The 451,859-nt window shown below is 60.4% G+C and carries 417 protein-coding genes, 1 other RNA gene, 4 pseudogenes and 1 riboswitch (2 of these 423 running past the window's edge); of the genes and pseudogenes, 231 read left to right on the top strand and 191 right to left on the bottom strand.

Annotation, left to right across the window (positions count from 1 at the left end; translation table 11 throughout):
- A protein-coding gene (locus J2Y90_RS05575; RefSeq protein WP_253505070.1) for a DUF3299 domain-containing protein crosses the window boundary here: on the top strand, window positions 1–159 show its final stretch. The gene continues 378 nt to the left of window position 1, outside the view; the window shows 159 of its 537 coding nt (coding positions 379–537); its start codon lies beyond the left edge, outside the window; the stop codon is at window positions 157–159.
- Window positions 160–244: 85 nt separating this feature from the next.
- Here J2Y90_RS05575 and J2Y90_RS05570 read toward each other — a convergent pair whose 3' ends face one another.
- Both J2Y90_RS05570 and J2Y90_RS05565 read right to left on the bottom strand, forming a co-directional pair.
- Complete coding sequence (locus tag J2Y90_RS05570) at window positions 245–1,144, bottom strand: D-hexose-6-phosphate mutarotase (RefSeq protein ID WP_253497302.1); 900 nt, start codon at window positions 1,142–1,144, stop codon at window positions 245–247.
- Window positions 1,145–1,201: 57 nt separating this feature from the next.
- Complete coding sequence (locus tag J2Y90_RS05565) at window positions 1,202–1,606, bottom strand: acyl-CoA thioesterase (RefSeq protein WP_003229628.1); 405 nt, start codon at window positions 1,604–1,606, stop codon at window positions 1,202–1,204.
- A gap of 377 nt (window positions 1,607–1,983) precedes the next feature.
- Between J2Y90_RS05565 and J2Y90_RS05560 the strand changes: the two genes are divergently transcribed.
- Entirely contained in the window at window positions 1,984–3,282 is a 1,299-nt protein-coding gene (locus J2Y90_RS05560; RefSeq protein ID WP_253497300.1) for an MFS transporter, read from the top strand.
- 11 nt (window positions 3,283–3,293) lie between these two features.
- On the opposite strand, the gene J2Y90_RS05555 is transcribed toward J2Y90_RS05560, so the two are convergent.
- Both J2Y90_RS05555 and J2Y90_RS05550 read right to left on the bottom strand, forming a co-directional pair.
- The gene (locus tag J2Y90_RS05555; RefSeq protein ID WP_253497298.1) at window positions 3,294–3,791 is read right to left on the bottom strand and encodes a type II toxin-antitoxin system VapC family toxin; all 498 of its coding nucleotides are present in this window, start codon (window positions 3,789–3,791) and stop codon (window positions 3,294–3,296) included.
- On the bottom strand, window positions 3,788–4,846 hold the full coding sequence (locus J2Y90_RS05550; RefSeq protein WP_253497296.1) for a helix-turn-helix domain-containing protein: 1,059 nt from the start codon (window positions 4,844–4,846) through the stop codon (window positions 3,788–3,790). The genes J2Y90_RS05555 and J2Y90_RS05550 overlap by 4 nt, the downstream gene beginning before the upstream one ends.
- Window positions 4,847–5,033: 187 nt before the next feature.
- Here J2Y90_RS05550 and J2Y90_RS05545 point away from each other — a divergent pair, with 187 nt between their 5' ends.
- From J2Y90_RS05545 to J2Y90_RS05515, 7 genes are all read left to right on the top strand, one after another.
- Window positions 5,034–6,032: a phosphate ABC transporter substrate-binding protein PstS gene (locus tag J2Y90_RS05545; protein ID WP_253497294.1), complete on the top strand. Its 999-nt coding sequence runs from the start codon at window positions 5,034–5,036 to the stop codon at window positions 6,030–6,032.
- A 220-nt stretch (window positions 6,033–6,252) separates the two neighbouring features.
- Complete coding sequence (locus J2Y90_RS05540; protein ID WP_253497292.1) at window positions 6,253–8,538, top strand: ABC transporter permease subunit; 2,286 nt, start codon at window positions 6,253–6,255, stop codon at window positions 8,536–8,538.
- Between the two features lie 16 nt (window positions 8,539–8,554).
- Complete coding sequence (gene pstA / locus J2Y90_RS05535) at window positions 8,555–10,225, top strand: phosphate ABC transporter permease PstA (protein ID WP_253497290.1); 1,671 nt, start codon at window positions 8,555–8,557, stop codon at window positions 10,223–10,225.
- A 169-nt stretch (window positions 10,226–10,394) separates the two neighbouring features.
- The gene (gene pstB, locus J2Y90_RS05530; protein WP_252879120.1) at window positions 10,395–11,228 is read left to right on the top strand and encodes a phosphate ABC transporter ATP-binding protein PstB; all 834 of its coding nucleotides are present in this window, start codon (window positions 10,395–10,397) and stop codon (window positions 11,226–11,228) included.
- A gap of 71 nt (window positions 11,229–11,299) precedes the next feature.
- Entirely contained in the window at window positions 11,300–12,061 is a 762-nt protein-coding gene (gene phoU / locus J2Y90_RS05525; protein ID WP_016772483.1) for a phosphate signaling complex protein PhoU, read from the top strand.
- Window positions 12,062–12,248: 187 nt separating this feature from the next.
- A complete protein-coding gene (locus J2Y90_RS05520) occupies window positions 12,249–13,205 on the top strand; it encodes a response regulator (RefSeq protein WP_253497288.1) in 957 nt (318 codons plus the stop codon).
- Window positions 13,206–13,412: 207 nt separating this feature from the next.
- Window positions 13,413–14,309 (top strand): peptidoglycan DD-metalloendopeptidase family protein, encoded by an 897-nt coding sequence (locus J2Y90_RS05515; RefSeq protein WP_253497286.1) that lies wholly within the window; start codon window positions 13,413–13,415, stop codon window positions 14,307–14,309.
- Window positions 14,310–14,423: 114 nt separating this feature from the next.
- On the opposite strand, the gene J2Y90_RS05510 is transcribed toward J2Y90_RS05515, so the two are convergent.
- The 3 genes from J2Y90_RS05510 to phoB all read right to left on the bottom strand — a co-directional run bounded on the left by J2Y90_RS05510 (window position 14,424) and on the right by phoB (window position 17,938).
- Window positions 14,424–15,764: a hemolysin family protein gene (locus J2Y90_RS05510; protein WP_016772486.1), complete on the bottom strand. Its 1,341-nt coding sequence runs from the start codon at window positions 15,762–15,764 to the stop codon at window positions 14,424–14,426.
- Between the two features lie 123 nt (window positions 15,765–15,887).
- Window positions 15,888–17,174, bottom strand: coding sequence for a phosphate regulon sensor histidine kinase PhoR (gene phoR, locus J2Y90_RS05505; RefSeq protein ID WP_253505067.1), 1,287 nt, complete (start codon window positions 17,172–17,174; stop codon window positions 15,888–15,890).
- A gap of 74 nt (window positions 17,175–17,248) precedes the next feature.
- Window positions 17,249–17,938, bottom strand: coding sequence for a phosphate regulon transcriptional regulator PhoB (gene phoB / locus J2Y90_RS05500; protein WP_007896474.1), 690 nt, complete (start codon window positions 17,936–17,938; stop codon window positions 17,249–17,251).
- A 151-nt stretch (window positions 17,939–18,089) separates the two neighbouring features.
- Here phoB and J2Y90_RS05495 point away from each other — a divergent pair, with 151 nt between their 5' ends.
- Window positions 18,090–18,473 carry a COG4315 family predicted lipoprotein gene (locus J2Y90_RS05495; protein WP_253497284.1) on the top strand — a complete coding sequence of 128 codons (384 nt, stop codon included), beginning with the start codon at window positions 18,090–18,092 and terminating at the stop codon, window positions 18,471–18,473.
- A gap of 111 nt (window positions 18,474–18,584) precedes the next feature.
- Here the strand turns inward: J2Y90_RS05495 and ubiA are convergent, their stop codons facing one another.
- Together ubiA and J2Y90_RS05485 are read right to left on the bottom strand one after the other, a co-directional pair.
- Complete coding sequence (ubiA, locus tag J2Y90_RS05490; protein WP_122506247.1) at window positions 18,585–19,475, bottom strand: 4-hydroxybenzoate octaprenyltransferase; 891 nt, start codon at window positions 19,473–19,475, stop codon at window positions 18,585–18,587.
- A complete protein-coding gene (locus J2Y90_RS05485; RefSeq protein ID WP_253497282.1) occupies window positions 19,475–20,035 on the bottom strand; it encodes a chorismate--pyruvate lyase family protein in 561 nt (186 codons plus the stop codon). Before J2Y90_RS05485 ends, ubiA begins: the two co-directional genes overlap by 1 nt.
- A 201-nt stretch (window positions 20,036–20,236) precedes the next feature.
- Between J2Y90_RS05485 and J2Y90_RS05480 the strand changes: the two genes are divergently transcribed.
- The 3 genes from J2Y90_RS05480 to J2Y90_RS05470 all read left to right on the top strand — a co-directional run bounded on the left by J2Y90_RS05480 (window position 20,237) and on the right by J2Y90_RS05470 (window position 22,039).
- The gene (locus J2Y90_RS05480) at window positions 20,237–20,404 is read left to right on the top strand and encodes a rubredoxin (protein ID WP_003177199.1); all 168 of its coding nucleotides are present in this window, start codon (window positions 20,237–20,239) and stop codon (window positions 20,402–20,404) included.
- Between the two features lie 20 nt (window positions 20,405–20,424).
- Window positions 20,425–21,573 (top strand): NAD(P)/FAD-dependent oxidoreductase, encoded by a 1,149-nt coding sequence (locus J2Y90_RS05475; RefSeq protein WP_253497280.1) that lies wholly within the window; start codon window positions 20,425–20,427, stop codon window positions 21,571–21,573.
- 190 nt (window positions 21,574–21,763) lie between these two features.
- A complete protein-coding gene (locus tag J2Y90_RS05470) occupies window positions 21,764–22,039 on the top strand; it encodes an HU family DNA-binding protein (RefSeq protein ID WP_003213368.1) in 276 nt (91 codons plus the stop codon).
- Between the two features lie 113 nt (window positions 22,040–22,152).
- Here the strand turns inward: J2Y90_RS05470 and J2Y90_RS05465 are convergent, their stop codons facing one another.
- The 5 genes from J2Y90_RS05465 to tssI all read right to left on the bottom strand — a co-directional run bounded on the left by J2Y90_RS05465 (window position 22,153) and on the right by tssI (window position 28,589).
- Window positions 22,153–22,521, bottom strand: a complete 369-nt coding sequence (locus J2Y90_RS05465; RefSeq protein WP_253497278.1) for a DUF2388 domain-containing protein — start codon at window positions 22,519–22,521, stop codon at window positions 22,153–22,155.
- A gap of 83 nt (window positions 22,522–22,604) precedes the next feature.
- Window positions 22,605–24,935 (bottom strand): lipase family protein, encoded by a 2,331-nt coding sequence (locus J2Y90_RS05460; protein WP_253497276.1) that lies wholly within the window; start codon window positions 24,933–24,935, stop codon window positions 22,605–22,607.
- Complete coding sequence (locus tag J2Y90_RS05455; RefSeq protein ID WP_253497273.1) at window positions 24,932–25,723, bottom strand: hypothetical protein; 792 nt, start codon at window positions 25,721–25,723, stop codon at window positions 24,932–24,934. The genes J2Y90_RS05460 and J2Y90_RS05455 overlap by 4 nt, the downstream gene beginning before the upstream one ends.
- Window positions 25,720–26,568: a DUF4123 domain-containing protein gene (locus J2Y90_RS05450; protein ID WP_253497270.1), complete on the bottom strand. Its 849-nt coding sequence runs from the start codon at window positions 26,566–26,568 to the stop codon at window positions 25,720–25,722. The genes J2Y90_RS05455 and J2Y90_RS05450 overlap by 4 nt, the downstream gene beginning before the upstream one ends.
- Window positions 26,565–28,589, bottom strand: coding sequence for a type VI secretion system tip protein TssI/VgrG (gene tssI, locus J2Y90_RS05445; RefSeq protein WP_253497267.1), 2,025 nt, complete (start codon window positions 28,587–28,589; stop codon window positions 26,565–26,567). The genes J2Y90_RS05450 and tssI overlap by 4 nt, the downstream gene beginning before the upstream one ends.
- Window positions 28,590–29,289: 700 nt before the next feature.
- On the opposite strand from tssI, the gene tssA reads away from it, so the two are divergent.
- The 28 genes from tssA to J2Y90_RS05305 all read left to right on the top strand — a co-directional run bounded on the left by tssA (window position 29,290) and on the right by J2Y90_RS05305 (window position 62,544).
- Window positions 29,290–30,852 carry a type VI secretion system protein TssA gene (gene tssA, locus J2Y90_RS05440; RefSeq protein WP_253497264.1) on the top strand — a complete coding sequence of 521 codons (1,563 nt, stop codon included), beginning with the start codon at window positions 29,290–29,292 and terminating at the stop codon, window positions 30,850–30,852.
- A 32-nt stretch (window positions 30,853–30,884) separates the two neighbouring features.
- Window positions 30,885–31,388 (top strand): type VI secretion system contractile sheath small subunit, encoded by a 504-nt coding sequence (gene tssB, locus J2Y90_RS05435; protein WP_064365136.1) that lies wholly within the window; start codon window positions 30,885–30,887, stop codon window positions 31,386–31,388.
- Window positions 31,389–31,416: 28 nt separating this feature from the next.
- On the top strand, window positions 31,417–32,892 hold the full coding sequence (tssC, locus tag J2Y90_RS05430; RefSeq protein ID WP_016772499.1) for a type VI secretion system contractile sheath large subunit: 1,476 nt from the start codon (window positions 31,417–31,419) through the stop codon (window positions 32,890–32,892).
- A 9-nt stretch (window positions 32,893–32,901) separates the two neighbouring features.
- Window positions 32,902–33,309, top strand: a complete 408-nt coding sequence (gene tssE, locus J2Y90_RS05425; RefSeq protein WP_123454704.1) for a type VI secretion system baseplate subunit TssE — start codon at window positions 32,902–32,904, stop codon at window positions 33,307–33,309.
- 11 nt (window positions 33,310–33,320) lie between these two features.
- Window positions 33,321–33,845, top strand: coding sequence for a PAAR domain-containing protein (locus tag J2Y90_RS05420; RefSeq protein ID WP_253497261.1), 525 nt, complete (start codon window positions 33,321–33,323; stop codon window positions 33,843–33,845).
- 45 nt (window positions 33,846–33,890) lie between these two features.
- Window positions 33,891–34,829, top strand: coding sequence for a DUF6402 family protein (locus J2Y90_RS05415; RefSeq protein WP_253497258.1), 939 nt, complete (start codon window positions 33,891–33,893; stop codon window positions 34,827–34,829).
- Window positions 34,829–35,242, top strand: coding sequence for a hypothetical protein (locus J2Y90_RS05410; protein WP_253497255.1), 414 nt, complete (start codon window positions 34,829–34,831; stop codon window positions 35,240–35,242). The genes J2Y90_RS05415 and J2Y90_RS05410 overlap by 1 nt, the downstream gene beginning before the upstream one ends.
- Before the next feature lie 94 nt (window positions 35,243–35,336).
- A complete protein-coding gene (gene tssF, locus J2Y90_RS05405) occupies window positions 35,337–37,124 on the top strand; it encodes a type VI secretion system baseplate subunit TssF (protein ID WP_253497252.1) in 1,788 nt (595 codons plus the stop codon).
- Window positions 37,088–38,095 (top strand): type VI secretion system baseplate subunit TssG, encoded by a 1,008-nt coding sequence (tssG, locus tag J2Y90_RS05400; RefSeq protein ID WP_253497250.1) that lies wholly within the window; start codon window positions 37,088–37,090, stop codon window positions 38,093–38,095. The genes tssF and tssG overlap by 37 nt, the downstream gene beginning before the upstream one ends.
- A gap of 11 nt (window positions 38,096–38,106) precedes the next feature.
- Window positions 38,107–40,764 carry a type VI secretion system ATPase TssH gene (gene tssH / locus J2Y90_RS05395; RefSeq protein WP_253497248.1) on the top strand — a complete coding sequence of 886 codons (2,658 nt, stop codon included), beginning with the start codon at window positions 38,107–38,109 and terminating at the stop codon, window positions 40,762–40,764.
- A 10-nt stretch (window positions 40,765–40,774) separates the two neighbouring features.
- On the top strand, window positions 40,775–42,295 hold the full coding sequence (locus tag J2Y90_RS05390) for a sigma-54 interaction domain-containing protein (protein WP_253497246.1): 1,521 nt from the start codon (window positions 40,775–40,777) through the stop codon (window positions 42,293–42,295).
- Window positions 42,296–42,388: 93 nt separating this feature from the next.
- A complete protein-coding gene (locus J2Y90_RS05385; RefSeq protein WP_003229566.1) occupies window positions 42,389–42,529 on the top strand; it encodes a hypothetical protein in 141 nt (46 codons plus the stop codon).
- 18 nt (window positions 42,530–42,547) lie between these two features.
- Complete coding sequence (tagH, locus tag J2Y90_RS05380; protein WP_042608095.1) at window positions 42,548–43,744, top strand: type VI secretion system-associated FHA domain protein TagH; 1,197 nt, start codon at window positions 42,548–42,550, stop codon at window positions 43,742–43,744.
- 5 nt (window positions 43,745–43,749) lie between these two features.
- On the top strand, window positions 43,750–44,250 hold the full coding sequence (gene tssJ / locus J2Y90_RS05375; RefSeq protein WP_253497244.1) for a type VI secretion system lipoprotein TssJ: 501 nt from the start codon (window positions 43,750–43,752) through the stop codon (window positions 44,248–44,250).
- Between the two features lie 2 nt (window positions 44,251–44,252).
- Window positions 44,253–45,584 carry a type VI secretion system baseplate subunit TssK gene (tssK, locus tag J2Y90_RS05370; protein ID WP_016772510.1) on the top strand — a complete coding sequence of 444 codons (1,332 nt, stop codon included), beginning with the start codon at window positions 44,253–44,255 and terminating at the stop codon, window positions 45,582–45,584.
- Window positions 45,585–45,589: 5 nt separating this feature from the next.
- Window positions 45,590–46,465, top strand: a complete 876-nt coding sequence (icmH, locus tag J2Y90_RS05365; protein WP_016772511.1) for a type IVB secretion system protein IcmH/DotU — start codon at window positions 45,590–45,592, stop codon at window positions 46,463–46,465.
- Window positions 46,466–46,479: 14 nt separating this feature from the next.
- Window positions 46,480–50,019, top strand: a complete 3,540-nt coding sequence (tssM, locus tag J2Y90_RS05360) for a type VI secretion system membrane subunit TssM (protein WP_253497242.1) — start codon at window positions 46,480–46,482, stop codon at window positions 50,017–50,019.
- Window positions 50,019–50,747, top strand: a complete 729-nt coding sequence (locus J2Y90_RS05355) for a PP2C family protein-serine/threonine phosphatase (protein ID WP_041476618.1) — start codon at window positions 50,019–50,021, stop codon at window positions 50,745–50,747. The genes tssM and J2Y90_RS05355 overlap by 1 nt, the downstream gene beginning before the upstream one ends.
- Entirely contained in the window at window positions 50,744–51,745 is a 1,002-nt protein-coding gene (locus tag J2Y90_RS05350) for a serine/threonine-protein kinase (protein WP_253497240.1), read from the top strand. Before J2Y90_RS05355 ends, J2Y90_RS05350 begins: the two co-directional genes overlap by 4 nt.
- 28 nt (window positions 51,746–51,773) lie before the next feature.
- Complete coding sequence (locus J2Y90_RS05345; protein ID WP_253497237.1) at window positions 51,774–53,822, top strand: type VI secretion system Vgr family protein; 2,049 nt, start codon at window positions 51,774–51,776, stop codon at window positions 53,820–53,822.
- Between the two features lie 38 nt (window positions 53,823–53,860).
- Window positions 53,861–54,862 carry a sel1 repeat family protein gene (locus J2Y90_RS05340; RefSeq protein WP_253497234.1) on the top strand — a complete coding sequence of 334 codons (1,002 nt, stop codon included), beginning with the start codon at window positions 53,861–53,863 and terminating at the stop codon, window positions 54,860–54,862.
- Complete coding sequence (locus J2Y90_RS05335; RefSeq protein ID WP_253497231.1) at window positions 54,862–57,897, top strand: hypothetical protein; 3,036 nt, start codon at window positions 54,862–54,864, stop codon at window positions 57,895–57,897. The genes J2Y90_RS05340 and J2Y90_RS05335 overlap by 1 nt, the downstream gene beginning before the upstream one ends.
- 2 nt (window positions 57,898–57,899) lie before the next feature.
- Window positions 57,900–58,628 carry a hypothetical protein gene (locus J2Y90_RS05330; protein ID WP_253497229.1) on the top strand — a complete coding sequence of 243 codons (729 nt, stop codon included), beginning with the start codon at window positions 57,900–57,902 and terminating at the stop codon, window positions 58,626–58,628.
- 329 nt (window positions 58,629–58,957) lie between these two features.
- Window positions 58,958–60,322, top strand: a complete 1,365-nt coding sequence (locus J2Y90_RS05325) for a lysozyme inhibitor LprI family protein (RefSeq protein ID WP_253497225.1) — start codon at window positions 58,958–58,960, stop codon at window positions 60,320–60,322.
- A gap of 139 nt (window positions 60,323–60,461) precedes the next feature.
- On the top strand, window positions 60,462–60,917 hold the full coding sequence (locus tag J2Y90_RS05320; RefSeq protein ID WP_253497223.1) for a cell division protein: 456 nt from the start codon (window positions 60,462–60,464) through the stop codon (window positions 60,915–60,917).
- 4 nt (window positions 60,918–60,921) lie between these two features.
- Window positions 60,922–61,509, top strand: a complete 588-nt coding sequence (locus J2Y90_RS05315; protein WP_253497220.1) for a lysozyme inhibitor LprI family protein — start codon at window positions 60,922–60,924, stop codon at window positions 61,507–61,509.
- 119 nt (window positions 61,510–61,628) lie between these two features.
- A complete protein-coding gene (locus tag J2Y90_RS05310; protein WP_253497217.1) occupies window positions 61,629–62,345 on the top strand; it encodes an N-acetyltransferase in 717 nt (238 codons plus the stop codon).
- A 37-nt stretch (window positions 62,346–62,382) separates the two neighbouring features.
- Complete coding sequence (locus tag J2Y90_RS05305) at window positions 62,383–62,544, top strand: hypothetical protein (protein ID WP_163012154.1); 162 nt, start codon at window positions 62,383–62,385, stop codon at window positions 62,542–62,544.
- 115 nt (window positions 62,545–62,659) lie between these two features.
- Here the strand turns inward: J2Y90_RS05305 and J2Y90_RS05300 are convergent, their stop codons facing one another.
- The gene (locus tag J2Y90_RS05300) at window positions 62,660–63,031 is read right to left on the bottom strand and encodes a DUF6124 family protein (RefSeq protein ID WP_253497214.1); all 372 of its coding nucleotides are present in this window, start codon (window positions 63,029–63,031) and stop codon (window positions 62,660–62,662) included.
- 582 nt (window positions 63,032–63,613) lie between these two features.
- Between J2Y90_RS05300 and J2Y90_RS05295 the strand changes: the two genes are divergently transcribed.
- Window positions 63,614–63,997 carry a helicase gene (locus J2Y90_RS05295; RefSeq protein WP_064389575.1) on the top strand — a complete coding sequence of 128 codons (384 nt, stop codon included), beginning with the start codon at window positions 63,614–63,616 and terminating at the stop codon, window positions 63,995–63,997.
- Between the two features lie 123 nt (window positions 63,998–64,120).
- Here the strand turns inward: J2Y90_RS05295 and J2Y90_RS05290 are convergent, their stop codons facing one another.
- The 6 genes from J2Y90_RS05290 to exbB form a co-directional block, all read right to left on the bottom strand.
- Complete coding sequence (locus J2Y90_RS05290) at window positions 64,121–65,521, bottom strand: aminoacyl-tRNA deacylase and HDOD domain-containing protein (protein ID WP_212617435.1); 1,401 nt, start codon at window positions 65,519–65,521, stop codon at window positions 64,121–64,123.
- A gap of 79 nt (window positions 65,522–65,600) precedes the next feature.
- Window positions 65,601–67,676, bottom strand: a complete 2,076-nt coding sequence (recG, locus tag J2Y90_RS05285) for an ATP-dependent DNA helicase RecG (protein ID WP_041476627.1) — start codon at window positions 67,674–67,676, stop codon at window positions 65,601–65,603.
- Between the two features lie 9 nt (window positions 67,677–67,685).
- Entirely contained in the window at window positions 67,686–68,615 is a 930-nt protein-coding gene (locus tag J2Y90_RS05280; RefSeq protein ID WP_024014805.1) for a hydrogen peroxide-inducible genes activator, read from the bottom strand.
- A 275-nt stretch (window positions 68,616–68,890) separates the two neighbouring features.
- The gene (locus J2Y90_RS05275; protein WP_042608108.1) at window positions 68,891–69,637 is read right to left on the bottom strand and encodes a TonB family protein; all 747 of its coding nucleotides are present in this window, start codon (window positions 69,635–69,637) and stop codon (window positions 68,891–68,893) included.
- On the bottom strand, window positions 69,634–70,062 hold the full coding sequence (gene exbD / locus J2Y90_RS05270) for a TonB system transport protein ExbD (protein WP_016772535.1): 429 nt from the start codon (window positions 70,060–70,062) through the stop codon (window positions 69,634–69,636). Before exbD ends, J2Y90_RS05275 begins: the two co-directional genes overlap by 4 nt.
- 6 nt (window positions 70,063–70,068) lie before the next feature.
- The gene (gene exbB, locus J2Y90_RS05265) at window positions 70,069–71,022 is read right to left on the bottom strand and encodes a tonB-system energizer ExbB (RefSeq protein WP_253497211.1); all 954 of its coding nucleotides are present in this window, start codon (window positions 71,020–71,022) and stop codon (window positions 70,069–70,071) included.
- 188 nt (window positions 71,023–71,210) lie between these two features.
- Here exbB and J2Y90_RS05260 point away from each other — a divergent pair, with 188 nt between their 5' ends.
- Window positions 71,211–72,065, top strand: a complete 855-nt coding sequence (locus J2Y90_RS05260) for an SDR family oxidoreductase (protein WP_253497208.1) — start codon at window positions 71,211–71,213, stop codon at window positions 72,063–72,065.
- An 87-nt stretch (window positions 72,066–72,152) separates the two neighbouring features.
- Here the strand turns inward: J2Y90_RS05260 and J2Y90_RS05255 are convergent, their stop codons facing one another.
- The 6 genes from J2Y90_RS05255 to J2Y90_RS05230 all read right to left on the bottom strand — a co-directional run bounded on the left by J2Y90_RS05255 (window position 72,153) and on the right by J2Y90_RS05230 (window position 77,456).
- Window positions 72,153–72,893: a hypothetical protein gene (locus tag J2Y90_RS05255; RefSeq protein WP_253497205.1), complete on the bottom strand. Its 741-nt coding sequence runs from the start codon at window positions 72,891–72,893 to the stop codon at window positions 72,153–72,155.
- A 66-nt stretch (window positions 72,894–72,959) separates the two neighbouring features.
- The gene (locus tag J2Y90_RS05250) at window positions 72,960–73,340 is read right to left on the bottom strand and encodes a RidA family protein (RefSeq protein WP_014340863.1); all 381 of its coding nucleotides are present in this window, start codon (window positions 73,338–73,340) and stop codon (window positions 72,960–72,962) included.
- A gap of 24 nt (window positions 73,341–73,364) precedes the next feature.
- Window positions 73,365–75,470, bottom strand: a complete 2,106-nt coding sequence (gene spoT, locus J2Y90_RS05245; protein WP_007920338.1) for a bifunctional GTP diphosphokinase/guanosine-3',5'-bis pyrophosphate 3'-pyrophosphohydrolase — start codon at window positions 75,468–75,470, stop codon at window positions 73,365–73,367.
- Between the two features lie 57 nt (window positions 75,471–75,527).
- Window positions 75,528–75,791, bottom strand: a complete 264-nt coding sequence (rpoZ, locus tag J2Y90_RS05240) for a DNA-directed RNA polymerase subunit omega (RefSeq protein ID WP_008030604.1) — start codon at window positions 75,789–75,791, stop codon at window positions 75,528–75,530.
- 168 nt (window positions 75,792–75,959) lie between these two features.
- On the bottom strand, window positions 75,960–76,580 hold the full coding sequence (gmk, locus tag J2Y90_RS05235; protein ID WP_039757364.1) for a guanylate kinase: 621 nt from the start codon (window positions 76,578–76,580) through the stop codon (window positions 75,960–75,962).
- 12 nt (window positions 76,581–76,592) lie between these two features.
- Window positions 76,593–77,456, bottom strand: coding sequence for a YicC/YloC family endoribonuclease (locus J2Y90_RS05230; RefSeq protein WP_016770639.1), 864 nt, complete (start codon window positions 77,454–77,456; stop codon window positions 76,593–76,595).
- A 268-nt stretch (window positions 77,457–77,724) separates the two neighbouring features.
- Between J2Y90_RS05230 and rph the strand changes: the two genes are divergently transcribed.
- The 3 genes from rph (at window position 77,725) to gltS (ending at window position 80,420) form a co-directional block, all read left to right on the top strand.
- On the top strand, window positions 77,725–78,447 hold the full coding sequence (rph, locus tag J2Y90_RS05225; RefSeq protein WP_027610407.1) for a ribonuclease PH: 723 nt from the start codon (window positions 77,725–77,727) through the stop codon (window positions 78,445–78,447).
- A gap of 24 nt (window positions 78,448–78,471) precedes the next feature.
- Complete coding sequence (locus J2Y90_RS05220) at window positions 78,472–78,840, top strand: DUF4870 domain-containing protein (RefSeq protein WP_253497202.1); 369 nt, start codon at window positions 78,472–78,474, stop codon at window positions 78,838–78,840.
- Between the two features lie 371 nt (window positions 78,841–79,211).
- Window positions 79,212–80,420 (top strand): sodium/glutamate symporter, encoded by a 1,209-nt coding sequence (gltS, locus tag J2Y90_RS05215; RefSeq protein ID WP_253497199.1) that lies wholly within the window; start codon window positions 79,212–79,214, stop codon window positions 80,418–80,420.
- A 68-nt stretch (window positions 80,421–80,488) separates the two neighbouring features.
- Here the strand turns inward: gltS and J2Y90_RS05210 are convergent, their stop codons facing one another.
- Window positions 80,489–81,268: an exodeoxyribonuclease III gene (locus tag J2Y90_RS05210; RefSeq protein WP_016772543.1), complete on the bottom strand. Its 780-nt coding sequence runs from the start codon at window positions 81,266–81,268 to the stop codon at window positions 80,489–80,491.
- A gap of 82 nt (window positions 81,269–81,350) precedes the next feature.
- Between J2Y90_RS05210 and pyrE the strand changes: the two genes are divergently transcribed.
- Entirely contained in the window at window positions 81,351–81,995 is a 645-nt protein-coding gene (gene pyrE, locus J2Y90_RS05205; protein ID WP_008078597.1) for an orotate phosphoribosyltransferase, read from the top strand.
- Between the two features lie 92 nt (window positions 81,996–82,087).
- Here pyrE and J2Y90_RS05200 read toward each other — a convergent pair whose 3' ends face one another.
- From J2Y90_RS05200 to coaBC, 6 genes and pseudogenes are all read right to left on the bottom strand, one after another.
- Window positions 82,088–82,471 (bottom strand): hypothetical protein, encoded by a 384-nt coding sequence (locus J2Y90_RS05200; RefSeq protein WP_253497196.1) that lies wholly within the window; start codon window positions 82,469–82,471, stop codon window positions 82,088–82,090.
- Window positions 82,458–83,030 (bottom strand): hypothetical protein, encoded by a 573-nt coding sequence (locus J2Y90_RS05195; protein WP_123441840.1) that lies wholly within the window; start codon window positions 83,028–83,030, stop codon window positions 82,458–82,460. The genes J2Y90_RS05200 and J2Y90_RS05195 overlap by 14 nt, the downstream gene beginning before the upstream one ends.
- A gap of 439 nt (window positions 83,031–83,469) precedes the next feature.
- Window positions 83,470–84,375, bottom strand: a complete 906-nt coding sequence (gene argB / locus J2Y90_RS05190; protein ID WP_016772548.1) for an acetylglutamate kinase — start codon at window positions 84,373–84,375, stop codon at window positions 83,470–83,472.
- A 17-nt stretch (window positions 84,376–84,392) separates the two neighbouring features.
- Window positions 84,393–85,769 (bottom strand): annotated as a pseudogene (locus J2Y90_RS05185) (phosphomannomutase/phosphoglucomutase); the annotation flags it as partial.
- A 316-nt stretch (window positions 85,770–86,085) separates the two neighbouring features.
- On the bottom strand, window positions 86,086–86,541 hold the full coding sequence (gene dut / locus J2Y90_RS05180; RefSeq protein ID WP_016772550.1) for a dUTP diphosphatase: 456 nt from the start codon (window positions 86,539–86,541) through the stop codon (window positions 86,086–86,088).
- Window positions 86,542–86,546: 5 nt separating this feature from the next.
- Window positions 86,547–87,755, bottom strand: coding sequence for a bifunctional phosphopantothenoylcysteine decarboxylase/phosphopantothenate--cysteine ligase CoaBC (gene coaBC / locus J2Y90_RS05175; RefSeq protein ID WP_039757372.1), 1,209 nt, complete (start codon window positions 87,753–87,755; stop codon window positions 86,547–86,549).
- A gap of 133 nt (window positions 87,756–87,888) precedes the next feature.
- On the opposite strand from coaBC, the gene radC reads away from it, so the two are divergent.
- Window positions 87,889–88,563 (top strand): RadC family protein, encoded by a 675-nt coding sequence (radC, locus tag J2Y90_RS05170; RefSeq protein ID WP_253497193.1) that lies wholly within the window; start codon window positions 87,889–87,891, stop codon window positions 88,561–88,563.
- Window positions 88,564–88,711: 148 nt separating this feature from the next.
- Here the strand turns inward: radC and J2Y90_RS05165 are convergent, their stop codons facing one another.
- Window positions 88,712–90,298: an ABC transporter substrate-binding protein gene (locus J2Y90_RS05165; protein WP_150742912.1), complete on the bottom strand. Its 1,587-nt coding sequence runs from the start codon at window positions 90,296–90,298 to the stop codon at window positions 88,712–88,714.
- A gap of 446 nt (window positions 90,299–90,744) precedes the next feature.
- Between J2Y90_RS05165 and rpmB the strand changes: the two genes are divergently transcribed.
- Together rpmB and rpmG are read left to right on the top strand one after the other, a co-directional pair.
- On the top strand, window positions 90,745–90,978 hold the full coding sequence (gene rpmB / locus J2Y90_RS05160; RefSeq protein WP_007920377.1) for a 50S ribosomal protein L28: 234 nt from the start codon (window positions 90,745–90,747) through the stop codon (window positions 90,976–90,978).
- 11 nt (window positions 90,979–90,989) lie between these two features.
- Window positions 90,990–91,145 carry a 50S ribosomal protein L33 gene (rpmG, locus tag J2Y90_RS05155; RefSeq protein WP_016772554.1) on the top strand — a complete coding sequence of 52 codons (156 nt, stop codon included), beginning with the start codon at window positions 90,990–90,992 and terminating at the stop codon, window positions 91,143–91,145.
- A 179-nt stretch (window positions 91,146–91,324) separates the two neighbouring features.
- Here rpmG and J2Y90_RS05150 read toward each other — a convergent pair whose 3' ends face one another.
- Window positions 91,325–91,687: a cupin domain-containing protein gene (locus tag J2Y90_RS05150; RefSeq protein WP_253497190.1), complete on the bottom strand. Its 363-nt coding sequence runs from the start codon at window positions 91,685–91,687 to the stop codon at window positions 91,325–91,327.
- A 236-nt stretch (window positions 91,688–91,923) separates the two neighbouring features.
- Between J2Y90_RS05150 and J2Y90_RS05145 the strand changes: the two genes are divergently transcribed.
- A complete protein-coding gene (locus tag J2Y90_RS05145; RefSeq protein ID WP_253497187.1) occupies window positions 91,924–93,417 on the top strand; it encodes an aldehyde dehydrogenase in 1,494 nt (497 codons plus the stop codon).
- A 186-nt stretch (window positions 93,418–93,603) separates the two neighbouring features.
- Window positions 93,604–94,746 (top strand): MFS transporter, encoded by a 1,143-nt coding sequence (locus J2Y90_RS05140; protein ID WP_253497184.1) that lies wholly within the window; start codon window positions 93,604–93,606, stop codon window positions 94,744–94,746.
- 87 nt (window positions 94,747–94,833) lie between these two features.
- Here J2Y90_RS05140 and J2Y90_RS05135 read toward each other — a convergent pair whose 3' ends face one another.
- Together J2Y90_RS05135 and J2Y90_RS05130 are read right to left on the bottom strand one after the other, a co-directional pair.
- Complete coding sequence (locus J2Y90_RS05135) at window positions 94,834–96,402, bottom strand: phospholipase D family protein (RefSeq protein ID WP_253497181.1); 1,569 nt, start codon at window positions 96,400–96,402, stop codon at window positions 94,834–94,836.
- A 61-nt stretch (window positions 96,403–96,463) separates the two neighbouring features.
- Window positions 96,464–97,885: a PLP-dependent aminotransferase family protein gene (locus tag J2Y90_RS05130; protein WP_253497178.1), complete on the bottom strand. Its 1,422-nt coding sequence runs from the start codon at window positions 97,883–97,885 to the stop codon at window positions 96,464–96,466.
- Window positions 97,886–98,061: 176 nt separating this feature from the next.
- On the opposite strand from J2Y90_RS05130, the gene J2Y90_RS05125 reads away from it, so the two are divergent.
- Complete coding sequence (locus tag J2Y90_RS05125) at window positions 98,062–98,304, top strand: DUF1127 domain-containing protein (protein WP_253497175.1); 243 nt, start codon at window positions 98,062–98,064, stop codon at window positions 98,302–98,304.
- A gap of 120 nt (window positions 98,305–98,424) precedes the next feature.
- On the opposite strand, the gene J2Y90_RS05120 is transcribed toward J2Y90_RS05125, so the two are convergent.
- Complete coding sequence (locus J2Y90_RS05120; RefSeq protein ID WP_253497172.1) at window positions 98,425–99,735, bottom strand: NAD(P)/FAD-dependent oxidoreductase; 1,311 nt, start codon at window positions 99,733–99,735, stop codon at window positions 98,425–98,427.
- 146 nt (window positions 99,736–99,881) lie between these two features.
- Here J2Y90_RS05120 and J2Y90_RS05115 point away from each other — a divergent pair, with 146 nt between their 5' ends.
- On the top strand, window positions 99,882–100,235 hold the full coding sequence (locus J2Y90_RS05115; RefSeq protein WP_253497169.1) for a YkgJ family cysteine cluster protein: 354 nt from the start codon (window positions 99,882–99,884) through the stop codon (window positions 100,233–100,235).
- A gap of 84 nt (window positions 100,236–100,319) precedes the next feature.
- Here J2Y90_RS05115 and J2Y90_RS05110 read toward each other — a convergent pair whose 3' ends face one another.
- Window positions 100,320–100,808 carry an Lrp/AsnC ligand binding domain-containing protein gene (locus tag J2Y90_RS05110; RefSeq protein WP_010465173.1) on the bottom strand — a complete coding sequence of 163 codons (489 nt, stop codon included), beginning with the start codon at window positions 100,806–100,808 and terminating at the stop codon, window positions 100,320–100,322.
- A 153-nt stretch (window positions 100,809–100,961) separates the two neighbouring features.
- Here J2Y90_RS05110 and dadA point away from each other — a divergent pair, with 153 nt between their 5' ends.
- The 5 genes from dadA to J2Y90_RS05085 all read left to right on the top strand — a co-directional run bounded on the left by dadA (window position 100,962) and on the right by J2Y90_RS05085 (window position 104,990).
- Complete coding sequence (gene dadA, locus J2Y90_RS05105; RefSeq protein ID WP_253497166.1) at window positions 100,962–102,266, top strand: D-amino acid dehydrogenase; 1,305 nt, start codon at window positions 100,962–100,964, stop codon at window positions 102,264–102,266.
- The gene (locus J2Y90_RS05100; protein ID WP_253497163.1) at window positions 102,238–102,591 is read left to right on the top strand and encodes a RidA family protein; all 354 of its coding nucleotides are present in this window, start codon (window positions 102,238–102,240) and stop codon (window positions 102,589–102,591) included. Before dadA ends, J2Y90_RS05100 begins: the two co-directional genes overlap by 29 nt.
- 93 nt (window positions 102,592–102,684) lie before the next feature.
- Window positions 102,685–103,758, top strand: coding sequence for an alanine racemase (alr, locus tag J2Y90_RS05095; protein WP_253505065.1), 1,074 nt, complete (start codon window positions 102,685–102,687; stop codon window positions 103,756–103,758).
- An 88-nt stretch (window positions 103,759–103,846) separates the two neighbouring features.
- On the top strand, window positions 103,847–104,395 hold the full coding sequence (locus J2Y90_RS05090; protein WP_016772566.1) for a cupin domain-containing protein: 549 nt from the start codon (window positions 103,847–103,849) through the stop codon (window positions 104,393–104,395).
- 181 nt (window positions 104,396–104,576) lie between these two features.
- On the top strand, window positions 104,577–104,990 hold the full coding sequence (locus J2Y90_RS05085; RefSeq protein WP_253505062.1) for a c-type cytochrome: 414 nt from the start codon (window positions 104,577–104,579) through the stop codon (window positions 104,988–104,990).
- A 56-nt stretch (window positions 104,991–105,046) separates the two neighbouring features.
- On the opposite strand, the gene J2Y90_RS05080 is transcribed toward J2Y90_RS05085, so the two are convergent.
- From J2Y90_RS05080 to lanM, 4 genes are read right to left on the bottom strand one after another with little or no spacing between them, the layout of a single operon-like run.
- On the bottom strand, window positions 105,047–105,766 hold the full coding sequence (locus J2Y90_RS05080) for an AAA family ATPase (protein WP_253497160.1): 720 nt from the start codon (window positions 105,764–105,766) through the stop codon (window positions 105,047–105,049).
- The gene (locus tag J2Y90_RS05075) at window positions 105,759–106,640 is read right to left on the bottom strand and encodes a hypothetical protein (RefSeq protein ID WP_253497157.1); all 882 of its coding nucleotides are present in this window, start codon (window positions 106,638–106,640) and stop codon (window positions 105,759–105,761) included. Before J2Y90_RS05075 ends, J2Y90_RS05080 begins: the two co-directional genes overlap by 8 nt.
- A 3-nt stretch (window positions 106,641–106,643) precedes the next feature.
- Window positions 106,644–107,522, bottom strand: a complete 879-nt coding sequence (locus J2Y90_RS05070; protein WP_253497154.1) for an ABC transporter transmembrane domain-containing protein — start codon at window positions 107,520–107,522, stop codon at window positions 106,644–106,646.
- On the bottom strand, window positions 107,519–110,449 hold the full coding sequence (gene lanM / locus J2Y90_RS05065; RefSeq protein WP_253497151.1) for a type 2 lanthipeptide synthetase LanM: 2,931 nt from the start codon (window positions 110,447–110,449) through the stop codon (window positions 107,519–107,521). Before lanM ends, J2Y90_RS05070 begins: the two co-directional genes overlap by 4 nt.
- A 591-nt stretch (window positions 110,450–111,040) precedes the next feature.
- Here lanM and J2Y90_RS05060 point away from each other — a divergent pair.
- Complete coding sequence (locus J2Y90_RS05060) at window positions 111,041–112,963, top strand: acetyl-CoA hydrolase/transferase C-terminal domain-containing protein (protein WP_253497148.1); 1,923 nt, start codon at window positions 111,041–111,043, stop codon at window positions 112,961–112,963.
- Window positions 112,964–113,089: 126 nt separating this feature from the next.
- Here the strand turns inward: J2Y90_RS05060 and J2Y90_RS05055 are convergent, their stop codons facing one another.
- Both J2Y90_RS05055 and rep read right to left on the bottom strand, forming a co-directional pair.
- Window positions 113,090–113,662 carry a xanthine phosphoribosyltransferase gene (locus J2Y90_RS05055; RefSeq protein ID WP_253497145.1) on the bottom strand — a complete coding sequence of 191 codons (573 nt, stop codon included), beginning with the start codon at window positions 113,660–113,662 and terminating at the stop codon, window positions 113,090–113,092.
- Between the two features lie 57 nt (window positions 113,663–113,719).
- A complete protein-coding gene (gene rep, locus J2Y90_RS05050) occupies window positions 113,720–115,729 on the bottom strand; it encodes a DNA helicase Rep (RefSeq protein ID WP_016772574.1) in 2,010 nt (669 codons plus the stop codon).
- Between the two features lie 272 nt (window positions 115,730–116,001).
- Between rep and J2Y90_RS05045 the strand changes: the two genes are divergently transcribed.
- Window positions 116,002–117,675 carry a putative bifunctional diguanylate cyclase/phosphodiesterase gene (locus tag J2Y90_RS05045; RefSeq protein WP_253497142.1) on the top strand — a complete coding sequence of 558 codons (1,674 nt, stop codon included), beginning with the start codon at window positions 116,002–116,004 and terminating at the stop codon, window positions 117,673–117,675.
- 108 nt (window positions 117,676–117,783) lie between these two features.
- Here J2Y90_RS05045 and J2Y90_RS05040 read toward each other — a convergent pair whose 3' ends face one another.
- Window positions 117,784–119,178: a NorM family multidrug efflux MATE transporter gene (locus J2Y90_RS05040; RefSeq protein WP_253497139.1), complete on the bottom strand. Its 1,395-nt coding sequence runs from the start codon at window positions 119,176–119,178 to the stop codon at window positions 117,784–117,786.
- A 160-nt stretch (window positions 119,179–119,338) separates the two neighbouring features.
- Between J2Y90_RS05040 and J2Y90_RS05035 the strand changes: the two genes are divergently transcribed.
- The 3 genes from J2Y90_RS05035 to J2Y90_RS05025 all read left to right on the top strand — a co-directional run bounded on the left by J2Y90_RS05035 (window position 119,339) and on the right by J2Y90_RS05025 (window position 123,832).
- On the top strand, window positions 119,339–120,259 hold the full coding sequence (locus J2Y90_RS05035) for a LysR substrate-binding domain-containing protein (protein ID WP_253497136.1): 921 nt from the start codon (window positions 119,339–119,341) through the stop codon (window positions 120,257–120,259).
- A 186-nt stretch (window positions 120,260–120,445) separates the two neighbouring features.
- Complete coding sequence (locus tag J2Y90_RS05030; RefSeq protein WP_253497133.1) at window positions 120,446–122,422, top strand: methyl-accepting chemotaxis protein; 1,977 nt, start codon at window positions 120,446–120,448, stop codon at window positions 122,420–122,422.
- Between the two features lie 195 nt (window positions 122,423–122,617).
- Complete coding sequence (locus J2Y90_RS05025; protein WP_253497130.1) at window positions 122,618–123,832, top strand: aldose 1-epimerase family protein; 1,215 nt, start codon at window positions 122,618–122,620, stop codon at window positions 123,830–123,832.
- Here the strand turns inward: J2Y90_RS05025 and J2Y90_RS05020 are convergent.
- Both J2Y90_RS05020 and J2Y90_RS05015 read right to left on the bottom strand, forming a co-directional pair.
- Window positions 123,829–125,322 carry a YifB family Mg chelatase-like AAA ATPase gene (locus tag J2Y90_RS05020; protein WP_253497127.1) on the bottom strand — a complete coding sequence of 498 codons (1,494 nt, stop codon included), beginning with the start codon at window positions 125,320–125,322 and terminating at the stop codon, window positions 123,829–123,831. The two genes, J2Y90_RS05025 and J2Y90_RS05020, sit on opposite strands and share 4 nt — an antisense overlap.
- A gap of 146 nt (window positions 125,323–125,468) precedes the next feature.
- Window positions 125,469–125,666, bottom strand: coding sequence for a hypothetical protein (locus J2Y90_RS05015; RefSeq protein ID WP_253497124.1), 198 nt, complete (start codon window positions 125,664–125,666; stop codon window positions 125,469–125,471).
- A gap of 204 nt (window positions 125,667–125,870) precedes the next feature.
- On the opposite strand from J2Y90_RS05015, the gene J2Y90_RS05010 reads away from it, so the two are divergent.
- Window positions 125,871–126,140, top strand: coding sequence for a HigA family addiction module antitoxin (locus J2Y90_RS05010; RefSeq protein ID WP_253497121.1), 270 nt, complete (start codon window positions 125,871–125,873; stop codon window positions 126,138–126,140).
- Between the two features lie 252 nt (window positions 126,141–126,392).
- On the opposite strand, the gene J2Y90_RS05005 is transcribed toward J2Y90_RS05010, so the two are convergent.
- A complete protein-coding gene (locus J2Y90_RS05005) occupies window positions 126,393–126,653 on the bottom strand; it encodes an accessory factor UbiK family protein (RefSeq protein WP_007920416.1) in 261 nt (86 codons plus the stop codon).
- A 394-nt stretch (window positions 126,654–127,047) separates the two neighbouring features.
- Between J2Y90_RS05005 and glnK the strand changes: the two genes are divergently transcribed.
- The 4 genes from glnK to sutA all read left to right on the top strand — a co-directional run bounded on the left by glnK (window position 127,048) and on the right by sutA (window position 129,830).
- Window positions 127,048–127,386, top strand: coding sequence for a P-II family nitrogen regulator (gene glnK, locus J2Y90_RS05000; RefSeq protein WP_002555808.1), 339 nt, complete (start codon window positions 127,048–127,050; stop codon window positions 127,384–127,386).
- Window positions 127,387–127,423: 37 nt separating this feature from the next.
- Window positions 127,424–128,761: an ammonium transporter gene (locus tag J2Y90_RS04995; RefSeq protein WP_024014776.1), complete on the top strand. Its 1,338-nt coding sequence runs from the start codon at window positions 127,424–127,426 to the stop codon at window positions 128,759–128,761.
- A gap of 215 nt (window positions 128,762–128,976) precedes the next feature.
- Window positions 128,977–129,402 (top strand): secondary thiamine-phosphate synthase enzyme YjbQ, encoded by a 426-nt coding sequence (locus J2Y90_RS04990; RefSeq protein WP_024014775.1) that lies wholly within the window; start codon window positions 128,977–128,979, stop codon window positions 129,400–129,402.
- A gap of 101 nt (window positions 129,403–129,503) precedes the next feature.
- The gene (gene sutA, locus J2Y90_RS04985) at window positions 129,504–129,830 is read left to right on the top strand and encodes a transcriptional regulator SutA (protein WP_101161580.1); all 327 of its coding nucleotides are present in this window, start codon (window positions 129,504–129,506) and stop codon (window positions 129,828–129,830) included.
- A gap of 185 nt (window positions 129,831–130,015) precedes the next feature.
- On the opposite strand, the gene J2Y90_RS04980 is transcribed toward sutA, so the two are convergent.
- The 6 genes from J2Y90_RS04980 to lptM are packed head-to-tail and all read right to left on the bottom strand — an operon-like array spanning window position 130,016 to window position 134,622.
- Window positions 130,016–130,723, bottom strand: coding sequence for an HAD family hydrolase (locus J2Y90_RS04980; protein WP_253497118.1), 708 nt, complete (start codon window positions 130,721–130,723; stop codon window positions 130,016–130,018).
- Entirely contained in the window at window positions 130,720–131,619 is a 900-nt protein-coding gene (gene xerC / locus J2Y90_RS04975; protein WP_253497115.1) for a tyrosine recombinase XerC, read from the bottom strand. Before xerC ends, J2Y90_RS04980 begins: the two co-directional genes overlap by 4 nt.
- Window positions 131,620–131,621: 2 nt before the next feature.
- Entirely contained in the window at window positions 131,622–132,347 is a 726-nt protein-coding gene (locus J2Y90_RS04970; protein ID WP_024014772.1) for a DUF484 family protein, read from the bottom strand.
- Between the two features lie 13 nt (window positions 132,348–132,360).
- Window positions 132,361–133,191: a diaminopimelate epimerase gene (dapF, locus tag J2Y90_RS04965; protein ID WP_041476933.1), complete on the bottom strand. Its 831-nt coding sequence runs from the start codon at window positions 133,189–133,191 to the stop codon at window positions 132,361–132,363.
- 3 nt (window positions 133,192–133,194) lie between these two features.
- On the bottom strand, window positions 133,195–134,442 hold the full coding sequence (lysA, locus tag J2Y90_RS04960; RefSeq protein ID WP_253497112.1) for a diaminopimelate decarboxylase: 1,248 nt from the start codon (window positions 134,440–134,442) through the stop codon (window positions 133,195–133,197).
- A gap of 9 nt (window positions 134,443–134,451) precedes the next feature.
- Complete coding sequence (gene lptM, locus J2Y90_RS04955) at window positions 134,452–134,622, bottom strand: LPS translocon maturation chaperone LptM (RefSeq protein WP_016772589.1); 171 nt, start codon at window positions 134,620–134,622, stop codon at window positions 134,452–134,454.
- A gap of 305 nt (window positions 134,623–134,927) precedes the next feature.
- On the opposite strand from lptM, the gene cyaY reads away from it, so the two are divergent.
- The 3 genes from cyaY (at window position 134,928) to rnk (ending at window position 136,035) form a co-directional block, all read left to right on the top strand.
- Window positions 134,928–135,260 (top strand): iron donor protein CyaY, encoded by a 333-nt coding sequence (cyaY, locus tag J2Y90_RS04950; protein WP_253497108.1) that lies wholly within the window; start codon window positions 134,928–134,930, stop codon window positions 135,258–135,260.
- 3 nt (window positions 135,261–135,263) lie between these two features.
- Entirely contained in the window at window positions 135,264–135,488 is a 225-nt protein-coding gene (locus J2Y90_RS04945; RefSeq protein WP_064364658.1) for a DUF1289 domain-containing protein, read from the top strand.
- Window positions 135,489–135,615: 127 nt separating this feature from the next.
- Window positions 135,616–136,035 carry a nucleoside diphosphate kinase regulator gene (gene rnk / locus J2Y90_RS04940; protein ID WP_024014769.1) on the top strand — a complete coding sequence of 140 codons (420 nt, stop codon included), beginning with the start codon at window positions 135,616–135,618 and terminating at the stop codon, window positions 136,033–136,035.
- 9 nt (window positions 136,036–136,044) lie between these two features.
- Here rnk and J2Y90_RS04935 read toward each other — a convergent pair whose 3' ends face one another.
- The 3 genes from J2Y90_RS04935 to J2Y90_RS04925 all read right to left on the bottom strand — a co-directional run bounded on the left by J2Y90_RS04935 (window position 136,045) and on the right by J2Y90_RS04925 (window position 139,797).
- On the bottom strand, window positions 136,045–138,882 hold the full coding sequence (locus tag J2Y90_RS04935) for a class I adenylate cyclase (protein WP_253497105.1): 2,838 nt from the start codon (window positions 138,880–138,882) through the stop codon (window positions 136,045–136,047).
- A 182-nt stretch (window positions 138,883–139,064) separates the two neighbouring features.
- Complete coding sequence (locus J2Y90_RS04930; protein WP_003229392.1) at window positions 139,065–139,310, bottom strand: TIGR02647 family protein; 246 nt, start codon at window positions 139,308–139,310, stop codon at window positions 139,065–139,067.
- Between the two features lie 196 nt (window positions 139,311–139,506).
- On the bottom strand, window positions 139,507–139,797 hold the full coding sequence (locus J2Y90_RS04925; RefSeq protein WP_253497102.1) for a hypothetical protein: 291 nt from the start codon (window positions 139,795–139,797) through the stop codon (window positions 139,507–139,509).
- Between the two features lie 123 nt (window positions 139,798–139,920).
- Here J2Y90_RS04925 and J2Y90_RS04920 point away from each other — a divergent pair, with 123 nt between their 5' ends.
- The gene (locus J2Y90_RS04920; RefSeq protein ID WP_253497099.1) at window positions 139,921–140,580 is read left to right on the top strand and encodes a glutathione S-transferase; all 660 of its coding nucleotides are present in this window, start codon (window positions 139,921–139,923) and stop codon (window positions 140,578–140,580) included.
- 128 nt (window positions 140,581–140,708) lie between these two features.
- Here J2Y90_RS04920 and argH read toward each other — a convergent pair whose 3' ends face one another.
- On the bottom strand, window positions 140,709–142,103 hold the full coding sequence (gene argH, locus J2Y90_RS04915; protein WP_253497096.1) for an argininosuccinate lyase: 1,395 nt from the start codon (window positions 142,101–142,103) through the stop codon (window positions 140,709–140,711).
- 320 nt (window positions 142,104–142,423) lie between these two features.
- Here argH and J2Y90_RS04910 point away from each other — a divergent pair.
- The 8 genes and pseudogenes from J2Y90_RS04910 to J2Y90_RS04875 form a co-directional block, all read left to right on the top strand.
- Window positions 142,424–142,576 (top strand): annotated as a pseudogene (locus J2Y90_RS04910) (sensor histidine kinase); the annotation flags it as partial.
- Entirely contained in the window at window positions 142,573–143,319 is a 747-nt protein-coding gene (locus J2Y90_RS04905; RefSeq protein WP_253497094.1) for a LytR/AlgR family response regulator transcription factor, read from the top strand. The pseudogene J2Y90_RS04910 and the gene J2Y90_RS04905, both read left to right, overlap by 4 nt.
- A 137-nt stretch (window positions 143,320–143,456) precedes the next feature.
- Window positions 143,457–144,398, top strand: coding sequence for a hydroxymethylbilane synthase (gene hemC / locus J2Y90_RS04900; RefSeq protein ID WP_253497091.1), 942 nt, complete (start codon window positions 143,457–143,459; stop codon window positions 144,396–144,398).
- Window positions 144,395–145,141: pseudogene (locus J2Y90_RS04895) on the top strand (uroporphyrinogen-III synthase); the annotation flags it as partial. The gene hemC and the pseudogene J2Y90_RS04895, both read left to right, overlap by 4 nt.
- A 36-nt stretch (window positions 145,142–145,177) precedes the next feature.
- On the top strand, window positions 145,178–146,320 hold the full coding sequence (locus J2Y90_RS04890; RefSeq protein WP_253505059.1) for a uroporphyrinogen-III C-methyltransferase: 1,143 nt from the start codon (window positions 145,178–145,180) through the stop codon (window positions 146,318–146,320).
- Window positions 146,317–147,555 carry a heme biosynthesis protein HemY gene (locus J2Y90_RS04885; protein ID WP_253497088.1) on the top strand — a complete coding sequence of 413 codons (1,239 nt, stop codon included), beginning with the start codon at window positions 146,317–146,319 and terminating at the stop codon, window positions 147,553–147,555. The genes J2Y90_RS04890 and J2Y90_RS04885 overlap by 4 nt, the downstream gene beginning before the upstream one ends.
- Before the next feature lie 217 nt (window positions 147,556–147,772).
- A complete protein-coding gene (locus J2Y90_RS04880) occupies window positions 147,773–148,324 on the top strand; it encodes a disulfide bond formation protein B (protein ID WP_253497085.1) in 552 nt (183 codons plus the stop codon).
- A gap of 181 nt (window positions 148,325–148,505) precedes the next feature.
- Window positions 148,506–148,964, top strand: a complete 459-nt coding sequence (locus J2Y90_RS04875) for an Rsd/AlgQ family anti-sigma factor (RefSeq protein WP_016772602.1) — start codon at window positions 148,506–148,508, stop codon at window positions 148,962–148,964.
- A gap of 57 nt (window positions 148,965–149,021) precedes the next feature.
- Here J2Y90_RS04875 and J2Y90_RS04870 read toward each other — a convergent pair whose 3' ends face one another.
- Complete coding sequence (locus J2Y90_RS04870) at window positions 149,022–149,687, bottom strand: FKBP-type peptidyl-prolyl cis-trans isomerase (protein ID WP_253497081.1); 666 nt, start codon at window positions 149,685–149,687, stop codon at window positions 149,022–149,024.
- A gap of 191 nt (window positions 149,688–149,878) precedes the next feature.
- Between J2Y90_RS04870 and J2Y90_RS04865 the strand changes: the two genes are divergently transcribed.
- Window positions 149,879–151,087, top strand: coding sequence for an AlgP family protein (locus J2Y90_RS04865; RefSeq protein WP_253497078.1), 1,209 nt, complete (start codon window positions 149,879–149,881; stop codon window positions 151,085–151,087).
- Here J2Y90_RS04865 and J2Y90_RS04860 read toward each other — a convergent pair.
- On the bottom strand, window positions 151,084–151,545 hold the full coding sequence (locus J2Y90_RS04860; RefSeq protein WP_253497074.1) for a TIGR02444 family protein: 462 nt from the start codon (window positions 151,543–151,545) through the stop codon (window positions 151,084–151,086). The genes J2Y90_RS04865 and J2Y90_RS04860 overlap by 4 nt on opposite strands.
- A 50-nt stretch (window positions 151,546–151,595) precedes the next feature.
- On the opposite strand from J2Y90_RS04860, the gene J2Y90_RS04855 reads away from it, so the two are divergent.
- From J2Y90_RS04855 to rhtB, 3 genes are all read left to right on the top strand, one after another.
- Entirely contained in the window at window positions 151,596–153,506 is a 1,911-nt protein-coding gene (locus J2Y90_RS04855; RefSeq protein WP_253497071.1) for an ATP-binding cassette domain-containing protein, read from the top strand.
- Window positions 153,506–154,087 (top strand): mechanosensitive ion channel family protein, encoded by a 582-nt coding sequence (locus J2Y90_RS04850; protein ID WP_024014760.1) that lies wholly within the window; start codon window positions 153,506–153,508, stop codon window positions 154,085–154,087. The genes J2Y90_RS04855 and J2Y90_RS04850 overlap by 1 nt, the downstream gene beginning before the upstream one ends.
- A gap of 167 nt (window positions 154,088–154,254) precedes the next feature.
- The gene (rhtB, locus tag J2Y90_RS04845) at window positions 154,255–154,887 is read left to right on the top strand and encodes a homoserine/homoserine lactone efflux protein (protein WP_253497068.1); all 633 of its coding nucleotides are present in this window, start codon (window positions 154,255–154,257) and stop codon (window positions 154,885–154,887) included.
- A gap of 59 nt (window positions 154,888–154,946) precedes the next feature.
- Here the strand turns inward: rhtB and J2Y90_RS04840 are convergent, their stop codons facing one another.
- The 5 genes from J2Y90_RS04840 to J2Y90_RS04820 form a co-directional block, all read right to left on the bottom strand.
- Entirely contained in the window at window positions 154,947–155,690 is a 744-nt protein-coding gene (locus tag J2Y90_RS04840; protein WP_253497065.1) for a penicillin-binding protein activator LpoB, read from the bottom strand.
- 3 nt (window positions 155,691–155,693) lie between these two features.
- The gene (gene lpoB / locus J2Y90_RS04835) at window positions 155,694–156,281 is read right to left on the bottom strand and encodes a penicillin-binding protein activator LpoB (protein WP_039757415.1); all 588 of its coding nucleotides are present in this window, start codon (window positions 156,279–156,281) and stop codon (window positions 155,694–155,696) included.
- 36 nt (window positions 156,282–156,317) lie between these two features.
- Window positions 156,318–156,689 (bottom strand): YcfL family protein, encoded by a 372-nt coding sequence (locus tag J2Y90_RS04830; protein WP_016772611.1) that lies wholly within the window; start codon window positions 156,687–156,689, stop codon window positions 156,318–156,320.
- A 16-nt stretch (window positions 156,690–156,705) separates the two neighbouring features.
- A complete protein-coding gene (locus J2Y90_RS04825) occupies window positions 156,706–158,100 on the bottom strand; it encodes a COG3014 family protein (protein WP_253497062.1) in 1,395 nt (464 codons plus the stop codon).
- Between the two features lie 205 nt (window positions 158,101–158,305).
- Window positions 158,306–159,709, bottom strand: a complete 1,404-nt coding sequence (locus J2Y90_RS04820) for a COG3014 family protein (RefSeq protein ID WP_253497059.1) — start codon at window positions 159,707–159,709, stop codon at window positions 158,306–158,308.
- A 169-nt stretch (window positions 159,710–159,878) separates the two neighbouring features.
- Between J2Y90_RS04820 and J2Y90_RS04815 the strand changes: the two genes are divergently transcribed.
- Together J2Y90_RS04815 and J2Y90_RS04810 are read left to right on the top strand one after the other, a co-directional pair.
- Window positions 159,879–161,777: an FTR1 family protein gene (locus J2Y90_RS04815; RefSeq protein ID WP_253497056.1), complete on the top strand. Its 1,899-nt coding sequence runs from the start codon at window positions 159,879–159,881 to the stop codon at window positions 161,775–161,777.
- Between the two features lie 102 nt (window positions 161,778–161,879).
- Complete coding sequence (locus J2Y90_RS04810) at window positions 161,880–162,335, top strand: YaiI/YqxD family protein (protein WP_064364673.1); 456 nt, start codon at window positions 161,880–161,882, stop codon at window positions 162,333–162,335.
- A 103-nt stretch (window positions 162,336–162,438) separates the two neighbouring features.
- On the opposite strand, the gene elbB is transcribed toward J2Y90_RS04810, so the two are convergent.
- Both elbB and J2Y90_RS04800 read right to left on the bottom strand, forming a co-directional pair.
- Window positions 162,439–163,107: an isoprenoid biosynthesis glyoxalase ElbB gene (gene elbB, locus J2Y90_RS04805; protein ID WP_253497053.1), complete on the bottom strand. Its 669-nt coding sequence runs from the start codon at window positions 163,105–163,107 to the stop codon at window positions 162,439–162,441.
- A gap of 167 nt (window positions 163,108–163,274) precedes the next feature.
- Window positions 163,275–163,934, bottom strand: a complete 660-nt coding sequence (locus J2Y90_RS04800) for a DedA family protein (RefSeq protein ID WP_253497049.1) — start codon at window positions 163,932–163,934, stop codon at window positions 163,275–163,277.
- Between the two features lie 207 nt (window positions 163,935–164,141).
- On the opposite strand from J2Y90_RS04800, the gene hemB reads away from it, so the two are divergent.
- Complete coding sequence (gene hemB, locus J2Y90_RS04795) at window positions 164,142–165,155, top strand: porphobilinogen synthase (RefSeq protein WP_253497046.1); 1,014 nt, start codon at window positions 164,142–164,144, stop codon at window positions 165,153–165,155.
- A gap of 18 nt (window positions 165,156–165,173) precedes the next feature.
- Entirely contained in the window at window positions 165,174–167,399 is a 2,226-nt protein-coding gene (gene ppk1 / locus J2Y90_RS04790; protein ID WP_101161521.1) for a polyphosphate kinase 1, read from the top strand.
- Window positions 167,400–167,753: 354 nt separating this feature from the next.
- Here ppk1 and ppx read toward each other — a convergent pair whose 3' ends face one another.
- From ppx to J2Y90_RS04765, 5 genes and pseudogenes are all read right to left on the bottom strand, one after another.
- Entirely contained in the window at window positions 167,754–169,256 is a 1,503-nt protein-coding gene (ppx, locus tag J2Y90_RS04785) for an exopolyphosphatase (RefSeq protein WP_253497043.1), read from the bottom strand.
- A 207-nt stretch (window positions 169,257–169,463) separates the two neighbouring features.
- Window positions 169,464–170,197, bottom strand: a pseudogene (locus tag J2Y90_RS04780) (amino acid ABC transporter ATP-binding protein).
- Window positions 170,184–170,834 (bottom strand): amino acid ABC transporter permease, encoded by a 651-nt coding sequence (locus tag J2Y90_RS04775; RefSeq protein WP_016772621.1) that lies wholly within the window; start codon window positions 170,832–170,834, stop codon window positions 170,184–170,186. The pseudogene J2Y90_RS04780 and the gene J2Y90_RS04775 overlap by 14 nt, the downstream one beginning before the upstream one ends.
- Window positions 170,831–171,499: an amino acid ABC transporter permease gene (locus J2Y90_RS04770; protein WP_253497040.1), complete on the bottom strand. Its 669-nt coding sequence runs from the start codon at window positions 171,497–171,499 to the stop codon at window positions 170,831–170,833. The genes J2Y90_RS04775 and J2Y90_RS04770 overlap by 4 nt, the downstream gene beginning before the upstream one ends.
- Window positions 171,500–171,520: 21 nt before the next feature.
- The gene (locus J2Y90_RS04765) at window positions 171,521–172,306 is read right to left on the bottom strand and encodes a transporter substrate-binding domain-containing protein (RefSeq protein ID WP_253497037.1); all 786 of its coding nucleotides are present in this window, start codon (window positions 172,304–172,306) and stop codon (window positions 171,521–171,523) included.
- A 256-nt stretch (window positions 172,307–172,562) separates the two neighbouring features.
- On the opposite strand from J2Y90_RS04765, the gene J2Y90_RS04760 reads away from it, so the two are divergent.
- The 7 genes from J2Y90_RS04760 (at window position 172,563) to J2Y90_RS04730 (ending at window position 180,697) form a co-directional block, all read left to right on the top strand.
- Window positions 172,563–173,267, top strand: coding sequence for a FadR/GntR family transcriptional regulator (locus tag J2Y90_RS04760; RefSeq protein ID WP_253497034.1), 705 nt, complete (start codon window positions 172,563–172,565; stop codon window positions 173,265–173,267).
- A 120-nt stretch (window positions 173,268–173,387) separates the two neighbouring features.
- Window positions 173,388–173,717, top strand: coding sequence for a thioredoxin TrxA (gene trxA / locus J2Y90_RS04755; protein WP_253497031.1), 330 nt, complete (start codon window positions 173,388–173,390; stop codon window positions 173,715–173,717).
- Between the two features lie 246 nt (window positions 173,718–173,963).
- The gene (gene rho / locus J2Y90_RS04750; RefSeq protein ID WP_003229334.1) at window positions 173,964–175,223 is read left to right on the top strand and encodes a transcription termination factor Rho; all 1,260 of its coding nucleotides are present in this window, start codon (window positions 173,964–173,966) and stop codon (window positions 175,221–175,223) included.
- 139 nt (window positions 175,224–175,362) lie between these two features.
- A complete protein-coding gene (locus J2Y90_RS04745; RefSeq protein WP_253497028.1) occupies window positions 175,363–177,318 on the top strand; it encodes an acyltransferase family protein in 1,956 nt (651 codons plus the stop codon).
- A gap of 80 nt (window positions 177,319–177,398) precedes the next feature.
- On the top strand, window positions 177,399–178,865 hold the full coding sequence (gene ubiD / locus J2Y90_RS04740; protein ID WP_039757427.1) for a 4-hydroxy-3-polyprenylbenzoate decarboxylase: 1,467 nt from the start codon (window positions 177,399–177,401) through the stop codon (window positions 178,863–178,865).
- The gene (locus tag J2Y90_RS04735; protein WP_253497025.1) at window positions 178,865–179,833 is read left to right on the top strand and encodes a CDP-6-deoxy-delta-3,4-glucoseen reductase; all 969 of its coding nucleotides are present in this window, start codon (window positions 178,865–178,867) and stop codon (window positions 179,831–179,833) included. Before ubiD ends, J2Y90_RS04735 begins: the two co-directional genes overlap by 1 nt.
- Window positions 179,834–180,028: 195 nt before the next feature.
- A complete protein-coding gene (locus tag J2Y90_RS04730; RefSeq protein WP_042607082.1) occupies window positions 180,029–180,697 on the top strand; it encodes a gamma-glutamylcyclotransferase in 669 nt (222 codons plus the stop codon).
- On the opposite strand, the gene glpT is transcribed toward J2Y90_RS04730, so the two are convergent.
- Both glpT and J2Y90_RS04720 read right to left on the bottom strand, forming a co-directional pair.
- Window positions 180,673–182,022: a glycerol-3-phosphate transporter gene (gene glpT, locus J2Y90_RS04725; protein WP_039757430.1), complete on the bottom strand. Its 1,350-nt coding sequence runs from the start codon at window positions 182,020–182,022 to the stop codon at window positions 180,673–180,675. The two genes, J2Y90_RS04730 and glpT, sit on opposite strands and share 25 nt — an antisense overlap.
- Before the next feature lie 257 nt (window positions 182,023–182,279).
- The gene (locus J2Y90_RS04720) at window positions 182,280–183,257 is read right to left on the bottom strand and encodes an NADPH:quinone oxidoreductase family protein (protein ID WP_253497022.1); all 978 of its coding nucleotides are present in this window, start codon (window positions 183,255–183,257) and stop codon (window positions 182,280–182,282) included.
- Window positions 183,258–183,407: 150 nt separating this feature from the next.
- Here J2Y90_RS04720 and J2Y90_RS04715 point away from each other — a divergent pair, with 150 nt between their 5' ends.
- A complete protein-coding gene (locus J2Y90_RS04715) occupies window positions 183,408–183,815 on the top strand; it encodes a flagellar basal body-associated protein FliL (RefSeq protein ID WP_253497019.1) in 408 nt (135 codons plus the stop codon).
- 93 nt (window positions 183,816–183,908) lie between these two features.
- On the opposite strand, the gene J2Y90_RS04710 is transcribed toward J2Y90_RS04715, so the two are convergent.
- Complete coding sequence (locus J2Y90_RS04710; RefSeq protein WP_253497017.1) at window positions 183,909–184,358, bottom strand: EVE domain-containing protein; 450 nt, start codon at window positions 184,356–184,358, stop codon at window positions 183,909–183,911.
- A gap of 197 nt (window positions 184,359–184,555) precedes the next feature.
- On the opposite strand from J2Y90_RS04710, the gene J2Y90_RS04705 reads away from it, so the two are divergent.
- On the top strand, window positions 184,556–184,711 hold the full coding sequence (locus tag J2Y90_RS04705; RefSeq protein ID WP_024014743.1) for a hypothetical protein: 156 nt from the start codon (window positions 184,556–184,558) through the stop codon (window positions 184,709–184,711).
- A gap of 35 nt (window positions 184,712–184,746) precedes the next feature.
- On the opposite strand, the gene J2Y90_RS04700 is transcribed toward J2Y90_RS04705, so the two are convergent.
- The 4 genes from J2Y90_RS04700 to J2Y90_RS04685 all read right to left on the bottom strand — a co-directional run bounded on the left by J2Y90_RS04700 (window position 184,747) and on the right by J2Y90_RS04685 (window position 186,165).
- Window positions 184,747–185,352 carry a 5-formyltetrahydrofolate cyclo-ligase gene (locus J2Y90_RS04700; protein ID WP_253497014.1) on the bottom strand — a complete coding sequence of 202 codons (606 nt, stop codon included), beginning with the start codon at window positions 185,350–185,352 and terminating at the stop codon, window positions 184,747–184,749.
- A gap of 80 nt (window positions 185,353–185,432) precedes the next feature.
- A non-coding RNA gene (ssrS, locus tag J2Y90_RS04695) (6S RNA) lies at window positions 185,433–185,611 on the bottom strand.
- 30 nt (window positions 185,612–185,641) lie between these two features.
- Window positions 185,642–185,959 (bottom strand): cell division protein ZapA, encoded by a 318-nt coding sequence (locus J2Y90_RS04690; RefSeq protein WP_042607079.1) that lies wholly within the window; start codon window positions 185,957–185,959, stop codon window positions 185,642–185,644.
- Window positions 185,956–186,165: a TIGR02449 family protein gene (locus J2Y90_RS04685; RefSeq protein ID WP_007911197.1), complete on the bottom strand. Its 210-nt coding sequence runs from the start codon at window positions 186,163–186,165 to the stop codon at window positions 185,956–185,958. Before J2Y90_RS04685 ends, J2Y90_RS04690 begins: the two co-directional genes overlap by 4 nt.
- A 124-nt stretch (window positions 186,166–186,289) precedes the next feature.
- On the opposite strand from J2Y90_RS04685, the gene J2Y90_RS04680 reads away from it, so the two are divergent.
- From J2Y90_RS04680 to gcvH, 8 genes are all read left to right on the top strand, one after another.
- Window positions 186,290–186,850 (top strand): YecA family protein, encoded by a 561-nt coding sequence (locus tag J2Y90_RS04680; protein ID WP_016772633.1) that lies wholly within the window; start codon window positions 186,290–186,292, stop codon window positions 186,848–186,850.
- 27 nt (window positions 186,851–186,877) lie between these two features.
- Window positions 186,878–188,212, top strand: a complete 1,335-nt coding sequence (gene pepP / locus J2Y90_RS04675) for a Xaa-Pro aminopeptidase (protein WP_253497011.1) — start codon at window positions 186,878–186,880, stop codon at window positions 188,210–188,212.
- A complete protein-coding gene (gene ubiH / locus J2Y90_RS04670) occupies window positions 188,209–189,396 on the top strand; it encodes a 2-octaprenyl-6-methoxyphenyl hydroxylase (RefSeq protein ID WP_253497008.1) in 1,188 nt (395 codons plus the stop codon). The genes pepP and ubiH overlap by 4 nt, the downstream gene beginning before the upstream one ends.
- Before the next feature lie 109 nt (window positions 189,397–189,505).
- The gene (locus J2Y90_RS04665; protein ID WP_253505056.1) at window positions 189,506–190,723 is read left to right on the top strand and encodes a 2-octaprenyl-3-methyl-6-methoxy-1,4-benzoquinol hydroxylase; all 1,218 of its coding nucleotides are present in this window, start codon (window positions 189,506–189,508) and stop codon (window positions 190,721–190,723) included.
- 251 nt (window positions 190,724–190,974) lie between these two features.
- On the top strand, window positions 190,975–191,979 hold the full coding sequence (locus J2Y90_RS04660; RefSeq protein WP_253497005.1) for an extracellular solute-binding protein: 1,005 nt from the start codon (window positions 190,975–190,977) through the stop codon (window positions 191,977–191,979).
- A gap of 244 nt (window positions 191,980–192,223) precedes the next feature.
- Window positions 192,224–193,840 carry an ABC transporter permease gene (locus tag J2Y90_RS04655; protein ID WP_253497002.1) on the top strand — a complete coding sequence of 539 codons (1,617 nt, stop codon included), beginning with the start codon at window positions 192,224–192,226 and terminating at the stop codon, window positions 193,838–193,840.
- Between the two features lie 155 nt (window positions 193,841–193,995).
- On the top strand, window positions 193,996–195,078 hold the full coding sequence (gcvT, locus tag J2Y90_RS04650) for a glycine cleavage system aminomethyltransferase GcvT (protein WP_253496999.1): 1,083 nt from the start codon (window positions 193,996–193,998) through the stop codon (window positions 195,076–195,078).
- A gap of 48 nt (window positions 195,079–195,126) precedes the next feature.
- Entirely contained in the window at window positions 195,127–195,510 is a 384-nt protein-coding gene (gcvH, locus tag J2Y90_RS04645; protein ID WP_253496996.1) for a glycine cleavage system protein GcvH, read from the top strand.
- Between the two features lie 66 nt (window positions 195,511–195,576).
- Here the strand turns inward: gcvH and J2Y90_RS04640 are convergent, their stop codons facing one another.
- From J2Y90_RS04640 to J2Y90_RS04630, 3 genes are all read right to left on the bottom strand, one after another.
- Window positions 195,577–195,897 carry a DUF2388 domain-containing protein gene (locus J2Y90_RS04640; protein ID WP_172667868.1) on the bottom strand — a complete coding sequence of 107 codons (321 nt, stop codon included), beginning with the start codon at window positions 195,895–195,897 and terminating at the stop codon, window positions 195,577–195,579.
- A gap of 66 nt (window positions 195,898–195,963) precedes the next feature.
- Window positions 195,964–197,748 carry a GspE/PulE family protein gene (locus tag J2Y90_RS04635; protein ID WP_253496993.1) on the bottom strand — a complete coding sequence of 595 codons (1,785 nt, stop codon included), beginning with the start codon at window positions 197,746–197,748 and terminating at the stop codon, window positions 195,964–195,966.
- Window positions 197,749–197,840: 92 nt separating this feature from the next.
- Window positions 197,841–198,179, bottom strand: coding sequence for a hypothetical protein (locus J2Y90_RS04630; protein ID WP_253496991.1), 339 nt, complete (start codon window positions 198,177–198,179; stop codon window positions 197,841–197,843).
- A gap of 126 nt (window positions 198,180–198,305) precedes the next feature.
- Between J2Y90_RS04630 and J2Y90_RS04625 the strand changes: the two genes are divergently transcribed.
- Entirely contained in the window at window positions 198,306–198,770 is a 465-nt protein-coding gene (locus J2Y90_RS04625) for an Lrp/AsnC family transcriptional regulator (RefSeq protein ID WP_024014730.1), read from the top strand.
- Between the two features lie 93 nt (window positions 198,771–198,863).
- Here the strand turns inward: J2Y90_RS04625 and J2Y90_RS04620 are convergent, their stop codons facing one another.
- Window positions 198,864–200,234, bottom strand: a complete 1,371-nt coding sequence (locus J2Y90_RS04620) for a CYTH domain-containing protein (protein ID WP_253496988.1) — start codon at window positions 200,232–200,234, stop codon at window positions 198,864–198,866.
- Between the two features lie 156 nt (window positions 200,235–200,390).
- Between J2Y90_RS04620 and argE the strand changes: the two genes are divergently transcribed.
- Both argE and argA read left to right on the top strand, forming a co-directional pair.
- Window positions 200,391–201,548, top strand: coding sequence for an acetylornithine deacetylase (gene argE / locus J2Y90_RS04615; RefSeq protein ID WP_253496985.1), 1,158 nt, complete (start codon window positions 200,391–200,393; stop codon window positions 201,546–201,548).
- Between the two features lie 274 nt (window positions 201,549–201,822).
- Complete coding sequence (gene argA / locus J2Y90_RS04610) at window positions 201,823–203,124, top strand: amino-acid N-acetyltransferase (RefSeq protein ID WP_016772647.1); 1,302 nt, start codon at window positions 201,823–201,825, stop codon at window positions 203,122–203,124.
- Window positions 203,125–203,156: 32 nt separating this feature from the next.
- On the opposite strand, the gene tauA is transcribed toward argA, so the two are convergent.
- Window positions 203,157–204,146, bottom strand: coding sequence for a taurine ABC transporter substrate-binding protein (tauA, locus tag J2Y90_RS04605; protein ID WP_253505053.1), 990 nt, complete (start codon window positions 204,144–204,146; stop codon window positions 203,157–203,159).
- A gap of 364 nt (window positions 204,147–204,510) precedes the next feature.
- Here tauA and J2Y90_RS04600 point away from each other — a divergent pair, with 364 nt between their 5' ends.
- From J2Y90_RS04600 to J2Y90_RS04565, 8 genes are all read left to right on the top strand, one after another.
- Window positions 204,511–205,854 carry an OprD family porin gene (locus J2Y90_RS04600; protein ID WP_253496982.1) on the top strand — a complete coding sequence of 448 codons (1,344 nt, stop codon included), beginning with the start codon at window positions 204,511–204,513 and terminating at the stop codon, window positions 205,852–205,854.
- A 291-nt stretch (window positions 205,855–206,145) separates the two neighbouring features.
- Entirely contained in the window at window positions 206,146–206,784 is a 639-nt protein-coding gene (locus J2Y90_RS04595) for a peroxiredoxin (protein ID WP_253496979.1), read from the top strand.
- Between the two features lie 320 nt (window positions 206,785–207,104).
- A complete protein-coding gene (gene ssuE, locus J2Y90_RS04590) occupies window positions 207,105–207,698 on the top strand; it encodes an NADPH-dependent FMN reductase (RefSeq protein WP_042607062.1) in 594 nt (197 codons plus the stop codon).
- An 89-nt stretch (window positions 207,699–207,787) separates the two neighbouring features.
- Window positions 207,788–208,762, top strand: a complete 975-nt coding sequence (locus J2Y90_RS04585) for a sulfonate ABC transporter substrate-binding protein (protein ID WP_253496976.1) — start codon at window positions 207,788–207,790, stop codon at window positions 208,760–208,762.
- A gap of 25 nt (window positions 208,763–208,787) precedes the next feature.
- Window positions 208,788–209,936, top strand: a complete 1,149-nt coding sequence (gene ssuD, locus J2Y90_RS04580; RefSeq protein WP_016772653.1) for an FMNH2-dependent alkanesulfonate monooxygenase — start codon at window positions 208,788–208,790, stop codon at window positions 209,934–209,936.
- A gap of 9 nt (window positions 209,937–209,945) precedes the next feature.
- Window positions 209,946–210,728 carry an aliphatic sulfonate ABC transporter permease SsuC gene (gene ssuC, locus J2Y90_RS04575; RefSeq protein WP_011336451.1) on the top strand — a complete coding sequence of 261 codons (783 nt, stop codon included), beginning with the start codon at window positions 209,946–209,948 and terminating at the stop codon, window positions 210,726–210,728.
- Window positions 210,725–211,531: an aliphatic sulfonates ABC transporter ATP-binding protein gene (ssuB, locus tag J2Y90_RS04570; protein WP_253496973.1), complete on the top strand. Its 807-nt coding sequence runs from the start codon at window positions 210,725–210,727 to the stop codon at window positions 211,529–211,531. The genes ssuC and ssuB overlap by 4 nt, the downstream gene beginning before the upstream one ends.
- A 32-nt stretch (window positions 211,532–211,563) precedes the next feature.
- A complete protein-coding gene (locus J2Y90_RS04565; protein WP_003229256.1) occupies window positions 211,564–211,779 on the top strand; it encodes a TOBE domain-containing protein in 216 nt (71 codons plus the stop codon).
- A gap of 139 nt (window positions 211,780–211,918) precedes the next feature.
- Here the strand turns inward: J2Y90_RS04565 and J2Y90_RS04560 are convergent, their stop codons facing one another.
- Together J2Y90_RS04560 and J2Y90_RS04555 are read right to left on the bottom strand one after the other, a co-directional pair.
- Window positions 211,919–212,545: a TetR/AcrR family transcriptional regulator gene (locus J2Y90_RS04560; RefSeq protein WP_253496969.1), complete on the bottom strand. Its 627-nt coding sequence runs from the start codon at window positions 212,543–212,545 to the stop codon at window positions 211,919–211,921.
- Window positions 212,546–212,771: 226 nt separating this feature from the next.
- Window positions 212,772–214,148, bottom strand: coding sequence for a glutamine synthetase family protein (locus J2Y90_RS04555; RefSeq protein ID WP_039757469.1), 1,377 nt, complete (start codon window positions 214,146–214,148; stop codon window positions 212,772–212,774).
- Between the two features lie 727 nt (window positions 214,149–214,875).
- Here J2Y90_RS04555 and J2Y90_RS04545 point away from each other — a divergent pair.
- From J2Y90_RS04545 to J2Y90_RS04515, 7 genes are all read left to right on the top strand, one after another.
- The gene (locus tag J2Y90_RS04545; protein ID WP_253496965.1) at window positions 214,876–216,234 is read left to right on the top strand and encodes a glutamine synthetase family protein; all 1,359 of its coding nucleotides are present in this window, start codon (window positions 214,876–214,878) and stop codon (window positions 216,232–216,234) included.
- Window positions 216,235–216,290: 56 nt separating this feature from the next.
- Entirely contained in the window at window positions 216,291–217,655 is a 1,365-nt protein-coding gene (locus J2Y90_RS04540) for an aspartate aminotransferase family protein (RefSeq protein WP_253496962.1), read from the top strand.
- 171 nt (window positions 217,656–217,826) lie between these two features.
- On the top strand, window positions 217,827–218,939 hold the full coding sequence (locus J2Y90_RS04535; RefSeq protein WP_253496958.1) for a polyamine ABC transporter substrate-binding protein: 1,113 nt from the start codon (window positions 217,827–217,829) through the stop codon (window positions 218,937–218,939).
- Window positions 218,940–219,126: 187 nt separating this feature from the next.
- Window positions 219,127–220,224: a polyamine ABC transporter substrate-binding protein gene (locus J2Y90_RS04530; RefSeq protein ID WP_301291603.1), complete on the top strand. Its 1,098-nt coding sequence runs from the start codon at window positions 219,127–219,129 to the stop codon at window positions 220,222–220,224.
- A 63-nt stretch (window positions 220,225–220,287) separates the two neighbouring features.
- The gene (locus tag J2Y90_RS04525; protein ID WP_016772662.1) at window positions 220,288–221,430 is read left to right on the top strand and encodes an ABC transporter ATP-binding protein; all 1,143 of its coding nucleotides are present in this window, start codon (window positions 220,288–220,290) and stop codon (window positions 221,428–221,430) included.
- Window positions 221,431–221,465: 35 nt separating this feature from the next.
- A complete protein-coding gene (locus J2Y90_RS04520; protein WP_173867416.1) occupies window positions 221,466–222,347 on the top strand; it encodes an ABC transporter permease subunit in 882 nt (293 codons plus the stop codon).
- Window positions 222,344–223,234 carry an ABC transporter permease subunit gene (locus J2Y90_RS04515; protein WP_253496956.1) on the top strand — a complete coding sequence of 297 codons (891 nt, stop codon included), beginning with the start codon at window positions 222,344–222,346 and terminating at the stop codon, window positions 223,232–223,234. Before J2Y90_RS04520 ends, J2Y90_RS04515 begins: the two co-directional genes overlap by 4 nt.
- Window positions 223,235–223,376: 142 nt before the next feature.
- Here the strand turns inward: J2Y90_RS04515 and J2Y90_RS04510 are convergent, their stop codons facing one another.
- Window positions 223,377–224,018 (bottom strand): HD domain-containing protein, encoded by a 642-nt coding sequence (locus J2Y90_RS04510; protein WP_253496953.1) that lies wholly within the window; start codon window positions 224,016–224,018, stop codon window positions 223,377–223,379.
- Window positions 224,019–224,329: 311 nt separating this feature from the next.
- Here J2Y90_RS04510 and J2Y90_RS04505 point away from each other — a divergent pair, with 311 nt between their 5' ends.
- Window positions 224,330–225,295: a GlxA family transcriptional regulator gene (locus J2Y90_RS04505; protein ID WP_253496949.1), complete on the top strand. Its 966-nt coding sequence runs from the start codon at window positions 224,330–224,332 to the stop codon at window positions 225,293–225,295.
- Between the two features lie 201 nt (window positions 225,296–225,496).
- On the opposite strand, the gene J2Y90_RS04500 is transcribed toward J2Y90_RS04505, so the two are convergent.
- Together J2Y90_RS04500 and J2Y90_RS04495 are read right to left on the bottom strand one after the other, a co-directional pair.
- On the bottom strand, window positions 225,497–227,905 hold the full coding sequence (locus J2Y90_RS04500; RefSeq protein ID WP_253496946.1) for a penicillin acylase family protein: 2,409 nt from the start codon (window positions 227,903–227,905) through the stop codon (window positions 225,497–225,499).
- A 102-nt stretch (window positions 227,906–228,007) separates the two neighbouring features.
- A complete protein-coding gene (locus J2Y90_RS04495; protein ID WP_253496942.1) occupies window positions 228,008–228,586 on the bottom strand; it encodes a DUF6436 domain-containing protein in 579 nt (192 codons plus the stop codon).
- A 99-nt stretch (window positions 228,587–228,685) separates the two neighbouring features.
- Here J2Y90_RS04495 and J2Y90_RS04490 point away from each other — a divergent pair, with 99 nt between their 5' ends.
- Window positions 228,686–229,633: an alpha/beta hydrolase gene (locus J2Y90_RS04490; protein ID WP_253496939.1), complete on the top strand. Its 948-nt coding sequence runs from the start codon at window positions 228,686–228,688 to the stop codon at window positions 229,631–229,633.
- A 90-nt stretch (window positions 229,634–229,723) separates the two neighbouring features.
- On the opposite strand, the gene J2Y90_RS04485 is transcribed toward J2Y90_RS04490, so the two are convergent.
- Window positions 229,724–230,458 (bottom strand): DUF2059 domain-containing protein, encoded by a 735-nt coding sequence (locus J2Y90_RS04485; protein WP_130900339.1) that lies wholly within the window; start codon window positions 230,456–230,458, stop codon window positions 229,724–229,726.
- 108 nt (window positions 230,459–230,566) lie between these two features.
- Here J2Y90_RS04485 and J2Y90_RS04480 point away from each other — a divergent pair, with 108 nt between their 5' ends.
- Together J2Y90_RS04480 and J2Y90_RS04475 are read left to right on the top strand one after the other, a co-directional pair.
- Window positions 230,567–231,199 (top strand): 2OG-Fe(II) oxygenase, encoded by a 633-nt coding sequence (locus J2Y90_RS04480; protein WP_064364708.1) that lies wholly within the window; start codon window positions 230,567–230,569, stop codon window positions 231,197–231,199.
- 2 nt (window positions 231,200–231,201) lie between these two features.
- Window positions 231,202–231,687, top strand: a complete 486-nt coding sequence (locus J2Y90_RS04475; protein ID WP_253496936.1) for a DUF523 domain-containing protein — start codon at window positions 231,202–231,204, stop codon at window positions 231,685–231,687.
- A 117-nt stretch (window positions 231,688–231,804) separates the two neighbouring features.
- Here J2Y90_RS04475 and J2Y90_RS04470 read toward each other — a convergent pair whose 3' ends face one another.
- Window positions 231,805–232,374, bottom strand: a complete 570-nt coding sequence (locus tag J2Y90_RS04470; protein WP_253496933.1) for a transporter substrate-binding domain-containing protein — start codon at window positions 232,372–232,374, stop codon at window positions 231,805–231,807.
- A gap of 135 nt (window positions 232,375–232,509) precedes the next feature.
- Between J2Y90_RS04470 and J2Y90_RS04465 the strand changes: the two genes are divergently transcribed.
- Window positions 232,510–232,935: a DUF4399 domain-containing protein gene (locus J2Y90_RS04465; protein WP_039757489.1), complete on the top strand. Its 426-nt coding sequence runs from the start codon at window positions 232,510–232,512 to the stop codon at window positions 232,933–232,935.
- A gap of 50 nt (window positions 232,936–232,985) precedes the next feature.
- Here J2Y90_RS04465 and serA read toward each other — a convergent pair whose 3' ends face one another.
- The gene (gene serA, locus J2Y90_RS04460; RefSeq protein ID WP_024014707.1) at window positions 232,986–234,215 is read right to left on the bottom strand and encodes a phosphoglycerate dehydrogenase; all 1,230 of its coding nucleotides are present in this window, start codon (window positions 234,213–234,215) and stop codon (window positions 232,986–232,988) included.
- Window positions 234,216–234,420: 205 nt separating this feature from the next.
- Here serA and J2Y90_RS04455 point away from each other — a divergent pair, with 205 nt between their 5' ends.
- The 4 genes from J2Y90_RS04455 (at window position 234,421) to J2Y90_RS04440 (ending at window position 238,823) form a co-directional block, all read left to right on the top strand.
- The gene (locus J2Y90_RS04455) at window positions 234,421–235,815 is read left to right on the top strand and encodes an FAD-binding oxidoreductase (RefSeq protein ID WP_253496930.1); all 1,395 of its coding nucleotides are present in this window, start codon (window positions 234,421–234,423) and stop codon (window positions 235,813–235,815) included.
- Window positions 235,816–235,856: 41 nt separating this feature from the next.
- Entirely contained in the window at window positions 235,857–236,522 is a 666-nt protein-coding gene (locus J2Y90_RS04450; RefSeq protein ID WP_253496927.1) for a fumarylacetoacetate hydrolase family protein, read from the top strand.
- A gap of 264 nt (window positions 236,523–236,786) precedes the next feature.
- Window positions 236,787–237,710 (top strand): SdiA-regulated domain-containing protein, encoded by a 924-nt coding sequence (locus J2Y90_RS04445; RefSeq protein WP_253496924.1) that lies wholly within the window; start codon window positions 236,787–236,789, stop codon window positions 237,708–237,710.
- Between the two features lie 195 nt (window positions 237,711–237,905).
- Window positions 237,906–238,823, top strand: a complete 918-nt coding sequence (locus J2Y90_RS04440; RefSeq protein WP_253496921.1) for an SdiA-regulated domain-containing protein — start codon at window positions 237,906–237,908, stop codon at window positions 238,821–238,823.
- A 133-nt stretch (window positions 238,824–238,956) separates the two neighbouring features.
- On the opposite strand, the gene rpiA is transcribed toward J2Y90_RS04440, so the two are convergent.
- Window positions 238,957–239,631 carry a ribose-5-phosphate isomerase RpiA gene (rpiA, locus tag J2Y90_RS04435; protein ID WP_007913886.1) on the bottom strand — a complete coding sequence of 225 codons (675 nt, stop codon included), beginning with the start codon at window positions 239,629–239,631 and terminating at the stop codon, window positions 238,957–238,959.
- Window positions 239,632–239,777: 146 nt separating this feature from the next.
- Between rpiA and ilvA the strand changes: the two genes are divergently transcribed.
- Entirely contained in the window at window positions 239,778–241,292 is a 1,515-nt protein-coding gene (gene ilvA / locus J2Y90_RS04430; protein WP_024014702.1) for a threonine ammonia-lyase, biosynthetic, read from the top strand.
- 41 nt (window positions 241,293–241,333) lie between these two features.
- A complete protein-coding gene (locus J2Y90_RS04425) occupies window positions 241,334–241,747 on the top strand; it encodes a DUF2269 family protein (RefSeq protein WP_253496918.1) in 414 nt (137 codons plus the stop codon).
- 105 nt (window positions 241,748–241,852) lie between these two features.
- On the opposite strand, the gene J2Y90_RS04420 is transcribed toward J2Y90_RS04425, so the two are convergent.
- Window positions 241,853–242,509, bottom strand: a complete 657-nt coding sequence (locus tag J2Y90_RS04420) for an HAD family hydrolase (RefSeq protein ID WP_253496915.1) — start codon at window positions 242,507–242,509, stop codon at window positions 241,853–241,855.
- Between the two features lie 143 nt (window positions 242,510–242,652).
- Between J2Y90_RS04420 and J2Y90_RS04415 the strand changes: the two genes are divergently transcribed.
- Together J2Y90_RS04415 and ptsP are read left to right on the top strand one after the other, a co-directional pair.
- Window positions 242,653–243,132, top strand: a complete 480-nt coding sequence (locus J2Y90_RS04415; protein WP_003229203.1) for an RNA pyrophosphohydrolase — start codon at window positions 242,653–242,655, stop codon at window positions 243,130–243,132.
- A 22-nt stretch (window positions 243,133–243,154) separates the two neighbouring features.
- The gene (ptsP, locus tag J2Y90_RS04410; protein WP_024014698.1) at window positions 243,155–245,434 is read left to right on the top strand and encodes a phosphoenolpyruvate--protein phosphotransferase; all 2,280 of its coding nucleotides are present in this window, start codon (window positions 243,155–243,157) and stop codon (window positions 245,432–245,434) included.
- 122 nt (window positions 245,435–245,556) lie between these two features.
- Here the strand turns inward: ptsP and J2Y90_RS04405 are convergent, their stop codons facing one another.
- Window positions 245,557–246,303: an NRDE family protein gene (locus tag J2Y90_RS04405; RefSeq protein WP_253496912.1), complete on the bottom strand. Its 747-nt coding sequence runs from the start codon at window positions 246,301–246,303 to the stop codon at window positions 245,557–245,559.
- Window positions 246,304–246,433: 130 nt separating this feature from the next.
- Here J2Y90_RS04405 and J2Y90_RS04400 point away from each other — a divergent pair, with 130 nt between their 5' ends.
- The 4 genes from J2Y90_RS04400 (at window position 246,434) to J2Y90_RS04385 (ending at window position 250,120) form a co-directional block, all read left to right on the top strand.
- Window positions 246,434–247,216: a sulfite exporter TauE/SafE family protein gene (locus J2Y90_RS04400; protein ID WP_253496909.1), complete on the top strand. Its 783-nt coding sequence runs from the start codon at window positions 246,434–246,436 to the stop codon at window positions 247,214–247,216.
- A gap of 79 nt (window positions 247,217–247,295) precedes the next feature.
- Window positions 247,296–248,111 carry a prolipoprotein diacylglyceryl transferase gene (gene lgt, locus J2Y90_RS04395; RefSeq protein WP_016772683.1) on the top strand — a complete coding sequence of 272 codons (816 nt, stop codon included), beginning with the start codon at window positions 247,296–247,298 and terminating at the stop codon, window positions 248,109–248,111.
- A gap of 50 nt (window positions 248,112–248,161) precedes the next feature.
- Window positions 248,162–249,133, top strand: coding sequence for a thymidylate synthase (locus J2Y90_RS04390; RefSeq protein WP_253496906.1), 972 nt, complete (start codon window positions 248,162–248,164; stop codon window positions 249,131–249,133).
- A gap of 153 nt (window positions 249,134–249,286) precedes the next feature.
- Entirely contained in the window at window positions 249,287–250,120 is an 834-nt protein-coding gene (locus tag J2Y90_RS04385; RefSeq protein WP_253496903.1) for a hypothetical protein, read from the top strand.
- A gap of 20 nt (window positions 250,121–250,140) precedes the next feature.
- On the opposite strand, the gene cadR is transcribed toward J2Y90_RS04385, so the two are convergent.
- The gene (cadR, locus tag J2Y90_RS04380) at window positions 250,141–250,590 is read right to left on the bottom strand and encodes a Cd(II)/Pb(II)-responsive transcriptional regulator (RefSeq protein WP_253496900.1); all 450 of its coding nucleotides are present in this window, start codon (window positions 250,588–250,590) and stop codon (window positions 250,141–250,143) included.
- 84 nt (window positions 250,591–250,674) lie between these two features.
- On the opposite strand from cadR, the gene J2Y90_RS04375 reads away from it, so the two are divergent.
- The 7 genes from J2Y90_RS04375 to J2Y90_RS04345 all read left to right on the top strand — a co-directional run bounded on the left by J2Y90_RS04375 (window position 250,675) and on the right by J2Y90_RS04345 (window position 259,688).
- Complete coding sequence (locus J2Y90_RS04375) at window positions 250,675–252,930, top strand: heavy metal translocating P-type ATPase (RefSeq protein WP_253496897.1); 2,256 nt, start codon at window positions 250,675–250,677, stop codon at window positions 252,928–252,930.
- A 15-nt stretch (window positions 252,931–252,945) separates the two neighbouring features.
- Complete coding sequence (locus J2Y90_RS04370) at window positions 252,946–253,809, top strand: LysR family transcriptional regulator (RefSeq protein WP_253505050.1); 864 nt, start codon at window positions 252,946–252,948, stop codon at window positions 253,807–253,809.
- A 221-nt stretch (window positions 253,810–254,030) separates the two neighbouring features.
- The gene (locus J2Y90_RS04365) at window positions 254,031–255,107 is read left to right on the top strand and encodes a putative 2-aminoethylphosphonate ABC transporter ATP-binding protein (protein WP_253496893.1); all 1,077 of its coding nucleotides are present in this window, start codon (window positions 254,031–254,033) and stop codon (window positions 255,105–255,107) included.
- The gene (locus J2Y90_RS04360; protein ID WP_253496891.1) at window positions 255,107–256,831 is read left to right on the top strand and encodes a putative 2-aminoethylphosphonate ABC transporter permease subunit; all 1,725 of its coding nucleotides are present in this window, start codon (window positions 255,107–255,109) and stop codon (window positions 256,829–256,831) included. Before J2Y90_RS04365 ends, J2Y90_RS04360 begins: the two co-directional genes overlap by 1 nt.
- Before the next feature lie 26 nt (window positions 256,832–256,857).
- Window positions 256,858–257,883, top strand: coding sequence for a putative 2-aminoethylphosphonate ABC transporter substrate-binding protein (locus tag J2Y90_RS04355; RefSeq protein WP_253496888.1), 1,026 nt, complete (start codon window positions 256,858–256,860; stop codon window positions 257,881–257,883).
- A 117-nt stretch (window positions 257,884–258,000) separates the two neighbouring features.
- Window positions 258,001–259,134, top strand: a complete 1,134-nt coding sequence (locus J2Y90_RS04350) for a TIGR03364 family FAD-dependent oxidoreductase (protein ID WP_253496884.1) — start codon at window positions 258,001–258,003, stop codon at window positions 259,132–259,134.
- The gene (locus J2Y90_RS04345; protein WP_253496881.1) at window positions 259,131–259,688 is read left to right on the top strand and encodes a phosphonate degradation HD-domain oxygenase; all 558 of its coding nucleotides are present in this window, start codon (window positions 259,131–259,133) and stop codon (window positions 259,686–259,688) included. Before J2Y90_RS04350 ends, J2Y90_RS04345 begins: the two co-directional genes overlap by 4 nt.
- 161 nt (window positions 259,689–259,849) lie before the next feature.
- Here the strand turns inward: J2Y90_RS04345 and J2Y90_RS04340 are convergent, their stop codons facing one another.
- Together J2Y90_RS04340 and J2Y90_RS04335 are read right to left on the bottom strand one after the other, a co-directional pair.
- Window positions 259,850–261,235, bottom strand: a complete 1,386-nt coding sequence (locus J2Y90_RS04340) for a GTPase/DUF3482 domain-containing protein (RefSeq protein ID WP_253496878.1) — start codon at window positions 261,233–261,235, stop codon at window positions 259,850–259,852.
- On the bottom strand, window positions 261,228–262,601 hold the full coding sequence (locus J2Y90_RS04335; protein ID WP_253496875.1) for a DUF2868 domain-containing protein: 1,374 nt from the start codon (window positions 262,599–262,601) through the stop codon (window positions 261,228–261,230). Before J2Y90_RS04335 ends, J2Y90_RS04340 begins: the two co-directional genes overlap by 8 nt.
- An 85-nt stretch (window positions 262,602–262,686) precedes the next feature.
- Between J2Y90_RS04335 and J2Y90_RS04330 the strand changes: the two genes are divergently transcribed.
- Window positions 262,687–263,199, top strand: coding sequence for a dihydrofolate reductase (locus J2Y90_RS04330; RefSeq protein WP_253496872.1), 513 nt, complete (start codon window positions 262,687–262,689; stop codon window positions 263,197–263,199).
- A 90-nt stretch (window positions 263,200–263,289) separates the two neighbouring features.
- Here the strand turns inward: J2Y90_RS04330 and J2Y90_RS04325 are convergent, their stop codons facing one another.
- Window positions 263,290–264,681, bottom strand: a complete 1,392-nt coding sequence (locus J2Y90_RS04325; protein ID WP_253496869.1) for an L-cystine transporter — start codon at window positions 264,679–264,681, stop codon at window positions 263,290–263,292.
- Between the two features lie 239 nt (window positions 264,682–264,920).
- Between J2Y90_RS04325 and J2Y90_RS04320 the strand changes: the two genes are divergently transcribed.
- Complete coding sequence (locus J2Y90_RS04320) at window positions 264,921–265,976, top strand: haloacid dehalogenase-like hydrolase (protein ID WP_253496865.1); 1,056 nt, start codon at window positions 264,921–264,923, stop codon at window positions 265,974–265,976.
- 201 nt (window positions 265,977–266,177) lie between these two features.
- Here J2Y90_RS04320 and ilvD read toward each other — a convergent pair whose 3' ends face one another.
- The 6 genes from ilvD to J2Y90_RS04290 form a co-directional block, all read right to left on the bottom strand.
- On the bottom strand, window positions 266,178–268,019 hold the full coding sequence (gene ilvD, locus J2Y90_RS04315; RefSeq protein WP_253496862.1) for a dihydroxy-acid dehydratase: 1,842 nt from the start codon (window positions 268,017–268,019) through the stop codon (window positions 266,178–266,180).
- A 256-nt stretch (window positions 268,020–268,275) separates the two neighbouring features.
- Window positions 268,276–269,508 (bottom strand): multidrug effflux MFS transporter, encoded by a 1,233-nt coding sequence (locus J2Y90_RS04310; protein ID WP_253496859.1) that lies wholly within the window; start codon window positions 269,506–269,508, stop codon window positions 268,276–268,278.
- Window positions 269,501–270,478: a diiron oxygenase gene (locus tag J2Y90_RS04305; RefSeq protein ID WP_253496856.1), complete on the bottom strand. Its 978-nt coding sequence runs from the start codon at window positions 270,476–270,478 to the stop codon at window positions 269,501–269,503. The genes J2Y90_RS04310 and J2Y90_RS04305 overlap by 8 nt, the downstream gene beginning before the upstream one ends.
- On the bottom strand, window positions 270,475–271,548 hold the full coding sequence (locus J2Y90_RS04300; protein WP_253496853.1) for a SagB family peptide dehydrogenase: 1,074 nt from the start codon (window positions 271,546–271,548) through the stop codon (window positions 270,475–270,477). The genes J2Y90_RS04305 and J2Y90_RS04300 overlap by 4 nt, the downstream gene beginning before the upstream one ends.
- 451 nt (window positions 271,549–271,999) lie before the next feature.
- A complete protein-coding gene (locus J2Y90_RS04295; protein ID WP_016772700.1) occupies window positions 272,000–273,196 on the bottom strand; it encodes a class I SAM-dependent rRNA methyltransferase in 1,197 nt (398 codons plus the stop codon).
- Between the two features lie 163 nt (window positions 273,197–273,359).
- Window positions 273,360–273,899, bottom strand: coding sequence for a type 1 glutamine amidotransferase domain-containing protein (locus J2Y90_RS04290; RefSeq protein WP_253496850.1), 540 nt, complete (start codon window positions 273,897–273,899; stop codon window positions 273,360–273,362).
- A gap of 228 nt (window positions 273,900–274,127) precedes the next feature.
- On the opposite strand from J2Y90_RS04290, the gene J2Y90_RS04285 reads away from it, so the two are divergent.
- Genes J2Y90_RS04285 through J2Y90_RS04275 form a run of 3 tightly spaced genes read left to right on the top strand, consistent with a single transcriptional unit; the run spans window position 274,128 to window position 276,145 of the window.
- Window positions 274,128–274,940: an HDOD domain-containing protein gene (locus tag J2Y90_RS04285; protein WP_253505047.1), complete on the top strand. Its 813-nt coding sequence runs from the start codon at window positions 274,128–274,130 to the stop codon at window positions 274,938–274,940.
- Between the two features lie 12 nt (window positions 274,941–274,952).
- Complete coding sequence (gene mutM / locus J2Y90_RS04280) at window positions 274,953–275,765, top strand: bifunctional DNA-formamidopyrimidine glycosylase/DNA-(apurinic or apyrimidinic site) lyase (protein ID WP_253496847.1); 813 nt, start codon at window positions 274,953–274,955, stop codon at window positions 275,763–275,765.
- Window positions 275,766–275,821: 56 nt separating this feature from the next.
- A complete protein-coding gene (locus J2Y90_RS04275; RefSeq protein WP_253496844.1) occupies window positions 275,822–276,145 on the top strand; it encodes a multidrug transporter in 324 nt (107 codons plus the stop codon).
- Between the two features lie 93 nt (window positions 276,146–276,238).
- Here J2Y90_RS04275 and J2Y90_RS04270 read toward each other — a convergent pair whose 3' ends face one another.
- From J2Y90_RS04270 to J2Y90_RS04250, 5 genes are all read right to left on the bottom strand, one after another.
- Complete coding sequence (locus J2Y90_RS04270; protein WP_003195146.1) at window positions 276,239–276,490, bottom strand: YfhL family 4Fe-4S dicluster ferredoxin; 252 nt, start codon at window positions 276,488–276,490, stop codon at window positions 276,239–276,241.
- Between the two features lie 147 nt (window positions 276,491–276,637).
- The gene (gene coaD, locus J2Y90_RS04265; protein WP_042606545.1) at window positions 276,638–277,117 is read right to left on the bottom strand and encodes a pantetheine-phosphate adenylyltransferase; all 480 of its coding nucleotides are present in this window, start codon (window positions 277,115–277,117) and stop codon (window positions 276,638–276,640) included.
- Window positions 277,118–277,232: 115 nt separating this feature from the next.
- Complete coding sequence (locus J2Y90_RS04260) at window positions 277,233–278,828, bottom strand: GMC family oxidoreductase (RefSeq protein WP_253496840.1); 1,596 nt, start codon at window positions 278,826–278,828, stop codon at window positions 277,233–277,235.
- A 131-nt stretch (window positions 278,829–278,959) separates the two neighbouring features.
- Complete coding sequence (locus J2Y90_RS04255; RefSeq protein WP_253496837.1) at window positions 278,960–279,505, bottom strand: twin-arginine translocation pathway signal protein; 546 nt, start codon at window positions 279,503–279,505, stop codon at window positions 278,960–278,962.
- Window positions 279,506–279,532: 27 nt separating this feature from the next.
- A complete protein-coding gene (locus J2Y90_RS04250; protein WP_253496834.1) occupies window positions 279,533–280,963 on the bottom strand; it encodes a coniferyl aldehyde dehydrogenase in 1,431 nt (476 codons plus the stop codon).
- Window positions 280,964–281,110: 147 nt separating this feature from the next.
- Between J2Y90_RS04250 and J2Y90_RS04245 the strand changes: the two genes are divergently transcribed.
- Both J2Y90_RS04245 and J2Y90_RS04240 read left to right on the top strand, forming a co-directional pair.
- On the top strand, window positions 281,111–281,782 hold the full coding sequence (locus J2Y90_RS04245; RefSeq protein WP_016772708.1) for a TetR/AcrR family transcriptional regulator: 672 nt from the start codon (window positions 281,111–281,113) through the stop codon (window positions 281,780–281,782).
- A gap of 31 nt (window positions 281,783–281,813) precedes the next feature.
- Entirely contained in the window at window positions 281,814–282,668 is an 855-nt protein-coding gene (locus J2Y90_RS04240) for a sulfurtransferase (RefSeq protein WP_253496831.1), read from the top strand.
- Window positions 282,669–282,921: 253 nt separating this feature from the next.
- Here the strand turns inward: J2Y90_RS04240 and J2Y90_RS04235 are convergent, their stop codons facing one another.
- The 5 genes from J2Y90_RS04235 to J2Y90_RS04215 form a co-directional block, all read right to left on the bottom strand.
- Window positions 282,922–283,917, bottom strand: coding sequence for a hydrolase (locus J2Y90_RS04235; protein ID WP_253496828.1), 996 nt, complete (start codon window positions 283,915–283,917; stop codon window positions 282,922–282,924).
- 62 nt (window positions 283,918–283,979) lie between these two features.
- Window positions 283,980–284,594, bottom strand: coding sequence for a 16S rRNA (guanine(966)-N(2))-methyltransferase RsmD (gene rsmD / locus J2Y90_RS04230; protein WP_253496825.1), 615 nt, complete (start codon window positions 284,592–284,594; stop codon window positions 283,980–283,982).
- Window positions 284,594–286,084 carry a M16 family metallopeptidase gene (locus J2Y90_RS04225; RefSeq protein WP_253496822.1) on the bottom strand — a complete coding sequence of 497 codons (1,491 nt, stop codon included), beginning with the start codon at window positions 286,082–286,084 and terminating at the stop codon, window positions 284,594–284,596. The genes rsmD and J2Y90_RS04225 overlap by 1 nt, the downstream gene beginning before the upstream one ends.
- Window positions 286,077–287,432 (bottom strand): M16 family metallopeptidase, encoded by a 1,356-nt coding sequence (locus J2Y90_RS04220; protein ID WP_253496820.1) that lies wholly within the window; start codon window positions 287,430–287,432, stop codon window positions 286,077–286,079. Before J2Y90_RS04220 ends, J2Y90_RS04225 begins: the two co-directional genes overlap by 8 nt.
- Before the next feature lie 127 nt (window positions 287,433–287,559).
- Window positions 287,560–287,778: a hypothetical protein gene (locus J2Y90_RS04215; protein ID WP_253496817.1), complete on the bottom strand. Its 219-nt coding sequence runs from the start codon at window positions 287,776–287,778 to the stop codon at window positions 287,560–287,562.
- On the opposite strand from J2Y90_RS04215, the gene ftsY reads away from it, so the two are divergent.
- The 4 genes from ftsY to rpoH all read left to right on the top strand — a co-directional run bounded on the left by ftsY (window position 287,777) and on the right by rpoH (window position 291,927).
- Entirely contained in the window at window positions 287,777–289,267 is a 1,491-nt protein-coding gene (gene ftsY, locus J2Y90_RS04210) for a signal recognition particle-docking protein FtsY (protein WP_253496814.1), read from the top strand. The two genes, J2Y90_RS04215 and ftsY, sit on opposite strands and share 2 nt — an antisense overlap.
- Complete coding sequence (gene ftsE, locus J2Y90_RS04205) at window positions 289,264–289,935, top strand: cell division ATP-binding protein FtsE (RefSeq protein ID WP_090287173.1); 672 nt, start codon at window positions 289,264–289,266, stop codon at window positions 289,933–289,935. Before ftsY ends, ftsE begins: the two co-directional genes overlap by 4 nt.
- Window positions 289,932–290,957: a permease-like cell division protein FtsX gene (ftsX, locus tag J2Y90_RS04200; RefSeq protein WP_073471030.1), complete on the top strand. Its 1,026-nt coding sequence runs from the start codon at window positions 289,932–289,934 to the stop codon at window positions 290,955–290,957. The genes ftsE and ftsX overlap by 4 nt, the downstream gene beginning before the upstream one ends.
- 115 nt (window positions 290,958–291,072) lie before the next feature.
- Entirely contained in the window at window positions 291,073–291,927 is an 855-nt protein-coding gene (gene rpoH, locus J2Y90_RS04195) for an RNA polymerase sigma factor RpoH (RefSeq protein WP_016772717.1), read from the top strand.
- A 150-nt stretch (window positions 291,928–292,077) separates the two neighbouring features.
- Here the strand turns inward: rpoH and mtgA are convergent, their stop codons facing one another.
- On the bottom strand, window positions 292,078–292,800 hold the full coding sequence (gene mtgA, locus J2Y90_RS04190) for a monofunctional biosynthetic peptidoglycan transglycosylase (RefSeq protein ID WP_095181330.1): 723 nt from the start codon (window positions 292,798–292,800) through the stop codon (window positions 292,078–292,080).
- Window positions 292,801–292,874: 74 nt separating this feature from the next.
- Between mtgA and J2Y90_RS04185 the strand changes: the two genes are divergently transcribed.
- The 4 genes from J2Y90_RS04185 to trmB all read left to right on the top strand — a co-directional run bounded on the left by J2Y90_RS04185 (window position 292,875) and on the right by trmB (window position 295,217).
- Window positions 292,875–293,246 (top strand): DUF423 domain-containing protein, encoded by a 372-nt coding sequence (locus J2Y90_RS04185; protein ID WP_253496811.1) that lies wholly within the window; start codon window positions 292,875–292,877, stop codon window positions 293,244–293,246.
- A 179-nt stretch (window positions 293,247–293,425) separates the two neighbouring features.
- Complete coding sequence (gene thiS / locus J2Y90_RS04180) at window positions 293,426–293,626, top strand: sulfur carrier protein ThiS (protein WP_253496807.1); 201 nt, start codon at window positions 293,426–293,428, stop codon at window positions 293,624–293,626.
- A 61-nt stretch (window positions 293,627–293,687) separates the two neighbouring features.
- Window positions 293,688–294,482, top strand: a complete 795-nt coding sequence (locus J2Y90_RS04175) for a thiazole synthase (protein ID WP_110644432.1) — start codon at window positions 293,688–293,690, stop codon at window positions 294,480–294,482.
- A 9-nt stretch (window positions 294,483–294,491) separates the two neighbouring features.
- On the top strand, window positions 294,492–295,217 hold the full coding sequence (gene trmB / locus J2Y90_RS04170; protein WP_253496804.1) for a tRNA (guanosine(46)-N7)-methyltransferase TrmB: 726 nt from the start codon (window positions 294,492–294,494) through the stop codon (window positions 295,215–295,217).
- A gap of 131 nt (window positions 295,218–295,348) precedes the next feature.
- Here trmB and J2Y90_RS04165 read toward each other — a convergent pair whose 3' ends face one another.
- The 9 genes from J2Y90_RS04165 to J2Y90_RS04125 form a co-directional block, all read right to left on the bottom strand.
- Window positions 295,349–295,672, bottom strand: a complete 324-nt coding sequence (locus J2Y90_RS04165; RefSeq protein ID WP_008083808.1) for a DUF3392 domain-containing protein — start codon at window positions 295,670–295,672, stop codon at window positions 295,349–295,351.
- 22 nt (window positions 295,673–295,694) lie between these two features.
- Window positions 295,695–296,900 (bottom strand): radical SAM family heme chaperone HemW, encoded by a 1,206-nt coding sequence (hemW, locus tag J2Y90_RS04160; protein WP_253496801.1) that lies wholly within the window; start codon window positions 296,898–296,900, stop codon window positions 295,695–295,697.
- Window positions 296,897–297,493, bottom strand: a complete 597-nt coding sequence (rdgB, locus tag J2Y90_RS04155) for an RdgB/HAM1 family non-canonical purine NTP pyrophosphatase (RefSeq protein WP_253496798.1) — start codon at window positions 297,491–297,493, stop codon at window positions 296,897–296,899. Before rdgB ends, hemW begins: the two co-directional genes overlap by 4 nt.
- Window positions 297,490–297,924, bottom strand: a complete 435-nt coding sequence (locus tag J2Y90_RS04150) for a DUF4426 domain-containing protein (protein ID WP_253496794.1) — start codon at window positions 297,922–297,924, stop codon at window positions 297,490–297,492. The genes rdgB and J2Y90_RS04150 overlap by 4 nt, the downstream gene beginning before the upstream one ends.
- 26 nt (window positions 297,925–297,950) lie before the next feature.
- Complete coding sequence (gene metW / locus J2Y90_RS04145; RefSeq protein WP_024014659.1) at window positions 297,951–298,571, bottom strand: methionine biosynthesis protein MetW; 621 nt, start codon at window positions 298,569–298,571, stop codon at window positions 297,951–297,953.
- 7 nt (window positions 298,572–298,578) lie between these two features.
- Window positions 298,579–299,718, bottom strand: coding sequence for a homoserine O-succinyltransferase MetX (metX, locus tag J2Y90_RS04140; RefSeq protein ID WP_253496792.1), 1,140 nt, complete (start codon window positions 299,716–299,718; stop codon window positions 298,579–298,581).
- Window positions 299,719–299,923: 205 nt separating this feature from the next.
- Entirely contained in the window at window positions 299,924–300,514 is a 591-nt protein-coding gene (locus J2Y90_RS04135; RefSeq protein WP_039757546.1) for a YggT family protein, read from the bottom strand.
- Window positions 300,515–300,524: 10 nt separating this feature from the next.
- The gene (proC, locus tag J2Y90_RS04130; RefSeq protein WP_253496789.1) at window positions 300,525–301,343 is read right to left on the bottom strand and encodes a pyrroline-5-carboxylate reductase; all 819 of its coding nucleotides are present in this window, start codon (window positions 301,341–301,343) and stop codon (window positions 300,525–300,527) included.
- 23 nt (window positions 301,344–301,366) lie between these two features.
- Window positions 301,367–302,053, bottom strand: coding sequence for a YggS family pyridoxal phosphate-dependent enzyme (locus J2Y90_RS04125; protein WP_253496786.1), 687 nt, complete (start codon window positions 302,051–302,053; stop codon window positions 301,367–301,369).
- 56 nt (window positions 302,054–302,109) lie between these two features.
- Here J2Y90_RS04125 and J2Y90_RS04120 point away from each other — a divergent pair, with 56 nt between their 5' ends.
- Window positions 302,110–303,144, top strand: coding sequence for a type IV pilus twitching motility protein PilT (locus J2Y90_RS04120; RefSeq protein WP_253496783.1), 1,035 nt, complete (start codon window positions 302,110–302,112; stop codon window positions 303,142–303,144).
- Between the two features lie 94 nt (window positions 303,145–303,238).
- Here J2Y90_RS04120 and J2Y90_RS04115 read toward each other — a convergent pair whose 3' ends face one another.
- Entirely contained in the window at window positions 303,239–303,856 is a 618-nt protein-coding gene (locus J2Y90_RS04115) for a C40 family peptidase (RefSeq protein WP_042606566.1), read from the bottom strand.
- A 248-nt stretch (window positions 303,857–304,104) separates the two neighbouring features.
- On the opposite strand from J2Y90_RS04115, the gene J2Y90_RS04110 reads away from it, so the two are divergent.
- Entirely contained in the window at window positions 304,105–304,539 is a 435-nt protein-coding gene (locus J2Y90_RS04110) for an NINE protein (protein ID WP_039757549.1), read from the top strand.
- Window positions 304,540–304,622: 83 nt separating this feature from the next.
- Here J2Y90_RS04110 and J2Y90_RS04105 read toward each other — a convergent pair whose 3' ends face one another.
- From J2Y90_RS04105 to gshB, 7 genes are all read right to left on the bottom strand, one after another.
- On the bottom strand, window positions 304,623–305,894 hold the full coding sequence (locus J2Y90_RS04105; protein WP_253496780.1) for a dihydroorotase: 1,272 nt from the start codon (window positions 305,892–305,894) through the stop codon (window positions 304,623–304,625).
- Complete coding sequence (locus tag J2Y90_RS04100) at window positions 305,891–306,895, bottom strand: aspartate carbamoyltransferase catalytic subunit (protein ID WP_016772736.1); 1,005 nt, start codon at window positions 306,893–306,895, stop codon at window positions 305,891–305,893. The genes J2Y90_RS04105 and J2Y90_RS04100 overlap by 4 nt, the downstream gene beginning before the upstream one ends.
- Before the next feature lie 27 nt (window positions 306,896–306,922).
- A complete protein-coding gene (gene pyrR, locus J2Y90_RS04095) occupies window positions 306,923–307,429 on the bottom strand; it encodes a bifunctional pyr operon transcriptional regulator/uracil phosphoribosyltransferase PyrR (RefSeq protein WP_253496777.1) in 507 nt (168 codons plus the stop codon).
- A gap of 81 nt (window positions 307,430–307,510) precedes the next feature.
- A complete protein-coding gene (gene ruvX, locus J2Y90_RS04090; RefSeq protein WP_016772738.1) occupies window positions 307,511–307,948 on the bottom strand; it encodes a Holliday junction resolvase RuvX in 438 nt (145 codons plus the stop codon).
- Window positions 307,948–308,520 (bottom strand): YqgE/AlgH family protein, encoded by a 573-nt coding sequence (locus J2Y90_RS04085; protein WP_253496774.1) that lies wholly within the window; start codon window positions 308,518–308,520, stop codon window positions 307,948–307,950. Before J2Y90_RS04085 ends, ruvX begins: the two co-directional genes overlap by 1 nt.
- A gap of 171 nt (window positions 308,521–308,691) precedes the next feature.
- Window positions 308,692–309,591, bottom strand: coding sequence for an energy transducer TonB (locus J2Y90_RS04080; protein ID WP_253496772.1), 900 nt, complete (start codon window positions 309,589–309,591; stop codon window positions 308,692–308,694).
- Between the two features lie 107 nt (window positions 309,592–309,698).
- Window positions 309,699–310,670: a glutathione synthase gene (gene gshB / locus J2Y90_RS04075; RefSeq protein ID WP_253496770.1), complete on the bottom strand. Its 972-nt coding sequence runs from the start codon at window positions 310,668–310,670 to the stop codon at window positions 309,699–309,701.
- Between the two features lie 225 nt (window positions 310,671–310,895).
- On the opposite strand from gshB, the gene pilG reads away from it, so the two are divergent.
- The 16 genes from pilG (at window position 310,896) to madM (ending at window position 329,124) form a co-directional block, all read left to right on the top strand.
- Window positions 310,896–311,300, top strand: a complete 405-nt coding sequence (gene pilG, locus J2Y90_RS04070; protein ID WP_016772743.1) for a twitching motility response regulator PilG — start codon at window positions 310,896–310,898, stop codon at window positions 311,298–311,300.
- Window positions 311,301–311,360: 60 nt separating this feature from the next.
- Window positions 311,361–311,726: a twitching motility response regulator PilH gene (gene pilH, locus J2Y90_RS04065; protein ID WP_039757553.1), complete on the top strand. Its 366-nt coding sequence runs from the start codon at window positions 311,361–311,363 to the stop codon at window positions 311,724–311,726.
- A 10-nt stretch (window positions 311,727–311,736) separates the two neighbouring features.
- Window positions 311,737–312,276, top strand: coding sequence for a chemotaxis protein CheW (locus J2Y90_RS04060; protein ID WP_253496768.1), 540 nt, complete (start codon window positions 311,737–311,739; stop codon window positions 312,274–312,276).
- 139 nt (window positions 312,277–312,415) lie between these two features.
- Window positions 312,416–314,464: a methyl-accepting chemotaxis protein gene (locus tag J2Y90_RS04055; RefSeq protein ID WP_253496766.1), complete on the top strand. Its 2,049-nt coding sequence runs from the start codon at window positions 312,416–312,418 to the stop codon at window positions 314,462–314,464.
- 11 nt (window positions 314,465–314,475) lie between these two features.
- Window positions 314,476–320,385, top strand: coding sequence for an Hpt domain-containing protein (locus J2Y90_RS04050; protein WP_253496763.1), 5,910 nt, complete (start codon window positions 314,476–314,478; stop codon window positions 320,383–320,385).
- Window positions 320,378–320,848 carry a chemotaxis protein CheW gene (locus tag J2Y90_RS04045; protein ID WP_253496759.1) on the top strand — a complete coding sequence of 157 codons (471 nt, stop codon included), beginning with the start codon at window positions 320,378–320,380 and terminating at the stop codon, window positions 320,846–320,848. Before J2Y90_RS04050 ends, J2Y90_RS04045 begins: the two co-directional genes overlap by 8 nt.
- 479 nt (window positions 320,849–321,327) lie before the next feature.
- A complete protein-coding gene (locus J2Y90_RS04040; RefSeq protein ID WP_253496756.1) occupies window positions 321,328–321,693 on the top strand; it encodes a DUF6124 family protein in 366 nt (121 codons plus the stop codon).
- Window positions 321,694–321,892: 199 nt separating this feature from the next.
- The gene (gene mdcA, locus J2Y90_RS04035) at window positions 321,893–323,563 is read left to right on the top strand and encodes a malonate decarboxylase subunit alpha (protein WP_042606577.1); all 1,671 of its coding nucleotides are present in this window, start codon (window positions 321,893–321,895) and stop codon (window positions 323,561–323,563) included.
- Complete coding sequence (locus tag J2Y90_RS04030; protein ID WP_253496753.1) at window positions 323,563–324,420, top strand: triphosphoribosyl-dephospho-CoA synthase; 858 nt, start codon at window positions 323,563–323,565, stop codon at window positions 324,418–324,420. Before mdcA ends, J2Y90_RS04030 begins: the two co-directional genes overlap by 1 nt.
- Complete coding sequence (locus J2Y90_RS04025) at window positions 324,420–324,719, top strand: malonate decarboxylase subunit delta (RefSeq protein WP_056786420.1); 300 nt, start codon at window positions 324,420–324,422, stop codon at window positions 324,717–324,719. The genes J2Y90_RS04030 and J2Y90_RS04025 overlap by 1 nt, the downstream gene beginning before the upstream one ends.
- Window positions 324,712–325,563, top strand: a complete 852-nt coding sequence (locus J2Y90_RS04020; RefSeq protein ID WP_253496750.1) for a biotin-independent malonate decarboxylase subunit beta — start codon at window positions 324,712–324,714, stop codon at window positions 325,561–325,563. Before J2Y90_RS04025 ends, J2Y90_RS04020 begins: the two co-directional genes overlap by 8 nt.
- Window positions 325,560–326,345 (top strand): biotin-independent malonate decarboxylase subunit gamma, encoded by a 786-nt coding sequence (gene mdcE, locus J2Y90_RS04015; RefSeq protein ID WP_253496747.1) that lies wholly within the window; start codon window positions 325,560–325,562, stop codon window positions 326,343–326,345. The genes J2Y90_RS04020 and mdcE overlap by 4 nt, the downstream gene beginning before the upstream one ends.
- On the top strand, window positions 326,339–326,959 hold the full coding sequence (locus J2Y90_RS04010; protein WP_253496744.1) for a malonate decarboxylase holo-ACP synthase: 621 nt from the start codon (window positions 326,339–326,341) through the stop codon (window positions 326,957–326,959). The genes mdcE and J2Y90_RS04010 overlap by 7 nt, the downstream gene beginning before the upstream one ends.
- Window positions 326,956–327,876 (top strand): malonate decarboxylase subunit epsilon, encoded by a 921-nt coding sequence (mdcH, locus tag J2Y90_RS04005; RefSeq protein WP_253496741.1) that lies wholly within the window; start codon window positions 326,956–326,958, stop codon window positions 327,874–327,876. Before J2Y90_RS04010 ends, mdcH begins: the two co-directional genes overlap by 4 nt.
- Before the next feature lie 65 nt (window positions 327,877–327,941).
- Window positions 327,942–328,358, top strand: a complete 417-nt coding sequence (gene madL / locus J2Y90_RS04000) for a malonate transporter subunit MadL (protein WP_042606584.1) — start codon at window positions 327,942–327,944, stop codon at window positions 328,356–328,358.
- A gap of 1 nt (window position 328,359) precedes the next feature.
- The gene (gene madM, locus J2Y90_RS03995; protein ID WP_042606585.1) at window positions 328,360–329,124 is read left to right on the top strand and encodes a malonate transporter subunit MadM; all 765 of its coding nucleotides are present in this window, start codon (window positions 328,360–328,362) and stop codon (window positions 329,122–329,124) included.
- Between the two features lie 114 nt (window positions 329,125–329,238).
- On the opposite strand, the gene J2Y90_RS03990 is transcribed toward madM, so the two are convergent.
- Entirely contained in the window at window positions 329,239–330,159 is a 921-nt protein-coding gene (locus J2Y90_RS03990; protein WP_008083125.1) for a LysR family transcriptional regulator, read from the bottom strand.
- 166 nt (window positions 330,160–330,325) lie between these two features.
- On the opposite strand from J2Y90_RS03990, the gene trhA reads away from it, so the two are divergent.
- Window positions 330,326–330,943 carry a PAQR family membrane homeostasis protein TrhA gene (gene trhA, locus J2Y90_RS03985; protein ID WP_039757573.1) on the top strand — a complete coding sequence of 206 codons (618 nt, stop codon included), beginning with the start codon at window positions 330,326–330,328 and terminating at the stop codon, window positions 330,941–330,943.
- A gap of 125 nt (window positions 330,944–331,068) precedes the next feature.
- Here the strand turns inward: trhA and J2Y90_RS03980 are convergent, their stop codons facing one another.
- Window positions 331,069–331,788, bottom strand: a complete 720-nt coding sequence (locus tag J2Y90_RS03980; RefSeq protein ID WP_065616484.1) for a 16S rRNA (uracil(1498)-N(3))-methyltransferase — start codon at window positions 331,786–331,788, stop codon at window positions 331,069–331,071.
- A 133-nt stretch (window positions 331,789–331,921) separates the two neighbouring features.
- Complete coding sequence (locus J2Y90_RS03975; RefSeq protein WP_253496738.1) at window positions 331,922–333,328, bottom strand: adenosylmethionine--8-amino-7-oxononanoate transaminase; 1,407 nt, start codon at window positions 333,326–333,328, stop codon at window positions 331,922–331,924.
- Window positions 333,329–333,550: 222 nt separating this feature from the next.
- Here J2Y90_RS03975 and J2Y90_RS03970 point away from each other — a divergent pair, with 222 nt between their 5' ends.
- Both J2Y90_RS03970 and J2Y90_RS03965 read left to right on the top strand, forming a co-directional pair.
- Window positions 333,551–335,308 carry a flavin monoamine oxidase family protein gene (locus J2Y90_RS03970; protein ID WP_253496735.1) on the top strand — a complete coding sequence of 586 codons (1,758 nt, stop codon included), beginning with the start codon at window positions 333,551–333,553 and terminating at the stop codon, window positions 335,306–335,308.
- Between the two features lie 182 nt (window positions 335,309–335,490).
- Window positions 335,491–335,649 (top strand): hypothetical protein, encoded by a 159-nt coding sequence (locus J2Y90_RS03965; RefSeq protein ID WP_253496731.1) that lies wholly within the window; start codon window positions 335,491–335,493, stop codon window positions 335,647–335,649.
- A gap of 22 nt (window positions 335,650–335,671) precedes the next feature.
- On the opposite strand, the gene J2Y90_RS03960 is transcribed toward J2Y90_RS03965, so the two are convergent.
- Window positions 335,672–336,169: a hypothetical protein gene (locus tag J2Y90_RS03960; RefSeq protein ID WP_123417826.1), complete on the bottom strand. Its 498-nt coding sequence runs from the start codon at window positions 336,167–336,169 to the stop codon at window positions 335,672–335,674.
- 300 nt (window positions 336,170–336,469) lie between these two features.
- On the opposite strand from J2Y90_RS03960, the gene J2Y90_RS03955 reads away from it, so the two are divergent.
- Window positions 336,470–337,021, top strand: coding sequence for a cytochrome b (locus J2Y90_RS03955; RefSeq protein ID WP_110644415.1), 552 nt, complete (start codon window positions 336,470–336,472; stop codon window positions 337,019–337,021).
- 31 nt (window positions 337,022–337,052) lie between these two features.
- The gene (locus J2Y90_RS03950; RefSeq protein WP_039757580.1) at window positions 337,053–337,631 is read left to right on the top strand and encodes a YceI family protein; all 579 of its coding nucleotides are present in this window, start codon (window positions 337,053–337,055) and stop codon (window positions 337,629–337,631) included.
- A gap of 231 nt (window positions 337,632–337,862) precedes the next feature.
- Here J2Y90_RS03950 and J2Y90_RS03945 read toward each other — a convergent pair whose 3' ends face one another.
- The 4 genes from J2Y90_RS03945 to ahcY all read right to left on the bottom strand — a co-directional run bounded on the left by J2Y90_RS03945 (window position 337,863) and on the right by ahcY (window position 343,338).
- Window positions 337,863–339,731 (bottom strand): DEAD/DEAH box helicase, encoded by a 1,869-nt coding sequence (locus J2Y90_RS03945; RefSeq protein WP_253496728.1) that lies wholly within the window; start codon window positions 339,729–339,731, stop codon window positions 337,863–337,865.
- 221 nt (window positions 339,732–339,952) lie between these two features.
- Window positions 339,953–340,765 (bottom strand): substrate-binding periplasmic protein, encoded by an 813-nt coding sequence (locus J2Y90_RS03940; RefSeq protein WP_253496725.1) that lies wholly within the window; start codon window positions 340,763–340,765, stop codon window positions 339,953–339,955.
- A gap of 158 nt (window positions 340,766–340,923) precedes the next feature.
- Window positions 340,924–341,769 (bottom strand): methylenetetrahydrofolate reductase [NAD(P)H], encoded by an 846-nt coding sequence (metF, locus tag J2Y90_RS03935; RefSeq protein WP_253496722.1) that lies wholly within the window; start codon window positions 341,767–341,769, stop codon window positions 340,924–340,926.
- A gap of 159 nt (window positions 341,770–341,928) precedes the next feature.
- Window positions 341,929–343,338 carry an adenosylhomocysteinase gene (gene ahcY, locus J2Y90_RS03930; protein ID WP_253496719.1) on the bottom strand — a complete coding sequence of 470 codons (1,410 nt, stop codon included), beginning with the start codon at window positions 343,336–343,338 and terminating at the stop codon, window positions 341,929–341,931.
- Between the two features lie 23 nt (window positions 343,339–343,361).
- A riboswitch (S-adenosyl-L-homocysteine riboswitch) is annotated at window positions 343,362–343,460 on the bottom strand.
- Between the two features lie 198 nt (window positions 343,461–343,658).
- On the opposite strand from ahcY, the gene J2Y90_RS03925 reads away from it, so the two are divergent.
- Window positions 343,659–344,063, top strand: coding sequence for an acyl-CoA thioesterase (locus J2Y90_RS03925; protein WP_016772772.1), 405 nt, complete (start codon window positions 343,659–343,661; stop codon window positions 344,061–344,063).
- A gap of 173 nt (window positions 344,064–344,236) precedes the next feature.
- Window positions 344,237–345,124: a formate/nitrite transporter family protein gene (locus tag J2Y90_RS03920; protein WP_253496716.1), complete on the top strand. Its 888-nt coding sequence runs from the start codon at window positions 344,237–344,239 to the stop codon at window positions 345,122–345,124.
- On the opposite strand, the gene J2Y90_RS03915 is transcribed toward J2Y90_RS03920, so the two are convergent.
- Both J2Y90_RS03915 and J2Y90_RS03910 read right to left on the bottom strand, forming a co-directional pair.
- On the bottom strand, window positions 345,125–346,390 hold the full coding sequence (locus J2Y90_RS03915) for a cation:proton antiporter (protein ID WP_253496713.1): 1,266 nt from the start codon (window positions 346,388–346,390) through the stop codon (window positions 345,125–345,127).
- 308 nt (window positions 346,391–346,698) lie between these two features.
- Complete coding sequence (locus tag J2Y90_RS03910) at window positions 346,699–347,868, bottom strand: MFS transporter (protein ID WP_253496710.1); 1,170 nt, start codon at window positions 347,866–347,868, stop codon at window positions 346,699–346,701.
- A 333-nt stretch (window positions 347,869–348,201) separates the two neighbouring features.
- Here J2Y90_RS03910 and J2Y90_RS03905 point away from each other — a divergent pair, with 333 nt between their 5' ends.
- Complete coding sequence (locus tag J2Y90_RS03905) at window positions 348,202–348,585, top strand: MAPEG family protein (RefSeq protein WP_253496707.1); 384 nt, start codon at window positions 348,202–348,204, stop codon at window positions 348,583–348,585.
- A 92-nt stretch (window positions 348,586–348,677) separates the two neighbouring features.
- Here J2Y90_RS03905 and mltA read toward each other — a convergent pair whose 3' ends face one another.
- Window positions 348,678–349,850, bottom strand: a complete 1,173-nt coding sequence (mltA, locus tag J2Y90_RS03900; protein ID WP_253496704.1) for a murein transglycosylase A — start codon at window positions 349,848–349,850, stop codon at window positions 348,678–348,680.
- Window positions 349,851–349,978: 128 nt separating this feature from the next.
- Here mltA and J2Y90_RS03895 point away from each other — a divergent pair, with 128 nt between their 5' ends.
- The gene (locus J2Y90_RS03895; protein ID WP_253496701.1) at window positions 349,979–350,428 is read left to right on the top strand and encodes a c-type cytochrome; all 450 of its coding nucleotides are present in this window, start codon (window positions 349,979–349,981) and stop codon (window positions 350,426–350,428) included.
- Window positions 350,429–350,570: 142 nt separating this feature from the next.
- On the opposite strand, the gene J2Y90_RS03890 is transcribed toward J2Y90_RS03895, so the two are convergent.
- The 4 genes from J2Y90_RS03890 to J2Y90_RS03875 all read right to left on the bottom strand — a co-directional run bounded on the left by J2Y90_RS03890 (window position 350,571) and on the right by J2Y90_RS03875 (window position 355,183).
- Window positions 350,571–350,966 carry a DUF1090 domain-containing protein gene (locus J2Y90_RS03890; protein WP_253496698.1) on the bottom strand — a complete coding sequence of 132 codons (396 nt, stop codon included), beginning with the start codon at window positions 350,964–350,966 and terminating at the stop codon, window positions 350,571–350,573.
- Between the two features lie 98 nt (window positions 350,967–351,064).
- Complete coding sequence (ligB, locus tag J2Y90_RS03885) at window positions 351,065–352,729, bottom strand: NAD-dependent DNA ligase LigB (RefSeq protein WP_253496695.1); 1,665 nt, start codon at window positions 352,727–352,729, stop codon at window positions 351,065–351,067.
- Window positions 352,730–352,978: 249 nt separating this feature from the next.
- Complete coding sequence (gene metK, locus J2Y90_RS03880; RefSeq protein WP_024014624.1) at window positions 352,979–354,169, bottom strand: methionine adenosyltransferase; 1,191 nt, start codon at window positions 354,167–354,169, stop codon at window positions 352,979–352,981.
- 18 nt (window positions 354,170–354,187) lie between these two features.
- Window positions 354,188–355,183, bottom strand: coding sequence for an ArsR/SmtB family transcription factor (locus tag J2Y90_RS03875; RefSeq protein ID WP_253496692.1), 996 nt, complete (start codon window positions 355,181–355,183; stop codon window positions 354,188–354,190).
- Between the two features lie 259 nt (window positions 355,184–355,442).
- Between J2Y90_RS03875 and tkt the strand changes: the two genes are divergently transcribed.
- The 6 genes from tkt to fba all read left to right on the top strand — a co-directional run bounded on the left by tkt (window position 355,443) and on the right by fba (window position 361,791).
- A complete protein-coding gene (gene tkt / locus J2Y90_RS03870) occupies window positions 355,443–357,440 on the top strand; it encodes a transketolase (protein WP_253496689.1) in 1,998 nt (665 codons plus the stop codon).
- 159 nt (window positions 357,441–357,599) lie between these two features.
- Complete coding sequence (gene epd, locus J2Y90_RS03865; RefSeq protein ID WP_253496686.1) at window positions 357,600–358,652, top strand: erythrose-4-phosphate dehydrogenase; 1,053 nt, start codon at window positions 357,600–357,602, stop codon at window positions 358,650–358,652.
- Between the two features lie 12 nt (window positions 358,653–358,664).
- Window positions 358,665–359,828: a phosphoglycerate kinase gene (locus J2Y90_RS03860; protein WP_083353739.1), complete on the top strand. Its 1,164-nt coding sequence runs from the start codon at window positions 358,665–358,667 to the stop codon at window positions 359,826–359,828.
- A gap of 34 nt (window positions 359,829–359,862) precedes the next feature.
- Complete coding sequence (locus J2Y90_RS03855; protein ID WP_253496682.1) at window positions 359,863–360,084, top strand: hypothetical protein; 222 nt, start codon at window positions 359,863–359,865, stop codon at window positions 360,082–360,084.
- Window positions 360,085–360,141: 57 nt separating this feature from the next.
- Entirely contained in the window at window positions 360,142–360,474 is a 333-nt protein-coding gene (locus J2Y90_RS03850) for an MliC family protein (RefSeq protein ID WP_093097536.1), read from the top strand.
- 252 nt (window positions 360,475–360,726) lie between these two features.
- Window positions 360,727–361,791, top strand: a complete 1,065-nt coding sequence (fba, locus tag J2Y90_RS03845; protein ID WP_008081027.1) for a class II fructose-bisphosphate aldolase — start codon at window positions 360,727–360,729, stop codon at window positions 361,789–361,791.
- A 68-nt stretch (window positions 361,792–361,859) separates the two neighbouring features.
- On the opposite strand, the gene J2Y90_RS03840 is transcribed toward fba, so the two are convergent.
- Window positions 361,860–362,222 (bottom strand): hypothetical protein, encoded by a 363-nt coding sequence (locus tag J2Y90_RS03840; RefSeq protein ID WP_253496679.1) that lies wholly within the window; start codon window positions 362,220–362,222, stop codon window positions 361,860–361,862.
- 448 nt (window positions 362,223–362,670) lie between these two features.
- Between J2Y90_RS03840 and J2Y90_RS03835 the strand changes: the two genes are divergently transcribed.
- A complete protein-coding gene (locus tag J2Y90_RS03835) occupies window positions 362,671–363,066 on the top strand; it encodes a hypothetical protein (protein WP_064365342.1) in 396 nt (131 codons plus the stop codon).
- Between the two features lie 96 nt (window positions 363,067–363,162).
- Here the strand turns inward: J2Y90_RS03835 and J2Y90_RS03830 are convergent, their stop codons facing one another.
- Window positions 363,163–363,831 carry a polysaccharide lyase family 7 protein gene (locus J2Y90_RS03830; RefSeq protein ID WP_253496677.1) on the bottom strand — a complete coding sequence of 223 codons (669 nt, stop codon included), beginning with the start codon at window positions 363,829–363,831 and terminating at the stop codon, window positions 363,163–363,165.
- A 313-nt stretch (window positions 363,832–364,144) separates the two neighbouring features.
- On the opposite strand from J2Y90_RS03830, the gene J2Y90_RS03825 reads away from it, so the two are divergent.
- The 3 genes from J2Y90_RS03825 (at window position 364,145) to J2Y90_RS03815 (ending at window position 367,215) form a co-directional block, all read left to right on the top strand.
- On the top strand, window positions 364,145–366,268 hold the full coding sequence (locus tag J2Y90_RS03825; protein WP_253496674.1) for a putative bifunctional diguanylate cyclase/phosphodiesterase: 2,124 nt from the start codon (window positions 364,145–364,147) through the stop codon (window positions 366,266–366,268).
- A 44-nt stretch (window positions 366,269–366,312) separates the two neighbouring features.
- The gene (locus J2Y90_RS03820) at window positions 366,313–366,804 is read left to right on the top strand and encodes a M48 metallopeptidase family protein (protein ID WP_042606612.1); all 492 of its coding nucleotides are present in this window, start codon (window positions 366,313–366,315) and stop codon (window positions 366,802–366,804) included.
- 114 nt (window positions 366,805–366,918) lie between these two features.
- Window positions 366,919–367,215 (top strand): winged helix-turn-helix domain-containing protein, encoded by a 297-nt coding sequence (locus tag J2Y90_RS03815; protein WP_253496671.1) that lies wholly within the window; start codon window positions 366,919–366,921, stop codon window positions 367,213–367,215.
- 97 nt (window positions 367,216–367,312) lie between these two features.
- On the opposite strand, the gene J2Y90_RS03810 is transcribed toward J2Y90_RS03815, so the two are convergent.
- Window positions 367,313–367,765: a GNAT family N-acetyltransferase gene (locus J2Y90_RS03810; RefSeq protein ID WP_253496668.1), complete on the bottom strand. Its 453-nt coding sequence runs from the start codon at window positions 367,763–367,765 to the stop codon at window positions 367,313–367,315.
- Window positions 367,766–368,020: 255 nt separating this feature from the next.
- Between J2Y90_RS03810 and J2Y90_RS03805 the strand changes: the two genes are divergently transcribed.
- Window positions 368,021–368,758, top strand: a complete 738-nt coding sequence (locus tag J2Y90_RS03805) for a substrate-binding periplasmic protein (RefSeq protein WP_253496665.1) — start codon at window positions 368,021–368,023, stop codon at window positions 368,756–368,758.
- A gap of 110 nt (window positions 368,759–368,868) precedes the next feature.
- Here J2Y90_RS03805 and yccS read toward each other — a convergent pair whose 3' ends face one another.
- The 9 genes from yccS to betI all read right to left on the bottom strand — a co-directional run bounded on the left by yccS (window position 368,869) and on the right by betI (window position 382,704).
- Window positions 368,869–371,061 carry a YccS family putative transporter gene (gene yccS, locus J2Y90_RS03800; protein ID WP_253496662.1) on the bottom strand — a complete coding sequence of 731 codons (2,193 nt, stop codon included), beginning with the start codon at window positions 371,059–371,061 and terminating at the stop codon, window positions 368,869–368,871.
- 226 nt (window positions 371,062–371,287) lie between these two features.
- On the bottom strand, window positions 371,288–372,466 hold the full coding sequence (locus tag J2Y90_RS03795) for an NAD(P)/FAD-dependent oxidoreductase (protein WP_253496659.1): 1,179 nt from the start codon (window positions 372,464–372,466) through the stop codon (window positions 371,288–371,290).
- A 131-nt stretch (window positions 372,467–372,597) separates the two neighbouring features.
- Window positions 372,598–373,983: an ATP-dependent RNA helicase DbpA gene (gene dbpA / locus J2Y90_RS03790; RefSeq protein WP_024014613.1), complete on the bottom strand. Its 1,386-nt coding sequence runs from the start codon at window positions 373,981–373,983 to the stop codon at window positions 372,598–372,600.
- Between the two features lie 80 nt (window positions 373,984–374,063).
- Window positions 374,064–375,572, bottom strand: coding sequence for a multidrug transporter subunit MdtD (mdtD, locus tag J2Y90_RS03785; protein ID WP_429460796.1), 1,509 nt, complete (start codon window positions 375,570–375,572; stop codon window positions 374,064–374,066).
- A 63-nt stretch (window positions 375,573–375,635) separates the two neighbouring features.
- On the bottom strand, window positions 375,636–376,973 hold the full coding sequence (locus tag J2Y90_RS03780; RefSeq protein WP_253496654.1) for a TldD/PmbA family protein: 1,338 nt from the start codon (window positions 376,971–376,973) through the stop codon (window positions 375,636–375,638).
- The gene (locus J2Y90_RS03775) at window positions 376,973–378,415 is read right to left on the bottom strand and encodes a TldD/PmbA family protein (protein ID WP_253496651.1); all 1,443 of its coding nucleotides are present in this window, start codon (window positions 378,413–378,415) and stop codon (window positions 376,973–376,975) included. Before J2Y90_RS03775 ends, J2Y90_RS03780 begins: the two co-directional genes overlap by 1 nt.
- A 252-nt stretch (window positions 378,416–378,667) precedes the next feature.
- The gene (betA, locus tag J2Y90_RS03770) at window positions 378,668–380,371 is read right to left on the bottom strand and encodes a choline dehydrogenase (RefSeq protein ID WP_253496649.1); all 1,704 of its coding nucleotides are present in this window, start codon (window positions 380,369–380,371) and stop codon (window positions 378,668–378,670) included.
- Between the two features lie 178 nt (window positions 380,372–380,549).
- The gene (gene betB, locus J2Y90_RS03765; protein ID WP_253496646.1) at window positions 380,550–382,022 is read right to left on the bottom strand and encodes a betaine-aldehyde dehydrogenase; all 1,473 of its coding nucleotides are present in this window, start codon (window positions 382,020–382,022) and stop codon (window positions 380,550–380,552) included.
- 88 nt (window positions 382,023–382,110) lie between these two features.
- Window positions 382,111–382,704: a transcriptional regulator BetI gene (gene betI, locus J2Y90_RS03760; protein WP_042561476.1), complete on the bottom strand. Its 594-nt coding sequence runs from the start codon at window positions 382,702–382,704 to the stop codon at window positions 382,111–382,113.
- Window positions 382,705–383,190: 486 nt separating this feature from the next.
- Between betI and J2Y90_RS03755 the strand changes: the two genes are divergently transcribed.
- Window positions 383,191–385,131 (top strand): BCCT family transporter, encoded by a 1,941-nt coding sequence (locus J2Y90_RS03755; RefSeq protein WP_223630511.1) that lies wholly within the window; start codon window positions 383,191–383,193, stop codon window positions 385,129–385,131.
- A 178-nt stretch (window positions 385,132–385,309) separates the two neighbouring features.
- Here J2Y90_RS03755 and choV read toward each other — a convergent pair whose 3' ends face one another.
- The 3 genes from choV to J2Y90_RS03740 all read right to left on the bottom strand — a co-directional run bounded on the left by choV (window position 385,310) and on the right by J2Y90_RS03740 (window position 388,355).
- Window positions 385,310–386,488 carry a choline ABC transporter ATP-binding protein gene (gene choV / locus J2Y90_RS03750; RefSeq protein WP_016772804.1) on the bottom strand — a complete coding sequence of 393 codons (1,179 nt, stop codon included), beginning with the start codon at window positions 386,486–386,488 and terminating at the stop codon, window positions 385,310–385,312.
- Window positions 386,485–387,330 (bottom strand): choline ABC transporter permease subunit, encoded by an 846-nt coding sequence (choW, locus tag J2Y90_RS03745; protein WP_016772805.1) that lies wholly within the window; start codon window positions 387,328–387,330, stop codon window positions 386,485–386,487. The genes choV and choW overlap by 4 nt, the downstream gene beginning before the upstream one ends.
- A 77-nt stretch (window positions 387,331–387,407) precedes the next feature.
- The gene (locus J2Y90_RS03740; RefSeq protein WP_253496643.1) at window positions 387,408–388,355 is read right to left on the bottom strand and encodes a choline ABC transporter substrate-binding protein; all 948 of its coding nucleotides are present in this window, start codon (window positions 388,353–388,355) and stop codon (window positions 387,408–387,410) included.
- Between the two features lie 435 nt (window positions 388,356–388,790).
- Between J2Y90_RS03740 and J2Y90_RS03735 the strand changes: the two genes are divergently transcribed.
- The gene (locus J2Y90_RS03735; RefSeq protein ID WP_253496640.1) at window positions 388,791–390,167 is read left to right on the top strand and encodes an L-serine ammonia-lyase; all 1,377 of its coding nucleotides are present in this window, start codon (window positions 388,791–388,793) and stop codon (window positions 390,165–390,167) included.
- Window positions 390,168–390,715: 548 nt separating this feature from the next.
- On the top strand, window positions 390,716–391,819 hold the full coding sequence (locus J2Y90_RS03730) for a GlxA family transcriptional regulator (RefSeq protein WP_007949927.1): 1,104 nt from the start codon (window positions 390,716–390,718) through the stop codon (window positions 391,817–391,819).
- 162 nt (window positions 391,820–391,981) lie between these two features.
- On the opposite strand, the gene J2Y90_RS03725 is transcribed toward J2Y90_RS03730, so the two are convergent.
- From J2Y90_RS03725 to J2Y90_RS03700, 6 genes are all read right to left on the bottom strand, one after another.
- On the bottom strand, window positions 391,982–392,245 hold the full coding sequence (locus J2Y90_RS03725; RefSeq protein WP_016772808.1) for a hypothetical protein: 264 nt from the start codon (window positions 392,243–392,245) through the stop codon (window positions 391,982–391,984).
- 372 nt (window positions 392,246–392,617) lie between these two features.
- Window positions 392,618–393,781, bottom strand: a complete 1,164-nt coding sequence (locus J2Y90_RS03720) for a gamma-butyrobetaine dioxygenase (RefSeq protein WP_253496637.1) — start codon at window positions 393,779–393,781, stop codon at window positions 392,618–392,620.
- Window positions 393,782–393,806: 25 nt separating this feature from the next.
- Entirely contained in the window at window positions 393,807–394,283 is a 477-nt protein-coding gene (locus J2Y90_RS03715; RefSeq protein WP_253496634.1) for a thioesterase family protein, read from the bottom strand.
- A 135-nt stretch (window positions 394,284–394,418) separates the two neighbouring features.
- The gene (locus J2Y90_RS03710; RefSeq protein ID WP_253496631.1) at window positions 394,419–395,384 is read right to left on the bottom strand and encodes an L-carnitine dehydrogenase; all 966 of its coding nucleotides are present in this window, start codon (window positions 395,382–395,384) and stop codon (window positions 394,419–394,421) included.
- A 141-nt stretch (window positions 395,385–395,525) separates the two neighbouring features.
- Complete coding sequence (locus J2Y90_RS03705; RefSeq protein WP_253496628.1) at window positions 395,526–396,413, bottom strand: 3-keto-5-aminohexanoate cleavage protein; 888 nt, start codon at window positions 396,411–396,413, stop codon at window positions 395,526–395,528.
- 118 nt (window positions 396,414–396,531) lie between these two features.
- Window positions 396,532–397,476 (bottom strand): choline ABC transporter substrate-binding protein, encoded by a 945-nt coding sequence (locus tag J2Y90_RS03700; RefSeq protein WP_253496625.1) that lies wholly within the window; start codon window positions 397,474–397,476, stop codon window positions 396,532–396,534.
- A 190-nt stretch (window positions 397,477–397,666) separates the two neighbouring features.
- On the opposite strand from J2Y90_RS03700, the gene J2Y90_RS03695 reads away from it, so the two are divergent.
- The gene (locus J2Y90_RS03695; RefSeq protein WP_042606628.1) at window positions 397,667–398,611 is read left to right on the top strand and encodes a GlxA family transcriptional regulator; all 945 of its coding nucleotides are present in this window, start codon (window positions 397,667–397,669) and stop codon (window positions 398,609–398,611) included.
- A 94-nt stretch (window positions 398,612–398,705) separates the two neighbouring features.
- Here J2Y90_RS03695 and J2Y90_RS03690 read toward each other — a convergent pair whose 3' ends face one another.
- The 4 genes from J2Y90_RS03690 to J2Y90_RS03675 all read right to left on the bottom strand — a co-directional run bounded on the left by J2Y90_RS03690 (window position 398,706) and on the right by J2Y90_RS03675 (window position 400,306).
- A complete protein-coding gene (locus tag J2Y90_RS03690) occupies window positions 398,706–399,122 on the bottom strand; it encodes a DUF3010 family protein (protein ID WP_253496622.1) in 417 nt (138 codons plus the stop codon).
- Between the two features lie 29 nt (window positions 399,123–399,151).
- Window positions 399,152–399,475, bottom strand: a complete 324-nt coding sequence (locus J2Y90_RS03685) for a helix-turn-helix domain-containing protein (RefSeq protein WP_253496620.1) — start codon at window positions 399,473–399,475, stop codon at window positions 399,152–399,154.
- Complete coding sequence (locus J2Y90_RS03680) at window positions 399,459–399,713, bottom strand: type II toxin-antitoxin system RelE family toxin (protein ID WP_122699694.1); 255 nt, start codon at window positions 399,711–399,713, stop codon at window positions 399,459–399,461. The genes J2Y90_RS03685 and J2Y90_RS03680 overlap by 17 nt, the downstream gene beginning before the upstream one ends.
- Window positions 399,714–399,904: 191 nt before the next feature.
- Window positions 399,905–400,306 carry a lysozyme inhibitor LprI family protein gene (locus tag J2Y90_RS03675; protein WP_253496617.1) on the bottom strand — a complete coding sequence of 134 codons (402 nt, stop codon included), beginning with the start codon at window positions 400,304–400,306 and terminating at the stop codon, window positions 399,905–399,907.
- A 231-nt stretch (window positions 400,307–400,537) separates the two neighbouring features.
- Here J2Y90_RS03675 and J2Y90_RS03670 point away from each other — a divergent pair, with 231 nt between their 5' ends.
- The 10 genes from J2Y90_RS03670 to J2Y90_RS03625 all read left to right on the top strand — a co-directional run bounded on the left by J2Y90_RS03670 (window position 400,538) and on the right by J2Y90_RS03625 (window position 416,716).
- Window positions 400,538–401,515 carry a dipeptidase gene (locus tag J2Y90_RS03670; RefSeq protein ID WP_253496615.1) on the top strand — a complete coding sequence of 326 codons (978 nt, stop codon included), beginning with the start codon at window positions 400,538–400,540 and terminating at the stop codon, window positions 401,513–401,515.
- A 103-nt stretch (window positions 401,516–401,618) separates the two neighbouring features.
- Window positions 401,619–402,149 (top strand): 4-vinyl reductase, encoded by a 531-nt coding sequence (locus J2Y90_RS03665; RefSeq protein WP_039757633.1) that lies wholly within the window; start codon window positions 401,619–401,621, stop codon window positions 402,147–402,149.
- 15 nt (window positions 402,150–402,164) lie between these two features.
- On the top strand, window positions 402,165–404,225 hold the full coding sequence (gene dgcA, locus J2Y90_RS03660; protein WP_253496612.1) for a dimethylglycine demethylation protein DgcA: 2,061 nt from the start codon (window positions 402,165–402,167) through the stop codon (window positions 404,223–404,225).
- Window positions 404,226–404,389: 164 nt separating this feature from the next.
- The gene (gene dgcB, locus J2Y90_RS03655; RefSeq protein WP_253496609.1) at window positions 404,390–406,339 is read left to right on the top strand and encodes a dimethylglycine demethylation protein DgcB; all 1,950 of its coding nucleotides are present in this window, start codon (window positions 404,390–404,392) and stop codon (window positions 406,337–406,339) included.
- Window positions 406,339–407,559, top strand: a complete 1,221-nt coding sequence (gene etfA / locus J2Y90_RS03650; protein WP_253496605.1) for an electron transfer flavoprotein subunit alpha — start codon at window positions 406,339–406,341, stop codon at window positions 407,557–407,559. The genes dgcB and etfA overlap by 1 nt, the downstream gene beginning before the upstream one ends.
- 9 nt (window positions 407,560–407,568) lie before the next feature.
- On the top strand, window positions 407,569–408,339 hold the full coding sequence (gene etfB, locus J2Y90_RS03645) for an electron transfer flavoprotein subunit beta (RefSeq protein ID WP_253496601.1): 771 nt from the start codon (window positions 407,569–407,571) through the stop codon (window positions 408,337–408,339).
- Between the two features lie 131 nt (window positions 408,340–408,470).
- Window positions 408,471–409,037 (top strand): GNAT family N-acetyltransferase, encoded by a 567-nt coding sequence (locus tag J2Y90_RS03640; RefSeq protein WP_253496598.1) that lies wholly within the window; start codon window positions 408,471–408,473, stop codon window positions 409,035–409,037.
- A gap of 950 nt (window positions 409,038–409,987) precedes the next feature.
- Window positions 409,988–413,440, top strand: coding sequence for a GMC oxidoreductase (locus tag J2Y90_RS03635; protein WP_253496595.1), 3,453 nt, complete (start codon window positions 409,988–409,990; stop codon window positions 413,438–413,440).
- 137 nt (window positions 413,441–413,577) lie between these two features.
- The gene (locus tag J2Y90_RS03630; protein ID WP_253505044.1) at window positions 413,578–415,446 is read left to right on the top strand and encodes a hypothetical protein; all 1,869 of its coding nucleotides are present in this window, start codon (window positions 413,578–413,580) and stop codon (window positions 415,444–415,446) included.
- Between the two features lie 25 nt (window positions 415,447–415,471).
- Window positions 415,472–416,716 (top strand): metallophosphoesterase family protein, encoded by a 1,245-nt coding sequence (locus J2Y90_RS03625; protein ID WP_253496592.1) that lies wholly within the window; start codon window positions 415,472–415,474, stop codon window positions 416,714–416,716.
- Window positions 416,717–416,813: 97 nt separating this feature from the next.
- Here J2Y90_RS03625 and gbcA read toward each other — a convergent pair whose 3' ends face one another.
- Entirely contained in the window at window positions 416,814–418,109 is a 1,296-nt protein-coding gene (gbcA, locus tag J2Y90_RS03620; RefSeq protein ID WP_039757637.1) for a glycine-betaine demethylase subunit GbcA, read from the bottom strand.
- A 296-nt stretch (window positions 418,110–418,405) separates the two neighbouring features.
- Between gbcA and gbcB the strand changes: the two genes are divergently transcribed.
- Both gbcB and J2Y90_RS03610 read left to right on the top strand, forming a co-directional pair.
- Window positions 418,406–419,506, top strand: coding sequence for a glycine-betaine demethylase subunit GbcB (gene gbcB / locus J2Y90_RS03615; RefSeq protein WP_253496589.1), 1,101 nt, complete (start codon window positions 418,406–418,408; stop codon window positions 419,504–419,506).
- A 160-nt stretch (window positions 419,507–419,666) separates the two neighbouring features.
- Window positions 419,667–419,834: a hypothetical protein gene (locus J2Y90_RS03610; protein ID WP_253496586.1), complete on the top strand. Its 168-nt coding sequence runs from the start codon at window positions 419,667–419,669 to the stop codon at window positions 419,832–419,834.
- Between the two features lie 305 nt (window positions 419,835–420,139).
- Here J2Y90_RS03610 and J2Y90_RS03605 read toward each other — a convergent pair whose 3' ends face one another.
- The 3 genes from J2Y90_RS03605 to J2Y90_RS03595 form a co-directional block, all read right to left on the bottom strand.
- Complete coding sequence (locus J2Y90_RS03605; protein ID WP_253496584.1) at window positions 420,140–421,603, bottom strand: hypothetical protein; 1,464 nt, start codon at window positions 421,601–421,603, stop codon at window positions 420,140–420,142.
- On the bottom strand, window positions 421,600–422,085 hold the full coding sequence (locus J2Y90_RS03600; RefSeq protein WP_253496581.1) for an Hcp family type VI secretion system effector: 486 nt from the start codon (window positions 422,083–422,085) through the stop codon (window positions 421,600–421,602). Before J2Y90_RS03600 ends, J2Y90_RS03605 begins: the two co-directional genes overlap by 4 nt.
- Before the next feature lie 160 nt (window positions 422,086–422,245).
- Window positions 422,246–423,286 carry a threonine aldolase family protein gene (locus tag J2Y90_RS03595; protein ID WP_253496578.1) on the bottom strand — a complete coding sequence of 347 codons (1,041 nt, stop codon included), beginning with the start codon at window positions 423,284–423,286 and terminating at the stop codon, window positions 422,246–422,248.
- Window positions 423,287–423,412: 126 nt separating this feature from the next.
- On the opposite strand from J2Y90_RS03595, the gene J2Y90_RS03590 reads away from it, so the two are divergent.
- The 8 genes from J2Y90_RS03590 to fdhA all read left to right on the top strand — a co-directional run bounded on the left by J2Y90_RS03590 (window position 423,413) and on the right by fdhA (window position 433,455).
- Window positions 423,413–424,123: a TraX family protein gene (locus J2Y90_RS03590; protein ID WP_253496576.1), complete on the top strand. Its 711-nt coding sequence runs from the start codon at window positions 423,413–423,415 to the stop codon at window positions 424,121–424,123.
- 257 nt (window positions 424,124–424,380) lie between these two features.
- The gene (glyA, locus tag J2Y90_RS03585; protein WP_024014589.1) at window positions 424,381–425,634 is read left to right on the top strand and encodes a serine hydroxymethyltransferase; all 1,254 of its coding nucleotides are present in this window, start codon (window positions 424,381–424,383) and stop codon (window positions 425,632–425,634) included.
- Window positions 425,635–425,655: 21 nt separating this feature from the next.
- On the top strand, window positions 425,656–426,906 hold the full coding sequence (locus tag J2Y90_RS03580; protein WP_016772829.1) for a sarcosine oxidase subunit beta: 1,251 nt from the start codon (window positions 425,656–425,658) through the stop codon (window positions 426,904–426,906).
- A 14-nt stretch (window positions 426,907–426,920) separates the two neighbouring features.
- Window positions 426,921–427,250, top strand: a complete 330-nt coding sequence (locus J2Y90_RS03575) for a sarcosine oxidase subunit delta (protein WP_253496574.1) — start codon at window positions 426,921–426,923, stop codon at window positions 427,248–427,250.
- Window positions 427,247–430,264: a sarcosine oxidase subunit alpha gene (locus J2Y90_RS03570; RefSeq protein WP_253496571.1), complete on the top strand. Its 3,018-nt coding sequence runs from the start codon at window positions 427,247–427,249 to the stop codon at window positions 430,262–430,264. Before J2Y90_RS03575 ends, J2Y90_RS03570 begins: the two co-directional genes overlap by 4 nt.
- A 129-nt stretch (window positions 430,265–430,393) precedes the next feature.
- Window positions 430,394–431,026 (top strand): sarcosine oxidase subunit gamma, encoded by a 633-nt coding sequence (locus J2Y90_RS03565; RefSeq protein WP_016772832.1) that lies wholly within the window; start codon window positions 430,394–430,396, stop codon window positions 431,024–431,026.
- Window positions 431,027–431,243: 217 nt separating this feature from the next.
- Window positions 431,244–432,101: a formyltetrahydrofolate deformylase gene (gene purU, locus J2Y90_RS03560; protein ID WP_016772833.1), complete on the top strand. Its 858-nt coding sequence runs from the start codon at window positions 431,244–431,246 to the stop codon at window positions 432,099–432,101.
- Between the two features lie 154 nt (window positions 432,102–432,255).
- Window positions 432,256–433,455 (top strand): formaldehyde dehydrogenase, glutathione-independent, encoded by a 1,200-nt coding sequence (fdhA, locus tag J2Y90_RS03555; RefSeq protein ID WP_016772834.1) that lies wholly within the window; start codon window positions 432,256–432,258, stop codon window positions 433,453–433,455.
- 52 nt (window positions 433,456–433,507) lie between these two features.
- On the opposite strand, the gene J2Y90_RS03550 is transcribed toward fdhA, so the two are convergent.
- Both J2Y90_RS03550 and J2Y90_RS03545 read right to left on the bottom strand, forming a co-directional pair.
- Window positions 433,508–433,720: a cold-shock protein gene (locus tag J2Y90_RS03550; protein ID WP_253496569.1), complete on the bottom strand. Its 213-nt coding sequence runs from the start codon at window positions 433,718–433,720 to the stop codon at window positions 433,508–433,510.
- 36 nt (window positions 433,721–433,756) lie between these two features.
- On the bottom strand, window positions 433,757–433,999 hold the full coding sequence (locus tag J2Y90_RS03545; RefSeq protein WP_253496566.1) for a hypothetical protein: 243 nt from the start codon (window positions 433,997–433,999) through the stop codon (window positions 433,757–433,759).
- 234 nt (window positions 434,000–434,233) lie between these two features.
- Here J2Y90_RS03545 and J2Y90_RS03540 point away from each other — a divergent pair, with 234 nt between their 5' ends.
- The gene (locus tag J2Y90_RS03540; RefSeq protein ID WP_150729881.1) at window positions 434,234–434,791 is read left to right on the top strand and encodes a DUF2780 domain-containing protein; all 558 of its coding nucleotides are present in this window, start codon (window positions 434,234–434,236) and stop codon (window positions 434,789–434,791) included.
- A gap of 1 nt (window position 434,792) precedes the next feature.
- Here J2Y90_RS03540 and J2Y90_RS03535 read toward each other — a convergent pair whose 3' ends face one another.
- Window positions 434,793–435,680: an acyltransferase gene (locus J2Y90_RS03535; RefSeq protein WP_253496563.1), complete on the bottom strand. Its 888-nt coding sequence runs from the start codon at window positions 435,678–435,680 to the stop codon at window positions 434,793–434,795.
- Window positions 435,681–435,938: 258 nt separating this feature from the next.
- On the opposite strand from J2Y90_RS03535, the gene J2Y90_RS03530 reads away from it, so the two are divergent.
- From J2Y90_RS03530 to creD, 4 genes are all read left to right on the top strand, one after another.
- Window positions 435,939–436,445 carry an ATP-dependent zinc protease family protein gene (locus tag J2Y90_RS03530; protein WP_016772839.1) on the top strand — a complete coding sequence of 169 codons (507 nt, stop codon included), beginning with the start codon at window positions 435,939–435,941 and terminating at the stop codon, window positions 436,443–436,445.
- Between the two features lie 69 nt (window positions 436,446–436,514).
- The gene (gene creB / locus J2Y90_RS03525; RefSeq protein ID WP_253496560.1) at window positions 436,515–437,195 is read left to right on the top strand and encodes a two-component system response regulator CreB; all 681 of its coding nucleotides are present in this window, start codon (window positions 436,515–436,517) and stop codon (window positions 437,193–437,195) included.
- Window positions 437,195–438,613, top strand: a complete 1,419-nt coding sequence (gene creC / locus J2Y90_RS03520; RefSeq protein ID WP_253496557.1) for a two-component system sensor histidine kinase CreC — start codon at window positions 437,195–437,197, stop codon at window positions 438,611–438,613. Before creB ends, creC begins: the two co-directional genes overlap by 1 nt.
- Before the next feature lie 171 nt (window positions 438,614–438,784).
- On the top strand, window positions 438,785–440,152 hold the full coding sequence (creD, locus tag J2Y90_RS03515; protein WP_253496553.1) for a cell envelope integrity protein CreD: 1,368 nt from the start codon (window positions 438,785–438,787) through the stop codon (window positions 440,150–440,152).
- Between the two features lie 181 nt (window positions 440,153–440,333).
- Here creD and J2Y90_RS03510 read toward each other — a convergent pair whose 3' ends face one another.
- From J2Y90_RS03510 to J2Y90_RS03475, 8 genes are all read right to left on the bottom strand, one after another.
- A complete protein-coding gene (locus tag J2Y90_RS03510) occupies window positions 440,334–440,963 on the bottom strand; it encodes a glutathione S-transferase (protein WP_253496550.1) in 630 nt (209 codons plus the stop codon).
- 180 nt (window positions 440,964–441,143) lie between these two features.
- Window positions 441,144–441,323 (bottom strand): DUF4175 domain-containing protein, encoded by a 180-nt coding sequence (locus J2Y90_RS03505; protein WP_253496547.1) that lies wholly within the window; start codon window positions 441,321–441,323, stop codon window positions 441,144–441,146.
- Window positions 441,320–442,450 carry a PepSY-associated TM helix domain-containing protein gene (locus tag J2Y90_RS03500; protein WP_253496544.1) on the bottom strand — a complete coding sequence of 377 codons (1,131 nt, stop codon included), beginning with the start codon at window positions 442,448–442,450 and terminating at the stop codon, window positions 441,320–441,322. The genes J2Y90_RS03505 and J2Y90_RS03500 overlap by 4 nt, the downstream gene beginning before the upstream one ends.
- 74 nt (window positions 442,451–442,524) lie before the next feature.
- Window positions 442,525–444,963: a TonB-dependent siderophore receptor gene (locus J2Y90_RS03495; RefSeq protein ID WP_253496541.1), complete on the bottom strand. Its 2,439-nt coding sequence runs from the start codon at window positions 444,961–444,963 to the stop codon at window positions 442,525–442,527.
- Between the two features lie 259 nt (window positions 444,964–445,222).
- On the bottom strand, window positions 445,223–446,197 hold the full coding sequence (locus tag J2Y90_RS03490) for a FecR domain-containing protein (RefSeq protein WP_253496538.1): 975 nt from the start codon (window positions 446,195–446,197) through the stop codon (window positions 445,223–445,225).
- The gene (locus J2Y90_RS03485; RefSeq protein ID WP_253505040.1) at window positions 446,194–446,670 is read right to left on the bottom strand and encodes an RNA polymerase sigma factor; all 477 of its coding nucleotides are present in this window, start codon (window positions 446,668–446,670) and stop codon (window positions 446,194–446,196) included. Before J2Y90_RS03485 ends, J2Y90_RS03490 begins: the two co-directional genes overlap by 4 nt.
- 242 nt (window positions 446,671–446,912) lie before the next feature.
- Window positions 446,913–447,620: a 3'-5' exonuclease gene (locus tag J2Y90_RS03480; protein ID WP_253496535.1), complete on the bottom strand. Its 708-nt coding sequence runs from the start codon at window positions 447,618–447,620 to the stop codon at window positions 446,913–446,915.
- Complete coding sequence (locus J2Y90_RS03475; protein ID WP_367399434.1) at window positions 447,617–449,551, bottom strand: putative nucleotidyltransferase substrate binding domain-containing protein; 1,935 nt, start codon at window positions 449,549–449,551, stop codon at window positions 447,617–447,619. The genes J2Y90_RS03480 and J2Y90_RS03475 overlap by 4 nt, the downstream gene beginning before the upstream one ends.
- Before the next feature lie 255 nt (window positions 449,552–449,806).
- Here J2Y90_RS03475 and J2Y90_RS03470 point away from each other — a divergent pair, with 255 nt between their 5' ends.
- On the top strand, window positions 449,807–450,253 hold the full coding sequence (locus J2Y90_RS03470; protein WP_253496529.1) for a response regulator: 447 nt from the start codon (window positions 449,807–449,809) through the stop codon (window positions 450,251–450,253).
- 265 nt (window positions 450,254–450,518) lie between these two features.
- Here J2Y90_RS03470 and J2Y90_RS03465 read toward each other — a convergent pair whose 3' ends face one another.
- Window positions 450,519–451,859, bottom strand: partial view of a malate synthase G gene (locus J2Y90_RS03465; RefSeq protein ID WP_253496526.1) — the 3' portion only. It continues 837 nt past the right edge of the window; the window shows 1,341 of its 2,178 coding nt (coding positions 838–2,178); its start codon lies off the right edge, out of view — the gene reads right to left on this strand; its stop codon occupies window positions 450,519–450,521.

The following is a 451,859-nucleotide window of genomic DNA, read 5'->3' as shown; positions in this document are numbered from 1 at the left end:
CTGGTGCGGTATCCGAAAGGTTTGAAGCTCGACGACATCTATACACCGCTCTGGGTGACCGGCACGCTGAAAATCGAAAAGGTCAGTAATGACCTGGCGGATGCGGCCTATGCGCTGGAAGCGGAGAAGGTGCGGGTAGTGGAGGAGGCTGACCTTTAAAGCAAAAGATCGCAGCCTTCGGCAGCTCCTACATGGAAAATGCATTCCAAATGTAGGAGCTGCCGAAGGCTGCGATCTTTTGATCTTAAAGCGGTTTGCTGGCGACGCTAACACCCATCGTATGGCGCGCACCCGGCGCCAGGGTCACCAGATCATCCATCACATTCGCCGTCTCGATGCACAGCATGCGCTGCCAGCCATCGTTGTCCATGTCGGGCAGCGCGGCGGCGCGGTCGATCCACGGGTTCCAGATCACGGCAGTGCGCGAGCCGGTAGAGGTCAGCACGATGCGTCGTTCCCAGGCCGGATCAACGATGCTCAGCTGCGGCGGAGCGTCGAGATAGATGCGATCGGTCTCGCCGCTGAAATGCAGATCGCCGCTCTGGCTGGCGGTGTTCCAGTCGTCCAGGGTCTCGATGTAATTCAAACCGGCCACGCCGTCGACATGCACATTGCGCACGTCACTCACGGCGAAATAGGTGTGCAGCGCCTGACTCAGTGTGACGGTGTCAGTACCACGGTTATGGCTGGTCAGGCTGTAATGCAGTTGATCCGCCAGATGCAGGGTCAAGGTCAGATCAACTTCGTGCGGCCAGCCCGGCAGGCCACCTTCCGGGTAGGGCAACTTGAACTCGACCTTGATGCCGTCAGCCTCTGATTCGATGTTGCCCAATTCCCAGTCCATCGCCCGCACCAGACCGTGGGCGGGGGCAGGTTGCTCGCCGGTGTACATGGCCTGCACGCTGCTCGGGTTGCGTTCGAATTTGCCGAACCACGGCCAGCACACCGGCACACCGGCGCGGATGCTTTTGCCGGTCTTGAATTCGGCCTTGTCGTTGAGCCAGATGATCGGCGGCTGGCCGTCGATCTGATAACTGAGGATGTGCGCGCCTTGCTGGGCCACCAGCACTTCGGCCTTGCCGTGGCGGATGCGCCAGCAGTTCAGTTCATCCTGTTTCACGGCTTCAACGTTGGGCGTGTTCATGGGCAACTCTCGATCAGACACTGGGGACGACTATCGACCGCAAAACGGCCGCGAGGTTTAACGCGCGCGTGGCGGCACCGAGCGGGTGCGACCGCTGCCGTCGATGGCGACGAAGACGAAAACCGCTTCGGTGACCTTGCGCCATTCGCTGGACAGTGGGTCATCGCTCCACACTTCGACCATCATCTGGATCGAGCTGCGGCCGATTTCCAGGGTCTGGGTATAAAAGGACAACTGCGCGCCGACGGCGACCGGCACCAGAAACGCCATGCGGTCGATGGCAACAGTGGCGACGCGGCCACCGGCAACACGGCTGGCCATGGCGGTGCCGGCCAGATCCATCTGCGCGACCAGCCAGCCGCCGAAAATATCGCCAAAGCCGTTGGTTTCGCGCGGAAGTGCGGTGATTTGCAGGGCCAGGTCGCCCTGTGGGATCGGATCTTCTTGTTCGAGCTCTATCATGCCGAGGGGCCTCTGACCCGTGACTCTTCGTGGGTATTGCGGGTGGTAGCCGTCTTCAAGAAAAACGATTCAACACCGAACACACTGCGTTCGTCACGTTTTCCATCAGGCGCCTAAAGGGAAACTCTGCGAAAAAGGCTAAATCCCGAGCAAAGGACGGGCCAACAACGTTTTCGCACAGTAACCTCTTACAAATCCTGCGCAGTTGGCGAGTATATCGGTCGATAGACCCCGCGACGACCACCCGGTTCTGATTTCGACCGTCAATTACGCACCTCTATGTGCTTTTTCGAACAATTTGCTATGGTGCCGAACCTGTCCAAGCCACCGCCAGCGTTGTTGTGGCGACAGATTCGACTATAAGAGAAGCCCTTGCCATGACCACAGCGCCTTCGAGCCTCGCGCAGCCCGAGCAACCCGCACGACCGTTGACCCGCAACGACTACAAGACTCTGTCGCTGTCCGCCCTTGGCGGGGCGCTGGAGTTTTACGATTTCATCATCTTCGTTTTCTTCGCCACCGTGGTCGGCAAGCTGTTCTTCCCGGCCGACATGCCCGAGTGGCTGCGCTTGATGCAGACCTTTGGCATTTTCGCTGCCGGCTATCTGGCGCGGCCGCTGGGCGGCATCGTCATGGCGCACTTCGGCGACCTGTTGGGGCGCAAGAAGATGTTCACCCTGAGCATTTTCATGATGGCCGTGCCGACCCTGATCATGGGCCTGCTGCCGACCTACGCGCAGATCGGCATCTGGGCGCCGATCCTGTTGCTGCTGATGCGGGTGATCCAGGGCGCGGCGATTGGCGGTGAAGTGCCGGGGGCGTGGGTCTTCGTTTCCGAACACGTACCGCAAAAGCACATCGGTTATGCCTGCGGCACGCTCACCAGCGGCCTGACGGCCGGCATCCTCCTCGGCTCGCTGGTCGCCACGGCGATCAACAGCATTTATACGCCAGCCGAAGTGTCGGATTACGCCTGGCGGATCCCGTTCCTGCTTGGCGGCGTGTTCGGCCTGTTCTCGGTGTATCTGCGCCGCTGGCTGCACGAAACCCCGGTATTCGCCGAACTGCAACTGCGCAAGGCACTGGCCGAAGAAGTGCCGCTGCGCGCGGTACTGCGTGACCACCGCGGCGCCATCGCCATCTCGATGCTGCTGACCTGGTTGCTCTCGGCCGGCGTCGTCGTAGTGATTCTGATGACTCCGACCGTGCTGCAAACGGTCTACCACTTCTCGCCAACCACGGCGCTGCAAGCCAACAGCCTGGCGATCGTCTTTCTCAGCCTCGGCTGCATTGGCGCCGGCGCACTGGCCGACCGCTTCGGCGCCGGTCGCGTATTCGTGTTCGGTTGCCTGGGCCTGCTGATCAGCTCCTGGACTTTCTACCACAGCCTCGCCGACCACCCGAACTGGCTGTTCCCGTTTTACGCACTGACCGGTTTGCTGGTCGGCACCATCGGCGCGGTGCCGTACGTAATGGTCAAGGCGTTCCCGCCGGTGGTGCGATTCAGCGGGTTGTCGTTTTCCTACAACGTCGCGTACGCAATCTTCGGTGGCTTGACGCCGATGGTGGTGAGTCTGCTGCTGAAGGAAAGCGCGATGGGGCCGGCTTACTATGTGGCGGTGTTGTGCGCGATGGGGATGGTGGTAGGGGCGTGGCTCTGGAAAAGAGGCCGCTGACTGGCACTTCACTACGGCTGTGGCTCTCGCCAGCGCGAGAGCCTTGCTTCACACTCACCAACCGGTAGCCGAGCGCCATGCTCAAGCATGTGAGCCAAGGAGTTCGCAGCATGGAGATGGTCGATCACTTGATGTTCAACCATCAAATCCAGTAACCACAGCGCACCGTGTACCTGTAATCCATCTCGTTGTGCCTGACGCCGCAACTTGCCGTCTCCGGTCAAGAGCGGTCGGCCTGTTTCCTGAGCGAGCAAGTAGCAAGACACGTCAGCCAGTGAGCTGTTGTTGTGCTCGATTTTCAGTCCGAAAAGTTTGAGCACCCCCGATTCGTCGAACGACTCAACGTTCAATCCTCGCTCAAGCAGTTCTTCATGAGGGAAGTCTGCGAGCTCCTGCATTACAAAGTCAGCGCAACAAAGGGTGAACGGCAGTTGAAACATCTGCTCCAGCAATCTGGCATTTCTGAAGTCAATCCATATATTCGTATCGCTGATGTAGATCAGACTCATGCATTCTCCAGTGAACCCAGGAAATTAGGGTCCAGTGCGCTCACTGGTTTGCGCAGAAGTTCAGCGGCTCTGGATTTACTGATCAACCCTTCGGCCAGAGCCCAGAATGCCAGCGATTCGAATCTTTGTGGTGGTTTGCATGGCAACGGCTCAGGTTCCGATTTGCGCCAGCCATTGGCACTGAATTGGATAGTCAGCGATTTGTAGCCGTTCTCGCTTAGAAGCCTCAGATCTTTGAGTCGTCTCAGCGCCGCGTGCATGGAGATGCCGTATTGGCGCTTGGCAATCAGTAACTCACGGGGGTGAACTCTGGATCGAGGATGGCTACCGAAATCACTGGTGACGCCTTTTGCCGGGTAAAGGAAGGCGCCCGCGAATCGATGGCAGCAATTTTCCTTGTCCTTCTCGGGCATATTTTCCGGTAATGCCATTACCCAGTGACCGAGCTCGTGAGCGGCAGTAAACCTGATTCTTTCGCCAGGGCGGTCCGCATTCAAAGCAATCAGCACGTGCTCGCCGTTGCCAGTGGCAGCACAGGCGCCGTCGAAATCGTCCGGGCCATGGAGCATCGCAACCTTGATACTGTGCTCTTCCAGTTGCTCGGTCAGGTTGGCGATCGGGTCGCTACCGATGCCCCAGAACTGGCGAAGCTCTTCAGCTGCCTGCTCGGCTTCATCGAGGCAGGAAACCTGAATCATTTGTGAGGGGGTCGCCGGGGTATAGATATCAGCGGGATTGAAACATTCCTCTAGTGCTATGTAGCGCTCGAGGTGTTCACGAATTTTCTCTTCCACCTGTGCCTGACGATATCTAGGCATCCTTGCCAGTTTGCGAAACTCCAGCGGCGCGAGCGCAATCGCATCGGCACGGAAGAAATACTCCGGGCTGACATGAAGAGCTTTGGCCAGTTGCAGCAGGCGAGTCGAGTTCGGAGTGCTCAACCCTTTTTCATATTTGCTCAGGGCTTGTTTGGTTATGTCGCCGAGCTGATCGGCCAAAGCCTCAAGAGTGAGGCCTTTTTGCAGGCGCGCGCGGCGAATACGGTCGTTTATCATGGGTTCCTCTCGTGGTTGACAAGACTATATTTTGTTAGTGATTTGTCAACTTCGAAAAGGTTTCTTCTTTTCTGCTGCGAGTGATGCTGGCCTTTCATCCAATTGTCATATTTCAGCCATAAAGTGTTCATATGGCCTGCCGATACTGGGCCCCGACTTAACACCCCCTATCTGCTAGGAGTAAGGCATGAAACTGAAGCGTTTGATGGCGGCAATGACTTTTGTCGCTGCTGGCGTTGCGACTGCCAACGCGTTCGCCGCTGTTGACCCTGCTATCCCGAGCTACACCAAGACCACTGGTGTGTCGGGCAACCTGTCCAGCGTCGGTTCCGATACCCTGGCCAACCTCATGACCTTGTGGGCCGAGAACTACAAAAAAGAATACCCGAACGTAAACATCCAGATTCAGGCTGCCGGTTCCTCCACCGCGCCACCTGCACTCACCGAAGGCACCGCCAACCTGGGCCCGATGAGCCGCAAGATGAAGGACAACGAGCTGCAGGCATTCGAGCAGAAGTACGGCTATAAGCCGACTGCGATCCCGGTTGCAGTGGATGCCCTGGCCGTGTTCGTGCACAAGGACAACCCGATCCAGCACCTGACCATGGAACAGGTTGACGCGATTTTCTCGTCGACCCGCCTGTGCGGCGCCAAGGCCGATGTGAAAACCTGGGGCGATCTGGGCGTGACCGGCGACCTGGCCAACAAGCCAGTGCAACTGTTCGGCCGTAACTCGGTTTCCGGCACCTACGGCTACTTCAAGGAAGAAGCTCTGTGCAAAGGCGACTACAAGCCAAACGTTAACGAACAACCAGGTTCGGCGTCGGTGGTGCAGTCGATCAGCAGCTCGCTTAATGGCGTCGGCTACTCGGGCATCGGCTACAAGACCGCTAGCGTGAAGACCGTCGCTCTGGCCAAGAAGGGCAGCACGGACTTCATCGAAGACACCGAAGAAAACGCTCTGAACGGCAAGTACCCGCTGTCGCGCTTCCTCTACGTTTACGTCAACAAGGCGCCGAACAAGCCTCTGGCACCGCTGGAAGCCGAGTTCGTCAAATTGATCCTGTCGAAACAGGGTCAGGAAGTCGTGGTCAAGGACGGCTACATCCCGCTGCCAGCCAAGGTTGCTGCAAAAGCACTGGCTGACCTCGGTCTGAAGGAAGGCGCTGAAGTCGCCAAGAAGTAACACCCTGGGGCCGGCCTGAAGCCGGACTCCCGTGGGAGCGAGCCTGCTCGCGAAAGCGGTGGATCAGTCAGCAGCGATGTTGCACATGACACCCCTTCACGAGCAGGCTCGCTCCCACAAACACGAATTTTCGACTCCGCTGCCGGGCCCTCCGAGTGGCGGATTTGCTGCGTCACTGCACTGTCATCTTTCTGTCATACAGGATCGCTAGGGTGTGCGCATGAATGATCTGGCCAATTCCCCAATGACTACGTCTTCCCCTCCCAAGCGCATTGATTTCAATACGCCTGAGCTGCAACGCAAGCGTCGCATTCGCGCGCTCAAGGATCGCTTCACCCGTTGGTATGTCCTCGTTGGCGGCCTGGCGGTGCTGGCAGCCATCACCCTGATTTTCTTCTTCCTCGCTTACGTCGTTGCGCCATTGTTTCAAGGTGCCGACCTGACCGCGAAAGATTCCATCACCCCGGCCTGGATGCAGGACGCCGGCAAGCCGCTGATGATCTCGCTCGAGGAGCAGAATCAGGTGGCCATGCGCGTCTCCGACAAGGGCCAGGCGCTGTTCTTCGACCTCGACAGTGGCGCTGAATTGAGACGCGTCGATCTGCCGCTGCCAGCGGGCGCAACCGTAACCTCGATTGGTGAAGATCAGCCGGGTCAGCCGCTGGTGGCCGTGGGCCTGTCCAACGGTAAGGCGCTGGTGTTCCGCCACACCTATAAGGTCAGCTACCCCGACGGCAAGAAAACCATCAGCCCGGCCATCGAATATCCGTATGGTGAGGCGCCGATCGCGCTGAATGAAAGCGGCGGTGCGTTGGAACATGTCAGCCTCAACGCCACCGATTCGACCCTGATACTGGTCGGCTCCACCGGTTCGCAACTCAACGTGCTATCGCTGACCAGCGAAGAAAACATGATGACCGGCGAAGTCACCAGCGAGCAGAAGCGTATCGATCTGCCGCAGATGACCGAACCGGTAAAAAACATCTTCGTCGACCCGCGCCAGCAATGGCTGTATGTGGTCAACGGGCGTGCCCAGGCCGACGTGTTCAGCCTGCGCGACAAGAGCCTCAACGGTCGCTACAAACTGCTGGAAAACGCTGATGCCGAAGTGACCGCGACCACGCAACTGGTGGGCGGCATCTCGCTGATCATCGGCGATTCCAAGGGCGGTCTGGCCCAGTGGTTCATGGCCCGCGACACCGATGGCGAGCAGCGTCTGAAGCAGATCCGCACCTTCCAGATGGGTACCACGGCAATCGTTGAAATCGCCGCCGAAGAACGCCGCAAAGGCTTTCTCGCCCTCGATGCCAGCGGCAAACTTGGCGTGTTCCACAGCACCGCACACCGTACTTTGCTGGTCGATCAGGTAGTTGAAGGTCAGGGCCTGTTCGGCCTGTCGCCGCGCGCCAACCGGGTGATCGTCGAAGCCGGCGCCAAGCTGCAACCGCTGCTGCTCGACAACCCCCATCCGGAAGTGTCATGGAGCGCGCTGTGGAGCAAGGTCTGGTACGAGAATTACGACGAGCCTAAATACGTCTGGCAATCCACGGCAGCCAACACCGATTTCGAACCGAAACTGAGCCTGTCGCCGCTGACTTTCGGTACTTTGAAAGCCGCGTTCTACGCGATGCTGCTGGCGGCGCCACTGGCCGTCGCTGCGGCAATTTACACCGCGTACTTCATGGCCCCGGGCATGCGTCGCAAGGTCAAACCGGTGATCGAGCTGATGGAAGCAATGCCGACAGTGATCCTCGGTTTCTTCGCCGGCCTGTTCCTCGCGCCATACGTAGAGGGCCATTTGCCGGGCATCTTCAGCCTGCTGATGCTGCTGCCGATCGGCATTCTGGTCGCCGGTTTCACCTTCAGCCGCCTGCCCGAGTCGATCCGCCTGAAAGTCCCGGACGGCTGGGAAAGCGCGCTGCTGATTCCGGTGATTCTGTTTGTGGGCTGGCTGTCGCTGTACATGAGCCCGTTCATGGAGAACTGGTTCTTCGGCGGCGACATGCGCATGTGGATATCCCATGACCTGGGCATCACCTACGACCAGCGCAACGCCCTGGTGGTCGGTCTGGCCATGGGCTTTGCGGTGATCCCGAACATCTACTCGATCGCCGAAGACGCCGTGTTCAGCGTGCCGCGCGGTCTCACTTTGGGTTCTCTCGCCCTTGGTGCGACGCCATGGCAGACCATGACTCGCGTGGTGATCCTCACCGCCAGCCCGGGCATCTTTTCGGCGCTGATGATCGGCATGGGCCGTGCGGTCGGCGAAACCATGATCGTGCTGATGGCCACCGGCAATACCCCGGTCATGGAGATGAACCTGTTCGAAGGCCTGCGCACGCTGGCCGCCAACGTCGCGGTGGAAATGCCCGAGTCGGAAGTCGGCGGCAGCCACTACCGCGTGCTGTTCCTCTCGGCGCTGGTGCTGCTGCTGTTCACCTTCGTCATGAACACCCTGGCAGAACTGATTCGTCAGCGTCTGCGCAAGAAATACTCGTCGCTTTAAGCAAAGGTAGAAGTCTGTGAAACAGAACTCCCTGAAAGGATGGTTCAAGAGCGGCGCCCCGGGCGTCTGGATCAGCGGTGGCGCAGTGTCCATCGCGGTCATCATGACCATTGGCCTGTTGGCGGTAATTGCCGTGCGCGGTCTCGGTCATTTCTGGCCGGCGGATCTGATTCACGCCCATTACGACGTGCCCGGCCAGGCCAACCACCTGATCGTCGGCGAAGTGGTGCAGAAAGAAGAAGTGCCGCGCGCACGTCTGAAGAGCGCCGGCCTGCCGGTGCCTGACGAAGGTCCGGAATTCATGACCCGCGAGCTGATCAAGGTCGGCAACCGTGACCTGAACGGCAACGACTTCACCTGGATCGTCGGCGAGTGGCTGACCAAGCAGACCACGCCGCCCGAGCTAATGGCGATCGAGCGTCGCGAGTGGGGCAATTTCTACGGCTACCTGGTCAACGTCAAACAGGACGGCAAGGTCATCGCCGAGGGCGAGGCCGCATGGCCCGAGCTGCAAGCGCGCATCGATCGTGTGAACGAGCTGGCTGCTCAGCTGAAGACGCTGGAAAAGTCTGATATCGGTGCGATCAACGCCGGCCTCGAACGCATCCGTCTGCACGGTCGCAAACTGGAGCTGGAAGGCAAGCTTGACGCCACCGCACAAGCGGACATGGCGTCCGAGCGCGCCGAGCTGGATGCTCGCTACAAAGACATCGAAGCACGCTTGGCTGACCTGCATGCGCAATTCAACCGCGACGCGTTGACCGCTCGCGATGCCAACGGCAAAGAGATTGAAATCGGTCTGGGCAAAGTGGTTCACGCCTACCAGCCGAACGCGATGAGCACCTTCACCAAGGTCGGTTTCTACTTCAGCAAGATCTGGGAATTCCTCTCCGATGACCCGCGTGAAGCCAACACCGAAGGTGGGATCTTCCCGGCGATCTTCGGCACCGTGATGATGACCCTGATCATGGCGATGATCGTCACCCCGTTCGGCGTGCTGGCGGCGGTGTACCTGCGCGAATACGCCAAGCAGAACACTCTGACGCGGATTATCCGTATCGCGGTCAACAACCTTGCCGGTGTTCCGGCCATCGTTTACGGCGTGTTCGGTCTGGGCTTCTTCGTCTACGTGCTGGGTGGTTCGGTCGACCGTTTGTTCTTCCCGGAAGCGCTGCCGGCGCCGACCTTCGGTACGCCGGGCCTGCTCTGGGCTTCGCTGACCCTGGCGCTGCTGGCGGTGCCGGTGGTGATTGTGGCGACCGAGGAAGGTCTGGCGCGTATCCCGCGCACCGTGCGTGAAGGCTCGTTGGCCCTCGGTGCGACCAAGGCTGAAACCCTTTGGAAGATTGTGATCCCGATGGCCAGCCCGGCCATGATGACCGGCATGATCCTCGCCGTGGCCCGCGCCGCCGGTGAGGTGGCGCCGCTGATGCTCGTGGGTGTGGTGAAACTGGCGCCGTCGCTGCCGGTGGACGGCAACTACCCGTACCTGCACCTGGATCAGAAGATCATGCACCTGGGCTTCCACATCTATGACGTCGGCTTCCAGAGCCCGAACGTCGAAGCCGCCCGCCCGCTGGTGTACGCCACCGCGCTGCTGCTGGTGCTGGTGATCGCAACGCTGAACCTGTCGGCGGTGTATATCCGCAACCACCTGCGCGAAAAATACAAAGCACTGGACAGCTAAGGACGACGCGAACCCTGTGGGAGCGAGCTTGCTCGCGAAGCTTTTTGACGGCTGCACTGGCCCCTTCGCGAGCAAGCTCGCTCCCACATTGAACTGCGTCCGTCGCGACATTGATGGAAACTGCAAAAGCAGTGTTCCGAACCGAATTTGTTAGCACAGGGAGCCTCCCATGCAGCACGAAACACACAGCCACGGCATCAACATGTCTGCCCTGGGCCGCGACAAGCAGAGCCTGAATCTGGCGCAGGAAACCGTTGCCATCGAAGTCCCGGGCCTGAGCCTGTACTACGGCGAGAAACAGGCGCTGTTCGACGTCAGCATGAATATCCCGAAGCAGCGTGTGACCGCGTTCATCGGTCCGTCCGGCTGCGGTAAGTCGACCTTGCTGCGCACCTTCAACCGGATGAACGATCTGGTCGACGGCTGCCGCGTCGAGGGCGCGATCAACCTGTACGGCAATAACATCTATCGCAAGGGCGAAGACGTTGCCGAGTTGCGTCGTCGCGTCGGCATGGTGTTCCAGAAGCCCAATCCGTTCCCGAAGACCATCTACGAAAACGTGGTCTACGGTCTGCGCATCCAGGGCATCAACAAGAAGCGCATTCTCGACGAAGCGGTCGAGTGGGCGTTGAAGGGCGCGGCTCTGTGGGACGAGGTCAAAGATCGCCTGCACGACTCGGCCCTTGGCCTTTCCGGTGGTCAGCAACAGCGTCTGGTGATCGCCCGCACCATCGCGGTCGAGCCGGAAGTGCTGCTGCTCGACGAGCCGTGCTCCGCTCTCGACCCGATCTCGACGCTGAAAGTCGAAGAGCTGATCTACGAGCTGAAGTCCAAGTTCACCATCGTCATCGTGACCCACAACATGCAACAGGCCGCGCGGGTTTCGGACTACACGGCGTTCATGTACATGGGCAAACTGGTGGAATTCGGCGACACCGATACCCTGTTCACCAATCCGGCGAAGAAGCAGACCGAAGACTACATCACCGGTCGTTATGGCTGACAGTTGCGGGTTATTCACAGAATTGACGCTGCGGCCCACCGCACCTTACCGGACGCTCCAAGGACGCCAACATGATTAGTAAAGAAGGCCTTACCCACCACATCTCCGCGCAGTTCAACGCTGAGCTCGAGGAAGTGCGCAGCCACCTCCTTGCCATGGGCGGGCTGGTCGAGAAGCAGGTCAACGACGCGGTGACGGCGCTGATCGAGGCCGACTCGGGTCTGGCTCAGCAGGTCCGTGAGATCGACGACCAGATCAATCAGATGGAACGCAACATCGACGAAGAATGCCTGCGCATTCTTGCCCGTCGTCAGCCGGCGGCGTCCGATCTGCGTTTGATCATCAGCATTTCCAAGTCGGTAATCGATCTTGAGCGTATCGGCGACGAAGCGACCAAGATCGCCCGCCGTGCCATCCAGTTGTGCGAAGAAGGCGAAGCGCCGCGTGGTTACGTCGAGGTTCGCCACATTGGCGATCAGGTGCGCAACATGGTTCGCGATGCGCTGGACGCTTTCGCGCGTTTCGACGCTGATCTGGCCTTGTCGGTGGCGCAGTACGACAAGATCATCGACCGCGAATACAAGACCGCTCTGCGCGAGTTGGCCACGTACATGATGGAAGATCCGCGCTCTATCTCGCGGGTGCTGAGCATCATCTGGGTCCTGCGTTCGCTGGAGCGCATCGGCGATCACGCACGCAACATCTCCGAGCTGGTGATCTACCTGGTGCGCGGCACCGATGTGCGGCACATGGGCCTCAAGCGCATGAAGGAAGAAGTTGAAGGCACAAGTGCCGAAACCGCTAATGTTCCGGGCGAAGCTGACGATAAGTAAGATTGCCTGAGAAAAGCGCCCGGCCCTCTGGCCGGGCGTTTTTGTTTCTGCTTTTCAAAGGCGGACGCGAATTAAAGCGAATCAAAAAGCAGCACCCGCGAACGAAAAGTCCCGGCGTGACTGAAGAGTTTTGGCAATGTGCCATCAGCCAGCGTTATGCTTGCCGGGATTTTAATAGGGGTGTTGGATGAGCAAGATCAGTGTGTTGGTCGTGGACGACGCTTCGTTCATTCGTGACCTGGTGAAAAAGTGCCTGCGTAATTACTTCCCGGGGATCCGCACCGAGGACGCCATCAACGGCAAAAAAGCCCAGGCCATGCTGGCCAGAGAGGCGTTTGACCTGGTGCTCTGCGACTGGGAAATGCCGGAAATGTCCGGTCTTGAACTGCTGACCTGGTGCCGCGAGCAGGACAACCTCAAGACCATGCCCTTCATCATGGTGACCAGCCGTGGCGACAAGGAAAACGTCGTACAGGCGATTCAGGCCGGCGTTTCCGGCTACGTCAGCAAGCCGTTCACCAACGAGCAGTTGCTGACCAAGGTCAAGCAGGCGCTGAACAAGGTCGGCAAGCTCGACACCCTGATGAACAGCGCGCCGACCAAGATGAACTCGGCGTTCGGCAACGATTCCCTGAGCGCACTGACCGGTGGCAAGCCTGCCGTGGTTGGCGGTGCTCCGGCTGCCGCTGCGGCCAACCCGTTTGCCAAGCCTGCCGCTGCAGCTCCGGCAGCCGCCGCTGCGCCATCGCGCGGTTTGCTCAACAGCCCGCCAGTGCAGGCGCCCGGTGCATCCAAGGCGCCGGTGGGCGGTCGCGGTCAGGGCCAGTTGCGGTTGCCGAGCGGTACCCAGCAATGCGTGATCAAAGCGTTGAGCATCAAGGAAGCGTTGCTGGTGGTGAAGCGCACCGAGACCCTGCCGCAGATCCTCGACAGCGCCGTGCTCGATCTTGAGCAGGGTGACAACGCCGAGATCGCCCGCCTCAATGGTTACCTGCACGCCATCGTCGCCCACGAGCAAAAGGCCGACAGCGACTGGCTGCAACTGACCTTCCGCTTCGTCGACCAGGACGCGCAGAAGCTAGACTACATCTCGCGCCTGATCGCCCGTGGGACGGCGCAGAAGCATTTCGTGCCTGGCGCCTGATCTTCTTCGCCTGAGACACCGCCTTCGCGAGCAAGCTCGCTCCCACAGAGATCACACCGAACCTGTGGGAGCGAGCCTGCTCGCGAAGGGGCCATCAAAAGCACTACCCATCTCCCGCTCCTGCCAATTTGAAACATCTGTCGACTAGCCTGGTCTGTCTCAGCTGCTAGGCTGATTCCCAGGCCTCCCTTCGACAGACTTTTGCCCATGCTCGCGCGCCTGCTGTTTTTCTGCGGTCTCTGCCTGGCCTCCCAGTTGGCGATGGCCATGACCATTTACAAATCCACCGACGCCAACGGCGTGGTCTCGTACAGTGACCGCCCGAGCAAAGGCGCGAAAGTGTTCGTGTTTCAGGATCGCATGGTCGAGCGTCTCGACCGTCAGGTGTACCTGGACATCAAGAAGCAGAAGGGCGTCGATGTGGTGTTTGCGCGCAACGATCTGTACGCGCCGGTCGAGGTTGCCCTGGCATTCATCGGCACGAGCAATGTGCGCGGGGCCCCAGCGCAGGCGATCCGTCGCGTGCTGCCACCGCGCAGCAACACGCGGCTGGCGCTGCTGACGGCGATCAGCCGCGACCAGCCGCTGGTGTATTCGCCGCAGTTCCAGTATTCGCTGGGCGACCCCTCAGGCACGGCGCAGAGCTATCGCTATCCGCTGCCCTGGCGTGGCGGGCCGTTTCGCCTGAGCCAGGGCGCCAACGGCCAGTACAGCCACTACGGGCCGAAGAATCGCTACGCCATGGACATCGCCATGCCGGTGGGCACGCCGATCATCGCGGCGCGAGCGGGGGTGGTGGTGAAGACCGAGAATTCCCAGAGCGGGCGCGGCACCGATGCGTCCGGCAATTTCGTCCGGGTGCTGCACGATGACGGCACCATGGGCGTGTACCTGCATCTGAAACAGGGCTCGGTGAGTGTGCGCGAAGGGCAGCGGGTCAAGGTCGGCAGCCCGCTGGCGCTGTCGGGCAATACCGGCAACAGCAGCGGCCCGCACTTGCACTTCGTGGTGCAGCGCAATACCGGCGAAGGGCTGGTGTCGATTCCGTATCAGTTTGTGCAGCCGCTGGGGGCGTTGCCCAACTTTGCGTTGGGCAAACAGTGATGAGGTGACCGTGCTGGCCCCTTCGCGAGCAAGCTCGCTCCCACAGATGAAACGTATTCCAATGTGGGAGCGAGCTTGCTCGCGAAAGGCGCGGCGCGGTGCAGGATCAGCGTATCAATCGAGCATCAACACCTTGGCCAGGACAATCTTCGGCCCTTTCATCTTCTTGATGATGATCCGCAGGCCTTCGACTTCCAGCACTTCTTCCTCTTCCGGCACCCGTTTCAGGGTTTCGTAGACCAGCCCGGCGAGGGTTTCCGCTTCGATGTGATCCAGATCGATGCCAAGCAGGCGCTCGACCTTGAACAACGGCGTATCGCCACGCACCAACAGCTTGCCCGGCTGATAGGCGAGAATGCCGCGCTCAGCCTTGCGGTGTTCGTCCTGGATATCGCCGACCAGCACTTCCAGCACGTCTTCCATGGTCAGGTAGCCGATGATGTTGCCATCAGCCTCCTCGACCACGGCGAAGTGCGATCCGCCCTTGCGGAACTGTTCCAGCAGCTGCGACAGCGGCATGTGCCGCGATACGCGCTCCAGCGGGCGGGTCAGCTCGGCCAGGTTGAACGACTCGGGAATGTGGTCCAGCGCCGCCAGCTCCAGCAGCAGATCCTTGATGTGCAGCAGGCCGACGAACTCCTGGCGCTCGCTGTCGTACACCGGGTAACGGCTGAACTTGTGGCGACGGAACATCGCCAGGATTTCCTTCAGCGGCGCATTGAATTCCAGGGTGATCAGGTCTTCCCGGGAGTTGGCCCAGTCGACCACTTCCAGCTCGCCCATTTCCACCGCCGATGCCAGTACGCGCATGCCCTGATCGCTCGGATCCTGGCCGCGGCTGGAGTGCAGGATCAGTTTCAGTTCTTCGCGGCTGTAATGGTGTTCATGGTGCGGGCCGGGTTCACCTTGCCCTGCAATGCGCAGAATCGCGTTGGCGCTGGCGTTGAGCAGGTAGATCGCCGGGTACATGGCCCAGTAGAACAGGTACAGCGGCACCGCCGTCCACAGCGACAGCAGCTCGGGTTTGCGGATCGCCCACGACTTGGGCGCGAGCTCACCGACGACGATGTGCAGGTACGAAATGATGAAGAACGCGGTGAAGAACGACACGCCTTTGATGATCTCGGGCGAATCGACGCCGACTGCGCTCAGCAGCGGTTCGAGAATATGCGCGAACGCCGGCTCGCCGACCCAGCCCAGGCCGAGGGAGGCGAGGGTGATGCCGAGCTGGCACGCCGACAGGTAGGCATCGAGCTGACTGTGCACGGTGCGCAGGATATGCCCGCGCCAGCCGTGCTGTTCAGCGATGGCCTCGACCCGGGTCGAGCGCAGTTTGACCATGGCGAATTCCGCCGCAACGAAAAAACCGTTGAGCAAAACCAGGATCAGAGCAAAAAGGATCATGCCGAAGTCGGCAAAAATGGTTGCGAGGGACAAGCCAGGGGAAGGGTCCATGATGGAGTTTTGCGGGTTCCGTGTGATTCGAAAGTAGGGAAAAACAGCGCCTGAAAGGCAGGCACAAGTCAGCCAATGTAGCGGCTGACCGGACGATTGCCTAGTGGCGTGTGCCGGGCGGCATCACTCGGCGGCGCTGATCACCCGTGCGCTGGCCACCTGGGCCGGGGCGAAATGGCAGGTGAACGTGCTGCCGTGGCCGGGCACGCTGCTGATCTCCATGCGCGCGCGGTGGCGCAACAACACGTGCTTGACGATGGCCAGGCCGAGGCCGGTGCCGCCGGTGTTGGAGTTGCGACTGGAGTCCACACGGTAGAAGCGTTCGGTCAGGCGCGGCAGGTGTTTGCTGTCGATGCCGATCCCCGAATCCTGCACGCTCAGGTGCGCGCCCTGATCGTCGCCCCACCAGCGAATGCGGATGTTGCCCTCGGCCGGGGTGTACTTGACCGCGTTGAACACCAGATTGGAAAACGCACTGCGCAGTTCGGCCTCGCTGCCCTTGAGCACCAGGCGGGCGTCGGCTTCCAGCGTGATGTGCTGGTTTTTCGCGCCGGACAACTGCTGCGCATCGCTGGTGATCGATTGCAGCAAAGTGTCGATCTGCACCGGCTGGTTGTCGGACGGGTAATCGGTGGCTTCCAGCTTGGCCAGCAGCAACAAATCGTTGAGCAACGTCTGCATGCGCCCGCCCTGTTGCTGCATCTGCTGCAGGGCACGGCTCCAGCGCGGGTTCACCTCTTCGACATTGTCGAGCAGGGTTTCCAGGTAACCGCAGATCACTGTCAGCGGCGTACGCAATTCGTGGGAGACGTTGGCGATGAAATCCTTGCGCATCTGTTCCAGCTGATGGATGCGCGTGACATCGCGGACCAGCATCAAATGTTCGTTGTTGCCGTAGCGGGTCAGGTACAGCTGAATGCGCACCCGATCATTGGTCGGCGAGGGAATTTCCAGCGGCTCGGCGAAGCTGTCCTGCTCGAAGTATTCCTTGAAGCGTGGATGGCGCACCAGGTTGGTCACCGGTTGGCCGCTGTCCTGTGGGGTCTTGAGGCCGAGCAGGGTTTCGGCGGCGCGGTTCCACCATTCCAGATTGCCGTCGCTGTCGAGCATGATCACTGCATCTTTCAGCGCGGCGGTGGATTCCTGTACCCGGTCGATGACCGCTTGCAGACGCCCGCGCACCCGTTGGTCGCGGCGTTGCAGATGGTAGATGCTGTCGAAGACCTCGCCCCACAGGCCATAGCCATCGGGCGGCGCTTCATCGGGTTGGTGCTGGCGCAGCCATTCGTGCAGACGCAGCAATTGCTTGAGCGTCCAGGCCAGATAAAGGCCCAGACCGGCCGCAAGGCTCCAGCCGTAATAGCCGGTGATCAGGCCGATCACCAGGCAGGCGGTGACCAGCAACAGCATGTGGCGAATCAGGGTGCCATGCCAGTTTTGATTCACAGTCGATACGGTCCTTGTCAGCGAGTCTGGCGGGCGGATCAGGCTTTGGTCGAGAACCGGTAGCCGGTGCCGCGCACGGTTTGTACCAGATTTTCGTAAGCGTCGCCGAGGGCCTTGCGCAGGCGGCGAATGTGCACGTCGACGGTGCGCTCTTCGACATAGACGTTGCCGCCCCAGACCTGGTCGAGCAACTGGCCACGGGTGTAGGCGCGTTCCTGATGGGTCATGAAGAATTGCAGCAGGCGGTATTCGGTCGGGCCCATCTCGGCGGGTTTGCCGTCGATGGTCACGCGGTGGCTGATCGGGTCGAGCAGCAGGCCACCGACTTCGATCGGCGCTTCGCCATCGGTGGGGCCGGCGCGGCGCAGCACGGCTTTGAGGCGGGCGACCAGTTCACGGGGGGAAAACGGTTTGGTGATGTAGTCGTCGGCACCGACTTCCAGGCCCTGGATCTTGTTGTCCTCTTCGCCCTTGGCGGTGAGCATGATGATCGGGATGTCCCCGGTCAGCTCGTCACGCTTGAGGCGCCGGGCCAGTTCGATGCCGGAAGTGCCGGGCAGCATCCAGTCGAGCAGGATCAGATCCGGCTTGCGGTCGACGATGATGGCGTGGGCCTGCTGTGAGTTCTCTGCCTCGAGGCAGTCATAGCCGGCCATTTCCAACGCCACGGCGATCATTTCGCGAATGGGCGCTTCGTCGTCGACGATCAGAATGCTCCTGCCAACCATGCCTTAATCCTCTTGTCATTTAACTGTCTTGCGCCGCATTAGATAACGGAATTATTGCAGTCGTGTGACAGTATTTCAGAGTGGCGGCGTTTGTGCTGATCCTGAACTAAGCTCCAAGTCCGAATCCTGACAACCACAAAAGAAGGTTTCCATGACTCAGATGACTGCTTCTTTCAAATCCCTGCTGATGGCCGCCGCCCTGACACTGCCGGGCCTGGCCATGGCGGCCGATCCGGCGATGGAGAAGGACGGCATGTACACCGATCACAAGGGCATGACCCTGTACACTTTCGCCAAGGACTCCGCTGGCAAGTCTGCCTGCAACGACAAATGCGCAACGAACTGGCCACCGCTGAAGGCTGAGGCCGGCGACAAATCCATGGGCGACTGGACGGTGATCAAGCGTGACGACGGTACGATGCAGTGGGCCTACCAAGGCATGCCGCTGTACACCTTCGTAATGGACAAAAAGGCCGGCGACATGACCGGCGACGGCAAAATGGACGGCGCCTGGAAAGTCGCCAAGGCCAAGTAACCACGGTCCCCTTGTAGGAGTGAGCCTGCTCGCGATAGCGGTGTGTCAGTCGATACTTTCGTTAACGGACACACCGCTATCGCGAGCAGGCTCACTCCTACATGTTTGCGTTTAGCGCAATGCGTAATCCAGCACGATCCCGACAAATATCGCCAACCCTGCCCAATGGTTGTGCAAGAAGGCCTGGAAGCAACGCATGCGGTCCTTGCTGCGCGTGTACCAGAACTCCCACGCATAACACCCGGCCGCCACCAGCAAGCCGAGGTGGAACCAGATCCCCAGCTCGAACTTCGACCCGGCAAGGATCAGGCAACCCAATGACAACGCCTGCAAGCTGAGGATGATCACCCGATCCGCTTCGCCAAATAGAATTGCCGTGGATTTCACGCCGATCTTCAGGTCGTCATCGCGATCGGTCATCGCGTAATAAGTGTCGTAGCCCACCGTCCACAGCAGATTGGCGATCCACAGCAGCCACGCCGCCGCTGGCAACTCGCCGGTTTCGGCGGTGAAGGCCATCGGCATGCCCCAGGAAAACGCCGCACCCAGCACCACTTGCGGGTAGTAGGTGTAGCGCTTCATGAACGGATACGTGAATGCCAGCGCCAGACCGCCGAGCGACAGCCAGATCGTCGGCGCGTTGGTGCACAGCACCAGCAGAAAACTGATGCCCATCAGCACGGCAAAGAACACCAGCGCTTCCTTCGAGCTGATCCGTCCAGCAGCAAGCGGCCGTTGCGCGGTGCGTTTGACGTGGCCGTCGACCTTGCGGTCGGCCCAGTCATTGATCACGCAGCCGCCAGCGCGGGTCAGCACCACGCCGAGGACGAAGATGACGACGTTGGCCAGCGACGGTGAACCCTTGCCAGCGATCCACAGTGCCCACAGCGTCGGCCACAGCAGCAGGTAAATGCCGATCGGCTTGTCCATGCGCGTCAACTGCACGAAGTCCCAGGCGCGCGGGTTCAGACGGTTGAGGGACTTGAGCAGGCTCTGATACATCAGCAGTTCTCCGGGTGGGCGCGGGCGGCGTCCCACAGGCTCGGCAGGAAAATTTCCGCGACCAGCACGCTCAGCGCGCCACGGTCGAAGCGCGAACGCCGGCCCCACAGCTCAGGGGCTTGCACCGCTGGCGGCAACCATTGTTCAGGGTAGTGGCAGACTTCAATGGCGCGGCGCTGAAATGCCCGATCGCAAAACAGCAATTCGCCCAGCGAGCGGCTGCCCAGTTCATCCATGTGCAAACCATCACCTTGCAGGGCCGCCCGCGAGGCAACGCTGCGGGCAAACACCCAGCCCTCGCCGTGGCCGCGCAAATACACTTCGCGCACCCAGCCTTCGCTGCCCTCGGCCAGATCCAGCGCCGCGCATTCATCAGCGCGCAGGGTGTCCCAGCCTTCGAACAGCGGCGACACGCTGAAGCCATCCTCGGACAAACGGGTCAAACGGCGGGTCAGAGAACCTTCGTCGAACAACCAGTCCAGCGTCAACGGATCGGGGCGGGGCGTCATGCGGTCTTGGGTCAGCCAGAGCGGGGCGGGGCAGGCATTTGAATGTTGCACAATGAGTCATTATTGGCCGCAAATGAGGCGGCGAGCTTACCATGGCGGGCGATAAGATCGAGCGGCGCCGGCTGCCGTTGCGCCGAACAGGCTTGCATCTGCCCGGCACCCTCAGTACAAAACGCCCTGAGCCGGATGGCAACGCAGCACCCATCGACCGTCCGCGCCGGCACTACGCCTGAACCCTGAGGAAGTACCTGAATGAAGAAGTGGCAATGTATCGTCTGTGGCCTGATCTATAACGAAGCCGATGGCTGGCCGGATGACGGCATCGCGCCGGGCACCCGCTGGGAAGACGTACCGGCAGACTGGCTGTGCCCCGACTGCGGCGTCGGCAAGATGGACTTCGAAATGATCGAAATCAACTAAGCAAATCAGAGGAGTAAGGCATGAGCGCACCAGTCGTCATCATCGGCACCGGGCTTGCGGGCTACAACCTGGCCCGCGAGTTTCGCAAGCTCGACAGCGAAACCCCGTTGCTGCTGATCACCGCCGATGACGGCCGCTCTTACTCCAAGCCGATGCTCTCCACCGGTTTCGGCAAGAACAAGGACGCCGACGGCCTGAGCATAGCCGAGCCCGGCGCCATGGCCGAGCAGTTGAAGGCCGAAGTGCGCACCCACACGCGCATCAGCGGCATCGACGCCGGCCACAAACGCTTGTGGATCGGTGAAGAAGCCGTGCCCTATCGCGACCTGATCCTGGCCTGGGGCGCGGAAACCGTGCGCGTGCCGATCGAAGGCGACGGCGCAGATCTGGTATTCCCGATCAACGATCTCGAAGACTACGCGCGCTTCCGTGCCGCAGCGGCGGGCAAGCGTCGGGTGTTGTTGCTCGGCGCCGGGCTGATCGGCTGCGAATTCGCCAATGACCTGATCCTCGGCGGCTACGAAGTGCAACTGGTCGCACCGTGCGAACAGGTCATGCCAATGCTGTTGCATCCAGCCGCTGCGGCGGCCGTGCAGGCCGGGCTGGAAAGTATCGGGGCGAAGTTTCACCTCGGCCCGGTGCTGACCCGGCTGGAGAAAGTGGCTGACGGACTGCAAGCGCACCTGTCCGACGGCCACGTTATCCCGTGCGATGTCGTGGTCTCGGCGATCGGCCTTCGCCCGCGCATCGATCTGGCGGCGGCTGCCGGCGTGCAGGTCAATCGCGGCGTGATGGTCGACCGTTACCTGAAAACCTCCCACGCCAACATCTACGCCCTGGGCGACTGCGCCGAAGTCGACGGGCTCAATCTGCTCTACGTGATGCCGCTGATGAGTTGCGCTCGAGCGCTGGCGCAAACCCTCGCCGGAAACCCGACCGCGGTCAGTTACGGGCCGATGCCGATCACCGTGAAAACCCCAGTATGCCCGCTGGTGGTTTCCCCGCCGCCACGGGGCAGCGAAGGCGTGTGGAGCGTCGAAGGGCAGGGCGGCGACATCAAAGCGCTGTGCCACAGCGCCGACGGTCGGTTGCTCGGTTACGCCCTGACCGGCGGGGCCGTCCTGGAAAAACTGGTCCTGAACAAACAGCTGCCGCCACTGCTGGCGTAAATGCCGGTCGTTCTGTCGTAATCACCGCTCTTTTGCCCCGACAAAGGTCTTGGGGAGACTGGCGCCGCCGTTGGCGGCGTGCCATTCTCACTCCCGTCTGCCGCAGAGTAGAGCCTGCGGCGCCTTGGGCGCTGTTCCAACGAGAACAGCACGGACATAACAACAAAAAACCGTCAAAGGGGCTTCACTAATGCGTAAACCAGAACTCGCCGCTGCAATCGCCGAAAAGGCAGACCTGACCAAAGAACAGGCCAACCGCGTCCTCAACGCCGTCCTCGAAGAAATCACCGGCGCCCTGCACCGCAAGGACAGCGTGACGCTGGTCGGCTTCGGCACCTTCCTGCAACGCCACCGCGGCGCCCGCACCGGCAAAAACCCGCAGACCGGCGAACCGGTCAAGATCAAGGCCAGCAATACCGTTGCGTTCAAGCCAGGCAAGTCGTTGAAAGACAGCGTCAATCCTTGATGGCGGCGTGCTCCCCTGCATGACGGGGAGAACCGCAAATGAGAAATGGGCACACCGATTGCGGTCGGGTGCCCATTTTTTGTACGTCTGCTATCCGTCCGGATATTTAATGGCTATCCGTAGGTAGCCAAAACCATATGGGCAAAGTCTCTCTTGCTTAATTTCTGCTCGGTATTCTGAAGGTGATATGCACGCCATGCCGATTCAAGCATGGCCCCGTCGAATTCTCCGTCCGTAGCGATATAGGTAGTGGCGTCGTCCCTTACAGCTTGCACGTAGTGCTTCGAAAGGCTTTTGATTTCTTCCGACGTCGTATAAAACGGCACGGTTGTTGTGAAGAGCAACATAGCCCCCGTTGATGATAATGGGCCTTTAAACATGCAAATTTTTGCAATGCACATTTCAGCCGGAACAGAGGTGCTGATAAAAAGCAAAATTAAGGCTGGAACCGTGATCCGTTTTTTTAAAAAGCTAGTGCCCATGTCTAATTGAACTCCTTGTCCTAAATTACGCCGCCAGGCGCACTGCGTGTCTTTTTGAGTCGAGAAAGGATTACGTCAGAGCGCTAAACAATCGAATCAATATCCAGCTGAAACGGCGCGCCAACTGCATGCCCACCGGTCATCGCGGCGATAGCGGCGTCGTGGTCTTCAACGGCTGGCGGAATCATCGCCAGTTGCTCCTGAACCAGGTTTTCAGGGTGGGCGTTCCAGCGCAGCAGACTTTCCTCAACCCATTCGGGCTGGTCGGCATAGCTGCCGTAAACGTCGGTCTCAGTGACCCGTTGACTGCGCAGCGCTGTCAGGCGGGCCTTGGTCATGCTGATCTTGTCTATTTCCTGATTGAGCATCAGCGTCTTGTGCGCGCGCTCCTGCTCTCGCACGTAAGAACGGTGGTTGTTTTGCAGATCGCGCTTAACGGCCCGCAGCTGTTGCTGAATATTCTCCAGCGCGCTGCTGATCCACTCGAATTCGCGATTGGTCACCAGCGAACGCTTGAGCTGCAGTGCTTCCTGCCAACGGCGCAAGCTGGCCCAGCAGCCGGGGATGTAGCTGCCGACCATTGAGTGGTGACCCCGGTCGAACAACTGCCGCAGAAACGATCCGCGTTCGGGCAAGCCGTTGGTAGCGCGCAGGGCCTTGGCGCAGCCGTGATCGACGATCGTGCTGCAACCCGGCTCCCAGAGAAGGGAGGATCGGTGGTCCTTGTCGAACTCAACGGGCATGAAATGGCGCAAAGCACCGTGATGCCCATAGTCGTCGCCAAAGAAATTGATGATTCCCCAGATCAGCAGGCCGAGGCCGGCGACCGGGTTGAAGCCCAGCACCACGGCGTTGGTTGCGTACATCGGCCCAGGCTTGGCAAAGGTGTTCATCCAGGTCGCCGGCACGCTCGGTACCGGATCGTTCTGATTGACGATGCGGTGATGCACCAGCGATCTGGCGCTTTCGATGAAGGTGGTGTCGCCGGCGCGGGGGGCGCCGTAGGTGTAGAGCACGATTTGCGGGGAAAACTCCAGGTTGCGTCTCAGCATCTCGGACAGGATCAGTGCAACTGCACCGCCCAGACTGTGACCTGCGATCAGCAGCTTTTGCCCGCTGTAGAATTTTTCCAGATAAGTCACGATGAATGGATAAACCGCCAAAGCGCCACCGTAGAAACCGCGGTGCACTTTGCCTTCGCCTTCGGCAAAGGGAACCTGATAGGCATCGCCGTCACGCAAGCCGTCGGGCCAGAATTCACTGGTACCCCGCACGCTGATCAGGATCAGTTCGTCGTGGTGGCAGATGAAGGCCTGAGTGTCCGTGCTTTCGACCTGTTTGCGATCATCGAAAAAATGCAGTCTGGCGGGGTGTTCTTGTTGGTTCCCTAACTCGGGGTCATTCACTTCGCGGTAAAGGTTCGGGTCAAACGGCACCACTTCCAGGCGTTTCGAGTACGGTACGTCTTCATACAGTGGGTAGTATTTCTGCGTTTGCGAGTCATCGACCTTCCACAACTCATCGAACTGCGGTAGCGCGTGGCCGAACCAGTTGCCGCTGCTGGGCTGTACCGGAAAGCTTACCGTGTCGGTCTGCACCGGTTGAGTGTTGGGTTGCTGTCCGAAATCGGTGTAGCTCAGCGTGGCCATTACCGATAGCTGATAAAGGTTGAGCGCGCAGAACGCCTCGCCTGTCGACAGCATTGGCCGTAGCGCTCTCATCGGACGTACTTCCAGCACATGGTGCATGTTCGGCAGCAGTGCGACGCCCTTGGGCGGCGGCGGGGAAAACCCCAGTTCGACGGTGGCCATTTCAGCCGGACTCAAGATTGCTTGAAGTCCGCCATCCGCAGCGGTTTTATCGACCACCGTGAAGTCTCTGGATTTCGCAGCGGGTCGCATGAGCTTGTGCGCCGCCCTCTTCGGAGGGTCGGGACGAGCAGCCAGCGGTGGCAGATGGGCGATGTGTTTTACCAGTTCACTGACTTCGACCTGACAGTACGCATCGGTTTCGGGCAGGTCCTTGGCGGGGTTGGCCTGGGTGCGAGTGCCTGTTTTGTGGAAGAAGCGGGTTTTTTCGGCGCGGACTTGGAGTTCGGTGATGGGGAGGGGGTAGTGCGGTCGTTCCTTCAGTCGCGCATATATTTCCTCTTTCCCCTGATAAAACTGACTGAGCTTCAAGGTCACGGGACCGCAGTAATGATCAAGAACTTTTCCAAAGCCCGAGGAATCCAGTTTGCCGGTATAAACAGTATCCTCGTAATCGACGGCTTCGTAGGTCAGACCGGCGTACGGTTTGCCATCACCGAACTCGTCCACCAATTGAAAGCTCGTGGCGTGTCCGCGTTTTGGGCAGGCGTGGATGTTGCCTTGCATAAAGGCCGCAAAGCTGTGATCTGTCGGCTCAATGCTCATGGGGTCTGGTCCTTGTTTTCAGTGCAATCGGGGTAAATAGTGCAGATGCGCTCGTCTACCATCCTGAATGTGCTGAAGTCTTTGTAATTGCCGAAACAGAACGCATCCTGATCCTCAAAGGCTTTCCCCATGCAGCGCTTCCATCCGCCGGGCACTTTTACCCAGGTGTCACCAAAAGCGGGCTTTTCTCGCTCAGATAATTGGATTTTCAGAGTTACCGTTTTTCCAGAAAGCTGAGTCAGCGTGTACGCCGTAGAAGGACGGCTTCGCCCGACATTGCCCTGTGCATCCTTTTTTTTGCAGGTCAGCAGTTTGATCAGATAACGCTTCGGACCCACCGTGCGAAAAGACCACATGCACTCACCAAAGAACTCAGCTGTCTTTTCATCTCTGAAACTACCCATCTGTCGTTCCAACAGCTCCGGACGTACAGCAATCGAGGCGTAGTCATAGCTGAAGTTGCTTCGCCCTGGACCATAAATACCGATGACCTTGATCTCGATGTAATTCAGTGCGAGAGGACATTCGCTTACGGTTCTGTACAGCGGGATCTCGGAAGTCCCTTGGTACTTCATATTGGTTTTGTTGAATCCCAGCTGAGTGTTTCTCCCGCCAGGCACGGTGCATGTTTGGCCCTTGGCTGGAACATATGTGGCTGTAATGTCGTACTTGAATCCAGGCGGAAAATCCGGAACAAACATAAAGGTGTTGGGGGTCTTCACCGTCGTACAACCCACCAGCAATCCCAGGCAACCACTCAGCATCAACCCTCGTTTCAAGTTCCTCATCGACCTACCTCTCCCTGCCAATACAACGCTTCCTGATATACCCGCTCAAAATGCATCGCCGGATCTTCACCGGGTTTGGGCAGCCATGATTTGCCTGGGCGATATCCCGGTAATTGCAAACTGTGGGTCAGCAAGAAATGCACTTGCTCCGGTTGTTGCCAGCCCCACAAGTGCGTCAGTTGAATCAGGCCCCACAACCACTCATCGACGTCGAGCTGTTCGGCCAGCGTGGCCATGGCTTCGGTGTGTTCGCCGACCAGGTAACGGCGGGTGTTGTCGAACAGCACGTTGGCGTAGATCAGTTCCGGGGTCGGCGTGTGCAGCCACGGCGGATCCATCGGCAGCGGATGGTGGCCGGGGTCCGGGTTGTCGATGGCGTTCCATCGCTCTGCGTGCCAATAGCAGACGCTGTTGAATGGCCCGAGAAACGCGGCGCGGTGCTCGGGTTGCAGGTGCGCCAGCGCACGTCCCAGAACCCGGTTGTCATGCACGCGGTACACCGCCTGATTCGGACGTTCACCGGTTATCAGGCGATCACGCCAATGCGCCGCCAGCGCGTCAAGTTCGACGTTATGGGCACTGGCCAGCCAGCCCCAATTGCGCTCGGGCGTGGCAAGCAAGGTCTGGATGGCGGGATGCTGCGCCGTATCGATGTGCAACAGCAGCGGGCCGGTCGGCACCAGCGACTCGGCCGGCGTGCCGGTGTAGAGCGGGCGAAACTGGTCGGTACCGAGGTCGCGGGTCAACGCAGCGTGCTCTGAGCTTTGCCTGTCGCTGTCGAGCATCAGATACAGATCGCAGCCAGCGCGGGACTGAGCGTGCAACCATTGTTCGACCGGGCTCATGCGACTTCTCCCAGCTCGCACTGACCCGCTGCGCAGGCTTCGCACAGCGGGCAAAAATCCGCTGCCTGCTGGCGCGCACTGCTGATGATCGACAGCGGTGTGGCACTGATTGGAGCAGCCAGACCAGCCTCAACCTGCAGCGGCTGTAGCGGTGCGAGACCCGCCAGTGGCGCGCCGCCCTGGACGATGGGCACGCTGCTGAAAATCCCGCCGGCATTGATCACGATGTGATGACCGCCCGCTGACAGCGTCAGGCTCATGCCGGCATCGATCACCACGTTGCTTGCCGTGACATGCGCCTGCCGACCGGCTTGGATCACCAGAGCGCCCAAGGTCTGGCTGCTGGTGCCGCTGACCTGCAACAAGTCGTCGGCGTTGATTACTGTGCTGCGCAGTCCTTGATGAGTGCGCGAATCCTTGCCCTCGATGAGACTGGTGCTGTCATTGCCGACATGCTCATGGCGGTCGCGAGTGATCAGGCTGCGGCTGTCGTTGAGGATCAACTGCTCCAGATCACGCTGCGCGCGCAGGTAGATCTTCTCCTGCCCGGCGCGATCCTCGATCGACAGTTCGTTGTAGCCGCCATTGCGCGGCGAGCTCTGGCTGCGTAATACCGTGCGGGTTTTGCTCGCTGGCAAGGGATGAGCGACGCCATTGACCTTGTTGGCAACGCAGCCGGTAATCAGCGGTTGGTCCGGGTCGCCTTCCTGGAAGGTCACGACCACTTCCATGTCGATCCGGGGAATGGTCACCGCGCCGAATCCGTCACCTGCCCAACTGGAGGCTACGCGTAACCAGCAGCTGCTTTTTTCGCTGTTGCGTTCAGCGCGATCCCAATGAAACTCGACACGAACCCTGCCGTATTCATCACAGAAGATCTCTTCTCCGGGAGGCCCGGTAACGCGAGCGGTCTGGCAGACCAGCAAGGGTCTTGGCGCGGGCAAAGGCGGACGGTAAACCAGCTCTGCGGGAATGGCCCTGAAGGTATTGCGATAGCCTTGGGAAAAACCATCGGCAGGTTTCGCCTCGCTGCTGAAAGCCTCTTCGAGCACCGCCGGTTGCTTGCCTTCGTGACCAAGACTGACCAACAACCACAACTCGTTGCAGTCGGCCCTGGGATGTTCGCTCAGCTCGAACAGGTGACCGCTGCGCAAAATCGGCTGATTGCTTTTGCCTTCAATCCATTGATAGTCGCTGCGGTGGCGCTCCAAGGCCTGACGCGCCAGCTGTTTGCCGTGCTTCTCGGACTTCATCAACAGTGGATAGCGATAGTCCTCGAGAGCCGGCGTGAATTCTGCGGTGAAGCGGTTTTCCAGCAGCAGGGTGGGGCGCTTGAGGTCATAGTCGCGGCGGGTGACGGTGCTGGTACGCGTGTTGAAGCCCATGGTCAGGTGGTTGACCACCGGGTATTCGGCGACCATGCCGCTATCCGCCCGAAAGGCTGTCGTACCTAATTTGCGCACGAACACCGGGCTGTCGCCGAACACCAGTAAGTGCCTGTCGATCGAATGCTGGTGATGCCAGGCAATACCCTCTTCGGCGCACAGGCGCTGAATGAACAGGAAGTCGCTTTCGCCATACTGCGTGCAGTATTCACGTGGCTCGCCGACGGTGACATTGAATGTGAAGTCATCGGGCTGGATGCCATGCCCTTTGAGCACTTGCGCAATGATCTGCGGCACTGTCAGCTGCTGGAAAATCCGCTGGTCGTGGCTCAGTTGCAGATAATGCAGCGCCGGTACCAGTGTCAGCTCATAACGGGTCAGGCGCTTGCCTGATTCGCCGAGCATGACGTTGTCGATTCGCCCGTGGATGCCTTCGCCGGCAAACCCGAACTGCAGGAATGCGGGCCGGCTGAGCAGGCTTTCCAGATCGATATCTGCGTGCTCGCTCACCAGCTCGATGCGAAGCGCGTAGAGCTGACTGATCGCTTCTGTGCCAGTGAATGCAAGCACCTTGAAGTCGTGGCGAATGGTCGGGATGTGCAGTGAGAATGGCGCGCAGTGGCCTTTGCCGAACATGGCTTGTCCTTAAGCAAAGTGAGTCAAAGCGCGATGCCGTTCCTCCCTGATCGCCGCGCATGAAAAGTTGCCAGGGCAAGCTAGCGGCGCAGAAAATTAATTGATGTAAGAAGTATCCCTGACATTTGTCAGAGTATTCCGGTGTGAAAGTGTGGGTCGGAATGAGGGAAGTGTCTGTAGGGAGCGGCTTCGATAACTATCGAGTTGGCAGTGTTTGCTGGCGCAGGGAAAGTTTCAGAATAATGAAGTGCTATCATTATAGTGGCACTTTTCGCGTTGCTCGTTGTCGCGGAAAACTTGTTGGCGCAAACCAGTCATTTTCGGAAGTGTCCTACTTCTATTTTTTTTTGAATTTGGCATGCTGCACGCCGCTCGAGGACACGGGCGTCCGGTAAACTCGCCCGGCTGCGGCGGGAGGCTCTGGGTCAATAGTTTGGCGGGAGCGGGAAAAATGCGCTGATTAATAAGCGGCCTCAGGGAAACCCCTGTGACATATAGGGCGATCTCCTACAGAGCCCACTGAACAGTTCGTCTTGTTGTTTAATCAGATGCTTGCTAGTGGCCATCATTGTGATTACGATGCGCCCACTTGTAAGAGCACATCTCAATTGGATGAGTCGCTGAACCGCTCTTCGATACTGTCCCGCGTTGCTGAAACTCCATTCGCGCGCCTGACTGTAATCCTTAATAAAGGCCATGGATGTCCTACTCAAGCAAACTTTCCGCCCATTACCTCGAACTCGCAAAAGTCTCTGTTTCCAAAGAGAATTTCGCGGGCGAAGACGTTCGTTTCTCGAGCGAATTCGAGGCGCTGGAAAGTGAGCTGGCCAAGGCTTCGTCGATGCACGAGAGCGGGCAGATCGACTGGCTGAAAATCCGCGAAAACAGCGAAAATCTGCTGCGTACCCAATCCAAGGATCTGCGTGTCGGCGCTTGGCTGACCTGGTCGCTGTACCAGCGCGAATCCTTCCCCGGGCTGCTCGCCGGCCTCGGTCTGCTGCACCATCTGTCGGAAAACCACTGGGCCGACGTCCACCCGCTCAAACCCCGCACCCGCGCCGCTGCGATCGGCTGGCTGGTGCCGCGTCTCGAGCAGGTCATCACCGAAAACATTGCGATCAAAGAGCAGTTGCCGATGTTCCGGCAGCTCTCCGAGCACCTGGCCGGTCTCGAGGCTGCGTGCACCGAACACCTGGGCGATGACGCGCCGCTGCTGCTGCCGATCTCCCGCCGCCTGAAAACCATGATTCAGCGCGCCGCCGACAACCAGCCGGCACCCGGCGTGGTGGGCGCGGCGGTGGCGCAGGTCAAGCAGGCCGCGAGTCAGTTGCTCACGCCCGGCGCGCCGATCGACAACGAACGCGATGCGCACAAGGCCCTGCGCGCCCAGCAGGAAAGCGCCCGGCCGTTGTGCGCCTGGTGGCTGAAGCAGAAGGCCACCGACCTGCGCGCCCTGCGCCTGAACCGTACGCTGCTGTGGATGACCATCGACGCGGTGCCCGAGCGCAACGCCGAGCAGATCACCGTGCTGCGCGGCCTGCCGCTGGAAAAACTCAAGCTCTATCAGGACCGTTTCGATCAGGGCAAATACGCCGACCTGCTGGTGGAACTGGAGGCGAGCCTGGCGAAGGCGCCATTCTGGTTCGATGGCCAGAGGATGGTCTGGGAATGTCTCCAGAACCTCAACGCCGAGCTGGCCATGCGCGAAGTGGAAATCCACTTCGCGCTTTTGATTCAGCGCCTGCCGGGCATCATCGAGTTGCGCTTCCATGACGGCGCGCCGTTCGCCGATCCGTCCACCCGGGCGTGGATCGCCGCCAACGTCATGCCGCACCTGCAAAGCGCCAGCGCGCCGCGCAAGGTCGAAAGCGAAAACGTCGAAACCCAGCCGGCCTGGGAAAAAGCCCTCGAGGACGTCCAGCCGATCCTGCGCAAGGAAGGTTTGAAACCCGCCGTGCAGATTCTCAAGCAGGGTTTGCAATCAGCCTTCGGCGGGCGCGAACGCTTTTTCTGGCAGTTCGCCCTCGCGCGGCTGTGCTTCCTGGCCAAGAAATACGAACTGGCCAAGAACCAGCTCGAAACCCTCGATCAGACATTACTGGACTCAGGCCTGCACGCCTGGGAGCCGGAGCTTGCATTGCAAGTGCTGCACCTGCTGCACAGTTGCTGCGAGTTGTTGCCGCAGAACCATGCCGTACGTGAACGCAAGGAAGAGATTTATCGCAGGCTGTGCCACCTCGACCTCGAAGTGGTACTCGAATAGGCCCCAGGGCCACAACCGCAAGGAGAAAAGCCATGGCCAAAGAAGGCTCGGTAGCCCCCAAGGAACGCATCAACGTCACCTTCAAACCCGCCACCGGCGGTGCTCAGGAAGAGATTGAACTGCCGCTGAAACTGCTGGCAATCGGTGACTACACCCACCGCAAGGACGAGCGCAAGATCGAAGATCGCAAGCCGATCAGCATCGACAAGATGACCTTCGACGAAGTGCTGGCCAAGCAAGAGCTCAGCCTGACGATGAACGTGCCGAACCGTCTGCAGGAAGAGGGCAGCACTGAAGAGCTGGGCGTGCAACTGCGCGTCAATTCGATGAAGGACTTCAACCCGGCCAGCCTGGTCGAGCAAGTGCCTGAGCTGAAAAAACTGATGGAACTGCGCGATGCGCTGGTGGCCCTCAAAGGCCCGCTGGGTAACGCACCTGCGTTCCGTAAAGCGATCGAAGGCGTGCTCGCCGACGACGAATCCCGCGGTCGCGTACTCGGTGAGCTGGGCCTGAACGCCGCAGCCCCGGACGCCTGAGACTCCAGTAGCCAAGGAAGCCAACACAATGAGCACTAGCGCAGCACAAGAGAAGAGCGCCGCCAGCGGCGAATACAGCATTCTCGACAGCATCATCGCCGAAACCCGTCTGACTCCGGACGACGAAGCCTACGACATCGCCAAGCGTGGCGTGTCGGCGTTCATCGAAGAGCTGCTCAAGCCGCAGAACAACGGTGAGCCGGTCAAGAAAGCCATGGTTGACCGCATGATCGCCGAGATCGATGCCAAGCTCAGCCGTCAGATGGACGAGATCCTGCACCACCCGGATTTCCAGGCGCTGGAATCGTCGTGGCGTGGTCTGCAGTTGCTGGTCGACCGCACCAACTTCCGCGAAAACATCAAGATCGAAATCCTCAACGTCTCCAAAGAAGACCTGCTCGACGATTTCGAAGATTCGCCGGAAGTCATGCAGTCGGGCCTGTACAAGCACATCTACACCGCTGAATACGGCCAGTTCGGTGGTCAGCCGGTTGGCGCGATCATCGCCAACTACTACATGTCGCCAAGCTCGCCAGACGTCAAGCTGATGCAGTACGTGGCCAGCGTTTCGTGCATGTCCCACGCGCCGTTCATCGCTGCCGCCGGGCCGAAATTCTTCGGTCTGGAAAGCTTCACCGGCCTGCCGGATCTGAAGGATCTGAAAGACCACTTCGAAGGTCCGCAATTCGCCAAATGGCAGAGCTTCCGTACTTCGGAAGACTCCCGTTACGTTGGCCTGACCGTGCCACGTTTCCTGCTGCGCAACCCGTACGATCCGGAAGAAAACCCGGTCAAGTCGTTCGTGTACAAGGAAACCGTTGCCAACAGCCACGAGCACTACCTGTGGGGCAACACGGCCTACGCGTTCGGCACCAAGCTGACTGACAGCTTCGCGAAATTCCGCTGGTGCCCGAACATCATCGGCCCACAGAGTGGTGGCGCGGTTGAAGACCTGCCTCTGCACCATTTCGAAAGCATGGGCGAAATCGAAACCAAGATTCCTACCGAAGTATTGGTTTCTGACCGTCGTGAATACGAACTGGCCGAGGAAGGCTTCATCTCCCTGACCATGCGTAAAGGCTCCGACAACGCGGCGTTCTTCTCCGCAAGCTCGGTGCAGAAGCCGAAGTTCTTCGGCATCAGCGCAGAAGGCAAGGCCGCAGAGCTGAACTACAAGCTCGGCACCCAACTGCCGTACATGATGATCGTCAACCGCCTGGCTCACTACTTGAAAGTGCTGCAGCGCGAGCAACTCGGTTCGTGGAAAGAACGTACCGACCTCGAGCTGGAACTCAACAAGTGGATCCGCCAGTACGTCGCCGACCAGGAAAACCCGAGCGCCGAAGTGCGTGGCCGTCGTCCGCTGCGCGCTGCGCAAGTGATCGTCAGCGACGTTGAAGGCGAGCCGGGCTGGTACCGCGTGAGCTTGAACGTGCGTCCGCACTTCAAGTACATGGGTGCCGATTTCACCCTGTCGCTGGTTGGCAAGCTGGACAAAGAGTAAGAGCGACTCATGGACGGATACGGCAGCCTGTTCGAACGCCTCAACGGCGACGCACAACTACGCAAGGGCAACAGCCTTGAGGCTTGTGCCATGGCGTCAGTGGCTGCCCATCTGGCCAAAATGCTCAGCACCCGGGCCGGCAGCGTGCAAACGCTGTCCGACTACGGGTTGCCCGATCTCAATGACATGCGCCTGAGCCTGCACGACTCCCTGAGTCAGGCCCGTCTGGCCATCGAAAACTTCATCGAAGCCTACGAGCCGCGCCTGAGCAACGTGCGTGTCATCTCCCTGCCGCGTGACCACGATCAACTTCGCCTGGCCTTCAGTATCGAAGGCCTGCTGGAAGTCGAGGGTTTCAAGCGTCAGGTCAGTTTCTCCGCGCGCCTGGATGGCAGCGGTCAAGTCAAGGTCACCTAAGGAGATCCCCGATGTCTGGCAAACCCGCAGCACGCGTATCCGACCCTACCGCTTGCCCGCTCCCCGGCCACGGCACCAACCCGATCGCCGCCGGTTCCGGCGACGTATTCTTCGACGGCCTCGCGGCCGCCCGCCAAGGCGATGCCTCGGCATGTGGTGGTGCGATGTCGGGCGGTTTGGCGACCACGGTGTTGATCAACGGCAAACCTGCCGCGACGGTTGATTCGGTGGGGGACCATGGCAACAAGGTTACGGCTGGATCCGGCACGGTGATTATTGGCAATTCGCATACGCCGGCGCCGTTTGTGCCGCCGTTGCCGGTGGAGATTCAGTGGCCGTTTGACGAGCACTTTGTGATCAATTGCCAGGACACTGGCAAGCCGATGGCTGGGGTGGCATACACACTGAAAACCGCCTCGGGAAAGATCATCAGCGGGATTACCGGCGCTGATGGAAAGACCCAGAAAATCCATTCCGCTCAGGCTGAGTCTGTGGAATTGCTCGTTGAGCAACAAACCGAAGTGTTGATCGGCTGAACATCGTTTTCTGATGCAGTACACGTTTAAGGATAGGACGTCGACATGGCAGACACCGTAGTAGCTTCCAGCCTGACTCCCGCGAGCAATAAAACGGGGCAGTCTACTGCTGTGCGGCTTTTCAAAGTCAGCGATATTCCCGGCGCGATGGACAAGATGAAATGGCCTGTTGCCGCGGCGTTGATGCGTCACTGGTTCAACGGTGCTCCTTGGGGCAATGCCAGCGGTGGAATGGAAACAGAAGAGAAAGAGCGCACACGACCAGTGCCCGACCAGTACATCGAAGAAAGTATCGTCAAGATGAACTGGGTTCTGACATTCAAAAAACCTGAAGAGACGCGACAAGAGCTCAAGGCTGCCTGGAATAACGCAAAGGCCATGCCCGAAATCCAAACGAAAATAATGCGTGCGTTTGGTAATTCCGCGCCTGGTTGTTATCCATTGACGTTCAACGGTAAAGGCCGAGCTGCGGAGAAGTTCGGTTACTTCAATTCGCGTTCAGTCAACTTCAGTCAATTAGGCGGTGGCGAACTGGACGAGCTGCGAGGGGCGTTGGCCAACTTCAACATGCGCGTGATTGCCGAGGGGGTGGTGAACGTCTTTGACAAGAAGATCGTATTCGTCGCCGATCGCCTGGGTTACTACGTCGAAGATAACTACGACTTCAGCGACGGCGATGACTTTGTCAGCCAACCGCTCGGCTACTGGAATTTTGACGGTGTCGCCGGAGTACTTGAGGCCAGTGCGCAGAATATGGGAATTGATCAGGAAATGGCTGCCATCGGGCGATCATCTGTCTTCGGCATGAGTGAAGTAGCGCAGAAGCAGTTCTTCGAGGCGGCGAACAGACGATATTTCCTGATTCAGAACAAACATTTCGTGGCCTATAGAGAACAGTTTTCCAAGGGCGGGGATTTCAAGCTCTTCTCCGATATTTTCTACGAAACGATCCCGCCGGTTTCCATTGAGCTGGTGAAGAACTGATGAAAGTCAAAAAAACGGTTTTTTTCGCTGGTTTGCTGGTATTGGCAATCACTTTTTTTGGTGTCGCTCTGAACAATCTTCTCAAACGTCCGGCGAGCAGCTCGGTTGTCAGCGAGTCAGGCAATTATCTGATCGAAAACGTACCTGTCGGAGGGTGGCTGGTGCCGTTTGATGACTTGGCGTACTTGCGTATTACCGACAAGCAAGATTCCAACGCTGTTTTTCGATCACCTTTGTACCCGCGAAGCGCGGTGGACATGGGCACCCATGAGGACGACGTCATTGTCGGCATCGTCTGGATCGATTTTTACAAACGCGATCAGCACTTCGGCATGAGAGTTCCAGAATGGAAGCCGCATTGGCTTAACAGCTTTATCAGTAATACCCCATACGACATTGTCGGGGACGATTGAGACACGGCGGAGAATCGGCCATGAGATGGCTGAACAGTCCCTCCCATCGACAGGATTTTGTTTTAGATGAGTTCCACTACCAGGCAGGTACCCCGTGTCCTTTAACCACTACTACCAAAGCGAACTCACCGCACTGCGCCAGCTCGGTCGCCGTTTCGCCGAGCGTAGTCCGGCGCTGGCGCCGTATCTGGGGCAGGCCGGGCGGGATCCGGATGTGGAGCGGTTGCTCGAAGGCTTTGCGTTTCTCACCGGGCGCCTGCGGCAGAAGCTCGATGACGAGCTGCCGGAGCTCAGCCATTCGCTGATGCAACTGCTGTGGCCGAACTACATGCGCCCGCTGCCGGCGTTCAGCATTCTGCAGTTCGATCCGCTCAAGCGTTCCGGCCCGGCGCTGCTGGTTGAGCGCGATACGCCGATCGAGAGCAAGCCGATCGATGACGTGCGTTGCCGCTTCCGCACCTGCTACCCGACCGAAGTGCTGCCGCTGGACTTGGCTGCGCTGAATTACTCGGTGAAGGGCGACGGCTCGCTGCTCAGCCTGCGTCTGGAAATGAGCGCCGACGGCCATCTCGGTGAACTGGAGCTGAGCAAACTGCGCCTGCACTTTGCCGGCGAGCGCTACATCAGCCAGATGCTCTATCTGAGCCTGCTGCGCAACCTCGACGGCATCGAGCTGATCCCGCTCGACGGCGCCGGCAAGGCGATCGATGGCGTCAGCGGCAAGCCGATGGCGTTCAAGATTCCCGGTGACCGGGTGAAACCGGTGGGTTTTGCCGAAGAAGAAGCCTTGATCCCGTATCCGCTGAACACCTTCCGCGGCTATCGCTACCTGCAGGAATACTTCGCCTTCCAGGACAAGTTCCTCTTCGTCGACGTCAACGGCCTGGACATTCTCAAGGCCTTGCCGGAAGACACCCTCAAGCAGATGCGTGGTCTCGAACTGCGCTTCGACATCCGCAAGAGCGGCATCATGCGCATGCGCCCGACGCTCGATAACGTGAAGCTGTTCTGCACGCCGATCGTCAATCTGTTCGAGCACGACGCACTGCCGATCCGTCTCGATGGCAAGCAGGACGAGTATCTGTTGCTGCCGGCGGAATACGACCTGGAAAACTGCGGTGTGTTTTCGGTGGAAACCGTGACCGGATGGAAGCCCGGCGGTCTCGGTTATCAGGAATACGTGCCGTTCGAATCCTTCGAGCACGATCCGAGTTTCGACGTGCCCAACAGCCGTCCGCATTACAGCATTCGCCAGCGCTCGTCCTTGCTGCATGACGGCCTCGACACTTACCTGAGCTTCGGCATCCGCCACACCGAAGCGCACGAAACCCTGTCGATAGAGCTGATGTGCACCAACCAGAACCTGCCGAAAAAGCTCAAGCTCGGCGACATCTGCATGGCCAGCGAGCAGACCCCGGAATTCCTCAGTTTCCGCAACATTACCCCGGCCACCCCGAGCTTCGCGCCGCCGCTGAACCGTGACTTCCTGTGGAAGCTGATCAGCAACATGTCGCTTAACTATCTGTCGCTGGCGGACGTCAATGCGTTGAAGGTGATTCTGGAAACCTACGACCTGCCGCGCTACTACGACCAGCACGCGGAGAAGGTCAGCAAGCGCCTGCTCGGCGGCCTCAAGCACATCAAGCATCACCACGTCGACCGGTTGCATCGTGGTCTGCCGGTGCGCGGTCTGCGCACCGAACTGACCATCGACCCGGAAGGCTATATCGGCGAAGGCGACCTGTTCGTCTTCGCTTCGGTTCTCAACGAGTTTTTCGCGCTTTACGCCAGTCTCAATTCATTCCATGAGCTGCGGGTAAAAAGCACACAGGGAGAGGTGTACCAATGGACACCACGTATGGGCCTGCAGCCTCTGCTTTAAGCGGGCTGACCAAGGTAATACGCGAGTACTCGCTGTTTCAGGCCGTGCTGCTGGTGATCGACCGGCTGCGCGAGGCACACCCGCATCTGAGCGAAGACGATCTGTACGACCAGGTCGAGTTCCAGGCCAACCCGAGCCTGGGCTTTCCGCGCAGCGACGTCGATCGCGTCGAGTTTTTCGAAGAGCACGGCAAGATGCGCGCGCGCATGCGCTTCAACCTGATCGGCCTGGTCGGCTCCGGTTCGCCGCTGCCGGCGTTCTACGGCGAACAGGCCTTGGGCGACAGCGAGGACGGCAACCCGACGCGCAATTTCCTCGACCTGTTCCACCATCGCCTGCAACGACTGATGCTGCCGATCTGGCGCAAGTACCGCTACCGCGCGAGCTTCCAGAGCGGCGCGATCGACCCGTTCTCGGCGCAGCTGTTTGCCCTGATCGGCCTGGGCGGCGACGAGATCCGCAAGGCCAAGGAACTCAACTGGAAACGCCTGCTACCGTACCTCGGCCTGCTCAGTCTGCGGGCGCACTCGGCGGCGCTGATCGAAGCCGTGCTGCGTTACTACTTCAAGCACGAAGACCTGGTCATCGAGCAGTGCATCGAGCGCCGCGTGGAAATTCTCGACGAGCAGCGCAATCGTTTGGGCCGCGCCAACAGCATGCTCGGCGAAGACCTGGTGCTGGGCGAGCACGTGCGCGATCGCAGCGGCAAATTCCGCATTCACATCACCGAACTCGACTGGCAGCGATTCCATGAATTCCTACCGATCGGTTTCGGCTACCAGCCGCTCTGCGCGCTGGTGCGGTTCACCCTGCGTGACCCGCTCGATTACGACATCCGCCTGGTCCTGCGCCAGGAAGAAATCCGCGAACTGCGCATCGGTGAGCAGAACGCCTGTCGCCTCGGTTGGACCAGTTGGCTGGGCCGCGAAAAAGCGGACGGCGTGGTGACCCTGGGCAGCAAAATTCATTAAGGACGTGAGCCATGATCAACGTAGACCTGCAACAACTCATCCAGGCGCTGGACGCCGAAACCCGTCGTGATCTGGAGCGTTCGGCTGAGCGTTGTGTGGCCCGGGGCGGCAGCAAGATTCTTGTCGAAGACTTGCTGCTGGGCTTGCTCGAGCGTCCGAACGGCTTGCTGTCGCGCGCGTTGCAAGATGCTGACGTCGACGCCGGTGAACTGACCGCTGCATTGCAATCGCGGGTCGAACACAGCGCTTCGCGCAACCCGGTGTTCGCCCCGGAACTGGTGCAATGGCTGCAAGACGCACTGCTGGTGGCCAACCTCGAACTGGGCCAGACCCAAGTCGAAGACGCCGCGCTGATCCTGGCGTTGCTGCGCAACCCGATGCGTTACGCCGGCAGCCGCTATCAACCGCTGCTCGCCAAGCTGAACATCGATCGCCTGAAAGAATTTGCCCTGTCGCAACAGGAGCAACCGGCGGCCAATGGCAAACCGGCGGCGCAGGGCGAATCGCTGTTGCAGCGCTTCACCCACAACCTGACCCAGCAGGCCCGCGACGGCAAACTCGACCCGGTGCTGTGCCGTGACGGCGCGATCCGGCAGATGGTCGACATCCTCGCCCGTCGCCGCAAGAACAACCCGATCGTCGTCGGTGAGGCCGGTGTCGGTAAAACCGCCATCGTCGAAGGCCTCGCTTCGCGCATCGCCGCCGGTGAAGTGCCGCAGGTACTCAAAGGCGTTGAGTTGCTGTCGCTGGACATGGGCCTGTTGCAGGCCGGCGCCAGCGTCAAAGGTGAATTCGAGCGCCGTCTGAAAGGCGTGATCGATGAAGTCAAAGCCTCGCCAAAACCGATCATTCTGTTCATCGACGAAGCCCACACTTTGATCGGCGCGGGCGGCAATGCCGGCGGCTCAGACGCGGCCAACCTGCTGAAACCGGCGCTGGCCCGTGGCGAACTGCGCACCATCGCCGCGACCACCTGGGCCGAGTACAAGAAATACTTCGAGAAAGATCCGGCGCTGGCCCGTCGCTTCCAACCGGTGCAACTGCACGAACCGACCGTCAGCGAAGCGGTGACCATTCTGCGTGGTCTGGCTCAGGTCTACGAGAAGAGCCACGGCATCTACCTGCGCGATGACGCGGTGGTGTCCGCCGCTGAATTGTCCGCGCGTTACCTGGCCGGTCGGCAACTGCCGGACAAAGCCGTCGATGTCCTCGACACCGCCTGCGCCCGCGTGCGCATCAGCCTCGCCGCCGCCCCGGAAAGTCTCGAGCGCCTGCGTGGCGAACTGGCTGAAGGTGGCCGTCAGCGTCAGGCCCTGCGCCGCGATGCCGAGGCCGGTCTGCTGATCGATCACGAAGCGCTGGAGGCACTGGAAGCGCGGCTGGATGAAGCCGAAAGCGAAATGGTTGCACTGGAAACGCTCTGGACTGAACAGAAAGAACTGGCCGAGCGTCTGCTGGAACTGCGTCAGCAACTGGCCAAGGCCCGCGAAGCCGCAGCGGTCGAGCCGACCGTCAGCGTTGAAGAAGACGCCGAAGGCACCGTGATTGAAACCGTGGTCGCCGAAGTCGAAGAAGGCCAGAGCGTCGAAGCGCTGGAAGCTCAGTTGCATGAAACCCACGCCGCGTTGACTGCCGCGCAAGTCAAAGAACGTCTGGTCAGCTTCGAAGTGTGTCCGCGTCTGGTCGCCGAAGTGATCAGCGCCTGGACCGGTGTGCCACTGGCGCAACTGGCCCGCGAGCACAACGCCAAGGTCGCCAGTTTCGCCACCGATCTGCGCACACGCATCCGTGGCCAGGAACAAGCCGTGCACGCACTGGACCGCTCGATGCGCGCCACCGCTGCCGGCCTGAACAAACCTGACGCGCCAGTGGGCGTGTTCCTGCTGGTCGGCCCGAGCGGTGTCGGCAAAACCGAAACCGCGCTGGCCCTGGCTGACCTGTTGTACGGCGGCGATCGTTTCATCACCACCATCAACATGTCCGAGTTCCAGGAGAAGCACACTGTTTCGCGCCTGATCGGTGCACCGCCAGGCTACGTCGGTTACGGCGAGGGCGGCATGCTCACCGAAGCCGTGCGCCAGAAGCCGTATTCGGTGGTGTTGCTCGATGAAGTCGAGAAGGCTGATCCGGACGTGCTCAACCTGTTCTACCAGATCTTCGACAAAGGCGTGGCCAACGACGGCGAAGGTCGCGAAATCGACTTCCGCAACACGCTGATCCTGATGACCTCGAACCTCGGCAGCGACAAGATCAGCGACCTCTGCGAAAACGGCGCACGGCCGACCGCCGAAGTCCTCGAAGAAACCATTCGCCCGGTGCTCAGCAAGCACTTCAAACCGGCGCTGCTGGCGCGGATGAAAGTGGTGCCGTACTACCCGGTGGGCGGCCCGGTGCTGCGCGAGCTGATCGAGATCAAACTCGGTCGTCTCGGCGAACGCCTGAACCGTCGTCAGCTGGAATTCAGCTGGTGCCAGAGCCTCGTCGATCACCTGTCCGAGCGTTGCACGCAAAGCGAAAGCGGCGCGCGCCTGATCGACCATCTGCTTGACCAGCACGTACTGCCGCTGGTGGCCGATCGTCTGCTCGACGCGATGGCGACCGGTGAAAGCCTCAAGCGTGTGCATGCCACGCTCGACGGCAACTCCAGCGTGACCTGCGAGTTCGTCTGAGGTGGGCGTGATGTTCACTCAGGTGCCGCAGCCACTGGTCTACGCCGAAGCGTTGCTGGCGCAGTTCGCCAGTCTGTCGCGGGCGGCGGACAGTGCTGCGCTGCTGGGTGAATTCGTCCGTGGTCTGGCCGAGCTGAGCGGTTGTGAACTGACTCAGCTGTATCTGCTCGACGCCACCCACACTTGCCTGGGGATGAACGCCGAGTGCCTCGACGGCGCGCTGCAACCGCGTCAGGCGGCGAGCCTGCCGGCGGATTACAACGGCGAACAACTGCTGCAATTCGCCCTGTGCCAGAACCGTGTGGTGTGCCTTGACGACCTGACCGGCAGCCTGCACGAAACCAGTTTTCTGCCGGCGGCGAGCACGCCGTGGCAGTCGCTGTTGTGCGTGCCGCTGGTCAATCAGCACAAGTCGGTGGAGGGCTTGCTGCTCTGCGCCAGCCGTCGGCGCACCGATCTGCAAGGTTTTGCCGACTCCCTCGGCCAGCTCGGCTCGTTCGTGCTCGGCCAACTGCATCTGCTGCAACGCCTGCGTCAGCCAGCCGCCGAATCGGCCACCGCCACACGCAGTGTGCCGAGCATCAGCGGCTACGGCCTGATCGGCAAAAGCGCGGCGATGCGCCAGACCTATTCGCTGATCAGCAAGATTCTTCACAGCCCGTACACCGTGCTGTTGCGTGGCGAGACCGGCACCGGCAAGGAAGTGGTGGCACGGGCGATTCACGATTGCGGCCCGCGTCGCTCCCAGGCGTTCATCGTGCAGAACTGCGCGGCGTTTCCAGAAAACCTGCTCGAAAGCGAACTGTTCGGCTACCGCAAAGGCGCCTTCACCGGTGCCGATCGCGATCGCGCCGGGTTGTTCGACGCGGCCAATGGCGGCACGCTGCTGCTCGATGAAATCGGTGACATGCCGTTGTCGCTGCAAGCGAAGATACTGCGCGTGTTGCAGGAAGGTGAAATTCGTCCGCTGGGTTCCAACGACACGCACAAGATCGACGTGCGCATCATCGCCGCGACGCACCGTGATCTGGCGGTGCTGGTCAGCGAAGGCAAGTTCCGCGAGGACTTGTACTACCGCCTCGCGCAATTCCCGATCGAGCTGCCGGCACTGCGTCAGCGCGAAGGCGACATCCTCGATCTGGCCCGGCACTTTGCCGAGAAGACCTGCACGTTTTTGCAGCGCGATCCTGTGCGCTGGTCGGACTCGGCGCTGGAGCATCTGTGCGGTTACACCTTTCCCGGCAACGTTCGCGAACTCAAGGCACTGGTCGAGCGCGCGGTGCTGCTGTGCGAGGGTGGCGAGTTGCTCGCCGAACATTTTTCCCTGCGCCTCGAACCGATGCCCGAGGACAACAGCGGCCTGAATCTGCGCGAACGGCTGGAACAGGTCGAGCGCACATTGCTCCTCGATTGCCTGCGCAAGAACGACGGCAACCAGACCCTCGCCGCCCGCGAACTGGGCCTGCCGCGGCGCACGCTGTTGTATCGACTGGGGCGCTTGAACATCAATCTGGGAGATTTCGATGGCTAGGCAAAAGGTCAGCGATTTTTCCGCAAAAACCCATTTCAGCGCCGCCCGCAAGGGTCGGCGCTTTGTGCTTTGTCTACACCTGGAGACCCTCTGATGTCTGTTCGTCACTGGCACGCTGTCCTGCTGACCCTCGTCGTTCTATGCGGCCTTGGCGGCTGTAGCGGCAATTACAAATTCAACGACAACGACTATCGCCCGTTGGGTGATCCGCAAGCGGTCAATCGCGGCAAGTGACCGCAAGGAGCATCAAACATGGAATTGGTTTTCGAAATGCTGAACACCAAGCAGTTCGTGCCCACCGAGTTGTGCCAGCGGACCTTCAAACAGGCCGGTGGCGTGATCGGGCGCGGCGAGGACTGCGACTGGATCATCCCTGACCGCAAGCGTCACCTGTCCAATCACCACGCGATTGTCAGTTACCGCGAGGGCTCGTTTTTCCTCACCGACACCAGCAGCAACGGTGTTCAGGACGGCAGCAGCGGCGCACGCCTGCACAAGGGCGAGCCGGTGCGCATCGAGCACGGCAGCACCTACATTCTCGGCGACTTCGAGATCCGTGCGCGGCTGGTCCGCGACCCGGCCACGTTCGACGGCGAAGTCGGCCGCCCGCGTGCCGCTGGCAGCATCATTCCGGACGACGCGTTCCTCGATCTCGACCCGCTCAATGCCCTCGAACAGCAAGAGCGCGTCTACTCGGAAATCGACGAGCTGCTGTCGCCCACCGCCAAGCCGGAAGATTCCCGTCAGCGTGCCGACTACGCGCGCATCGACATGGAAAGCCTGATGGTCCCGGAGCTGATTGCCGCCCCGGTCGAGCCTGAGCCGGCGCCTGCGCCGAAAGCCGTCGAGCGTCAGAGCGAAGGTTTCTGGGAGCACTTCGGCGCGGCGCTGGGCGTCGACGTCAAAGCCCTCAGCCACGACGAACGTGAAGCGCTGGCGCTGAACGCAGCGCGCCTGCTGCGCCAGAGCATCGGCGGTTTGCAGCAGAGCCTGCGTACCCGCTCGGAGCTGAAAAACGAGCTGCGTCTGGCCCAGACCACCGTGCAAGGCACCAACAAGAACCCGCTGAAATTCGCCGTCGATCCGAGCGAAGCGCTGCAGATTCTGTTGCAGCCAAGCAAGCCCGGACATCTGCCGGCCGAGCAAGCGATCTCCCGCGCGTTCCGCGATTTGCAGGCGCATCAAGTGGCTCTGCTGACGGCCAGTCGCGCCGCCGTGCGTGGCACGCTGGAGCACTTCTCGCCAGAGCAACTGACCCTGCGTTTCGAGCGCGACAACAAGCCGTTGATCGCGACATCGGGCGGGCGCTGGAGAGCGTTCGGCCGCTATCACCAGGCACTGCGTCAGGACGATGACTGGAGCGAGCGTCTGCTGGCCCGCGACTTCGCCCAGGCCTACGAAGAACAGATCCGCCTGATCTCCACCCTCCACACCGACCACCAAGGATGATGCGCATGTCTCGCCGCTCGACCGCTTTTTTCAAGACGCTGACTGCGCTCACCGTGCTGGTGCTGCTCGCCGGTTGCTCGTCGCTGTCGCCGTACTCGAAAGTGACCAAGATCAACCTCAAGCTGACCGGCAGCGATCAGCTCAACCCGGACCTCAACGGGCGGCCGTCGCCGATCGTCGTGCGCCTGTTCGAACTCAAGCACCCGGTGACCTTCGAGAACGCTGATTTCTTCAGTCTCTACGAACGCGCCAAGGAATCCCTCAACCCGGATCTGGTGGCCAGCGAAGAACTCGAACTGCGCCCGGGTGAAACCGTGGAACTGAAACTCAGCGTGGAGGAGGGCAGCCGTTACGTGGGCATCCTCGCGGCCTATCGCGACCTCGCGGATACGCAATGGCGGCACACCGTGCAGATCACTCCGCTGGAACTCACCGAGGCTGATCTGACCCTCGATCAGGCCGGTATCCGCAACACCCAACAAGTGCTCGCCAAGGCGGATGACTGATCATGAACACCCATAAAGTCATTTGGCAGGAAGGCATGCTGCTGCGCCCGCAGCACTTCCAGCACAACGATCGTTATTACGATCACCAGATGAAAACCCGCACGCAATTGCTTGGTGGCTACACCTGGGGTTTTCTCAATCTGGAAATCGACTTGCAGTTCCTCAACATGGGCAAACTGGTGATCAGTGAAGCCTCGGGGATTCTGCCGGACGGCAGCCTGTTCGAACTCGGCGGCAACACTGAACCGCTGGCACTGGACGTGCCGCCAAACACCGGCAACACGCCGATCTATCTGGCGCTGCCACTGGTCACCGGCAACCACATCGAGGCCCGCCGCCCGGAGCAATCCGACGTGCTCGCGCGCTACACCGCGTATGACGCCGAAGTCGCCGACTCCAACGCTGGTGATGATTCCGCCAGTCAGGTCAGCTGCGGGCGTCCGGACTTCAAACTGCTGCTCGGCGAGCAGCAGAGCGATCAGGCCTACGTGAAGCTGAAAATCTGCGACGTGCTCGACACCACGCCCGACGGCGTGATCAGCCTCGATCCGGATTTCGTCCCGACCTACATTCAGGCCCACGCCTCGAGCTATCTGCTGTCGTGCCTGAAAGAAGTCATCAGCATGCTCAGCCACCGCGGCGACACCATTGCCGAGCGGATTCGCTCCAACGGCAAGGTCGGCGGCGCTGAAGTCGGCGACTTCATGATGCTGCAACTGATCAACCGTACCGAACTGCTGCTGCGCCATTACCTCGGCCTGGAGCAGGTGCATCCGGAAGAGCTGTACCGCACGCTGCTGACCATGCTCGGCGATCTGGCGACCTTCTCCGGCGAGAGCAAACGCCCGCGTCTGGACAGCCGCTATTCCCACGCCGATCAGGGCGCAAGCTTCCGCAAACTGATGGAAGCGATCCGCCAGGTACTGTCGATGGTGCTCGAACAGCACGCCATCGAACTGATCCTGCAGGCGCGTCAGTACGGCATCATCGTCTCGCCGTTGCACGACCACAAACTGCTCGGCTCGGCCTCGTTCGTGCTGGCGGCCAGTGCCAACTGCGACTCCGAAGAATTGCGCCAGCGCTTGCCGCAGCACCTCAAGGTCGGCCCGGTGGAGCGCATCCGCCAACTGGTCAACCTGCACTTGCCGGGGATCAAGGTCAAACCGTTGCCGGTGGCCCCACGGCAGATCGCGTTCCACTCGAACAAAACCTATTTCATCCTCGAACTCAGTTCCGAAGACCTGGCACAACTCGAGCGCTCCGGCGGTTTCGCGTTCCACGTGTCCGGCGAATTCGCCGAGCTTGAACTGAAATTCTGGGCCATCAGGAACTGACCGACATGATCAAGGAAACGGATTACAACCAGGACGACAAAACCGTCCTGCTCGACCGTCAGGGCCACGGACCGGCATCGAGTCCGCTGACCGATTTCGCCGCACCGCCGCGTTTCGAGCAACTGGAAGAACGCATGATCTACGCCGCGCGCCTGCGTCCGGCGGAGGCGTTCAACATCAGCCTCAACTCGCTGGTGGCAGCCTCGTCCGACCTGCTCTCGGAAGTGGTGCGTCTCAAGCACAGCGAGACCCGCGAAGATCTGTACGCGCTGAATGAGCGGCTGACCGCCGGGCTCAAGTTGTTCGAAGTGCGCGCCCTGCACAATGGTGCGGAAAGCAGCCAGGTAATGGCCGCGCGTTACGTGCTCTGCACCGTGGTCGACGAAGCCGTCGTGACCACGCCGTGGGGCAACGAAAGCGAGTGGTCGCAGATGAGCCTGCTGAGCAGCTTCCACAACGAAACCTTCGGCGGCGAGAAGTTTTTCCAGCTGCTCGATCGGCTGTCGAAAAACCCGGTCAAGCACCTGCCGATGCTCGAACTGATGTACCTGTGCCTGTCGCTCGGTTTCGAGGGCAAGTACCGCGTGCAGGCACGCGGCATGCTCGAACTCGAAGGCATCCGCGACGCCTTGTACCGGCAGATCCGTCAGTTGCGCGGCGACGTGCCGCGCGAGTTGTCGCCGCACTGGGAAGGTCTCAACGATCAGCGCCGCAACCTGGTGCGCATCGTGCCGGCGTGGATGGTGGTGCTCTTTACTCTGGTCTGTCTGGTGGTGATGTATTCGGGCTTCGCCTGGGTCCTGAGCGAACAACGCGACACCGTTCTGCATCCTTATCAGCCGCTTGATCCAGCCGCGGTGCAACCGCAGGCGCAGCCGTAAAACAGGGACGTGTGATGAAAAAGTTTTTCAAGAAAGTCGGCGCCTTCCTGCGCCAGACCTGGGTCTGGACCTTGCTGCTGGTGCTGTTCGTGGCACTGCTGGTGTGGTTTGTCGGCCCACTGTTGGCGGTTGATGATTACAAGTTCTGGGAAAGCGCGACCTCGCGCCTGCTGACCATCAGCGTGCTGTTCCTGATCTGGGGCCTGACCATGGTCTTCGTCAGCTGGCGCGCCGGTATCCGCAAGAAAGCCGAGGAAGAAAGCGAGGACGGCCAGGACCGCATTCGCCGCGAAGAGCTGATCGACGAAGAACAGAAAGAGTTGAAGGCGCGTTTCAAGGACGCACTGAAAACCCTGAAGACGTCGAGCCTGTATCGCGGTCGCAGCGAGCGCTGGCGCAGTGACTTGCCGTGGTACCTGCTGATCGGTCCGCAGGCTTCCGGCAAGACCAGCCTGCTGGACTTTTCCGGGCTGGAATTCCCGATCAACAAGATCGACCGCAAGCTCACTCGCGACACCCTCGGCACCCGTCATTGCGACTGGTATTTTGCCGACCACGGTGTGCTGATCGATACCGCCGGGCGCTACACGACTCAGCCGGACGCCGAAGTCGACGGCAACGCCTGGACCACCCTGCTGGAGCTGCTGCGCAAGCGTCGTCGTGGCCGTCCGCTTAACGGCGTGCTGGTGACCATTCCGGTGGAAACCCTGACCGGCGGCAGCGAGCAGGACATCGATACGCTGGCGCGCCAGGTGCGCAGCCGTCTGCAGGACGTGCATCAGAAACTGCACGTCGACGTGCCGGTGTATCTGGTGCTGAGCAAGGCTGACAAGCTGCTCGGCTTCGACGAGTTCTTCGATCAACTGACCCGCGAGGAAAGTGATCAAGTGCTCGGCACGAGTTTCCGCAAGGATCAGGTCGGCACCGACGTCGCGGTGCTGCGCAACGAGTTCGAAGAGCTGCTGCGCCGCCTGAACAGCCAAGTGATCATGCGCATGCACTCCGAGCGCGATACTCAGCGCCGTGGACGCATCCTCGATTTCCCGCATCAGTTGGGGCAGATCGGCGAGCGCCTGTGCCTGTTCGTCGACATGGCGTTCACCGGCAACCGTTATCAGCGTGCCACGCAACTGCGCGGTTTCTACCTGACCAGCGCGCCGCACCTGACCCAGGAAATGGATTCGACCACCGCCGGCATCGGCGCCAGCCTCGGCATGAACGCCGGCGTGCTGCCGACCCTGCGCAGTGGCCGTTCGCGGTTCATCCATCACTTGCTCAGCCAGGTGATTTTCCCCGAGGCCGATCTGGCCGGTCTGGACAAGCGCGAGCGCAGCCGCATTCATTGGGGCCAGCGCGCGCTGTACGTCGGTGCACTGGCGGCACTGGCGCTGTTCGGCATGCTTTGGGCCGGCGGTTTCTCGGCCAACTACGAGCGTCTGGAAAACCTGCGCACGCTGGCGCAGAACTGGACCCAGCAACGCTCGGCCGTCACGCCGCGCGATGACGCCATGGGTGTGCTGAAAGTGCTCGACACCAGCTACGCTGCGACCCAGGTGTTCCCGAACAAGGGCGACGTCTCGTACCACGAGCGTGGCGGCCTGTATCAGGGCGAAGAGATCAACCCGGTGGTGAAAACCGCCTACGAGCGTGAACTTGAAGCGCAGTTGCTGCCGCGGGTGGCGACCATGCTGGAAGGGCAGATCCGCGCCAACATGAAGGACCGCGATCGACTGCTCAACAGCCTGCGCGCGTACCTGATGTTGAACATGAAGGATCGTCGCGACGCGGCGTGGCTCAAGGACTGGGTCGCCACTGACTGGTCGCAGCGCTACACCGGCAACACCGCTGTGCAGAACGGTCTGAATACTCACCTTGAGCGCTTGCTCAAGCAGCCGTTCATCTACCCGCTGAACGACCAACTGGTGACGCAGGCGCGTCAGGTCCTGCGCAGCGAATCGCTAGCCAACGTGGTTTACCGCATGCTCCGCGAGCAGGCGCGCAACCTGCCGGACTATCGTTTCAGCCAACACCTCGGCCCGCAAGGCTCGCTGTTCATCGGCACCGAATACGTGATCCCGGGTTTCTACACTCAACAGGGTTATCAGCAGTATTTCTCGGTGCAGGGCGCCGCGCTGGTCACCGATATCCTGCGCGACAACTGGGTGCTGGGCGAAGGTGCGGGCATCAGCGACATGGACTTGCGTCGCCTGATGGTCGAGCTGGAGCAACTGTACTTCCGCGACTACGCCAACTATTGGAGCGAAGCCGTTGGCCAGGTCGCGCTGCCACCGATCAGCGACGCCGGCGAAGGCGCCGAGCAACTGGCGGGCCTGACTTCGGCCAACTCGCCGGTCCTCGCATTGCTCACCGAAGTGCGTGAAAACACCCGCTTCGAAGCTGCGGTTGATCCGGTCGACGAAGCCGGCGAAGCCGCCGATGCGCTGGCCGGGCAGAAAGGCAAACTGGGCAAGGTCGGCAAACTCGCCGCCGCCGCCGCCGACAAGGCTTCGGCGCTGAACGTGGCGAAGAATCTGCCGGACACCGCGAAGAAATCCCTGCAACGCCGCTTCGAACCGCTGCATCGTCTGCTCGATGACAACAACGGCCCGGGCGCTGATCTGACGCCAGCGTTCAGCGCGCTCAACGACCTGCAACTGCAACTGGCCGGTCTGGCCCGTTCCAGCACGCCGGAACAAGCCGCGTTCGAAATGGCCAAGACGCGCATGAGCGGCCAGCGTGATGCGCTGACCAACCTGCGCAATGCCTCCGGTCGTCTGCCGCGTCCGCTCAGCGTGTGGTTCAACGTACTGGCCGAAGACTCGTGGCGTCTGGTGCTTAACGATGCTTACCAATACCTGAACGGCCGTTATCAGAACGAGCTGTACAGCGTGTATGGCAAAACCATCAGCAAGCGTTATCCGTTCAGCGCCAGCAGCACCAGCGACGTGGCGATCAGCGATTTCCGTGAGTTCTTCCGCGCTCAAGGTACCGTCGACCGTTTCTTCGACAGCTACATGCGTCCGTTCGTCAGTGGCGATCCCGGCAACTACCGCATGCGCAGCGTCGATGGTCACAGCCTGCCGGTATCCAAGGTCTACCTCGACCAGATGGCGGCGGCGCAGACCATTCGCCAGAGCTTCTTCTCGATCAACCCGGCCGAGCCGACCGTACAGTTCAAACTTGAGCCATACACCCTCGATCCGGCGGTCAGTCGCTCAGAATTCAAGTTCGGCGACAAGACCATGGAATACCGTCACGGCCCGATCCTGCCAATGACCTTCAAGTGGCCGACCGATGCTGAAGACGGTCGCACCAGTCTGGTCATGGACAAGATGGCCGGGCGTCCGATCGGTATCGAGAAGAACTCCGGCCCATGGTCGCTGTTCCGTCTGTTCGACCTGATGCAGACCGAGTACCTGAACGGTCGTGACGTGCTGGTACTGAAAGCCGACGTGGGCGGCCTGCGCGCCAACTACCTGCTGACCAGCCAGCGCACGCCGAACCCGTTCGACATGGGCGTGCTGCGCACCTTCCGTATGCCGGTGCAGCTCTGATGCTGGTGGCCAGTCCCTGGCGCAGCGCGGCGCGTACCGACCCGGGCAAGGTGCGGGCGCGCAACGAAGATGCCTTCCTCGATTCCCCGCAGCATGGGCTGTGGGTGGTCGCGGACGGCATGGGCGGTCATCAGGGTGGCGACATCGCCAGCCAGTTGATCGTCGCCAGCCTGGCTGAGTTGCCGCAACACGAGGACTTCGACGAACGCCTCAAAGCCATCCGCCAGTGCCTGCACTGGCTGAACCGGCGACTGGGGCAAGAGTTGACCGTCACTGCCGGGCGCCACGACAGCATCATGGGCAGCACCGTCGTCGCGCTGCTGGTGGAAGGCAATCGCGCGGCCTGCATCTGGGCCGGTGACAGCCGTTGCTACATGTGGCGCGGGCAGCGTTTGTATCAGCTGTCCAAGGACCATTCGCTGCAACAGCAGTTGATCGACGAGCAGCAAATGAGCGTCGAGCAGGCGGCAGCACACCCGGCGGCTCAGGCCTTGACCCGAGCCGTCGGCGCCGCCGACACACTGACCCTGGATGTGCTCGAGCTCGAGGTCTATCCGGGCGATGTGTTTTTGCTCTGCAGCGATGGTTTGTATCAGGGCCTGAGCAGCGACGCCCTCGGCAACGCCCTCAGCCTCAGCGCGCCGCACGTGGCGCTGGAACGTTTGTTCGACGGCGCTCTGCGTGGCGCTGCGCGGGACAACCTGACTGCCGTGGTGATCCGCCAATGAGTGAACTCGAATCGCCCATCGATGACTTGCTGATCAGCGAGGAGCAGGCCAACAACCTGACCTACTTCGCCTTCGCCAAGGGCAACAAGGCTGAACCGTTGCTGGCGCCGACCAAGGCCAGCATCGGTGCGCTGCCGGATGTACTCGTCGGTCGCTACCACCTCGAGCGCTTGCTCGGGGCCGGTGGCATGGGCGCCGTTTACCGGGCGCGGGATCTGCTGCACGAACAGTTCGGCGATCCCAACCCTTACATTGCGCTGAAAATCCTCAGCGAAGAATTTGCCGAATCGCCGGATGCCAGTGCCTTGCTCTACAGCGAGTTCGCCCTGACCCGACGCCTGCGCCACGACAACGTCGTGCGTGCGCACACCTTTGAAGTCGACACCGACTGCCAGCGGGCCTTCATCACCATGGAATACATGCGTGGCCTGACCCTGGACAAATTGCTCTGCGAGCGGCCCCTCGGCCTGCCGTGGCAAGAACTGCGCGACATCGTCCTGCCGCTGCTCGACACGTTGGCCTACGCCCACCGTCGCGGCGTGCTGCACGGTGACCTGAAACCGAGCAACGTCATGCTCAGCGAAGACGGCCTGCGCCTGTTCGACTTCGGTCTGGGACAGGCAGAAGAGGGCACCTTGCCCGGCCTGCCGCACCTGAGCCGCGAGCGTTTCAACGCCTGGACCCCGGGCTACGCCGCCCCCGAACTGCTTGAGGGTCAACCGTTGTCGGCCAGCGCGGACGTGTACGGCGTGGCCTGCGTGATCTATGAACTGGCGAGCGGCAAACATCCGTTCCGCCGCTTGCCCTCGACCCAGGCCCGCGACGAGCACCTGGAGCGCGAGCTGCGCGCCCCAGCGAATCTACCCCAGCACGGCTGGCAAGCGCTGCGAACCGCGCTGAGCTTCAACCCGGCAGAGCGCACCATCACTGCCCAACAACTGCGTGACGCCTTGGGCGCCACTTCGTCCTGGCTGCAACGTCTGCGACTTCGGGCGTAACGGATGACATTCGAACAGGGAGCACACGATGTTCAACTCAGCTAACGAAACCCACTTCAGCCTCAAGGTCGAAGACTACGTCGGCGACCTGCAAGTGCTGTCGTTCACCGGCACCGAAGGCATCAGCCAGGCGTTTCGCTTCGACCTCGAACTGGTCAGCGAAAACCCGGATCTGGACCTCGAACAACTGCTGCACAAGCAGGCGTTTCTGGCATTCGATCCACAGGGCTCGGGGATTCACGGGCAGATCTACCGCGTCGCCCAGGGCGATGCCGGCAAGCGCCTGACCCGCTACAAAGTGTCGATCGTGCCGCAACTGCAATACCTGCATCACCGCACCAACCAGCGCATCTACCAGCAGATGTCGGCACCGAAAATCATCGCGCTGATCCTCGAAGAACACGGCATCAAGAGCAACGCCTACAGCTTCCAGCTCAGCGAGCCGTGCCCGGATCGCGACTACTGCGTGCAGTACGACGAAACCGACCTGCACTTTGTCCAGCGCCTGTGCGAAGAAGAGGGCATTCACTACCACTTCCAGCACAGCGAAAAAGCTCACCTGCTGGTATTCGGTGATGACCAGACCGTATTCCAGAACCTTGGGCAGCCAACTGCTTATGTGCAGGGCAGCGGCATGGTCGCGGACGAGCCGGTAATCAAAGCCTTCAAACTGCGCCTTGAAACCCGCACCACCCGCACCACTCGCCGTGACTACGACTTCGAAAAACCGCGCCTGCAAATGGAAGCCGCGTTTAAACCAGAGAGCAGACCAGACAGCGACAGCACCGAGCCGGATCTGGAAGATTACGACTACCCCGGCCGCTTCATCGACCGCGCGCGCGGCAAGTTCCTCAGCCAGCGCGCCCTCGAACGCCACCGCGCCGACTACCGCCAGGCCGAAGGTCGCGGCGACCAGACCAGACTGGTCAGCGGCCACTTCATGGAAATGTCCGATCACCCGCGCAGCGAGTGGAACGACCTGTGGCTGCTCACCGAAATCTTCCACGAAGGCAAACAGCCGCAAGTCCTCGAAGAAGGCGTGACCAGCGACACCACCGACGACAAGGACGATTTCCACCAGGGCTACCGCAACACCTTCCTCGCCACCCCGTGGGACGTGTTCTACCGTCCAGCCCTCGAACACCCGAAACCACGCGTGCTCGGCAGCCAGACCGCCATGGTCACCGGCCCCAAAGGCGAAGAAATCCACTGCGACCAATACGGCCGCATCAAAGTGCAATTCCACTGGGACCGCGAAGGCCTCGCCGACGACAAAACCAGCTGCTGGCTACGGGTCTCCAGCTCCTGGGCCGGCGACCGCTACGGCGCCATCAGCATCCCGCGCATCGGCATGGAAGTCCTCGTCACCTTCCTCGAAGGCGACCCCGATCAACCGCTGGTGACCGGCTGTCTGTACCACAAGGAAAACCCGGTGCCGTACGCCCTGCCGGCAAACAAAACCCGCAGCGTGTTCAAGACACTCAGCTCACCGGGGGGCGGTGGTTACAACGAACTGCGCATTGAAGACAAGAAAGGTGCAGAGCAGATCTACATTCATGCCCAGCGCGATTGGGATGAGAACGTTGAGCACGATCAGAAGATTCGGGTCGGCAATGAACGTCATGACACGGTGGTTAAGAACACCTACACCGAGCTCAAGGCCGAAGAACACCGCACCACGATTTCCGACCGTAAGGTTGAAGCGAAGCTGGATGATCACCTCACGGTTGGGCAGAACCAGCATGTGAAACTGGGGACTGCGCAGCTCACCAGTGTGGGGAAAGAGATTCACCTTAAGGCTGGGGACAAGATTGTTATTGAGGCGGGGACGGAGCTGACCATTCTTGGGGGTGGGAGCTTTATCAAGCTCGATGGCGGTGGGGTTACGGTGGTTGGGCCGGTGATCAAGATCAATGCGGGTGGTTCTGCGGGGGCGGGGACTGGCATTGGTATCAAGCCGCCAGTGCTGCCGGGGGCGGCGGATAAGGATAAGGCGGGGAGTTTGATGGATCAGGCGTTGGGGAATGCGGTGCCTGAGAAGGTTAAGCCGAAGGCTTTTTTTGTGTTTTCTGAGTGATGAATGTCGTGATGACAACAAACAGGTACGTAAGGCAGATGAAGTGGTTTTCGATTGTTTTGTTGTGCTGGGGGATGACTTCGGGAGCCTTTGCCTCTTCGTCCAGCACCGCCCAATGCCCAAGCGGCAATTTTGCTGAGTTCGTAAAAATTTTTGTATCTGAGCCAGAGATACAGAAAGCGTTTATTGCGACTCCTGCGAAGCATGTTCACGTCATTGCGGACGGGAAAATACCGAAGGTCATCGAACGGAGCTTGGGCTCGATTTCCGTCGATGAGTTGAAGGTGCTGCTTCCGGAAAATGCTGCCAAATTGGGTCTCACTATCGAACCCAAGGTGCCTGACAGAGTGGTCGTCCGTGATGAGGCGGGCCATTTTTTGAAGATTTTCGTCTTCAAACACAGTGATTGCTGGGCTCTGAGTCGAGTGGAGGACTGGGCAATCGATGCGGTGATGGAAGAGATCACTCAGTCTGAGAGACTAACGCCCGGTGAGCTGGAACTAAAAAAAGGCGTCATATTCGACAGGTTGGTCAACAAGGCGTCTCCCGAATCAGGGATCTATTTGTACGCCGCGGCATTGGATAGCTATTTAGATGGCGCCCGGAAGGGTTCGGCGCAAGCAGCATTCGCTGCCGCGGGAATCAGTCTTTCTGGACAAGCGCCACGCTTGGAGAATTCCAGAATCCTGGCGTTGTTGATTCAAGCTTCAGAACAAGTGCCGGATGCCGGCTTGACTCTCGCAGATTTTTATTGCGATGAAGGTGAATACGACGAAAATCACGGTTGTATTAACCCCAAAGAATCAATAGCGACATTGGAGCGTGCCGCCCGTCTCGGTTCGACTAACGCGCTGATTCGATTAGGTGAAGTGTACGAAGCGGGAGACCTCGTAGCGGCTGATTTGCCTCGCGCGATGGCGTGTTACCGGAATATTCAGAAAACCGATCCTAAGACGGCTAACGCTTTGGTTGAGCGCTCGGCAGCCCGAGGCGTCGTCAGCGATAACTCTATTCAATGTTTTGAAGCAGGAAGCTTTTGATGAGCACAGGACTACTTGAACAAAGGCAGCAATATCGCACTGGTTACGAGTACGGCCCTTTCAAGGGCGAGACTGACCATGATGAAGATGGTAAAAAGGAAATCGACTGCTCCGGGCTTCTGTATCGAATGCTTAAGGATGCGGGATATACGATTCCTTACCTCACAACATCGGGGTTAAATGCCGACACTACTTTTTTTGATGTAATCCCGCTTGCGGAAGTACAGCCTGGCGATATTGCGCTGTGGATAAACTTTCATGGGCACACTGGGGTCATCGAAGACATCTCCGGATCGCCTGTTCGAGATCGGGGGAATTTCTTCGGTTCACAGTCTTCAAACGGACCGAAATCTGCCAAATATGGGGTGGGCAGTGGTTACTGGCCAATGCCTGAAAAGTTTTTACGCCCGAGGCCCCAATTCAGAGGCGCACAACCAGCACCCGCACCTAATCCTGCGCCGGCCCCTGCACCGGCAGGCCCAGCTCCGCTGATGAGCTTCCAATATCCATTCAGAAAAGCTGACGGTAAACAGTTTTCTGATGCGGATGAGATTTACAAGGCTCTCGAAAACGAGAGTGCCGGGCATTATTTGCTGGGCAGCAACAAGTTCTGGCACGGTGGCATTCACATCAGCAATGCCAGCGCTCCTCAATGCATTTTGAGTGAACCGATTCGCTGCATGGCCGACGGCGAGGTCGTGGCATATCGTCTCAATGATGATTATTTGGAGTCGACCTTTGGTGAAAATGAAAAAAAACTGAAGTATTCCAATTCTTTTTGTCTTGTACGCCATGAGTATAAATCCGAGCCTAATCCTGAAGATGGGCCCAACAAGGGCAAGCAAAATAAGCTGACCTTTTTCAGCCTTTATATGCATTTGCTACCTTATAAGCGTTATCCGCTATCAGAGGAGGAAACTCCTAAGCCTAAGGTGACAATGCAGGTTGACGACTTTAAGGCCTACGATAGTTTTCCCGAAGCATCCGGCTGGCCCTCTCCAGGAAAGTTGGCCAGCGGGACCAAGCTTGAAGTGATGGAGGAAAAAGCCGCTGGGGATATTACCTATGCGAAGGGCAAGATTCTTTCGGGAAGCGTCAAGAACAACGCACAAAAAGTACGCTTGTCAGGCAGTGTGGTCTGGTTTGCGTATCTGAAAAATAGTGAGCCATTTAAGAATTCGCAGCAAAAGCGTATATGGCGTGCCGACCCGATTCCCGAGCGGAATAAACCAAAATATTGGCAAGGAAAAGTCAAAGGTACTGCTATCAAAAAGCTGGATCTGTATCAGGAACCGGCTTCGCCGCAGAATGGACAGCCCGCAGGTCCCCGAAAAGGAACAATGCAGCTTAATCCGGGAAGCGTTGTTGAGTTTGAAAGTAAAGATGTATTGAACTTGACGGTGTCGGGAGTCACCCGACGAATGGCGAAATGCACAAAAATCAGTGGCGACCTTGCGGGCGCGGGTGAGGTGACAACAAGTTTTTGGGCATTCGTGGAGAATGAATTTGTTGCTTGGGATGTCATTCCAACAAGTTTTGATTCCGTCGAGCTCACGGGTACAGGGATCAAGGCTGGCGATCCGATTGGCTATCTTGGGCTAACGGAAAATTTGTCTGGAGAGGACGGTAGTGTTTCAAGCAAGCATCAGGTTCATGTCGAGATTTTTACAGCAGAAACCCATGTAACGGACTTTTTAAAGAATAGCGCGGGGTTGAAAGTCGGGAAACAATATCTTCACTTGTTAGCAGGAACAAATCTGAAAAGAAATGCACCAGCGACAGATTTGACTCCGCTCAAGAAAGCGCATGCCGTTGATCTGAACAAAACCCGCGCCATCAAAGAAGGCGCCGAGGACTATTATCAGGTATCCCTCATCGAGGACGGCTCGCCCTTAGCCGGGCTTGTAAATAAAAAAGAAACAGAAATCATTTCGCAGCACGACTGGGGGAAACTTGGCTTCATTATTGTTGAGGAAGCAAACGCAGCGGCAGATGGATTTCTTGATCCGGATAGCATGCCGCAGTTCTTCAAAGAGCTATTCCTGAAGATGGATACCAACGACGATAAGGAAGTTGATCCTGCAGAGCTTGCCGTTGCATTGAAAACTGCAGAGACAAGAGCGAGCTGGGCCAAGCTGATCGCGCGTCATCCTACGGAATGGAAAGAGGAAGCAGATGCTGCCAAATGGGATCGACTTGGTCTAATTTTAGAAGACAATCCGAAAACCTTGAAACACGAAAAAGAACGAATCACTAAGTATGTGTTTTGGGAGGATCTGAAAGACAAGGCCGCCATGAGTACGAACTTGGTTTGGCATTTTCATCCTATTGAAATGCTTAGTAACTTCATGAGTCGTTCCGAGTTTATAGATGTCGAGCGGTTTGTAGCCATGTATGCTGAGCAACATGCTTCGTTTCAGGTTGATGCGCCTCCGTTTTCTGCTGCGTCCAAGTCCAATTTGCGTAAGATCGCAGAAAATATTAATAAATATCTAGACAGAACCAAAGAGGTTTATACAGTCTATGAATTGTCATATATGTTCGCGACGGCGCGTCACGAGGCTTACCAATTTATGATTGCTGAGTATTTTAGCGCTGCCCCGGAGTATGGGCCGGTTTCCTATTTTGACAAATATGACCCTGTGCTTGCAGATACCGCAACACGCAGACAAACTGCGATCGGCAACGGTAATACGGTACAAGGGGACGGTTTTAAATATCGGGGTCGTGGTCTCGTTCATTTGACATGGAAGAAGAACTATCAAAAGGCGAAAGATTATTTCGGAATCGACTTTATCGCCCATCCCGATGAGGCCGCTGGGTTTGAAAATTCTGTGCCGATTATGATATGGGGCATGAAAGAAGGTATATTTACAGGGAAAAAACTTGGCGATTATGTAAATAATAGTGCCAAGGACTATGAAGGGGCGCGAAAGGTAATCAACGGTTCCGACCAAAAAGCGTTGATCGCTAGTTATGCTGTGAAATTCGAAGCGATACTAAAGGCCACGTCAATTGCACCGGAGACCAAATAAGTATGAATATTAAGTTGGCTGTAGGTTTAGCTGTCGTAACTTTCGTGCTAGCATGTTTCGCAGTCGCCGAGCCGCATGACGTGTATTCAGCTGATGTTGATGCCCAGTCTCTGACCGTTACTTGGTCAGGTGGTAGCAAAACAATAGAAGGCGTAGTAGGGAGTCAAGGCGAAACAACTAGGGATTTGGTTGAATTTAATGGAGGTAAGGCCCTCCATTACGAAAATCTGGCGTCGCGTGCTCCTTTTGAAGCCTATTTTACGTTAACTAGGCATGGCGCGGATGTTCTCATAGATTGCGTGTATACAAATATTCGGAACGAGCAGAATGGAGTTCTAATAAACAAAGCCGTTTGTGGCTTGGATCGCCCATTAGCTGAAGAATATGAGGAAGCAGTTTCTGAATTTTCGGATCAGTGGAAAAACTTGACTAGCAAGGTTGTTATAGCGCCTTTGTTGGCAACGCCCCCAGTATTGGTAGAGGTTGAAGACTCGGCTTTTGGTGGGGTGAAGTTATCCCGAACCTATCATTCTCCCAATGACCTAAAGTTTTCGCGTCCCGAAAACGTTATAAAGAAAGACAAAGTCAGCCATTCCTTCGGTGATAACTACGTATTTTCCGTTTACTCGCCTAGCGATTTAGTTAGTCCGCTCTATCTCGATGTGTCTTCTGGAAAGCTTGACAGTGCATTCGTAAGGTATGATCGGGATGCTTTAAATAAGCTGTTCTGATCAACTCTTCTGGCCTCAAAGAAAATACAGATCTGTTTGGTGTGCAATGCGATTTCTGTCTAGATTGCGAAGGCAAACAGATCTGTTCCGTTTACTCACTGGCTTAAATCATTGCAGTAGCACTTACAAACTAAGACCGGTTTTTCGTTACCAAGCCAAAGTCGACATGTTTGAGACTTACAGCCGGACTGCGGCGACGACTTCGTTAACCTGCGCGTCGACAAAAAACGCAAAGCGCTGCTCAGCACTTACTCGGAAATGAACATCCCCAAGCAATGCATCACCCGATTCACCAAACGCAAAGCCTGAATGACTTAAGGATGAACACCGTGAACCGTTTTGTTTTAACCCTGCTCGCCGTACTGCTACCGGCTTCAGCTGCCTGTGCGCAGGACGACTGCAGCCAGGTCACCTCAAGTCTGGAGATGGTGCCCTGCTCGGAGGCGGCGAAGAAGGCTGCCGATACGCAGTTGAATGTCAGCTACAAGCAGCTGATGACGCGACTTGAGTCTGACTATCGAGCAGATCCGGCATTGGGCGCGGAGTACGCCGCGAAGGTCAAAGAGTCGCAACGTGCTTGGTTGAAGTTGCGCGATGCGAACTGCCCTTTGGAGGCATTCGAAATCGAGACGGGGATGCCGGCTCATGTGTTCGCGGTTAACTCGTGCATCGCCAGAATGAGTCGTGAGCGCTCGGCGTATCTGGACAAGATTGTCCCTGCTCTTGCATCCGACAAGAACTCGTCGACGGCTCCCACCAGCGACGCTTGCCCCTCGGAGGAATTCGCGCCTTTCATTGCGGCGTTTTCCGCCAACAGCGAATCACAACGCCGTCTGACTGCAATGACGGTCAAGTCGCTGGTGTTGAAACCGGTAGCTGGGAAGGATCGGCGTACCTTTGAGCCTTCGACCTCGGGTGTCAGTGGAACAACCTTCACCTATCCGCTGATGGTTGCAATCACGCCCGGCAAGACACCTGGGGTCGAGATTGAAGAGGTTGATGACAGTCACGTCAACGTGGTGGATAAACGGGCCGGCAACAGCAATATCAAGATCTTCAACTTCTCTCGTCAGGCGTGCTGGGTGCTTGAGGGGATTGAGGATTGGTCGGTCAGCGAGAAGGATCTTGTCGCAACGGATAACCCGGGAATGAGCCGCGCTGAAAACTTTTGTTATCAGCGTGCGGAAGCGTTGGGTGGGCTGGGGTCTCTTGAGCAATACCGGCTGACTGCGGAGTTGATTGAAGCGTCGCTGGAAAATTTTGTGTGTGCTGCAGAGTCGGGTGATGCACAGGCGAGCCTGTCGGCGGCGAGCCTGAGTCTTTCGCAAATGGCATCTCAGTTGGAAACCCCTAAGGTTGAGGCTTTGTTCAAAGCGGCTTCGAAAATACCAAAGGGTGCGATGGGTTATGCGACGTTTCTTTGTTCAGGAAACTCCACTGACTATAACGGCCCTTGCCTTCATCCCAAGCAGGCAGAAGAGCAGGTTATCCGGGCGATTACCATGGGCTCCACGGACGCGATGAATTACCTGGCCTCTACCTTTGAGGGTGGGGAGTTAGGAACGAAGGATATATCGCGGGCGTTAGCCTGTTATCAAATGGCGGCTGACAAAGGTGACCAGTTGGGCGTCTTCAACGTGGGGCGATTGGGATCGTCAGCCACGGCGCCGATCAAAGTCAGCCACTGCATTTGAATTTCGAGGGGCTGTTTGAGGCGGTTTTGCACAAGTTTTGTCTGAATCCCCTACGCTAAAACGTTTAACGCTTGAGCATCTGACGACCCCGATTTTCCTTTAAACTCCCCACCCCCAAGGAACGCGCTTAGGACACGGAATGCCAGCCCCTTCTTCCTCGCTTCGCCCAGCGTTGGTGCTTTGGCTATATGCCGCTGCGATCACGCATATCCTCGCCGGTCTCACCCTGACCTGGGCCGGTGACTCCGGCTTGCTCGATGGCTACCTGCAAGTCCTCGAACTGTCGTTTTGGGGTGCCGATGCGGTTCCCACCGCCGGCCACGAACAACAAGTCTGGTGGCTCGCGCTGTTCGGCGCGACGTTGCAAAGTTATTCGTTGTACATGCTCGCGCTGGTGCACTTGGGCAATCGCTTGAAAGCTCCGGCCATCTGGGGCTGGTTGATCGCCGGCATCCTGTTATGGGCGCCGCAGGACATGTGGCTCTCGGCGCAACAGCAGGTCTGGTCGCACGTGTGGCTTGATGGTTTTGCGTTGTTGGTGTTGTTGCCGCCGCTGTTTTGGCTGTACAGACATGACCGTCAAGGGAAGGAGTAACAGCGTGAAAGTATTTTCGATTCTTCTCGGTTGCTTGCTCTCTGCTGCTTCATCCGCATTGTTTGCTGGAGAAGCGTGCAACCCAGACAGTTTGTCCAACCCGGACTTGATCACCTGCGGCCAGCAAACCTTCAAGAAAGTCGATGGTGTCTTGAACGAGCAATACAAAAAAGCGCTGTCGACTCTGGCTCCTGCGGAGCAAAGCCACCTGAGAGATGTGCAAAAGAACTGGGTGCGCTTCAAAGAGTCGTTTTGCGAAGAGCTTTATCAAGCTGCGTTGCCGGGCGCTGAGGCGCCAATCGAGAGGCTTGGGTGTCTGGTGCAGACGACCAATGCTCGGCTGGGAGAGTTGATCGCTCTACAGACGGGTTTACCGCTGGATGGTTTTTACAAAGCGGCATCCGCGATTGCGGGGAAGGATCGTGAGAGAGATGTAACGAACTCAATTGAGCTGCTGGGAGGGGAAGAGCTCGATGATTCGCTTTGGAGGCAATACGCGGAGGGGCACTGCAAAATGAGCGAGCGTTTGTTTCGTGAGGATTTAGCGAATTGCAGGGTGCGGATGCGCTTTCAGTTGCCTATGAATCGTTGAATGAATTTCCGATTTGAAGTTTTCGCGTGCGTTTATCTCTGCTCTGCTGCTAGTACCACTGACTGCCCATAGTGAAGTTTCTACACAGCTAAGGTGGATGCCACTTTCGGTACTTCAACGTGGTCAAGCGTTCCTTCACTAGCCTCTTACGTCCTGCCGATGAGCGACTGCGTCGCCGGTTGAGGCTCGAAAGCTGCGGAATGCTCGAACAAGGTAATCAGTGTCAGGTTATTTCTGTTTATGTTCAGAAGCTTGGAAACGTCGCTACCCTCATAGCCTTTGAAGATTGCCAGTGGTTGTCCATGTCCAGGATTCGAGGTAACGGGTATCGCTATCAGATCTGGCGATCTGAGGCGCGCAAGGCTGCGGAAGATATGGCGCGTGAAAGCCAAAACCTCAAGATCCGAGGTATCGAAACCACTCAAATCCGTTACGAGCCTATTACTCCCGTTGCCATCGAAGCTGCGGATCTTTGGGGTGACGAGGCGACGCTCTACCCGTGGCACGATGTGCATCAATGGAAACAGGCTGACACCCGTGGTTTTGATGTCTCGCTTTGGTTCAACCAAGAATTGTGTGGGTTGTGTTATGCGTCACCGCGCAAGAGCAAGCTATGTATCAAGATCGTGATTCTGGAGGGCAAGCCGGAAAGATCCCATCCGTTGCGGGGCACAGTGGCTGCTTTGGCATTAACCGCGATTGAAAACTACGCTCTCTTGATTGGCTGTACAGAAATTGAAGTTCAAGAGCCGGCAGTCGGCGCTATACCCATATACGAGAGTTTAGGGTTTGGCTTTGATCCGACGGGCCGGCTTGTTATTGCGGTTGAGCGGTAATACTATCCAGTCAAATTTCGAGACCCGAGAGGTTTCCATGAAAAAGTCCAAACATGAACCAAAGCCTATGATGGCTGCCCGGTTCCAGGCTGAAGCTCGTGAAGTTTTGGCTAAACGTTCCGGTAAGCGCAGCCGTTTTCTGGATGTTGCGTTGGCCAAAGGTTCTGATTTCGAGCCAGTCGGTCGACTGGCTGGCTGAAGGTTTTCGGATTCTCAAAAAAGCTGCCGTGATTGGCAGTTTTTTTGTGCCTGGATGTTTACAGACGGTGCAGAAAGGGGACTTAACGTCCCCTTTTTTTCATCCGCAAATCCCGCTACGGCTTCGCCGCCGCGCTCTTCACCTCAATATGATCAAGCGTCCCTTCCACCATCAATCGCACCCCGTCCGCCATTCTGCTCAGGGCCAGTGCCACCGAGCGGCGGGAGCCGTGGAGGTCGTCAGCCAGGTCGCAGGCGATGACGCTGATTGACAGGAGGTCTTCGGAGGCGTTGGCCATGAGGGCTTCGGGGTCGGTGCCGGAGGAGAGTTTGAAGAGGCCGGTTTCGCGTCTGGCGTGGGGTTCGGTGGGTGGTTTGAAGTGATGGTCGAGGGCGCGTTCGGCGGCTTCGTGGAATTTCTTCGATTCCAGAGATTCGTAGGGCGATATGTCCGGGGTTTCCGGGGGGTTGGGTGTTGGTTTCTTCATTGAAATATACCGATTAAGGAGCTAACACCCCTTCGCTCGCACTTCGAATAAGGTGGCAGCTGTGTATGGGTGTGCAAGACCGGCAATCGGCAAACCGGCAGATCCGAAGATCTCCCACACACAGCTGCCATAACGATTCGCGAGCATAAGAAAACGCTCGATGAATAGCTATAACCGATAGTGTGCCGATGCGGACTTGCACGTCCGTATCGCCGATTTTGCGGCGACACACAAAGCCTATCCCTCACGACCAATCCCGCCTAGTTCACGCACAGCCCCGCACTTTGCAGGAAATTTCCCATAAATTCGCGGGCCGGAAGATCAAAAGATCGCAGGCTCCGGCGGCTCCTACAGGGATGTGTTTCAACAGGTGTAGGAAAGGTGAGTAGGGAGGCGGGAGCGTCTCGGGATGCATTCCCACGCGGAGCGGGGGAACGATCAGGGGGGAACGTTGCATCGTGACTTGGCAGTCATCATGCGGGAAATGGTCTGCATCCTCTTCCAACAGCGTCAGATACTGGCGTTATCGTTCGAATCCCTTACACTGCCCCGGCCGTTCATTTTCCTTTTGAGGCTGTGCGCATGAAATTTCGTTTTCTTCTGTGGATGATGGGTTTGTTGATGGGTAAGGCCAGCCGGACAAATCCTGCGTTCCAGCAGCAGTTGGGTGACAAGGACCTGGTGTTTCAGCTGCAGACCCTGGATGGGAAAGTGGCGCGGCATTTTGTGGTGAAGAATCAGCGCATCACCAGCAAGTCTGGGGTGGTGGCGGAGCCGGCGTTTGCGATTGCGTTTAAAGATGCCGGTTATGGCTTTGCGACGATGCAGGCGAAGAACAAGCAGTTGGCGTTTATGCAGGGCATTCAGGACAAGTCGATCCAGCTCAAGGGTAATCCGGCGCTGGTGATGTGGTTTCAGGGGTTGATGAAGTATTTGGTGCCGCGGAAGGCTAAGCCTAAGGCTTGAGCCTTTGGTGACGCGGAGCGTGGGAACAATCAGGGCGGTCTGGTAGACCGAGTTGGATTCTTCGCGAGCAGGCTCGCTCCCACAGGGATTTGTGTAAATCCTGGGGAGCGGGCCTGTTTCGTTTTAGGCCTGGCTGAACTGCGAAGCCAGTTCGCGCAGCAGCACTTCGGCTTCGAGGACTTTGCTGACGACGTCATTAGCCTTGTCGCGAGTCAGGCCAACGCGTTCGAGCAGGGCATCCGGAATGTCTTCATCCGGCCCAGAGCCAATCCCGCGACTGCGCAGCAGGCGCACGGCCAGGCAGACGAGGTTCGGGTATTCGGCGTAGGCGCCGTCGTAGCTTGGGTCGTGTTGGAAGCGCAGGGCGGTGGCCAGTTCGTCCGGCATGTCCCAGTAGCGCATCAGCCACGAGCCGATCTGTTCGCGGCTGATACCGAGCAGGTGTTGCTCAATGTAGCTGTGGCACAGGTGCGGGTTGACCTCCAGGTGGCGGCAGATCAGCGAGAAGTGCGGTGGGAACACGTGGGCCAGCAGCAGGTAACCGAAGTTGTGCAGCAGACCGGCGAGGTAAGTCAGGCCGGCTTCCGGGCGCTGGGCGCGCGGCATGGCGCGGGTCAGGCCTTCGATGACGGCGGCGGTGTAGATCGATTGCTGCCAGTACGGCGTGGTGTGTTGCGGGTGGTCTTTGGGCAGGCTGAGGGTCTTGCCGAGGGCCAGGCCCAGCGCCAGGTTGATCACCAGATCGAAGCCCAGCACGCGGACGATCGCGTCTTCCACCGAACGAATCTTGCCCGGCGAGGCGTAATACGGCGACGCTGCCCAGCTCACCACTTGCGCGGCCAGCGCCGGGTCGGTTTCAACGACGCCGGTGATGTCGTCGATGGTGGCGTTGGGGTCAACGCGCAGCTTGATGATTTTTTGCGCGGTTTCGGCCAGCGGCGGAATCTCGATGGTCGCTTCCAGACGCTGCTGAATGCGCCGCGCGGTAAACGCCTGCACGGCCTGGGTGATTTCCTCGCGGTCATCGTCCGGGCGGTCGAGGTTCGGGCGAATGCTGCTCAGGGCTTCGCCGAAGTTAGCGGCGCTGGCCTTGGTCAGCATCGATTTGAAGTCTTCGCTGCTGATTTCCAGCAGCAGGCCCGGCTCGCCGGAGTTGATCAGCAGCTTCGGCTCGCGCAGCAGGCTTTCTTCGTAGAGGCACGGCGAACTGGTCAGCGCCGGCAGGCCCGGCAGCAGGCTCAGATTGTGTTTGCCGAGCATCTTTTCCAGGCGCTCGGTGGACACGGCTGTGAGGCGGCGACCAGTGAGTTCGGCGAGGCGGTTGAGATCCAGCAACTGGCTCTGTGGAAACAGCACCATCAACGCGCCCACGGCGTCGTCCAGCAGCACGGCCTGCACTTTGCGCGAGGCATTGAGGCCGTGGTGGTCGAGCACCTCTTCGTAGGCAACGCCCAGCTTGTTGAGCAGCAGCCGAATAACAGACGGAGCTTGCGGAGATTCGGGGACGAGAGCAGCTTCGGTCATGGTCTGTATCCGTTTTTGAAACAATGGCAGGAGTATAACCAGCTCTGTAGGAACGATCCTGCACAAACTGCGACGGTGCTCACACTTGGCCGTATTGCTGCCCATGCCGCAGCCAGCGGTCGAGCAATGGGCTGACGTGAGTCGGCCAGCGCTCCAGCAAAGCCTGGGCCGCATCGCGCACGGCGGGCAGCAGGTCGGCGTCGCGCATCAGGTCGGCGACCTTGAACTGCAGCAGGCCGGTCTGGCGGGTGCCGAGCATTTCCCCGGGGCCACGCAGTTCGAGGTCTTTTTCGGCGATGACGAAACCGTCGTTGGTCTCGCGCATGATGCCCAGGCGCTGGCGGCCGATCTGCGACAGCGGCGGATGGTAGAGCAGCACGCAGTGGCTGGCGGCGCTGCCCCGGCCGACGCGACCGCGCAACTGGTGCAACTGCGCAAGACCGAGGCGCTCGGGGTTTTCGATGATCATCAGGCTGGCGTTGGGCACGTCGACGCCGACTTCGATCACCGTGGTGGCGACCAGCAGTTGCAGGTTGCCAGCCTTGAACTCAGCCATCACCGCAGCCTTTTCGACCGGCTTCATGCGCCCGTGGATCAGCCCGACCTTCAATTCGCCGAGGGCCGCGGTGAGGTCTTCGAACGTGGTTTCGGCGGCCTGGCAGGTCAGCTCTTCGGATTCTTCAATCAGCGTGCACACCCAATAGGCCTGACGCCCCTCGGCACAGGCGCTGCGCACTCGTTCGATGACTTCGACGCGGCGGGTGTCAGTGACCAGCACGGTGTTGACCGGGGTTCGGCCGGGCGGCAATTCGTCGAGGATCGAGGTGTCGAGGTCGGCGTAGGCGCTCATCGCCAGCGTCCGTGGAATCGGCGTGGCGGTCATGATCAGTTGGTGCGGGCACATGCGCCCGCCGACGCCTTTCTGCCGCAACGCCAGACGCTGCTGCACGCCGAAGCGGTGCTGTTCGTCGATGATCACCAGCGCGAGGTTCTTGAACTGCACTTCGTCCTGAAACAGCGCGTGGGTGCCGACCACCATCGGTGTACCACTGGCGATCTGCTCCAGCGCAGCGACGCGGTTCTTGCCCTTGAGCTTGCCGGCCAGCCACGCGACTTCAATGCCCAGCGGTTCGAGCCAGCGCTTGAAGGTGATGAAGTGCTGTTCGGCGAGAATCTCGGTCGGCGCCATCAGTGCGACCTGATAACCGGCCTCCAGCGCTTGCAGTGCGGCGAGGGCGGCGACCACGGTTTTCCCCGCGCCAACGTCACCCTGAATCAGGCGCAGCATCGGTTCGTGCTGGCTGAGGTCGTAGGCGATTTCGTTGCCGACGCGCTGTTGCGCGCCGGTCGGGTTGAAACCGAGGTTTTTCAGGTATTTCGGTGGCAGTTTCGTGGCTTTCGGCATTGCCGGCGCGCGCAGTGAACGCATGCTTTCGCGCAGACGCTGCTGCGACAGTTGATGCGTCAGTAATTCTTCAAAGGCCAGGCGATGCTGGGCCCAGTGATGACCGAGGGCGAGTTCATCGACGTCGGCATCGGCGGGCGGGTTGTGCAGGTAGCGGATCGCATCGGCCAGCGGCGCCAGTTGATAGTCGCGGGCGAGCTCGGTCGGCAGCCAGTCGGGCAGGGTGCTTGGCTTGAGCAGCGTCAGGGTCTGCATGCACAGCTGGCGCAGGCGCTGCTGGGTCAGGCCTTCGGTAAGCGGGTAGACCGGGGTCAGGGTTTCATCCACTGGCGGCGGTTCGTCGCCGGTGATGGCGCGGTATTCCGGGTGGTAGATTTCCAGGCCTGAGGCGCCGGGCCGGGCTTCACCGTAGCAGCGAACCCGCGTGCCACGCTTGAGGCCTTCTTTCTGCGCATTGCTGAAATGGTAGAAGCGCAGGCTCAAGCCGCCGGTACCGTCCTGCAAGCGCACGACCAGACTGCGGCGGCGGCCCATGACCACATCGGCGCCGCTGACGGTGCCTTCAACCACGGCGTCCTGTCCCGGCCGCAAAGCGCCGATCGGCACCACGCGGGTGCGATCCTGATAACGCAGCGGCAGGTGGAACAGCACGTCCTGCAGATTCTCCAGGCCGACCTTGGCCAATTTCTCGGCCATGGCCTCGCCGACACCCTTGAGTGCCGTCACCGACACTTGCGACAGCTCCGTCATGACGCTCGCTTAACCGGCCGTAACCGGCGCGGCAGGCTTGGCCACCGAGCACAGGCGAATGGAGTCGGCGAGGATCTCGATGGCTTTCGGCCGTGGGAAGCTCGCGCGCCAGGCAATCGCCACGGTGCGGAACGGCACCGGCGCGGTCAGCGGACGCACTTCGATCACGCCGGGGGCGTAGTGATGGCTGTCCACCGCCGACAGCGGCAGGATCGAGATACCCAGGCCGGATGCGACCATATGGCGAATGGTTTCCAGCGAGCTGGATTCGACCGTGGTGTGCTTGGCGCCGTCATTGCCCTTGGTCAGGGTCGGGCAGGCTTCGAGTACCTGATCACGGAAGCAGTGACCTTCGCCGAGCAGCAACAGGCTCTTGTCGTTGAGCAGGCCGGCGTCGATGGACTCTTTCTTGGTCCACGGGTGCTGGGCCGGCATCAGGACGTAGAACGGCTCGTCGTACAGCGGCAGGGTCAGCACGTCGGCTTCGTTGAACGGCAGGGCAATGATGATCGCGTCGAGTTCGCCGTTGCGCAGTTTGTCGCGCAGCACGTGCGTGAAGTTTTCTTCGATGTACAACGGCATCTGCGGAGCAACCCGGTGCAGTTGTGGAATCAGATGCGGGAACAGGTACGGGCCGACGGTGTAGATCGCGCCGACTTTCAGCGGCGCGGTCAGCTGATTCTTGCCGGCCTGGGCCAGTTCGCGAATGCCTTGAGCCTGTTCCAGCACCTTCTGCGCCTGGGCGACGATGCCTTCGCCGACCGGGGTCAGGCGCACGGCGCTTTTGCTGCGCTCGAAAATCAGCACACCGAGTTCGTCTTCAAGTTTCTTCACGCCCACCGACAGCGTCGGCTGACTGACGTGGCAACGCTCGGCGGCATGGCCGAAGTGCTGCTCTTGGGCGAGGGTAACGATGTAGCGTAATTCTGTGAGGGTCATAGCAAGCGTCCATGAAGATGCGCGCCAAGCATACCGGCTGCAATCGATAGACGCACGTTATCAGACTGCGGGCTGGGTGCGACACTGGTCGAAGTCGGTTTGCCGCTGGCAGATATGCAAAAGGCACCTTTCGGTGCCTTTATCTCGATCTAACCGTCACCACATAACCCTGTGGGAGCGAGCCTGCTCGCGAAAGCGGTGGGTCAGACAAACATGAGCTGACTGACACGACCTCTTCGCGAGCAGGCTCGCTCCCACAGTTATGGCGGTGTTGCTTAGCGACGACGTTCCAGCGAATAAACAAACGGCGCAACAATTTCGATCGAGCCGTTGTTCAGCATGTCGGCCGGTGGTTTGGGCAGCGGTTGCGCGCGGCGGATCATGTCCAGGGTGGCCCGGTCCAGATCAGCGTTGCCGGAGCGGCCCACCAGTTCGAACGACAACACATTACCTTCGCCATCAACCACGAAGCGCAGACGATTCAAACCTTCCTTGCCACGCGACTGTGCACTCTGCGGGTACTTCTTGTACTTCTGCAAATGCGCGAGCAGGGTGCCTTGCCAACTGGCCTTCGCCGCGAGTTGAGCCGGCGACGGACCCGGTGCAGGCTGGGCGGATTTCTCCGTCGGTGCCTGGGTCGGCTGAGTGTCGGCCGGTTTTTCCTCGGAAGGTTTTTCCTTCGGTGGCTCGGGCAGCTTCTTCTCTACCGGCTTCGGCGGTTTCGGCTTGGGCTTCGGCTTGGGTTTCGGTACGGCGATTTCCGCTTTCGGTGCTTCAGCCAGTTTCGGAATCGGTAATTCTTCAACCGGAGCTGGTGGCTGCGGCGGTGTGACGACTTTTGGCGGAGCCGGCGGTGGCGGGGCGGGCAACGGAGCCAGCTCGACCATCATTGCCTGCGGCGGCAGTTCGATGGGCGGGCGGGCGGTCCAGTTCAGCGCCAGCGCGATGGCCAGCGCGTGCACGCCCAGCACCACGGCCAGGCTACCGCTGTAACGCGTCAGCTTATGGCGCGTCGTGATCATTTCTTGGCTGCCGTCTCGAGACCGACCAGACCGACCTTCAGGTAACCGGCGGCGCGCAGGCTGTCCATCACGCTCATCAGGTCACCGTAATCCACGCCTTTATCGGCCTGGAAGAAGATGGTGGTGTCTTTCTTGCCCTGGGTCTTGGCGTCGAGGGTGGCGCCGAGGGTTTCGGCTTTCACTTCGTCGTCGCCGAGGAACAGGCGCTGGTCCGCTTTCACACTGAGGAACACCGGTTTCTCTGGCCGCGGCGCCGGTTTGGCGGTCGAGGCCGGCAGGTCGACTTTGATGTCCACAGTGGCCAACGGCGCGGCCACCATGAAGATGATCAACAGCACCAGCATCACGTCGATGAACGGCGTGACGTTGATTTCGTGGTTCTCGGCCAGATCGTCGTCTGCGCCTTCTTTCAAATGCAGGCCCATGGCCGATTACCCCACTTTAACCATGTGCGGCTGCGAGCTGCGCTCAGGCTGGTGGTCGAGATCGCGGCTGACCAGCAGCAGGACTTCTGCCGAGGCATCGGAGACCTGCGCCTTGTAGCCGGCGATGGAACGGGCGAAGACGTTGTAGATCACTACCGCCGGAATCGCCGCAACCAGACCCAGTGCAGTGGCCAGCAGCGCTTCAGCGATACCTGGGGCCACGACGGCGAGGTTGGTGGTCTGGGTTTTGGCGATGCCGATGAACGAGTTCATGATGCCCCACACGGTACCGAACAGACCGACGAACGGCGCGGTTGAGCCGATTGTGGCGAGGACGCCGGTGCCGCTGCTCATGTTGCGACCACAGGCAGCAACGAGGCGCTCGAGGCGGAAGCTCACACGCTCCTTGATGCCTTCCTTCTCGCGGCTGTTGACCGACAGGCGCATCTCCTCAAGAGCGTCGTGAACCAGCAGGTTGGCGAGGGTGCCTTCCTTGCCGGCCGTGGCGCTGGCTTCTTTAAGAGTGGTGGCTTTTTTCAGCGCGGCGATTTCGCCACGCAGACGACGCTTGGCGCCCATCAGCTCGAAGCCTTTGGCGATCCAGATGGTCCAGGTGATGATCGAAGCGATAGCCAGACCGATCATCACGATTTTCACGATGATGTCGGCGTTCTGGTACATGCCCCACGGCGACAGGTCGTGGGCCATGCCCAAGGTGTTGTCGGCTTCGAGGACTTCAGGTGTGTCGGCCGCGTTGACAGCCTGCACCGGATCGGTGGCGGCCGGTGCAGCGGGAGCGGCAGCGGGCGCGCTCTGCTCGGTGGCGGCTGGGGTGGCTGGCGCTTGAGCGTCGGCGAAGGCGGCGGTCGGTGCCAGCATCAGGCTGAGCAACAGAGCCGCGACAGCGCTCCAGGCGCGAGGTCGAGTGGTTGGCGAAGCGGGAGTTTGATTACGTGTCATGCTGGCCGGACCTGAGGTAGAAAAACGTTATTGCTCTTCCAGGCCTCGTGAGGCCGAGAACAAAAGTGGCGTGCATTATTGCAAGTAATTCTTGTTAACAAAAGTAATAGAGTAACTTTTTTTCCTTCATTGCTAGCCGTTCGTCCTGTGCCAGAGCTAGTCTGTGCCTTTCCGATGGGAGTTTTCTGATGTCCGCGCCTTCTGTTTTGATTGCCGGTTGTGGTGATGTCGGCAGTCGTCTCGCCACGCAATTGCTGGCGGCTGGCTGGCAGGTTCATGGCTTGCGCCGGGATGTTTCCAGGCTGCCGGAGGGCGTCATCGGCGTCGCTGGTGACCTGTTCAGCGAAGAGTGCCCGGCGACTTGGCCGGTGGGCGCTGTGGATTATCTGGTGTATTGCGCTGCGGCCACCGACCATGACGAAGAAGGCTATCGCAAGGCCTACGTGCAAGGTTTGCAGAATGTGCTGAGCTGGCTAGGCGACTACGGGCAAGCGCCCGAGCGACTGATCTTCGTGTCCAGCAGCAGCGTGTATGGCCAGCAGGACGGAGCCTGGGTGGATGAGACCTCCGAGACTGTCGCTGCCGGTTATTCAGGGCGTTTGATGCTCGAAGCCGAGCAAATTGCGCTCAATAGCGGCATCCCGGCGAGCGTGCTGCGCCTGACCGGCATTTACGGCCCGGGTCGCGAATGGCTGCTGACCCAGGTGCGTCGCGGTTATCGCGTGGCGGTCGAGCCGCCGCTGTATGGCAATCGGATTCATGCCGATGATGCAGCGGGGCTGCTGGCGTTCTTGCTGGAAAAAGACCGCGAGGGCGTCAAGCTGGACGAGCTCTATATCGGTGTGGATGACGCGCCAGCGCCATTGGCCGAGGTGGTGGGCTGGTTGCGCGAATATCTGGGTGTAACGGAATGGGCGGAAGACGCCAGCGTGCGCCGCACCGGCAGCAAGCGTTGCAACAATGCGCGGGCGAAAGCGTTGGGCTGGGCGCCGAAGTACCCAAGCTACCGCGAAGGCTATGCAGCGATCCTGGAAGGTCGCTAAAAGCAAAAGATCGCAGCCTTCGGCAGCTCCTACAGGAAAATGCATTCCAAAGTAGGAGCTGCCGAAGGCTGCGATCTTTTCAGCGGGTTACTGCTTCTCCAGCAACCACTTGCGCTCACCTGCGGCAAACTGCGGTTGCTCATCCGCCAGCGCAGCATTCACTGCCTGCAGAATCTCCAGTTCTTTGCCCTTGCGCACAAAGATCCAGTTGTTGCCCTGGCCATTGAGTTGCAGCCACATGCTGTCGTTGCCATTGCTCATGGACGCGCAATCGCCGGCCAGGCACAAGGCATAACGATCAACGCCCGGAAGGCCGGTCACCTGACCGTCAGCCTGGAACTGCACGGTGCCGCCCTCACCCTGACCGCTGGCGATGGTCCAGTTGCCGCCAAGGTACGCCGAATACAGCGCGCGTTCGAAGCTCGCACCGATTGGCGCGCCTTCGGGCACCGGGATCTGTGCGCGATCAAAGAGTTGTTCGGGTTCGTTGTCGCTGGCGGCTTGCTGCAGGCGTCCGCCGTCGCGTTTCAGTTCGCTGGCGGAACTGCCGTAGAAATCGACTTTCCAGGCGCCGGACTCTTGGCCCAGCAACCGTCCTTCGACATTCTCAAAACCGTTGGTGTAGCGAGCCTGACCGGCCTTGGTGTTGACGTCCCATTCCAGATTCGGGCCGTAGGCCTGCAGGGCTTCGCGCAGAGGGCCGCCCTTGGCGGCGGCATCGATCGCCACCTGGTTGATCCAGGTGCCGCTGATGTCACGGTCGGCAGGGTCGCTGGCGCAGCCGCCCAGGAACAGGGCGAGCAGCGAGAGAGCTAGCGCTTTGCGCATGGTGGAATCCTTTCAAAACCTTTTCTTGCAGCAGTCGGCGCGGCGTTGAAGGCCGCGCCGTGCGCATCACTCGATGACCAGAATGGCATCCATTTCAACCTGCGCACCCTTCGGCAGGGCGGCCACGCCGATGGCGGCGCGGGCAGGGTAGGGCTGGTCGAAGTACTTGCCCATGATCTCGTTGACCTTGGCGAAGTGGCTCAAGTCAGTGAGGAAAATGTTCAGTTTGACGATGTCCTTGAACGAACCGCCAGCGGCTTCGGCCACGGCCTTGAGGTTCTCGAAGACCTGGACGGTCTGGGCCTCGAAGCCTTCAACCAGTTCCATGGTTTTCGGGTCCAGAGGGATCTGGCCCGACATGTAAACGGTATTGCCTGCCTTGATCGCCTGGGAGTAAGTGCCGATGGCGGCCGGGGCCTTGTCGCTGGTGATGACGGTTTTGGTCATGTAGGACTCCTTGTAATTGGCAGGTTATGCACGCATGCGGGTGATGCGGATCACCCCGGTCAAGGCGCGCAGTTTCTTGATCACGCGGGCCAGGTGCACACGATCGTGGACGCTGACCACCAACTGCACGACGCTGATGCGACCATCGCGTTCGTCCATGCTGATTTTCTCGATATTGCCGTCGGCCGCGTTGACGCTGCTGGCCAGCAGGGCGATCAGGCCGCGCTGGTGTTCCAGTTCGACGCGCAGCTCGACGTTGAATTCGCCGGTGACATCCTTGGCCCACGAGAGCTGGATGCATTTTTCCGGGTTGTGCCTGATTTCGCTGATGTTGCGGCAGTTGTCCAGGTGCACGACCATGCCTTTGCCTGCCGACAGGTGCCCGACGATCGGGTCGCCCGGGATCGGCGTGCAGCACTTGGCGTAGCTGAGCACCAGGCCTTCGGTACCGCGAATTGCCAGCGGACCTTCCGGGCTTGGCAACTGTTCGCCTTCGCCGAGCAGGCGGCGGGCGACCACGTAGGCCATGCGGTTGCCCAGGCCGATGTCTTCGAGCAGGTCTTCGATCAGTTCGAGGCGGTACTCGGTGAGCATCGCTTTGACGCGCTCGGCCGGGATCTTTTCCAGCGAGCTGTCGAAACCGTTGAGCACCTTGTTCAGCAGGCGTTCGCCGAGGCTGATGGACTCGGAACGGCGTTGCAGTTTCAGCGCATGGCGGATGTGCGTACGCGCCTTGCCGGTGACCACGAAGTTGAGCCACGCCGGGTTCGGCCGGGCGCCGGGAGCGCTGACGATCTCCACCGTGGAGCCGCTTTGCAGCGGTTCGGACAGCGGCGCGAGTCGGCGATTGATCCGGCAGGCGATGCAGCTGTTGCCGACGTCGGTGTGCACCGCGTAGGCGAAGTCGACCGCTGTGGAGCCTTTTGGCAGCTCCATGATCCGGCCTTTGGGCGTGAACACGTAGACCTCGTCCGGGAACAGGTCGATCTTCACGCTCTCGATGAATTCCAGCGAGTTGCCGGCGCGTTGCTGCATCTCCAGCACGCCTTTGACCCACTGGCGAGCACGTGCGTGCGTGCCTTTCGGTTGCTCGTCGCCGCTGGACTTGTACAGCCAATGGGCGGCGATGCCGTTGTTGGCCATTTCTTCCATTTCGCGGGTGCGGATCTGGATCTCGATCGGCACGCCATGCATGCCGAACAGCGTGGTGTGCAGCGACTGATAGCCGTTGGCCTTGGGGATCGCGATGTAATCCTTGAAGCGCCCTGGCAACGGTTTGTACAAATTATGCACGGCGCCCAATACGCGGTAGCAGGTATCGACCTTGTCGACGATGATCCGGAACGCGTAGACGTCCATGATCTCGTTGAAGGCCCGACGTTTGCCGCGCATTTTCTTGTAGATGCCGTAAAGGTGTTTCTGGCGTCCGCTGACTTCGCCCTGGATGCCGTCGATGGCGAGGCAATGGCCGAGGGACTCTTCGATCTTGTTGACGATTTCCTTGCGGTTGCCCCGGGCGCGTTTGACCGCCTGGTAGATCCGCGCGGAACGCATCGGGTGCATGGCCTTGAAGCCGAGGTCTTCGAACTCGATGCGGATCGCATGCATGCCCAGCCGGTTGGCGATGGGCGCGTAGATTTCGAGAGTTTCCTTGGCGATCCGCCGGCGTTTTTCGCCGGACAGCACTTCCAGCGTGCGCATGTTGTGCAGGCGGTCGGCGAGCTTGACCAGGATCACGCGAATGTCGCGGGCCATGGCCATGGCCATTTTCTGGAAGTTTTCCGCCTGGGCTTCGGCTTTGGTCTCGAAGTTCATCTGGGTCAGCTTACTGACCCCGTCGACCAGCTCGGCCACGGTTTCACCGAACTGCGCTTGCAGCGCCTCTTTGGCGATACCAGTGTCTTCGATCACGTCATGCAGCATCGCGGCCATCAGGCTCTGATGGTCCATGTGCATGTCGGCAAGAATATTCGCCACCGCAAGAGGATGCGTGACATACGCCTCGCCACTGCGACGGCGTTGACCGTCATGGGCTTGTTCGGCGTAGAAATACGCTCGGCGGACCAGGTTGACCTGGTCGTTGCCGAGGTAGGTCGATAAGCGATCGGCGAGGGCGTCTATGCTCGGCATGATGATTCCTGCCGAAAGCTGTGACCCCGCGCCGTGCTACGTCGACCAGGCATAGGCTTAGACGGCCTCGTTCGACTCGTCCTCGAACGCTGCGAACAGCGGTTCATCCTGGACGATTTCCTGTTCGGCGATGAACTCGTAGCTCATCAGGCCTTCAGCAATTTCACGCAGCGCGACTACGGTCGGCTTGTCGTTTTCCCACTGCACCAATGGCTCTTTGCCGCCGGTGGCCAGTTGACGGGCACGCTTGGTAGAGAGCATGACCAGCTCAAAGCGGTTTTCCACGTGTTCTAGGCAGTCTTCAACGGTTACGCGGGCCATGGTATTCCTCGGAGCGAATGCAATATGCGCGCTGCCCGGTTGGGCGAGCGGACTGAGCAGTTTAAAAAATCACCAGCGATTAGGGAAGCGCTGATTTTTTGACCAGACCCTTCAACGCGCTGCAAGCACCAATGTAAAGCGCTTGCAGGCATTTTGGGAAGTGCTGTTTTAGCCGAGCAATTCCGCCAGCAATTTGCCGAAACGCACTTGCTGGCGCTTCTGTTGCAGCTGATTGGCGCGGAAAATCGCTTTCAGATCGTCCAGCGCGTGGGCGAAATCGTCGTTGATGATCAGGTAATCGTAATCGACGTAGTGGCTCATCTCGCTGACCGCTTCGCGCATGCGGCCGTCGATGATCTCGTCGCTGTCCTGGCCACGGTTGGTCAGGCGCTGGTGCAGGGCTTGCAGCGATGGCGGCAGGATGAAGATCGAGCGCGCCTGCGGCATCAGCTTGCGCACTTGCTCGGCGCCTTGCCAATCGATTTCCAGAATCAGGTCATGACCTTCGTCCAGCGTCTGTTGCAGGCGGCTTTGCGAAGTGCCGTAGAAGTTGCCGAAGACTTCGGCGCGTTCAAGGAAGTCACCGTGCTCGCCCATTTTCACGAACTCTTCGCGGGTCACGAAGTGGTAGTTCACGCCGTCCACTTCACCCGGACGCATGGCGCGAGTGGTGTGCGAGACCGAAACGCGGATCTCCGGATCGGCGTCGGTCAACGCCTTGACCAGACTGCTCTTGCCCGCGCCCGATGGCGCGGAAATGATGTACAGGGTGCCGGTGTGTTGGGTCATGTCGGGGTAGCCTTACTCAATGTTCTGCACTTGTTCGCGCATCTGCTCGATCAACACCTTGAGGTTGACGGCGGCCTGGGTGCTGCGCGGGTCGAAGGCCTTGGAGCCCAGTGTGTTGGCCTCGCGGTTGAGCTCCTGCATCAGGAAGTCCAGACGCCGCCCGGCGGCACCACCGGACTTGAGCACCCGGCGAACTTCGATGATGTGGGTGCTCAGGCGATCCAGTTCTTCGGCCACGTCGCTTTTTTGCGCGAGGATGACCATTTCCTGTTCCAGACGCTGCGGGTCGAGTTCGGCCTTCATGTCGGCAAAGCGGTCGAGGACTTTCTGGCGCTGGGTGGCGAGCATCTGCGGCACCAGTTCACGCAGGGTCACCACGTCCTCTTCGATGGAGGTCAGGCGATCATTGATCAAGCGAGCCAGCTCCGCGCCTTCGCGCTCGCGGCCAGCCTTCAGATCCTTCAAACCCTGATTGAACAGCGCCAGCGCTTCGGCGTTCAATGCTTGCGGGTCGGTCGCATCGGCCACCAGAACGCCGGGCCAGGCCAGCACTTCCAGGGGATTCAGTGCGGCGGGATTCTTGATCAGCCCGGCAACGGTTTCCGCAGCGGCAACCAGTTGCGCAGCGCGCTCGCGGTCGACTTGCAGCGGCTTGCCGGTGCTCTCCTCGGTGAAGCGCAGCGTGCACTCCAGTTTGCCCCGCGACAGGCCCTGACGCAGCGCTTCACGCACGGCGCCCTCGAGGTCGCGAAACGATTCGGGCAAACGCAGGTGCGGTTCCAGATAGCGGCTGTTGACCGAACGCAATTCCCAGCTCAGGGTGCCCTGAACACCGGCTTTCTCGACGCGGGCGAAGGCGGTCATGCTGTGCACCATGGCGGTGACCTCGCAATGCAGATCGGCGCGAAACGCTGTTTCGCAGGCGCGATTTCAATGAATTTAAGCCGACTGGCAGCAAAGGCGCAGGATTGTAGCGCAGTGCGGCGAATGCGCCCAAACACACGGTGTGACAAAGCGCTGCAGCCCGTCGGTTATGCACGCTTGAGGGGCTTCGGTCGTCGGCCGGCAGTTTTAACCAGTGCCCACTCGCGGTGCAGCGCTCTATAATGCTCGGCAGTTTTCCGTCCTCAGTACAGGTATCCCTATGAAACGTCCAAGTGGTCGCGCTGCCGATCAGCTCCGCTCGATCCGCATCACCCGCAACTACACCAAACACGCCGAGGGATCCGTACTGGTCGAATTCGGTGATACCAAAGTCATCTGCACCGTCAGCGTCGAGAACGGCGTGCCGCGCTTTCTCAAAGGCCAGGGCCAGGGCTGGTTGACCGCCGAGTACGGCATGCTGCCGCGCGCCACCGGCGAGCGTAACCAGCGTGAAGCCAGCCGTGGCAAGCAGGGCGGGCGTACTCTGGAAATCCAGCGTCTGATCGGCCGTTCCCTGCGCGCGGCGCTGGACATGTCCAAGCTCGGCGACGTGACCCTGTACGTTGATTGCGACGTGATCCAGGCCGATGGCGGTACTCGCACCGCGTCCATCACCGGCGCCATGGTTGCGCTGGTCGATGCCTTGAAAGTGATCAAGAAGCGCGGCGGCCTGAAAGGCGGCGACCCGCTCAAGCAGATGATCGGTGCAGTCTCGGTGGGCATGTACCAGGGCGAGCCGGTGCTGGATCTGGACTATCTTGAAGATTCCGCTGCTGAAACCGACCTGAACGTCGTGATGACCAGCACCGGTGGTTTCATCGAAGTGCAGGGCACCGCCGAAGGCGCGCCGTTCCAGCCTGAAGACCTGAACGCCATGCTGGAACTGGCGAAGAAAGGCATGAACGAAATCTTCGAATTGCAGAAGGCTGCACTGGCCGACTGAGTTCTTGACCACAAGGAGGACGTGATGAGTGACGACCAAGAGTTGCTGCCCAAACCGAGCCAGCAGGTTCGCCAATGGGCGATGTTCTGTCACTTGTCCGCCTTGCTGGGGATCTGGATTCCATTCGGCAATCTGATCGGGCCGCTGATTCTTTGGCAGATGAAACGCGAGAAGGACCCTTTCATCGATGCGCAGGGCAAAGAAGCGCTGAATTTTCAGATCACTGTCGCCATTGCCTCAATGATCTGCTTCTTGCTCATGCTGTTGATTATTGGTTTCTTCCTGTTTGGCTTGCTGGCAATCGCGGCATTGGTCCTGACGATTATTGCTGGCGTCAAAGCCAATGAAGGTTTTCCATACAGATACCCGTTCACTTGGCGACTGATCAAGTAACAGTTCACTGACTCGCAATATTAAAAACGCCCTGACTTATCAGGGCGTTTTTATTTGTGCAACTAAATAATAGGCTTTTATTGTAGGACTAGTCTGTTCTCGATGTGCGGTTTGGAATTTATTTATTGATATATCTCCATTACACCTTTGGTCACAACTGATCAGGGATGTGCGGGTTACTGTCCTTGTTATTGACGCGAGCTGATTGCTAAAGTTGCCCGACGCAATGTTTCGCTCGAAACATTTCGATATGTTCAAGCCATCGATGGCACTTGAATTTCCCAGTAATCAGTGTTGAGAAAATCAGCCGGTTCACCGGTCGGGCCCAGGTAACAGCTCGCCTCGTGAATACTTAGCCAAGAATAATCCACATGATTCAGCTCGATTTTTACGGCACGCTCGTGGCCGCTTCCTTAGTATTACTGCTCGGACGCGGACTTGTTGCGCGTGTTGGCTTTCTGCGAAGTTACAATATTCCCGAGCCGGTAGCGGGCGGCCTGCTGGTCGCGCTGCTGTTATTGATATTGCGAACTATGGATATCGAAGTTCGCTTCGATACATCATTGCAGACACCGTTGATGTTGGCTTTCTTTGCCACGATTGGCTTGAGCGCAGACCTTGCCAGTCTGAAGAAGGGCGGTCGCATTGTCGGCATCTTCCTGCTGGCGGTCATCGGTTTGCTGGTGGTGCAGAACGCCATGGGCATCGGGCTGGCAACCCTGCTCGGACTCGATCCTTTGATGGGCTTGCTGACGGGCTCGATCACGCTGGCCGGCGGCCACGGCACTGGCGCTGCATGGGGCGCGGTGTTCAGTGAGAAATATGGTCTGGCCTCGGCTTCGGAACTGGCGCTGGCCTCAGCCACGTTCGGTCTGGTCCTGGGTGGCCTGATCGGTGGGCCGGTTGCGCGGTTGCTGATCAAGCGAGTGCAAGTGCCGGGGTGCAATCAGCAGCAAGCGCCGCGACTGCCAAGAGGGTTTGAGCAGCCGAACAAAGAACGTTCGATCACGCCTTTTTCGTTCGTAGAGACGCTAGCCCTGATTGCCGTCAGCTTGCTCGCGGGCAATCTTTTGAATGGCTTGCTGCATGGCACTGCTTTCGAACTGCCGACGTTTGTTTGCGTGCTGTTTGTGGGTGTGGTTTTGCGAAACAGTCTGTCAGCGCTTGGCTTGTATCAGGTATTCGAGCGAGAAGTTTCCGTGCTCGGCAATGTCAGCCTCTCGCTGTTTCTGGCGATCGCGCTGATGTCGCTGAAGTTGTGGGATCTGGCAGCGCTGGCATTGCCGATCTTCATCATTCTGGCCGTGCAGGCGCTGGTCATGGCGCTGTTCGCGATTTTCGTGACGTTCCGCGTGATGGGCAGCAACTATGATGCCGCCGTGCTCGCTGCGGGGCATTGCGGTTTTGGTCTTGGTGCTACGCCGACGGCCATTGCCAACATGCAAGCAGTGACGCAGCGGTATGGGCCTTCGCAGATCGCGTTTCTGGTGGTGCCGATGGTCGGGGCGTTCTTCATCGATATCGTCAACGTCATCGTGATCAAGCTGTACCTGACCTTGCCATTCTTCGCTGCCGTCTAGAAAGCACGGCGCATAAAAAATGCCCGCATCGGACGATGCGGGCATTTTCTTTGGCTGCGATAAAACGCTTAGATGGTCAGCGTCCAGTCGTAGTCGACGATCAACGGTGCGTGCTGCGAGAACCGTGGCTGACGCGGCAGGCGTGCGCTGCGCACCGAGCGACGCAGGCCCGGGGTCAGGATCTGGTAATCGAAACGCCAGCCCAGATTGAGCATCTCGGCCTGTTCGTTATCCGGCCACCAGCTGTACTGGTCGCCTTCACGGCTGACTTCACGCAGTGCATCGACATAGCCCATGTTGCCGACAATCTCGTCCATCCAGGCGCGTTCCGGCGCCAGGAAGCCTGGAGACTGCTGGCTGTCGCGCCAGTTCTTGATGTCGAGTTTCTGCTGCGCAACGTACAGCGAGCCACAGTAAATGTACTCGCGACGTTTGCGTCGCTGTTTGTCCAGGTACTTGCCGAAATCGTCCATGAGCTTGAACTTCTGGTTCAAGTCCTCATCGCCGTTCATCCCCGAAGGAAACAGCAAGGTGGCAATACTGACTTTGTCGAAATCTGCTTGCAGGTAGCGCCCGTAGCGGTCGGCCGTCTCGAAACCGAGACCGCTGATGACAGCCTTCGGTTGCAACCGCGAATACAAAGCCACACCACCTTGGGCAGGGACTTCGGCATCGCAGGCATAAAGGAAGTAGCCATCCAGTTGGAAGGCTGGGTCATCCAGTTCAAAGGCGGAGGCACGGGTGTCCTGCAGGCAGATGACGTCGGCATTCTGGGCTTGCAGCCAACTGAGCAAACCGCGCTCGACTGCCGCCTGAATACCATTGACGTTCACACTGATGATCCGCATAAATGGCCCCAAAAATCGCGTGCGTGTATGATACACGGCGTCAAGCTAATTAGCTAAATCCGTGGTATTTGGGGTTTTTTTCATGCAAGCGTATCAGCGCGATTTCATTCGTTTTGCCATCGATCGCGGCGTTTTGCGCTTCGGTGAGTTCACCCTGAAGTCCGGGCGCACCAGTCCCTACTTCTTCAACGCCGGCCTGTTCAACTCGGGTTCGGCCCTGGCGCAACTGGGGCGTTTTTACGCTGCGGCCATCGCCGAAAGTGGCATCCCCTTCGACGTTCTGTTTGGCCCGGCCTACAAAGGCATTCCGCTGGCGGCAACCACTGCCGTTGCGCTGGCCGAGCATCACGACCGTGACCTGCCATGGTGCTTCAACCGCAAGGAAGCCAAGGCCCACGGCGAAGGCGGCAGCCTGGTTGGCGCGCCGCTGACCGGAGATGTGCTGATCATCGACGATGTAATCACCGCCGGCACCGCCATTCGCGAAGTGATGCAGATCATCGCTTCCCAGGACGGCGCCAAGGCTGCCGGTGTGCTGATCGCGCTGAACCGTCAGGAGCGTGGCAACGGCGAGTTGTCGGCGATCCAGGAAGTCGAGCGCGACTTCGGTATTCCGGTAATCAGCATCGTGTCGCTGAATCAAGTGCTGGAATTCCTCGCCGACGATCCGCAGCTCAAGCAACACTTGCCAGCCGTGGAAGCCTATCGCGCCCAATTTGGCGTGTGATACGCACCTGTAGGAGCTGCCGAAGGCTGCGATCTTTTGATCTGGAAAAACAACATCAAAAGATCGCAGCCTTCGGCAGCTCCTACACGGGTCTAGCGCAGTTTTTGCCATTTGATCAGCAGTCTCAGCGCCAGTCCGACATTGACCAGCGCAAACACCAGCAGCGCTACAACCACCATTACATACAACGTGCGATCCACATCGAAATCCCACAGATCCAGCGTGCTGCTGCCGATGATGCCAACCGCTGCCGGCAAGTTAACGTAAAACAGCGCCACAAAAGCACACGTCAATGGCAATGCTCGCCAGTAGAAAGCAGCCATCACGTTTTCTCGACTGCGCTTTCGGCCCTGCGAACCCTTTTGAAACTCATCCTCAGCCAGCGCTGCATTGAGCGCCGGCCACGCCAGATTGAACATGAACGTAGTCAGGGTCAGCAGCAAGCCACTGACCGCGACGATGTCACTGAACGGCATTCAGGCCCAGCGTGGCGCAGAGCAATGCGTGGGAATCTTCGCTGATCTCGAACTGTCCGGCGCTGCCCTTGCGTTTGGTGATGGGCTTGAAGGTCGGCTCGTTTTGGGTGATGAGCATGTTTAACTCATCACGAATCACGTCCGAACTGATCACCACCAGAAAGACGTTTTGCGCATGTTCGGCGGACTCGATCACCGCGCGCATGCTGTGCTGCAGGATGTCATCAAGCTGGTTGCGAAAGCGCGAAACGGTGTTCTTCAGCAGGGTTTTGCTTTGGCTCTGGGTCAGTTGAAAGATCGTCGATATCTGCGATTCGGTCGGCAGGGTCTGCCCGAAGTAACTTTGAATCAGGTAGAGCAGGCGATCCTGTTTGGCTTCGTCAGCGCGGCTCGGCATACCGCCTTCGACCAGCATTTTCAGGTATTCGGTCAGGCTGGCCTTGGCGATGCGCTCCAGCGCGTGGGCGATTTCGGCGTCGCCGATGCGCAAGGTCTTCTTCACCGGTTCCTTTTGTTCCTGCTCGAAAGCGTCGGCGTCGATCGTGAACGAGATCTGCATGGATCAGGCGCTCCGGATTATTTGTCGCTGGCGGCTGGGTAGGGATCCTGAGGCGCATCTCCCTGGCCACGCAGCACTTTCCAGCCTTTGAGAGGATGGGAGGCTTCTGTGAAATCAGGGCAGGGTGGCATCGATTTTCGTGACGGGGCTGAATACTCTCGGCCACAGTCCACGCAGGCATAAGTACCTGCTGAAATGTCACTGCCGTAAGGAACGCTGTCTTTTTGCATGGGAAGATCTCCGCTGGATGAGAGGAAGATCCTAGGGAGATTTATTCTGAAGAGATGTCGGACGTTTCGCAGTGTTAAGTCAGGCGTTTCCTGCGCGCACAAAAAAGATCGCAGCCTGCGGCAGCTCCTACAAAAGCGGATTTCCGTAAGTGCGAAATCCCTGTAGGAGCTGCCGAAGGCTGCGATCTTTTGCTTTCAGCGATCAGCCATCAAGGCCGCTTGCGATTGCTGATCAGCGTACCCACGCCGGTGTCAGTGAAGATTTCCAGCAGGATCGCATTCGGCACACGACCGTCGATGATCAACGAACTGCCAACCCCACCCTGAACCGCTTCCAGTGCACAACGGATCTTCGGCAGCATGCCGCCGTAGATCGTGCCGTCAGCGATCAAGTCGTCGACCTGCTGCGTGCTCAGGCCGGTGAGCACGGTGCCCGATTTGTCCATGAGGCCGGCAATATTGGTCAGCAGCATCAGCTTTTCAGCTTTCAGCGCTTCGGCAACCTTGCCCGCCACCAGGTCGGCGTTGATGTTGTAGGACTCGCCGTTTTCACCCACGCCGATCGGCGCGATGACCGGGATGAAGTTGCCTTTGACCAGCAGGTTCAGCAGCTCGGTATTGATGCCGACGACTTCGCCGACGTGGCCGATGTCGATGATTTCCGGCTGGGTCATCTCCGGGGTCTGGCGGGAGACGGTGAGCTTCTTCGCCCGGATCAGCCCGGCATCTTTACCGGTCAGGCCGATGGCGCTGCCGCCATGGCGGTTGATCAGGTTGACGATGCTTTTGTTGACCTGACCGCCGAGGACCATTTCCACCACGTCCATGGTCGCCGCGTCGGTGACACGCATGCCGTCGACGAAATGGCTTTCGATCGACAGGCGCTTGAGCAGGTCACCGATCTGCGGGCCGCCACCGTGCACGACCACCGGGTTGATGCCCACGGCTTTCATCAGCACGATGTCGCGGGCGAAGCCGGTTTTCAGCTCCTCGCTTTCCATCGCGTTGCCGCCGTATTTGATCACCAGGGTCTTGCCGACATAGCGTCGGATGTAAGGCAGCGCTTCGGACAGGACCTTGGCAGTGTTGGCGGCGGCTTCGCGTTCGAGGGTCATTCAGGGCTCCGGGTGGATCAGAACGGTAGTTGGAGATCAGGTGCAACGCGTTTCAGTTGGGCGTGGAACACATCCTTGATGCGCTGCAATTCAGCCTCGTCATCGGCCTCGAAGCGCAGCACCAGCACCGGTGTGGTGTTGGATGCGCGCACCAGGCCCCAGCCTTTGGCGTAATCGACCCGCACGCCGTCAATGGTGGTCAGGTCGGCGCCTTCGCCCCACTGAGCATCGTGCAGTGCATCAATGATGCTGAATTTGCTCTCTTCGGTCACATGGATATTGATTTCCGGCGTGGAAATATCGTTCGGGAAGGTCGCAAACAGCTCTTCCGCGGTGGATTTTTCCTTGCTGAGGATCTCCAGCAGACGCGCGGCGCTGTAGATGCCGTCGTCGAAACCGAACCAGCGTTCCTTGAAGAAGATGTGCCCGCTCATTTCGCCGGCCAACAGCGCGCCGGATTGTTTCATTTTCTTCTTGATCAACGAGTGACCGGTCTTCCACATTAGCGGCCGGCCGCCGTATTCCTTGATCAGCGGCACCAGACGACGGGTGCATTTAACGTCGAAGATGATTTCCGCGTCCGGGTTGCGCGCCACCACATCGCGGGCGAACAGCATCAGCAGACGATCCGGGTAGACGATGCTGCCGGTGTTGGTTACCACACCGACGCGGTCACCGTCGCCGTCGAAGGCCAGGCCGATATCGGCGTTGGTCTCTTTGACCTTGGCAATCAGGTCGACGAGGTTTTCCGGTTTGCCCGGATCCGGATGATGGTTCGGGAAGTTGCCGTCGACTTCGCAGAACAGCGGGATGACTTCGCAGTTCAGCGCTTCGATCAGTTGCGGGGCGATCACGCCGGCCGCGCCGTTGCCGCAGTCGACCACGACTTTCAGGCGGCGGGCCAGTTTGATGTCCTGGACGATTTCGGTGTTGTAGCGGTCGAGGATTTCGACCTGAGTGACGCTGCCCTGGCCGCTGCTCAGGTCATTGTTCTTGATGCGCTCGTGCAGCACTTGAATCTGTTCGTTGGCGAGGGTGTCGCCGGCGATCACGATCTTGAAGCCGTTGTAATTGGACGGGTTATGGCTGCCGGTGAGCATCACCCCGGACTTGCCGGCCAGTACGTTGGCGGCGTAGTACAGCGCCGGCGTCGGCACCAGGCCGACATCGCTGACGTGGCAACCGCTCTCGGCGATGCCGCGAATGAGTTCCGCGACCAGCTCCGGGCCGGACAGGCGACCGTCGCGACCGACCGACACGTTCGGTTCGCCCTGGGCCAGGCTCTGCGAGCCGATGGCGCGACCGATCCAATAGGCGGTTTCACCGTTGAGGAATTCTGGCACGGTGCCACGAATGTCGTAGGCGCGGAAAATGCTGTCAGGCAGCTTCGGGGCGATCTTGGCGGGGGTGTTCATCTGCGGAAATGCTCCATCTCGAAAAGGGCGGGACAGACCGGCGAAATCTTCGACGGCAGGCTCAAACTGAAGGGTATGACGGCGTTTTCCGCAGAGAGTTCGTGCTATGAAAGGGCCATGATGCCTCGGCGGACCGGGCTCGCGACCGGCAAAACCTTGATTTTCCGCGCTTAACCGTTCAGGCGAATCTGCACAAATTTCCGTGTAGGAGCTGCCGCAGGCTGCGATCTTTTGACTTTGTTTTTCAAGATCAAAAGATCGCGGCCTGCGGCAGCTCCTACAGGGGCGTATCCGATTACTTGGTGCCGGTATGCCCGAAGCCGCCGGTGCCACGTTCGGTTTCGACGAATTCCTCGACCATTTCGAAATGCGCCTGCACCACCGGTACCAGCACCAGTTGCGCCAGACGTTCGCCGACGGTCATGGTGAAGTCGCTCTGGCCGCGGTTCCAGCAGGAGACCATCAGCGGCCCCTGGTAATCGGAGTCGATCAGGCCGACCAGGTTGCCCAGGACGATGCCGTGTTTGTGGCCCATGCCCGAGCGCGGCAGGATCAGTGCAGCGAGGTTCGGGTCACCGATGTACACCGACAGGCCGGTGGGGATCAGCACGGTTTCACCCGGTTTGATCACGATGTCCTGTTCCAGCATGGCGCGCAGGTCGAGGCCGGCGGAGCCCGGCGTGGCGTATTGCGGCAGCGGGAATTCGGTACCGATGCGTGGATCGAGGATCTTGGCTTGCAAAGCGTGCATGTAAATTAAACCTGGTTCAGACGTTCGGCGATAAAAGTGACCAGTTGGCGAGCGATCTTGCTCTTGCTGGTCTGGGCGAAAACCGTGGCGTGCAGCTCACGGTCGATGACGCTGCAGGCGTTTTCTTCGCTGTTGAAACCGATGCTCGGGTTGGCGACGTCGTTGGCGACGATCAGATCGAGATTCTTGTCCTTCAGCTTGCGTGCAGCGTAGTCGAGCAGGTGTTCGGTTTCGGCAGCGAAGCCAACACTGAACGGACGGTCGGGACGGGTCGCGATGGTGGCAAGGATGTCCGGGTTGCGCACCATTTGCAGGACGAAGCCGTCACCGCTCGTAGGATCTTTCTTGAGCTTATGCGGCGCGACGACTTCAGGGCGGTAGTCCGCCACCGCTGCCGACGAGATGAACACATCGCAAGGCATGGCCGATTCGCAGGCGGCGAGCATGTCGCGGGCGCTGACCACATCGATACGGGTGACCCGATCCGGCGTCGGCAGGTGCACCGGGCCGCTGATCAGGGTGACACGGGCGCCGGCTTCCACGGCTGCTTCGGCGAGGGCAAAGCCCATTTTGCCGGAGCTGTGGTTGGTGATGTAGCGCACCGGGTCGATGTTTTCCTGGGTCGGGCCGGCGGTGATCACCACATGCTTGCCGGTCAGGGCCAGGCGCTGGAAGCAATCGGCGGCGAGCAGCGCCAGATCGGTGGCTTCCATCATGCGGCCCATGCCGACGTCGCCGCAGGCCTGGCTGCCCGAGGCCGGGCCGAAAGTCTTCAGGCCACGGCTTTCCAGCAGTTGCAGGTTGGCCTGGGTCGCCGGATCGCGCCACATCGCCTGGTTCATCGCTGGCGCGACAGCAACCACGGCGTCGGTGGCCAGCACCAGTGTGGTCAGCAGATCGTTGGCAATGCCCTGGGCCAGGCGGGCGATCAGGTCGGCGGTGGCCGGAGCGATCAGCACCAGATCGGCCCATTTCGCCAGCTCGATATGGCCCATGGCGGCTTCGGCGGCGGGGTCGAGCAAGTCGAGGTGAACCGGGTGGCCCGACAGGGCCTGCATGGTCAGCGGGGTGATGAACTCGGCGCCGCCATGGGTCATGACCACGCGCACTTCGGCACCCTGGTCGATCAGGCGGCGAACCAGATCGGCGCTCTTGTAGGCCGCAATGCCGCCGCCGACGCCCAGAACGATGCGTTTCCGATACAGCCGCTGCATAGGTCTGCCTTTCATTTCGTTGATGACTGCGGTGCGATGCCCCTCCCCAGGGTTGAATCGACCGCCAAAAAGATGGGCTACGATATCACAGCGACCGCTACGGAACAGCGGCGCCCACAGACAAGGAGGTGCTATGAGTATTCGCGATTGGCCGGCGGCGGAACGGCCACGGGAACGGTTGTTGGAACATGGAGCGGGGAGTCTTTCGGACGCCGAGTTACTGGCAATTTTTCTGCGCACCGGATTGCCCGGAAAAAGCGCCGTGGACCTCGCCAGACATCTGCTGATGCAATTCGGCGGCCTGCGTTTGTTGCTCGAGGCCGATCAGGACGCATTCAGCAAACAAATGGGCCTCGGCCCGGCCAAGTTCGCTCAGTTGCAAGCCGCTCAGGAGATGAGCAAGCGCCATCTGGCCGAGCGCTCACGGCAGAAACCGGCACTGGAAAATCCTCAGGTCGTACGCGATTACCTGAAGGCGATGCTGCGGCATGAACCGCACGAGGTGTTCGGCTGCCTGTTTCTTGATTCAAAACATCAGGTGCTGAACTTCGAGGCACTGTTTCGCGGCTCGATCGACAACACCAGCGTGCATCCCCGGGAAGTAGTGAAGCGCGCGCTGGCCAATAACGCCGCGGCGGTGATCCTGTGTCACAACCATCCGTCGGGCAATACCGATCCGAGCCAGGCGGATCGGCTGCTCACCAAGCGTCTGCAGAAAACCCTGGAGCTGATAGACGTGCGGGTGCTCGATCACTTCATCGTTGGTGACGGCGAACCGCTGTCGATGGCCGAGTGTGGCTGGATGTAACTCTCGAAAACGGTGCAAATCCACTGTGGGAGCGAGCTTGCTCGCGAAGGCGTCGTGTCAGTCAGCATAATATTTACTGACAGACCGCTTTCGCGAGCAAGCTCGCTCCCACAGGCTGATTGCATCCTCAGGTCTTGCGTTGGTCAGGTTATTTGAGGCTGACCTTGGAGTAGTCCTGCCGGCCGAACGGGCTCACCGAGTAACCCTGAACATCCTTGCGCGTCAGTGCGTAGGCCGTCGGGTGCGCCAGTGGCAGCCACAATGCCTGCTGCTGGATCTGCGCCTGGGCCTGTTCATACAGCTTGGTGCGTACGCCTTGTTCGCTGGTGGTTTTGCCGGCGCTGATCAGCTTGTCCAGATCGGCGTTGCAGTACCGCGCAAAGTTGGTGCCGGACTTCACTGCGGCGCAGGAAAACTGCGGGGTGAGGAAGTTGTCCGGGTCGCCGTTATCGCCGGCCCAGCCCATGAACAGCAGGTCATGTTCGCCGGCCTTGGCGCGGCGAATCAGCTCGCCCCATTCGATCACCCGGATCTCCGCCTGAATGCCGATCTCGGCGAGGTCCGATTGCAGCATCTGCGCGCCGAGGCTCGGGTTCGGGTTCAGCAGACTGCCCGATGGGCGCGTCCAGATCGTGGTCTGGAATCCATCTTTCAATCCGGCCTTGGCCAGCAGCGCCTTGGCTTTGGCTACGTCGTGCGGATAGCCGGGCAGGTTCTTCGCGTAGCTCCAGGTGTTTGGCGGGTAAGGACCATTGGCCGCTTCGGCAGTGTCTTCGAACACGGCCTTGATGTAGTTGGCCTTGTCGAAAGCGAGGTTGATCGCCTGGCGTACTTCCGGCTTGTCCAGCGGCGGATGCTGGCTGTTGATGCCCACGAAAGCGGTCATGAACGCGTCAGTCTTTTCGACTTTCAGTGTTGGTTCTTTCAGCGCGGCCTGTACGTCCAACGGCTTTGGCGACAGGGCGATCTGGCATTCATTGCGCCGCAGCTTTTGCAGGCGCACGTTGGCGTCCGGCGTGATGGCGAAGATCAGCGGGTCGACGGCAGGCTTGCCATGGAAGTAATCCGGGTTGGCCTTGTAACGGATCGCCGCGTCTTTCTGGAAGCGATTGAACACGAACGGGCCAGTGCCGATCGGCTGGCTGTTGAGTTTGTCGGTGGCACCAGCCTTCATCAGCTTGTCGGCGTATTCAGCAGAGTAGATCGAGGCGAAACCCATGCTCAGGGTCGCGAGAAAGGTCGAATCCGGGTGATCAAGAGTGAAGCGCACGGTAAGCGGATCGAGGGCATCGATTTTCTTGATCAGGGTCGGCAGTTGCATCGACTGCGCATGCGGGAAACCACTCTGGGCGACTTTGTGCCACGGGTTGGCCGGGTCGAGCATGCGGTCGAAGCTGAATTTGACGTCTTCGGCACTCAGCTCGCGGCTCGGCTTGAAGTAATCGGTTGTATGAAATTTCACCTGCGGGTGCAGCTTGAATACATACGTCAGGCCATCAGTGCTGACCTCCCAGCTGTCGGCCAGGCTCGGGATGACCTTGCCACTGGCGGTGTCGAAATCCACCAGACGGTTCATCAGTACGTCAGCTGAAGCGTTGGTGGTGGTCAACGAGTTGTACTGCACCACGTCGAACCCTTCAGGGCTGGCCTCGGTACACACGCTCAAAGCGGCGGCCTGGGCGAGGGGGCTCAGCAGGAGCGGGGCGAGCAACAGGGGTAGGGCAGCGAGGCGCATGGTCGGTTTCCTTTACAGATCGAAGGCCCATCTGCAAGTGCAGTCTGGAAAAGTCCTACCCTAGAGCTCTGAATTGCAAATGACTATCCCCTTTTTGCATTTTCAGGCGCAGTCTTGCGCGGTTTCGAGCGCTGACAGCCAGATGGAAAGTCTGAATCGTCTGTAGGGCGGGAATTCTGCGACGAGTGGTCAAAACTCGTCGCGGCCTTTATTCAAGGCACCTGAGGCGGAAAAAATCGCCCCTTTTCCGATTGATTGCACACCGATTGTTGTTGCACCCCGGTCTTTCTGGTATAAAGCAGCGCTCTTTTCTAGGGGCCCGGTTCCTTCACTGTAGGTGTAGCCGGTAAGACCTCTAAAGAAACGCGGCGCCTGGCGCCAAATGACTGAGAGATTAAGCGGCCAACCCATGCCGGGTTGGGCATGTGGTTTTAGAGGGCTGAGGCATGTCGAGAGTATGTCAAGTTACCGGTAAGGGTCCGGTGACTGGGAATAACATTTCCCACGCAAACAACAAAACCCGTCGTCGTTTCCTGCCGAACCTGCAGCATCACCGCTTCTGGGTTGAAGAAGAGAAACGTTTTGTGCGTCTGCGCGTATCTGCCAAAGGCATGCGTATCATCGACAAGCGTGGCATCACTGTCGTGCTCGCCGAACTTCGCCGCGATGGCAAGATTTAAGGGAGCTAATCATGCGTGAATTGATTCGTTTGATCTCGAGCGCCGGTACTGGTCACTTCTACACTACCGACAAGAACAAGCGTACTACCCCGGACAAAATCGAGATCAAGAAATATGATCCGGTTGTTCGCAAGCACGTGATGTACAAGGAAGGCAAAATCAAGTAATTGATTTTCCTGACTTACAAAAAAGGCCCGTATCTCACGATACGGGCCTTTTTTGTTGCCTCGATTTTTGTGTCGCCTGTCCTGACGCCTTCGCGAGCAAGCTCGCTCCCACAATGGAATGCGGTAGGAATGTGGGAGCGAGCTTGCTCGCGAAAAGGCCGGTAAAATCAGCGAAAAACTCAAGCCTTCTGTTCGAAGATCACATAAACCTTGCGGCAAGCCTCAAGCACTTCCCAGGTACCACGAAACCCCGCCGGAATTACAAACCGGTCGCCAACCCGCAAGGTCTTGGCATTGCCATCGCTGTCACGCAATACCGATACGCCCTGAAGGATTTCGCAGTATTCATGCTCGGTGTAATTCACCGTCCACTGACCCACCGCGCCTTCCCACACTCCCACGCCCATTTGCCCACAAGGGCTGTCGTATTGATGGAACACCGCCTGCTCAGGGTCGCCCTTGAGTACTTTCGCCGGATCCGGGCGATAGCGCTCGGCTTCGCTGCTGGCGAGGCTGATGTCGACGACGTTGTGGATGTTCATTGTTGTTTTCTCCGCTAATGACGACGCGTGGGCTGGAATGAGCCGAAGTCTATGTTTATTAAAATGAACACCGCAAGGCCGTATGGCCAGCTTATGTCAAATATATTGAAACAAACCCGGCCGCTGGTTTAGGGTGGCGGGTGCCTCGGGCCGAAAGTGCAGGCTGGCCGGGCAGAATTCTTGAACAGCACCGCAGCGCTTGTGGTGCTCGTATTCAATAAGAGGAGGACACCCGAATGACCACCCTGACTCGTGCCGACTGGGAACAACGCGCCCGCGATCTGCAAATCGAAGGCCGCGCCTTTCTGAATGGCGAATACACCGACGCCATCTCCGGCGAAACCTTCGAATGCATCAGCCCGGTCGATGGCCGCCTGCTCGGCAAGATCGCCAGCTGCGACGCCGCCGACGCCGACCGCGCCGTGGAAAACGCTCGCGCTACTTTCAATTCCGGCGTCTGGTCGCGCTTGGCGCCGACCAAACGCAAAGCCACCATGATCCGCTTCGCCAGCCTGCTGAAACAGCACGCCGAAGAACTGGCGCTGCTGGAGACCCTCGACATGGGCAAGCCGATCAGCGATTCGCTGTACATCGACGTGCCGGGCGCGGCGCAGGCGCTGAGCTGGAGCGGTGAAGCGATCGACAAGATCTACGATGAAGTCGCCGCGACCCCACATGATCAATTGGGTCTGGTGACCCGTGAGCCGGTGGGCGTGGTCGGCGCTATCGTGCCGTGGAACTTCCCGCTGATGATGGCCTGCTGGAAACTCGGCCCAGCGTTGTCGACCGGTAACTCGGTAATCCTCAAGCCATCGGAAAAATCGCCGCTGACCGCCATCCGTATCGCTGCGCTGGCTGTTGAGGCGGGTATTCCGAAAGGCGTGCTCAACGTGCTGCCGGGCTATGGCCACACGGTCGGCAAGGCGTTGGGTCTGCACAATGACGTCGACACGCTGGTGTTCACCGGTTCGACCAAGATCGCCAAGCAACTGATGGTCTACGCCGGCGAATCGAACATGAAACGCGTCTGGCTGGAAGCGGGCGGCAAGAGCCCGAACATCGTCTTCGCCGATGCGCCGGACCTGCAGGCCGCCGCCGAATCCGCCGCCAGCGCCATCGCCTTCAACCAGGGCGAAGTCTGCACCGCCGGTTCGCGGCTGCTGGTCGAGCGCTCGATCAAGGACAAATTCCTGCCGATGGTGATCGAGGCGCTGAAAACCTGGAAACCCGGCAATCCGCTGGATCCGGCGACCAACGTCGGTGCGCTGGTCGATACCCAGCAGATGAACACCGTGCTGTCGTACATCGAATCCGGTCACACCGATGGTGCCAAACTCGTCGCCGGCGGCAAGCGCATCCTCCAGGAAACCGGCGGCACTTACGTTGAGCCAACCATTTTCGATGGTGTGAGCAATGCGATGAAGATTGCCCAGGAAGAGATTTTCGGCCCGGTGTTGTCGGTGATCGCTTTCGATAGCGCCGAAGAAGCCATCCAGATCGCCAACGACACGCCATACGGGCTGGCCGCAGCGGTGTGGACCCAGGACATCTCCAAAGCGCACTTGACCGCCAAGGCCTTGCGCGCCGGCAGCGTGTGGGTCAACCAGTACGACGGCGGCGACATGACCGCGCCGTTCGGTGGCTTCAAACAGTCGGGCAACGGTCGCGACAAATCGCTGCACGCCTTCGACAAGTACACCGAACTGAAGGCGACGTGGATCAAGCTGTAAGGCGCTGATGGGAGCCCGGTCACTCCGGGCTTCCTGAGCAAACAGAGATCCTCTGTGGGAGCGAGCCTGCTCGCGAAGCCGGTGTATCAGTCAGCTCATATGCTGAATGTGAAACCGCTTTCGCGAGCAGGCTCGCTCCCACATTGGTTTTGTGGTGCACATAAAAAATCCACAGGAGCGTGGAACATGCGGTGGGCGACGTATTTCGCCGTGTTGGCGTCTGTCTTGAGTGTCGGCCTGGCCCTGGGGGTCAGCATGCCGCTGGTGTCGTTGCGCCTGGAGGGCTGGGGCTACGGCTCGTTCGCCATCGGTGTGATGGCGGCAATGCCGGCGATCGGCGTACTGCTGGGGGCGAAGATTTCCAGCCATCTCGCTGCGTATTTCGGCACGGCGAATCTGATGCGTCTGTGTCTGTGGGCCGGGGCATTGTCGATCGGCCTGCTGGCGCTGCTGCCGAGTTATCCGATCTGGTTGCTGCTACGGTTGCTGATCGGTGTGATCCTGACCATCGTGTTCATCCTCGGCGAGAGCTGGATCAATCAGCTGGTGGTCGAGCAGTGGCGCGGGCGTCTGGTGGCGCTGTATGGCAGCAGCTATGCGCTGAGCCAGCTGTCCGGTCCGTTGCTGCTGGGTGCGCTGGGTACCGAGCATGATTACGGTTTCTGGGTCGGGGTCGGTCTGCTGACGCTCTCGCCTTTCCTGCTGCTGGGGCGCAGCGGCGCGCCGAGCAGTGAGGCCAACAGCGTGACGTTTGGCGATCTGTGGGGCTTTGCCCGGGAGTTGCCGGCGATTGCCTGGGCGGTGTCGTTGTTCGCTGCGTTCGAGGCGATGATCCTGACGCTGCTGCCGGTGTACTGCCTGCAACAGGGGTTCACCGCCGAAATCGCCTTGGCCATGGTCAGCACCGTAGTAGTGGGCGATGCGCTGTTGCAATTGCCGATTGGCGCATTGGCCGATTACCTGTCGCGGCGCACGCTGTTTGCCGGGTGCGCGGTGGTGTTGATGCTGTCGAGTCTGGCCATTCCAGTGTTGCTCGACACACTGCTGATCTGGCCGCTGTGGGTGCTGTTCGGCGCCAGTGCCGGCGGCTTGTTCACCCTGTCGCTGATCCTGATCGGCGAGCGCTACCGTGACGATGCGCTGGTGCGCGCCAATGCGCATATCGCGCAGTTGTGGGGTGTCGGTTGTCTGGTCGGGCCGTTGGCGGCGGGGGCAGGCAGTCAGTGGATCAATGGGCATGCACTGCCGCTGTTGATGGCAGCGGGGGCTTTCGGGTTGGTGATTTTGTTGTTGCGCCAAGGGGCATTCGGCACAACGCAGACTGCTTGAGAGCAAAAGATCGCAGCCTTCGGCAGCTCCTACAGGGGATACGCATTCCAACTGTAGGAGCTGCCGAGGCTGCGATCTTTTTGCTTTTTACAGCATCCGCTCCAGGCCGACGCTGGTGCTGAACCATGAGTTGAAGCGCCGCCACCAGCTCCCCGGTTCCTTGGTCAGGGTATGCATCTGGCCGTTGTCCTCGGTGACCCAGACGACCTTGCCGTCCTCAAGTTTTGCCTGATAGCTCAGGGTCGGCGCCATGCCTTGCAGCGCCAGTGCGCGCACGTGCTCGGCCAGTTCCGGACTGTCGACCAGGACGCCGACTTCGGTGTTCCACAACACCGAGCGCGGGTCGAAATTGAACGAGCCGATAAACGATTTGCGCCGATCGAAAATCATCGCCTTGCTGTGCAGGCTGGAATCCGAGCCGCGATACGAGCGGCTGTAGAACACCCGCGGACCGCTGCCATAGTTATCCCCAGGCTGACGGCGCAGTTCATAGAGTTTCACCCCGTGTTCAAGCAACGCCTTGCGATAAGGCGCGTAACCGCCATGCACCGCCGGCACGTCGGTGGCCTCCAGCGAATTGGTCAGCAGCCTCACGGAGACCCCGGCATCGGCGCGCCCGGTCAGGTAGACCAGCCCCGGCTGACCCGGCACGAAGTACGCGGAGATCATGATCAGCTCTTTGCTCACGCCGGTCAGTTCCGGCGCCAGTTGCGTGGTCAGCAGCAGGTGCGGATCGGGTTCGCCCTTGGACAACACCTTGCTCGGCGCATCCCACAGGGCCTGGTTCCACGCCCAGATCAGCTCTTTACGCCAGATGTCCATGCGCGGGTCGGTGGTGAACTTCATCAACTGCTGATACAGCGCGTGGTTCTGCTTGCGGGTTTCTTCCAGCGACTCTTCCAGGCGCGTGCGCGTGTTTTGCAGATCGGCGGCGGTCGGCTGGCTGGAGAGGAATTCGTCGATCGGCTTGCTCAGCGCACTGTTCCAGTACTGATCGAAACTGTGCCCGAGCTGCTCGGCCACCGGGCCGATGCTGAGCATGTCGATGTCGGTGAAATTCAGGTTGGGTTCGGCGTCGAAATACTCATCGCCCAGATTGCGCCCGCCGACGATGGCCGCGCTGTTGTCCGCCAGCCACAACTTGTTGTGCATGCGCCGATGCTGCACGGACAGATTGAACAGTCGCCCGGCCGCACGCGTGACGCCGGTGCTGCGCCCCAGGTGCAACGGATTGAACAAGCGAATCTGGATCTGCGGATGCGCCGCCAGGGTGGCGATGATCTGGTCGAGGCCGTCGCTGGTGGTGTCGTCGAGCAGGATGCGCACGCGCACCCCACGGTCGGCAGCCTTAAGCACTTCCTCCACCAGCATCCGCGTGCTGATGCCGTCGTGGACGATGTAGTACTGCAAATCGAGGCTGACCTGGGCGTGACGAATCAGCTCGGCCCTGGCAGTAAACGCCTCGCCGCTATCGGAGAGCAGGCGAAACCCGGACTGCCCCTTGTAGGGCGCGGCCTGCGCCTGGATCGAACGGCCGAAGCTGGATTGCGAAGCAGGCAAAGCCTGGCTCGGTTCGCGCGGTACATCAAGGCAGGCGCAGCCGCTGAGGATCGAGGCGAGTATCAGTAAAGCGAGTAGGGGCTGTCTGAAGCTCACGTAGGATCGTTCCGGTTGGCGGTTGAGGTCGGCATTTTGGACGCCGGGCTGACAAAAAAGGTCAGTCGGTCTCAGCGAGTAATCTGATTGCCGCGGCACCGACCTTGCGCACCGCTTCTTCGATCTGCGCTGTTGGTTTGGCAGCGTAGTTCATCCGCAGACAATTGCGGTATTTGCCCGAGGCGGAAAAGATGCTGCCGACGGCAATCTGTACGCCTTGATCGTGCAGCGCGCGATTCAGTTTCAGCGTGTCGAAACCTTCCGGCAGCTCCACCCAGAGCATGAAGCTGCCCTGCGGGCGACTGGCGCGGGTGCCGGCGGGAAAGTAGCGGGTCACCCAGTCGATCATCGCATCGCGATTGCGCTGGTACTGCATGCGCATGCGCCGCAGGTGCGGCTCGAAATGGCCGGCCTTGATGAATTCGGCAATGGCGATCTGCGGTTGTGGCGCGGTGGATCCGGTGCTGATGTATTTCATGTGCAGCACGCGCTCGAGATATCGGCCGGGAGCCACCCAACCTATGCGCAGCCCCGGCGCCAGGGTCTTGGAGAACGAGCTGCAGAGCAACACGCGGCCGTCTTCGTCGAAGGATTTGATCGTGCGCGGGCGCGGGTAGGTATAGGCCAGTTCGCCATACACATCGTCCTCGATGATCGCCACGTCGAAACGCTGGGCCAGGGTCAACAACGCGCGTTTGCGCGACTCGGGCATGACGTAACCGAGCGGGTTGTTGCAGTTGGGGGTGAGCTGAATGGCCTTGATCGGCCATTGTTCCAGAGCCAGTTCAAGTGCGTCGAGGCTGATGCCGGTGAGCGGGTCGGTAGGGATTTCCAGGGCTTTCATGCCGAGGCCTTTGAGGGTCTGCATGGCGCCGTGGAAGCTCGGCGAGTCCACCGCGACGATGTCACCCGGCTCGCAGACCGCGTGGATGCTGGTGGACAGCGCCTCGTGGCAGCCAGTGGTGATCACCAGATCGCTGGCGCTCAACTGACAGCCGGAATCGAGCATCAGGCGCGCGATCTGTTCGCGCAGTTCGAGGTTGCCGTGGATGTTGTCGTAATACAGACCGGGCATATCCTGCCGCCGACTGATCCGTGCCAGTCCACGCAGCAATGGTTTCATGGTCGGCGAGCCGACGTCGGGCATGCCGCGGCCCAACTGCACAACGTCTTTGCGCGGTACGGCGCGGATCAATTCCAGCACCTGATCCCACTGCGAAATCTCCACCGGTCGTTGCGCCGGGCGGCCGATCGCCGGCAATTCCGGCAGTTCGCGGCCAACGGGCACGAAATAGCCGGACTTGGGTTTTGGCGTGGCCAGACCGCTGTCTTCAAGCACGCGATAGGCCTGCTGCACCGTGCTCAGGCTGACTCCGTGTTCAACGCTCAGTGCACGCACTGACGGCAAGCGATCGCCGGGGCGATAGAAGCCTTGTTCGATGCGGGTGCCGAGCAATTCGGCGAGGTTTACATACAGAGTCATGGTGGGTCTCGGTGTACGTTGGTGGAAACCAGTACAGATGCGGCAAAAAACAATCATTCAGTCGGCGAATCGACGAATCTGTATGGAATTAATACAGGTTCGTTGAATCTGTAATGGTTTTGTTCGCCCGCGCATCATGGAATCTCTGGCTACCCAAGTAAACAGGAGCAACGAAAATGAACGGCTTGAGCGATGTGCGGCTGACGTTACACAGTCAGGAACTGGCGGCAGGGCAGAAGGACAGCGCGCGCAATCTGCTGCGTAACGCACCGTCCGGCCTCAGTCGCTGGGGCCTGTTCTGGCATCGTCTGCACACGCGCAAGGCGTTGCTGGAATTGACGCCGGAACAGCTCAAGGATGTCGGGCTGACACTGGAGCAGGCGCGGGAGGAGGGGTTGAAGCCGTTCTGGCGGATCTGAATAACACAGATCGTTCCCACGCTCTGAGTGGGAACGCCGCCCCGGACGCTCCGCGTCCGCTGTGACGCAGAGCGTCACTGGATGCATTCCCACGCAGAGCGTGGGAACGATCCTGATCCGTCAGACCAACTCTTTAAGCCGATGCCACAACATTCCCAACGCCAACAACGGCGAGCGCAAATGCTTGCCGCCGGGGAAGGTGATGTGCGGCACCTTGGCGAACAGATCAAAGCCGCCGCCATGCTGCCCGCTGATCGCCTCAGCCAACAGCTTGCCGGCCAGGTGCGTGGCATTCACCCCATGCCCGGAATAGGCCTGGGCGTAATACACGTTCGGCTGGTCGGCGAGCCGGCCAATCTGCGGCAAACGGTTGGCGCCGATGCCGATCATCCCGCCCCACTGATAATCGATTTTCACCCCGGCCAATTGCGGGAACACTTCAAGCATCTTCGGCTGCATATAAGCGCCGATGTCTTTCGGATCGCGCCCTGAATAATGGCAGGCGCCGCCAAACAGCAAACGACGATCAGCCGAGAGCCGGTAGTAATCCAGCGCCACCCGCTGGTCGCAGACCGCCATGTTCTGCGGCAGCAGGTCATGCGCCTGCTCTTCGCTCAGCGGCTCTGTGGCGATGATGTAGCTGCCGGCGGGCAGAACCTTTCCGCTCAGTTGCGGATTCAAGTCGTTGAGATAAGCATTGCAGCCCAGCACCAGAGTCTTCGCCCGCACCGAGCCCTGCGCCGTGTGCACCTTCACTTCCGGGCCGTAATCGATGCGCGTCACCGCCGAACGTTCGAACAACTGCACGCCCAGTTGCTGCGCCGCGGCCGCTTCGCCCAGCGCCAGATTCAGCGGGTGCAGATGCCCGGAGCCCATGTCGATCAGGCCGCCAACGTAGCGTTTCGAACCGACCACGGTGTGCATTTCGTTGGCCTGTAGCAGACGGGTTTCGTAGCGGTAACCGAGGCCGCGCAGTTCTTCGGCGTCTTCGGCAAAACCCTCAAGATCAGAAGCTTTGTTGGCGAGGTCGCAGTAGCCCCAGGTCAGGTCGCAGGCAATGCCGAAACGCTCGACACGTTGGCGAACAATCTCCACGGCTTCAAGGCCCATAAGTTTCATCTCGCGCACGCCATCGGCCCCGATGACATTGGCGAACTGATCGAGGCCGTGACCGACGCCGCGAATCAACTGCCCGCCGTTGCGACCGCTGGCGCCCCAGCCAATCCTGTGCGCTTCCAGCAACACTACGCTGAAGCCGCGTTCGGCCAGCTCCAATGCCGTGTTCAACCCGGAAAAGCCGCCGCCGACGACGCAGACATCAGCCGCCACCTCGCCTTGCAACACAGGATGGTCGGGCTGCGGCAAGCTGCTGGCGGCGTAATAAGAGGCAACGTGGGGCTGGCTCGCGGTGGTCTGGGCGCGGGCGGTCATGGGCATCATCCAACGGCTGAGTGTCGATAAAATTTGACGGAGCATAAGCTGCGCGGCTGAAGGCGGGCAACATCGGTCGGTCTGCGGTGTCTGGACCCGCGCTTTTGCGGCACAATCGTTGTCCCGCCACTTTGGTCACCGTTTCGATGAGCTGCAACAGCCAGAAAATCCGCACCCTGCGTCAGCAGATCCCGACGTTCGACTGCGTGCCGGGCTGCCACGACTGCTGCGGGCCGGTGACCACCTCGCCCGAAGAGATGGCGCGACTGCCGCGCAAGACCCGCGCCGAGCAGGATGCGGCGCTGGAAGAACTCAACTGTGTGCACCTGGGGCCGAATGGCTGCACGGTGTATGAAGAGCGACCGCTGATTTGTCGATTGTTTGGCACCACCAAGACCCTGCCATGCCCGAACGAGCGGCGACCGGTGGAGTTGATTCATCCGCGGGTGGAAAAGCAGATATTCGAATACATGGCGGCGAATCGGCAGGTATTAGTTTGAAAGATCGCAGCCTTCGGCAGCTCCTACAGGACCGCATTCCAATGTAGGAGCTGCCGAAGGCTGCGATCTCTTGATCTTCAAATGTCAGTCCGGAATCGGCAGGCAGAGGCTCTCTTTCACCTCTTCCATGACGATATAGCTCTTCGACTCACGCACATGCGGCAGCTTCAACAGAATGTCGCCGAGCAATTTGCGGTACGAGGCCATCTCGGAAATCCGCGCCTTCACCAGATAGTCGAAATCCCCTGAGACCAAATGGCACTCCAGCACATGCGGCAGCTTCAGCACCGCGCGGCGGAATTCCTCGAATGTGTCTCCGGATTTGTAATCGAGACTGATCTCGACAAACACCAGCAAGCTACCTTTCAAATGCTGCGGATTGAGCCGGGCGTTATAGCCCATGATGATTCCTTCGCGCTCCAGACGCCGCACGCGCTCGGTGCATGGCGTGGTCGAGAGGCCGACCTTTTCCCCAAGTTCGGTAAAGGAAATCCGCCCGTCCGCCTGCAGGATGCGCAGGATGTTGCGGTCGATCTTGTCCAGCTCACGTTTGGTCTGAGTGTTGGTACGCATAGGGGATGCGCCTCCGTGAAAAGGGTTTTTGCCGAGAATTGTCGCCAAATATAGGCGCTTATATAGTGAAAAGCACTGGCATTTCTTTTTTACACTGCGCCCATCATTGCTCTAATAAACAGTTCGGCGAAAAGCCGAGATGAGGGATTGAAAATGCGCGTCATGGTCTTGGGTAGCGGCGTCATCGGTACCGCCAGTGCTTACTATCTGGCGCGTGCCGGGTTTGAAGTGGTGGTGGTCGACCGGCAGCCTGCTGCGGCCATGGAAACCAGTTTCGCCAACGCCGGCCAGGTCTCGCCGGGTTACGCCTCGCCGTGGGCCGCCCCGGGCGTGCCGCTCAAGGCGATCAAGTGGCTGCTTCAGCGCCACGCGCCATTGGCGATCAAGGCCACCGCCGACATCGATCAGTACCTGTGGATGGCGCAAATGGTGCGCAACTGCACCGCCAGCCGTTACGCGGTGAACAAGGAGCGCATGGTGCGTCTGTCCGAGTACAGCCGTGACTGCCTCGATGAGTTGCGCGCCGAAACCGGCATTGCGTACGAAGGTCGCAGCCTCGGTACTACGCAGTTGTTCCGGACTCAGGCGCAGTTGGATAACGCCGCCAAGGACATCGCCGTGCTGAAAGAATCCGGCGTGCCGTTTGAAGTTCTCGACCGCGCCGGCATCGCCCGCGTCGAACCGGCTTTGGCAGGCGTCACCGACATTCTTGCCGGCGCACTGCGTCTACCCAATGACCAGACCGGCGACTGCCAGATGTTCACTACTCGCCTCGCCGAAATGGCGCGCAAGCTCGGCGTGGAATTCCGTTTCGGCCAGGACATCCAGAAACTCGATTACGCCGGGGATCGCATCAACGGTGTGTGGATTGACGGCAAACTGGAAACCGCTGACCGCTACGTGCTGGCGCTCGGCAGCTACTCGCCGCAACTGCTCAAGCCGCTCGGCATCAAGGCTCCGGTGTATCCGCTCAAGGGCTACTCGCTGACCGTGCCGATCACCGATCCGGCTATGGCGCCGACTTCAACCATTCTCGACGAGACCTACAAGGTCGCGATCACCCGTTTCGACAACCGCATTCGCGTTGGCGGCATGGCCGAGATTGCCGGTTTTGACCTGTCGCTCAACCCGCGTCGACGCGAAACCCTGGAGATGATCGTCAACGACCTTTATCCTCAGGGCGGCAATCTGGCCGAGGCGAGTTTCTGGACCGGCCTGCGCCCGACCACGCCGGACGGCACGCCGATCGTTGGTGCCACGCCATTCAAGAATCTGTTCCTCAACACCGGTCACGGTACGCTCGGCTGGACCATGGCCTGCGGTTCCGGCCGTTTGCTCGCCGACCTGATGGCGAAGAAAAAGCCGCAGATCAGCGCCGAAGGCCTCGATATTTCCCGTTACGGCAACAAGACCCAGGAGTCCGCAAAACATGTCAATCCAGCGCCAGCTCACCAATGAGCGCATGAGTCAGATCGTCAGCCACAACGGCATCGTGTATCTGGCCGGGCAGGTCGGGGACGACTTCGACGCCGGAATTGAACAGCAGACCCGCGACGTGCTCGCCAATATCGAGCGCCTGCTCGATCTGGCCGGGACGGACAAGCAGCATCTGTTGTCGGCGACGATCTACCTGAACGACATCGACGCTCACTTCGCCGGGATGAACTCAGTGTGGGATCAATGGCTGCCGAAAGGCGCCGCGCCGGCCCGCGCCACCGTCGAAGCGAAGATGGCCAAGCCGAGCATTCTGGTGGAGATCTCCATCGTCGCCGCGCTGCCATAATGTTTTAGATATCCCTCTCCCGGTGCTGTTGGCGGCTCACGCCGTCAGTCAGCGCCGGTTTTTCTTCCCATGACCGCCCAGAAGTCTGCCGCCATGCGTCCTGCCCGTGCCCTGATCGATCTTCAAGCCCTGCGTCACAACTACCGAATTGCCCGTGAAGTCACCGGTGCCAAAGCGCTTGCGGTGATCAAGGCGGACGCCTACGGCCATGGCGCGGTGCGTTGCGCCCAGGCACTGGAAGCCGAGGCGGACGGTTTTGCCGTGGCGTGCATCGAAGAAGCACTGGAGCTGCGCGCTGCCGGGATTCGTGCGCCGCTACTGCTGCTGGAAGGTTTCTTCGAAGCTGACGAGCTGGCGTTGATCGTCGAGCATGATTTCTGGTGCGTGGTGCATTCGCTGTGGCAGCTCGAAGCGATCGAGCAGGCGGCGCTGAGCAAACCGATTACGGTGTGGCTCAAGCTCGATTCCGGCATGCACCGTGTCGGCCTGCATCCGAAAGATTATCCATCGGCCTATCAGCGTCTGCTGGCCAGCGGCAAAGTGGCCAAGATCGTTTTAATGAGCCACTTCGCCCGCGCCGATGAACTGCATGCGCAAAGCAGTGCCGACCAGGTGGCAGTGTTCGAAGCGGCGCGTAAGGGCCTGGCGGCGGAAGTCAGCCTGCGCAACTCGCCAGCCGTGCTCGGCTGGCCAGAAATCAAAAGCGATTGGGTACGCCCGGGCATCATGCTTTACGGCGCGACCCCGTTCGAAGAAGCCAACGCAGTGGCCGAACGCCTGCAACCGGTGATGACCCTCGAATCGAAAGTCATCAGCGTGCGTGAATTGCCGGCCGGCGAACCGATCGGCTATGGCGCCAGATTCATCACCGACAAACCCATGCGCATCGGCGTGGTCGCCATGGGTTACGCCGACGGCTACCCGCGTCAGGCGCCGACCGGCACGCCGGTGCTGGTGGCCGGCAAGCGCAGCCGCCTGCTAGGCCGCGTGTCGATGGACATGCTCTGCATCGACCTGACCGATGTACCGGAAGCCGGCCTCGGTTCTGACGTCGAGTTATGGGGCAAGAACATCCTCGCCAGCGATGTGGCGAAGTGGGCCGATACCATCCCTTACCAGATCTTCTGTAACCTGCGTCGGGTGCCGAGGCTCTATTCCGAGGGTTGACACCGCTACGGGGACCAAGTGTTGTAAATACTGAACGCTGTCGCCATGATAACGCTCAATATTCTTACAACATCAGGAGGCTCCCGCCTTGGACGTCGGTGAACGACTGCAATCGATCCGCAAGCTCAAAGGGCTTTCCCAGCGTGAACTCGCCAAACGCGCGGGCGTCACCAACAGCACCATTTCGATGATCGAAAAGAACAGCGTCAGCCCTTCGATCAGTTCGCTAAGAAAGGTGCTCGGCGGCATCCCCATGTCCATGGTCGAGTTCTTTTCCGAAGAGATCCTGCAGGACCAACCGACCCAGATCGTCTACAAGGCCAACGAGCTGATCGACATCTCCGACGGCGCCGTGACCATGAAACTGGTCGGCCGCGCGCACCCGAGCCGCGCTATCGCCTTCCTCAACGAAATCTACCCGCCGGGCGCCGACACTGGCGAAGAAATGCTCACCCACGAAGGTGAAGAAACCGGGATTCTGGTGGAAGGTCGCCTCGAGCTGGTGGTGGGTCTGGAAACTTTTATCCTCGAAGCTGGCGACAGCTACTATTTTGAAAGTACCAAGCCGCATCGTTTCCGTAATCCGTTCGACGTTCCGGCGCGACTAATCAGCGCAGCCACGCCGGCGAATTTCTGAGCAAGAGGCGCCAGACCATTACGGCGAAGGCACCCGGACCGTTTTACCGATGCGCAACAAGACCCCTCTAACCATGGGGTTGTTTCAGTACAGCGGCCTACCCGCTATACTTGCGCCCGCCTGTGAACCGTGGCCGCAGGCGTGAATAGCCACCATTGAGGGTGAACGCGTGAACCTAATTATGAAAATGCTGGCTGCACCAGCAACCGTACTGGCCCTCTGGGCTGTCAGCGCTCAAGCTGCGACGAATGACGAAATCGCCAAACGCCTCGAGCCCGTCGGCCAGGTATGTGTTCAAGGGCAGGAATGCAAAGGTATGGAGGTGGCTGCGACCGCAGGCGGCGGTGGCGGGGCGAAGGCACCTAAAGACGTGATCGCCAAGCACTGCAACGCTTGCCACGGCACGGGCCTGCTCGGCGCGCCGAAAATCGGCGACAAGGCCGCCTGGAAAGAGCGCGCCGATCACCAGGGTGGTCTGGACGGCATCCTTGCCAAGGCCATCACCGGCATCAATGCCATGCCGCCAAAGGGCACCTGCGCCGATTGCTCCGATGAAGAGCTCAAGGGTGCGATCAAAGAGATGTCCGGGCTGTAATCAGCGGCGCCTTTGAAAAAAAACCGTCTTCGGACGGTTTTTTTGTGCCTGCAATCTCACAGCATGTTTTTCGTGATGTAAGCGCCGGCAGAATTGAGCACGGCTTTGTAGACGGCATAAGCGTCAGTATCTTCGGCGGCTATTTGCTCGCAGCGCCCTCCGGATATCTGCCTCAGATCACAGCCCGGGATCGACATGATGAGGGGAGAGTGAGTAGCGATGATGAATTGCGCGCCGCCGCGCGACAGCTCCATTATCCGGTTGATAAACACCAATTGCCTCACCGGGGATAACGATGCTTCCGGCTCGTCGAGCAGGTACAGTCCCTGGGCTTTGAATCGGTGGTGGAAGAGCGCTTCCATTGCTTCACCGTGCGACATGCAATGCAAATCCACGCCACCGTAATAGGTCTTGATTTCAGGATCAAAGCTAGGCTCTGCATCGAGCTTGCGGATCGTAGTGCTCAAGTTGTAGAAGGTTTCCGCTCTGTAGAAAAAAACGTCCTTCTCCCTTCGGTAGCCTTTTGAGAGCGTCAGGGTTTCATGCAGTTTCGAATGGGTGTTCTCGGTCGAGAAATTGAAATTCTTCCCACCGCCTTCTGGATTGCAACCCAACTTGATGGCAACAGCTTCAAGTAAAGTGGATTTTCCAGAGCCATTTTCTCCGATAAAAACAGTTATTAAGCTGCTGAATTCAAGCGGAAAGAGGTCATGTAGAAAGTCAGCCGCCGTCATGTCTGGCTTCAGGCGTATTTGTTGGATAAACAGATCATTCATATCGATACCCTCTGAAGATTCTGTCGATTGAAACCTTCACGCCGATCATCGCTATCCCGAGTCTTATCGAGCTCGTGCTGGCCATGGTAAAGATTCCGATATAACCGAGACAGGCAATAAGACGCTCGCCAAATAATTCCGGGGTGGCAGCGGCGCTGAATAAAATGACAGATACCGTCCCGGCCGAGATGGCCATTTCCGGCCAGAAGGATTGGATGGCGCTTGCTTTCTGATATTTGTAGCGTGCTCGTACTGTGCCCCTCAAATATCCAAAGCTTCTGATGAGTTGCATTTTACTTTGTTCGCCGTCGCTGGAAACTTTGAACGTGTTAATAAGCGAATCTTTGTACAAATCCTCTTTCGACATTTCTGCTGCATATAGCCGCTGGATTATAGGCTTGGCAAATCTCAATTGCACACAAGTCAATACAATGGTTGAGGCGATTGGCAGGAAGAAGTAGATGTTTTCCCTAAGCAGAATAAAGGCAGCGGACAATGTCAAAATGCAGGAGCCGATGAGATGAATTGCGTCATGAATGACGGAAGCAATTTTCTCAGCATCTTCTTTAATCATTGTCACCCGAGAACATAATGGAGAGGGCCGCTCATCATGCACAATGAAACTGATAAGCACAAAACGAGACTTCGCTTCCATGAGCGTCGCATAGGAGTTACCCAGAGTTTGCGTTGAAAGCTTGGTTAAAAAAACAGCGATAAGGACGAAGTAAACCTCATTGCTAATCGCACCAGTGGTGAGAGCCGTCAGGCTTTTGGCGACGACTGATGGTATCAACAATTGACATGCGGCTGCTAATGTAAGGCAAATCACGGACAGAAAAAAAACGGTCAGATTTTTTTGCAGGCAAATAAACATGGTTCAATGCCCCTCGTGCTGTAGTCCATAGCCGCGAATCCGACTACGTCTGTAAGATGCCTCTCTGCTTGAGTAGTAGATGGATATCAGCGATGTCGCAGGGCTCAGCACGCGCTCAAGATAGATGGCTGAGGCAAAAATGGCACCTATATTAGAATTTCCGGCGCTTAGCAGATGGGCCGACACTAATAATAGAACCACTATCGCCACTGGATAACATGAGCTTGATATTGATTCGAAAGTCGATGCTTTCAGGCTTGAGCGAAAAGCGAGGCGTTCGATATTTTTTATATCTAGCTTGGCCCTGTTTGTATATGGTTTTGCATTATATAAATGCTCACAGATAGCACCGATGGTTACGGTGTTATGCTGTACGTACTCATCATATAGCGATCTACTGGCTCTTCGAGTAGCAAGATGTGCAACTAAAGCATAGAGGAGGCCGCTAAGTGGCGCGAGCGCCAAAAGCGGGTAGTAGAAGGCGGTTATGAAAAGCGCAACGATAATGATGCTGCAGTTCAGCGAAATATCAAAATATAGCGAGTGATACAAATACATCGAGCCATCAACGTCGCCATCAATCAGTTCGATCCACTCGCCTGGTTTTTGAGTATGCCCGAAGCTTCCGCCAAGTAGATGATTCAGAATTGCCTTCTTCAGAATAAATCTGGTTTTGGAGGCGGTTTTTTGTAGATGGATGTTGGCTGCCAGCTTGAATGGGGGAGTGGCGATAAGAAAGAACGCAGCACCTGCGAGCGTGTATAAATACAAGCTGTCGCCTCCCAAATAAAGATTGATGGAGTTGCCAATCAAATAGGGTGATGCGCTTGTTAGAGCCGCAATGCCTACACCAAAGCAGCATAATATTAGATTATTTTTCATGAATTTAAGAATTCCATCTGGTGGGGGAGGAATGGAAATTCATACTCATGCTCGATTAGCCCAATTGCTCCGATTAACGATCCCACTCGTCCGATCCACAAACCTAAAGGATCAGCAGTCTTTGTTCTAAGTTCACGACTGCTCTGTTCGCTGAGATTGATGATGTTGGACCATAGAAATATTTTTGGGTCATTGAGCGATTCTGGTGAAAGCTTTTTAATGATATTTAGAATTCCAAAAGCGCCGTGACATAAAGAATCGTTAATAGGTCGCTTTCTTTTTTCTAGATCACAGTAAGAAAATACAGTTTTGGATGGATGTTTCTCCAAGAACTCCGTTGCCAGCGGCACCCCATTTTTGGCGAAATAATCTATTGCCAAGTAGTTTCCTGGTAAGCCATGACTCCATGAAAACTCGCCCGCACTTGATGCTGAACGTTTTCTATAGTCATGCCAATTTTCGATAGTTTCATCGTATTGTTCGAGCTCCCAAGATAGAAATCCTAGGAATATCTTATTGACTGAATCTTTTTTTGCAATCAGATCGTTAAAATAAAATAGTGAATATGCGCACCCCATAATTCCATGAGACAAGCCGCTTAATAAAGCATCGCTTCTCGTAGTAACTGCATTATCGAATGTTGCTAGCGTACGTCCGTCTATAAGCGTGAGTTCTGGCTCTAATTTGCCATATAAGGATTTCGCTAAATCAGAAAATTGTTCGTCTTCCGTTAGGGTGAATATATGTGTCAGTACGTTTAGAGTTCCGAACATGCCTGATAGAAAGTCTGACCCCCAAAAGTATTTTTGCCACCATGGCTCACTGAGTACCTCTTCAACATATCTCTTGTAGAGTTGTAGTAGTTCACTTCCTCTTTTGTCATCAAAATAGTCTAAGCTTATCAGTAGCGGTACAATTGCAGATGATAAGCCAAAGTGAAATCCACCTAGATGCGTGCCTTTATTCGAAAGTTTTTGGGCTATTCTGCTGTAGCAAGCATTTAGCAGCTCGCCTACCAAGGCTTTATCTACAGCGCTGCTGCGGCTGGCAGCGACTACGCAGCCGTAGAGAATACCAGACAATCCGTAGTAGAAATCGTCCCCCAACTCGGAGAATTCCATGTAACCGCCAGGTGAGGAATGAAATCCTAGCCAAAGCCCATTACTGGAAATTTCGGTGGCTAACATCTCATTGATCAACTTCGCATTGATCTCTGATGATAACCTGAGTTTGTCAATGATCTCGTCTATATTTGAATACCGAGGGTCGTTCAGGTCGTCGTTTTGTTTGAATTTGTATTCCGTCAGCTTATTACCATGCTCATACATATTTCTCATTGCTAATAGAGTATTCGCAGTCAAGTTTTCTTCAAATGCGATTCTATTTCTGTTTAGTGTTTTGACATATTGGACGCTGTTATCTATTCCATTTATATAATCATTGCTATCTAGGTGCCCAGAGCCGTCGTATCTTGATTCATAGAATTCAAGGCCCCCAGTTAGTCCCTGAGCAAAAGGTACGTCTAAATCCAGGCATGCGGCGATCTCGGCGTTGAGAAAACCTATGGCAGGGGCGGTGTCATTATTAAGAATGTTCTCCAAAAAGGCCGTACGTTTTTTAGTGCACCGCATCAAGGTCGCATGCAAGGAGCATTGGATAGCGTAATGATATGTGGCAGTCGGCCTCGGGATATACCTATTTCTTCTTCCTCTGAGAGAGTCAATAATTTCGATGATTGAAGCCTGATTACTATTCACAAGGGAAAATAATTTGTTCAAGCCTTCAATGATTTCTTTTTCGTAGTCCCACGGCTGTGCCGCTTTTCCATTGATATGCAAAACGTTTTGGTTCGGAAATATTTTCACTCCGTCCATGCCAAACTGGCTCTGTCCACTCTCGTCTTCCAAATGTTGATACAGATTTAAGCTGACATATTGCTCCGATAGTCCACCTAATGCGCTCAGGTCTACACCTATACCGTCTGTGCCTTTCCAAGTCCAATTTGGAAGTATGCTTGTTTGGGTGACATTCCAGCGTACTTCTTTTGGAAAGGTTTCAATATTAAGAGTGCTGTAGAAAATAGTTTCGAGATCGATTGGAATAGGGCTTGGGCCGTGTGCAATCAAATTGTCAGAGGTAATATCGGCGGCCATAAAGGTGGTGCAGTAACCTAAAAGAAATCCAGCTCTTTTAAAATAAGAAGAAACTTCGGCTTCGCTTTCTGCCTGCGTTTGAGGTGTATGCTCTGACCAACCGTGTTCTTTTTTTACAAGATACCTTGGCAATTTCCAGTTTTCGTAACCATCTCCAGCAGCATGGCTCAAATGCAGCAGTAAATCAGATGCTTCAGCTTCAAGTTCCAAATTTCTCGGTTTATAAACTATCTTGATAGAATCAAAAGAAAGTATGCAAACGGTTCTAGATCCATTGTGAGTTTCGCTGGAAGAAACCTCAACGGAGGAAAGTTTGGAACCGGTCGGTATATTAAATTTTTCGTTGATATCTTGTCTGTCTTCGATAAGTGCGAGGATTAACTGTGCCGTGAATTCAATAAAATTTTTTGACAGTTTGGTCAGGACTCGATCCAGTTCGGGGTAGGCGCTAATGATGTCGAGGAGGTAGTTTTTGTTTTCACTTATCAATTTGAAATATGCGGAAGTCTCCATTTTGCTGCAGGTGGTCTTTTCAAATATTATTTTTTCCGTTACTAAGACATTGTTGGCGGCGTTAGTAAGTCTGGCTGCAAGGTTGGTTACAAAGCCATTGATAACAGTTGATTTCAATGCTTCGTCGTTATCACACGATTTTGGAAATTGTTCTTCGATATGGAAGATGTAATAAGACAGGTAGGGCCAGACCGGGCAGTCAGTAGTGTAGCCGCGTTTAAATGGCGTTGTTCCACTTAAAAAATCTTTAGGATTTTTCAATGTTTTATCCTTAACAAGTCAGGGCGCCACTCGGTTCGAGTGCCGCCCAAATTTTATTTACATGTAGGTCGCGTAGCAGCATCCTTGCCAACACTGTGAACAGCAGCTGGTACACGGTCGCGAACCGCTGCTTGCAGCGCTCAAGTTACTGAACGCTTGAATTGCCAGAGTTGAGATGGGTGCCGTTGAGTTTAAAACGCGTGCTCGGGCACGACGGAGTGCTAAGAAGTCGATTTCCATAGTTGAGCCTTGACGTAAATTAGTGTTTGCCTTGATGGCATAAGTTTTTGACGTGTTACGTTATGAATCCTAACGAGGACGGAAATAACTTCAATTCAGACGCGTCCTGTAGTAGTGCGTGATTAAATTCGGGTCGATGTAGGAAAAATACCGAGAAGTTTGTGAGGCGATTCATAGAGCGCGGACAATTCATTGTTATTGCTAAATATTTTTTGTAGGTATTCGCAACCTGGCCTCAGCTTCGGCCTATCGAGAAATTAGCGGTTTTTTCTTTTTAATCGCCTTCCCTCGGAAGTAATTCCCCGGCAATCTCGGTCTACCCCTATCAACGGAACGGGCGGGAGGCTTCAGATGGTGCAGTTGTGTTCGATCGAACAGGCGGTGGACGACGTACTGGTGCGCTTGCCGGCGCACATCCACATGGGCCTGCCGCTGGGGCTGGGCAAGCCGAATCACTTCGTCAACGCGCTGTACCGGCGCATCAAGGACCTGCCCGAGCGGCAGCTGACGATCTACACCGCGCTGTGCCTCGGTCGGCCGAATCTGGGCGATGGCTTGCAGAAGCGCTTTATCGAGCCCTTCGTCGAGCGGGTGTTCGGTGATTATCCGGAGTTCGATTTCCTCGCCGATCTGCAGCGCGACAGCCTGCCCGCCAATATCCGTATCCAACAGTTCTTCATGCAACCCGGCAGTCTGCTCAACAGCGCGCCTGCGCAGCAGGATTACGTCAGCAGCAATTACAGCCATGCCGCCCGCGACATCAACGCAGCGGGCCTGAATCTGGTGGCGCAGTTGCTGGCCAGCAACAGCGATCATCCCGATCGGCTGAGCCTGAGTTGCAACCCGGACATCACCCTCGACCTGTTGCCGATGATCGCCAAGCGCCGCGAGGCGGGGGAGACCATCGTGCTGGTCGGCCAGGTGCATACGGATTTGCCGTACATGCCCGGCGATGCGGAAGTCGACATCGACACCTTCGATCTGCTGATCGACGAGAAGGACAGCAGCACGCTGTTTTCCACGCCGAATATGCCGGTGGGCTTCCAGGATCATTTCATTGGCTTGCACGCCAGTACGCTGGTGCGCGATGGCGGCACGCTGCAAATTGGTATTGGTTCGATGGGTGATGCGTTGACTGCTGCGCTCCTTGCCCGTCAAGCCGATAACGCCGGGTATCAGGCGTTGCTCGATGACATCAACCTCAGCCAATGGGCGCAATTGATCCAGCGCGAGGGCGGCACCGCGCCATTTGCCAAAGGCCTCTACGGTTGCAGCGAGATGTTCGTCAACGGGCTGCTGGTTTTGGCGGATGCCGGGATCATCCGGCGCAAGGTCTATCCGGATGTGCCGACCCAGGAGCAGGCCAATGCCGGCACCCTCGATGAAGCTGCACAGCCTGACGGTATCTGCGTGCACGGCGGTTTCTTTCTTGGTCCGCGAAGTTTTTATGAACGGCTGCGCGAGTTGCCGCAAAGCAGGTTGCTTGAATTCAACATGACCCGCATCAGCTACATCAACGAGCTGTATGGGCAGGAAGAACTCAAACGTCTGCAGCGCCTTGATGCACGCTTCATCAACACTGTGTTCAACATGACGTTGCTGGGTGCGGGTGTCGCGGATCAATTGGAAGACGGGCGGGTGCTCAGCGGGGTCGGCGGGCAGTACAACTTCGTGGCGCAGGGACACGCGTTGCACAATGCGCGGTCGATTCTGATTCTGCGCAGCTGGCGCGAGTCCGCCGGCGAGGTCAGTTCCAACATCGTCTGGGAATACGGCCACTGCACGATTCCGCGGCATCTGCGCGACATCGTCGTCACCGAATACGGCATAGCCGACCTGCGGGGTAAATCCGACGCAGCGGTAATCGAAGCGCTGCTCAACATCAGCGACTCACGTTTTCAGCCAGGGCTCATCGAACAGGCGCAGAACGTCGGCAAGCTGCCGAAGGATTTCCGCATCGATCCACGGTTTGCCGACAACACACCGCAACGCTTGCAGGCGATTGCCGCGCGGCACCCGAACCTGTTTCCGGAGTATCCGTTGGGTTGTGATTTCACCGCGATCGAACGGGATCTGCTGCGCGCGCTGAACTGGCTGAAGAGCAAGTTCAAGCTGAGCGAGATTCTGGAATTGGGCAAGGCAGCGCTGGATGCGCCGGAGGCGTCGCAATTTCCGGAACACCTGGAGCGCATGCAGCTCACCAATCCGGAAGGCCTCAAAGAAGACCTTTTCCAACGCCTGCTGCTCACCGGCCTGAAAGCCACCACGCAATAACTGCCCACCGCAAAACCTGTAGGAGCTGCGGCACGCTGCGATCTTTTGATCTGTCTCAAGATCAAGATCAAAAGATCGCAGCCTCGTTTCACTCGACAGCTCCTACAGAGGAGCGGTGGTGTGGCCTTAATCGATGAAGGTTACGACGCCATCCTTCAGCGATTTCACCCGGGCCAGCGACTCGACGCGGTAGCCCTGCGAGTCCAGTTCGGCGCGACCGCCCTGGAACGACTTCTCGATGACGATGCCCAGACCGGCAACGGTGGCGCCGGCCTGTTTGATGATCGAGATCAGCGCTTGCGAGGCCTTACCGTTGGCGAGGAAGTCGTCGATGATCAGCACGCGGTCGCTGCTGGTCAGGTGGCGCGGGGAGATGGCCACGGTGCTTTCGGTCTTTTTGGTGAACGAGTACACGGTCGCCGAGAGCAGGTTTTCAGTCAGGGTCAGCGACTGTTGTTTGCGGGCGAAGATCACCGGCACGCCGAGGTTCAGACCGGTCATGATCGCTGGGGCGATGCCCGAAGCTTCGATGGTAACGATCTTGGTGATCCCCGAGTCCTTGAACAGCGCGGCGAATTCGTCACCGATCAGCTTCATCAGGGCGGGGTCGATCTGGTGGTTCAGAAAGGCGTCGACTTTCAGGACCTGATCGGAAAGCACGATGCCTTCTTCGCGGATTTTTTTGTGCAGTGCTTCCACAACAGCTTCCTCTGTTGGCGCGATGGGCGCCGAAGGTAGATTAAAAAGTAGTCGATTCTAGCGCTTTAACATCGCGCGTATATCGGCCAATGCGCTATTTCCGCGCACGGCTTTGACTTCAGTCGGGGTGTCGTCGTTGCCTTCCCAGGCCAGATCGTCCGGCGGCAGTTCATCGAGGAAGCGGCTCGGCGCGCAGTCGATGATTTCGCCGTACTGCTTGCGCTTGGCGGCAAAGGTGAACGCCAGGGTCTGGCGGGCACGGGTGATGCCTACATAGGCCAGGCGACGTTCTTCTTCGATGGTGTCGGCTTCGATACTGGAGCGGTGCGGGAGGATTTCCTCTTCCATGCCCATGATGAACACGTAGGGAAATTCCAGCCCTTTGGATGCGTGCAGCGTCATCATCTGCACACCTTCGGCACCGTCCTCTTCTTCCTGCTGGCGCTCGAGCATGTCGCGCAGCACCAGTTTGCCGATGGCGTCCTCGACGGTCATTTCGCCGTCTTCGTCCTTCTCCAGAGTGTTTTTCAACGCCTCGATCAGGAACCAGACGTTGCCCATGCGGTAGTCCGCAGCCTTGTCGCTGGAGCTGTTGGTGCGCAGCCAGTTCTCGTAATCGATATCCATGACCATGCTGCGCAATGCCGAAATCGGATCTTCGCCGGCGCACTGCTCACGGACCTTGTCCATGAAGCGCTTGAAGCGCGCCAGGCGATCGGTGAAGCGGCTGTCCAGATGTTCGCCCAGACCGATTTCGTCGGTGGCGGCGTACATCGAGATCTTGCGCTCGGTGGCGTAGTTGCCGAGTTTTTCCAGGGTGGTCGAGCCGATCTCGCGACGCGGAACGTTGATCACGCGCAGGAAGGCGTTGTCGTCATCCGGATTTACGATCAGGCGGAAGTAGGCCATCAGGTCCTTCACTTCCTGACGGCCGAAGAAGCTGTTGCCGCCGCTCAGGCGATACGGCACCTGATGGTGCTGCAGCTTCAATTCAATCAATTTGGCCTGATAGTTACCGCGATAGAGAATCGCGAAATCGCTGTACGGGCGATCGGTTCGCAAGTGCAGGCTGAGGATTTCCATGGCCACGCGCTCGGCTTCGGCGTCCTCGTTGCGGCAACGGATCACGCGGATCTCGTCGCCGTGGCCCATCTCGCTCCACAGCTGTTTTTCGAATTCGTGCGGGTTGTTCGAGATCAGCACGTTGGCGCAGCGCAGGATGCGGCTGGTGGAGCGGTAGTTCTGCTCGAGCATGACCACTTTCAGGGACGGGTAGTCGTCCTTGAGCAGCATCAGGTTTTCCGGGCGCGCGCCACGCCAGGCATAGATCGACTGGTCATCGTCGCCGACCACGGTGAACTGGTTGCGCTTGCCGATGAGCATTTTCACCAGCAGGTACTGGCTGGCGTTGGTGTCCTGGTATTCGTCGACGAGCAGGTAGCGCACCTTGTTCTGCCACTTTTCGAGAATGTCGGCGTGCTCTTCGAAGAGTTTCACCGGCAGCAGGATCAGATCGTCGAAGTCCACCGCGTTGAACGCCTTGAGCGTGCGCTGATAGTGGGTGTAGACAATGGCGGCGGTCTGTTCCTTGGGATTGCGCGCGTTTTCCAGGGCCTGGGCAGGCAGGATCAGGTCGTTTTTCCAGGCGCCGATCATGTTCTTGATCTCGTCGACGCCGTCGTCGCCTGCGTATTCCTTCTGCATGATGTCGGTCATCAGGGCTTTGACGTCGGTCTCGTCGAAGATCGAGAAACCGGGTTTGTAGCCCAGCCGCGCATGCTCCTTGCGGATGATGTTCAGGCCCAGGTTGTGGAAGGTGCAGACGGTCAGGCCGCGACCTTCGCCGGCACGCAACAGGGTGCCGACCCGCTCTTTCATCTCGCGCGCGGCCTTGTTGGTAAAGGTCATGGCGACGATGTACTGGGCGCGGATGCCGCAGTTCTGGATCAGGTGCGCGATCTTGCGGGTGATCACGCTGGTCTTGCCGGAGCCAGCACCGGCGAGCACCAATAGAGGGCCGCCGACATAGTTCACGGCTTCTTGCTGCCGGGGATTGAGTCGGGACATACGAAAATTCGGGAGTCGTTGACGAAATGGGCCGGCATTTTAACAGGCTCAGCGATTTGTGCTGCTCTGTCCGACTTGTGACGCAACACGCGATTCAAATTTGCCGCTTTTGTTACTTTCACGCAGGATACGCGGGGATTTTGCGGCTAATGTTCTCATTCGTGACACAAAATAACCTTCCACTACCGTTGTCATCGGCCAACGCATTGGTCATTGTTCAGCACAACGGCATAATGCCCCGCCTACATCATTGCAGAGTCTAGGGAGTCAGCTTGTCTACGCCTGTCGAACCCTTGCGTTTGCTGCTACTGGCCGAAGAGCCAGCGTGGACAGCGTTGTTGCGTGAGTGTCTGGCTCCGATGGGGAGCGCGGCGGTGCTGATCAGCGCGCCGAACTGGGATTCGGTCAGCCGCCTGTTCGAGGACAACCGCCACGCGGTGCTGCTGACCTTGCCAGCGTTGCAACCGGCGCCGGGGCGTTGCAGCCTGCCGACCGTTCTGCTGCTGGAGCATGAACCGGCCACTGCGCCGGTCGGTGTCAGCGACTGGCTGGTATTCGACGCCCTCGACGCTGGCATGCTTCAGCGTTGCCTGCGCCATGTCCGCGAGCGCGGCGTGCTGGAAAACACTCTGCAGCGCCTCGCCGAACAGGATCCGCTGACCGGCATCGCCAATCGCCAGGGTTTCCAGACCCTGCTCACCGCACGTCTTGCCGAAGGCGACGGTCGCGGCCTCGCCCTTGGCCATCTCGACCTCGACAATTTTCGCCATGCCAACGATGCCCTCGGCCATCAGGCCGGCGACCGCCTGATCCTGCAGGTCGTCGCGCGGCTGAAAAGTCAGCTGGAGGCGGGCGACCAACTGGCGCGGCTGGGCAGTGATGAATTCGCTCTGCTGATCGACACCCGCCGCGCGCCGCAACGCGCCGAGTGGATGGCCGAACGCATCACCGAAGCTTTGGCCGAGCCTTATTGGGTCGACGGCGAAAGCCTGCTGATCGGCTCCAGCCTCGGCATCGCTCACGCCCGCGCCAACGGCGGTGCGGATCCCTTGATGTGGCATGCGCACATCGCCATGCAGCAGGCCAAGAGTACGCAGGGCTGCACCTTCCATATCTTCAACGAACGCATCAACCGCAACGCGCGGAGCATGGCCGACCTTGAAAGCGAGCTGCGCCGGGCCTTGCGCCGCGATGAGCTGGAACTGCATTACCAGCCACGCCTGAACCTCGAAGACGGCCAGATTGTCGGCCTCGAAGCCCTGGTGCGCTGGCGTCATGGTGAGCGGGGTCTATTGCCGCCGAGTGAGTTCGTGCCGCTGGCCGAACAAAGCGGTCTGATCGTGCCATTGGGTTACTGGGTGATTTCCCGCGCCTTGCGCGACATGCAGGCTTTGCGCGAGCAAGGTCTGCCGGCGCTGCACATGGCGATCAACCTGTCGTTCCGGCAGTTTCAGGACAGTCAGTTGCTGCCGACGCTCAGTCGTCTGATTGCCGAGCGTGGCGTCGAGGCGCAGTGGCTGGAATTCGAACTGACCGAAACCGCGGTGATGCGGCGCAGCGATCTGGTCAAGCAGACCATGGACGCCCTCGGCCGCCTTGGCGTGCGCTTCTCGCTGGACGATTTCGGCACCGGTTTCTCCTCGTTCGTGCACCTCAACAGCCTGCCGATCACCTTGTTGAAGATTGACAAGAGTTTTGTCGGCGGCATGGAACAGCGTGAAGAGAACCGCAAACTGGTGCACGCGATGATCAACCTCGCGCACAACCTGCACCTGGAAGTGGTTGCCGAAGGGGTCGAGACGCCGGAGCAGCTGGATTTGTTGCGCGGGTTTGGTTGCGATCAGGTGCAGGGCTATCTGATCAGCCGGCCGTTGCCGTTGGAGGAGCTGGTGGAGTATCTGACGTCGGGATCGAGCCAGCAGCCGGCGCTGGAAATCGTCGGTTGATCACCATCCCCTGTAGGAGTGAGCCTGCTCGCGATAGCTTTTCAACAGTCAACATTTGCATTGACTGATATACCGCTATCGCGAGCAGGCTCACTCCTACAGAGGACCTCATTCGGCCTGGGGGATGTTGAAACCTTCAGCTTGCGGCTCGCGCCGAATCATCCGCTGCATCTTCCATTCGAATGCCAGTGTCAGGCTCACCGCCGCGCACGCCAACCCCAGCGCCAGACCCCACCAGACGCCGGTCGGCCCCCAATTGAGGTGGAACGCCATCCACCACGCCGCCGGTGCGCCAATCAGCCAATAGCAAGCGAGCCCCACGAGAAATGTGGTCTTGGCATCCTTGAGCCCACGAATGCAGCCCATGGCAATTGTCTGGGTTCCGTCGAACAGCTCGAACCACGCCGCGACCGCCAATAGGCTCACCGCCAGACGGATCACCTCGGCAAATGCCGGGTCGTTATGGTCGAGGAACAGGCCGACCAATTGGTTCGGCCACAGCCAGAACACCAGGGCAAAGCCGAGCATCACCACCGCGCCGAAAGCGATGCCGACCCGCCCGGACATCCGTGCATCGACCAGTTGCCCGGCGCCGTAGTGTTGGCCGACGCGCATGGTGATGGCGTAGGACATCCCGGCCGGGACCATGAACGCCACCGAAACGATCTGCAGGGCGATCTGATGCGCGCCCATTTGCGTACTGCCCATGGTGCCCATGCACAGCGCAGCGAAAGCGAACAGGCCGACTTCCACCGCATAGGTGCCGCCAATCGGCAGGCCCAGGCGCCAGAGTTCCTTCAGGTATTGCCGATTCGGCCGCGACAGGCCAGTGCGCAGCGGATAAGCGTCATACGCCGGATGCCGGCGAATGTGCCAGGCCAACGCCAGTGCCATGCAATTGGCGACGATCGCCGTGACCAGACCGATGCCGGTCAGCCCCAGGTGCGGCAGACCGAACATGCCGGTGATCAGCGCGTAGTTGAGGAGGAAGTTGGCCACGGTGCCGGCGAGGCTGATCACCATCACTGGCGTCGCCCGGCCAATGGCACTGGTGAAGCCGCGCAGGGCCATGAAGCTCAGATAACCGGGCAGAGCGAAGGGCAGGGCGATGAGGAATTGCCCGGCGGCGTTGACGTTGGTTTCGGTCTGGCCGAACAGCAGCAACACGGGTTTGAGATTCCACAACAGCAGCCCGGCGCCGAGCGCCATCAACCAGGCCAGCCACAGCCCGGCCTGAGTCAGGCGCGCGGCACCAAGGATGTCGCCGGCGCCCTGACGGATCGCCACCAGTGTGCCGACCGCGGCGATTACGCCGATGCAGAAAATCGACACGAACGAGTAACTCGCCGCACCGAGGCCACCACCGGCCAGCGCTTCGGGACTCAAGCGCGCCATCATCAGGGTGTCGGTCAGCACCATCAGCATGTGCGCCAACTGCGAAGCAATCAGCGGCCCCGCCAGCCGCAGAATGGCCCAGAGTTCGGTACGCACAGGATGCCGCATGGTCATCACCACCCAAATATCAGAGGGAACAGAAGAGCGTCGATTCTCGGCGCTTGGCAGGCGTTGCACAAAGGGATAAAAAGGATGGGTGGCATGATTAATACTCATGCTGAAACGTGCCCGCCGATTTGGCCCTACCCCCGCTACTGGAGCTTTTTGTATGTCCCGACGCCTGCCGCCGTTGTATGCCCTGCGCGCATTCGAAGCGGCAGCGCGACACAGCTCGTTCACTCGCGCGGCGGAAGAACTGTCGATTACCCAGAGCGCGGTCAGTCGGCACATGCGCACCCTTGAAGAACATTTCGCCTGCCGACTGTTTCACCGCAGCGGCCGCAATCTGCAACTGACCGAATCGGCACGGCTGCTGTTGCCCGGTATCCGCGAAGGCTTCGCCGCCCTTGAGCGAGCCTGCAACACCTTGCGCGCCGAGGACGACATCCTGCGCATGAAGGCGCCATCGACCCTGACAATGCGTTGGCTGCTGGCGCGCTTGAGCCGCTTCCGCCATTTGCAACCGGGCAATGAGGTGCAACTGACCAGTGCGTGGATGGACATCGATTCGGTGGACTTCAACAACGAACCATTCGATTGCGCGGTGTTGCTCAGCGACGGGCATTTCCCACCGGACTGGGAAGCGAGCCTGCTGTTTCCCGAGGAATTGATTCCGGTCGGCGCGCCGAACCTTCTTAATGATCAACCCTGGACCGTGGCGCGTCTCGCCGCCGCTGAACTGCTGCACCCGACTCCGGATCGCCGCGACTGGCGCAGTTGGCTGGAGCGCATGGGTTTGTCCGATCAGATCTCGCTCAAGGGCGGGCAGGTGTTCGACACCCTGGAACTGGGCATGATCGCGGCGGCGCGCGGCTACGGTGTGTCAATGGGCGATTTGTTGATGGTTGCCGAAGATGTCGCGCAAGGACGCTTGAGTCTGCCGTGGCCGACGGCGGTCGCCAGTGGCCTGAATTATTACCTGGTGTGGCCAAAAACCCGTCCGGGAGGTGAACGTTTGCGCCGTTTGAGCGACTTTCTGCAAAGCGAAGTCCGCGCCATGCAACTCCCGGCGGTTGCGCGCTTGAGCTGAAACGTTCGAGCCGGCACAATGCCACTACTGCGCCATACCCACGCAACGCGCTCAAGTATTCGGTTTTACCGCCGACTAGGAGCATGTGGAACCGTCGTGCCGGTTTCGCGCTACCCCATTATTAGAATATTTTCCGGGCAATTACCGCGATCAAGGAGGATTCGGTGGCTCGGCCAGGAGCTGTTCATGTCTCAACCTCGTGCTCGGATCGCCTCGCAGTTGGGCCTCGCCCTCGCTGTAATACTGGCGATAGTTATCAGCGGCAGTACGGTGTTCGCCTTGCGTTCGCTGGATTCCGCCAACCTCGCCACCCGTGAAGAGCATCTGGCCAGTGAGGCCCGGCTGCTGGCCGATCAACTGAGTACCTTCCACGGTACGCTGCGCGAAAGCACCCTGCGCCTGAGCGGGCTGTTTGAAAAACGCTTCGGGGGCGGCTTGAGTGTGCACCCGGATCAGCCAGTGGCCGTGGCCGGCGTGCAGACCCCGGGCCTGCATCTGGGCAACGAGGTGCTGAACAACAACTTCAAGGAAGTTGACGAGTTCAAGCAGATGACCGCCGGCGTGGCCACGGTATTCGTGCGCAGCGGCGAAGACTTCATTCGCGTCAGCACCAACGTCAGCAAGCAGGACGGCACCCGTGCCATCGGCACCGTGCTCGATCATGCCAACCCGGCCTACGCGAAGTTGATGGCGGGGCAGAGTTATGTCGGCCGCTCGCTGCTGTTCGAGCGCTACTACATGTCGCAATACACCCCGGTACGCGACGCGGGCGGCAAGATCATCGCCGTGCTGTACGTCGGCTTCGACTACACCGACGCGCAAAACGCGCAGTTCGCCAATCTCAAGCGCTTCCGCATCGGCAAGACCGGCTCGCTGGCCCTGCTCGACGAGCAGAACAAATGGCTGGTGCCGATTGCCGGCGTGGAAAACCTGGATCAAGCCGCCCCGACCATCAACAACCTGGTGAAAACCCCGGGCAAGGGCGAGTTCTGGAGCGACAAGGGCGAAGACTTCTACAGCATCGCCGTACCGTTCGAAGGTGGCCCGTGGTCGGTGGTAGCGAGCATGCCGAAAGCCGAGATCCGCGCGGTGACCTGGAGCGTCGGTACGCAACTGGCGATCGGCAGCCTGCTGGCGATGTTGCTCGCGGTCGGTTCCGTGGTCTGGCTGCTGCGCAGCAAGCTTGCGCCACTGGGCGATCTGGTGCGCCAGGCCGAGGCCTTGGGTGCCGGTGATCTGAGCGTGCGTCTGAACGTATCGAGCCACGACGAAATCGGTCAGCTTTCCCGCGCCTTCAACCAGATGAGCCAGGCCCTGTCGACCATGGTCGAGCATATCCGTCGTGCCTCGGAAGAGGTCAACAGTCGCGCGCAGGCGCTGTCCGGTTTGTCCGGTGGTGCTTACGAAGGCATGGAGCAGCAGTCGGGCGAAATCACCAGCATGGCCGGCGCCGTGGAAGAGTTCAGCGCGACGTCGCTGAACATTGCCGACAACATGGGCGCGACGCAGCGTCTGGCGCAGGAAAACGCCCAGCAAACGCAGATCGGCCGCAGCTCGATGGAAGAAGCGTCGTCGTCGCTGGAGCAGATCGCTGGCGCGCTGAACAGCACCGCCACGGTGATCAACACCCTCGGCCAGCGCTCCCAAGAAATCGGCGGCATTGTTGGCGTGATCACTTCGATCGCCGAGCAGACCAACCTGTTGGCGCTCAACGCTGCGATCGAAGCCGCCCGTGCCGGTGAGCAGGGCCGCGGTTTTGCCGTGGTGGCGGACGAAGTGCGCAGCCTCGCCTCGCGTACCCGTCAGGCCACTGACGAAATCTCCAGCATGATCCACAGCATCCAGCAGGAAACCGGCAATGCGATCAGCACCATGGAGCAGGGTAACGTGCTGATGCAAGAAGGTCTGTCGCGTAATGCCAACGTCGCCTCGGCACTGGCGCGGATCGACGAACAGAGCCGCTCGGCAGGCCAGCAGTTTGCCGCGATCACCACAGCAACTCAGGAGCAGAGCAGTACCGCGACGTTGCTCAGCAGTAACCTGCAGAGCATTGCCCTGGCCAACAGCGAGCAGCGTGAAGTGGTTTCTAACCTGGCTGTTACCGCGAAAGAGCTGGAGAAGCTGGCGGCGGATCTGCGTTCCGAGGTTGATCGCTTCCGTTGATGCACCTTTGAAACAGCTATCGCGAGCAGGCTCGCTCCCACAGTAGTCGGCGTAATTCACAAATATTGTGAAGGCCCGATGTCCCTGTGGGAGCGAGCCTGCTCGCGAATGCTTTTTCCCCACCGCTTCTTTGGACTTGCTGAAACGTTTCCGCAGCGCTATAAAAATGGCACAACTCCAATAAAGGCTGCTGCCATGACCCCGCTCAAACTCCTCGTCGCCCTCGGCGCATTCTCTGCCGCTTCCCACGCCATGGCTTGGGACTATGTCCTGCTTGACGCCAACACTCCGGCAAAAAACTGGACGATCACCAGTGAGCAACTCGGTGTAAAAACCGCCAAAGCGTTTTCCGTGACCCTGCGTACTCTGCATGGCGGTCGTCAGGAGGGCGTCAGCATTGTCGATATCGATAACGGCACGATGAAGCTGTCGGTGGTGCCGACCCGTGGCATGAACGTGTTGCAGGCTTCGGTGGGCGACGTGCGCATGGGCTGGGATTCGCCGGTCAAGGACGTGGTCAACCCGGCGTTCATTGAACTCAACGGTCGCGGTGGCCTGGGCTGGCTGGAAGGTTTCAATGAGCTGGTCACCCGTTGCGGTTACGAGTGGGTTGGCCATCCCGGCATGGACAACGGCGAATTGCTGACCTTGCACGGTCGCGCCGCAAACATCCCGGCCAGCACCGTCACTCTGCACATCGACGAGAAGCCGCCGTATGCCATCACGCTGCGTGGCGAGCTGAAAGAGCAGGCATTCAAGAAGGTCGATTTCTCGGTAGCGACCGAACTGGTCACCGAACCGGGCAGCGCGAGCTTCGCCCTCAACGACACCCTGACCAACAACGGCGATTATCCCAAGGAATACCAGGCGCTGTATCACAGCAACTTCAGCACGCCTTTTCTTGAGCAGGGCGCAAAGTTCGCTGCGCCGGTGAAGCAGGTATCGCCGTTCAACGACAAGGCCAAGGGCGATCTGCCCGACTGGCAGACCTACCGCGCACCGACCAGGGACTACGACGAAACGGTCTACAACGTTGTGCCATATGCGGACGCGAAGGGCGATACCCTGACCGTGCTGCACAACAAGGCCGGTAGCCTCGGCGTTGCGGTTGGCTTCAATACCCAGCAGTTGCCAGTGTTCTCGCTGTGGAAAAACACCGACACCCAGGGGCAGGGCTACGTCACCGGACTGGAGCCGGGCACCAGTTTTTCCTATAACCGTCGCTATCAGCGGCCGTTGAATCTGGTGCCGACCATTGCGCCGAAAGAACACAAACAGTTCCAGATCAGCTACAGCCTCCTGGCAGATAAAGCTGCGGTGGATAACGCCCTGAAGCGTGTGACCGATATTCAGGCCGGGCGCGACACCGAAGTGCGCCAGGCGCCGCTGGTTGATCTGACTGAGCATTAAGGTGTTGCCGGCCGGTACTGCAGTGCTTCGGCCAAGTGTTCGCGGGTAATCGCATCGGCCTGCTCAAGATCCGCCAGCGTTCGCGCGACCTTGAGCAGGCGATGCGCCGAGCGCAGTGACAGGATCAGTCGCTCACAAGCCGCCTCCAGCCATTTCTCGTCGGCTGTGGATAACTTGCAGTGACGCTTCAGCCCCGGCAGATCGAGAAACGCATTGGCACAGCCTTGGCGTTTCTGCTGGCGCTCCCGGGATTCGGCCACCAACGCCGCAGCGCTGGCGCTGTCTTCGCCGGGCTTGGCTGCCGGACTCAACGCGGTCGCCTCCCGTGCCACGGTCAGATGCAGATCAATCCGGTCCAGCAGTGGCCCCGACAACTTGTTGCGATAGCGCTGGACCATGTCCGGCGTGCACGAGCACTTGCCGCTCGGTTCGCCAAGATATCCACAGGGGCACGGATTCATCGCCGCCACCAGTTGAAACCGCGCGGGGAATCGCACGCGATCCTTGGCCCGGGCGATCACAATATGCCCGGACTCCAAAGGCTCGCGCAGCACTTCGAGGACTTTGCGATCAAACTCCGGCAATTCATCAAGAAACAGCACACCGTGATGGGCGAGGGTGATTTCGCCGGGTTGCGGTTTCGAACTGCCCCCGACCAGCGCCGGCCCGGACGCGGAATGGTGCGGCTGGCGGAAGGGGCGTTGCGGCCAGTGAGTCAACGGCACGCCGCTGGCGACCGATTGAATCGCGGCCACTTCCAGCGCTTCGCACTCTGAAAGCGGCGGCAGCAATCCCGGCAAACGACTGGCCAGCAAGGTCTTGCCGGTGCCGGGAGGTCCGCTGAACAACAAGTTGTGCGCCCCCGCAGCGGCAATCAGCAGTGCGCGTTTGGCGGCTGTTTGGCCCTGCACCTCGTTGAGGTCGGGATAGGGCTTGGCGGCATGCATCAAGCCGTCTGATATGTAAGGCTCGACCGGCGTATGCCCGTTGAAATGCGCCACCGCTTCCAGCAAATGATCCACCGCAAACACCTTCAACCCGGACGCCAGACAGGCCTCCTCGGCATTCGCTCGCGGCACCACCAGCGCCCGCCCGGCCTTGCGCGCCGCCAGTGCTGCCGGCAGCACGCCACGCACCGGCCGCACGGCACCCGACAGCGCCAACTCACCCAGACATTCCACCTCATCCAGCGTCAGACATGGCACCTGCACACTGGCCGACAGAATCCCCAAGGCAATCGCCAGATCGAAGCGCCCGCCATCCTTGGGCAAATCCGCCGGCGCCAGATTCAAAGTGATCCGCCGCGCCGGAAACTGCAGCCCGGAGTTGATGATCGCGCTGCGTACCCGATCCTTGCTCTCCTTCACCGCCGCCTCGGGCAGTCCGACCATGGTCAGGGAGGGCAGACCGTTTGCCAGATGAACCTCGACAGTGACGGCGGGAGCATCCACGCCAATCTGGGCGCGACTGTGGACGATGGAGAGGGACATGGTCGTTCCTTGAGCTGAATCGGGGTCCGCTTCCTGCGGGTTTTTTAAGGATAGTTGGGAGAACGAATGCAGGTGGCACCGACGCGGGGGTAAACCTTCACTGGATGTTGCCAAGGTGCCCTTCCACCTTCAGTAGAGTGGCCACATTAGTTTTCTTCTTCGGGATTTCTTACTTGGCTTCCTCCCCCGGCTAGCCAACCATCCGGTTCGAGTTCTTTACCGTACCTGGCCGCTACCTCAATAAAACGACGCTGATTGGCTGACATACCTCCGGCTAACCGAAGTGCTTCAGAGTGATATCTAACAATCTCTTCTAGCTTTGCCCTTCTCTTTTTGTCTTTCATTGAGGCCTCGTTTTTTGGGTGACAGATGCTTTGTTGGTTACCGTATTAAAAGGAGGAAAGGTCGCGTAATCAGGCGCAGACGCTGATTTTTGTAGGGCCGCGCCCTATTAGTTGTAGGACCCCGGCGAAAGGGTTTCGACGGTCTTGTATCGAAGAGTCGGATGCTCCAGTTTGGCCGTTCAATGCAGCCTTTGGAGTCGGAAAATGAATCGCAATGGTATGCGCCCGATTCATCCGGGCGAGGTCCTGAGTAAGGAATTCATGGAGCCGTTGGGCATGACTGTCATGGATCTGGCCATGCCCACGAACTGGCCCGAAAGTGAGATCGATAAGCTTGTGAAATGCCAGCTCAGGATCTGCGCCGATCTGGCAATCAGCCTTGCCAATCATCTCAACACTACGCCTGAGTTCTGGATGAATCTCCAATCGACTTACGATTTGCGCAGGGCCCAGCTCAGGCATGCGGGCTTATAGCGATTGCAGCATCCGCGAAGCCCTTTTCCACCATGGCCCCGCCATTGGGCGCTTGGTCTGTTCCCGTTTCACCATCATCTGCGGCGAATCGTGTGACCGTATCCACGGCTGGGGGTTTTCGATCTAGTTGAAACCTGGGCTTTTCGGCGCAATCGGACGGCGGTGGTGCAGGTTGTAGGACGTTGCCGGGATGGTTGAAGGGCTGGAGATCAAAAGATCGCAGCCTTCGGCAGCTCCTACAGGGGGCGCGGATTATTCCGCGGGCGGTGTCAGCTTCGCTTCCATCTCGGCAACCTTGGCTTCGAGGCTTTCGAGGCGAGCGCGAGTGCGGGCCAGTACGACCATCTGACTATCAAACTCTTCCCGGCTGACCAGATCGAGTTTGCTGAAGGCGCTTTGCAGCAGCATTTTGAACTGGCTTTCGATTTCGGCTTTCGGCAGTGGCGTGTCGCCGCTGAACAGGCGGGAAGCGGTGCCGCTCAGGGCGTCGAGGAAGTCTTTGGGCGCGAGCATGGGAAATGTCCTGGAAACAATGGCCGGCAGTGTATCACGCAGTGTCTATAGTCAATCCCGTTGCACGGATGCACGCTTTTCGCGCAGGGGGACGGACGGCGGCGCACCGTTGTTGTGCGTATCGGTAAAGGCTTTTCTACACGAGTGCCCGTACCCGTCGCCAAACGGTTGAAATTCAGGGTTTTTGCCGAGCTGGCAAGGTTTCTGCTTAGTCACCCTCGACCCATGCACTGATGCAGTCGCTGTGACGAATGCAGTGCGGCAGACGAAGCGGGGAGTTTCGTCTGATGCGGTTAGCTGGCGTCAACGATGCGTTACAAAGCCAGGCACTGCGCTTAGACTTGAGACGGGTTTGTTTTCCTGGGGCAAGTCCACCAATTCGGGAGAGAGTTTCATGAAGCTAGTCACTGCCATCATCAAGCCGTTCAAGTTGGACGACGTGCGCGAGTCGCTGTCCGAAATCGGCGTGCAGGGCATTACCGTCACTGAAGTCAAAGGCTTCGGCCGGCAGAAGGGTCACACCGAGCTGTATCGCGGCGCGGAATATGTGGTCGATTTTCTGCCCAAGGTGAAAATCGACGTGGCCATCGACGACAAGGATCTGGATCGGGTGATCGAGGCGATCACCAAGGCGGCCAACACCGGCAAGATCGGTGACGGCAAGATCTTCGTGGTGAATCTGGAACAGGCGATCCGCATCCGTACCGGCGAAACCGATACCGACGCGATCTAAGCGCCGCCACAAACCCAACGCCCCAGGAGAAAACAATATGACTCTGCGTAAATTCGCAGGGCTAGGCGCCCTGTTGTCCATCGTAATGCCCGGCATCGCCATGGCGGCAGACGAAGTGGCAGCGCCAGTCCTCAATTCCGGCGACACCGCCTGGATGCTCACCTCGACAGCCTTGGTGCTGTTCATGACCATCCCCGGTCTGGCGCTGTTCTACGGCGGCATGGTTCGCTCGAAAAACATTCTTTCCGTGCTGATGCAATGCTTCGCCATTACCGGTCTGATCAGCATCCTGTGGGTCATTTATGGCTACAGCATTGCCTTCGACACCACCGGCATGGAGCAGGGCGTCGTCAACTTCAATTCGTTCTTCGGCGGCATGGGCAAGGCGTTCCTCGCCGGTGTCACGCCTTCGAGCATCACCGGCCCGGCGGCGCTGTTCCCTGAGGCGGTGTTCATCACCTTCCAGATGACCTTCGCGATCATCACTCCGGCGCTGATCGTCGGTGCGTTCGCCGAGCGCATGAAGTTCTCCGCGATGCTGATCTTCATGGGCGTCTGGTTCACCCTGGTTTATGCACCGATCGCGCACATGGTCTGGTCCGGTAACGGCGGCCTGATGTGGGACTGGGGCGTGCTCGACTTCGCCGGCGGCACCGTGGTGCACATCAACGCCGGTATCGCCGGTCTGGTCGCGTGCCTGGTACTGGGCAAGCGCAAAGGTTTCCCGACCACGCCGATGGCTCCGCACAACCTCGGTTACACGCTGATGGGCGCGGCGATGCTGTGGGTCGGCTGGTTCGGCTTCAACGCCGGTTCCGCTGCAGCTGCCAACGGCACCGCCGGCATGGCGATGCTGGTCACCCAGATTGCCACCGCTGCTGCGGCACTGGGCTGGATGTTTGCCGAGTGGGTCACGCACGGCAAGCCAAGCGCACTGGGCATCGCCTCGGGTGTGGTCGCCGGTCTGGTCGCGATCACTCCGGCCGCTGGCACCGTGGGCCCGATGGGTGCACTGGTGATCGGTCTTGCCGCAGGCGTGGTGTGCTTCTTCTGCGCCACTACCCTGAAACGCAAACTCGGCTATGACGATTCCCTGGATGCCTTCGGCGTACACGGTATCGGCGGTATCCTCGGCGCGATCCTCACCGGCGTTTTCGCAGCACCGGCACTGGGCGGCTTCGGCACCGTGACTGACATCGGCGCGCAGGTCTGGATTCAGATCAAAGGCGTCGGCTTCACGGTGATCTACACCGCCATCGTCACCTTCATCATCCTCAAGGTGCTGGACGCCGTCATGGGTCTGCGTGTCACCGAGGAAGAAGAGTCGGTCGGTCTCGATCTGGCACAGCACAACGAACGCGGCTACAACCTGTAAGTACGCGCACTGAAAAAATTGCCCGGTTCGCCGGGCATTTTTTTGTCCGGGATTTGTCATTCAAGGAGCGGCTGAAAGGATTTTTCTTACGGCTTTGGTCGTCTTTACGACGAGGCTTTTTCTGCGGGCAATCGCTTACATCGCTGCAGGAATATTAGGGCCTTTGTTTTTTTTCAGAGCACGCTAGAATGCGCCCCGAACGAGCGGAGAACTGTATGTGGCAACAGACTCTGATAACCCTGCGGGCACGGCCCCGGGGCTTTCATCTTGTAACCGACGAGTTGCTCGCAGGCTTGCCTGAACTCAAGACCTGTCGGGTCGGTCTGTTGCATTTGTGGCTGCAGCACACGTCGGCATCGTTGACCATCAACGAGAACGCCGATCCGGCAGTCCGCCGCGACTTCGAACGATTTTTCAATCGCCTGATCCCACAAGGAACAGACGGTTACGAGCACAACGACGAAGGCCCGGATGATCTCCCGGCGCACTTCAAGGCCAGCGTGCTCGGTTGCCAGATCAGTCTGCCGGTTGCGGCAGGGCGACTGGCTCTGGGTACCTGGCAAGGGATTTATCTGGGCGAGCACCGTGATCACGGCGGTGCCCGTAAAGTCCTCGCCACCTTGCACGGTGAACAGGCATGAGCCGCTGCCCGGCAGCGGTAGAAGATTTTTCAACGGCGGCTTCGACAGCCGCCAAAGCTGGTCTATAACTAATCTGCTTTTGGCAAGTCATGAGGTAGAACATGAGCGACGATGATCTGGAAAACGACGACCTCGAAGTAGGCGACGAAGACGAGGCCGAGGAAGGCCTGGAAGCGGCAGCGGAAGACGTTGCCGAAGACGATGGCGGTGACGACACGCCGGCCCCGGCTGCCAAAGGCAAAGCCAAGGCGGCGGTATCGGTCGACGAATTGCCGAGCATCGAAGCCAAGAACAAGGAGCGTGACGCCCTGGCCAGGGCCATGGAAGAATTCCTTGCGCGCGGCGGCAAGGTGCAGGAAGTGGAGGCCAACGTGGTCGCCGATCCGCCCAAGAAGCCGGACAACAAGTACGGCAGCCGCCCTATCTGAGGCGCGTCGCTCGCTTGCTGAAAAAGCCCGCCGTCGCTGCGGGCTTTTTCATGTCTGACATGAATGGAGCAGCCACCAGAATCCCCTGTAGGAGTGAGCCTGCTCGCGATAGCGGTGTATCAGATACATCTAATTGAATGACACTCCGCTATCGCGAGCAGGCTCACTCCTACAGGGGATCTGTGTCATTTCGAGGGAGCATTCCAGCGGGCGATTACCGCTGGCAATTCCGTGAGGCTGCGAATCTCTGCATCCGGCAAGCGCTCCGCTTCCCAGACCTTGCCCGTCGGGTTGAACCACACCGCGCGCAAGCCCGCCTGCTGCGCCCCGGCAATGTCATCGCCGGGATGATCGCCGACATGCACTGCCGCTTCGGCACTTACGCCGCCGCGCTGCAAGGCTTCGTGGAACAGCCGTGCGTCCGGTTTGGCGATGCCGATATCCTCGGCACACAAGGCAAACTTGAAGTAATCCGCCAGCCCCAGCCGGCGTACGTCTGCATTGCCGTTGGTGACCACGCCGAGGGCATAGTGATTGACGAGCAACTCCAGCAGCGGTTCGACTTCGGGGAACACTTCGATCTGATGCCGAGCGTGCAGGAACACTTCAAAAGCCTTGTCGGCCAGATCCGACGCCTCGCCGTGGGCATATCCGGCTTCTTCCAGCGCATGGAACAGCACACGTCGGCGTAGCGCGCTGATGCGGTGCTTGAGGCCTGGTTCGTCCGCCAGCACCCGCTCGCGAATCGACCACAAATGCTCCACCGGCACTGCCCCCAGATTCGACGCATGTTCGCTCAGCCATTCGCGCAACACGGTTTCGGCGCTGGCGATCACCGGAGCGGTGTCCCACAGGGTGTCGTCGAGATCGAAGGTGATCAACTGAATGCTCATGAATCATCGCCTTTCATGCGTTTGGCCCGGGGATGGGCGCTGTCGTAGACCGCCGCCAGGTGCTGGAAGTCCAAATGGGTGTAGATCTGGGTGGTCTTGATATCGGAGTGACCGAGCAATTCCTGCACCGCGCGCAGGTCCTGGGAAGACTCCAGCAAATGGCTGGCGAACGAGTGCCTGAGCATGTGCGGATGCAGGTTCTGCCCCAGCTCTCGCTCGCCAGCGAGTTTGACCCGCACCTGAATTGCACGCGGGCCAAGGCGTCGGCCTTGCTGGCTGACAAAAACCGCATCGTCGGCAGGATTGGTCATGGCGCGTAGCGGCAGCCATTGTTCGAGGGCTTCACGGGCCTTTTTCCCCACAGGCAGCAGACGGGTCTTGCTGCCCTTGCCCAGCACCTGAACCATTCCGTCGGCGAGGTCGAGCTGATCGAGATTGAGCCCGGTCAGCTCGGACAGGCGCAGGCCTGATGAATAGAGCAGTTCCAGAATTGCCTGATCGCGCCGGGCGAGAAAATCGTCCTCGACCGCACCTTCCAGCAGTTGCAGGGCGCGGTCAGTGTCGAGGGTTTTCGGCAGGCGCCGTTCGCCTTTCGGCGGTGCCAGACCGGTGGCCGGGTCGTGGTCGCACAAGCCTTCGCGATTCAGATAGTGATAGAGCCCACGCACTGCCGAGAGCAGGCGGGCGAGGCTGCGCGAGGACTGGCCTTGCGCATGCAACCGGGCGATCAGGCTGCGCAGGCGCTGGATGTCCAGCGCAGCCCAGCTGCCGATGTTCTGCTTGATGCACCAGCCGAGGACTTTATCGAGGTCGCGGCGATAAGCCGACAGGGTGTGCGGCGACACCTGTCGCTCACTGCGCAGGTGTTCGCAGTAAGCGTCCAGTTGTCGTTCCACGGTCAGCGTACCGAGCGCAGCGAGCTGTTGACCCGTGGCAGCACGCGGCCCATGACCTCGGCGATGTAGCTCAGGAACAGGGTGCCGACCGAGCTCTTGTAGTGCTGCGGATCGCGGCTGGCGATGGCCAGAATGCCGTGGATGCCTTGATGGCTGACGGCAACCACGGCGGTCGAGCCGATCTGCTGGCGCTGTTCTTCGCCGAAGAGGAAATCCAGCTCATGTTCACGCAGGCTGCCGCTGACGCTTTTGCCTTCGGTGAGCAGGCCGCCGATCGCGGTTTGCGCGTCGGCGTGGGTTACCCAGCGGCCGACCGGTGCCGGGTTGTCACCGAGCAGGATCAGGCTGACAAAAGGCACCTGGAAATCCTGACGCAGGCTGTCTTCAACACTGATCACCACGTCTTCCAGGGTCGAGGCATCCATCAGCGCGAGGATCAGGCGCCGGGTTTTTTCGAACAGCCGATCGTTGTCGCGGGCCACGTCCATCAGATGCGAAAGTCGATGGCGCATCTCGATGTTGCGATCGCGCAGGATGGTCATCTGGCGCTCGACCAGCGACACGGTGTCGCCGCGTCGGTGCGGGATGCGCAACGACGGCAGCAGCTCTTCGTGCTCGACGAAGAAGTCCGGATGAGCCTCCAGGTAGGCGGCAACCGCGGCTGCCTCGAGGCTCTCGGACGCTGATTCGTCGACTGGTCGGGCGGGTACCTGGGGCTTGTCGGTCATGATTTCTGCTCGCTCAAAGACGCACTTGTCCTTCGTATACACGCACTGCCGGACCGGTCATCAATACCGGTTCGCCCGGGCCGGCCCACTCGATGGACAGACGCCCGCCGGGCAGGTCGATCAACAGCGGCGAATCCATCCACCCCTGACTGATGGCCGCCACCGCCGCCGCACAGGCGCCGGTGCCGCAGGCCTGGGTTTCCCCGGCGCCGCGTTCCCACACGCGCAGTTGCGCGCGGTGGCGGTCGATGACCTGAAGGAAACCGACATTGACCCGCGCCGGGAAGCGCGGATGGTGTTCGATCTTCGGCCCCAATTCATGCACCGGCGCGCTGTTGATGTCATCCACGCGAATGACCGCATGGGGATTGCCCATCGACACGGCAGCCAGCTCGACCGTAGTGCCGTCGACTTCCAGCTGATAGCTGCTGGCCTGGGCCGGCGCCTGGAACGGAATGTCCGCCGGTACCAGGCGCGGCGCACCCATGTTCACGCCGATCTGGCCGTCGTTACGCACGTCCAGTTCGATGATGCCGCCCTTGGTCTCGACACGGATCTGCCGCTTGGCGGTCAGGCGCTTGTCGAGCACGAAGCGGGCGAAGCAGCGCGCACCGTTGCCGCATTGTTCCACTTCCGAACCGTCGGAGTTGAAGATCCGGTAGCGGAAATCCACGTCCGGGTTGCTCGGCGCTTCGACGATCAGCAACTGGTCGAAACCGATACCGGTGTGGCGGTCGCCCCATTGCTTGGCGTGTTTGGGCTGAATGTGCGCGTGCTGGCTGACCAGGTCGAGGACCATGAAGTCGTTGCCCAGGCCGTGCATTTTGGTAAAACGCAGCAGCATGGGTTACTCCGGCAGCAGGCTTTCGCCGGCAAATAGCTCGGCCACGGTTTCGCGGCGACGCACTTCAAAAACCTGATCACCATCCACCAGCACCTCGGCGGCACGGCCGCGAGTGTTGTAGTTGGAGCTCATGACGAAACCGTAGGCTCCGGCCGAATGCACCGCCAGCAAGTCGCCTTCTTCCAGCGCCAGTTCACGGTCCTTGGCGAGGAAGTCACCGGTTTCGCAGATCGGCCCGACGATGTCGTACTTGCGTGCAGCGCTGTCGCGCGGTTTCACCGCCGTGACGTCCATCCACGCCTGATACAGCGCCGGGCGGATGAGGTCGTTCATTGCCGCATCGACGATGGCGAAATCCTTGTGCTCGGTGTGCTTGAGGTACTCGACCTGCGTCAGCAGCACGCCGCCATTGGCGACGATGAAGCGGCCCGGCTCGAACACCAGCGCCAGATCACGCCCGTCGAGACGTTCGCGCACGGCTTTGATGTAGTCGGCAGCCAGCGGCGGCTCTTCATCGCGATAACGCACGCCCAGGCCGCCACCGAGATCGATGTGGCGCAGGTGAATGCCGCAATCGCCCAAGCGATCGACCAGATCCAGCAAGCGATCCAGTGCATCGATGAACGGCGGCAGCGTGGTCAGTTGCGAACCGATGTGGCAGTCGACGCCGACCACTTCCAGGTTCGGCAGATGCGCGGCACGCACGTACACGTCTTCGGCGTCGGCAATGGCGATGCCGAACTTGTTTTCTTTGAGACCGGTGGAAATGTACGGGTGGGTGCCGGCATCGACGTCCGGGTTCACGCGCAGCGAAACCGGGGCGCGAACGCCCAGCTCGGCGGCGACCAGTTGCAGGCGCTCGAGCTCGTCGGTGGATTCGACGTTGAAGCAGTGCACGCCGACTTCGAGGGCGCGACGCATGTCGTCACGGGTCTTGCCGACGCCGGAGAAGACGATCTTGTCGGCGCTGCCGCCAGCGGCCAGTACGCGTTCCAGCTCACCACGGGAAACGATGTCGAAACCGGCGCCGAGACGGGCCAGGACATTGAGTACGCCGAGGTTGGAATTGGCTTTGACCGCGAAGCACACCAGATGCGGCATGCCGGCCAAGGCATCGGCGTAGGCCAGATATTGCGCTTCGATGTGCGCGCGCGAATAGACATAAGTGGGCGTGCCGAAGCGGTCGGCGATGGCGGACAGCGCCACACCTTCCGCGAACAGCTCCCCGCCACGGTAGTTAAAAGCGTCCATGGCGATCCCTTAGTAAACGTCGTGCTTGTGAGCCTTGGATGGCTGCTTTTGCGAAGACTGGGCTTGTTCGGCCGGGTCCTGATCGTCATCCGGCAGGTACAGCGGGCCTTTTTGACCACAGGCCGAAACGAGGCAGGCAACCGCGACGAGCGCAGCAAGGGAAGAGATCAGGCGCTTCATGGCGAAATCCTTGAAAATGCGTTAATTGCGCCGGAGTATACCGGCCACCCGGCAGCTTGCCTATGCGAGGGGGTTCCCGTCCGGCGGGGCTTGCGCAAACCCCTGTAGGAGTGAGCCTGCTCGCGATAGCGGTGTGTCAGGCAGCAGTTATGTTGAATGTGCCGGCCATTCGCGAGCAGGCTCACTCCTACAGGGGGTAGTGTTTGGAGTGCGACAGGTGCTTGGTCGTTAATCTTTGCAATCGGCCGGCAGCGTCCGTATCTTTCGGCGCTTGAGCCTGATCAGACATTTTTGAGGTTGCCGCAATGAGTTTGTCCGAAGCCCGTTTCCACGATCTGGTCGATGAAACCCAGGAAAAACTGGAAGACATATTTGACGAAAGCGATCTGGACATCGATCTGGAAAGCTCTGCCGGCGTGCTGACGGTCAAATTCGAAAACGGCAGCCAGTTGATCTTCAGCCGCCAGGAACCCTTGCGGCAGCTGTGGCTGGCGGCGGTGTCCGGTGGCTTCCATTTCGACTACGACGAAGAAAGCGGGCGCTGGATGTGCGACAAGAGCGAAGAGCAGTTGGGCGAAATGCTCGAACGCATCGTCAAGCAGCAGGCTGACGCCGAATTCGATTTCGAAGGTCTGTGATTCGTGACGGATGCAGCGCCTGTTCGCCCGCCGAAACCGCTTTACAGCAACGTCAGCCCGGCGGTGCCTTCGCCGTGCACGGGCGTCTGTCGACTGGACGAACAGAAAGTCTGTCTCGGCTGTGCACGTCACGTCGAAGACATTCGCGAATGGCGCTCGGCGGATGATCAGCGGCGTCGGGTCATCGTCGCCCAGGCGTCACAGCGCAAGCAGTCCAGTGGGGCGTGACTTGTATATTTTTTGAGCTGTGATAGTGTCCGCGAACGCCTCAAACCACCGAGGCACGGTGAAAACCCCGTCTTTTTTTGGCGGGGTTTTGCTTTTTTTGTGCAGAAGAAAGGAGTCTGCCTGGATCATGACCGCACCTTCCATCACCCTTACCCGTCTGGACGTGCAACGTCTGGAGCGCCTGATCGACAGCCTGAGCGACAAAGATCAGGCTGCGCCGGGCGTGATTGCGCTGCAAACCGAGCTGGACCGCGCCGATACCGTGGTCGGCCACGATGAAGTGCCCGCCGATGTCGTGACCATGAATTCCCGTGTGCATTGCCGCGAAGAAGGCAGTGGCAAGGATTACCACCTGACGCTGGTCTACCCCAAGGACGCCAACGCCGACGAAGGCAAGATTTCCATTCTGGCCCCGGTCGGCAGTGCACTGCTGGGCCTGAAAGTCGGTCAGCACATCGACTGGCCGGCGCCGGGCGGCAAGTCGCTGAAACTGACCTTGCTGGAAGTGGAATCGCAACCGGTCAACGGCGGCGCCTTTCCCGAATAAATCCCTGCCTCAAACCTGTTCGAGCGCGTCGTTCAAAGAGCGCTCCAGGTCCGCCTTGTAGCGCAGATACAGATTGCTTGAACTGTGCCCGTCACCGAGCAGACCCGACAGGTCGAGGTCGGTGATGTAGCAGCGATAGCGCTCGGTCTCGCGGCGCTGCTCGACGATCTCCCGGGCGACCACGCTGAACAGCTGGTCGCCATGTTCCAGTTCGCTGAATTCCCGCTGATTGCAATACAGGGTCACCTGCACTTCGCCGGGCGCGGCTTTGCCGATGATCGCCTGCACGTCGTAGAACGGTTTGTTCACTGGCGTCTGCGGTGCCGGGCGGGTTTCGACCCTGCGTGAGCGTCCCGGGCCTGACAGCTGGTAATACAAAGTCTCGGGACTGCTCGCCGGACCACCGTCCATCGGCAATTGGGCTTCACGGCGGTACTGGATCGATTGCAGAAAACGCTGCAACGGCACCAGCAGGCTCTGTTCGTCGTGGTACGGCAACTGCTGGTGCCACAAGGCATTGAATTCATCCAACACGTACAGCTCGGCCTGCTGTTCGCTGATGCGATAGAACACCTGAATGCATTCGGGCTGACCCATCGGCAGAATCAGCGCCAGGTCGTGATCCTCGAGTGCCATCGGGTCCAGGTGCAGTGGGCTGTAGCGCGGTTGTTCTTCGCCCAGATAATCGAGCAGTGCCGGCAGGGTGGCAAGGGCGACATGGTTGACCTGGCCCGGCACCAGCTCCAGCACGTGATAGTGCTGCTGCACCTGGATCAGGTAGCGGTGATTCAAGGCGCTGAGCAACAGGGTCTGCGCGGTATCGACGATTTCTTCGACGCGGCGGGCAATGAATTGCGCGCGGTTGTGGCAGAAGCAGCGCACCTTCAGCGATGGCTGCACCGGGCCGCGCGGCAGATTGTTGAGGTAATCGCGCAAGCAATCGAGCAGTGCGTGCGGGCCGTCGAAACGATTGACCAGCACTTCGTTCCAGCTGTTGAGCGTGACCTGATCGAGGGTCAGTACGAGGTTTTCGCGCACGCCGGCATAGCTCAACGAGTCGGTGCGCTCGGTGGTCATCAGGATGTTCAGATCGCGATGATGCTTGAGCGGGTCGACGCCGACGTTGATCAACATCAGCACTTCGCTGGGCACAGCGGCACGCAGCAAGGGCTCTTCGGCCAGCGTGGGCAACGGCAGGGCGATGCACTGCTGCAGGCTGCCGAGCAGGTTGAACAGCTCGAACTCGCTCAGGTCGCTGGTACCGGGGTGGAGGGCCAGACGGGTGCTGCTGTCGATCACGCCGTTGCGGTGGCACCAGGTCAGCAGTTCAAGCAGTTCGCGACTGCGTTTGATCGGCGCAAAGTTTTCCCACTCCAGCGCCGTCAGGCTACCGTTGTACAGGCCCCACTGGGTCTGCCCCGGCTCTTTTTTGTTGGGCGACTGCACCAGGGTCAGGGTGTCTTCGGCCAGATCCGGGGCGATGCCGGGGTTGATGAACTCGACCTTGTCGGCCTTGCGCTCGAACGCCGCATAAAGGCGCCGGCCGAGGACATTGAGGTCGCGCTTGTTGATCAGGCTGACGGTCTGTTCGCTGCGGGCGAACTGGGTCAGGAAGCGATAGCTGTAATTGAGTTCGTTGACCAGCGCGCGGCGCTCGGCGCTGACCTGGCGGACTTTCCACTGACTGCGACTGTCGAGCAGCGCCAGTTGCCGCTGATCCCAGTGCCACTCGCTGGCCAGGCGTTCGAGCAGTGCGCGTTGCCAGCCCTGGCTGCGGCTGTTGCCGGTGAGTTTGCGGTTGACCTTCAGATACAACGCGCGACGCACCAGCTCCAGGCGTTCCGGCTCGTTGCGGGCGATGAGGTATTCCTCGATACGCCGATACACGACCATGTACGGGTCCAGCTCATCGAGATCGAGCTGGTTGGCGAACACGGCGTTCTTGAAGCGCAGACTCAGGCACTGCACCTGCGGGTGTTCGCTGGCGTACACCTCGGTCAGCAGCAGCTTGAGCACCGACTTGTAGGGTGACTCGATGCCTTTGAACAACTGCCACAACCCGGCACCGATGAATTCTCCGGGCGGAATTGTCGCCAGCGGGCCGAGATCCAGGGTTTCGTCTGCACGAATAAAGCGTTTGGACAGCAGGGTATGGGTGTAATCGTCGTAGGCCGTTTCTTCGTAAACCGGCACCAGCCACCAGATCGGCGTGCGCCCGGCCAGCCAGATCGCCGTACGATAAAACTCGTCGAGCAGCAGATAGTGCTGGGTGCTGCCGCAGTTTTCCGAACTGAGCTGGGAGTCTCGTTCCCCCTTGATGAATCGAGCTGGGTCGATCAGGAAGAAATGCGCCTCGGCGCCCTGGCTCGCGGCCCAGGTTTCCAGCAACTGGCATTTCCTGGTCAGCTCTGCGAGTTCGCTTTCGCTCAGATCGGGCGCATGGCAGACCCACACGTCCATGTCGCTCTGATCGGCCTGGGCCAGCGTGCCGAGGCTGCCCATCAGGAACAGGCCGTGAATCGGCCGCGGCGGGTTACTGCCATGTCGCGGTTTGTAGGAGAACGAGCGGGTCAGGCGCTGCGCCTCGGTCAGCGCATTGGTGTCCGGCTCATAGTTGGACAAGCCGGCCGGCGTACTGCCCGAGACATAGCCCGGCAGCAGCGGATGATTGACGTGGAAGAACAGCGGCAACAGCGTCAGCACGCTTTGCTGGCGCGTCGACAAGCCTTCAAGGGCGCGGCCGAGGCGGCCTTCATTGAGTTTGAGAAAACGTGCGCGCAGTTGGCTGAGTACCTTGCGGTCGATGCCTTCGTCCAGGTCGGGGCGGATTTCGTGGGTGCGCGTCATGTCAGCTCAAACCGGCTTGCAGGCTCGGACGAAGAGGGTCTTGGAATGGCCGCAGTTTAGCCTCTGCGCGGCAGGACGTTTAAGCTGAATTTGTTTTTTGACGGCAGATTTTTATCGACAGCGTTCGGGCGGGCCCGCGGAAATCCCGTGGCAGGAGTTCCCGTGGGCAAAGTCAGAACAAATCAGGCGGTTTCCTGCTCTCTCAGAATCGTCAGTACGGTCTGCACATTTTGCGCGGCATCGCGGCCAAGGCTGGTCAGATACCCGCCATCAGGCTGGTCGGTGAGTTCTTTTTCGAAGAGGCGTTTGGCGGCGGCTATGTGTTTCGGGGCAGCGGTCTGATGAATTTTCAGACCTTCCTGGGAACTGTCCAGGTTGAAGAGTGCAAGGACTTCCAGTTCGGCAACCAACTCAGGGGTAAGCGACATAAGGACTCCAGACTTTCTAGGAATTGGACGACAGCGCCCCTAAGGTGAACCCGCTGATGCGGCATGTCCAGTGTTCGGATCAGGGATTTTGTCTTGAGGCGAATTCCAGTGTAGTCCGCATAAAAAAGATCGCAGCCTTCGGCAGCTCCTACATGGGATCCGTGTAGGAGCTGCCGAAGGCTGCGATCTTTTGATCTTAATGTTTTTCCGGTGGCAGCTCTGGCAAAGCGCGCAATGCCGTTTCGTACCACTCAGTGTCGAACGGGCGATCTTCATCGAGCATCGCGTCAATCTCGTGGGCAAGTACGTGAGCCATGAGGTTGAGGATTTCTTCGCGCTCGATGCCGACCAGAGTCAGCTTGTTCAACGTCGCCTTCGCCGCCGGCGGGTTATCACTTTCGATCTGGTTCTCGATGGCTTCGATCAGCGTCGCTTCGGTGAATGCTTCTTCGTCGTCATCGTTGACGATATCTGTCGGCTCGCTCATGGCAGGCTCCTCAGGGAAAGGCGCCAGTTTACCCGCATTCAGCGGCGTGATGCTGCTGGCGGGAAACGCCCCGGCGATCTATAAACAGGCACTGCCCACCCCGCACGGCCTGGAGGCTCTGTGATGTTCAAGCTCTACGGATTCGCTGTCAGCAACTACTACAACATGGTCAAACTGGCGCTGCTGGAAAAAGGCCTGCCCTTCGAAGAGGTGACCTTCTATCCGACGCAAACCCCGGAGTCACTGGCCATCAGCCCGCGCGGCAAGGTCCCGCTGCTGGGCGTCGACGCCGGTTACATCAACGAAACCGCGATCATCCTCGAATACCTCGAACAATCACAGCAGGGCACGCCGCTCCTGCCGAGCGATCCCTTCGAACGCGCGCAGGTGTTGGCGATTGCCAAGGAGATCGAGTTGTACATCGAGTTGCCGGGGCGTGCCTGTTATGGCGAGGCGTTTTTCGGTGTGACGTTGCCGGAGGCGATCAAGGAAAAGACCCGGTCCGAGTTGCTGTTGGGCTTTGCTGCGTTGGGCCGTCACGGCAAGTTCGCCCCGTATGTGGCGGGTGACAGCCTGAGCATTGCCGATCTGTATTTCCTCTACAGCGTGCCGCTGGCCTGTGCGGTCGGGCAGAAGCTGTTCGGGATCGATTTGCTCGCTGAGATGCCACAGGCGAAAGCCTTGCTGGAACGGCTTGAGCAGAATCCGCATGTGCAGAAGATTGCGCAGGACAAGGACGCGGCGATGCCGGCGTTTTTGGCGATGATTGCTGCCAAGAAGTGAATTATATAGCGCTCTGAAGAAGGCCTTCGCGAGCAGGCTCGCTCCCACATTGAGTCGGTGGTGAACACAAATTTTGTGAACATCCAGAATCCCTGTGGGAGCGAGCCTGCTCGCGAAGCTTTTAGCTTTTAGCGGCTGGCCAGCAGGGCCTGACCGCGGGCCACTGCGGCTTTGACCTGCGCCGGCGCAGTTCCGCCGATATGGTCGCGGGCATTCACCGAGCCTTCGAGCGTCAGCACGGCAAACACGTCCTGCTCGATCTGATCGCTGAACTGACGCAGTTCTTCCAGGCTCATCTCGGCCAGATCCTTGCCCGTGTCCACGCCGTATTTCACCGCGTGGCCAACGATTTCGTGGCAATCACGGAACGGCAGGCCACGGCGTACCAGGTAGTCCGCCAGATCGGTCGCGGTGGAGAAACCACGCAGCGCCGCTTCGCGCATGATGGCGTGTTTCGGCTTGATCGCCGGGATCATGTCAGCAAAAGCGCGCAGCGAATCGCGCAGGGTGTCGGCGGCGTCGAACAGCGGTTCCTTGTCTTCCTGGTTGTCCTTGTTGTAGGCCAGCGGCTGGCCTTTCATCAGGGTCAGCAGGCCCATCAGCGCGCCGAAGACGCGGCCGGTCTTGCCGCGTACCAGTTCGGGCACGTCAGGGTTTTTCTTCTGCGGCATGATCGAGCTGCCAGTGCAGAAACGATCCGGCAGATCGATGAACTGGAACTGCGCGCTGGTCCACAGCACCAGCTCTTCGGAGAAGCGCGACAGGTGCATCATCGCGATGCTCGCGGCCGAGCAGAATTCGATGGCGAAGTCGCGATCGGAAACGTTGTCCAGCGAGTTGCCGCCGACGGCGTCGAAGCCGAGCAGTTGCGCGGTGTATTCGCGGTCGATCGGGTAAGTGGTGCCGGCCAGCGCGGCGCTGCCCAGCGGCATGCGGTTGGTGCGCTTGCGGCAGTCGACCAGACGCTCGTAGTCGCGGCTGAGCATTTCGAACCAGGCCAGCATGTGGTGCCCGAAGGTCACTGGCTGCGCAGTCTGCAGGTGGGTGAAGCCGGGCATGATGCTCGCCGCTTCACGTTCGGCCTGCTCCAGCAGGCCTTTTTGCAGGCGGGTGATCTCGGCGAGGATCAGGTCGATCTCGTCACGCAGCCACAGGCGGATGTCGGTGGCGACCTGGTCGTTGCGGCTGCGCCCGGTGTGGAGCTTTTTACCGGTGACGCCGATGCGGTCGGTCAGGCGTGCTTCGATGTTCATGTGCACGTCTTCGAGGTCGACGCGCCAGTCGAACTGGCCGGCCTCGATTTCGCCCTGAATGGTGTTCAGGCCATTGATGATGCTGTCGCGCTCGGCATCGGTCAGCACGCCGACCCTGGCCAGCATGGTGGCGTGGGCGATCGAGCCCATGATGTCGTGGCGATACAGGCGCTGGTCGAAAGTGACGGAGGCGGTGAAGCGGGCGACGAAGGCGTCGACGGGTTCACTGAAGCGGCCGCCCCAGGACTGATTGGTCTTGTCAGTGCTCATGAATTCGCTCGTATCGGCTTGAAGAAATGGCGTGAAACGCTGGCGCGGATAATAACAGGGTTGCCAATCCTGTCGCTGACACCGGTCGATAGGTTTTTTCGCGGATGTGTCAGGCATGTCCGGCGCGGTCTGCAAGGAATTTACAAAAGGATATTTTTTGATTGAGCAATATCGTTCCGACGAACGTCTACAGTGGACATAAGGGTCGGTGCGAATGCGGATCATGCAAAGGTCCGGCCACCGACTATAAGAAGAGGGGGCGGGTGAGTTGTACAACGGTCACCCACCGTGAGAAACGCAGGAAACAGTGGGCTCTGAGCGGTACGACCCGGACGCTGGCAAATATTGCTGGCCGACGTACGGCACTTTTTGGCGCTCGGGCTAGTCTTAGCGTGGATCGCGGTGACGGACGTCACTACACCTGTCTACGCTATCCTTGTGCGAGACTCACGCAGGAATCCAGCGCAATATGAATGTCCTGATCGTTGATGACGAACCCCTGGCTCGCGAGCGCCTAAGCCGTATGGTGAGCGAGCTCGAGGGTTACACAGTCCTGGAGCCCAGTGCCACGAATGGCGAGGAGGCGTTAGCGCTGATCGACAGCCACAAGCCGGATATCGTGCTGCTCGATATCCGCATGCCGGGCCTCGATGGCCTGCAGGTGGCTGCCCGACTGTGCGAACGAGAGACGCCGCCGGCCGTGGTGTTTTGCACCAGTCCCGATGAATTTGCCGTGGAAGCCCTGCAGGCCAGCGCCGTGGGCTATGTGGTGAAACCTGTGCGAACCGAACACTTGCATGACGCCCTGAAGCGGGCCGACCGTCCCAACCGGGCGCAACTCTCGGCCCTGACCCGTCCCGCTGCCGAGAGTGGCAACGGCCCACGCAGCCACATCAGCGCGCGCACCCGCAAAGGCATCGAGCTGATTCCGCTGGATCAGGTGGTCTACTTTATCGCCGACCACAAATACGTGACCCTGCGTCACGAAGCCGGCGAGGTGCTGCTCGACGAACCCCTCAAAGCCCTCGAAGACGAATTCGGCGAACGCTTCGTGCGTATCCACCGCAATGCGCTGGTCGCCCGCGACCGCATCGAGCGATTGCAGCGCACACCACTGGGACATTTCCAGTTGTTCCTCAAAGGCCTCAATGGCGATGCGCTGATTGTCAGCCGTCGGCATGTCGCTGGCGTGCGCAAGATGATGCAGGGGCTTTGACCCGGTCGTCACCGGGCTTTTCACTTCTTTTACCCGGCATGGCAGGCCAGGGAGGCCACGCCGTTTTCTGATTCAGGTCAAAGTGGAATTGACTGAGCTGTTATTATCCGCCGTATCTATTCAGTACGGATTGCTCCATGTCCCCTCGCGAAATCCGCATCGCCACCCGTAAAAGTGCGCTGGCCCTCTGGCAGGCCGAATACGTCAAAGCCCGTCTGGAAGCGGCCCATCCGGGCTTGCTGGTGACGCTGGTGCCCATGGTCAGTCGCGGCGACAAGCTGCTCGACTCGCCACTGTCGAAGATCGGCGGCAAGGGCCTGTTCGTCAAGGAACTGGAAACCGCGCTGCTGGAAAACCAGGCCGACATCGCCGTGCATTCGATGAAAGACGTGCCGATGGACTTCCCGCAGGGCCTGGGTCTGTTCTGCATCTGCGAACGTGAAGACCCGCGCGATGCATTCGTCTCCAACACCTATGCAAGTCTTGAAGCGCTGCCGACCGGTGCCGTTGTCGGCACATCGAGCCTGCGTCGGCAGACCCAATTGCTGGCGCGTCGCCCGGATCTGCAGATCCGTTTTCTGCGCGGCAACGTCAACACCCGTCTGGCCAAGCTCGACGCCGGCGAGTACGACGCGATCATCCTCGCAGCGGCCGGTCTGATCCGCCTCGGTTTCGAGGATCGCATCACCTCGGCGATCAGTGTCGATGACAGTCTCCCGGCCGGTGGCCAGGGCGCGGTCGGCATCGAATGCCGCAGCGCCGATAACGAAATCCACGCCTTGCTCGCGCCTTTGCATCACGCCGATACCGCTTCGCGCGTCAACGCCGAACGTGCTCTCAACAAACATCTCAACGGTGGCTGCCAGGTGCCGATCGCCTGTTATGCGGTGCTCGAAGGCGAGCAGTTGTGGTTGCGCGGTCTGGTCGGTGAGCCAAGCGGCGGCAAGCTGCTCAGCGCCGAAGCGCGCGCGCCGCGCGCTGATGCTGAAGCCTTGGGCGTGCAGGTCGCCGAAGACCTGCTCAAGCAGGGCGCCGATGACATTCTCAAAGCGGTATACGGCGAGGCGGGTCACGAGTGACCGGCTGGCGCCTGCTGCTGACGCGCCCTGCGGATGACTGTGCGGCGCTGGCCGAACAGCTGGCCGGGCAGGGGATTTTCAGCAGTTGCCTGCCGCTTTTGGACATTGTTCCGCTGCCGCTCTCTGACAGTATTCGTCAGTCGATCAGGCGATTGTCTGCCTGCAGCGCGGTGATCGTGGTCAGCAAACCGGCGGCGCGGATCGCGGTAGATCTGCTCAAGTGCGAAGGCTCGGCACCGTTGACCATGCCGTGGTTCAGCGTCGGCGCGGCGACCGCAGAGATTCTGCGCGAGCACGGTCTCGATGTGAACTTCCCGGCTGATGGCGATGACAGTGAAGCCTTGCTGCAATTGCCGCGTCTGCGCGAGGCGGTCAGCCAACCCGGTGCGCAGGTGATGATTCTGCGTGGCGAGGGTGGTCGGGAGCTGCTTGCCGAGCGCCTGCGCGCGCTTGGTGCTAGTGTCGAGTATCTGGAGTTGTATCGCCGCGACCTTCCAGCCTACCCGCCAAACGAGCTGCTACGGCGTATCGAAGCGGAACGCTTGAACGGGCTGGTGGTCAGCAGTGGACAGGGTTTCGAGCACCTGCGGCAGATGGCCGGCGATGCCTGGCCGCAGATCGCGCCGTTGCCGTTGTTTGTTCCAAGCCCGAGGGTCGCCGAGCTGGCACGTGCCGCCGGCGCTCAAACAGTTGTGGATTGCCGCGGCGCGAATGCCGCGGCTTTGCTGACGGCGTTACGGGAATTTCCGGTGCCGTTTTCTAATGCAAAGGATGGATACGTGAGCGAAACAGCCTTGCCAAAAGATGACGTCCAGCCTGCGCTCGATGCCCAGGTTGAAACTCCACCACCGGCCAAAGAGCCGCGCCGAGGCAATGGACTGGCGATTGTTGCCCTGCTCCTCGGCGCTGCCGGTGTCGCCATTGGTGGCTGGGGTGTCTGGCAGGTGCGCCACCTGCAGAGCAACACGCAACAGCAGTCGAGTCAGGTACAGGCGTTGAACGATCAGGCGCAGAGTCTGAAGCTCAACGAGCAACGTTTGACCGAGCGCCTGGCGCAGTTGCCCGGTGCTGACGAACTCGCCGAGCGTCAGCGTCTGGTGACGCAATTGCAGGGCGATCAACAGCGCCTCAATCAGCGACTGGAAACCGTCCTCGGCGCCAGTCGCAAGGACTGGCGCCTGGCTGAGGCCGAGCACTTGCTGCGCCTGGCCAGCCTGCGCCTCTCGGCATTGCAGGACATCAGTAGCGCGCAGGCGCTGGTGCAGGGCGCTGACGAAATCCTTCGGGAACAGAATGATCCGGGTTCCTTCGCCGCACGCGAGCAAGTGGCGAAAACCCTGGTCGCCTTGCGCAGCACCGAACAGCCGGATCGCACCGGGCTGTTCCTGCGCCTGGGCGCGCTGCGCGATCAGGTCATCGATCTCACCGAGCTGGCGCCGGAGTACAAGGATCGCGGCGAGTCGCTGCTGGGCCTGACCGCCGACGGCGATGGCGCCAGTCGCTGGGCACAATGGTGGGACAAGGTTTCGCGCTATATCCGCATCGATTTCAACGCTGACAAGAACGTCAAACCGCTGTTGGCCGGGCAGAGCCTGAGCCAGGTGCGCCTGGCCCTGAGTCTGGCGCTGGAACAGGCGCAGTGGGCGGCGCTCAACGGTCAGGCGCCGGTCTACACCCAGGCGCTGGCCGAGGCGCGCGATGTACTCAAGGGCAATTTCAACCCGGACAACCCGCAAAGCAAAGTCATGCTGGAACAGGTCGGCGAGCTGAGCAAGGAACCGGTCACCGTCAAGACTCCGGATCTGACCGGCACCTTGAGCGCGGTGCAGGGGTATCTGGAGCGGCGGAACGTCAATGCCGAAGAATCGGTGAAACCGTTCGCCAAGCCTGCCGCCAACCCGGCGCAGGAGGCGACTCCATGAAGCGCCTCTATGTAATCGTGTTTCTGGTCATCGCCGCGACGGCAGCGCTGGGCCTGGCGATCGCCGAGCATTCCGGTTACGTGCTGGTGGCGTACAAGAGCTTCCGCTACGAGTCGAGCCTGTGGGCAACGCTGGCAGTGATCGCGGTGCTGTGGCTGCTGTTCTGGGGCATCAAGGTGCTGGTCGAGCTGGTGATGACCTCCACCGGGGTGGTCAATCCGTGGTCGCGGCGTAATCGCAGCCGCCGCGTGCAAGTAGCGATCGAACACGGCCAACTGGATCTGGCCGAAGGACGCTGGGCCAGTGCGCAGCGGCATTTGACCCGTGCGGCGGAAGCCGAGCGCCAGCCACTGCTTTACTACCTCGGCGCCGCACGCGCGGCGAACGAGCAAGGCCAGTACGAAGAAAGCGATCGTTTGCTCGAGCGTGCACTGGAGCGTCAGCCGCAAGCCGAGTTGGCGATCGCCCTGAGTCATGCACAACTGCAGACCGATCGTGGCGACACCGATGGCGCACTGGTGACGTTGCAGGCAATGCACGAACGGCATCCACGCAGTGCACAAACACTGCGTCAATTGCAGCGTCTGTATCAGCAGCGTGGCGAGTGGTCGGCGGTGATTCGTCTGCTGCCAGAGTTGCGCAAGGACAAAGTGCTGCCGCCGGCAGAACTGGCTGAACTCGAGCGGCGTGCCTGGGGTGAAAACCTGTCGCTGGCCGCGCATCGCGAAGAAGACGGCACGGTCGGGCTGCAATCGCTCAAGCGTGCGTGGGAGCAGCTGACTTCGGCGCAACGTCAGGAACCGCCCCTGGTGGTCGCCTATGCCGAGCAACTGCGCCAGCTTGGCGCTCAGGTCGAGGCCGAAGAAGTATTGCGTTCGGCACTCAAGCGCAAGTACGACAGTCACCTGGCTCGTCTGTATGGCCTGGTTCGTGGCAGTGATCCTGCGCGTCAGTTGCAGACTGCCGAAGGCTGGCTGAAGGAGCATCCGGCCGATCCAAGCCTGCTGTTGACCCTCGGGCGTCTGTGTCTGCAAACCAGTCTGTGGGGCAAGGCCCGCGATTATCTGGAAAGCAGTCTGCGTGTACAGCGCAATCCAGAAACCTGTGCGGAGTTGGCGCGTCTGCTTGCACAGCTCGGCGATACCGAGCGCAGCAATCAGTTGTTCCAGGAAGGTCTGGGGCTGCTGGACGAACGCCTGCTGGCCGCGCCTTTGCCTGTAGCGGCGAAGGTCTGAAGGGCGGGGGAGGTCACTCCCTCGCGAACTTTCAACCAGTGAAAATTCCTCTTCGTTGCTTCCTTGAGGCAAAGTCCTACAGCGTGCTTCATCGTTTCCTCTCGAACGTGTCGGGTTTTCCCTACACCTGTGGTGAACTGTCGGCAGGCCCTCGCCTTGAAAGGCTGACACGCTTTCCTCTACCGTAACCGTCTGTCTCTACTGTTACGGAAAAGCCATGTCGTTGGCCTGCTCACGCTCCTTGTTCTTCATGGCTTTCATTGCGGGGGCCTTTGCTCTGGGAGCTTCCTATTATCTCGAATACGCGATCGGTCTTACGCCATGCAGCCTGTGCCTGGTGCAGCGATTGTTCCTCACGTTGCTGTGCATCATCTGTGGCGTAGCAGCGGTGCACGGCCCCAGGCGCGTTGGCTTGTGGTGTTACTGGCTGCTTGCGCTGGGCGCCAGTCTGGGCGGCACCATGGCTGCGTGGCGCCAGGTATTGATCCAGAGTGATTCCATGCTGCAGCTGGTCAAATGCACGCCGGCGGTGGAGACCTTCTTCAGCGGGTTGCCGTGGATATGCGCCTTGCAACGGATGTTCAACGGTGGCGCCGATTGCGCGGAAATTTCCTGGACGCTGTTCGATTTGAGCATCCCGGAATGGAGTCTGCTGTTTTTTGTCGGCGTATCGATTCTTGCGGTCTATCAGTTGCTGCGTCTGATCTGGAGCGCTCTGCAACGACCGGTCAGCGACGAAGCGTCGCATCACTCGCTGGTCAGGGATTAAACACTTGTATGAACTTTATCTCCTGCGTACCTTGAAGCCATAGGCGTGCGGGCATAATCTGGCCGGCACGTGTCATTGGATTTATGTTGCTCGATGACGCTCTGCCCGATCGTCCACTAGTCAAATCAGAACAGCGGCGCGGGTGTAGAGCAGCATGACCCACAAGGGAAGAGAGATCGCCATGCTCGAAAGTTGTCAGAATGCTCAGGAACGTTGGGGTGGGGTTCATCTGCTGATCGACCGCTGGTTGCAGGAGCGTGAAGAGCTGATCGGCGCCTACGACAAACTCGGTGCGCAGCCTGAGTCGCTGTCCGAGAGTCGCAAGCCTTTGCAGGAGTTCTGTGGGGTGCTGGTCGATTACGTATCGGCGGGGCACTTCGAAATCTATGAACAGCTGACTGGCGAAGCCAAGGCGTTCAACGACAAGCGCGGTCTGGAACTCGCCGAAACGATCTACCCGCGCATCGACGTCATTACCGAGAAGCTGCTCGCGTTCAACGACCTGTGCGATGAAGGCAAATGCGTTGCAGAGAAATTCAAGGAGCTCGGGGGGTTGCTGCACGAACGCTTCGAACTTGAAGACTGCCTGATCGAAGTGCTGCACACGGCACACAAGGCAGAAGATCCGGTTCAGGCCTGATCCACGACCTTCATGAAAAACGGTGCGCCCGAAAGCGCACCGTTTTTTTATGCCCGATCAGCTCGTCGCACCACGCAGTTCCACCTCAAATACCAGCGGCGTGAAGGGCGCGATCAGGTCGCCGGCACCGTCGGCGCCATAGGCCTGATCCGATGGAATCACCAGTCGCCATTTCGCCCCTACCGGCATGTTCTGCAACGCGGTGCGCCAACCGGCGATCACGCTGTCGAGGTTGAACCACTGCGGCTGGCTGTTCTGATCGAACACGGTGCCATCCGGCAGCTTGCCGACATACAGCACCTGCACTTTTCCGTCGGGGCCGGCCTTGGCGCCATTGCCCGCAACGAGCTCGGTCAGGAGGATGCCATCGGCCAGTTCCTTCACCCCCGGCTTGGCTTTTTCTGCGCTGAGAAAGCGTTGCTCGTTTTCCATCGCGGCGTCGCTCGATTGGCGTGAGGCCTGCTCGGCATTGCGCGATTCGTGGTCGGCGAGAATCTGTTCGATACGCGCTTCACTCAACGCCAGTGGCTTACCCTGATACGCCTGTTGCAGACCTTCGATCAGCGCCTGGATCTGCAATTGCGGCACCTCCTGACGCAGCCGCTCACCCAGGCTGGCACCGAGGCTATAAGCCAGGTCATGAGCATCGTTCGCCGTGGTTTTTTCATCGGCGTGAGCCAGCGAAAAAAACATGTATAGGGACAAAATAAAGTAGCGCGACATGGGCACTCTCCGACCTGAGATGCGGGGATTATGCCAGCGCGAACGTCTGCATCGGTGAACTGCTTTTTCCTCGGCGCAGAACATTTCGGCTACGGTGCAACGCAACGGCGCAGATACTGTCAACATGCCCTAGCGGCGGTATCAGCAGAGGTCTAGTATGAGCCGCACTCACGTCAGCCAGGAGGTAAACCATGTCGGCCACCAAGAAGCCTGTAAATACTCCGTTGCACTTACTCCAACAACTGTCGGGCAGCTTGCTCGAGCATTTGGAAAACGCTTGCTCGCAAGCCTTGGCTGATGCTGAAAAACTGCTCGCCAAGCTGGAAAAACAGCGTGGCAAAGCGCAGGAAAAACTGCACAAGTCGCGCACCAAACTGCAAGACGCCGCCACCGCTGGCAAAGCCAAGGCGCAGAACAAAGCCAAGGCTTCGGTGAAAGAACTCGAAGACCTGCTCGATGCATTGAAAGATCGTCAGTCCGAAACCCGCAGCTACATTCTGCAACTCAAGCGTGATGCTCAGGAAAGCCTGAAACTGGCCCAGGGAGTTGGCCGCGTTCAGGAAGCAGTGGGCAAAGTATTGTCGTCGCGCTCGGCCAAACCGGCAGCGGCGCCAGCGAAGAAAGTCGCTGCCAAACCTGCTGCAAGCAAAGCTCCGGCGAAGACTGCTGCGGCCAAACCTGCTGCTGCGAGAGCCGCCGCCAAACCAGCGGCCAAGGCGCCGGTAAAAGCAGCTGCCAAGCCATTGGCGAAAACTGCAGCGAAGAAACCTGCTGCAGCGAGCGCGGCAAAACCGGCGGCTAAAACCACGGCGGCCAAATCTGCTGCAACCAAGCCAGCAGCGAAAACCACCGCTGCCAGATCAGCTGCAAAACCGGCCGCTACCAAAGCCGCGCCAGCGAAAACCGCAGCCGCCAAACCTGCTGCCAAAGCAGCGGCAAAACCAGCGGTAAAACCAGCAGCAAAACCTGCAGCCAAAACCGCCGCTGCGAAGCCTGCCGCCAAAACTGCTGTTAAACCGGCCGCCGCCAAACCTGCTGCGAAAGTGGCGGTAAAACCGGCTGCCAAACCAGCCGCAACATCGTCGGCAAAGCCTGCGGCAAAAACCGCCGCGAAACCGGCCACCAAGCCTGCTGCGAAACCCGCTGCTGCCAAGCCTGCGACCGCTGCGGCAAAACCTGCTGCCAAGCCAGCCGCAAAACCAGCGGTGAAAAAGCCTGCAGCGGCCAAACCAGTCGCGACCAAACCGGCCACCGCTCCAGCGGCCAAGCCTGCCACTGCCGCTACCCCGGCTGCTCCAGCTGCGTCGGCACCGTCCTCCGCTACTCACTCGACCCCTTCGACTGCGCCAGCGCCAGCCGCTTCGTCGAGCGTCAGCAACACCCCGACCAGCGCTTCCTAAGTGCCGGTTGCCGCGACGCGCAGCACTTGCAGCGCGTCGCGGTTCAGGCTGGCCGCATTGCCGGCCAAGCCTTCAAGCCAGGTCACCGCACCTGCATCGTTACGCGTCCACTCCTGCGCCACACCTTCGAGCCGTGACAGCAAGGTACGCTCAGCTTCAAGCTCAAGTGATTTGATCTGCTCGCGCATACCCGCCACCACCGCATCATCGGCAGCCCGCGCTTTCCATTGCATGCGCAGGGTTCGCAGCGGTTGTACCACTTCGATATCCCAAGGCGCAGTCAGGGCCTTGAGCAGGCGCACGCGCGGTTCATCGCAGGCTACTGCGCGCTGCTCCAGCCACAAACCGCAGAGCAACAGGCAGACATTGGCGCCCGCCGTTTGCAATTGCAGGCAGGCATCTTCCACGCCCGGCCGGGCGTAGACATCAAGGGCAAAGCTCCACAGGTCAGAGGACATCGTGCTACTCGCGCCAGTTGTGAGCGAAGCTGGTAGACTCCGCCGCCATTATGATCCGACTTCAGAACCTGACTTTACAGCGTGGCCCGCAACGTCTGCTAGAAGACGCCGAGCTGACCCTGCACGCCGGCCACAAAGCCGGCCTCATCGGCGCCAACGGTGCCGGCAAATCCAGCCTGTTCGCCTTGCTGCGCGGCGAGTTGCACCCGGATTCGGGCGACTGCCTGCTGCCCGCCGACTGGCGCATCGCGCACATGCGTCAGGAGGTCGATACTCTCGAGCGCCTGGCGGTCGATTATGTGCTCGATGGCGACCTGCGTCTGCGCGAGGTGCAGCGCGAGCTTGCCGCCGCCGAGGAGGCCCACGACGGCACCGCGCTGGCGCGCCTGCACGCCGAACTCGATAGCGCCGACGGTTACACCGCCGATGCGCGGGCGCGCAAGCTGCTCGCCGGACTCGGTTTCACCAATGAGCAGATGGATCGTCAGGTAGGAGATTTCTCCGGTGGCTGGCGGATGCGTCTGAATCTGGCGCAGGCCTTGATGTGCCCGTCGGATCTGCTGCTGCTCGACGAACCGACCAACCACTTGGACCTCGATGCGATCATCTGGCTCGAAGAGTGGCTGAAGAGTTATCCGGGTACCTTGCTGCTGATTTCCCACGACCGCGACTTCCTCGACGAAGTGGTCGATCACGTTGCGCATGTCGATCAGCGCAAACTGACGCTCTACCGTGGCGGCTACACTGCGTTCGAACGCGCCCGTGCCGAGCGTCTGGCCCAGCAGCAACAGGCCTATGAGAAGCAGCAGGCGCAACGTGCGCACATGGAAAGCTACATCGCCCGCTTCAAGGCCCAGGCGACCAAGGCTCGTCAGGCGCAGAGCCGGATCAAGGCGCTGGAGCGCATGGAAGAGTTGTCGGCGGCCCACGTCGATTCGCCGTTCGACTTCGTCTTCCGCGAGTCGACGAAGATTTCCAGCCCATTGATCGACCTGTCCGATGCGCGCCTGGGTTATGGCGACAAGACCATCCTCGAGAAGGTCAAGTTGCAGCTGACCCCGGGTGCGCGGATCGGTCTGCTCGGGCCGAACGGCGCGGGTAAATCGACGCTGATCAAGAACCTCGCCGGCGAGCTCGAACCGTTGGCCGGGCGCCTGACCCGTGGTGAAAACACCGTGGTCGGCTACTTCGCCCAGCATCAGCTCGACTCGCTGGATTCCAAGGCCAGCCCGTTGCTGCACTTGCAGCGCCTGGCGCCGGGCGAACGCGAGCAGACCCTGCGTGACTTCCTCGGCGGTTTCGACTTCCGTGGCGCGCGCATCGATGAGCCGGTGCTGAATTTCTCCGGTGGCGAGAAGGCCCGTCTGGCTCTCGCGTTGATCGCCTGGGAGCGGCCGAACCTGTTGCTGCTCGACGAACCGACCAACCACCTCGACCTGGAAATGCGCCTGGCGCTGACCATGGCCCTGCAGGAATTCAGCGGTGCGGTGCTGGTGGTGTCTCACGATCGGCACTTGCTCAAGAGCACCACCGACAACTTCTATCTGGTCGCCGACGGCAAGGTCGAAGAGTTCGATGGCGACCTCGAAGACTACGCGCGCTGGCTGGTGGAATACCGTCAGCGCAATGCGCCGGTCAGCAACACCCCGGTCAATCCGGACAAGACCGACAAGAAGGCTCAGCGCCAGGCGGCGGCAGCTTTGCGTCAGCAACTGGCGCCGCACAAGCGCGAGGCCGACAAGCTTGAAGCTGAACTGGGCAAGCTCCACGAGAAACTCGCCAAGGTCGATGCCAGCCTGGGTGACAGCGATATTTACGAGCCGGCGCGCAAGAATGAATTGCGTGATCTGCTCGCCGAACAGGCCAAATTGAAGGTTCGTGAAGCCGAGCTGGAAGAAGCCTGGATGGAAGCGCTGGAAATCCTGGAGAGCATGCAGGCGGAGCTGGAGGCGTTGTCCTGATGGAAGCCTTCAAGCTGCCCTTCGCGGCCGTTTGGGTCGAACCGCTATGGTTCACCGCGCAGATTCTGCTGATCCTGCTGGCGGGTTACCTGACCCAGCGTTTCGTCGCCAAAGGACTGACTCGCCTGGGTGAGCGCTATCCGTTCCCGCCGCAGTTGCTGATGCCGCTGCGCGGCGTGTTGCGCTGGCTGATCATGGGCAGCGCGCTGCTCTTCGTGCTCGAGCGCCTCGGCGTTTCGGCGACGGTGCTGTGGACGGCGCTGTCGGGTTTCGTTGCGGTGGCGGCGGTGGCGTTTTTCGCCATGTGGAGCGTGCTGTCCAACCTGCTCTGCGCGATTCTGATCTTCACCGTCGGACCGTTCCGCCTCGGCGATGTGGTCGAGCTGGTGGACACCACCGACAAGCCTGGCGTCAAAGGCCGGGTAATCGCAATCAATCTGCTCTACACCACGTTGGTCGAGGCTGAAGAACTCGGCACTGGCAGCGCCATGGTGCAGGTGCCGAACAGCCTGTTCTTCCAGCGCTCGGTGCGGCGTTGGCGCGGGACGGATGTGTTTCCGTCGAGCGGGTTCGAGAAGTAGATTTCCAAGCCAGATCAAAAGATCGTCCGATCGCGGCCCGAGCCTTCGGCAGCTCCTACATCTGGAATGCGATCCCTGTAGGAGCTGCCGAAGGCTGCGATCTTTTGCTTTTAGCCCCAAACAGCATTAGCTTTGACGGATTGTTACAGTATCAGTCGAGGTATGCGATGGAGCTTCAAACATGGCTGGCATTTTTTGCCGCCTGCTGGGTGATCAGCCTGTCCCCGGGCGCGGGCGCCATCGCGTCGATGTCCAGCGGTCTGCAATACGGTTTCTGGCGCGGCTACTGGAATGCACTGGGCCTGCAGATCGGTCTGGCGGTGCAGATTGCAATTGTCGGCGCGGGCGTTGGCGCTGTGCTCACCGCTTCGGCCACAGCATTCCATGCGATCAAATGGTTCGGTGTCGCCTATCTGGTTTACCTGGCGATCAAGCAATGGCGGGCGCTGCCCATGGACATGAGCGATGACGCCGCGGTACGGCCGATCGGCAAGCCGCTGGCGCTGGTTTTTCGCGGCTTTCTGGTGAACATCAGCAACCCCAAGGCGCTGGTGTTCATGCTCGCGGTGCTGCCGCAGTTCATCAATCCCCATGCGCCGCTGCTGATGCAGTATGTGGTGATTGGCATGACCATGGTGGTCGTCGATCTGATCGTCATGGCCGGCTATACCGGGCTGGCGTCGAAGGTGCTGCGCCTGTTGCGCACGCCCAAGCAACAGAAGCGCATGAACCGCACCTTTGCCGGGCTGTTCATTGGCGCGGCGGCATTCATGGCGACGTTGCGCAAAGCGCCGGTGTAAACCGTTCAGGCAGAAAAAAGGCGACCTCGCAGGTCGCCTTTTTTGTTTATCCCGGTCAGTCAGCGCAGGATCACCGGCGCCGTATCGCGCGGCAGATTATTGCGCTGCGGCGCCTCACGCGGTTGCTCGTAGCCGTCACCACCGAGCTGCATGCTCAGTTGCCCGGCCACGTCTTCACCCAACGCTTTGGACACCTCGCGCACGACCCGAGGGCGGTTGAGCGAGATCTTGATGTCGCGATGGTTCACCAGTTTGGTGTCCTGCGCTTCGCCCATCGCCGTGAAGGCCGAGGTGATCTCGTAGGTCCTGGTGTTGATCAGGCTGAAATCCGCCACCAGTGTCAGTCCCAGCACCGCCGAATAGCTGTCGGTATTCGCCAGCTCGTTGATGTCCTGGGTGAAGTCGATGTCGGACACCGTGCCGAACAGCACGTAGTCGGCGCCTTTGAAATTGCCGGCCTTGATGCGTTTGATCACGTCATACACATCGCCTTTGGACGAGGCTGTGTACGGTGTGCCCTGCACCAGCTGGAACATGCCGGTACGCAGAATTTCACCCTTGATGTCGCCGGTGAATTTACGCAATTCGCCCTGTTCGATGTAGCTGGTGGTCGCTTCGATCTCGTTGTAACTCGAAGAACCGCTGGCGCTGTAGTAGCTCTCGCGGTGATTGCTCTGCGCTGAAACGATGTGGATGTATTGCTCCACGCGCTCCTGATACGCCAGATCCGTCACCGCCACTTTCGGGGCCGCCTGCGCGCTGAACGCGCAAGCCAGGGCCATCATGCCGATCCATGTGCGCATCGATTAACGCTCCGTGGTTTTGCGAATCTCTTTTTCGTCCATCCACTCGGCCAGCCCGCTTTCGACATCGATCAGTTGCAGGCTGAATTTGTAGAAGACGTCCTTGTAATCGCTGCTGCGCTTGACGATCGAGCTGATCGAGCCTTCGATGCGGTACTTGGCAGCGATCATGTTGCCGGTCTTGGCCACGGTGCTTTTCTTGTACAGACCGCTCTGATTTTGCAGCTTGAGCTGGTCGACCTGGCTCTGCATCGCATTGTTGTCGCTGGCGAAGCGCGCGACACCGGTCTTCATCAGTTGGGTCTTGATGCTGGTGGTGATTTCGCGGGTGTCGATGTACTCGCTGGTCTTGTTCTTCACATCGTAGACCTGAACCACCGGACGGCCCTGCAGGATGCCGGACTGGGCCAGCGAGCGGGTCATCGACTCGGCGATCATTTGCAGGTCGGTCGAACCGAATTCGTTGGTCACGGTTTCAACCGCTTTGGTGTCGCCGTAGCTGATGTTCTTGCTGCCCAGGGTCGGCGAAGTGTTGGCGCAACCGGAGGCGAGCAGGGCGATGACGGCGATGCAGGAAAAGCGTGCAAACATGAGAAAGCTCTCTCAATCAGAAATAGGGTGGCGGGCTTAAGGCGTCTTGATTTCCAGACGGAAATCCACGGCTTTCGGGGTTGGGGCGATGGCCTGAATGAAGCTGGTCTGGGCGCCGTACATCATCTGGCTTTTCCAGACTTCTTCTTCGGCAACCGGAAAACCTTCTGCGCCAAGCCAGGCAAAGCGGTAGTAGAAGATCTTGTTGCTGTTGAGGGTGTTGCTCAGCTGCACATTGACGGTCATGAAGCCGTTTTCGCGAGCCACGCGCATGGCGCCGACAACGATGTGTTTCTGCGGGCCCATGGCCACGACCTTGCTCGCGGCGCTGCCCGGCTCAGGCGGTGGCGGGGTGGCGCAGCCTGCCAGCAAGGCTAGGGCGGCGACGGCGATGATCTTCAAGCGCATTGCAAAGACTCCGTTCTTAAGGTTGTTTGAGGCTGGCGACGTTGGTCGCGGCAGCGCTCGGCATTACGTGAGCGGCGATGCCACCGGCGAATACCTGGTTGCCCACGGCACGCAGGCTGACCACTTGATAACGCTGATCGACGGTGACCTTGACCACCGAGCCGCCCACGGCGCTCGGGAGGGTAACCTGATGCTCACCTTTTTTCAGGCGCAGACGCACCACTTGGGTGTTGTCCGGCAAGGTGCGCCATGTACGGGTATCGGCGCCTTCGAGCACCGCTGAAGAAATGCCTACGGCAAGACCGGCCAGCGGGTTGGTTTCGTTGATCTGCTTCTGCGCCACGCCTTTGGTGATTGCGCGTACGGTGGTGCGCACGATGATCCCGGGCATGTCATCGCGCAGGGCGCGGCGGGACATGGCGGTGGTGCTGTTGAGTGCGGTCAGGTCGACCTGCTTGCCGTCGACGCCGATCTGCGCAAACGGCGCGGTGGAGGTGTCCGGTTTGATGATCGGGAACGACAGCGGAGTGATCACCACGTTGTTGGAAATCGGCAGCGGCAGCGGTACGCGAATCGAGTCGCGCGCTGGCGCCAGACCGCTTTGCACGACGATGAGAATGTCGCTGTCGTCGGACTTCGAAGGCTTGTCGAGATTGACCAGCGCCTGTTCGAGCAGCGGCGTGTTCGGGCGCAATTCGGCAGCCTTGCGATAACCCGGCGCGGCCAGATCTTTCTCGCCCAGAGCTTCGTAAACGAAACCGGCCAGGTAATGGCTGAACGCACTCTGGTAGCTGTTTTTCAGGCCGACCACTTCCGGCGCGTCGAGGCTGGCCACCGGATAACCCTGCAGATCCTTGTACTGGGTCTTGATGCCTTCTTTCTCGGCCTGTTCTTCGCTCTTGAGGTATTCCTTGTCGCGCAGGTCGGCAATCACCGCTTCACGTTCGTGGGTCTTTTTGATCGCCGTGCGGGCGCCATCGAAATCGTTGACCGCCAACAGGTTCAGGGCCATCTGCGTGGTCAGCATGACTTTCTCGTAGTCATAGCCTTCGTAGCGACGCACCTTGTCGTTGACGATGAAGCTGCCGAACTGCGCCAGGTACTTGGCCGAGTCGAGCTTGACCGCGTCTTCCCAACGACCGACCACCTGATCGGCGCTGCCCCAGGCGTTCTGGCTGCCCGACAGATCGCCCTTGGCGCGCAGCAGTTCGCCTTTCTCGAAGTAATAGAGCAGGTCTTTGTCGGTGCCGGTGTTGTTCTTTTCCAGCAGGGTCAGCGCAGCGTCGACGTTGCCGGAAGCCAATTGCTGGTTGGTCTGGGCCAGTTCGGAATCGTAGTTGCGAAACGCTGCGCAGCCGGACAACAGCGTGACGGCGCTGAGCGCGAGCAGCATGGGAGCGCGGAATGCCATGGGTACTTCTTCCCTGAGTAACAAAACTTGCAGCCGCGTGTGCTGGTCGGGCTGGTGTGACCTATCGACGGCGGCGCTGGCCTCCTGCCAATTCCTCATGCGTGAGGAGCTTTCATGCCGGCTCGCTGGGCGAGGGCGCGGCATTATAAGCGCGGGGTGATGGCTATGTAATGTCTTTTTAGTGGCTTAATAAATGTCAGTGCTATCACTTCGTCATGTTGTTCACTACGGGTTTGGCAACTGTCTCGGCATGCCGAAAAGCGCTGCCATTGGCGAAAACCCGATCGCCGAGGGCGCGCAGGATGATGACCTGGCGGTTCTGATCAATCCGGATCTTCAGCGGTGCGGCGTTGGTGAGGTGGGGCAGGGTGATCGCGTGTTCGCCTTTGTTCAGGCGCAGGCGCAGCACCTGAGTCAGGTTGGGCAGTGTCCGCCAGCTACGCGTATCGGCCTGCTCGAACCCATCCCAATGGGTCACGTACGATGCTTTGCTCGGGTCGCGTCGGTTGTCGGTGGCCTGCACATCCGCTGCCAGAAAGGCTCGGTAAGTCGTGCGCTGGATAATGCCGGGCATGTCATCGCGCAGCGTACGCAAGGACATGTCGGTGATGCTGTTGACCGCGATAAGTCTGTTCTGCCGGCCATCGATGCCAATCTGATTGAACGACGGTGTCGAAGTGTCGGGCACCATCACCGGAAACGAAATGTTGGCGACAATGACCTGACCGTCAGCCAGCTTCACCGGGTACGGCACACGCAGCGAACTGCGCGCGGGTGCAAGGCCGCTTTGCACGATGATCAGCACATCGCTGTCGTCACCCTTGAGGCCGGGACTGTCGAGGTCGCGCAAGGCTTGCTGGAAGAACGGCAGGTCCGGACGCAGCTCGATGGCCTGACGATAGCCGGGCGCGGCGAGGTTCTTTTCTCCGAGTGCTTCATAGGTGAACCCGGCGAGATAGTGACTGAACGCGCTCTGGTAACCGTTCTTCAAGGCAATCACCGCCGGCGCGTCCAGCATCACCACCGGATAGCCCTGCAGATCCTTGTAGTGCACGCGCACGCCCTGCTTTTTCGCGGCCTCTTCGACGCGCTCATATTCAAGCTCGCGCTGTCGGGCGATCAGGGCTTCGCGCTCATGGGTTTTCCTGATGTCGGCGCGGGCACCGTCGAAATCATTCACCGCCAGTTGGTTGAGGGCCATCTGCGTGGTCAGCATGACCTTTTCATAGTCATAGCCGTCGTAGCGGCGCAGCTTGTCATTGATGATGCTGCCCCAGTGATTACCCATGGCGGCCAACAGCTTGTCGCCGGTGGTTTCAATGGTGTCCTGGCGCTCGATCACCATTTGTTCGGCACTGCGCCATGCCGCCTGGCTTTGTGGCAGTTCACCGCCTGCACTCAACACCGCGCCTTTCTCGAAGAAATAGAGCAGATCCTTCTGCTCGTCCGGGTTATGCGCCTCGATCAGCCCCAGGGAGCCGGCAACGTTGCCGCGCTTCAATTGCTCGGTGGTCTGTTCCAGTTCCAGATCGTAATTGCGATAAGCCGCGCAACCGGCCAGTTGCGTAAGGGCGGTCAGCAGCAGAGGAAGCAGCAGGGAATGGCGCATTGGGAACAGATCTTCCTTGAGTAAGGCGGGAGCTTTTTCGTTATCGGCGCCGATGGTGGCACAGTGCTTCGACGTTATAAATCATTACCCTCCGGTGGCGACAAAGCTTGAGAGAAACGTCTGCGAAGTGAACAATATGTAACTTCGCATTTCCATTTGAGATTCGTTCATGACTGCCTCGTCCCGATTGCTGGCCTGGCTGCTGTTCCCGTTGTTGTCGCTGAGCAGCCTGCCGCTGCTGGCCGATACCGTGGAAGGCGCGCCGCAAGCGTTGCACCTGCTCGATTACATCAGTGCCGATTACCCGCCGACGGTCGCGGCAGGCAAAGTCATTGACGACGGCGAATACCGCGAACAGCTGGAATTCACCCAGGTTCTGCAAGGCTTGATCACTGCATTGCCAGCCAAAGCGGAAAAAGCCGCACTGGAGCAGGGCGTCGAGTCTTTGCGCGCCGCGATCAGTGCGAAGCAGGACGGCGCGGATGTCGCGCGTCAGGCCCGGCAGCTGGGAGCGAAGCTGGCTGTGGCGTATGAAGTCAGCCAGGCGCCGATCATCACCCCGGACCCGACACGCGGTGCGCCGTTGTATGCGCAGAACTGCTCGGTATGCCACGGCGACACAGGTGCCGGCGATGGCCCGGCCGGCGTAGGCCTGAACCCCGCGCCAGCCAACCTGCGCGACGCAGCGCGCATGGATCACCTGAGCCTGTACGCGATCTACAGCACCCTCGGCCAAGGCGTCGAAGGCACCGACATGCCGGCGTTTGCCGATCAGCTCGATGATCGTCAGCGCTGGGATCTGGCCACCTACATCGCCGGCTTCAGTGCCGATGCGGCAGCGGCCAAGTCCGACAAGGTCTACAACATCGCCGACCTGGCCCGCCAGACCCCGGCCGAAGTGCAGGCGGCTGAGGGCGCAGAGGTTGCCGCGACTTTCCGTGCCCAACGCGCGCAACCGCCGCAGGTCAAGCGCGGCCCGGCGCAGTTGCTCGATTACACCGCCGCCACCCTGGACAAGAGCCTCGCGGCCTATCGCGCCGGTGAGCACGATCAGGCCTATGACCTGTCAGTAGCGGCGTACCTGGAGGGCTTCGAACTGGTGGAAAGCTCGCTGGACAACGTCGATGCCAACGTGCGCAAGGACACCGAAAAATCGCTGATGGCGTACCGGCAGTCGCTGCAGGACGGTCTGCCGGTCGAACAGGCCGAGCAGCGTCTGGACGCAGCCAAGGCCAAACTCAAGGAATCCGCCGGCCTGTTGGGCAGCGATGGCTTGAGCTGGTCGCTGAGTTATATCTCCGGCCTGCTGATTCTGCTGCGCGAAGGCCTGGAAGCGATCCTGGTGCTGGCGGCGATCCTCGCCTTCCTGCGCAACACCGGCCAGCAATCGGCGGTGCGCAGCGTCAACGTGGGTTGGGGGCTGGCGTTGCTGGCGGGCTTGGGCACCTGGGCGCTGGCGGCGTATGTCATCGATGTCAGCGGTTCGCAGCGTGAGTTGCTGGAAGGCGCCACGGCGCTGTTTGCCAGTGTCATGGTGCTGTGGCTCGGCGTGTGGATGCATGACCGCCGTCACGCGGCGGCCTGGCAGGATTACATCAAGAGCAGCCTGGTCGGCGGCGGTGGACGTTTCGGCTTCGCGATCCTCGCGTTTTTCTCGGTGTATCGCGAATTGTTCGAGGTGATCCTGTTCTACGAAACCCTGTGGCTGCAGGCCGGGCCTGCCGGACACAACGCCGTGCTGGCCGGGGGCGCGACCGCTTTGGTTTTGCTGGTCGGCCTGGCGTGGGTGATTCTGCGCGGTTCGGCGAAACTGCCGCTGACCTTGTTCTTCAGCATCAACGCCGCGCTGCTGTGCGCGTTGTCGGTGGTCTTCGCCGGGCACGGCGTGAAGGCCTTGCAGGAAGCCGGGATTTTCGGCACACGGCCGGTGGCGTTTTTTGAATTCGACTGGTTGGGGATTCATGCCGATGCTTATTCGCTGATTGCGCAGGCGGTGGCGATCGTGGCGATTGTGGTGTTGTATGGGCGGAGTTGGGTAGCGGAGAGGCGCCGGGTTTCGGCTGCATAAGGGCATTCGCTGCGCTCATATTCGCGAGCAGGCTCGCTCCCACAGGGTCGGTGTTTATCCTGCGGGAGCGAGCCTGCTCGCGAATTTTTTGGAGGCAAGAACATGCGTGTATGGATCGATGCCGACGCCTGTCCACGGGCGGCGAAGGATCTGGTGGTGAAGTTCGCCCTCAAGCGCCAGTTCGAAGTGGTGCTGGTGGCCGGGCAGCCGCAGATCAAGCCGGGGCTGGCCATCGTCAAACTGATCGTGGTGCCGAGCGGGCCGGATGCGGCGGATGATTATCTGGTCGAGCACGCCGTGCCGGGCGAGCTGGTGATCTGCAGCGATATTCCATTGGCCGATCGGCTGGTGAAGAAGGGCGTGGCAGCGCTGGATCCGCGCGGCAAGGAGTTCGATGCGCAGAACATGGGCGAGCGTCTGGCGGTGCGGAATCTGTTTACCGATCTCAGGGAGCAGGGCCAGATGAGCGGCGGACCGGCACCGTTTGGCGAGCGTGAGAAGCAGGCGTTTGCCAATGCTTTGGACCGGATTCTGACTCGGCTCATCCGCAAGCCCTGAAAAGATCGCAGCCTGCGGCAGCTCCTACAGGGACGGTGTATGCCGCAATATCACGGCGCGACACGAAACCTGTAGGAGCTGCCGAAGGCTGCGATCTTTTGATTCAAGCGTCGTTTTCGTGGGTCAGCTCGAGCACGCGGTCGACCAGTTTGTTGATCCCCGAAGCCGCTTCACTGATGGTCTGCGCCAGCATGTACGCCGGGGTGGTCACCAGTTTGCGGGCCTTGTCTTCGACGATTTCGGTGACGGCGCACTCTTCGTGGGTGGCGCCCATCTTGTTCATGGCCGCAGCGGTGTCGGCGTCATTACCGATGGTGCAGGTCACCCCAGGGCCGTAGATTTTTGCCGCCAGCGCCGGGGAGATGCAGATCAGCCCGACCGGTTTGCCCGCTTCGGCAAATGCTTCGGCCAGGGCCAGCACTTCAGGTTGCACGGTGCAGCCGGCGCCTTCGATGGCGAAGTTCGACAGGTTCTTCGCCGCGCCGAAACCGCCCGGCACGATCAGCGCGTCGAAGTCTTCGACGTCGGCGTCGCGCAAATCCTTGACGTTGCCCCGGGCAATCCGCGCTGATTCCACCAGCACATTGCGCGATTCGGGCATTTCTTCGCCCGTCAGGTGGTTGATCACATGCAATTGCGCAATGTTCGGCGCAAAGCACTGTACCTGAGCGCCGCGCTGGTCGAGGCGCAACAGGGTGATGACACTTTCCTGGATTTCGGCGCCGTCGTACACGCCACTGCCGGACAGGATCACTGCAACTTTTTTGCTCATGGGCTTCTCTCCAGATTCATGGCGCTCAATGTCCCTTAAATTGTCGCGCGTTGCCATAGGGGCATGGGCGACGCACGCGGGGGCAGAGCGCTCTCTCAATGGATCGCAACGGCGGCGGGGTGTTCATTATTTGCCTGGACTGCGCTTGGCAGCCGCCAGCGAATGGCTTATTCGGCTGGCGTTTTCGGCCCGGCAGGCGGGGTCGCTTCGGCCTGGCGCAGTTGCTCGGCCTCGGCAGCTTTGGCGATCTGCTCGTCCTGATAGATCTTCTTTGCCAGCTGCGCATTCTTGAAGCGGCGCCGCAGCCACAGGCCCAAGCCGAGGATCAGCAACGCACCGAGCACCCACAGCTCATATTTCTTGATGCTGCCAAGCATGCCTTCCAGCACTGCGCCGAAGTGGTAAGCCGCTGCAGCCAGCGCGCTGGCCCAGATCGCCGCACCGATGCCGTTGAGCAGCAAGTAGCGTCCCGGCGGATAGCCGGACAGACCGATCGCCACCGGCATCACCGTGCGCAGACCATAGACGAAACGGAAGCTCAGAACCCAGATGTCCGGATGCCTGCGGATGTGCTCAAGGGCACGGTCGCCCATCATCTGCCAGCGCGGTTTGCGTGCGAGCAATTTGCGCCCGTGCTTGCGTCCCAGGAAGTACCACAGCTGATCGCCGGCATAACTGCCGAAGAACGCCACGACCACCACCAGGTTGATGTCCATGTATCCACGGAACGCGAGGAAGCCTGCGAGCACCAGAATGGTTTCGCCTTCGAAGAACGTGCCGAGAAACAAGGCAAAGTAGCCAAAGTCGTGCAGAAATTGTTGGAGCATTGTCTGGGTGCTGGCGAAATGAACGCGCAGCCTAACCCTTCGGACACATTCATGAAAGTGTCCAAATGTGTCTCGACGTGAACAATTCCTACACCGAGAATGGAAAGCGGCTACCTGTCACAGGTCTCACACAACTGTCATCTGTTGGTCATAATGGCCGTCTATAACTGTCACGCTCGCCCGTTTGCCCGGGCTCAGGAGTCTGCCGTGAGCTTTACCCCCGCCAATCGTCTGTTTCCCGCCACCCGCCTGCGTCGCAATCGTCGTGATGATTTTTCCCGGCGGCTGGTGCGTGAAAACGTGCTGACGGTCGATGACCTGATCCTGCCGGTATTTGTGCTCGACGGTGAGAATCGCCGTGAAGCCGTAGCCTCGATGCCGGGCGTCGAGCGACTGACGATCGATCTGCTGCTGGAAGAAGCGGCGAAGTGGGTCGAGCTGGGGATTCCAGCGCTGGCGCTGTTCCCGGTTACCCCGCCCGAACTGAAATCCCTGGATGCCGCCGAAGCGTGGAATCCCGAAGGTATCGCCCAGCGCGCCACTCGCGCCCTGCGTGAGCGTTTCCCTGAACTGGGGGTGATCACCGACGTGGCGCTGGACCCGTTCACCACCCACGGTCAGGACGGCATTCTCGACGAACACGGCTACGTGCAGAACGACATCACCGTCGATGCACTGGTACGTCAGGCGCTGTCCCACGCCGAGGCCGGCGCGCAGGTGGTGGCGCCATCGGACATGATGGACGGGCGCATCCAGGCCATTCGTGAAGCGCTGGAAATTGCCGGTCACGTCAACGTGCGCATCATGGCCTACTCGGCCAAATACGCCAGCGCCTATTACGGCCCGTTCCGCGATGCGGTCGGCTCGGCGTCGAACCTCGGCAAAGCGAACAAGGCTTCTTATCAGATGGACCCGGCCAACAGCGACGAAGCGCTGCATGAGGTCGGTGCCGACTTGTCTGAAGGCGCGGACATGGTCATGGTCAAGCCGGGCATGCCCTACCTGGACATTCTTTTTCGGGTCAAAGATGCCTTCAAGGTGCCGACCTTCGTCTATCAGGTCAGTGGCGAATACGCCATGCACATGGCCGCTATCCAGAATGGCTGGTTGAGCGAAGCGGTGATCCTCGAGTCACTGACCGCCTTTAAACGTGCCGGTGCAGATGGCATCCTGACTTACTTTGCCGTTCGTGCCGCTCAATTGTTACGAGAGCAGAAATAGCCCTCCCAGGAACATTCCATGAATACCGAAGGACTCACTGAAGTTGCCGTAAAAGAAGCTCAGCCGGTGGTCGAGCAAATCACCGAAACCCCGCCGGAACTGGAGCCTGCGCCACCCGCGCCGGTTGCCGAAACCGCTGCGGCGGTGCCGGCGATCGCCATTCCCGGCCTGGATGACAGCAGCCTGTATATCCATCGCGAGCTTTCGCAATTGCAGTTCAACATCCGCGTGCTGGAACAGGCGCTGGACGAGTCCTATCCGTTGCTGGAGCGGCTGAAGTTCCTGCTGATCTTTTCCAGCAACCTCGACGAATTCTTCGAGATCCGCGTCGCCGGGCTGAAGAAGCAGATCACCTTCGCCCGCGAACAGGCCGGCGCTGACGGCTTGCAGCCGCATCAGGCGCTGGCGCGGATCAGCGAGCTGGTCCACGGCCACGTTGATCGCCAGTACGCGATCCTTAACGACATCCTGTTGCCCGAGCTGGAAAAGCATCAGGTGCGCTTCATCCGTCGGCGCAACTGGACGACCAAGCTCAAGACCTGGGTGCGCCGCTATTTCCGCGACGAGATTGCGCCGATCATCACCCCGATCGGCCTCGACCCGACGCACCCGTTCCCGTTGCTGGTGAACAAGAGCCTGAACTTCATCGTCGAGCTCGAAGGTATCGACGCTTTCGGTCGCGACTCCGGTCTGGCGATCATTCCGGCCCCGCGTCTGCTGCCACGGATCATCAAGGTGCCGGAAGAGGTCGGCGGCGCCGGGGACAACTATGTGTTCCTGTCGTCGATGATCCACGCCCACGCCGATGACCTGTTCCAGGGCATGAAGGTCAAGGGCTGCTACCAGTTCCGTCTGACCCGAAACGCCGACCTGGCCCTCGATTCCGAAGACGTCGAAGACCTGGCCCGCGCCCTGCGTGGCGAGTTGTTCTCGCGGCGCTACGGTGACGCGGTGCGTCTGGAAGTCGCCGACACTTGCCCGAAACACCTCTCGGACTACCTGCTCAAGCAGTTCAACCTGAGCGAGACCGAGTTGTATCAGGTCAATGGCCCGGTCAACCTGACGCGCCTGTTCAGCATCACCGGTCTGGACAGCCATCCGGAGCTTCAGTACACGCCGTTCACCCCGCAGATCCCGAAACTGCTGCAGAACAGCGAAAACATCTTCAGCGTGGTCAGCAAGCAGGACATCCTCTTGCTGCACCCGTTCGAGTCGTTCACGCCGGTGGTCGACCTGCTGCGTCAGGCGGCGAAAGACCCGCACGTTCTCGCCGTACGGCAAACGCTGTATCGCTCCGGCGCCAATTCCGAGATCGTCGATGCGCTGGTCGACGCTGCGCGTAACGGCAAGGAGGTCACCGCGGTCATCGAGCTGCGTGCGCGCTTCGATGAAGAGTCCAACCTGCAACTGGCCAGCCGTCTACAAGCGGCCGGTGCGGTGGTGATCTACGGTGTGGTCGGCTTCAAGACCCACGCCAAGATGATGCTGATCCTGCGCCGCGAGGCTGGCGAGATCGTCCGCTACGCGCACCTCGGCACCGGCAACTATCACGCCGGTAACGCCAAGCTTTACACCGACTACAGCCTGCTGACCTCCGACGACGCCTTGTGCGAAGACGTCGGCAAACTGTTCAGCCAGTTGATCGGCATGGGCAAGACGCTGCGCATGAAAAAGCTGCTGCACGCGCCGTTTACCCTGAAGAAGGGCATGCTCGACATGATTGCCCGCGAAACCCAGTTCGCCCTCGAAGGCAAACCGGCGCACATCATCGCCAAGTTCAACTCGCTGACCGATCCGAAGATCATCCGCGCGCTGTACAAGGCCAGCCAGTCCGGCGTGCGCATCGATCTGGTGGTGCGCGGCATGTGCTGCCTGCGTCCGGGCATCGCCGGCGTCTCGCACAACATTCACGTGCGCTCGATCATTGGCCGCTTCCTCGAGCACACGCGGGTGTTCTACTTCCTCAACGGCGGCGACGAGCAGATGTTCCTCTCCAGCGCCGACTGGATGGAGCGCAACCTCGACAAGCGCGTCGAGACCTGCTTCCCGGTGGAAGGCAAAAAGCTGCTGACCCGAGTCAAGAAAGAGCTGGAGCTGTACCTGACCGACAACACCCACAGCTGGAGCCTGCAGTCGGACGGCCGCTACATTCGCAATACGCCCACCGGCAACCAGAACCCGCGCAGTGCGCAGGCGACGTTGCTGGAGCGGTTGGGTAGCCCGATCTTGCCTGTTAGCAGCTAAAGCAAAGCCAAGAGCAAAGCCCCTCACCCTAGCCCTCTCCCGGAGGGAGAGGGGACTGACCGAGGTGTCTTACGCTATACGCCGACCTGAGAAATCGAGTCGAACTCAGGCCTTGAAGCCAATAGAGATCGGCTCCCTCTCCCTCCGGGAGAGGGCTGGGGTGAGGGGAGAGCTTCACCTCCGCTCTCAAGCCGAACCCAATAAAAAAGGCGATCCCAACGGATCGCCTTTTTTCTGCCTGACACATCAACCTGTAGGAGCTGTCGAGTGCAACGAGGCTGCGATCTGTTGATCTTGATCTTGATCTTGAAAAAATCAAAAGATCGCAGCCTTCGGCGGCTCCTACAGGGCAGATCAGTGCACCGTGAGAACAATCCCCACCCGCGTCAACCAATCCGCCTCAAGCCCGAAATCCGCCTGGGTCAGCTGATTTTCATCCAGCCAGTTCTCCGGGAATTGCACATCGAGATGGTCACCCTCGGCGTGCAGCACCACCTGCGGCATCGCCTGGGTTCCGCGGATGTGATGGAACAGAATCGCAAAACGCAGCAGCACGCACAGGCGAATCAGCTTGATGCCGTCATCGCCGAACTCGGCGAACTTGTCCTTGGGAATGTTGCGCCGGTGGCCGCGCACGAGTAGCGCGAGCATCTGCTGATCCTCGCGGGAGAAGCCGGCAAGGTCCGAGTGCTCGATCAGGTAGGCACCGTGCTTGTGGTAGTGATAGTGAGCGATGTCGAGGCCGACTTCGTGCACTTTCGCCGCCCAGCCCAGCAGTTCGCGCCAGATACCATCGTCCAGCTCCCAGTCCACCGCGACCTGATCGAACGCGTGCAGCGCTTTGCGCTCGACTCGCGCCGCCTGTTCCAGGTCGACGTGATAGCGCTCCATCAGCGAGGTCAGGGTGCGTTCGCGCACGTCTTCGTGATGATGGCGGCCGAGCAGGTCATACAGCACGCCTTCACGTAGCGCGCCTTCGCAATGATCCATGCGTTGCAGTTCGAGGGCGTCGAAGATCGCTTCGAGAATGGCCAGGCCCGCCGGGAAGATTGCCCGGCGGTCAGGCTTGATGCCTTCGAAATCGATCTTGTCGGCGTCGCCAAGCTTGAACAGTTTGCGCTTGAGCCATGCCAGGCCTTCGGCGTTGACCTCGCCGCTGCCATGGCCGCCGGCCTTCAGCGCCAGACCTATGGCGCGAATCGTACCGGAGGAGCCGATGGCTTCATCCCAGGTCAGGCGATGCAGGGCGTGCTCGATGCTCATGATTTCCAGCCGCGCCGCCGTATACGCCTGGGCGTAGCGGGCCGGGGTGATCTTGCCGTCCTTGAAGTAGCGCTGGGTGAAACTCACGCAGCCCATTTGCAGGCTTTCGCGCAGTAACGGCTCGAAGCGCTGGCCGATGATGAATTCGGTACTGCCGCCGCCGATGTCGGCGACCAAACGTTTGCCCGGGGTATCAGCGAGCGTGTGCGACACGCCGAGATAGATCAGGCGCGCTTCTTCACGGCCGGAGATGACTTCTACTGTGTGGCCGAGGATTTCCTCGGCGCGGCGGATGAATTCGCCACGGTTGCGTGCTTCACGCAGGGCGTTGGTGCCGACGATGCGCACGGCGCCGAGCGGCATACCGTTGATCAGTTGGGCAAAGCGCTTGAGGCAATCGAGGCCGCGCTGCATCGATTCTTCGTTGAGCTGGCGTGCGTCGTCGATGCCGGCAGCCAGTTGCACCTTCTCGCCGAGGCGCTCGAGGATGCGGATTTCGCCGTTCCGGGCCTTGGCCACGACCATGTGAAAGCTGTTGGAGCCCAGGTCGATCGCGGCGATCAGGGACAGATTCTTGGCTTGGGATTGCGGCATGGGCAGAGGGTCTCGGTCGATAACCCCGACATCGTGCCACGATCAAACGCTGACGCCAACGCGCATGGCTCAAACCGTTGATTCAGCGCAGGAGTCTGGAGATCGCGGCGCGGCCATTCGCGAGCAAGCTCGCTCCCACAGGTGAACGCATTCCAATGTGGGAGCGAGCTTGCTCGCGAAGAGGACATCACTGCTTCTGAGGATCTTTCAGGCTGTCGCTTCCACCGTACCGATGAAATTCGCCAGCTCGGCCGTCTGCGGATTGGCAAACAGCACCTTCGGATCGCCCACCTCATGCACCTTGCCATGATGCATGAAGACCAATTTATCCCCGACTTCCCGGGCAAAGCGCATCTCGTGGGTGACCATGATCAGCGTCATGCCTTCCTTCGCCAATTGCCGCACCACGCTGAGCACTTCGTTGACCAGCTCCGGGTCGAGTGCCGAAGTGATCTCATCGCACAGCAACACCTTCGGCGACATCGCCAATGCCCGGGCAATCGCTACCCGCTGCTGCTGCCCGCCGGACAAGCGATCCGGAAAGGCATCGAATTTCTCCCCGAGCCCGACTCGCTCGAGCATTTCCCGCGCCAGCTCGGCAGCCTTGGCCTTGGGCACTTTCTGCACCACTTGCGGCGCGAGCATGACGTTTTCGCCGACGGTCAGGTGCGGGAACAGGTTGAATTGCTGAAAGACCATGCCGACCTTCTGTCGCAGGCTGCGCAGATCGGCGCGGGCTGCGTCGAGGTACTCGCCGTCGACTTCACGCCATCGTTGATCGACTCCAGGCCATTGAGGGTGCGCAACAGGGTCGATTTGCCCGAGCCGCTGCGGCCGATGATCGCCACCACCTGGCCTTCCTCGACGCTGAGGTCGATGCCTTTGAGCACGTGGTGATCGCCGTAGTATTTATGCAGGGCGGAAATTCTAAGCAGAGGCATGCAGTCTCCTTTCCAGGTAGCGCGCACTGAGGGACAAGGGGTAGCAGAGCAGGAAGTAGCCGAGCGCGACGAGGCCATAGACCATGAACGGTTCAAACGTGGCATTGGCGAGCATGCCGCCGGTCTTGGTCAGCTCGGTGAAGCCGATGATCGAGGTCACCGCTGTGCCCTTGACCACTTGCACCGAGAACCCCACGGTCGGCGCCACGGCGATGCGTAGCGCTTGCGGCAGGATCACGTAGCGCAGTTGCTCCAGCGGATTGAGCGCCAGGCTCGATGAGGCTTCCCACTGGCCGTGGGGAATCGCCTCGACGCAACCGCGCCAGATCTCCGCCAGATAGGCGCTGGTGAACAAGGTCAAAGCGATCGCCGCGGCCATCCACGGCGAAATTTCGATCCCGGCCAGCGCCACGCCAAAGAACACCAGAAACAATTGCATCAACAGCGGCGTGCCCTGGAACAGCTCGATCCAGGTGCGGGCGATGCTGCTTGGCAGGGTGTTTTTCGAGATGCGCATGACAAGAATCAGCAGGCCGACCAGGCCGCCGCCAATGAACGCCACCAACGACAGCGCCAGCGTCCACTGCAGGCCGGTGAGCAGATTGCGCAGAATGTCCCAGAAAGTGAAATCGCTCATTGGCTGCTCCTCGCAATGAATCTGCGGCCGAACCAGTTGAGCAACTGGCGGATCAGCAGCGCCATGCACAAGTAGATCAACGTGGTCAGCGCATAGGTTTCAAAGGCGCGGAAGTTGCGCGACTGAATGAAGTTGGCAGCGAAGCTCAATTCTTCCGTGGCGATCTGCGAGCACACCGCCGAACCGAGCATGACGATGATGATCTGGCTGCTCAGCGCCGGCCAGACCTTGCCCAGTGCCGGCAGCAGGACGACGTGACGGAACGCTTCGAAGCGCGTCATCGCCAATGCCGCAGCCGCTTCCAGTTGCCCCCGCGGGATCGCCTGGATGCCGGCGCGGATGATCTCGGTCGAGTAGGCGCCAAGGTTGATCACCATCGCCAGCACCGCCGCTTGCCACTCGGAGATCTGCATGCCGAGCGATGGCAGGCCGAAGAAGATGAAGAACAGCTGCACCAGAAACGGTGTGTTGCGGATCAACTCGACGTAGACGCCGAAGATCGCCGAGAACGGGCGGATGTGCCACGCCCGCACCAGCGCGCCGACAATGCCCACGCCTACCCCGAGCAGTGCGCCGATAGCGGTCAGTTCAAGGGTGAACAGCGCGCCGCGCACTAGCAGGTCGGTGTTTTCCACCACCGGCAAAAAATCGAACTGATAAGCCATGAAGGTCTCCCGCGCAGTCGATCAGAGATCGGCCGGCAGCGGCTCTTTCAGCCAGGTCTGCGAGTTCTTTTCCAGCGCGCCGTCAGCCTTGGCGGTATTGAGGATGTCGTTGACCCTGGCCAGCAACGCCGCTTCGTTCTTGTTCACACCGACGTAGACTGGTGAATCCTTGAGCTTCACTTTCAGCGCCGGTACGCGCTTGGGGTTCTTCTCGCTGATGGCCACCATCACCACGTTGCCGCTGGCGATCAGATCGACCTGACCGGCCAGATAAGCAGCGATGGTCGAGTTGTTGTCTTCGAAACGCTTGATGGTCACGCCTTCGGGGGCGACTTTGCTCAGCTCGATGTCTTCGATGGCGCCACGGGTGACGCTGATGGTCTTGCCCTTGAGGTCGTCGAGGCTGGTGATCGCGGCGTCTGGTGGGCCGAACACCGCGAGGTAGAACGGCGCATAGGCGCGGGAGAAGTCGATGACCTTCTCGCGCTCGGGGTTTTTGCCGAGGCTGGAAATCACCAGATCGACCTTGCCGGTGGTCAGGAACGGAATGCGGTTGGTGCTGTTGACCGGGGTCAGTTCAAGTTTGACCTTGAGCTGGTCGGCGAGCAGTTTCGCCGTGTCGATATCCAGGCCACGCGGCTTCATGTCCGGGCCGACCGAGCCAAAAGGCGGGAAGTCCTGGGGCACGGCGACTTTCAGCGTGCCGCGTTTGACCACGTCGTCCAGACCGTCGGCGTGAGCGGGGGCCTGGCACAGCAGCAGGCCGGCAAACAGGGAAGCGAGGAGGGCGCTGTAACGCTGGGTCATGGACTATCTCCGGATCGGCGGGAAGTGATTTCTGCGATCGGACAGAGCATGGGCCGTGCCAAGAGGCGGATTTCGCCCCGGCAGGCCGCGGCATCAGCGGCTTGGTTCGGTCTTACTGGTCTGAACAGTCAACCCGGTTTTCGCACTGCGATGGCGCATCGGCTGCACGCGCCGAACCCCGCTGGGGCACGACTTGCCGGACTCGGCGAATAGCTTTACAACTAGCCGCACCTTGGCCCTGACGCGTCCGCACATCATGAATTCGATCTCCCGCGCCGTACCCGAAGTGGCGCTGCAAGCGATCCGCAAACTGATCACCGAACAGAGCTTCGGCGCCGGCGATGCCTTGCCTTCGCAACGGGATCTGGCGCTGCAACTGGGCGTCAGCCGGGCATCGTTGCGTGAAGCGCTGTCGTCGCTCAGTGCACTGGGCGTGGTCAGCATTCAGCCGGGCAAGGGCGTGTTCGTGCAGTCGCCGATCGAATTGTCGCGCGGCGAAGCGCCGGGCTGGCCATTCGCGGCGCAGGCCTCGCCGCTGGACATCTTCCAGTTGCGCTACGCGCTGGAGGGCTTTGCCGCCGGGCTCGCCGCGACAACCTTGAGCACGTTTGATCTGGATGCGCTGGAAGACAATGTCGCGGCGATGCGCGAGCAATTGCGCGGCGGCGACTTCGAAGCGGCGGCGAAACTTGACTTCGATTTTCACCGGCGCATCCTGCTGGCCAGCGGCAATCAGGCGATGCTGAGCATCCTCACCGCCAGCGCCGAGATCTTCCTCGAGAGCCAGAAACTGCCGTTCATCCGCGCCGAGCGCGCCATGGAAACCTGGCAGGAACACCGCAAGATCCTCCGCGCCCTGGCCCGCCGCGCATCGGGGGCTGCACAGAAAGCCATGCAGGAACACGTGCGCAACGCCGCCCTGCGCACCGGAATCGCCTTCATCGCTCCCGCCACGGCGTGACTTGAGCTATACCCAAACTCATCAGGGGCCATAGCAACACTCAATCATCTGCGGCTTCCTGAACAAGGGAAGGGCGGCTATGATGGGCCACGTTTTTTTGCTTACAACCTGGAGAATTCCATGAGCAGCGATCTGATCAAACACGTTAGCGACGCTAGCTTCGAAGCCGACGTACTCAAGGCCGAAGGCGCTGTCCTGGTCGACTACTGGGCTGAATGGTGCGGCCCTTGCAAAATGATCGCACCGGTTCTGGACGAGATTGCCGAGACTTACAAAGGCAAGCTGACCGTCGCCAAACTGAACATCGACGAAAACCAGCAAACCCCGGCCAAGCATGGCGTGCGTGGTATCCCGACGCTGATGCTGTTCAAGAACGGCAACGTTGAAGCGACCAAGGTCGGCGCACTGTCGAAGTCGCAACTGGCGGCTTTCCTCGACGCCAACATCTGAGCGTCACAGTAAAACGCTAAAAAAAGCCCCGCAAATTGCGGGGCTTTTTGCGTATTCAGGGCTAGACGCTCCGAAACTCAGGTGGTACATTCGGCCCCGCACTGGTTTCTCCAATGCCCCCTGCTAGCCGTCGCCGACGCACTCCTTTTCGAATTAGTTCGCGATCCTGTCGCCTTCTCCGCGGCGCGGCCTCATTAAGCCAAAAGCTTAATTTCCCCCCTCCATAAATGATTACGTCATTCCTATATGAATCTGACTGAACTCAAGCAAAAGCCGATTACCGAACTGCTCGAATTGGCCGAACAGATGGGCATAGAAAATATGGCCCGTTCGCGCAAGCAGGACGTGATTTTCTCCCTGCTGAAAAAGCACGCGAAAAGCGGCGAGGAAATCTCCGGTGATGGCGTGCTGGAGATTCTCCAGGACGGCTTCGGCTTCCTGCGCTCCGCAGACGCTTCCTACCTCGCCGGCCCTGACGACATCTACGTCTCGCCGAGCCAGATCCGCCGCTTCAACTTGCGCACCGGTGACACCATCGTTGGCAAGATCCGCCCTCCGAAGGAAGGCGAGCGGTATTTCGCCCTGCTCAAGGTCGACACGATCAACTTCGATCGTCCGGAGAACGCGAAAAACAAGATTCTCTTCGAGAACCTGACTCCGCTGTTTCCGACCGTGCGCATGAAGATGGAAGCCGGTAACGGTTCCACCGAAGACCTCACCGGTCGCGTGATCGACCTGTGTGCACCGATCGGCAAAGGCCAGCGTGGTCTGATCGTCGCACCGCCGAAAGCCGGTAAAACGATCATGCTGCAGAACATCGCAGCGAACATCGCCCGTAACAATCCTGAAGTTCACCTGATCGTGCTGTTGATCGACGAGCGTCCGGAAGAAGTGACCGAAATGCAGCGCACCGTGCGCGGCGAAGTGGTTGCCTCGACCTTCGACGAGCCGCCGACCCGTCACGTGCAGGTCGCTGAAATGGTGATCGAGAAGGCCAAACGCCTGGTCGAGCACAAGAAAGACGTGGTGATCCTGCTCGACTCCATCACCCGCCTGGCCCGTGCCTACAATACTGTGATCCCGAGCTCCGGCAAGGTGCTGACCGGTGGTGTCGATGCCCACGCCCTGGAGAAGCCGAAGCGTTTCTTCGGTGCCGCGCGTAACATCGAAGAAGGCGGCTCGCTGACCATTATCGCCACCGCGCTGGTTGAAACCGGCTCGAAGATGGACGAAGTGATCTACGAAGAGTTCAAGGGTACCGGCAACATGGAATTGCCTCTGGATCGCAAGATCGCCGAGAAGCGTGTGTTCCCGGCCATCAACATCAACCGTTCCGGCACCCGCCGCGAAGAGTTGCTGACCGCCGACGACGAACTGCAGCGCATGTGGATCCTGCGCAAGCTGCTGCACCCGATGGACGAAGTCGCCGCCATCGAGTTCCTGGTCGACAAGCTGAAAACGACCAAGACCAACGACGAGTTCTTCTTGTCGATGAAGCGCAAGTAATATTCTGCGCTGTTAAAAAAGGCGTCCCGCGAGGGGCGCTTTTTTTTGCCCGCGATTTCTTTGTATCTGGATTGAAGTTTGCGCGGCTGCTAACGTCGCGCCTTCAAGGATTCTGTATCCAGAACAGGTAAGGTTTTTCATGCACACGTTTGGCAATCGCCGTGATATCGACGGTTTACGCGCGCTCGCGGTTCTTCCCGTCGTACTGTTTCATTTCGGGTTCAATACATTCAGCGGCGGCTTTGTCGGCGTGGATGTTTTCTTCGTCATCTCCGGGTTTCTGATCACCTCGATCCTGTTTCGCGAAATCAGCGCCCAGCGCTTCAGTTTTGTCGATTTCTGGGCGCGCCGTGCCCGCCGCATTATTCCCGCCTTGACGGTGGTCATGCTGGTGACGCTGGCGCTGGGCTGGCTGCTGCTGACGGCGAAGGATTTTTCCGAGCTGGGCAGAACGGTGCGTTATCAGTCGCTGTTCATCTCCAATATTCTGTTCATGCGCGAGGACGGCTATTTTCAGCCAGCCTCCGACCTGAAACCGTTGTTGCACACCTGGTCGCTGGCGGTTGAAGAGCAGTACTACATCTTTTTCCCGTTACTGATGGCGGTGCTGGTTCGCTATTTCAGACACTGGCGCTGGATCCTGCTGGCAATGCTGCTGGTTTCCTTCGGCCTGAACATCGCCTGGATTGAGCACAAGCCGGAATTCACCTTTTTCTCTCTGCCGACGCGTGCCTGGGAATTATTGTGCGGGGCAATGCTTGCGGTAATGCCTGCGCCCAAACAGGCCGTGCGGCCGTGGCTGTATCAGATGGTCGGCGTTGCGGGTCTGGCGGCAGTGCTGGTCGCCGTATTCACGTTTGATCGCTCGACGGTGTTTCCTGGGTGGGCGGCGTTGCTCCCGGTTCTGGGCACCACCGCGTTGATCTGGTCGGGTGCCCAGGGACCGAGCTGGGCCGCGCGACTGTTGAGTCTGCGGCCGCTGGTCTGGATCGGCCTGCTGTCCTATTCGTTGTATCTGTGGCACTGGCCGATTTACGTGTACGCCAACGCCATTTCCATCGACGGTGTCCAGCCTCTGGAGGCGCTCGCCTGGATTGCGCTGGCAGTGGGTCTGGCGTGGCTGAGCCTGCGCTACATCGAGTTGCCATTTCGGGAAAAACGTTTGCTGTGCGAACGTAGATCCATACTCGCGGGTGCAGTGGTGACCATTGCTGTACTGGTAGCGGTCGGATCGGCGATTCGCTCGGCCGACGGTATCCCCGGGCGCCTCAGCGGCAAGGCTCTGGAATATGCCCAGGCCCGCGAGTGGCGCGCCGGACAAATGAAATGCATGGTAGTGACGCAAGACAAATCGATCGACAAGGCCTGCCTGGTCGGCGGTGAACAGGGCACGCCACCGACTCAGGCTTTCTGGGGTGACAGCCATGCTGCCGCGCTGATGCCAGCCATCGAGAGCAATGCCCGCCGCGACGGCCGTTCGGTGTGGCTGTTCAGTATGAGCGCCTGTCCGCCGATTCTCAGCGACGAGCCGCGCCAGCGCTGCAAGGACTTCAATCAGCAGACCATGGACAAAGTGCTCAGCCTTGGCATCAAGGACGTGGTATTGGCGTCCAACTGGAGCCTGTATGTCTACGGCAGGGAGGACGGCGACAAGAAGGTCTTGCTCAACTCCCATGACGATACCGCCCAGGCTGAGCAGCGCATGGCCGCTGCGTTGCGTGCGCGCGTGGCCGCCTTGCGCGCAGCCGGTGTGCAGGTCTGGCTGTTCAAGGAGGTACCGCTGCAACGCAAGGGCACCATTAACCGCCTGACCAGTCTGGCGAGGATCGGCCGCTCCGCCGACGGTCTGGGGCGTCCGCTTGAGGAGCATCTGGCGCGCCAGCATTTTCTCGGCAACCTGTTCACGTCCATGAGCGAAGCCGATCCGGGTGTTCATGTCATCGATCCGACGCCGATGATGTGCGCCGACGGGGTCTGCAGCATCGAGGTCAACGGGCACTCGCAGTACAAGGATGAAGACCATCTTTCCGACGTTGGCAGCGCCAGACTGAGCCCGCTGTTTGCACCGGTATTGCTGGGCACAGGCGCGCAATGAGTACTGCCGGGTACTGACGGGCTGCTGTTTGCCCGTCAGAGCAGGTAGGATGTACGCCTATTTTGAGGGTGCCATCGTCAATGAAATTCAAGGATCTTCGGGATTTCGTGCAGCAGCTTGAGCAGCGCGGAGAGTTGAAACGCATCCAGATTCCCGTCTCGCCGGTGCTGGAGATGACTGAGGTGTGCGACCGCACGTTGCGGGCCAAAGGCCCGGCGCTGCTGTTCGAAAAACCCACCGGTTACGACATCCCGGTGCTCGGCAACCTGTTCGGCACCCCCGAGCGCGTGGCCATGGGCATGGGCGCCGAGTCGGTCAGCGAATTGCGCGAAATCGGCAAGCTGCTGGCCTTCCTTAAGGAGCCGGAGCCGCCGAAGGGCTTGAAGGACGCATGGTCGAAACTGCCGATCTTCCGCAAGATCATTTCCATGGCGCCGAAAGTCGTCAAAGACGCGGTGTGCCAGGAAGTGGTCATCGAAGGCGACGACGTCGATCTGGCGATGTTGCCGGTGCAGACCTGCTGGCCCGGCGACGTGGGCCCGCTGATCACCTGGGGCCTGACGGTCACCAAAGGCCCGAACAAGGAACGTCAGAACCTCGGCATCTACCGCCAGCAAGTGATCGGCCGCAACAAGGTGATCATGCGCTGGCTCAGCCACCGTGGCGGCGCGCTCGACTTCCGTGAGTGGTGCGAGAAGCATCCGGGCCAGCCGTTCCCGGTGTCCGTGGCCCTTGGTGCCGATCCGGCGACGATTCTCGGTGCGGTGACGCCGGTGCCGGACAGCCTCTCCGAATACGCTTTCGCCGGCCTGTTGCGCGGTAATCGCACCGAACTGGTCAAGTGCCGTGGCAACGATCTGCAAGTGCCGGCCACCGCCGAAATCATCCTTGAAGGCGTGATTCATCCGGGCGAAATGGCCGACGAAGGCCCGTATGGCGACCACACCGGTTACTACAACGAAGTCGACAGCTTCCCGGTGTTCACCGTCGAGCGCATCACCCACCGGATCAAACCGATCTATCACAGCACTTACACCGGCCGTCCGCCGGATGAGCCGGCGATTCTCGGCGTGGCGCTGAACGAAGTGTTCGTGCCGATCCTGCAGAAGCAGTTCCCGGAGATCACCGACTTCTACCTGCCGCCGGAAGGCTGCTCGTACCGCATGGCCGTGGTGACGATGAAGAAGTCGTATCCGGGGCATGCCAAGCGCGTGATGCTCGGTGTCTGGTCGTTTTTGCGACAGTTCATGTACACCAAGTTCGTTATCGTCACTGACGACGATATCAACGCCCGCGACTGGAACGATGTGATCTGGGCCATCACCACACGCATGGACCCCAAGCGCGACACGGTGATGATCGACAACACGCCGATCGACTACCTCGACTTCGCTTCGCCGATTTCCGGCCTGGGCTCGAAAATGGGCCTGGATGCCACCCACAAGTGGCCGGGCGAAACCACCCGCGAGTGGGGCCGCGTGATCGTCAAGGACGACGCCGTCACCCAACGGATCGATGCCATCTGGAATCAGTTAGGAATAGATTGATGCGTGTAACCCTGCAGCCTTCCGGAGCCGTGCTCGAGATCCAACCCGGTGAGCGGATTCTCGACGGCGCGCGGCGCCTGGGCTATGACTGCCCGCAAAGCTGCCGCAACGGCAATTGCCACGTGTGTGCCGCGCTGCTGGTCGAAGGCCGCGTCGAGCAGGCCGGCAAGGTCCACGACCACGGCGAGTTCTACACCTGCATCGCCGAACCGCTGGAAGACTGCGTGCTGCTGTGGGATGGCGTGCTCGCATTGGGTGAGCTGCCGGTGCGCAGCCTGTCGTGTCAGGTCATCGAGTGCCGCGAGGTGGGCGGCGATACCTGGCGCGTGCGTCTGCGTGCACCGGCGGGCAAGCCACCGCGTTATCACGCCGGGCAGTATTTGATGATCGAGCGTGAGAGCGGCGAGAAATCCGCATTCTCCATGGCTTCGGCACCCCACGGCGGGCGTGATCTGGAAATCCACGTGCTGGCGCGCGAAGCCAGTGCGCTGAGCCTGATCGAACAGCTGCAACGCAACCCCATGGTGCGTGTCGAGCTTCCATTCGGCGATACACATCTTGCCGAGTTGCCAGACGGCCCACTGGTGTTGATTGCCGCCGGCACCGGCATGGGCCAGATTCACAGCCTGATCGAACATTGCCGCGCCGAAGGTTTCAAGCATCCGGTGCATCTGTACTGGGGCGTGCGCCGCCCGGAAGATTTCTACCAGATCGAGCACTGGGACGAATGGCTGAAGCTGCCCAATCTGTTCCTGCACAAAGTGGTCAGCGACCAGTGCGGCTGGGAAGGGCGCTGCGGGATGTTGCACGAGGCGGTTTGCGAGGATTTCCCCGATCTGAAGCCGCTGCACGTCTATGCCAGCGGTTCGCCGGCGATGGTCTACGGCACTCTGGACGCGCTGGTCGAGGCGGGAATGGATGCGCATCAAATGCGCGCCGACGTGTTCGCCTACGCCCCGCGCGGCTGATACTTATAACTTGGTATATAGCCGATCGGTATTTATGTAATTGCACAAATACCGCTAGGTTATATATCAATCAGGTAATTAATCACTGCCAGTATCATGGCACTTAATTTGCCTCGAAACATATGTGCCTTATTGTTACAGCGGTGCGTTCTATTAAGTAATTCTTTACCCGCGGGGAGCTGAACGCTATTCGCCATGAGCGCCATTGAAAACGCAATTCTGAACCTGGCTTACCCTCCGCGGCTCGATCTTGGGCCGCAGCTGACGCACGAACAACTTCTCGCTTCCATGCAATCGACCATGGCGCGCCACAAGGGCGGGCCGGTGTGGCTGTTCGCCTATGGCTCGCTGATCTGGCGGCCGGAATGCACGGCGGTTGAGCGCATGCGCGGTCGCGTGCATGGCTATCATCGCGGCTTGTACCTGTGGTCGCACGAGCACCGTGGTACGCCGGAAATGCCCGGTCTGGTGTTCGGTCTGGATCGTGGCGGTTCATGCAGCGGTTTTGCCTACCGCTTGCCGGAAGACAATCTCGATACCGCGCTGTACGCGCTGTGGAAACGCGAGATGCCGTTTCCCTCGTATCGCCCGCACTGGCTCAATTGCCGCCTCGAAGATGGCACTCAGGTGCAGGCTTTGGGATTCGTTCTGGAGCGCCACCTGCCGAGCTACGCCGGCAACTTGCCGGATCATGTGCTCAGCCAGGTGTTCGCCAGCGCCAGCGGGCGGTACGGCACCACTCGCGATTATGTCGAGCAGACCGTACACGCCCTGCGTAGCCACGCCATGCCGGATCGAAATCTGGAGGCGCGGCTCAAACGCTGTAAATCACACAGCGATCAGGCGACCGCTTCACGGCTCTGACTGGCGACTTGCTTGTGCCACAGCGTTGGCGCAAGGAAGGCCATCGCCAGCAGGCAAGCGCCGACCAGCAGCACGAAACCGCCATCCCAGCCGAAGTGGTCAACGGTGTAGCCCATCGCCGCGCTGGCCGCGACCGAACCCCCCAGATAACCGAAGAGACCGGTGAAGCCCGCTGCAGTACCGGCGGCTTTCTTCGGCGCCAGTTCCAGCGCTTGCAGGCCGATCAGCATCACCGGGCCGTAGATCAGGAAACCGATCGACAGCAGGGCGATCATGTCGACCATCGGATTGCCGGCCGGATTCAGCCAGTAAACCAGGGTCGCGACAGTCACCAGGGCCATGAACACCATGCCGGTCAGACCACGGTTGCCACGGAAGATCTTGTCCGACATCCAGCCGCACAGCAGCGTGCCCGGAATCCCCGCCCACTCATAGAAGAAATAGGCCCACGAGGTTTTATCCACGGTGAAACCCTTGGCTTCCTTCAGGTAGGTCGGCGCCCAGTCCAGCACGCCGTAGCGCAGCAGGTAGACGAAGACGTTGGCCATGGCGATGTACCAGAGCATTTTGTTGCGCAGCACGTATTTGACGAAGATTTCCTTGGCGCTGAATTCGTCTTCGTGGCTGGCGTCGTAGCCTTCCGGGTAATCGTTCTTGTACTGCTCGATCGGCGGCAGACCGACCGATTGCGGGGTGTCGCGCATAGTGATGAACGCAAACACCGCAACGCCCAGCGCGACCGCTGCCGGAACGTAGAACGCCGCGTGCCAGTCGTTGAACAGGCCCATGCCGATCAGGAACAGCGGGCCGATCAGACCACCGCCGACGTTATGCGCCACGTTCCACACCGACACCACGCCGCCGCGTTCCTTCTGCGACCACCAGTGCACCATGGTTCGCCCGCTCGGCGGCCAGCCCATGCCCTGCGCCCAGCCGTTGATGAACAGGAGGATGAACATCATCGTCACGCTGGATGTTGCCCACGGCGCGAAACCGAAAATGAACATCACCCCGGCCGAAACCAGCAGGCCGAACGGCAGGAAGAAACGCGGGTTGGAACGGTCGGACACCAGGCCCATGAGGAACTTCGACAAACCGTAGGCAATGGCGATCGCCGACATCGCCAGACCAAGGTCGCCACGGCTGTAGCCTTCATCGATCAGGTACGGCATGGCCAGGGAGAAGTTCTTGCGCAGCAGGTAGTAACCGGCGTAGCCGATAAAGATACCGGCGAAGATCTGCCAGCGCAGTCGGCGGTAGGTGCTGTCTATTTTTTCTTCAGGCAATGGAGCCTGATGTGCGGCAGGACGAAAGAAAGCAAACATTCAAGAGCTCCAGTTTTCTTGTTTTGACTGCGGATGCGAATGTTACAGTTTCGTTACCGAAAATAGCATTGCTTCACGTCGGCAAAACAGCGGAAATTTGGACAGTTGAGCGTTCCTTTATGAACATGTCGTTCTGAGATAAATACGGGGCGCTGAGGGAATGGTGACTCGGGTGGGTTTCTGCGGTTTACCGTGTGGCAGAGGCGGATCTCAACGCTAAAGCGATCCGGATGGCTGCTCCGGATCGCTCCCTGTTGTCAACGGACCTGAACGACAACCTTGCCCACAGCCTTGCGCTGGCCAAGATCATCGATCGCCTGCGCGGCATTGCTCAGCGGATACACCTGCGACACCAGTGGTTTGAGCTTGCCCTCGGCAAACCAGCCGAACAGTTGCGCAAAGTTGACTGCGTTGTCCTGGGGCTGGCGCTGGGCGAACGAGCCCCAGAACACGCCGAGCACCGCCGCGCCTTTGAGCAGGGCGAGGTTGACCGGCAGTTCCGGGATGCGTCCGCTGGCGAAGCCGACGACCAGCAGGCGGCCGTTCCAGGCGATGGCGCGGATGGCCTGGTCGAACAGGTCGCCGCCGACCGGGTCGTAAATCACGTCGGCGCCCTGGCCGTCGGTGAGGCGTTTGATTTCGTCCTTCAGATTGCTTTCGCTGTAGTTGATCAACTCGTCAGCCCCGGCGGCCTTGGCCACCGCGAGTTTCTCGGCGCTGCTGGCGGCGGCGATCACGCGGGCGCCCATGGCTTTGCCGATCTCCACCGCGGCGAGGCCCACACCACCGGATGCACCGAGAACCAGCAGGGTTTCGCCCGGTTGCAGGTTGGCGCGCTGCTTGAGCGCGTGCATCGAGGTGCCGTAAGTCATACTGAAGGCAGCGGCGATGTTGAAATCCATTGAAGGCGGAATTGGCAGGACGTTGTAGCCTGGCACCGCAACCTGCTCGGCAAAACTGCCCCAACCGGTCAACGCCATGACCCGGTCGCCGACTTTCAGGTGACTGACCTTTTCCCCGACTTCGCGCACCACCCCGGCCGCTTCACCGCCCGGCGAGAACGGGAAGGGCGGTTTGAACTGGTATTTGCCCTCGATGATCAGCGTGTCCGGGAAGTTGACCCCGGCGGCGTGCACGTCCAGCAGGATTTCATTCTTCTTGGCGACAGGACTGGCGACGTCTTCCAGCACCAGCGATTCGGCAGGGCCGAAGGCTTTGCACAGCACGGCTTTCATCAGGGCTATTCCTTTGGGAGTGATGGCCGATAAGTGTAGGTGTGTGAATCAACGGGTCAACGAGCATGCCCGACCCTGATAGTCAGCCATAAGCTTGTGCTTGCGCGGCGGGTCGTTATGCTAGGCCGCAAACCGGATAAGGAGCGAATTGTGAAAGCGTGGATCATGTTGTTGCTGGCCCTGTCTCTGCCTGTGGCAGCACTGGCCGAAGAAGCCAAAGAAGGCGAGGCGCCGAAGGTCAATTACATCACCCTCAGCCCGCCGTTCGTCGGCAATTACGGCCTCGACGGCACCGCCAAGCTCAAGGTCTACAAAGCCGACGTGGCCCTGCGCGTGACCGGCGAAGAGGCGAGCAAACTGGTCAAGGCCAACGAGCCGCTGATCCGCAATCAACTGGTGGCGCTGTTCACTCAGCAGACCACCGAGGCGATGGGCAGCATCGAGGGCAAGGAAAAATTGCGTCAGGAAGCGTTGAAGCAGACCCAGCAGGTCATGAATGACGAGACCGGCAAGCCAGTGGTTGAGGATCTGTTGTTCAACAACCTGATCATTCAGTAAGCCATAAAATCAAAAGATCGCAGCCTTCGGCAGCTCCTACCTTGGAATGCGTTTCCCTGTAGGAGCTGCCGAAGGCTGCGATCTTTTTGCGCGTCAACGCAACGCAAGCACCGCCGCCCACTGCTCCGCCGTCACCGGCATCACCGACAGCCGCGAGCCCTTCTGCACCAATGGCATCTCGGCCAACGCGGTCTGCTGCTTCAGGTAATCGAGCTTCAACACCCGCGCAAACGTCTCGACGTGTTCGACATCGATCGCGCTCCAGGCATTTTTCTCCGGCGTAGCCTTGGCATCGAAGTAATGACTCTCGGGCTCCAGCGCCGTCGGATCGGGATACGCTGCTTCGATAATTTGGCCAATCCCGGCAATCCCCGGCTCGGGGCAGCTGGAATGGTAGAAAAAGAACTCGTCACCGACCGCCATCGCCCGCAGGAAATTGCGCGCCTGATAGTTGCGAACCCCGTCCCAGCGTGCCTTGCCGAGCTTTTCCAGACCCTTGATCGAGAGTTCGTCGGGCTCTGATTTCATCAGCCAGTAGGCCATGTCATTTGCTCCTGAAGCGGTCATTGGGCAGGTTGTCGGGCAATTTTATGACAAACCGACAGTCGGTTGACGTCAGCGTTTGCGCACGGGTTCACGTTGCCGCAAAATGCCGGCCTTTAAAGCTTGACGCTGCTGCACGGCCTACGAACGGAAACCGCTGCTGTCATCGTGATGATGTGCCTTGAGGGGGGCAATCGATGAAACGCAAACCGGATTTGCTATGGACTTTGGTAATTTTGTTTGGCCTGGGCGTGGTAACCACCGGTTACGCGCAGAGCCTGTGGGCGAACAAGACCGACGCGCCGATTGAAGTGGCGCAACAGGTGCAACAGTCGACCGCTTTCAAACGCTGAACCTGTCTCTTCGACGCCGCCGATCCGTGCGGCGTCTACTCTGCGAAATACCACGCCTTGTCAGTGACCGTGCCTTGTAACGGGACATCCCAGCTCGCCTGCGCCAGACGCTCGACCTTCTGACATTCATGGGCCAAGCCCAGCAGCGTCGGCTTGCGCCAGTTCTTGCGGCGGGCCAGATAGGCGAGGCTGCGATCATAAAATCCGCCGCCCATGCCCAGTCGCCCGCCGACATCGTCAAACCCGACCAGCGGCAACAGCACCAGATCCAGCGCCCAGACCTTGCGTTGGCGAGCCAGACTGGCCCGAGGCTCAAGGATGCGGAAACGATTGGGGCTGAGCTTTTCGCCGGGACGAATGCGCTGGAAGACCATTTTCGTTCGCGGCCAGGCGCTGAGTACCGGCAGATAAGTTGCCTTGCCGCGACGCTGGGCTTCGCGCAGCAGCAAGCGCGGATCGATTTCACCGTCGGTGGGCAAGTACAGAGAGATATGTTTCGCCCGGCGAAAAAGCGGGTCTTGGGCCAATTGCCGGAACAGGCCTTTGGCAGCCTGGCGTTGTTCGCCCGGCGTCAGTGCGCGGCGCGCCTTGCGCAGCAGGCGACGGAGTTGCGGGCGGGGCAGCAGCGCGGGTTCGGTCATGGTTCGGCTTCGGCAGGTGGATGCAAAAACGTACGCATAAAAAATCCGATGTCGGCATACACCGACATCGGATTCGAATCAGGCTCCCCGGATGAACCGCTGTCAACTCAGCCCTTGAACCCGAAAGTTCAAGGTGGAAGAAGCAGTAGACTTTAAGGCTTTCCGTCTAGCGGACATGCACACCAGCCCAACGTGCAACTTCCAGGGTAGTGCGAATCGGCTCCGGGACATCGTCAACTGGCAAGCACCCCAGGGAGTGGGGCGAGTATACCTCAAGCTGCCAGTCGAATCAGCCCTTGGCGGTACTCTGATCGTCGGCGAGGACCAGATCGACACGATCGAGCAAGTCGCGCACCTGTTCGCGGGTCGAACCGCTGGCCTGGATGTCCGGGCGCTCTTCTTTGTGCAACAGGTCGTGGGTGATGTTCAGCGCGGCCATCACGGCAATGCGGTCGGCACCGATGACTTTGCCGCTGCTGCGGATCTCGCGCATCTTGCCGTCCAGGTAGCGGGCGGCACTGACCAGATTGCTGCGTTCTTCCGGCGGGCAGATGATCGAATACTCTTTGTCGAGGATCTGCACGGTAACGCTATTGCTTGAACTCATGAGTCTTGCTCCAGGGCCTTGAGGCGCGAAATCATCGATTCGACCTTACGCCGGGCGATTTCGTTTTTTTCAATGAGGTGAGCGCGTTCCTCGCGCCAGGTTTTTTCCTGAGCTAGTAAGAGTGCGTTTTGACTCTTAAGTTGCTCGACTCGGCCAATCAGCAGTTCGAGTCTGGCCATCAGCGCTTGCAGGTCGGTGTCTTCCATTGGGTCCACGTGTTCGTCTGATGGGGGTGACTGGCGGACAGCCTTTAATGGTCTTGGCGGGGCTGTCGATGTAGGATACAAGGCCTTCATTCTAGACATAGCGCCGTCTGGCGCCTAGCTGCCCATGACCATTGCGAATTCCCCGTATCAAGCCTTTGCCACCCTGCTGACTGCCAGCGGCCACAACGTCTCGCCTGCCGAACTGCACGGCGTGCTGCTCGGGCGCAGCTGCGCCGGGGCCGGCTTCGATCACGAAGGCTGGCTGATCGACGCCGCCGAACTGCTCGAAGGCGACATCCAGGACAACGTCCGCAACGCCCTGATCGGCCTGCAGGAGATGGTCAAGGGCGAGCTGACCGGTGACGACGTCACTGTCGTTCTGCTGCTGCCGACCGACGATGCACCGCTGGCCGACCGCGCCGCTGCTCTGGGCGAATGGTGCCAGGGCTTCCTCAGCGGTTTCGGCCTGAACTGCCGCGACAGCAGCATGCTCAGCACCGAAGCCACCGAAGTGCTGCAGGATCTGGCGGCGATTTCCCAAGTCCAGGATGCGCTGGAAGAATCCGAAGACGGCGAGTCCGACTACATGGAAGTCATGGAATACCTGCGCGTTGCGCCGTTGCTGCTGTTCTCGGAAACAAAAAAAGCCGATGTACCGCCAGCCGCCAAGCCGTCGCTGCATTAATCGCGTGCCAGGGAAAGCCATCTGCCCATGACCCATATCCCCAAAGCGGAATACAGCCGTCGCCGCAAGGCCCTGATGGCGCAGATGGAACCCAACAGCATCGCGATCCTGCCCGCCGCCGCGGTGGCTATCCGCAACCGCGACGTCGAGCACGTCTACCGGCAGGACAGCGACTTCCAGTACCTCAGCGGTTTTCCCGAGCCGCAAGCGGTCATCGTCCTGATGCCCGGGCGCGAGCACGGCGAGTACATCCTGTTCTGCCGTGAACGCAACGCCGAGCGCGAATTGTGGGATGGTTTGCGCGCCGGGCAGGAAGGCGCGATCAGCGAATACGGTGCCGATGATGCGTTTCCGATTACCGACATCGACGACATCCTCCCGGGCCTGATCGAAGGCCGCGACCGGGTCTATTCGGCGATGGGCAGCAACCCGGAATTCGATCGGCACCTGATGGAGTGGATCAACGTGATCCGCTCCAAGGCGCACCTTGGTGCGCAGCCGCCGAATGAATTCGTTGCCCTGGATCACCTGCTGCACGACATGCGCCTGTATAAATCGGCGGCAGAAGTGAAGGTGATGCGCGAAGCCGCGCGGATTTCGGCCCAGGCACATATCCGCGCGATGCAGGCCAGTCGGCCCGGGCTCTATGAGTACAGCCTCGAAGCCGAACTGGATTACGAATTCCGCAAGGGCGGGGCGAAGATGCCGGCCTACGGCTCGATCGTCGCCGCCGGGCGCAACAGCTGCATCCTGCATTACCAGCAGAATGACGCGCTGCTCAAGGACGGTGATCTGGTGTTGATCGACGCCGGCTGCGAGATCGACTGCTACGCCAGCGATATCACCCGCACCTGGCCGGTCAACGGCAAGTTTTCGCCCGAGCAGAAAGCGATCTACGAATTGGTACTGGCCTCGCAAGAAGCCGCGTTCGCCGAAATCGCCCCGAACAAGCACTGGAACCAGGCGCATGAAGCCACAGTGCGAGTGATTACCACAGGGCTGGTGAGACTCGGCTTGTTGCAAGGCGAGGTCGATGAATTGATCGCCAGCGAAGCCTACAAAGCGTTTTACATGCACCGCGCCGGCCACTGGCTTGGCATGGATGTACATGATGTCGGCGAGTACAAGGTCGGCGGCGAATGGCGCGTGCTGGAGGTCGGCATGGCGCTGACCGTGGAGCCGGGCATCTACATCGCCCCGGACAACCAGAACGTGGCGAAGAAATGGCGCGGCATTGGCGTGCGCATCGAGGACGATGTGGTCGTGACCCGATCCGGTTGTGAAATTCTCACCGGCGGTGTGCCGAAAACCGTCGCCGAGATCGAAGCGCTGATGGCACAGGCAAGGACACACGCAGCATGAGTCGAGTCAATCTGGCAATCATCGGTGGCGGTCTGGTCGGCGCCAGTCTGGCGTTGGCCTTGCAGGCCGGAGCCAAGGCGCAAGGCTGGAAAATCGTCCTGATCGAACCGTTCGCCCCCGGCGACAGCTGGCAGCCGAGCTACGACGCACGTTCCTCGGCGCTGTCGTTTGGCTCGCGGCAGATTTACCAGCGCCTGGGCGTGTGGCAGGAAATTTCCCGCCGCGCCGAGCCGATCAAACAGATTCACGTCTCCGACCGTGGCCGTTTCTCCACCGCACGTTTGTCGGCGATGGAAGAGGGCGTGCCCGCGCTCGGTTATGTGGTGGAAAACGCCTGGCTTGGCCAGTGTCTGTGGCAACACCTCGACAAAGACGTGATCACTTGGCGCTGCCCGGCGGAAGTCACGCGCATGGAGCCGTTGGCCGATGGCTATCGCCTGACCCTCAACGATGAAACCACCCTTGAATGCGACCTCGCGGTGCTCGCCGATGGCGGCCGTTCCGGGCTGCGCGAGCAACTGGGTATCAACGTGCGCAAGCGCCCGTACAACCAGAGCGCGCTGATCGCCAACATCACCCCGAGCGAAGCGCACAACGGCATGGCCTTCGAGCGCTTTACCGACGACGGGCCAATGGCCCTGCTGCCGCTGCCGGATAATCGCTGCGCGCTGGTCTGGACCCGTCTGGGCATGGACGCGCAGCGTCTTACCGAGTTGAACGAGCGCGATTTCCTCAGCGAGCTGCAAGGGGTGTTCGGTTACCGCCTCGGCACCTTGAAGCAGGTCGGCGCGCGGCATCTGTATCCGCTGTCGCTGATCGAGGCTGAAGAACAGGTGCGTTCGCATCTGGCCGTGCTCGGTAACGCCGCGCACAGCCTGCATCCGATTGCCGGGCAGGGCTTCAACCTGTCGCTGCGTGACGCCGACGCCCTGGCGGCTGCGCTGCTGGCCAGTGATAAGGCGCTGGGCGACTTCGCCACGTTGCAGGCCTATCGCGAGCGGCAGCGCCTCGATCAGGACCTGACCGTGGGCTTCTCCGATCAGGTTACGCGCCTGTTCGGCAGCACCCAGCCGCTGGTGTCGCTGGGGCGCAACCTCGGCCTGCTCGGTCTCGACCTGCTGCCTCCGGCGAAACGCTGGTTCGCCCGTCAGGCGATGGGCCTGGGAACGCGTCCGGATGCTTGAGTGGCTGAGCGGCACTTTCATTTTCAGGATCGCGCCGCTAACTGGCGCGCTCGGTAAAACCCTTTACGTGCGGCGCAAGCCGCCAGCGAGACAGGCCTAAAGCATGGAAATGCGTGCAGATCTGCTGATAGTCGGAGCCGGAATGGTCGGCAGCGCCCTGGCGCTGGCGCTACAGGACAGCGGCCTGGAAGTGCTGCTGCTCGACGGCAGCCCGATGAGCGTGAAACCGTTCGACGCCGACGCTGCATTCGAACCGCGGGTCAGTGCGTTGTCGGCGGCAAGTCAGCGCATCCTCGAACGCCTCGGCGTCTGGGACGGCATCGCCCAACGGCGCAGCAGCCCGTACACTGACATGCATGTCTGGGACGGCAGCGGCACCGGGCAGATTCATTTCTCGGCGAGCAGCGTGCATGCCGATGTGCTCGGCCATATCGTCGAAAACCGCGTGGTCCAGGATGCGCTGCTCGAGCGCTTGCATGACTGCGATCTGGGCATGCTCGCCAATGCGCGGCTGGAGCAGATGCGTCGCTCCGGCGATGACTGGCTGCTGACCCTGGCCGATGGCCGTACCTTGCGCGCGCCGCTGGTGATCGCGGCCGATGGCGCTAATTCTGCTGTGCGCCGTCTCACCGGCGTGGCGACTCGCGAGTGGGATTATCTGCATCACGCCATCGTCACCAGCGTGCGCTGCAGCCAGCCGCACCGCAAAACCGCGTGGCAGCGCTTTACCGATCACGGGCCGTTGGCGTTTCTGCCACTGGAACGCGATGGCCAGCAGGACTGGTGCTCGATCGTCTGGTCGACCACGCCGAGTGAAGCCGAGCGCTTGATGGCGCTGAACGACGTCGCGTTTTGCGCCGAACTGGAGCGGGCCTTTGAGGGACGCCTCGGTGAAGTGATCAGTGCCGATCCGCGTCTGTGCGTGCCGCTGCGTCAGCGCCATGCCAAGCGCTACGTCGCGGAAGGCCTGGCCCTGATCGGCGATGCGGCGCACACCATTCACCCATTGGCGGGGCAGGGCGTAAATCTCGGTTTCCTCGACGCCGCGGTACTGGCGGAAGTATTGCTGCAAGCGCATGAGCGCGGCGAGCGATTGGCGAACGTGAAAGTGCTGAGCCGCTACGAGCGTCGGCGCATGCCGCATAACCTGGCACTGATGGCGGCGATGGAGGGCTTTGAGCGGTTGTTCCAGGCCGATCCGCTGCCGCTACGCTGGTTGCGCAATGCCGGGCTGAAACTGGTTGAGCAGATGCCCGAGGCGAAGGCCTTGTTTGTGCGCGAGGCGCTGGGGTTGACCGGGGATCTTCCGGCTCTGGCAAAGCCCTGACCTCTTCATTGAGGCTGATGGCCCCTTCGCGAGCAGGCTCGCTCCTACAGGGGAGCGCATTCCCCTGTAGGAGCTGCCGAAGGCTGCGATCTTTTGATCTTGATCTTGAAAAATCAAAAGATCGCAGCCTTCGGCAGCTCCTACAACGATTTGTGCAACATCTGGTAACGCCTTCCCCCAGTGTTCGATTGTGGTGGTAAATGTGAGTCCTTATCATTTGGCCCACATTTCCCGACCGAGAGACCACTCCCATGTTGGCACCCAAGCGTCTTCTGACCGCACTGGCCTTGACCCTGATCGGCAGCACCACTGCCCAGGCTGCCGATGAGGTGGTGGTTTACTCGTCGCGGATCGATGAGCTGATCAAACCGGTATTCGATGCCTACACCGCCAAGACCGGGGTGAAGATCAAGTTCATCACTGACAAGGAAGCGCCGCTGATGCAGCGCATCAAGGCCGAAGGTGAAAACGCCACCGCCGACCTGCTGCTTACCGTCGATGCCGGCAACCTGTGGCAGGCCGAGCAGATGGGCATCCTCCAGCCATTCACCTCGAAAACCATCGACGCAAATGTTCCCCTGCAATATCGCTCGTCCACTCATGCCTGGACCGGCCTGAGCCTGCGCGCACGGACCATCGCCTATTCCACCGAGCGAGTGAAACCGGGCGAACTGACCACCTACGAGGCGCTGGCCGACAAGAACTGGGAAGGTCGCCTGTGCCTGCGCACGGCGAAGAAGGTCTACAACCAGTCGCTGACCGCGACCATGATCGAAGTTCACGGCGCCGAGAAAACCGAGAAGATCCTCAAGGGCTGGGTCAACAACCTGTCCACTGACGTGTTCTCCGATGACGTTGCAGTGCTGGAAGCGATCAATGCCGGGCAGTGCGACGTCGGCATCGTCAACACCTACTACTACGGTCGCCTGCACAAACAGAAGCCTGAATTGCCAGTGAAGCTGTTCTGGCCGAATCAGGCTGATCGCGGCGTGCATGTGAACCTGTCCGGCATCGGCCTGACCAAACATGCACCACACCCGGAAGCGGCCAAGGCTCTGGTCGAGTGGATGACCACGCCTGAGGCGCAGAAGATTTTCGCTGATGTGAACCAGGAATTCCCGGCCAACCCGGCGGTGGCGCCATCGGAAGAAGTGGCGGCGTGGGGTAAGTTCGTGGCCGATACCCTGCCGGTGGAAGTGGCGGGCAAGCGTCAGGCTGAGGCGATCCGGATGATGGATCGGGCGGGTTGGAACTGAATCGTTTCGAAAGATTCGTTTGATTCAAAATCCAGCCCCTCACCCCAGCCCTCTCCCGGAGGGAGAGGGAGCCGATTTGTGTTGGATTCGAACCTGAGTTCGGCTCGGTACCTCAGATCGGCATAATACGTAAAAGCGACGCGGTCAGTTCCCTCTCCCTCCGGGAGAGGGCTAGGGTGAGGGCAGCAATCCCAACCTGAAATACGCAATCCAAGAACACGCCAATCCCTCCAGAGACCCAAAAGTGGCCCACCCCGCCCAACGCCGCTGGTACCCCATCGTCTTCACCATCGCCGCGCTGGTGCTGTTGCCGCTGAGCGTGCTGCTGCTGTCGTGGCAGACCATCGATCAGCAGATCTGGTCGCACCTGTGGCAAACCCAGATGCCGCGTCTGCTCGGCAATACCCTGACGCTGATCCTCGGCGTCGGTATCGGCGTGACCCTGCTGGGCGTCAGCCTGGCCTGGCTCACCAGCCTCTGCGAGTTCCCCGGCCGGCGCTGGCTCGACTGGGCACTGATGCTGCCCTTCGCCATTCCCGCCTATGTACTGGCCTTTGTTTTCGTTGGCCTGCTCGACTTCGCCGGCCCCGTGCAGACCTTGCTGCGCGAATGGTTCGGCACCGGCCTGCGCCTGCCGCGGGTGCGATCCACCGGCGGGGTGATCGTGGTGCTGGTGCTGGTCTTTTATCCTTACGTTTATCTGCTGGCGCGCACCGCGTTCCTGGCCCAGGGCAAAGGCCTGATGGAAGCGGCGCGGGTGCTCGGGCAATCGCCGTGGCAGGCGTTCTGGCGGGTCGCGTTGCCGATGGCGCGTCCGGCGATTGGCGCGGGCGTGGCGCTGGCGCTGATGGAAACCCTCGCCGATTTCGGCGCGGTGTCGGTGTTCAACTTCGACACCTTCACCACGGCAATCTACAAGACCTGGTACGGCTTCTTCAGCCTGTCCAGCGCCGCGCAACTGGCCAGTCTGTTGCTGCTGGTGGTGATGCTGGTGCTGTACGGCGAACGCCGGGCACGCGGGGCGAATCGGGCCAGCAATGAGCGGCCACGGGTAAAAGCGCTGTATCACCTGCGCGGGTTCAAGGCCTTCGCGGCGACGGGCTGGTGTGCCCTGGTGTTCGCCTGCGCTTTCGTCATCCCGGTGCTGCAACTGATCGTCTGGTTCTGGCAGCGCGGACGCTTCGATCTGGACGAGCGCTACGCCGGGCTGATCCTGCACACGCTTTACCTGGGCGCGATGGCGGCGCTGATTACCGTCAGCGTTGCGCTGTTGCTGGCGTTCGCCCGGCGTCTGGCACCGACCCAGACGATCAACTCCGGCGTCGGTCTGGCCAATCTCGGCTACGCGTTGCCCGGTTCGGTGCTGGCGGTGTCGATCATGCTCGCTTTCAGTTATCTGGATCGTGAGCTGGTGATTCCGCTCTCCGCGTGGCTCGGCGGTGCCGGCAAACCACTGTTGCTCGGCAGTCTCGCCGCTCTGCTCATGGCTTATCTGGTGCGCTTTATCGCCGTCGCTTACGGGCCGCTGGAAAGCAGTCTGGCGCGTATACGGCCATCTTTGCCCGAAGCGGCACGTAGCCTGGGTGTCAGTGGGCCGCGACTGTTTTTCAAAGTGTATCTGCCGCTGTTGCTGCCCGGCACCTTGAGCGCCGCGTTGCTGGTGTTCGTCGATGTGCTCAAGGAAATGCCCGCGACCCTGCTGATGCGCCCGTTTGGCTGGGACACGCTGGCGGTGCGCATCTTTGAAATGACCAGCGAAGGTGAGTGGGCGAGGGCGTCATTGCCTGCGCTGACCCTGGTGCTGGTTGGTCTATTGCCAGTGATCGGATTGATTCGACGCTCAGCGCACCGAAACACTTAGTAGTGAGTCCTACATCATGCGGCTACAATGCGCGGCATTCGGTGCGGTTCGTCTGACAGACCCGTGCGCTGGAATCGGCTGAAAGCCTTATCCATCAAGGCCTTCAGCCGTATAGCGGCGGTCCGCACCCTCGCCACGCCCGGAAGGAGAAACCCATGGGACAGCGTACGCCTCTGTATGACCTGCACCTCGCGCTCGGCGCGAAGATGGTCGATTTTGGCGGTTGGGACATGCCACTGCATTACGGCTCGCAGGTCGAGGAGCACCACGAAGTGCGCCGCGATTGCGGGGTGTTCGATGTTTCCCACATGACCGTGATCGATGTCACCGGCGCCCAGGCCAAGGCCTGGCTCCAGCATCTGCTGGCCAACGACGTCGAACGTCTGCACAGCCCCGGCCGGGCGTTGTACAGCACCATGCTCAACGAGCGTGGCGGCATCGTCGACGACATGATCGTCTATCGCCTCGACGGCGCGTACCGGCTGGTGTTCAACGCCTCCACCCGCGATCAGGATCTGGCGTGGATGAACGCGCAACTCGGTACTTGCGACGTGCAGTTGCACGAGCGCTCCGAGTTGGCAATGCTCGCCATCCAGGGCCCGCAGGCCCGGCACAAGATTGCCGAACTGGTCACCCAGTCGCGCGCCACGCTGATCCAGCAACTCAAACCTTTCGAAGGCGCCATTGACGGCGACTGGTTCATCGCGCGCACCGGGTACACCGGTGAGGATGGCCTGGAAATCTGCCTGCCGGCCCATCAGGCGCCGGGCTTTTTCAACGACCTGGTCGGCGCCGGTATTTCCCCGATCGGCCTTGGTGCTCGCGATACGTTGCGTGTCGAGGCCGGGATGAACCTCTACGGCCAGGACATCCACCAGGACGTTTCGCCGCTGGCGTCGAACATGGCCTGGAGCATCGCCTGGGAACCGGCCTCGCGTCAGTTCATCGGCCGCGCGGCGCTGGAGGCGGAAAAAGCCGCCGGCGTGGCGCACAAACTGGTCGGTCTGGTGCTGGAAGAACGCGGGGTTTTACGCGCTCACCAAGTGGTTCGCATCGCCGATGTTGGCGAAGGGGAGATCACCAGTGGTAGTTTCTCTCCTACGCTGAGCAAATCGATTGCCCTGGCGCGTGTACCGATGGCAACTGCCGACCGCGCCGAAGTGGAAATTCGTGGCAAGTGGTACCCGGTGCGAGTGGTCAAACCGACCTTCGTACGCCATGGCAAGACTTTGATCTAACCTTTTCTGGCGGGCACAACCGCTGACCAATTCCTGAGGAAACCGAAGATGAGCGATATCCCTGCCGAACTGCGTTTTGCCGAAAGTCATGAATGGGCACGTCTGGAAGCCGACGGCAGCGTCACCGTGGGCATCAGCGATCACGCGCAGGAAGCGCTGGGCGACGTGGTATTCGTCGAACTGACCGAAGTCGGCAAGGTGTTCGCCGCCGGTGATCAATCCGGCGTGGTCGAGTCGGTGAAAGCCGCCTCCGACATCTACGCCCCGGTCAGCGGCGAAGTCATCGCGATCAACGAAGAGCTGGGCGGCTCGCCCGAGTTGCTGAACTCCGACCCGTACGGCGCGTGGATCTTCAAGCTCAAGCCAAGCGACAAGGCCGAGCTGGACAAGCTGCTGGATGCTGGTGCGTACAAGGCTGCCATCGGCGAGTAATTCGCTGTCTGAAATCCGGACAAAAAAATGCCGCTCAATCGAGCGGCATTTTTCATGGGGCAAGGCTTATTCGGAAGCCACGGCGTTCTTCGCCAGAATCGCGTTCGCCAGTTCCATGTCCGAGGCCTGCAGGCCCGGGTTGTCGGCGCGCACTTTCTGCATCGCCGCTTCCAGATACGGACCACGGATGCCGCCGTCACTGGCGACGAAGCTGCCGGCGTCGTCCTGAGCGGCAACGATCAGCTTGTGATCCTTGAAGGTCAGGTAAGTCGAACCGGTGGTGGCGCCGGAGGAAATGACGTTACGCCAAAAGCTGTCCGCCATGGCCGAACCAACGGGAAGCGACAGCAGGGCCAGGGTGGCGACAGCAAGTTTGAGACGCATGATGGGGTGACTCCTGGGGATTGACTAGGGCGTTGGATTGCCGATCCTCCCGTCCAGTTCCGTGGCGACTTATTTCGACTCACTTTGCGGCGTTACCCGCAGCACTTCCTCCACTGTGGTCAGCCCTGCGGCAACTTTTTGCGCGCCTGACAGGCGCAGGCTGCGCATGCCTTCCTTGAATGCCTGGCGGCGGATGGCCGTCAGGTCGGTGTCCGGGTTGATCAGCGCCTTGAGGCCGTCGCTCAGTTGCATGATTTCGTACACCCCGGCGCGGCCTCGATAGCCTGTGTCGCGGCATTCCAGGCAGCCAATCGCCCGTTGCGCATTGCTTGGCAGCGGCGCCTGCCATGGCCGGGTCAGGGTTTGCCAGTCTTCATCCTCCAGCGTCAGCGGCGCCTTGCAGTGCGGGCACAACGTGCGCACCAGCCGTTGGGCCATGACCCCCAGCACGGTCGCCTTGATCAGGTAATGCGGCACGCCGAGTTCGAGCAAACGGCTGATGGCGCTTGGCGCGTCGTTGGTGTGCAGGGTCGACAGGACCAAGTGCCCGGTGAGCGCGGCCTGAATCGCCATTTCGGCGGTTTCCAGATCGCGTATCTCGCCGATCATGATGATGTCCGGGTCCTGTCGCATCAGCGCACGCACGCCGGCGGCGAAGGTCAGCTCGATGTTGTGCTGCACCTGCATCTGGTTGAAGGCCGGCTCGACCATTTCGATCGGGTCCTCGATGGTGCACAGGTTGACCTCCGGCGTCGCCAGTTTTTTCAGCGTGGTGTACAGGGTGGTGGTCTTGCCAGAACCGGTCGGCCCGGTGACCAGAATGATGCCGTTGGGCTGGCGGGTCATGTCCTGCCAGCGGCGCAGGTCGTCGGCGCTGAAACCCAACTGGTCGAAATTCTTCAACAGCACTTCGGGGTCGAAAATCCGCATGACCATTTTTTCGCCGAACGCCGTCGGCAAGGTCGACAGACGCAACTCCACTTCGCCGCCGTCCGGGGTTTTGGTCTTGACCCGGCCGTCCTGGGGCTTGCGCTTTTCCGCGACGTTCATGCGGCCGAGGCTTTTCAGGCGACTGACTATTGCCATGGTCACCTGCGGCGGGAATTGATAGACGTTGTGCAACACGCCGTCGATGCGAAAGCGCACGGTGCCGTGTTCGCGCCGCGGTTCGATGTGGATATCGCTGGCGCGCTGCTGGAAGGCGTACTGGAACAGCCAGTCGACGATGTTGACGATGTGCGCGTCGTTGGCGTCCGGCTCCTGATCGCTGGCGCCGAGATTGAGCAGTTGTTCGAAGTTGCCCAGGTTGCCGCCCTGCGCGTCGGCATTGCTGGCGCCGCTGACCGATTTGGCCAGACGAAAGAACTCGACGCTGAAGCGCTGGATATCCACCGGGTTGGCCACGACCCGTTTGATCGGCAGCTTCAATACGTGGGTCAGATCGGCTTCCCAGCCGCTGACGTAGGGCTGGGCGCTGGCCACGGTCACCGCATCGCGATCCACGGCGACGGCAAGAATTTTGTGCCGTTGGGCGAAGGCATACGACATCAGTGGCGTGATCGCTGCGACGTTGATTTTCAGCGGATCAATGCGCATATACGGCTGGCCGGCCTGTTGCGCCAGCCACAGGGTCAGGCTTTCCAGGTCCAGATGTTTGCCCGGACGGCTGAGGTCGTCGAGTTGCTGGCTGGCGATGAACTCCAGCGGATGCATCTGCCCGTGAGCAGCATGGCGTCGGCGGGCATTGAGCGCCTGTTCCGCGGCGTCCTGGCAGATGAAGCCTTGGGCGACCAGTTCACGCAGTACATCGTTGAGGTCCAGCCAGCGGTCCTGAGTGACAAATTGAACGGACATGTGGCTTTCCTTTTTAAGCGGCATGCGCAAAAGGATAGTCGTGGCGCTGCTGACCGTTGGGCCACTACCCGACGAAGCCGTTGCCGGATCTGTCAGCCGGCGGCCTGCACGGGCGCCTGCCATGCCGCATCGGCATTGTGCAAATCCACCGAGCAGACGCTGATCAGGTTACGCAGTTTTTCCGCGATCACTTGCGCGCGATGCCAGCTCAGGCCGCTCATGAGCAGATCGATCGACAGCAGATCGTCCTGGCGCTGGACGTTGACCTGCTCCGGCGTCAGGCACTGCAAGGCGAACAGATTCAGCACCCGCACCAGCAGATCCGGCTCGGCCTCGGCGAGGATTTGGTACTGCGCCAGGCAGTGCGCGTTATTGACGTTCCAGACATCAGCGCGGGTGGCGGGGCTGTTCACGGCTTCAAGGTGTGGCATGGCGAGTCTCCAAAGGTGCTGGAGAAATTTTTACATTCGGTGCGGGGTATTTCTTGGCTATGATCGGCAGCTAACGGGATTTATCGAAAGATATGATTTGTGAAAACTGATCTTTGAGGATTTTTTATGCACAGCGAGCTGGATGCCTACGATCGCAAGATCCTCGCCTTGCTGCAGGAAGACGCCTCGCTGTCGAGCGCGCAGATCGCCGAGCAGGTCGGCCTGTCGCAATCGCCGTGCTGGCGGCGGATTCAGCGGATGAAGGAGGAGGGCATCATTCGCGGTCAGGTGACGTTGCTTGATCGCAAGAAGATCGGCCTGAACACGCAGATCTTCGCCGAGATCAAACTCAACGCCCACGGCCGTTCGAACTTCACCGAATTCACCGAGGCAATTCGCGGTTTTCCGGAAGTGCTGGAGTGTTATGTGCTGATGGGCGCAGTGGACTTCATGTTGCGCATAGTCGCGGCGGACATCGAGGCGTACGAGCGGTTCTTCTTCGAGAAGCTGTCGCTGGTGCCGGGGATACAGGAAGTGAATTCGATCGTGGCGCTGTCGGAGATCAAATCCACCACCAGCCTCCCGGTCTAGCAAAAAAGCAAAAGATCGCAGCCTTCGGCAGCTCCTACAGGGGAATGCATTCCAAAGGTAGGAGCTGCCGAAGGCTGCGATCTTTTAGCGGTGTTACACGCGCAGGAGGGTTTTCCAGGCGCGGTTCTGGTACACCGCAATCGCCTGATGCTTGCGCGCATCGAGCAGTTCGTCGGTGATGGTCGGCTCGTTGGCCAGTTGCGCCAGTTTGTTCAGCTCGCCGTAGAGGCGATCCATTTCCGGAATGTCCAGCACGTTGCGCGCGTGGTGCAGCCAGACCTGAATGCGCTCGATGCGCGGCAGTTGCTCGGCGAGATCTTCCGGCTGTTGCTGGTAGCGCTGCAGCTGCAGAGCGGTGGCTTCTTCACCCAACAGACGCGGCAGCCAGCTGTGCAGTTGCGCGTCACCCTGACGATTGCCGCGAGTATTGCGGTCAGCGGTCCAGGTACGGGCCAGCAGCCAGCGCGAGGCGTTCAGCGAGAACTGGCCCCAGCGCGGGTCTTCCAGTTCTTCGAGAAACTGCTCAGGCGCAGCCTTGCGCACGTCTTCGTCTTCGATGCCGACCTGCACCAGCGGGCGCCAGTCTTCCAGCAAGGCATCCAGGGCCACACGCAGGTCGTGGGTCGACTGACGCGGCGCAGCCTGGCCGAGGCTGCTGAGCAGGGCGCGCATTTCCGCGAGGTTCTCGACCCAGTCCTGCAGGAGGCGCCAGTGGCCGTTGAAGCGATATTGCTCGGCCAGACGCTGGCTGCTGCCGAGCAAATGCCAGCTCAGCGCGGCGAAGGCGTCGTCGAGGCGGGTTTCGGTGGTCAACTGCGGCGCCGGCAGGCTCAGCGAGTAGCTGTTGGCGTCGTGAAGACGATAGCCGCGCTCGGCCTTGCTGATATCGCACGGCATCAACGCCAGGGTTTCCGCCAGTTCAGCGGCCAGTTCCAGCAGCGCGGCCGGCTCGCCTTCGCGCAGCTCCAGTTCCAGTTCGCAGATTTCTTCTTTCTGCTTGCCGACCACCACATGGCCGAGATCCAGCGCCGCTTCGATGACGACTTTGGTCTTGCCACGACCCCAGGCGATTTCGGCGCGCTCGCGGACGAAATCAGTGGTGAAGATCGGCTTGAGGGTTTTCTTGTCCAGCTCGGCCAGCGCCTCTGGCCAGCATTCGCCGTCGAGTTTCTTCACGTCGAGTTTGGCTTTCGGCAGTTTCCAGTCGTACTCGTTACGCTCGGACAGACCGGCGACGCTCTGGCCACGGGTCTTGAGGGTCTGGATCACTTCGTCACCGTCCTTGCGCAGGCGCAGGGCAACTTTGGCCTGGGCGAGGTCGCGCTCGGGGGTGTCGAAATACTGGTTCATCAACTCACGGCGTTCCCAGCCACTTTTGTTGCGTTTCTTCAGCAGCGGGTGCTCGCGCAGGGCAGCGAGGGTTTCGCGGCTGACGCGGAGTTTGATTTCGGTTTCTTTTTGCATGGCCGGAACATCCAGAATCGGGAGCGCAGCCGGGGGAATGTGTGGCTGCCAAGGCCGTGCAGTGTACAGGAGTCAAACTTCCTACGCCCTGCGGCGGTTTATTCCGCGCGCCGGATGGTTCTATAGTGGGCCTCAATCCGGGACCTGGAGTCAGTGATGCCATTGCCGTCCATGCAAGACCAGTTCGCCGCGCTGATTGCCGCGCCATCGGTCAGCTGTACCCAACCGAGCCTCGATCAATCCAACCGCGCCGTCATCGATCTGCTGGCGGGTTGGCTGGGTGACCTGGGTTTCAGCTGCGATATCCAGCAGGTCAGCCCCGGCAAATTCAATCTGCTCGCCAGTTTTGGCAGTGGCCCCGGCGGCCTGGTGCTGGCCGGGCACAGCGACACGGTGCCCTACGACGACGCGTTGTGGCAGACCGACCCGCTGAAGCTCACCGAAGTCGACGGTCGCTGGGTCGGGCTGGGCAGTTGTGACATGAAGGGCTTCTTTGCACTGATCATCGAAGCCGTGCAGCCGCTGCTCGATCAGCCGTTCAAACAGCCATTGCTGATCCTCGCCACCTGCGACGAAGAAAGCTCGATGTCCGGCGCCCGCGCGCTGGCCGAGGCCGGGCAACCGCTGGGCCGCGCGGCGGTGATCGGCGAGCCGACCGGGCTCAAACCGATCCGCATGCACAAAGGCATCATGATGGAGCGCATCGACATCCTCGGGCAGAGCGGCCACTCGTCCGATCCGCGCCTGGGCCACAGCGCCCTCGAAGCCATGCACGATGCCATCGGCGAACTGCGCGGCCTGCGCCTCTTGTGGCAGCGCGAATTCAGCAATCCGCAGTTCAGCGTGCCGCAACCGACGATGAACTTTGGCTGCATTCATGGCGGCGACAACCCCAATCGCATCTGCGGCCAGTGTTCGCTGGAATTCGACCTGCGGCCGCTGCCGGGCATGGACCCCAACGTGCTGCGCGCGGAAATCCTGCGCAAGCTCAACCCGGTGGCCGAGCGGCACAAAGTGAAAATCGATTACAAACCGCTGTTCCCGGAAGTGCCGCCGTTCGAGCAGGCCGAGGATGCCGAACTGGTGCGCATCGCCGAAAAGCTCACCGGCCATCGTGCCGAAGCAGTAGCGTTCGGCACCGAAGCGCCTTATCTTCAGCGCCTCGGCTGCGAAACCATTGTGCTTGGCCCCGGCGACATCGCCTGCGCGCATCAACCGGGCGAGTACCTTGAAATGTCACGTTTGCAGCCTACCGTGCATCTGATTCGGCAGTTGATTGAACATTACTGCCTGAGCCCGGACAAACTTGTGTGAATGAATGCTGTACCTGTAGGAGTGAGCCTGCTCGCGATCGCGGTGAGTCAGTCACCGAAGATATTGACTGAAATTCCGCTATCGCGAGCAGGCTCACTCCTACAGGGGAGTTGTGTTTTGTCTGGCCGAACCCGGTAAATTGCCTGCACCCCAACCCGTATTCATGAGGAGAGCGCGCGTGTCGCCAAGCCTGTTCCGACGATAACCATCAGCCCGCTGTGCGTTTTTCGTTTCGCCCCTTTTTTCGGCTGCTCTTTATTACAGGCCCAGGTTCATGCCCGAATACGTCAATTGGCTCCGCCACGCGTCTCCCTACATCAATGCCCACCGCGATTGCACCTTCGTCGTCATGCTTCCCGGCGACGGCGTCGAGCATCCGAATTTCGGCAATATCGTCCACGACCTGGTCTTGCTGCACAGCCTCGGCGTGCGTCTGGTGCTGGTGCACGGTTCGCGCCCGCAGATCGAAACCCGCCTCGCCGCCCGTGGCCTGACCCCGCATTACCATCACGGCATGCGCATCACCGATGCCGCGACCCTGGAATGTGTGATCGATGCGGTCGGCCAGTTGCGCATCGCCATCGAAGCGCGCCTGTCGATGGACATGGCCTCGTCGCCGATGCAGGGCTCACGCTTGCGCGTGGCCAGCGGCAACCTCGTCACCGCGCGGCCGATCGGCGTACTCGAAGGCGTCGACTATCACCACACCGGCGAAGTGCGTCGGGTCGACCGCAAGGGCATCAACCGCCTGCTCGACGAGCGTTCGATCGTGCTGCTGTCGCCGTTGGGCTACTCGCCGACCGGCGAAATCTTCAACCTCGCCTGCGAAGACGTCGCCACCCGCGCCGCGATTGATCTGGGCGCGGACAAGCTGCTGTTGTTCGGCGCCGAGCTCGGCCTGATCGACGAGAACGGCAAACTGGTGCGCGAACTGCGCCCGCAACAAGTGCCGGCCCATTTGCAGCGCCTGGGCATGAGCAATTATCAAGCGGAGCTGCTCGATGCCGCCGCTGAAGCCTGTCGTGGCGGCGTGGCGCGCAGCCATATCGTCAGTTACGCCGAGGACGGCGCGCTGCTGACCGAACTGTTCACCCGTGACGGTGGCGGTACGCTGGTCGCGCAAGAGCAATTCGAGCTGGTGCGCGAGGCGGCGATTGAAGACGTCGGTGGCCTGCTCGATCTGATCAGTCCGCTGGAAGAGCAGGGCATTCTGGTGCGTCGCTCCCGCGAAGTGCTGGAGCGCGAGATCGAGCAGTTCAGCGTGGTCGAGCGTGAAGGGATGATCATTGCTTGTGCGGCGCTGTATCAGATCGCTGACTCCGATGCCGGCGAACTGGCGTGCCTGGCGGTGAATCCGGAATACCGCCATGGCGGGCGCGGCGACGAGTTGCTCGAACGCATCGAAACCCGGGCGCGGGCGCAGGGTTTGAAAACCCTGTTCGTGCTCACCACCCGCACAGCGCACTGGTTCCGCGAGCGCGGGTTCGAACCGAGCAGCGTCGAACGCCTGCCAGCGGCGCGGGCGTCGCTGTACAACTATCAGCGCAATTCGAAGATTTTCGAAAAGACTCTGTAAAACTGTGTCGCTCCATTCGCTCGCGAAGCTTTTTACTGGGTGATGAATTTCGCGCTGACGTACGGCGAGTAATCCGGCAGCACCGTCTCGACCTTGCCCTGTTCTTTCAGGAATTTCGCCGTTTCAGCAATTGCCTTCGCGGTGCCGCCGTCCAGCAGCGCCGTGGTTTGCTGCGCCTTCGCGTCAGGGAATGCCGAACCGGCGAGCAGTTCTGGAACATCCGCTGCGTTGGCACCGGTCAGTTTGGCGATTTTCTGCACAGGCACCGAGTCGGCTGTCCAGCTGTCCTTGTGCGCGGCGTAATCAGCGAACGAGTCCAGAGTGACCTTGGCAAACTTGGCCACGACATCGGGATGCTTCTCGGCAAAGTCCTTGCGCGCCACCCACACCTCGAAGGTCGGCGCACCCCACTGGCCGACTTGTGCTGCGTCGGTCAGGGTCTTGCCGGTCTTGCGAATCTCACCGAGGGCCGGTGACCAGACAAACGCACCATCAATGTCGCCACGCTTCCACGCAGCGGCGATTTCCGCTGGTTGCAGGTTGACCACTTTGACTTGCGAAGGATTCAGGCCCCAGTGCTTCAGCGCCCCAAGCAGACTGTAGTGCGAGGTCGATACGAACGGCGTGGCGATGGTCTTGCCGATCAGGTCCTGCGGTTTGTCGATGCCGCTGCCGTTACGCACCACCAAAGCTTCAGCGGCATTGATCTGCGCCGAAACAATAAACGCCACGATCGGCAGATTACGTGACGCCGCCGCAGCCAAAGGGCTGGAACCAAGGTTGCCGATCTGCACGTCGCCAGAAGCAATGGCTGTCACTACTTCCGGGCCGCTGTTGAAGCGGCGCCAGTCGATCTTCTCGCCAATGGTTTTCTCATAGACGCCGTCGGCCTGCGGCACCTTGCTCGGGTCGATGCCGGTTTGGTAGCCGACAGTCAGACCGGCGGCCTGTGCGGAAAAACAAAACAGTGCCGACACACAAACTGTAACAAATTGACTTGATAGTGCGCGTTTCGCCATGATGCGTCGCCTTTTCGATGGGATTTGCCGTGTTGGGAGTACGGCAAAGCTAATCGATCTAAAAAAAGGTCAACAAATACCATTTAGGAATGAGCTTAGGCGCCGATACGCTGTTTCCCGGCGCGGATGGCCATTAATGGGCCATATACCCGAATGGTATGAAAAAGAATGAATAAATTCTTTTTGGGATTATCAGGAAGTCTTTACGCTGCAGGGACCAAATCACCAGCGATTAGACGATGGTCGTAGACACACAAGGTTACGATTGACTTGGCAGTCACGGTCTGGCGCTAATCGCGAATCTTAGGATTCAGGGCAAATCGACCCCGAACCAGGAACACAAGAATTAGAACGAGAGGAGCGATACATGAACAAGTCCACCTTGGCCCTGGCTGTGGCCGTTGGGGTTATGGCGCAGCAGGCAGGCGCCGCCGGTTTCATCGAAGACAGCAAGGCTACTCTGGGTCTGCGCAACTTCTACATCAACACTGATAACCGTGACGGCGCTGGCGCCAACAAGAACGAAGAATGGGGCCAAGGCTTCGATCTGCGTTTCATCTCCGGTTACACCCAAGGTACCGTCGGTTTCGGTCTCGACGCCATCGGCCTGCTGGGCATCCGTCTTGATTCGGGCGGCGGCACCAACGGCAACAGTGGCACCGCTTACGGCGGCACCGTGTTCCCGAGCGAGTCCAACGGTAAAGCCGTGGACAACTTCTCCAGCCTGGGTCTGACTGCCAAAGCCAAGATCTCCCAGACTGAACTGAAGCTGGGTACCTTGCAGCCGAAGAACCCGGTCATCGTTACTAACGACGGTCGTCTGCTGCCGCAAACCTGGCAGGGTGGCCAGATCACATCCGGCGAGATCAAGGACCTGACTCTGGTCGGTGGTCAGATCGAAGCGGTAAAAGGTCGTAACTCCAGCAACAACGAAAACCTTTCGATCGGCGGCGCCAACACCCGCGGCACGGCTTTCCGTGACAGCAACAAGTTCATCTACGCCGGTGGTGACTACAAGATCACCAAAGACCTGACTGCCCAGTACTACTACGGCAACCTGGAAGATTTCTACAAGCAGCACTTCCTCGGTCTGGTGCACAACTGGTCGATCGGCCCGGGCGTGTTGAAGTCTGACCTGCGTTACTTCAACAGCTCAGACGACGGCAAGAACGGCACTGACTCGGCTTACTACAGCTCGGGTAACTACACCGGTTTCCGTAACGGCCGTGGTGAAGTCGACAACAACCTGTACAGCGGTCTGTTCCTGTACACCGTTGCCGGTCACACCTTTGGTGGTGGTTATCAGGTTTCCAACGGCAGCAGCGACTTCCCTTGGCTGAACCAGGGTGACGGTTCGTCGAACTACACCATTACCGACATGCAGATCCAGAAGTTCGGCCGCGCCGGTGAGAAAACCTGGCAGGCTCGCTACTCCTACGACTTCGCCAAGGTCGGCGTACCTGGCCTGACCGCCGGTGTGGTTTACCTCAAAGGTGACAGCATCGACACCGTAGGCACCAACGGTCGCGAGAGCGCGTCGAACCGCTCCGAGTGGGAACGCGACTTCACCATCGGTTACGTAGTACCGGAAGGCCCGTTCAAGAACGTCGGCCTGATGTGGAAAAACGCTGTATGGCGCACCGACCTGCCGAACACCCGTTCGCAGGACGAAAACCGCCTGATCGTCAGCTACTCGATCCCGCTGCTGTAATCACGCGGCTCGATTCGCAGACAAAAAAAGCCCCGTCCGGCATCGCGCCGGACGGGGCTTTTGCGTTTCGAGTCAGGCTCACCCCCGTAAGCCCTTCCCGATTCCCTCTTTGCTGCAACTCAAGGCCTTCTCGAACCTTGCGTTGGATGTTCGTCGCGATGCGAGCCAGTGTCCAATGAACAGATGTTTAATATTCATTAATGATCTAAATATCTATTTATTTATTCTTTTTCACGCTGATCGATCCCGGGCTACAGTTGTTGTCTCCCATCCCTTATCAGGAGCAGCACCATGAGCCTCAGACTCGGCGACATCGCCCCCGATTTCGAACAGGACTCCAGCGCCGGCAAGATTCGTTTCCACGAATGGCTGGGCGATAGCTGGGGCGTGCTGTTTTCCCATCCTGCGGATTTCACTCCGGTGTGCACCACCGAGCTGGGCTTCACCGCCAAGCTCAAGGATGAATTCAGCCAGCGCGGCGTAAAAGCCATCGCGCTGTCGGTCGACCCGGTGGACTCGCACCACAAGTGGATCGAAGACATCAACGAAACCCAGAACACCATCGTCAACTTCCCGATTCTGGCCGATGCCGATCGCAAGGTCTCCGATCTCTACGACCTGATCCATCCGAACGCCAATGACACGCTGACCGTGCGTTCGCTGTTCGTGATCGACCCGAACAAGAAGATCCGCCTGACCATCACCTATCCGGCGAGCACCGGGCGTAACTTCCACGAGATCCTGCGGGTGATCGATTCGCTGCAGCTCACCGACAACTACAAGGTGGCCACCCCGGCCAACTGGCAGGACGGTGAAGAAGTGGTGATTGTGCCGTCGCTCAAGGACGAGGAGGAGATCAAGCAGCGCTTCCCCAAAGGTTATCGTGCGGTGAAGCCGTACCTGCGCCTGACGCCGCAACCGAACAAATGAGTCAGTGAGATTTTGATCGTCCCACGCTCTGCGTGGGAATGCCGCCCGTGACGCTCCGCGTCACAGTGGACGCGGAGCGTCCATGGATTCATTCCCACGCAGAGCGTGGGAACGATCTTCGTGTGGTTACAACGCAGGGGATTTCCGGCCGTTTCGACGGCCTTTTTTTTCGCCTGAAATCTGCTGAAAGGCATATCTCTTAAACGCATAACCAAATGAATAAATATGATTTATAGATATATAAATCAGCTGGTAAGGTCACTGCCATTGAAGCGAGATCGCAGCCTGCGAATCGCCTGTACCGCTTGAAGGAATCTGCAATGCTGGTCGTCTCACTCGGTGGCAGCCCCAGCCTGCGCTCCCGTTCCGGAGTGCTGCTGGAGCGTTCGCAACGCTGGTTGCAACAGCAAGGGGTGGAAGTGGTGAGTTATCAGGTACGGGACTTCCCGGCCGAGGATCTGCTCCACGCCCGCTTCGACAGCCCGAAGGTCCTCGACCTGCTGCAACAGATCGAAAATGCCGACGGTTTGCTTATCGCCACGCCGGTGTACAAGGCCTCGTTTTCCGGCGCGCTGAAGACCCTGCTGGATCTGCTCCCCGAGCGTGCCTTGAACCACAAGATTGTCTTGCCGATGGCCACCGGCGGCAGCATCGCCCACATGCTGGTGGTCGATTACGCCCTCAAGCCTGTGCTGTCGGCACTCAAGGCTCAGGAAATGCTTCAGGGCATTTTCGCCGAGGACAGCCAGATCGCTTACGGCGAAGGCAGTGCCGCCGCGCAACTGGCGCCGGCCCTGGAGCAACGCTTGCACGAGGCGCTGGACCAGTTCATCGGCGCCATGGCGCGTCGGCCGAAACCGCTGGAGCCGGGCCTGTTGAACGAACGTTTGTTGAGTGCTCGCTGGAGCATTTAAGCCTCATCGAAATTTGAAGTACTGGCCTTACTCGCCCGCCAACGGGCAAGCAGGTGCAGCCAAAACCCAACAGCAAAAAGGAGAGCGCTATGCGCACTGTATTTTTGCGTCGTGGTCTGGTCGCTCTGTTTGCTGCGGCTGTGTCCTTCGGCGCCATCACTCAAGCTCAAGCCGAGACATTGCGGATCGGTTATCAGAAGTACGGCACGCTGGTGCTGCTCAAAGCCAAAGGCACCCTGGAAAAACGTCTGGCGGCGCAAGGCGTCGATGTGCAATGGACCGAGTTCCCTGGCGGCCCGCAACTGCTGGAAGGCCTCAACGTCGGCTCGATCGACTTTGGCGTGACCGGCGAAACCCCACCGGTTTTCGCCCAGGCCGCTGGCGCTGATCTGCTCTACGTCGCCTACGAACCGCCAGCGCCGAACAGCGAAGCGATCCTCGTGCCGAAGGACTCGCCGATCAAATCGGTGGCTGATCTCAAGGGCAAGAAAGTCGCCCTGAACAAAGGCTCCAACGTGCACTACCTGTTGGTGCGTGCACTGGAAGACGCCGGTCTCAAGTACAGCGACATCCAGACTGTGTTCCTGCCGCCGGCCGATGCCCGTGCCGCGTTCGAACGTGGCAGTGTCGACGCCTGGGTCATCTGGGACCCGTACCAGGCCGCTGCCGAGAAACAACTGCAAGCGCACACCCTGCGCGATGGCAAAGGCATCGTCGACAACCACCAGTTCTATCTCGCGACCAAACCTTACGCGCAGAAGAATCCCGAGGTGATCAAGACCCTCGTCGAAGAAGTGCGCGCGGTTGGTGAATGGTCCAAAGCCAATCCGCAAGACGTGACGCAACAGGTGGCGCCATTGCTTGGCTTGCCGGCGGACATCACCCTGACCTCGGTGAAACGCCAGGGCTACGGCGCGCTGTTCCTGACCCCGGAAGTGGTCGCCGCGCAACAGAAAATCGCCGACACGTTCTACCAGCTCAAGCTGATTCCCAAGCCGTTGAGCATCAAGGATGTGATCTGGACCCCGCCGGCCGCTGTGGCCCAAAGCTCTCAAGCCCAGTAATTCGAATCCACAAGGAGACCACTCCATGAGCCTCAATATCTTCTGGTTCCTGCCTACCCACGGCGACGGCCATTACCTTGGCACCGCCGAAGGCGCCCGCGCGGTTGATCACGGTTATCTGCAACAGGTCGCGCAAGCGGCGGATCGTCTGGGGTTTGGCGGTGTGCTGATTCCCACCGGGCGTTCCTGCGAAGACTCGTGGCTGGTCGCGGCCTCGCTGATTCCGGTGACCCAGCGTCTGAAATTCCTCGTCGCCCTGCGCCCCGGGATCATTTCCCCGACGGTCGCGGCGCGCCAGGCTGCGACGCTGGATCGTCTGTCCGGCGGGCGTGCGCTGTTCAATCTGGTCACTGGTGGCGATCCGGAAGAACTGGCCGGTGACGGGCTGTTCCTCAACCATGAAGAACGCTATCAGGCCTCGGTGGAGTTCACCCGCATCTGGCGCCGCGTGCTGGAAGGCGAAACCGTCGATTACGACGGCGAGCACATCAGCGTCAAAGGCGCCAAGCTGCTCTATCCACCGATCCAGCAACCGCGTCCGCCGCTGTATTTTGGTGGCTCCTCCGAAGCGGCGCAGGATCTGGCCGCCGAGCAAGTGGAAATGGTCCTGACCTGGGGCGAGCCGCCGGCCGCAGTGGCCGAGAAGATCGCACAAGTGCGCGCCAAAGCCGCCAAGCTCGGCCGCACTGTGCGCTTCGGCATTCGTCTGCATGTGATCGTCCGTGAAACCAACGCCGAAGCCTGGCAAGCGGCGGATCGCCTGATCTCGCATCTGGACGACGACACCATCCAGCGTGCCCAGGCCTCGCTGGCGCGTTTCGATTCGGTCGGCCAGCAACGCATGGCCGCGCTGCACGGTGGCAGCCGCGACAACCTCGAAGTCAGCCCGAATCTCTGGGCTGGCGTCGGTCTGGTGCGCGGCGGTGCCGGTACTGCGCTGGTCGGTGACGGGCCGACCGTGGCGGCGCGGGTCAAGGAATACGCGGATCTGGGCATCGACACCTTCATCTTCTCCGGTTATCCACACCTCGAAGAATCGTATCGGGTGGCCGAACTGCTGTTCCCGCACCTTGACGTCGAGCGCCCGGAACTGCCGAAAAGCGCCGGTTATGTCAGCCCGTTCGGCGAGATGGTTGCCAACGACATCCTGCCCAAAGCCGCGTCGCAGAGCTGAGGCGCGGCCATGAAGAAATTTATCCACAGCCTCGCGCCTTGGGCGTTGCCGGTGTTGCTCCTGGCGGTGTGGCAGTTGTCGGTGTCGGCGGGCTGGTTGTCGACGCGCATTCTGCCGGCACCGGTGGCGGTGATCGAGGCCGGCGTCAGCCTGGTGCGCAGCGGCGAGATCTGGACGCACCTGGCGATCAGCGGCTGGCGCGCGGCACTCGGTTTCACCATTGGCGGCAGCATCGGCCTGGTGCTGGGTTTCATCACCGGTCTGTCGAAGTGGGGCGAACGCCTGCTCGACTCCTCGGTGCAGATGATCCGCAACGTGCCGCATCTGGCGCTGATTCCGCTGGTGATTCTGTGGTTCGGCATCGACGAGTCGGCGAAGATTTTTCTGGTGGCGCTGGGTACGTTGTTCCCGATCTACCTCAACACTTACCACGGTATCCGCAATGTCGACCCGGCGCTGGTGGAGATGGCGCGCAGTTATGGCCTGAGCGGTTTCAGCCTGTTCTGGCAGGTGATTCTGCCGGGCGCGCTGCCGTCGATTCTGGTCGGCGTGCGCTTCGCCCTGGGCTTCATGTGGCTGACGCTGATCGTCGCCGAAACCATCTCGGCCAGCTCCGGCATTGGCTACCTGGCGATGAATGCCCGTGAGTTTTTGCAGACCGACGTGGTGGTGCTGGCGATCCTGCTTTACGCGGTGCTGGGCAAACTTGCCGACCTTGCCGCCCGTGGACTTGAACGCGTGTGGCTGCGCTGGCACCCGGCCTATCAGGTTGCCAAGGGAGGTGCGGCATGACTGCTCAACAACCTCCACGCCTGTTGCGCGGGATTCCACTGGCGGTGCGCAACCTGCAGAAAACCTTCGGCGCGCGCCAGGTGCTGCGCGACATCGATCTGCACATTCCGGCGGGGCAATTCGTCGCCGTGGTCGGGCGCAGCGGCTGTGGCAAGAGCACGTTCTTGCGCTTGCTCGCCGGCCTCGACCAGCCGACTGGCGGCGAGCTGCTCGCCGGCTCCGCGCCGCTCAGCCAGGCGCGCGACGACACGCGATTGATGTTCCAGGAAGCGCGGCTGCTGCCGTGGAAAAGGATCATCGACAACGTCGGCCTCGGCCTCAAGAGCAACTGGCGCCAGCAAGCGCTGGATGCACTGGAAGCAGTCGGCCTGGCGGATCGCGCCAATGAATGGCCGGCGGCGTTGTCCGGTGGCCAGAAGCAGCGTGTCGCGCTGGCCCGGGCGCTGATTCACCAGCCGCGTCTGCTGTTGCTCGATGAGCCGCTCGGCGCGCTGGATGCGCTGACCCGAATCGAGATGCAGCAACTGATCGAACGGCTCTGGCAGCAACACGGTTTTACCGTGCTGCTGGTGACCCACGACGTCAGCGAAGCGGTGGCGATTGCCGATCGGGTGATCCTGATCGAGGACGGCGAAGTCGGCCTCGACCTGCACGTTGAACTGCCGCGCCCGCGGGTCCGTGGCTCGCATCGCCTCGCCGCACTGGAAACCGAAGTGCTCAACCGTGTTCTGTCCCTGCCCGGTGAACCGCCGGCGCCGGAACCCGTTTCACCCCTGCCTACGCAATTGCGTTGGGCGCAATAACACCTTTTTTATCAACGACAGGAATCAATGCCATGACTATCAAAGCCATCAACGTGCGCAACCAGTTCAAAGGCTCGATCAAGGAAATCGTCCTCGGCGACGTGCTGTCGGAAATCGACGTGCAGACCGCTTCGGGCATCGTCACTTCGGTGATCACCACCCGTTCGGTCAAGGAGCTGGAACTGGTGGTTGGCAGCGAGGTGATCGCCTTTGTGAAATCCACCGAGGTGTCGATCGCCAAGTTGTAAGCCAGTGAGTAAAAAACAACCCCGGAGGGTGGTGAGCCCTTCGGGGTTTCTTTTTTGAAGATCAAAAGATCGCAGCCTTCGGCAGCTCCTACATTTGGAATGCATTCCCCCTGTAGGAGCTGCCGAAGGCTGCGATCTTTTAGCGTTTAGGTAGATAGGGCGGTAGATACAGGCCAATGTAGGCATCAAAGACCCGCATCCCTTCCTCGGCCATGCGCGGGGTGATCTGCCCGTGCTGCTGCACCGAGCGGGCATACACCCGGTCGCCCAGTTCCATGGCCAGGGCAAACACATCGACATCGTCCGGCAGCCTCGGCAGCTCGAAATGCTGATCGAACAACTTGTGCATCAGGTCGCCCAGTTCCAGATCGTGCTGGCGGTCAGCCTGGGTCACTTCGGTCAGGCCATGTTGCGCCAGAATCAGTTGCCGTGCGGCGGCATCCTGATCGTAGATCTCGAGCATGCGCTGTTCGACCAGTCGTGACAGATCACGCCAGTCGCGCAAAGCATCATGATCGATCGGCGCTTGCAGGCAGGCGCGGAAGGCCGCGTGGACATCGGCGGTCAGCGCTTCGAGCAGCGCCGGGACGCTGGCGAAGAAGTGATACACGGAAGAGGTCGGAATCTGCGCGCGCTCGGCGACGCTGTAGATCGACAGGCTGGCCACGCCCTCGGCGGCCAGCAGCGTGCGTGCGGCGTCGAGTATCGAATCGATCCGCGCCTGACTGCGGGCACGGGGTTTGCGAACGGTGGCGGGACGCGTCATGGAAGTCTCCTGCGGGGCAGCGGGCATTGTACGAGGCGGTTCCGGTGTTGTCTTGTCGGCTGCTTTCGCGAGCAGGCTCGCTCCCACATGGATCTCCAGCGAATCCAGATCTTCACCCCGCACGACATCCCTGTGGGAGCGAGCCTGCTCGCGAACCGCCGCAGGCGGCCATAAAAAAACGCCGTGGGCGCGAAGCCAACGGCGTTCCTTTGGACGCTATAACCGCTTATACGGTATGCAGATACCAGTTGTACTCAAGGTCGGAGATGGAGTGTTCAAACTCCTCCAGCTCGCTTTCCTTGCAGGCGACGAAGATATCGATGTATTTCGGATCGATGTACTTGGCCATCACCTCGCTGTCGTCCAGCTCGCGCAGGGCATCGCGCAAGTTGTTCGGCAGGCTCTGTTCGTTCTGCTCGTAGCTGTTGCCTTCGACAGGCGCGCCCGGCTCGATCTGGTTGACCAGACCGTGGTGTACGCCGGCCAGTACCGAAGCCATCAGCAGGTACGGGTTGGCGTCGGCGCCGGCCACGCGGTGTTCGATACGCACGGCATCGGCCGAGCCGGTCGGTACGCGAATCGCCACGGTGCGGTTGTCCAGCCCCCAGCACGGCGAGTTCGGTACATAGAACTGCGCGCCGAAGCGACGGTACGAGTTGACGTTCGGGCAGAGGAAAGCCATCTGCGCGGGCAGGGTCTCGAGCACACCGCCGATCGCGTGACGCAGCGCGGCGTTCTGCTCGGGATCCTCGCTGGCAAAAATGTTTTTGCCGGCTTTGTCCAGAATCGAAATGTGTACGTGCAGACCGTTGCCCGCCTGGCCCGGATACGGCTTGGCCATGAAGGTGGTGTCCATTTCATGGTCGTAGGCGATGTTCTTGATCAGACGCTTGAGCAGGACCGCGTAGTCGCAGGCCTTGATCGGGTCGGCGACGTGGTGCAGGTTCACTTCGAACTGCGCCGGGGCACTTTCCTTGACGATCGCGTCGGCCGGGATGCCTTGCTCTTTGGCGCCTTCCAGAATGTCCTGGAGGCAGTCGACGTATTCGTCGAGGTCGTCGATCAGGTAGACCTGAGTCGAATGCGGGCGTTTGCCGGAGATCGGCGAGCGTGGCGGCTGTGGACGGCCGTTCACGTTTTCCTGGTCGATCAGGTAGAACTCGAGTTCGAAGGCGGCGCAGATGGTCAGGCCGAGCTCGTCGAACTTGGTCACCACCTGACGCAGCACTTCACGGGGATCGGCGAAGAACGGGTCGCCTTCGAGTTCGTGCATGGTCATCAACAGTTGCGCGGTCGGGCGCTTCTGCCATGGCTCGTTGCACAGGGTATCGGGGATCGGATAGCAGATGCGATCGGCGTCGCCGATGTCCAGGCCCAGGCCGGTGCTTTCCACCGTGGAGCCGTTGATATCCAGAGCAAATAGAGAGGCCGGCAGGTTGATGCCTTTCTCGTAAACCTTGTGGAGGCTGGTGCGTTCGATGCGCTTGCCGCGCACCACACCATTCATATCCGCAATCAGAAGGTCAACGTACAGAACCTCAGGATGTTCCTTAAGGAACGCGTTCGCTTCGTTAAGCTGAACGGCACGCGGGGGTACCGACATGATGCAACACCTTTGTTGTTAAAAATATCAATCATTGATCTTTTCTGGTTTCAGTCAACCCGAACGGCCTGCCGAAGTCAAGCGAGGCCTTTTTTGCCCCGAAAAAGCGCTTGAAGGGCATTTATGGGGCACTTTGGGGCATTTTTTCAAACCTTGAACGTTGCTCAGCTGCGGGCTTGAGCAGGCCGTGTTGTATTTTTTACGGGGGTGTTGTGTAAAAAAATGAACAAGGCTAAGCTCCGGTCAAACCCATAACAGCAATAATACCGGGGTGCTTCATGTCTCGCCTGCCGTTAATCGGCATCACCGCCTGCTCGCAACAGTCCGGTCTGCATGCTCATCACATCAGTGGCGATCAATCCGTCCGTAGCGCAGCCAGCAAGGCGCGCAGCCTGTCGACGAGACTCTCGTCAACCACCGGCAAAACGGCAGCGTCCGATATTCTGGACGTCGGACACAGCACCCGCTTTATGGCGTCCCCTCCCACTATAGAACTCTTTCCCTCTCAAAGCCCATGCCGCGCTCAGCGTCGTGCTGGTGATTCTGCACGTTTGCAAAGTGCACGGGAAATGCAACGCCAGCGTCAAGGGCAGGTAAGCTCCTCCTTCATTGTCTATGCGCGGTGCCAGGCGTAAGCCGGCACTGCGCGAGCAAGCCCCCCTTTAACGCGACGCCCCAAGCGTCAAAATTGCCTGACATCGTCAGGAGACTCAGCCCAGAGGCATTTATGAGTAACAACCTCGACCAGCTCACCGATTGGTTGAAAGACCGCAAGATCACAGAAGTCGAATGCATGATTGGCGACCTGACCGGGATCACCCGGGGCAAGATTTCGCCGACCAACAAGTTCATCGCCGAGAAAGGCATGCGTCTGCCGGAAAGCGTGCTGTTGCAGACGGTGACCGGCGACTACGTCGAAGACGACATCTATTACGAACTGCTCGACCCGGCCGACATCGACATGATCTGCCGCCCTGATCAGAACGCCGTGTACCTGGTGCCGTGGGCCATCGAGCCGACCGCGCAGGTGATCCACGACACCTACGACAAGCAAGGCAACCCGATCGAGCTGTCGCCGCGCAACGTCCTCAAGAAGGTCTTGAAGCTGTATGCCGACAAAGGCTGGCAGCCGATCGTGGCGCCGGAAATGGAGTTCTACCTGACCAAGCGCAGCGACGACCCCGACTATCCGTTGCAGCCGCCGATCGGCCGCTCGGGTCGTCCGGAAATCGGGCGGCAGTCGTTCTCCATTGAGGCGGCCAACGAATTCGACCCGCTGTTCGAAGATGTTTACGACTGGTGCGAACTGCAGGAGCTGGACCTCGATACGCTGATCCACGAAGACGGCACGGCGCAGATGGAAATCAACTTCCGTCACGGCGATGCCCTGTCGTTGGCCGATCAGATTCTGGTGTTCAAGCGCACCATGCGTGAGGCCGCGCTCAAGCACGACGTGGCGGCGACATTCATGGCCAAGCCAATGACCGGCGAGCCGGGCAGCGCCATGCACCTGCACCAGAGCATCATCGACATTCAGACCGGCAAGAACGTCTTCTCCAACGAAGACGGGACCATGAGCCAACTGTTCCTGCATCACATTGGTGGCCTGCAGAAACTGATCCCCGAGCTGTTGCCGCTGTTCGCGCCGAACGTCAACTCGTTCCGCCGCTTCCTCCCGGACACCTCGGCACCGGTGAACGTCGAGTGGGGCGAAGAGAACCGCACCGTCGGCCTGCGCGTACCGGATGCCGGGCCGCAGAACCGTCGCGTGGAAAACCGCCTGCCGGGCGCCGACGCCAATCCGTATCTGGCGATCGCCGCGAGCCTGCTCTGCGGCTACATCGGCATGGTCGAGGGCCTCAACCCGAGCGCGCCGGTGGTCGGTCGTGGTTACGAGCGCCGCAACCTGCGCCTGCCGCTGACCATCGAAGATGCGCTGGAGCGCATGGAGAACAGCAAGACCGTCGAGAAATACCTCGGCAAGACCTTCATCACCGGCTACGTCGCGGTCAAGCGGGCCGAGCATGAAAACTTCAAGCGCGTGATCAGTTCCTGGGAGCGTGAGTACCTGCTCTTCGCCGTCTGATACGCCGGGCGCGGCGGCGAGCCGTCGCGCCTTCACCGATAACAAGGAGAATTGGCATGACCAGCAACAACCCGCAAACCCGTGAGTGGCAAGCGCTGAGCAGCGAACACCACCTGGCCCCGTTCAGCGACTTCAAGCAATTGAAAGAGAAGGGCCCGCGGATCATCACCAACGCCAAGGGCGTTTACCTGTGGGACAGCGAAGGCAACAAGATCCTCGACGGCATGGCCGGCCTGTGGTGCGTGGCGATCGGTTACGGCCGCGATGAACTGGCCGATGCCGCCGCCAAGCAGATGCGCGAGCTGCCGTACTACAACCTGTTCTTCCAGACCGCTCACCCGCCGGCGCTGGAACTGGCCAAATCGATCGCCGACGTGGCGCCTGAAGGCATGAACCACGTGTTCTTCACCGGTTCCGGCTCCGAAGGCAACGACACCATGCTGCGTATGGTCCGCCACTACTGGGCGATCAAGGGCCAGCCGAACAAGAAAGTCATCATCAGCCGCAAGAACGGTTATCACGGTTCCACCGTGGCCGGCGCGAGCCTCGGCGGCATGACCTACATGCACGAGCAGGGCGACCTGCCGATTCCCGGCATCGTCCACATCGCGCAGCCGTACTGGTTCGCTGAAGGCGGCGACATGTCGCCGGAAGAGTTCGGCATCTGGGCGGCCAATCAGCTCGAAGAGAAGATCCTCGAAGTCGGCGTCGACAACGTCGGTGCCTTTATTGCCGAGCCGATCCAAGGTGCCGGTGGCGTGATCATTCCGCCCGATACCTACTGGCCGCGCATCAAGGAAATCCTCGCCAAGTACGACATCCTTTTCGTTGCCGACGAAGTGATCTGCGGTTTCGGCCGTACCGGTGAGTGGTTCGGTAGCGATTTCTACGACCTTGCGCCTGACATGATGACCATCGCCAAGGGCCTGACTTCCGGCTACATCCCGATGGGTGGGCTGATCGTGCGTGATTCGGTGGTGGCCGTGCTCAATGAAGGCGGCGATTTCAACCACGGTTTCACTTACTCCGGGCACCCGGTGGCAGCAGCGGTGGGCCTGGAAAACATCCGCATCCTGCGCGAAGAAAAAATTATCGAGAACGCCCACAACGAAACGGCACCGTATTTGCAGAAACGTCTGCGCGAGCTGAACGATCACCCATTGGTGGGTGAAGTTCGCGGCGTCGGTCTGCTGGGGGCGATCGAGCTGGTGCAGGACAAGGCCACACGCAAGCGTTATGAAGGCAAGGGCGTCGGCATGATCTGCCGGCAGTTCTGCTTCGACAACGGCCTGATCATGCGCGCGGTCGGCGACACCATGATCATCGCGCCGCCGCTGGTGATCAGCAAAGCGGAGATCGATGAGCTGGTTACAAAAGCACGCAAGTGTCTGGACCTGACCCTCAATGCGCTGCAGGCCTAGGTGCTAGGCTTTGAGCGGGGGAGCTGCGGCGCACTCGCTCAAAGCTGTCAGAAAGGCTGGTCTTTTGTTGAAAGACCGCCTCGGATCTTGCCAGACTAGCCGCGGTTCCAGTTGTCCGGGTTCGGCCGCTGAACAAAGTGGTTCAAAAAAGAAAAATTTGGAGCATGACGCATGAAGGCATTAGGTAAAAAGCTAGCTGGCAAGACTCTGCTCGCGCTGTCCATGGCGGGCATGATGGCGGCTGCGGTGCACGCGGACGACAAGGTACTGCACGTCTACAACTGGTCCGACTACATTGCGCCGGACACCGTGGCCAACTTCGAGAAAGCCACCGGGATCAAAGTCGTCTACGACGTCTTCGACAGTAACGAAACCCTGGAAGCCAAGCTGCTGGCCGGCAAATCCGGTTACGACATCGTGGTGCCTTCCAACAACTTCCTCGCCAAGCAGATCAAAGCCGGGGTTTACCAGGAACTAGACAAGTCCAGACTGCCGAACTGGAAAAACCTCGACGAAGACCTGCTCAAGGCCGTTGGCGATGCCAGCGACCAGGGCAACAAGCACGCTTTCCCGTACATGTGGGGCTCGATCGGCATCGGCTACAACCCGGCCAAGGTCAAGGCTGCGCTGGGCATCGACAAGATCGATTCGTGGGACGTGGTGTTCAAGCCGGAAAACATCGAGAAGCTCAAAAGCTGCGGCGTGAGCTTCCTCGATGCCCCGACCGAAATGATTCCGGCGGCATTGCACTATCTGGGCAAGCCGACCAACAGCAAGGACAAGGCTGACCTCAAAGCCGCCGAAGACCTGTTCCTGAAGATTCGTCCTTCGGTTGCCTACTTCCACTCGTCCAAGTACATCTCGGACCTGGCCAACGGCAACATCTGCGTCGCCGTCGGCTACTCGGGTGACCTGGAACAATCCAAGACCCGCGCTCAGGAAGCCGGTGACAAGGTCAAACTGGCCTACACCATTCCAAAAGAAGGCGCCGGTACTTTCTACGACATGGTCGCCATTCCCAAGGATGCCGAAAACGTCGAAGCCGCCTACAAGTTCATGAACTACCTGCTGGAGCCGCAAGTGATGGCCGGCATCACCAACGCCGTGCGTTTCCCGAACGGCAACAAGGCCGCGACGCCTCTGGTGGACAAGGACATCACCAGCGATGCGAGCATCTACCCGTCGGCTGAAGTGAAGAAGCAGCTCTATGCGATCAGCGATCTGGACGCCGCCACACTGCGTCTGATCACCCGCAGCTGGACCAAGATCAAATCGGGCAAATAAGCCGGTTTGTCGCCACAACCACTGGCCGTCGTCGCCGAGACGGCGGTCAGCGGATAATTAAATGACAGAAAGTTTTGCTGGATCGGTTTTTCGAAGGTAAGTTGCGCGCCGGTTTTGTTGTCGGGCAGCCACGGCTGTCATGCAGCGCGGGGCAACTTGGGCCCAATCAATCTAGAGGACCTCCCCCTTGCCTGTATTTTCTTCTTTACGCAAAACCCTGCTGGCCGCTGCCGGCCTGACAATCGCTGTCGGAGCCCAGGCCGCCGGTACGGTGCATATTTATAACTGGTCCGATTACATCGGCGAATCGACCCTGGCCGACTTCGAGAAAGAGACCGGGATCAAACCGGTCTACGACGTCTTCGATTCCAACGAAACCCTGGAAGGCAAGCTGCTCGCCGGGCGCACCGGTTACGACGTGGTCGTGCCGTCGAACCACTTCCTTGGCAAGCAGATCAAGGCGGGCGCGTTCCAGAAGCTCGACAAGGCACAACTGCCGAATTATTCCAACCTCGACCCGGTGCTGCTCAAGCGCCTGGAGCAGAACGACCCCGGCAATCTCTACGCCGTACCGTATCTGTGGGGCACCAACGGCATTGGCTACAACGTCGACAAGGTCAAAGCCGTGCTCGGCATCGACAAAATCGACTCCTGGGCCGTGCTGTTCGAACCGGAAAACATCAAGAAGCTGCACAGCTGCGGCGTCGCGTTCCTCGATTCGGCAGATGAAATGATGCCGACCATGCTCAATTACCTGGGCCTGAACGCCAACAGCACCAATACCAAGGACTACGAAAAGGCCACCGCCAAGTTGCTCGCGGTGCGCCCGTACGTGACCTATTTCCACTCGTCGAAGTACATCGGCGATCTGGCCAACGGCGACATCTGCGTGGCCATCGGTTTCTCCGGCGACATCTTCCAGGCGAAGAACCGTGCCGAGGAAGCGAAGAAGGGCGTCAACATCGCTTACTCGATTCCGAAAGAGGGCGGCGCGCTGTGGTTCGACATGCTGGCGATCCCCAAGGATTCGTCAAACGTCAAGGAAGCCCACGCCTTCATCAATTATTTGCTGAAACCTGAGGTGATTGCCCAGGTCAGTGATTACGTCGGTTACGCCAACCCCAATCCGGGTTCGGACAAGCTGATGGAACAATCCATTCGCACCGATGAAGCGGTTTACCCACCGCAAGCAGTCCTCGACAAGACCTACGTGTCGACCGAGTTGCCAGCCAATATTCAGCGTTTGATGACCCGCAGCTGGACCAAGGTCAAGTCGGGCAAATAACGCACAAACTATCCAGGGTTCGTCTTGCGTGGCGAACTGCTGCTTCTGTTGGGAGTTTCGTAAATGGCAGTTGCCTCCGGCGCCTACAAGAAAGCCCTCGAGGGCGACCAGACACCGAAACAGGTGCTGGTCAAAATCGACCGGGTCACGAAGAAGTTCGACGAGACGATTGCCGTGGACGATGTGTCCCTGGAAATCAAGAAGGGCGAGATCTTCGCCCTGCTCGGCGGTTCGGGATCGGGCAAATCCACCTTGCTGAGGATGCTGGCAGGCTTCGAACGGCCCACGGAAGGGCGGATTTTCCTCGACGGCGTCGACATCACCGACATGCCGCCGTACGACCGTCCGATCAACATGATGTTTCAGTCCTACGCCCTGTTCCCGCACATGACCGTGGCGCAGAACATCGCCTTCGGCCTGCAGCAGGACAAGATCCCCAAGGCCGAGATCGACGCCCGCGTGGCCGAGATGCTCAAGCTGGTGCAGATGAGCCAGTACGCCAAGCGCAAGCCGCATCAACTGTCCGGCGGTCAGCGTCAGCGCGTGGCCCTGGCCCGTTCGCTGGCCAAGCGGCCGAAGCTGCTGCTGCTCGACGAACCGATGGGCGCACTGGACAAGAAACTGCGCTCGCAGATGCAGCTGGAACTGGTGGAAATCATCGAGCGCGTCGGCGTGACCTGCGTGATGGTGACCCACGACCAGGAAGAGGCCATGACCATGGCCGAGCGCATCGCGATCATGCACCTGGGCTGGATCGCGCAGATCGGCAGCCCGATCGACATCTACGAAACCCCGACCAGCCGTCTGGTCTGTGAATTCATCGGCAACGTCAACATCTTCGAAGGCGAAGTGATCGATGACGCCGAAGGCCACGCGACCATCACCTGCAAGGACCTCGACCGGCAGATCTACGTCGGCCACGGCATCAGCACCTCGGTGCAGGACAAGTCGGTCACCTACGCGATTCGTCCGGAGAAACTGCTGGTCACCGCCGACATGCCGACCTGCGAATACAACTGGTCGAGCGGCAAGGTCCACGACATCGCCTATCTGGGCGGCCACTCGGTGTTCTACGTCGAATTGCCGAGCGGCAAACTGGTGCAGTCGTTCGTTGCCAACGCCGAACGTCGCGGCGCGCGTCCGACCTGGGGCGATCAGGTCTACGTGTGGTGGGAAGACGACAGCGGCGTGGTGCTTCGCTCATGAACATGCGCAAATTCAAACGCCGCATCAACCGAATCATCCCCAATGGCCGGCAGCTGGTCATCGGGGTGCCATTCATCTGGCTGTTCCTGTTCTTCATGCTGCCGTTCTTCATCGTTCTGAAGATCAGCTTCGCCGAAGCCGACGTGGCGATCCCGCCGTACACCGAGATCTACACCTACGCCGAGCAGAAGCTGCAACTGCTGCTGAACCTGGGCAACTACGCGATGCTCGGCGACGACGAGCTGTACATCGCCGCCTATCTCGGCTCGCTGAAAATGGCCTTTATCAGCACCGTGCTCTGCCTGCTGATCGGTTATCCGATGGCCTACGCCATCGCCAGCGCGCGCAAAGAGCTGCAAACGGTGCTGGTGCTGCTGATCATGATGCCGACCTGGACCGCGATCCTGATCCGCGTCTACGCGTGGATGGGCATCCTAAGCAACAACGGCCTGCTCAACGGATTCCTGATGAGCATGGGCCTGATCGACGAGCCGCTGCAGATCCTCAACACCAACCTTGCCGTGTATATCGGCGTGGTCTATTCCTATCTGCCGTTCATGATCCTGCCGCTGTACGCCAATCTGGTCAAACATGATCAGAGCCTGCTGGAAGCTGCGTCGGACCTGGGTTCGAGCACCTTCAACAGCTTCTGGAAAATCACCATTCCGCTGTCCAAGAACGGCATCATCGCCGGCTGCATGCTGGTGTTCATTCCGGTGGTCGGCGAGTTCGTCATTCCGGAACTGCTCGGCGGCCCGGAAACCCTGATGATCGGCAAGGTGCTCTGGCAGGAGTTCTTCAACAACCGCGACTGGCCGGTGGCGTCCGCGCTGGCGGTGGTGATGCTGGCGATCCTGATTGTGCCGATCATCCTGTTCAACCGCAGTCAGGCCAAGGAAATGGAGGGTAAAGAATGAAGCGCTTGCGTTTCTCCAGTCTGATGCTGGTACTGGGCCTGATCTTCATCTATCTGCCGATGCTGATCCTGGTGATCTACTCGTTCAACGCCTCGAAACTGGTAACGGTGTGGGGTGGCTGGTCGATCAAGTGGTACGTCGGCCTGCTCGACAACTCGCAGCTGATGGGCTCGGTGCTGCGCTCGCTGGAAATCGCCTGCTACACGGCGGTTGCTGCGGTGGCGCTGGGTACATTGGCGGCGTTCGTGCTGACGCGCATCACTCACTTCAAGGGCCGCACGCTGTTCGGCGGCCTGGTGACTGCGCCACTGGTCATGCCGGAAGTGATCACCGGTCTGTCGCTGTTGCTGCTGTTCGTAGCCATGGCGCAGATGATCGGCTGGCCGCAGGAGCGCGGGATCGTCACCATCTGGATTGCGCACACCACGTTCTGTGCGGCGTACGTGGCGGTGGTGGTGTCGGCGCGTTTGCGTGAGCTGGACCTGTCGATCGAAGAAGCGGCGATGGACTTGGGCGCGCGGCCGTGGAAGGTGTTCTTCCTGATCACCATCCCGATGATCGCGCCATCGTTGGCAGCGGGCGGGATGATGTCGTTCGCGCTGTCGCTGGATGACCTGGTGCTGGCGAGCTTCGTTTCCGGTCCGGGTTCGACGACCCTGCCGATGGAAGTGTTCTCGGCGGTGCGCCTGGGCGTGAAACCGGAGATCAACGCCGTGGCCAGCCTGATTCTGCTGGCAGTGTCGCTGGTGACCTTCCTCGTCTGGTTCTTCAGCCGCCGCGCCGAAGAAGCACGCAAGAAGGCCATCCAGCAAGCCATCGAAGAAAGCGCCGCCGATTCGTGGAAGCAACCGGACGCGCGTCGCGCGCCTGCGCCACAATCGGCTTGAGCAATATCAGGTTGGCCTCAACCTCGAGGCCAACCCGGTTGTAAATGTGGGAGCGAGCCTGCTCGCGAAGACGGAGTGTCTGTCGACTCAGATGTCGGCTGACACAGCGCTTTCGCGAGCAGGCTCGCTCCCACATTCGATCTCAGTTGACCCAAGGAGAGCGGCGGATGACCTCGACGAAATTCATCGGCTTGAAACCCGGTTCCTGATCCTTCAGCACATCGGTCTTCACATTGCCGAACGTAGTCTGCGGACGATGACGCAAGCCATCGGCAAACGCGCAGATGATGCACTCCTTGAAGCCCTCGCCGCGTGGATGCGCATGCACCACGGCTTCGCGCTGCACGCTGCTGAACGCCGCGTAATCCATGCCCAGCACGTCCATTTCCACCCCGGCGGTCACCAGCGCGACGGTCGGGCGCAGATGCTTGGGCACGCCCGGTGTGGTGTGCAGGGCAATCGACAGCCAGACCTGCTCGATGTCGTCATCGCTCAGCCCGTACGGCTTGAGAAAGGCTGCCGCGGCATTCGCGCCGTCCACTTCGAAACGCTCGTCATCGCTGCGATGACCTTCCACCAGGCCAAGGTCATGGAACATCGCGCCGACGTACAGCAGCTCCGGGTTATAGGCCAGTTGCTGGCGCTCACCGCTCAAGGCACCGAACAAAAACACCCGGCGCGAGTGGTGATAGAGCAGGTCGGATTCGATGTCGCGGATGTATTCGGTGGTGGCCCGGGCGAGGGCGCTGTCAGGGATCTTGATGCCGGCGATGGTGCTGGTCATAACGGTTTCCTCGTCGAAAACGCCGTCGTGGCGCTGCTGGAGAAAGTCTGTTCCCGGCGCGCCAGGCGAGCAATCGAGTCATGGCTGCGATCCTTGCCATTGCACCTGCAAATCGTGCCAAGCTCGCTTGTCGGGTGTGGATTGGCCAGGTTGGCTCGATCAACAAGCCAGGCACGGCCCATGTGGGAGCGAGCCTGCTCGCGAAGGCGGTGTGTCATTCGGCCGCTATGTTGCGTGTGATGACCTCTTCGCGAGCAGGCTCGTTCCCACAGGTTGGTGTGTTTGTCACAGGTATTGAGGACGTTTGAGCCATGAACAAATCCGTCGCCATCGTGGTATTCCCCGGCGTGCAGTCACTGGACGTCAGCGGCCCCATGGACGTGTTCGCCGAAGCCAACCGCTTCCTCGCCCCGCAGGATCACTATCGCTTGCAAGTGATCGGTCTCGAGCACGGGCCGATGGCCTGTTCCAACGGCATGAGCCTGAACGCCCACTGCCACTTCAGCGAAGCAACGGATATTCATGACCTGTTGCTGGTTGCCGGTGGCCCGCAATTGCCGTTCATGGATTTCGGCCCGACGTTCGACGCCTGGCTGCATGACGCCTGTGGTCGCGCCCGGCGTTTCGGCTCGATCTGCAACGGCGCGTTCATGCTCGCCCGCGCCGGTTTGCTGGACGGGCGCACCGTCACCACCCATTGGAACGACGCCGAGGCGCTTGTGCAGTTGTGCCCCACCACGCGGGTCGAGGCGGATCGCCTGTATGTGGAGGACGGCACGCTCTATACGTCGGCCGGGGTCACGGCAGGCATCGATCTGTCGCTGTACCTGTTGGCGCGCGATCACGGTGCCGAGGTGGCGCTGAGTGTGGCGAAACGGCTGGTGGTGTTCACCCAGCGCTCGGGCGGGCAATCGCAGTTCAGCCCGTTCCTCACGCCGCATGCCGAACCGACGTCAGCGGTGGCGCTGGTGCAGCTGTATGTGTTGGCCAATCTCACTGGCGACCTGACGATTGCCGATCTGGCCAATGCAGCGAACATGAGTGCGCGCAATTTCTCGCGGGTGTTCGCCCGGGAAGCCAAAGTGACCCCGGCGGAGTTCGTCGAACGAGCGCGGGTGGATGCAGCGCGGGTGATGTTGGAAAGCACCACGGCGCCGTTGAAGACCGTGGCCTATCAGTGCGGGTTTCGGGATGCGCAGCATATGCGCAGTGTGTTCAACCGGCGCTTGGGAGTGACGCCGCAGCAGTTTCGGCTGAATTTTGCGCTGGATGTCTGATCCGGGCTTGAGCTCGAAAGCCCTCACCCCAGCCCTCTCCCAGAGGGAGAGGGGGCCGACCGCGGTGTCTGGCGTGTTACATCGACCTGAAAGACCTTATCGATTATGGATTCGGTGCCAATCTTGCACGTCGGCGCTTCTCCCCAATATCCCCCAATCGGTCCCCTCTCCCTCTGGGAGAGGGCTAGGGTGAGGGGCTCTTCAGGGCTTGCGCGCAGGCAACAGCTTCAAGGTACTGCGCGTATTCGCCAGCACCTCTTCCTCGCTGAAATGCGCCTGCACATAAATCCCCTCCACATATGCTTCAGCCTGATCGTCATAGTGACGATCAAACGGCACACCACTCTGGCCCACCGGATTGATCGTCAGGCCATGTACCGGATCGGCGAAATCCACCAGACGCCGCGTCGACGGTCCATAGGTCACCGGCCATGGCGCCGGGCCGATTTTCGCCGAGAGGTTGTTCGGCACTTCGTGGCTGCCTGGCGCAGCGAACGGGCCGACGTTGAACAGGCGATCCAGCGGCTTCTGCTGGCCCAGCGGATGGCCATGGGTCAGGATGTGCGCCGCGCCCCACTGCCAACCCGCAACATCGTCGCCGAGGGTCAATTGCAGATGCTGCATGCTCGCCGCCCATGCCGTGCGCACGATGTCGCCCCGGGTTTCTCTCACCGGCGTGCTGCGATTGTCCCACCAGGGTGAATCAGCTCTCGCCGCCAGTCGCGGCAAGGCGGAATCGATCACCCGCGTCGACAGCAGTGTCTCGAAGAAATCATTGCCCAACTCGTCGCGCATCGCCGCGTCGGCAAGCTCGTAGAGGAACTGGTTGAACAACGTCGCGCTGACCGAATCCAGCGGATAGTCGCCGGGCCATTGCGCCAATTGCTCGACCAATTTGCGTTGCGCCGGATCGCTGATTACCTCACGCAACACCGGCAACAGCGGCGCCAACAGACGCGGGCCGTAGCCGGTCGTCGTGCCCAGCTGCAGTTTCTGGTTGGCCTCGTTGCTCCACTTGACCCGGTTGTCGCTGAGCTGACGGTCAAGCTGCTGGCCGCGATCGGCGAGGTTGTAGTAACCGGGAATCTCCATGCCGGTCGGCGATACCGGCTGGAAGTTGGCCGAGACGATATAGCCGCGCGCCGGGTTCTCTTCCTGTGGGTTGGCACTGAATGGGTAGTAACCGTCCTTGTCCGCATCAGGCGTGCTGCCGTCGAGAATGAAGCCCGGTTTCACCCCGGCCGGACGTTTCGGCAGCAAGGCCGAGGCCCACCAGGCGATATCGCCCTTGGCATTGGCGTAAACCAGATTCAGGCCCGGCGCCTGGACTTTCGCCGCCGCGACGCGGGCCTTGGCCAGGGTATCGGCGCGGTTGAGCTGGTAGAAACCGTCGAGGATCGGGTTGGGTGTTTCGAGGAATGCCCACCACATCGCAATCGGGGTTTTTCCGGCAGCGCTGCCGAGGGCATCGTTGACGATCGGCCCATGCGGCGATTGGCGCAAGGTGATCGTCACCGGCGCCTGACCTTTCACATTGATCTGCTGCTCGCTGACGAGCAGGTCGGTCCACTGGCCGCGGTACCAGACCTGATTGGGGTTGTCCGGATTGACCTTCTCGGCGATCAGATCGAGATCGTCGTTCTGGAACATGGTCAGGCTCCAGCCGAAGTCGAGGTTGTGGCCCAGAAACGCGAACGGCACCAGCGCCTGATGGTGGCCGTACAACTCGAAACCCGGCGCCGACAGCTGCGCCTCGTACCACACCGACGGCACCGAGAAGCGGATGTGCGGATCGCCGGCCAGCAACGGCTTGCCACTCTGGCTGCGGCTGCCGGCAATCACCCAGGCGTTGCTGCCTTCGAACTGCGGCAGACCGTTGTCGATCAGTGCCTGTTCGCTGAGGCGGGCGAGGGCGGTGAGGTCCTGCCAGTCGCCGGCGGCGAGGGTCGGCGCATGCCTGGCGTGATCGGTGGCGAGTACGCCTTTGGCCTGCCAGTCGAGATCGAACACATTGAGGTAATCGGCGCCGAGCTGATCGCGCACGTAGGTCAGCAGCGGCTCGGTGCGAAACGCGGCGGCAAAGCTGTAGGCCATGTAACCGGCGACGCTGATGCTGTCTTCGGCGGTGAACGGCCGCTTGGGGATGCCCAGCACGTCGAACTCGATCGGCGCGGCGTGGCTGTCCTGATACTGGTTGATGCCGTCCAGATAAGCTTGCAGGCCCTTCCACGCCGGCGATTGCTTGTCGAGGCTGGCGACATAACTGGCGGCGCGCTCGCGGATGCGCAGGCTGCGAAACAGCTTGTCGGTGTCGAGCAGTTTCGGCCCGAGCACTTCGGCCAGCTCACCCCGGGCGAGGCGACGCATGGCTTCCATCTGGAACAGCCGATCCTGCGCGTGCACATAACCGAGGGCGCGATAGAGGTCGGTTTCGTTCTCGGCACGGATATGCGGCACACCGCGCTCGTCATAGCGCACGGTCACCGAGCCTTGCAGGTTATGCAGCTGCACCTGGCCCTGGCGCGTCGGCTGCTTGCTGTAGACATACCCGCCAGCGGCGCAGAGCAGGACAACGACCAGCAGGGCAACGACGATCAACGCACGCTTCATGGTGACTCCTTGTGCAGGCGGGAGGGCCGCCCGTCGGGCTGCAAACATTTAGCACAGAGCATCTGTGCGGTGCAGCGCTGTCCTTGAAAAGTCCGGAATGCCTTACCGCGCATCCGCCGGCCACGGGCAATAACAACCCACCGCCAAGGTGTGAGTAGCGTTCACCGGGCGATCTTCCGTCAGGGCATGCAGGATCGGTTCGATGAAGCTGTTGCTGGAGTTGCAGCTCAGGCCTTCGCTGTACGGGCCGAAGTAGGCCAGTTTACCGCTGCGATCCCAGATCGCCACGGCGGGGCTGGCGGGTATCTGTTCGGAGCCGGGCAGGACGATGATGGTTTTCAGGCTGGCGAGGGTGGCGGGCAACTGGCCGTGGCTGCCGGGTTTTTGCACGGCGAAGAACTCCACGCCGCGCGCGCCGAACTGTTCGACCATCTCGCTCAGGTGCTGTTGATTGCCGACGTTGCACGGACAGGCCGGGTCCCAGAAATGCACGAGACGGATATTGCCCGGTCCGGCGAGGTTGTCCGGCAGGCGCAGCGGATCGCCGGAAAACATCGCCGTGTGTTCGCTGAACGCACGCAGGTAGCGGCCCTGAAACCAGTCATACGCCGCCCACAGCACCCCGGCGCAGATCAGCGCGAGCAGGCTGGCGAACAGTGCGGTGCGGTAGGGCGAACGCATGGTTTCGGAATCTGAAAAGGTCGGCTAGCTTGCCATGTCTGGCACGACAGATGAATATCGCAGGCCGATAAAGTCCGTTAACCGCTTTGGAATGTCCGCATGCCTGATACTTTCGACCCTGATCATTTACGCGCGAGCCTCAAGCCGTTGGCCGAGTGGCAGCCGTTATCGGATGAGGCGAAGGCTTATCAGCGCTTCTACAAGACCGACTTCGCCGAGCGCGATGTGTGGCGCGGCATGGGTCGTTTCGAAGTCGATGGCTACGAGTTGGTCAGCCATTGCTGGTGGCCGGAGAAGGTCAAGGCGACGCTGTTTCTGCTGCACGGTTACTACGATCACATCGGCCTGTACCGGCATGTGATCGAGTGGGCGCTGGATCAGGATTTCGCCGTGATTGCCTGCGACTTGCCGGGGCATGGGCTGTCGAGCGGGCCACGGGCGAGCATCCGCGATTTCGCTGAATATCAGCACATGCTGCAAGCGCTGTTTGCCGAAGCCCATTCGATCGCGCTGCCGCAGCCGTGGCATTTGTGCGGGCAGAGCACCGGTGGTGCGATTGTCGTCGATCACCTGCTCAACCATGGCGAGAACAGCCCGGCGCAGGGGCAGGTGATTCTGCTGGCACCGCTGGTGCGACCACGGGCCTGGGGCTGGTCGCAGTTGAGTTATTACCTGCTGCGGCCATTTGTTCGCGGCGTCGCGCGGCGCTTCAGCGTAAATTCCAACGATCCGGACTTTCTGCCGTTTCTGCAGGCTGATCCGTTACAGCCTCGGCGTCTGCCGACGAAGTGGGTGGGCGCGTTGTCGCGCTGGATCATCCGCGTCGAGCACGCGAAAAAAAGCCCGCGACGACCGCTGATCATTCAGGGGCAGGCGGACATGACCGTCGACTGGCAGCACAATCTGCAGGTGTTGAAATGGAAGTTCGACCGCCCGCAGATTCTGCTGCTGGCCGAGGCGCGGCATCATCTGGCCAATGAAACGGCGGAGATGCGTGAGGAGTATTTCGAGTTTTTGAGCAAGCGGATCAGGGGCCGGAATCTCTGAACCGTTAAGGCAAGATCAAAAGATCGCAGCCTTCGGCAGCTCCTACAGGGGGACGCGTTTCAATGTAGGAGCTGCCGAAGGCTGCGATCTTTAAGGTTGGCCGACCGCCAACCCCGCCCGAATCGCCGCCAGCGCCGCCTGATAGTAAGCCTTGCCCTCGGTCGACTCGGCAAACGTCGCAAATTCTTCCAGCTCTTCATCCGACAAATCGCGATAGACGTAGAGCAGCGTGTTATTCAGATCGGCGCCGATCTGATCCATCAGGCGCTGGCGCTGGCCGTTCAACATGCCCTGCGCCTGACCGCCACCGAGCAATCCCGGAATCATCGAACTCAAACTGTCCGCCGCCACGCCGGCAATCGCCAGACTGACCTCGGCGCCAGCCTCACGGGCCGGCAGGGCTTGCGCCAAGTGGCCGATGATCAGCAAACGACTGTCGCTCGCCTGCATTTTTGGCAGGCCCTGGGCATTTTTCGCCAGTTGATCGCGGCGGGTCGCCAGCAGTTCGGCGGCGACGATTTTCTTGCCCAGTGGTGACTGGAAAAAGGTCAGCGCCGGTTTCGGATCGGCGAGTTTCTGCCGCAGTTGCGCTTCGGCGCGTTGATCCATGGCCTGCGCGGCGAACCGCTGGTTGCTGTTGTTGACCAGTGCTTGAAACACCGCAGGCGGCAGGCTGTTCTGATAGCGCTGCTGGGCGGCGCTCAGGGCATCGTTGAAATGCGCGCGTTGTTCTGGCCAGCCGGCGACCTTGTACAACTGATCAAAGCCGTCCGCCCAGGCGGGCAATACGCAGAACATCAACAGTGAAAAAAGCAAACGGCGCATAGGGACTCCTGTCAGCAGCGGACTATTCTCCGTGCGGTGCCGGTACTTGTCGAGAATTCGTAGCAAGCCGCTGCGTGGCTCTGTCGGATTTATTGCCGTCGGCATACTATGCGCGCCATGCCGATATCCTCTGAACACCCGCTGCTGTTACGCATTGTCGACGACCTGGCCGAACACGGCTGGTCGCAGCAGAACATCTTCCTGCCCGCCGATCTGACCCGGGCGCTGGCGGCCGAGTGCCGTAAACGTGAAGCCGAGGGCGAACTTGCGCCAGCGGCGGTCGGGCGCGGGCCGTTTTCGGAGATTCGTGAAGGTATTCGTGGCGATCACATTCAGTGGATCGACCCCGGCCAGGCCGACGCCACTGACCGCTACCTGAGCCTGATGGACAGTCTGCGCGAGGCGCTCAATCGTGGGCTGTTTCTGGGCCTGGAAGATTTCGAATGTCATTTCGCCCTGTACCCGCCCGGCGCGTTCTATCGCAAGCACGTCGACCGCTTTCGCGATGACGACCGGCGCATGGTGTCGGCAGTGATCTACCTCAACGACGCCTGGCTGCCGGAGGACGGCGGCCAGTTGCGCATGTACTTGAACGATGAGCGTGTGCACGATGTGCAACCTACCGGCGGCTGCCTGGTGGTGTTTCTCTCCGGCGAAGTACCCCACGAAGTACTGCCGGCCCATCGCGAACGGCTGTCGCTGACCGGATGGTTTCGTCGCCGTGGCAACGAGCCGTTCTGAGCATGGAAAAGATTCTCGTCAGCCGCTGCCTGTTGGGCCATCGCGTGCGTTATGACGGTGGCGCGAGTGGCCCGTTTGATCTGCTTGAGCAGTGGATCGAAGAAGGCCGGGTAGTGCCGTTGTGTCCGGAAGTGGCCGGTGGTTTGCCGACGCCGAGGGCGGCGGCGGAGATTCCCGGCGGGCAGGGCGGAGAGGTGCTCGATGGCAAAGCTGCTGTCATCACTACCGAAGGCGAGGATGTCAGTGCGCAGTTTCTCGAAGGTGCGCGCCAAGCGCTGGAGCTGGTGCAAAAGCACGGCATTCGGGTGGCGGTGCTCAAGGCCAACAGCCCTTCTTGCGGGAATCTGCTGACCTATGACGGGACGTTCAGTGGGGTCAAGGTCAGTGGCGAAGGGGTGACGGCGGCGTTGCTCAAGCGTCATGGGGTTCGGGTGTTCAGTGAGCTTGAGCTGCCGCAAGCCGCGCAGGCCCTGGCAGCACTTATCTAACAGACCGCCGCGATCTTATGTAGGAGTGAGCCTGCTCGCGATAGCGGTGGGTCAGTTAATGATTACTCGACTGACGAACCGCTATCGCGAGCAGGCTCACTCCTACAGGTTTTATGTTCACTTGGTTTCGGTGAACCACTTCTTCGACAGCGCCGCTAGCCGTCCGTCGTCTTTGATCCGCTGCATCGCGCTCTTGAGACTGGCCTGAAACGCCGGATTACCTTTCTGAAACGGAATCGCCAGTTCCACCGGCGCCGCCGCTTTCGGCTTCTCTTCGGTCAATGCCTGCACCAGCACCATCGGCCGCGGCGCATCGTCCTTCTTCGCCAGAAGTTGCCCGTCGACCTCGCCGTACGGCTCGCTGAAGTCGAAACGATCCTTGAGTTCGGGTGTCAGTGCTATGTGGTTGAGCGCGACGTCGTACTTGCCGCTTTCAACGCCCTGGAGCAGATCGCCCTCGTCGGTGACGATGAAGTCGGCGCGTACATCCAGCTCCTTGGCCAGAAGTTGCCCAAGCTCGACCTCGAACCCTGTGAGTGTGTCGCCTTCCTTGTAATTGAAGGGCGGTGTATTAGCCTCAAGGGCTATGCGCAGCTCGCCACGGTCGTTGACGTCATCAATCAGTTCGGCGTGAGCCAGCGGGCTCAGAAGGGGTAGCAGGCAGATCAGGCCAGGCAGCAAGCGCATGGTCACTCCTTTGAAATCATTATCGCGACGCTCTGATTCAGGCTCGCTTTGCTATGGTTGTCGAGTGCCTTCGACAACGAATGGTCATGAAGTTGTCATGACCGTGCGGATTTTACGGAAAAACTGGAGAAGAAAATGAAAAGCTTTATGTCACGTGCAGCGTTGGCCGGTGTGCTGATGGGTGTTTCGGTGCTGGCCAGTGCGGCGACGCCGGCTCCCAAGGATGCTGAAGTGTTCATCGTTTCTCCCGAGGACGGCGCCACCGTCTCGCAGGAATTCAAAGTCAAGTTCGGCGTCAAGAACATCGCGCTGGCCCCGGCGGGTGACACCACCAAGAACACCGGCCACCATCATCTGCTGATCGACGTCGACGACCTGCCGGCCGAAGGCGCGCCGATCCCGACTGACGCGCACCACATGCATTTCGGCAAGGCCCAGACCGAGGCCACGATCAAACTGGCCCCTGGCAAGCACACCTTGCAACTGATTCTTGGCGACAGCGGCCACATGCCGTTCGACCCATCGATCGTTTCGGAAAAAATCACGGTTAACGTGAAATAAAAAAGGGAGCCCTTTGGGGCTCCCTTTTTCTTGCGCTAAGAACGCTGTGCTTAGAACAGCACTCGACTACGGATAGTACCGTTGACGTGTTGCAGTTTCTCTTGCGCCAATTCCGAGTATTCGGCGTCGACGTCGATCACCACGTAGCCGACCTTCTCGTTGGTCTGCAGGAACTGACCGGAGATGTTGATGCCGTTTTCGGCGAAGACCTTGTTGATCTCGCTCATCACACCCGGGATGTTCTCGTGGATGTGCAGCAGGCGGTGCTTGCCAGGGTGAGCCGGCAGGGCCACTTCCGGGAAGTTGACCGACGACACCGAAGTACCGTTGTCGCTGTACTTGACCAGTTTTTCCGCCACTTCCAGACCGATGTTGGCTTGCGCCTCGGCAGTCGAGCCACCGATGTGCGGAGTCAGGATCACGTTGTCGAGGCCACGCAGCGGGCTTTCGAACTCTTCGTCGTTGGAGCGTGGCTCCACCGGGAATACGTCGATGGCCGCGCCGATCAGGTGCTTGTCCTTGATCGCGTCCGCCAGGGCGTCCAGCTCGACCACGGTGCCGCGTGCAGCGTTGATCAGGATGCCGCCCTTCTTGATGGCGCGGATTTCCTTCTCGCCGATCATCCACTGGGTCGCCGCGGTTTCCGGCACGTGCAGGGTGACGATGTCGGACATGCCCAGCAGCTCATGCAGGTTGTTGACCTGGGTAGCGTTGCCCAGCGGCAGCTTGGTCACGGTGTCATAGAAGAACACCTGCATGCCCAGACCTTCGGCCAGAACCGACAGCTGCGTGCCGATCGAGCCGTAGCCGACGATGCCCAGCTTCTTGCCACGGATCTCGAACGAGTTGGCGGCGGACTTGATCCAGCCGCCACGGTGGCAGGAGGCATTTTTCTCAGGGATGCCGCGCAGCAGCAGGATCGCTTCGGCCAGTACCAGTTCCGCTACGGAACGGGTGTTGGAGTACGGCGCGTTGAACACGGCGATACCGCGCTCGCGGGCCGCACTGAGGTCAACCTGGTTGGTGCCGATGCAGAAACAGCCGACCGCGACCAGTTTCTTCGCGTGATCGAAGATCTCTTCGGTCAGTTGTGTGCGCGAGCGAATGCCGATGAAGTGAGCGTCAGCGATCTTTTCCTTGAGCTGGGCTTCCGGCAAGGAACCAGTCAGGTATTCGATGCTGGTGTAGCCCGCCGCCTTGAGGACGTCGACAGCCGATTGGTGGACGCCTTCGAGAAGAAGGAACTTGATCTTGCTCTTATCGAGAGAAGTCTTGCTCATCTGCGTAAACCTGTATCCCGGAGAAAAATGGCAGGGAGGGAGCAGCCTGGAGCTGACCCGCACGGCAACAAAGCCGTCACCGCGGATCTGGCCTTGGGCACTGTCCTGCGGGGTCGGTATGCTAGCATAGCCACCCCGCTAAACACTCATTCCTGCGACGTGAAGCGTTCTCAGGATGACCATGAATTGTTCGAGAGTTCTGTCGATGACCAATCCTGCGCTGATTGATGAACTGAAGACCCTGGTTGAGCCTGGCAAAGTCCTCACCGACGCCGACTCCCTGAATGCTTACGGCAAGGATTGGACCAAGCACTTTGCGCCGGCGCCGAGCGCCATCGTGTTTCCCAAGACCATCGAACAAGTGCAGGCCGTGGTCCGTTGGGCCAACACCCACAAGGTCGCACTGGTGCCATCCGGCGGGCGTACCGGGCTGTCCGCCGCTGCGGTGGCGGCCAATGGCGAAGTGGTGGTGTCGTTCGATTACATGAACCAGATTCTCGACGTGAACCTCACCGACCGCACCGCCGTGTGCCAGCCGGGTGTGGTCACCGAACATTTGCAGAACGTCGCCGAAGAAAACGGCCTGTACTACCCGGTCGACTTTGCGTCGGCGGGTTCCAGCCAGATTGGCGGCAACATCGGCACCAATGCCGGCGGGATCAAAGTGATTCGCTACGGCATGACCCGCAACTGGGTGGCCGGCATGAAGGTCGTCACCGGCAAGGGCGATGTGCTCGAACTGAACAAGGACCTGATCAAGAACGCCACCGGTTACGACCTGCGTCAGCTGTTTATCGGCGCAGAAGGTACTCTCGGTTTCGTCGTCGAAGCGACCATGCGCCTTGATCGCGCGCCGAAGAATCTCACCGCGATGGTCCTCGGAACCGCCGATTTCGACTCGATCATGCCGGTGCTGCACGCCTTCCAGGGCAAGCTCGACCTGACCGCATTCGAATTCTTCTCCGACAAGGCTCTCGCCAAGGTCATGGGCCGTGGCGATGTGCCGGCGCCGTTCGAAACCGACTGCCCGTTCTACGCCCTGCTGGAATTCGAAGCGACCACCGAAGAAGTGGCCAACAGCGCGCTGGAAACCTTCGAGCACTGCGTTGAGCAGGGCTGGGTACTCGACGGTGTGATGAGCCAGAGCGAAACCCAATTGCAGAACCTGTGGAAGCTGCGCGAGTACATTTCTGAAACCATCTCGCACTGGACGCCGTACAAGAACGACATCTCGGTTACGGTTTCCAAGGTGCCGGCGTTCCTGCGCGAGATCGATGCGATCGTTGGCGAGCACTACCCGGATTTCGAAATCGTCTGGTTCGGCCACATCGGCGACGGCAACCTGCACTTGAACATTCTCAAGCCGGAGAACCTGAGCAAGGACGAGTTCTTTGCCAAGTGCGCCACCGTCAACAAGTGGGTGTTCGAAACCGTCGAGAAGTACAACGGCTCGATCTCGGCCGAACACGGCGTAGGCATGACCAAGCGTGATTACCTGACCTACAGCCGCTCGCCGGCGGAGATCGAGTATATGAAAGCGGTCAAGGCAGTGTTCGACCCGAACGGCATCATGAACCCGGGGAAGATTTTCCCGGTTTGATCGGTAATCTCTGTTGAATCAATGAAGGCAGGAGTCGGTAAATGAGCTATCAGCACCAGTACGTCGACGGCACGCGCATTCACTTCCCGATCGGGAAAGTCGTGTGCATTGGCCGCAATTACGCCGAACACGCCAAGGAACTGGACAACCCGGTGCCGACCGAGCCGCTGCTGTTCATCAAGCCGGGCAGTTGCGTGGTGCCGCTGGAAGGCGGTTTCAGCATTCCGACTGAGCGTGGTTCGGTGCACTACGAAGCGGAAATCGCTGTGTTGATCGGCAAACCGCTGTCGACCAAACCAAGCCGCGAAGAAGTCCTCGATGCGATCTCCGGTTTCGCCCCGGCGCTGGACCTGACCCTGCGCGACAAGCAGGCCGAGCTCAAGTCCAAAGGCCTGCCGTGGGAAATCGCCAAGTCGTTCGACGGCGCGGCAGTGATCGCCCCGTTCGTGGTTGGCAGCACCTTCGCTGACCTGACCGACATCGGCATTCGCCTGACCATCAACGGCGAAGTGCGCCAGGACGGCAACAGCAGCGCGATGCTCAATCCGATCGTGCCGATGATCCAGCACATGGCCGGCTGCTTCTCGCTGCAGGCCGGCGACGTCATCCTCACCGGCACGCCGGTGGGCGTCGGCCCGTTGAACGTTGGCGATGAGATCGTTCTTGAACTGCCGGGGGCGAGCCGCTTCAGCAGCAGCGTGCGCTAACCGCAACACCGAAAATCCCCTTGTAGGAGTGAGCCTGCTCGCGATAGCGGTCTACCAGTCAATGCATATTTCGACTGATAAACCGCTATCGCGAGCAGGCTTACTCCTACATTCGTTTTGCGTTGCTGCTGATATACGCACACGCCAATCCCGCCATTTCCCGTTTTTTTCACATCCTCTCTGGATAATTTCCGCGATTGCGGCGTCTCAGCCGGCCTCTTTGTGCTATTACCTTTGGCCTGAATTTTCGGAACGCGTCCTTTGATGTCATCTCAAACTCAGCAAAAAACTACCCATCGTTCCCGCTTCGCTCTGCGCTGGTATGTCTGGCTGTTGCTGGCCATCGCAGCAGCCTATGGGCTGGCGTTCGCCATGCACTGGGATGATCGTGGTGTGCTGTGGGTGCTGGAGCGCTTCGAGAGCAAGGCCGAGCAGAAAGAGAGCGTGTGGCTGCCGGACTATCAGGTGGTGATCGATGCCAAACCGTTGCCGGGCATGGAGAAGGACGAAGCTTCCGACCTGGCTTACAACCCGCAGACCAAAACCCTGTTTTCGGTGATGGGCAAAAATCCGTTCCTCGCTGAGCTGACACTGCAGGGCGAGGTGCTGCGCAAGATGCCGCTGGTGGGCTGGAGCAATCCCGAAGGCCTGACAGTCATGGAAAACGGCCTGATGGCGATTGTCGATGAGCGCCAGCACACGCTGTCGATCGTCAAGGTCGACGCCGGTACCCGCGAGCTGAACATTGCCGACTTTCCGAAATACGACCTCGGACCGTCAAAAGACCAGAACAAGGCTTTTGAAGCCATCACCTGGGATCCGCGCAATCAGCAGCTGATTTTGGGCGAAGAACGCCCGCCAGCCTTGTTCACCTGGAAAAGCGATGGCAGTCAGACACTGACTGGCGACAAGCAGAAACTGGCCAGTGACGAGCTCGACATTCGCAACCTCTCGGCGCTGGCGGTCGACCCACGCACTGGCCATCTGTTGGTGCTTTCTGCCGATTCGCACCTTTTGCTGGAACTGGACGAGAAGGGCGAGCAAGTCAGCTTCATGACTCTGCTTGGCAATTTCAACGGTCTGAAAGACACCATTCCCCGCGCCGAAGGCCTGACCATGGACGAAGACGGCACGCTGTACATGGTCAGCGAACCGAACCTGTTCTATCGCTTCGAAAAGCACCGGTGATGCCTTCCCTGTAGGAGCTGTAGCAGGCTGCGATCTTTTGATCTTGCTTGTGAAAGTCAAAATCAAAGTCAAAAGATCGCAGCCTGCGGCAGCTCCTACGGGGGTTGGCTTGTGGTCTGAGGCAAGTGGCCATTAAGCTTCAATTCAGACGGGCGTGATATTTCATCGGCCTGTCTTGAATCCGAGCCTGCCTGAATGCGTCAACTTGCCCGTCCCAAACCGTTGATTCTTGTCCTGTTGTTGATTGCTCTGATCGCGTTGCTCGCGCTCGGCCAGTACCTGCGCCTGTTCGAGCGCGCCTGGTTCAACCTGCACACCCTGTGGCAGCCGTTGAGCAGCGAGGCGATCGGTCTGGATCAATATCGGGTGATGATCGAGGCGCGGCCGATCGAGGGGCTCGACGATGACGTCTCGGCGCTGACCTACGATCCGGTGCGCAAAAGCCTGTTCACCGTGACCAACAAGAATTCCGAACTGATCGAACTGTCGCTGGAAGGCAAGATCCTGCGGCGCATTGCTTTGGTCGGGTTCGGCGATCCTGAAGCGGTCGAGTACATCAGCGCCGACACTTACGTGATCACCGACGAGCGCCAGCAACGTCTGATCAAGATCCACCTCGACGCCGACACCACGTTCCTCGATGCCGAAGATGCCGAGCAGATGACCCTCGGTGTGCACATGGCCAGCAACAAGGGTTTCGAGGGGCTGGCTTACGATTCGGTGGGCAAACGCCTGTTCGTGGCGAAAGAGCGCGACCCGATGCTGATCTATGAGGTCCACGGTTTTCCGCATTTCAAACCGGACAAGACCTACGCGGTGCACGTGATCAACAACCCCAAGCGCGATGCCGGCATGTTCGTGCGTGACCTGTCGAGTCTGCAGTACGACGAACGCAGCGGGCACTTGCTGGCACTGTCGGACGAGTCGCGCTTGATTATCGAACTGGATGTCGACGGCCGCCCGTTGAGCACCATGTCGATCAGCGGCGGACGCCAGGGTTTGCAGAAAACCGTACCGCAGGCGGAGGGGATTGCGATGGATGATGACGGCACGTTGTATCTGGTGAGTGAGCCGAATCTGTTTTACGTCTTCAAGAAGCCAACTTCAGACTAACCATCACCACAAAACCCTGTAGGAGTGAGCCTGCTCGCGATAGCGGTCTGTCAGTCAACATTAATATCAACTGACAGACCGCTATCGCGAGCAGGCTCACTCCTACAGGGGGATTTCAGCGCCTGAAGAATATTTACTCAGCCTTCAGGGTCTTCACACCTTCACTCGTGCCCAGCAGCAACAGATCCGCCGGGCGCGCAGCGAACAGGCCGTTGGTGACCACGCCGACGATGGCGTTGATCTGCGCTTCCAGCTCCACCGGGTTGGTGATCTGCAGGTTGAACACGTCGAGGATGATGTTGCCGTTGTCGGTCAGCACGCCTTCGCGATACACCGGGTCGCCACCGAGTTTGACCAGTTGGCGGGCAACGTGGCTGCGGGCCATCGGGATCACTTCCACCGGCAGCGGGAACTCACCGAGCACCGGCACCAGTTTGCTGGCGTCGGCGATGCAGATGAAGGTCTTGGCCACGGCGGCGACGATCTTCTCGCGGGTCAGGGCCGCGCCGCCGCCCTTGATCAGGTTCAGGTGCGCATCGCTTTCATCGGCGCCGTCGACGTAGAACTCCAGATCGCTGACAGTGTTCAGCTCGTACACCGGAATCCCGTGGCCTTTCAGACGCGCGGCGGTGGCTTCGGAGCTGGCGACCGCGCCGTCGAACGCGCCCTTGTGCTGGGCCAGGGCATCGATGAAGCAGTTGGCAGTGGAGCCGGTGCCGACGCCGACGATGCTCTTGTCGTCGAGTTTCGGCAGGATGAAGTCGACGGCGGCCTGGGCCACGGCCTGTTTGAGTTGATCCTGGGTCATGCGGGCTCCGAAGCGGGCAAGGGGTGGGCAGAAAGGCCGGCATTATAGCCCCAAGCGTGGCTAAAACCTCTGGATTCGTGTGGTCGCATCGGCAAAAGGCGGGTTAGACTCCCCGGTCCCGCCCAACCGCTCAGTGATGCTTTCCGATGCTCGAACAGTACGTCAAAAAGATCCTCACCTCGCGCGTTTATGACGTTGCCGTTGAAACCCCGCTGCAGAACGCCCGCCAGCTCTCCGAGCGGCTGGGCAATGACATCTGGCTCAAGCGCGAAGACTTGCAGCCGGTGTTTTCGTTCAAGATTCGCGGCGCCTACAACAAGCTGACCCAACTGAGCGACGAAGAGCGCGCCCGTGGCGTGGTCACCGCGTCGGCGGGCAATCATGCGCAGGGTCTGGCTCTGGCGGCGAAAGTGCTGGGCGTCAAAGCCACCATCGTCATGCCGAAGACCACCCCGGAAATCAAAGTCGAAGGCGTGCGTTCGCGCGGCGGCAAAGTGGTGCTGCACGGCGATTCGTTCCCGGAAGCGCTGGCCTATTCGCTGAAACTGGTGGATGAAAAAGGCTACGTCTACATCCATCCGTACGACGATCCGCACACCATTGCCGGGCAGGGCACCGTGGCCATGGAAATCCTGCGTCAGCACCCGCAGCCGCTGGACGCGATTTTCGTCCCGGTCGGCGGCGGCGGGCTGATCGCCGGTATTGCGGCGTACGTGAAATACCTGCGGCCCGACATCAAGGTGATTGGCGTCGAGCCGGACGATTCCAACTGCCTGCAGGCAGCGATGGCGGCGGGCGAGCGCGTGGTCCTGCCGACGGTGGGGATCTTCGCCGACGGCGTGGCGGTGGCGCAGATCGGCCAGTACACCTTCGAGATCTGCAAGGATTACGTCGATGAAGTGATCACTGTCAGCACCGACGAGATTTGTGCGGCAATCAAGGATATCTACGACGATACCCGCTCGATCACTGAACCTGCCGGGGCGTTGGGCGTGGCAGGGATCAAGAAATACGTCGAGCAGCGCGGCGTCAGCGGCCAGACATTCGTCGCCATCGACTCTGGTGCCAACGTCAATTTCGACCGCTTGCGCCATGTTGCCGAGCGCGCCGAGCTGGGCGAAGGTCGCGAGGCGATCATCGCCGTGACCATTCCCGAGCAGGCCGGCAGCTTCAAGGCATTCTGCGAAGCCATCGGCAAGCGCCAGATCACCGAATTCAACTACCGCTACAACACCGGCAGCGAAGCGCACATCTTTGTTGGCGTGCAGACCCACCCGGACAACGACCCGCGCAGCGCCCTGCTGGCGAGCCTGACCGAGCAGGGTTTCCCGGTCATCGACCTGACCGACAATGAACTGGCCAAGCTGCACATCCGCCACATGGTCGGTGGCCGCGCCGCGCAGGTGGTTGATGAAGTGGTGCTGCGTTTCGAATTCCCTGAGCGCCCGGGCGCGCTGTTCAACTTCCTCAACAAGCTCGGCGGGCGCTGGAACATCTCGATGTTCCACTATCGCAACCACGGCGCGGCGGACGGCCGCGTGGTCGCCGGCCTGCAAGTGCCCCATGACGAGCGTCATCTGGTGCCGGCGGCGCTGGCGGAAATCGGCTACCCATACTGGGACGAAAGCGACAATCCGGCCTATCAGCTGTTTCTCGGCTGAGCGGCTACGCTGATGGGCTTGGACCTACGGAAGAGAACGACATGGAAACCCTGACCACCCTGAAAGTCCTTCACGTCGCGGCGACCGTGGTCATTCTCGCGAGCGGGCTGGGGCTCGCCGCGCTGACCTGGCGTAATCGCAGCGAAGGCCCGGCCAGTACGATGCGCCGTCCGTGGCTGTTTATCTGGTGCCTGATGCTGATCGGCATGCTCAGCATGCCGTTCACCGGTTGGTGGCTGGTGCACCTGGTTGGCTGGCCGTTGGGGCAATTGTGGATTCTGGGGTCCAGCGTGATCTATGCCGTGGCCATGTTCAGTGCGGTCTGGCTGCTGGTTCGGCTTGATCGGCTTTGGACAACAGGTGTGGGTAACCGCAATTTCACTCTGGCGCTGGCGATTGTCAGCGGCGTCGGGTTTGTCGCCATAGCGGGGTTGATGGGGGCGAAGCCGGTTTAAGGCCTGGTACCGAGTCGATCCCATTCGCGAGCAAGCTCGCTCCCACATTGGATATGTGTCGTTCACAAATTCCCTGTGGGAGCGAGCTTGCTCGCGAAGGCGTAGTCAGCCGCGCAGACTGATCACCGGCCAGCCACGCTTCTCGGCCTCGGCACGCAAATTCGGATCCGGATCCACCGCCACCGGATTCGCGACCTGCTCCAGCAATGGCAGGTCATTCATCGAGTCGCTATAGAAATAGCTGCCCTCCAGCGAATAACCAGTCTCCTCCAGCCACCGATTCAGGCGCGTCACCTTGCCCTCGCGAAAGCACGGAATGTCGGTGCTACGCCCGCTGTAGCGGCCATCGATCATTTCACATTCGGTAGCGATCAGGGTTTCCACGCCCAGGCGCACGGCGATCGGCGCCGTGACGAAACGGTTGGTCGCGGTGATGATCACCAGTTTGTCGCCGGCATCGCGGTGTTTTTTCAACAGTTCCATTGCCTTGGGCAGGATGATCGGCTCGATGCAGTCGCGCATGTAATCGCTGTGCCATTGTTCAAGCACGGCCAATTCCGTGCGGCCAAGAATTTCCAGGCAGAAGTTCAGGTAGGCGGCGTTGTCCAGCTTGCCGGCCAGGTAATCCTGATAGAACTCGTCGTTGCGTGCCTTGTAGGCGATCGGGTCGAGGAAGCCGCGCTCGCACAGATAATCGCCCCAAGCGTGATCGCTGTCGCCGCCCAGAAGGGTGTTGTCCAAATCGAATAGAGCCAGGCGCATTGCAGTTACCCGCTGAAAAGTCAGTAAAAAGGCGACAAGAATACGGTCTTTTCACAAGAGTGCACATAAGGTAGGAACCTTCGTTGCCGCCTGATCAAGCTTTGTGGAACAATGCGGCGACATGCGTTTGCGAGGTTGTTGCCGTGATCGACCCCGATGGTTTCCGCCCCAATGTCGGGATCATTCTGACGAATGACGCCGGCCAGGTGCTATGGGCTCGCCGTATCAATCAGGACGCCTGGCAGTTTCCGCAAGGGGGGATCAACCCCGAGGAGACGCCGGAAGACGCCTTGTACCGCGAGCTGAACGAAGAAGTTGGCCTGGAACGTGAAGATGTTGAAATACTGGCCTGTACCCGAGGCTGGTTGCGCTATCGTTTGCCGCAACGCCTGGTGCGTACCCACAGCCAACCGCTGTGCATCGGCCAGAAACAGAAATGGTTCCTCCTGCGCCTGATCTCCAACGAGCAGCGGGTGCGGATGGATCTGACCGGTAAACCGGAGTTCGATGGCTGGCGCTGGGTCAGCTATTGGTATCCGTTGGGCCAGGTGGTGACATTCAAGCGCGAGGTGTATCGACGCGCTCTCAAAGAGCTTGCCCCGCGCCTTTTAGCGCGCGACTGACGACGGAGTTCGACCCCGAGCCATGCTCAATACGCTGCGCAAGATCGTCCAGGAAGTTAACTCCGCCAAGGATCTCAAGGCGGCGTTGGGGATTATTGTGTTGCGCGTCAAAGAGGCCATGGGCAGCCAGGTCTGCTCGGTCTACCTGCTTGACCCGGAAACCAATCGCTTCGTCCTGATGGCCACCGAGGGCTTGAACAAGCGCTCGATCGGCAAGGTCAGCATGGCCCCCAACGAGGGTCTGGTCGGTCTGGTCGGCACGCGTGAAGAACCCCTGAACCTCGAAAACGCATCGGTTCACCCGCGCTACCGCTACTTCGCCGAGACCGGTGAAGAGCGTTACGCCTCGTTCCTCGGTGCACCGATCATTCACCACCGCCGCGTCGTCGGCGTGTTGGTCATCCAGCAGAAAGAGCGCCGCCAGTTCGACGAAGGTGAAGAAGCCTTCCTCGTGACCATGAGCGCGCAGCTCGCCGGCGTTATCGCCCACGCCGAGGCCACCGGTTCGATCCGCGGTCTGGGCCGGCAGGGCAAGGGCATTCAGGAAGCCAAGTTCGTCGGCGTGCCGGGCTCGCCGGGTGCTGCTGTCGGTACCGCCGTGGTCATGCTGCCGCCGGCGGACCTGGACGTGGTGCCGGACAAGACTATCACCGACATCAACGCTGAGCTGGCGCTGTTCAAGACCGCCATCGAAGGCGTGCGCGCCGACATGCGCGCCTTGTCCGCTAAACTCGCCACCCAACTGCGCCCGGAAGAGCGCGCGCTGTTCGACGTCTACCTGATGATGCTCGACGATGCCTCGCTGGGCAGCGAAATCACCACCGTGATCAAGACCGGCCAATGGGCCCAGGGCGCGCTGCGTCAGGTGGTCACGGAACACGTCAACCGCTTCGAATTGATGGACGACGCTTACCTGCGTGAGCGTGCGTCGGACGTCAAAGACCTCGGTCGCCGTCTCCTCGCCTATCTGCAGGAAGAGCGCCAGCAGAACCTGGTCTACCCGGAAAAAACCATCCTGGTCAGCGAAGAACTGACGCCGGCGATGCTCGGCGAGGTGCCGGAAGGCACGCTGGTCGGCCTCGTGTCGGTACTCGGTTCGGGTAACTCTCACGTCGCGATTCTGGCCCGGGCCATGGGCATTCCGACCGTCATGGGTCTGGTCGACCTGCCGTACGCCAAGGTCGACGGCATCGAAATGATCGTCGATGGCACCCGGGGCGAGGTCTACACCAACCCGAGCGAAGTGCTGCGCAAACAGTTCGCTGAAGTCGTCGAAGAAGAGAAGCAACTGGCGCTGGGCCTCGACACCCTGCGTGATCTGCCGTGCGTGACCCTCGATGGCCACCGCATGCCGCTGTGGGTCAACACCGGCCTGCTCGCCGATGTGGCGCGGGCGCAGAAGCGCGGCGCCGAAGGCGTCGGTCTGTACCGCACCGAAGTGCCGTTCATGATCAACCAGCGCTTCCCGAGCGAGAAGGAACAGCTGGCGATCTACCGCGAACAGCTCGCCGCGTTCCACCCGCAACCGGTGACCATGCGCAGCCTCGACATCGGCGGTGACAAATCGCTGTCGTACTTCCCGATCAAGGAAGACAACCCGTTCCTCGGCTGGCGCGGTATCCGCGTCACCCTCGACCACCCGGAAATCTTCCTGGTGCAGACCCGCGCGATGCTCAAGGCCAGCGAAGGCCTGAACAACCTGCGGATTCTGCTGCCGATGATCTCCGGCACTCACGAACTCGAAGAAGCCCTGCACCTGATCCACCGCGCCTGGGGCGAAGTGCGCGACGAAGGCACCGACGTGCCGATGCCGCCGATCGGCGTGATGATCGAAATCCCGGCAGCGGTGTACCAGACCAAGGAACTGGCGCGGATGGTCGACTTCCTCTCGGTCGGCTCCAACGATTTGACCCAGTATCTTCTGGCGGTCGATCGCAACAACCCGCGCGTGGCCGACCTTTACGACTACCTGCATCCGGCGGTGCTGCAAGCCCTGCAAACCGTGGTCACCGACGCCCATGCCGAAGGCAAACCGGTGAGCATCTGCGGCGAGATGGCCGGTGACCCGGCGGCGGCGGTGCTGTTGATGGCGATGGGCTTCGATAGCCTGTCGATGAACGCCACCAACCTGCCGAAGGTGAAGTGGATGTTGCGCCAGGTGAACCTGAGCAAGGCGCAGGAGATGCTGGCGGAACTGATGAAGATCGATAACCCGCAGGTTATCCACAGCTCGCTGCAGTTGGCGCTGAAGAATCTCGGGTTGGCGAAGATGAATTCGCCGGTGGTGACCAAGGCTCTCTAAAAGGCTGATGCCCTCTTCGTCGGAACGCCGCCCGGAGCAGGCTCGCTCCCACAGGGATTCGTATCGATCACGAGACCCATGTGGGAGCGAGCCTGCTCGCGAGGGCGCCAGTTGAGGCACCGCTAAACCACAATCTCCACCTCGCCCAAATGCCCGCCATACGGCCCAAAACTGCGCTCCACCATCCGCCGCGTTCCGTCCGCCTGCAAAACCAACGCTGTACTCGCCCGCGTTCCGTAACTCTGGCTGGCAATAAACACGCTCGACAGCAACGACTCCGTCGCCATGCCCACCCCGGTATCCGGCAATTCGGCCTCGGGTGCGGTCTGTGCATCGCTGAGCAAGGTCAACAAACGCTCAGGCTGCGGATCATCCAGTACCGCGCTCAACGCCGCCCTGGCCTTGAGCAGTTTCGGCCAGGGCGTATCCAGCCCCGCGTTGGATAAACCATAAACCCCCGGCTGCAACATCACCGGCTCCGACGACCGCGCATTGAAATGCCACAGCTCATGGGCATTGCCCAACAGCAGATTGAACCCGGCATATTCGCCCGCACGACCCACCACATCGCTCAAATAATCATCAATCGACAGATCACCCATGAGAAAGCGCGCCACCAGTTCGCCTCGTGATTTGGTGGCCGGCGGCTGCTGCGGGTCGCGAATATTGGTTAACGCAGCAAAGCGCCCGTTGGCGCCGATCCCCAGCCAGGTGCCGCCGGCCTCAAGATCGCGCCCGGCATGCACCTGCGGCGCTTCTGGCCACGGCGCCAATGGCAGGCTGGGGCGGGCATAGAATTCGTCGCGGTTGGCCGCGACGATCAGCGGCTGGGCATGGCCCGGGCGCCAAGCGAAAACAATCAGGCACATAAGGTGGTCCTTGTGTGTTTTTTGCCCACTCTACGCATCCGGCGTCCGTGCATCCATCGCCAGTGGAGCAGAAGGCTGCGCATCCGTTACCATGCCGGTCCTGTTTTGCCGACGCGTGCCGGAGACGGTCATGGAATTTCTGCTCTACCTGGCGCTCGGCGCCTGCGCGGGCGTGCTCGCCGGGCTGTTTGGCGTCGGCGGCGGGATCATCATCGTCCCGGTGCTGGTGTTCAGCTTTACCCTGCAGGGTTTCGATCAGTCGATTCTTACGCACCTGGCGGTAGGGACGTCGCTGGCGACGATCATTTTCACCTCGGTCAACGCCGTGCGTGAACATCACCGCCGTGGCGCGGTGCGCTGGGCGATTTTTCGCTGGATGACCGTGGGCATTCTGCTCGGTGCTGGTTTCGGTGCGCTGACCGCGGAAGCGATCTCCGGGCCGAACCTGCAAAAGATCATCGGCGTGTTTGCTCTGGTGATCGCCGTGCAATTGGCGCTGGACGTCAAACCCAAGGCCAGCCGAACGGTGCCGGGCAAGCTCGGTCTGACTGCGGCCGGTACGGTGATTGGCTGGGCGTCAGCGATTTTCGGCATTGGTGGCGGCTCGCTGACCGTGCCGTTTCTGACCTGGCGCAGCGTGCCGATGCAGCAGGCCGTGGCGACCTCGTCGGCCTGTGGCCTGCCGATCGCTCTGGCCAGTGCGTTAAGTTTCATGATTCTGGGGTGGCACGAACCGTTGCTGCCGGCCCATAGTCTCGGTTTTGTGTATTTGCCGGCGTTGTTGGGCATTGCCCTGACCAGCATGGTATTCGCCCGGCTCGGCGCGCGTCTGGCACACAGGTTGTCGCCGCGCTTGCTGAAAAGGCTGTTCGCCGCTTTGCTGTTCTGCGTGGGCTTGAGCTTTCTGCTCTGACCGCGTGGCAATCCTGGCTTAATCCTGAGGTGGCAGCGTCACCCGGGAATTTCGCTTTCAACTCTAACAAGGAGTCGCAATGCTGCCTTACCCGCAGATCGACCCGGTGGCCCTGGCCATCGGTCCGCTGAAAATCCACTGGTACGGTCTGATGTACCTGATCGGCATCGGCGGCGCGTGGCTGTTGGCGTCGCGCCGGCTCAACCGCTTCGACCCGACCTGGACCAAGGAGAAGCTCTCCGATCTGGTGTTCTGGCTATCGATGGGCGTGATCGTCGGCGGCCGTCTGGGTTACGTGCTGTTCTATGACCTGAGCGCGTACCTGGCCAACCCGACGCTGATTTTCGAAGTGTGGAAGGGCGGCATGTCGTTCCACGGCGGATTCATCGGCGTGATGCTCGCGGCCCTGTGGTTCGGCAAGCGCAATGGCAAGTCGTTCTTCCAGCTGATGGACTTCGTCGCGCCGATGGTGCCGATCGGTCTGGGCGCCGGGCGCATCGGCAACTTCATCAACGCCGAGCTGTGGGGCAAGGCCACCGACGTGCCATGGGCCATGGTGTTCCCGCCGTTCAGCGATCCGGCGCAGTTGCCGCGCCACCCGTCGCAGCTGTATCAGTTCGCCCTCGAAGGTGTGGCGCTGTTCCTGATCCTGTGGATCTTCTCGCGCAAACCGCGCCCGACCATGGCCGTCTCCGGCATGTTCGCGCTGTTCTACGGCATCTTCCGTTTCATCGTCGAGTTCGTCCGCGTGCCGGATGCGCAGCTGGGCTATCTGGCCTGGAACTGGCTGACCATGGGTCAGGTGCTCTGCGTGCCGATGATCGTCGGCGGGCTGTTGCTGATCTGGCTGGCCTATCGTCGCGCCCCGGCAGCGCCACTCGCGCCGACGGCTTAAACTACGAACCCCGGCGCGCGACGCCGGGGCTCAAAGGACACAGGTAACTCATGAAGCAATATCTCGAACTGGTCTCGCACGTCATTCAGAACGGCAGCAAACAGGCCAACCGCACCGGCATCAACACCATCAGTTTCCCGGGGGCGATGCTGCGTTTCGATCTGCAGGAAGGCTTCCCGGCGATCACCACGCGCAAGATGGCCTTCAAGTCGGCCATCGGCGAGATGTGCGGGTTTCTGCGTGGCGTGAACAACGCCGCCGAATTCCGCGCGCTGGGCTGCAAGGTCTGGGACCAGAACGCCAACGAAAACGCGCAGTGGCTGGCCAACCCGTTCCGTCAGGGCGACGACGACCTCGGTGAAATCTACGGCGTGCAATGGCGCAAGTGGCCGGCGTACAAGCAGATCCCGCTGAGCAACACCGCCGCCATCGAACAAACCCTGAGCAACGGCTACAAGCAGATCGCCCAGGGCGAAGAAGACGGTCAGGCCTACGTCGTGTTGTACAAGGCGATCGATCAGGTGCGCCAGTGCGTCGACACGATCATCAAGGATCCGGGCAGCCGGCGCATCCTGTTCCACGGCTGGAACGTCGCGCAGCTCGATGAAATGGCCCTGCCGCCGTGCCATCTGCTGTACCAGTTCCACCCGAACGCCGAGACCAAAGAGATCTCGCTGACCCTGTACATCCGCTCCAACGATCTGGGTCTGGGCACGCCGTTCAACCTCACCGAAGGCGCCGCCCTGCTGAGCCTGATCGGTCGCCTGACCGGTTACACGCCGCGCTGGTTCACCTACTTCATCGGCGATGCGCACGTCTACGAGAACCACTTGGACATGCTCAATGAACAGCTCAAGCGCGAGCCGTTCGCCATGCCGAAGCTGAAGATCTCCGACCGTGTGCCGGAGTTTGCCAAGACCGGTGTTTATCAGCCGGAATGGCTGGAGCTGGTCGAGCCGAGCGACTTCTCGCTGGAAGGCTATGAGCATCACGCGCCAATGACCGCGCCGATGGCGGTCTGAAAGACTGGCTCGAAAGCTTTTATATTCGGTATAGGTCTACCGGACTGTCATGTCTGACAGTAGGCAAATGAAAGAGAGGGTGTTTGACTGACCACGGGCCTAATGGACGTAGGTCAGTCAAACATCCTCTTTTTTCATTTAAGGAGCTTCATCATGACAAGTACAGCATCTGGCGCGACGGCTGGGTTCTCGGAGGTCTCTTTCGGTTTCGCACCAACCGGATCGAAGCAATTGAACAGTTGGCCGTTTATCGGCTGTGAAAGTCGTTCGGGACTCTTTCATTCCATTCCGAGTATTGATCCATGGGGGTGCGTGGTGCCCATGGAAATATTCAATGGCGCGCCGATCTTCATCGACTCGCTGCGTGTCGGTGTGTCGGTCAATGAGCAGGATTTCAGGATTGGCGATCCGGTTCGGGTGCAATGGAACGCACTCGGCGGCTCCGGGGGCAGCTATAGATCGGAACCCCAGACAGTGGTGAGTTACACCCCTTTGCATTTTGCGGTTACCGACGAAATCGCAAGAACGTTCACAGGCGATCGGGTCGAAGTCTTTTTTGTCATTGAAAGAGAAGCAGGTTCCTTGCCCTCTTCTTCGTTGTATATGACGTTTGCGCCGGAACTGGCACAGACAGGTCCGGTTTTTATTGAGGCCGTCTCGCAAGGCGTCCTTGAAATTGATCGGCATCCCGAGGGTGTTTGCCTGACTATTCCACGGATTGAAAACCTGAGACCCAACAACGCCATTGAAATGTTCTGGAAAAGCAGCACCAGCGGCGGACAGACCGGCGCCTGGCGGGATTACCAACGCAAACTGACGGTCAGCCCCGACTCATCACTCAACTTTCGGATTGAGCCGACGGTCTACCAGGCGCATCGCGGTGAGACTGTTCATTTGTTCTGCAGTGTTTTCCTCGGGTCCGGTATGGTCCCCGGTCTGGCCTATGGCATGGGTTCCCGGGGTGAATTGGAGTTCAAACTGGTGTAAGCGCTGTCGGCGACGAAGGACTAATGCCCATGACTTCTGCCGACATGGGAGTGCTCGACCTCCGTCGCCACCACCCCGCCACTCACTTCCAGGCGCTGCAAAATCCCGCATTGATCGGCCATCGGCCCTTCGCCACAGCGTTGGCGCAGGTCGAGCAATTGTGTTTGCAACGCCAACAACCCATCAATCCGCGCCTTCACATGCTGGATGTGCTCGTCGATCAGCGCATTGACGCTCTCGCACTGATCCTGCGGGCTGTCGCGCAGGGCGAGCAGGCTGCGGATTTCTTCGAGGGTCATGTCGAGGGTGCGGCAGTTGCGGATGAAGGTCAGGCGTTCGGCGTGGGACTGGGTGTAGACGCGGTAGTTGCCGTCGCTGCGCGCCGGTTCCGGCAGGAGGTTTTCGCGCTCGTAGTAGCGGATGGTTTCCACGGCGCAATCGGTGAGTTTCGCCAGTTCGCCGATCTTCATGACGGCCATCTCCAAATGGGTGCTTGACCCTATAGTGGCTACAGGGTCTTTACTTGGCAACAGGCACCTTCATGGACGCGACCAATGAGCGATTCCCTGCACACCCATAAGCCTGGCGACGGGCACGATCACAGTCATAAATTGCAGCCAGTGCATAAACATGACCACGGCGGCGACTCCTGCTGTTCGTCGAAAGCCGCAGCGCCTGCGCGGGTGCAACTAAGCGATAAAACCAGCGCCGATGCGCGCCTGAGCAGTTTTCGCATCGAGGCGATGGATTGCCCGACCGAGCAGACGCTGATCCAGAACAAGCTGGGCAAACTGGCTGGGGTGCAGCAGCTGGAATTCAACCTGATCAACCGCGTACTTGGCGTGACCCACAATCTGCCGGGCACCGAGCCCATCACCGAAGCGATCAAATCCCTCGGCATGCACGCCGAGCCGCTGGAGGCGGGCGTCGACACGCCGGCCCCGGCACCCGTGAAAAAACACTGGTGGCCACTGGCGCTGTCCGGCCTGACCGCGCTAGGTGCCGAAGTCATTCATTTCACCAGCGCTGCGCCCGACTGGGTGGTGGCAATTGTTGCGCTGGTGTCGATTCTCAGTGGCGGCCTCGGCACCTACAAAAAGGGCTGGATCGCCCTGAAGAACCTTAACCTCAACATCAATGCGCTGATGAGCATCGCCGTAACCGGTGCCATCCTCATCGGCCAGTGGCCGGAAGCGGCGATGGTGATGTTCCTCTTTACCGTCGCAGAGCTGATTGAAGCACGCTCGCTGGACCGCGCGCGCAACGCGATCAGTGGTTTGATGCAGATGACCCCTGAGCAGGCTACGGTGCTGCAACCCGATGGCAACTGGCGCGAACAAGGGGTGAAAAGCGTCGAACTCGGCGCCCGCGTACGGGTGAAACCCGGCGAGCGCATTGCGCTGGACGGCGCGGTGGTCAGCGGCAGCTCGACCATCGACCAGGCACCGATCACCGGGGAAAGCCTGCCAGTGGAGAAAACTGTCGGTGACAAAGTCTTCGCTGGCACCATCAATCAGGCCGGTTCGCTGGAATATACGGTGACCGCTGCGGCGAACAACTCGACACTCGCGCGGATCATCCACGCCGTCGAACAGGCCCAAGGCGCGCGGGCGCCGACCCAGCGTTTCGTTGACCAATTCTCGAAAATCTACACCCCGGCGGTGTTCGTCTTCGCATTGGCCGTGGCGATCATCCCGCCGCTGTTCATGGGCGCGGCGTGGTTCGACTGGATCTACCGCGCGCTGGTGTTGCTGGTGGTGGCCTGCCCGTGCGCGCTGGTGATTTCCACCCCGGTGACCATCGTCAGTGGACTCGCGGCAGCGGCGCGCAAGGGCATTCTGGTCAAGGGCGGCGTGTATCTGGAGGGCGGCTTCAAGCTTGATTATCTGGCGCTGGACAAAACCGGCACGATCACCCACGGCAAACCGGTGCAGACCGATTACCTGTCACTCGACCCGACGGCCGACGCTACTGCGCCGGCAATTGCTGCCGCGCTGGCCGGGCGCTCCGATCACCCGGTATCGCTGGCCATTGCCAACGCTGCTGTGGATAAAGATTCCGCGGCGCCCACTGTGGATAACTTCGAAGCGCTGGGTGGGCGTGGCGTCAAAGGCGATATCAACGGCCAGACCTATCACCTGGGCAACCATCGTCTGGTCGAGGAACTGGGTCTGTGCTCGCCGCAATTGGAGGAAAAGCTGTTCGCGCTGGAAAAACAGGGCAAGTCCGTAGTGCTGCTGCTCGACAGCTCTGGCCCGCTGGCGTTGTTTGCCGTCGCCGACACGGTCAAGGAAACCAGCCGCGAAGCGATTCGTCAGTTGCATGAACTCGGGGTGAAAACCCTGATGCTCACTGGCGACAACGTCCACACCGCGCAGGCGATTGCCGCTCAGGTCGGTATCGACGAGGCGCGCGGTGACTTGTTGCCAACCGACAAGCTGCAAGCCATCGAAAATCTCTATAAGCAGGGCCACCGGGTCGGCATGGTCGGCGACGGCATCAATGATGCCCCGGCACTGGCCCGCGCCGAGATCGGTTTCGCCATGGCCGCGGCCGGCACCGACACGGCGATCGAAACTGCCGATGTCGCCCTGATGGACGACGATCTGCGCAAGATCCCCGCGTTCATCAACCTGTCTCGCAACACCGCGAGCATCCTGAAACAAAACATCGCCCTGGCGCTGGTGATCAAGGCGATCTTTCTTGCGATAACCTTCGCCGGGCTCGCCACCATGTGGATGGCGGTGTTCGCTGACATGGGCGTGAGCCTGCTGGTGGTGTTCAACGGTTTGCGGCTGCTGCGCAAATAAACGTGAGGGATGGTTGTGCTGAGTGCCGAGCTGAAAGCGTTCTACATGGTCGCCCGCCTAGGTAGCATCACGCTGGCGGCGAAAAAACTCGGCCTCAGCCAACCGACCGTGACCACGCAGATCCGTAATCTGGAAAGTCAGTATTCGGTAGAGCTGTTCTACCGTGGCGGGCGCCGTTTGAGTGTCAGCGAAGAAGGCGCGCGCTTGCTGCCGATGGTCAAGACGCTGTTGCAGCAAGAGGCCGACATCGAGTTCTTTTTGCGTAACAGTGGCCAGGTGCAGGGCACGCTGCGCATTGCCGCTACCGCGCCGTATTACATTCTCGATCTGGTAAAGACCTTTCGCGAGCGTTTGCCACAGGTGGAAGTGTCGGTGGAGATCGGCAACTCGCAGCAAGTGCTGGAAGCGCTGGAGGATTACCGCGTGGATGTCGCCGCGTCGTCACAGTTGCTCGACGATTCGCGATTGATTCGCCGTGTGCTCGGCACCGATCCGCTGGTGCTGGCGGTACATCGCAACCATCCGTTGGCCGCACAGGAACATGTGACGCTGAATGCGCTGGCCGGGCATACGTTGTTGATGCGTGAGTCCGGCTCGACCACCCGGCGCCTGACCGAAGAGTTGCTCGCGAGTGCCGGGGTGAGTTTCGGGCCGTTGCTGGAGATTGGCAGCCGTGAGTCGATTCGCGAGGCGGTGCTGCGCAATATCGGCATCAGCATCATTGCCCGTCAGGAAGTGCCGCATGACCCGCAGTTGCGCGTGCTGACCATCGAGAATGCACCGCAGATTCCGGAGTATCTGTATTGCCTCAAGGAAAGAAAGGGTGCGCGGTTGCCGGCGGCCTTTTTGGGGCTCGCACAGGAAATGTCCCCCGCTTAATGATCGTACCCACGCTCCGCGTGGGAATGCCTCAACGGACGCTCCGCGTTCGGCTTTTGGGACGCGGAGCGTCCCGGGCTGCATTCCCACGCGGAGCGTGGGAACGATCTGCAGTGAACCAAAATCCCCGAATACCACTATCGGCCGTTTTTGCCTCACTGCCACATGACGGACGCATTACAACCCTAGGATTGGCCTCATCTGCTTGATGAGGTCTGTCCATGAATCCTGCCATCGCAACTGCCCTGACCCACCCCGGTGCGCCGATGAAAGTGCGCGGCGTGCACAAGCGTTTCGGCGCGTTCACTGCGCTGGATAACGTTTCCCTCGATGTCGCCGCCGGTGAACTGGTGTGTCTGCTCGGCCCGTCGGGCTGTGGCAAGACCACGTTGCTGCGCTGCATCGCCGGGCTGGAGAAGCAGGACAGCGGCGAGCTGTATCTGGGTGAGCGCGATGTCTCGCACCTCGCCCCGCAAGCGCGGGACTACGGGATCCTGTTCCAGTCCTACGCGCTGTTCCCCAATCTGACCGTCGAGGCGAACATTGCCTACGGCCTCGCCGGCAGCGGTCGTGATGAAGTGCGCCGCCGCGTCGGTCAGATGCTGGAACTGGTCGGCCTCAGCGGCAGTGAGAAAAAGTACCCCGGCCAATTGTCCGGCGGCCAACAACAACGCGTGGCGCTCGCCCGTGCCCTGGCGCCGGCCCCGTCGCTATTATTGCTCGATGAACCGATGTCGGCGCTCGACGCTCGGGTGCGCGAGCATCTGTGCACCGAGCTGCGCCAGCTGCAACGCAACCTCGGCATCACCACGCTGATGGTCACGCACAATCAGGACGAGGCGATGTTGATGGCCGACCGCATCGCGGTGATGAACAACGGTCGCGTCGAGCAGTACGCGACCCCGCAGGAAATCTACGACCGCCCGGCCACGCCGTTCGTGGCCGAGTTTGTCGGCCAGGGCAACTGGTTGCCGTTCCAGCGCAGCAGCGACAGCCACGCCAAGGTCGGCGGGATGAATCTGCGCCTGGCCGATGGCAGCGTGCACAGTGCCTCGGGTCGACTGTTCTGCCGCCCTGAGGCGATCAACGTCAATCCGCTGGTGCACGAAGAAAATCTGTTTCCGGCCAAGGTGCGCGAGATCACTTTCCTCGGCAATCGCTGCCGGATGAGCTTCGAACTCGATCAATTGCCGGGCCACGCACTGCTCGCCGAAGTTGCCCCGGAAGCGATGCCGCGTCTCGGCGCGCAGCAGATCACGGTCGCCTTGCCGCCGCGCAGTTTGCAGGTGTTCGCCTGATGAACAGCAACCTCGCGCTGCCGCTTCCGCACAAGCAGGTGCGACAGTCCTCGAAAGCCGAGATCGGCGATCGCATTTTTGTCGTCGGCGGCAAAGTCCTTCTGCTGCTGTTGCTCGGCGTCGCGGTGCTGCTGCCCTTGCTGGCGATCTTCTGGCGCGGCTTCAGCGACGACGCCGGGCAGGGGGGTGGCTGGCTCGCGGCGAAAGAATTGGTGACCAGCGCCAATTTCCATTGGCTGCTCGGCAACAGCCTGAAAGTTTCCCTCAGCGTCGCCGCCATCGTCGTACCGCTGGCCTACCTGTTTGCCTACGCGCTGCAACGCACGCTGATTCCGGGCAAAGGCATCTGGCGCGGGATTTCCCTGCTGCCGCTGATGGCGCCGTCGATGCTGCCGGGGATTGCGCTGGTCTATCTGTTCGGCAACCAAGGCATGCTGCGTGGGCTGCTCTCGGACAACATCTACGGCTTCTGGGGCATTGTGCTCGGCGAGGTGATTTACACCTTCCCCCATGCGCTGATGATTCTGCTCTCGGCATTGTCGCTGGCCGATGCGCGTCTGTTCGATGCGGCGTCGAGCATGGGCGCCAGTCCGGCCAAGGCGTTTCGTAGCATCACCTGGCCGGCAACGCGGCAGGCGGTGTTTGCGGCGTTCTGTCTGGTGTTCACCTTGACCATCACCGATTTCGGTGTGCCGGTGGTGGTCGGTGGCGACTATCAAGTGCTGGCGCTGGAAGCCTACAAAGCGGTGGTCGGCCAGCAGCAATTCGGTCGCGGCGCGTTGATCGGCATGGTGCTGTTGCTGCCGGCGCTATTCAGTTTCGGCGTCGATGCGTGGCTCCGTCGGCGTCACGGCGACTCGATGAGCGGCCGTGCGCAGGTGTTCAAACCGCTGGCATCGAAATGGCGCGACGGCTGCTATCTGGCGATTGTTTTGCTGATCTGCGCCGCGCTGCTGCTGGTGTTCGGCATGGCGGTTTTTTCGTCGCTGGTGAAGTTCTGGCCATACAACCTGTCGCTGTCGCTCAACCACTATCAGTTCAACGAGACCGCCGGCGGTGGCTGGCTCGCATATAGCAACAGTCTGAAGATGGCATTGGGCACGGCGCTGATTGGCAGCGTGCTGATTTTCACCGGCGCCTATCTGATGGAGAAAACCCGCACCCAGCGCGGCTTGAACCTGACTTTGCGCATGCTCAGCTTCGTGCCGATGGCGGTGCCTGGGCTGGTGCTCGGCCTGGGTTACGTTTTCTTCTTCAACCTCAGCGGCAATCCGCTGCACGTGCTCTACGGGACGATGACGCTGCTGATCGTCTGCACCATTGCGCACTATCTGACCACCGCACAAATGACCGCGACCACCGCGCTGCGCCAGCTCGACGCCGAGTTCGAAGCGGCGGCGCTGTCGCTCAAGGCGCCGCTGTACCGCCATTACCTGCGCGTGACCGTGCCGATCTGCCTGCCGGCGCTGCTGGACATCGTGCGCTACCTGTTCGTCTCGGCGATGACCACGGTTTCCGCTGCGATCTTCCTCTACAGCCCCGACACCATCCTCGCGGCAGTCGCTGTGCTGAATATGGATGATGCTGGCAACGTCGGCGGCGCGGCGGCGATGTCGACCCTGATTCTGTTCACCTCGGCGGGCGTGTCCTTGCTGCTGGCGTGGTCTTCGCGCGGCCTGTTGCGCCGTTCCCAGGCCTGGCGGCAAACCGCCCCCGGCCACTGATTCAACTCACCTACAGGAAAACGCTCATGTTCAAGCCTATGGCCCTGGCCGCTGCGGTGCTCGCGACTTTCAGCCTGAATGCCTTCGCGGCGAAAACCGAGTTGACGGTGTACACCGCCCTCGAAGCCGAACAGTTGAAGTCCTATAAGGAAGCCTTCGAAAAGGCCAACCCGGACGTCGAGATCAAATGGGTGCGCGATTCCACCGGGATCATCACCGCCAAACTGCTCGCCGAAAAAGCCCGGCCGCAGGCGGATGCGGTGTGGGGCCTGGCGGCGTCGAGCCTGGCGATCCTCGATCAGCAAGGCATGCTGCAAAGCTATGCGCCGAAGGATCTCGGCAAGATCGGCGCGAACTACCGCGACGCCGCCAACCCGCCGGCCTGGGTCGGCATGGACGTGTGGGCGGCGACCATTTGCTTCAACACCGTCGAAGCCGAAAAGCAGGGGCTGAGCAAACCGGTGAGTTGGCAGGACCTGACCAAGCCTGAATACAAGGGCAAGATCGTCATGCCCAATCCGGCGTCGTCCGGCACCGGTTTCCTCGACGTCAGCGCCTGGCTGCAAACCTTCGGCGAAAAGCAGGGCTGGGTCTACATGGATGGCTTGCACCAGAACATCGGCCAGTACGTCCACTCCGGTTCCAAGCCTTGCAAACTGGCAGCTGCGGGGGAGTTTCCGATCGGGATTTCCTTCGAATACCCTGCCGTGCAGCTGAAACGCCAGGGCGCGCCGCTGGACATCATCCTGCCGAAGGAGGGTCTGGGCTGGGAGATCGAGGCGACGGCGGTGATCAAAGGCACCCCGCATGAAGAAGCGGCGAAGAAACTCGCCGACTTCTCCGCCAGCGCCGAGGCGATGGATCTGTACAAAGAGAACTTCGCTGTCCTCGCGCAACCGGGCATCGCCAAGCCGCAGACCGAATTGCCAGCCGATTATGAGCAGCGTTTGATCAAGAACGACTTTGCCTGGGCCTCGAAGAACCGCGACGAGATCCTGGCTGAATGGCGCAAGCGCTATGACGGCAAGTCCGAGAAAGTGGCTGCCAAATAAATCTTCGCAAGCTGCCAAGGCCTCATCGCGAGCAGGCTCACTCCTACAATTGGAATGCGTTCCCCTGTAGGAGTGAGCCTGCTCGCGATAGCGGTTCTGAATTCAGGATAAATCCAAATGACACAACCCAAAGACCTGCTCATCGTCGGCGCCGGCATCCTCGGCCTGTCCCACGCCTACGCGGCTGCCAGACGCGGTCTCAAAGTCGCGGTATTCGAACGCACCGCCACGCCCCTTGGCGCTTCGGTGCGCAACTTCGGCCAAGCGCTGGTCACCGGCCAGCCACCCGGCACCATGCTCGCACTGGCCAAGGCCAGTCGCGAGATCTGGGGCGACTGGGCGCAACTCGCCGGTCTGCAGATCAAGCGCAACGGCTCCTATTTGTTCGCCCGCAATGAAGCGGAAGAACACCTGCTCGAAGCCTTCTGCGCCGGGCGAGCGATCGAGCATGGCTACAACGTCGAACTGCTGCGCGGCGCGGCGTTGCATGATCTGTATGGCGGCCAGTTCAGCCATCATCGCGCCGCGTTGCACGGCATCGACGATCAACAGCTGTACTCGCGCGAAGCCATCCCGGCGCTGATCGACTACCTGCGTCGCGACCTCGGCGTCGAGTTTCACTTTTCCACGCTTGTGCGCGACGTCGAGCCGGGACATCTGCACAGCACCGCCGGCAGTTTTGCCGCGAAGCAGATCATCGTCTGCTCCGGCCATGATTATCAGACCCTGCTCGCCGAGCCGATTGCCGCGCTCGCGCCACAAGTCTGCCGCTTGCAAATGCTCCGGGCCAGACCGCTGATCAATCTCGATCTGCAACACGCCGTGCTCACCGGTCTGAGCTGCGTGCACTACGGCGCCTTCGCCGATTTGCCGGAAGCCGCGGCGGTGCAGGCACAGATCCTCTGTGAACAACCGCACCTGCACGCCAACGGCATTCACCTGCTGATCAGCCCGACGCCGTATGGCGAGCTGATCATCGGCGACTCACATCACTACGGCAGCGATGCTTCACCGTTCAACGCCGAGCAGGTCGACAACTGGATGCTTGAACTCGCCGAGCAGACCTTGGGCTGCCAAGTGCAAGTAGTCGAGCGCTGGCAGGGCGTCTATGGCGCTCGCGGCCCCGGCCCGTTCTCGTTCCTGCGCCCGGCGCCGGGTTTGAGCGTGGCGCTGATGCACACCGGCGTCGGCATGAGCGTCGGCCCGGCGCTGGCCGAGCGCAACATCGCGCAGTTGCTGGAGGAGGCATGAATCACCAGCAGGTGGTGGCGCGGGTGTTCGGCCTGTATGAGCGCTTCGGTGCCAGCGATTACATCGGCGAGCCGGTGTCGCAGATCGAACACATGTCCCAGACGGCCGAGCTGGCGATGGCCGAGGGCTGTGATGATGAGGTGGTGCTGGCGGCGTTTTTCCATGACATCGGCCATCTATGTGCCGAAGGCGCGGACAACATGGGCGGTTATGGCGTGGTCAGCCATGAACGGCTCGGTGCGGATTATCTGCGTGAGGCGGGTTTAAGCGAGCGGCTGGCGCGGCTGGTGGAGTATCACGTGCAGGCCAAGCGTTATCTGACGTTGCGTGAGCCGGGGTATCACGCGCAGTTGAGTGAGGCGAGTCGGCGCACGCTGCAATATCAGGGCGGGGTGATGAGCGAGGCTGAGGCGGACGCGTTCGAGGCGGATCCCTTGTGTGTGCTGAGTCTGCACATGCGGCGCTGGGATGAGTTGGCGAAGAAGAGGGCGGTGCCGGTGATGGATTTGGCGGTGCTGAAGCGCAAGGCTGAGGTTTTGTTGTCAGCTGAGTGATTGCAGCCCTCACCCCAGCCCTCTCCCGGAGGGAGAGGGAGCTGATCTCCATGCTTTTCCAACCTGAGTTCGACTGGATATCTCAGGTCGGTGTATGACCCAAGAGCAACACGGTCGGCCCCCTCTCCCTCCGGGAGAGGGCTGGGGTGAGGGGGAGCGATCTAAAGCTCAAGCACCCGATCAACCAGCGCCTCAACCTGCTCCTGCCTTTCCCCCTGATTCAACTTCGCATGCGGATTCAACGACGACCATTGCGGATGCGCCCGGGCCTTGTTCAAGGCTTCGGGCAGCTTGCCCTCGCGCCAGGTTTTATCCACAGGCGTGGCCACCTGAATGCTATCCATTGCCGCATGCCCGCGCTGATCCAGAGCCAACACCAACTGGCGCTGACGCAGCGCCAACAGGCGCAGCACGGCGTCATCTACCGTCAATTCCCGCTGGCCTTTGATTTTGCTGAGCAGGCGACTGCCATAACTGCGCGCGGTTTGCAGCGCACCGCCGGCAATCGCGCCGGCCAGTGCCGCTGCGCCGAGGGTAATCCCGCCGACCAGCAAATCCACGCCAGCCCCTGCCGCCGCACCGGCAGCAATGCCGCCGCCGACGCGCACGCCGAGCTGCTTCAAGGTTTCCGGGTTGAACAGATCATCGCCCCAGCGCCCGTCGAGCAACGGCAAATCACTGGCCGCCGCATCCTGCGGGCGAAACGCGTAGAGCTTGAGCAGCGCCTCGACACACTTTTGTTCGCGCTGACGCACGGCTTTGCGCAGTTCGCTGATCGCCTGCTGTTCCTGCTCAGCCTCGCTGACCACACTGCGCCGGCACGCGGCGCAGTCGATCAGCAACTCAGCAATCAAGCGCGCGGCACTGTGTTGACGGACTCGGCGCTGGGCCTGTTGATCGGCGATCAACCGCTCCAATTGTGGCCGCGCATTCTCCAGCAGCAGGGCGAGGCTTTCGTACAGTCGGCGTTCACCATCCTCGGGCGGCGCAACGCTGTCGAAACGTACCAGCGCGTGCAGTCCCAGCCGCGCCAGTGCCTCGCGCCAATCAGGCTCGCGATGGTTGGCGCTGCTGACGAAATTCAGCACCGGCAGCAGCGGTTTGCCGCAACTGGCGAGCACTTCCAGCTCGTCGCGATATTTCGCCAGCACCGGTTCGCGAGCGTCGATCACATACAGACCGGCGTCCGAGGCGAGCAATTGCCGCAGTACCTTGGCTTCCTGTTCGAAACGCTGGCGCGCCTCGCTGCCGTCGAGAAACCGCGCTAGCCGCGCCGGACCGTCGAGGCGTTCGCCCGGGCGTTCCAGACGTTCGAGAAAATCCAGCAGGGCGATCGCATCTTCCAGCCCCGGCGTGTCGTACAGATCGAGCAACGGTTCGCCGTCCACCGACAACCGCGCGCCTTCGACATGCCGTGTGGTACTCGGGCGATGAGAGACTTCGCCGAAACCGACGTCGCGGGTCAGCGTGCGCAGCAGTGAGGTCTTGCCGACGTTGGTATGGCCAACCACCGCGAGTTTCAATGGGGCTTTGCGTGCATCAGTCATGTCCGCTCTCCAGCCAGTTCATCGGCGCGCAATCGGCGAACGGCAATTCCAGCTGTTGCAGCGCAGCATGCCAGTCACCCAGACGTTGACCATCCAGCGCTTCGCCGGGTGGCGCTTGCAGCAGCCAGACGCGGGTAGCGCCGGCATTGCGTGCCAGTTCGGCGATCAGCGCGAGGCTGCCACGATCCGGCGAACGTCGCGGATCGCAGGCGATGGCCAGCCGCGCCGGCGGGAAGCGACTGAGTTGTTCGAGCAGTTTGTGCCGCGATTCGCGACTGTCGAGGACGCCGGCATTGCTGACGTTTTTTGGCAGCGCCGGTGGCCACGAGCGTTGTTCGTCGAGCTCGATCGCTACCAGCAGCGCGCCTTCACTGACGAGCTCGCCGACGTTGCTTTCGACGCGATGCAGTTGCGCCGGCTCCGGGTCGTTGACGCCGAGGCGCTCGCTGGTCGGCATCAGCCGTTCGCGTAATTGCGCGTAGCCGGGCAGGTTCAGATCCAGGCGCAGCGCGGCTTTGCCGCTGTTCCAGCGCCAGAAACAAAACAGGGCGAGCAGCAGGCGCGGCAGCACGCCGTAGACCACCAGCACGCCGACCAGCCAGGTCGCCCAGGCCTGTCGTGCGCTTTCGATGTCGAGGGCGCCGGCGCCGCTGGCGCGGATCATTTCTTCGGTCGGCACGTTGAAGCCGAGCATTGACGGCAGATAGCCGAGAGCCTGGGTAACGTGAATAAAGGTGTCGGCGCCGAGGATCGTGGTTTCCCAGACAAAGCCGTAGCGCCGGGTGGCCATCAGCGTCAGCAGCAGAATCAGCGCGCTGAGCATCGCCAGCAGCCACAGGCCATTGACCAAAGCGCCCAGCGCCCAGCGATTGAGTTTTTTGCGTTGCAGCAGCAACAGCAAGGCCGGCGCCAGTTGCGCGGCTTTGGCATCGCGGGCGAATTTTTCGCTGAGCCACAGCCACAAGCGCCCAAGGGTAGCGCCGTGTTCGCCAGCGAAGATCAAGCCCAGCGCCCAACTCAGCAGCAATATCAGATTGATCCCGAGCAGACTGCCCAGCGCCCAGAACACATTCACCGGCGTCTGTCCAAGTGCGGCGAATGCCAGCCCGGCGCCGCTGAGCACGGCGAAAATCATCAACAGCACAAGCGCCAGGCGCGCGCCTTGCAGCCAATGCTTGAGGGCGGCGGTGAGCCCGTCGCGCTCGGCCAGCCATAACGCCCGGCGCTGAATGCGGCTCGGCAGATCGCCGCCAGCGGCGCGGGCGAGACGATTGGCTTCCAGATCATCCAGCGGCCCCGCGTGTTCTTCGCGCAGGCGGATGGTTTCGGTGAGCCAGAGGTTTTGCAGTGGAGTCAGTTCAGTCACGCGGCGTCCCGTCGCTAAATCGAGCGCTGAGCATAACCGCTGTGGCGCTTATCGGGGTAAGCGCGGCTCTGGTATCCTCGCCGCCATGACTAAATCACTCCCCCTCAGCCTGATCGCAGCCCTCGGTGAAAACCGCGTGATCGGCGTCGACAACAGCATGCCCTGGCACCTGCCGGGGGACTTCAAATACTTCAAGGCGACCACGCTCGGCAAGCCGATCATCATGGGCCGCAAGACCTGGGATTCGCTGGGTCGGCCGTTGCCCGGTCGCTTGAATATTGTGGTCAGCCGTCAGGCCGATCTAGTGCTCGAAGGTGCCGAGGTTTATCCGTCGCTGGAAGCTGCCGTGGTTCGCGCCGAAGAGTGGGCGAAAGCGCAGGGCGTTGATGAGCTGATGCTGATTGGCGGCGCGCAGTTGTACGCGCAAGGGCTGGCGCAGGCCGATCGTCTCTATCTGACCCGCGTGGCGCTGAGCCCGGAAGGGGACGCGTGGTTTCCGGAGTTTGATCTGAGCGAGTGGAAACTGGTTTCCAACGTTGAAAACCCGGCGGTTGAAGATAAGCCGGCGTACAACTTCGAAGTCTGGGAAAAAGCCTAAAAAGCATCGCGAGCAGGCTCACTCCTACAGGGGAACGCATTCCAATTGTAGGAGTGAGCCTGCTCGCGATAGCGGTCTGTCAGGCGCTAATCAAGCCTGAGCAAGCTCCGCATGCTCATCCGCATCCAGCAGCGCTTTATCCGTCTGTTGCATCACCTGACTGGTAATCGCACCGGCGGTAATCGAGCCACTCACGTTCAACGCCGTGCGGCCCATGTCGATCAACGGCTCGACCGAAATCAGCAATGCCACCAGCGACACCGGCAGGCCCATCGCCGGCAGCACGATCAGGGCGGCGAACGTCGCACCGCCACCAACCCCGGCCACGCCGGCCGAACTCAACGTGACAATCGCCACCAGCGTCGCGATCCACAGCGGATCCAGCGGGTTGATGCCAACCGTTGGCGCGACCATCACCGCCAGCATCGCCGGATAGAGGCCGGCGCAACCGTTCTGGCCGATGGTTGCGCCGAACGATGCGGCGAAACTGGCGACCGACGACGGAATGCCCAGACGACGGGTCTGCGCTTCGATGCTCAGCGGAATGGTCGCGGCGCTGGAGCGGCTGGTGAAAGCGAACGTCAGCACCGGCCAGATCTTGCGGAAGAAGCGCAGCGGGTTGATCCCGGCGGCCGAAACCAGCACGCCGTGCACCACGAACATCAGGCCCAGGCCGATATACGAGACCACGACGAAACTGCCGAGTTTGATGATGTCCTGCAGGTTGGAACCGGCGACCACTTTGGTCATCAGCGCTAGCACACCGTACGGGGTCAGCTTCATCACCAGACGCACCAGACGCATCACCCAGGCCTGCAGGGTGTCGATGGCGTTGATCACTTTCTGACCTTTCTCGACGTCGTCCTTGAGCAGTTGCAGCGCGGCAACCCCAAGGAACGCGGCGAAAATCACCACGCTGATGATCGAGGTCGGCTTGGCTCGGGCCAGATCGGCGAACGGGTTCTGCGGGATGAACGACAGCAGCAGTTGCGGCACATTCAGGTCGGCAACCTTGCCAGCGTAGTCGTTCTGAATGGTTTGCAGGCGTGCCATTTCCTGAGTGCCGGCGACCAGACCTTCAGCGGTGAGGCCGAACAGGTTGGTCAGGCCGATGCCGATCAGCGCCGCGATGGCGGTGGTGAACAGCAGCGTGCCGATGGTCAGGAAACTGATCTTGCCCAGCGACGAGGCGTTGTGCAGACGAGCGACGGCGCTGAGGATCGAAGCGAACACCAGCGGGATCACGATCATCTGCAGCAACTGCACGTAGCCGTTGCCGACCAGATCGAACCAGCCGATCGAGGCTTTCAGCACCGGATTGCCGGCACCGTAGATCGTGTGCAGGGCGACGCCGAACGCCACGCCGAGGGCCAGTGCGAGCAGGACTTTTTTCGCCAGGCTCCAGGTGGTGTGGCGGGTTTGCGCCAGACCGAAGAGCAGGGCGAGGAACACCAGCAGGTTGAGAATCAGCGGTAGATTCATGAGGACTCCAGAAAAGACTGTGCCAACAGCCATCCGGGGCTGCTGCGAACCGGCAAGCCTAACAGCTTGATTTGCAATGATTTAATACCGAAATGGCAGGGTGTCCGTCGTTTTTGGAATAAGCGCGGGTCGCTGTCGGCAATGCAGCTGGCGCGCAGGGGACGTGCGCGGTCGCTGACAGGCGAGGGTTGTCACACTTATTTGTTAGCGTCGAACTCTTTGCATCGGGGAGTAGCGCTATGACAATTGCACGCACGTTGTTGGCTGTGGCACTGGCGGCTGGCCTGACTGGTCAGGCCTTCGCCACCGAGCTCAAGCATTGGCCGGCAGATCAGGCCAAGGCGCTGGACGCGATGATCGCGGCCAACGCCAACAAGGGTAACTACGCGGTGTTCGACATGGACAACACCAGTTACCGCTACGACCTCGAAGAGTCTCTGTTGCCGTTCATGGAAAACAAGGGACTGATCACCCGTGACAAGCTCGATCCCTCGTTGAAACTGATGCCCTTCAAGGACACCGCCGAGCACAAGGAGAGTCTGTTCAGCTATTACTACCGGCTCTGCGAAGTCGACGACATGGTCTGCTACCCGTGGGTGGCGCAGGTGTTTTCCGGTTTCACCCTCAAGGAGCTCAAGGGCTACGTCGATGAGCTGATGGCTTCCGGCAAACCGGTGCCGGCGACGTATTACGAAGGCGATGTGGTGAAGAAGCTCGACGTCAATCCGCCGAAGATCTTCACTGGCCAGCAGGAGCTGTACAACAAGCTGATGGAAAACGGCATCGAGGTCTACGTAATGACCGCCGCCTCCGAGGAACTGGTGCGCATGGTCGCGGCGGACCCCAAGTACGGCTACAACGTCAAACCGCAGAACGTCATCGGCGTTTCACTGCTGCTCAAGGATCAGAAGACTGGCGAGCTGACCACCGCGCGCAAGCAGATCACCGCCGGCAAATATGACGAGAAGGCCAACCTCGGCCTCGAGCTGACGCCTTACCTGTGGACCCCGGCAACGTGGATGGCCGGCAAGCACGCGGCGATCCTCACCTACATCGATGAGTGGAAAAAACCGGTACTGGTCGGTGGCGATACCCCGACGAGCGATGGTTACATGCTGTTCCACGATGTCGACGTAGCCAAGGGCGGCATCCACTTGTGGATCAACCGCAAGGACAAGTACATGGCGCAGATCAACGGCATGATGGCCAAGCACGCGGCGGCGCAGGCCAAGGAAGGATTGCCGGTGACGGCGGACAAGAACTGGGTGATCGTCAAACCGGAAGACATCCAGTAAGCCACGATCACATGTAGGAGCTGCCGAAGGCTGCGATCTTTTGATCTTGTTTTTGATCGTTCCCACGCTCTGCGTGGGAATGCAGCCCGTGACGCTCCGCGTCACTGGGCGCGGAGCGTCCCTTGAGACATTCCCACGCAGAGCGTGGGAACGATCAGCCCCGCACGATGGCGGGGCATTGTTGTTTCGGCGATTTGACGCTTACAGCCCGTCGAGCATCGCTTTGTTACGCACAGCACCCTTGTCGGCACTGGTCGCCAGGAGGGCGTAGGCCTTCAGGGCGGTGGTCACTTTGCGTGGGCGCACCTCTACCGGTTTCCAGCCTTTCTTGTCCTGGTCGGCGCGGCGTGCCGCCAGTTCTTCGTCGCTGACCAACAGGTTGATCGAGCGGTTCGGAATGTCGATCAGCACCTTGTCGCCATCCTGCACCAGACCGATCGCGCCGCCGGCCGCAGCCTCTGGCGAAGCGTGGCCGATCGACAGGCCGGAAGTACCGCCGGAGAAACGGCCGTCGGTGAGCAGCGCACAGGCTTTGCCCAGGCCTTTGGATTTCAGGTAGGAAGTCGGGTAAAGCATTTCCTGCATGCCCGGGCCGCCTTTCGGGCCTTCGTAGCGAATGATGACGATGTCGCCTTCCTTCACTTCGTCGGCAAGAATGCCGCGCACGGCGCTGTCCTGGCTTTCGAAGATTTTCGCGTTGCCTTCAAAAACGTGGATCGACTCGTCGACCCCGGCGGTTTTCACCACGCAACCGTCCTGCGCGATGTTGCCGTACAGCACGGCGAGGCCGCCTTCTTTCGAATAGGCGTGCTCGAAGCTGCGGATGCAACCGTTTTCACGGTCGTCGTCGAGGGTTTCCCAACGGGTCGACTGGCTGAACGCGGTCTGGGTCGGAATGCCCGCAGGGCCTGCCTTGAAGAAGTGGTGCACGGCTTCGTCGCTGGTCTGGGTGATGTCCCACTTGGCGATGGCTTCTTCCATGCTGCGGCTGTGCACGGTCGGCAGGTCGGTGTGCAGCAGACCGCCACGGGCCAGCGAGCCGAGGATGCTGAAAATGCCGCCGGCGCGGTGCACGTCTTCCATGTGGTATTTCTGGATGTTCGGTGCGACTTTGCACAGCTGCGGCACGCTGCGCGAGAGACGGTCGATGTCGCGCAGATCGAAATCGATCTCGGCTTCCTGGGCGGCTGCGAGCAAGTGCAGGATGGTGTTGGTCGAACCGCCCATGGCGATGTCGAGCATCATCGCGTTCTCGAACGCCTTGAAGTTGGCGATGTTGCGCGGCAGTACGGACTCGTCATTCTCGCCGTAGTAGCGCTTGCACAGCTCGACGATGGTGCGCCCGGCCTGGAGGAACAGCTGTTCGCGGTCGCTGTGGGTGGCCAGGGTCGAGCCGTTGCCCGGCAAGGCCAGGCCCAGGGCTTCGGTCAGGCAATTCATCGAGTTGGCGGTGAACATGCCGGAGCACGAACCGCAGGTCGGACAGGCGCTGCGCTCGTACTCGGCGACTTTCTCGTCAGAAGCGCTGGAGTCGGCGGCGATGACCATGGCGTCGACGAGGTCGAGACCGTGGGAGGCGAGTTTGGTCTTGCCGGCTTCCATCGGGCCGCCGGAAACGAAGATCACCGGGATGTTCAGGCGCAGTGCAGCCATCAGCATGCCCGGGGTGATCTTGTCGCAGTTGGAAATGCACACGATGGCGTCGGCGCAGTGGGCGTTGACCATGTACTCGACGGAGTCGGCGATGATCTCGCGGCTCGGCAGCGAATACAGCATGCCGTCGTGGCCCATGGCGATGCCGTCATCGACGGCGATGGTGTTGAATTCCTTGGCCACACCACCGGCGCGTTCGATTTCGCGGGCGACCAGTTGACCCAGGTCCTTCAGGTGCACATGCCCCGGGACGAACTGGGTGAACGAGTTGGCGATGGCGATGATCGGCTTCTTGAAGTCGTCATCCTTCATCCCGGTGGCGCGCCACAGTGCGCGGGCGCCGGCCATGTTGCGGCCGTGGGTGGATGTTTTCGAGCGGTAATCTGGCATGGAGCACTCCGGGCGGCTAATCACGTACTAAAGGGGAGTGAGCTTCTGTTGACCTCTGAAACACCCGAAAAATGGCCGTGTGTCCGGAAGTTGCCAATGACGTTGCGGGATCGCCGCTGGTCTCAGCCTGAGCTCATAAACCCGCCGGGGATGAATGGCGATGAATGAGGCGATTCTACACCGCTGGCGTCGTGAGGGAATGGCGCAAAGCATTGTTCCCGTGCCGAAGGGGCTTGCGCAATGACGACTGGCAGGGTCAATGGTCGCCTCCCGGCATCAACCTGTTGCTGCGCAGCTTGTTGGGGCGATGGCCAATCACGCTGTTCAGCATCAGGGATACGCCGCTCAGTACCACGAAACCGTAGCCCAGCGTTGCTTGCAGATTGGCCGGACCGAGGCTGATCAAAGCGCTGACCAGCCCACCACAGATGAAGATGATGGTGCTGCCAGCAGACGCCGATGCGCCGGCATTTTCGGCAAACAGGCTCATGGCACGGGAGGTCGCCGGTGGCCGCGAAATGGTGGTGCCCACTGTGCAGATCAGCATCGGAACAAGCACCGTCGCGGCTGACAACTCATGGTTGGCGGCGAGGTAAAGCATCACTAGCCCCGAGACCAGGATCAGACTCAGCCCGGTGATAATTTGCTGTTGCGCATTGATATGCCGGTTCAGCACGCTGGCGAGCAGGCCGCCGAAGACATAGGCGGCACCGTAGACCAGCAGGATCAAGGCGAAATCGTAGGGGGCCATTTGCAGCTGCTCCATGAAGATCAGCGGCGAAGTGACGATGAAGGAAAAGTGGCAAGCGAAAGCGAATGCGGAGATCAGCCAATAGCCGACGAACGGGAAATTGCTCAGCACCATTCGGTAGGACTGAATGAAGCCCAGGTGTGGACCGTTCTGAACGGGCCGGCTGTTGTCGAGCAGTCGCCATGTTTTGATCAGAACCACAGCGGCCAGGGCGATGAATACCCAGAAGCTGCCGCGCCAGCCAAGCGCCGCCTGAAGGAACGTACCCGCCAGTGGTGAAACCGAAATGAAAATGCCCGTCGCGGTGACCATCAGGATCCGCAGGCGATCACGTTCATGGCCTTCGAACAGATCCTGTACCAGTGCCTGGGACAGCACGAAGCAACCGCATCCCAGCGCCTGTATCACCCGGAAAATCAGGAACATCGTGTAGTCGTTGCTCAGCACGCAGCCAAGCGCGCCGAGCAGCGACACGCTCATGCCTGCGAGCAGCAGGCCCTTGCGGCCGATCACATCGGACAGCGGCCCGATCAACAACTGGGCGAACGCAATACCCACGGCGAACAGACTGATCGAGAGCGCAATATCGCCTGGTGATCGATCAAAGTGTGCCGCCAGCGCCGGGAAAGAGGGTAGCAGCACATCCAGCGGAAATACGCCGAGCAGGATCATCGCCAGCAACAGGCCGACGGCACCGCGCTGTTGGCGGCGGGTGATTACGCGGCTGTGTTTATCCATCGATCAATCCTGCTTTGGCGAAGAGTTTCTGGTTATGGGGCAGCGCAAAAAAACCAGCCTTGTGCAGGGCTTCCAGGGTCGCTTTGGAACCGGCGCGGGCACGGGTGCGGCTGGCCTGCACGGTCGCCATACCGCTGACAATCTCCGCCACGTCACTGTCTGCAAGACCGGCTGATCGCAGGCTTTGTTGCAGCCAGTTTTCGTCGGCCTCGAAGAAAATCGAAATGATCTCCACCAGCGTCTTGCTTACGAAAAGCCGCTGACGACTGTTCATAGAGATCCAGAAATAATGGAAAGCTTCAGCGAAATAACGACTGTGCCGGGCCTCGTCGGCAAGGTGATCGCGCAGCATGTCGTTTACGCTGGAAACCAGCGTGTCGCGGCACACCTCCAGCAACTCACGGGCAATGATGGTTTCCGAAACAAATCCAAGCAGAAACCAGGCCAGTGCGCGGTTTTTCTCCGATGCGCGCGCAATCAGGGCGTTCATGCGGGCGATGCGCTTCGGGACGACGGGGCGCCGGGTAATGTTGTAGAGCGCGGCAATCTGCTCGGCAATCTGGTTGGAGAACAACGCGTGGTAGCCCTCGTCTGTGTACAGCTGCAGCGCGGCATGCTTCATCGGTAGCGGTATGTAGATGGGCAGTTCCCGATGCACGATGACTTCCACTGCGCGGTTAACGATGCGATGTTCAAGCAAAGTGGTGTAATCGAGGAAATACACCAGGTGATTGGCTGTGAGACGGTGCAGTGTTTCGCGCCCCTTGGCCTGGATCGCGGGATGCTCGAGATAGGGCAGAAAGGCTGGGGGAAACCAGTAGCGGGTTTGCAGTTGTTGCTCGACATCGCCCGGCAACCGATAGTCGTGGGTACTGGTGCGTACCGATGCGCGGCTTTCCCACTCGGGAAGGGTAAATTTGAGCGACCATGACACCGGGGCCTCGCTCTCATCGATCATTGGAGAAATCATGACGACACCCCGCACAGCAGATCACGCATTTCCTGGCACATCGCCTGGCCATCGCTTTGGCCGCAACCGATAAAGAACAATGGCTGCTCGGCGCTGCCTTCAAGACCGAGCAGGTTTTCCACCTGTCCGTCGGCGAACGCGCCGGTCAGCCAGGTGTTGAGTCCCAGCGTCGTCGCGACCAACTGAAAGGTTTGCGAAAGATGCCCCGCCTCGATGAACGCCATACGGTAGGCGCGCGAGTGTTCGTACTTCCACCAGAGTCGATCGAACCGGGCGGTGATGAATACGCCCAGCGGCAGGTTATTGATGAAGTGTTGGCCGCCGAGTAATTGACCCAGGGCAGGCTCAGGTAAGGAATTGACCTGACTCAAGGCGTGCTCGGCAGGGTGATAGGCGTAGATGCCGGGTTCGAGTCCGACGACGTTCTGCGCCAGAAGAAAGCCCTCACAGGCGTTCAGACCGCCGCCTGAGGGACTGCTTCGACGGGCCTCAAGGCCTGGCGCGACAGGATCGTCGTGTGCATTTTTGCGCGCGGGTAAATAGCCGAGGGTGAAGTACAGCAGCGTGCCAACCTCGTCCAGTGTCACCGCCGCACCGGTGTAGGAACGACAGGTTTTGCGCCTCAGCAATGCCTGGGTCAGGCTGTCATCGTTCATTGCGCCGGGTGCAGGCAAGGTGATGAGCGCCTCAACTGACTGCGGCTTCCTGTCTGTTGAAGGTTCTGGCTTCGCCAATACTTCGCTGCAATGCGCGAGATATTGTCTCGACCACTCGTGAATGTTCTGTGGCGTAGATTCGCAGGGAATATTTTGCGTGCCGATGTGATAAATCTTCGACAGTTCGTCCCAACCCCAATTCGGGCTGTCTATTTTTGAAACTGTTAGAATGCCAGCGTCCAGAAGTTGTGTGTCTATTATGTTGTTCGGGTCAAACAAGTCTGGGTTGTGTATAAGTCTGGCGAGGCGATGGGAGTAGTCAAGATCAAGCTCGTGTTGAGTATGGTTCTTGTAATTCCAGACAACTTGTCCGGGCGGGCGCGGCAATATAAACAGGAAAGGATTGATATACATTGATTCAGATCACTCAGGGAAAGTCTTGAGGACGCCGAAGTGCCGGCACTCTCCGGCGTCCAGACTTACTTAGCGGGCGTTGGCTGCAACCAGAAAGGCGAGGTTGGCGATTTTATTTGTTTCCAGATAAATGGTTTTCATGATGTGAACTCCTTGTTCATAGAAAGTTGAAGTCGCTTCGTGGCGACAACTTCATAATAGTTTGTAATCGAATATTGGCAAGCGGATATTAAGTAGGAATATTCCAGTAATTTTGTCGGAGTGATCTTTTGCCGGGGGCTAACTGTGTAGGTTTAATTTCCTTAATTAACAGGTATGGCGAAACTTCCTTCAAAGCGGAGAGGATGTAATTGTAGGAAGCAGGCGGAACACTCATGTCGAGTGTGAAGAAGCGGGGGAGGGTGGCGCAAAAAAAACGGGGAGCTCAGCGGCTCCCCGTGTTCAACCGCAATCAGCTGTTGGGCAGCAGACGGCAGGTGATGCTCTTGATGTAGCGGGTTTCGGCGATGGCTGGATGCACCGGATGATCCGGGCCCTGGCCGCCGCGCTCGAGCATCTGGATATTGCGATCCAGATGACGGGCGCTGGTCAGCAGAATGTTCTGCAGATCATCTTCCGGCAAGTGCATGGAGCACGAAGCACTGACCAGAATGCCGTCCTTGGTCAGCAGGCGCATGGCTTGCTCGTTCAGACGACGGTAGGCGCCTTCGCCGTTTTTCATGTCTTTCTTGCGTTTGATGAAGGCCGGCGGATCGGCAACGATCACGTCGAAGCGCTCTTCACTGGCTTTGAGTTCCTTCAGCGCTTCAAAGACATCGCCTTCGATGCAGGTCATCTTGTCAGCGAAGCCGTTCAGCGCAGCGTTGCGCTCGACACCGTCGAGGGCGAATGCGGAGGCGTCGACGCAGAACACTTCGCTGGCGCCGAAAGCAGCGGCCTGCACACCCCAGCCACCGATGTAGCTGTACAGGTCGAGCACGCGTTTGCCTTTGGCATACGGTGCCAGACGCGCGCGGTTCATGCGGTGGTCGTAGAACCAGCCGGTTTTCTGACCCTGAATGACCGGCGCTTCGAACTTGACGCCGTTCTCTTCCAGCGCAACCCACTCCGGTACCAGACCGAACACGGTTTCAACGTAACGGTTGAGGCCTTCGGCGTCGCGGGCGGCGGAGTCGTTCTTGAACAGAATGCCGCTTGGCTTCAGTACCTGGGTCAACGCGGCGATCACGTCATCTTTATGCGCTTCCATGGTCGCCGAAGCGATCTGCACCACGAGGATGTCGCCGAAACGATCGACCACCAGACCCGGCAGCAGGTCGGAGTCGCCGTAGACCAGACGGTAGAACGGCTTGTCGAACAGCCGCTCGCGCAACGACAGCGCGACGTTCAGGCGATGCACCAGCAGCGACTTGTCCAGGGCCAGTTTGATGTCGCGCGACAGCAGGCGGGCGCAGATCAGGTTGTTCGGGCTCATCGCTACGATGCCGAGCGGCTTGCCGCCGGCGGCTTCGAGCACCGCCTGATCGCCGGCCTTGAAGCCGTGCAGAGGCGTGGCAGCCACGTCGATTTCATTGCTGTAGACCCACAAGTGGCCGTTGCGCAGGCGACGGTCGGCGTTGGCTTTGAGGCGCAGGCTGGGCAGGGACATGACGTCGCTCCGAAAAAAAGAGCGGGAGTATAGCGTGTTGCGGTTTGCGCCGGGCTGAGGATGCGATGAAACGCTGATGATGCCTTCGCGAGCAGGCTCGCTCCCACAGGGGAATGCATTTCAAGTGTGGGAGCGAGCCTGCTCGCGAACGGGACCGCGAAGATTACGCAGCCAGTGCGTCAATCAGGGCCTGGCTGAACGCCGGCACATCATCCGGCTGGCGGCTGCTGATCAGGTTGCCGTCCTTGACCACTTCCTGATCGACCCAGTTGACGCCGGCATTGACCAGATCGTCCTTGACCGTTTTGTAGCTGGTCATGGTCTTGCCATTGACCAGTCCCGCCGAGATCAGCAGCCAGCTGCCATGGCAGATCACGGCAATCGGCTTGCCGGCCGATGCGGCGGTCTTGACCAGGTGCTGAGCGTCCTGATCGATGCGGATGGTGTCCGAGTTCTGCACGCCGCCCGGTAGCAGCACGGCATCGTATTGATCGATGCTCACAGCCTGGAAGGTGTTGGCGACCGGAAAGTCGTCCGCCGGTTTGTCGTGGTTCCAGCCTTTGACCGTACCGGTTTCTGCCGAAAGGATATCGACCTGCACGCCGGCCTGCTCCAGGGCATCCTTGGGACCGGTCATTTCGACCTGTTCGAAACCATCGGTTACCAAAATAGCCACGCGTTTGCCATTGAGGGAAGTTGCCATCGGTAAGCTCCTGAGTCTGTGGAGATTTTGCCTTCGCAGCGAACCATTGAGGTTCGATGCGCCCTACAGAGTCCGAAGCCTGTGCGCGGATGAAAGTTCCGGCGATGTGCCCATCGGTGTGTCGCCCTGCCGTTTCAGCGGTTAGAATCGCCGCCTGCCCCGGAGTGTGTACTTATGTCCCAAGAGCTGACCACCGAACAGATTCAACAATCGCTGCAAGGCATCAGTGTGCCGGCGCAACCGCAGATCATGGTGGATCTGCAAATGGAGCAGTACATGCCCGACCCGGACCTGGAGGTGATCGCCAAACTGATCTCCCAGGATCCAGGCCTGTCCGGCGCGCTGCTGAAAATCGTCAACTCGCCGTATTACGGCCTGAGCAACAAGATCACCTCGATCCAGCGGGCAGTGAATCTTTTGGGCAGCCGTTCGATCATCAACCTGATCAACGCGCAGTCAATCAAGGGCGAGATGAACGACGACACCATCGTCACCCTCAACCGTTTCTGGGACACCGCGCAGGATGTGGCGATGACCTGCCTGACCCTGGCCAAGCGCATCGGCACTCAGGCCGGTGACGAAGCCTATGCCTTGGGCCTGTTTCACGATTGCGGCGTACCATTGATGCTGCAACGGTTTCCCAACTACATGACCGTTCTGGAAGAGGCCTACGCCAGCGCCAGCCCGGAATGCCGTGTGGTGGATACCGAAAACCGTGTGTTCAACACCAACCACGCGGTGGTCGGTTATTACACCGCCAAGTCCTGGCGCCTTCCGGAGCATGTCAGCGCCGCTATCGCCAACCACCACAATGCGCTGGCGATTTTCAGCGACGAATCGTCGAAGAACAGCCAACTGAAAAATCTGCTGGCGATCCTGAAAATGGCCGAGCACATTTGCGCCTCGTACCGGGTGCTGGGCAACCAGACCGAAGATTTCGAGTGGATCGCGGTCGGGCCGATGGTGCTGGATTACGTTGGCCTGTCGGATTACGACTTCGAAACGCTCAAACAAACGATTCGCGACCTCGGCGCGCATTGATCCGAGGACACCATGCCTGAATTGCCGGAAGTCGAAACCACCCGTCGCGGAATTGCCCCGCACCTGGAAGGCCAGCGCGTCAGCCGGGTCATCGTCCGCGACCGGCGTCTGCGCTGGCCGATCCCGGACGATCTCGATGTGCGCCTGTCCGGGCAACGCATCGTGCTGGTCGAGCGGCGGGCCAAGTACCTGTTGATCAACGCCGAGGTCGGCACGTTGATCAGTCACTTGGGCATGTCGGGCAATCTGCGTCTGGTCGAAGCCGGATTGCCAGCTTTGAAGCACGAACACGTCGACATCGAACTGGAATCGGGACTGGCCCTGCGCTACACCGATCCGCGACGGTTCGGCGCGATGTTGTGGAGCAACGACCCGCTCAATCACGAGCTGCTGATTCGCCTCGGGCCGGAGCCGCTGACCGATCTGTTCGATGGCGAGCGCTTGTTCCAGCTTTCAAGGGGACGTTCGATGGCGGTCAAGCCGTTCATCATGGACAACGCGGTGGTGGTCGGGGTCGGCAATATCTATGCGACCGAAGCCCTGTTCGCCGCTGGCATCGATCCGCGCCGCGAAGCCGGGGGCATCTCCCGCGGGCGTTATCTGAAACTGGCGATCGAGATCAAACGCATCCTCGCCGCTGCCATCGAACGTGGCGGTACGACATTGCGCGATTTCATTGGCGGTGACGGTCAGCCGGGATACTTCCAGCAGGAACTGTTTGTCTACGGCCGCGGCGGTCAGCACTGCAAAATCTGCGGTACCGGCCTGCGCGAAGTGAAGCTCGGCCAGCGCGCCAGCGTGTTTTGCCCGCGCTGCCAGACCTGAAAAAATCCTTGGGTCTATAGTGAGAAGTCTCACTACTCAGCCCGAAGGATCGTGCCATGAAAGTCCTGCAAGTCGTCTTCGTCGCTCTGCTGCTGTGTTCCAGCCTCGCTGCTCAGGCCTCGGAAAACGGCAGCGGTGACCCGCGTTACACCATCCAGAATCCCCCGGCGTACGCCATGCTCGGCGACCTGCTGATCGCCCGACCCTTGCTGGTGGTGGCGACGGTGATCGGTGCGGGAGCGTTTGTGGTGTCGTTGCCGTTTACCGCGCTGGGGGGCGGCGTGGGCGATGCGGGACAGGCGCTGGTGGTTGATCCGGCGAAAGCGGCGTTTGTGCGGTGTCTGGGGTGTATAGGGGAAGGGTTTGAGCAGCGGGAGTGAAGGGCAAGATCACAAGATCGCAGCCTTCGGCAGCTCCTACAGAGAAATGCGATCCATGTAGGAGCTGCCGAAGGCTGCGATCTTTTTAGCAAATCAGGCCTTGCCGGTGATCTTGCGGTATTTCTCCATCAACTGCTCTTCAGTCTCCGGATGGGCTTCGTCCAGTGGAATGCAATCCACCGGGCAGACCTGCTGGCACTGCGGTTCGTCATAATGGCCGACGCACTGGGTGCACAGGTTCGGGTCGATCACGTAGATCTCTTCGCCTTGGGAAATGGCGGCATTCGGGCACTCGGGTTCGCAGACGTCGCAGTTGATGCAATCGTCGGTGATGATCAGGGACATGCTAACTCCAGCCGGGGCGGCAGGCCCGGGCGCTATAAATCAATGCGCGCAATTGTGCCGCATTGGCGAGCGCAGTGCACGCGGGGGCGATCAAGGGCACTGTTGGCTGCGATCCAAAAACGAAAAGATCGCAGCCTTCGGCAGCTCCTACTTTTTGAAGCGCAGGGTCAGCGCGTCGGCCACCGCCGGGTGAACGAACTTGCTGATATCGCCGCCCAGCGCGGCAATCTCCCGCACCAGGGTCGAGGAAATGAACGAATAGCGCTCCGACGGCGTGAGAAACAGGCTTTCCACATCCGGGGCCAGTTGGCGGTTCATGTTGGCCAGCTGGAATTCGTATTCGAAATCCGACACCGCGCGCAGACCACGCAGGAACACGTTGGCGTTCTGCTCTTTGGCGAAATGCGCGAGCAGCGTCGAGAAACCGACCACTTCCACATTCGGCAGGTGCCTGGTGACCTCGCGAGCCAGTTCGACCCGTTGTTCCAGCGGGAACAGCGGGTTCTTTTTCGGGCTGGCGGCGACCGCAATGATCACGTGATCGAACAGGCGCGAGGCGCGTTCGACCAGATCGCCATGGCCCTTGGTAATAGGGTCGAAGGTACCTGGGTACAACACTCGGTTCATCGCGTCGTCCTGGCGGGAGTCCGTTGGGGAGTCGGATGGTATCGCAGCCTTCCCGGTCGGCCAAGTCGCCTGTTGGGTAAGAAAGCACTATAGACGATAGGAATATGCTGCTTTTTTACGGATTTTTCAGTCGATCCGCCAGGGCCGTTGCCAGTTGCGCGGTCAGGCCATACACCGACAGCTGAGGGTTGGCGCCGATGCTGGTGGGGAACAGCGAGCCGTCGTGAATCGACAGATTGCTCAGTTGATGATGGCGACCAAGGCTGTCGGCGACCGCGCTTTTCGGATCTTCACCCATTGCGCAGCCGCCCATGAGATGGGCGCTGCCCAGCCGCGTGCGGTACAGCTCAAGACTCAAACCATTGATCAGCGTGCGGGCTTCGGCCACGGTCTTCACGTAATGGGCGTCGGCGTGCAACGGCATCACTGCTTTTGCGCCGCCAGCGAACTGAATCTCGGCCATGACGTGAAACGCCCGGCGCAAGCCGTCCCAGGCATAGGGTGAAACCTGATAGTCGAGGACCGGCGAACCATCGCCACGCAGCTCGACTGAACCGCCCGGGCTGTCCGGGTGAAAACCGTCACGCAGCAAGGCCAGCATGGCGTGGGTGTGCGGCAGGTCAGCCATGTGCTGCGCACTTTCCTGACCGAAGCCGCCGAGCAACATGGCTGCCAGTGCCGGATGCAATGGCGGCACTTCGAGTTTGAAGGCCATCGGTCCGTTGATGCCGTCCTTCCACTGGAAATGGTCGGAATAGATCGATTGCGGCGCTCCGTAAAACGGGTTGATGACTTCGTCGAAGCGCGCGGCGGACATGTTCACCGGGTGCAGGAAAGTGCGTTTGCCCAAGTTGTCATGCGGGTTCGGCGCGTCCGAACGCAGCAACAGCGCCGGGCTGTTGATGCCACCGCCAGCCAATACGTAATGCCGTGCCTTGACGTTGATTGTACGTCCGGTCGGTTCGACACAGCGCTCATCCATCGCCATGCATTGCAGGCCAGTGACCTTGTCGCCGCTGATCAGCAGCTTCTGCGCACGAGCCAGATAAAGCAGCTCGCCGCCCTTTTCCAGCATTGCCGGAATGGTCGTGACCATCATCGATTGCTTGGCGTTGGTCGGGCAGCCCATGCCGCAATAGCCGAGGTTCCAGCAACCGCGGACGTTGCGCGGGATCACGTGCCAGCTGTAGCCGAGTTGCTCGCAGCCTTTGCGGATCACGTCGTTGTTGGCGTTGGGCGGCACCATCCACGGCGCGACGCCGAGGCGCTGTTCCATTTTCTCGAACCACGGCGCCATCTCGGCGGGGCTGTGGCCTGTGACATTGTGTTCCCTGGCCCAGTGTTCGAGGGTTGGCTGCGGGGTGCGAAAACACGATGTCCAGTTGATCAGCGTTGTGCCGCCGACTGCGCGCCCCTGCAGGATGGTGATTGCGCCGTCCTTGCTCATGCGGCCGATGCCTTCCTGATAGAGGCTGCTGTAGGCCTTGTCTTCGAGCATTTTGAAATCGGAACTGGTTTTCAGCGGGCCTTCTTCGATCAGCAGGACTTTGTAACCGGCCGTGCTGAGGATTTCCGCTGTGGTACCGCCGCCGGCGCCGCTGCCAATGATGGCGACATCGGCTTCCAGGGTGAGATCGTCGCTCAGTTGCGCGCCGTTGTAGGTTTTCCAGCCTCGGGCGAGGCCTTCGCGGAAGAGATCAGGTACGGGCATCGGTCAGGTTCTCTTTATTATTCTGGATGCTGTGGTGATGCAGCAGGCCCTTTCGCGAGCAGGCTCGCTCCCACAGGGGAATGCATTTCAAATGTGGGAGCGAGCCTGCTCGCGAAGGCCGCGCCCCGGTTTCAGACCTTCGGCGGCCCGGGATAACCGCAATGTGCCCAGGATTCGGCGCGGGTGTACCAGCCCATCATCACCATCTGCCGCAGAGAGCTATGCCCCATGCGCAGCAGGCTCAGCGAGCTGTTCTCCCAGCGATCAAGGAAATGCCGCATCGCCTCGGAACTGGCATTTTCCCAACTGCCCCAGATGCCGGTCAGCGGCCCACGAGTCACGGCCATGCCAAGCACGTCGAACAGTTGTCGGGTGAGCTTGAGCATTTCCGGCGACAGGTGGTTGATGCTGTAGTCCAGCGACTTCAGTGTGCCGTCGACCGCTGCGGGCATTTTCTCCGCCGCCACGGCGCCATTGAGCATCACCGGAATCAGTGCGCGCAGAAACAGCAGATCACCGTCGCGCAAACTGACGAAGCCGTTGGCGCTGACGCTCGACGAGCAGCCGGTGAGGCTGGCGCCGAGGCCAGCGGTGGCGAGAAACGCGGTGGCGCCGAGGCTGAATTTCAGCAGGCCACGGCGCGACAAGGCAGGTGTTTCGGTCAGGCTTGGGTGCATTGTTGTTATTACCCGGGTCGACAGTGTTTAGCGGATGAACAGTTTCTGAATCAGTTTCTGAATCGACGTGCCGTAGGGCGGGTAAATCAACCGGGCCGCGTTGAAGCGTTGTTTGATCAGTACGCTTTTAGCCTTGCTGAAGGTCAGGAACCCTTCGTGGCCGTGGTAATGGCCCATGCCAGACGGACCGATGCCACCAAACGGCATATCGTCCTGGGCGACGTGCAGCAAGGTGTCGTTCAGGCACACACCGCCGGAGTGGGTTTCGTGCAGCACTCGGTTCTGTTCGCGATTGTCGTAGCCAAAGTAGTAAAGAGCGAGAGGACGTGGTCGCTGATTGATGTAGGAAAATGCCTGTTCCAGATCGCGGTACGGCACGATCGGAAGCAGCGGGCCAAAGATTTCGTCCTGCATCACCGTCATCTCATCGGTGACATTCAGCAGCACGCTGTGCGGCATACGTCGGCCCTGACCTTGCTCGAACAACGGGATCAGCAACGCGCCCTTGCTGGTGGCGTCACTGACGTAACCGTTGAGCCGCGCCAACTGGCGCTCGTTGATGATTGCCGTGTAGTCGGCATTGTCGGCAAGGGTCGGGTAAAAGCCTTGGACGGCCTGACGATAGGCCTCGACGAAAGCGCCGACGCGGTCTTCCGGCACCAGGACATAGTCGGGGGCGACACAGGTCTGCCCGGCGTTAAGGGTTTTGCCGAAGGCGATGCGTTCGGCGGCGTCCTTGAGCGGCACGTCCCTGGAGACGATGGCCGGCGACTTGCCGCCCAGCTCCAGAGTGACCGGCGTCAGGTTCTGCGCTGCAGCGCGCATGACGTGTTTGCCGACGCTGGTGGAACCGGTGAACAGCAGATGATCGAACGGTAGTTGCGAGAAGGCCACGCCAACATCTGCCTCGCCAAGCACCACGCAGACCAGGTCTTCGGGGAAGATCCGCGCCAGCAATTGCTTGAGCAACAGCCCGGTGGCCGGGGTCGATTCGCTGAGCTTGAGCATCACCCGATTGCCCGCCGCCAGGGCGCCAACCATCGGGCCCACGGCCAGATACAGCGGATAATTCCACGGCACGATTACACCGACCACGCCCAACGGCTGATAGATCACCTTCGCCGAGGCCGGCTGGAACGCCATGCCGACCTTGCGCCGCGAGGGCTTCATCCATTTTTTCAGGTGACGGCGGGCGTAGTGAATGCCGTGCAGGCTCGGCATCAGTTCGGCGAGCAGGGTCTCGTCGGCGCTGCGATGACTGAAATCGGCGCTGATCGCCTCTATCAATGCCTGACGCTCCGCGCTGAGCAAATCGCGCAAAGCACCGAGCCACTGCTGGCGTTGCGCAGCAGGCGGCATCGGGTTCGCGGCATACGCCGCCCGTTGCGCCTGGAACTGCCGATCGAGGGTTTCAAAAGGCTGTTGCAGCGTTTGCAGGTAGGCAATGTCGGCAGTCATCGCAGGCTCCGGATTTTATTGTAGTGGGCACTTTCTAGAGTCTAAGCTCTAGAAAGTCAAACGACTTCCGTGCACGGCAGTGTTTTATCCATTTCCGGTTAGGTCGTAAGATGCGCCGTCAACGCACTCTGAATTAAAGCTCAAGCCATGGCCCCACGAATAAAAACCAGCGAGCGCATCGTTCAGAACAGCCTGGAGCTGTTCAATCAGCAGGGCGAGCGCAGCGTCAGTACCAACCACATCGCCGCGCACATGGAGATATCTCCGGGCAACCTGTACTACCACTTCCCCAACAAGCAGGCGATCATCGCCGTGTTGTTCAGTGAGTACGAAGCTTTGGTGGACAGCTTTTTGCGTCCGCCCCAAGGCCGTCCGGCGACCGTCGAGGACAAGCGTTTCTATTTGAAGGAACTGCTTTCTGCCATGTGGCGCTACCGTTTTCTGCACCGCGACCTCGAGCATCTGCTCGACAGCGATGCGGAACTGGCCGCGCGTTATCGGCGCTTTTCCCAGCGCTGCGTGATCCAGGGGGCGGCAATCTACGAAGGCTTCGTCGCCGCCGGCATCCTGAAAATGGATCGCGTGCAGATCGAATCGCTGACTCTCAACGCCTGGATCATCCTGACCTCGTGGGTACGCTTTCTGTGCACCACGCGGGAAAACTCCAACCACCTCAGCGAACAGGCCGTGAAGCGTGGCGTGTATCAGGTGCTGGTGCTGGAAGCGGGGTTTGTCACTGATCAGGCGCGGGATGAAGTCAATGCGCTGTTCGACGAGTTCTATGTGCCGCTGGCCCAAGCCCTTGAAGACGTGAAATAAACAGTTCAGCCGAATTCCACAGGAGCCTGATATGTCGATTGCGCAGTTGATCAGCCCACAAGCACTGGACGCTCGCAAAGAGCAGCCGGGTCTGGTGATTCTCGATTGTCGTTTCGCCCTCGAAGATCCGGATTACGGCCAGCGCAGCTACGCCGAAGGACACATTGCCGGGGCAAGTTTCGCCGATCTGGAGCGTGATCTGAGCGGTAAGGTCGAGAAGGGCGTGACCGGACGTCATCCGCTGCCCGAGCCGGCGGCGCTGATCGAACGCCTGCAAGCCTGGGGCATCAACAACGACAGTGATGTGGTTTTGTACGACGACGGCCCGGGTGCATACGCGGCGCGGGCGTGGTGGTTGCTCGCATGGCTGGGCAAGCGCGACGGCGTGTTCATTCTCGATGGCGGGCTCAAGGCCTGGCACGCGGCCGGCCTGCCGCTGAGCCTGGATCCGCCGAGCGTGACGCCGGGCCACTTCAGCGGTCAGCCGGACATGAGCCTTCTGCTCAGCGCCGAGCAATTGCAGCAACGCCTCGGTCAGCCAACGCTGACCCTGCTCGACGCCCGCGCCTTGCCGCGCTTCAAGGGCGAAGTGGAACCGATCGATCCGGTCGCCGGACACATTCCCGGCGCGCAGTGTGCGGCGTTCACCGATAACCTCGGTAGTGATGGACGGTTTTTGCCGGCGGAGCAGCTCAAGCAGCGCTTTGCCGCGAAACTGGGCGAGCGTTCGCCGTCGGAACTGGTCGCGTACTGCGGATCCGGGGTGACGGCGTGTCATAACCTGTTTGCACTGTGCCTGGCGGGCTATCCGCTGGGTGCGCTGTATGCCGGATCGTGGAGCGAGTGGATCAATCAGCCTTCGCGCGGCATAGCCACCGGCGAATAATCACCGAGTCCCCCTGTAGGAGTGAGCCTGCTCGCGATGGCGGTATGTCGGTGAATTAAATGGCAACTGACCCACCGCCTTCGCGAGCGAGCTCGCTCCCACAAAGTCTTTTATTACATCGCAAAATTTGATCAAAGCGCAGACCCCTGTGGGAGCGAGCTTGCTCGCGAAGGCGCCCTGTCAGGCAGTGAATTTCCAGACTGACACACCGCCATCGCGAGCAGGCTCACTCCTACAGGGGGATATGCGGCGCTCAATGACCGAGTGCGGCGAGCCATTGCGGTATGCGCCGCTCCAGGTAATACCCGGGCCGGCGAACCGAGCCGTCAACGAAGCCTACATGACCGCCACGCGCCTGTAGTTCGAACTCGGTGCAGGCCGATAGCTCATCGGCCTGCGGCAGGCTGTGCGGGAACACGAAGGGGTCATCCGCCGCTTGAATGATCAGCGTCGGTGTGCGGATCTCGCCGAGGTAGTAGCGGCTCGAGGCGCGGCGGTAGTAATCCTCGGCATCATTGAAACCATGCAGTGGCGCGGTCACCCGGCCGTCGAAATCCCAGAACGTGCGCATGTTCTCCAGCGAACCGAGCGCCGCCAGTTTGGCCAACCCGTCTTCGCGCCCGTCATGCTGGAACTGGCGCTGCTTGTTCTTGATGTAGGCGACCATTTCGCGCATGAAATGCGCCTGGTAAACCCGCGAAAATCCTTGCCCGATGCGATCGGCGCACTGGTCGAGCCTGAACGGCACCGACACTGCCACCGCACCGAGCACGCCGCTATTGCTGCCGGTTTCACCCAGATGTTTGAGCAGCACATTGCCGCCCAACGAATAGCCGACCGCATACAACGGTGCCAACGGACGTTTCGCGCGCAAGTGCTGGATGGCTTCGGCAAGGTCTTCGCTGGCGCCGGAATGGTAGCTGCGCGGCAACAGATTCGGCTCGCCGGAGCAACCGCGCCAGTTCAGCGCGACGCTGGCCCAGCCCTGATCGGCCAACGCTTTTTGAATGCCAGCCACGTAGGGCGAATTGGAAGAACCGGTCAGCCCGTGCAGCACCAGCACCAGCGGCGCCTCGGCACTGTGCGGGCCGTGCCAGTCGAGGTCGAGGAAGTCGCCGTCCTCGAGCCACAGGCGTTCCCGCTCGCGCTCGATGTGCACGGTCTTGCGCCACAGCGGGCCCCACAAGGTCTGCAGGTGCGGATTGCCGAGGCCGAAGGCTGGGGTGAAGTGTTCTGGCGAAGGGGGCACGAGGGTTCTCGATGTGCGTATGGCGAGGGAGAGCGCTCCCTCGCCGCAGGTTTTGCCTTTCGTTAACCGGTAATGTCTGCCGTGCGTTGCCACAACGCGTAATACACACGACCGGATTTCTGCTCGCGGTGCAGACGCCAGTTGCCCGGCAGGCCCAGCGTCGACGGCGCGGTTTCGCTTTCAGTGTAGATCCACGAATCGGCCGCCAGCCATTGGCGTTCTTCCAGCAGAGTGCAGACTGCTGGCAGCAGGTTCTGATTGAACGGCGGATCGAGGAACACCAGATCGAACGGCGTCGCGGTCTGGGTTTCCAGGTAGCGCAGCGCGTCGGCAGTCTGCACCTGCCCGTTGCTGCAGCGCAGGGTGCCGAGGTGTTCTTTCAGGCTCGATACCGCAACGTTGCTGGCGTCCAGTGCCTGAGCGGTGGCCGCGCCACGGGACAGCGCTTCGAGAAACAGCGCGCCGCTGCCGGCGAAAGGGTCCAGCACTTTGGCCCCTTCGACATACGGTGCGAGCCAGTTGAACAGGGTTTCGCGCACCCGATCCGGCGTCGGGCGCAGGCCCGGCGCGTCAGGGAAGCTCAGTTTGCGGCTGCGCCACTGGCCGCCAATGATGCGCAGCTGATTGACGCCGTTGTGCACGTTCTGCACAGGTTTTTTCGGTGCTCGAGTCGCCATTAATGCTCCGGAACCCCGAGCGGTTGCTCGGCAGGTTTATCAGATGGGGCCGGTAACGGCTTTTGCGGCACGGTCGGGCCAGCGGTGACGATGACCATTTTCTCCGTGCTCAGGTGTTTGTTCAGCGCATCGCGAACCTGTTCGACGGTCAAGCTCTGCGACTGACGCATGAAGTCGTCCAGATAGCTCAGCGGCAGATTATAGAAGCCCATGGCGCCGAGTTGGCCAACGATGTCGGCGTTGCTCGCGGTGGACAGCGGGAAACTGCCGGCCAGCTCGCGCTTGGCATCGTCGAGTTCTTTCTGAGTCGGCCCGGTTTTCAGGTAGTCGGCGAGCACGTCCTGCACCAGTTTCAGGGTGCCTTCGCTCATCTCGGCGCGGGTCTGCAGGTTGATCATGAACGGGCCACGGGCCTGCATCGGGCTGAACGCCGAATACACGCCGTACGTGAGGCCACGCTTCTCGCGCACTTCGCTCATCAGGCGCGTACCGAAACCACCGCCACCGAGGATCTGGTTGCCCATCGACAGCGCGGCGTAATCCGGATCGTCGCGATCGATGCCCAGTTGCGCGAGCATCAGGTTGGTCTGTTTCGACGGAAACTCGATGTGATTGACGCTGGCCTTCGGTTCCTGCGGCGCAGCGATCTTCGCCAGTGCCGGGCCTTTCGGCAGGGCAGCGGAAATCTGATTGGCAATCGCCTCGGCTTCGGCGCGCGACAAATCACCGACCAGCGCAATCACCGCATTGCCGGCGGCATAGGCCTTGGCATGGAATTCACGCAATTGCGCGACGGTGATCTTCGGCACGCTTTGCGGATTGCCGTCGCTGGAATGCGCGTACGGGTGATCGCCATACAGACGCTTCATCAGCTCGAGGCTGGCGAGTTTGCCGGGATTCTGTTTCTGGTATTCGAAACCGGCGAGCAACTGGTTCTTGATCCGCGCGAATGAATCAGCGGGGAAGGTCGGTTTGCCGACCACTTCGGCGAACAGTTTCAGCGCCGGTTCACGCTGCTCGGCAGCACTCAGACTGCGCAGCGAAGCCAGCGCCATGTCCTTGAACGCACCGTTGCCGAAGTCGGCACCAAGGCCTTCAAAACCCTGGGCGATGGCGCCAACGTCTTTGCCGGCGATGCCTTCGTTGAGCATGGCGTTGGTCAGCACCGCGAGGCCCGGCACGTTGCCGTCCTGGCTGCTGCCGGCGGCGAAGATCAGGCGCATGTCGAACATCGGCAGCTCATGCGCTTCGACAAACAGCACTTTGGCGCCTTCAGCGGTGTTCCAGGTCTGCACGTCGAGCTTGCGGCTGGCCGGGGCCTTGCCGTCGAGTTCGGCCAGCGATTGCAACTTTTGGCTGGTTTTGGCGTTATCCAGTGCTTCGCTGGCCTTGCTGTCAGCGCTTGGCGACAGATAAACCGCTGCCGAGCCGATCACCGCGACAGCAATCAGACCGAGCAGCATCAGGCGTGGGGTTTTGCGCTCACTCATGAGTCGTCTCCAAAGGCAGGACGTGGGCGACGCTGAGACGTTCGCGGGTGAAATACTTTTTCGCGGCGTTCTGGATGTCTTGCGGGGTCACGCTTTCCAGATCGGCCAGTTCGGTGTCCATCAGCTTCCACGACAGACCGACTGTTTCCAGTTGACCGATCGCGGTGGCCTGGCTGGTGATCGAGTCGCGCTCGTAGACGAGACCGGCGATGACCTGTGCTCGCACGCGTTCCAGCTCTTCGGCCGACGGTGCAGTGGTTTTCAGCTGCTCGAGCAGTTTCCACAAGCCGGCTTCAGCCTGAGCGATGGTCTTTTTCTTCTGCGTGTTCGGCGTCGCCGACAGGGTGAACAGGCTGTCGCCACGGGTGTAGGCGTCATAGTCCGACGAACCGCCAGAAACCAGTTCTTCGCCGCGTTCCAGTTGCGTCGGAATGCGTCCGCTGTAGCCGCCGTCGAGCAGCGCCGAGATCAGGCGCAGGGCGTTGACCGAGCGTTTGTCCTCGGCCGTGGCAATGCTTGGCACGTTGAAGCCGAGCATCAGGCTGGGCAACTGGGTCTGCACGCGCAGGGTGATCTGGCGTTCGCCGGGCTCGGCCAGTTCCAGCGGTTTTTTCGCCGGTGGTACCTCGCGTTTGGCGACGGGGCCGAAGTAGCGCTGGGCGAGGGTTTTCACCTCGTCCGGAGTGACGTCACCGACCACTACCAGCGTGGCGTTGTTCGGCGCATACCAGGATTGGTACCAGTGGCGCAGTTCTTCGACTTTCATGCGTTCCAGATCCGCCATCCAGCCGATGGTCGGCGTGTGGTAACCGCTGGCCGGGTAGGCCATTGCCTTGTAGCGCTCGTAGGCTTTGGACATCGGCTTGTCATCGGTGCGCAAACGGCGCTCTTCCTTGATGACTTCGATTTCCTTGGCGAACTCGTCGGCCGGCAGGCGCAGGTTGGCCATGCGGTCGGCTTCCAGCTCGAAGGCCACACCGAGGCGATCGCGGGCCAGCACTTGGTAGTAAGCAGTAAAGTCGTCGCTGGTGAAGGCATTCTCTTCGGCGCCGAGGTCGCGCAGGATCAGCGAGGCTTCGCCGGGGCCGACTTTTTCGCTGCCCTTGAACATCATGTGTTCGAGCGCGTGGGACAAACCGGTCTGGCCCGGGGTTTCGTAGCTGGAGCCGACCTTGTACCAGATCTGCGAAACAACGACTGGCGCACGATGGTCTTCGCGCACGACGACCTTCAGACCGTTGTCGAGGGTGAATTCATGGGTCGGTTGCGGGTCGGCCGCCAGGGCCGAAAGGGGCAGGCAGACTGCGCTGAGCAGCAGGCCAGCAGCGCGGCGGGCTAGAGCATTCATTCGTTTTTCAACCTGTTGGGCTGCCCGCTTGGTCTTAGCGTCGGCGGGCGAGAGGGTGCTAGGATACTGATCCGTTTTACCGGCGACCACGTCTATCAGGCCAGAGGGTGTGATAAAGCTGATTAGGTTAGCGGCGCAAAGCTGTGTTTTTCCCACTAAACTCCGCGTTTTCGCCGATCTTTGCCGGTTTAGACCATCGTAAAAACGATCCTTGAGGTGCCTGCGGTGCCTCGACAAAATGTTGCGCGTGAACAAGCTGGATGAAACACAGTCTGTTCTGCATCGAATATTTATTTGCCGGGGCGCCCTTATGGCGCGTCGCTACCGTGAGATAGCCGTCCTCCATGTTTGGTTCCAACGACGACAAGAAGAGCCCAGCTGCGGCTGGCGAGAAGAAAAGCCTGTTCGGATGGCTGCGGAAGAAACCGCAGGAACCCGTCGTCGAACAGCCGCCCGCGATTCCTGAGCCGGCCCCCGCTCCAGCACCTGCAATAGAAGAAGAACCGGCGCCGATTGTCCTGCCGATCGCCGAACCGGTGCTGCAACCTGAGGCTGAAGCCGAGCCCGAAACGCCGGCCGCTCCCGAACTGCCGCTGACGCCCGCCGCCGAGCCGTGGCTGACCTTGCCGGTGGCAGAAGAACCGGTCGCGCTGGTTGAAGAAGCGGCGCCACATGTGACGCCAGTGATTCCTGCGCCGGTTGCCGAGGTGGCTGCGCAGCCTGTGCCTGAACCGGTTGCCGAGCCCGCGCCGGTCATTTCCGAACCCGTCGCCCCGGTTGTCCCGCCGTCCGAGCCTGCGCCTGCGCCTGCACCGCTTGCCGCGGCACCAGTTGTCGCTCCGATCGTGCCAGTCGAAGCGCCTGTAGAAGCGCCCGTCGAAACCCCGCGCACCGAAGAAACCAAAGCCGGTTTCTTCGCCCGCCTCAAGCAAGGCCTGTCGAAGACCAGCGCCAGCATCGGCGAGGGCATGGCCAGCCTGTTCCTCGGGCGCAAGACCATCGACGATGACCTGCTCGACGACCTCGAAACTCGCCTGCTCACTGCCGACGTCGGCGTCGAGGCCACCACGCAGATCATCCAGCGCCTGACCCAGAAGGTTGCGCGCAAGGAACTGGCCGACGCCGACGCCCTGTACAAATCCTTGCAGGCCGAATTGGCGGCGATGCTCAAGCCGGTTGAACAGCCACTGAAAATCGCCTCGCAGAACAAGCCTTTCGTGATTCTGGTGGTCGGCGTCAACGGCGCCGGCAAGACCACCACCATCGGCAAACTGGCGAAGAAGCTGCAACTGGAAGGCAAGAAAGTCATGCTGGCGGCCGGCGATACTTTCCGTGCCGCAGCTGTTGAGCAATTGCAGGTCTGGGGCGAGCGCAACAAGATCCCGGTCATCGCCCAGCACACCGGCGCCGATTCGGCTTCGGTGATCTTCGATGCCGTGCAAGCGGCCAAGGCCCGTGGCATCGATGTGCTGATCGCCGACACCGCCGGTCGTCTGCACACCAAAGACAACCTGATGGAAGAACTGAAAAAGGTTCGCCGGGTGATCGGCAAGCTCGACGCTGACGCACCGCACGAAGTGCTGCTGGTGCTCGACGCCGGCACCGGCCAGAACGCCATCAACCAGGCCAAGCAGTTCAACCAGACCGTCGAACTGACCGGCCTGGCGCTGACCAAGCTGGACGGCACCGCCAAGGGCGGGGTGATTTTCGCCCTGGCCAAGCAGTTCGGCCTGCCGATCCGCTATATCGGCGTCGGTGAAGGCATCGACGATTTGCGCACCTTTGAAGCCGAACCCTTTGTCCAGGCACTGTTTGCCGAGCGGGAGCGTTCATGATTCGTTTCGAACAGGTCGGTAAACGCTACCCGAACGGTCACGTCGGCTTGCATGAGCTGAGCTTTCGAGTCCGTCGTGGCGAGTTCTTGTTTGTCACCGGTCACTCCGGTGCCGGTAAATCCACGCTGTTGCGCCTGTTGCTGGCAATGGAACGGCCGACCAGCGGCAAGCTGCTGCTCGCCGGGCAAGACCTGAGCACCATCAGCAACGCGCAGATTCCATTCCTGCGCCGACAGATTGGCGTGGTGTTCCAGAATCACCAGTTGCTGTTCGATCGCACAGTGTTCAACAACGTCGCCTTGCCGCTGCAGATTCTCGGCCTGTCCAAGGTCGAGATCGCCAAGCGCGTCGATTCGGCGCTGGAACGCGTGGCGCTGTCGGATAAAACCGATCTGTACCCGGGCGACCTGTCCACCGGTCAGCAACAGCGCGTCGGCATCGCCCGCGCCATCGTCCATCGCCCGGCCTTGCTGCTGGCGGACGAACCGACCGGTAACCTCGACCCGCGACTGGCGGCGGAAATCATGGGCGTGTTCGAAGACATCAATCGTTTGGGCACCAGCGTGTTGATCGCCAGTCACGACCTGGCGCTGATCGCGCGCATGCGTCACCGCATGCTGACCCTGCAACGCGGCCGCTTGATCGGCGACGGGGAGGCCGGGGTATGAGTGCGACACGCAGTCCGAAGGTTTCCGAGCGCGTGGCCCCGAAAGCCGCCGACCCGCAACCGCAGAAGAAGAAAAAACACGACGATGACGACGGCCCGGATTTCGCCACGCTGTTTCGCGCCTGGATCGAAAGCCATCGCGCCAGCCTGCTCGACAGTCTGCGCCGTCTCGGCAAACAGCCGATCGGCAGCTTCTTCACCTGCATGGTGATGGCCGTGGCGTTGAGTCTGCCGATGGGGCTGTCGCTGTTGCTCAACAACGTCGAGCGTCTCGGCGGTTCCTGGCAGCGCGCGGCGCAGATTTCCCTGTACCTGCAACTCGACGCCAGCCCGGAGCAAGGCGAAGCGCTGCGTGAGCAGATCAAAGGCATGCCCGGCGTCGCTGATGCCGAGTATGTCGGCCGCGATCAGGCGCTGGAAGAGTTCCAGCAGCAGTCCGGTCTGGGTGAAGCCCTGCGTGAGCTGCCAGAGAACCCGTTGCCGGGGGTGGTGCTGGTAACGCCGAACGAAGTCGACAAGCCGACACTCGAAGCATTAAGACAAAAACTTTCCGAGCTGCCCAAGGTACAACAGGCGCAACTTGATCTAGTCTGGGTCGAGCGTCTGGCCGCCATCCTCAAGCTTGGCGACCGCTTTGTCTTCGGTCTGACGGTGTTGTTGGTGTCTGCATTACTTTTGGTGATAGGCAATACCATTCGTCTTCATATTGAAAACCGCCGCACCGAGATAGAAGTGATTAAACTCGTCGGCGGCACTGACAGTTATGTGCGCCGCCCTTTCCTTTATATGGGCGCGTTGTATGGCTTCGGTGCGGGGCTGTTGTCCTGGGGTGTATTGGCGTTCGGCCTGAACTGGCTGAACGATGCAGTGGTTGGACTGGCCGGCTTGTACGGCAGTGATTTCGCCCTGGCCGGTGTGCCAGTGGCGGACGGTCTGTCGCTCTTGCTTGGCGCGGTGCTGTTGGGTTATATCGGTGCATGGATTGCAGTCGCACGTCATCTCAGGGAGCTGGCGCCGAAGTAGAATCTTTTTTGCGCGTGATTGACCTTGCGGTTTTTATGGGAACTTGTACCTGAGTTCCCGGTCAATTTTTCGCAGTGCCGAGAGGCACGAGTATGTGAGTGGGAGGTTTTTTCGTATGACCAATTCTTTGCAACCTGCGTATGCGCTGGTTCCGGGTGCGAACCTGGAAGCCTACGTGCACACCGTCAACAGCATTCCATTGCTGACGCCGGAGCAGGAGCGTGAACTGGCCGAGAGTCTCTACTATGAGCAGGATTTGGGGGCGGCTCGGCAGATGGTGCTCGCCCACCTGCGTTTTGTCGTACACATTGCCCGTAGCTACTCCGGCTACGGTCTGGCTCAGGCTGACCTGATCCAGGAAGGTAACGTCGGCCTGATGAAGGCCGTCAAGCGCTTCAACCCGGAAATGGGTGTGCGTCTGGTGTCGTTCGCCGTGCACTGGATCAAGGCGGAAATTCACGAGTTCATCCTGCGCAACTGGCGCATTGTGAAAGTCGCGACCACCAAGGCCCAGCGCAAGCTGTTCTTCAACCTGCGCAGCCAGAAGAAACGTCTGGCGTGGCTGAACAACGAGGAAGTCCACCGTGTGGCGGAAAGCCTCGGCGTCGAGCCGCGGGAAGTGCGCGAGATGGAAAGCCGTCTGACCGGCCACGACATGGCCTTCGACCCGGCTGCCGAAGCCGACGACGACAGTGCCTTCCAGTCGCCGGCCAACTATCTGGAAGACCACCGGTACGACCCGGCGCGTCAACTGGAAGATGCCGACTGGAGCGACAACTCCAACACCAACCTGCACGAAGCACTGGAGGTGCTGGACGAGCGCAGCCGTGACATCCTCTACCAGCGCTGGCTGGCGGAAGAGAAAGCCACGCTGCACGACCTGGCGCAGAAGTACAACGTGTCGGCCGAGCGAATCCGTCAGCTCGAGAAGAGCGCGATGAACAAGCTCAAGTTGTCGATCGCCGCGTAACCAGCGCATCAGCAACAAAAAACGCCCCGATCAGCGATGATCGGGGCGTTTTCATTTGGAAGATCAAAAGATCGCAGCCTTCGGCAGCTCCTACAGGTGAAACGCAATCCCATGTCGGAGCCGCCGAAGGCTGCGATCTTTGCTTTTGATTTATTCAGCCCAAGGCGCCCGCCGCGAATCGTTCAGCCCCAGCAAATAACTGTCCCCACCCAACTGACTCATCTGCTGGCGAATCCACCCAGCCCGACGCGACACATACCCGGTCGGATGACTGGCGCTCCACACCCGCGGATTGGGCAGTACCGCCGCCAGATAACTCGCCTGCTGCCGCGACAACGATTTCGCGCTCACGCCAAAATGATGCCTTGCCGCCGCTTCGGCACCAAACACGCCGTCATCCCACTCGACGCTGTTCAGATACACCTCAAGAATCCGCTGCTTGGGCCAGAACACTTCGATCAACGCGGTAAACCACGCTTCCAGGCCTTTGCGCAGATAGCTGCGGCCCGACCACAGAAAGAGATTTTTCGACACTTGCTGGCTCAAGGTGCTGGCGCCACGAATCGAACCGCCCAGTTCGTTGTGGGCCAGAGCGGCCTGAATCGCGCGCAGATCGAAGCCCCAGTGCTCGGGGAATTTCTGATCCTCGCCGGCAATCACCGCTACCTTCAAGTCATCGGAGATCTCATTCCACGGTTTCCAGGTGCGCTGCAGGTCGATCGGCTCACCGTCGACCCAGGATTCGACCTTGCGCTCGACCATCAACGCCGTGCCCGGCGGTGGCACGAAGCGAAACACCAGCACCAGCAAGACACTGCCGCCGGCAAACCAGAGCAGGGCCTTCGTGAGACGACGGAAAATTGAACGCAGCATAGAGATGGCTTGGCCGAACCCGTGGAGCGGGCCATTATACAGACCCTGCCGATCGCGTCTGACTGGAGTTCCCCATGCTGCGTGGCTTTTTGATGCTGGCCGCTTTTTTCGGATTTACCGGTGTTGCGCTGGGCGCTTTCGCCGCCCATGGCCTGAAAAATCGCCTGACCCCGGAATACCTGACGATTTTCCATACCGGCGTCACCTATCAATTGGTGCACACTCTTGCGCTGTTCGGGGTGGCGCTGCTGGCCACGCAAATTCAAGGGCGCCTGATCAGTTGGGCCGGCGTGTCCTTCACCGTCGGCATCCTGCTGTTCTCCGGCAGCCTGTATCTGCTGACCACCACTGGCATCAGCAAGCTCGGCATCATTACTCCATTCGGTGGCCTCGCGTTTCTGGTCGGTTGGATCTGCCTCGGCTTCGCCGCCTGGCGCCTATCCTGAATCTGACGCTCTCCGCGTAGGAGCTGCCGAAGGCTGCGATCTTTTGATTTTGTTTTCAAGATCAAAAGATCGCAGCCTTCGGCAGCTCCTACACGGACCGGTTTCAAGACGAATGGCTTGGGTCAGCCTGACTGATCGGGCTAGAATGCCAGCCCCTAAAAATGATGGCGGCGTTGTGCATGCGCATTCAGTTGAACGGTGAGTCCTTTGAATTGCCCGACGGTGAAACCGTTGCGGGCCTGATCACTCGTCTGGATCTGACCGGACGCCGTGTGGCCGTAGAGCTCAATCTGGACATCGTCCCGCGCAGCCAGCATGCCGATACCATGCTAAACGACGGCGACAACGTCGAAGTGGTCCACGCCATCGGCGGCGGCTGATTGTCCCGGCCTGCAAGGGCACAGAATTCTGCAAGACCCTCACCCTTAAAGAGGATTCCCCATGAGCATCGTTCGTAGCGACAAGCCTTTTGTGCTGGCCGGTCGTACTTACCAGTCGCGTTTGCTGGTCGGTACCGGCAAGTACCGTGACATGGAAGAAACCCGCCAGGCCATCGAAGCCTCGGGTGCCGAGATCGTCACCTTCGCCGTGCGCCGCACAAATCTGGGCCAGATCGAAGGCGAGCCGAACCTGCTCGAAGTGCTGTCGCCGGAGCGCTACACCTTTCTGCCGAACACCGCCGGTTGCTACGACGCCATCGAAGCCGTGCGCACCTGCCGCCTGGCGCGTGAACTGCTCGACGGCCACAACCTGGTGAAGCTGGAAGTGCTGGCCGACCAGAAAACCCTGTTCCCCAACGTGATCGAAACCCTCAAGGCCGCGGAAACGCTGGTCAAGGAAGGCTTCGACGTGATGGTCTACACCAGCGATGACCCGATCATCGCCCGGCAACTGGCGGAAATCGGCTGCATCGCGGTGATGCCGCTGGCCGGTCTGATCGGCTCCGGTCTGGGTATCTGCAATCCGTACAACCTGCAGATCATCCTCGAAGAAGCCAAGATCCCGGTGCTGGTGGATGCTGGCGTCGGTACCGCTTCCGACGCGACCATCGCCATGGAGCTGGGTTGCGACGCCGTACTGATGAACTCGGCCATCGCCCACGCCCAGCAACCGGTCATGATGGCGCAAGCCATGCAGCACGCCATCGTCGCTGGGCGCCTGGCGTACCTCGCCGGCCGCATGCCGAAAAAACTCTATGCCAGCGCCTCTTCGCCGCTGGATGGTCTGATCAAGTAAGAGCCATTGATGACTGAATCGAACGACACGCCTGTCCAGCCGGACGAAGGCGACGAGCGCCAACACCGCCGCATCAAGAGTTTCGTGATGCGCGCCGGGCGCATGACCGAAGGCCAGCAACGCGGCCTGGATCAGGGCGCGCCGCTGTACGTGCTGCCGCTGGCCGATGCGCCGGTCGATTACGATCAGGTGTTCGGCCGCTCGGCACCGCGCTCGCTGGAAATCGGTTTCGGCATGGGCCATTCGCTGCTGGAAATGGCCGCGGCGGCGCCGGAGCAGGATTTCATCGGCGTTGAAGTGCACCGTCCGGGTGTTGGCGCGCTGCTCAATGGTGTGCTGACCCAGGGGCTGACCAATCTGCGCGTCTACGATTGCGACGCGATCGAAGTGCTCAACCGCTGCATCGCCGACAACAGCCTCGATCGCCTGATGCTGTTCTTCCCGGATCCGTGGCACAAGAGCCGTCACCACAAACGTCGTATCGTTCAGGCGTCGTTTGCTGAACTGGTGCGCAGCAAGTTGAAGGTCGGCGGCATTCTGCACATGGCCACCGACTGGGAACCGTATGCCGAGTACATGCTGGAAGTGATGAACGTCGCCCCGGGCTACCGCAATCTCGCCGAAGACGGCAAATGCGTCCCGCGCCCGGCCGAACGTCCGATCACCAAGTTCGAACGCCGCGGCGAACGTCTTGGCCATGGCGTGTGGGATCTGAAGTTCGAAAAACTCGCTTAAGCATCACGCAATAAAACTGTGGGAGCGAGCCTGCTCGCGAAAGCGGTTGTTCATTCAACTCTGATGTTGACTGACACACCGTATTCGCGAGCAGGCTCGCTCCCACATTTCGTTTCGGGGTGTTTGCGGAATCAGCGGCGGTCGGCGACCACACCGATCAACACCAGCACTACCAGCAGCACCGGTGCCAGGCTGTAGTTATTGAACTGGCTCAGGCCTTTGATCACCCACGGCGTGGCGTAGATCAGCGCGGCGCCGCTGCCGATCAGGCAGAGCAGGGCCATCAGGGGCACGCGCAGGGCGCCGGCAATGCTGCCCAGGCGTTGCTCGACCCAGCCTTTGAAGTCAGCCCCGAACAGCACCAGCAGGCAACCGACCAGCGCCAAAGCGATTTCCGAGAGATTGCTGCGGCTCCAGCGGGAGACGGTGGCCAGCAGGTCGAGTATCAAATCCATGCGTTTTCCCTTTGAGCTGAAGTCAGTTCAGAAATTGTTGCAGCAAATCGTTGAGGAACAGCTGGCCGCGTTCGGTCGCCGCCAGGCGTGACGGTTCGACCTGCAACAGGCCGCTTTGTTCGGCCGCTGCCCGGCCTTCGGCGAGGCTGTCCAGCGACAGCCCGGTGCGTTCCGGATACAGCCGTGATTCGACGCCAGCGGTCAGGCGCAAGGCATTCATCAGAAACTCGAACGGCATCTCATCATTGGTAAGCGCTTTCTCGCCGGCCTGAAAGCTTTTCGCCGGGTTGAGGTAGTCCTTCGGCAAGCGGGTCTTCCAGGTACGGACGATGCGTCCGTCCGGGTGGCTCAACTTGCCATGGGCGCCGGCGCCGATGCCGATGAAGTCGCCGAACCTCCAGTAATTGAGGTTATGCCGCGCCGGTCGCCCGGCCTGGGCATATGCCGACACTTCGTATTGCGCGTAACCGTACTCGGCCAGCAGCGCCTGGCCGGCTTCCTGAATGTCCCACAGGGTGTCGTCTTCCGGCAGCACCGGCGGCTGATTCCAGAACACCGTGTTGGGTTCAAGCGTCAGCTGATACCAGGAGATGTGCGTCGGCTGCAGCGCGATGGCCTGGCGCAGATCGCTCAAGGCATCGTCCAGCGACTGATCGGGCAAACCGTGCATCAAGTCCAGGTTGAAGTTATCGAACCCGGCCTGCCGCGCCATGCCTGCCGCACGCACGGCTTCGTCACCGTTGTGGATGCGGCCAAGGGCCTCAAGCTTCTCCTGCTGAAAGCTCTGGATACCGATCGATAGCCGGTTGATCCCCAGCTTGCGATAAGCGACAAACTTCTCTTGCTCGAAGGTGCCCGGGTTGGCTTCCAGGGTGATTTCGATGTCGGCGGCGAACGGGATGCGTTGTTCGACGCCCTTCAACAAGCGCCCGAGGGCTTCGGCGCTGAACAGGCTCGGCGTCCCGCCACCGAAGAAAATCGAAGTCAGCTCACGGCCATACACCGCATGCAGATCCTGATCGAGATCGGCCAGCAGCGCGTCGACGTATTCCTGCTCCGGCAGCACCGGGCTGGCGGTGTGCGAGTTGAAATCGCAATACGGGCATTTGCGCACACACCACGGGATGTGGATGTACAGCGCCAGGGGCGGCAGGGTTGGCAGCGGCGCCCGAGGCGAGGAGGCGGCGCCGCCGATGATCAGCGACGACGCGGAAGAATCAGTGGTCATTTCAAGCCCAGACGCTGGCGCAGCAGATCCATTGCACGGGCGCGGTGGCTGATCTGGTTCTTGTCGGCCGGGCTCAGCTCGGCACTGGAGCAGTCGCGCTCCGGCACCCAGAACAGCGGGTCATAACCGAAACCGTGCTCACCGCTGGTAGCGGTGAGGATGCGCCCGTGCCACAGGCCTTCGCAGAGAATCGGCAGCGGATCATCGGCGTGGCGCACCAGTGCTAAGACGCAGACGAACTGTGCGCCGCGCTCGGCTTGCGGCACGTCCTTCAGCGCATCGAGCAGTTTGGCGTTGTTCGCCGCGTCGCCCTGGCCGTCGGCGTAACGCGCCGAGTAGATGCCCGGCGCACCGCCAAGAAAATCCACCGCCAGCCCGGAGTCGTCGGCCAGTGCCGGCAGCCCGGAAATGCGCGCGGCGTTGCGGGCCTTGAGGATCGCGTTCTCGACGAACGACAGGCCGGTTTCCTCCGGCTCGACCTTGCTCCACTCGCCAATCGAGCGCAGTTGCACCGAGTCGCCGAGCATGGCCTGGAGTTCTTTGAGTTTGCCGGCGTTATGGCTGGCCAGTACGAGCTGCTTGATGTTCATCATTCGCCGGGGAAAAGTTCTTGGTTGAAATTGATGGTGTTGATCTTGTCGCCGTTCTGCACCTTGATTTCAAAGGTGCGGGTTTCCTGCTGCGGTACCGGGTACTGAGCGATGTAGTAGATCGCGCCCTGTTCGGTGACCTGGCGGAATTTCAGCGGCACGCTGTTGCTGGTCAGGTCCTTGATCGTGCCGGTGACGCTGGCGATCAGCGGTTTGCCGTCCTTGACCACCGAGACGTTGATCACGCCCTGGTTCTTGCTGCGAATCAGCTCCGCAGCCTTGGCAATGTCCGGTTGCAGAAACGTCGAGTTGAAGGTGTTGTAGTGCACCGTGATGTCACCGAAGGTTTCCTTGCGTTCACCTTTGATGACGTCCGCCGCCAGGGCGCCGGCGCTCAGGCAGGCAGTGAGTAACAACAACGCTAGACGACTCATGTTCGTGCTCCTCGAAATGGCCTGGTTCAGACCGCGACTCGGTGGTCCGCCAGTTGCGGGCTGCTGACGCGGTAGATACCGATTTCACCTAACAGATTAGGCCATAGCTTACTGGCCCACCCGTGGCGGTGCTGTTGATCCACGGCAAGCCGATCAATGACCTTGGCATCACGTTCGCGGCACAGTTCTTCGAAATCCTCGAAGGTGCAGAAGTGAATGTTCGGCGTGTTGTACCAGGTGTACGGCAGGAATTCCGAGACCGGCATGCGGCCCTTGCTCGCCAGGTACCAGCGGCAGCGCCAGTGCCCGAAATTCGGGAAGGTGATGATGCACTGGCGGCCGACGCGGAGCATTTCGTCGAGGATCTTGTCCGGGTAATGCACCGCTTGCAGGGCCTGGGTCATGACGACGATGTCGAAACTGTTGCTGGCGAAGTTGCCCAGGCCCTTGTCCAGATCCTGCTCAATGACGTTGATGCCCTTGGCCACGCACTCGGCGATGTTGTCGGCGTCGTTTTCAAGGCCATAGCCGGTGACGTTCTTGTTGTCGCGCAGCCAGGTCAGCAGTTCGCCGTCACCGCAACCGAGGTCGAGGACGCGGCTGCCGGCGGGGATCCATTCCTGGATGATTTCCAGATCAGCTCTCATGGCTTTCTCACAACGAAATGCGGTTCATGTAATTGCCGAACGCCTGCAAGTAACGCGGGATCGGAATCAGGAAAGCGTCGTGGCCCTGCGGCGCGTCGATTTCCAGGTAGCTGACGTCCTTGCGCGCGGCCATCAGCGCATCCACCAGTTCCCGCGAACGCGCCGGGGAGAAGCGCCAGTCGGTGGTGAACGACATCACGCAGAATTTGGCTGTGGCTTTTTCGAAGGTTTTCGCCAGATCATCGTCGAAGTTCGCCGCCGGATCGAAGTAATCCAGCGCTTTGGTCATCAACAGATAGGTGTTGGCATCGAAGCGCCCGGAGAACTCTTCGCCCTGATAGCGCAGATAGCTTTCGACCTGGAACTCGACACTGTGGAAGTCGTAGTTGAGCTTTTCGCTCTTCAGGCCACGGCCGAATTTCTCGCCCATGGAATCGTCGGACAGATAGGTGATGTGCCCGACCATGCGCGCCAGCATCAACCCGCGCTTGGGGATCACGCCAGCTTCCTGGAACGAACCACCGTGGAATTCCGGATCGGTAAGAATCGCTTGCCGCGCGACTTCGTTGAACGCGATGTTTTGCGCCGACAGCTTCGGTGCCGAGGCGATCGCCAGGCAGTGCCGCACGCGATCCGGGTAGGTGATGGTCCATTGCAGGGCCTGCATGCCGCCGAGGCTGCCGCCGATCACCGCTGCCCACTGGCCGATGCCGAGCAGGTCAGCCAGACGCGCCTGGCTGTGCACCCAGTCTTCCACGGTGAGCACCGGGAAGTCGGCGCCGAACGGCTTCCCGGTCTCCGGGTTGACGCTGCTCGGGCCGGTGGAGCCGTTGCAGCCGCCGAGATTGTTCAGGCTGACCACGAAGAACTTGTTGGTGTCGATCGGCTTGCCGGGGCCGATGCAGCTGTCCCACCAGCCGGGCTTGCGGTCGTCGACGCTGTGATAACCGGCAGCGTGGTGGTGGCCGGACAAGGCGTGGCAGATCAGCACGGCGTTGCTCGCCTGGGCGTTCAGCGTGCCGTAGGTTTCGTAGATCAGATCATAGGCGGCCAGCGAACGGCCACAGGCCAGCGCCAGCGGTTCGCTGAAGTGCGCGGTTTGTGGTGTCACCAGACCAACAGAATCGGCGGGAAAGGCAGTTGGCATCGACCCTGCTCTCGTTGAAATGAGGCGTAAGTCTAAAGACCGGGGGGGTTAGCGGCAAGCAACGATCAGGTCCGGCGTTTTCGCTTCGGACCGAGGTGCAGCCATTCGCGAGCAGGCTCGCTCCCACAGTTGAAATGCATTCCAATGTGGGAGCGAGCCTGCTCGCGAAAAAGGCGACTCGGTCAGTCAGACCGAGCGCACTGGCTCACATCAGCAAACGCAGAATCTCCGGCATCATCGTCATCGCCGCCAGATTGTTGATCACCAGCATGTCGATCAATTTCAGCGCCAGGAAGGCAAAGATCGGCGACAGATCCAGGCCGCCGAGGTTCGGCAGGAAGCGGCGGAACGGTGCCAGCGCCGGTTCACAGATCTGGTTGACCAGTTCGGCGCCCGGATTGTGGCTGCCCGGTGCGACCCACGACAGGATCACGCTGATGATCAGGGCGAAGAAGAAAATCTTCAGGAACAGCGCGGTGACGCCGATCAGCGACCAGATCAACAGTTGCAGCGGGTTGCCGGTGGTGCCATAGGTCAGCAGCAGGGTCAGCGCCATCAGCAGCAACTGCACGAGGATCGCCAGTACCAGCGACGACATGTCGAGGCCGAACAGGCTCGGGATGATCCGGCGCAAAGGCTTGAGCAGCGGCTGGGTGGCCTTGACCACGAACTGGCACAGCGGGTTGTAGAAGTTCGCCCGCACCAGTTGCAGGACGAAGCGCAGCAGCACGATCAGCAGGTACAGGCTGCCGAGGGTTTGCAGCACGTAAACCGCTGCGGTGTTCAATCCGATCATGTAAGGCTCCTTATTTGCCCAGTTGTTCGGCCATTTCGGCCGAGCGGTGCGCGGCGGCGCCGAGTGCGGTTTCAACCAGCGCTTCGAAGCCGCCAGCCTGGAATGATTTGATTGCAGCTTCCGTGGTGCCGTTTGGCGAAGTCACGCGGCGACGCAATTCGGCTGCGTCGACATCGCTGGACGCCGCCATGTGCGCGGCGCCCAGCGCGGTCTGCACGGTCAGTTGCTCAGCGATTGCTTTTGGCAGGCCAAGTTTGACGCCGGCGGCGGTCATGGCTTCGATCAGCAGGAAGAAGTACGCCGGGCCGGAGCCGGACACTGCGGTGACTGCGTCCAGTTGCTGTTCTTCGTCCAGCCACAGCGCGATGCCGACCGCGGACAACAGCTCTTCGGCTTGCTGACGCTGTTCGGCGGTAACTTCGCTGGTCGCGTACAGACCGCTGACACCCTGACGCAGCAGCGCCGGGGTGTTCGGCATGCAGCGCACGATCGGCTGTTCGCCGAGCCACGCGGTCATGCTCGCGCAGGTGATCCCGGCGGCGATCGACACCACCAGTTGATTCTGCTTCAGGTTCGGGCGAATCGCCTCGCACACGGCTTTCATCGCCTGTGGCTTGACCGCCAGCACGATGACATCGACGCCATCGATGGCCTGGGCATTGTCGGCGAAGGTTTCGATGCCGTGTTCGGCGCTGACCCTGGCGCGGGTGTCGTCGCCCGGATCGCTGGCGCGGATCTGCGCCGCTTCCAGACCCTTGGCGCGCAGGCCGCCAATCAGACTGGCCGCCATGTTGCCCGCACCGATAAACGCAATACGTGTGTTGCTCATGTGTGGTCCTTATCTGGAAACGTTCAAGACTGGGAATAATCTCTGGCGCCAAACAGCGCGGTACCGATCCGCACCCAGGTGGCGCCTTGGGCGATGGCCGACTCGAGGTCGTGGCTCATGCCCATGGACAAGGTGTCGAGCGGCAGATCGAGGCTCGCCTGCAAGGTCTGCACGGCGGCGAACGCAGCGTCTTGCTCGGCGCGTACTTCGGTCGGCTCGGGAATCGCCATCAGCCCGCGCAGTTTCAGCCGGGGCAGGGCGCTGATGGCCGCGGCCAGCGCTGGCAGATCGGCCGGGGTGCAACCGGATTTGCTCGCCTCGCCGCTGACATTGACCTGAATGCAGATATTCAGTGGAGGCAGCTCGGCGGGGCGTTGTTCGGACAGGCGTTGGGCAATTTTCAGACGATCCACGGAGTGCACCCAATCGAAATGCTCGGCAATCGCGCGAGTCTTGTTCGATTGAATGGGGCCGATGAAGTGCCAGATCAAGGGCAGGTCGGCCAGCTCCAGCTGTTTGCCCAAGGCTTCCTGCAAGTAGTTCTCGCCGAAGTCGCGCAGCCCGGCGGCATAAGCTTCACGCAGGGCCTGGGCGGGTTTGGTCTTGCTCACGGCGAGCAAATAAATGCTGTTTTCGTCGCGGTGCGCAGCTTTCGCCGCTGCCTGGATGCGCGAACTAACCTGAAGGATGTTGTCTGCTATCGTGGACATCAAGAGGCGCCGGCGGTCTGTAGGTTCGCGGCATTCTACTGGAATTGAGGGACGCTATGGATATCACTGAATTGCTGGCCTTCAGCGCCAAACAGGGCGCTTCCGACCTGCACCTGTCGGCCGGCCTGCCGCCGATGATCCGCGTCGATGGCGATGTGCGACGGATCAATCTGCCGGGGCTGGATCACAAGCAAGTGCACGATCTGATCTACGACATCATGAACGACACGCAGCGCATCGAATTCGAGAAAAATCTGGAAACCGATTTTTCCTTCGATGTGCCCGGCGTGGCGCGGTTTCGGGTCAACGCATTCAACCAGAACCGTGGCGCCGGCGCGGTGTTCCGCACCATTCCCTCGAAAGTGCTGAACATGGAAGACCTCGCCATGGGCGATGTTTTCCGCAAGATCACCGATGCGCCGCGAGGGCTGGTGCTGGTGACCGGGCCGACCGGTTCCGGCAAATCGACCACGCTGGCGGCAATGATCGATTACCTCAACACCCATCGCCATCACCACATCCTCACCATTGAAGACCCCATCGAGTTTGTCCACGAATCGCGCAAATGCCTGATCAATCAGCGCGAAGTCCATCGCGATACCCGCAGCTTCGCCACCGCGCTGCGCTCGGCGTTGCGTGAGGATCCGGACGTGATTCTGGTCGGCGAGATGCGCGATCTGGAAACCATTCGCCTGGCGCTGACCGCCGCCGAGACCGGGCATCTGGTGTTCGGCACGCTGCACACGACCTCGGCGGCGAAGACCATCGACCGTGTCGTCGACGTGTTCCCCGGCGACGAGAAGTCGATGGTGCGTTCGATGCTCTCGGAGTCGTTGCTGGCGGTGGTGTCGCAGACGTTGATCAAGAAGATCGGCGGCGGGCGGGTGGCGGCGCATGAAATCATGCTGGGGACATCGGCGATCCGTAACCTGATCCGCGAGGACAAGGTGGCGCAGATGTATTCAGCGATTCAGACCGGTGGGTCGTTGGGGATGCAGACACTCGATATGTGCCTGAAGGATCTGGTGACAAAGGGTTTGATCAGCCGCGAGCATGCCCGCGAGAAAGCGCGTACCCCGGATAATTTCTAGCAGCCAAAAGCAAAAGATCGCAGCCTTCGGCAGCTCCTACAGGGAAACGCTGATCCCAATGTAGGTGCTGCCGAAGGCTGCGATCTTTCGATCTTTAACGCTGGACTACACGCAGCTGCTGTTGCTCTTTCGGCAACACGCGCTTGGCCACGACGTAATGCTTTTCCCAGTAGGGCTTGTTCAGCGTGTCGATGCTCACCGCTTTGCCACGGCGCGGGGCGTGGATGAAGCGGTCGTTGCCCAGGTAGATGGCAACGTGATTGACCCGACGGCTCTTGATATTAAAGAAAATCAGGTCGCCCGGCTTCAGATCCTTGCGCTCGACTTTCTCGCCGTGACCGCTGGCCATGGCGTTGGAGGTGCGTGGCAGGTCGAACGTAGCGTCGTTGAACGCGTATTTCACCAAGCCGCTGCAATCGAAGCCTTTACTTGGGCTGCTGCCGCCCCAACGATAAGGTGTACCGAGGACGTTCACCGCACGGCTCAGCACATTGCTGCTTTCCTTGCTCGCCATCGGTGGCACCAGTTTGCTGCGGCTCTTGCTGCTCAGCGTGGTGGTCTTGCTCTTGCTGCTTTTGCTCGCTGGAGCCGAAGCATGGGATTTCGGGGTAAAGCCGTTAACGTTAGGAAGACGTTGCTCACGATTGGTGGCGTGGGCGGCCAGTGGCATTAATAGGCAAATAGTCAGCCATGTCTTGAAAAATGGTCGCATTAGGCGTGGCTCGTAAGTGATAGCGCGCAACTTTATAACAGCTTTTTTTGCCGTTCCGAGGCCGTTCATCGATTCATTCGGCCGGCTACGGAACCAAAAACGCTCAAAAAGTACGCAATTGTCCGACAGAAGTCAGGTTCTACAAGGGTTTCGCGCTAGCAACGGTAACATTTGCCATACGTCGGCCACCTGTAAAAAAGTCACAAAGAAATGAAGAATATTTATCTATCGAGTGCAATGAGGTCTTAATGAACAGCTATCAGCTACCCCGCGTGAAAGAAAAAGACACTCACAGCAAAGTCATCGGCTACCTGCTGTGGATTTTCGGATTCACGGGTGCGCACCGCTTTTATTACGGCAAGCCGGTGACCGGGACGATCTGGTTTTTCACCTTTGGTTTGCTGGGGATTGGCTGGCTCATCGACGTGTTTCTGATCCCGGCGATGGATCGCGAGGCCGACCTGCGTTTTGCCGCCGGGCCGATCGAGTACAACGTCGCGTGGATCCTGCTGACCTTCCTCGGTGTGTTCGGCGTACACCGCATGTATCAGGGCAAATGGATCAGCGGCTTGCTGTATCTGCTGACCGGCGGGTTGTTCTTTATTGGTGTGCTGTATGACTTCTGGACGCTGAACGATCAGGTGTCGGTGCGTAACGCGCAGAATCGCGGCGCCTTCCAGTAAGCTTTCGCGAGCAGGCTCGCTCCCACAGGAATCACGGCAAAACCTGTGGGAGCGAGCCTGCTCGCGAGGGGGTCAGCTGGCTATCAAGCCTGGTGCGTAATCCGCCCATCCACCAGCGTATAGCGAACGACACCCGGCAAACTGTGCCCGATGAACGGGCAGTTCTCGCCCTTCGACAGCCAGTGCTCGCCGGCCACCGTCGATGCTTTCGGATCGAAGATCACGATATCCGCCGCACCACCCACCGTCAGTTTGCCCGCCGGCAGACGCAGCGCTTCGGCCGGGCCTGCGCTCAAACGAGCCAGCAGCGTCGGCAAGTCGAGCAAATCATCCTCGACCAAGGTCATCGCCAGTGGCAGCAGCAACTCAACACTGCTGATGCCCGGCTCGGTGGCGCCGAACGGCGCCAGTTTGGCGTCGCGTTCGTGGGGCTGGTGATGGCTGGAAATGGCCGAAACCACACCGGACTTCACCGCTTCACGCAAACCATCGCGGTCGGCGCGGGTGCGCAGCGGCGGTTGCACGTGATAGAGGCTGTTGAAGTCGATCAGCGCTTCGTCAGTCAGAATCAACTGATACAGCGCGACATCCGCCGTTACTTTCAGGCCACGGGCCTGCGCCTGGGCGATCAGGGCGACGCCGCGAGCGCTGGTCAATTGGCTGAAGTGCGCTCGCACGCCTGTCTGCTCGACCAGCAGCAGGTCCCGGGCCAGCGCGACGGTTTCGGCGGTTTCCGGAATGCCCGGCAGGCCGAGGAAACTGGCGACCGCGCCTTCGTGGGCCAGACCGCCCTCGGCCAGGTCGTGATCCTGCGAATTGAAGATCACCGTCAGGTCGAACGTCGCCGCATATTCCAGCGCCCGGCACAGGGTGCGGCTGTTGCGGAAACTCTCCAGACCGTTGCCGAACGCCACACAACCGGCGTCACGCAGGGCCACCAGTTCGGCCAGTTGCTCACCGTCCAGACCTTTACTCAGTGCGCCGATCGGGAACACCTTGGTGTTGCCGGCTTCGCGGGCGCGGTCGAGGATCAGTTCGGCCACGGCCGAGGTGTCGAGCACCGGTTTGGTTTTCGGCGGGCAGCACAGGCTGGTCACGCCGCCGGCAGCGGCAGCGCGGGTTTCGCTGACGATCGAGCCTTTGCGGCTGTAACCCGGCTCGCGCAGGGCAACGTTGAGATCGACCAGGCCGGGAGCTGCGACCAGGCCTTGGGCATCGATGGTTTCTACTGCGCTGAAACCGGCCGGCGCGGCGCCGAGGGCGACGATCTTGCAGGCTTCAACGTGGATGTCGGTGAGTTGATCCAGGCCGCTGCTTGGATCGATGACGCGTGCGCCGAGAATGCTGAGCTTCACTGGGCGTTCTCCTGCTCGAATTGACGTTGCGCAGTCTGCCCGCTCATGGCCATGGACAGCACGGCCATACGAATCGCGATGCCGTAGGTCACTTGATTGAGGATCACCGAGTGCGGGCCGTCGGCCACCGCTGACTCGATCTCCACACCACGGTTGATCGGCCCCGGGTGCATGACGATGCAATCCGGTTTGGCCCCGGCCAGACGCGCGGTGGTCAGACCGAACAGGCGGTAGAACTCGCCCTCGCTGGGCAGCAGGCCGCCGGTCATGCGCTCACGTTGCAGGCGCAGCATGATCACCACGTCGACGTCTTTCAGGCCTTCGGCCATGTCGGTGTAGACCTTGACGCCGTATTGCTCGATGCCGATCGGCAGCAGGGTTTTCGGCGCGATCACGCGGATGTCCGGGCAGCCGAGGGTTTTCAGCGCGAGCATGTTCGAGCGCGCCACCCGCGAATGCAGGATGTCGCCGACGATCGCCACCGAGAGGTTTTCGAAACCGCCCTTGTGCCGACGGATGGTGAGCATGTCGAGCATGCCTTGGGTCGGATGCGCATGCCGGCCGTCGCCGCCGTTGATGATCGCCACTTGCGGGCAGACATGCTCGGCGATGAAGTGCGCCGCACCGGAGTCGCCGTGGCGCACGACGAACATGTCGGCGGCCATGGCCTCAAGGTTGCGCAGGGTATCGAGCAACGTTTCGCCCTTGCTTGCCGACGATGTCGACACGTTCAGGGTGATCACGTCCGCCGACAGCCGCTGGGCCGCCAGTTCAAACGTGGTGCGGGTGCGCGTCGAGTTTTCGAAGAACACGTTGCACACGGTCTTGCCGCGCAGCAACGGGACTTTCTTCACCGCCCGGGCACCGACTTCGAGGAACGAGTCGGCAGTGTCGAGGATTTCCGTCAGCAGCTCGCGGCGCAAGCCGTCGAGCGAGAGGAAGTGGCGCAGCTGGCCCTGATCATTGAGCTGCAGCGGGCGCTTGGTATCTAGAGGCGTCATCGCGAGGGGGACTCTCAATAGGGCGGATTAAAGGGTGACGTCTTGCAGTTCGAGGCTCAGTGGCTCGGGGCCGGACAGCTTGACCCGCTGGTTGCCGGCCAGGGTCAGGGTGGCGCCGACCACGTTCGGGCGGATCGGCAGCTCACCGGCGTCCAGGTCCAGCAGGCAGACCAGGGTGACGCTGGCCGGGCGGCCGTAATCGAACAATTCGTTCATCGCCGCGCGGATGGTGCGACCGCTCATCAGCACGTCGTCGATCAGCACCAGATGCTGGCCTTCGATCTCGAAGGGCAGGGCGGACGGGCGCACTTGCGGGTGCAGGCCGTTCCGGCTGAAATCGTCGCGGTAGAAGGACACATCCAGGGTGCCCAGCGGCGCATCGCTGTTCAGTTCCTTGAGCAGCGCCTGCGCGACCCAGATGCCGCCGGTGCGAATGCCGATGTAACGCGGTTCGCTGATGTCACGCTGGGCAAGGTGCGCCTTGAGGCGGGTCGCCATCTGGCTGATCAGATCGGCGGGATTGGGCAGGCTCATGGTTGCTCCTTCGTGAATCCGGGCCGCGTCCTGCCGGACAAGGCTCGGTTTATAACCAAAAGAAAAGCGCCGAAGCGCTTGTCAGGATTCAAACAATGCAGTGTTTTCATCGAGCCAGCCCTGCAGCAGCAGGGCGGCGGCGATGGCGTCCACCGGGTTGTCGCGGTAACTGCCTTTCTGCCCGCCACGCACCAGTCGCTCGCCTTTGGCTTCGAAGGTGGTCAGGCGTTCGTCGTGGGTATAGAAGGGCAGGTTGTAGCGGCCGTTGAGGCGGCGGGCGAATTTCTCGGCGCGCACGCACATCTCGCTGGGCGTGCCGTCCATGTTCAATGGCAGGCCGACCACCACGGCGTCGGGTTTCCATTCTTTTATCAGCGCTTCGACCTGATCCCAGTTCGGCACGCCGTTCTGCGCTTTCAAAGTGCACAGCTCGCGGGCCTGGCCGGTGATGACCTGGCCGACCGCGACGCCGATCTGTTTGGTGCCGTAGTCGAAGCCGAGAATCAGGCGCAGGGCCATCAGGCGTGACCTGCCTGGCTGGTGAGCAGATTGAGGTCGATGCCCAGGTGCCGCGCCGCGGCTTCGAGGCGCAATTCGCTGCTGGTGTTGAAGAGAATGTCGGCGTCGTACGGGCAGGTCAGCCAGGCGTTGTCGGCGAGTTCCGCTTCCAGCTGCCCGGCTTCCCAGCCGGCGTAACCGAGGGCAATCAGGCTTTTCGCCGGACCGACGCCGTCAGCGATGGCGAACAGCACGTCCTGCGAAGTCGAAAGAGCCAGATTGCCGTCCAGTTGCGCAGTGGCCTGGAAGGTTTTGCCCGCCGGGTGCAGGACAAAACCGCGATCGGTCTGCACCGGGCCGCCGATGAAGATGGGTACGTGCTGGCACAGTGCTGGCGGGTCGATGTCCGGGCGCAATTGCTCGAGGATGTCGGCCAGATTCAGCTCTTGCGGCCTGTTGACCACAATCCCCATAGCGCCATTGGCCGTGTGCTCGACGATGTAAGTCAAGGTGTGGGCAAAGTTCGGGTCGGCCATGTGTGGCATGGCGATCAGGAAGTGATGCTTGAGGTAGCTGGGGCTGACGTTTTTCATGAGCGCTAGTGTGGCGTTCGGGGGGCGAACTGACAAGCCGGAGATGTAAGCAACACACCGATCAACTGTAGGAGTGAGCCTGCTCGCGATAGCGGTGTGTCAGTCAAATGTTCAGGTTCTGACATACCGCTATCGCGAGCAGGCTCACTCCTACAAGGGATTTGCGGTGTGTCAGTTACTGGAGAGCTTGTCGCCCCGGGCAAATTTCCAGGTGCGGATGATTTCCAGGCGGTCGATATCCGACAGATCGCCGGTAAACGGGGCGAACGGCGCAGCGAGGCGGACGATACGCTGCGCCGCCTGATCCAGCAGCGGCTGGCCGGACGACTCCAGCACCAGCACTTCATACAGCGAGCCGTCGCGGTTGATCGAGACCATCAGGCGCAGATTGCCGTAGATCTGCTTGCGCCGTGCTTCTTCGGGGTAGTTGAGGTTGCCGATGCGCTCGACCTTCTTGCGCCAGTCGTCCTTGTACCAGGCGCCCTTGTCGCGCATGGTCGACGCCGCGCTCAAGCGGTGGATGCGCGGGCGCTTGGCGTACAGCTGTTGTTCCTTGGCCAGTTCCGCCTCGAGGCTGGCGATGTCGCTGGACAGCTGCGAGCTGTCGAACGCCGGCGCATCGACGGTCGGTTTGACCTCGGTTTTGCTTTCTTCTTTTTTGGTCGGCGCTTTCTTCGGTTTCGGCGCGACGGTGGTCACCGCTGCTTTCGGTGCGGCTTCCTGCACTTCTGGCTTGGCCGCGGGTGGCGGGCTGACCTTTTTGACCTGATTGTCCTGGAACGGCGCGACTTCAGTGGTCTTGGGCAGGGCTTTCTTGTCCAGCGTGCCGCTGCCTTCCTGATTTTCCTGGGCGAGAAAATCTGCCTTTTCCGGCTTCTTCTCGGCCTTGAAGGTGGCCAGGGTGATTTCCAGGGTTTTGCTGATCTGCTGCGGCTCGACCATGGTGAAGCCGACGCCCAGCAGCAGCGCCAAATGAATCAGCGCCGCGAGAAACAGGGTAAAACCGAGGCGATCGGCCGGGCGCACGCCACGATGGGCGAGTTCAGCGGGCAGATCGGACGGGAGGGTCATGACAAGAAAACCAACATCGCGTTTTTCAGAGGCTGCGCATGATAACGCAATGTTGGTTTCGCGCCTTGGGCTTCACGCTTCAAGCGACAGACTGCATGTGACGTGCATCAGGCTTTTGGCTTTTTGCCGGCGGCGTGCAGCTTTTTATCGATTGCATCCATCAGCATGCCGCCGATGTCAGTGCCAAACGCATTGTCGATTTCGCGGATGCAGGTCGGGCTGGTGACGTTGATTTCGGTCAGGTGCTCGCCGATCACGTCGAGGCCGACGAACAGCAGGCCTTTCTCGCGCAGGGTCGGGCCGACCTGGGCGGCGATCCAGCGATCCTTCTCGGTCAGCGGACGCGCTTCGCCCCGGCCACCGGCGGCGAGGTTGCCACGGGTTTCGCCCAGAGCCGGAATCCGCGCCAGGCAGTAATCCACCGGCTCGCCATCGATCATCAGGATGCGCTTGTCGCCATCGACGATCGCCGGCAGGTAACCCTGAATCATGATCTGCTGCTTGCCGTGCAGGGTCAGGGTTTCGAGGATCACCGAGAGGTTCGGGTGGCCGGCGGTGTGGCGGAAGATCGACGAACCGCCCATGCCGTCCAGCGGCTTGAGGATCACGTCGCCGTGATGATCGGCGAACTGGCGCAGTACATCCGGGCGACGGCTGACGATGGTTGGCGGCGTGCACTGCGGGAACAGCGTGGCGAACAGCTTTTCATTGCAGTCGCGCAGGCTCTGCGGCTTGTTCACCACCAGCACGCCGGCGGCTTCGGCCTGTTCCAGCAGGTAGGTGGAGTAAACGAATTCCATGTCGAACGGCGGATCCTTGCGCATCAGGATCACGTCCAGCTCGCTCAGCAGCTTGTCCTGCTCGGCGTCCAGTTCGAACCACTTGTCCGGGTTGGCGAAGACTTTCAGCGGGCTCATCCGCGCCCGCGCCTGGCCCTCGGCCTGATACAGGTCTTTCTGTTCCATGTAGAACAGTTCCCAGCCGCGCTTCTGCGCGGCCAGCAGCATGGCCAGCGAGCTATCCTTTTTATAGGAAATGCTGGCGATAGGGTCCATGACAATCCCGACGCGAACGCTCATTGGGTTTTCCTCGAAATTTGGCTACCGGATCGGTATTGAAAAAGTGCCGCCAGAGTGGCGCCGGGCGGGTTTCGGGTCAAGGAAAAACCCGTCGATAGATTGCATCTGGAGACTGTGCTAAAAAGGCTGGCAGATCGCGCCGGCCCTTGGCTATCAAGGGTTTCAGGCCATTATTCACAGTAAATCGGACAATTTGATTCGCAAAGGCGACGGTAGAACCCTCTTATGGAACAGCAGTCCAGCGCCTTGAAGGTCATGGTGATCGACGACTCGAAAACGATTCGCCGCACCGCCGAAACATTGTTGAAGAACGTCGGTTGCGAAGTGATCACCGCCATCGACGGTTTCGATGCGCTGGCGAAGATTGCCGACCACCATCCCGGGATCATCTTCGTCGACATCATGATGCCGCGTCTGGATGGTTATCAGACCTGCGCCCTGATCAAGAACAACAGCGCTTTCAAGGCGACGCCGGTGATCATGCTGTCATCCAGGGACGGTCTGTTCGACAAGGCCAAGGGGCGGATTGTCGGCTCTGATCAATTTCTGACCAAGCCGTTCAGCAAAGAAGAACTGCTCAACGCGATCCAGGCCCATGTTCCGGGCTTCGCCGCCGTTTTGCCGCAGTAAGACACGCACAGTGACGCTCGGCCAGCGGGCCGGCAGTCGACCAGAAAAATGGGGAAGACCATGGCACGTATCCTGATCGTCGATGATTCGCCGACTGAAATGTACAAACTCACCGGCATGCTCGAGAAGCACGGCCATGAAGTGCTCAAGGCCGAGAACGGCGCCGACGGCGTGGCCCTGGCCCGTCAGGAAAAACCCGACGCGGTGCTGATGGACATCGTCATGCCTGGCCTCAACGGTTTTCAGGCGACCCGGCAGCTGACCAAGGATGCCGACACCGCGCACATCCCGGTGATCATCATCACCACCAAGGATCAGGAAACCGACAAGGTCTGGGGCACCCGCCAGGGCGCCAAGGATTACCTGACCAAACCGGTCGACGAAGACACCCTGATCAAGACCCTGAACAACGTGCTCAAGGGCTGATCGCGCAATCATGAGCGAATCGCTGACCGCGTTCGAACTGCTCTGGCAGATCGACCAGCGCTGCCGCCTGCTGGCGGCGGACCTGCCCTCGCAAGCGGCGCGCCCGGATCGCTGGAGCGGCATCGGCTTTCGCCTCGGCGAGCATTGGTATGTGGCGCCGATGGGCGAAGTCAGCGAAGTCCTGCACGAGCCGCGCTTCACCCAGGTGCCCGGGGTCAAGCCGTGGGTCAAGGGCGTGGCCAACCTGCGCGGGCGGCTGCTGCCGATCATGGACCTGTGCGGGTTCTTCGGCCACGAGCTGTCGCCGCTGCGCAAACAGCGCCGGGTATTGGTGGTGGAACACGAAGACGTGTTCGCCGGGGTGATGGTTGACGAGGTCATCGGTTTGCAGCATTTCGAGCAGGGCAGTTTCGAGCCGCTGTCGATCAGCAAGCGCCAGGGCTCCAAGGCCGAGTTCGTCAAAGGCTACTTCCGCCGCGAACAGAACTGGCGGGTGTTCAGCCTGTTTGCACTGGCCAGATCCCCGGTGTTCATGGGTGTCGCAATCTGATTGGTTGAATACCATCCCTGTGGGAGCGAGCCTGCTCGCGAATGCGGTCTGCCCTGCACATTGATGCTGGCTGACCCACCGCCTTCGCGAGCAGGCTCGCTCCCACAAGGGCCATGGCAGGTTTCATAGGCGAGGACCGATGACAAAAGCAAAAACAGGCAAGTCGGCAGAAGCATCGCGCAGTCGCGCGCAGATCATCGTGCTGTTTATCGCGCTGATCGTGTTCATCATGCTGCTGTTCGCCAACTTCGCTTACCTCAACACCCAGGCGAACTACGACAAGCAGTACATCGGCCACGCCGGTGAGCTGCGCGTGCTCTCGCAACGTATCGCCAAGAACGCCACCGAAGCGGCGGCGGGCAAGGCGGCCGCATTCAAACTGCTCAGCGATGCGCGCAACGACTTCGCCCAGCGCTGGAGTTACCTGAAGAAAGGTGACCCGAACACCGGCCTGCCCCCCGCACCCGTCGCCGTGCGCCCGGAAATGCGCGCGGTGCAGATGGACTGGGAACGCCTGCTGAAAAACACCGATGCGATCCTCAGCAGCGAACAGACTGTGCTGTCGCTGCATCAGGTCGCCGCAACGCTGGCCGAAACCGTGCCGCAGTTGCAGATCGAATACGAAAAAGTCGTGGAAATCCTCTTGCAGCGCGGCGCTCCGGCGGCGCAGGTGGCGATGGCGCAACGGCAATCGCTGCTGGCTGAACGCATCCTCGGTGCGGTTAACACCGTGCTCGCCGGCGATGAAAACTCGCAGCAGGCCGCCGATGCCTTTGGCCGCGATGCCGCGCGGTTCGGTCTGGTGCTCAACGGCATGTTGCAAGGCAACCCGGCGCTGAAAATCAGCCAGGTCCAAGACCGCGACGCCCGCGCCCGTTTGAGCGAAATTTCCGAGCTGTTCCAGTTCGTTTCCGGCTCCGTGGATGAAATCCTCGAAACCTCGCCGGAGCTGTTCAAGGTCCGCGAATCGGCGAGCAACATCTTCACCCTGTCGCAAACCCTGCTCGACGAAGCCTCGCACCTGGCCACCGGTTTCGAACATCTGGCCGGCGGGCGCAACACCGACACCATTGGCGGCTATGTGCTGGGCTTGCTGGCGCTGGCCTCGATCATCCTCATCGGCTTGGTGATGGTGCGCGAAACCAATCGCCAGTTGCGCGAGACCGCCGAGAAGAACGAGCGCAACCAGAACGCGATCATGCGCCTGCTCGACGAGATCGAAGACCTCGCCGATGGCGACCTCACCGTGACCGCTTCGGTGACCGAAGACTTCACCGGCACCATCGCCGACTCGATCAACTATTCCGTCGACCAGTTGCGCGATCTGGTGGCGACCATCAACCTTACCGCCGGCCAGGTTGCCGCCGCCGTGCAGGAAACCCAGGCCACCGCCATGCATCTGGCCCAAGCGTCTGAGCAACAGGCCCAGCAGATTTCCGAAGCTTCGACGGCGATCAGCGACATGGCCGAGTCCATCGATCAGGTCTCGGCCAACGCTGCCGAATCGTCGGCGGTGGCCGAGCGCTCCGTGGAAATCGCCAACAAGGGCAACGAGGTGGTGCACAACACCATCCACGGCATGGACAACATCCGCGAGCAGATTCAGGACACTGCCAAGCGCATCAAGCGCCTCGGCGAGTCGTCCCAGGAAATCGGCGACATCGTCAGCCTGATCGATGACATCGCCGACCAGACCAACATCCTTGCTCTCAATGCGGCGATCCAGGCATCGATGGCCGGTGATGCCGGGCGCGGTTTTGCTGTGGTCGCCGACGAAGTGCAGCGTCTGGCCGAACGTTCGTCCGCCGCGACCCGGCAGATCGAAACACTGGTGCGGGCGATTCAGGCCGACACCAACGAAGCGGTGATTTCCATGGAACAGACCACCACCGAAGTGGTGCGCGGCGCGCGACTGGCGCAGGATGCCGGTGTGGCCCTGGAAGAAATCGAAGGCGTCTCCAAGACCCTCGCGGCGCTGATCCAGAGCATTTCCAACGCGGCGCAGCAGCAGACGTCCTCGGCGGGGCAGATCTCGCTGACGATGAACGTGATCCAGCAGATCACTTCGCAGACTTCGTCGGGGTCAACGGCCACCGCCGAGAGCATCGGCAACCTGGCGAAAATGGCCAGTCAGTTGCGCCGTTCGGTGTCCGGTTTCACCTTGCCGGCGGCGACAGATAAAGCGTGAGTGGAGTGGTTATGGGTGATCGGCACGACTATGTGGCCCTGGAGTGGGTCAAGGGCGAAATTGCCGAAACGCTGAAGCTTGCGCATCAGGCGATCGAAGCCGTGCTCGACGATCCGCAGGCCTTCCCCGGGCTGGACGAATGCCTGGCGTACATTCATCAGGTCCACGGCAGTCTGCAAATGGTCGAGTTCTACGGCGCGGCATTGCTCGCCGAGGAAATGGAGCAGTTGGTCGAAGCTCTGCAACATGATCGCGTGCCGCACCGCGACGAAGCCTTGCACCTGATGCTGCAAGCGCTGGGGCAATTGCCGGCGTACCTCGACCGCGTGCAAAGCGCCCGCCGTGACCTGCCGCTGGTGGTGTTGCCGCTGATCAACGACCTGCGCAGCGCCCGTGGTGAAAGCCTGCTGGCGGAGACCAGCCTGTTCAGCCCGCCATTGCCCGAGCTGGCGCCGCTCGGCGACGAAGCACTCGCTGCACTGGAACCGCCCGATCTGCCGAACGTGCTGCGCAAACTGCGGCAGATGCTGCAAATGGCCCTGGTCGGTCTGCTGCGCGAACAGGATGACCAGACGCACCTCGGTTATCTGGCCAAGGTCTTTACTCGCCTGGAAGCGTTGAGCGGCGACGCGCCGTTAAGCCCGTTGTGGCAGGTCGCCTCGGCGCTGGTCGAGGGCATGCGCGAGGGCGTCATCGCCAACAGTCCGGCGCTGCGCAGCCTGTTCAAGGACGCCGACAAAGAGCTCAAGCGCCTGCTCGAGCAGGGCATCGTCGGGCTCAATCAACCGGCGCCGGCCGAGCTGCTGAAAAGCCTGTTGTTCTATATTGCCAAAGCCGAACATCCCACCGGGCAGATGCTGACCATGAAAGATCGCTACTCCCTGGACGACGCGTTGCCCGACAGCGCGATGGTCGATGAAGAACGCGCGCGCCTCGCCGGCCCCGACCGCGATGCCATGCGCTCGGTGCTGGCGGCGCTGTGCGAAGAGCTGGTGCGGGTCAAGGAGCGCCTCGATCTGTTCGTGCGCAGCGACCGCCAGCACGCCTCGGATCTGGACAGCCTGCTCGCACCGCTGCGGCAAATCGCCGACACCCTCGCGGTGCTGGGTTTCGGCCAGCCGCGCAAAGTCATCATCGATCAACTGGCGGTGGTCCTCAGCCTCGCCCAGGGCCAGCGCGAACCGAACGACGCGATCCTCATGGACGTCGCCGGAGCCTTGCTCTACGTCGAAGCGACGCTGGCCGGCATGGTCGGTACGGTGGAGACGCAAAGCGCCGACGATGCGCGCCTGCCGACCACCGACCTGACGCAGATCCACCAGATCGTGATCAAGGAAGCGCGCATCTGCCTGCAACAGGCCAAGGACATGATCGTCGACTACATCGACGCCGATTGGGACCGCCAGCACCTGCAAGCGCTGCCCGACCTGCTGACCCAGGTACGCGGCGCGCTGGCGATGATTCCACTGCCACGGGCGGCGAGTCTGGTCGAGGCCTGCAACGGCTTCATTCGCGAGCATCTGATGCTCGAGGCTCACGAACCGGGCTGGGAACAACTCGATCATCTGGCCGATGCGATCAGCAGCCTCGAGTATTACCTCGAACGCCTGAGCGACGATCCGCAAGTACCCGCCGAACATCTGCTCGATGTCGCGCAGGACAGCCTCGCCAGCCTCGGTTTCTTCCCCAACGAGCAGCCCGGCGAAGCGCAGGTGCCAGTGCTTGATGAAGTGCTCAGCCCTGACGAAGCGCAGGTCATGCAAGGCCTGCAAACCCTCGACGACCCTGAAGTCGTGCAGTCACTGGCCGAGGTGCTGGCCAGCCCGGTGTCGACGCTCAACCCGCCGGCACGCAATACCCCCGACAGCCTGATGCCGCCGCCGGCCGATGAAGAACCGGTGGACGATGAGCTGCGCGAAGTGTTCCTGGAGGAGACCGACGAAGTCCTCGCAGTCCTCCACGAATACCTGCCGCGCTGGACCGCCAATCCCCAGGACCGCGCCGCGCTGACCGAACTGCGCCGGGCCTTCCACACCTTGAAGGGCAGCGGGCGCATGGTTCGCGCGCTGGTCCTCGGCGAACTGGCCTGGGCGGTGGAAAACCTGCTCAACCGCGTGCTCGAGCAAAGCGTCGAACCCGGCGCAGTGCTGCGCCAATTGCTCGGCGACACGCTGTTACTGCTGCCCGAATTGATCAACGAATTCGCCACCCAGCGCCAACGCCAGCGCAGCGATGTCGACCAGCTCGCCGCCCGCGCCCACGCGCTGGCCAAGGGCGATGAACCGCTGGCCGCCGAAGACACCGACGACGTCGCCGCGCTGGATCCGCTGCTGCTGGAGATCTTCCGCAAAGAAGCCGAAACCCACCTCGCCAGCCTCAACCGCTTCCTCGATCAAGCCGCCGAGCACGTGCCGTTGCCGGCCAGCGACGAGCTGCAACGCGCACTGCACACGCTCAAGGGCAGTGCCTCGATGGCCGGTGTCTTGCCGATGGCCGAACTTGCCGCGTCACTCGATCAACTGGCCCGCGAGTTCAAGGCGCATCAGTTGCCGCTGGACTTGGATGAAGTGGAATTGCTGCTCGAAGCCGAAGGCCTGTTCCGTGTCGGCCTGCGTCAGCTCAAGCACGATCCGCTGGCGCCGATTGTCGGTGCGCAGTCGCTGATCAAACGCACCGACGCGCTGCTCGCCGAACGCCTGCAAGCCAGCTCCGATGGCGCTGACAGCGGGCTGCGCCTCAAGCGCGATCCGCAACTGATCAACAACTTCCTCGCCCAGGGCATGGACATCCTCCTCGACGCCGAAAGCCTTTTGCAGCGCTGGCAGCAACACCCCGGCGAGCGCCAGGAACTCAGTGCCTTGCTCGATGAACTGACCACCCTCGGCGAAGGCGCGCACCTTGCCGATCTGCTGCCGGTCGACGGTTTATGCGAAGCCTTGCTCGACCTGTATGGCGCGGTGGAAGAAAGCAGCCTGGCGGTCAGCGAGCGGTTTTTCCACGAAGCGCAACTGGCCCACGAAGCGCTGATCAACATGCTCGACGAACTCGCCGCCGGCCAGGAAATCACCCCGCAACCGGAGCGGATCCGCGCCTTGCAGGAACTGCTCGACGAAGGCCTCGACCCGGCGGCGATGGGCCTGATCCGCAGCGATGGCAGCCGCACCCTGGACATTCGCGAACTGGGCAGCGCCACCGCCCAATTGCAGCAATCGGCTACCGCGCTCGAGCCGGACGACGAGATCGTCGAAATCTTCCTCGAAGAGGCGGTGGACATCCTCGACAGCGCCGGACAAGCCTTGCAGCGCTGGCTCAAGGATCCGGACAATGCCGCGCCGCTGTCGTCGTTACAGCGCGACTTGCACACGCTGAAGGGCGGTGCGCGCATGGCCGAAGTCGAGGCCGTCGGCGACCTCGCCCAGGAACTGGAAAACCTTTACGAAGGCCTGGTCGATCGACGCTACAACCACAGCGCCGCGCTCGAAGGATTGCTGCAGCAGAGTCATGCACGCTTGGCAGGGATGCTCGAGCAACTGCAAGCACATCAAGCACTGACCCCGGCGCAGGATCTGATCGACGCGATCCGTCAGCTGCGGCAGGGCCAGGTTGCCAACGAAACGCTGCCCGCAACGGTCGAGCACGACAACGCCGGGCATGATCCGGAACTGCTGGAGATCTTCCTCGAAGAAGGTTTCGACATCATCGAAAGCTCGGGCGCCGCGCTGTTGCGCTGGCAGGCCGAGCCGGGCAACCGTCAGGAAATCGAAACCCTGCTGCGCGATCTGCACACCCTCAAGGGTGGCGCGCGAATGGTCGAAATCGGCCCGATCGGTGACCTCGCCCATGAGCTGGAATTTCTCTACGAAAGCCTCTCTAGCGGTGCGCTGCAACCCTCTGCCGAACTGTTCGCGCTGGTGCAGCGCGGCCATGACCGACTGGCGCAAATGCTCGATGGCGTGCGCGCCGGGCAGCCGTGCCCGCCGGCCGATCGGCTGATCAGCGCGATCCAGAATTTCAGCCATCCGGCGCAGGTTGAGACGCCGCCAGCGCCAGCTCCGGTCATCAAGCCTGAGGCTGCGCCACCGACCGCCGACGCCGGCGCGGACATGGTCAAGGTGTCCTCCGAATTGCTCGATGAGCTGGTCAATCTGGCCGGTGAGACCTCGATCTTTCGCGGGCGGATCGAGCAGCAGGTCAACGATGCGCAGATCGCCCTGAACGAGATGGAAACCACCATCGAACGTATGCGCGATCAGTTGCGCCGCCTCGACACGGAAACCCAGGGGCGCATTCTCAGTCGCCAGCAAGTCGATGGTGAGCGCCTCGGTTACGAAGACTTCGACCCGCTGGAAATGGATCGCCATTCGCAGCTCCAGCAACTGTCGCGGGCGCTGTTCGAATCCGCCTCGGACCTGCTCGACCTCAAGGAAACCCTCGACCGCCGCAACCACGACGCGGAGAACCTGCTGCAGCAACAGGGACGAATCAACACCGAGCTGCAGGAAGGCCTGATGCGCACGCGCATGGTGCCGTTCGAACGCATGGTGCCGCGTCTGAAACGCATCGTTCGTCAGGTCGCCGAAGAGCTGGGCAAGGATGTCGCGTTCGTTGTCGGCAATGCCGATGGCGAGATGGATCGCAATGTCCTTGAGCGCATGGCCGCGCCGCTGGAACACATGCTGCGCAACGCCGTCGACCACGGCCTGGAATCTGCCGAGGTGCGGCTGGCGGCGGGCAAACCGGCGCAGGGGCAGATCAGCCTCGATCTGTCTCGCGAAGGCGGCGACATGGTTTTCGACATCCGCGACGACGGCGCCGGGGTGCCGCTGGAAGCCGTGCGGCGCAAGGCGATCAAGCGCGGTCTGCTGGCGCCCGATGCCGAGATCAGCGACCGCGATGTGTTGCAGTTCATCCTCCAGCCGGGTTTCTCCACGGCGGAAAAGATCACCCAGATTTCCGGGCGTGGCGTCGGCATGGACGTGGTCCACGAAGAAGTGCGCCAGCTCGGCGGCAGCATGAGCATCGATTCGGTGCCGGGGCAGGGCGTGCATTTCCGCATTCGCCTGCCGTTCACCGTGTCGGTCAACCGCGCGCTGATGGTGCAGTGTGGCGAGGATCAATACGCGATCCCCCTGAACACCATCGAAGGCATCGTGCGCGTGTTGCCGAATGATCTGGAAGGGCACTTCCGTCACGATCCGCCGCGATATGAATATGGCGGTCAGCGTTATGAGCTGTGCTATCTGGGCGAGCTGTTGAAGACTGCGCCACGGCCGAAGCTGCTCGGGCAGAACCTGCCGTTGCCGGTGCTGCTGGTGCATTACAACGACCGCCACATTGCCGTGCTGGTCGACTCCATGGCTGGCACCCGCGAGATCGTGGTCAAGAGCCTCGGCCCGCAGTTCGCGGCGGTGCAGGGCGTGTCGGGGGCGACGATTCTCGGCGATGGCCGGGTGGTGTTGATTCTGGATCTGCTCGCACCGATCCGGGCGATGCAGGCGCGTCTTTCGCAAGAGCCGGCGCGCACGGAGATCGACAGCGAACCGCACAAGCCGCTGCTGATCATGGTCGTCGATGACTCGGTGACGGTGCGCAAGGTCACCAGCCGTTTGCTTGAGCGCCACGGCATGAACGTGCTGACCGCCAAGGACGGTGTCGATGCGATGCTGCTGCTTGAAGAGCACATGCCCGATCTGATGCTGCTCGACATTGAAATGCCGCGCATGGACGGCTTCGAAGTTGCCACTCAGGTGCGCGCCGATGAACGCCTGCAACATCTGCCGATCATCATGATCACCTCGCGCACCGGGCAGAAACACCGCGACCGCGCCATGGCCATCGGCGTCAACGATTACCTCGGCAAGCCGTATCAGGAATCGGTGTTGCTGGAGAGCATCGCCCAGTGGAGCAAGAAACATGCATGAACACCGGCACAACCCGCGCACCGGCCAGTTGACCGGGCTGCTGCTGCCGCTGGCCGATCGCAATCTGATCCTGCCGAACGTCGCCATCGCCGAGCTCATCGACTACCAGGCCAGCGCCTTCGACCTCGACACCCCGCCGTGGTATCTGGGCCGGGTGACGTGGCGCGAGCGGCAGATTCCGCTGATCAGTTTCGAATCGGCCTGCGGGCAGAAAATCGTCATCGGCGAACGGGCGCGAATTGTGATTTTGAATGCGCTGGGTGGATTGCCGGAGTTGAAGTTCATTGCCTTGCTGGTGCAGGGGATTCCTCGGTCTTACAAACTGGACAGTCAGTTGAGTTACGTGGATGTGCCGTTGTGTGCGCTGGAGCAGGCGGCGGTGCAGGTTGGCGAGCAGGTGGCGAAGGTGCCTGATCTGTTGGGGCTGGAGCGGTTGTTGGTGGAGGCTGGCCTGGCCCGCTGACCCAAGGCTTTCGCTTGATCGTTCCCACGCTCCGCGTGGGAATGCAGCCCGGGACGCTCCGCGTCCCTTTCAGAAGCCGAACGCGGAGCGTCCGTGGAGGCATTCCCACGCAGAGCGTGGGAACGATCAACATCAAGCCGCGCCTGTGTTTAAAGACACCCGGTGTTACGCCCCGCCAGCCTACAAATCCTTGCGCCGCTGCCTACGCCTGCGCCAGAATCCGCCGGCTTGTGCGCCCAGGGCATGCTGCGTAACTTGGATCGGGTCACTGATTCGCAGTGATCGGGTTTAGCAGCCCGTGGTTAATCTAAGGTTGCACGAGCACCGTCAGTCAGGCTTCACGCCTGCACTCGATGGCGGCTGTGCGCAGGGCGCTTCGGCGCGCCGGCTTCCTTAGGTTCCCCGGTCTGCTAACCTGCGTTCAGCTGCCACCCTTCTTTTAGCAGAGAAGCGGTTGCGGCTTTATCCGGAACCTGAAAATGAAAAAACCATCGCCAAACCCGCCGACCAAAGACCCGGCATCCCCCTACGAATCCCCCGACTCAAAGAAATTCCACGAAGCCGCCGAGCGCGCCCTCGACCATTACCTCGGCCCGCCCAGCCCCGACTTCATGGCCCCGCCGTACACCCCCAACACGCTGTACATGGCCAATCCCGAGGCCGACACCGAGTCCTTGCTGGCCGACGCCTGCGAAACCCTGGGTTCGGCGACAGTCATGTTGCACAACCACGCCGCCTCGGTGGACGGCTCACAGCGCAAGACCCTGCAGGGCATCGCGCAGATTGTCATGGTGGCGGAGATGGCGGTGAACCGGGTGCTGGACAAAATGGTGCCAACCGACTGAGATGTGGTGAGCCCACCGAGGCCATCGCGAGCAGGCTCACTCCTACAGGGGAACGCATTCCAAAATGTAGGAGTGAGCCTGCTCGCGATAGCTATTTAAAACGTTACGCTCAGCGTAATGATTCACCACCCAGCTTGATTGATGCCCTGACCGCACACGCCTAACTTGGCTCCACGACAGCGAACCCCGTGGAGTGAGCATGACAACAACAATTTCCCCCGACTCGCGCTGGACGCGGCGGCGTGACGAGAAGCAGCGCCGGCTCGACAAGGTGCGCGGGCTGGCCGATGGCGCGGTGTTGCCCAGTGACAAAATCGTCGCCGCGCTCGAAGCGTTGATCCATCCCGGCGATCGCGTGGTGCTCGAGGGCAACAACCAGAAGCAGGCGGATTTCCTTTCGCGCTCGCTGGCCAAGGCCGATCCGGCCACACTCCACGATCTGCATATGATCATGCCCAGCGTTGGCCGCTCCGAGCACCTTGACCTGTTCGAACGCGGCATCGCCCGCAAGCTCGATTTCTCCTTCGCCGGCACCCAGAGCCTGCGCATCAGCCAGTTGCTCGAAGATGGCTTGCTCGAAGTCGGCGCGATCCACACGTACATCGAACTCTACGCCCGCCTCGTCGTGGACCTGATCCCCAACGTCGTGCTCTCGGCCGGGTTCATGGCTGATCGTGCCGGCAACATCTATACCGGCCCCAGCACCGAAGACACCCCGGCGTTGATTGAGCCGGCAGCGTTCAGCGACGGCATCGTCATCGTTCAGGTCAACCAACTGGTCGACGACGTCAGCGAACTCCCTCGCGTGGACATTCCGGCGTCGTGGGTCGACTTCGTGGTGGTGGCCGACAAGCCGTTCTACATCGAACCGCTGTTCACCCGCGACCCGCGCCACATCAAGCCTGTGCATGTGCTGATGGCGATGATGGCGATCCGTGGCATTTACGAAAAACACAACGTGCAGTCGCTCAACCACGGCATCGGTTTCAACACGGCGGCCATCGAATTGATCCTGCCGACCTACGGCGAATCCCTCGGGTTAAAGGGCAAGATCTGCCGCAACTGGACGCTCAACCCGCACCCGACGCTGATCCCGGCGATCGAGAGCGGCTGGGTCGAAAGCGTGCATTGCTTCGGCACCGAACTGGGCATGGAAAATTACATTGCCGCGCGGCCAGATGTGTTCTTCACCGGCCGCGACGGTTCGCTGCGGTCCAACCGCATGGTCTGCCAACTCGCCGGGCAATACGCGGTGGATCTGTTTATCGGCGCGACATTGCAGGTCGATGGCGACGGCCATTCCTCGACCGTGACCCGTGGCCGTCTCGCCGGTTTCGGTGGCGCGCCGAACATGGGCCACGACCCGCGCGGTCGGCGTCACGGTACTCCGGCGTGGCTGGACATGCGCCACGCCGATGCGCCGCAACCGATGCTCGAACGCGGCAGGAAACTCGTGGTGCAAATGGTCGAGACGTTCCAGGAGGGCGGCAAACCGACCTTCGTCGAAACCCTCGACGCGGTCGAAGTGGCGAAGAAAAGCGGCATGCCGCTGGCACCGATCATGATCTACGGCGACGACGTCACCCACCTGCTCACCGAAGAAGGCATTGCCTATCTGTACAAGGCGCGCTCGCTGGAAGAGCGCCAGGCGATGATCGCAGCGGTGGCCGGCGTTACCGCCATCGGCCTGCGGCACAACCCGAAAGACACCGAACGCATGCGCCGCGAAGGCCTGATCGCCTTGCCCGAAGACCTTGGCATCCGCCGCACCGACGCCACCCGCGAATTGCTCGCAGCGAAAAGCGTGGCCGATCTGGTCGAGTGGTCCGGCGGTCTCTATAACCCGCCCGCCAAATTCAGGAGCTGGTAATGCACGCATTCAACCTGCAAGCGCAACCGCTGTCACTGGCTGATCGATTGGCCGATCTGGCAGTGGACGCGCTGATCGACGAAGCGGATCTGTCGCCGAAACCGGCGCTGGTTGATCGTCGCGGCAATGGCGCACACACCGATCTGCACCTGGGCCTGATGCACGCGTCCGCGTTGGCCTTGTGGCCAGCGTTCAAGGAAATGGCCGAGGCAGCGCTGGACATTGGCGAAGTCGGTTTGCCGTTGCGCGAAGCGATTGGTCGCATCGGCCGTGAAGGCGAGCAAGCCATGCTTGTGACCACCAACGGCGTCAACACCCATCGCGGCGCGATCTGGGCGTTGGGACTGTTGGTGACGGCCGCCGCGCTGCAACCGAAATCCATCGCCCTGTGTGCCGCACGCCTGGCACTGCTCGACGACCGCTACGCACCGAAACCGCTCAGCCACGGCGCACAAGTTGCCCAGCGCTACGGCGCACACGGTGCCCGCGAAGAAGCGCAACTGGGCTTTCCGTCCGTGCTGCAACGCGGCCTGCCGCAACTGCACAAAAGTCGCGCCAACGGCCACGGCGAACAGAACGCCCGACTCGACGCCTTGCTGGCGATCATGACCGAGCTGGCCGACACCTGCGTGCTCTACCGCGCTGGCGAACCCGGCCTGCACGCCATGCAGTCGGGGGCGCAAGCGGTGCTCGACGCCGGCGGCAGCGCCAGCCTCAGCGGTCGCCGGCGCCTGCACGAACTGGATCAACAACTCATCGCATTGAATGCCTCGCCCGGTGGCGCCGCCGACTTGCTCGCAGCCACGCTGCTGCTCGATCGCATCGAGCGCGACGGCATTGTTCAGGGAGCATTTTGATGGAAAGCCTATCGTTTGAATTCCCCGCCGGGCAGCCGCCACGCGGTCGTGCGCTGGTCGGTTGTGTCGGTTCGGGTGATCTGGAAGTGCTGATCGAACCGGGCCTCGCCGGCAAGCTGACGATCAATGTGCAGACCTCGGTCAACGGCGCGCAGCAGCGCTGGCAACACCTGTTTGCGCGGATGTTCGACGGCACCACGCCGCCGGCGATGGCCATCGACATCCACGATTTCGGCGCGACGCCGGGTGTGGTGCGCTTGCGGCTGGAGCAGGGTTTCGAGGAGATCGGCCATGACTGACAGCGCAGCGTTGCTCAACAAACACAGCTTCGTCGAGCTCGGTGCGCGACAGCGGGCGAAAGCCTTGCTCGACGCCGAGACCTTTCGCGAACTGCTCGATCCGTTTCAACGGGTGATGTCGCCATGGCTCGAACGCCAGGGTGTGGTGCCCCAGGCCGACGACGGCGTGATCATCGCCAAGGGCAGTCTTGACGGTCTGCCGGTAGTGATCGCGGCGATTGAAGGCGCATTCCAGGGCGGCAGCCTTGGCGAAGTCGGCGGGGCGAAGATTGCCGGCGCGCTGGAACTGGCCGCCGAAGACAACCGCAACGGCATCGTCACCCGTGCGGTGTTGCTGCTGGAAACCGGCGGCGTGCGCTTGCAGGAAGCCAATCTCGGCCTCGCGGCGATTGCCGATATTCACGCGGCGATTGTCGATTTGCAGCAATACCAACCGGTGGTCGGCGTGGTCGCCGGCAGTGTCGGTTGCTTCGGCGGCATGTCGATTGCCGCAGCGCTGTGCAGCTATCTGCTGGTGACCCAGGAAGCACGTCTCGGCCTGAACGGCCCGCAGGTGATCGAGCAGGAAGCCGGGATCGAGGAATACGACTCCCGCGACCGGCCATTCATCTGGAGCCTGACCGGCGGCGAACAGCGTTTCAACAGTGGTCTGGTGGATCGTTATGTCGGCGATGACGTGGCGCAGATTCGTCAGCAGGTCGGAGAATTGCTCCAGCTAGGCTTGCCGGTACAGCCGCGCAGCCAGCGCGCCGAGTGGTTTCTGCAACGCATCGGCAAGCTGAACACTGACCAGCAAATCGAACCGTCGGTGGTTCGCGATCTGTATCAAGGAGAGCGCTCATGAGTGGCTATTCACTGCGCGGTTTGCACTGGTTCAACGCCTTGAGCGCTGGCGCTGAAAGCGTTGAAGGTCTACCGCCGTCGTTGCGGGTGGCTGACGCTGAGCTGGGGCGTTTTATCGCCGTGGTCGCCGATCCGGACAATCGTTTCCCTCGCGCCCGAAACGGCGAAGTCGGCTTGCTCGAAGGCTGGGGTCTGGCCAAGGCTGTGGATGACGCGATCAGCGCCGATCGCGACAACGCGCGGAAGCGCCCGATCATCGCCATCGTCGATGTGCCGAGTCAGGCGTATGGCCGGCGTGAAGAAGCCCTCGGCATTCATCAGGCCCTGGCTGGCGCGGCGGACAGTTATGCCCGGGCGCGTCTGGCCGGGCATCCGGTGATTGCGCTGCTGGTGGGTAAAGCGATGTCGGGCGCATTTCTCGCGCATGGTTATCAGGCCAATCGGCTGATTGCTTTGCGTGATCCCGGTGTGATGGTGCACGCGATGGGCAAGGCCTCGGCGGCGCGGGTGACATTGCGCAGTGTTGAAGAGCTGGAAGCGCTGGCCGCCAGCGTGCCGCCCATGGCCTACGACATCGACAGCTACGCCAGCCTCGGTCTGCTTTGGGAAACTCTCTCGGTGCAGCAGATTGAACAGCCGACGGCGGAAGATCTGGCGCGGGTGCGCGAGTGCCTGGAGCAGGCGATCGATGATGTGAGCAGCAGTGATTTGAAAGGGCGCCTCGGTGCGAGCAATCGTGCTGCTTCCAGCCGCGTCCGCGAACTGCTGAGGGCGCAGTGGTGAACCTGCCCCTGGCCCACGATCTGCTCTGGGGTATGACACCGGCGCAGTTGCCGGCAGATGCGCCGGCGTGGGCGGTCGAGGTGCTGGCGGCTGGGCAACCGGTGGTGGTGCGGCGGGCTTTGAGTGCTGCCGGTTTTGTCGCGGTGGGTGTGCGTGGTGTTTTGCGCGAGCAGCGCCTGGCGGCGTTCATGCCGGTTGATTCGATTGCCCTGCAGGTCAGTCCTGAAGCGCTGTGTCATGTCGACAGCCCGCGTGATTTGCCGGTGATGCAGGCGCTGCAACAGCTGCGACCGCTGCTCGACGATTGCGGCTGGGTCTGGGGTGTCAGCGGCAGTGTCGGATTTGAATTGGCCAGTGGCTTTGCCGCGATGCACGCTGCCAGCGATCTCGATTTGATCCTGCGTACGCCGCAGATGATCCGCCGTGATCAGGCACGCGAACTGGTCGCGCTTTTTGATCAAACCGTGTGCCGGGTCGACGCGCAATTGCAGACGCCATTCGGTGCGGTGGCCTTGCGCGAATGGGCCCGTGGTTCGTCCCGAGTGCTGCTGAAAAATGCCCATCAGGCGTGTCTGGTGACGGACCCGTGGAACCCGCAGGAGCAAGCAGCGTGAGCAGTTTGCTGGTGTTTCCCGGCCAGGGCGCGCAGCAATCCGGCATGCTCCAGCGCTTGCCAAGGGAAACGCTGGTCGAGGCCAGTGATGTGCTCGGCGAGGATGTCTTGCTGCTGGATTGTGCCGAGGCATTGCGCACGACCAGAGCGGTTCAGCTGTGCCTGCTGATCGCCGGTGTCGCTGGCTCACGGCAGTTATTGCAGGATGAACTGGCTGCGGATTACGTCGCCGGCCTGTCCATCGGCGCTTATCCGGCGGCGGTGGTGGCGGGGGCGTTGAGTTTCAGCGATGCGCTGCATCTGGTCAGCCTGCGCGGTGAGCTGATGCAGCAGGCTTATCCACAGGGCTACGGCATGACCGCGATCATCGGTCTGCAATTATCCACAGTGGAAACGCTACTGGCCCAGGTGCACAGTGAAGAAACGCCGGTGTATCTGGCCAACATCAACGCCGATAACCAAGTGGTGATTGCCGGCAGCGACAAGGCCATGCAAGCGGTGGCCGAACTGGCGCGCGGTCGCGGCGCCGGAGTGGCGAAACGGCTGGCGGTGAGCGTGCCGTCGCATTGCCCATTGCTGGAAAAACCGGCGCAGGCGCTTGCCGACGCCTTCGCCAAGGTTGAACTGAAGAACCCGAAAATCGCTTATCTGAGCGGCAGTCGCGCGCGGCCTGTGACCAAAGTCGAAGCGCTGCGCGATGACCTCGCTTTCAACATGTGCCGGGTGGTGGATTGGCGCGGCACCGTGCAAAGCGCCTACGAGCGCGGCGTGCGTCTACAGATCGAACTGCCGCCCGGTGCGGTGCTGACCGGGCTGGCGCGCCGGGTGTTCGAGCAGGGCACCGTCACTGCCTTCGACAGTGCCCGCCTAGACACCCTGCAAGCGCTGTTGCGCGAGGAGGGTGGCCGCCAACTCTAAAACCGCCGACTCAAGCTTCGAACAACAAAAACAACATTCGACGATGCACTTTGAGGACTACAACAATGATTATTTACGGTGTGGCGCTGCTGGCGATCTGTACGCTGGCAGGGGTGATCATGGGTGACATGCTTGGCGTGTTGCTGGGCGTCAAATCCAACGTCGGCGGGGTCGGCATTGCGATGATCCTGCTGATCTGCGCGCGCTTGTGGATGCAAAAGCGCGGCGGCATGACCAAGGATTGCGAGATGGGCGTCGGCTTCTGGGGCGCGATGTACATTCCGGTGGTGGTGGCAATGGCCGCGCAGCAGAACGTCGTCACCGCCCTGCACGGCGGCCCGGTGGCGGTGCTGGCGGCAATCGGCTCCGTGGCGGTTTGTGGTTGCACGATTGCCCTGATCAGCCGCACTCACAAGGGCGAACCGTTGCCCGACGAACCGGCGGAAATTTCCCCGGTCGGCACCCCGGTAGGAGGTCGCTGACATGTGGGATCTCATCGAAAAAGGTCTGGAGCACAATGGGCTGATCACCGCATTCGCCTTCGTCGGCGTGATCATGTGGGTGTCGGTGATTCTCTCCAGGCGTCTGACCTTCGGACGCATCCACGGCTCGGCGATTGCCATCGTCATCGGCCTGGTGCTGGCCTGGGTCGGCGGCACCATGACCGGCGGACAGAAAGGCCTGGCCGATCTGACGCTGTTCTCCGGCATCGGCCTGATGGGCGGGGCAATGTTGCGTGACTTCGCCATCGTCGCCACCGCATTCGAAGTGCAGGCCACCGAAGCGAAGAAGGCCGGCATGATCGGCGTGATCGCCTTGCTGCTGGGCACGATCCTGCCGTTCATTGTCGGCGCGTGCATGGCCTGGACCTTCGGTTATCGCGACGCGGTGAGCATGACCACCATCGGCGCGGGTGCGGTGACTTACATCGTCGGGCCGGTGACCGGTGCGGCGATCGGCGCGACCTCGGATGTGATGGCGTTGTCGATTGCCACCGGGTTGATCAAGGCGATTCTGGTGATGGTCGGCACCCCGGTTGCGGCGCGCTGGATGGGTCTGGACAATCCGCGTTCGGCGATGGTCTTTGGCGGGCTGGCCGGGACGGTGAGTGGCGTGACCGCGGGGCTGGCGGCGACGGATCGGCGCTTGGTGCCGTACGGGGCGTTGACGGCTACCTTTCATACCGGTCTTGGGTGTTTGCTGGGGCCGTCGCTGTTGTTCTTCATTGTTCGCGCGATTGTCGGTTGAGCCTCTAACTGATCGTTCCCACGCTCTGCGTGGGAATGCAGCCCGGGACGCTCTGCGTCCCAAAGCGGACGCGGAGCGTCCATTGAGGCATTCCCACGCGGAGCATGGGAACGATCATGGGGTGATCTGGCGATTGGCATACATCCGACACTCCGCCAGCAACGCCAGCAGATTCGGATCACGCTCCTTGGCCTTGAGAAACACCACGCCAATGTGCTGCTGCAAGCGGTACTTCTCCTGCAACGGGATGAGCTTCACCCGGTTCTCGTACACCGCCGCAATCCGCCCCGGCAACAAGGCGTAGCCCACCCCTGAGCTGACCATGCTCAGCAAAGTGAAAATGTCATTGACCTGCATCGCCACCTTCGGCTCGAACCCTGCCTGCTTGAACACCCGCACACCGTCCTGATGCGTGGCGAAGCCCTGGGTCAGGGTGATGAAAGTTTCATCGCGCACTTCCGCCAGATCCACTTCACTGCGCTGAGCGAATTTTGAATCGGCCGGAGTGGCGAGGAAAATGTCGTCGGAAAACAGCGCAATCTGTTCGCAATCGGGATCGTTGATGCTGTCGTCCAGCGACACCAGAATCGCGTCGACTTCCATGTTTTTCAGCTTGTAGAGCAGGTCGATGTTTGAGCCGAGGATCAGGTCGATGTTGAGTTCGCTGCGGCGGATTTTCAGGCCCATGATCAGCTGCGGCACGGTCTTCACCGTCAGCGAATACAGCGAGCCGAGCTTGAAACGCTCGGCGGAGAATCCGGCAGCTTCGCGGGTCAGGCGCACGCTTTCGACCACGTCGTTGATCAGCTTCTGCGCACGCTCTTCCAGCACGTAAGCGCTTTCCAGCGGCGTCAGGTTGCGCCCCTCGTGTTTGAACAGCGGGCAACGCAAGGCGCTTTCCAGAGAGTGGATGGCGCGGTGCACGCTGACGTTGCTGGTCTGCAATTCGGCGGCGGCGCGGGCGAGGTTGCCGGTGCGCATGAAGGCGAGGAACACCTCGAGTTTTTTCAGGGTCAATTCTTCGTCGATCAGCATGGCGCGGACTCTTTTTGGTATCGGCCGATTGTGCACGGTATGCGTGGCGCTTTGTAGGAGCTGCCGCAGGCTGCGATCTTTTGATCTTTTAAACGGAAACATTGCGCTTTTACGCTCAAGGCCCGAGCCTTGCGCGCTGCGGTAACGAATGTGAGGTGAGCAATACATGTATCACGGGGAAAAACTCAACGCGTGGACCCATCTGGTTGGAGCCATCGCCGCGTTTATCGGCGGCGTGTGGATGCTGGTAATCGCCAGCCTCGACGGCAGTCCATGGAAGATTGTCAGCGTGGCGATTTATGCGTTCACCTTGCTGGTGCTGTACAGCGCTTCGACCGTGTACCACAGCGTGCGCGGGCGCAAGAAAGCGATCATGAAGAAGGTCGATCATTTTTCGATCTACCTGCTGATCGCCGGCAGCTACACGCCGTTCTGCCTGGTGACGTTACGCGGGCCGTGGGGCTGGACGCTGTTCGGGATTGTCTGGGGGCTGGCGTTGATCGGCATTCTGCAAGAGATCAAACCGCGCTCCGAGGCGCGGATTCTTTCGATCGTGATTTACGCGGTGATGGGCTGGATCGTGCTGGTCGCGGTCAAACCGCTGATTGCAGCACTCGGGACGGCGGGGTTTGCCTGGCTGGCCTCGGGCGGCGTGCTGTATACGGTAGGGATTATCTTTTTCGCCCTGGATCACCGCTTGCGGCATGCCCATGGCATCTGGCATCTGTTCGTGATCGCCGGGAGTCTGCTGCACTTTGTCGCGATTCTGTTCTACGTCCTCTAAACACCGCCATTCCCTTGTAGGAGTGAGCCTGCTCGCGATTGCGTCAGTTCAGTCAATGAGTGGTGGCTGATACACCGCTATCGCGAGCAGGCTCACTCCTACAGGGACGTATTCCAATCGAGACTCTAAAAGTCACCCCAAAGCTGTTGTGCAACAGCCAATGCCACCACCGGCGCGGTCTCGGTGCGCAGCACCCGTGGGCCGAGGCGGGCGGCGTGGAAGCCGTTGGCCTTGGCCTGCTCGACTTCGCCATCTGACAAGCCACCTTCCGGCCCGATCAGGAACGCCAGCGTCGCCGGTCTGGCATGGCTGACCAGCGGCTCTGCCACCGGATGCAACACCAGCTTCAACTCCGCTTCAGTCTGCTTGATCCAGTCCGCCAACAACACTGGCGGATGAATTACCGGCACCCGCGAGCGCCCACATTGCTCGCACGCGCTGATCGCTACCTGGCGCCAGTGCAGCAGGCGTTTGTCGGCGCGTTCGTCCTTGAGGCGGACTTCACAGCGGTCACTGAAGATCGGCGTGATTTCATTCACGCCCAGCTCGGTGGCTTTCTGAATCGCCCAGTCCATGCGCTCGCCACGGGACAGGCCCTGGCCCAGGTGGATCTGCAGCGGCGATTCGACCTGTCCGGCGAATTGCTCGTCGATCTGCACGACGACGCGCTTCTTGCCGACTTCGACGAGCGAACCGCGAAACTCATGGCCGGAACCGTCGAACAACTGCACCGCATCGCCCTCGGCCATGCGCAGCACGCGGCTGATGTAATGCGCCTGGGCTTCCGGCAGTTCGTGTTCGCCGGTGCTCAGCGGGGCGTCGATAAAGAAGCGGGACAGTCTCATTTCGGGTCTCTCAGATTAGATCGTTCCCACGCTCCGCGTGGGAATGCCTCACCGGACGCTCTGCGTCCGCTTTTGGGACGCGGAGCGTCCCGGGCTGCGTTCCCACGCGGAGCGTGGGAACGAGAAATTACGGTTAGCCAGGATCACGGAAACCGGGATGGAAATCTTTCGGTACCGCGACACTGACGCTGTCACGCGTCGCAATGTCGATGCCTTCACTGGCCACTTCGGCCAGAAAGTCGATCTGCTCCGGGGTGATCACATACGGCGGCAGGAAGTACACCACGCTGCCCAGCGGCCGCAACAACGCGCCACGCTCCAGCGCATGCTGGAACACCTTCAAACCGCGTCGTTCCTGCCAAGGGTAGGCTTCTTTCGTGGCTTTATCCTTGACCATCTCGATGGCCAAGACCATGCCGGTCTGGCGCACTTCGGACACGTTGGGGTGATCGACCAGATGCGCGGTCGCCGAGGCCATTCGCTGAGCCAGGGCTTTGTTGTTCTCGATGACGTTGTCCTGCTCGAAGATATCCAGCGTCGCCAATGCCGCCGCGCAGGCCAGCGGGTTGCCGGTGTAGCTGTGCGAGTGCAGGAAAGCGCGAAGGGTCGGGTAGTCGTCGTAGAACGCGTTGTAGACCTCGTCGGTGGTCAGGCACGCGGCTAGCGGCAGGTAGCCGCCGGTGAGGGCTTTGGACAGACAGAGGAAGTCCGGGCGGATGCCGGCCTGCTCGCAGGCGAACATCGTGCCGGTGCGGCCGAAGCCGACGGCGATTTCGTCGTGAATCAGGTGCACGCCGTAACGATCGCAGGCCTCGCGCAGCAGCTTGAGGTAGACCGGGTGATACATGCGCATGCCGCCGGCGCCCTGAATCAGCGGCTCGACGATCACTGCCGCGACGCTGTCATGATTCTCCGCCAGCGTCTGTTCCATGGCGGCGAACATGTTGCGCGAATGTTCCTCCCAGCTCATGCCGTCGGGGCGCCCGTAACAGTCCGGGCTCGGCACTTTGATGGTGTCCATCAGCAGGGCTTTGTAGGTCTCGGTGAACAGCGGCACGTCGCCGACCGCCATCGCCGCCATGGTTTCACCGTGGTAGCTGTTGGTCAGGGTGACGAAGCGCTTCTTGTTTGGCTGGCCGCGATTGAGCCAGTAGTGAAAGCTCATCTTCAGTGCGACTTCGATGCACGACGAGCCATTATCGGCGTAAAACACCCGATTCAGGCCTTCGGGGGTCATTTTCACCAGGCGCTCGGACAGCTCGATCACCGGCTGATGACTGAAACCGGCGAGAATCACGTGTTCAAGTTGATCGACCTGATCCTTGATGCGCTGGTTGATGCGCGGGTTGGCGTGGCCGAACACATTGACCCACCAGGAGCTGACCGCGTCGAGGTAGCGCTTGCCTTCGAAATCTTCGAGCCAGACGCCTTCGCCGCGCTTGATCGGGATCAGCGGCAGCTGTTCGTGGTCTTTCATCTGGGTGCAGGGATGCCACAACACCGCGAGATCGCGTTGCATCCACTGGTTATTCAGGCCCATTTACAGTCTCCTCGAGGCGGCTCGCGTCAGGCGCGGGCGAACAATCGCGCAAGCCTATGCAATGCATCGCGCGGGAACAACCCATTGTGTCGATTGAGCTACTTTGTCTGAGTCGATAGACGTCGCTGGCGGCGTTTTGATGGCTAACGTATTCTTCGCGGTTCTTTGAGTCGTCTGACTCGCAAAACTGCTTTTTCCCACATGTTTTCCGGAGTTCGCTGAATGTCTGTCGGTTGGCTGCGCGCCTGTGCGCTGGTGATGTTGGGGCTGTTCAGCGTTACGGCGCTGGCCAAGGATAAAACCGCAATCGTGATCGGCGGTGGCCTGTCGGGTCTGACTGCCGCTTACGAGCTGCAGAACAAAGGCTGGCAGGTCACCCTGCTGGAAGCCAAACCGAGCCTGGGCGGTCGCTCGGGCATGGCCACCAGCGAGTGGATCGGCAACGACAAGACCCAGCCGGTGCTGAACAAGTACGTGTCGACATTCAAGCTCGGCACCACGCCGGCGCCGGAATTCGTCCGTACCCCGAGCTATCTGATCGACGGCGATTATTTCTCCGCTGCTGATCTGGCCACCAAGCAGCCCGCCACCGCCGATGCGCTCAAGCGCTACCAGAACACCCTCGACGATCTGGCGCGCTCGATCGACGATCCGCAGAACCCGGCGGCGACTGCCACCCTGCATGCGCTGGATCAGATCACCGTATCGAGCTGGCTCGACAAGCAGAACCTGCCGGCCACCGCGCGTCAGCTGATCAACCAGGACATTCGCACTCACTACGACGAACCTTCGCGTCTGTCGCTGCTGTATTTCGCTCAGCAGAACCGCGTTTATCGCGGCGTCTCTGACCGTGACCTGCGCGCCTCGCGTCTGGTCGGCGGCAGCCAGGTGCTGGCCCAGGCCTTCGTCAAACAGATCAAGACCATCAAGACCAGCTCGCCGGTCTCGGCCATCACCCAGGACAAGGACGGCGTGACCGTCAAAGTCGGCAGCGTCGGTTATCAGGCGGATTACGTGGTGCTGGCGGTGCCGCTGCGCGCACTGAACAAGATCTCGCTGACCCCGGCACTGGATGCTCAGCATCTGGCAGCGATCAAGGGCACCAACTACGGCTGGCGCGACCAGATCATGCTGAAATTCAAGACGCCGGTGTGGGAAAGCAAGTCGCGCATGTCTGGCGAAATCTACAGCAATACTGGCCTGGGCATGCTCTGGATCGAGCCGGCGCTCAAGGGCGGCGCCAACGTGGTGATCAACCTGTCCGGCGACAACGCTCGTGTGATGCAGGCGTTCGGCGACAAACAGATGGTCGACCAAGTGCTGATCCGTCTGCACGCGTTTTATCCACAGGCCCGTGGTTCGTTCACCGGTTATGAAATCCGTCGCTACAGCACCGACCCGTCGATGGGCGGCGCCTACCTGGCTTACGGCCCGGGGCAGATCAGCAAGTTCTGGCGCCTGTGGGAACGTCCGCTGCAACGCGTAGCGTTCGCCGGCGAACACACCGACACCTTGTACCCGGGCACCCTCGAAGGCGCACTGCGCACCGGCCAGCGCGCGGCCAGCCAGGTGGAAGATCTGGCGGCAGGCAAATCGTTCGAACCGGTCAAAGTGGTGCCGGCTGCAGCTGCGGCAGGCGCGGCGGGTGCGGCGGCGGCGAAGAAGGGCAACTTCTTCACTAACCTGTTCGGCGGCTCGGATGACGAGAAGAAGCCTGAGCCAGTGAAAGCGCCAGAGCCAGCACCTGCTCCGGTCGCTCCAGCGCCTGCACCGACCCCGGCACCTGCGCCAGCTCCGGTGGAAGCACCGAAACCAGCGGCCCCAGTGAAAGCTGAACCGGCGAAGAGAGCAGCGGCCAAGCCAGCGGCGAAGAAACCGGCGGCAAAAACCGACACGAAAAAGCCGGCGGCGAAGAAGGCTGAACCGGCGAAGAAGCCAGCGGCCAAGCCTGCTGCAACGACCGAGACCAAGGCGCAGTAAGGCTTTGTTCCCATGAAAAACGCGGCCCTCGGGTCGCGTTTTTTTTGCCCTGCGTTTCTGTCCTTCGTCATCCGGTTACGGGACTTACCTGCGTACCGGAGGCTTCCCACAAGACACTCGGAACCAGGTGATAGCGGCTGCCAGCGCACCAATTTTATGCTGGAAAAAATTGGAGGCATGCTATGCAAACGTTTATCGCGATACTGGTTTTGATTGCACTTTCCGGATGTAGCAAAGGGCAATTTTTCCCCGGCGGCTATGGTTCTGAACTGGCGCACAAGTGCCAGATAGACCCCTACAGTGCCGAATGCCTGCAACCGCCGGCGGTACTTCATAACTGACCGGCCATGAATGGCTGGTCAGTTAAAACTCCCACTTGAAGAACTCTGTTCCGTTCGGCAGTTTCCTCAGCCACTTTTGCTTGGGTTTGCGCAGGCGCCCGGGAATGAAACCGAAACGCGCCCAGCGCAGACTGCCCGTGCGCTGGTCGTAAATCACCAGGTTTCCATCGTCCTGCACAGTCATGTATGTGTTGTACCAAAGCGACTTGTCGGCGCTGTGCGTGCTTTCCGCGATCCATAATCGTCGCCTGGAGGGGTCATAAAGAAAGCCGCTGTTGCTGATCACAAACTGCAGCGGCTCGCGCATCTTCTTCGGGTGCAAAGTTGCGCTGTAAGGTTGATTGGCGTCGGCGATCCAGATGATCGCCTCACCGTCCTTGAGCACGAGGTTCCCGTCGCTTTGCAGCATCAGACGAAATCGACCGTTCTCGGATTGCAGGAATTGGCCCGCAGACATCGTTTGATTGGGCGGCAGTACAGAAGAACCACTTGCTTGAAAGGGCGTATATCGCAGAGCCATGTTTTCGTGCCTGTTTGAATAATGAAAAGAAGCATCATTCGAGCAGGTTTGAACTGCGCATCAGCGGTACATAGTTATCAGGGGCGAGTTTCGCCGTCTGCGTGTGCAGAGATGACGATGGTCAATGCAGCCCCCGTCATTTGTACAAGCGCTCCACGCAGGAATCGCCTTTAATCCTTCCTTAACACCCCGCTCGCAGACTCTTGATCGTATTTCTCGATATTTCAAAGCAAAATTTTCCGCTTTAATTCGATAGATAACTCGCTAGTCTTGGTTCGCAGTTCTCACAGGATTTGGGCAATGCAGCTACGTAACTCTTCTTCGCGCTATGGTTGGGTCAGCATCTTCATGCACTGGGGCGTGGCGCTGGCGGTCTTCGGGCTGTTTGCGCTGGGTCTGTGGATGGTCGGGCTGGATTACTACAGCACCTGGCGCAAAGACGCGCCGGACCTGCACAAGAGCATCGGCCTGGTGCTGCTCGCTGTGATGGTGTTGCGGGTGTTGTGGCGTTTCATCAGCCCGCCGCCGCCAACGCTGCAAAGCTACAGCCGCATGACCCGTATCGGGGCCAAATTCGGTCACGGGTTTCTGTATCTGGCGCTGTTCGCTGTGATGATTGCCGGTTACCTGATTTCCACCGCAGACGGTGTCGGGATCCCGGTGTTTGGCCTGTTTGAAGTTCCTGCTCTGCTCTCCGGACTACCGGATCAGGCAGATACCGCTGGGGTGATTCATCTCTGGCTGGCGTGGGCACTGGTAATTTTTTCCGGTCTCCATGCGTTGGCAGCATTGAAGCACCACTTTATCGATCGTGATGCGACCCTGACCCGAATGCTCGGTCGCAAAGCCTGAAATTCAACCTCGACTCAAAGGAAAAGAAAGCATGTTGAAAAAGACTCTGGCCGCTCTGGCAATCGGTTCTGCCGTGCTGTCCGCCAACGTAATGGCTGCTGACTATGTAGTAGACAAAGAAGGCCAGCACGCCTTCGTCGACTTCAAGATCAGCCACCTGGGCTACAGCTACATCACCGGTACCTTCAAGGACATCGACGGCAAGTTCAGCTTCGACGCTGCCAAGCCTGAAGACAGCAAGATCGAGTTCAACGTCAACACTGCCAGCGTGTTCACCAACCACGCCGAGCGCGACAAGCACATCGCCAGCGCTGACTTCCTCAACGCCAGCAAATTCGGCAAGGCCACTTTCGTATCCACCAGCGTCAAATCCACTGGTGCCAACACGGCCGACGTGACCGGCGATCTGACCCTGCTGGGCGTGACCAAGCCAGTTGTCGTCAAGGCGACCTTCCTGGGCGAAGGCAAGGATCCATGGGGCGGCTATCGTGCCGGCTTCGAAGGCACCACCACCATCAAGCGATCCGATTTCGGCAAGCAAAAAGACCTCGGCCCGAAGTCCGATGCGGTCGAGCTGTATGTTTCGTTTGAAGGTGTGAAAGCGAAATAAATTTCGCCGCCACCTGAAAAACGCCCCCGGTCGCAAGGCCGGGGGCGTTTTTTTTGCCAGAACACAGATCCCCTGTAGGAGCTGCCGCAGGCTGCGATCTTTTGATCTTGATTTTTGAAGATCAAGATCAAAAGATCGCAGCCTTCTGCAGCTCCTACATGAAACCATTGCAGTGCTCAAAAAAATGCCCCGGCTCTTTCGAACCGGGGCATTTTTCATTGCGGCTTGAACTCAGCGATTGCGGGTCAGCAGTGCTGGTTTTTCGCCACGCGGGCGGGTCGGCAGTTGGTCGAGCTGCTCAGGCGTCGGGAAGCGGTCGGCTTTCGATTCCTTGTGCATGATCTTCGGCCCGTTGCTGCGCGGGTTCTGCACCGCCGGTTCGCTACGTGGCTGATCGTCACGGGCCGGGCGGCGGTTGCGTGGGGCGGATTCGTCACGACGACCCTGACCGTCACGCGGCGCGCCATTGCGCGGGCCGCTGCGTTTGGCCGGTGGGGTGCCGGTGCTCGAACCGTTGCTGTTGCGCGGACCGTTCTGCCGACCCTGTGGCTGACCGCCCCGTGGTGCGCCAGTGCCTGCGCCTTGCGCCGGGGCGCCCGGACGACGGCCACGGCCGCCAGCTGGAGCCGCCTTCGGCACGTAGTCGACGCGGTTACCGAAGTTATCGATATCGTCGTCGAGGAACTCGTCCGGGGCACGGTCAGCCGCTGCACGCGGTGGCTGGCTCGGACGCTGTTCGCGACTCGGCGTGCCTTCGCGGGGTTTTTGCTGACGGGCAGGGCGCTCGCCACGATCACCGGCCGGTTTTTCCTTGCCCTTGTCTTTGCCTTTGTCCTTGCGACCACCGCCACCACCGCCGCCATTCGGGCCGTCGCCGCGCGGGCCACGGGAATTGCGCGGGTTGCGGATGTCCGGACGCTCGCGGGCTTCCGGCTTCTCGGCTTCGATGGTGCTGGAGTCGAAGCCCATCAGATCGCCGTCGGCAATCTTCTGCTTGGTCATGCGTTCGATGCTTTTCAGCAGCTTTTCTTCGTCCGGGGCGACCAGCGAGATCGCCTCGCCCGAACGACCGGCGCGGCCGGTGCGGCCGATACGGTGCACGTAGTCTTCATCGACGTTCGGCAGCTCGAAGTTGACCACATGCGGCAACTGATCGATGTCCAGACCACGGGCGGCGATGTCGGTGGCAACCAGGATGCGCACTTCGCCGGCCTTGAAGTCGGCCAGAGCTTTGGTGCGCGCGTTCTGGCTCTTGTTACCGTGGATCGCCACCGCCGGCAGGCCGTGTTTGTCCAGGTATTCAGCGAGACGGTTGGCGCCGTGCTTGGTGCGGGTGAAGACCAGTACCTGTTCCCACGCGCCGGCGGTGATCAGGTGCGCCAGTAGCGCACGCTTGTGGCTGGCCGGCAGGCGGAACACGCGTTGTTCGATGCGCTCGACCGTGGTGTTCGGCGGCGTCACTTCGATGCGTTCCGGGTTGTGCAGCAGTTTGCCGGCAAGATCGGTGATGTCTTTCGAGAACGTTGCCGAGAACAGCAGGTTCTGACGCTTGGCCGGCAGGCGCGCGAGGACTTTCTTCACGTCGTGCACGAAACCCATGTCGAGCATGCGGTCGGCTTCGTCGAGAACGAGGATTTCGACGTGGGAGAGATCGACGCTGCCCTGGCCGGCGAGGTCGAGCAAACGACCCGGGCAGGCGACGAGGACGTCGACGCCACGGGACATGGCCTGGACCTGTGGGTTCATGCCGACGCCGCCGAAGATGCAGGCGCTGACGAATTTCAGGTCACGGGCGTAGATCTTGAAGCTCTCGTGGACCTGGGCCGCGAGTTCGCGGGTCGGGGTCAGGACCAGTACGCGCGGTTGGCGCGGGCCATGACGCTGGGATTTGTCCGGGTGACCGTTGGGGAACAACCGCTCCAGAATCGGGAGGGCGAAGCCGCCGGTTTTACCGGTACCTGTCTGAGCCGCAACCATCAGGTCGCGACCTTGCAACACGGCGGGAATGGCCCGCTGTTGCACCGGAGTAGGCTCGGTATAGCCCGCATCTTCGATGGCACGGACTAAAGCCTCGGAGAGACCGAGGGAAGCAAAGGACATGAGTAATCCTGTTTTAGTTAGGGCTTGGCCCAATGGGAGTCTTGCCTGGCGCGAATCACGTTTAAGAGGACGCAATCCCGTCCGGTCCAGCGGCGGTTCCGAAGGCTCGTCAGGAGCGCTCGCGCGGGCTGAAAGCTGCGCTGTAGCGGGTCGTGAGGCCTGTTACGGTTCCGGGCGTCCGGGCGTGAGCCTGGCGGGAACGCCGGAGTATAACAGAGCAATCACTGCGCGCTGCTTTCCTGCTGCTCAACGGTTTTGCCGCTGGCCGTGGCCGAGCGTAAAGAAGCGCTGTCGACGGGGGCAGCACCATAGCGCGCACTGAGCTCGGCGTAGGCCGGTTCGCGCTTGAAGCGCTTGAGCTCGGCACCGAAACGCTGCACCAGCAGATCCATCCCGGCATTGCGCCGAACCGCCAGAAACTGGCTCTGACGGCTGATAACGGTCGGATTTTCCGTGATCAGATCGCGGATATTCAACTCATCGAGCAAATGCTGGCCGACGCGGCGATCGGTAATCACCAGGTCGATACGCCCGCGTACCAGTTTGCCGAAATTGGCTTCATGGGTGGGTGCCGGCTCACGGCTGAACAGGGTCGACTGGCTGAAATCCGGGCTGTACAGATATCCGGGCGAGGTGCCGATGGTCAGGCCCTTGAGTTGATCGAGGGTGCTGAACGGGTGCGGCCGATCGTTGGCGTAGAACATCACGAATTCGACGTCGGACAACGGTTCGCTGGGGTAGAGCAGGGTGGCGTCGCGCTCGGCGCTGTGAAAAATGTCCAGCGCACCGTCGGCCTGACCGGTTTCGAGCATCGACAGGCAGCGCTTCCACGGCAGGAACTGCCACTCGACTTCAATGCCCAGCCGCTTGAACACGATGGCGGTGGTTTCGTAGTCCAGCCCGAGATTCTGCCCGCCCTGTTCGTACACGTACGGCGCCCATGGCTCGGTGACAATACGCAACTTCTCGCCCCGAGCGGCGAAGCTCAGGCAAGCAAAAACCAGTACGGCGAATAATTGCGTGATCAAAGACATGGCTGGAGATTACGACGAGAAACCCGAAAGAGCCAGAAAGTGCCTGCACAAGCTCTGTTTCGCGGGCTTGAAAGCAAAAGATCGCAGCCTTCGGCAGCTCCTGCGGGGGATGTGCAGGAGCTGCCGAAGGCTGCGATCTTTTGACCTTGATTTGACGCTTAACGCGGCAACTTCAGGTTATTCCAGATCGCCAGGCTAGGCTCGGCCTGGTTCATGGAATAGAAATGCAGCCCCGGTGCGCCGCCCTGCAGCAGGCGTTCGCACATCTCGCTGACGACTTGTTCGCCAAAGCGCTGAATGCTTTGCGTGTCATCGCCGTAGGCTTCCAGTTGCTTGCGGATCCAGCGCGGAATTTCCGCACCGCAGGCATCGGAAAAACGCGCGAGCTTGCTGTAGTTGGTGATCGGCATGATCCCCGGCACGATCGGCAGATCCACGCCCAGCGCCTGCAAACGGTCGACGAAGTAGAAGTAGCTGTCGGCGTTGAAGAAATACTGGGTGATCGCGCTGTCGGCACCGGCGCGGGCCTTGCGCACGAAGTTGGCGAGATCGTCTTCGTAGTTGCGTGCTTGCGGATGCATCTCCGGGTAAGCCGCGACTTCGATGTGGAAATGATCGCCGGTTTCTTCACGAATGAATTCCACCAGTTCATTGGCGTGACGCAGCTCACCGCTGGTCATGCCCATGCCGGACGGCAGGTCACCACGCAGGGCGACGATGCGCTTGATGCCGGCAGCCTTGTATTCGTTGAGCAGGCCGCGCAGGTCGTCCTTGCTGTCGCCGACGCACGACAGGTGCGGTGCGGCCGGTATTTTGACTTCGCTTTCCAGCTGCAACACGGTGTTGAGCGTGCGATCACGGGTCGAACCGCCAGCGCCGTAGGTGCAGGAAAAGAAATCAGGATTGTAAGTGGCCAACTGACGGGCAGTGGCGAGCAGCTTTTCTTGCCCGGCGTCGGTCTTGGTCGGGAAAAACTCGAAGCTGTAGCGACGGTCTTGGGACATGGTCATACCCTTGGAAACAAGAACCTTCGAGGCGCTGCAATCCCGTGTGGTAGCGAGCCTGCTCGCGAAAGCGGCGGGTCAGACAACATTGATGCTGAATGATAAACCGCTTTCGCGAGCAAGCTCGCTCCCACAGGGAGAGCGAGCATTCAGCGCCTGTTAGTAGCGGTAGGCGTGCGGCTTGAACGGGCCTTCGACGGTGACGCCGATGTAGTCAGCCTGTTGCTTGGTCAGTTGGGTGACCACGCCGCCGAAGCCGCGAACCATTTCCAGGGCCACTTCTTCGTCGAGTTTCTTCGGCAGGACTTCAACGGTCAGACGCTCGGCTTTCTGCGCTGGCGACAGGTCGGCGTACTTCTGGCCGAACAGGAAGATCTGCGCCAGGACCTGGTTGGCGAACGAACCGTCCATGATGCGGCTCGGGTGACCGGTGGCGTTGCCCAGGTTCACCAGACGGCCTTCGGCCAGCAGGATCAGGTAGTCGTCGTTCTGTGCATCGAAGCTGCCGGCACCGGTGCGGTGAACCTTGTGCACCTGTGGCTTCACTTCTTCCCATGCCCAGTTCTTGCGCATGAAAGCGGTGTCGATTTCGTTGTCGAAGTGACCAATGTTGCAGACCACGGCGCGCTTTTTCAGGGCTTTGAGCATGTTCGCGTCGCAAACATTGACGTTACCGGTGGTGGTCACGATCAGATCGATCTTGCCCAGCAGCGCTTTGTCGATGCTCGCTTCGGAACCGTCGTTGATACCGTCGATGAACGGCGACACCAGTTCGAAACCGTCCATGCAGGCTTGCATGGCGCAGATCGGGTCGACTTCCGACACCTTGACGATCATGCCTTCCTGACGCAGGGACTGAGCCGAGCCCTTGCCCACGTCACCGTAACCGATGACCAGCGCTTGCTTGCCGGACAGCAGGTGGTCGGTGCCGCGCTTGATCGCATCGTTCAGGCTGTGACGGCAGCCGTACTTGTTGTCGTTCTTGGACTTGGTCACCGAGTCGTTGACGTTGATCGCCGGGATCTTCAGCTCGCCCTTGGCCAGCATGTCCAGCAGACGGTGCACGCCAGTGGTGGTTTCTTCGGTGACGCCGTGAACGCGATCGAGCACTTGCGGGTATTTCTTGTGCAGCAGCTCGGTCAGGTCGCCGCCGTCGTCGAGGATCATGTTGGCGTCCCATGGCTGGCCATCCTTGAGGATGGTCTGCTCCAGGCACCACTCGTACTCTTCTTCAGTCTCGCCTTTCCAGGCGAACACCGGGATACCGGCGGCAGCGATAGCGGCAGCGGCCTGGTCCTGAGTGGAGAAAATGTTGCAGGACGACCAGCGTACTTCGGCACCCAGGGCAACCAGGGTTTCGATCAGCACGGCAGTCTGAATGGTCATGTGGATGCAGCCGAGGATTTTCGCGCCCTTGAGCGGCTGCTCGGAAGCGTACTTGCGGCGCAGACCCATCAGGGCAGGCATTTCCGATTCGGCGATGATGGTTTCGCGACGGCCCCAGGCAGCCAGGGACATGTCGGCAACTTTGTAATCGGTAAAATCGGCAGGCGTGTTGACAGCGCTCATGAAGAGCCTCCATTCGTAATGTATGCGAATGGGCGCCGTTGTGCGTTTAGTGTCCGGGATGAGCCGGTCAACGCCCCATCCGAGCCTGACAGGTCGAACCTGCTGCAGCGCCCCTCGGACAGGTGGCGGGAAAACGGTAGCCAGTGAACGTTACCGTTTTTTGAAACGGGGGCGATTATAGCCGTCCGTGCTGATCTTCCAAAGGGTTTCTGTCGGCCAGATGAAGATCGCCAATGGCGACCATAGTCGCAGCTGCCTGGAGCCTGACTGATCAGTCTGCCAAGATGGGCGCATCTTTCGGCACGCGCTCAGGAGTGAACATGAATTTCCACACCCGCAAATGGGTTAAACCCGAAGACCTCAACCCCAACGGCACCCTGTTCGGCGGCAGCCTGCTGCGCTGGATCGATGAAGAAGCGGCGATCTACGCCATCGTGCAATTGGGCAATCAGCGTGTAGTGACCAAGTACATCTCGGAAATCAACTTCGTCAGCGCCTCGCGCCAGGGCGACATCATCGAACTGGGCATCACCGCCACCGAATTCGGCCGCACCTCGATCACCCTGACCTGCGAAGTGCGCAACAAGATTACCCGCAAGAGCATTCTGACCGTCGAGAAGATGGTCTTCGTCAACCTCGGCGAAGACGGCCTGCCGGCGCCGCACGGGCGCACCGAGATCAAATATGTGAAAGACCAGTTCAAGGATGACGAAGCCGTTCAATAAGATCGGCGGCGCATTCTTCGCGAGCAGGCTCGCTCCCACAGGTACGGGCGATCCCTGTGGGAGCGAGCCTGCTCGCGAAATCGCTTGCCCGGTCAGCGAAGATTCGCCTGGCCACTGAACAGCCATGAAGCGCAACGGTCGTAGCTACATCGCCCCCCACCGGTTGCCACGCCATGACCACCCCCACCAGCGACAAGACCCCCGACCTCTCGGCCAAGGAGCAGCACGAAGTCGAGAAGAGCCAGCCGCCGCGCGCGGCCGTTCTGCATGAAATCATCCGCACCCAGGGCGACCAGGAACTGGAGCGCAGCATTGCCGCGCTGTGGTGGTCGGCGCTGGCGGCTGGCCTGACCATGGGCCTGTCCCTGATGGGCATGGGCTTGCTCAATTCGCGTCTGCCCGAGGGCGACGAATTCAAGGTGATCGCCAGCTTCGGCTACTGCGCCGGTTTCCTCGCAGTCATCCTTGCGCGCCAACAGCTGTTCACCGAAAACACCCTGACCGCCGTGCTGCCGGTGATGACCAAGCCGACGCTGCTGAATTTCGCCCGGCTGATCCGCCTGTGGAGCGTGGTGTTGGTCGGCAACCTCTGCGGGACGATTCTGGTTGCGTACGTGATGCTGGAACTGCCGATCTTCGACAGCAAGACCGACGTCGCCTTCCTCGAGATCGGCCGCAAGGTCATGGAGCACAGCGCCAGTCAGATGTTCGCCAAGGGTATTGTTTCCGGCTGGATGATCGCCACCATGGTCTGGATGATTCCGTCCATGGAGAGCGCGAAGATGTGGATCATCATCCTCATCACCTATTTCATGGCGCTGGGCGACTTCACCCACATCGTGGTCGGATCCGCTGAAGTGTCGTATCTGGTGTTTGCCGGCGAATTGCCGTGGAGTGATTTCTGGGCGGTGTTCGCCGCGCCGACGCTGGCGGGAAATATCATTGGCGGCAGTTTCATCTTCGCGCTGATCAGCCATGCGCAGATTCGCAGTGAAAGCGGTGCGCCAAAGGAGCCTGCGGACCAGACGGTTGAGCCCGATCCGCAGTCGATCAAGAAATGATCAGTGGTGGGATGGCTCAGGCACGCTGGCCGGCTCGTTGCGCGTCGCGTGCTTGACCAGTTTGCCGATGGTCAGGCCCTGCAGCAGGATCGACGACAGCACGACGATGTAGGTGATGCTCAGCAGCAGATCGCGCTCCGGGCCCAGCGGCAGGGCCAGCGCCAGTGCCACCGAAACACCGCCGCGCAAACCGCCCCAGGTCAGGATGCGGATGGTGCCGGCCGGCACTGAGCGCCAGCGGCGCAACAGTAGAATCGCCGGGGCCACGGTAAGCAGGCGCGACAGCAGAATCGCCACCGCCAGCAGGCCTGCGGCGGCCATGTGCAGCCAGTTGAACGGCAGCAGCAACAACTCCATGCCGATCAGTGCAAACAGCAGGGCGTTGAGCATGTCATCGAGCAACTCCCAGAAACCGTCCAGATAGCGCCGGGTCATGTCGTTCATCGCCAGATTGCGCCCCAGGTTGCCGATGATCAGCCCGGCAACCACCATCGCGATCGGCGCCGAGACGTGCAGTTCGGTGGACATCGCCGAACCGCCGATCACCAGGGCCAGAGTCAGCATCACCGTGATCTGATGCTGCTCGACGCTTTTGATCATCCGATAGACCAGATAACCGATCAGCCCGCCGAACAACACACCGCCGATCGCCTCATGGACGAAGAGCATGGCCGTGGCGCTGACGGTCGGGGTTTCGCCCAGTTGCGCGATGCCCAGCAGCACGGTGAAGACCACCACCGCCGTGCCGTCGTTGAACAGTGATTCGCCGACGATGGTGGTTTTCAGCGGTTTCGAAGCATTGGCGGTACGCAATACGCCGAGCACCGCAATCGGGTCGGTCGGTGAGATCAGCGCGCCGAACAACAGGCAGTAGAGGAAACTCACGTGCCAGCCGAACAGGGCAAAGATGTAGAAGGCCAGACTGCCGATCACCACAGTGGCAATCAGCACACCGAAGGTGGCCAGCAGGCCGATCGGCCAGCGGTAGCTGCGCAAATCATTCAGGTTGACGTGCAGGGCGCCGGCGAACAGCAGGAACGACAGCATCCAGTTCATCAGCAGATCGCCGAAGTCGATCTGGCCGATCAGTTGCTGCACACGGTCTTCGAGCCCCGGAAAACCGAGCACGCTGAGGCCTTGCAGGATCAGCGAGAACAGCAGGGCGGTAACCATCACACCGATGGTCGGCGGCAGGCCGATGAAGCGGAAATTGACGAAGGTCAGGAGGGTGGTCAAACAGATAAAAGCGGCGACAAGTTCAAGCATCCGGGGTCCTTTGGATGGAGGGTGAATGGAACGCGACCGGAGTTTGGACGCAGGGGTTTGATGGGACGGGTGTGGCTGAGGGCACATCCGAATCCGGAGTCAAATTCAACAGCCCTCACCCCAGCCCTCTCCCAGAGGGAGAGGGGGCCGGCCGAGGTGTCTGGCGAGATGCATCGACCTGAACAACCGGGGCGATTATGGATTCAGCAAAGCACGTTCAAGTCGGCGTGGGTATCGAGCATCCCCCGATCAGTCCCCTCTCCCACTGGGAGAGGGCTAGGGTGAGGGCTGCATCTGGCACCCCACAATCAGCCAGACACATTGACCGCACTGGCCCGCCGACGTTGCAGGTAAATGAACAGCAGCGCCGTCAGAACCGTCAGCACGCCGACCAGCGCCCCGGTCCAAGGCAAGTCCGCCAGATCCGCGCCGCTGGCCACTACCAGCCCGCCGATCCAGGCACCTGCCGCATTGCCGAGGTTGAACGCGCTCTGGTTCAGCGTCGAACCGAGATTCGGCGCTTCATGCGCCTGATCGATGATCAATAGCTGCAGAATCGGGCACAGCGCAAACGCGAAAATTCCCCACAGCACCAGCGTGATCGCTGCCGGAATGACTGCACGGCTGGTCTGGCTGAACGCCGCCAGAATCACCACGACCGCCAGTGCCACACCGACCAGCGACGGCAGCAAACGGCTGTCGGCCAGACGCCCGCCGAGCATGCTGCCTGCCGTCAGGCCGACGCCGAACAACAGCAGCATCACCGTCACGCCGTGGGGGCTGACGCCAGTGATGTCTTGCAGAATCGGTGCGATATACGTGAACACGCTGAACAGGCTGGTCGAGGCCAGCACGCTCATGCCCAGCGCCAGCAGCACGTTGGCCTTGCCCAAAACCTTGAATTCGCTGGCGAGGTTGGCCTTGTCCATCGCGATGTGTCTGGGCAACCACAACCATTGCGCCAGCGCGGCGACAATGCCGATCACCGACACCGCCCAGAAGGTCGAACGCCAGCCAGCGTATTGGCCCAGCGCTGTGCCCAAGGGCACGCCGAGGACGTTGGCCAGGGTCAGGCCGGTGAACATCATCGCGATGGCCTGTGCACGTTTGTTCGGTGCCACCAATCCGGCGGCAACCACCGAACCAATGCCGAAGAACGCCCCATGGCACAGCGCCGTGACGACCCGCGCCGCCATCAGCGTCGCGTAGTTGGGTGCCAGTGCGCAGAGCACGTTGCCGAGAATGAACATCAGCGTCATGCCCAGCAGCGTCGCTTTGCGCGGCATGTTGGCGGTGCCGATCGCCAGAATCGGCGCGCCGAACACCACGCCCAGGGCGTAACCGGTAATCAGTAGGCCTGCGTGTGGAATGCTCACGGCAAGGTCGCGGGCGACATCGGGCAGCAGGCCCATGATGACGAATTCGGTGGTGCCGATGCCGAATGCGGCAACGGCGAGTGCAAGCAAGGCGAGGGGCATGCGCAAGGTCTCTGTCAGTAGTCTTGACGCTTTGATCAGGCATACGCGTGCCAGCGACCGTTTTCGAAGAAAGCGGAGCAGGCAGCTTTTATTGGAATTTTTGGGTGTGCAGCTGAGTACGGCGTGGTGAGGTGCAGTATAAACAGCTGCTGACACATGGCGAATCAATAATCTGACTAATCGACGGCTCACTGGAAGTGCCGTGATATGCCCACCTGAAAGAACCTTTCGGCCGGCCACGGCTCTTAGCCTGTGGGCAGGTGTTGATCGGCATGCTGGGTGATGAAGTTCTGACCGCTCGCCAATTACTCGAATCGAAAAAAGGACGACGTTATGACGGTGGCTCTTTGGTGTGTGTTGATCGCGATTTTTCTGCCGTACGTGTGCACGATCGTGGCGAAGGCAAGCGGCGGTTTTCGCCTGAAGGACAATTACGATCCACGGGATTTTCTCGACAGCGTCGATGGCGTCGCCCGTCGCGCCCATGCCGCGCAACTGAACAGCTTTGAAGTGACGCCGGCGTTTGCGGCGGCGGTGATCGTCGCGCATCTGGTCGGCACGGCGGAGCTGGTGACGGTCAATGTGCTGGCCGTGCTGTTTATCACCAGTCGCCTGCTGTACATCATTTGCTACCTGGCCGACTGGGCTGCACTGCGCTCGGTGGTGTGGTTTATCGGGATGGCGCTGATTGCTTCGTTTTTCTTTGTGTCCATGTAAAGCAAGATCAAAAGATCGCAGCCTTCGGCAGCTCCTACACAGGGTTCGTGTTCAACCCTGTAGGAGCTGCCGCAGGCTGCGATCTTTTGCTTTCAAGGTTTGTCAGCCACCTGCGGCACTTGCGGCAACGCCGCCCCTTTAGGCCAGAGCATCCAGATCTGCCCCTGCTGCTTCATGTCCCCGGCCAGTTGCCCGGCTGCATCACCGGTGCCCCAGAACAGATCCGCACGCACCTCGCCAGCGATCGCACCGCCGGTATCCTGCGCCGCGACCGGGCGCACCAGCGGTGTGCCATCGGGTTTGGTGGTCGACAGCCATAACAGACTGCCCAACGGGATCACCTTGCGGTCCACCGCCGCGCTGTAGCCTGCGGTCAACGGCACGTTCAGCGAGCCGCGCGGGCCTTCGTTGCTGTCCGGGTTGCGGGTGAAAAACACGTAGCTCGGGTTGCTGGCGAGCAGTTGCGGAATGCGCGTCGGGTTGGCCTTGGCCCAATTGCTGATCGCGCTCATGGTCACCTCTTCTTTCTTCAGCTCGCCTTGCTCTACCAGCCAGCGACCGATCGGCCGGTACGGGTGGCCGTTCTGATCGGCGTAGGCGATGCGCAATTGTTTGCCGTCCTCGGTCTGAATCCGGCCCGACCCTTGAATTTGCAGAAATTGCAGGTTCATCGGGTCAGTCAGATAGGCGACCACCGGCGCTTTCACGCCTTTTGACTCAATGGTCGCCGCGTCGTCGTAAGGCTTGAGCACGCGACCTTCGAGGCGCCCGCGCAGGCGCTTGCCTTTCAATTCGGGGTAGATGCTGTCGAGCGAGACAATGATCATGTCTTCGGGGACGCCATACACCGGCACGTTTGCCGTTTCGGTTGGAGTCAGGCTGCCGGGGTAGACCGGTTCGTAGTAGCCGGTGATCAGACCGTTGGGGTTGTCGTTTTCGGCGCGCAGGCCGTAGACATCGAGGTTCTGCTTGAGGAACGTGCGAATCTCGGCGGCGCTCTGCGGCACATTGGCCGCCGCAACGCAGGTCGGGCCCCAGATTGTGTCGGCTTTGAGTCGGGTGCAGGCGCTGCGCCACGAGCCGAAACCGGCGACCAGATCGCTGTCGGAAACTGCCGGCAAGGCTTCCCAGGTCGCGCTGGAATAGGTGGCCAGCGCATGGGTCTTCGGTTCAGCGTTGTCGCCGCCGGTGCAGCCAGCGAGGACGGCCAGGATTGGCAGGGTGACGAGAAGCGGGTGACGCCAGGCCGTGAAGCGGCTGTTCATGGAGTGATTCCTGTGCCGGTTGGACGAGTGCTCCATGCGCTCGACCAACCCGTATTTTTAATAGGGCTATTGGTGTTTTCCGGTGAGCCGGGGATACTGGCCGCCGATTTCCGTGACCTGAAGCCACCATGACTCTGAAACGATTTGCTGTTGTATTGCTGGCCTGCCTGACCTTGTCCGCCTGTGGCGGCGTTGACCCGAATTCGCCGCTGGGTCAGCGCAAGGCCATTTTCAAGCAGATGCTCAAGACCAGCGAAGACCTCGGCGGCATGTTGCGCGGGCGCATTGCCTTCGACGGACCGAAATTTGCCGAGGGCGCGGTCAGGCTTGATGCGTTGTCCCATGAACCGTGGAAGCATTTCCCGCAGGTGCGCGAAGAAGATCACACCAGCGCCAGGGACGATGTCTGGCAAAAACAGGCGCGTTTTCAGGAACTGGCCCGCGCCCTTGAAGCGGCCACCGGTGAACTGGTGGTCGCCAGTCAGGCTCAGCCGTACAAGGCCAGCAATCTCGGACCGGCAGTGCAGAAAGTCGAGGATGCCTGCAGTGCTTGCCATAAAGAGTTTCGAGATCATTGATTTCTATTGCTTGAGCTGACGCCTTCGCGAGCAAGCTCGCTCCCACAATGGTCTTCAGTGAGCATGAATGTTGTGTACCCCGGAAAAGCTTGTTGGAGCGAGCTTGCTCGCGAAAAGGCCATCAAACTCACTGCATCACTGCTTACTTATCGATCTCGTCCAGCGCTTCCTGCAGTTCCTTGCGCGACTCGGCCAGCTTCTCCTTGCGCTTGTTGATCTTCTCCGGATCGCCTTTCTTCATGGCCTTGTCGAGATCCGCCTGACGCTGGCTGACCTCATGCTTGGCCTCAAGCACCTTGTTCTCACGTTCTTTCTTCAAGCCGGCGTCGGTGCAGTGTTCGGTCACTTCGCGCAGTGCGGTTTCCAGGCCTGCCTGCTGCTCCATGTTGCCGCGGGATTTGGCCTGTTCGATCTGATTGATGATGCCCTGCTTCTTGGCAGCGCAACCGGTCAGACCCGGGCCGTCTTCTTCGGCCATGACCGGGGCGGCCATGACGCCGCAAAGAGTAAGCAGGGCGAGCGGTGCGAAAAATTTCATAAAAGCTCCATGTGCAAAGGCAATCGGGGTGGGGAGGGCACTGCGCTGTTGGAGCGTCTGGCCGGCCATTGGGTTCCCGTCGGGCGGGGATTGCAGGTTCAGAAGCCGTCGATTCCGGCGGCTCTCAAGGTTTCTCTCAAAGCCAGTACCTGCGGGTCGCGAAAGAATGCGCTCAGTTGCGCTGCACGTCCCGGGCCGATGCCGGCTTCTGCCTGCCATTGTTCAGTGTCGCGTTGTGCCAGGGTCTGCCACGAATCGGCCAGTTGTGCCTGTCCGGCCGGCGGCATGCCCAGTGCTTTCAACCATTGAGCGAACGGCTTTTGCCGCGCGCCGTGAAAACTGTGGATCAGACGTGCGCTGCTGCGCTCGCCGAGGCCGGCAATGTTAGCAAGCTCTGACGCATCGAGGGTCAGCCAATCCAGCAGGTGTTTCAGACGGCCTGTTTCCAAAAGTTTCTCCCAGGTCCCGCGCCCGACATGTTGCATGGCCAGACCTTGCTTGCCACTCAGCCAGGTCAGACGCGCGAGAAACTGGCTTTCACAGCCGGACGTCGGTTGCCAGCAACTGAGGGCGTGGTGGTCGTCAGTATTGGGAATGCTGATGTCTGGCCGTTCGCTGGTACGCAACACGACACTGTCCAGGCGTGGAATGGTCAGCCCGGCCAGACTGATTGCCACCTGATCGCCGGGACGGATGTCGAGGGTTTGCCAGCGCTTGAGCGAGCTGACGCTGACCCGCTTTATCTCGCGGTCATCGAGCCTGACCGGCAGCAGTTCCAGCACCGGCGTGATGCGCCCGGTGCGGCCGATCTTGAAGTTGACCTTGCGCACTTCGGCCAATGCCTGAGCGAAGGGATATTTCCAGGCAACCGCCCAATAAGGTGCCTTGGCCTGCCAACGTTCGGCGGTTGGCCGTTGGCTCTGGCGCAGCACCACGCCGTCGGTGGCAAAAGGCAGGGGCGAGCGATACCAGTGCTCGCGCCATTTTTGCGCGTCTTCGAATTGGCTAATGGGCTGTGTATAAGGCTCGGTGGCAGCGAACCCCAATGCCTGAAGTTCGGACAATCTCTCCGGCAGCCGCACCGGGCCTTGCGGCCAGTCCCAGACAAACAGGCCGATCCCGGCAGCCTGTTCTGCATCGAGGGATTTGCGTGCCATCAGCCCGGCCACGGTAGCGCGGGCATTGACGCTGCCGGCCTGTGATTGAACGTGCGCGTTCAGGTGCCAATAGAGTTCGCCCTGTACCAGCAGATCGCGTGGCAGCGTCAGGCGTTGCGGAATGGCAGCGATCTTTCGCGCGGAGGCTGTCCAGTCCTGGCCGCTGACGCCGTCACCTCGGCTAATGGCTAGCTGCAATATTCCCTGGCGGTAGATCAGCGTGACGGCCACGCCGTCGACTTTGGGTTGCACCCAGACGTTCTGGCGATCACGCAGCCAGTTGGCAACGTCTTCGGCTTTGTGCAGCTTGTCCAGACCGGTGTGGGCGATGGGGTGCGTGACCGCGCCGGACGCGGTGCGCAAGGGCTGCGATGATGAGGGCTGGTTGAAACAGGCTTGCCACTCATTCAGCCGTAGCAGGGACTGATCATAGAGTTCGTCGCTGATCAATGAACGGCCTTCGCGGTGATAGGCGTCGTCCCATTGGTCGATCCGGTTTTGCAGGGTGGTGATTTCCTTCTGTGCTTTGGAAGCAGTCCAGTCGGGGCAGTTGGCGAGAGTCGGATGGGCAATAACAATCAGCAGTAAGGCAAGCAGCGAGCGCATGGTGAGCATCCTTGCTCGGGGATAGTTCTTGAAGGCTAGTCAGAATTTCGAGCAAGGTCGGGCGGGAGTTTTGCGGGGTATGTCGTTACATCAAAGTCAAAAGATCGTCCGAACGCGGCCCGAGCCTTCGGCAGCTCCTACAGGAAACGCATTCCAAAGTAGGAGCTGCCGAAGGCTGCGATCTTTTGCTCTTTCAAGAAAAAGCCCCGCACGGCGAGAACCGTGCGGGGCTTTCATGCAGCCAGGGTATTACAGGCCAGCGGCGGAACGCAGGGCGTCGGCGCGGTCGGTTTTTTCCCAGGTGAACGTGGTGAAGCTGTCTTCGCCAACGGTCTTGGTTTGCGGAGCACGACCGAAGTGGCCGTAGGCTGCGGTTTCCTGGTACATCGGGTGCAGCAGGTCGAGCATGGTGGTGATCGCGTATGGACGCAGGTCGAACACTTCACGCACCAGTTTGATGATCTTGTCATCGCTGATCTTGCCGGTGCCGAAGGTGTTCAGCGAGATCGAGGTAGGCTGAGCCACACCGATCGCGTAGGAAACCTGGATCTCGCAACGCTCGGCCAGGCCGGCCGCAACGATGTTCTTGGCCACGTAACGGCCAGCGTAGGCCGCCGAACGGTCAACCTTCGATGGATCCTTGCCGGAGAACGCGCCGCCGCCGTGACGAGCCATGCCGCCGTAGCTGTCGACGATGATCTTGCGGCCGGTCAGACCGCAGTCACCTACCGGGCCGCCAATGATGAACTGGCCGGTCGGGTTGATGTGGAACTGGGTGTCCTTGCTCAGCAGTTCGGCAGGCAGTACGTGCTTGACGATCAGCTCCATCACGCCTTCGCGCAGGTCCTTGTACGACACTTCCGGGTTGTGCTGGGTCGACAGAACAACCGCGTCGATACCGACAACCTTGCCGCCTTCATAACGGCAGGTCACTTGCGACTTGGCATCCGGACGCAGCCACGGCAGCAGGCCCGACTTGCGTGCTTCAGCCTGACGCTGCACCAGCTGGTGCGAGAAGGTGATCGGTGCTGGCATCAAAACGTCGGTTTCGTTGCTGGCGTAACCGAACATCAGGCCCTGGTCGCCGGCGCCCTGATCTTCAGGCTTGGCCCGGTCAACGCCCTGGTTGATGTCGGGGGACTGCTTGCCGATGATATTCATCACGCCGCAGGTGGCGCCGTCGAAGCCGACTTCGGAGCTGGTGTAGCCGATGTCGCAAATCACGTCACGAACGATCTGCTCCAGGTCGACCCAGGCGCTGGTGGTCACTTCACCGGCAACGATGGCCACGCCGGTCTTGACCAGGGTTTCCACGGCCACGCGAGCGTGTTTGTCCTGGGCAATAATGGCGTCCAGCACCGCATCGGAAATCTGGTCGGCGATTTTGTCCGGATGTCCTTCAGACACGGACTCGGAGGTGAAGAGGGAGTATTCGCTCATCTCGATGTTTTCCTGAATTTACCGATGGTGAGTGTCGCCAGCCGGTCGCTGAAAGTGGCGAACCTGGATCTGGAAACCATTACGTAAGCCTACATAGAGGCTTTCCCCGGGAACGAGTCCCGCAGCGGTGGCCCAACGGGCCAGATCGTCCTGTTCAAACCCCAACCAGAGATCACCGCAGGCCTCCCTGGCCCAACTCTGGTTGTGGCTACATAACTCTGTCACGAGCAGGCTACCGCCCGGTTGCAGCAGGTCGGCCATGTGCCTGAGCGCATCGGCCGGGGCGGCGAAATGGTGCAGGACCATGTTCAACACCACGCAATCGGCCCGAAGGCTTGTGCCGTTCAATGCATCGGCCAATTGCAGGCTGACGTTAGCCAGCTGTTCACGTTCGCACACCTGACGCGCCAGTTCGAGCATCGCCGGGCTGTTGTCCAGCGCGGTTACGGTGCCGAAGCGACGGGCCAGTTCCGGCAGAAAAGCACCATCGCCGGGGCCGACTTCAATGGCCGTGGCTGCACCATCGAAGTTCAGTTTGTCGAGCAGGGCCAGCACGCTGTCACGGTACTGCGGCAGGCCTGCGATCAAATCTTGCTGGGCGCGGAATTTCTCCGCGACCCGGGCGAAAAAGTCCTGGCTCGCCGCGGCACGTTGGCCGTGAACCTGTTCGATGCGCGCTTGCACCTCGTCAGGCAGATCCAGGTTGTCGACTTCTTCCAGCAATGCGGCGTGCAGCTTGCCGCCGAGCAAATCACTGTGAGGCAGGGCGCGACGATAGAAAATCGCATTGCCCTCACGGCGTGTCGCCACCAGATCGGCTTGTGCCAGCACCTTGAGGTGATGGCTCATGCCCGACTGGCCGATGCCGAAAATCTGCGCCAGCTCCAGCACGCCGAACGAATCGTTGGCCAGCGCGCGCAATACATTCAGCCGCAGCGGATCGCCGCCGGCCTTGCACAGGGCCGCCAGCTCGTCGCAATCGTCATGGCGAATGGAAGGCACGCGTAAGTTCATAGGGCTGGCAGTCTAGAGACGGGGGCAAGGCACCGCAAGGTCAATATCAAAAAGTTTTGATATTGCTCGATAAATGGCACTTCTCGGCGCACGGCAGTCTCTACAAACCAATAGCGGAAAGGTTTCACCAAGCGAAACCTGTGCTATCGATTGGAAAAACGCCTGCCGATGACTATCTGTCATTGCCCCGAGGCGCATGGGTGAGGGAAAATGCCCTCCTTTTTTCCGTTCCAGTCTATTCACACCCAGGAGATCAGCGATGCCTAGCCGTCGTGAGCGTGCCAACGCCATTCGTGCCCTCAGCATGGATGCCGTGCAAAAAGCCAACAGCGGCCATCCCGGTGCCCCTATGGGTATGGCAGATATTGCCGAAGTGCTGTGGCGCGACTACCTTAAGCACAACCCGAGCAACCCGTCTTTCGCCGACCGTGACCGCTTCGTGCTGTCCAACGGCCACGGCTCGATGTTGATCTACTCGCTGCTGCACCTGACCGGTTACGACCTGTCGATCGACGACCTCAAGCAATTCCGTCAACTGCACAGCCGCACTCCAGGCCACCCGGAATTCGGTTACACCCCGGGCGTCGAAACTACCACCGGCCCGCTGGGTCAGGGTCTGGCCAACGCTGTGGGCTTCGCCCTGGCGGAAAAAGTGCTGGGCGCGCAGTTCAACCGTCCCGGCCACGACATCGTCGATCACCACACCTACGTGTTCCTCGGTGATGGCTGCATGATGGAAGGCATTTCCCACGAAGTCGCCTCCCTGGCCGGCACGCTGGGCCTGGGCAAGCTGATTGCCTTCTACGATGACAACGGCATTTCCATCGACGGTGAAGTCGAAGGCTGGTTCACCGATGACACGCCGAAGCGTTTCGAAGCCTACAACTGGCAGGTGATCCGCAACGTCGACGGCCATGATCCGGAAGAGATCAAGACCGCCATCGAAACCGCGCGCAAGAGCGCCCAGCCGACACTGATCTGCTGCAAGACCACCATCGGTTTCGGTTCGCCGAACAAGCAGGGCAAGGAAGATTGCCACGGCGCCCCGTTGGGTGACGCGGAAATCGCCCTGACCCGTCAGGCGCTGAACTGGAACTACGGCCCGTTCGAAATTCCGGCCGAGATCTATGCCGAGTGGGACGCCAAAGAAGCTGGCCGCGCGGTCGAAGCCGAGTGGGATCAGCGTTTCGCCGCCTACTCCGCTGCGTTCCCGACCGAAGCCAACGAGCTGATCCGTCGTCTGAGCGGCGAACTGCCGGCCGACTTCTCGGAAAAAGCCTCGGCCTATATCGCCGAAGTCGCGGCCAAGGGCGAGACCATTGCCAGCCGCAAAGCCAGCCAGAACACCCTCAACGCCTTTGGTCCGCTGCTGCCGGAACTGCTGGGCGGCTCGGCTGACCTCGCCGGTTCCAACCTGACCCTGTGGAAAGGCTGCAAGGGCGTCAACGCAGAAGACGCCAGCGGCAACTACATGTACTACGGCGTGCGCGAATTCGGCATGACCGCGATCATGAACGGCGTCACCCTGCACGGCGGTCTGGTGCCTTACGGCGCGACCTTCCTGATGTTCATGGAATACGCGCGCAACGCCGTACGTATGTCGGCGCTGATGAAGAAACGCGTGATTCACGTCTACACCCATGACTCCATCGGTCTGGGCGAAGACGGCCCGACGCACCAGCCAATCGAGCAACTGACCAGCCTGCGCAGCACGCCGAACCTCGACACCTGGCGTCCAGCCGATGCCGTGGAATCGGCGGTGGCCTGGAAAAACGCTCTGGAGCGCAAGGACGGCCCGTCGGCGCTGATCTTCTCGCGGCAGAACCTGCAGCATCAGGAACGCGATGCTGGCCAGATCGCCAACATCAGCCGTGGTGGTTATGTGCTCAAGGACTGCGCAGGCGAGCCTGAGCTGATCCTGATCGCCACCGGTTCGGAAGTGGGTCTGGCCGTGCAGGCCTTCGACAAACTGACCGGGCAGGGCCGCAAGGTTCGCGTGGTATCGATGCCGTGCACCAGCGCGTTCGACGCTCAGGATGCGGAGTACAAGCAGTCGGTGCTGCCGTTGCAGGTCAGCGCGCGTATTGCCATCGAGGCGGCCCACGCCGACTTCTGGTTCAAGTACGTGGGTCTGGAAGGTCGCGTGATCGGCATGACCACCTACGGTGAGTCGGCGCCGGCTTCGGCACTGTTCGAAGAGTTCGGCTTTACCCTGGAAAACATCTTGGGTCAGGCTGAAGAGCTGCTGGAAGACTAAGCAGTACGAATGCGGTGGCCCTGGCCGCCGCGTTCCCCTGTAGGAGCTGCCGAAGGCTGCGATCTTTTGATCTTGATCTTAAAAAACAGGATCAAAAGATCGCAGCCTTCGGCAGCTCCTACATGGGGTTGTGTTGTTAGCGAATCTATCGAGAACCCCATGCCTCAACCGCATCCCTACAAAGTTGCACTCAACGGCTACGGCCGCATTGGTCGTTGCGTCTTGCGGGCGTTGTTCGAGCGCGGCGCTAAGGCCGGGTTTGAAATTGTCGCGATCAACGATCTTGCCGACATGGCCAGCATCGAATACCTGACACGCTTCGACTCCACCCACGGCCGTTTTCCGGGCGAAGTGCGGGTTGAGGGCGATTGTCTGCATATCAATGGCGACTGCGTGAAGGTCCTGCGCAGTGCCACCCCCGAAGGCATCGATTGGGCGTCGCTGGGCGTCGATCTGGTGCTCGAGTGCTCCGGCGCTTACCACACCCGTGCCGATGGCCAGCGGTTTCTCGATGCCGGCGCGCCGCGTGTGCTGTTCTCGCAGCCGATGGCCAGTGAAGCGGATGTCGACGCCACCATCGTCTACGGCGTCAATCAGGACTGCCTGACGGGCGACGAGCTGCTGGTGTCCAACGCCTCGTGCACCACCAACTGCGGCGTGCCGCTGCTGCGCCTGCTCGATCAGGCGATCGGTCTGGATTACGTGTCGATCACCACGATTCACTCGGCGATGAACGATCAGCCGGTGATCGACGCCTATCACCATGAAGACCTGCGCCGCACCCGTTCGGCGTTCCAGTCGGTGATCCCGGTGTCCACTGGTCTGGCACGCGGTATCGAGCGCCTGCTGCCGGAACTTGCCGGACGAATTCAGGCCAAAGCCGTGCGCGTGCCGACAGTCAACGTGTCCTGCCTCGACATCACGATGCAGACCGCCACGGCGACTGACGCCAACGAGGTCAACCGGATCCTGCGCGAAGCCGCCACCAGCGGCCCGCTCAAAGGCCTTCTGGCCTACACCGAGTTGCCGCACGCCAGCTGTGATTTCAACCATGACCCACATTCGGCCATCGTCGATGCCAGTCAGACCCGTGTTTCCGGTCCCAAACTGGTGAACATCCTGGCCTGGTTCGACAACGAGTGGGGTTTTGCCAACCGAATGCTGGACGTTGCAGATCACTATCTGCAAACAGCAACTTCAAAAAAACCGTAGGAAGTGCGACCCATGACCGTGTTGAAGATGTCCGACCTCGATCTGCAAGGTAAGCGCGTATTGATCCGCGAAGACCTCAACGTCCCCGTCAAGGACGGTGTTGTCACCAGCGACGCGCGCATCCTGGCTTCGCTGCCGACCATCAAGCTGGCCCTGGAAAAAGGCGCGGCAGTGATGGTCTGCTCGCACCTGGGCCGTCCTACCGAAGGCGAGTTCTCTGCCGAGAACAGCCTGAAACCTGTCGCCGACTACCTGAGCAAAGCGCTGGGCCGTGAAGTGCCGCTGGTGGCTGACTACCTCGGTGGCGTGGAGGTCAAGGCTGGCGATATCGTGCTGTTCGAAAACGTGCGCTTCAACAAGGGCGAGAAAAAGAACGCCGACGACCTGGCTCAGCAATACGCGGCCCTGTGCGACGTGTTCGTGATGGACGCTTTCGGTACTGCTCACCGCGCCGAAGGTTCGACGCATGGTGTAGCCAAGTTCGCCAAAGTCGCTGCCGCCGGCCCGCTGCTGGCCGCTGAACTGGACGCACTGGGCAAAGCCCTCGGCGCGCCGGCCAAACCGATGGCTGCCATCGTGGCCGGCTCCAAGGTGTCGACCAAACTCGACGTGCTGAACAGCCTGAGCCAGATCTGCGATCAACTGATCGTCGGCGGCGGCATCGCCAACACCTTCCTCGCCGCGGCTGGCCATCCGGTCGGCAAGTCGCTGTACGAACCGGACCTGCTCGACACCGCCCGTGAAATCGCGGCGAAAGTCAGCGTGCCGTTGCCGGTTGACGTCGTGGTCGCCAAGGAATTTGCCGAAAGCGCCGAAGCTACCGTCAAGCTGATCGCTGACGTTGCGGCTGACGACATGATTCTCGACATCGGCCCGCAAACCGCAGCCAACTTCGCCGAGTTGCTGAAGTCGTCGAAAACCATTCTGTGGAACGGCCCGGTCGGCGTGTTCGAGTTCGATCAGTTCGGCAACGGCACCAAAGTGCTCGCCCAGGCCATCGCTGAAAGCTCGGCATTCTCGATTGCTGGCGGCGGCGACACCCTGGCGGCGATCGATAAATATGGCGTGGCTGAGCAAATCTCCTACATTTCCACCGGTGGTGGCGCGTTCCTCGAATTCGTCGAGGGCAAGGTGCTGCCAGCCGTTGAAGTCCTGGAAACCCGGGCCAAGGCCTGAGGCCGCCCGTTTGGCCAGGCAAAGGAGTGTTTTCATGGTCAAGTCGTTAGCGCTGTTGTTGCTGAGCGGTACGCTGGCGGCCTGCGGGGGTAACCCGAAGGCCGAAGCGACGCCTGCACCGAGCGAGCCGCAGAAGGGCTGTTATCAGGCCGACTGGCAGGCCGAAACCAACCCGGTGCTAAATAAGCGCTCGGGCCCGGACGGTCTGGACAAATACGAGACGCAAACCCCGGCCAAGGAACATGGTTGTCCTTGACGGGTCTGACTCTTTAACTCAGGGCTGGCGGCGTGTGTCGTCAGTCGAGGAACACGGATGAAAGGCTTGATCGCCATTGCGGCGCTGGCATTGTTGGGCGGTTGCGCGCAGTTGAACCTGTTTCAGTCGTCGGCCCCGGCGGACAACTGGACAACCTGGACCTGCGACAGCCAGGCCAAGGTGTTGTGGCGTTACGCCGATGCCGGCCAAAAGGAAGTCGACGTTCGTCTCGGCGGCGGTGATCAGGTCTATCGCCTGAAAGAAGAGCCGGGCGCCTCGGGCACGCTGTACAGCGATGGCATGCTGGCGTTTCACGTCAAGGGTGACGAAGGCCTGGTGTACTGGGTCGCCACCAATGACCTGATAGGCCGTGGATGCAAAGCCGAGTAATTGCAACACCGCAGGCCCATTGTAGGAGTGAGCCTGCTCGCGATAGCGGTATGACAGTCGCTGCAATCTTGACTGCAAGATAGCTATCGCGAGCAGGCTCACTCCTACAGGGGATCTGTGTAGTTCTCAGGATTATGCTTTATCGAATCACCAGACCGGGCCTCAATCCCCGATCTGCATTAACTTGAATAGCCGCCGCCGCTCCGGCAGGCTGGCACGATCAACGACCCTCAACCGGGAGAGACACACACAATGGCACTTATCAGCATGCGCCAGATGCTGGACCACGCAGCCGAGTTCGGCTACGGCGTTCCAGCTTTCAACGTCAACAACCTTGAGCAGATGCGCGCGATCATGGAAGCCGCTGACAAGACTGACTCCCCGGTGATCGTCCAGGCTTCGGCCGGCGCTCGCAAATACGCCGGCGCGCCATTCCTGCGTCACCTGATCCTCGCCGCGATCGAAGAATTCCCGCACATCCCGGTGTGCATGCACCAGGACCACGGCACCAGCCCTGACGTTTGCCAGCGCTCGATTCAACTGGGCTTCAGCTCGGTGATGATGGATGGCTCGCTGGGCGAAGACGGCAAGACCCCGACCGACTACGACTACAACGTCCGCGTTACCCAACAAACTGTGGCCATGGCTCATGCCTGCGGCGTTTCGGTAGAAGGCGAGCTGGGCTGCCTGGGTTCGCTGGAAACCGGCATGGCCGGTGAAGAAGACGGCATCGGCGCTGAAGGCGTTCTGGATCACAGCCAGATGCTGACCGACCCGGAAGAAGCCGCTGACTTCGTCAAGCGCACCCAGGTCGACGCCCTGGCGATCGCCATCGGCACCAGCCACGGCGCCTACAAATTCACCAAGCCACCGACCGGTGACGTGCTGGCGATCGACCGCATCAAGGAAATCCACAAGCGCATCCCGAACACTCACCTGGTGATGCACGGTTCGTCCTCCGTGCCACAAGAGTGGCTGGCGATCATCAACCAGTACGGCGGCGACATCAAAGAAACCTACGGCGTCCCGGTTGAAGAAATCGTCGAAGGCATCAAGCACGGCGTGCGCAAGGTCAACATCGACACCGACCTGCGCCTGGCATCCACCGGTGCCATGCGCCGCCTGATGGCCACCAACCCGAGCGAATTCGACCCACGTAAATTCTTCGGTGCCACCGTGACTGCGATGCGTGACGTGTGTATCGCTCGTTATGAAGCGTTCGGTACTGCCGGTAATGCTTCGAAGATCAAACCGATTTCGCTGGAAGCGATGTACCAGCGTTATCTGAAGGGTGAGCTGAACGCGAAGGTCAACTGATTCATTACAGTTCTAAGTGGTAATAAAAAACCCGTCGTGAGACGGGTTTTTTACGCTTTAGGACGAGATCATTTTTTTGTAAATTCGATGTTGTAGGTTTTACCCACATTCGGCCCCCCGCGGTCTACATGAACTGTGCCCTCCAAGCGGGAATAGTTTCTATCAGGCGATCGCAAGCTGATGGTGTGTACGTTGTGTTCCCCGCTGTTTACTTCCGCTCGAAGATTAAAGGATACAGGGGATTCATCTGTCAGGTTCGCATAAGCGAAAAAGCCAGTTACTGTCCAGTTCATACCGTAATACTGCATGCTGGCTTGACTAATGTTGCCCTTCTCCGGATCCGATGCTGTGATTGTGAGGGATGCTTCATTGCTCGCGCCGCTATCGAATACGCGACCATTGTAAATTCCGTTCGGGTTAACTTGGCCCATGAAGTTTCTCCTTCATTGTGGTGATGAGTGGTGAAAAGACGAGTTTCCCCTTCCCTTTTTATATTGCCGAAGTGAGGTTATGGAGTTGCACACATTTCGTCACCTGTCAGAGTTGACAGGTATTTAGGCCTTTTTGCGATGAGTTTTATACTTAAAGGAAATATGGAAGTGTAGTGGTCAACAGATTTCGGATACCTCGAGAAGTAATTCGACGCCATCGCCCGCTGGTAACCTCTGAGGGAAACCCGGTCATCAGATGGGGTTTCAGATTTTTCTGCACTTGAATGAGCGCAGTAAATTGGCGGGGAATAGCAGATCAGCGGAGAGTTTGGCTATTAAAGGTGTTAAGTATATGTCTTCTTGATATAAAAACCTGTCAGATATGACAGGTGTGCCGGTCCAGTCGAAACACTAATCTTTGAATTCATTTATTTTGTAGGACGAAGAAATGAAAATCGAACTGGAAGTTGATAAACGAGTTGCGGGTGACCTTAATATCACTTACAAACATCCAGAGTATGGTTCTCACCCGCTTAATCTTAAAAATGAAGGTTTGTACTCTGACAAAGAGTTTTTCTATCTTAATCCCAAGTATAGGACTTTCGGAGGTCACGAATATTATATGGGAGTTAAGTTTAAAAAAGATCTCGTCGCTGGTGAGGAATACAAACTAGAGGGGAATGATCATGGTCCAATTTGGGCTCATTTAGAATTTGATTGGGTAAGCGGTGATAAAAATGCGAGTGGTACTTTTCGTTTGACCAAAGGCGGAGACCGTCCAAAAGGGGTCTTTAATCTATCTGAGGAAGGAGTCTTTTCCGTAAAAGGCGATTTTGAGTTCTAGGAAACCGCGGCTGACATCGGTCTGATGCAGCACGGCAGACTCATATAGTCTGCCGTTTTATCGGTTTTTATGATCTGTTAGTGCGTGCCAGGAGATTTATTTGTCGTGATCGATGTCGAGTTTGGAGAAGGTCACCTGCCCACCCTCACTGGTGTACCCGGTGTTGTCCTGCACATACACCCCGGCCTTGAAGTACAACGGCTTGTCCCGCCACGTCGCGCTGATCTGTGAATCCCACTGATAACCCGCTGCACTCACACCCAACGCGCCGCCGGGGCTGAGGTGGATCAGGTAGTTGAATTCGCGATCGAGCTTGATACCTGTGGCGAGGGTAATGACACGGCTTTCTTCGTCATCGGGGCGCATGCGCACCTTGATCACCAGATTGCCCGCCTGGGTTTTCTCTTTGTACTGATATTCGAGCTTGACCATCGGCCGCTGGCTTTCATAGGCGTGAATCTGGCCGATGACGATCTTGCCGGAGCTGGGCACCTTGTTCACCGTGAGGGTGGCGCGCAGCAGGTTGTCGGCGTCCGGGTAGTACCAGTTGCGCAGGGTGCCATTGCTGTAGGTCTCGCGCAGTTCGGTACGCGGGTAGATGGCGTTTTCGGTTTTTGACCCGGTTACCGGGGACCAGAAGAACAAGGTCCCGGTATCGGAATGGAAGTATTGATCCTTGAAGCCATTCACCAGTTTTTCGGTTTCGACAGTGTAGGGCGGGCTGCCAACGGGAACGCTGAGGTTCCAGGTTGCGAGATCGATCATGTCGGTTCTTCCACTCGGTTCATCCTGAACGCGGGTGCCAGAAGCTCTAGCCCGCGCCTTTTCGGGGCGCCTTTATAAGCGTAGCGGCAATTTTTGTTAATGCCCGTCTGGCGGATGATTGACGTCAACATCCTGTCGAAGTGCCATCCTGCCCGGTTTTCGGGGGCTGTAGAGTCGACCGTTAGTCGGCTCGGCGGAACATTGGCCAACTGATGGCGCGACGACAGCTTCTGCTTTGCGGCATCCGCGACTAGAGTGAAGGCTCAGTACGTCTACAGTTTTGCCGGCCACCGGTCCCGATAAGAGAAGCAGCATGGAATGCGCGCAACCCCAGCCAGGTGAAGGCAGCTCGGTCCTTTTGATCGTCGATGATTACCCCGAAAACCTGATCAGCATGCGCGCATTGTTGCAGCGTCAGGATTGGCAGGTGATGACGGCCGCCTCCGGTTTCGAGGCGCTCAACCTTTTACTCAAGCACGATATCGATCTGGTCCTGCTCGATGTGCAGATGCCCGGCATGGACGGTTTCGAGGTCGCGCGGCTGATGCGCGGCAGTCAGCGCACACGGCTGACGCCGATCATCTTCCTCACCGCCAACGAGCAGTCCCAGGATGCCGTGATCAAGGGCTATGCCAGCGGTGCGGTGGATTACCTGTTCAAACCGTTCGACCCACAAATTCTCAAGCCCAAGGTCCAGGCGTTGCTCGAACACCAGCGCAATCGCCGGGCGCTGCAGCGCTTGAGTCATGACCTGGAAGTGGCGCGCGCCTTCAATGCTTCCGTGCTGGACAACGCTGCCGAGGGCATTCTGGTGCTGAGCGAGGACGGTGTGATCCGCTTTGCCAACCCGGCGATTTCGCGGCTGCTCAATGCGCCGGTCAAAGAGCTGGAAGGCAAGGAATTTCTCGATTTCCTGCAGAAGCCGCACATTCCGTTGTGGGCCGATTCCGAGTTTTATGCCGGTTATCAACGTGGCGAGACCCTGCGTCTGCATGATGCGTTATTGCGCACGGCGCCCGGGCAGCAAGTGCCGGTGGCGTTGTCCTGTGCGCCGCTGTCCTCAGAGCAGCACGCGATGGTAGTGACTGTGCTGGACATGTCAGTGGTGCGTCACTTGCACCAGCAACTGGAGTTTCAGGCGGTGACCGATCCGCTGACCGGACTGCTCAACCGGCGGGGTTTCTACCAGACCGTGGAAAACCTGCTGTTGCGCGGCGAACGCAGCGACAGTAGCTGGGTGCTGCTTTATCTCGATCTCGACGGTTTCAAGCGGGTCAACGATTCCCTCGGCCATGACGCCGGCGATCGCGTGTTGCGCTGGGTTTCCGAGCAGTTGAAGGCGTGTCTGCGGCCGTTCGATATCCTGGCGCGCATGGGCGGCGATGAATTCACTGCGCTGCTGGATCTGGAATTTCCCGAGCAAGCGGCGAAGATTGCCGAGAAGCTCATCGAGCGGGTATCGGTCTGTCAGCAGATCGAAGGTCTCGATATTGTCCTTGGCGCCAGTATCGGTATCGCCACCTATCCCGACTGTGGGCGCAATCTCGACGGTTTGCTGCGCGCCTCGGACATTGCCATGTACGAAGCCAAGCGCGCCGGGCGTCAGCAATATCGCTTCTACGACCCTGAAATGAATGGCCGCGCCCGCTCACGCCTGATGCTGGAAGACAGCGTGCGCGAGGCCATCGAAAATCGCGATTTCAATCTGGTCTATCAGCCGCAGGTAGCGATCGGTAGCGGGCAGACTCGGGGGTTCGAAGCGTTGCTGCGCTGGCAGCATCCGAGTGTCGGCGATGTGCCGCCGGGGCTGTTTCTGCCGTTGCTGGAAGAGGCGCGCTTGATCAGTCGCCTTGGCAGCTGGATCTATCACCATGGCGCCGGCCAGCGCAAAGCCTGGGAATCGCTATTCGGTGACGATCTGGTGCTCGGGGTGAGCCTGAGCAACACCCAGTTCGGCCTGCCGAACCTGGTCACTGAGCTGCGCCAGGTCATAGAGCGACATGCCTTGGAGCCCCGGCAACTGGAAGTTGAAATCACCGAAGACGCGCTGATGCAGAACCCGGACGAAACCCGCAAACAACTGCGCCTGCTGCGCCATCTCGGGGTGCGCGTGGCGCTGGATGATTTCGGTTCAGGGCCGTGTTCGCTGGCGCATCTGCGCGATCTGGAGCTGGACACACTGAAACTCGACCGCCAGCTGATTGCGCGTCTGCCGGGCTCGCCCCGCGACGCGTCGCTGGTGCGGATGGTGATCGATCTGTGCAAGCAATACGGTCTCTTGGTGATCGCCGAAGGGGTGGAAACCCTTGAGCAATATCAGTGGCTGCAAGCCCATGGCTGCGAGTATGTACAGGGCTTCCTCGTCGCACGGCCGCTGACGGCCGAGGATGCGATCCGCTTCGCCGAGCCGTTCGACTGGAGCGCGCTGCCTGGCTGAATTCGCTACACTGGCGCACCATTTTCCGAGCCGTGTCGCCGTCCATGACTGTGTTGAAGTACCTCCAGGCCTACCCCGAGCGTTTGCAGGATCAGGTGCGCCAACTGATCGCCGAAGGGCGCCTCGGTGATTACCTGGATCAACGTTATTCGGGCCGGCATGACGTGCAAAGCGACAAAGCGTTGTATAGCTACGCACTGGATCTGAAACAGCAGTACATGCGCAACGCTCCGGCCATCGACAAGGTGCTGTTCGACAACCGCCTCGACCTCACTCACCGTGCCCTCGGTCTGCACACCACGGTCTCGCGGGTGCAGGGCGGCAAGCTCAAGGCCAACAAGGAAATTCGCATCGCTTCGCTGTTCAAGGACGCCGCGCCGGACTTTCTGAAGATGATCGTGGTGCACGAGCTGGCGCACTTCAAGGAATCGGATCACAACAAGGCGTTCTACAAATTGTGCGAGCACATGCTGCCGGGGTATCACCAGATCGAGTTCGATCTGCGCGTGTACCTGACGTGGCGGGATATGCAGTAAGAATCAAAAGATCGCAGCCTTCGGCAGCTCCTACAGTTGGAATGCGATCTTCTGTAGGAGCTGCCGAAGGTTCGGGCCGCGTTCGGACGATCTTTTAACGTTGGGAGTGTTTAGATGGACGTAAGCAAGACCAAAAGCAGTTTCTACCGCCGATTGTATGTGGCCCATCTGATCGACAGTGGCCTGGCGCCCAGCGTGCCGGCGCTGACCGAAGTCACCGGCATGCCCCGGCGCACGGCGCAGGACACCATCGCCGCGCTGGCCGATCTGGATATCGTTTGTGAATTCGAGCAGGAAGAGGGCGCGCGCAATCATGCGGGGCGCTACCGGATTCGTGATTGGGGGGCGATTGATCGGGGGTGGATCGAGCGGAATTTGCGGCAGATAAAAGCGGTGCTGGAATACCCCTGATTCCTGCGGCGACGTTCCTGACGCCTTCGCGAGCAAGCTCGCTCCCACATTTGGAATACATTCTCCTGTGGGAGCGAGCTTGCTCGCGAAGGGGTCTTCAGGCGCGACGCATCCCGATGTGCGGAATGCCATCCTCGAGATATTCCTCACCCGCCACTGCAAATCCGTATCTGCCGTAATACCCCTGCAAATGCGCCTGCGCCGACAGATAGATCGGCACCTGCGGCCAGTGCTTCCCGGCCTGTTTCAATGCCTGTTCCATCATCGCGTGCCCCAGCCCCTTGCCACGCCCGACAGGGGCGGTGATCACGCGGCCGATCACCACGTCGCCGCCCTGGGATTCGGGATCGAGCAGGCGCAGGTAAGCCATCAACTGATCGTTTTCCCAGCCCATCAGATGGTAGGTATCGCCTTCCAGATCCTGACCGTCGAGGTCCGGATAGGCGCATTTCTGTTCGACCACGAACACGTCAGAGCGCAATTTCAACAGTGCATACAATTGCTCTTTGCCCAGATCGCTGTGATGTTTGCAGATCCACTCGATTGTCATTTTTCGATTCCTTGAACACGTCGCCCGATACTAAGCGCACCCGCTGCGGATGTCTGTATGGCGTATCAGTCTGTGACAAAGGTCAAAATGCCATCATTCCTTTCTCGCGGCGCCCAAGACTTTGTGTAATCTGCTGAAGGGCACTGCGTACTGGCTCCCATGAGCTAATGTTCAATGCTTGGGTTTTGCCGGTAAGGGGCCTTGGATTTTGACGTGAAACCACGTCGGGCGGTTGCCCGCTGAGGATGTTCAAGCATGCTGCGATTGCTTCAAGCCGTTGCTTTGATCGGACTGCTGGTGCTGGGCCAGGATGCTGCAGCGCAGAAGCTGCGGCTGGCGTTCGATAACTGGCCGCCGTTTACCGACGATGCGCTGGTCAACGGAGGACTGGCCACCGACATTGTCAGCACCGCACTGGCGCGCGCCGGTTACGCCAGCGGTTACGAGCAAGTGCCATGGGCGCGGGCGTTGCTGGGGGTCGGCGAGGGACGTTACGACGTGCTGGTCAACGCCTGGTACAACGACGAACGCACGCAGATCGGCCAGTTTTCCGCCGAGTACCTGATCAACCGCATCCGGTTCCTCAAGCGCAAAGACGCACCCATCGACTACAGCAACCTTGAACAACTGCACACCTTCCCGATTGCGGTGGTGCGCGGGTATGCCTATTCCGCACCGTTCGATGCCGACACAGCGATGCAGAAAGTCCCTGTGCACAACTTCGCCATGGGCGTGCGCATGCTCGCGGCGGACCGGGTCAAGCTGACGCTGGAAGACGAATACGTGGCGAAATATTACCTGGCGCGGGAATCGGCCAAGGTGCGCAATTCGGTCGAGTTTCTACCCAAGCCGTTGAGTGAGAACAGCCTGCACATATTGGTCAGCCTGAAGAATCCGCAGCATGAGCAAATTGTGGCCGGGTTTGATCGGGCGATTGCAGCGATGAAGGCTGACGGGACCTACGAGAAGTTATTGCGGCGGCATGGAATGTGAGGGCTGAGCTGGAATTATTGTGGGGCTGATGGCCCTATCGCGAGCAGGCTCACTCCTACAGTTGGAATGCGTTCCCTTGTAGGAGTGAGCCTGCTCGCGATGACGCCCTGTCAGCCAGCGCTGATTTCACTGGTGTCCTTGATCAGATGCGCCGCCAACGTGCGCAACGGCCCCAACTGCCGGCAAATCAGCGCCAACTGCGTCTGCACCAGCCGCTGCCCCTCATCAATCTCGTCCGGCATCTGCTCCAGCTCGTTGGCCAGCGCTTCTTCTTCATCACTCTGAATCGCAATCGGCTGCTTGCTCGCCAGGCCTTGGGCGATTTCGTCGATGCTGCTCGCCAGTTTCACCCCGGCGCCTTCGATCAGATGCTCCCGCACCTCCGCTGGCAACTGTGTTTCACGGTGCGCGCCGAGCCCTGACAAATAGCTGAGCAACGTGTGCGACAGCACCAGGAAACGGAAGCCAACGTCCGCTTCCTTTCGGAAATGCCCCGGCTCCATGAGCATGTTCGCCAGTGTCGTCGACAGCGCCGCGTCAGCGTTATGGGCGTTGCGTCGGGCGAGGCGATAGGCGAGGTCGTCGCTCTTGCCGGCGGCGTATTGCTGCATGATCTGGCGCAGGTAGATGCTGTTGCAGGTCAGGGTGTTGGCCAGCACTTTGTTCAGGCGTCGGCCCTGCCAGTCCGGCAGAAACAGGAACACCGCAAGTCCGGCGATCAGACTGCCCAGCAGGGTATCGAACAGCCGTGGCAGAAACAGCCCGTAGCCATCGCCGACCTGATTGAAGCAGAACAGCACCATGATGGTGATCGCCGCCGTCGCCAGGGTGTAGCGTGTGGTGCGGTTGGTGAAGAACACCACCCCGGCGGCGATGGCGAAGCACGACTGCACCACCGGGTTGGGGAACAGATCGAACAGCGCCCACGCCACCGTGAGGCCGATGGCCGTGCCGATGATCCGCTGACCGAGTTTGCGCCGTGTGGCGCCGTAGTTCGGCTGGCAGACGAACAGCGTGGTTAGGATGATCCAGTAGCCTTGCGACGGGTGAATCAGGTGCACCATGCCGTAGCCGATGCTCAGGGCCAGCGGCAAGCGCAGGGCATGGCGGAACAGCAGCGAGGTGGGCGTCAGTTGCGTGCGCAGGCGAATCCACACGTCCTTGAGATTGCGCGGTGAACGGTCGAGCAGGCTGCTGTCGGTGGCATCGGCCAAGGCGTCGGGATTACTTGCGTCGCTAAGCAGGCGGTCGAGGGTGCCGAGGTTGGCTGCCAGTGCGCGCAGCGAACGCAGCAGGCCGCGCCATGCCGGGTTGCTCTGGATGCGCAAGTGTTCGAGGGAGGCGTGGAGGTCGTTCAGGGCTTCGGCGAAACTGGCGTCGTAAATGAACGGCTGGCGCATCTGGATCGATTCGGCCAACGCCCGGCAGGCCTTGCCTTGCTGACGCAGCAGGCGCTGGCAGCGGAACAGCACGTCGCTGTGGAAAAACGCTTCGGCCAGTGCGTTATAAGGGTAGTGCGAAGAGCTGGCGCGTTCGTGGATGTCCTGCGCGAGGAAGTACAGCTTGAGATAACGGCTGACTTTCGAGCCCGGCCGACCGTTGCCGACCCGGTGCAGGATGATTTCCTTGGCGGTGTTGAGTGCGGCGACCACCCGGCCGTTCTGCTGCGCCAGTTCGAGGCGGCGGGCCTCGACGTCCATCTGCCGGATCGGCTCGAACAACGAGGATTTCAGCTTCAGATACAGGCCCAGTTCACGGAACAATCGTGCCAGGCTTTGCTGCACCGGTTGATTGGAAAACAGCGCCTGCCATAGCACCGACAGCAGACCGTACCACGCCGCGCCGGCGACCAGCAGCATCGGTTCGTGCCAGAAATCGGTAACCGCGCCGCCGCGCTGATCGACGCCGATCATCGTGTACACGGAGAGAATCAGCGTCGCCGAGGCGATCGCGCCGTAACGCTCGCCCAGCGCGCCGAGCATGGTCAGGCTGAAACTGGCCAGCGCCAGGGCCACGGCAAAAATGATCGGGTAGGGAAAGAGCAATTCCACCGACAGCGCGGCGATGCTGAAACACACCAGCGTCACCGCGAGGGCGTTGAGGCGGCCCTGCCAACTGTCGTCGGTTTCGGCCAGGGCGCTGGCGATGATGCCGAGGAACAACGGGATCAGCAGGCCCATTTCATCCTGATGCCAACACAGCGCCATACTGCCGGTCAGGGCGATGAATACCCGCACGCTGTAACTGAATTTATCCAGCGCCCACAGGCGCCGCAAAGACTGACGAAACGAGGTCGAGGACATGAAGTGCGATGGCCTTCCGAGGCGATGCCGCTAAATTGAGCCAGTAATGACGCCGACGCAATGGCGCCGAGCACATCTGACAGCAAAAAGTGTTCCTTTTACTTACACCACAAACCACTGTGGGAGCGAGCCTGCTCGCGAAAGCGGAGTGTCATTCAACAGATATGTCGACTGATATACCGCATTCGCGAGCAGGCTCGCTCCCACAGTTGTGATTTGTGTTGGATCAGACGTACTGCGCAGCGGCGTAACCGGAGGCCCAGGCCCATTGGAAGTTGAATCCGCCCAGATGCCCGGTGACGTCAAGCACTTCACCAATGAAATACAGGCCCGGGCTTTTCAGCGATTCCATGGTCTTGGACGACACTTCGCGGGTATCGACGCCACCGAGTGTAACCTCGGCGGTGCGATAGCCTTCAGTCCCCGCCGGCACTACCTTCCAGCTGCCGAGCTTTTCGGCAATATCCGCCAGTTCAGCGTGGGTGTACTGCTTCATCGGTTTGGAGACAAACCAGTTGTCCGCCAGCAGATTGGCCATCTTCTTGGTGAAGATTTCGCCAAGCAAAGTTTTCAGTTCGCTGTTCGGGCGTTCGGCGACCTGCTGTTGCAGCCAGATCGCCGCGTCGTGGTCCGGCAGCAGGTTGATCTCTACCGTGTCACCGGGTTCCCAGAACGAGGAAATCTGCAGGATCGCCGGGCCGCTGAGGCCACGGTGAGTGAACAGGATGTTCTCGCGAAAGCTCTGCTCGTTGCAGCTGACCAGACAATCCACCGAGGTGCCGGATAGCTCCGTGCACAAATCCTTGAGCTGATCGGTGATGGTGAATGGCACCAGCCCGGCGCGAGTCGGCAGCAGTTCATGGCCGAACTGCTTGGCGACCTGATAACCGAAACCGGTAGCACCCAGAGTCGGGATGGACAGGCCGCCGGTGGCGATCACCAACGATTGGCATTGGACCTGGCCGAGGGTGGTGTCGAGCAGGTAGCCGCTGTCGACTTTCTCGATGGTCTGGATCGAGGTGTCCAGATGCAGATCGACGCCGGCCTGATCGCATTCATCAAGGAGCAGGCCGAGGATGTCGCTGGATTTGTTATCGCAGAACAGTTGGCCGAGTTTCTTCTCGTGGTAGGGCACGGCGTGTTTGCCGACCAGACCGATGAAATCCCACTGGGTGTAACGCGCCAGCGCGGATTTGCAGAAATGCGGATTCTGCGAAAGGAAATTGCCCGGTTCGGTGTACATGTTGGTGAAATTGCAGCGACCACCGCCGGACATGAGGATTTTCTTGCCGGCCTTGTTCGCGTGGTCGAGCAGCAATACCTGACGCCCGCGCCCGGCGGCAGTCAGGGCACACATCAAGCCGGCCGCGCCAGCGCCAATGATCACGACTTCGGTAGAGCGCAAAACGGTGTCCTCACACAATGATCGTTCCCACGCTCTGCGTGGGAATGCCGCCATGGACGCTCTGCGTCCGTTGTTATGTGACGCGGAGCGTCACGGGATGCATTCCCACGCAGAGCGTGGGAACGATCAGGTCAGAGAATGCGTACGCGCAACGAGCGGCCCTTGATCTTGCCGTCATTCAAGCGCTGCAAGGCCTGCATGGCCACGGTGCGCTCGACAGCGACATAGGCCTGGAAATCGAAGATCGCAATCTTGCCAACCTGCGCGCCGGGAATGCCCGCTTCGCCAGTCAATGCGCCAAGAATGTCGCCCGGACGCACCTTGTCTTTACGGCCAGCGCCGATGCACAGGGTGGTCATCGGCGGTTGCAGCGGCGCCAGGCCCTGAGACTTGAGGTTGTCGATCTGATCCCAGTTCAGCGGCGCCTTCTGCAGTTGTTCGATGGCTTGCGCGCGGTGTGCTTCGGACGGCGCGACCAGACTGATGGCAATGCCTTTCTCGCCCGCGCGACCGGTACGGCCGACGCGGTGGATGTGGATTTCCGAATCCCGCGCCAGCTCGACGTTGATTACCATGTCCAGTGCATCGATATCCAGACCACGGGCCGCGACGTCGGTGGCGACCAGTACGGAGGTGCTGCGGTTGGCGAACATCGCCAGCACCTGATCGCGGTCACGCTGTTCCAGATCGCCGTGCAGGCCGACGGCGGAAATGCCTTTGGCGGTCAGGTGATCGACGGTTTCCTGCACTTGCTGCTTGGTGAAGCAGAACGCCACGCAGGACGCCGGACGGAAGTGGTGCAGGACTTTGGTCACCGCGCTCATGCGCTCTTCCGGGGAGATCTCGTAGAAGCGCTGCTCGATCTGCGTGTCGTCGTGGAAGGCTTCGGCCTTGACGGTCTGCGGATCGCGCATGAATTTCGATGCCAGTTGCTTGATGCCCACCGGGTAGGTCGCGGAGAACAGCAGAGTCTGGCGGCGCTCGGGGGTCTTGATGATGATGTCTTCGATGGCGTCGTAGAAACCCATGTCGAGCATGCGGTCCGCTTCGTCGAGGATCAGCGTGTTCAGGCCGTCGAGCACCAGCGAACCCTTGCGCAAATGCTGCTGAATGCGTCCCGGGGTGCCGACGATGATGTGCGCGCCGTGCTCGAGCGAAGCGATCTGCGGGCCGAACGACACGCCACCGCAGAGGGTCAGGACCTTGATGTTGTCTTCGGCACGGGCCAGACGACGGACTTCCTTGGCCACCTGGTCGGCCAGCTCGCGGGTCGGGCAGATCACCAGCGCCTGGCAACCGAAGTAGCGCGGATTGATCGGGTTGAGCAGGCCGATGCCGAACGCGGCGGTCTTGCCGCTGCCGGTCTTGGCCTGGGCGATCAGGTCCATCCCCTTGAGGATCACCGGCAAGCTCTGCGCCTGGATCGGCGTCATCTGGGCATAACCGAGTGATTCGAGGTTAGCCAGCATGGCGGCGGACAGCGGCAGAGTATTAAAAGCGGTGGCGATGGTGGTCACGGGACTGGCCTGCAAAACAAAATGTCGCGCAGTGTAGCAGCCCCGTGCCGGTTTCCTCGACAGTTCTGGACGAACAGCGATTAATGTTCGATGTGCTCCTGCGGCCGTTTCGCCCGGCGTCCGTCTTCTTTCGACAGCTGCGAAAAAATCGTCGCGGCCAGCATCGCCATCACCCCGACCGTGACGAAGGTCAGCTGGAAGGCGCCGAGCACGGTTTCCACACCATCGTTGCCGACCTTCGCAGTGAAGCCGCCAAGCAGCGCGCCGGCGCAGGCCACCCCGAGGCTCAGCGACAACTGCGCCACCACCGACAGCAGACTGTTGCCGCTGCTGGCGCTGGCATCGTCGAGGTCGATCAGGGTTACGGTGTTCATCGCGGTGAATTGCAGCGAGTTGATCGCCCCCAGCACCGCCAGCAGGCACAACAGCAGCCAGTACGGCGTCTGCTCACTGACCAGGCCCATGCTCGCCAGCATGATCCCCAGCGCCAGGGTGTTGCCGGTGAGGACGATGCGATAGCCGAGCCGTTCGATCAGCGGCCGCGCGACCCACTTGGCGACCATCGCCGCAGCGGCCAGCGGCAACATGCTCATCCCGGCTTGCGAAGGCGAATAGCCCAACGCGACTTGCAGCAACAACGGCACCAGAAACGGCAGGGCGCCGCTGCCCAGGCGCGCAAACAGGTTGCCGAGAATGCCGACGGCGAAGGTGCGGGTCTTGAACAGCGACGGCGCGAACAACGGGTTTTCGATGTGCCCGGCGCGCAGCCAGTACGCCGCCAGACAGGCCATGCCGGCGAACAGCAGCAACATCACCCGCAGATGCGGCAGATGCAATTCGCCAAGGCCTTCCATGGCAATGGTGATGAGGATCATCGCCGCGCCGAACAGCAGAAAGCCGAGGCTATCGAAGCGCGTGCGCTCGGTGCCGCGCAGGTCGGGAATGAATTTCCACACTGCATAACAACCGATCACCCCGACCGGCAGATTGATCAGAAAGATCCAGTGCCACGTCAGGTATTCCACCATCCAGCCGCCCATGGTCGGTCCGATCAGCGGACCGAGCAGGCCGGGAATGGTGATGAAACCCATGATCCGCACCAGTTCCGAGCGCGGGTAGGCACGCAGCACCACCAGCCGCCCGACCGGCAGCATCAGCGCACCACCGAGGCCCTGTATCACCCGTGCACCGATGAGCATGCTCAGGCTGCTGGACAAGGCGCAGAGCAATGAGCCGAAGCTGAACAGCAGGATCGCGCCGAAGAAGATTTTCTTGGTGCCGAAGCGGTCGGCGATCCAGCCTGACGCCGGGATCAGCAGGGCCACCGTGAGCATGTAGGCAATGATCACGCCCTGCATGCGCAACGGGTCTTCGGCCAGATCGCTGGCCATGGCCGGCAGCGCGGTATTGAGGATGGTCCCGTCGAGGGACTGCATGAAGAACGCAATGGCGACGACCCACGGCAACCAGCGGGCGGTGATGGCGTCGAGAGGCGGGCGGTTGGGCATGGAACCTCGTGTGGTTAGTGCATTTCGGAGTCGAGCGCAGTCAGTGTGGGAGCGAGCCTGCTCGCGAAGAGGCCATTTCATTCGACATTGATGTCGATTGATCTACCGCTTTCGCGAGCAGGCTCGCTCCCACAGGTTTTGCATTTACAGCGTTAGCGTCAACCGGCTGATCAGCGCCCCCGGCAGCAATGCCGACGAAGTATTGCGCTGGCTGTACGTACTGGCCGACAGCAGCAGTTCGCGTTCCGTGGTCAGAGCTTCCAGCTGCGAACCGAGCAGGTTGTAAGCGCTGTCGTCGAAACGCATGGTGCTGACCGGCGCCTGGATCTCGCCGTTCTCGACCCAGAAGGTCGCGAAACGGGTCATGCCGGTCATGCGCGCCGCCGGTTGATCCGAGTAGTTCAGGTACCACAGGTTGCTGATGTACAGCCCGGTGCCCAATTGCTTGAGGATCTCTTCCTGCGACAGATCACCTGCAGCCATGCTCAACGCGCTGGGCATCTCGCCGCCACCCGCGCCGTTCGCCGCCAGACCATATTCGGCAGCGCTGCGCGAGCCGACCAGTTGATCGCCGGCCTTGCCCTCGACGATCAGACGCAGATCGCTGCGCGGATAACCCTCGGCGGAAAACGCCGGGCTCAGCGATTCGCTGACCTTTTCGTCCAGCGACAGCAGCGGGCTGAAGGCCTGATCGCCGACGTAGAGCTTCTGCAACGGACTGCTCTTGCTGGCAATCGACTGCGCCGAGAACCCGCCCCAGCTGAGCATGCCCATAATCTCTTCCAGTGCCGCCGGCGCCAGATAGGCGCGGTACTGACCGGGCGCCAAAGTGCGTAACGGTCGGCCGAGAAACTCAAGCTGTTCGCGGGCCTGGGCGAAACGCCGGGCGAACCCCTCATCGCTCCAGTCGTGCCCGGCGTAGCTGGCCTTCACCGCTTCGCCATTTTCATGGAACAGGCTGAAATCGAAATTGAAGCTGTTGGCCTCATGCCAGCCGAACGCACCGGCGGAACTGGCGAAACCGCGGCTGATCGGACCAGCGGCATAAAAACCGACCAGATCGAGACCTTCAGCGGCGGCGCAGATTTGCCCGACGACATCTTCGGTGTCCGGCAGCGGATGCGCTTGTATGTGCGTGCTCTGCCAGCTGTTGTGATTGAGCAGCAGGTACGGATCCTGCGGCAGCAGCGGCAAGGTTTCGCGCAATTGCTGCAGGCCTTCGGCGAGCCGTTGCAGATCGGCTTCCTGATCCCCGGACAAGGTGATCTGCAGGTCGGCGTGGCGACCGTCATTGATCAGTTTCAGACCGACGTTGGCCTGCTGCACTTGCCCGGCCTGGCGCACCTTGGCGTGATTGAAACGCACGAACGCCGAGGCTTCGGCGGCGTAGCTGAGCGTGAACTGTTCCGGCTCGCGCACGCTGTCGCGCAACCAGTTGACCATGACCTTGAAGGCGTCGGACTGACGCTTCGAAATGCTCATCAGGCGTCTCCCCCAAACACATCAATATTGCTGAATACGCAGGCCGGCGAAGCGTGCCCGACGCGAATCACCTGGTTCGGTTCGCCCTTGCCGCAGTTCGGCGTGCCCAGCACCTTGACGGTGTTGGCATCGCCGACGGCGCGCAGGCTCTTCCAGAAGTGCGCGGAAATCGCCCGGTAGTTGGGATTTTTCACCACGCCTTTAAGCTCACCCTTCTCGATCAGCTGGCCCCATTCACAGCCGAACTGGAATTTGTTGCGGGCATCGTCGATCGACCACGAGCGGTTGGTGCTCATCAAGATGCCGTGCTCGATACCGCTGATCATCTGCTCCAGCGTCTGATCGCCGGGCTCGATATTGAGGTTGGCCATGCGGTCGATCGGCGGGCGGTTCCAGCCGCAGGCGCGGCTGTTGGCAACGCCATCGAGCCCGGCACGATATTGCGACAGCGCTCCGCCCAGTGGCCGCAGCAGCAGTCCGTCGCGAATCAGGAATTGTTTGCTTGCCGCAGTGCCGTCGTCGTCATGGCCATAGCTGGCGAGTTCTTCGGGAATATCCGGATCGAAAGTCACGTTGAGCAAATTCGAGCCGTATTGCAGGCTGCCGAAATCGCTGGTTTTGACGAAACTGGTGCCGGCGTAATTGCGCTCATCACCGAGGATGCGGTCGAGCTCCAGCGGGTGGCCGATGGATTCGTGGATCTGCAGCATCATCTGATCGGGCATCAGCAGCAGGTCGCGCGGGCCTTGTGGGGTGTTCGGCGCGAGCAGCAATTGCAGGGCCTGATCGGCGACTTGCGGGCCGGCGCCGACCAGACCGCAGCGGCTGATGACATCGGCGCCACCCTGTTGGCCGAAATTCTCCCGGCCAAGGCTGCGGGTCTGGCTGTCGTTGCCATCGTAGGCAGTGACGTCCAGGCCCGGATAGACGAAGCGCTGGGCCTGACGCAATTCGGCGCCGGCGCTGCTCAGATAGATCTGCTCGACGTGGGTGATGCCGATACTCACCTGCCAATTGACCAGGCGCTCATCCTTGGGCACCGCAGCGGATTCCGCGCCGAGCAGTTCGAAACATTCGTTCAGGGAAGGAAAGGGCTGTTCGAGATTGGGTGAAAAATAATCAGCGCGGTCGCTGGAAACCGGCTGCTCGCGCAGATCGAGCAAGGCGTGCGGCTTGAGTCGGCGAGCCTGTTGCTCGGCGCGTTCCAAGGCCGCTTGCAGGCCTTGTTGCGAAAGGTCATTGGTCGCCGCGTAGGCTTCGACGCCATTGACGCGCACGGTGAGCATCGCCCCTTCGTCGCGGCTCAGGCTCGGCGGTTCGGCGACGTTCTTGCGCACCGACAGGTACTGCCCGGACTCGCGCACATACCGCAGGGAAAAAAATTCAGCGCCCGTGCGCAAGGCAGCGAAGCGCTGCTTGAGCTGGGGGTGGAAATCGAACATTCGGGAACCTCCTTGTAATGGAGTAGCGGCATGGCGACAGCGGGGAGGGGTGAAACGGTTGCGCGAGGTCTAGAGTAGGCCTGCGTGGGGGTAGGATCAAGTGAAGAGGGGGTGTAGGAGGTTTTACTGTGCAGCGGGGGAATTTGTGCTGAATCTGAGGGCCCCTTCGCGAGCAGGCTCGCTCCCACAGTTGAAATGCATTCCAATGTGGGAGCGAGCCTGCTCGCGAAGGCCGCGCCTCGGTACTACGACTTACTGAACAACCGGGGTGATATCCCGCATCGGCTTGCCCTTGACCGGCGCGCCGTTCGCGACGTAGTACGCCGCATTACTGCGCGGCAGTGGCTTGCGGCCACGAATTTTGTCGGCGATTTTTTCGGCCATCATGATCGTCGGGGCGTTGAGGTTGCCGGTGGTGATGATCGGCATGATCGAGGCATCGACCACACGCAGGCTCTGCATACCATGCACACGACCTTCGCCATCGACCACCGCCATTTCGTCGGTGCCCATCTTGCACGAGCAGGACGGGTGGAACGCGGTTTCGGCGTGCTCGCGGATGAACTTGTCGAGCTGCTCATCGGTTTGCACGTCGATGCCCGGGCTGATTTCGCGACCACGGAACGCATCCAGTGCCGGCTGCTGCATGATTTCGCGGGTCAGGCGGATGCCGTCGCGGAATTCCTGCCAGTCCTGCTCGGTGGCCATGTAGTTGAAAAGGATGCTCGGGTGCTGGCGCGGATCCTTGGATTTGACCTGGATGCGGCCACGGCTCGGCGAACGCATGGAACCCATGTGCGCCTGGAAACCGTGCTCTTTCACACCGTTGCTGCCGTTGTAGTTGATCGCCACCGGCAGGAAGTGGTACTGGATGTTCGGCCATTCGAATTCAGGACGCGAACGGATGAAGCCGCCGGCCTCGAACTGGTTGCTGGCGCCGATGCCGGTGCCGTTGAACAGCCACTCGGCGCCGATCGCCGGCTGGTTGTACCAGAGCAGCGACGGGTACAGCGAGACCGGTTGGGTGCAGGCGTATTGCAGGTACAGCTCAAGGTGATCCTGCAGGTTTTCACCAACGCCCGGTAGATCGTGAACCACCGGGATGTCGAGGCTTTCCAGCAGTTTCGCCGGGCCGACGCCGGAGCGCTGCAGAATCTGCGGCGATGCGATGGCGCCGGAGCACAGCAGGACTTCCTTGCGCGCCTTGGCTTCAACGCGTTCCTCAGCGTCGCCGATCAGGTAACGCACGCCGACCGCACGCTTGCCTTCAAAGAGAATCTTGTCGGTCAGGGCGTGGGTGACGATGGTCAGGGTCGAGCGCTTTTTAGCGATGTCGAGGTAACCACGGGCGGTGGAAGCACGGCGGCCGTTCGGCGTCACGGTGCGGTCCATCGGGCCGAAGCCTTCCTGCTGGTAGCCGTTGAGGTCTTCGGTGCGCGGATAACCGGCCTGCACGCCGGCTTCAACCATGGCGTGGAACAGCGGGTTGTTGCCGGCCTTTGGCGTGGTCACGCTGACCGGGCCGTCGCCACCGTGGTAATCGTTCGGGCCGATGTCACGGGTTTCGGCTTTGCGGAAATACGGCAGGCAATCGAGGTACGACCAGTCTTCCAGGCCCGGCAGTTTCGCCCAGCCGTCATAGTCCATCGCGTTGCCGCGGATGTAGCACATGCCGTTGATCAGCGAAGAGCCGCCAAGGCCCTTGCCGCGACCGCATTCCATGCGGCGGCCGTCCATGTGCGGCTCTGGATCGGTTTCATAGGCCCAGTTGTAGCGACGACCCTGCAGCGGGAACGCCAGCGCGGCGGGCATCTGGGTACGGAAGTCGAGGCGGTAGTCCGGGCCCCCGGCTTCGAGCAGCAGAACGGTGACGCCTTCGTCTTCAGTCAGACGGGTCGCCAGGGTGTTACCGGCCGAGCCGGCACCGATGATGATGTAATCGAATTCTTGGGACATTGAATGCACCCTCTTTGATAGTGGTCAGGTCAGGCCTGGTGAGTGCTTTGCACTCAATCGCCAGCAGGCTGGCTCCCACAGGGGATTGGGGATGCCACAGATTTGGTGCATGACACCAAACCTGTGGGAGCGAGCCTGCTCGCGAAGACGGCCTCGCGAGCAATGCAAATCTCGGGTCTTAGAACACCGAGACGTAATCGCCCAGCTCGACCTGTACCGATTTGATGCGGGTGAAATTGTTCAGCGAGCTGATGCCGTTCTCACGGCCCACGCCCGACTGCTTGTAGCCGCCAACCGGCATTTTCGCGTCGGACTCGCCCCAGGCGTTGATCCAGCAGATACCGGCTTCCAGTTGATGAATCACGCGGTGCGCGCGGTTCAGGTCTTTGGTGACGATACCGGCAGCCAGACCGAAGTCGGTATCGTTGGCGCGGCGGATCACTTCTTCTTCGGTTTCGTAGGAGAGGATCGCCATGACCGGGCCGAAGATTTCTTCGCGCACGATGGTCATGTCGTCGCTGCAATCGGTGAACACGGTTGGCGCCACGAACGCGCCTTTGGCGAATTCGCCGTCGGTCAGACGACCGCCGCCGCACAGTACGCGGGCACCTTGTTCCTTACCTTTTTCGATGTAGGCCAGCACGCTTTCCATGTGGGCGAAGCTGACCAGCGGGCCGAAGTTGGTGTTTTCGTCTTCCGGGTTGCCGACGCGGATGCGTGCAACGCGCTCAACGATCTTGGCTTCAAAAGCGGCTTTCAGGTGCGCCGGTACGAACACGCGAGTGCCGTTGGTGCAGACCTGACCGGAGCTATAGAAGTTGGCCATCATCGCCGTGTCGGCAGCGCGATCAAGATCGGCGTCGTCGCAGATGATCAGCGGCGACTTGCCGCCCAGTTCCATGGTCACGTCCTTGAGCGACGAAGCCGAAGCGCTGGCCATGACTTTCTTGCCGGTGTCGGTGCCGCCGGTGAAGGAGATTTTCTCGATGCGCGGGTGCTCGGTCAGCCAAGTGCCGACTTCGCGGCCGCTGCCGGTCAGGACGTTGAACACGCCGTTCGGCACGCCGGCTTCGGTGTAGATCTCAGCCAGTTTCAGGGTGGTCAGCGAGGTGACTTCGCTTGGCTTGAAGATCATCGCGTTACCGGCCGCCAGGGCTGGAGCGGATTTCCACAGGGCGATCTGGATCGGGTAGTTCCACGCGCCGATACCGGCGACCACGCCCAGCGGCTCGCGACGGGTGTAAACGAACGAGGTGTCACGCAGCGGGATCTGCTCGCCTTCGATGGCGGGCACCAGGCCTGCGTAGTATTCCAGCACGTCAGCGCCGGTGACGATGTCGACGTACTTGGTTTCGGAGAAGGATTTGCCGGTGTCCAGGGTTTCCAGCGCGGCCAGCTCATCGTTGCGCTCGCGCAAGATGTCGACGGCGCGACGCAGGATGCGCGAACGCTCCATGGCGGTCATTGCGGCCCAGATTTTCTGGCCCTTTTCAGCGCTGACCACGGCGCGCTCGACGTCGTCCTTGGTCGCACGTTGCACCAGTGCGAGGACTTCACCGTTCGCCGGGTTGATGGCTTCGAAGGTGGCATCGCTGCCGGCATCGGTATACGCGCCATCGATGTAGAGTTTTTGCAGTTCGAAACGGGCCATAGTGTCCTCGCAAGTGCATAAGTGGTTGGCGTTGACCACCGCGATCACGCTGCGGTGGAGTTCAGGGGTCGAGCGGTTTCTGTGTGCTCTAACTCACCTGCTTGGCCAATTGGAAATCCATGTATTCGTAAGCGATCTGTTGCGCCTGCGCCGTGTCGAAAGCGTCTCCCGACAGCGCGCCGCGCAACCACAAGCCGTCAATCAACGCTGCCAGACCCCGGGCGGCGCTGCGCGCATCTTCGAGCGGCAGCACACGGCGGAACTGGCAGCACAGGTTGGAATACAGACGGTGATCGTTGATCCGCTGCAACCTGTGCAAAGACGGCTGGTGCATGCTGGTGGCCCAGAAGGCCAGCCAGGTTTTCATTGCCGGGCCATTGACCTGGCTGGCGTCGAAGTTGCCTTCGATGATCACCTGCAGATGCGCCCGTGGGCTGTCATCTGCCAGCGCCTGACGGCGCGCGGTGACGCTCTCGCTGAGGGCGGTCATCAGGTACCGCATCGTGGCGGCGATCAGGCCGTTCTTGTCCTGAAAATAATGACTGATGATGCCATTCGAGACACCGGCCAAACGGGCGATCAGCGCAATGCTGGCGTCCCCCATTCCGACCTGATCGACGGCCTGCAAAGTGGCTTCGATCAGTTGTTGGCGGCGGATGGGTTGCATACCGACCTTGGGCATCTTGCACATCTCCTTAGGCCTTCCGAGGGGCGAATGACGCCGATCGGATTGAGGGCCAGTCTATTTTGTTTTGATTGAACGTTCAATCAACAAAGAATAAGATCTGCGACAATTCGTCGCTGCCTACAGAAAATTCCTACGCGTGATGACGATAAAAACCGACACCTGAAACGGCTCGAAACCTGCGTGGGGCATGGCGCGGTTCGCGATTCGATGGACGTGTTGAAAGGGCAAGACGCTCGGGGCCAGGTTTCGGATGAACGTCCGGCACCTCTGGCCACGAAAGCGAATACGCAACGCCATTTCGGCAGGTTCGGGCTTTTTTCGGAGTGTCTTTATATCACCCGCCGGTCGGCTGCCAACTAACCGATTGGTCGGGTTCCGTGATGCCTTGTGTTCTTCTCTCGCACTGCCTGGAGCATTTGTGCCATGAGTTCTGCCTCGCTAATAAAGACCCCGCCCGAGAAGGTGACGGTCAACGGTTGGGTGTTCTACACCTCGACCGCGCTGATTCTGTTGTTGACCGCCATTCTGATCATCGCCCCGCAAGAGGCCGGCAGAATGTTGGGGATGGCCCAGGCCTGGTTGTCGCGCAGCTTCGGCTGGTACTACATGGTGGTGATCGCTGCCTACCTGGTGTTCGTGGTCGGTCTGGCGTTTTCCTCGTACGGCAAACTCAAACTGGGCAGCAAGGACGACACCCCGGATTTCAGTTACGGCGCCTGGGCGGGGATGCTGTTCTCGTCGGGCATCGGCATTTCGCTGTTGTACTTCGGCGCGTCCGAGCCGCTGGATCACTATTTCAATCCGCCGGAAGGCACCTCGGCCACGAATATGGCCGCGCGGCAGGCGGTGCAACTGACCTTCCTGCACTGGGGCCTGCACGGCTGGGCGATCTACGCGCTGGTCGGTCTGGCCGTGGCGTATTTTGCCTATCGGCATAACCAACCGCTGGCGCTGCGTTCGGCGCTGTATCCGCTGGTCGGCGAGCGTTGGGTCAAGGGCGCGGCCGGGCACGCGGTGGATGGCTTCGGCATGTTCGTCACCCTGCTGGGTCTGGTGACCAACCTGGGGATTGGCTCGCTGCAAGTGTCGTCCGGGCTGGAAAACCTGTTCGGCATGGAGCACAGCAACACCAACCTGCTGATCGTCATCATCGTCATGAGCACCGTGGCGACCATCGCCGCCGTGTCGGGTGTGGAAAACGGCATCCGTCGTCTGTCCAACCTGAACATCGTGCTGTTCAGCGGCCTGCTGATTTTCGTTCTGCTGTTCGGCCCGACTTTGCACCTGCTCAACGGCTTCGTGCAGAACATCGGTGACTACCTCAACGGCGTGGTGCTGAAGACCTTCGACCTGTACGTCTATGAAGGCGACAGCGCCAAGTCCGATCGCTGGCTGGGCCTGTGGACGCTGTTCTACTGGGCCTGGTGGATTTCCTGGGCGCCATTCGTGGGCATGTTCATCGCACGGATTTCCCGTGGCCGCAGCGTGCGTGAGCTGGTTGCTGGCGTGCTGCTGATTCCGCTGGGCTTCACCTTGGCGTGGCTGTCGATCTTCGGCAACTCGGCGCTGGATCTGGTGATGAATCAGGGCGCGGTGGAGCTGGGCAAGACGGCGCTGGAACAGCCGTCGATGGCGATCTATCAGTTGCTTGAGCATTACCCGGCGTCGAAAGTCGTCATCGGGGTGTCGATCTTTGTCGGCTTCGTGCTGTTCCTGACCCCGGCCGACTCCGGCGCGGTGATGATGGCGAATCTTTCCTGCAAGGGCGGCAACGTCGATGAAGACGCGCCGCACTGGCTGCGGATCTTCTGGTCGGTGGTGATCACCCTGGTGACCATCGGCCTGCTGTTCGCCGGCAACTTCGAAGCCATGCAGACCATGGTGGTGCTGGCCGGCCTGCCGTTCTCGGTGGTGCTGATCTGCTTCATGTTCGGCCTGCACAAGGCGATGCGCCAGGACGTGCAGATCGAACAGGAGCAAGCGCAACTGGCCGAGCGCGGGCGCCGTGGTTTCAGCGAGCGCCTGACGCAACTGGATCTGCAGCCGAGCCAATCGGTGGTGCAGCGCTTCATGGACAAGCACGTCACTCCGGCGCTGGAAGATGCAGCGGCGCAATTGCGCAATCAGGGCATTGAAGTGCAGACGCTGCTGGGCAAGGCCAAGCGTTGCATGGGCGTGCGGGTCGAGATGGAGGAGGGCAACCCTTTCGTTTACGAAGTGAGCCTGGATGGTTATCTGGCGACTCCGACCGAATCGGCACAGTCCGATGAAGCGCGCCAGCGTTATTACCGTGCTGAGGTGTATCTGCACAATGGCAGTCAGGACTACGACTTGATGGGCTTCACTCCTGAGCAGATTACGCGGGATGTGCTGGATCAGTTTGAAAGCCATCGGCAGCTCCTTGGCCGGGTGTATAGCTAAACCGTAAGAGCGCGGTGTTTCTGTCTGAAGCACCGCGTTGTTCCTTTAAAAGATCGCAGCCTTCGGCAGCTCCTACATGGATCGCATTCCCCCTGTAGGAGCTGCCGAAGGCTGCGATCTTTTGATCTTCAAACAAAAACGCCGCGATAGTCTCGCGGCGTTTTCGTGTCTGCGGGGTTTACCCCAGATTCTTGCCCAGCAACGCGTGATACAGCTCGCTGTCCCCCAGAATCCCCACCACATGATTGTTATCGTGCAGGACCAGCTTGTTGCCGGTCTGATAACGGATCTGCAGCGCGTCACGCATGCCGATGTTCGAGTCCACCAGCGTCGGTTTGCGCTCCAGGCCTTCCACCGCTTGCCCCGGTGCCCAGTTCTGCAGGTTCAGCACCGAGCCGTTCTGGCGTGCGCCTTTGATGGTGTTGCCTTCAGCCAGGTCCAGCCACGAGTCGCCGCCAGGATCCAGGCACACCGAGCCGTTGATGCGTTTGCACTTGTCCAGCGTGCGCATCAGGCTGCGGCCGCAGAGCACGTTGAGCGGGTTGGTGTGGGCGACAAAGGTGCGCACATAGTCGTCCGCCGGGTTGAGGACGATTTCTTCCGGCACGCTGTACTGGATGATCCGACCGTCCTTCATGATCGCGATGCGGCTGCCGAGTTTGAGTGCTTCATCAAGGTCGTGGCTGACAAACACGATGGTCTTGCTCAGCTTGCGTTGCAGCTCCAGCAGTTCATCCTGCAGACCCTGGCGGATCAGCGGGTCGAGAGCCGAGAACGGTTCGTCCATCAGCAGAATGTCGGCGTCCATGGCCAGCGCGCGGGCGAGGCCGACGCGCTGCTGCATGCCGCCGGAGAGTTCGTCCGGCTTCTTGTTGCGCCACTGGGTCAGGCCGACCAGTTCGAGTTTCTCATCGACAAGTTTTTTGCGTTCCTTCTCCGGTCGACCCTGCATTTCCAGACCGAAACTGATGTTCTCGCGCACCGTCAGCCAAGGCATCAGGGCGAACTTCTGGAATACCATGGCAATGCGCTTGGTGCGCATCATCTTCAGCTCGGCGGGCGTGCAGGAAGCGATGTCGATCTGGCGGTTTTCATGCTCGACGAACAACTTGCCGCGGCTCACGGTGTTGAGGCCGTTGATGCAGCGCAGCAGGCTGGATTTGCCCGAACCGGACAGGCCCATCAGCACGCAGATCTCGCCCTTGTTGATGTCCAGCGTGGCTTTTTCCACGCCGACGATCTGCCCGGTCTTCTTCAGGATCTCGTTGCGGGTCATGCCCTGATCGAGCAGCTTGAGCGCCTCGCGCGGGTCTTTGGAGAAGATTACGTCGACGTCTTCGAAGCGAATTATGCTCATGCGTCACCCCCTACTTTGGCGTCGGGTTGTTTGCAGATACGGTCGAGCATGATCGCCAGCAGTACGATTGCCAGGCCTGCTTCGAAGCCCAGCGCAATATCAGCAGTGTTCAGTGCGTTGACCACCGGTTTGCCGAGTCCGTCGGCGCCGACCAGTGCCGCGATCACCACCATCGACAGCGACAGCATGATGCACTGGGTGATGCCGGCCGCGATGCTTGGCATGGCGTGCGGCAGTTCGATCCTTGAGAGCAGTTGGCGACGCGAGCAGCCGAAGGCCTTGCCGGCGTCCATCAGTTCTTGCGGGACATCGCGGATGCCCAGGTAGGTCAGGCGGATCGGCGCTGCGATGGCGAAGACCACCGTGGAGATCAGGCCCGGTACCACACCCAGCCCGAAGAGGGTCAGGGTAGGAATGAGGTAAACGAAGGTCGGTACGGTCTGCATCAGATCGAGCACCGGCCGCATCATGGTGTAGAACATCGGTTTGTGCGCGGCGACGATGCCCAGCGGCACGCCGATCAACACGCAGACCAGGGTGGCGAACAGCACCTGGGCGAGGGTTTCCATGGTTTCCTGCCAGTACCCCAGATTGAGGATGAGCAGGAACGAGGCGACCACGAACGCGGTCAGGCCCCACTTGCGTTGAATCAGGTGGGCGATGATGGCGATCAGGCCAATCAGCACCAGTGGGTTGAACCAGGTCAGCGCAAACGTCACGCCGTGGATCATCGTTTCCAGTGTCACGGCGATTGCGTCGAAGGTGTTGGCGCCGTGTTGCGTCAACCATTCGACGAAGCCCGCGATGTACTGGCCTAGAGGTATTTTCTGATCAATCAGCATGGTAGTGAACGTCCGCATGCAAGGAAATTAACAGCCCGGGCAGGCACGCCTGCCCGGCATAAGCGATGCCCCTCGAATCAAGGCGCGAGCTTGGCTTTCACGGCCTCCAGGCCTGGTTTACCGCCAATGGTGGTCACGCCAGCGAGCCAGGTTTCGAGCACCTGAGGATTCTTTTTCAGCCAGGCCTTGGCGGCCGCGTCAGGCTTCATCTTGTCGTCGAGGATGTTGCCCATCAGTTCACTTTCCATGTCGACGGTGAACTCCAGGTTTTTCAACAGCTGACCGACGTTGCTGCATTCTTCGGCGTAACCCTTGCGGGTGTTGGTGGCCACGGTGGCTGCGCCGAAATCGGGGCCGAAGAAGTCATCGCCACCGGTCAGGTACTGAATCTTGAAACGCTTGTTCATCGGGTGCGGCGCCCAGCCGAGGAAGACCACGGCGGTGTCGCGCTTCTGCGCCCGGTCGACTTGCGAGAGCATGCCGGCCTCGGAGGATTCGACAACTTTGAAACCGGCGGTTTTCAGGCCGAAGGCGTCCTTGTCGATCATGCTCTGGATCAGCCGGTTGCCGTCGTTGCCTGGCTCGATGCCGTAGATCTTGCCGTCGAGCTCTTTCTTGAATTTGGCGATATCGGCGAAATCATGCAGGCCTTTGTCGTACAGGGCTTGCGGCACGGCGAGGGTGTATTTGGCACCCTTGAGATTGGTGCGCACGGTGTCGACAGTGCCGGCATCGCGGTACGGCTTGATGTCGTTCTCCATGGTCGGCATCCAGTTACCGAGAAACACGTCCATGTTCTTGCCGTCGGCCAGCGACTTGTAGGTCACGGGCACGGAGATCATGGTGGTCTTGGTCTTGTAGCCGAGGGCGTTGAGAACAACGGAAGTGGTGGCGGTGGTCGCGGTGATGTCGGTCCAGCCGACATCGGAGAAGTTAACGAGGCTGCACTGTGCCGGTTCTGCGGCTTGCGCCAGTAACGGCAGACTCAGCAGGGCGGCCAACAACAACGACGGGGAACCTTTCATGGATGGACTCCTTGGTGTTTTTTTTGGCAGTGTTCCGACTGTGGACCACCGCACTTATGGGTTGCGGTTGGTGGCGTTCGTAAGACAGCTCTACCGCAGCGCCTGGCAATCGAGTCATCCCGATCATGTACCAGTGAAAATCTGACGCCTACAGGGAGGGTCGTATCCAGTACAGGGATGGTCGCTTCCAGTGTCGGTGACGTCGCTTACAGCTTTTTTCCGCCCCCGAGGACCTGCGCAACTGCATAAAAACGGCGTATTTGCGGGGCGAAAACGTAACGACGCTGCTGGACATGAGTGCGTCGGTGTCAGACGCCGTGCGCGCCGACAAAAGCCCGATGATGCCGGCATTCGGCGGATCGCAGCTTGAGCGTAGCAGCTCCGCCAGCGGGCGCTTTTGCCGCCCGGACCGGTATTCTCAGGAGCTCTGCAGCAATGGCTATCAGCGTTTTCGACCTGTTCAAAATCGGCATCGGCCCTTCCAGTTCCCACACCGTCGGGCCGATGCGCGCCGCCGCGCTGTTCGTCGAGTCGCTGCGCGACAAGCATCAGCTGGAACAGGTGCGGCGCATCGAGGTGCAGTTGTTCGGTTCGCTGTCGGCCACCGGTGTCGGCCACGGCAGTGACAACGCGGTGATCATGGGCCTGATGGGCGAGTGGCCGGACGCAATCGACCCGTCGCAGATCGGCCCGCGCATTCAGGCGCTGCGCGAGACGCATACGCTGTTATTGGATGGTCGTCTGTCGGTGCCGTTTGTCTGGGCGCGGGACATGCGCCTGATCGACGAAAACCTGCCATTCCATCCCAACGCCATGACCCTGGTTGCCGAAGGCGAGTTCGGTGAACTGCACCGTGACACCTACTATTCAATCGGCGGCGGCTTTGTCGTTGACGAGGCGCAAGCGGCCAGCGGTGTGGTCGATCTGGATCGCACCGAATTGCCCTACGACTTCTCCAGTGCGGTCGAGCTGCTGGAGTTGTGCAAAAAACACAACCTGCGCGTTGCCGAACTGATGATGGCCAACGAAAAGGTCTGGCGCAGCGAAGAAGAAATCCGCGCCGGCCTGATGAAGCTGTGGCGGGCGATGCAGGATTGCGTCGAGCAGGGCCTCAAGCACGAAGGCATCCTTCCCGGTGGCCTGAACGTGCGGCGGCGTGCGGCAAAGTTGCACCGCAGTTTGCAGGAACTGAACAAACCCAATGTCATCGGCTCGACCCTGAGCGCGATGGAGTGGGTCAACCTGTTCGCCCTGGCCGTCAATGAAGAGAATGCTGCCGGCGGGCGTATGGTCACCGCACCGACCAACGGTGCGGCGGGGATCATCCCGGCGGTGCTGCACTATTTCATGAAGTTCAGCGAGGCGGTCACCGACGCCAACGTCGTCGACTATTTCCTCAGCGCAGCGGCGGTCGGCATTCTGTGCAAGAAGAACGCTTCGATCTCAGGCGCCGAAGTCGGTTGCCAGGGCGAGGTCGGTTCGGCCTGCGCCATGGCAGCGGCGGGGCTGGCGGAGATTCTCGGCGCCACGCCTGAACAATTGTGCAACGCGGCGGAAATCGGCCTGGAGCACAACCTGGGTCTGACCTGCGACCCGGTCGGTGGGCTGGTGCAAGTGCCATGCATCGAGCGCAATGCGATTGCGGCGGTGAAGGCGATCAACGCGGCGCAAATGGCCCTGCGTGGCGACGGTCAGCACTTCATCTCGCTGGACCGGGTGATACGCACCATGCGCGATACCGGCGCCGATATGCATGACAAATATAAAGAAACGTCGCGCGGTGGGTTGGCGGTCAGCGCGGTTGAATGCTGAACCCGCCACACCGAGGTGAATTCTTCGCGAGCAAGCTCGCTCCCACATTGGAACCTTGGGTTCACACATATTGTGTTCACTGGAGATCTACTGTGGGAGCGAGCTTGCTCGCGAAAGCGCCAGACCAGTCAAAATTGCTCAACAAAAGAACACCTCGATCCAGCCACGCCACCTTTTGGCGCGTCGCAATCAGACAAGAGCCATTGTCAGTCGTGACTTGTCAGTCGTTACCTGACCGTCCGTCGCCCGTGCTTGCGGTGACACTCTTTGCAAAACCTCTGCAGGCCAGTTCCCACAAGTGCTACCGATCTGCTCACAGGCTGCGCGGCAGGGCGGTTAAGGCGCTTGATGGCACTTCGAAATGCCGTGATCCGAGGTCTCGTATAGACGCGTCGCGAGGTCGTTTTCAGGAGTTATTGAATGGCCATCCAATTTTAGGCATGGCAATTGCTCTGTCATAACAAAGCCTGCTTCCCTCGTGAGAACGCCGGCAATAACAAGAGCCTCCGCCTGAGGCCACCACCCGCTTTGTGTGAGGAGATACCGCGATGACGTCGTTCAACTCCGGGGCCCAACCCCAGAACCGTGCGCCTCAATCCATCGGCTTTCTGCTGCTGGACAATTTCACGCTGATTTCCCTGGCGTCCGCCGTTGAGCCACTGCGCATGGCCAACCAATTGTCCGGTCGCGAGCTGTATCGCTGGAGCACCCTCACTGTCGACGGCGGCCAGGTCTGGGCCAGTGACGGTCTGCAAATCACCCCTGACGCCTCGATGCACAAAGCCCCGCCACTGGACACTGTGATTGTCTGCGGCGGCATCGGTATTCAACGCACCGTGACCCGTGAGCACGTTTCCTGGCTGCAAAGCCAGGCGCGCCAGTCCAAGCGGCTTGGCGCGGTGTGCACCGGCAGTTGGGCACTGGCCTGTGCCGGTCTGCTCGACGGCTTCGATTGCAGCGTGCACTGGGAATGTCTGGCGGCGATGCAGGAAGCTTTCCCGCGCGTGGCCATGAGCACACGCCTGTTCACCCTCGACCGCAACCGCTTCACCAGCTCCGGCGGCACCGCGCCGCTGGACATGATGCTGCACCTGATCAGCCGCGATCACGGTCGCGAATTGTCCGCAGCGATCTCGGAAATGTTCGTCTACGAACGCATCCGCAACGAGCAGGATCACCAGCGCGTGCCGCTCAAGCACATGCTTGGCACCAACCAGCCGAAGCTGCAGGAAATCGTCGCACTGATGGAAGCCAATCTGGAAGAGCCGATCGACCTCGATGAACTGGCGGTGTATGTCGCGGTGTCGCGTCGACAGCTGGAGCGGTTGTTCCAGAAATACCTGCACTGCTCGCCGTCGCGCTACTACCTCAAACTGCGGCTGATTCGCGCCCGGCAACTGCTCAAGCAGACGCCGATGTCGATCATCGAAGTGGCGTCGGTGTGTGGTTTCGTCTCCACGCCGCACTTCTCCAAGTGCTACCGCGAATACTTCGGCATCCCGCCGCGTGACGAACGCGTCGGCTCCAACACCACCCAGCAAGTGGCCATGCTGCCGCTGCCGCAGGCGATCGTGATGTCGCCGCTGTCGGGGCCGATGTCGGCGCTGAGTCAGGCGCGCAATGAGTCGACGTTTGCCAGTGTAAGGCTGTAAAGCAAAAGATGTGATCGTTCCCACGCTCTGCGTGGGAACGCCTCAACGGACGCTCTGCGTTCGGCCTTGTGGGACGCAGAGCGTCCCGGGCTGCATTCCCACGCAGAGCGTGGGAACGATCAATGTAGGAGCTGCCGAAGGCCGCGATCTTTTGATCTTTTCTCAGGCGCTGTGGGACTGCTGGTAATCCGAAAGAGCCGGCAACAACTGCTTGTCGATCGCCTGACGCACCGCCGGCTGGATGCTGGCGCCGCTGGTGTACATGTCCTTGACCATCTTGCGCAGTTCAAACGCGCGGACGTTATCCAATCCTCGCACCGCACACTCACAGGCCTGCTCGGCGGTGGTACCGCTCGGCACCTGGATACCCAAGGCCTTGAGCTGGCCCAACAGATCTTCCTGGTCAATCAAATCGGCGTACATCATTACGCAAATCCTTCTGTGGCAACGGAGGTCTTGGCTCGATTCTGGTGGCCCCGACCGGACGCGGCAAGGGCGTTTTGTCGCGGTGGCCGGGACGACTATGAACAGGTCGTTTTCGGCTAACCGACTGAATGGGCGAGTAGGCAAACTGGCCCCAGCTCGCTTCACGAAGGTTTGGTCACCCTCGCCTGGCAGCTCCTCAACAGTACCCTCCTCAGCTCCGATCCTGTCACGGCTTGATCGGAGTTTTTTTTGCCTGTGATTCAGTTAGTAGCGCGTTGTTTGGACTGACGCTTTCGCGAGCAAGCTCGCTCCCACAGTTGAAATGCATTCCAATGTGGGAGCGAGCTTGCTCGCGAAGGTCGATGACGCGGTCTATCTTTGTAACACCAGAATCCGCGACAACAGCTCATCCCGGTCGACATAGCAGCCCTGAAAATGCCGCGCCCCGGTCGCCGGGTCAAAGGCATTGCGCGCATGCAGCGTGCGACGGTTGTCAAAGCACCACAACTCTCCCGGATTGAGCCGCTGTATCAGCCGAAATCTCGGCTCGCGGGTCATCGCGATAAAGCGTCGATAGGCTCGATAGAGCAACGGCATCTGCGCCACCGACGTCTCGAACGCCCCGCGCAGAAAGTTCGCCATGCGAATCTCCGCCACCCGCCCCAACGCATCCACAGCGATGATCGGCGCCAGGCAGCGATAGTCGCTGTAGCGGTCCTTGTTGCGAAATTCCACAGGGATTTCACACAGCGCCTGAAACAGCTGCGGTTCCTCCAGGCGCAAGGCGTCGGCAATCGCAAAACCATCGACGAAAATGCTCTCGCCACCCTCGGCATCGTTCACCAGGCAATGTAGAAATTGCAGCCCCGGTTGCAACTCGCGAGTCGGCAAATCCGTGTGCAATGGCAGGTTGAAGGCGGTGTAGGCGTTGCTGTCGGCGTCGGCTTTGGACTGCACATTGAACAGCACGCCGAAATTGCTTTCGCGGATAAAGGAAATCCGTTGCGCGATGAGCTTCAGCGAGCCCGGCTCGGTGGGCACGCCCCGCACTTGAGTCAGGCCGACGTCACGCACGGCGAGCAACCATTGCAGCAGCGCAGCGTTGTCGTTCATCAGAGCGGCGTATTCGAACACCGGCAGCTGCAGATCGCTATGCCACAAACGGCTCTGCGGTTTGCCGGCCAGGCGTTCGGCGCGGGACTCGTCGTCATAGGCGTGAGCGCGCAACCAGCCCGGATCGAAGCGGCTGAGGTGACCATCCTGCCAGTCGATGCGCAGGCAGCCGTCGGTGTCGATGCGCGTGGCCAGCGGTTGCAGATCCTCGGCGGCATCGACGCTCTCGAAGACCTGCTCGCGGGTGACGCTGTAGACGCAGCGATCACACGGGCAGTTGTCTCGCAACCAGACATGGTGAAACGGGCTGACACGACTGTCAGCCCATTCGATGACAACGCGATCCGCCAGACCCTGCACGCCACGCAGCGCGCTGATCAACGGATAAGTACGAAAATCGGCAACAGCGACGGCGGTGTTCATGGCGGCTCCTTGGCAGTGGGCGGATTTACCGGGCGGGTGGCAGCGCGATCACGCGGCCGATGTAAGCGGGAGCGGGCAGGTCGGTTTGCTCAGCGACGATGGCCTGCAGGCGATGCAGCGTATCGGGGCTGAACGGCGCCGAGCGCGGGCCGGCGAGGTCGACGTGCAGGAGCATCTGTTCGTTGCCGGCCAGCGCTTGCTCATCGCCGACCTTGTGCAGGCTGTGGTAGAGGTGCAGGCGCTTGCTGTCGTGGCCGATGATTTGCGTGCGCACTTCGACCTCGGTGTCGAGCTTCACTTCGTGCAGGTAATTGAGGTGCAGTTCGAGGGTGAACAGCGAATGGCCGCTGGCTTCGCGGTTGCTGCTGTCCATGCCGAGACGGTCCATCAGCGCGTCGGTGGCGTAGCTGAAGATCAGCAGATAGAAAGCATCGCGCAGGTGGCCGTTGTAGTCGACCCAGTCGGGGATGATGGTGGTTTGGTAGGTGGTGAGGTGGGGCATGGTTTCTCCTGGCGGCGATCGTTCCCACGCTCTGCGTGGTAACGCCTCTTGTGACGCTCTGCGTCACGCTTCTGGGACGCGGAGCGTTCCCGGGCTGCATTCCCACGCAGAGCGTGGGAACGATCAGGTAGCGGATTACTCGCTGAAACTCATCCCGTGCTTCTCTTTGGTGGTCTTCACCGCCTCAAGCACCGCCAGCAAACAATCATCACGATAGCGCTCCAGCGCCGAAATGCTGTGCCGACCGAGCTGATCAGTGGTGCCATCGACCACATCGTCGATCAACTTGTCGGTCAGCTCCGGCGCTGGCAGGTACGTCCACGGCAACTGCAACGCCGGGCCGAATTGCGACATGAAGTGGCGCATGCCGGCATCGCCGCCGGCCAGGGTATAGGTCAGGAAAGTGCCCATGAACGACCAGCGCAGGCCGGCGCCAAAACGAATCGCATCGTCGATCTCCCCAGTGGTCGCGACACCGTCATTGACCAGGTGCAGCGCCTCGCGCCACAGCGCTTCAAGCAAGCGATCGGCGATGAACCCCGGCACTTCCTTGCGCACATGCAACGGACGCATGCCGAGGGATTCGTAGACTTGCATCGCCGCTTGCACCGCTTCCGGCGCGGTGTTTTTGCCACCGACCACTTCCACCAGCGGCAACAGATAGACCGGGTTGAACGGATGCCCGACCACGCAGCGTTCAGGATGCGTCGAGCTCTCGTAGAACTCGCTGGGCAATAGGCCCGAAGTGCTCGAGCCAATCAAGGCGTCGGGCTTGGCGGCGGCGCTGATTTTGCTGTGCAGATCGAGTTTCAGTTCCAGCCGCTCAGGGGCGCTCTCCTGAATGAAATCGGCGTCGCGCACGCATTCCTCGATGGTGGCGACAAAGCGCAGACGATCCTGCGAAGCGCCCGGCGCCAGGCCGTTCTTCTCCAGCGCGCCCCAGGCATTGGCCACGCGCTGGCGCAACGCCGCTTCGGCGCCGGGCGCCGGGTCCCAGGCCACTACATCGAGACCGTGGGCGAGCGCGCGGGCGACCCAGCCACTGCCGATGACACCGCTGCCGAGAGCGGCGAAGGTATTGATTTCGGTGATAAAGCTCATGGCGACATTCCTGAATAGTTCGGCGATCACTGTGGGAGCGAGCTTGCTCGCGAAGGGGGCGTTACATCCGCAGCATCTTCATCAGCAGAGCCATCGCATTCGCGAGCAAGCTCGCTCCCACAGGGTTTTGAGGTGGGGCAATTAACCGCGCTGGGTCAGGCCCATTTTCTTCCGGCCTTCCGCCGGTGTGAGCACGCGGGCGCCGAGGCGGCTGAGGATCTCCGTGGCGCGCTCAACCAATTGGCCATTGGTCGCCAGCACACCCTTGTCCAGCCACAGGTTGTCTTCCAGCCCGACCCGCACGTTGCCGCCGAGCAGCACTGCTTGCGCCGCCATCGGCATCTGCATGCGGCCGATGCCGAACCCGGCCCACACCGCGTCGGCGGGCAGGTTGTCGACCATGGCCTTCATGGTGGTGGTGTCGGCCGGCGCGCCCCACGGGATGCCCAGGCAGAGCTGGAACAGCGGATTGTCGAGCAAGCCTTCCTTGATCATCTGCTTGGCGAACCACAGATGCCCGGTGTCGAAAATCTCCAGCTCGGCTTTCACCCCCAGTTCGGTGATGCGCTTGGCGCCGGCGCGCAGTTGCGCCGGGGTGGAGACGTAAATGGTGTCGCCGTCGCCGAAATTCAGCGTGCCGCAATCGAGGGTGCAGATTTCCGGCAGCAGCTCTTCAACGTGGGCGAGACGGGTCAGCGGGCCGACCAGATCGGTGTTCGGGCCGAACTCCATCGGCTTCTCGCCAGCGCCGATTTCCAGGTCGCCGCCCATCCCGGCGGTCAGGTTGACGATGATGTCGACGTCGGCCTCGCGAATACGCTCCATCACTTCGCGATACAGCGCCACGTCACGGCTGAACTTGCCGGTCTGCGGATCGCGCACATGGCAGTGCACCACGGTGGCGCCAGCCCTGGCCGCTTCCACCGCTGCAGCGGCGATCTGTTTCGGGGTGACCGGCACGTGCGGGCTCTTGGCGGTCGTGTCGCCAGCACCGGTGAGTGCGCAGGTGATGATGACGTCGTGGTTCATGGTGCGTTTCCTTCAGGCGTGATGGGTCTGTCCGCAGCCCGTGGCGGGGCTGCGAAGCGTCGTTACATTCCCTCTCCCTCGGGAGAGGGCTAGGGTGAGGGGGCTTTTGATCGCCAGGTTATTTGCTGGTCAGCTGGAGGTTTTCAGCGGCCGGTTTGCCATCGAACGTCGTCACACCTTCGAGCCAGCGCTGCTTGTCTTCGGGGTGATCCTTGAGCCATTGCCTGGCCGATTCGAAGGCATCCTTGTGGTCGAGCAGCGGCTGCATCATCCGGCTCTCTGCTTCGGCGGTGAAGGTCAGGTTGGTCAGCAGGCGGCCGATGTTCGGGCATTGCTCGGCGTATTTCGGTGAAGTGACCGTCCACACCGTAGCCATGCCTTCGTTCGGGCCAAGGGCATCTTCGCTGCCGGTCAGATAGGTCATCTGAATGTTGACGTTCATCGGGTGCGGCGCCCAGCCGAAGAACACCACGGCTTCCTTGCGGCGCACGGCGCGATCGACAGCGGCGAGCATGCCGGCCTCGCTCGATTCGACGAGCTGGAATTTGCCGAGGCCGAACTGGTTCTTGGCGATCATCGCCTTGATCTGCGTGTTGGCGCCCGAGCCGGGCTCGATGCCGTAGATCTTGCCGCCCAGTTCTTTCTCAAATCTGGCGATGTCGGCAAAGGTTTTCAGGCCCTTGTCGGCCAGGTAGGTCGGTACGGCAAGGGTGGCGCGCGCGTCCTTCAGGCTTGGCGCCTCGAGCACCTTCACCTGATTGGCCTCGACGAACGGCGTGATGGTCTGCGTCATCAGCGGGTTCCAGTAGCCGAGGAACAGGTCCAGGCGCTGATCGCGAATCCCGGCGAAGATGATCTGCTGGGAGGCGCTGGTCTGTTTGGTGTTGTAGCCGAGGCCGTCGAGCAGGACCTGGGTCATGGCACTGGTGGCGATCACGTCAGTCCAGTTGACCACACCCATGCGTACGTTCTTGCAGGAGGCCGGTTCGGCCGCCATCACGCCGGTGCTGAAGAAAGCGGTACCGCTGAGTGCAAGAACGCAGCTGCTGATCAGTCGTTTCATGTCGGGTTCCTCGGCAGTTCGATTATTGTGGTTCCCGGCATCTGCGCGCCGGTGAGGCCAAGTTACGCAGCTATGCGCCCGTGAAAGCGCACTGCGGCGACTGGCATTTGCACTGTAGCGACCTGCGCGCTTGAACGCCGCTGACAATCGGCGTATCAACGAGCCACGCGTCCGCCAACCGAGTGCGCCCATGTCCCAGGATTTCTACTTTTTGCTGATGCCGGGGTTCTCCGCCATCGGCTTTATCTCCGCGATCGAACCGCTACGGGTGGCCAACCGCTTTCGTGGCGAGCTTTACCGCTGGCATGTGCTCAGCGCCGATGGCGGCGCGGTACTGGCAAGCAACGGCATGTCGGTCAACGCCGATGCGGCGCTGGAGCCGCTGAAAAAAGGCGCAACGTTACTGGTGGTGGCCGGGTTCGAACCGCTGAAATTCATCACGCCGACACTGGAGCATTGGTTACGCAGGCTGGACAAGGACGGCGTGACCCTCGGCGCCATCGACACCGGCAGCTTCGTCCTCGCCGAAGCAGGTCTGCTCGATGGCCATCGCCTGACCCTGCACTGGGAGGCGATCGATGCGTTCAAGGAATCTTATCCACAGCTCAGCGTCACCCAGGAACTGTTCGAGATCGACCGGCGGCGGATCACTTCGGCGGGTGGCACGGCGTCGATTGATCTGATGCTCGACCTGATCGCCCAGGCCCACGGCCCGCAACTGGCGATCCAGGTCAGCGAGCAGTTTGTGCTCGGGCGCATCCGCCCGCGCAAAGACCACCAGCGCATGGAGGTCGCCACGCGCTACGGCATCAGCAACAAGAAACTGGTGCAGGTGATCGGCGAGATGGAACAGCACAGCGAACCGCCGCTGAGCACGCTGCAACTGGCGGAATCGATCAAAGTGACCCGGCGGCAACTGGAGAGGTTGTTCCGGCTGCACCTGAACGATACGCCGAGCAATTTCTATCTGCGGTTGAGGCTGGAAAAGGCCCGGCAATTGCTGCGCCAGACCGACATGAGCGTGCTTGAAGTCAGCATCGCCTGCGGCTTCGAGTCACCGTCGTACTTCACCCGCAGTTACCGTGCCCGCTTCGCCCGCTGTCCCCGCGAAGACCGGCGTACCGCGCAGGCCTGAAATCAAAAGATCGCAGCCTTCGGCAGCTCCTACTTTGGAATGCATTTCCCTGTAGGAGCTGCCGAAGGCTGCGATCTTTTGACCTTGCTCTTGATTATTTCTTCACCAACGCCGAGCACGCCGCCTTGTAAGCCTCATGCTGATACTTGTTCAACGTCCCCGGCAGTTCGAAATTGTGCTTCTTGGCCTGCGCATTGATCGTCTGCGGCGACAGCAGCGTCACCTCACAACCATCAAGCAACTGAAACACGCCCTCTATCTTGAACGTCGTCGGCCCACCGGCAAACTCACCCTTTTTGCTGCGCTTCTTGATCGTAATCCGGTCCACCGAGTTCTCCCGCACAAACGATGCCACCTGCGCCGCGAACCGCCGCACGTTCGCCGCCTCGTCATCGTCATCCAGAGCAATCTTTTTCGTGGCGAGAGGGACGTGGCTCAACGTCGAACCGTCGAGCGCCGCCACGGCGATGATCGCTTCGCTGCCTTTGATTTCAATGCCGCAGATGTTCATGGGAAATTCCTTGAAGTGAATAGGGCAGCTTACAGCTCTAGCTGATTGGCGGTGATGCCGAACGCCGACGCAATTTTCTCGCGGGTGGCCTTGCGCGGCTTGGCGACTGTTTCCTGCTGGGCAAACGCCGGTTGTGAGATGCCCATGCGCTTCGCCACTTCTTCCTGCGTCAGGTTGAGATGTTCGCGCCATGCGCGGATCGGTGTCGCGCCATCAACGATTCGACTGACCACCTCATGGGGAATCAGATCGGGCTGTATTTTCTGTGCGACATATTGAGCGTAGGGGATAACCACGAACGCAGGGTTACCCTCGGCGTCATTGATTATTTGAACGTCAGTAGGTGCGTTCATCACGTTTTTTGACCTCTTGAATACTGACCACTTTGATTGCGCCATCCCAGTCGAACATAACTCGATAATTGCCGACACGCAGTCGGTAAGCGTAGTCATGACCAACCAATGCTTTTACGTTGCCAACATCGGGCATGTCGGCAAGCGCCGTGACGGCGTCGCGAACCTTCCCTTGGTGCACGGAATGCAATTTCAAAAGCTGCTTAACAGCTTTGCGAGTCCAGTGGATGCTGTTCATAGAACAATATAAGTCTTTTATAAGATTCGCGAATCTTTACTTATATTTTCCAGTGACCAATAAACAAGGCGTGTCGGCATGTTGCGTGGGCGCGTCATTCTTCGCTATCAAAGCGAAGCGTGTGGGCCCGATAGCAATGGTTCAGCAAGAAGTTCCGTTGATGAGGCCGCGGTAGCCTTCTAAAATTTCGATCACTCCTGCCCGATCGACTCCAAAAACTCCGACCGTTCATCACTCATCCGCGCCACACAATCATTCTGCGCAATGGTGAACGCTTTACTCCCCGTCGTAGCCGGAAAGGCTTCCACCGCGCAATCGGCATCCCGCGTCTTCAACCACTGCTGCTGGGCGGTTTTCAGTTTGGCGGTGATGTCGGCCAGTTGCGTCGGGTTCTTGCCGTAGGCGGCCTGCATGCGTTCGTTGAGGCTGGCGTAGTTGTCTTTGAGCAGGTCTTCGGCGGTGGTGCGGCTGTAGGCGGAACATTCCAGGGTCTGGATGTCGTTTTCCACCGCGTCGCACGGGTTGTTCTCGGATTCTTCGGCGGCGTGAACGCCGGTCGCAATCAGTGCCAGGGCGAGGAAGATCGATTTCATTGGGGTCGCTCTAATCCGTGGGTGTGTGCAGGCTGCGGCAGATTCTGGCGCAAGCGCGCGGGCTTGAACAGCCAGCCGAGGAGGGCGGCTGACGACCCTTTGTCGCGGATTGACGCTTTCGGCAATTCCCCTGTCGTTTTTGCACCCGGTCGCCCCGGCACCGAGGCATATGCTGGCCCCAAAGCGCCGGCAGACGATTCGGCGCATGAATCGCCAATAAGGGGACGCCTGATGAGCCCAGCCGAATTACACGCCGACAGCATCGTTATCGACGGTCTGATCATTGCCAAATGGAACCGCGAGCTGTTCGAAGACATGCGCAAGGGCGGTCTGACGGCAGCCAACTGCACTGTGTCGGTGTGGGAAGGCTTTCAGGCGACCGTGAATAACATCGCTGCCAGTCAGAAACTGATCCGCGAAAACAGCGACCTGGTGATGCCGGTGCGCACCACCGCCGATATCCGTCGCGCCAAGGAGCAGGGCAAGACCGGCATCCTCTTCGGCTTCCAGAATGCCCACGCTTTCGAAGACCAGATCGGCTATGTCGAGGTGTTCAAGCAGCTCGGCGTCGGCATCGTGCAGATGTGCTACAACACTCAGAATCTGGTCGGCACCGGTTGCTACGAGCGTGACGGCGGGCTGTCGGGTTTCGGTCGCGAGATCGTCGCCGAGATGAACCGCGTCGGCGTCATGTGCGACCTGTCCCACGTCGGTTCCAAGACGTCCGAAGAAGTCATCCTCGAATCGAAAAAACCGGTCTGCTACTCGCACTGCCTGCCGTCGGGTCTCAAAGAGCACCCGCGCAACAAATCCGACGCAGAACTGAAGTTCATTGCCGACCACGGCGGTTTTGTCGGCGTGACCATGTTCGCGCCGTTCCTCGCCAAGGGCATCGATTCGACCATCGACGATTACGCCGAAGCCATCGAATACACCATGAACATCGTTGGCGAAGACGCCATCGGCATCGGCACCGATTTCACTCAGGGTCATGGTCAGGATTTCTTCGAATACCTGACCCACGACAAGGGCTACGCCCGCCGCCTGACCAGCTTCGGCAAGATCATCAACCCGCTGGGCATCCGTACCGTCGGCGAATTCCCCAACCTCACCGAGACCCTGCTCAAGCGCGGCCATTCCGAGCGCGTGGTGCGCAAGATCATGGGCGAGAACTGGGTGAAAGTCCTCAAGGACGTCTGGGGCGAATAACGCTTTCACGACCGCCGCCGAACTGCCCCCTCTCCTGCGGGAGAGGGCTGGGGTGAGGGCCGCGGCCACCACTGAACCATAATTTTTCTGGAGTTAAGTTTCCATGGCCAAGATCGCCCCGCAATTGCCTATCGAAGTCGACAGCGAGACCGGTGTCTGGACCTCCGACGCCCTGCCAATGCTCTATGTGCCGCGTCACTTTTTCGTCAACAACCACATGGGCATCGAGGAAGTTCTGGGCGCTGAAGCCTATGCGGAAATCCTCTACAAGGCCGGCTACAAATCCGCCTGGCACTGGTGCGAAAAGGAAGCCGAATGCCATGGCCTGGAAGGCGTCGCAGTGTTCGAGCACTACATGAAGCGCCTGTCGCAGCGCGGCTGGGGCCTGTTCAAGATTCAGGACATCGACCTCGACAAAGGCACCGCCAGCGTCAAGCTTGAGCACTCGGCATTTGTGTATGTCTACGGCAAGGTCGGGCGCAAGGTCGATTACATGTTCACCGGCTGGTTCGCCGGCGCCATGGACCAGATTCTCGAAGCCCGTGGCAGCAAGATCCGTACTGTGGCCGAACAAGTCTACGGAGGCTCCGAAGAGGGCCACGATGACGGCTTGTTCATCGTCAAGCCGTTGTAAGCCGAGGACCGTGCCATGGCTTTCGAAGCAATGTTCCAGCCGATCCAGATCGGCAAACTGACCATCCGCAACCGCGTGCTCAGCACCGCGCACGCCGAGGTCTACGCGACTGACGGTGGCATGACCACCGACCGTTACGTCAAGTATTACGAAGAGAAGGCCAAGGGCGGCATCGGCCTGGCCATCTGCGGCGGTTCGTCCGTCGTGGCCATCGACAGCCCGCAGGAATGGTGGAGTTCGGTCAACCTGTCCACCGACCGGATCATTCCGCACTTCCAGAATCTGGCCGACGCCATGCACAAGCATGGCGCCAAGATCATGATTCAGATTACCCACATGGGCCGTCGCTCGCGCTGGGACGGTTTTAATTGGCCGACGCTGATGTCGCCGTCGGGCATCCGTGAACCGGTGCACCGCGCAACCTGCAAGACCATCGAGCCGGAAGAGATCTGGCGGGTGATCGGCAACTACGCTCAGGCGGCGCGCCGGGCCAAGGCCGGTGGCCTCGATGGCGTCGAGCTGTCGGCCGTGCACCAGCACATGATCGACCAGTTCTGGAGCCCGCGCGTCAACAAGCGGACCGACGAATGGGGCGGCAGCTTCGAAGGGCGGATGAAGTTCGGTCTGGAAGTGCTCAAAGCGGTGCGTGCCGAGGTCGGTGACGATTTCTGTGTGGGCATGCGCCTGTGCGGTGATGAGTTCCACCCGGACGGCTTGTCCCACGAGGACATGAAGCAGATCGCCAAGTATTACGACGACACCGGCATGCTCGATTTCATCGGCGTGGTCGGCTCGGGTTGCGATACCCACAACACCTTGGCCAACGTGATTCCGAACATGAGTTATCCACCGGAGCCGTTCCTGCATCTGGCTGCCGGAATCAAGGAAGTGGTCAAGGTGCCGGTGCTGCACGCGCAGAACATCAAGGACCCGAACCAGGCCACGCGGATTCTCGAGGGCGGCTACGTCGACATGGTCGGCATGACCCGCGCGCACATCGCTGACCCGCACCTGATCGCCAAGATCAAAATGGGCCAGATCGACCAGATCAAACAGTGCGTCGGCGCCAACTATTGCATCGACCGCCAGTATCAAGGTCTCGATGTGTTGTGCATCCAGAACGCCGCGACGTCCCGTGAATACATGGGCGTGCCGCACATCATCGAGAAATCCACTGGGCCGAAACGCAAAGTCGTAGTGGTCGGTGCCGGCCCTGCGGGGATGGAAGCTGCGCGTGTGGCTGCCGAGCGTGGCCACGACGTGACCTTGTTCGAGAAGAAGGAATTCATCGGTGGGCAGATCACTACTGCATCGAAAGCGCCGCAGCGCGATCAGATTGCCGGCATCACCCGCTGGTTCCAGCTGGAACTGGCGCGGCTGAAAGTCGATCTGCGCCTGGGCACGGCGGCGGATGCCGACACCATCAAGGACCTGCGTCCGGATGTCGTGGTGCTGGCGGTTGGCGGTCATCCGTACCTTGAGCAGAACGAACACTGGGGCGCCGCCGAAGGGCTGGTGGTCAGCAGCTGGGACGTGCTCGACGGCAAAGTCGCACCGGGCAAGAACGTGCTGGTCTACGACACCATTTGCGAGTTCACCGGCATGTCGGTCGCCGACTTCCTCGCCGACAAGGGCAGCCAGGTCGAGATCGTCACCGACGACATCAAACCGGGCGTGGCCATCGGCGGCACGTCGTTCCCGACCTACTACCGCAGCATGTACCCGAAAGAAGTGATCATGACCGGTGACATGATGCTGGAGAAGGTCTACCGCGAAGGCGACAAGCTGATCGCGGTGCTGGAGAACGAATACACCGGCGCGAAAGAGGAGCGGGTGGTCGATCAGGTGGTCGTCGAAAACGGCGTTCGCCCGGACGAGGAAATCTACTACGCCCTCAAGGACGGCTCGCGCAACAAGGGCCAGATCGACGTCGAAGCGCTGTTCGCGATCCAGCCGCAGCCTTCGCTGAGCGAAGCGGGTGACGGCTACTTGCTGTTCCGCATCGGCGACTGCGTGGCGCAGCGTAATACACACGCCGCGATCTACGACGCACTCAGACTGTGTAAAGACTTCTAAAGGCTTGCACACAACCCTGTGGGAGCGAGCTTGCTCGCGAAAGCGGTGGATCAGTCGACATCGATGTTGAATGTCAGTCCGCCTTCGCGAGCAAGCTCGCTCCCACAGTGACCGAGTAAGGTAACTCGACCTGCAAGACCCTGCGGTCTTTGGGAGCAACACCTATGTTGAACACCCTTCTTCCAATTCTGTTGTTCGCAGCCATCGGCCTCGCTGCCCTCGGCGCGTTGCGGCGGATGAACATGTGGCGCCGGGGGCGGGCGGCGAAGGTCGATCTGCTCGGCGGTCTGCTGGCCATGCCCAAGCGCTACATGGTCGACCTGCACCACGTCGTCGCGCGGGACAAATACATTGCCAACACCCACGTCGCCACGGCGGGCGGTGCGGTGGCGTCGATTGTGCTGGCGATCCTTGTGCACGGCTTCGGCCTGCATAACCGCATCCTCGGCTACGCCTTGCTGCTGATGTCGGCGGTGATGTTCGTCGGCGCGATCTTCATGTACCTGCGTCGGGTCAATCCGCCTGCGCGTCTGTCGAAAGGCCCGTGGATGCGTCTGCCGAAAAGCCTGCTGGCGTTCTCGGCGTCGTTTTTCCTGGTGACCCTGCCGGTCGCCGGGATCCTGCCGGAAAACTTCGGCGGCTGGCTGCTCGCAGTCATCCTCGGTGTTGGCGTGCTGTGGGGCGTATCGGAGCTGTTCTTCGGCATGACCTGGGGCGGGCCGATGAAACACGCCTTTGCCGGTGCTCTGCACCTGGCCTGGCACCGTCGCCCGGAACGTTTTGGCGGTGGTCGCTCGACCGGTTTGAAACCGCTGGACCTGAATAATCCCGATGCGCCATTGGGCGTGGAAAAACCCAAGGATTTCACCTGGAACCAGTTGCTCGGTTTCGACGCCTGCGTGCAGTGCGGCAAGTGCGAAGCGGCTTGCCCGGCCTTCGCCGCCGGTCAGCCGCTCAATCCCAAGAAGCTGATTCAGGACATGGTCGTCGGTCTTGCTGGCGGCACTGACGCGAAGTTCGCCGGCAGCCCGTATCCGGGCAAACCAGTCGGCGAGCATTCAGGCAATCCGCACCAGCCGATCGTCAACGGTCTGGTCGATGCCGAAACCCTGTGGTCGTGCACCACCTGCCGCGCCTGCGTCGAGGAATGCCCGATGATGATCGAGCACGTCGATGCGATCGTCGACATGCGCCGTCACCTGACCCTGGAAAAAGGCGCGACGCCGAACAAGGGCGCCGAAGTCCTCGAAAACCTGATCGCCACCGACAACCCCGGCGGTTTCGCCCCGGGCGGGCGGATGAATTGGGCGGCGGATCTGAACCTCAATCTGCTCAGCGAAAAGAAATCCACCGACGTGCTGTTCTGGGTCGGCGACGGCGCCTTCGATATGCGCAACCAGCGCACCCTGCGTGCCTTCGTCAAAGTGCTGAAAGCGGCAAAAATCGACTTCGCCGTGCTCGGTCTCGAAGAGCGTGACAGCGGCGACGTCGCCCGCCGTCTCGGCGACGAAGCAACGTTCCAGCAGCTCGCCAAACGCAATATCCAGACATTGGCCAAATACAGCTTCAACCGCATCGTCACCTGCGATCCGCACAGTTTCCATGTGCTGAAAAACGAGTACGGCGCGTTCGACGGCAATTACCTGGTGCAGCACCACAGCACCTACATGGCCGAGATCATTCAGGCCGGTGCGCTCAACCTCGGTCAGCACAAAGGCACCAGCGTGACCTATCACGATCCGTGCTACCTGGGCCGCTACAACGGCGAGTACGAAGCACCGCGAGAAGTGCTGCGTGCGCTCGGCATCGAAGTCAAAGAGATGCAACGGTCCGGTTTCCGCTCGCGCTGCTGCGGCGGCGGTGGTGGCGCGCCGATCACCGACATTCCGGGCAAACAGCGCATCCCCGACATGCGCATGGAAGACATCCGCGAGACCGGCGCCGAGCTGGTGGCGGTGGGTTGTCCACAGTGCACGGCGATGCTCGAAGGTGTGGTCGAACCGCGTCCGCTGATCAAGGACATCGCCGAACTGGTGGCCGACGCGCTGCTCGAAGACGCCGCGCCAAGCAAGCCTGCCACGCCGGCCAAACGTGAACCAGCGGAGGTGCATTGATGAGCGACATTATCCGCCGCGACCCGCGCGCCGAATGGATTGCGCGCAACCGCCTGCACCCGCTGCACGCGGCGATGCAGCCGGCGCAGCACAGTTGGATGGGGCCCAATGGCGTCATCCGCAAGAATCTGCACGGCATGGGTTTTATCGGCCCCAATGGCGTCAAACGGATCGACCGCAGCGGCGCGCAACAGGGCGGGGCGGTCAAACGCTCGGCTGCTGTTGAAGTGCAGTTGCCGCTGCATCAGGTACCGGCTCCGGCGTTCTACATCAGCGTGGTGCCGGATATGGTCGGCGGCCGCCTGAGCAGCCACGATCGCGATCTGCTCGGCCTCGCTCACCAACTGGCCGGCACGGACGGCGCGGTGCTGGCGGTGGTTTTTGGTGAGCACAAGGAAAGCGCTTTCGAAACCGCTGGCGTCGATCGCCTGCTGGTGCTCGAAGGCGAGCATTTCAGCGGTTATGCACCGGAACAACGGGTGCAGGGTTTGCGCGCTGTGGATAACCAGTTCAACCCGCGTCACTGGTTGCTGCCGGACAGCCGCAGCGGCGGCGGTGAACTCGGCCGGCGCTTTGCCGCAGCCTTGGGCGAACGCCCGGCTACACGGGTCTGGCAGGTCAAGGATCAGAAATGCATCGGCCGCGCCGGTGCCGGGTTGCAGGACCTGGCGCGTCCGGTCGCACGGTTGATTCTCGCCGCTGCCGAATGCGCAGAACCGGTCAGCGAAACCCGTCACGAAGCATTGCCGGTGGAGTTATCCACAAGCGTCGCGCGCAGCCTGTCGCGAATCGAAGATCTCGGCGCGGTGGCGGTGGATCCGGCGGCGATCCCGATGGCCGAGGCCGAGTTCATTTTCTCCGGCGGCAATGGCGTGAAGGACTGGGCGCTGTTTCATGAAACGGCGGCAGCCCTCGGCGCTACCGAAGGCGCGTCGCGGGTGGCGGTGGACGATGGCTTCATGGCCCGTGATCGCCAGGTTGGCGCGTCCGGCACCTGGGTCACCGCGCGGGTCTATGTGGCTGTGGGTATCTCCGGAGCGATCCAGCATCTGCAAGGCATTGGCGCCTGCGACAAGGTGGTCGCGATCAATCTTGATCCGGGTTGCGACATGATCAAACGCGCCGACCTCTCGGTGATCGGCGAAAGCGCAGAGATTCTGCAAGCGTTGATCGAAGCGGTCGCGGCTTACCGCAACGAAGCCAAGCGCGATGCGGCTTAAGGAAACGCTATGAACACAAACGTTATCAGTCTGGTTTCAATCGGCGCTCACCCGACTTCCGGCCGCCCGCGCCGCGCCGATCAGGATGCCCGCGCAGTGGAACTGGGTCTGCAACTGGCTGGGGATAACCTGCAAGTGCTGCACGCCGGCGACGTCGCCGAACCGGCATTGCGCGCCTATCTGGGCATGGGCCTGGAACAGCTGCATGTACTGGAGCAACCCGCTGGCGCCGACGCCTTGCCGGCGCTGACCGCGTATCTGCGCGATGCCGGGGCGCAGGTGGTGCTGACCGGCAGTCAGGCGGAAACCGGTGAAGGCTCGGGGATGTTGCCGTTCCTGCTGGCGGAAGGTCTGGGCTGGCCGCTGGTGGTGGGCCTGGCGCAGGTCGAGTCGATCACTGACGGTTCGGCGCTGGTCCTGCAAGCTTTGCCGCGTGGGCCGCGGCGGCGCCTGAAGGTCAAACTGCCGTTTCTGGCCACTGTGGATAACGCCGCGCCGAAGCCTCGACAGAGCGCCTATGGCCCGGCGCGGCGAGGGATTCTGGAGGCTGATGAGGTTGAAGTCGTCGACGATGAGCTCTTGTCTGTCGCCACTCTGCAACCGGCCAAACCACGGCCCAAACGCCTGAAAGTGATCAAAGCCAAAAGCGGCGCCGACCGCATGAAGGCTGCGACCGCCAAAGCCAGTGGCGGCGGCGGGCAAGTGCTGAAGGGTGTCACCCCGCAGGCCGGTGCCGAAGCGATCCTCAAGTTGCTGATCGAGGAAGGCGTGGTCCGCTGACCCCCGCAACCATTGCTCGTGGGGGCGGGCCGACAGCTGTCATTGGTTGACACGAAAAACCTGGCGCTTCTGTTTGCGGCCGGTTTCAAACGCAGGGTAAAAAGCCACTCACCCCACAAGGAGTCAACTGAATGACCGTCAAGTTTCGCCCTGCCCGGCGCTCGGATGCGCGCGACATTGCGCGTCTGTTTCAGATTTCCTCGGAAGGCGCCTCGGATTACATCTGGAGCCAGTTGGCGGAGCCTGGGGAGGCGCTGCTGGATGTCGGCGAGCGCCGTTATGCCCGCGACGATGTGGATTTCTCCTGGCAGAACTGCATGGTCGCCGAGGCCGAAGACCGGGTCGTTGGCATGATGCACAGTTATGCGATGCGCGAGGATCCCGAGCCGACGCCGTCCACTGATCCGGTGCTGGCACCGTACGCCGATATGGAAGTGCCCGATTCGTTGTACATCTCCAGCCTGGCGCTGCATGAAGACTGGCGCAATCGGGGCCTGGGTGTGCAGTTCCTCGAGCATGCTCAGGCGCGCGCTGATCAGATGGCGCTAAACGGCCTGAGCCTGATTGACTACGCGGCCAACACCGGTGCGCGGCGATTTTATGAGCGCCATGGCTTCCGCATCATCAAGACTTGCCAGGTCACGCCGCATCCGCTGATTCGGGTAACCGGAGAAGCCTATCTGATGCACCGCGCTTAGCGTTGGGTTATCCACCGGACAGCGGTTACGCACAATCCCTGTTGGTCAGTCTGTGGATAACGTGTTCGCCCTTCATCACAGGTCACGCAAACCGTGGCCTGCAGCCCGCAGATCAAAAAACAACCAACCTAACTTACGGTTTTTACGAGGTTTTTCTGCGGGATAACGCCACAAGTTGCCCCCAATCTCTGTTGGTGCTTCTGTGGATAAGATGTTCGTTGCCCGCTGGGAGCCTTATAAACCGAGCCCTGTACGGGATTGGTCAATATTTGATCGCTTTGCGCCTTTCAGCCTCGAATTCATCTGTAAGCCCTGGTTATTCGCAGGTTTGAGCTTTTTTCCACAGGCGTGGCAAAGTTACCCCCGAACTCTGTTGGCGCTTCTGTGGATAACGTGTTCACTATCCTCCACAGGCCATTAAAATCATGGCTTGCAAAGATATGATTAAAAAACAATCAATGTTCCGCGCAAACGCTTGTTCTGCATAAGTCACGATTTTTCTACACAAATCAGGCGGTTATTTTTCCAGTCATTCACATTTACCCCCATTTGCTGTGGGTGGCTATGTGGATAACTTGTTCGCCAAACCTGGCAAGCCCCGCCCAGCTTAGTCCAAACGGCAATTGATCAGATTTCATACAGTTCTAAGGCATGGCCTTGACTTCGATTCCTGTGCTGTCTTCACTGCAGTTGCACAAGGACAGCCGTCATTTATCCACATCAGGTTCTGGGAGAACGCATGATGGATAGCCAGCCGCACCGCCCCCCGCCCTCGCCACGCAAGCGCACGCTCCGACGCGCTGCCAATCAGCACGCTCGCCTGTAGCGCGCCACACCCGCCAGACCGCTGTGCTGTCGCCGGATTAGCTCCGGTGGCCAGGTGCCCGTTCGCCCATTGATTGCAGGCAACCGCAGAGTTGCCCCATCTGCCTGATTAGAGGAACCACTTCATGACACGGATCGCAACGCCCATCAGCGAGATCAAGGAACACTACGAGGTGATTGTCATTGGTTCAGGCTACGGCGGCGGCATTGCTGCCTCGCGCCTGTCCCGTGCCGGCAAGCGTGTGTGCCTGCTCGAACGCGGTCGGGAAATCCAGCCCGGCGAATACCCCAACACCATGATCGCCGCCACCGAGGAACTGCAGGTGCATGACCCGGACGGGCATATCGGTTCGCGTACCGGGTTGTTCGATTTGCACGTGAACGCCCAGCAAAACGTCGTGGTCGGTTGCGGCCTCGGCGGCACGTCGCTGATCAATGCCAACGTTGCCCTTGAGCCGGAGCCCGGCGTATTCGACGATCCGCGCTGGCCGCAAGCGGTGCGAGAACACCGTGATACGTTGCTCAAGGACGGTTACGCCCGCGCCCGGGAGATGCTCAAGCCCAACCCTTACCCGAGCACTGCACCGAACCTGCCGAAACTAGACGCCAACAAGAAGTCCGCCGATTACCTCCAGCAGGGTGCGCATTTCTACAAACCGCCGATCAACGTGACCTTCGACAAACTGCCGAACAATCTCAACCACGTCGGCGTCGAGCAACTGCCGTGCAACCAGTGCGGCGACTGCGTGTCGGGCTGTAACAACAAGGCCAAGAACACCACGCTGATGAACTATCTGCCGGACGCCTGGAACCACGGCGCGGAGATTTTCTGTCAGGCCGAAGTGCGGCATCTGGAGCGCAACGGTGATGGCTGGATCGTGCACTTCCAGTACCTGGACAGTGGTCGCGAGTTGTTCAGCGCACCGACTTTGTTCGTGAAGGCCGACATCGTCGTGGTTTCCGCCGGCACCCTCGGCTCCACGGCAATTCTTTTGCGCTCACGCGACAAAGGTGTGGCGATGTCCGGCCAGCTCGGCGAGAACATGAGCGGCAATGGCGACATTCTCGGCTTCGGTCACAACTGCGAGCAGACCATCAACGGCATCGGTTTCGGTGCGCACCCGGCCAAGGAGCTGCACCCGGTCGGCCCGTGCATCACCTCGGTCATCGACATGCGCACCGAAGGCGACTGGCGCAGCCGCATGGTCATTGAGGAAGGTTCGATCCCCGGCGCCCTCGGCCGACCGATGGTGCCGGCGATGGCCGGGTTTGCCGAGATGATCGGCGTGGCCACTGACGAGAGCTTCAGTGGCAAGTTGAAGTACAAGGAACGTGAAGCCGAAAGCTTCCTGCGCGGCCCTTATTACGGCGCACTGCACAACATGCAGACCTACCTGATCATGAGCCATGACAGTGGTCAGGGGCGGATGGTCCTCGACAGCAAGGATCAGCTGCGCATCGATTGGCCGGGTGTTGGCGAGCAGGAGAACTTCAAACTCGGTAACGAACGTTTGCACCAGAGCACCAAGGCATTGGGCGGAGTGTGGGTGGAGAACCCGATCTGGACCAAACTGCTCAAGCACAGCATCGTTTCGGTACACCCGCTGGGCGGTTGCGTGATGGGTGAAGACGCGGCGCAAGGTGTGGTCAATCACAAGGGCCAGGTGTTCAGCGGCGCCAGTGGCAGCGATGTTTACGCCAATCTGTACGTGACCGATGGCGCGGTGATTCCGACCTCGCTGGCGGTCAATCCGCTGCTGACCATCTCTGCCGTGAGTGAGCGCAACATGGGCCTGCTCGCCGCCGACCGTGGCTGGCAGATCGACTACACGCTGCCTTCTGCGCCGCGCAAACCGGTGGCGCCGCCCACCCTCGGCGTGCAGTTCACGGAAACCATGAAAGGCTATTTCTCCCGCGCCTTCACGGCGGCGCAGAGCACCGACCTGAAAGTTTATGAAGCAGCGGCCAAGCGCGGAGAGGAGGACAACTCGCCGATCGACTTCACCCTGACGATCACCGCCAGCGACATGAACCGGATGATCAAGGAGCCGGAACACGCGGCGACCATTGTCGGCACGTTGAACGCCCCGGCACTGTCACTGCAACCGCTGACCGCCAGCAACGGCGTGTTCAACCTGTTCGAACAATTCGAGCAGCAGGTCGATACGCGCCATATGAAATACGACATGAAACTGACCGCCGAGGACGGCAACGACTATTTCTTCAGCGCCTTCAAAACCGTGCCGGAAGACAACGGCGTGCTGAATATCTGGCACGACACCAGCACGCTGTACGTGACGCTGTATCGCGGGCCGGACAAGTCGGGCGAGGTGATCGGCTCGGGAGTGATGCACATTCACCCGACCGATTTCGCCAAGCAGATGACCACCATGAAAGTGCTCAATGCACGCAATGAACGTGAGCGCATCGAAGGCCTGGCGCGGTTCGGCAAGTTCTTCGCCGGGATTCTCTGGGAGAGTTATGGCGGGGTGTTTGCCGGCGATATCTACTTCAACCCCGACGCGCCGCCACGGCTGAAACGACCGCTGGATGCGCCAGCCCCGACGGTGCATTTCTTCCCCACCGAGGATGGCGTCGAACTGCGTCTGACCCGTTATCAGGCCGGGAGCAAGGGACCGGTGATGCTGGTGCATGGCTTGGGTGTCGGGTCGAATATTTTTTCCACCGATACCATCCAGACCAATCTGCTGGAGTACCTGTGCAAGCACGACTACGACGTGTGGTTGCTGGATTTTCGCGTGAGCATTTTGCTGCCAGCGAGCAAGAAGGAGTGGAACGGCGATCAGATCGCCCGCTACGACTTCAAGGCGGCCATCGCGCAGATACAGCAGGAAACCCACGCCCGTGATGTGCAATGCGTGGTGCATTGCTACGGTGCAACGACCTTCTTCATGTCGCTGCTCGCCGGTTTGCAGGGCGTGCGTTCGGTGGTCTGCTCACAAATTGCCGCAGACACCGTGGTCGCCACCGCGACGGGTTTGAAAGCCGGATTGCACCTGCCGGGCATGCTCGATGCGATCGGCATCAAGTCGATGACCGCTTACGCCGACAGCAAGGAAAACTGGTTCAACAAACTCTACGACAAGGCCCTCAATGGCTACGCGCGGATCGAGGCGCAGGGTTACTGCACCAACCCGGTGTGTCACCGCATCACCTTCATGTACGCGTCGTTGTATCGCCACGACACCCTCAACGAAACCCTGCACGACAACCTGCACGAACTGTTCGGCGAATCGAATATCGAGACGTTCGAACATCTGGCGCTGATCGTGCGCAAAGGGCATCTGGTGGATTTCAAAGGCAACGATGTGTACATGCCGCACTTTGATCGGCTGACCATGCCGATCTGCTTTATCAGCGGCGCCGACAACCAGTGTTATCTGCCGGAAAGTACGCTCAAGACCTACCAGCGAGTGTGCGAAGTCAACGGGCCGGAGCGCTACAGCCGGCAGGTGGTGCCGGGCTACGGCCATATCGACTGCATGTTCGGCAAGAACGCGGTGGTCGATGTTTACCCGATCATCCTTGAACACCTGGAGAAAACGGCCCTCGGCTGACTGCAGACCGAGTCGACCGCTTCGCGAGCAAGCTCGCTCCCACAGGGGCACGCATTCCAGTTGTAGGAGTGAGCCTGCTCGCGATAGCGGGTTATCAGGCGCTGCATTTCTCCGGTCTGCACAAGGAAATGGATGACATGGACAGCTACATCCGCTGGTTTCAACGCTTCATCTGGATCGGCATTGCGATGAACATGGTGTTCGCCATCCCCGCGCTGTTCGCGCCGGGCTTGCTGACATCGGTGGTCGGGCTGCCGCCGCAACTCTCCGACCCGTGGCTGGAAAACGCCGGGATGCTGCTGGTCGGCATCAGCGTGTTGTACATGCCGTCGGGCTTCAACGCGCCGCGCTACGTGGTGCATTCCTGGCTGTGCGTGCTGACGCGGTTGATCGCCGTGATCTTCTGGATTTACCTGATCAACACCAGCACCCAGGGCTCGCTGTTCGTGCCGATGTTGATGGGCGATCTGAGCTTCTTTCTGATCCTCGGCATTTTGCTCTACCTCGGCACCACGCCGGCGAACCGACCATGGGCGCTGCTGTGCGATGGCTGTCGCGAATGGCGCGCGGCATGGCAGCGGCGATGGCAGAGCCACGCCTTCAAGGTCGGCACACTGGTGGTGGTCGCGGTGCTCGGCTTCATCGGTTACGAGACCTGGTATCAGATGCTCCGCGTCGTTCCTGAACAGGAGTATGCCTCCGACGAAGACCACTACAAGTACGCCGCCATTGGCCTCGGCATCGAAGCGCGCATTCCCTATTACCTGTTCGCGGTGCTGCCGCAAATGTGCCCGGAGAAGATGCCAAAACCCGGCGGCTGGGAGGTGTTCGGCTTCCTCTTTGAAAACGGCAAGGACCTGCCGATCGGCATGGCCAAACGGCAGATCGGCTACCCGACCGTCGAGCCGAACTGCGCGCTGTGCCACACCGGTTCCTACCGCGCCAATGCCAGCGACGTCGCCGTCAACGTGCCGAGCGCGCCGGCCAACACTCTGCAACTGCTAGCCTTCCAGTGGTTTGCCTACGATTGCGCCAGTGATCCGAAATTCACCACCGACGCGGTGATGGCGGCGATCAACGGAAAATTCCAGCTGGGCTTTTTCGAGAAACTCTACAACCGCTACCTGATCATGCCGATGGCCAAAAGCGCCTTGCTCAAGCAGAAGCAGGCCTACGCCTGGCAGAAGCTGCGCCCGCAACAGGGGCCGGGCCGCACCGATACCTTCAACCCGACGAAAATGGTGGTGTTCGGCTTCCCGGATGACTCGACCATCGGCACCGTCGACCTGCCGCAAGTGTGGAACCAGAAACCCCGGGAATCGATGTACCTGCACTGGGATGGCAATAACAACAAGATTCACGAACGCAACTACGCCGCCGCGATGGCCGTGGGTGCGACGCCGGAATCGGTGCTGCCACCCAGCTTCAACCGCGTGACCAACTGGCTGCTCGGGCACAAGGCACCGGCGTGGCCGTGGGCGCTGGATCAGGCCAGGGTTGCCCAGGGCAAGCCGATCTGGGAGGCCAACTGCGCGGCTTGTCATGATTTTGGTCGTGCCGATACCGGCCAGGTCACCACCGAAATCGACCAGCTCGGCACCGATCCGCACCGGCTCGACTCGTTCACCACGGGGCTGGTCGCAGCATTCCACACCTTCAAGAAGCCGCCGTTCGACTTCGGCGCGTATCGCAAGACCCAGAGCTACAGCAACACGCCCACCGACGGCGTCTGGTTGCGCGCGCCCTACCTGCACAACGGTTCGGTACCGACATTGTGGGACTTGCTGCAACCGCCGGAAAAACGTCCGCAGGTGTTCATCACCGGCTCGGACATCTACGACCCGGTAAACGTCGGTTTCGTCACCAGCGGCGCCCAGGCCAAAGCCTCGGCCGACTTCAAATACGACACGCGCCTGGAGGGCAACCACAACAGCGGTCACCTGTACGGCACGACCTTGTCGGACGACGACAAACGCGCGTTGATCGAATTCATGAAAACCCTGTGAACCCTTACGGAGAGAGGATTACGCCATGTCACTGGTCAGTCATCTGGAACACGAATATGACAAGGTCAAATTGCGCATTCACGGCTTGTTCACGCGCATGGAAATGGCCTGGATGAAGCTCATCAGCGAGCTGGAGCCGCAGGAATTTCAGGCGATCATCAAGCTGTTGCAGCGCGGCCACGATCAGGCGCATTACGTGCTGAAAAACGGCGAATTGCCGACTGACGAGCCGGCGGTGCCGTGGGAGTTGGCCCATGGTCTGTCGATCCTGCGCATCGGCAATGCCACGCCGTTGCCGCAGTCCACCGATCAACTGGCGACCCGGGTGCTCAAGGACGGCAGCCTGCTCGGGTGCCGCAAGTGGGAACTGCTCGATCTGCTGTGGAGCGAGGCGCTGCTGAAGTGGATCGAAAACCTGCGCCATCACGCAACGTTCGGCACTGACCCGGCGGTGGTGCAAATGGATCGCGACGTGACCCTGGCGATTGCCGGCGACTGGGGCACCGGACCGTTCGACAGCCATGCGCCGGCGGTGTCGGTGGCCAACCAGATGCAACTGGCCCAGGCCGATTTCACCATTCATTTGGGCGATGTGTATTACGCCGGCAGTCATTCCCAGGAAGACGTCGACATGGCGGGTTGGCCGATGGGCTCACACGGCTCGTTCACCCTCAACTCCAACCACGAGATGTACAGCGGCGCCCATGGCTACTTCAAGGAACTGGCCAAGCAATTTCCCGGACAACAGGGCACCAGTTATTTTGCCCTGATCAATGATGACTGGCTGGTGGTCGGGCTGGATTCTGCCTATGCGTCTGATGCGATGAATCTGTACATGGACGGCACCCTGAACGAGCCGCAGATCCAGTGGATGAAAGGTCTGCCGAAACGCAAAAAACTCATGGTGCTCAGTCATCATCAGGGCTTCGATATTTCCGGGCACCACAAGACGGCGCTTTATCAACCGGTGTGCGATGCGCTGGGGCGCGAGCCGGATTACTGGTATTGGGGGCATCTGCACAACGGCATCGTCTATGCGCAGCAGGGCGGTCTGCATGCGCGCTGTGCCGGGCACGGGGCGATTCCCTATGGCAATGCCAGCGAGCTGAACGGGCATGCGCGGGTGTTGTGGTCGGAGACCCAGGATGCCAACGACCCGGCGTATCCGCTGCGGGTGTTGAATGGGTACGCGAAGATCAGGCTGGTGGGGGAGGAGATTTTCGAGGAGTTTATTGGCGAGGATGGCAGTGTGAGGTGGTCATCCAAATGAGGCGGTGACTGGGCCGGCCTCTTCGCGAGCAGGCTCGCTCCCACAGGTGAAACGCATTCCAAATGTGGGAGCGAGCCTGCTCGCGAAGCTGTTGCTTTTAGCCCTGGACCGGCACGCCTTTGAGGTAAGGCGCAGGCTCGGCGCCGAGGTTGTTCAGCATCCGCTCGCTGTACCAGTCGACGAAGTTGACCACGCCAAACTCGTAAGTCTTGGAGTAAGGCCCCGGCTGGTAAGCGGTGGAGTTGATCCCGCGCTGGTTTTCCTCAGCCAGACGCCGATCCTGATCGTTGGTCGCGTCCCACACCTGGCGCATGCGCTCGACGTCGTAATCGACACCTTCCACCGCGTCCTTGTGCACCAGCCATTTGGTGGTGACCATGGTTTCCTGGGCGCTGATCGGCCACACGGTGAAGACGATGATGTGATCGCCCATGCAGTGGTTCCACGAGTGCGGCAGGTGCAGGATGCGCATCGAGCCCAGATCCGGGTTCTTGATCCGGCCCATCAACTTCGCGCAGCCCTGTTTGCCGTCGAGGGTCATCGACACGGTGCCCTTGAGCAGCGGCATGCGCACGATGCGGTTGCGCAGGCCGAAACTGGCGTGGGCGTAAGGGATCTTTTCCGCTTCCCAGGCAGCGGCGGACGCGGCGACGTGATCCTTGAACGCCTGATCGGCACGCGGGTCGGTGACGTCGTCCCATTCCAGCAGGGTTTTCAACAGTTCCGGGTGCGACGCGTTGCAGTGGTAGCACTCGCGGTTGTTTTCCAGCACCAGTTTCCAGTTGGCCTTCTCCATCAAGGTGGTGGTGATCGCCACCTTGGTGTTCTCCATGTCGTACGGTTCCATGTAATGGTTGAGCGTCGACAGGAAATCATCAATGGCCGGCGGGTTTTCCGCCAGGCTGATGAAGATGTAGCCGCCAGCGGTTTTCACGTTCACCGGCTTCAGGCCGTACTGCTTCATGTCGAAGTCGGCGCCCATTTCGGTGCCGGCGAACAGCAGGCGACCGTCCAGCTCGTAGGTCCACTGGTGGTAGTGGCAGACCAGCTTGGCGACCTTGCCTTTTTCACTGGTGCACAGGCGCGAGCCACGGTGGCGGCAGACGTTGTGGAACGCATGCACCACGCCTTCGGCGCCACGAATGACAATGATCGGGTTTTTGCCGATCTGCAGGGTGAGGTAGTTGCCTTTGGCCGGGATCTCGCAGGTCATGCCGGCGATCAACCATTCCTTCTGGAAGATCTCCTGCATGTCGATATCGAACAGCCGCTCATCGCTGTAGAACGGTTGCGGCAGGGAAAAGGTGCGCTCGCGCTCCTGAAGCATTTGCGCGGTGGCCTTGCGTGCGGGTTCCAGCGGATCGCCCAGGCTGATTTTTGCGGTGACGTCCATCGATGTAATCCTCATGGCCCTCTGCGTGGCCGGCGAAAGTGGCTGATCAGGTGTGCTGCAAAACGGTTGCTACGCAAGGTGTAAAGAAGTCGTCTTGTGTTGGGGCGAGTGTGGGGCCGGCGCTGGGCGGAACCTTATCCATGCGCGACATGGTGCAATCTGTTCCCGACGCGCAAGCCCCGGTGTTCAAGGGCTGGTCGCGATAAGTATGTCAATGTCGCGGATAGGTAAACGCGCGCTCTGCGCTATACGCAGAATCGCCGACAAGAGGCCGACAGTCGGCCGTGGAGAACAGCATGTCCAACAGCTTCCTGAATCCGGTCACCACCCAGACCTGGGCCAATGGCCGACACATTGTCCGTTGCGTCAAAGTCATCCAGGAAACCTGGGATGTGCGCACCTTCTGCTTTATGGCCGACCAGCCGATCCTGTTCTTCTTCAAACCGGGGCAATTTGTCACCCTCGAGCTGGAAATCGAAGGCCAGCCGATCATGCGCTCGTACACGATTTCCAGCTCGCCATCGGTGCCGTACAGCTTCTCGGTGACGATCAAGCGCGTGCCGGGCGGCAAGGTCTCGAACTGGTTGCATGACACTTTGCATGAGGGGCAAGAGCTGGCGGTGCACGGGCCGGTCGGTCTGTTCAATGCCATGGACTTCCCGAGCCCGAAAGTCCTGTACTTGAGCGGCGGCGTCGGTATCACGCCGTGCATGTCGATGGCGCGCTGGTTCTACGACACCAATGCCAACGTCGACATGACCTTCGTGCACAGCGCACGCTCGCCGAAAGACATCATTTACCACCGCGAGCTCGAGCACATGGCGTCGCGGATCGACAACTTCAGCCTGCACCTGATTTGTGAAAAGCACGGCCTGGGTGAGCCATGGGCCGGCTATCGCGGTTACCTGAACCACAAGATGCTCGAACTGATGGTCCCGGATTTCCTCGAGCGCGAAGTGTTCTGCTGCGGCCCGACGCCGTACATGAACGCGGTCAAGCGCCTGCTGGAAGTGGCCGGTTACGACATGTCGCGGTACCACGAAGAATCCTTCGGCGCCACGCCACCGGAAGCGCGTGCCGACGCGGTGGAGCAAGCCGAACAAGCCGCCGATGCACCGGAAATCGACGCAGCGGATCTGCATCAGGTCGAATTCACCGCTTCCGGTAAAAGCATTCGCGTGGCACCGGGGGAAACCGTCCACGCAGCAGCCGCCAAGCTCGGCCTGATGATCCCGAAAGCCTGCGGCATGGGCATTTGCGGGACCTGCAAGGTGCTGAAACTTGGCGGCGAAGTGGAGATGGAGCACAACGGCGGGATTACCGAGGAGGATGAGGCCGAGGGGTTTATCTTGTCGTGCTGCAGCGTGCCGAAGGGGGATGTGCGGATTGAGTTTTAATTAAGAAAAGTAAAGGCAATTCCTAATTGCCATGACGGACAAGTCATGGCAGTTGTTTTTCGATGTTGTATCTGTATGAAGTTCTACCGCTTTTACGCACCAGATCTACCGGACGGGATGTCCAAAAAACGATGCGCTGAAATAAAGCAGTGGAGTTGTGATGAAACTGAAAATCAAGATCCGATCAAATGGCTTTGAATTGAAATGTTTGCCTTGGTCTCCAATTATGATTGAAAAAGTCATCATCAAAACCGCAAGCATAAACATTGCTGACAAGGGGGCTGCTATTTCCAATCCGTTAAATTCGTACCATTGGGTTTTTCTCTGAATTCTGTAAGGTAATTGAATGCTCTGTTTGTAAATTGCGCGAGCAGCAAAGATAAACAAGCATAGGGTCGTCAGGTCGCATATCAGAAGTCCACGCCTTCTCGGTGTAAGGGCAAACCATTTGCTTGGCTGCGGCAGGCGTTTTTCAAACCTGCTGCCACAAACATGACATTTGAAAAGCGTCTTTTTATTTTTGGCGCTGCATGTTTTGCATATTTTTGTTCGTGGTTTCATAAAGAAAAACGCTATTTGGTTCTGCTTGGAGTGTTCGCTGGTTTTGTTTTGGGCAATGTTTGGTCAGGCGACTCATCGAGTATCTTGGTAAATTATCTCAGCAGCATCTTCGCCCAATGTTTCACCTATTATTACCGCTGCAAGAGATCCGACGCCCACCGCTACTGCACCGCAGACCAAGGTGCCAACTCCTCCTGTCGGAACGCCTATTCCCAGACAAATTTTCGCTGCTAGTGGCGCAGTCAAGAGGCGACTGCTGATTGCTCCTCCAGCCATGCCACCCATAAAGCTTCCGGTTTCCGTGAATTTCACCTTTTCACACGCCTCGGTATTCCCATGCAGGCACACATCCTGCACCTTCAAGGCCGAGGCGCCACCGCCTACTGCTGTGCCGATCCAGCCGCCATATTTGACGTACTGTGACGCTTGGCTGATAGCCCTAATATGCGTGGCATAACCCGGGTTCTGGCCGATTCCGCCGGCTTTTCGCCAGCGGTGCACCAGGTGAGGATGATCGATGCCGAGAGCGGTCTTGAGACTCGGGTGATCCGGGAGACCAATGCTTTGCCGGGTGAACTGGTTGAGATGGACGTCCAGTTTTTCCAGCAACTGCGCACGCTGTTTTTTGAACGGCTTCGAGTTCAGGCTGCCTTTTACGTCCAGCGTATGAACATGCAACTTCTCAAGATCTGCGAGGACATTTTTTATGCCATCCAGATGATTGGCCGCCATGGCCGTGACGACCCCGATCACTTTTGATTCATAGGCGAGTGCGGTCTGGATCACGCCATAGTGCTGCGCCATGAAATCCGCTTCTTCCACGGTCAGCGGTTCCAGCGTCGCACTGACAAAACGCGCGGTCTGCATCAGCAATGCTTCTTCGTATGTGCATTGTTGATTGTCAGGATCGCTCAGCACGATCATCGAACCGGCTTTAATCATGTCCGCGTTCGGATTCAAGCTCCTGAATCTGGCGATGACATTCGGCTTGGCAGAGGGAAAAAGCTGTGCCTCGAGCTTCTCGGCGACAATGCTTTTCGGCACGACGTAAAACCCCGGCTCCGGTGGGGCTGGACGTTCTTGCGGCCAGTGTTCGCTGGGGAAGAACTTCAAGTCGTCGACAGGGTGGGGCCCAGCGTTGTTGCTGGTGTCCAGGCGCGTCACTCTGAGGTTCTGCTGATGAATCGCGCGCAGCAACCTGTCTGGATCGGAGCGCGAGGGATGCTGCCTGAGCATCGATAACGGACGTTTTTTCACCGCTTCAGGAATGGCGCCTTTGATGTTGCGTACCAGAGATCTGGATTGGTTCAGAAGATGGCGCTGTTCCTGTGCGAGGGCGTCAAGGCCCATGTCCGCTGAAAGACGGCCGTTGGCGACATCATCGACAATACCCTTGGCGAAGCGCGCGATGGCCTGATTGAACTGCACGCGCGCACTGCCGAATGCCAGATGACGTGAGCCGACTGTCTGTGCCTGTGCGAGCAGCTCGCCGGCAACGTGTCGAACGTCGCCGAGGCCATGGCGCTGATCGCTCAACCTTCTTCGCCCCACGAGGCATGGCCGCTGGTCCCGGCGAGGTGATGTACCCAACTGATGCCACGATAACGAATCGCGACCTGCTCTTGAGGTTCAGCGTCGTTGTGCAGAATGACGTGGGGCATATCCAGGTTCAGTTCGGTGAGCACCGCACCGTCGATCGAGACAGAAAAGTATTTTTCCTGCTGACCCTGAGGGGAGGTTCGGTAGAAATTGATCTTGCAGTCGATCTCTTCACGGTTGGTCAGCGCCTGAGCCAGCAGCGGTGAAGATTTGTCGACGACTTTGGTGACAATGACCGGAGCGTGGGTGGCTCGGTGAGAGTTGTCGATGTTGGCGAGGTTGTGGCTGTACGACAGCACCATGATTTCATCGGTGTGTGCCGCCTGATATCTGTTGCCGACCGAATCAGGCGTTGAGCAGCCTGCCGAAATCAGCCCTTGGGTCTTGCCCGTGATCGTCATGTAGCCGGGAATGGCCATCGCGTGCGCTCCTTGAGTCGGGAGCGGGCAGTCTATGGCGGGATTTTTGTGCTTTCTGTAGGCCTTGGTGTAGTCCGATTCTGAAAATGCAGGTCTGGGACGCGCAGCCTCCCGGGTTGCATCCCCGTGCTGAGCATGGGAATGCAACGCGGGAGGAGAATCAGGCCGACATGACCTCACGAATATCGCCCGCCAGTTCGCGCACGCGTTCTTCTTCGGTATCCCACGAGCACATAAAGCGCGCGCCGCCCTTGCCGATGAAGGTATAGAAGCGCCAGTTCTTCGCGGTCAGCGCGGCGATTGCCGGCTCGGACAGTTGCAGGAATACGCCGTTGGCCTGCACCGGGAACATCAGTTCGACGCCGGGGATATCGCTGACCAGCTCTGCCAGCAGTTGCGCGCAGTGGTTGGCGTGGCGGGCGTATTTGAGCCAGGCGTCGTTTTCCAGAATGCCGACCCACGGTGCCGACAGGAAGCGCATTTTCGATGCCAGTTGCCCGGCCTGTTTGCAACGGTAGTCGAAGTCTTCGGCCAGTTTGTGGTTGAAGAACAGGATCGCTTCACCCACCGCCATACCGTTCTTTGTGCCGCCGAAGCACAGCACGTCGACGCCGGCCTTCCAGGTCAGGTCGGCAGGCGAGCAGCCGAGGAATGCGCAGGCGTTGGAGAAGCGTGCGCCATCCATGTGCAGGTGCAGGCCCAGTTCCTTGCAAGTCGCGCTGATGGCGCGGACTTCTTCCGGGGTGTAGACGCTGCCGACTTCGGTGGCCTGGGTCAGGGTTACCACGCGCGGTTTCGGGTAGTGGATGTCCTGGCGCTTGAGCGCGACTTCGCGGATCGACTGCGGGGTGATCTTGCCGTTTTCAGTGCCGGCGATCAGCAGCTTCGAGCCGTTGGAGAAGAATTCCGGAGCGCCGCATTCGTCGGTTTCGACGTGGGCGGTTTCCGAGCAGATCACGCTGTGGTAACTCTGGCACAGCGACGACAGGGCCAGCGAGTTGGCGGCGGTGCCGTTGAAGGCGAAGAACACTTCGCAGTCGGTTTCGAACAGTCTGCGGAAATGATCGGCCGCGCGCGCGGTCCATTCATCGTCGCCATACGCGCGCTGGTGGCCGTGGTTGGCCTGCTCCATGGCGGCCCAGGCTTCAGGGCAGATACCGGAATAGTTGTCGCTGGCGAATTGTTGGCTCTTGTCGGTCATGGCCGGCTTCCGTAATCGAGACTCTTGTGAAGGCTCGTGGTCAATGAGGATGCGCACTTTACCGAAGATCTTCCGGGGAGCACATGCAATGTCGGGTGGGGAAAATTACCAGTTTATGGGCCGATTATGCACCTGAGCCAACGCGACGGTGCCCTGGATCTGCTCAAGTGGCTGGCGCTGCTGAGCATGTTGCTCGATCACCTGCGATATGTCGGCTTCTCCGTCGACTGGCTGTATCTGCCGGGGCGGCTGGCGTTTCCGTGGTTTTGCCTGGCTATGGCGGCGAACCTGGCGCGCGACGGTTCGCGCAAGATGGAATGGCGCTATCTGGGCTGGCTGTTGTTGTTCAGCGCCGTCAGCGAAATCCCCTATCGCTTGTACATACCCGAGCCTGACACCTTGAACGTGATGCCGACGCTGGCGCTGGGCTTGCTGGTGACACGCGGCTGGCAGGATTCTGCGTCGCTGTCGCGATTACTCGGGTTGACCGCGCTGGTGGTTGCGGCGGTTTTTTCAGATCGACTGATGTTCGGTTTCTTCGGCGTATTGTTGCCGTTGGCGATGCTGCTGGTTTTTCGCAGACCCTGGTATTTCAGCCTGTTGCCGGGGCTGGTGTGTCTGGCGGCGAACCAATGGCAGGTGCTGCTCGAATCGGCGCGGTTCGGCAGCAGCGTGGCGATTCTTGGTCTGGCGACGTGCGTGTTTGCGCCGATGCTCGGAATGTTCTTGTTGCGACATGGGCGACATGTCCGGCCACCACCGATGCGGCGCTGGGCGTATGCGCTGTATCCCGCGCATTTCCTCCTGCTGCTCGCCGCCCGCCAGTTGATCGCATAAGCCCTGTAGGAGCTGCCGAAGGCTGCGATCTTTTGATCTTCAAAGTCAAAGTCAAAAGATCGCAGCCTTCGGCAGCTCCTACAGGGACAGTGCATTCTTCGGGTCATTTCCAGCCATGTCGTAAACGCACCTTTGCGTGGCGTCCGCAGGCATTTGAGCACTCGAAGCCGGTCATACCATCGCATCAAAGGGCACTGCCATCACTGCCGGTGCCTTACCGAGACGAATGGCGCACAGATGCCGCTGGGAGAGACGCGATGTTCAGCAAGCAAGACCAGATCCAGGGTTACGACGATGCACTGCTGGCGGCGATGAATGCCGAGGAGCAACGTCAGGAAGATCACATCGAGCTGATCGCGTCGGAGAACTACACCAGCAAGCGCGTCATGCAGGCGCAAGGCAGCGGCCTGACCAACAAATACGCCGAAGGCTACCCGGGCAAGCGCTACTACGGCGGCTGCGAGCACGTGGACAAAGTCGAGGCGCTGGCCATCGAACGCGCCAAGCAGCTGTTTGGCGCCGATTACGCCAACGTCCAGCCGCACTCCGGTTCTTCGGCCAACAGCGCCGTGTACCTGGCGCTGATCCAGCCGGGCGACACCATTCTCGGCATGAGTCTGGCCCACGGCGGTCACCTGACCCACGGCGCGAAAGTCTCGTCTTCGGGCAAGCTCTATAACGCCGTGCAGTACGGCATCAACACCGACACCGGGCTGATCGACTATGACGAAGTCGAGCGTCTGGCCGTCGAGTGCAAACCGAAAATGATCGTTGCCGGTTTCTCGGCTTACTCGAAGACTCTGGACTTCCCGCGCTTCCGTCAGATCGCCGACAAGGTCGGTGCGCTGCTGTTCGTCGACATGGCTCACGTCGCCGGTCTGGTCGCTGCCGGCCTGTACCCGAACCCGCTGCCGTACGCCGACGTGGTCACCACCACCACCCACAAAACCCTGCGCGGTCCCCGTGGCGGGCTGATCCTGGCCAAGTCCAACGAAGAGATCGAGAAGAAGCTCAACGCTGCGGTATTCCCCGGCGCCCAGGGCGGTCCGCTGATGCACGTCATCGCCGGTAAAGCGGTGTGCTTCAAGGAAGCGCTGGAGCCTGGCTTCAAGGCGTATCAGCAACAAGTGATCGACAACGCTCAGGCGATGGCCAGCGTGTTCATCAAGCGTGGCTACGATGTGGTCTCCGGTGGCACCGACAACCATCTGTTCCTGGTCAGCCTGATCCGTCAGGGCCTGACCGGCAAAGACGCCGACGCCGCGCTGGGCCGCGCGCACATCACCGTCAACAAGAACGCCGTGCCGAACGACCCGCAGTCGCCGTTCGTGACCTCGGGCCTGCGCATCGGCACCCCGGCGGTGACCACGCGTGGCTTCAAGGTCAGCCAGTGCGAAACCCTCGCGGGCTGGATCTGCGACATCCTCGACAACCTCGGCGACGCCGATGTCGAGGCCAATGTCGCCCAGCAGGTCTCGGCCCTGTGTGCAGATTTCCCGGTTTATCGCTGAGTCGGCTTTGGAGTAATGACTATGCAACGCTATTCCGGCTTCGGCCTGTTCAAACACTCGCTCAGCCACCACGAAAACTGGCAGCGCATGTGGCGCACGCCCACCCCGAAAAAAGTCTACGACGTGGTCATCGTCGGTGGCGGCGGGCACGGCCTGGCGACGGCCTACTATCTGGCCAAGGAGCACGGCATCACCAATGTCGCCGTGGTCGAGAAGGGCTGGCTGGGCGGTGGTAACACTGCGCGCAACACCACCATCGTGCGTTCCAACTACCTGTGGGACGAGTCGGCGCACTTGTACGAACACGCTATGAAATTGTGGGAAGGCCTGTCGCAGGATCTCAACTACAACGTGATGTTCTCCCAGCGTGGCGTCTACAACCTGTGCCACACCCTGCAGGACATCCGTGATTCCGAACGTCGGGTCAGCGCCAACCGCCTCAACGGCGTCGACGGCGAACTGCTCGACGCCAAGCAAGTGGCGGACGAGATTCCGTACCTGGACTGCTCGAAGAACACCCGCTACCCGATCATGGGCGCCACTGTGCAGCGTCGCGGCGGCGTGGCCCGTCACGATGCCGTGGCTTGGGGCTTCGCGCGTGCCGCCGATGCCTTGGGCGTGGATCTGATCCAGCAGACCGAAGTGATCGGTTTCCGCAAGGAAAACGGCGTGTGCATCGGTGTTGAAACCAACAAGGGTTTCATCGGCGCCAAGCGCGTCGGTGTCGTGACGGCCGGTAACTCCGGGCACATGGCCAAGCTTGCCGGTTTTCGTCTGCCGATCGAATCCCACCCGCTGCAAGCGCTGGTGTCCGAGCCGATCAAACCGATTATCGACAGCGTGATCATGTCCAACGCCGTGCACGGTTACATCAGCCAGTCCGACAAGGGCGACCTGGTGATCGGCGCCGGTATCGACGGTTACAACGGCTACGGCCAGCGTGGTTCGTACCCGGTGATCGAGCACACCATCCAGGCCATCGTCGAGATGTTCCCAGTGTTGTCCCGGGTACGCATGAACCGCCAGTGGGGCGGCATCGTCGACACCACCCCGGACGCTTGCCCGATCATCTCGAAAACGCCGGTGCCGAACATGTTCTTCAACTGCGGTTGGGGCACCGGTGGCTTCAAGGCCACACCGGGTTCGGGCAACGTGTTTGCCGCGAGTCTGGCCAAGGGTGAAATGCACCCGCTGGCCGCACCGTTTTCCATTGACCGTTTCCACAACGGTGCGCTCATCGACGAACACGGCGCTGCTGCCGTCGCCCACTAACAGGAGAAATCCCTATGTTGCACATCTTCTGTCCTCACTGCGGCGAACTGCGCTCCGAAGAGGAATTCCATGCATCCGGCCAGGCGCACATCCCGCGGCCGCTGGATCCGAACGCCTGCACCGATGAAGAGTGGGGCGACTACATGTTCTTCCGCGATAACCCGCGCGGCCTGCACCATGAGTTGTGGGACCACGTTGCCGGTTGCCGGCAGTATTTCAACGTCACTCGCGATACCGTGACCTACGAGATTCTCGAGAGCTACAAGATCGGCGAGAAGCCGCAATTCACCGACAAGGCTGGCACTGCGAAAACAGCCGCGACGGCGCTGGGAGAGAAGGTATGAGCCAGACCAATCGCCTGTCCAACGGTGGACGGATCGACCGCAACAAAGTGCTGAGCTTCACCTTCAACGGCCAGACCTACAAAGGCTATGAAGGCGACTCGCTGGCTGCTGCACTGATCGCCAACGGCGTCGACATCATCGGCCGCAGCTTCAAGTATTCGCGTCCTCGCGGCATCTTTGCCGCCGGTTCCGAAGAGCCGAACGCCGTGCTGCAGATCGGTGCCACCGAAGCCACGCAGATTCCCAACGTGCGCGCCACGCAACAGGCGTTGTATCAGGGCCTGGTCGCCACCAGCACCAATGGCTGGCCGAGCGTCAACAACGACATGATGGGCATTCTCGGCAAGGTCGGCGGCAAGCTGATGCCGCCGGGTTTCTACTACAAAACCTTCATGTACCCGCAATCGTTCTGGATGACTTACGAGAAGTACATCCGCAAGGCTGCCGGTCTTGGCCGTTCGCCGACCGAGAACGATCCGGACACCTACGACTACATGAACCAGCACTGCGACGTGCTGATCGTCGGCGCCGGCCCGGCCGGTCTCGCCGCAGCCCTGGCCGCTGCGCGCAGCGGTGCCCGCGTGATTCTGGCCGATGAGCAGGAAGAGTTCGGCGGCAGCCTGCTCGATTCCCGCGAAAGCCTCGACGGCAAACCGGCGATGGAATGGGTTGCCAGCGTCATCGCTGAACTGAAGAACACCCCGGACGTGCTGCTGTTGCCGCGCGCCACGGTCAACGGTTACCACGACCACAACTTCCTGACCATTCACGAACGCCTCACCGATCACCTCGGTGACCGCGCGCCGATCGGTCAGGTGCGTCAGCGCATCCACCGTGTCCGCGCCAAGCGTGTGGTGCTGGCGACCGGTGCCCACGAGCGTCCGCTGGTCTACGGCAACAACGACGTGCCGGGCAACATGCTTGCCGGCGCGGTGTCGACTTACGTACGTCGTTATGGCGTAGCGCCGGGCAAAAAACTGGTGCTGTCGACCAACAACGACCACGCCTATCGCGTCGCTCTGGACTGGCTCGACGCCAGTCTGCAAGTGGTGGCGATCGCCGATGCGCGCAGCAATCCGCGCGGTGCATTGGTCGAAGAGGCGCGCGCCAAAGGCATTCGCATCCTCACCGGCAGCGCCGTCATCGAAGTGCGTGGCAGCAAGCGTGTCAGCGCTGCCCGCGTCGCTGCGATTGACGTCAAAGCACACGCTGTGACTAGCCCAGGCGAGTGGCTCGACTGCGACCTGGTTGCCAGTTCCGGCGGTTACAGCCCGGTGGTTCACCTGGCTTCGCACCTCGGCGGCAAACCGGTCTGGCGTGAAGACATTCTCGGTTTCGTACCGGGCGAAGCACCGCAGAAGCGCGTGTGCGTGGGTGGCATCAATGGCGTCTACGCCCTTGGCGATTCGTTGGCCGACGGTTTTGAAGGTGGCGTGCGCGCTGCTGCCGAGGCCGGTTTCCAGACCGTCGAAGGCGTGTTGCCGAAAGCCCTGAGCCGTCTCGAAGAGCCAACCCTGGCGCTGTTCCAGGTGCCGCACGAGAAGAACTCGGCGCGCGCACCGAAGCAATTCGTCGACTTCCAGAACGACGTCACCGCCGGTGGCATCGAACTGGCGACCCGCGAAGGTTTCGAATCGGTCGAGCACGTCAAACGCTACACCGCCCTGGGTTTCGGCACCGATCAGGGCAAGCTTGGGAACGTCAATGGCCTGGCCATTGCTGCCCGTTCGCTGAACGTGACCATCCCGCAGATGGGCACCACCATGTTCCGCCCGAACTACACGCCGGTCACGTTCGGCGCCGTGGCCGGTCGGCACTGTGGGCACATCTTCGAACCGGTGCGCTACACCGCGCTGCATGCCTGGCATGTGAAGAACGGCGCCGAATTCGAAGACGTCGGTCAGTGGAAGCGTCCGTGGTACTTCCCGAAAAACGGCGAAGACCTGCACGCGGCGGTCAAGCGTGAATGCAAAGCCGTGCGCGACAGCGTTGGCCTGCTCGACGCTTCGACCCTTGGCAAGATCGACATCCAGGGCCCGGATGCCCGCGAGTTTCTCAACCGCGTGTACACCAACGCCTGGACCAAGCTCGACGTGGGCAAGGCCCGCTACGGTCTGATGTGCAAGGAAGACGGCATGGTCTTCGACGACGGTGTAACGGCTTGCTTGGCGGACAACCATTTCGTCATGACCACCACCACCGGCGGCGCCGCGCGCGTACTGCAGTGGCTGGAGCTGTATCACCAGACCGAATGGCCGGACCTGAAGGTGTACTTCACTTCGGTCACCGACCACTGGGCGACCATGACTTTGTCCGGGCCGAACAGCCGCAAGCTGCTCAGCGCGGTGACCGACATCGATTTGAGCAACGAAGCGTTTCCGTTCATGACCTGGAAAGAAGGTCTGGTCGGCGACGTGCCGGCACGGGTGTTCCGTATCTCGTTCACCGGTGAGCTGTCGTACGAAGTCAACGTGCAGGCCGACTACGCGATGGGCGTGCTGGAGAAAATCGTCGAGGCCGGCAAGCAGTACAACCTGACCCCGTACGGCACCGAAACCATGCACGTGCTGCGTGCCGAGAAGGGTTTCATCATCGTCGGCCAGGACACCGACGGCTCGATGACCCCGGACGACCTGAACATGGGCTGGTGTGTCGGTCGCACCAAACCGTTCTCGTGGATCGGCCAGCGCGGCATGAACCGTGAAGATTGCGTCAAGGATCAGCGCAAGCAGCTGGTGGGCCTCAAGCCGGTCGATCCGACCAAGTGGCTGCCGGAAGGTGCTCAATTGGTGTTCAACACCAAACAGGCTATCCCGATGACCATGGTCGGCCACGTGACCTCCAGCTACGCACACAACTCCCTCGGTTATTCGTTTGCCATGGGTGTGGTCAAGGGCGGTCTCAAGCGCATGGGCGAGCGGGTGTTCGCACCGCTGGCCGATGGCAGCGTGATCGAGGCGGAAATCGTTTCTTCGGTGTTCTTCGATCCGAAGGGTGATCGCCAGAACATCTGACACTGATCGTTCCCACGCTCCGCGTGGGAATGCATCCCGGGACGCTCCGCGTCCCAAGAGCGGACGCAGAGCGTCCATGGCGGCATTCCCACGCAGAGCGTGGGAACGATCAATACAAGAAGGTGCTTTATGACCACAGCCAACGTGTACCAACAACGCCCGACCACCGGTGCCCGTGCCGAGTCGTCGCTGCACCATGCCGACCTCGCCAGCCTGGTCGGCAAGGGCCGCAAGAACGCCGGGGTGATCGTGCGGGAAAAGAAACTCCTCGGCCACCTGACCATTCGTGGCGATGGTCACGATGCAGCGTTCGCTGCCGGTGTGCACAAGGCGCTGGGCATTGAATTGCCCGGCGCTCTGAGCGTGATCGTCAAAGGCGAAACCAGCCTGCAATGGATGGGCCCGGACGAGTGGCTGCTGATCGTCCCGAGCGGGGAAGAATTCGCTGCGGAGCAGAAACTGCGCGAAGCGCTGGGCGATCTGCACATTGCTATCGTCAACGTCAGCGGCGGCCAGCAGATCCTCGAACTGAGCGGGCCGAACGTGCGACAGGTGCTGATGAAATCCACCAGCTACGACGTGCACCCGAACAACTTCCCGGTCGGTAAAGCGGTGGGCACGGTGTTCGCCAAGTCGCAGCTGATGATTCGCCATACCGCCGAAGACACCTGGGAACTGCTGATCCGTCGCAGCTTCTCGGATTACTGGTGGTTGTGGTTGCAGGATGCTTCGGCCGAGTACGGCCTCAGCGTTCAGGCCTAAGATCAAGAGCTACCCCCTCACCCCAGCCCTCTCCCCCAGGGGGGAGAGGAGGAAAGGGAGCCGATCTCGGGTGTTTTTGTGATCTATATTCACCCGCGATATTTCAGGTCGGCGTAGCTCGAAAGAGCACCACGGTCAGTCCCCTCTCCCTCTGGGAGAGGGCTAGGGTGAGGGGAAAACCCTGACACCCCGCACAAAGAACAGGAGTCACCGCACCATGAGCCGCGCCCCAGACACATGGATTCTGACCGCCGACTGCCCCAGCGTCCTCGGCACGGTGGACGCGGTGACGCGTTTTCTGTTCGAGCAGGGGTGCTACGTCACCGAGCATCACTCGTTCGATGATCGCCTCTCCGGGCGCTTCTTCATTCGCGTGGAATTCCGCCAGCCGGACGGTTTTGACGAGCAATCCTTCCGCGCCGGCCTGGCCGAGCGCGGAGAGGCGTTCGGCATGCTCTTCGAGCTGACCGCGCCGAACTACCGACCGAAAGTCGTGATCATGGTCTCCAAAGCCGATCACTGCCTCAACGACTTGCTCTACCGCCAGCGCATCGGCCAGTTGTCGATGGATGTCGCGGCGGTGGTGTCCAACCATCCGGATCTCAAGCCGTTGGCCGACTGGCACCAGATTCCCTACTACCATTTCCCTCTCGACCCCAATGACAAGCCGGCGCAGGAGCGTCAGGTCTGGCAGGTGATCGAAGAGGCCGGTGCCGAACTGGTGATCCTCGCCCGCTACATGCAGGTGCTGTCGCCGGAGCTGTGCCGCAAGCTCGATGGCAAAGCGATCAACATTCATCACTCGCTGCTGCCGGGCTTCAAGGGCGCCAAGCCGTATCACCAGGCCTACAACAAGGGCGTGAAACTGGTTGGCGCGACGGCGCACTACATCAACAACGACCTCGACGAGGGGCCGATCATCGCCCAGGGCGTCGAAGCGGTGGATCACAGTCATTACCCCGAGGATCTGATCGCCAAGGGGCGCGATATCGAAGGCCTGACGCTGGCGCGGGCGGTTGGGTATCACATTGAGCGAAGAGTGTTTCTCAACGCCAATAGAACAGTCGTTCTCTAGAACGCTAAAAGATCGCAGCCTTCGGCAGCTCCTACAGGGGCGTGCGATCCATGTAGGAGCTGCCGAAGGCTGCGATCTTTTGATTTACCGAGCACTCAACGCGCTGCCCAACCGGGGCAACGCAGTTCCATAAAAACAACAGCGAGGTGAAAGCATGTCTGGCAATCGTGGTGTGGTGTATCTCGGCGCTGGCAAGGTCGAAGTACAGAAAATCGACTACCCGAAAATGCAGGACCCGCGCGGTCGCAAGATCGAGCACGGGGTCATTCTCAAAGTGGTTTCCACCAACATCTGCGGCTCCGACCAGCACATGGTGCGCGGCCGGACCACGGCGCAGACCGGTCTGGTGCTGGGTCACGAAATCACCGGCGAGGTGATCGAAAAGGGCTCTGACGTCGAAAACCTGAAGATCGGCGATCTGGTCTCCGTTCCCTTCAACGTGGCTTGCGGGCGCTGCCGTTCCTGCAAGGAGCAACACACCGGCGTCTGCCTGACCGTCAACCCGGCCCGTGCCGGTGGCGCTTACGGTTACGTCGACATGGGCGACTGGACCGGCGGCCAGGCTGAATACGTGCTGGTGCCGTACGCCGACTTCAACCTGCTGAAACTTCCGGACCGCGACAAGGCCATGGAGAAAATCCGTGACCTGACCTGCCTCTCCGACATCCTCCCGACCGGCTACCACGGCGCCGTCACTGCGGGCGTTGGCCCGGGTAGCAGCGTTTACATCGCCGGCGCCGGTCCGGTCGGTCTGGCCGCTGCCGCTTCCGCACGTTTGCTCGGTGCTGCGGTGGTGATTGTCGGCGACGTCAACACCATCCGCCTGGCCCACGCCAAGGCCCAGGGCTTCGAAGTCGTCGACCTGTCCAAGGACACCCCGCTGCACGAACAGATCGCCGCATTGCTGGGCGAGCCGGAAGTGGACTGCGCGGTGGACTGCGTCGGCTTCGAAGCACGCGGCCACGGCCACGACGGCGTCAAGGCCGAAGCCCCGGCCACCGTACTCAACTCACTGATGGGCGTGGTGCGGGTGGCCGGCAAGATCGGTATCCCGGGCCTGTACGTCACCGAAGATCCGGGGGCTGTGGATGCCGCCGCGAAAATGGGCAGCCTGAGCATTCGTTTCGGTCTGGGCTGGGCCAAGTCCCATAGCTTCCACACCGGCCAGACTCCAGTGATGAAGTACAACCGCCAGCTGATGCAGGCGATCATGTGGGACCGCATCAACATCGCCGAAGTGGTTGGCGTGCAGGTCATCAGCCTTGATCAGGCGCCGGAAGGTTATGGCGAGTTCGATGCCGGCGTGCCGAAGAAGTTTGTGATTGATCCGCATAAGTTGTTTAGTGCGGCGTAGGGTTTTTCCGAAACGTAAAACGGCGACCTCAGGGTCGCCGTTTTGTTATGGTTCATTCAGCGCGAACTTGAGCTGCTTGCATTCCTTTTTGTCCGGGTTCAGCAACGAAAGAAACTTTCTGGCCCTCTTTCAAGGATTTAAATCCATCGGATTCAATAGCCTTGAAATGGACGAATAGATCATCACCCCCACCCTCAGGGGTAATGAAGCCAAAGCCTTTTTCGTCGTTAAACCACTTTACAGTACCGTTCTGTCTGTTTGACATGTCCATGCTTCCTGTTTGCTTTTCAAAACCAAGGGATCACGACAAGGATTTACCTGTTTTTTTGCCGCGAACCAGTCGAACGTTGATTGCGTATTGCTGCCCTGTATCGCTTTTTATCACTTCATAACTGACCCTTCTTCCAGCCCTGATTTTTCCAATGATTGGGTCGTCAGGATCAACGCAAAAGATGATTGATGAGGGTTGGGCAATCACATCCTTTGCGGCGTCCTTCAGCGGTCCGTTCACCGGCGGGATGATCGAGTCGTCGCGGTCTGACATTCGCTTTTCCATCGCAGTACCTCCCTCGAAATTGATCCGCGGCAAACTTGTCTCGAAGCCAATGTAATTGACTTGAATTGAGGTGGTAACTGTCAGGTTTGACAGTTTTTAGGATCGATTTGGAATAGTGAAAATATCGAATTGGAATGGTTGGAACATGCCGCCCGATCCCCGGTCAAACCCGCAGTTTCGTCGCCGTTGTCCGGTGGCAGCTTTTCCCAAGAGGATGTCTGAATGAAGATTTCACGCGGTTTTGCCTTGGCATCGCTCCTGACCCTGGCCGCCGGGCCGGTGTTTGCCGGTTTCAGTCTGAATGACGTCGCTGGTGCGGTTTCGGGGATGCAGGGCGGCGACAAGGCGGCCGCTGCGGCGCCGACTTCGGAGACCGCTGGTTTGCTCAGTGCGCTGAGTGCGCTGGATGTCACGCCGGAGCAGGCCGTGGGCGGCACCAGCGCGATGCTCGGGCTGGCGAAGAATCAGCTGAGCAGCACCGATTACTCGCAACTGGCCAAGGAAGTGCCGGGCATCGACAAGTTGTCCGGTGGCAGCGGCAATCTCGCGGCGCTGGGGGCGTTGCTAGGTTCCTCCGGCAAGTCAGCTGGCCTTGAGAATGCGTTGGGCAACGTCAAGGACAGCAACGACCTGAACAATGCGTTCAGCGCGCTGGGCATGGACAGCGGCATGATCGGCCAGTTTGCCCCGGTGTTGCTGCAATACCTCGGTCAGCAAGGCGTCGGCGGTTCGCTGTTGAGCAGCCTGGGCAGCATCTGGGGCACTGGCACCGGCAGTTGATTCAGCGGCGCTCGTTGCGCAACGCGACGATGCGCTGATCCTTCTCGGTCCAGAGCTGGTTGACCCAGTTCTGGACGCGCTGGCGGAACGCCGGATCCTTCTCGTAATCGCCCTGCCACAGCGCCGGGTCGAGCTCGCGGGTCTTGATGTTGATGATCACCCGCGGCACGTTGCCGCTGATCAGGTCCCAGAAGCCCGGAATCTTTTCCTGCGGATAGACCACCGTCACATCGAGCATCGCGTCGAGCTGTTCGCCCATCGCCGCCAGCACGAACGCCACACCGCCGGCCTTGGGTTTGAGCAGATGGCTGAACGGTGAATCCTGCTGTGTGCTTTTCGCGAAGGTGTAGCGGGTGCCTTCCAGATAATTCACCACCGTCACCGGTTGGCGCTTGAACAGCTCGCACGCCGCTTTGGTGATTTCCAGATCCTTGCCCGCCAGTTCCGGATTCTTCGCCAGAAAGGCTTTGGTGTAGCGCTTCATGAACGGGTAATCCAGCGCCCACCACGCCAGACCGAGAAACGGCACCCAGATCAGCTCTTTCTTGAGGAAGAACTTGAAGAACGGCGTGCGTCGGTTGAGGGTCTGGATCAGTGCCGGAATATCCACCCACGATTGATGGTTGCTGACCACCAGATACGACGTGTCGCGGCGCAGATCGTCGCCGCCGCGAATGTCCCACTGCGTCGGAATGCACAGCCGGAAGATCAGCTTGTCGATCTCGGCCCAGGTCTCGGCGATCCACATCACCGCCCACGATGCGTAATCACGCCAGCGCCCGGGTGCGACCAGTTTGAGCAGGGCAAACACCATCAACGGCCCGATCAGGATCAGGGTATTGAGCAACAACAGCAGGGTGACGAAACAGCCGGTGAGCAGGCGGCGCATAAGCAACTCTATGAAGTGGCAGGGGCGGGCCATGATAAGCAGCTTCGCGCGACAGGCCAAATCGGCGCTGACGAATGTTTCACTTCAGTCCCGTTAACCTGATCGTTCCCACGCTCTGCGTGGTAACGCCGTCCGGGACGCTCCGCGTCCCCTGTGACGCAGAGCGTCACTGGATGCATTCCCACGCAGAGCGTGGGAACGATCAACCGCGCGACGGTCTAAACTGCCGTTGCCCAACCTCCCAAGGAAGCCCCTTACGTGAAATCCCTCCTTGCTCTGTTTGCCCTCGTCGCGCTGCCGGTCATGGCCGCCGAGCCGACGCTGTACGGTCGCTACGAATACATCGCGCTGCCGGAAATCGGTGGCGAAGTGCTCAAGGCCAAGATGGACACTGGCGCGCTGACCGCCTCGCTGTCGGCCAAGGACATCGAGACCTTCACCCGCGATGGCGAAGACTGGGTGCGTTTCCGCCTCGCCACCAAGGACGCCAGCAACAAAGTCTTTGAGCACAAGGTCGCGCGCATCAGCAAGATCAAAAGCCGTTCCGACGAGGACGATGAAGAGCGCGACAGCAGCGATGTCGCCAAGCGCCCGGTGGTCGATCTGGAACTGTGCCTGGGCAACGTCAAGCGTACCGTCGAGGTCAACCTGACCGACCGCAGCCACTTCAACTACCCGCTGCTGATCGGCGCCAAGGCCTTGCGCGAGTTCGGCGCGGCGGTCAATCCGGCGCGGCGCTATACCGCCGACAAGCCTGACTGCTAAGTGGTCTGATTGACGTAACCCCGGGCTTGGGGCACCGTTCGCGCATTACCTGCCACGGGCTCGGACGCCATGCCGCACATCCTGATTGTCGAAGACGAAGCGGCGATTGCCGACACGCTGATTTTTGCCTTGCAGGGCGAGGGCTTCACCACCACGTGGCTGAGCCTCGGCGTGGCGGCGCTGGAGCATCAGCGGCAAACCCCGGCCGACCTGATCATCCTCGATATCGGCCTGCCGGACATCAGCGGCTTCGAAACCTGCAAGCAGCTGCGGCGCTTCACTGAAGTGCCGGTGCTGTTTCTCAGTGCCCGCGATGCCGAGATCGACCGCGTGGTCGGCCTCGAGATCGGCGCCGACGATTACGTCGTCAAGCCGTTCAGCCCGCGAGAAGTGGCGGCACGGGTCAAAGCCATCCTCAAACGCATGGCGCCGCGTCCAAGCCCGGAAACAGGCTCAACGCTGTTTCGCATCGACCCCGAACGCGTGCAGATCAGCTATCGCGGCCAACCGCTGAGCCTGACCCGCCATGAATTCCGTCTGCTGCAATGCCTGCTCGAACAACCCGAACGCGTGTTCAGCCGCGAGCAATTGCTCGATGCACTGGGCGTTGCCGCTGATGCCGGTTACGAGCGCAGCATCGACAGCCACATCAAAAGCGTTCGCGCCAAGTTGCGTCTGGTACGTGCCGAGGCCGAGCCGATCCAGACCCATCGCGGCCTCGGTTACAGCTACAGCCCGGGGCACAGCTGATGTCGTTGGGGCTGCGGATCTTTCTGGTGTACGTGCTGTTTGTCGGCCTCACCGGCTATTTCGTGCTCAACACGGTGATGGAGGAAATCCGTCCCGGCGTGCGCCAGTCCACCGAGGAAACGCTGGTCGATACCGCCAACCTGATGGCAGAAATCCTGCGCGACGATTTCAAGGCCGGCACCCTCAGCGAGAACCGCTGGCCGCAACTGCTCCGTGCCTATGGCGAGCGCCAGCCGCAAGCGACCATCTGGGGCTTGCCGAAGAACCAGGTCAACCACCGCATCTACGTCACTGACGCCAAAGGCATCGTCGTGCTCGACTCCAGCGGCGTTGCGGTCGGCCAGGATTATTCGCGCTGGAACGATGTCTACCTGACCCTGCGCGGCGAGTACGGCGCGCGCTCCAGCCGCAGCGATCCTGACGATCCGAGCTCTTCGGTGATGCACGTTGGCGCGCCGATCCGTGACAACGGCAAGATCATCGGCGTGGTCACCGTGGCCAAGCCCAACAGCTCGCTGCAGCCCTATGTCGATCGCACCGAGCGGCGCTTGCTGTTTTACGGCGCCGGACTGATCGGCCTCGGCCTGCTGTTCGGCGCCTTGCTGTCATGGTGGCTGAGTCGTGCGCTGCACCGTTTGACCGGTTATGCCCAAGCGGTCAGCGAGGGCCGGCGCGTGGAAGTGCCGCACTATCGCGGCGGCGAACTGGAACAACTGGCGACGGCGGTCGAGCAGATGCGCACCCAGCTCGAAGGCAAGGCCTACGTCGAGCGCTATGTGCACACTCTGACCCATGAATTGAAAAGTCCGCTGGCGGCGATTCGGGGCGCGGCAGAGTTGCTGCAAAGTGAGATGCCGCCCGTCCAGCGTTTGCGCTTTGTCAGCAACATCGACAGCGAAAGCGCGCGAATGCAGCAGTTGATCGAGCGCCTGCTCAATCTGGCGCAGGTCGAACAACGCCAAGGGCTGGAAGAGCGCGTGGCAGTGCCGCTGGCGCTGTTGGTCGCAGAACTGCTCAAGGCGCAGGCAGCGCGGATCGAGGGCAAACAACTGCGTGTCGAGCAAGCGATCGGCGAGGATCTGCTGCTGATTGGCGAGCCGTTTCTGCTCCGTCAGGCCTTGGGCAATCTGCTGGAAAACGCACTGGATTTCACACCTATGCAGGGCCTGTTGCGCCTGAGTGCCGAGCGGGTTGGCGAGCAGATCGAGTTTCGCCTGTTCAACCAGACCACGGCGATTCCCGATTACGCCTTGCCGCGTTTGACCGAACGCTTCTACTCGCTGCCGCGCCCGGATAGCGGGCGCAAGAGCACCGGGCTGGGGCTGAATTTTGTTGAAGAGGTAGTCAAATTGCATGGCGGGGCGATGCGCATTGGCAATGTCGAGGGCGGGGTTGAGGTGGTGTTGCACCTGCCTTGAGATAGCCAAAAGATCGCAGCCTTCGGCAGCTCCTACATTTGGAATACGGTACGACTGTAGGAGCTGCCGAAGGCTGCGATCTTTTGATCTTTCCACACAATCTCCATATTCCCCCCACATTCCCACCACACCGCATCAGCAGACTCCCCCCATTCAAACAGGGAGAGTCCCATGAACAAGAATCTGACCATCAAGCTCGGCGCGATTGCCTTGCTGATCCTGCTGTTGCTGATTCCGTTGCTGATGATCGACGGCATCATCGATGAGCGTCAGCAACTGCGCGACGGCGTGCTCGAAGACATCGCCCGCAGTTCCAGTTACAGCCAGCAACTGACCGGGCCGGTCATGGTGGTGCCGTATCGCAAGGTGGTGCGCACCTGGAAGACCAACGAAAAAACCAACAAGCGCTACGAAGAAGTCAGCGAGGCGCGCGGGCGTCTGTACTTTCTGCCGGAGCGCTTCGAACTCGACGGCCAGGTGCAGACCGAGCTGCGCAAACGTGGGATTTACGAGGCGCGCCTGTTCCACGCCGACAACCGCATCGATGGGCATTTTTCCCTGCCGGCGCAGTTGGGCATCAAGGAAAACTTTGCCGATTATCAATTCGACGCGCCGTTCCTCGCCGTGGGGATCAGCGACATTCGCGGCATCGAAAAGGCGCTGCAACTGGAGCTCGCCGGCCAGCAGCTGGATTTCGTGCCCGGCAGCGAAGTGGCCTGGATCGGTGAGGGCGTGCATGTGATCCTCCCGGCCCTCGACGCCAGTAAAGCCACGCAACTGACGTTCGGTTTCGACCTGCGCCTGCAAGGCACCGGCTCGCTGCGCGTGGTGCCGGTGGGCAGGACCAGCAGCGTCAGCCTCGCCGCCAACTGGCCGCACCCCAGCTTCGTCGGCAACTTCCTGCCGGCCAAGCGCGAGATCAACGATCAGGGTTTCAGCGCCGATTGGCAGACCTCGTTTTTCTCCACCAACCTGCAAGAAGCGATGGAACGCTGCGTCGCTGGAGACTGTGATGCACTCAACGGGCGCAGCTTCGGCGTCAGTTTCATCGACCCGGTGGATCAGTACCTGAAAAGCGATCGGGCGATCAAATACGCGCTGCTGTTCATCGTCCTGACCTTCGCCGGTTTCTTCCTCTTCGAAGTGCTCAAGAGCCTGGCGGTGCACCCGGTGCAATATGCCCTGGTCGGTGTCGCGCTGGCGTTCTTCTATCTGCTGCTGTTGTCGCTGTCGGAACACATCGGCTTTGCTCTGGCGTATCTGTTGTCGGCCAGTGGCTGCGTGCTGTTGATCGGTTTCTACGTCAGCCACGTCTTGCGCAGCGCGCGGCATGGTTTGAGTTTTTCGGCGGGGCTGGCGGCGCTGTATGGCCTGTTGTACGGATTGCTCAGCGCCGAGGATTACGCGCTGCTGATGGGCTCGCTAATGCTGTTCGGTCTGCTCGGGGTGTTCATGGTGCTGACGCGCAAACTGGACTGGTACGGGATTGGCACGAAGTCGGCCAAGCCGCTGGAGTTTGATGTGGAGGCGATGCAATGAGCGGGTTGAGAGCTGAGCGCAGGGAAGTAGCGGTGTTGCTGACGCTGATTTTTGCAGCGCTGCCGCCAGAACCGAGGTGGTGCATTCGCGAGCAGGCTCGCTCCCACAAGGGATTCGGGTATGGCATCCATCCTGTGGGAGCGAGCCTGCTCGCGAAGAGGCCGGAACAGGCAGCGCAGCTTTAAGGCTTGGGCATTGTCGCCACCATGGACGGTCGCTGACTCACTTCGAAATACCAGTTGGCCAGTTGCGGGTTGGCCGCCCGCCAGTCCATGTCCGGGAAGCGCAGGTCCAGATAGCCCAGTGCGCAGGCCACGCTGATCGCCGCGACATCGAAATGGCTGGTCAGCTCGGCAATCGCTTCGTTCTCGAGCACGGCGAGGGCGCGGCGAATCTTGTCGCGCTGGGCGTCGAGCCATTCGTCCCAGTGTTTTTCCATCGGGCGCAGGACGGTTTCGTAACGCACCATTACCGAGGCATCCATGATCCCGTCGGCCATCGACGCCAGGGTCAGGCGCCGCCAGCGCGCCGCGCCTTCACGGGGGATCAGCGGGTTGCCGACGTGCTGCTGGTCGAGGTACTCAAGGATGACGCGGCTGTCATGGATGACATTGCCGTCGGCCAGGCGCAGGGCGGGGATTTTGCTCAACGGGTTGTCGGCGATCAGCGCCGGGTTCGGGCTGACCGGGCTGAGCACACAGTCTTGCAGCGCGACACGATCCTGCTGACCGGTTTCGTGCAGCAGCACCATGACCTTGCGGACGAAGGGCGACAGGGTGTTGTGGTACAGGGTCATGCTGGGGGCGGACATGGATGAACCTCGGTGGTCGGCGAAGAGCAGGAGATTAGCCTAATCACATCACGCTCGGCTGGCGAGGATTCGATGGTGTGCTGACTGACGCCTTCGCGAGCAAGCTCGCTCCCACATTTGAAATGCGTTCCCCTGTGGGAGCGAGCTTGCTCGCGAAGGCGCCATGTCAGGCAACAATAATCACCCGCGCTGCAGCAATCCCTTCATGGCCAAAACCGCGGGCACGCCAAGGCCGACCCAGCTCAACGCATCCCAGATCCCGTCCCCGAGCAACGCCGCAAACAGCCCCGCCACACTGAGCAGGGCGATCACGATCGGTGTGCTGAAGACTTTCCAGAAACTCGACTGACGCGGCTTCATGCCGAGGCCTCCGCCGTTTCCAGCACAGGCTTGGACGCCTTGCGCCGCACCACCCACAGATACACTCCGCTGGTCAACACGATAATCGTCAGCACGTCCAGCGTCGCCCAGAGGATCTTCATCGGCATGCCGCCGTAGTCACCAAAGTGCAGCGGCTGCGACATGCCCATGGCGTCCATGTACCACGGCCGTTCGGCCACGGCGGTGACCTGCAAGGTCGTGGCGTCGATCAGCACCGGCGTCAGCAGGTGCGAGGTCAGGTGCGTGCCGCCCTTCATGAATACCGAGTAATGGTGCTCGCTGGAAAAGCGTGTGCCGGGGAAGGCGATGAAATCCGGTTTCATCCCCGGTGCGACTTCCTCCGCGATGTCGAGCAGCCGCGTGGCCGGCGCCAGTTGCGTCAGCGGCGGGGCATCGCGATACGGTGCGATCAGCGTGGTGAGCGCATCGTTGCGCCACGCGGCGATGAGCAGATCGGCGCAGGCGCTGATCACTCCGGTCACACCCACCACCAGGCACCAGGTCAGGGTCACGACGCCGATCAGGTTGTGCAGATCGAGCCAGCGCAGGCGGGTTGATTTGTCCTGGCGCACGGTGCCGAATTTCAAGCGGCGCATGAACGGCAGGTACAGCACCGTGCCGGAGACGATCGCCACGACAAACAGCACACCCATGAACGCCAGCAGCAACTTGCCCGGCAGCCCGGCGAACATGTCGACATGCAGGCGCAGGATGAACAGCATCAAACCGCCGTTGGCCGAAGGCGTTTCCAGCGCTTCGCCAGTGCGCGCGTCGAGCATGAAGGTGTGCGATGAGTTCGGCTCGGTGTCAGCGGTCTTGGCCATGATCGCGAACGCCGCGTTCGGGTCTTCGTCGTCATAACCGAAGTACTGCATGACTTGGCCCGGGCGATGTTTCTGCGCGGCATCGACCAGTTGCTGCAGATTGAGTTGCGGCGTGTCGGCCGGCATCTCGCGCAGCTCCGGGGCGTTGCCCAGCAAGTGATCGATCTCGTGGCTGAAAATCAGCGGCAGACCGGTCAGTGCGAGCATCAGCAGAAATACCGTGCAGATCAGGCTGGTCCAGGTGTGGATGAACGACCAGCGGCGGATGGTTTTACTTTTCATTGCATGACCTTCAAAAACACCAAAGCCGCCCGGTGCGGGCGGCCTGGGAACAGGGCCTGTTTCAGCTCACTGGCTTACCACTTGTAAGTGGCGCTGGCGACGACACTGCGCTGGTCGCCGTAGTAGCAGTAGAAGCTGTCGCAGGTGGAAATGTAGTCCTTGTCGAACAGGTTGGTCGCGTTCACCGCCAGCGACGCACCTTTGAGGCTGTTGTCCAGACGGCCCAGATCATAATGCACGCTGGCGTCGAACACGGTATAGGCATCGGCCTTGCCCAGCCAGGTGTTGGCCTTGTCGCCGTAGGTGTTGCCGGTGTAGCGCACGCCGGCGCCAACGCCGAAACCGTCGAGCACGCCGCTGTGCCAGGTGTAGTCGGTCCACAGCGAGGCTTGCTGGTTGGGCATCAGTTGCAGGCGGTTGCCCTTGTCGACACCTTTTTGCACTTCGGATTTGGCCAGGGTGTAGGCGGCGATGACTTTCAGGTTGTCGGTAACGTCGGACACGGCTTCCAGCTCCAGCCCTTTGACCTTCACTTCACCGGTCTGGCTGGTCACCGAGACGTTATTGACGAAGGTGTTCACCGCGACGTTCTTTTGGGTCAGGTCATACACGGCGGCGCTCAGCAGGGTCTTGCTGCCCGGCGGCTGGTATTTGATGCCCAGTTCCCATTGCTTGCCTTCGGTCGGCTTGAGCGAGCCGGTCGAGGTGGCGTCGGCGCCCGTAGTCGGCTGGAACGATTCGGCGTAGGACAGGTACGGCACGAAGCCGTTGTCGAAGACGTAGCTGAGCGCCGCATTGCCGCTGAACTGCTTGTCACGCTGGGTATTGGTGGCGTCACCCTTGTTGAAGAATTCGGTGCTGGTGTGCACCCAGTCTTCACGCCCGCCGAGGGTCAGGCGCCACTGGTCGAGAGCCATCTGGTCCTGCACGTAGAGACCGGTCTGGTAGGTCTTCTGGTTGTAATCGTAAAACGCAGTGGAGCGCGCCGGACGTACGATCGGCTGGCCGTAGACCGGATTGTTGACGTTGATGCTCGGCGCCGAACCGAAGATTGACGTGTAGTTGGTGTTGCTGCGCTGATGATCGAGACCCAGCAGCAAGGTGTGGCGGATATCACCCGTGGCGAAGTCGGCCTGGAAGTTGTTGTCCACGGCGAACTGGCTGATGTCTTCATCGGCGTTGGTGGTGCTGCGACCGACATTGCCCTGATCGTCCACGGTAAATCCGGCAAACGACGGGTTGTAACTGTTGACGGTGACGGTCTGGAACGACAGGTCAGATTTGGTGTAGCGCAGATTCTGCTTGAACTGCCAGACATCGTTGAGCCGATGTTCGAAGGCATAACCAAGCGCGTAATAGGTGCGGTCGTAATAATCGTAGTCGGGATCGCCCAGGTTTTTGTGATGGGAAATCTTGCCAAATGGCATGTCGATCCTGGTGCCCTGGATCGGATAAAACTGGCTGGTGACGCCGGTATCGTCGCGGGTGAACTGCGTCAGCAGAGTGAACCTGGTGTCGTCGTCGATGTTCCAGGTCAGGCTCGGTGCGATGTTGTAGCGCTTGTTGTCGATGTGGTCGATTTGCGTATCGCTGTCGCGCACCACGCCGCTGAGGCCATAGAGGAACTGCCCGGCCTCATCGATCTTGCCGGTGCTGGCGAAGTTGATCTGGCGGTGATTGTCGCTGCCGTATTGCAGCTGGATTTCGCTGCTGGCCTCGGCGCTCGGGCGACGGCTGACCATGTCGAGCAAACCGCCCGGCGGGGTCTGGCCGTACACCGACGAGGCCGGGCCACGGAGCAGGGCGAGGCGGTCGAGGTTCCAGGTTTCCTGTTTCGGGTTGGCGTACACGCCTTTGGGCAGCGGCAGGCCATCGAGGAACTGGGTCGGTTCAAAGCCGCGCACGCGCAGCCAGTCGGCCCGGGTGTCGCTGCCGTAGCTGCTGGCGGTGATGCCCGGCATGTAGCGCACGGCATCGTCGAGGCTGTGCACGCTGCGGTCGTCCATTTGCTGGCGCGTGGCAACAGAGATCGAACGCGGTGCTTCGACCAGTGCGGTGTCGGTCTTGGTGCCAGCGGCGGTGCGGGTCGCGGTGTAGCCTTCGACGGGGCCCCAGGCACTTTCCAGATTTTCCACGCCGATGACCGCGGTTTCCGGCAGGGCCAGCGTACCTTCCGGCACGGCCACCAGGGTGTAGGTGCCAGCGCTGCTTTGCTCCAGTTGCAGACCGGTGCCGCGCAACGCCGCGCGCAGGGCGCCGGCGGCGTCGTACTGGCCATTGACCGGCGCCGAGGTCTTGCCTGCTGCCAGTGCCGGATTCAACGACAGGGCGAGGCCGCCCTGGCTGGCGATCTGGTTCAGCGTGGTCGACAGTGGCGCCGCCGGCAGGTTGTAGGCGCGCACGCTGGACGCTTGCTCCGCGGCGAGCAACGCAGTGCTGATCAGCGGCGTGCCGAAAGCGATGGCAAAAGCCAGCAGACTGGGGCGCAACAAGGTGTCTGGCGAACGGGACATACGGCGGCTCCTGAATGGAAATATTTCTCAATTGCCTGTGTGCCGGATGAGATTGGAAAAGTGATAGGGCTGGGTGGAAATTCTTTTTTTGCTGGAAATGGTTGTGCGGCTGATGGCGCCTTCGCGAGCAGGCTCGCTCCCACATTGATCGTTCCCATGCTCCGCGTGGGAATGCCTCAATGGACGCTCTGCGTCCGCTTCGGCAGGGACGCAGAGCGCCCCGGGCTGCATTCCCACGCAGAGCGTGGGAACGATCATGTCAAGGGGAGGAGGTCTCAGCCTTCGCCACGGTGACCCAATAGGGCGTATGCCGCTCGATCTGCACCGGCAGGGTCGGCAGCAATGCACTCAGCGCCTTGTCGGTGTCGTGCAACGGAAAGCTGCCGGTAATCCGCAGTTCGGCCACTTCCGGCGCCACGCCCAGATGCCCGTGGCGGTAGCGCCCCAACTCATGCACCAGATCGCCCAGCCGCGCGTTGTCGACCACCAGCATGCCGCGCGTCCAGGCATCGGCGCCGGGGGCGAGGGCGACGATCGAGCCCAGCCCGTCACTGCGCAGCAACACCTGTTGGCCTTCGCGCAGAATCTGTTCTTGCGGGTCGGCCTGGGCATGCGCCGCGACCGCCGACTGCAACACGCTCAGGCGCGTGCCATCGTCCTCGCGCTTGACCAGAAACCGCGTGCCCAGCGCGCGCATGCTGCCTTCGCGGGTTTCGACGATAAACGGCCGCGCATCGCCATGCCCGGTTTCGACGAGGATTTCGCCTTCCTGCAACACGATCAAGCGGCGCTTGTCATCGAAGCGCACGTCGACCGCGCTGTGGGTATTGAGATTGAGCAGGGTGCCGTCGGACAGGCGCACGGTGCGCTGTTCGCCGGTGGCCGTACGCTGATCGGCGAGCCAGTAATCCAGCGGCAGATAACGCTCACTGACAAACAGACCGAGACCGATTATCACGACGACACTGGCCAGCCCGCTGCCGAGTTTGCGTATGCGCCGGCGGATGCCTTCGCGCGATTGCAGCAACGCACTGCGCGCCGGGCCCTTGGCGACGCTGAAGCGCTGATCGAGCATGCCCAACTGACGCCAGGCGCGGGCGTGTTCTTCATGGGCCGCGTGCCATTTGGCGAACTCCTCGCGCTCCAGCGCGGTGCTCGAATCGAGGGTCAATTGCCAGGCAATCGCCGCGTCCAGCACATGGGCCGGCACCGGGCGCGAACTGGCCGCGGTCATGTCGGCTCACCGTAAAGGGCGATGTAGCACTGGCGCAGGCCTTGGGCCAGATACTGGCGCACGCGCGGCACCGAGACGCCGAGTTTGCCGGCGATCTCGGCGTGGCTGAGGCCGTCGAGGCGGTTATACAGGAAGGCCGCACGAGCCTTAGTCGACAACTTGCCGAGCAGGCGATCGATGGCTTTGAGGTCGTCGAGGATCATTTGCTGTTCTTCCACCGATGGCTGTTCGCCCTCGGGGATCAGCATCAGTTCGGTGAGGTAGGCCTGTTCCAGCGCGGCGCGGCGGAAGTAGTCGAACAACAGGCCTTTGGCGATCGCCACCAGAAACGCCCGCGGCTCGCGCGGCGTCAGCAATTCGTCGCGGTTGAGCAGGCGCACGAACGTGTCCTGACTCAAATCCTCGGCGCGCTGCGGGCACGCCACATTGCGCCGCAACCACGCCAGCAGCCAACCGCGATGGTCGCGATACATCGCACCGACGAGCTCACTGTGGGGGTTGGGCACTGACGACACCGGACATCACCGATTGGGAAATGTTAACTAACGAGAATAGTTCGCGATTCTGGCAGAGGTGGGAATGGTTAGCAATTGGCCACTGGTCAGGTGATATGGTCGCATGCCCCCGTAGGAGCTGCCGCAGGCTGCGATCTTTTGATCTTGCTGTTTATAAAATCAAAAGATCGCAGCCTGCGGCAGCTCCTACAGGGGTAGTGCTAGAAAGAGTGAGTTTGTTGCCTGCGCTTCCACTGACTCAACCGCTGCTGCAGCTGCAACGGGCTGTCAATCTGCTGCGCCCGCGCCCGGCTGAACAGAATCAATGCCAGTTCCGCCGTGGCCAATGCATCGGCACTGGCGTTATGCCGTTCGAACACTTGAAGGCGAAACCACTCGATCCACTCATCCAGCCCGGCCTCGCGAATCTGTGCCTGCGGACACAGCAGCGGCGCAATGTCCGCCACATCCAGAAACACCTGCTGCAGCTTATGCCCCAGATGTTCCTTCAGGGCACGCCCGAGCATGTGCTGATCGAACGGCGCATGAAAAGCCAGCACCGGACTGTCGCCGATGAACTCCAGCAACTCCAGCAATGCTTCCGCCGGATCACTACCCGCGGCAATCGCATTCGGCCCGAGGCCATGAATCAGCACGCTGGGGCTGAGCTTCAATTCCCGGCATTGCAAGGTCCTTTCGAACTGCTGGCGGAAATCGATCGCGCCGTCCTCGATCACCACGGCGCCGATCGACAACACACGGTCCCTGTTGATGTTAAGGCCGGTGGTTTCCAGATCCAGCACCACCCAGCGCTGCTCGCGCAGGCTGCATGCGCTCAGCTCGGTGATGCTCGGCAATTGCGCCAGTCGCTGCGCAAACGCGGCCGGCACGACGGGACTGGCCGGGCGCAGCCAGGAAAACAGGCTCATAGCTGATACCGCAACGTCAGGCTGCTTTGCAGGCGCTGCGCCTGCCGCAGGGATTCGCGCAGGATGCGCCGGTCGAGGTGATTGAGGCTGTCAGGATCGACGCGGTTGGAGTACGGCTGGTTCTCCCGGGTCTGCAGCTGGTGCTGCTGCATCCGCGTTTGCTGAATGAAGTGATAGGCCTCTTCATACGCCGCGCCGTCGAGTGGCTCGATAACTTCTTTATCCACCAGTTGGCGGAAGCGTTCGAGGGTGTTGTTGGCGTCGATGCCATTGGCCAGCGCCAGCAGGCGGGCGCCGTCGACGAACGGCGTCAAACCCTGGATTTTCAGGTCCAGCGTGGCCTTCTCGCCGTTCTTGCGGGCCAGCACGAATTCGCGGAAACGCCCGACCGGGGGGCGATTGCGCAGGGCATTTTCGGCGAGCATGCGCTGGAACAAACGGTTGTCACCGACCTGATCGAGAATGCCCCGGCGCAATTGCTCGCAGCCTTGCTCATCGCCCCAGACCACGCGCAGGTCGAAATAAATGCTTGAGCCCAGCAGGTTCTCCGGCGTGGCTTCACGGATGAACGCCGCAAAGCGCCGCGCCCACTCGGCCCGCGACAAGCACAGCTCGGGATTGCCGGCCATGACGTTGCCCTTGCACAGGGTGAAGCCGCACTGCGCCAGGCTCTGGTTGATATGCTGGGCGATCGGCAGCAGCTTGCCGCGAATCTCCGCCGCGTGCGCCGCATCGCGGGCGTCGAAGAGAATGCCGTTGTCCTGATCGGTGTGCAGTGTCTGCTCGCGCCGGCCCTCGCTGCCGAAACACAGCCAACTGAACGGCACCCCCGGGTCGCCTTTTTCCGCAAGAGTCAGTTCGATCACCCGGCACACCGTGTGATCGTTGAGCAACGTAATGATGTGGGTGATCTGCGTCGACGACGCGCCGTGAGCGAGCATGCGTTCGACCAGTTGGCCGATCTCGCCGCGCAGGGTCACCAGTTGTTCGACCCGTTGCGCGCTGCGGATGGTCCGGGCCAGATGCACCAGATCGACCCGTTGCAGGGAGAACAGGTCACGTTCGGAAACCACCCCGCACAGGCGCTGATCCTTGACCAGACACACGTGGGCGATATGCCGCTCGGTCATGGCGATCGCCGCATCGAATGCGCTGTGATCCGGCGACAGACAAAACGGCGATCGGGTCATGTGCTGTTCGATGGCGTCGCTGAAATCGCCGACACCTTCGGCCACCACATGGCGCAAATCGCGCAGGGTGAAAATTCCCAGCGGCGCCTTGTGCTCGTCAACCGCGACGATGCTGCCGACCTGTTGCTCGTGCATCAGCTTCACCGCTTCACGCAGTGGCGTATCGGCGCTGCAAGTCACCGGATGGCGCATCGCAAGTTCACCGAGGCGGGTGTTCAGCGAGTACTGAGTGCCGAGGGTTTCCACGGCTTTTTGTTGCACTTGCTGGTTGACCTGATCGAGCAGGCTGCTGACCCCGCGCAGGGCGAAGTCGCGGAAGGTGCTGGAGAGGGCGAACAGTTTGATGAACGCCAGTTTGTTCAGTTGCAGGCAGAAGGTGTCTTCGCCGGCGAGGTGCTCGGTGCGTGTGGCGCGCTCACCGAGCAGCGCCGCCAGCGGAAAGCATTCGCCGGTGGTGATTTCGAACGTGGTCTCGGTGCCGGGCCTGGTGATGTGCTGGCGTTCGCCGACCACCCGACCCTGTTTGACGATGTGAAAGTGTTCGACCGGGCCGTCGGCCGGTTTGATGATGCTCTCGCCCTGGGCAAAAAAACGCAGCTGACATTGCTCCACCAGATAGGCGAGGTGGGCGTGTTCCATCTGATTGAAGGGCGGGAAGCGCTGAAGGAATTGCAGGGTGCCCTGAATATTCTGCAAAACCGCGGTTTTCCCTGCCTGGGTGAAGGCGTCCGCTTTGCTCATAACCATTACCGCAGTCTTTTTCGAATTGTTGTTGTCGGATCGTTGCGGCCATGGTCGACCCCGACGGGCAGGGTGCCCATTGGACGTAAGTCTAGGTTTTGCCACCATCGGCCGATTTTCGGAAATAACCTACGCAAAAGCTCGGAAAAGCTCGTCGTAGCCCCTTGGAAAAAAATCCGACGAAGTGCACATTGAAGCGCTGTCCGGCGATGTCTGACGACTTGCCAGGGATTGATTGAACATTTAGAGAGCGCCATGTCCGACCACGATATTTTGAGCGACGCCGAGCGTGAAGCGCTCAGCGCAGTAATGCTCGAACCCGATCTGCCGCCGCAGCGTGTGTTGATCGTCGACGACGACAAGGACGCCCGCGAGCTGTTGTCGGAGATTCTCGCGCTCGATGGCATTCATTGCATGACCGCAGCCAGCGGTGAAACGGCGCTGAAAATGCTTGAGCAAAAGCCCTCGATCGGGCTGGTCATTACCGATTTGCGCATGGGCAATGTCGATGGCCTCGACCTGATCCGCCAGGTGCGCGAATCGGTGCGCGCAGCGATGCCGATCATTATTGTGTCGGGCGATGCCGATGTGAAAGACGCGATCGCGGCGATGCATCTGAGCGTGGTGGATTTTCTGCTCAAGCCGATTGATACGGGGAAGTTGTTGGGTTTGGTGAAACACGAATTGGGTATAGAACCCTAGAAGCCCCTCACCCTAACCCTCTCCCGGAGGGAGAGGGGACTGACCGCGGTGAATATTGTGGTACACCGACCTGAGACTCCTCAGTCGAACTCCGGTTCTGAAAAGCACAAAGATCGGCTCCCTTTCCCCCTCGCCCCCTTGGGGGAGAGGGTTGGGGTGAGGGGGTTGGATCTGCGCAGCTCCGCCAAGCCGACGCCGAGCACATAAACAAAAAAGGCCCTGATCTCTCGATCAGGGCCTTTTTCATTTCAACCATCAACGTACGTTACAGACCATTCGCGGCCTTGAACTCACGACGACGACGGTGCAGCACCGGCTCGGTGTAGCCATTGGGCTGCCTGGTGCCTTCGATCACCAGTTCGACGGCCGCCTGGAAGGCGATGTTGCTGTCGAAATCTGGTGCCAGCGGGCGATACAGCGGGTCGTTGGCGTTCTGACGGTCGACCACCGGCGCCATGCGCTTGAGGCTTTCCATCACTTGCTCTTGGGTGACGATACCGTGGCGCAGCCAGTTGGCGATGTGCTGGCTGGAGATACGCAGCGTCGCACGGTCTTCCATCAGGCCAACGTCGTTGATATCCGGCACTTTCGAGCAACCGACGCCCTGGTCGATCCAGCGCACCACGTAACCGAGAATGCCCTGGGCGTTGTTGTCCAGTTCGTTCTTGATCTGCTCCGGCGTCCAGCTCGGGTTGACCGCCAGCGGGATGGTCAGAATGTCGTCCACCGAGGCGCGGGCACGTTTGGCCAGTTCGGCCTGACGCGCGAACACATCGACCTTGTGGTAGTGCAACGCGTGCAGCGCAGCGGCGGTCGGCGATGGCACCCAGGCAGTGTTGGCGCCGGCCAGCGGATGAGCGATCTTCTGTTCGAGCATCGCCGCCATCAGATCAGGCATCGCCCACATGCCTTTACCGATTTGCGCACGACCCTGCAAGCCAGTGCTCAGACCGATATCGACGTTCCAGTTTTCGTAGGCGCCGATCCACTTCTCGGCCTTCATGTCAGCCTTGCGCACTACAGGGCCGGCTTCCATGGAGGTGTGGATTTCGTCGCCGGTACGGTCGAGGAAACCGGTGTTGATGAACACCACGCGTTCGCTGGCGGCCTTGATGCAGGCCTTGAGGTTGACCGTGGTGCGGCGCTCCTCGTCCATGATCCCGACTTTCAGGGTGTTGCGCGGCAGGCGCAGGACATCTTCTATACGCCCGAACAACTCGTTGGTGAACGCTGCTTCTTCCGGGCCGTGCATCTTCGGTTTGACGATGTACACCGAACCGGTGCGGGTGTTGCGCCGCGAGGTGTTGCCATTGAGGTTGTGCATTGCCGCAAGACAGGTCACCAGACCATCGAGGATACCTTCCGGTACTTCGTTGCCTTGACTGTCGAGGATCGCGTCGATGGTCATCAGATGGCCGACGTTGCGCACGAACAACAGCGAACGACCGTGCAGGGTCACTTCACCGCCATTCGGCGCGGTGTAGGTGCGATCGGGGTTCATGGTACGGGTGAAGGTCTGGCCGCCCTTGGCGACTTCTTCCGACAGATCGCCCTTCATCAGGCCGAGCCAGTTGCGGTAGATCAGCACTTTGTCGTCGGCATCGAC

Source organism: Pseudomonas koreensis (assembly GCF_024169245.1).
Taxonomy (GTDB): Bacteria; Pseudomonadota; Gammaproteobacteria; order Pseudomonadales; family Pseudomonadaceae; genus Aquipseudomonas; species Aquipseudomonas koreensis_F.
Note: the sequence above shows the minus strand (reverse complement) of the source record. Positions and strands in the feature narration are given on the sequence as shown.

What these genes read in the sequence shown, in the direction of transcription:
- J2Y90_RS04320 (WP_253496865.1), top strand. Translation starts at nt 264,921, where the DNA reads ATGACAATTGCACGCACGTTGTTGGCTGTGGCACTGGCGGCTGGCCTG.
- J2Y90_RS03890 (WP_253496698.1), bottom strand. Translation starts at nt 350,966, where the DNA reads ATGAAATTTTTCGCACCGCTCGCCCTGCTTACTCTTTGCGGCGTCATG.
- J2Y90_RS04290 (WP_253496850.1), bottom strand. Translation starts at nt 273,899, where the DNA reads ATGGCAACTTCCCTCAATGGCAAACGCGTGGCTATTTTGGTAACCGAT.
- J2Y90_RS05195 (WP_123441840.1), bottom strand. Translation starts at nt 83,030, where the DNA reads ATGCAGATCTCGTTCACGATCGACGCCGACGCTTTCGAGCAGGAACAA.
- tkt (WP_253496689.1), top strand. Translation starts at nt 355,443, where the DNA reads ATGCCTAGCCGTCGTGAGCGTGCCAACGCCATTCGTGCCCTCAGCATG.
- lysA (WP_253497112.1), bottom strand. Translation starts at nt 134,442, where the DNA reads ATGGACGCTTTTAACTACCGTGGCGGGGAGCTGTTCGCGGAAGGTGTG.
- choW (WP_016772805.1), bottom strand. Translation starts at nt 387,330, where the DNA reads ATGCTGATTGATCAGAAAATACCTCTAGGCCAGTACATCGCGGGCTTC.
- phoU (WP_016772483.1), top strand. Translation starts at nt 11,300, where the DNA reads ATGATTAGTAAAGAAGGCCTTACCCACCACATCTCCGCGCAGTTCAAC.
- J2Y90_RS04260 (WP_253496840.1), bottom strand. Translation starts at nt 278,828, where the DNA reads ATGCCCGTACCTGATCTCTTCCGCGAAGGCCTCGCCCGAGGCTGGAAA.
- phoB (WP_007896474.1), bottom strand. Translation starts at nt 17,938, where the DNA reads ATGGTTGGCAGGAGCATTCTGATCGTCGACGACGAAGCGCCCATTCGC.
- J2Y90_RS04390 (WP_253496906.1), top strand. Translation starts at nt 248,162, where the DNA reads ATGAAGCAATATCTCGAACTGGTCTCGCACGTCATTCAGAACGGCAGC.
- J2Y90_RS04165 (WP_008083808.1), bottom strand. Translation starts at nt 295,672, where the DNA reads ATGGATTTGATACTCGACCTGCTGGCCACCGTCTCCCGCTGGAGCCGC.
- J2Y90_RS04875 (WP_016772602.1), top strand. Translation starts at nt 148,506, where the DNA reads ATGCTCGAAAGTTGTCAGAATGCTCAGGAACGTTGGGGTGGGGTTCAT.
- J2Y90_RS04880 (WP_253497085.1), top strand. Translation starts at nt 147,773, where the DNA reads ATGTCGTTGGCCTGCTCACGCTCCTTGTTCTTCATGGCTTTCATTGCG.
- rpoZ (WP_008030604.1), bottom strand. Translation starts at nt 75,791, where the DNA reads ATGGCCCGCGTAACCGTTGAAGACTGCCTAGAACACGTGGAAAACCGC.
- J2Y90_RS04305 (WP_253496856.1), bottom strand. Translation starts at nt 270,478, where the DNA reads ATGATTTCTCCAATGATCGATGAGAGCGAGGCCCCGGTGTCATGGTCG.
- J2Y90_RS04735 (WP_253497025.1), top strand. Translation starts at nt 178,865, where the DNA reads ATGCGTGTAACCCTGCAGCCTTCCGGAGCCGTGCTCGAGATCCAACCC.
- J2Y90_RS04100 (WP_016772736.1), bottom strand. Translation starts at nt 306,895, where the DNA reads ATGACGCCTCTAGATACCAAGCGCCCGCTGCAGCTCAATGATCAGGGC.
- J2Y90_RS03960 (WP_123417826.1), bottom strand. Translation starts at nt 336,169, where the DNA reads ATGGCTCTGCGATATACGCCCTTTCAAGCAAGTGGTTCTTCTGTACTG.
- J2Y90_RS04905 (WP_253497094.1), top strand. Translation starts at nt 142,573, where the DNA reads ATGAATGTCCTGATCGTTGATGACGAACCCCTGGCTCGCGAGCGCCTA.
- J2Y90_RS03580 (WP_016772829.1), top strand. Translation starts at nt 425,656, where the DNA reads ATGCAACGCTATTCCGGCTTCGGCCTGTTCAAACACTCGCTCAGCCAC.
- J2Y90_RS03610 (WP_253496586.1), top strand. Translation starts at nt 419,667, where the DNA reads ATGAAACTGAAAATCAAGATCCGATCAAATGGCTTTGAATTGAAATGT.
- J2Y90_RS04135 (WP_039757546.1), bottom strand. Translation starts at nt 300,514, where the DNA reads ATGATCGGATTGAACACCGCAGCGGTTTACGTGCTGCAAACCCTCGGC.
- J2Y90_RS05470 (WP_003213368.1), top strand. Translation starts at nt 21,764, where the DNA reads ATGCGTAAACCAGAACTCGCCGCTGCAATCGCCGAAAAGGCAGACCTG.
- J2Y90_RS04495 (WP_253496942.1), bottom strand. Translation starts at nt 228,586, where the DNA reads ATGCGTTCGCCCTACCGCACCGCACTGTTCGCCAGCCTGCTCGCGCTG.
- J2Y90_RS04635 (WP_253496993.1), bottom strand. Translation starts at nt 197,748, where the DNA reads ATGTCCGTTCAATTTGTCACTCAGGACCGCTGGCTGGACCTCAACGAT.
- gltS (WP_253497199.1), top strand. Translation starts at nt 79,212, where the DNA reads ATGATTCAGCTCGATTTTTACGGCACGCTCGTGGCCGCTTCCTTAGTA.
- spoT (WP_007920338.1), bottom strand. Translation starts at nt 75,470, where the DNA reads ATGCCGAGCATAGACGCCCTCGCCGATCGCTTATCGACCTACCTCGGC.
- J2Y90_RS05275 (WP_042608108.1), bottom strand. Translation starts at nt 69,637, where the DNA reads ATGATCACGACGCGCCATAAGCTGACGCGTTACAGCGGTAGCCTGGCC.
- pyrE (WP_008078597.1), top strand. Translation starts at nt 81,351, where the DNA reads ATGCAAGCGTATCAGCGCGATTTCATTCGTTTTGCCATCGATCGCGGC.
- J2Y90_RS04355 (WP_253496888.1), top strand. Translation starts at nt 256,858, where the DNA reads ATGTTCAAGCCTATGGCCCTGGCCGCTGCGGTGCTCGCGACTTTCAGC.
- trhA (WP_039757573.1), top strand. Translation starts at nt 330,326, where the DNA reads ATGTATCACGGGGAAAAACTCAACGCGTGGACCCATCTGGTTGGAGCC.
- J2Y90_RS05340 (WP_253497234.1), top strand. Translation starts at nt 53,861, where the DNA reads ATGAAGTGGTTTTCGATTGTTTTGTTGTGCTGGGGGATGACTTCGGGA.
- J2Y90_RS04560 (WP_253496969.1), bottom strand. Translation starts at nt 212,545, where the DNA reads ATGACGCGTCCCGCCACCGTTCGCAAACCCCGTGCCCGCAGTCAGGCG.
- J2Y90_RS03670 (WP_253496615.1), top strand. Translation starts at nt 400,538, where the DNA reads ATGAGCCCAGCCGAATTACACGCCGACAGCATCGTTATCGACGGTCTG.
- J2Y90_RS04330 (WP_253496872.1), top strand. Translation starts at nt 262,687, where the DNA reads ATGACTAAATCACTCCCCCTCAGCCTGATCGCAGCCCTCGGTGAAAAC.
- J2Y90_RS03710 (WP_253496631.1), bottom strand. Translation starts at nt 395,384, where the DNA reads ATGAGCTTTATCACCGAAATCAATACCTTCGCCGCTCTCGGCAGCGGT.
- J2Y90_RS04185 (WP_253496811.1), top strand. Translation starts at nt 292,875, where the DNA reads ATGCTGCGTGGCTTTTTGATGCTGGCCGCTTTTTTCGGATTTACCGGT.
- J2Y90_RS05495 (WP_253497284.1), top strand. Translation starts at nt 18,090, where the DNA reads ATGACTCAGATGACTGCTTCTTTCAAATCCCTGCTGATGGCCGCCGCC.
- J2Y90_RS03590 (WP_253496576.1), top strand. Translation starts at nt 423,413, where the DNA reads ATGCACCTGAGCCAACGCGACGGTGCCCTGGATCTGCTCAAGTGGCTG.
- tssE (WP_123454704.1), top strand. Translation starts at nt 32,902, where the DNA reads ATGGACGGATACGGCAGCCTGTTCGAACGCCTCAACGGCGACGCACAA.
- J2Y90_RS05070 (WP_253497154.1), bottom strand. Translation starts at nt 107,522, where the DNA reads ATGAAAAATAATCTAATATTATGCTGCTTTGGTGTAGGCATTGCGGCT.
- J2Y90_RS03485 (WP_253505040.1), bottom strand. Translation starts at nt 446,670, where the DNA reads ATGTATCGCGACCATCGCGGTTGGCTGCTGGCGTGGTTGCGGCGCAAT.
- J2Y90_RS04660 (WP_253497005.1), top strand. Translation starts at nt 190,975, where the DNA reads ATGTTGGCACCCAAGCGTCTTCTGACCGCACTGGCCTTGACCCTGATC.
- metW (WP_024014659.1), bottom strand. Translation starts at nt 298,571, where the DNA reads ATGAGAGCTGATCTGGAAATCATCCAGGAATGGATCCCCGCCGGCAGC.
- J2Y90_RS03690 (WP_253496622.1), bottom strand. Translation starts at nt 399,122, where the DNA reads ATGAACATCTGCGGCATTGAAATCAAAGGCAGCGAAGCGATCATCGCC.
- rhtB (WP_253497068.1), top strand. Translation starts at nt 154,255, where the DNA reads ATGGAGCTTCAAACATGGCTGGCATTTTTTGCCGCCTGCTGGGTGATC.
- J2Y90_RS05415 (WP_253497258.1), top strand. Translation starts at nt 33,891, where the DNA reads ATGGCAGACACCGTAGTAGCTTCCAGCCTGACTCCCGCGAGCAATAAA.
- glyA (WP_024014589.1), top strand. Translation starts at nt 424,381, where the DNA reads ATGTTCAGCAAGCAAGACCAGATCCAGGGTTACGACGATGCACTGCTG.
- J2Y90_RS03735 (WP_253496640.1), top strand. Translation starts at nt 388,791, where the DNA reads ATGGCTATCAGCGTTTTCGACCTGTTCAAAATCGGCATCGGCCCTTCC.
- dgcB (WP_253496609.1), top strand. Translation starts at nt 404,390, where the DNA reads ATGTTGAACACCCTTCTTCCAATTCTGTTGTTCGCAGCCATCGGCCTC.
- J2Y90_RS04255 (WP_253496837.1), bottom strand. Translation starts at nt 279,505, where the DNA reads ATGCACCCAAGCCTGACCGAAACACCTGCCTTGTCGCGCCGTGGCCTG.
- J2Y90_RS03730 (WP_007949927.1), top strand. Translation starts at nt 390,716, where the DNA reads ATGACGTCGTTCAACTCCGGGGCCCAACCCCAGAACCGTGCGCCTCAA.
- recG (WP_041476627.1), bottom strand. Translation starts at nt 67,676, where the DNA reads ATGACGGAGCTGTCGCAAGTGTCGGTGACGGCACTCAAGGGTGTCGGC.
- J2Y90_RS04585 (WP_253496976.1), top strand. Translation starts at nt 207,788, where the DNA reads ATGCGCACTGTATTTTTGCGTCGTGGTCTGGTCGCTCTGTTTGCTGCG.
- phoR (WP_253505067.1), bottom strand. Translation starts at nt 17,174, where the DNA reads ATGCTGTTGCTGGTCACCGCCTGCCTGGTGATCGGCCTGATCACCGGC.
- J2Y90_RS05015 (WP_253497124.1), bottom strand. Translation starts at nt 125,666, where the DNA reads ATGAAAGACAAAAAGAGAAGGGCAAAGCTAGAAGAGATTGTTAGATAT.
- J2Y90_RS03480 (WP_253496535.1), bottom strand. Translation starts at nt 447,620, where the DNA reads ATGAGCCTGTTTTCCTGGCTGCGCCCGGCCAGTCCCGTCGTGCCGGCC.
- lgt (WP_016772683.1), top strand. Translation starts at nt 247,296, where the DNA reads ATGCTGCCTTACCCGCAGATCGACCCGGTGGCCCTGGCCATCGGTCCG.
- J2Y90_RS05300 (WP_253497214.1), bottom strand. Translation starts at nt 63,031, where the DNA reads ATGAAGAAACCAACACCCAACCCCCCGGAAACCCCGGACATATCGCCC.
- J2Y90_RS03535 (WP_253496563.1), bottom strand. Translation starts at nt 435,680, where the DNA reads ATGCGCCGCCTGCTCACCGGCTGTTTCGTCACCCTGCTGTTGTTGCTC.
- J2Y90_RS04455 (WP_253496930.1), top strand. Translation starts at nt 234,421, where the DNA reads ATGACCAATCCTGCGCTGATTGATGAACTGAAGACCCTGGTTGAGCCT.
- J2Y90_RS05250 (WP_014340863.1), bottom strand. Translation starts at nt 73,340, where the DNA reads ATGACCAAAACCGTCATCACCAGCGACAAGGCCCCGGCCGCCATCGGC.
- J2Y90_RS05330 (WP_253497229.1), top strand. Translation starts at nt 57,900, where the DNA reads ATGAATATTAAGTTGGCTGTAGGTTTAGCTGTCGTAACTTTCGTGCTA.
- J2Y90_RS04525 (WP_016772662.1), top strand. Translation starts at nt 220,288, where the DNA reads ATGGCAGTTGCCTCCGGCGCCTACAAGAAAGCCCTCGAGGGCGACCAG.
- J2Y90_RS05565 (WP_003229628.1), bottom strand. Translation starts at nt 1,606, where the DNA reads ATGATAGAGCTCGAACAAGAAGATCCGATCCCACAGGGCGACCTGGCC.
- J2Y90_RS03920 (WP_253496716.1), top strand. Translation starts at nt 344,237, where the DNA reads ATGACCACCCCCACCAGCGACAAGACCCCCGACCTCTCGGCCAAGGAG.
- J2Y90_RS03665 (WP_039757633.1), top strand. Translation starts at nt 401,619, where the DNA reads ATGGCCAAGATCGCCCCGCAATTGCCTATCGAAGTCGACAGCGAGACC.
- coaBC (WP_039757372.1), bottom strand. Translation starts at nt 87,755, where the DNA reads ATGCAGCGGCTGTATCGGAAACGCATCGTTCTGGGCGTCGGCGGCGGC.
- mdcA (WP_042606577.1), top strand. Translation starts at nt 321,893, where the DNA reads ATGACAACAACAATTTCCCCCGACTCGCGCTGGACGCGGCGGCGTGAC.
- J2Y90_RS04765 (WP_253497037.1), bottom strand. Translation starts at nt 172,306, where the DNA reads ATGACCCAGCGTTACAGCGCCCTCCTCGCTTCCCTGTTTGCCGGCCTG.
- mdcE (WP_253496747.1), top strand. Translation starts at nt 325,560, where the DNA reads ATGAGTGGCTATTCACTGCGCGGTTTGCACTGGTTCAACGCCTTGAGC.
- lpoB (WP_039757415.1), bottom strand. Translation starts at nt 156,281, where the DNA reads ATGTTTGCACGCTTTTCCTGCATCGCCGTCATCGCCCTGCTCGCCTCC.
- J2Y90_RS04705 (WP_024014743.1), top strand. Translation starts at nt 184,556, where the DNA reads ATGAAACGCAAACCGGATTTGCTATGGACTTTGGTAATTTTGTTTGGC.
- gmk (WP_039757364.1), bottom strand. Translation starts at nt 76,580, where the DNA reads ATGACCCAACACACCGGCACCCTGTACATCATTTCCGCGCCATCGGGC.
- J2Y90_RS04720 (WP_253497022.1), bottom strand. Translation starts at nt 183,257, where the DNA reads ATGAAAGCCGTGCTGTGCAAAGCCTTCGGCCCTGCCGAATCGCTGGTG.
- J2Y90_RS03550 (WP_253496569.1), bottom strand. Translation starts at nt 433,720, where the DNA reads ATGTCAAACAGACAGAACGGTACTGTAAAGTGGTTTAACGACGAAAAA.
- rpmG (WP_016772554.1), top strand. Translation starts at nt 90,990, where the DNA reads ATGCGTGAATTGATTCGTTTGATCTCGAGCGCCGGTACTGGTCACTTC.
- J2Y90_RS04055 (WP_253496766.1), top strand. Translation starts at nt 312,416, where the DNA reads ATGACAAAAGCAAAAACAGGCAAGTCGGCAGAAGCATCGCGCAGTCGC.
- J2Y90_RS05165 (WP_150742912.1), bottom strand. Translation starts at nt 90,298, where the DNA reads ATGCGCCTCGCTGCCCTACCCCTGTTGCTCGCCCCGCTCCTGCTGAGC.
- J2Y90_RS03600 (WP_253496581.1), bottom strand. Translation starts at nt 422,085, where the DNA reads ATGGCCATTCCCGGCTACATGACGATCACGGGCAAGACCCAAGGGCTG.
- J2Y90_RS04600 (WP_253496982.1), top strand. Translation starts at nt 204,511, where the DNA reads ATGAACAAGTCCACCTTGGCCCTGGCTGTGGCCGTTGGGGTTATGGCG.
- J2Y90_RS03945 (WP_253496728.1), bottom strand. Translation starts at nt 339,731, where the DNA reads ATGTCCTTTGCTTCCCTCGGTCTCTCCGAGGCTTTAGTCCGTGCCATC.
- rho (WP_003229334.1), top strand. Translation starts at nt 173,964, where the DNA reads ATGAATCTGACTGAACTCAAGCAAAAGCCGATTACCGAACTGCTCGAA.
- J2Y90_RS04445 (WP_253496924.1), top strand. Translation starts at nt 236,787, where the DNA reads ATGTCATCTCAAACTCAGCAAAAAACTACCCATCGTTCCCGCTTCGCT.
- tssC (WP_016772499.1), top strand. Translation starts at nt 31,417, where the DNA reads ATGAGCACTAGCGCAGCACAAGAGAAGAGCGCCGCCAGCGGCGAATAC.
- J2Y90_RS05305 (WP_163012154.1), top strand. Translation starts at nt 62,383, where the DNA reads ATGAAAAAGTCCAAACATGAACCAAAGCCTATGATGGCTGCCCGGTTC.
- J2Y90_RS05515 (WP_253497286.1), top strand. Translation starts at nt 13,413, where the DNA reads ATGCTCGCGCGCCTGCTGTTTTTCTGCGGTCTCTGCCTGGCCTCCCAG.
- ilvA (WP_024014702.1), top strand. Translation starts at nt 239,778, where the DNA reads ATGCTCGAACAGTACGTCAAAAAGATCCTCACCTCGCGCGTTTATGAC.
- J2Y90_RS05540 (WP_253497292.1), top strand. Translation starts at nt 6,253, where the DNA reads ATGAATGATCTGGCCAATTCCCCAATGACTACGTCTTCCCCTCCCAAG.
- J2Y90_RS04990 (WP_024014775.1), top strand. Translation starts at nt 128,977, where the DNA reads ATGTGGCAACAGACTCTGATAACCCTGCGGGCACGGCCCCGGGGCTTT.
- elbB (WP_253497053.1), bottom strand. Translation starts at nt 163,107, where the DNA reads ATGAGCAAAAAAGTTGCAGTGATCCTGTCCGGCAGTGGCGTGTACGAC.
- J2Y90_RS04240 (WP_253496831.1), top strand. Translation starts at nt 281,814, where the DNA reads ATGTCGATTGCGCAGTTGATCAGCCCACAAGCACTGGACGCTCGCAAA.
- J2Y90_RS04125 (WP_253496786.1), bottom strand. Translation starts at nt 302,053, where the DNA reads ATGTCCACGATAGCAGACAACATCCTTCAGGTTAGTTCGCGCATCCAG.
- J2Y90_RS03875 (WP_253496692.1), bottom strand. Translation starts at nt 355,183, where the DNA reads ATGAACTTACGCGTGCCTTCCATTCGCCATGACGATTGCGACGAGCTG.
- J2Y90_RS05005 (WP_007920416.1), bottom strand. Translation starts at nt 126,653, where the DNA reads ATGCTCGCGCCCAAAGACTTCCTCGACGCCCTGAGCGGCACCGCTTCC.
- J2Y90_RS05320 (WP_253497223.1), top strand. Translation starts at nt 60,462, where the DNA reads ATGCCAGCCCCTTCTTCCTCGCTTCGCCCAGCGTTGGTGCTTTGGCTA.
- J2Y90_RS05110 (WP_010465173.1), bottom strand. Translation starts at nt 100,808, where the DNA reads ATGCGTACCAACACTCAGACCAAACGTGAGCTGGACAAGATCGACCGC.
- J2Y90_RS03940 (WP_253496725.1), bottom strand. Translation starts at nt 340,765, where the DNA reads ATGTCTTTGATCACGCAATTATTCGCCGTACTGGTTTTTGCTTGCCTG.
- J2Y90_RS04885 (WP_253497088.1), top strand. Translation starts at nt 146,317, where the DNA reads ATGAAGCGCCTCTATGTAATCGTGTTTCTGGTCATCGCCGCGACGGCA.
- J2Y90_RS03830 (WP_253496677.1), bottom strand. Translation starts at nt 363,831, where the DNA reads ATGATCGATCTCGCAACCTGGAACCTCAGCGTTCCCGTTGGCAGCCCG.
- J2Y90_RS04450 (WP_253496927.1), top strand. Translation starts at nt 235,857, where the DNA reads ATGAGCTATCAGCACCAGTACGTCGACGGCACGCGCATTCACTTCCCG.
- tssM (WP_253497242.1), top strand. Translation starts at nt 46,480, where the DNA reads ATGAAAAAGTTTTTCAAGAAAGTCGGCGCCTTCCTGCGCCAGACCTGG.
- mltA (WP_253496704.1), bottom strand. Translation starts at nt 349,850, where the DNA reads ATGAACAGCCGCTTCACGGCCTGGCGTCACCCGCTTCTCGTCACCCTG.
- argB (WP_016772548.1), bottom strand. Translation starts at nt 84,375, where the DNA reads ATGACCCTCGAACGCGAAGCCGCCGCCAACACTGCCAAGGTCCTGTCC.
- J2Y90_RS05390 (WP_253497246.1), top strand. Translation starts at nt 40,775, where the DNA reads ATGTTCACTCAGGTGCCGCAGCCACTGGTCTACGCCGAAGCGTTGCTG.
- J2Y90_RS05570 (WP_253497302.1), bottom strand. Translation starts at nt 1,144, where the DNA reads ATGAACACGCCCAACGTTGAAGCCGTGAAACAGGATGAACTGAACTGC.
- J2Y90_RS03640 (WP_253496598.1), top strand. Translation starts at nt 408,471, where the DNA reads ATGACCGTCAAGTTTCGCCCTGCCCGGCGCTCGGATGCGCGCGACATT.
- J2Y90_RS04020 (WP_253496750.1), top strand. Translation starts at nt 324,712, where the DNA reads ATGACTGACAGCGCAGCGTTGCTCAACAAACACAGCTTCGTCGAGCTC.
- hemW (WP_253496801.1), bottom strand. Translation starts at nt 296,900, where the DNA reads ATGACCACTGATTCTTCCGCGTCGTCGCTGATCATCGGCGGCGCCGCC.
- J2Y90_RS04815 (WP_253497056.1), top strand. Translation starts at nt 159,879, where the DNA reads ATGACTGCCTCGTCCCGATTGCTGGCCTGGCTGCTGTTCCCGTTGTTG.
- J2Y90_RS03715 (WP_253496634.1), bottom strand. Translation starts at nt 394,283, where the DNA reads ATGCCCCACCTCACCACCTACCAAACCACCATCATCCCCGACTGGGTC.
- J2Y90_RS04710 (WP_253497017.1), bottom strand. Translation starts at nt 184,358, where the DNA reads ATGGCCTACTGGCTGATGAAATCAGAGCCCGACGAACTCTCGATCAAG.
- J2Y90_RS04040 (WP_253496756.1), top strand. Translation starts at nt 321,328, where the DNA reads ATGAAAAAACCATCGCCAAACCCGCCGACCAAAGACCCGGCATCCCCC.
- J2Y90_RS03825 (WP_253496674.1), top strand. Translation starts at nt 364,145, where the DNA reads ATGGAATGCGCGCAACCCCAGCCAGGTGAAGGCAGCTCGGTCCTTTTG.
- J2Y90_RS04115 (WP_042606566.1), bottom strand. Translation starts at nt 303,856, where the DNA reads ATGCGACCATTTTTCAAGACATGGCTGACTATTTGCCTATTAATGCCA.
- J2Y90_RS04340 (WP_253496878.1), bottom strand. Translation starts at nt 261,235, where the DNA reads ATGACTGATGCACGCAAAGCCCCATTGAAACTCGCGGTGGTTGGCCAT.
- J2Y90_RS03820 (WP_042606612.1), top strand. Translation starts at nt 366,313, where the DNA reads ATGACTGTGTTGAAGTACCTCCAGGCCTACCCCGAGCGTTTGCAGGAT.
- J2Y90_RS04365 (WP_253496893.1), top strand. Translation starts at nt 254,031, where the DNA reads ATGAATCCTGCCATCGCAACTGCCCTGACCCACCCCGGTGCGCCGATG.
- ftsE (WP_090287173.1), top strand. Translation starts at nt 289,264, where the DNA reads ATGATTCGTTTCGAACAGGTCGGTAAACGCTACCCGAACGGTCACGTC.
- tssI (WP_253497267.1), bottom strand. Translation starts at nt 28,589, where the DNA reads ATGTTCGGCAAAGGCCACTGCGCGCCATTCTCACTGCACATCCCGACC.
- J2Y90_RS04810 (WP_064364673.1), top strand. Translation starts at nt 161,880, where the DNA reads ATGCGTGTATGGATCGATGCCGACGCCTGTCCACGGGCGGCGAAGGAT.
- J2Y90_RS05010 (WP_253497121.1), top strand. Translation starts at nt 125,871, where the DNA reads ATGAATCGCAATGGTATGCGCCCGATTCATCCGGGCGAGGTCCTGAGT.
- J2Y90_RS04225 (WP_253496822.1), bottom strand. Translation starts at nt 286,084, where the DNA reads ATGAGTGAGCGCAAAACCCCACGCCTGATGCTGCTCGGTCTGATTGCT.
- J2Y90_RS04980 (WP_253497118.1), bottom strand. Translation starts at nt 130,723, where the DNA reads ATGAGCATTCAGTTGATCACCTTCGATCTCGACGACACCCTGTGGGAC.
- coaD (WP_042606545.1), bottom strand. Translation starts at nt 277,117, where the DNA reads ATGAACCGAGTGTTGTACCCAGGTACCTTCGACCCTATTACCAAGGGC.
- J2Y90_RS04085 (WP_253496774.1), bottom strand. Translation starts at nt 308,520, where the DNA reads ATGAAAAACGTCAGCCCCAGCTACCTCAAGCATCACTTCCTGATCGCC.
- purU (WP_016772833.1), top strand. Translation starts at nt 431,244, where the DNA reads ATGAGCCGCGCCCCAGACACATGGATTCTGACCGCCGACTGCCCCAGC.
- J2Y90_RS05455 (WP_253497273.1), bottom strand. Translation starts at nt 25,723, where the DNA reads ATGAGGAACTTGAAACGAGGGTTGATGCTGAGTGGTTGCCTGGGATTG.
- J2Y90_RS05295 (WP_064389575.1), top strand. Translation starts at nt 63,614, where the DNA reads ATGAAATTTCGTTTTCTTCTGTGGATGATGGGTTTGTTGATGGGTAAG.
- J2Y90_RS05475 (WP_253497280.1), top strand. Translation starts at nt 20,425, where the DNA reads ATGAGCGCACCAGTCGTCATCATCGGCACCGGGCTTGCGGGCTACAAC.
- J2Y90_RS03855 (WP_253496682.1), top strand. Translation starts at nt 359,863, where the DNA reads ATGGTCAAGTCGTTAGCGCTGTTGTTGCTGAGCGGTACGCTGGCGGCC.
- J2Y90_RS04270 (WP_003195146.1), bottom strand. Translation starts at nt 276,490, where the DNA reads ATGTCCCTGATCATCACCGACGATTGCATCAACTGCGACGTCTGCGAA.
- J2Y90_RS04840 (WP_253497065.1), bottom strand. Translation starts at nt 155,690, where the DNA reads ATGCGCACATGGATCGGCATGATGGCCCTGGCTTGCGCGTTCAGCGCG.
- J2Y90_RS04250 (WP_253496834.1), bottom strand. Translation starts at nt 280,963, where the DNA reads ATGACTGCCGACATTGCCTACCTGCAAACGCTGCAACAGCCTTTTGAA.
- J2Y90_RS03840 (WP_253496679.1), bottom strand. Translation starts at nt 362,222, where the DNA reads ATGGGCCAAGTTAACCCGAACGGAATTTACAATGGTCGCGTATTCGAT.
- J2Y90_RS03675 (WP_253496617.1), bottom strand. Translation starts at nt 400,306, where the DNA reads ATGAAATCGATCTTCCTCGCCCTGGCACTGATTGCGACCGGCGTTCAC.
- pilG (WP_016772743.1), top strand. Translation starts at nt 310,896, where the DNA reads ATGGAACAGCAGTCCAGCGCCTTGAAGGTCATGGTGATCGACGACTCG.
- J2Y90_RS04045 (WP_253496759.1), top strand. Translation starts at nt 320,378, where the DNA reads ATGCATGAACACCGGCACAACCCGCGCACCGGCCAGTTGACCGGGCTG.
- J2Y90_RS03705 (WP_253496628.1), bottom strand. Translation starts at nt 396,413, where the DNA reads ATGAACCACGACGTCATCATCACCTGCGCACTCACCGGTGCTGGCGAC.
- J2Y90_RS05210 (WP_016772543.1), bottom strand. Translation starts at nt 81,268, where the DNA reads ATGCGGATCATCAGTGTGAACGTCAATGGTATTCAGGCGGCAGTCGAG.
- choV (WP_016772804.1), bottom strand. Translation starts at nt 386,488, where the DNA reads ATGAGCATAATTCGCTTCGAAGACGTCGACGTAATCTTCTCCAAAGAC.
- J2Y90_RS04620 (WP_253496988.1), bottom strand. Translation starts at nt 200,234, where the DNA reads ATGCAAAAAGAAACCGAAATCAAACTCCGCGTCAGCCGCGAAACCCTC.
- radC (WP_253497193.1), top strand. Translation starts at nt 87,889, where the DNA reads ATGAGTATTCGCGATTGGCCGGCGGCGGAACGGCCACGGGAACGGTTG.
- tssK (WP_016772510.1), top strand. Translation starts at nt 44,253, where the DNA reads ATGAACACCCATAAAGTCATTTGGCAGGAAGGCATGCTGCTGCGCCCG.
- ftsY (WP_253496814.1), top strand. Translation starts at nt 287,777, where the DNA reads ATGTTTGGTTCCAACGACGACAAGAAGAGCCCAGCTGCGGCTGGCGAG.
- J2Y90_RS04850 (WP_024014760.1), top strand. Translation starts at nt 153,506, where the DNA reads ATGGAAGCCTTCAAGCTGCCCTTCGCGGCCGTTTGGGTCGAACCGCTA.
- pyrR (WP_253496777.1), bottom strand. Translation starts at nt 307,429, where the DNA reads ATGAGCCTGCCCAATCCCGCCGATCTGATCAGCCAGATGGCGACCCGC.
- J2Y90_RS05555 (WP_253497298.1), bottom strand. Translation starts at nt 3,791, where the DNA reads ATGAGTCTGATCTACATCAGCGATACGAATATATGGATTGACTTCAGA.
- J2Y90_RS04325 (WP_253496869.1), bottom strand. Translation starts at nt 264,681, where the DNA reads ATGAATCTACCGCTGATTCTCAACCTGCTGGTGTTCCTCGCCCTGCTC.
- J2Y90_RS03475 (WP_367399434.1), bottom strand. Translation starts at nt 449,551, where the DNA reads ATGAGCAAAGCGGACGCCTTCACCCAGGCAGGGAAAACCGCGGTTTTG.
- gbcA (WP_039757637.1), bottom strand. Translation starts at nt 418,109, where the DNA reads ATGGACGTCACCGCAAAAATCAGCCTGGGCGATCCGCTGGAACCCGCA.
- J2Y90_RS04930 (WP_003229392.1), bottom strand. Translation starts at nt 139,310, where the DNA reads ATGTCGCTTACCCCTGAGTTGGTTGCCGAACTGGAAGTCCTTGCACTC.
- J2Y90_RS05145 (WP_253497187.1), top strand. Translation starts at nt 91,924, where the DNA reads ATGACCACCCTGACTCGTGCCGACTGGGAACAACGCGCCCGCGATCTG.
- dapF (WP_041476933.1), bottom strand. Translation starts at nt 133,191, where the DNA reads ATGCTGCTGCGTTTTACCAAAATGCACGGCCTGGGCAACGACTTCATG.
- tssG (WP_253497250.1), top strand. Translation starts at nt 37,088, where the DNA reads ATGGACACCACGTATGGGCCTGCAGCCTCTGCTTTAAGCGGGCTGACC.
- J2Y90_RS04060 (WP_253496768.1), top strand. Translation starts at nt 311,737, where the DNA reads ATGAGCGAATCGCTGACCGCGTTCGAACTGCTCTGGCAGATCGACCAG.
- J2Y90_RS03950 (WP_039757580.1), top strand. Translation starts at nt 337,053, where the DNA reads ATGTTGAAAAAGACTCTGGCCGCTCTGGCAATCGGTTCTGCCGTGCTG.
- J2Y90_RS04465 (WP_039757489.1), top strand. Translation starts at nt 232,510, where the DNA reads ATGAAAAGCTTTATGTCACGTGCAGCGTTGGCCGGTGTGCTGATGGGT.
- J2Y90_RS04535 (WP_253496958.1), top strand. Translation starts at nt 217,827, where the DNA reads ATGAAGGCATTAGGTAAAAAGCTAGCTGGCAAGACTCTGCTCGCGCTG.
- J2Y90_RS05140 (WP_253497184.1), top strand. Translation starts at nt 93,604, where the DNA reads ATGCGGTGGGCGACGTATTTCGCCGTGTTGGCGTCTGTCTTGAGTGTC.
- ubiH (WP_253497008.1), top strand. Translation starts at nt 188,209, where the DNA reads ATGAGTCGAGTCAATCTGGCAATCATCGGTGGCGGTCTGGTCGGCGCC.
- J2Y90_RS05080 (WP_253497160.1), bottom strand. Translation starts at nt 105,766, where the DNA reads ATGAATGATCTGTTTATCCAACAAATACGCCTGAAGCCAGACATGACG.
- J2Y90_RS04800 (WP_253497049.1), bottom strand. Translation starts at nt 163,934, where the DNA reads ATGCTCCAACAATTTCTGCACGACTTTGGCTACTTTGCCTTGTTTCTC.
- J2Y90_RS03965 (WP_253496731.1), top strand. Translation starts at nt 335,491, where the DNA reads ATGCAAACGTTTATCGCGATACTGGTTTTGATTGCACTTTCCGGATGT.
- argH (WP_253497096.1), bottom strand. Translation starts at nt 142,103, where the DNA reads ATGAGCACTGACAAGACCAATCAGTCCTGGGGCGGCCGCTTCAGTGAA.
- cyaY (WP_253497108.1), top strand. Translation starts at nt 134,928, where the DNA reads ATGAGTTTGTCCGAAGCCCGTTTCCACGATCTGGTCGATGAAACCCAG.
- J2Y90_RS03895 (WP_253496701.1), top strand. Translation starts at nt 349,979, where the DNA reads ATGACTCTGAAACGATTTGCTGTTGTATTGCTGGCCTGCCTGACCTTG.
- J2Y90_RS05085 (WP_253505062.1), top strand. Translation starts at nt 104,577, where the DNA reads ATGAAAATGCTGGCTGCACCAGCAACCGTACTGGCCCTCTGGGCTGTC.
- J2Y90_RS05520 (WP_253497288.1), top strand. Translation starts at nt 12,249, where the DNA reads ATGAGCAAGATCAGTGTGTTGGTCGTGGACGACGCTTCGTTCATTCGT.
- J2Y90_RS03925 (WP_016772772.1), top strand. Translation starts at nt 343,659, where the DNA reads ATGAATTTCCACACCCGCAAATGGGTTAAACCCGAAGACCTCAACCCC.
- J2Y90_RS04150 (WP_253496794.1), bottom strand. Translation starts at nt 297,924, where the DNA reads ATGAGTCGTCTAGCGTTGTTGTTACTCACTGCCTGCCTGAGCGCCGGC.
- betA (WP_253496649.1), bottom strand. Translation starts at nt 380,371, where the DNA reads ATGTCCCAAGAATTCGATTACATCATCATCGGTGCCGGCTCGGCCGGT.
- J2Y90_RS04685 (WP_007911197.1), bottom strand. Translation starts at nt 186,165, where the DNA reads ATGGAAGACACCGACCTGCAAGCGCTGATGGCCAGACTCGAACTGCTG.
- metF (WP_253496722.1), bottom strand. Translation starts at nt 341,769, where the DNA reads ATGTCCCAAGACCGTCGCTACAGCTTCGAGTTTTTCCCGACCAAGACC.
- J2Y90_RS04730 (WP_042607082.1), top strand. Translation starts at nt 180,029, where the DNA reads ATGAGCGCCATTGAAAACGCAATTCTGAACCTGGCTTACCCTCCGCGG.
- J2Y90_RS05385 (WP_003229566.1), top strand. Translation starts at nt 42,389, where the DNA reads ATGTCTGTTCGTCACTGGCACGCTGTCCTGCTGACCCTCGTCGTTCTA.
- J2Y90_RS05560 (WP_253497300.1), top strand. Translation starts at nt 1,984, where the DNA reads ATGACCACAGCGCCTTCGAGCCTCGCGCAGCCCGAGCAACCCGCACGA.
- J2Y90_RS04770 (WP_253497040.1), bottom strand. Translation starts at nt 171,499, where the DNA reads ATGGCTTATCAGTTCGATTTTTTGCCGGTGGTGGAAAACACCGACCTG.
- J2Y90_RS03575 (WP_253496574.1), top strand. Translation starts at nt 426,921, where the DNA reads ATGTTGCACATCTTCTGTCCTCACTGCGGCGAACTGCGCTCCGAAGAG.
- rpiA (WP_007913886.1), bottom strand. Translation starts at nt 239,631, where the DNA reads ATGACCCAGGATCAACTCAAACAGGCCGTGGCCCAGGCCGCCGTCGAC.
- J2Y90_RS04920 (WP_253497099.1), top strand. Translation starts at nt 139,921, where the DNA reads ATGTTCAAGCTCTACGGATTCGCTGTCAGCAACTACTACAACATGGTC.
- J2Y90_RS03725 (WP_016772808.1), bottom strand. Translation starts at nt 392,245, where the DNA reads ATGATGTACGCCGATTTGATTGACCAGGAAGATCTGTTGGGCCAGCTC.
- J2Y90_RS05020 (WP_253497127.1), bottom strand. Translation starts at nt 125,322, where the DNA reads ATGTCCCTCTCCATCGTCCACAGTCGCGCCCAGATTGGCGTGGATGCT.
- serA (WP_024014707.1), bottom strand. Translation starts at nt 234,215, where the DNA reads ATGAGCAAGACTTCTCTCGATAAGAGCAAGATCAAGTTCCTTCTTCTC.
- J2Y90_RS04690 (WP_042607079.1), bottom strand. Translation starts at nt 185,959, where the DNA reads ATGAGTTCAAGCAATAGCGTTACCGTGCAGATCCTCGACAAAGAGTAT.
- J2Y90_RS04995 (WP_024014776.1), top strand. Translation starts at nt 127,424, where the DNA reads ATGACTCTGCGTAAATTCGCAGGGCTAGGCGCCCTGTTGTCCATCGTA.
- glnK (WP_002555808.1), top strand. Translation starts at nt 127,048, where the DNA reads ATGAAGCTAGTCACTGCCATCATCAAGCCGTTCAAGTTGGACGACGTG.
- J2Y90_RS04545 (WP_253496965.1), top strand. Translation starts at nt 214,876, where the DNA reads ATGAGTAACAACCTCGACCAGCTCACCGATTGGTTGAAAGACCGCAAG.
- J2Y90_RS04300 (WP_253496853.1), bottom strand. Translation starts at nt 271,548, where the DNA reads ATGTATATCAATCCTTTCCTGTTTATATTGCCGCGCCCGCCCGGACAA.
- J2Y90_RS03955 (WP_110644415.1), top strand. Translation starts at nt 336,470, where the DNA reads ATGCAGCTACGTAACTCTTCTTCGCGCTATGGTTGGGTCAGCATCTTC.
- J2Y90_RS04475 (WP_253496936.1), top strand. Translation starts at nt 231,202, where the DNA reads ATGGAAAAGATTCTCGTCAGCCGCTGCCTGTTGGGCCATCGCGTGCGT.
- ruvX (WP_016772738.1), bottom strand. Translation starts at nt 307,948, where the DNA reads ATGGCCCTGCGCCTGATTCTCGGCTTCGACTACGGCACCAAACAGATC.
- J2Y90_RS04565 (WP_003229256.1), top strand. Translation starts at nt 211,564, where the DNA reads ATGACTATCAAAGCCATCAACGTGCGCAACCAGTTCAAAGGCTCGATC.
- J2Y90_RS05510 (WP_016772486.1), bottom strand. Translation starts at nt 15,764, where the DNA reads ATGGACCCTTCCCCTGGCTTGTCCCTCGCAACCATTTTTGCCGACTTC.
- mdtD (WP_429460796.1), bottom strand. Translation starts at nt 375,572, where the DNA reads ATGAAATGGCCTCTTCGCGAGCAGGCTCGCTCCCACACTGACTGCGCT.
- J2Y90_RS05545 (WP_253497294.1), top strand. Translation starts at nt 5,034, where the DNA reads ATGAAACTGAAGCGTTTGATGGCGGCAATGACTTTTGTCGCTGCTGGC.
- ligB (WP_253496695.1), bottom strand. Translation starts at nt 352,729, where the DNA reads ATGCGCTCGCTGCTTGCCTTACTGCTGATTGTTATTGCCCATCCGACT.
- proC (WP_253496789.1), bottom strand. Translation starts at nt 301,343, where the DNA reads ATGAGCAACACACGTATTGCGTTTATCGGTGCGGGCAACATGGCGGCC.
- yccS (WP_253496662.1), bottom strand. Translation starts at nt 371,061, where the DNA reads ATGTCCTCGACCTCGTTTCGTCAGTCTTTGCGGCGCCTGTGGGCGCTG.
- J2Y90_RS04760 (WP_253497034.1), top strand. Translation starts at nt 172,563, where the DNA reads ATGAATTCGATCTCCCGCGCCGTACCCGAAGTGGCGCTGCAAGCGATC.
- J2Y90_RS05410 (WP_253497255.1), top strand. Translation starts at nt 34,829, where the DNA reads ATGAAAGTCAAAAAAACGGTTTTTTTCGCTGGTTTGCTGGTATTGGCA.
- J2Y90_RS05465 (WP_253497278.1), bottom strand. Translation starts at nt 22,521, where the DNA reads ATGGGCACTAGCTTTTTAAAAAAACGGATCACGGTTCCAGCCTTAATT.
- tssA (WP_253497264.1), top strand. Translation starts at nt 29,290, where the DNA reads ATGTCCTACTCAAGCAAACTTTCCGCCCATTACCTCGAACTCGCAAAA.
- rdgB (WP_253496798.1), bottom strand. Translation starts at nt 297,493, where the DNA reads ATGATGAACATCAAGCAGCTCGTACTGGCCAGCCATAACGCCGGCAAA.
- tagH (WP_042608095.1), top strand. Translation starts at nt 42,548, where the DNA reads ATGGAATTGGTTTTCGAAATGCTGAACACCAAGCAGTTCGTGCCCACC.
- J2Y90_RS03810 (WP_253496668.1), bottom strand. Translation starts at nt 367,765, where the DNA reads ATGACAATCGAGTGGATCTGCAAACATCACAGCGATCTGGGCAAAGAG.
- ubiA (WP_122506247.1), bottom strand. Translation starts at nt 19,475, where the DNA reads ATGTATCAGAGCCTGCTCAAGTCCCTCAACCGTCTGAACCCGCGCGCC.
- J2Y90_RS03905 (WP_253496707.1), top strand. Translation starts at nt 348,202, where the DNA reads ATGACGGTGGCTCTTTGGTGTGTGTTGATCGCGATTTTTCTGCCGTAC.
- pepP (WP_253497011.1), top strand. Translation starts at nt 186,878, where the DNA reads ATGACCCATATCCCCAAAGCGGAATACAGCCGTCGCCGCAAGGCCCTG.
- J2Y90_RS03545 (WP_253496566.1), bottom strand. Translation starts at nt 433,999, where the DNA reads ATGTCAGACCGCGACGACTCGATCATCCCGCCGGTGAACGGACCGCTG.
- betB (WP_253496646.1), bottom strand. Translation starts at nt 382,022, where the DNA reads ATGGCCCGTTTCGAACTGCAAAAACTCTACATCGATGGCGCGTATACC.
- ssuC (WP_011336451.1), top strand. Translation starts at nt 209,946, where the DNA reads ATGAAGAAATTTATCCACAGCCTCGCGCCTTGGGCGTTGCCGGTGTTG.
- epd (WP_253496686.1), top strand. Translation starts at nt 357,600, where the DNA reads ATGCCTCAACCGCATCCCTACAAAGTTGCACTCAACGGCTACGGCCGC.
- argE (WP_253496985.1), top strand. Translation starts at nt 200,391, where the DNA reads ATGCCATTGCCGTCCATGCAAGACCAGTTCGCCGCGCTGATTGCCGCG.
- J2Y90_RS03570 (WP_253496571.1), top strand. Translation starts at nt 427,247, where the DNA reads ATGAGCCAGACCAATCGCCTGTCCAACGGTGGACGGATCGACCGCAAC.
- ubiD (WP_039757427.1), top strand. Translation starts at nt 177,399, where the DNA reads ATGAAATTCAAGGATCTTCGGGATTTCGTGCAGCAGCTTGAGCAGCGC.
- pstB (WP_252879120.1), top strand. Translation starts at nt 10,395, where the DNA reads ATGCAGCACGAAACACACAGCCACGGCATCAACATGTCTGCCCTGGGC.
- J2Y90_RS04540 (WP_253496962.1), top strand. Translation starts at nt 216,291, where the DNA reads ATGACCAGCAACAACCCGCAAACCCGTGAGTGGCAAGCGCTGAGCAGC.
- J2Y90_RS03975 (WP_253496738.1), bottom strand. Translation starts at nt 333,328, where the DNA reads ATGGGCCTGAATAACCAGTGGATGCAACGCGATCTCGCGGTGTTGTGG.
- J2Y90_RS04925 (WP_253497102.1), bottom strand. Translation starts at nt 139,797, where the DNA reads ATGAGCGAGCCGACAGATATCGTCAACGATGACGACGAAGAAGCATTC.
- J2Y90_RS05035 (WP_253497136.1), top strand. Translation starts at nt 119,339, where the DNA reads ATGTCCCGACGCCTGCCGCCGTTGTATGCCCTGCGCGCATTCGAAGCG.
- J2Y90_RS04595 (WP_253496979.1), top strand. Translation starts at nt 206,146, where the DNA reads ATGAGCCTCAGACTCGGCGACATCGCCCCCGATTTCGAACAGGACTCC.
- J2Y90_RS04375 (WP_253496897.1), top strand. Translation starts at nt 250,675, where the DNA reads ATGAGCGATTCCCTGCACACCCATAAGCCTGGCGACGGGCACGATCAC.
- creB (WP_253496560.1), top strand. Translation starts at nt 436,515, where the DNA reads ATGCCGCACATCCTGATTGTCGAAGACGAAGCGGCGATTGCCGACACG.
- J2Y90_RS03680 (WP_122699694.1), bottom strand. Translation starts at nt 399,713, where the DNA reads ATGAACAGCATCCACTGGACTCGCAAAGCTGTTAAGCAGCTTTTGAAA.
- J2Y90_RS03915 (WP_253496713.1), bottom strand. Translation starts at nt 346,390, where the DNA reads ATGCTTGAACTTGTCGCCGCTTTTATCTGTTTGACCACCCTCCTGACC.
- creD (WP_253496553.1), top strand. Translation starts at nt 438,785, where the DNA reads ATGAACAAGAATCTGACCATCAAGCTCGGCGCGATTGCCTTGCTGATC.
- ssuD (WP_016772653.1), top strand. Translation starts at nt 208,788, where the DNA reads ATGAGCCTCAATATCTTCTGGTTCCTGCCTACCCACGGCGACGGCCAT.
- J2Y90_RS04510 (WP_253496953.1), bottom strand. Translation starts at nt 224,018, where the DNA reads ATGACCAGCACCATCGCCGGCATCAAGATCCCTGACAGCGCCCTCGCC.
- betI (WP_042561476.1), bottom strand. Translation starts at nt 382,704, where the DNA reads ATGCCCAAGGTCGGTATGCAACCCATCCGCCGCCAACAACTGATCGAA.
- tssH (WP_253497248.1), top strand. Translation starts at nt 38,107, where the DNA reads ATGATCAACGTAGACCTGCAACAACTCATCCAGGCGCTGGACGCCGAA.
- J2Y90_RS04630 (WP_253496991.1), bottom strand. Translation starts at nt 198,179, where the DNA reads ATGCCACACCTTGAAGCCGTGAACAGCCCCGCCACCCGCGCTGATGTC.
- gbcB (WP_253496589.1), top strand. Translation starts at nt 418,406, where the DNA reads ATGTCCAACAGCTTCCTGAATCCGGTCACCACCCAGACCTGGGCCAAT.
- J2Y90_RS04350 (WP_253496884.1), top strand. Translation starts at nt 258,001, where the DNA reads ATGACACAACCCAAAGACCTGCTCATCGTCGGCGCCGGCATCCTCGGC.
- cadR (WP_253496900.1), bottom strand. Translation starts at nt 250,590, where the DNA reads ATGAAGATCGGCGAACTGGCGAAACTCACCGATTGCGCCGTGGAAACC.
- J2Y90_RS05060 (WP_253497148.1), top strand. Translation starts at nt 111,041, where the DNA reads ATGGTGCAGTTGTGTTCGATCGAACAGGCGGTGGACGACGTACTGGTG.
- J2Y90_RS03500 (WP_253496544.1), bottom strand. Translation starts at nt 442,450, where the DNA reads ATGAAAAGTAAAACCATCCGCCGCTGGTCGTTCATCCACACCTGGACC.
- J2Y90_RS03720 (WP_253496637.1), bottom strand. Translation starts at nt 393,781, where the DNA reads ATGAACACCGCCGTCGCTGTTGCCGATTTTCGTACTTATCCGTTGATC.
- J2Y90_RS05100 (WP_253497163.1), top strand. Translation starts at nt 102,238, where the DNA reads ATGTCAATCCAGCGCCAGCTCACCAATGAGCGCATGAGTCAGATCGTC.
- J2Y90_RS04665 (WP_253505056.1), top strand. Translation starts at nt 189,506, where the DNA reads ATGCGTGCAGATCTGCTGATAGTCGGAGCCGGAATGGTCGGCAGCGCC.
- J2Y90_RS04505 (WP_253496949.1), top strand. Translation starts at nt 224,330, where the DNA reads ATGAACAAATCCGTCGCCATCGTGGTATTCCCCGGCGTGCAGTCACTG.
- J2Y90_RS05150 (WP_253497190.1), bottom strand. Translation starts at nt 91,687, where the DNA reads ATGAACATCCACAACGTCGTCGACATCAGCCTCGCCAGCAGCGAAGCC.
- J2Y90_RS04080 (WP_253496772.1), bottom strand. Translation starts at nt 309,591, where the DNA reads ATGACCCTCCCGTCCGATCTGCCCGCTGAACTCGCCCATCGTGGCGTG.
- madM (WP_042606585.1), top strand. Translation starts at nt 328,360, where the DNA reads ATGTGGGATCTCATCGAAAAAGGTCTGGAGCACAATGGGCTGATCACC.
- J2Y90_RS05030 (WP_253497133.1), top strand. Translation starts at nt 120,446, where the DNA reads ATGTCTCAACCTCGTGCTCGGATCGCCTCGCAGTTGGGCCTCGCCCTC.
- J2Y90_RS04870 (WP_253497081.1), bottom strand. Translation starts at nt 149,687, where the DNA reads ATGTCGCGCTACTTTATTTTGTCCCTATACATGTTTTTTTCGCTGGCT.
- trxA (WP_253497031.1), top strand. Translation starts at nt 173,388, where the DNA reads ATGAGCAGCGATCTGATCAAACACGTTAGCGACGCTAGCTTCGAAGCC.
- J2Y90_RS03565 (WP_016772832.1), top strand. Translation starts at nt 430,394, where the DNA reads ATGACCACAGCCAACGTGTACCAACAACGCCCGACCACCGGTGCCCGT.
- J2Y90_RS05260 (WP_253497208.1), top strand. Translation starts at nt 71,211, where the DNA reads ATGTCCGCGCCTTCTGTTTTGATTGCCGGTTGTGGTGATGTCGGCAGT.
- dut (WP_016772550.1), bottom strand. Translation starts at nt 86,541, where the DNA reads ATGCACGCTTTGCAAGCCAAGATCCTCGATCCACGCATCGGTACCGAA.
- J2Y90_RS03540 (WP_150729881.1), top strand. Translation starts at nt 434,234, where the DNA reads ATGAAGATTTCACGCGGTTTTGCCTTGGCATCGCTCCTGACCCTGGCC.
- J2Y90_RS04420 (WP_253496915.1), bottom strand. Translation starts at nt 242,509, where the DNA reads ATGCGCCTGGCTCTATTCGATTTGGACAACACCCTTCTGGGCGGCGAC.
- fba (WP_008081027.1), top strand. Translation starts at nt 360,727, where the DNA reads ATGGCACTTATCAGCATGCGCCAGATGCTGGACCACGCAGCCGAGTTC.
- fdhA (WP_016772834.1), top strand. Translation starts at nt 432,256, where the DNA reads ATGTCTGGCAATCGTGGTGTGGTGTATCTCGGCGCTGGCAAGGTCGAA.
- madL (WP_042606584.1), top strand. Translation starts at nt 327,942, where the DNA reads ATGATTATTTACGGTGTGGCGCTGCTGGCGATCTGTACGCTGGCAGGG.
- tssJ (WP_253497244.1), top strand. Translation starts at nt 43,750, where the DNA reads ATGTCTCGCCGCTCGACCGCTTTTTTCAAGACGCTGACTGCGCTCACC.
- J2Y90_RS04480 (WP_064364708.1), top strand. Translation starts at nt 230,567, where the DNA reads ATGCGCGCCATGCCGATATCCTCTGAACACCCGCTGCTGTTACGCATT.
- gshB (WP_253496770.1), bottom strand. Translation starts at nt 310,670, where the DNA reads ATGAGCGTTCGCGTCGGGATTGTCATGGACCCTATCGCCAGCATTTCC.
- J2Y90_RS05115 (WP_253497169.1), top strand. Translation starts at nt 99,882, where the DNA reads ATGAGCTGCAACAGCCAGAAAATCCGCACCCTGCGTCAGCAGATCCCG.
- mtgA (WP_095181330.1), bottom strand. Translation starts at nt 292,800, where the DNA reads ATGCTGCGTTCAATTTTCCGTCGTCTCACGAAGGCCCTGCTCTGGTTT.
- J2Y90_RS04050 (WP_253496763.1), top strand. Translation starts at nt 314,476, where the DNA reads ATGGGTGATCGGCACGACTATGTGGCCCTGGAGTGGGTCAAGGGCGAA.
- mutM (WP_253496847.1), top strand. Translation starts at nt 274,953, where the DNA reads ATGCCTGAATTGCCGGAAGTCGAAACCACCCGTCGCGGAATTGCCCCG.
- J2Y90_RS04855 (WP_253497071.1), top strand. Translation starts at nt 151,596, where the DNA reads ATGATCCGACTTCAGAACCTGACTTTACAGCGTGGCCCGCAACGTCTG.
- J2Y90_RS04110 (WP_039757549.1), top strand. Translation starts at nt 304,105, where the DNA reads ATGAACAGCTATCAGCTACCCCGCGTGAAAGAAAAAGACACTCACAGC.
- J2Y90_RS03505 (WP_253496547.1), bottom strand. Translation starts at nt 441,323, where the DNA reads ATGAAGCCGCGTCAGTCGAGTTTCTGGAAAGTCTTCAGCACACCGATC.
- J2Y90_RS04215 (WP_253496817.1), bottom strand. Translation starts at nt 287,778, where the DNA reads ATGGAGGACGGCTATCTCACGGTAGCGACGCGCCATAAGGGCGCCCCG.
- J2Y90_RS04680 (WP_016772633.1), top strand. Translation starts at nt 186,290, where the DNA reads ATGACCATTGCGAATTCCCCGTATCAAGCCTTTGCCACCCTGCTGACT.
- J2Y90_RS04860 (WP_253497074.1), bottom strand. Translation starts at nt 151,545, where the DNA reads ATGTCCTCTGACCTGTGGAGCTTTGCCCTTGATGTCTACGCCCGGCCG.
- J2Y90_RS04500 (WP_253496946.1), bottom strand. Translation starts at nt 227,905, where the DNA reads ATGAAGCGTGCGTTGATCGTCGTTGCCCTGCTGGTCGTTGTCCTGCTC.
- J2Y90_RS03635 (WP_253496595.1), top strand. Translation starts at nt 409,988, where the DNA reads ATGACACGGATCGCAACGCCCATCAGCGAGATCAAGGAACACTACGAG.
- dgcA (WP_253496612.1), top strand. Translation starts at nt 402,165, where the DNA reads ATGGCTTTCGAAGCAATGTTCCAGCCGATCCAGATCGGCAAACTGACC.
- creC (WP_253496557.1), top strand. Translation starts at nt 437,195, where the DNA reads ATGTCGTTGGGGCTGCGGATCTTTCTGGTGTACGTGCTGTTTGTCGGC.
- J2Y90_RS03685 (WP_253496620.1), bottom strand. Translation starts at nt 399,475, where the DNA reads ATGAACGCACCTACTGACGTTCAAATAATCAATGACGCCGAGGGTAAC.
- J2Y90_RS03630 (WP_253505044.1), top strand. Translation starts at nt 413,578, where the DNA reads ATGGACAGCTACATCCGCTGGTTTCAACGCTTCATCTGGATCGGCATT.
- J2Y90_RS03700 (WP_253496625.1), bottom strand. Translation starts at nt 397,476, where the DNA reads ATGAAACGACTGATCAGCAGCTGCGTTCTTGCACTCAGCGGTACCGCT.
- J2Y90_RS03815 (WP_253496671.1), top strand. Translation starts at nt 366,919, where the DNA reads ATGGACGTAAGCAAGACCAAAAGCAGTTTCTACCGCCGATTGTATGTG.
- thiS (WP_253496807.1), top strand. Translation starts at nt 293,426, where the DNA reads ATGCGCATTCAGTTGAACGGTGAGTCCTTTGAATTGCCCGACGGTGAA.
- J2Y90_RS04245 (WP_016772708.1), top strand. Translation starts at nt 281,111, where the DNA reads ATGGCCCCACGAATAAAAACCAGCGAGCGCATCGTTCAGAACAGCCTG.
- J2Y90_RS03990 (WP_008083125.1), bottom strand. Translation starts at nt 330,159, where the DNA reads ATGCTGATCGACGAAGAATTGACCCTGAAAAAACTCGAGGTGTTCCTC.
- J2Y90_RS03625 (WP_253496592.1), top strand. Translation starts at nt 415,472, where the DNA reads ATGTCACTGGTCAGTCATCTGGAACACGAATATGACAAGGTCAAATTG.
- J2Y90_RS04175 (WP_110644432.1), top strand. Translation starts at nt 293,688, where the DNA reads ATGAGCATCGTTCGTAGCGACAAGCCTTTTGTGCTGGCCGGTCGTACT.
- ptsP (WP_024014698.1), top strand. Translation starts at nt 243,155, where the DNA reads ATGCTCAATACGCTGCGCAAGATCGTCCAGGAAGTTAACTCCGCCAAG.
- J2Y90_RS03490 (WP_253496538.1), bottom strand. Translation starts at nt 446,197, where the DNA reads ATGACCGCGGCCAGTTCGCGCCCGGTGCCGGCCCATGTGCTGGACGCG.
- metX (WP_253496792.1), bottom strand. Translation starts at nt 299,718, where the DNA reads ATGCCAACTGCCTTTCCCGCCGATTCTGTTGGTCTGGTGACACCACAA.
- J2Y90_RS05335 (WP_253497231.1), top strand. Translation starts at nt 54,862, where the DNA reads ATGAGCACAGGACTACTTGAACAAAGGCAGCAATATCGCACTGGTTAC.
- trmB (WP_253496804.1), top strand. Translation starts at nt 294,492, where the DNA reads ATGACTGAATCGAACGACACGCCTGTCCAGCCGGACGAAGGCGACGAG.
- tssB (WP_064365136.1), top strand. Translation starts at nt 30,885, where the DNA reads ATGGCCAAAGAAGGCTCGGTAGCCCCCAAGGAACGCATCAACGTCACC.
- ppx (WP_253497043.1), bottom strand. Translation starts at nt 169,256, where the DNA reads ATGCCGCAATCCCAAGCCAAGAATCTGTCCCTGATCGCCGCGATCGAC.
- icmH (WP_016772511.1), top strand. Translation starts at nt 45,590, where the DNA reads ATGATCAAGGAAACGGATTACAACCAGGACGACAAAACCGTCCTGCTC.
- etfB (WP_253496601.1), top strand. Translation starts at nt 407,569, where the DNA reads ATGAACACAAACGTTATCAGTCTGGTTTCAATCGGCGCTCACCCGACT.
- rph (WP_027610407.1), top strand. Translation starts at nt 77,725, where the DNA reads ATGAAACGTCCAAGTGGTCGCGCTGCCGATCAGCTCCGCTCGATCCGC.
- J2Y90_RS04360 (WP_253496891.1), top strand. Translation starts at nt 255,107, where the DNA reads ATGAACAGCAACCTCGCGCTGCCGCTTCCGCACAAGCAGGTGCGACAG.
- J2Y90_RS04470 (WP_253496933.1), bottom strand. Translation starts at nt 232,374, where the DNA reads ATGCGCTTGCTGCCTGGCCTGATCTGCCTGCTACCCCTTCTGAGCCCG.
- J2Y90_RS05040 (WP_253497139.1), bottom strand. Translation starts at nt 119,178, where the DNA reads ATGCGGCATCCTGTGCGTACCGAACTCTGGGCCATTCTGCGGCTGGCG.
- J2Y90_RS03595 (WP_253496578.1), bottom strand. Translation starts at nt 423,286, where the DNA reads ATGACCGACAAGAGCCAACAATTCGCCAGCGACAACTATTCCGGTATC.
- J2Y90_RS03695 (WP_042606628.1), top strand. Translation starts at nt 397,667, where the DNA reads ATGTCCCAGGATTTCTACTTTTTGCTGATGCCGGGGTTCTCCGCCATC.
- rep (WP_016772574.1), bottom strand. Translation starts at nt 115,729, where the DNA reads ATGTCCCGACTCAATCCCCGGCAGCAAGAAGCCGTGAACTATGTCGGC.
- J2Y90_RS04970 (WP_024014772.1), bottom strand. Translation starts at nt 132,347, where the DNA reads ATGACCGACAAGCCCCAGGTACCCGCCCGACCAGTCGACGAATCAGCG.
- J2Y90_RS04935 (WP_253497105.1), bottom strand. Translation starts at nt 138,882, where the DNA reads ATGACGCGCACCCACGAAATCCGCCCCGACCTGGACGAAGGCATCGAC.
- J2Y90_RS03910 (WP_253496710.1), bottom strand. Translation starts at nt 347,868, where the DNA reads ATGCCCCTCGCCTTGCTTGCACTCGCCGTTGCCGCATTCGGCATCGGC.
- J2Y90_RS04700 (WP_253497014.1), bottom strand. Translation starts at nt 185,352, where the DNA reads ATGACCGAACCCGCGCTGCTGCCCCGCCCGCAACTCCGTCGCCTGCTG.
- J2Y90_RS05255 (WP_253497205.1), bottom strand. Translation starts at nt 72,893, where the DNA reads ATGCGCAAAGCGCTAGCTCTCTCGCTGCTCGCCCTGTTCCTGGGCGGC.
- J2Y90_RS05290 (WP_212617435.1), bottom strand. Translation starts at nt 65,521, where the DNA reads ATGACCGAAGCTGCTCTCGTCCCCGAATCTCCGCAAGCTCCGTCTGTT.
- alr (WP_253505065.1), top strand. Translation starts at nt 102,685, where the DNA reads ATGCGTCCTGCCCGTGCCCTGATCGATCTTCAAGCCCTGCGTCACAAC.
- J2Y90_RS05200 (WP_253497196.1), bottom strand. Translation starts at nt 82,471, where the DNA reads ATGCCGTTCAGTGACATCGTCGCGGTCAGTGGCTTGCTGCTGACCCTG.
- J2Y90_RS04515 (WP_253496956.1), top strand. Translation starts at nt 222,344, where the DNA reads ATGAAGCGCTTGCGTTTCTCCAGTCTGATGCTGGTACTGGGCCTGATC.
- J2Y90_RS04745 (WP_253497028.1), top strand. Translation starts at nt 175,363, where the DNA reads ATGCACACGTTTGGCAATCGCCGTGATATCGACGGTTTACGCGCGCTC.
- J2Y90_RS03970 (WP_253496735.1), top strand. Translation starts at nt 333,551, where the DNA reads ATGTCTGTCGGTTGGCTGCGCGCCTGTGCGCTGGTGATGTTGGGGCTG.
- J2Y90_RS04775 (WP_016772621.1), bottom strand. Translation starts at nt 170,834, where the DNA reads ATGAGCGATTTCACTTTCTGGGACATTCTGCGCAATCTGCTCACCGGC.
- J2Y90_RS04490 (WP_253496939.1), top strand. Translation starts at nt 228,686, where the DNA reads ATGCCTGATACTTTCGACCCTGATCATTTACGCGCGAGCCTCAAGCCG.
- J2Y90_RS05550 (WP_253497296.1), bottom strand. Translation starts at nt 4,846, where the DNA reads ATGATAAACGACCGTATTCGCCGCGCGCGCCTGCAAAAAGGCCTCACT.
- ssuB (WP_253496973.1), top strand. Translation starts at nt 210,725, where the DNA reads ATGACTGCTCAACAACCTCCACGCCTGTTGCGCGGGATTCCACTGGCG.
- J2Y90_RS03740 (WP_253496643.1), bottom strand. Translation starts at nt 388,355, where the DNA reads ATGAAAGGTTCCCCGTCGTTGTTGTTGGCCGCCCTGCTGAGTCTGCCG.
- rnk (WP_024014769.1), top strand. Translation starts at nt 135,616, where the DNA reads ATGACCGCACCTTCCATCACCCTTACCCGTCTGGACGTGCAACGTCTG.
- sutA (WP_101161580.1), top strand. Translation starts at nt 129,504, where the DNA reads ATGAGCGACGATGATCTGGAAAACGACGACCTCGAAGTAGGCGACGAA.
- J2Y90_RS04275 (WP_253496844.1), top strand. Translation starts at nt 275,822, where the DNA reads ATGAAAGTCCTGCAAGTCGTCTTCGTCGCTCTGCTGCTGTGTTCCAGC.
- J2Y90_RS04820 (WP_253497059.1), bottom strand. Translation starts at nt 159,709, where the DNA reads ATGCGCCATTCCCTGCTGCTTCCTCTGCTGCTGACCGCCCTTACGCAA.
- argA (WP_016772647.1), top strand. Translation starts at nt 201,823, where the DNA reads ATGCCCGAATACGTCAATTGGCTCCGCCACGCGTCTCCCTACATCAAT.
- J2Y90_RS04555 (WP_039757469.1), bottom strand. Translation starts at nt 214,148, where the DNA reads ATGTCGGTACCCCCGCGTGCCGTTCAGCTTAACGAAGCGAACGCGTTC.
- J2Y90_RS04030 (WP_253496753.1), top strand. Translation starts at nt 323,563, where the DNA reads ATGCACGCATTCAACCTGCAAGCGCAACCGCTGTCACTGGCTGATCGA.
- ppk1 (WP_101161521.1), top strand. Translation starts at nt 165,174, where the DNA reads ATGAATACCGAAGGACTCACTGAAGTTGCCGTAAAAGAAGCTCAGCCG.
- J2Y90_RS05230 (WP_016770639.1), bottom strand. Translation starts at nt 77,456, where the DNA reads ATGGTGCACAGCATGACCGCCTTCGCCCGCGTCGAGAAAGCCGGTGTT.
- etfA (WP_253496605.1), top strand. Translation starts at nt 406,339, where the DNA reads ATGAGCGACATTATCCGCCGCGACCCGCGCGCCGAATGGATTGCGCGC.
- J2Y90_RS04310 (WP_253496859.1), bottom strand. Translation starts at nt 269,508, where the DNA reads ATGGATAAACACAGCCGCGTAATCACCCGCCGCCAACAGCGCGGTGCC.
- J2Y90_RS04440 (WP_253496921.1), top strand. Translation starts at nt 237,906, where the DNA reads ATGCGTCAACTTGCCCGTCCCAAACCGTTGATTCTTGTCCTGTTGTTG.
- J2Y90_RS05220 (WP_253497202.1), top strand. Translation starts at nt 78,472, where the DNA reads ATGAGTGACGACCAAGAGTTGCTGCCCAAACCGAGCCAGCAGGTTCGC.
- exbD (WP_016772535.1), bottom strand. Translation starts at nt 70,062, where the DNA reads ATGGGCCTGCATTTGAAAGAAGGCGCAGACGACGATCTGGCCGAGAAC.
- J2Y90_RS04220 (WP_253496820.1), bottom strand. Translation starts at nt 287,432, where the DNA reads ATGAATGCTCTAGCCCGCCGCGCTGCTGGCCTGCTGCTCAGCGCAGTC.
- J2Y90_RS03850 (WP_093097536.1), top strand. Translation starts at nt 360,142, where the DNA reads ATGAAAGGCTTGATCGCCATTGCGGCGCTGGCATTGTTGGGCGGTTGC.
- ftsX (WP_073471030.1), top strand. Translation starts at nt 289,932, where the DNA reads ATGAGTGCGACACGCAGTCCGAAGGTTTCCGAGCGCGTGGCCCCGAAA.
- J2Y90_RS05345 (WP_253497237.1), top strand. Translation starts at nt 51,774, where the DNA reads ATGTTCAACTCAGCTAACGAAACCCACTTCAGCCTCAAGGTCGAAGAC.
- J2Y90_RS03780 (WP_253496654.1), bottom strand. Translation starts at nt 376,973, where the DNA reads ATGAGCATTTCGAAGCGTCAGTCCGACGCCTTCAAGGTCATGGTCAAC.
- J2Y90_RS04865 (WP_253497078.1), top strand. Translation starts at nt 149,879, where the DNA reads ATGTCGGCCACCAAGAAGCCTGTAAATACTCCGTTGCACTTACTCCAA.
- J2Y90_RS04295 (WP_016772700.1), bottom strand. Translation starts at nt 273,196, where the DNA reads ATGTCCCTGCCCAGCCTGCGCCTCAAAGCCAACGCCGACCGTCGCCTG.
- J2Y90_RS04425 (WP_253496918.1), top strand. Translation starts at nt 241,334, where the DNA reads ATGGAAACCCTGACCACCCTGAAAGTCCTTCACGTCGCGGCGACCGTG.
- hemC (WP_253497091.1), top strand. Translation starts at nt 143,457, where the DNA reads ATGTCCCCTCGCGAAATCCGCATCGCCACCCGTAAAAGTGCGCTGGCC.
- J2Y90_RS03835 (WP_064365342.1), top strand. Translation starts at nt 362,671, where the DNA reads ATGAAAATCGAACTGGAAGTTGATAAACGAGTTGCGGGTGACCTTAAT.
- rpoH (WP_016772717.1), top strand. Translation starts at nt 291,073, where the DNA reads ATGACCAATTCTTTGCAACCTGCGTATGCGCTGGTTCCGGGTGCGAAC.
- J2Y90_RS05355 (WP_041476618.1), top strand. Translation starts at nt 50,019, where the DNA reads ATGCTGGTGGCCAGTCCCTGGCGCAGCGCGGCGCGTACCGACCCGGGC.
- pilH (WP_039757553.1), top strand. Translation starts at nt 311,361, where the DNA reads ATGGCACGTATCCTGATCGTCGATGATTCGCCGACTGAAATGTACAAA.
- exbB (WP_253497211.1), bottom strand. Translation starts at nt 71,022, where the DNA reads ATGACACGTAATCAAACTCCCGCTTCGCCAACCACTCGACCTCGCGCC.
- J2Y90_RS04405 (WP_253496912.1), bottom strand. Translation starts at nt 246,303, where the DNA reads ATGTGCCTGATTGTTTTCGCTTGGCGCCCGGGCCATGCCCAGCCGCTG.
- J2Y90_RS05025 (WP_253497130.1), top strand. Translation starts at nt 122,618, where the DNA reads ATGACCCCGCTCAAACTCCTCGTCGCCCTCGGCGCATTCTCTGCCGCT.
- J2Y90_RS03980 (WP_065616484.1), bottom strand. Translation starts at nt 331,788, where the DNA reads ATGAGACTGTCCCGCTTCTTTATCGACGCCCCGCTGAGCACCGGCGAA.
- J2Y90_RS03860 (WP_083353739.1), top strand. Translation starts at nt 358,665, where the DNA reads ATGACCGTGTTGAAGATGTCCGACCTCGATCTGCAAGGTAAGCGCGTA.
- J2Y90_RS04485 (WP_130900339.1), bottom strand. Translation starts at nt 230,458, where the DNA reads ATGCGCCGTTTGCTTTTTTCACTGTTGATGTTCTGCGTATTGCCCGCC.
- J2Y90_RS04830 (WP_016772611.1), bottom strand. Translation starts at nt 156,689, where the DNA reads ATGCGCTTGAAGATCATCGCCGTCGCCGCCCTAGCCTTGCTGGCAGGC.
- ahcY (WP_253496719.1), bottom strand. Translation starts at nt 343,338, where the DNA reads ATGAGCGCTGTCAACACGCCTGCCGATTTTACCGATTACAAAGTTGCC.
- gcvH (WP_253496996.1), top strand. Translation starts at nt 195,127, where the DNA reads ATGAGCGATATCCCTGCCGAACTGCGTTTTGCCGAAAGTCATGAATGG.
- ssuE (WP_042607062.1), top strand. Translation starts at nt 207,105, where the DNA reads ATGCTGGTCGTCTCACTCGGTGGCAGCCCCAGCCTGCGCTCCCGTTCC.
- dadA (WP_253497166.1), top strand. Translation starts at nt 100,962, where the DNA reads ATGCGCGTCATGGTCTTGGGTAGCGGCGTCATCGGTACCGCCAGTGCT.
- lptM (WP_016772589.1), bottom strand. Translation starts at nt 134,622, where the DNA reads ATGAAGCGCCTGATCTCTTCCCTTGCTGCGCTCGTCGCGGTTGCCTGC.
- metK (WP_024014624.1), bottom strand. Translation starts at nt 354,169, where the DNA reads ATGAGCGAATACTCCCTCTTCACCTCCGAGTCCGTGTCTGAAGGACAT.
- J2Y90_RS05480 (WP_003177199.1), top strand. Translation starts at nt 20,237, where the DNA reads ATGAAGAAGTGGCAATGTATCGTCTGTGGCCTGATCTATAACGAAGCC.
- J2Y90_RS05420 (WP_253497261.1), top strand. Translation starts at nt 33,321, where the DNA reads ATGTCTGGCAAACCCGCAGCACGCGTATCCGACCCTACCGCTTGCCCG.
- rsmD (WP_253496825.1), bottom strand. Translation starts at nt 284,594, where the DNA reads ATGGCGACTCGAGCACCGAAAAAACCTGTGCAGAACGTGCACAACGGC.
- J2Y90_RS03510 (WP_253496550.1), bottom strand. Translation starts at nt 440,963, where the DNA reads ATGTCCGCCCCCAGCATGACCCTGTACCACAACACCCTGTCGCCCTTC.
- J2Y90_RS05125 (WP_253497175.1), top strand. Translation starts at nt 98,062, where the DNA reads ATGAACGGCTTGAGCGATGTGCGGCTGACGTTACACAGTCAGGAACTG.
- J2Y90_RS04400 (WP_253496909.1), top strand. Translation starts at nt 246,434, where the DNA reads ATGGAATTTCTGCTCTACCTGGCGCTCGGCGCCTGCGCGGGCGTGCTC.
- J2Y90_RS04345 (WP_253496881.1), top strand. Translation starts at nt 259,131, where the DNA reads ATGAATCACCAGCAGGTGGTGGCGCGGGTGTTCGGCCTGTATGAGCGC.
- J2Y90_RS05280 (WP_024014805.1), bottom strand. Translation starts at nt 68,615, where the DNA reads ATGACCCTCACAGAATTACGCTACATCGTTACCCTCGCCCAAGAGCAG.
- J2Y90_RS04120 (WP_253496783.1), top strand. Translation starts at nt 302,110, where the DNA reads ATGGATATCACTGAATTGCTGGCCTTCAGCGCCAAACAGGGCGCTTCC.
- ilvD (WP_253496862.1), bottom strand. Translation starts at nt 268,019, where the DNA reads ATGCCAGATTACCGCTCGAAAACATCCACCCACGGCCGCAACATGGCC.
- J2Y90_RS05350 (WP_253497240.1), top strand. Translation starts at nt 50,744, where the DNA reads ATGAGTGAACTCGAATCGCCCATCGATGACTTGCTGATCAGCGAGGAG.
- J2Y90_RS04625 (WP_024014730.1), top strand. Translation starts at nt 198,306, where the DNA reads ATGCACAGCGAGCTGGATGCCTACGATCGCAAGATCCTCGCCTTGCTG.
- J2Y90_RS04825 (WP_253497062.1), bottom strand. Translation starts at nt 158,100, where the DNA reads ATGGCATTCCGCGCTCCCATGCTGCTCGCGCTCAGCGCCGTCACGCTG.
- J2Y90_RS04025 (WP_056786420.1), top strand. Translation starts at nt 324,420, where the DNA reads ATGGAAAGCCTATCGTTTGAATTCCCCGCCGGGCAGCCGCCACGCGGT.
- J2Y90_RS05130 (WP_253497178.1), bottom strand. Translation starts at nt 97,885, where the DNA reads ATGACTCTGTATGTAAACCTCGCCGAATTGCTCGGCACCCGCATCGAA.
- J2Y90_RS05450 (WP_253497270.1), bottom strand. Translation starts at nt 26,568, where the DNA reads ATGAGCCCGGTCGAACAATGGTTGCACGCTCAGTCCCGCGCTGGCTGC.
- J2Y90_RS05075 (WP_253497157.1), bottom strand. Translation starts at nt 106,640, where the DNA reads ATGTTTATTTGCCTGCAAAAAAATCTGACCGTTTTTTTTCTGTCCGTG.
- J2Y90_RS03495 (WP_253496541.1), bottom strand. Translation starts at nt 444,963, where the DNA reads ATGTCCCGTTCGCCAGACACCTTGTTGCGCCCCAGTCTGCTGGCTTTT.
- J2Y90_RS05120 (WP_253497172.1), bottom strand. Translation starts at nt 99,735, where the DNA reads ATGACCGCCCGCGCCCAGACCACCGCGAGCCAGCCCCACGTTGCCTCT.
- J2Y90_RS03470 (WP_253496529.1), top strand. Translation starts at nt 449,807, where the DNA reads ATGTCCGACCACGATATTTTGAGCGACGCCGAGCGTGAAGCGCTCAGC.
- J2Y90_RS03775 (WP_253496651.1), bottom strand. Translation starts at nt 378,415, where the DNA reads ATGTTCGATTTCCACCCCCAGCTCAAGCAGCGCTTCGCTGCCTTGCGC.
- glpT (WP_039757430.1), bottom strand. Translation starts at nt 182,022, where the DNA reads ATGTTTGCTTTCTTTCGTCCTGCCGCACATCAGGCTCCATTGCCTGAA.
- gcvT (WP_253496999.1), top strand. Translation starts at nt 193,996, where the DNA reads ATGGGACAGCGTACGCCTCTGTATGACCTGCACCTCGCGCTCGGCGCG.
- rpmB (WP_007920377.1), top strand. Translation starts at nt 90,745, where the DNA reads ATGTCGAGAGTATGTCAAGTTACCGGTAAGGGTCCGGTGACTGGGAAT.
- J2Y90_RS03805 (WP_253496665.1), top strand. Translation starts at nt 368,021, where the DNA reads ATGCTGCGATTGCTTCAAGCCGTTGCTTTGATCGGACTGCTGGTGCTG.
- J2Y90_RS05460 (WP_253497276.1), bottom strand. Translation starts at nt 24,935, where the DNA reads ATGAGCATTGAGCCGACAGATCACAGCTTTGCGGCCTTTATGCAAGGC.
- J2Y90_RS04385 (WP_253496903.1), top strand. Translation starts at nt 249,287, where the DNA reads ATGACAAGTACAGCATCTGGCGCGACGGCTGGGTTCTCGGAGGTCTCT.